Here is a 461,373-nt window from a genome sequence, read left to right as displayed (position 1 = left end):
TGACGGAAAAGATCGTACTGTTTGGCGTTCATCCGTGCGACGGCTACCGGAAAACGCATCCCCACCTGATAATACATTTCCCGTTGTTCGGGCATCAATTTGGGATCATTGTTGATGAAAACCATCGTTTTGTCGATAAACCGCAACTGTCTGCGACGTTCTTCCGTACTCGGCTTCAATCGTCGCAGAAATTCAATCACTGCCTCCCGGCGGTGGGGAACCTGGTCGAGCAAGATCGCACTGCGAAAACGCTGTTCTTCCAGCGGTGGCAGAATTTGTGGTTCCTGTCGACGCATTTTGTTGATCATGTCGTGGGGATACCAACCATCCGGCCCCATGAATTCCTGCAACCCATAGCTGTATGCAAACAGGGTGTACAGGAAGATGGTGCCTGTCATAATCCGCATAAACCCCAGAATCGTGGGCGGCGCAGGCAGGAAGAAAAAGCGGCCGAAACTCTCGCCTGCCTGTTTCATCATGGTAATCATTTCAGCAACTCCTTCCTGTGATCTGCACCAGCATGGATGGTCACGACATCGATGTAATAGTCGCTGTACTCATCATCTGTGATGTCGCGTTTCTGGGCCTCGAATACCCGATCCGGTCTGGGGAAGATCGGCACCAGCCAATACAGCATCGGATCTTCCGGGTTTATCAGGCGGCCATCGGCAGAGTATTCTCCCAGATAGAACGGCAAAAACGAGCCTGGGTAGTATGGGTGGGGTTGAATGATGGTACCTTCCGGTTCCACTTTTCGGCCACGGAATTCGTGCACGTCCGGAATCGAATGCTCGACTCGATAGACTTTCATTGATACGATCTTCATACCTGGTAACTGGTACCGCGGGGAACGTGCGATATGTTTCGTAAACGATGGGACCACCAGGTGGGGAATATGCTCTGGTGGGTGGCGATATTCGCTGATGTCCGGAATGTCCGGGTGCTTCGGAAATTCATTGATCACCGCATTCCGCCGACTGACCATTTCCTGGTTTTCGATAGGTGCAATCGATAATTGTTGAGCACCCGTGTGGGCTGCATTTTCAATGGTAGCCAGATAACGGAAGTAAATCAGGCTGAATGGATCTGGATTATCCGTTTCTCGGGATGGCAGTTTTACCCACTTTTTCACCTGCTTGGGTGGTGGTTTGCTGGCATCTTCAATCACATTCGAATTTTCTGGCTGGATTTCTTCATACGTAATGCAGAACCAGCACAAACTTGAAGGGCCGGGATCGGGCGAATAGAACTGGTACGCATTGTTCAGGTAGACAAAATGCAAATAAGGGCGTGCCACCCGAGCCCAGTAATTGGTGGACAGCCACGGTGCCGGTGGGACAGCAGTAATTGCAGAATAAATCCCCATAAAGTGGTAGAAAACGAACACACTAATGAGCACGAATGAGATTTTCCTTGGGATAAAACACGCAATAATAGCCAAAAGTGAGATCACCATGACCATTAGACTCACCGTTTGCATACTATCCCATGAATTGGGAATGGCGGCAAACCAATAACCGGAATTGCCGTCGCCTTGCCCATACCCGTAACACAACAGGCTGCCGAACGCTGCAAACACCCATCCCCCGAACCAGGTGGGACGTTGAGAAATGCCCGCACCGATCAATAACATGCCCAGCCCGCACAACGAAATGCGGATTCCATCCGCAGAGTGCGGTTCCAAAGCCTGCAAACTGGCCCGGGTGTAACCATCAAATCCAATTCGCGGTGCCTTGGTTACAAACCCGGTGATCAATGCTGCCACCACCAGCCGCCAGACCGATAGCACCTGAAAGAACCACTCGGGACGTACTGAAAGGGGGTTCCTGTGGTGCATCACTGTTAAAAATCGTGTTATTCATCCTCAACTCCACCAATTCAACTGTAGTTATCGGTAAGGAAGCGATCGTAGCCTGATAAAAACCTTCGGCGGCAATGTAATGTGGCGATTCGGCGGCATCTTCTACATACACAAACCACTTGCATGGGGGAATGTTGGCAGAAAAATGGGTAAATCACGCGATTTGCAAAGTTTACAAAATCCTGGAATCTGTAAGCATCCACCCGAATTTGTGGTATCCCATAGGTAAAGTTGCTAACCAATGCGCGGGAATTTCGGATTATTCAAGCAGACATTTTACCAAAGTTCTGTAGATTACCCAATATTCCTAAATTAACCTTGACGGTTTAATTTGCCCACATTAGCATCATGGTTAGTTGCGACGATTGTCCCGCCAGTAATTAAAAAATTGTTTTCAACGCAACGACTGGTGGCACCACAAACAGGTGGGACAATAACTTTAAGTGTTTGTGTGGCAACCAGTTACAACACGGAGATACTTCGATGTACAGTATGGTAATGTTAATGGCGATGACGCCTGCACCCGAGCAGCCAACCTGTTTCTTCAAACTGTGCTGCAAACCCAAGATTTCGTTCTGCACCCCTTGCAAGCCGATCTGCGCACCTGCACCTTGTGCAACTCCTTGTGCCGCACCTGCACCCTGTGCAGCTCCTGCACCTTGTGCAACTCCTTGTGCCGCACCTGCACCTTGTGCAACTCCTTGTGCTACCACAACCACCAGCTGCTGCCCCACCCAGAAATGTGGCTTTAAAGGCTGCTTCAGCGGTTGTGGTCTGTTCAGCAAGTTCGGTGGCTGCTTCAACAAAGGTGGCTGTAACACTTGCGAAAGTGCACCAGTTTACACCTCCGCAACCCCCGGTTGTGGCACCGTGGTGATTCCTCCCACCGTGACCGCACCTGTGGTTGAACCCAAAACCATGCCCAAGCCACCCGAAACCCCCAAAGTTGCTCCTAAGGCTCCTGAAGCCCCTAAGTAATTCTGGTTGTTGGCTTGTGTAATTGATTTGTGGACGGTCAGAACAAATTTCCAACCTTGTCCAATTATCCTAAAATGAAAAGAACGACGACTCGGTTCGCCGAGTGCGTCGTTTTTTTATTGATAACGCCCACAAAACATCCCTTGAGCGTTCTGCGGTCTCTGATTATATACCCGCAAGCATCCAGGGGGGCTGGATCAGGGGGTCGGGGAATGAATTCAGTGTTGACACGTCCAAATGCAGAAACCGTTCGCTTTCATCTGTTTTCAAGATCGTTGCATCCCGAATTATTGGAACCTCTGGCAGTGCAGCAGTTTCGGCGGGATGAATACCACCTGCAGTTGGTGCTGACCACCACCGGACATTACTGGAGCTGGACGAGTCCCAGCGGTTTACAATTGTCGGAAATGCTTGCAGTGCAAGACTTTCCGCTGCCTCAGCGTGGGCGAGTTTGCCGCCACCGTTTTGAAGGGGAATTCAGTGATTCATTTCGGATTTCTCCCGAAATTGTTTACCAGACCAGTTTGCAGCGGGAGGAACAATCCTCGCCTGTTTTTCGTAAAATTCATGAAGAACTGCTCGCCGATGGGCAAAATCGTGGGCTGATCTACCATTTTCATGCTGATCAACGCTTCGCCCTGGCCCCACTGAGCCTGGTAACAGTCGATGGGTGCGTCGATTGCCTGCACATCAATGCCTTCCATACCTTCCCTGAAGAAGGGATCATCCTGAAAACGATGTCGATGATCGAAACTATCACCAAAAAATAATTCTGATAATTTTCATTTTCTCATTTTTTCATAAGTGCTTACGATGAAACGACTTGAGCAATTGCAGCTAATTGAGCAGCACAAAATTGTCGCCGTGGTGCGTGCCCCACAGCCCGATCAACTGGTAGAAGTGCTGCACGCACTGGCCGCAGGTGGGATTCGGGTTGCCGAGGTCACCTTCACCGTTCCCGATGCCGATCAAGTCATCCGGGCTGCGAAAAAGCAACTTGGTGAGAAAATTCTCATCGGTGCGGGGACGATTCTGGATACAGAAACCGCACGAATCGCAATTATGGCGGGTGCCGAGTTTCTGGTATCCCCCACCGTGAATGTGGATGTGATTGCTCTGGCCCACCGCTACGATCGGGCGATAATGCCCGGTGCGTTTACCCCCACAGAGATACTGGCGGCCTGGGAAGCTGGTGCGGATATCGTGAAAGTCTTTCCAGCAGAGTGTTTAGGGCCGAAGTTCTTTAAGGCGATGCGTGGCCCACTGCCCCAGATTAAGCTGATGCCCACTGGCGGGGTCGATCTGACCACTGCAGGCGACTTTCTGGCCGCAGGTGCGTGTGCCCTGGGCATCGGCAGCCAACTCGTCGACCCACACATGATCGCAAAATCAGACTTCACCGGCCTGACAGAACTGGCTAAAAAGTATGTAAAAGCAGTAATCGCCGCTTAAATCAAATGCACACGTGCATTGGATTTCACCTCTTTACTCGATTTTATTGCTAAGTATACGCCGCTACAACTCATCGACCTCGCTGCTTTGAAATGGTTATGGTCAGGACCTTCGTTGCCAACGAAAATTCTTGATGAATATACGAGCATTGATATTTTCATCCCAATCAACTTGTAGCCCTGCTGCTTTGAATGCAAGGCATAGCTGTTGTCCAATAGCAACACCTTTCGCTTGATCATCCGAGAAGTGGCCGAACGCAATACAAAGCCCATGCCCATCGAGCGCATGTTCCACATCCTGTTCCGTGAAAAAACAAAACCCCGTGTAATCTGACTTCTTTCCACCGGCTTCACGATAGACATCTGAAACCTCTTCCAAGCCGTCTGAAAGAGTAAAACCAGCCATCTGCAGAGCGATGATACCCACCTGTTCGAGGGAGATAAAAGCAAGTTCAAGTCGGTCACAATCAGTCACTTCTGGCCAGGAAAGTTCAGCTTGCTGCTTCGCCTCAACTTCATCAAGTATCAATTGTTGAAGCCAATCTTCACTCACTTCATCATCATTGCCCAGCTGCTCTTCGATCAGAAGTCGCACTTCCTGATGATCATACATACCTGACCAGATGTAGAATTTGGCCCATTCTCGAATATCTTCCTTCGTGACTCCTGCCATCAACTCACCTCGTTTAATCTCAAATTGGATTGAGATTCAATTTCCATCTAGGTTTATCAGCCATCCAAAGCACCTGTTAACTCCAATTGGCTGCCGATGTACTGGGCAACTCGTCGATCCACACATGATCGCAAACTCAGACTTCACCAGCCTGACAGAACTGGCCAAAAAGTATGTAAAAGCAGTCGAAAAATCCTGATCTTACAGCAGTGTCGAAAATCGAACATGCAACTGCTTCTTAGGGAAGTTCCATTGGCTCGATCGGTTCTACATTTAAACACGGGATGCAGGGTGGATTACCAGTCTCGCCAATGTTAAAGTTTACTGTTGCAACTGGAGTTGTTCCACCATTGACAAACATATGCAAAGTATGGGGATTATTGTCGGCAACGAAACCATAATCTGCAAAGTCTCTTTTCCAATTCGTACCGTTGACCGTAGCAGATTGCTTGTCGACTAATGTACTCTGTGCGACGTTGACCAGTGATAGTTGCACCGTAGCACCTGACACACACGTACCGCATGCTGTAAACGTTTCCGTCGTAAAATAACAGCCACTTTGTGGAGTAGTAATGGCATTACCCGAAAGCATCGCTGCAGGGGTTATTGAGGACGAATCACTCATTTCTGACTACCTTTTGAAGTATTTGTGAAGACTACATTTCTGAACGCGATAATCCCATCGCTGGCATATATACCAATACTTCTACTTGCGCGGAAGCTGCTGAACTTTGGAGTTTGGTCTTCGGGAATGATCGAATTGACAGTAACTGCATTCAAACGGGAAAATGGTATTGTTTGAGTGCGTTCACTGCCATCAAAATATAAGCTGAATGTTGCAGAGTCTCTTTCGAATCTAATTGATAATTTTCTCCAACGATTCATGATTGATCTATTATGTACAGCTGAAAATAGGAAAGCTGATTTATCCGGCAATTGCAGATTCGTATGCCAGAAGTGGGGCAGATCAACGCGATTATCGAGCATGCAGCAATCTGAGATCATTACATGATGATCGTCTCGAAACTGCTTCGACGTTCTTTCATAACCTTGCCAATAGTCGCTGAATTTTAACGTAAAGAAGTGAGATCCCTGATTGAAAGAACCTTCGTAAAAATTCAGATGTTCGAATCCGAAATATAATCCTACCTCAGATCCAGTATCTCCATTAGCTGCACAATGTCGTATTTCGGCAGTTATTTCAAACTCGGAATGGTGGGCATCTTCCACTAATTCCAGCAATGAGATAACACTAGTTTGGAATGAGCAGGCTTCATCACCAGTGATTCTCGTTGCGAGCAAGCTAGGACCTGATTTCCAGTCGTACCAGTCTGGGAGGCCTTTTTCGCCGATAATCGTCAGTTTTTCGCCCGGTTGCAGATTGCGTATTTTTTCGTGCAGCACTTGCTTATGGTCAATTGGTTCTGGCGCAGACACCTGGACAATTGGCCGATTCGGTTTGATTAAGGCTGCTGCCCCGAGCCCCCCCATTGCGAGCAAGGCAACTACCACGGTGGTTTGCCGGTAATTTCGCTTGAACCGATTTATCAGCTTCTGGATCGGCGTTAATGGTCTCGCGATTGTGGGTTTTCCGTCAAGCCAATTCCTTAAGTCCTGCTGAAATTCCCCTGCACTACCGTATCTGCCAGACGGCTCAAAACTGGTTGCCTTGGCTAAAATCGCTTCCAGAACAGGATCAATCTTGGGCAGATATTGCCGCACGGAAGGCATCGGTGTATTTGCAATCTGGCTGAGAATTGCTACCAACGATAGTTCATCGTAAGGTGTTTTGCCAGCAAGGCTTTGATAAAGCGATATCCCCAACGAGTAAATGTCACTGCTTGCGGTCGCTTGCTGGCCGTTCGCCTGTTCCGGTGCCATATACTTAGCAGTACCAAGCACTACCTGCGGTGCCGTCAGTTCGGTGTATTCTTCCGACTTAACTAATCCAAAATCCGACAGTTTTACTTTGCCGGTCTTTTCTTCCACCAGAAGATTCGCTGGTTTGATATCCCGGTGTACCAGACCATAATTGTGGGCATGTTGCACGGCCCCCGCCAGATCTGCAAACATCTGTGCTGCTGCCCGCGTTTCCAGCGGTTGCTGATGGATCAAATTGCTCAATGAAGATCCGTTGATGAACTCCATCGTGAAATAGATCTGCTCGTCGGTTTGATGGTAGCTGTAATGCCGGACAATGTGGTCATGCTCTTTCAGAGTGACCAATGCCTTAGCTTCGCGGAGAAACCGCTTTTTGTCGTCTTCACTCGCAGCACTACCCAGCCGCATCATCTTTAACGCAACAAGGTCATCGGTGTGCAGTCGTCGCGCCAGATAAACAATCCCCATCCCGCCTTTGCCCAGAATCGAAATGATTTCATGCCCCGGAATGGTCGGAAAGTTTATTTCGGGAGATTTCTGGTATTCTGTGCAAGTATGCGTGGCAACTGCATGAAACTCTTCGTCGGGCAACGTCCGAGTATCAACGTTTTCGACAGAATCTGGAGAGAAGCTAGGTACTTCGAGAAGCACCGCACTCTTTGTTAATTCTTCTTCCTGAATCGACGTTTGCGATTTGCCACAGGAGGGACAGGTTACCACCCCCTGCACACTGGGCAGTGGTGTCGCACAAACGATGCAGGAGTACGAACTAGGCATCTGACGGCGGAGGCTCTTCATGACGAAGTATTAATATTTTGACAGAATAATTTTGCTGATGCAATACTAAAATAAAATGCATTTTTTCAATTTTTTGCCAGATTCAGAAAGCAACAAAACTTTTTATATAACCAATAAGTTATGCTGCAGATGACGCGGATTATTTTTGGTTGAAATTGGATAGTGCCAACAGTTTGTCAAAACATTCCGATTTACCCTGGAATGAGACCGCGCTGAGTACTGGCAGCAATGCCATCTTTTGAAAAGCAAACCAACAAGTGCCAAGGAAGTGATCGATTTGATGTCAATCCCCTACCACTTCCCCAGCAGGGTGCGTGGGTCGTATTTCCCCCAGGGGATGTGGGGCCAGCTGTAGCCATACATCTCGCCAATTGCCCAGCCGGCTGCGGCAATCAGCATGAAAACGCCTATTCTGCCCAGCCACGTGCGGCCCTGATTACGCAATACGCCCGTCAGAGGCCAAAGTAGCCAGGTAATGGCATCGTACAGCATATTAATGAGAATCAGTGGGTTGGGCATCCCTCTGCGGGTGGCACTTTCAGCAAAAGGAACTTCCTCTAATTCTCCAGCACCTACTGCAGCCTGGGGTGCAGGTGGGGCTTCCACTATGGGTGGCTGTGCACCCGGTCCGTGGTAGATCTGGGGTTGAGGAAGTTCATCGGGCGAATTGCCCGAAGTCCCTACTGTGGCAGGCTGTTTCGCAAAATACCCACTGGCCTTCGGTGGCTGAATATCATCCGGATTTGCGACCGATTTGCCCCACGATATTAAGGATGGTTCCGGATCGGGCTGGATTTTCAGTTCCCCAGGTTCGCCTGGTTCGGGGATTTCCACTTTCCACGATTTCACCACCGGCGGGGCGCTATCTTCAACAGGCACCTCCGACGCCAATGGAGGCAGGGCCAGCATCCGCTTGATCATTGCATCAATTTCTTCTAACTGTTGACGGGTGGGCACTTGCGCGTGTGGTAAACCTGCAGACATTTCCATTCCATCCTTGGAAAAAACTTCCCGCATTTTAACATAATCTCATTGGTGCTGAAAAGAGGAACTGGGCCGATTCGCTTCATTTCCGCTAAGTGCTTGTACAATAATCACTTAAGTAAATCTAGGTGCTGCCGTCGAGAAGAAAATGGAATACCGCGTGGGCTCCGGTCACGATACGCACCGCCTGGTGGCAGGGCGTCCGTTGATTCTGGTTGCTTTTTTCAGTAACCAACACACTACTCACTTACATCAGATAAAATAATGCACTTTGGGTGTGTTTTTTGAAATTGTGTTTGACCTTTGAATGTGATTTTTGTGTCCGAGAATGAAATTACTTCCAATTTAGTGAGCACTTTTAGTTTGCTCAGGCCAGAATTTGTGATTCGATTTCCAGAAAAACTCAAAGATTTTAAGTTTTTGCAGGCAGCTATTTGTTCCAATCCTCTGTTCGATAGATTTGTTCTTGCCAAATACAAAATTTCAAGATTTTCCAGTGCTTCTAATTGAGATAATCCTCGATCAGAAATTTTTGTATCATTCAAAAATAAAGATTGCAATTTTGTCAAATTTTTCAGAGACTCAAAACTTTTCGTGGTAACTTGGGTGTGACCCAAATGCAAATGTTGTAACTCAGTTAACTTTGCAATTTGCTCGATCCCAGAATCAGCGACAGATGTATAGTCTAACACAAGAGTTTGTAAGTTTGCCAATGAATTAATGTATTTCATCCCTTTATCAGTCACTTTGGTAGAAGACAAAATAAGTGTTTGCAAGTGCTGAAAATTTGCAATGTGTTTTAAATTTTCATCAGTAATATTCGAGTCTCTTAATCCAAGTGTTTGCAAATGCTCCAGAACAAGAAGAGATTTCACTCCTTCATCTGTAATTTGCATTTTTGCCACAAGCAAGAATGTAATATTCGGGAACTTAGCGAGTGCGTTTAATCCTTTGGTTGTACTTTCTTGTGAAAGCAAAATTAGCCCGAATTTACCACTTGGTATTGGTAACGTTTCTAATTCTCCTTCGTTCCAGTTGCGCACTTTAAACCCTGGGATATCCCCAGGAATTGGTTCCCCATCTGTAATAAATCGGAAATATTCTGAATGGAAAGGTCGAATCCAGCCGAATTCACACCCTGCATTTGCCCATGCCTGTAGTACTTCTTTAGATTGTTTTTTAGGTAATTCTGAAACTTTACCTTTCGGTGCTGCAGTGAGATTGCACACAGATACCAGCTCGATTAAAAATAAAACCGTTATCTGCCAAAAAACGGAACCAAGGTGCAGAAATTGCATTTCAGGCCTTTTAAGTTTTACACGGAATGTAATCGATAAAAAGATCATCGTTTGGTGGCTTCAATACCATTCCATCCTTGGAAAAAACTTCCCGCATTTTAACATAATCTCATTGGTGCTGAAAAGAGGAACTGGGCCGATTCGCTTCAATTCCGCTAAGTGCTTGTACAATAAACACTTAAGTAAATCTAGGTGCTGCCGTCGAGAAGAAAATGGAATACCGCGTGGGCTCCGGTCACGATACGCACCGCCTGGTGGCAGGGCGTCCGTTGATTCTGGGAGGAGTGAAAATCGACTACCACCTCGGCCTCGACGGTCATTCCGATGCGGATATTGTGCTGCACGCACTGACCGATGCCATTCTGGGTGCAGCAGGTCTGGGCGACATTGGAGATGCCTTTCCAGATACTGATCCGGCAAATTTTCAGGCCGATTCTCAAATATTTTTAGATGCGGCAATAAACAAGGTGTCTTCTTTGGGCTGCGAACTGGTGAATGCCGATATCACCATCTTTGCTCAGGTGCCAAAACTGGGCCCGGTAAAGGAGCAGATTCGCACGCACGTGGCAGAAATTCTGCACTTGCCCACCCGGAGGGTGAATGTGAAGGCGAAAACTGGCGAAAACGTGGGTCACATTGGGCGAAAAGAAGCTCTCGGGTGCCACGTGGTGGTGCTGCTGAAGATTCCCACAGACGATAGTGCCGAGCACCATAATAATTAATGAAATTTAATTCACTATCAGAAAATTACTTCGATTTTTCGTGAGACAGGACTGAAATATGAAGAAAGAGTTTGCGTTGTGTGGCGTGGGCCATGCCATTGTTGATATTTTTGTAGAAGTGGGGGAGGATGATTTCTCCACAATGGGCTTTGAACGTGGCACCATGCGGATGGTGGAAAAGGCCGATCAACTGCAATTATTAGACCGTTTTCAGAAAAGTGAGCCCCGCCTGGTCAGTGGTGGTTCCGTGGGAAATTCCACGATTGCCTTCGCCCAACTGGGTGGCAAAGCGGCATTTATCAGTTGTGTGGGTGATGATCGCTATGGCCTGCACTACGAACGAGAATTCGAACAACTGAAAATTGAAATGGGCAACCCGGTGATTGTGGGTGAAACCACTGGCACATGCATCTGCGTGATTACGCCCGATGCGGAACGTACCATGCGGACTTTTCTGGGTGTTTCCAGCCACCTGGCCCCACGTCACGTGCAGCACGACCGAAACCTGATTGAAGCCAGCGAGTGGGTGTTCATCGAAGGTTACATGTTCGCCAATGTACCATCGGGACAGGAAGCGATCGTCGAAATTCTGAAAATTGCAAAACAAGCTGGCACCAAGGTTGCGGTAACCTGTTCGGATGGATTTATTCCCGAAGTCTTTACGGAGCCGTTCTTTAACGCACTCCAGCACACCGATCTGCTGTTTTGCAATGCAGCCGAAGCGATGTCGATCACCAAGACCGAAACCGCACAAGAGGCATTTGCCAGTCTGGTCGATCGCGTTCCCAATTCCGTGGTGACCGATGGCCCCAACGGTGCCTTCATTCGTTACAACCACCAGGAAAGCCACGTGCCGGCATATTCGTGCACCCCACGCGACCTCACCGGTGCTGGGGACATGTTTGCGGGTGCGTTTCTGTACGGGATTTCCAGTGGCATGCCCGCACCCCAGGCCGCAAAGGGAGCGAACTTTTTAGCCATGAAAGTAATCTCTCAGGTGGGGGCCCGTCTGCACCACGGTGCGGAAGAATTTTTCACAGTCTCCAAACAGGGTTAATTGATTATGCCGAAGGTGCGTGCCTTCATTGCGTTTGATTTGTCGTCCGGCAGCCAGAGTAATGTCAGCAGGCTGCTGGAAACGCTGCAAAACGACCCCCACGGCGGGCAGGTCAAGTGGATGGTGCCCGATTTAATGCACATCACCTTGCACTTTCTCGGCCAGATTCCATCCCGCGATGTAGTGCCACTGTGCCGCCTGCTGGACAATGTGGGCAAAAAGATCCCACCGTTCCGGGTGATGCTGAAAGGACTTGGTGGCTTTCCGAACAACCGGCGACCGAAAATCCTCTGGGCGGGCATGACTGAAGGTGCCGAACCACTGGAAAAATTGCACGATGCCCTTGCCACTCGGCTGGAAGAGATGGGGGAATACCGCCGCGAATCGCGTGGTTACACCCCCCACCTGACCCTGGGACGATTGAACAAGGAAGCTGACCAGGACTACTGGAGCACCATCATTCAGAAATATGAGAAATGGGACGGTGGCTACTCTCACGTCAGCGAGATTCTGCTGTACCAGAGTGAACTTCGCCACGACGGCCCACAGTACAGCATCATCGGCCGCGCAGACCTGCGGGGATAAATGGCAAGTTAGAGTTCTACGAAAAGTCCAATTCTTGAAGTACACTACTTTTCAGCCAACCCAAGATTTCGGTAAAATACAGATGAGTCATATCGAATCATCCTTATCAGGCTATTTGGCACTTGTCGTTTACTGTGCAAAAATCAATTGAAAATCTACTGGCATGCGTGACATCCAAGTACGGTGGTTTGCCGAATCTGATGTAGCGGCGATTCACAAGATGATCGAAACTGAACCGAATGTGGTTTATCAGAACGATGAAGGGCAAACTGTTGTTTGGGTACCGTTGCGAATCGTATCGATCGAACCGCTCACGATAACAGAATCCGGACTAGAGGTCATTGGATTTACTACCACGGCTGACGAGCTTGCAAATCTCATCCATGAATAATTTATAGCAAATCGTAGAAATGCTGAAGCGGATTATTATATAGCCAAAGCGTTATACTAACTGGTGACGCGGATTTTGTTTTGCAGTGGGCGGCCACGCAAGTGAGGCCGTAGGATTTCCTGTGCCAACTGCTTCAAAAAATAGCTTTTGACAGTGCCCGAAACGGTGATGCATATTTCACTGGTGTGCACAATCAAATCACAGAAGCGACAATCGACATGTCTGGAAAGCACCACCTGCAGATCTTCTGCCGTAACTCCTTTTCTGGTAGTGGTTTGCGTTGAATCGAACGTCATCGGTGCCATGATTCCCTCCAGGTTGAACATCGCCAAACGGCGTATGGGGTTCCACCCCATTTCAAGTTGTAGATGTGATGGTACCACAACACGTGGGACGATTCAAGGAAAAATTATCCTGCATGCAATTTCTTCCTTTCTTCCCTGTCAACATTCTGCCCGCACTTCGCCTAAGTCGTTGGCCTGCCAGTACTTACCGCTGATAAGGTCCATGCAGGTCAGCCAGCCATTGCCATAGGCCCAGGTATCCAGACAAATTACCCCTGGCAGCACCAGTGGGGTGCCATTTCGTTGCTCGGTGTGCCCACAAACAATTGTTTTCCCCGAACAGTGGGGCCGAAAACGCTCCGGATTCAGCACTTCCCAATGAAGATCGTTGGTCTCCTGATTCTGAAGTGGGCGATCCGGATGAAGACCCGCGTGCACAAAAATGAACTCTTCCGTTTCGTACCAGTCGGACAGACGATCCAAAAATAACCAGTGGGCATCCGGAACACTTTCAATCGTGGGGCCATTCACATGATCCGCATACGATTCCAACGCTTCCTGACCACCCACGGCCTGCCAGAATCGCCGATCACTCCGCGAGTGGCGTGCCTGCACCATCATGATTTCGTGATTCCCACGCAGGAGGGTCCAGTTTTCAGCCAGTTGGTGCTTCCGAAGGTATTCAATTACCCCACGACTATCAGGGCCACGATCAATGTAGTCGCCCAGCATTACAATTTCATCATCTTCCGTGGGCTTCACCACCCCCAGCAATGTTTCCAGTGCAGTCAGGCAGCCGTGCACATCGCCAATTGCCAATAATCGTGCCATGAAATCACCTGAACGCCCAATGCACTTTAGTGTTACAAAGGTAGCAAATACGAACCTGATTGGTTATTTTATTCATACTTCTGTAAAAATCAGTCATTGTCATTCAATTCCTGCACGTGCTCCCAGAATGGACCTGCATCGAATTGCCCCGGGAAGCCAGTTGGCAAACAGCATCGCTTCCCACTCACCATTTTCATCCAGAAGTATCATGATTCCTCGGCCAATTGCAGATATGCTGCTATACAACCCATATGAACCCAAACAGGACTCCCAAACACCTGAACAGCGATGCTCGATGCGGGATTCGTAGTGACATCCCATGCCCATTGCATATAACGATAGCTGAAAGATTCACCTGAAAACGTACCGTAACTGCTGAAATAATGACTGCACGAACTGACCACGAATGGAAACCCCAGGCATTGGCTATAATTAGTCTGTTCGGACTAATTGCCGTTGTGATGCGTTTACTGCCACCTGAAATGCGGGTGTGGTGGAATATCACCCCGATTGGTGGGCTGGCCGTATTTGCTGGTGCACGCCTGCGACTGGGTTATGCCTTACTAGTGCCAGTGCTGGTCATGGCGGTGTGCGATACCCTGTTCTACGCCACCAAGGGCTGGTATCCATCGCCGTATTCCTACCTGGGCTTTGCTGCCTACGTGGTACTGGGGTACCTGCTGGCAAGGAAAAGTGCCAGTCTTGTGAAGCCAGCGGTAGCAGGTCTGACCGGCTATGTGCTGTTTTTCTTCATTACCAATACAGGTGCCTGGATTGAACCCGCACTGCCGGAATACGCCCCACAGACCTGGCAGACTTTGCTGCTGAGCTATCGCAAAGGCTTGGAATTCATGACCGCACAAGACTATGGGGTGGCAAAAATGCTCGCCCAGGTGGGACTGGACGTGATCACTGCGGTGGGACTGGTTGCATTACACGCACGTCTGGCACGTCAATACAATCCCGCAGAATTACCCGCGTAATGGCCGGAAACTCCATTCAAACCGCAGCCAGATTCGACATCAGGCGGGCCATCGCCACGTAGGTCACTGGTCGCGAAACCGCCGTACGAGCCTTGCCGTTGCGGTACCCCACATAGGGCTTGATGCTCAGGCAGTTACCGTTGGTCAGGACGAGCTCGAAGTAATGGATTTCATTGCTGACAGCATCCGGTTCCGTACGAAGCTGGGCAGTTTCTTCTTCCGGGGTGCATTCCACTAAACGAAATGGTTCTGAGAAACCTTTGCCGCACCCCACTAATTTTTGCAAGCGATCTTCCAGGGACAGTGCCATCCAGGGATGCTCTTCATCCAGTGAAGTTCGTAATTCATTGAGCACAATACTGAACTGGTCCACTCCTTCGGCAAACCATTCCACCTGGTGGAAGAGCTGCGGTAAATGGTCGCTCAGATAAAGCAGGTTGTTTTCGGCTGGCACCCACCGTGTGCGTGCCAGCGTATAGTAATCAGGCTTCAGCATCGATATCTCCAATTATTTCCTGTGAATGTTCGCTGCCATCAAAGGTCAGCAACATTTTGTGGTCATCGTAAACGGTTTCAACGTGGACGGGTCGGCCCCACAGTTTATTAAGATTTACTAATACATCCTGGGCTTCCTGCTCATTCAGATCTACCCCCTGGTGCTGGTGCCGCAGCAACAATTCACTGCGATTGCGGAAATTACCATCCACCACATAGATCCACGGTTTGCCAAAATTGGTCAGGCTGGTCAGCAGCTTCTGTTTAATTGCCTCGAAATCCCGGGTGTCAATGACATATTGGCGACTGTGATCATCGTATTTGAAGCCAAAAAGCTTATGCTTGGCACAGAATTCCGGTGTCATGTAGGCATCCAGCAACGTAATATCGTTGTGAATACGGCGAACTTCGAAGATTTTTTTGCGGCCAAGTCCCAGGTTTTTGTTCCAGGCCCGTTTTTCTTCCAGATTCTCGCAATTTTCGTATTCTTCCCCGAATCTGCCGGTATTCCAACGTTCTTCGATATCTCGCAGCAGTTCAATGCCTAGTTTGTAAGGATTCAATCGCCCACCACTCATTGCCATCGTACCCGAGTGGTGGTCGGCATAGTCCAGTAACTCCGAAGGGTGCAGGGCTTTTTCAGTCATGATCCGCGAATGCCAGTAACTGGCCCACCCTTCATTAATGATCTTGGTCTGTGCCTGTGGGTAAAAATAGTAGGCTTCGTTCCGCACAATCTCCAGCACATCCCGCTGCCAGGCGTGCAGTGGGGCGTGATTAATGAGAAACATCAGCACATCTTTTTCCGGCCGATCCGGAAAATGCAATTCCGGCTTCATCTGGTTAGGACGGGCCTCTTCGCGTGCTTGCTCCGGCGGATTGATATATTCGTCCATGTAGTCTTTGCTTTTGAACCGCACCGCACCACTGGGGGCATCTTCAAATTGCTGAGCCTGTACATGATGTGGGTCGGAATGTCGCTTGATTGCCAACGAATGAATATCGATCAAGTCGTCAATCGACATGCAGATATCCAGAAACTCCTCCACATTGCTTTCGCCAAACCGTTCTGCATAGCCACGGATGCGGGCACCATGGTTAGCCATTTCATCCATCATTTTGCGGTTGGTGCCAGCAAAATAAGCGTTATTTTTGAAGAAATCCACGTGCCCATAAACGTGAGCCATCACCAGTTTCTGATCAACGGTATGGTTGCACCGCATCAGGTAGGCATACGATGGATCGGTATTGATGACCATCTCGTAGATCTTGGACAGCCCATATTCGTAGCTTTTCTGCAACTCCTGATAGGCCATGCCAAACGACCAGTGGGGATACCGCGTGGGAAAGCCACCGTAGGCAGCAATCTCGTTCAGGTCATCCGAATCCACCACTTCAAAGATGGTATCGAAGAAATCCAGGCCATAATCGCGTGCGTAGCCCTCGATTTCGTCTTTTAACAGACGCAAGTGCGATGGCAGGCTGGTGTTGTAAAACATAATGCCCCCTTCAGAAGTGCCTGTTGACGAACCTTACTGGCTTCCTGCACCTCAAAACGTGGTGTGCCGTGCCGATTGTGGGGAAAAAACACATTTACGTGCTGACCCACTCTCCGCAACGACCCACCTACATTATAGACGATCTGGGCAAGGTTCCTGGTTCAGGATTTCAGAAAAATGGCCGCAACTATCTGGGAGCGAAGAAGTTGTTTTCTTTGCGAAGAAATTATGGAGTACCGTTTAGAGTTGAGGCGTAGACATTATCGCAATATAATTTGATTTTATGTTGGCATGAAATCACATGTGCCAAGATATTGCAGGGAGCAGTTACTGGGATTCTCAACCACGTTCGGTGAAAAGACACAAATGGCTGCATCTGCCATTGCTGTGCCATCAAAGCTTTTCAGCCACTGATCCGACCAGGAGGCACCTGCAACCAATTGAGCCAGTGGGACTGGCTTGCCAGTTTCAGATGGAAAAGCTTCAATGCACCCCGGCTCGTATTCATCCAACTCCACTTCTTCGATGAATTCAGAAGGAATACCATCCCCATCTTCAGTGTACGTTTCATCAATATAGTTACGCATTTCTTCGAGCGTGCGAAACCTGCCTGTTGAAATAAAAACGTGCAAAGTTACCATCGATTGCCTCATCAGTTTAATTGGCTGATATCTTATCCGGAAGACAGAAAGTGGATAGGCAGAATGGAATTTACGTTGGGCGTTCACTGAACTACTTACTTGTCTGTAAACACTACTTTCTCAACCACGATTTTTTCTTTGTTTTCTTTCAAAAACTTGGTGGTTGCTTCTTCCATCATCACATTGAAGTTTGGCCGTGGTTGACCAGGTACCACTTTGATCTGTGGTTGAACAAACCCGAACTTGTTGGGATTGATCATGTACCACAATTGGCTACGGCAGGGTTTGCTATAGTCGTTGTTTTCTGGTGTCCATGGCAGTTCTGCAAGTACATTAACGATCAGCGCACTGATTTCCTTGTCCACAGGAACTTCTTTACGCACCTTACCTTGCTCGAATGGTGTGTTGCGGTAATCATTCAGCAGGATTTTGGCTGCATTGGCACGTTCTGCCAGTTCTTTTGATTTCAGGAACTTGGCAGGATCGGCCATTACTTCTAACGTGCTGGTAATGTTCTTCAGCACGGTATCGTACTGTGGGTCTTTCTTCATCACGAATGCGCCCCAGCCTACAGGAATATAAAATTCTGCTTTGGGCAGGCTTTTGAGCAGCACAAGGCCTTCCTGATCTTTAGCAAACGTAGTGGAAGGAGCACCACCGCGACCTGGCAGTGGGCGGGCGATCCCAATTGCGGGACGCACCTGAATGAGGCCTGGTTGGGCAGGCAGAATCTGGATTTCGCCACCGTTGCCACCTCCCACATTGTTTTCAACGAAACCCACGCGAACCTGGGTCAGGCCTTTCGCACCTTTGATCGGATCAGAAATCTTGATCACGGCGATTTTGTAGGTTACTTTGACATCGGGGTTACCGTCCATGGGGCCTTCGACGGTATCTTTTTCAATTTCCAGTACCTTGCCCACAATGATCATCTCGGCACTGGTGGGATTATTGGTGGCTGCTGGAGGCAGTGCAATGCGTAATGCAAACGCATTTGTGGTTAGCCCAAGTGCCAGTGCCGTTACGGCAAGAAAACATCGTTTCAACATTTGTTAAACCTCAAGGTTGGGGATCAATCTGATGCAAAATGCAAGACCATGATCCGAGTTACTTGTTTACAGAATAATACTTTATGTGAATCTTGTTCAGATTCTCTTTCAAAAACCTAGCAGTTGATTCATCCCAAATCTTTTGAAAATCCTCTGGCTTGGCACCCACATAGGCTTTGATTTCGGGGTTCTTAAATCCATATTTTGAAGGATCAATCATCCACCACAATTTCTGTCGTGTGGGCTGATTGGCATCCGTAGACATCCAGGGCATCTCCAGCAGTGTGCTAAGCAGCAGATCGTTTAGCTCGATTTCCAGGTATTTTTCAAAAACCTGAAGGCTACCCTTTCCAGGTGGCCTCATGCGGCACTTGGTCAGAAAAATTTCTGTGGCACGGTAGCGAACATTTTTATCTTCATCTTTCAACAGGAGTAATGGATTATCCAAACACTTCAACGAAAAAAGCACTGTTTCCAATTGAGATTTATAGTCTGGTATTTTGCTGTCAATAAAGGCATTACTACCCGCGTTGGGGTAATAAATGTAATAATCTCCGGTATGGTGCAGATTCAGCACAAAAATCCCTTCGGCTCCCACCTTGGGGAGTGCTGGCATGCCAATTCCTCGATATGGCGCACCACCGAATTGCTGTTTGAGCTGCAATCCATCGCCTCCTTCAGTGTAGTCTAAGCTACCAAGTAAATTGTTTGTTGAAAAAGCCAATCGTAATTGCGTTAGGCCCTTGCAGCCCATCAGTGGCTGCTCAATTTTGATCACTGCTACCTTCATTGCCACTTTTTTTTCTTTGTTTCCTGGCGAAACTGGTAGTTCCACTTCTTCTTTCTCAATTTCAATCACTTTGCCTGTGGCAACAATATCAGCATGCAGGATACAATGATTCAATGGGAGTTGTGCAATCACTTCTGATGACTTCGACCACGCATGATTCATCATCAATAACGTGCAGAGCAATGTTAGTATCTTAGTTTTTGAGCTCATGTTGAAGTCATCCTCCGGGATAACGGAATCAGTTTACTCGGTGATCGTGTAGGCTTTGATTTGAATTTTATCCAGATTCTCTTTTAGAAACGCACTAGTTGTTTCTTCCCAGACTTTCTGAAAATCCTGAGGCTTGGCACCCACCTGGGGCTGAAAAACAGGATTCTTGAAGCCAAACTGGCTAGGGTTCAACAACCACCACAACTGCTCCCGGTTGGGCTGGGAATAATCGGTTGCTGCCCATGGCATATCCATCAGGGAGGTCAGCAGGAGTTTGTTTAATTCTGCAGAAACAGGCTTTTCAACCACTTTCCGTCCATTCGCATCGGGTGGGTAGTTGCGAATTTTCATCAGATAGATTTCTGCTGCACGCCAGCGGACATTCTTATCTTTGTCCTTGAGTGCTGCAAGTGGATCTTCCAAACACTTCAGCGAATCACGCACTGCTGCCAGATCTGCTTTGTAGGTGGGTCGTTTACTGTCAATAAACCCATTGAAACCGGCAGTAGGCGAAAAGATATAGTAATCGCCCGTATGGTGCAGGTTCAGCATGAAAATGCCTTCTGCACCCTGGGTGGGAACGGGCATACCGAAACCAGGTGCAGGTGCACCAAAATTGGGCTGTCGTTTGTTGAATTGAATACCTGGTGCCGGAAGGTCAAACGCAGGTCCGGGCCCACCCACAAGGGAAGCAGGAAAGGCAACGCGAAGTTGAGTTAAACCTTTGCAGCCCAGCAATGGCTCTTCAATTTTGATCACTGCCACCTTCATCGCAATCTTCTGTTCTTTATTCTGGGGTGCGATTGGCAGTTCGACCTGCTCTTTTTCGATTTCCAGAATTTTCCCAACGGCAAGCACATTTGCATGGATTAACGAACGTGCCACAGGTTGCTGTGGAGCATATGCAACAGGTTTTGACCAAGACTGACCCGTGAAACAAAGAGTGCACAAGAACACAGGAAGTATGCGATCTAACATCATTCTCCTACCCCATCCTCTGTGGGAACAATCGCCCCACAACAATGCAGACGAGGCAAAAGTTCAAACAGATTGGCGATAAAAATTATTTATCAGAATTTTTGGTAGAAACTTGTAAAGAACAAGCAAGATAAATGCCTACTATTTTAATAAGCATAGTAAGGAATAGAAGAAAGAATAGGGTGAGTGACGGGATTCGAACCCGCGACGTCCAGTGCCACAAACTGGTGCTCTATCCAACTGAGCTACACCCACCATAAGTGTGCAATTATGCTACGTATGCACTATTCAATCGACAAGTCTGTTCAGAAAAGGTTCATTGCCCTGCCCGGAATAAGTGGTGGAATATGTTTGTAATTCCCACAAAATTACTGGTAGAATAGATGAAGTTTAGCGATTGATCGCTGTTGGAAACGTTCCTCTTCTTGTCGTAAGTACTTGTTATGAAAAACTTTGCAGCAATTTTCCTGTTCCTTGGGTGCCTGGCACCTTCCTTTGCATTACCGGAGCCGGTTTTCTGGCAGAAGACCGTGCTGGACACCAAATTCCGTACGGAAGGGGTGGCTGTCGGCGATGTCAACAAAGACGGCAAAATGGACATCCTGAACGGCGAATTCTGGTACGAAGGGCCCGATTGGAAGCCCCACGAGATGCAGAAACCGGGTAACCATGGCACAGGCGAAAATGGTTACAGCAAAATTTTTGCGTGCTGGACTGATGACATCAACAAGGATGGCTGGGTGGATCTGATTGTGATCGACTTCCCCGGTGCTCCCTGCTACTGGATGGAAAATCCACAAGGGAAAGCAGAACATTGGAAAAAGCACACCATCTGGCACAGTGCGTGCAATGAAACCCCACTTTACGCCGACTTGTTTGGGAATGGTAAACGGGTATTGATCATGGGTTTTCAGCCCAAAAACACCCCAGCCACGGCAAACATGGGGCAAATGGCCTGGTTTGCACCCGGTAAAGATGTGACAGCAACCTGGGAAATGCACTCAATCAGCGAACCAAGTGTGCCCCCACAGATGAAAGATGGCAAAATCGTGCCCAATACCGGGAAAATTGTGCCCGGTACCTTCCGATTTTCCCACGGTCTTGGTGTGGGGGATATGAACAAGGACGGTCGCCAGGATGTGATCTGCACTGGTGGCTGGTGGGAACAACCTGCCAAAGAAACTGGATCACCGTGGACTTTTCATGCCGCCAATCTGGGTGATAGTTGTGCCGATATGTTTGCCGTCGATATGGACAATGATGGCAAAATGGACGTGGTCAGTTCCAGTGCCCACCGATTCGGGATTTGGTGGCACCAGCAGAAAAGCGGTAACTCCTTTGCTCAAAAGGACTTATTCCGCGAACTGCTTTCTGAAACGCATGCCATGCACTACAAGGATATTGATGGAGATGGCCAGCCAGATCTGATTACAGGCAAACGATTCTGGTCCCACGGCAGGCGGGAACCGGGTGCCAACTGGCCTGCGATGCTCTACTGGTTCAAAGCCACGCGGGCGAAAGATGGTTTGCTGGAATTCAAGCCGCAAGTGATTGATATCGATTCCGGCGTGGGCACCCAGTTTGCCGTCGAAGACATTAATGGTGATGGTTTGCTGGATGTTGCCGTTTCCAATAAACGTGGCGTTTTTGTGATTCTACAGGTGAAAAAAGAATCCCCTGCAGTGTCGCAAGGAAATTAAACTGTGTCATAGCGGGCTTAGCGCCCCAAAATCACAACTATTTTTTCTTTGCCTTTGCTTCCGCTTGAAGTTGTTTCACCAGCCCGCTAATCAATTTCCAATGAGCGGCACTGACAGGCATCACCGACAATCGAGAAATACGAATCAGCTCCCATTCGTGTAAGTCTTCACATTCTTTCATCTGTTTGAGTGTCAAAGGAATTGGCCACTTTTTCAGTGGCTTTACTTCCACCAGTGGGCGGGATTTGGGATTTTCCGGGTCTTCCAGTGTCATCGAAACCACTTCCATTTCGCCCACAATCGCTTTTTCTTTGCCAGAGTGGTAAAACAGGATTATGTCGCCTGCTTTCATGCTTCGCATGTGGGACAGCGCAAGCGCATTATTCACCCCATCCCATACAGTTTGCCCATCTTCCTCTAATTGAGTCCACGAATAGCAATCCGGTTCTTGTTTACAAAGCCATCTTTTCATTGAAAATCCCACAGTAATCATTGTGTTGATGATTTAGTTTAGTGTGGTGCGGTGGTAATTTTCCCTACCACAAAAAATCGCGCAAGTGGGGACCGGTTTCCCGTTCTTAAACTGCCTGCCGAACGAACCTGCACAAGCAACGATTGCTCCATGCACCATAACCTTCGCGAATTGTGCGAAGCCAGCCTGAAAATGAGAAAATGATGAAAATTTCTGATCCGAGCAAAATAGAGTTCCTTCACTTGCGAAATAATATCAGAAAGCCCAATAATGGTTTGAAAAACGATATGAACGATCAACTTTGTAAAATTGTGAAACGAACGGCCAGCGGGGTTCATTCCCAGTTGTCCCACCTGCCAGCCGAAGTGGTGAAAGTCGGCCGCACGGTAAAGATTCAAAGCCCTTGTGGCTGCTGGGATGATGAGTGGGTGATCCACGAAATTTACCATGGCAACGAACCTGCACATCTGGAAACCGATTTTGTTGGTTCGTCAACGACGATTTGCTGCTGAACCCCACCGAATTTTTGCGAATTGCCCACCATTTCCTGAGCCCGACTAATATAACAACTTAATTATGCAGTGATTCTTCCAAACCTCTTCCGGTGGTAGAAGTGTTTTCCTATTTAAGTACGCACACACCGAAATCTGTTGCGGAATTGTGTGAAAAAGTCTGCGAATTGACCAGCACACGGCAAGCAATTGCGCCTTCAGGGAATGGCACCCTTCAGCACATTGGTGGTAATTTTCGGCAGGCGGTTCATCAAATTCGGCTGACAGAATTAAACCAAGTGATCGATTACCCCGCACGCGACATGACGATCACTGTGGGTGCGGGCATCACATTAAAGAAACTTAATGAGATTTTGCTCACAGAAGGTCAGCAATTGGCTGTGGATTGCCCACTGCCCGAAATGACCACCATGGGAGGTGCGATTGCAGTCAATACCAGTGGACCAAGACGCTTCGGATTAGGCACCTTGCGGGATTACCTGATCGGCATCAGTTTTGTCAATAACCTTGGAGAAGTAGCCAGCGCAGGTGGCCGAGTGGTCAAAAATGTTGCGGGTTACGACCTGATGAAACTGATGACTGGTTCGCTGGGCACTCTGGGAATCATCACGCAGGTAACATTGAAATTAAAGCCCATCCCCGAAGCCAAAGCAGCAATGATCGTCCCACTGAGCAAGATGCAGCTACCAGCATTAATGGAATTACTGAACAAAACCCAGACCAGACCGGTGGTGCAACAATGGTGGAACGCACCCACAGCAGAAACGATGATTGCATTTGAAGATAACCGCCCCGCCGTGGAGTGGTCAATATCGACGATCGCAAAAGAACTTCAGGGTGCTGGTTTCAACAGCTTTGTTCATCTTGATTCCAACGAGTATCAGAACAAGTTACAGAACCTCACCAATTTCTCATATTCTGCAGATCATCCCATGACGTGGAAGGCGGTCTTTCGCCCATCTCGCACCGTGGCGTTCTGTCAGCACCTGCTGGAAAAATATGAAGGGGCGCTGAACGTGCATCTGGGTAACGGTATTGTGTTTGGCTGGCTGAATGGACAAGAAAATGATGCCCACTGTCGGCTGGTGCATACCGAGTTGGTTCAAAAAGTACACCAGCACGGTGGGATGTTCACTGTGCTGCAACACCCACCCAGTATTGCAGAATCGTTAGAACTGTGGGGCGACGGCGGTGCAGAACGTGTCTTGATGAAGAATATCAAACTCCACCTCGACCCGGCTTCCACGTTTAATCCAGGCAGATTTGTCGATGGTATCTAGGAATTTCGCTGGGACTTAGAAGAGTAGTGTTGATTCGGTCATACGACTTGCTAATCGGTTTGTAACAATTGGATTTTCGAAAACATCATTTCAAATTGCTGATCAAACAGGCAAATTTTCATAAATCGTTGTTGCATTAAATTTCTCTTCAGTTACGATGAAGTTTTTTTTATGGATTCCCATTATGAAACTTGCACGTCGATCTGGATTTACGTTGATTGAATTGTTGGTAGTGATTGCCATCATTGCTATTCTGATTGGTCTTCTGCTCCCTGCAGTACAGAAAGTGCGGGAGGCAGCCAATCGTTCCAAGTGCACCAATAATCTGAAGCAACTCGCGATTGCTATGCACAGTTATGAAGGCGCGCACGGGCATTTTCCTGCGGGACAACCCCAGGGCTATTACTTTGGAAACAACTGGTATACCACAGCAGGTATTCTGGATTTCAATCGTAGTTGTTGGGTGGGGCCCATTCTGTCCCACTTCGAGCAAACGGCTCTCAGCAATCAGTATGAAGCCCATTTGCAAACTGGCGTTGGTCATACTCTCAGCCAGGCGTATTCAAGAGTCAAAATTCCGATTCTGGCCTGTCCATCTGATCCCAACGCACCCAAAGTTTCCACGTTAAATCAGGGATTACACACCAGTTACCTGGTTTGTCATGGTTCCAGTTTTTCAACGACTGCTGCCGACCCTCGTGGGCAGAATTGTAATGGGATCTTCTATGGTTTGAGCAAAACCACCCACGGTGCCATTACCGATGGCACCTCGAATACACTGTTCTTCAGCGAAATTCTGCAGTCACCTGATACTGGATCCCATGATGTCCGTGGGAGAATCTGGAATTCGATCCATGCCGGCACCACACTTTCCACCCTTTACCCGCCGAATACCACCGTCGGAGACAATGTACAGGGTTATTGCGTAGCCATTCCGAATGTTCCCTGTGCGGCACAATCCACTGGCAATAATTACATGTCTGCTCGCAGTCGACATACCGGAGGGGTCAATGCCTGTCTTGCGGATGGTTCCGTACGATTCGTACGAAGTTCTGTAACGCCAGCAGCCTGGACCGCAATGGGTTCACGTAACGGTGGCGAGACAAACCAGATTGATTAGTCAATCGGTGGCCAGGCTATTGCAGATGACAGGTTCCAAGGTGAAGTAACATCCTCTCCACGCTCAAGAACACTTGAGATTCGAAGTACTATTCCTTTTTCTGTTCTGGCGGTTTTTTGAGAAAATCTTCCCAGTCTTTCAGCCTATCCAGAAAGTGTCGTGCAGGTGCAATCGATTCCCGCCGAGCTTTCAGATATCCGTATGCACGATCGACTGTCATCTTCTCGCGAAACATGATATAGGCAAGCACTAGAAATGCCGCCTGATTGTTTCCGGTGCTGTCGTAAACATACACTGTTTTTTCCAGCAGCAATTGTTCGTTGATTGTGGCCACCTGTTCCTGCAACCATTCCACAGGTGGTGCAGCACCGGCATCGGCAACATCAAGCCAGCGATGCACCTGCACATCGTACTTGTTCTGATTCACAGGCGATAAATTAATGACCACCTCTGTATCGGCAGGTGGCACTGGTTCAGCCCCGCCCAGCCACAGGCGACCTTCCACCTGGGAATAATTGGGCGGTGTGCGTGTCAGTTTTAAAATCAGCCCACGTGCAAACAAAATACCCGGAATGATAATCAATCCGAGCAAAAACAGTTTTTGGAAATGGTTACTGCGCAAGGTTTTATCCGCCAGGCGAACACAATTCGTCGAGTTTTTCCCGGGATGACAGCCCGAATCGACCTGTTGCGAAAGAATACTACTATAATTCTAGTATTCCACCACACCAAGAGGTAAACCATGTTCAAAACGTTGTTACCCGGAACGTTGTTCATTCTGCTCCCCACCTTCCTGTTTGCACAACCGCCGAAAAAGGACCCTGCTGATGAAAAGGCAGCATGGATGTTTGTCAAAAATGCATTCGATAAGATCGAACTGAGCCGTGGGACCATTGTTGAAACGCCCCACCTGGTGGTTGGTGCAGAACTGATTGAATCGAAAAACAAACTGTTTGCTGCCAAACTGGAACGACATTATCTGGCTACTCAGAAACTGCTGCGGATGCCAGACAGTGAACTGCCTAAAAAGTTTATTATGGTTGCGATTGCTTCCAAAGATCCGTTTGATAACTACATTCGACTCGTTGTTCGCCGAAGACCGGAACGCGACGAAACGTACGTCGTCGAAAGCAAGTCGGATTTACCGAGTATCGTGTTCTACAACCGAGATGAAAATCGGCCGGAAACCGAGGCACAGAAACTACTTGCTCTCAGCTTGTTACAACGAAAATCGGGCAACGCAGTTTTCCCAAGTTGGATGAAAGAAGGATTCGCGAAGGCGGTGGAATGGCGTTCCGGCTCTCCCACCATGGCTAAAGATCGTGCCGCAATTGCAAAAATCATCGGCCGCTATCCAACGATCGTTCCAAAAGGTGTCAACATTCCCACCTATGCCGATTGGGCATGGCAGGCGGATAAAGAAGGAAACGATCTGATTGCTGCCAGCATCATGGATTATTTCACCACTGGTCCTGGTATGGAAAAGTTTCCACAGGTGATGGCTGGTCTGGTGCCTGGTGAGGGAAACGATAACCCCAGCTTTGAACGAGCAATGATGTCGCTGGAATGGTCGATTGCCGACCTGGATAAAGATTGGCGAACCTGGCTGGCACGTGGGGCACGCCCGCACACTCCCGCACCCAAGAAGAAGTAAGTGTTTTCAAGTTGTCAAAGATCAAATCATCTGCATGAAAACATTTTCACGCTAATATAATATATCCACGAGAAAATTGAAAATCAGAATTTTCTCTCTGCTCGTGGGGAAAATTGTTGCCCTTCATGTTCGTAAATCTTTGCAGGGCAATTACTTACGGTAACCAGAACTTTTTTGTGAATTTTCCCAAAATCGCGATCACCCGATTTTCGATTTCAGTGCATCAAAGATTGGTCAGTTTAAGGTTGAGTCTGGAATCGCTGAAATAATTATTACAGCAAAAAATCATGTTTAGGTATAAATCAACAAATGATTAGATTATTAAGAGCTTTACGAACAGCATTTATTCGATTTCCAACGTTATTCGGAGATGATTGGTCTCCGAATGTGAAAGAATGCTTGGCTTTGTATTGGTTTAAAAAAGAATATCCTCAGCGCTATTTACTTACATACTTTCAACTTTGCGATGAGAAATTTGAAAACATATTATATATCTCATTTCAACCAACTTCTGATAAATTGGTTACACCTACACCTTATACAGCTTACAGAATTCAGATGGCAGAGAATATTGCAATAGAATTAGATTTGAGTAAGGATGAAAATTCAGTTTACTTGCTGAACAAACGGGCGTACTTGCCATCTCACGAGCTATAAACATTCCACAGCCAATAGCATTAGAATTTTCAAAACAAAAGGGAATTTTCTGTAATGGCGAACTATTTTCAACTTTTTTCCATTTTTTCTGTCAGAATTCCTTGCAAGCATCGTTAATATGTTATTAAGTACACTATCGATGTGTGCTGACGCCTCAGCTTCAATGGAGTTTTCAACAATGAACAGGTACCGGTTTTTCTCATCTGCATAAGTTAACAGACACCACGTGGGAAATTGTTTCTCACCTGGTAAGCCCGAACGAGCTACCAGATTTCAGGCCACCGTGGGTGATTTATGAACGGAGATCCTTCAGCCGCAGAGCCCAAAGGCAGTTGGCAGCGATTGTTTCATCAGAGCACGCGCCCGGTGTATCTGTTGAACATGCGCAGACGCCTGCGCTATGGCAATCCTGCACTGGAGCGATTAATCAAGCTACCACTGGATGCGGTGCTGCATGAACAATGCCGTCCCCTGAAACTGAATCCCGATCTGCCTTCCAACGTGCGGCATATTCTGCAGGCACTGTCACCGCCCAAAGAGGCAATTCACGGAAGAACAGTGCGAGTTCGACGACCAGTTCCACCGGCTCGTCAGGGGCCACCCTGGTGGGAAATACTGTTCATTCCAATATTGCACGATCAGAATGTGACAGCGATTCTGGCAATGATTGACTCAATTGCCCCTTCCGAAGGTGCCCCAACGAAAAGCCTTCCTGAAGCATGGGTGGCCATGCGTCAAGAGATTCTGCACGCTACCCAGGAAGAGGATGGGGAGCGCACGCTGGTGCAACAGCGAATTGATGCCCAGGTGGCACTGGCCGGGCAAACTACCGCACCTGTATGGATTGTGGGTGAAGCGGGAACGGGCAAGAAAGAAGTGGCACGGCGTATCCATTTCGAAGGTGTGCACCGCGAAAAATCAATCGTCACGATCGATTGCCTCGGGGTGCAGCCGTACCTCATTCGCAGTTTGCTGTTTGGTCAACTGGGCCTGGCCAGTTCCCCCCACCTGGGAACATTGCTGATTGTGGATCCAGAGCACCTTCCACTGGATCTGCAGGCAGAGTTCATTGAATGGCATCGTGAACAGGACGTGGTGCCCAGGGTAATCGTTGCTACGTGCCAGCCTTCGCGTGTGCTTGCGGAATTTCGCAATCGTTTTTCGGTGATTGATATCTACCTGCCATCGCTGGCGAACCGAAAAGATGAAGTCGATCGTCGCGTGCGGCAATTTATTGAACTGCGACAATTACCCCCACCTGCAGCTGATTTTCTGCCCGCAATGCAGGCGTGGAGCTGGCCGAAGAACTTTGTTGAACTTGATGAAACATTGCGAAGTGCAGCAGATCATGCGAAAGACCAGCCACTTCAGGCGGTACATCTGCCAAGACGCATCCGCGATCACCTGATGGAATTGCAACTGCTGCCAGCAAAAGAAGATCCCACGTCGCGGCTGCCGTTAGAAGAGGTTTTGGCCCAGGTGGAAAGTCGGATGATTCGGATAGCATTGAAAAAATGTCGCAACGATTTACAGCGTGCCGCCCACCACCTGGGGATTACAAAAATGCGCTTAACCCGCCGCATGAAGGCGTTGGGCATTGAATAATTCCGATACCAGCAGATCAGATATGGGCAAGATCTCACAGGCTGCCATCAATTTAATTGACAATCATCCGCTGGCATCAGACAATATCCCCTTTACAGGATTTCCCTTCACTGCAACTTGCAGCGTTGGTTGATCAGCCGTGCGTTTGAACCAATACTTGATATTGTTGGTGCCCAGCCAGCAACCACTCCGGAGGAAAGCTACGAATGTCGACCAATAGTGCTTCGCTACCTACTGACCCGAAAGGTTGGCGCAGTCTGAAAAATCTCAGTCGGTACCACTGGTTTGTATTTCTGGTCGCCTGTCTGGCGTGGGACCTGGACTGCATGGACCAACAGCTATTTATTCTGGCCCGCAAGCCGGCAATGAATGCACTGCTGGAGGCTCCCACCGAGGATCCTGCGAAGCGACAACAAATCGCCGAGAAGCTGAAAGTATCCGTTGATTCGGACAAGGTCACCAAAGCAATCAAGGACGCCAAAGTAAATGAATATGCGGGGTATGCCACGTCGATATTCCTGATCGGCTGGGCGATCGGCGGCTTGGGATTTGGCATCATGGGAGATCGTGCGGGGCGCGTACGAACTCTGATGACTACTATCCTGCTCTACTCAGTGTTTACTGGGTTAAGTGCCTTTTCCGTGGGCTTTATGGATTTTGCTCTTTACCGATTTCTTACCGGATTGGGTGTGGGCGGCGTATTTGCAGTAGCCGTATCGCTGGTTGCAGAAACGGTGCCTAACGCATCCAGGCCTTATATGTTGGGTCTGCTGCAGGCATCATCGGTCATTGGGAATGTTGCCGCCGCACTGATCAATATCGGCCTGGGCTCCCTGGAAGGAGCTGGCACGTTTAAAGATGCGACATTTCTTGGTTTTGAAATGTCCCCATGGCGGATCATGTTTGTCATTGGTATTGTCCCTTCGATCCTAGTGCTGGTGATTCAGGGTCGTTTAAAGGAACCCGAAAAATGGCAGGCATCGAAAAATGCAGGGGTCAAAGCAGGACAATTCAGTGAATTACTCGGAAGTAAGTATAAACGCAATGCACTGTTTGGCTTGATGCTGGCCTTTGCAGGTGTGGTCGGTTTGTGGGGGATTGGCTTTTTTGCCCCTGACCTGCAACAAACTGTTTTCAAAGCAGAATTTGTTCAGCAGGCAGAAGCACAAGGTCTGACAGGTGAAAAACAAGACCAGTTTGTCTCTGGCAAGACCGCTCAGTGGGCTGGAATTACCTCATTGATGATTAACGGTGGGGCATTCTTTGGAATTTATGGCTTCACCTGGTTCACTGGAATTGTTGGACGAAAACCGGCCTTCGCAGTCTTTTTCCTGGCAGCAGCAGGCAGTACCTTGCTGGTCTTTTTAAAGATGAAAACATTTGGCGATATCTTCTGGATGCTGCCACTGATGGGGTTCTGTCAACTTGGCTTATTCGGTGGGTATGCCATTTATTTCCCGGAACTTTTCCCCACAAGACTGCGAAGTACGGGAACATCGTTCTGTTACAACGTGGGTCGTTTGGTTGCAGCCAGTGGTCCCGCAGTTCTAGGGCTGCTGACCAGCAGTGTCTTCAGTGCGGCAAATGGCTACACGGACCCCGGGGAGCCTGCACGCTATGCAGGGGCCGTGATGTGTTCTGTATTCGGCCTGGGCCTGATTGCTCTGGTCTTCCTGCCAGAAACCAAAGATAAACCACTTCCGGAATAAGAATCGATTTGCCGATCCGCAAAGATATCACCTGTTGCCTGGAAAGTGTTCCGTATGTGATTCGCCTTTCCGTCCAAAATAGATCACACATCGGCCTGTCAACTGCACAAAATAGCCCACACAACCTGCTTTCATAGTTTTTTCAATGAAGTCAAGATAGGTGTGTTCATTGAGCTGACTTTGACGGACAGCCGATGCGACATCGGCAGATGAAAACTCCTGTCCAATATCGTGATGTCCGTGGGGCGTTGCAACAACAAATGATTCCCCAGCCTGGAAATAATAAGTGATTTCGTGTCGGCTGTAATCCGCATGATACCGTTCCACGCCAATGGAACTTAACCTTTGGATAATATCAGGAAAAGCCAATTCACCTGTTAATGCCCCGTGGGCACATTGTTCAATAATCGTAGTTTGTTCTGGATTCATGTTTGTACTTCTTGTAAGGATTCCTGTTAATCAATCGGCATTTCTTTCCAGCCATGCCGGCGGACAATATCCCGTAGTGTCTCCAGCAGTTGCGTTTTTTCTTCTTTCAGTAAATGACCAAAAAACTGCTGATCATTTTCATCCGCAATTTGAGCCAATAGTGGGACGATATTTCTGCCCTTGGTGGTCAATTCCACTGTTTGAAAACGCCGATCAGTGTCTGAATGGGTGCGAATGGCCAGTTCTTTCAGGCAGAGACGCTCCACCAGTTTCGAAACCGCACCTCGTGTCATCCCCACCAGTTCTGCTAGATGGCTGGGATTGACCGCACCCGCAGTCAGCATCTCTCGAAGAAGCACCCACTCTGCAACGGTGACACCTTCCGCCTCCACTTTGCGGGCGAAAGCGTGGGAAACGTGGTTTGAAACATATCGCAGCCAATACCCCACGTGGTCTGGCAAATTACTGATCGAATGCTCGTCATGCATTATCGAACACCAATAGTTTCCTAGGAAACTATATGACGAAGCAACAATCCTGTCAAATAAACTGGGTGGTTATCCCAAAATGTTGTGCGGTTCAAACAGAGCAAATATGAAAATATGAGAGAATTATGAGTTCAGGCGACGCACGGAACGGGGAAAACGCACTTTCATGTGATCAATTAAGGTTCGCATCGTCAATGGGCGGAGCAACATCACCGGTTTGATCGGTAGATTGGCATATTTCACATCTTCTTCCTGTTCCGCAGAACAGATCACAATCACTACCAGTTCACTGCCCTGTCGTTGGGCTAACAGGCAGATATCGCGGGCGGCTTCCAGCGATTCGGTGCCAGTGCTTTCCAGATCGATTATCAGGCACTCAAATGGTTCCTGCTTGAAGCGTTGTAAAGCCAGGCTGGAATTTTTGGAAATCAGCACGCGGCAGTTATATTCCTTTAATTTACTCCGGAAGGCATCCTGCAGTTTGGGATGTTCTTCCACCACGTAGGCTGTAATGGGTATTGCGGCTTCATCGCCACGTTCCGCTGCAAGCATCTGTTTTTTAGCCAGTGCCACCGCGTGTTTCAGTTGTTCGTAATTCTGATAACGGCCTTCTGGCTGCAGAGACATCATCCGCACCAGCACCGGATACATAGCGGGTGGGATATCGGGATGATCTTTGTTAATGGTGCCAGCAATATCAAATCGCTTTGGCTGCATGCGTGCACGCGGATCTTTCGTCACTGTAAGAATCGGCTGGCCTGTCAGTGCCTCATAAATGATCGTGCCCAGAAAGTAGATATCACTGCGTGGGTCGCCTTTGGGAGCACCGGTGGCTTTTTCCAGACCGGCGTAATCGACTGTCCGGTCGATTTCATCACTGTCTGAATCTTTGTCTTTGTCACCTGCAAGCTCTGCCAGTCCAAAATCCACCAGTTTGGCACTTTTACCTGCTGAAATCAAAATATTCGATGGCTTCAAGTCGCGGTGGGTCAGCCCACAGGATAGTGCGTGTGCCAGTCCGCCAGTTGTTTCTTCCAGTAACGTAACTGCTTCCATCGGGGCCAGTTTTTTGCGAATCGCAAGAATATCGCGAAGATTCCCACCCTCCACAAACTCCATAATCAGGTAATATTGGCCGGAAGCAGGGTCTTTGTTCACTGCCAGAATTTCAACGATGTTCGGGTGCTTCATCGTCAGACCCATCCGGCCTTCCCGCTCGAACGATTCGATCCGTTTGGCATCGTCTGCCCAGCGTTTTCGCAGCACCTTAATCGCCACCACTTCACCCGTACGTGGGTTGTCCGCACGGAATACGCGGCCAAAGCTGCCTGCCGCAATTCGATAAAGCACGCGATACCCACCTAAAATGTAACCTGTGGTATCGCCTTTTCTCAGTTTCGAAGCTTGCCATGGGGTAATAAACCCTTTGCGTTCCATGTACCGCAGTGCTTCATCGCTGTTGTTGCCGAGATTCGTTAATTCCCGAATCGTTTCTTGACTTTGTTCAAAGTCAATCAGGTCGAGACGAAGTGCTTGTTCCGTCATTTGCACTCCATCATAAGAAGAGGACATGTGAGCAAAACTCCCAAGTGCAGAAGAATAGATAATGAAAAGAATATACATATGTATACTATTTTGCTGCCAGGAAACGGTTTTCCCTTCACAAAAATTTTATGATTTTGACAAGTCCGTGGATTATACCAGATGCAGAATTCACTTGTAGGAATAAAATCCTGTGTTATATTCATTAAAGCAGAAATCTTGAACACTCGCCATTTTTTCATTCAAGATTCTCCCCAGTAACATCCTTCCGTGGGGGTTTTGTCGTGAAGTTTTATTTAATTGTTGCCAATGGCAAGAAAAAAGGGATACCAATCCCGATTGAGATCGATCTGTTTCTGATTGGCAGTGGCAAAGCCTGCCAGTTGCGTACCGTCCACGACGACCTTGCCGCTCAGCACTGCGCACTGATCATGCGCGACCGCAAGGTATTTGTGTGCGATCTGGGTTCTGGCTTGCCCACTTATGTCAACGATCAGATGATGGATCCCCATGTGGAATGGCCATTACATTCTGGTGACCTGCTGACGGTGGGCCCGCTGAAATTCATGGTGCAATATCGCGAAAAAGTTCTTTCGAAAAAAGACCTGGAAGAGTGGGCATTGCGTTGTCTGGATCAGCACGGTGTGCAGAGACAGTCCGCACTTGATCGGATTGATGAAGTGGCCTCACATTCGGACGAATATGAGAATGCCGCCAAGGCCGCCAGTGCGATTATTGATGTGCTGAACGCGCAGAAAGGCATTGTTCGTGGGCGGCTGCGGATTTCCCGCGAAGGCGCAATTACCGTGGTGCGTGTCAACGATCTGTATCTGGTGGAAGATGCAGAACTAGCACTGTTAAACCGTGAACTGCACGAAAACCTGAATCGACCCAACCTGAAGGTGCTGCTCGATCTGAAGCACGTGAAGCGAATGTCGAGCCCCGCTGTGGAAATGTTTGATAATTTTGTCAGTTGGCTGCACAATCAGGGAAGCAGACTGGCCATTTGTCGGATTCGCGATGAATTGAAGCAAATGCTGCAGACATATCCAAAAACCAGTAGCCTGAAGTTCTTTGCAGATAAGCAAAAAGCACTCTCTGGTAGCTGGTAGGCTCCGAAACCTTTACAGACCACATTTGTGGGGACAATTTTCTGGAATTCGCCCCACCCTAAGGGCTATTAATGAGTTTTCGTGTCGAAAATTTCATTGAACTCCAAAAAAGTCGCTTGTCAAAATGAAGAAAATTTCACTTATTGCATTTTTACTTTGCTGTGTGCCCACGTTTGCACAATCAAAATGGTGGAACCAGTGGCGTGGCCCCCAACGCACCGGAGTGTCCCCTGGGGAAAATTTCCCCACGAATTTCAAAAATTTGAAGCCCCTATGGGAAATCGATGAGCCTGGCCCGAGCTATTCAGGGCCAGTAATGAATGAGAAGTTTCTCATCACTACCGCCACCGTGGGTGAAAAAGATGAGATGGTTCGGTGTCTGGATCGCACCACAGGAAAGGAAATCTGGCAACAAACCTGGACAGGCTCTCTGAAGGTGCCTTTCTTTGCAGCACGCAACGGATCGTGGATCCGTGCCACTCCCACGATTGACGGTGATCGGCTGTATGTGGCAGGCATCCGCGACGTACTGGTTTGCTTTAACCTGCCAGATGGTAAGGAGTTATGGCGATTCGATGCGATGAAAGAACTGGGCACTGCTGCACCTGCATTCGGCTGCGTCTGTTCCCCATTGGTGGATACTCAGGGGATCTACTTTCAGGCTGGCTTGACCGTGTGCAAATTGGATAAAACCACCGGGAAACTGCTTTGGAAAGCATTGAAAGAAAACGACTCGATGATGGGCAGTGCGTTTTCCTCGCCTGTCCTCAGTGAATTAGGTGGCAAAGAGCAGATTGTGGTGCAAACCCGTTCTCGCCTGGCTGGTGTGGATAAGGATTCAGGCGAAGTAATGTGGGAAAAAGCAATTCCCACCTTCCGTGGAATGAATATTCTCACTCCGGTAACCTACGAAAATCAGGTGTTCACCAGCACTTACGGTGGTAATACCCGCCTGATCGATATTTCGCTGAAAGACAAACAGATGACCACCACAGATAAGTGGCAATTAAAATATGAAGGATACATGACCACGCCGGTGATTGTTCAGGACAATGCCTACTGGTTCGGCAAAGACCGCCGTTTCATTTCGGTGAATCTGAAAACTGGCAAAGAAAACTGGCGTTCGGAAGAACGGTTTGGTGAATATTGCAGCCTGGTAGTACGTAACGATAAAATCCTGGCGCTGGATATGAATGGCAAACTCTATCTGTTGAATGCCAACCCCAAAGAGTTTGAAATTCTCGACCAGACTGTTGTTTCGAAGGAAGAAACCTGGGCCCACCTTGCAGTGGTCGATAACCAGCTTTACATTCGCGACCTGAAGAAGACGAAAGCATTTCTTTGGAAATAGTGTAGTTTCACGATTGCCCAGCGACGTTTTTTACGTTTTAGCTATTCTTTTTTTCAAACAATCGATTCGAACGATTTAGTCTGGAATCAGTTTGAAACTCGGTTAAAATTGAACAGTTACCAAGTTGCCTTCATAGTTTGAGCAGAAATACCCTTGCTTACGCTGCGGGCTATGAAGGCAAACATGATGAATTCGAAATGAGAGTCGGGGAAGGCCGATCTTCAAGATGAACGGGGATTAGTCTGGGTTATTGATGAAGGATGCACGCACTATTGAAGACATCTATTCAATTAATTACAAACGTTCGCCAAAGACCTGGGTAATATAAAACTGCCCGCTGCTATCCGTGGTAATGCTGACACCGGTTTCCAGGAAATTGGGATTCAGAATATTCGCACGGTGGCCTGGAGAATCCATCCAGGCCGCTACCGCTTCAGCAACAGTGGGGTAACCCACTGCAAGGTTTTCCCCATAACTAAAGCGTGTGTTGAAGTTGGTATAGCCCACAATGTCCAGACGGTTCGAAGTTTCTGGGGAAATCGTTTGCGTTAACGTGTGGCTGAGGGCACCAAAACCCAGCGTGGCGGAAAGCCGGGCCATGTTGTCAGAATGGATGTAAGCCGCACCGTTTAACTGAAAGTTCGTCGTCAGTGCATTCAGCCCCGCATTGGTCCGTTCCAGATTCACCTGGTCAATCACCTGCTGTTCCATGCTTGTGTTCACACGCAGGATACCGCGGAATGATGCCTGATTCTGGATCAACACATTTCTGCCACCGCCACCATTAATGGTATCTGTGCCCCCGCCACCAATGATGCGGTCATAGCCGTTCCCACCAAAGATGGTGTCGTTGCCATAACCACCAAAGATGGTGTTCGACCCGTTCCCACCAAAAATTATATCGTCGCCAAATCCCCCATAGATGGTGGTGGGGTTGGTGATCGCCGAATCTACAGTGATCGTATCATTGCCACTACCCGCACTGATCACGATCATGCGGATAGAACTGAGATTGAACCGCTGTCCTTCAACAACAACGTCGATGCCATCGCGGGTCAAGGTGATCGATTCGCTTTCTGAATTACCCAGCACTGTCAGATAGCCGTTCGTAAAATCGACCGTTGCAGGACAATCACGCGATTCCAGTAATTCAATCTGTAGTATCGTTTGCATTCCTGCCATGTTTGTCCGCTGCTACCTACTTGACGGTATTGTGGGCAATTTATTCCGTATTCAACCTATAAACCAATAATAGCAGGTCGTCCAGCGTTTTTTCATTTTTCATATTATTCTGCCCACAATTTTGCCACAACGCTCTGGCGTGCGTAAACTGTTATTAGCTGGGGGTGCTTTCAGAAGAATGAAGGCTGAGAATATACCCCGACGAACCCGATCCGGGTAATGCCGGCGTGGGGAAGCGATGACACAATTCAGGCACTTTGGGCTGTTTTCTCATCCACTTCCCACCTGCATTCTGCTACATGTGGAAATTTTCTGAGGTGAGAGATGAATTTTAATACTCAAATGGACGCCGCACGTGCGGGTGTGGTTACTCCCGAAATGGAATTCGTCGCGAAACGCGAAGATCTGGACGTTGAACTGATCCGCAGCGAAGTCGCACGTGGGCGAATGGTCATTCCTGCCAACAAAGTCCATTTGCAGCAACGTCTGGAACCAATGGCCATTGGCGTGGCCTCCGTTTGCAAAATTAACGCCAACATTGGCAATTCTGCAGTCACTGGGAAAGTGGAAGACGAACTGGAAAAACTGCACACAGCAGTTCATCTGGGTGCGGATACCGTCATGGATCTGTCCACTGGTGGAAACATCGATGAAATCCGGAAGGCCATCATCGCTGCATCACCTGTTCCCATTGGCACCGTGCCGATTTACCAGGCGATACAGCAAGTCAAAGACCCAGCAGATATTACCCCGCAGATGATGCTGGACATGGTGGAGCACCAGGCAAAGCAGGGTGTCGATTACATGACCATCCATGCTGGTATTCTGCTGGAACATGTGCCCCACACACGCGATCGGGTGACTGGTATTGTCAGCCGAGGTGGGTCGCTGATGGCCCACTGGATGGTGACACACCACAAACAGAATCCCTGGTATACACACTTCGATGAAGTTTGTGAAATAATGAAGCAGTACGATGTGACCTTCAGCCTGGGCGACGGCCTGCGACCCGGTTCGCTGGCTGATGCCAACGACCGAGCCCAGTTTGCAGAACTGGAAACACTGGGCGAACTGACCCTGAAAGCCTGGAAACATGGTTGTCAGGTGATGATTGAAGGCCCCGGCCACATTCCCATGCATCTAGTGAAGATGAATGTGGAAAAAGAGCGCGAAGTGTGCCACGAAGCTCCTTTCTATGTGTTAGGGCCTCTGGTGACCGATATTGCCCCTGGGTATGACCACATTACTTCCGCCATTGGTGCAGCACTGGCTGCGGAAGCGGGTGCGGCCATGCTTTGCTATGTGACCCCCAAAGAACACCTGGGTCTGCCCAACAAAGACGATGTTCGACAAGGGGTGATTGCGTACAAAATTGCAGCCCACGCGGGTGACATTGCCCGTGGGCGAAAGGGAGCACGCGATCGTGATGATGCACTTTCCAAGGCACGCTTTGAGTTCGACTGGAACAAACAGTTTGAACTGTCGCTCGATCCGGAAACTGCTCGCCGCATGCACGATGAAACGCTGCCACAGGAAGTGTTCAAGAGTGCGAAATTCTGTTCGATGTGTGGGCCAAAGTTCTGCTCAATGAAAGTAACCCAGGATGTGCGGAAACTGGCAGAAGATGCGGAACGAATTGCCCTGACAATTTCCAATTCGTAACCACGCGGGGCAGCTCGGTGCGAACATCTTCTAATACCACAATATTGCAATGACACAATATCATTACATTGCAATATTGTTTTTGCTTCTTGGTCTACTGGTTTTCTGGTGGTTACGAAGACACTTTCGCACCGAACTGGAACTGGGCTGGGCCGCAGAATCATTTCGCCTGCAGCAGGAATTGTTGCAGGAAATGTTCATTGCGGAATCGCGTAAATCCGGGAAGCCAAAGGGTTTACAGTGGGTCTCTTGTCAATTTGATTCAGCCCCCGCCTTTATTCAAGACAAACAGCACCAGCGTTTGATTGTACTAGTAGAGATGTTGATTCAATTTGAACCAATTCCTGGCTCGGACATGGAAGATAACCCAGCCGCACGAGAGCCCCGCCTGGGTACTGCTGTCTTTTTCGTACAAAAGAAAAGTTGGAGTACAGAAGGGAAAATTTTCCTGAATTTGCGAATCCAAAATGCCTATCAAACTCTCATGCAATCGTTATCATTGAAACAATGATTAAATTGCACTCATTAATTACTTTGTACTAGACTGATCAAACTACACGCGGCTATAAATCGTGATCGTTTAATAATTAATTTATTTTTACCAAAACAGTATTCCTCTACGGCAGGACTGCCGGACATGGGATGCTGATGACCAAGACTGAGCAGAATGAAGGATTTTTTTCGTCGATTATTAACTCGCAAAGATTTTCAGATTTTCGAGGAGTTAGAAGAACACCTACCCACCGATCGTGAACAGTTGGCAACAATCCTGTTCGAAAAACGCCTGATTACCAGTTACCAACTATCAGAAATATTAAAGAACTATGAAGATCAGCTCTTCGTGGGTAACTATGTTTTGCAATGTCTGGTTGGAGAAGGATCGATGGCACGTGTTTATATGGCACGTAGCCAGGATTTCGACACCATCTATGCAGTGAAGATTCTCAAACCTGCCCGCGCTGCTTCTGCCATGGTACTCAAGCGTTTTCAGCGGGAAGTTGCGACGCTTTCAACCCTGTGGAACGACCATATTGTGCGTGCAATTTATGGGGGAGTTGATGGGACACGCCATTATCTGGTAATGGAATATTTGCCCGGTATTACTCTGGAAGAACTTTCTCGTCGGCGAGGCTCGTTTTCCATTGCGGAAGTATGCAGCATTGGCATCGCAATTCTGAAGGCCATTCAGGGACTCCGGATCGCCGGTCTGGTGCACCGAGATATCAAACCAAGCAATATTCTGATTAGTCCCAAAGGCGATTGGGTAAAACTGGTTGATCTGGGGCTTGCCCACCTCGAACCATCACCCGAAACGCAGGCATTGACCTTCAAAAATGCCCCCTGGATCATGGGCACGCCCGATTATGTTTCCCCAGAACAGATCGAAACACCTTACGCAGTAGACTACCGTACCGATATTTACAGTTTGGGCTGCACCCTGTACTACTTGCTGGTGGGGCATGCACCTTTCGATGGCTACAACATTATCCAGAAACTGTCCCACCACCTGTATTCCGAACCTCTGCAACTACGTTCCCTTCGCAAGGATGTACCTGAAAGTCTCGATCTGCTGATCTGTCAGATGCTGGCGAAGCAGCCCGACCTGCGATGTAGCAATATTGAACAATTGCTTGGGCAACTGCAACAATTTACCCAGGAAGCTGGTGAAACACTGTTTGCGTGTGAAGAAACCCTGGTTGATGAACTGCAGATCGGCATGGATCGAGATCTGGAATCGAATTATTGTCAGACAATTTTATATCCGCAGGATCAGAATCAATTGAGTTTACAACCCGATCCGGAGTGCATGATGAGCATAGAGTTTGAACTTCGTTAACGAGATACGTCTAATGAGTTCTTCCTCATTTTCTGGCGTGCGTGGGGTGCTGCTGGATGGTAATACACCCGCCCAACTTGCCCGATGCTGATCCGATCTGGTGGTACAAACTATCCAATACGGGCGAATCCCACTCATCCTGATCCATCAGCAGATATGACTTATCAGCATGCCGGAACCAGACATCCAGCGGAAGTTGATTGTACCCAGGTGCGGCCACCACTACCCAATCGAAACGACTGCGAAGCTGGCTAAGAAGCTGGGGAACTTGTGCCAGTTCATCCTGACCCAATGGTCCATCACCAGCAGGCAACAAATACAGCGAATCGACACTGGTGCGGTGGAAACCCATTGCAAGTGGGGCTGTTTTTCCTAACAATTCCCGCAACCCTGGTACATGTGGCACGCCCATGCGGGTGGCACAGGAATGCTCGTCGCGGTGTAGTTCGACGATCAGAACACGGCCTACCCCTTCTGCAGCGCGGGTAATCGCCAGATTCAGACAGGTGGTGGTGACCTGTGCTGATGAAGCGACCGGTGCCAACATCAATACGGCTGGCGAGGATGACCGTAACTGGGCACCAATTCCCCCCACCAACTGAGCGTATTGCTGGCTGATGTAGTGTTCTGGTTGGTGATAGGTCACCAGATCTTCACCCAGCGGGTGGGCAGTAATGGGCAGTGATGATAATTCAGGCAACAGATGAAATTGAATCGCACGGTGGGTGGCAGGTTCCACATTCGGTGGCAACAACTTCAAAATTGTCGGAACAGTAGGTGTGGCGGTACCTGCACCGATTTCAACAAACGGCACCTCATTGTTATCTGTGGGTAAGTCTTCTTCCGAAAACGGCACCAACTCCACGAGGGACTTAGTGACGGTGAGATCTTCCACCGTATCGGAATTGTGGTCTACCAGGTCATCATCGATTTCCGAGACGATCTGGAACGTCGAACGAGAATCTCTGGTATTGCGCAGTGCTTCAAACGTTCGACCCATGGAATCAACCCTTCTAAAAACTGTAACTACTTCTCGATTAGGCACTTAAAACGTTTCGTCAGGAAACAATCAGGCGTAACGATCCAGCGATTGGCCCCAGAGATCGACTCGACCTGGCCTTTTTGGCCCAATCAATTCTGGACCATCAGGTTCGTCCGAACCGGAAAAACTATAAGTGGGTGGGCCATCGATCGGCAGAATTACTGGTGGCAGAAACGGAATTGTCTTCGGTGGGAGATCATCCAGCACATCTTCGGCCATCGGGGGCTCACTGTGCGACACCATTTCCGCAATGGGGTACAGTTCTGGCTCAGTGTCTACCTGACTCGCAGGTGGTTCCTGATCTAAGCCAAGTCGATTCACTGCTTCCAGTGCGGCTTCCACATCTACAGTAATACAATCGTTCAATAATGCGAGTTTTGTTGCGAGTGCGGCAGCCTGATTCAGCAGCCTTGGCACACCCTTGCAGCAATGCACCAAAATTTCGAGCACTTCTTCTTCAAAAAAGCGTTCTGGCTTTCCACCACAGACACGCACCTGGTGGCAGAGAAAATCAATCGATTCTTCTTCCGTGAGCGGTTCCAGGTGACACTTTGTTACCACCCGCTGTCGAAGATGGTTAAATGCGGGCTGCTGCAGGGTTTGCAGCAATTCTGGCAGGCCAAGTAACAGAATCTGCACGGCCTTGCTTTCTTTCCCGTCGAGATTGCTCAGCAATCGCAATTCTTCCAGTGTGTCCGGGCTCAGGTGGTGGGCTTCGTCGATCACGATTAGCGTTTGCCCACCACTCTGGTAGTAATTCAGGCAACTTTCAACCCAGGCCAGGCGGGCTTCCTGTTCCGTCAGTCGGTGGTAAGGGATGGCCAGATCAAACAGCATCGCCTGATACAGATCAACCCTTTTCCGCAGGTGGGAATTTGTCAGTAGCACCGCACGGTAACCTGTGGGCAGATTTTCGAGCAGTCGATAGCCAGCCAGCGTCTTGCCAAGGCCAGGTTCGCTGGTCAGCAAGGCAATTGGCTCACTGTCCAGCAAAAACTGGTTCAGTTCCGCCAGTGCATTCTCGTGACTGCTGGAGGCGTAATAGCACTCCGTATCTGGTGTGGAACGAAACGGCTTTCGACGCAGTCCCATCGGCGTCAGGTCCATGCGGCAGCACCAAAGCTAAAGTAAAGAAAAATCCCCCGAACTGTTGAATCGGTAAAAATCGGACCTGATCTTCACAATTAATCCCCACGTGGGGGAATTCTGATGCAGGAGTGAAAAAACCGTACCAGTTGCACGTTACACAGATTTCTTAAACCGAGCCAGAACTGTCAGCGAAGCGTTAGTTGCAATTTCATTTTTTTACCGCGAAGTTGCAAAGAAAACATGAGGGATTCTTAATCATTCGATCCATTTGAATGTCCTCATAAATGCTTGTCGCGACTTTTGTTGAAGTTATCGGACTTTATGAGGATTTTTTCAGATCATCGAGGTGGTTCAGTCCGAATTGGATCAGAAACTTCTTCGTGGTAACGTAAAGCACGGGGCGGCCGAGGGTTTCCTGCCTGCCACTAATCTTTACAAAGCCTTTTTCCAGCAACTGATTTATTAATTCGCCACAGCTTACCCCGCGGATCGAATCAACCTCAGCGCGGGTGATTGGTTGTCGATAGGCGATGGTGGCCAATGTTTCCAGTGCGGCGTTTGTCAGTCGCACGCCATCATCGGCACGCTGCAGACGCACCAACCACGCACGGTACGTAGGGAGGGTAAATAATTGATACCCTCCGGCAATTTCTTCGATCTGGAAGGCAGAATTACCACGTTCGTATAGCTGCCTGAGCTTCTGAATGGCCTGTTTGGTTTCTTGGGCGTCCGTAAAGCCCACAATGCTGGTTAGTTTTCGTATCGTCTGGGGCTCATCGCTCATCATCAGTGCGGCCTCCAGGCGTGCGGTCATTTCGTCGCGTGCGAGAGGTTCATCAAAGTGCTCGGCCTGTTCCAAACGCTGGCCAGGAATGTGGCCCACCTGGCGATGATCTTGGGGCAATCGATCGGTGCGGAATGGCACCGGCAACACACCAGGATTTCCCCCACGGTGGGGTGTCGGGAAATAGCGATTTGGCTGTTGCTTCATTTTCCTAACTACTTATTGATCAATTACTTATCGCGATCCGCCCGATAGAGCCTGCATGATATACAGTTCGCTTCCCTCTGTCACAACATCGCTCAATGTGGTGCGATCCACTATTGGTTCGTTATTCAAAAAAATAACCATGTGGTGTCGCACCGCACCGTGTTCGTCCAGCACGTAACTTTTCGCACGCGGGTAGCTGGCAAAAACCTGCTCCAGCACCTCTTGCACGGTGCTGCCAGGCACCTGCATCGGTGGGCATTCCAGATGTCGCTGCAGATTCTGGGTGAAGACTACGGTTGTCATCAATTACCCCTTCGCGAAATCGGCACGCCAGGCAGCAATAGCCAGTGCCCCAATGCCAAACGCACACAGCACGCCACAAGCCTGTGCAACCACCGTAAAGTTTGGTTGTGGGTTGGTCAGTAATTGCTGGTAGGCATCCAACGCCCAGGCGTGTGGTGTTACATAGGTATATTTTCGGATATTTTCGGGCATTAAATCGCGTGGCATCATCGATCCGCCGATCCCTGCCAGCAACAAAACAACCAAAGTGCCATATACCGCCACCTGAGTTTCTGTTTTTGCCAATACAGAAATGAGCATGGAAATTCCCACGGCGGCCAATGATGTGGACAGCACCACGGCCAACATCCATAATGGGTGGTCGGTCCAGTTCAATCCAAAAAGTAACCCACTGGCAACGATCAGAAAGACGCCCTGAAAAACAGAAATCATGCTGGCTGGGATCAGTTTGCCCACCAGTATGGATGAACTACTGATTGGTGCGGCCCGCAATCGTGTTAACGTGTTCTGCCTGCGTTCGCCCACAAACATCCAGCCCACGGTAAGAACCAGGAAAAAGGCGAATGTGACCATGTAGGCGGGTACCAGAATCTGGAAACGGATCTCCCCACGTTTTGGCAGGGCGCTGGGGGCCTGATATTCTGCCACCGAACCTTGTGGGGTACTGTTCGGTTCATTTTTGGTGAGACTGGACCAGGTTTTTGCCCGAAAATTGTAATTGCTGAAGATCACCGCAATCTGATCCTGCACTTTGGGCCCCATCTGGTTCTGTACGGCAGGCGTGAGAAAATCTTCATATTTTACCTGCTTCGCCAACTCTTTGACAAAATCTTCATCTTCAAAGCACTTGGTTAGCACAATCTGCAGCTTCGGTGCCTGATTCAGGAACGCACCTGCCAGCAGGCCAAACTCTTTTCGCAGGATTTCCTTGAACTTCGGATTGTCGAACATCTGATTGAGCAGGCGTTGCATCATTGGGTGAAGATCTTTTAATAATTTAGGATCAACTCCCTCAGCCCCATCGAGATCTTTCGCTAACCCTGCCATGAACTCGGGATCACCCACTTTTTCAAAAGCATTGCCAATCATCCACGGAATGACCACACGGAACAGAGTTACCTGGGCCACCTGTTCGATAATGGAGGCCGAAGTGAGTTGTGTGGGGTCTTTCAGGATGGTCAGACCCACAATGTTGGGATTGATTCCATCGCGATACAGCGGATTAATTGGTGGGGGATTTGTTTTCGATAAAAACGAGCACCGCTGCATCTGAGAACTGAAATCTCGCTCGAAAATGAGAATTGCAGACCGTTTCCCTTCACGAATCAGTTCTTCGGCCTGTTCTCGATCGTGGATGATTTCCAGACGGATATCCGCAGAACTGATCAGGTCGTCAATCACAATTTCCGACCAAGGCTTCGGTGGGTAATTGCCGGAAGTAATGCCCCCACCTTCATCTAAATTGAGGATCGTTACTCGCAGCCGATCATCGGGCTTTTGGCCAAAGCCATCACCCACAACCAGTGCCAGAATGGCCACCAGAAAGATGGGCATCAGCAGTAAAATTAATGCCGAGCGATAATCGCGTCGTAATAATTTCAGGTCTTTCCGGGCGATCGTCCAAATGGCCATGAAGAATCCTTCATATTTGCTGAATCATAGGAAAAGAACCTACTCTCTGGCTGCAGGTGGTTGATCCGCAAGCGATTGGAGGCGAGTGAACGTATGCACTGGGAACAGGCGATAGCCCGCAGGAACCTCCCCCACCAGACCTGCCAGACGGGCTGCTTTGCCATCTATCTCAATATCGAGCATTAATGCCAAATTCAGGCTGCTTCCATCTTTCATCTGTACTTCGCAGTCGGCGGTGCGGTCTTTCAAATTAATCTGTTGCACCTCCAGCGTGGTGATGTTTGCTAATTCCACTTTCAACGTTTTGCGAAACCGCAGATAGTTCAGCAGATGCTCCTTACCTGTCGCATCGCGATAAAGTGCGGTCAGATTGGTTACTGCTGTCTTGGGGGCGGGCTCTTTCGATTTAGCCACAGGAACAATCGAAAACTGGTGTGTATCTGGTGATATTTTTTTCACATTTGGTGGCTTGGGCATTGGAAAATCAATTTGCAGCACCCCACCATCAAGAACACCCCCGCGGAAGCGTGTGGTGGCTACTGCTTTGCCCTGTGGAATGTCGCCTTCGATGGTGATCGTATTAATTCCACGAAAGCGTGCGGTGCCCACCAATGGCTTTTCAAGCCCCACCACCTTCAGTTCGGCGGTTTCTTTGCCTTTCTCATAATTGTACTTGATTTGTTGAATCCGATTCCAGGCAATGAAAGTAACAATCCCTTCCTGATAAGTGGTGGAATCCAATTCGCGGAACTCAAAAACTGCTTCCGCAGGTTGAATCCAGGAAACTGTTTTCGGCTGTGGGATGATCTTCCACTGACTGAGAGCAACTTTCTTTTCTGTCCGATCCACAATGGTTAGTGGTTCTGCAGAACCAATTGGGCTCCACGCACAGCACCACAAACAGGTCACCAGCGCTATTTTTTGCATGCTAATCCCCAATTTTCGAGCAAATTACCCCACTTGCCCCGTTCTACTATTGTGAACGGGTGAAATTCACCTTGCGGAAAATCGAAAGTTATTCTACTTTTTTCTAGCTTAGTTGGGAGTAAGCTCATGATTCGCATTGAAAACGATATTTTTCTTCCCAATGGTTACTGCAATCCCGATTGTTTCAGTGCTGCCACATGGCAGGTGTTGCAGAAAGCGGTGCATGCTGCAGAAACTCATCAGTGGGAGATGGTACGCACGTGCCACCTGTTGATGGCATTGCTGCAATCGAAAGACCATTTAGCGACTAAGTTATTACAGGATAATGGTTTACAAGCAGCAGATGTGCTGTACCGTCTGGATCAGCAGTTCCCACCTAAAGATTCTCGTGTGACATGCGAACGAATCCACCTGCACCGCGAGTATCTTTCGCAACAGGTTCTCGATCTGCTGCGCGCCGCACGGTTTCGCCAGATGGATATGGGGCGTACCAAAGTGTCCACGGGAGATCTTTGGTGGTGTCTTTTAGAGCGTCCTGGTTATGTAACTGCGGTACTCTCTACACAAAATACTAAAATTCAACAACTGAAAGCCCAGATCCTGACCTGGGAGTGCGAATTGGTTTCTTGATTACATCTGGCAGAATCACCCCAGGCTGTATAACCCCATCTTTCCTATTTTCTATCTCCTTTCCAGTTGAAAAAATTGCAAGGCGTTCACTAGAAGTGCGTTTTACAATGTGTTGTGTGGTATAAGAGATAGATAATGCGCACGCTGAAAATATTACTGTTCATCGCCTTACTGGGGAGCATCACAGGCTGCCGAGGTGGTTGTTTTCGTCGGCTTTGTAATCCGGCACCCCCACCTCCCCCTTCAACGGGATATATCCCACCTACGGATATTCCTGTGGGACCCCCACCTGCTTCGAACGACCCTTACCGCGACCTGCCTCCGGTGCCAGGTGGGTCTGGTTCGCAGAAAAAAGGTGCGGAACTGATTCTGCCCGAATCAATGCCCAATTCCAGTTCCAAGTTTGAAGATACGTTTCCTGAAGCACCGATTCCGAAGATTGAATCGAAATCGGAATTGCCAAAGGAACCTGAATATATCCCACCGACAAACATTCCGAAAGAAGTGCCCGAAGTTCAGCCCATGGACATGGGGCAGAAAGACGTGCCTGCTACAGCAGGAAAACTGACCGATACAGTGGTTGGTATTGAACGCTTTCAGCAGGTGGGGCCAAACGTCTACACCGGCCAGCGTGCAGAACTGAATGGCCTGGATTGGTTGCAACAGAACCAGTTTGGTACGGTTGTATACCTGATGCGTGCAGAAGACGACCCAAGCAGCGATCAGTTGCAGATGGAAAAAAGAAACCTGCCATTTGTGGCTGAAATCGTTACGCCAGAAACACTTACGGCACAATGGTTTGCCCAGTTTTCCGCGACAATCAAGCACCCGAAGCAGCAGAATGTGTTTGTCTTCGATCGTGCAGGCGATATTGTGCCCACGGTGTGGTACATTTACTATCGTCAGACGGATCATCTCTCGCACGAAGAAGCATCGGTGCTGGCGAAAAAGTTTGGCACATTCGATCCAGAAAGCAAGCTAGCAAAAGCTGCACGAAAAATCGCCGATTCATAACAACCCTGTTATTTTGCAATTCATTTTTCTCTCATTGATCTGATCTGTTGCCCCACAAAACAGTGGGGGTGATTGCAATTTTGCAAGAATTCACAAAAAAGTTACCATCGTCATAACTAATTACACCATAAGAATTTATGGCAGCCAATTTTTACCTTTTCGTTTAGAAATCTGAAAAAAATGAACTCTCATGGCTGGGCTTGGGTAATATATATAGGTGAGCATGGAAATAATTTCATGCTTTGAAGAGGATTGTTCGCACTTTATGGTGCCGTTTCGTGAAGCCTCTTTCATCGATCAAATCCATCGGGTAAACTAGTCAGCAGGTTTGCCTGGCAAATCCAAGGAGACCCTCTCAATGCTGCGAACAATTTCCCCAATCTGCTTGCTGTTGTGGTGTGCGGTGGCAATTGGTCAACCCAAACAACCCACCTTCTCCAAAGGCGAGACCCTGTTTGTTGCCCAGGTACTGCCCACCTTCCAGGCAAAATGCTTTGCCTGCCACGGCGATGATGCCAAAAAAATGAAGGCAGCTCTGGATATGCGTTCGTTAGCCACCCTCCTGAAAGGTGGGGATAGCGGCCCAGCGCTGATCGCTGGCAAGTCTCAGGAAAGTCTCATCTACAAAGCGGCTATTCGTACCGATCATGAAGTTTCAGCGATGCCACCGAAGGAGAATGATCGTCTTTCGAAATTGGAACTGGAAACACTTCAGCAGTGGATTGATGCTGGGGCACCGTGGCCTGATGCAGCACAGATCAAATTGATTCAACAATCCCTCAAACCCAAGGGGGTTACTGTTCATACCAGTGGTGGCCTCAGCGAAGAATGGACGAACCGACGTTACCAGCCAGCAGATCTTTGGGCATATCAACCGCTAAAGAAAGTGCAGTTGTCTCAACACGGCAGTCAGGCGATTGACCATCTGATTGATGAACGAATCCGATCTGCTGGCATCAATGCTGCTCCACGTGCGGATCGCAGAACGCTGATTCGTCGGGTGACCTTTGATTTAACCGGTTTGCCACCGACACCGCACGAAATCCAGAACTTTCTCACCGACAACACTTCAGACGAAGTGGCATTTCGCAAGGTGGTGGATCGCTTACTGGCCTCGCCACATTTCGGGGAACAATTTGCCCGCCACTGGCTGGATATTGCACGTTATGCAGATTCTGCAGGGTTTGCCAACGACTATGAACGTGGGAACGCCTGGCGCTACAGAGATTACGTGGTGCGGGCCTTCAACAATGATAAGCCTTACGATCAATTTGTCCGCGAACAGATTGCTGGGGATGAAATCGACACCAACAATCCAGAAATGTTGATTGCCACAGGCTTTCTACGGATGGGTGCCTGGGAATTAACGGGGATGGAAGTTGCCAGAATTGCCCGCCAACGCTTTCTGGATGATGTTACCGATACGGTTAGTCAGGTGTTTCTGGGTCATATGGCCCAGTGTGCCCGGTGCCACGATCATAAGTTTGATCCTGTCCCCACGCGGGATTATTATCGCCTGCAGGCAGTTTTCGCCACCACGCAGATTGCAGAGTGTGCGGCACCTTTTCTGCCCAAGGAAAATACCCAAGGATTTGAAGAGCAGAAGTATTTACAGGCACGGAAACAGTTTTATCAGGACCATCTCAATCGAATTCAGAAAATCGAATCAGCCAAACGTATTCGGTGGGAGAAGGAAAATCCCGATCAGAAAGGGATCAAATTCCCGCGACATCAGGTACTGTCGGCAGCCGATCTGGGTATGGAACGAATCGCCCGCAAAGGACTGGAACGGCTGCGTTGGGAAGAGGATCGTTATGAGCCGATTGCCCACAGTGTGTATAACGGCAAAACACCGGAACTACGGGGAATGTATGCACCGTTCCGAATGCCAACAGCACCACTGGAAGGCAAAGGTACGCTGGACAACACATTTATCCTGGCAGGTGGTGATCCCTTCAGCCCCAAAGAGAAAGTTCTTCCCGGTGCTTTCAGTGCAGCACTTCCAGACAATTTCCCCCAAGCGACGAGTGGTCGCAGAACAGCGTTGGCCAACTGGATCGTAGATCCCGCCAATCCGCTCACCGCACGTGTGATTGTGAATCGTTTGTGGCAGTGGGTGATGGGCACACCAATCGCTGGCAATCCCAACAACTTTGGTGCAACTGGGAAAAAGCCCACGCACCCTGAATTGCTGGATTGGCTGGCAGCAGAACTGATCAGGCAACAGTGGTCGATGAAACAAATGATTCGAATGATGGTACTGACAGATACGTATGCCAGAATGTCCCAACATCCCAATAAGAAAGAGTTGCTGCAACGTGATCCCAATTTGCAACTGTATGCGGTACATCGCCCACGTCGTCTGACTGCGGAAGAACTGCACGATGCCATACTGGCTACCAGTGGGGAATTGAATGCTATGGTTGGTGGGATTCCCGTGCGTCATGAAATCAATCGCGACATTGCTGTACAACCACGACAGGTGATGGGCACCTTTGCCAATGTGTGGGAGGCGTCACCAAAACCGGCCCAACGCAATCGGCGGAGTATTTACACGCTCAAACTACGTGGATTGCGTGATCCCACCGCGGAAGTTTTTAATCAGCCATCGCCAGAATTTTCCTGCGAGCGGCGGGAAGTTTCCACCATTGCCCCCCAGGCATTTTCATTGTTCAACAGTGAGGCATCACGCACCCGTGCATTGGTATTTGCCGCTAATGTGTTGAAAAAATCGAAATCCAAACAAGATGCAGTGCAACAGATCTTCCAGCGTGCCCTGGGACGCACCCCCACTGAGACAGAACAACAGGCATGCCTGGAGCACTGGCATTTAATGGCCAAAAAACATGAAGCGATTCCTGTTGCAAAACCAACGGTGGTAAAAGAAATCGTTCGCGAAGCAGTAGAAGAAAACGTGGGACAGAAATATACCTTTGTTGAAAAATTCTTTGCAGCTGCAGATTATGAAGCCGATCTGCACCCCGCAGATGTGACGCCCGATGTTCGTGGATTGATGGAAGTTTGCCTGGTGCTTTTGAATACCAACGAATTCATCTACCTTGATTAGGGAACAATACGATGCTCGATCGAAGAGAAATCCTGTATTCGCTGGGTGCCTCGCTGGGCAGTGTGGCGTTTACTGCGTTGATGGCAGATGAGGCCAGACAGAAGCCCCACCTGCAGGCGAAAGCAAAAGCGTGCATCTTTCTTACCATGGAAGGTGGGCCCAGCCATATTGATACGTTTGATCCCAAACCCAGGCTGGGTGATCTGCACTTGAAAGAATTCACACGCACCGACAAAATGCAGTCGGCCATGTCCAGCGGCAAGCGTTATTATGTGGCATCGCCATTCCGGTTTCAGAAAGCGGGCCAAAGTGGTGCCACCATTGCAACAAACTGGCAGCACCTTGCCAAGGTAGTAGACGAGATCTGTTTTTATCGTGGTTGCCAGGTAGATTCAGTCAATCATCCCACAGCAATGTACCAACTGAACACAGGCAATCGTTTTGGTGGCGATCCCGCGATGGGCGCTTGGGTAACTTATGGCCTGGGTACAGAAAACGCGAATCTGCCAGGCTATGTGGTATTGCCAGAAGTCAGTCACCCCCAGGGTGGTGCTGCCAATTGGGGCAACGGTTTTCTGCCCGCGATGTTTCAAGGAACGCCATTTCGTGCGAAAGGTTCCCCTGTGCTGGATCTCACCCCACCCGGTAATGTTTCAAGAGAACATCAGCGGTTGAATCTGGATCTGCTGGAAAAACTGAACAAAGAGCATTCCAGGCAGCGTCTCGAGCGGGATGACCTGGTTGCCAGGATGAAAAGCTATGAACTGGCTTTCAAGATGCAGGCAGAAGTGCCCGAACTGATGAATCTGGACAATGAACCACAACAAACGAAGGACATGTATGGCCTTGGCAAAGAGCCCACTGATGCGTTTGGAAGGAAGTGCCTTCTGGCACGTCGGCTGGTGGAAAAAGGAGTGCGGTTCGTGCAGCTTTACGCTGGCACCTGGGACAGCCACGACTACATCGAAAAAGCCCACGGCAACCTGGTTCAGCAGGTCGATCAACCGATTGCAGGTTTAATTGCCGATTTGAAACGCACTGGCCTGCTCGATAGCACCCTGGTGATCTGGGGTGGGGAGTTCGGACGAAGCCCGGATAATGGCGTGCGGATGGGAACTGCCTTTGGCCGCGACCACAATCCCAAAGCAATGTCCATCTGGTTTGCAGGTGGGGGTGTCAAGGCGGGACATACGATTGGGCAAACAGACGAAACTGGTGCTGAAGCAGTAGAGTGCGTGCACCACATTAGAGATCTGCACGTCACCATCCTGCGTTTGCTGGGACTGGATGATACCAAGCTGACCTATTTCCACGGTGGACGGTTTAAACAACTCTCCCAATTTGGTGGGCAGGTAATCAAGGAGATTGTTGCATAGCTGATCTTCGAAATAAGTTGCTGAAGATCAGCCTGATGTTGAGATGAAATGGGCAATTGATTATCAGTGAATGACTATTTGCTGAGTGAAGCGGTGCGGACCGGCAGGATATCGCCAAAGTTCACGCGAATTGGTTCTCCAGCGGTAAAAGTCACTTTTTTGTCCACTACTTCTTCGGTGCCGTTGGAATTGATCACTGCGGTGAAAACGTAGGTATAGCTTTGCCCACGGTTCAGTTCTGGCGTGCGAAATTCTGCCACTGGCCCTTTGGCATTGGTGCGTACCCCATCTACCATCAGATTGGCATTTTCGGGCAGTGTAACTACCACGGGGCTGCTGACATTTGCTGTCAGGGTTTTGGTGAAGTCGGCACTGGTGGTCTGGCCAGCAGATACAAACACCTTGCGGTTTTCTGTCTGGCGTTCGCCGTTGGCCATGTATTCCACGCGGAGGTTGTAAGAAAACTGACCGTTACCTGGCAGTTCTGGTGTCAGGAAAGAACGGGTGGTGCCACTGAGTTCGGTCAACTGATCGTTGGCATACAGCTTGGCATCTGCTGGAACATTCACCACCAGGCGTGCTTTGTTGCCTGGCACGCTGGCAACAGGAGTTTCGCCATAGGCTGGTGCGTAGTAGCTGGAAGACATGGGCATTGCCGATGTGCTGGGAACGACACTGCCGTAAGACCCGTAGCACCCGCTGCAACCGGAGCAACCAGCGGAATATCCTGTGCAACCAGAGTAGAAGCTGCCGGAACAGCCACTGCAACTGGAATAATGGCTGCCATAGCACCCGTAGCATCCACTGCAACTGGAATAGTGGCTGCCGTAACATCCGTAGCATCCGCTGCAGCTACTGCCGTAGCACCCACTGCAACTGGAATAATGGCTACCGTAACATCCGTAGCAACCGCTGCAGCTACTGCCGTAGCAGCTGGAACCTTTGCAACCATGGCCAAAGAATAATCCACCGAAGCAACCATGGCAGGATTTGGCGTAACCACCATAGCAGCCATTGCAGCTTCCGCCGTAACATCCGTTGCAACCTGCCGACTTGTGCCCACCAAAAAGCCCAAAGAATTGCGGGGTTTCTGGTGCGCCTGTCATGGCTGCCAGCATTACCAAACTGTACATCGTGTTGTTCTCCTCAAAGTTGAGACTAACTGTCCGTGGCTACCCGCACCCGCATGTCCTGTGCAATTAGGTAGCTTCGATTGTTTAGGATAACTGGGTAAGATGGCAAAGTCAAAGATAATGCGTTAACTGGGACAAGTATATCGGTTGTACCAATCCGGATTACATTCTCTTATCGATATAATCGTTATAACCGTTATTTCTTTGCCATTTCACCCAGATCGTTCAAAAGGTACAAACGGTACACCGTTTGCCACGGCTAAACGCGTGGGAAATTCAGTACAATCACCGGATTTTATTCGTAAGTTCTTTATTTGTAATAACTTGCGCAGAATCAATTACATCGATCGGTGGGAAATTCAGGCAAATGATGACCAAAATGCCGGTTTATCCAAACTGGTTGAAATTACCACGTTTTCCGCCTGTGACAGCAATTTTGGTAGTAGTGTTACGGTAGTAAGTCGGGGTTGTACAAACTGGGCGAATTGCGTTAAAGTGGATTGTTGTAGCAATCATCCCGATTTGCACAAACTTGCCGACTCGCGTTCGGTTCGACATTTTGACAACTGTTTAAACGTCATGGGAGTAGGTTTCATGGAACTGCGTGAAGAAGGCACCCGTCAGAGCCATCTGTCCGCTGAAGTGAATGCACAGAAAGCAGCCCCACCTGTCGTGGTGCAGGTCGATCAATTCGATGTGCACACCCACATTGCGCAGTTGTGGGGCGAAATCCTCTTTGTGGACGACATCCAACCCGATGACGACTTCTTTGAACTCGGTGGTGATTCCGTCAGTGCGGTGCAGATTCTGTCCCGAATCAACACAGAATTCAAAGTCAAATTCGAAGAAGCGGAACTTTTTCAGGTTCGCACCGTGCGTGGCCTGTGCGAACTGCTCGAACAACGTGTCACCCACCTGGCCGTTGAAGATGAAAGTGAACAGACCAAGCCCCGAACCGATTTCCCGTTGACGAGTGCCCAGAAACGCCTCTGGTTTCTGGATCGCATGATTGATTCCCCACAGGTCTATAATGTGGGGCGAATGATCCACCTGACGGGGAAATTACAACCGGAATTACTGGCCGCAGCATTCCTGGATGTGGTGAAACGCCATGCGATTTTCCGCACCCGCATTGACAGCACGGGCAACGAACCAGTTCAGATCGTCGAAGCAGAACTGACGACACTGGTTGAAGTGGTAGACTTGACCGAACTGCCGTACATGGAACGCAAACCTACTGTGCTGAAACAGTGCCTGAAGTGCGACCAAATGCCGTTCAACCTGGCAGTTGCCCCACTCTGGCGGGCAAAAATCTATGTAACGCACAGCACCGAGTGCTATTTCTGGATCAATCTCCACCACATGATTACCGATGGCTGGGCACTTGGTCGGCTGATTGCGGAAGTTGAACAGTGTTATCTGGCACGTTTGAAAGGGGATTCGCTGGAACTACCCCCGCCGGAGATGCAGTTTGGCGACTACGCGATGCTGGAAGCGGGCTGGGCGAATTCCGCAAAATGGCACGACAGCATCGACTTTTGGAAGCAAACATTAACGCCATTTCCAGCATCTCTGGATTTTCCGTTTGCCCACAGCCGACCGAAACAACAAACATTCCGCGGTAAGCTGATCTCATTCGATTTCCCACGCAAACTGTTAGGCCATGTGGACCGAATCTGCCGCACACATGGTGTCACGCGATTTATGGTGGGCCTGGCGGCATTTCAGGCACTCGTCCACCGTTATACCGGGCAAAACGATGTCACCATCGGATCACCAGTACTCAACCGCAGCAGCCAGCAACTGGAAGCGGTCCAGGGGATGTTTGTCAATACCCTGGTGCTTCGAAGCCAGATCAGTTCTGATATCAATTTCCTGCAACTGCTACAGCACGTGGGGGACGTGCGCTCCGGTGCGCTCAACCATCAGGAAGTGCCGCTGGAAAAACTGATTGAGGTGCTGTCTCCCCCACGTGATACGAGCAGACAACCACTGTTCCAGGTGGCGTTCTACTACCAGAACGTGCCGATGATTCCGCAGCAATTTGCGGGGCTGCAAAGTGAGCAGGTCATTACCCACAACGGCACCTCGATGTTCGATCTGCGGTTTGTGCTGGAAGATGGTAAACATGGCACCGTGTGGGGTTGGCTGGAATATAACACTGACCTGTTTGATGAAGCCCACATGCAGGCGATGGTGGGCCACTATTTCACCCTTCTGGCACATGCCTGCGACGCACCGGAGACGCCGATTGGCAACCTGCGGTTACTGAACGAAAAAGAACACCAGCAGATTGTCTACGACTGGAACAATACCAGCGCGGATTATCCTGCAACGGATCATCTGTTGAGCGCATTTACTCGCAAGGTCGATCTGCAGCCAACCCACATGGCAGTGGAGGCGAGCGATCGAACGTGTTCTTACCAGCAATTGGAAGAGGAATCGAATCAGGTAGCCCACTGGTTGCATCAGAATGGTGTCCAACATGGTGACCTGGTTGCGGTGCTGTTACCACGCAGTTCTCACGCAGTAGTTGCAATTCTTGGGATTCTGAAGTGTGGTGCAGGGTATGTACCAATCGATCCGAGCTATCCCAGCGATCGCATCGAGTATATGCTGCATGATTCTGGTGCGGTCAAACTGATTACGAATCAAGAACTGCGACAGCTTCTGAACACAGAACAGGTTGATGATCGCCTGCTCTGTCTGGAGGATCATTCCGCGGCAATTCACACCCAACCGCACCATCGCCTGGCAGTGGCGATCAACCCCGATGATCGGGCCTATGTGATCTACACTTCCGGTTCCACAGGCAAGCCCAAAGGGGTGGTGCTGAGACATCGGGCCGCTGTGAATACGATTGATTGGGTCAATCAACAGTTTGCTGTATTCCCCACCGATCGACTGATGTGTGTGGCGTCGTTCAGCTTCGATCTTTCGGTCTATGATCTGTTTGGTGGACTGGGTGCGGGAGCTACCTTACGCATCTGTTCCGAGCAGGAAATGAAAGATCCTATTCAACTGGCAGCCATTCTGCGAAGTGAAAGGATCAGTATCTGGAATTCAGCGCCAGCTTCGTTGTTACAACTGGTGCCATTCTTCCCACAGAAGCAGGTGGCCGATCTGCGACTGGTGCTTCTCAGCGGGGACTGGATTCCAGTCACCTTACCGGGCCAGATTACCAATGCCTTTCCAAATGCCAAAGTAATCAGTCTGGGTGGGGCGACGGAAGCAGCTATCTGGTCGAATTATTATCCGATTGAAAATGTGGATCCGAAATGGACCAGCATTCCATATGGCTGGCCGATTCGTAATGCCCACTACCATGTGCTGGATGCCCACCTGCAGCCCACACCAGTGGGTGTGCCGGGTGAACTGCATATCGGTGGGGTCTGTCTGGCCGATGGTTACCACCAACGCGAAGAATTGACCGCCAGTCGATTCATTCCCGATCCATTCCGTGCAGAAGGCAAACTTTACAAAACTGGCGACCAGGCACGCTACTGGCCGGATGGCACCATTGAGTTTCTGGGTCGGATCGACCACCAGGTCAAGGTGCGTGGTTTCCGCGTGGAACTGGGAGAAATTGAAGCCGCACTGCGTTCCTTCCCTGGGGTGCGTGAAGCAGTGGTCCAGGCATTTCGCGATGCGGACAAAACGGTCACCCTGGCTGCTTTTCTGCAATTGTCGCACGAAATCGTTGAATCCAATCTGCAGGATTTTCTCCGAAAGGCACTGCCTGAATATATGGTGCCCGCACGATTTGCTTACCTGGAACAGTTCCCGGTGACCTCCAATGGCAAGCTGGATCGCAGTGCTTTGAAGTTGCCGGAATTGAAAATTACTCAAGCATCGGAACTGGAACCACCTACCGATGAAATTGAGCAGATGATTGCCGAAGTGTTTACCGATGTGCTTCAACTGGCAAATGTCCACCGTCAGGCCAATTTCTTCGATGTGGGTGGTCATTCGCTGAAAGCAGCCCAACTGGTTGGCAAATTAAATCAGCGATCTGGTATCGATATTCCATTCGCGGTGCTTTTCGATCATGCAACCGTGGCTGGTTTAGCAAACTATGTTCGGCAACATTCCACCCAGCCGCAGAACACCCACCTGCATCAACAACATCCCGAGTTGAAAGACCGTGGGCCTGCATCGCCTATCCAGGAGCATTTCTGGCTGATCGATAAGGGCTTAACCAACCGCACCATCTACAACGTGGTGGATGTGTATACGCTGCGAGGCCCACTCGATCGACAGCGATTTGCCGAAGCCTGGCAGGCGGTGGTAGATGCAACGGAGATGCTGCGGGCATCGTTCAGAATCAATGATAATATTGTGATTCAGGAATATTCTTCGGAATTGATACGCCCACTGCGTTATGTGGATGCAACTGGGAACCCACGCCTCTATGAGGAAACTCTCACACAGTTACAACACCGCACCTTTGCCCTGGATCAGGCGGGTCCCTGGGATGCTGTGTTGGTGCACGAAGGGAACAACCAGCACCGCTTCATCTGGGCTGGCCACCACATTCTGGTGGATGAGGCATCGCGTGAATTGCTTATGGAAGCATTGCAGCGTACCTATGCAAGCCCCACTTCTGCTGAAAAAGGGCAATCGTTCCGTTATCTGGATTATTCGTCGAATGCTCGATCGGAATTGGAACCTGCCCGCCATCGTGAACAGATCGAGACATGGCAGACTCTGATTCAGGAACGCCCCGGCAAAACGATTCTGCCCTATCAGCACACCACTGTATCACGCATTAATGATGATGGTGCCAGGTACGTGCGGGAGTTCCCAGCCACGCTGGCAAATCAGGTAGCCCTGTTGGCACGTCGCCATCAGGTGACACCTTACCACGTTTACATGGCGGCATTTGGTGCCACGATCGCGCAGTTAACCAGAAATGATACAGTGGTGATCGGCACGGCGATGTCCCAGCGCCATACACATCTGTTGAAGCAATTATTTGGCTGTCTGGTGGATATGCAGGGTGTAATCATCCCCACCGCACCGTGCACTGTTGGAGAATTGCTGACAAAAACACGCCAGCAGGTAACCCGAGAAATCCAGGCAGCCACAGTGCCATTCCAATGGCTGCTGAATCAGATTCCGGGTGCACCTGGTGTGCAGGATCTGTTCGATGCGGTGTTTGTGTTGCAGGAAAACGCACTGTCGGGCCAACTGTCCGAGCAAGTTCATTGGTCCTTCGATGGCTCCTACGCACCTGGGGCTAAATTCGATCTGATGTGTGGTCTGGAACACCATCAGAATGCCTGGACCCTGCATGTTGAATATCGCACCACACTATATCCGGAAGATACGGCAGTGCTGGTGGCAGAAACCTTCCTGGAACGACTGCAATTTTTCTGCGACCGGGAAACAGCGTTCTGGAATGAACCAAGCGAATCCAGCCCACAGAAAAGCATTGAGAAAACAGCGTTTCGCCCACTGTTGCCGTATCAGAATGTGGCAGAATTGATTACCGCCTGCTGTGAAAAATACCCCACCTCAGTGGCATTTCGAGACACCGCCCATTCCATCACTTTCCAGCAGTGGGAACTGGCTTCCCACCAATTGGCTGGCTGGCTGCAATCGCAACAGGTGCGGCCAAATGTACCAGTAGTGGTCTGCCTGGAACGGTCCTGCCAGATCGCAACGGCAATATTTGCCGTCATAAAGTCGGGTGGGGGTTATGTACCGCTCGATCCAGCCCATCCGGAAGAACGACTGGCCGAAATGATTCAGCAGGTCGCCCCACCAGTCATCCTGACGAGCCGCACTGTCGCCGACAAGTTACCTACAGGGTATCAGGTGGTGTGTCTGGAAGAACTGTTGCCCACTCTGATGCAACAGGAACGCACCTCACTGAGCAATCAGGCCACACTGGATGATCTGTTTGCGATTATCTTTACATCTGGCTCGACTGGCAAACCGAAGGGTGTCGCGTTGAAGCAGCGTGGGGTGATCAATCTTTTCTGCGGTGGAGATCACCTGCCGGTGATCGATGCTTCAGATGTTGCCTTTGCAGCCAGCACCTACTCGTTTGATATCCATATTCTGGATTATTGGTGGCCTGCAACTGTTGGTGCAACCACTTACATTGGCAGCAAGGATGCCTCGATCAATGGTGCACTGCTGATCCAGGAACTGGAAACTGCCCAGGCAACAGTGATGTCAGTCACGCCTGCAACCTGGCGGATTCTGCTACTGGCAGGCTGGCAGGGCAGATCGCAGATGAAGGCAATTTCCGGTGGGGAACCGATTACCGCCGACCTTGCAGAAATGATGATTGATCGCGTGGCCGAATTCTGGAATATATACGGCCCCACGGAAACAACGGTGTTCTCTACTTCTCATCATGTGGTCAATCGCAATGAAGCACCACCGGTAGGGAAACCAGTGCCCAATACCCAGATTCTGATTGTGGACGATGAATTACAACCGGTGGCACCTGGGATGACTGGCGAAATTATTATCGCTGGTGATGGTGTTGCCCAGGGTTATTGGAATCAACCGGAACTGACGGCATCTGTATTTCTGAATCTTCCCCAGGTATCTACTGGTCAGGGTTATCGCACAGGGGACATTGGCTTCTGGAATGCCGATGGCACTTTGGTCTGTCAGGGAAGAAAAGATCATCAGGTCAAAATTCGCGGCTTTCGAATTGAGCTAGGCGAAATTGAAACAGTGATGTCCAGTCATCCGAATATCAAAATGGCTGTGGTGGTGACGAATCAGGATGGTGCCGGACTGACGCGACTGGTAGGTTATGTTCAGCTTCATGATGCCACAGCCTGGTCCAGTACGGAACTGAAAACATTGCTGCGAAGCAAACTGCCGGACTACATGGTACCCGCACTATTGCTGCCGATCGAGAAATTCCCACTGTCACCCAATGGGAAGGTCGATCGGAAATATCTGCGGGAATTACCGGTAGAAGAGCCAACCAACAATAATGAATATATCCCGCCTGAAAATGATGCAGAACGGGCCTTACAGCCAATCTGGGAAGAAGTCTTTGGTATCCGCCCACTGAGTGTGACTGCGAATTTCCATGATCTGGGTGGGCACTCTCTGATGGCAGCTACCCTGATTGCCCGTATTGAATCCCGCCTGGGCCATCAGGTGCCACTGGAAACGTTGTTTGCAGCACCGACGATTCGCACCATGTCCGAGGCGATTCGCAAAACACTGGAACTGGGCAGCGGTGCGGTGGTTCCCTTGAATGCCAACGGGAAATATCCTCCACTGTTTATGATTGCGGGTGCGGGCGGCCACGTGTTTACATTCCACCATTTTTCCCGATTAATGGGCGAGCAGTTCCCAGTTTTTGGCATGAAGGCCATTGGAATTGATGGCAAAGAAGAACCGCTTTCATCCATTCCTGCGGTAGCGGAACGATATTGCCAGGAGATTTTGCAGCACCGCCCGAGTGGGCCGATTGTGCTCAGCGGCTATTCTGTGGGTGGGCGAATTGCCTTTGAAACCGCTTTGCAGTTACGTCAGAAGGGAATCGATGTTCCGGCAGTGATCATCTACGATGCATTTGCACCCGGTTTTCCGAAACGAGGATCGTTGACTCAACGACTGTATCGCCACTTTAAGTATTTTGTGTTTGGAAGCTGGCAACAGAAGAAAGCCTACTTGAAAAAGTTCATCGGAAAGAACACCACGCCAACGGGTGTCGAAGACCAGCCAGGCGATCTGGAAGGATTGTTTGGCGAACGCGTGAAGCTGGTTTGGGAACGCCTGGTTCAGGCGAATAACGCGTATTACCCCGCACAACAATTCGATGGGGAAGTAATTGTCATTCGTTCTGCAGTTCACCCAGGGTGGGAGTTTGCGGATATCAGCGATCGATACTTTGGCTGGGGGCAATTGACAACAGGTCCACTGCGGGCATTGGATGTTGCAGGCACCCACACAGAAGTCTTCATGGAGCAGAATCTGCCGTTGCTGACCCAATACCACCGCGAAACGCTGCGGATGATCCACAACCGAAACGAGAAAGAGCTGGAAGTATCACCCGTGGTGCCCTCACCTGTCGATCAGGTATCTGTGAATTAGTCAATCAGGAATTTCCCTAAGAAATGGTTCACCGTCTTCACATCCGAAATGAAGTGTAACATTAGCGCCCATATGCATTACTTTTACATCGAAATCTTGCAGAATTTCCGGTTCTGCTAATAGCAATCCCCAGTAAGCATTTGCCACTTGATCTTTGAGCGATTCATCGCTTTCCTCTTCACTGAAGGTGAGCGATGTTCTTCCATAGTAATCGGAGCACCAAAACGGAACTCCTTCCATTTTATTTTCTGCTGCAGCAACGAAACCCATGAAAAGAACAGTTTTCTCAATTTCAGTTGGGTCTGGAGTGATTTTGAAAACACTTGGTATGCGTGCTCTCACCCACGCTACTTCGAAGTGATTTGTTAGTGGATTTTTGAGTATTGGCGGAATAAGTTGTGAAGGAATTTCCGCTAATGCGTGTGATGAGCTTGAGCAAGATGCTACAAACTCAAAATCGGCTGGCACAATTGTGAAGCCAGCGTGTTTTGCTGGGGTACCGTAGACATTTATCAGTGTTGCGTGTCGTATAGAGATCATCTGAAAGGAGTGGTATCGTAAGCAAATAATGTTCAGGTTTGTTAATTGATGTAGATGAACTCGTTGCTGTTCAGCAGTGCTTTGCAGAAATCCTGTAATGCCTGTTGATCAATTTCGTTGTCTGGACGAACTCCCGGAGCTTTTCGCAGGATAATCAGTTGCTGCTGGATGAATTGTTCAAACAGTTTCATCTCTTCAGTTCTGGTTGGCCGTCCATAAATTCGCCAGACAATTTGCTCCAGCCGCTCGCGCCAGGTCTCAGTGGGCAATTCCTGCATCACCGCTTTCGCGATTGCTTTACTATTAGCCTGGGTCCACGGTCCGTTTAACAGAATCAACGCCTGTGGTGCGTGGGTGGACATTGCCCGTTGTCCGCAGGGGCTGATCCGGTCTGGCTGGTCGAATGCTTCAAATAATGGCAGGCGAACATTCCGCTTGGCAAAAAGATACATACTGCGACGTTGGTGCTGCCTGGCATCCGGGGTCACCAGCCAGAGTCCGTCTGGTTCCCCTTCGGTAAAGAGCAGGTCATAAACTTCAGGCTCCAGTGGAATTTTCACACTATTGCCAAACATCTGCGGGTTCAGTTGGCCTGCAACTCCCAACATGCTGTCCCGCAGAACTTCCCCATCTAGCCGACGGACAGGCATTTTCCAGAGCAGGTGGTTGTTAGGATCGGCAGCACGCCCACGTGGGTTGTCGATTCGCGTACTTTGCTGATAGGTGCGAGACAGCAGAATCATGCGATGGATTTTTCTGGCCTGCCAGTTGTTGCGGATCAATTCCTGCGCCAGATAATCCAGCAATTCTGGGTGGGTTGGTGGGATGCCCTGTTTGCCAAAATCGTTTGGTGTGGCAACTATCCCACGGCCAAAATATTGTTTCCAGATGCGATTGACGTAAACCCTTGCCGTTAAAGGATGTTCGGAGTGCGTCAGCCATTTTGCCAGATCGGCTCGGGTCAGCCGCACATTCTTTGCAGGTGCCTGACGGAGGATTTCTGGAAAATCCGGGCCCACCGGTTCCAGTTTGCGGTGGACTTCCCCACGCTTCAGAATGTGGGTAGTCGGGATCGTCGATTGATTCTGAATGGTCCAGATGACCCCCGGGTGGGCAGGTTTCTGAGTTTCCAGGTGATAAATCTGTTCCCGAAGGTTTTTGCGTTTGATCGCATCTTCAGGTGACAAAGCTGCGACAATTTCATCCCAAGTGACCTTCAAGAGAGGGAGTGACTCCAGCACCAGTGCCTTTTCGGTGGGGGTGCGTTTGCTGCCTTCGGTCTGATGTGCCTGTTGGAATTTGGGTTCCAGTTTTTTCAGTTTCTGTTCGCGAATGATCGGAATGTATCGGTTGTCGATTTCTTTTACCGCAGCACGGAGCGGCTGGATCTGTTGATTAAGTTTTTTTAATTTATTATCGTATTCTGCCAGCACAGCTGGGTCGCCAAACGAAACATCTTTCATCTCGGTGTTCGCAAAAAAGGCCTCCATCTGGTAGTAATCTTTTTGCGATATCGGATCAAACTTATGGTCGTGGCAGCGGGCGCAATTCATCGTTAATCCCAAAAAAGCTGCCCCCACACCAGTGACCATTTCTGTCAGCACTTCCTGACGTGCTACTTCTTTATCAATATTGCCGGAAACCAGATGAACTGGCCCCAGGCGGTTCATACTGGCTGCCACCAGCAACCGTTCCTTATCCGTGGGGTGAAGAATTGCCAATTCATCACCAGCAACCTGCTCGGTCAGAAACTGGTTGTAGGGTAAATCTTCATTAAAACTGCGTATCACATAATCCCGATAACGCCAGGCGTGGGGGCGATCACCATCTGCTTCATAACCATTTGATTCTGCAAATCGAACCACATCCAGCCAGTGGTGGGCCTGGCGTTCTCCAAAGTGAGGACTTTGCAGCACCTCATCGACCAGTTTTTCATAAGCATCTGGCGAATTGTCTGCCAGAAAAGCCTTTACCTGTTGTGGAGATGGAGGAAAACCAAGCAGATCCAGATAGACCCTGCGGATCAATTCGGAAGCAGATGCTCGGGAAGCAAAAATTAATGAATTCTCATTCAGTTTATCAAAGATAAAACTGTCCACAGGTGTCCACAATTCTGCCTGTTCGGCGTTTCCCACTGGCGGAATGATTTTCTTAACTGGCTGAAATGACCAATGAGTCTCGGGTGCATCTGGTTCTGCCGCACGCAACGTCGGATAAAGTATTGCAAAAAAGGCACTTACGAAAAAGAATGAGTAGATTTTCATGATTTGCAGGTGCGTTCAACCGGTAAAATTTGTCCCCCGCGCTACGATGCATGATAGCAGTCGACCACTGGATTGCAACAAAATTGTAACAATTGTGAACCAATGTCCATAGTAGCAGCGTCTAATCAGTAGGAGTGTTGAGGAACAGACTGATAATTTGGGTATCTTTGTAAAGTTTTTCGGTCTGGGCTGAATTTTGAAAGTATATTTTGCTTGTTCTCAGCAGATGTAATGGTGTAAGATGGAATTACCTCTCTTGCACCACGTTCACTTCACCTCAGGTGGATGGGAAGATTCATGAAAAATAATATGCGAACTGGTACAAGCCGTAAATCCGTGGTATCTCGTGGCAGCGTGGCTGCCAACGATTACGACGATTTTGACCATGATCCCGAACTGGCTCAGGAAGTTGGAGAATTCAACAGCCGGGGTGCAGACGATTCATTAGGGCTTTACTTGCGGCAGATGGGCTCCATCCCAATGCTTAAGAAAACGGAAGAAGTGGAAGTGGCTGCCCGCCTGGAAGTCTCGCGCATGCGATTCAAACTGGCCAGCCTTTCTTCCATGTACATTCTCTATCGGACATTGCACACTTTCGAAGCGGTTCTGGCAGGCCAGCTCCCACTCGATCCCAATATTGATGTCTCTGCCACGGGAAATTGCAAACGAGACCAGATTCTGCGTCGATTGTCGGTCAATGTGCCCACCGCTGCCCGCATTCTACAGGAAGAAAAACTGCAGTTTGTGAAATCGCTGCAGTTGGGCGACCTGGAAGAACTGAAAGTTTATCGCCATCAGCGCTGGCGTCGCCTGAAAAAGGCCCGCACCTTGCTGATGGAACTGGCACCACGGGTGGATAATCTGGAACGGTGGGTGCAGGATCTGGCACGAAAATCGAGCGAATTGCTGCCACTGGCAATGCCTGCAGAGGATTTCCCAGAACTGGTACAGGAACGTCTCGAACGCAACTCCCACCTGCGTGGGCTGATGGAATCGGTGCTCAGCGAACCAGAAGAGCTGAAAGTACTGGTGAAAAGCATTCAAAAACGCCAGCATGTCTATCAGCGGGTGCGGTCGGACCTGGCGGAAGCCAACCTGCGACTGGTGGTGGCCATTGCCAAAAAATACCGCAATCGCGGCTTGCCTTTTGCAGACCTGATTCAGGAAGGGAACCGCGGCCTGATCCGAGCAGTGGATAAATTCGAATACAAACTGGAATACAAGTTTGGAACGTATGCCACCTGGTGGATTCGTCAGAGTATCCAGCGGGCTCTGGCCGATCTGTCTCGCACGGTCCGTGTTCCCTGCCACCAGATTGCCGTTTTGGGGCAGACAGAACGATTACGCAACGAAATGTCTACCGAACTGGGCCGTGAACCCAGCCTGGAAGAACTTTCCGAACGATCTGGCTTGTCCGTAGAAGAACTTCGTTCGCTACGTGCCGTGGGACGCAATCCTGTCAGCCTGCATGAACCATTTGGCGGCGATGGCGAACGGGCACTGGAAGATTTTCTGCGTGATCGGATCACCACCGTACCTGGGGAAAATGTCGATCAGTTGCTGTTACGGGAACGGATTGATGAAGTACTGCGTTCGCTTGCACAACGGGAAAGGGAAGTACTGGAACTTCGGTATGGCCTGAAAGATGGCAACCCCCGCACGCTCGATGAGGTGGCCAGAATCTTTGGCATCACCCGCGAGCGGATTCGCCAGATTGAATCCCGTGGGATCTTAAAACTGCGTCAAGCCCCACGTTCGATGCGGTTAGAACAATTTACGGACGAAACCAGCAGTCCAGCGGAATAACCGGTTGTCCAAAATTTGAAAAAACTGGAACAATCATTACAATATGCATGTTTTAACGCATGATGCACACCACCCGACTCGAATTGGCGAATCGTTATTCCACGGTTTGGAATCTCACTCTAATGTAAGAATACTGCCCGATTTGCCGTATATTCGCGTGTGTCATTGCGATTGTTTGCGATTAAGTGGTTTTTGTCAGCCGATTCCATGTGACCGATGTCGATCAGGAGGATAGGTGCTGTATTCCAGGATGGAAGTGATTCACAAGTGATGGTTGAAGGTAGGAGAGGTATGTTAAACAGGATTGTGTTGATCTCTATCTGTGGTTTGCTGTTCGCTTCATCTGCGTCTGCAGGTCTGTTTGAACGGCGAAAAAAAGCAGATGAAGAGGCCTACGTCGAAAAACTACTTCAGCGGCTGGCAACTGATCCTTCCGAAGTGGTACGGGCTGTTGCTGCCAAAGAACTGCTCGATTTTGATGGAAAAACGCATCCAGCGATTCTGCCTTCCTTAGTGAAATCTCTGCAGAACGATCCCAGTCCAATGGTGCGTAGTGAAGCAGCAGCAGCGATTGGTCGCGTGCGTCCACCCTCACCCAAAGCAGGATTTGCACTGGAGCAGGCACTGACGAATGATGCTTCGGAAACGGTGCAGAAGAATGCCCAGTGGTCGCTGACGCAATATCGCTTTCTGGGCTATCAGGGGAACCAGATTGAACTGGCCAGAGCACAGACCAAGGAACCACCGCTTGCAATCAGCCCGGGAATTACTTCGCAGCAAATGCCTTCCGCTTCTCAATACGTACAGCAACAACCCACACCAACCCCTGCTCCACGTGAACGTAGTGGGCTTTTTGGCGGCAGACGGCCAATTCGCGACCTGATTTTCGGTCGTGATGATGAGCCTGCTAAGCCAGCTGAGCCAACGCCACCACCGCCGCCAGTAAAGCAACCAGAAAAGGATACTCCGAAACCAGTACCACTGTTACCATTTGTGGATGAACCGTTAATTGATGGTGTGGATGGCAATCGCTTCCCGGTAATGTATCGGTTACTGAATTTCGGTCGTTCACCGGAATCGATGACGGCACCGCCGAAGAGCAGTCAGCCCACACAGACAACGGAGCCACCGATTGCACCGCCACAGCCCACGTTGCCGCCAAAATCGATGATTGGGAATCCGGCAGATATCACCATCCCACCGGTGCCTTCTACGCTGCCGGAACTGCCACAACTGCCGTTGCCAACACCCGGTACGCCAACTCCAACACCCGTGCCCGAGTTGAAGCCAGCACCCGCACCAGTGGAAAATCCATCAAAGGAACCGTCGGTAATCATCCCGATACCTTCAACAAACAGTTTGAAGCCACCAGTGGCACCTGTTTCGGATCCAAAACTGCCTGTCCCACCAGCAGTCGATCTGCCGAAGTTACCTGACCTGCCAGCAATCCCATCGATCCCGATGGTACCTGCGCCGACGAATCAGCCAAGCGGACCAGCACTGCCACCCGCACCCGGCAGATAATTGCCCACGTCGAGTAATTTCTCAATGACCTATCTTCTCGCGAATTGTCCCCCATCGTCTAGTGGCTTAGGACGCGTTCCCACTCAGGAGCGAAACATGGGTTCGAATCCCTTTGGGGGCATCTGTTTTCATGTACACTACTAGTGAGAGTATTGTTGACCTATCTGCTAATACAAACTTAAACCGCTTAATGCAAACAATAAACAATCCGAAATTTCAAAAATTATCCAATCATTAGAGTTATATAATCTACTATTCATTATTGAATAATTTTTTCCCTAGTCGAATTCTCTTCTTAACTTCCGCATGATCAAAATTTGGAGGTGTAGGTTTGTAGTCTTCAGAATCTTTTTGTAGCCCATATTGTACGATTTGATGTGAACGCAATTTACTGAGTGGTAAATTGAATGTAAGAAACGTCTGGTTGTCGCCACCTTTAATTCGAAGTGGGTTAAGTTTCTCAGTTTTTGAAGGAGAAACGACGCGAGAATCACCGTACTGTGCGCAATTCACCTGTATCACGTAACAATGCAAATCACGAGCGGCTGATTCAACAATATTTGAAAAATAGTTTACATCAGGGTTAAACTCAGAACATACAACGAAATCCACCTTGCCCTTGAATAGCCCTCGATCCTCAATGCTTGTAAGTTCATAACAGTTGTAAACTGTAAAACTGACTCCACGCCATTGAAAAAGATGATATAGACTTTTCGTGGGTTCTATTGGGACTTTCAAATTGTTGTGAGTGCAACCGGTCATTCGGGAGGGTTGGGTAACTGATTTAGCAAATTGGGGTGTAAAAAGATGGGTCTTTCTGCGATATCAGGGTTCTGACAACCAAACATCGCAGGAGACCCAATAATGATTATCCCAGACACATCTTCTTCAATCAACCCCAACTTCCTGTTTGGCCTATTTGATCGACTCGCATCAGAAGTCAATCGTGCTGTACAGGAATGCATGCCGATTCGTGATTTCGAGCAACATGTTCAACAATCGGTTGCTCAAATTGGTGCTTCAGCAATCTCGTTGTACCTGGAAATGCTTGGCGATGGCGACGTGGGAGAAAAGATCCAGACAGAAACAGGTGAAGTGCTTCATCGCAGCGAAGAACCCCGACAACGGTCCATCCGAACGATCTTTGGTGAGCATCGGTTTGAGCAGTATGTTTATGGCGTCGATCTTGGCCGCAAGATTGATTTGTATCCTGTGGATGTCATGATTCAGATGCCAGCAAACACATATTCTCCGTGGTTTCGCGAGGTCATGCATTATCTCAGCACAAAGATGTCGTATCAGGAATCATCAGATGTGATTTCTTTGTTGTATCTGCAAAAGAGTCCGGTCGATACTCTGGAACGAAATATCCACAATCTGAGTGAATCTGCAGAACAGTTTCTGAATGAGATCCCAATTCCTGCACCAACAGCAGAGGGAAAGATTCTGGTGGTGAGTGCCGATGCCAAAGGAGTCCCCATGGTTCGCAAGACGAAGGCGATTCCAGCGTTTGATCAACGGTATTTTCCTGGTAATCGGCGTATGGCGACGCTGGCGACCGTATATTCCGTGAATGAATATTTTCGAACGGCTGAAGAGATTGTCGCAGCGTTATTTCGAGAAAACTCGAATCGTGAGGAGAAACGCCCCGAACCGGTGGGCAAAGTGGTTGCGGGATTTTTGTCGCAATGTGATGCGGAGGGGGTGCTGATCAGAGGCACGCACCACGCGATGGTGTGGGCAGCAGAACAGGTCGAACGTCGCCACCAATCAGGTCAGCCTTTGGTACGGCTGATGGATGGTCAGACCAGTTTGTGGGAAGCATCTGATGTCAATTTCGATTCATACGAAACAATTGATATCCTGGATATCATTCATGTTGCCAGTTATGTGTGGGATGCGGCAAAAGTGTTTGAGTCTCACCGTGAACATCAGGAAGCGTTTGCTCGAGACCGCCTATTGAGAATCCTGAAGGGAGATGTGAAAAGTGTGGTTTCGGGAATCCGTCAGAAAGCGACAAAAAGCGAATTGAAAGCAGAAAAGTTAAAGAAGATTAATCAGGTTTGCAACTACTTTGAAAAGAACTACCACCGGATGAGATATGACAGCTATTTGCAGCAAGGGCTGCCGATTGCAACTGGGGTGATTGAAGGGGCTTGTCGGCACCTGGTGATGGATCGAATGTGCCGCACGGGAATGAGATGGAAAACGAAAGGGGCCCAGGCAATGCTACACGCCCGAGCAATTGATCTGGCAGGTCGAACCAGAGATTTTCATATTTACCTGGCTAACCAGGAATACCAAAGAACAGACAGGTTCCGCAAACAGCTCAATCTGTCCCACTTATTACCCTTGCCCGGATGACCGGTTGCACTCAATTGTTGTTTGTTAGCAAGAATGTTTCATGCGGTGAATAGTGTCTTTTAAGCCTGCGAACTGGTATACACTCTTTAGTGCCATTTTGGTTACGAAAAGGGAGAACGGCAAGCAGTTCATTCCAGGCGCAACCTTGGTTATCCAAGCGATGCTCAAGTCCACAGACAATACCAATTTGGTGCGATTTTGCCCATCGAGTGATAAACGTTGCCCAGCTATGCGGAATCGATACTTCAGGCAAGACCAAAAGATCAGTACGCTTAGCAGGACACCTTACGCCATGTGCAACGACGTCATTCAATAGCTCGGAAAGAGCGGATTTGCGTGTACGAGAGATATTTGGGGCACCCATAAAACTAGCCTCAATATCATTTTTGTCGACAGGAATATGCCCCACAGCCACACGTAAGTTTTTATGAAGATCTGGGTTGTGTGCACCTATAGCAACTGTGTTAAATGATGGCATTTCAAATCTCCTCATTTACAAACTTTATGCCAGAATGTACATTCTGATGAAATTGTTTGTATAATTGCTGCGCACGTATTACAGAGTTGTCTTTGTGCACGTGTGCACAGCCTGAATCTATAAAACTCATACATTCGTCAATGTGTACAAATCTAGGAGTATATTTGACAATGTGATCGTCAATATGCAGACCAAATGCACTCGTCGGTCTTGTTAAGTCTCCTTTGTAATTTGTATAGTTTAACAATGGAATCGAAACTAGGTGATGTCTAATCATATTGGATTGCCGTAATTCAAAGATAGTACTATCGGTTTCTTCATCGATTACACTTATAAGTGACATGCTCATCGCCAAACATAATTCAAGGTGTTCAAAAAGAAATTTCTTAAGGCGTGCTGTTAAAGTTGAGTTACTAAACTTGATTTTATCTATTTCGTATTTTATATATTGAACAAATTGATTGCGCCCTTTTCGATCCCCAGCCACAACAAAAAAACTAAGCACACTTTCCCACATATCAAAAAAATCGATTGAATTTCTGCCTTTAAAAAATTTAATTAGCTCACTGCGCATTAGCTTGTCGATCGCAGATTTTGTCATTAAATATAATTGGGTTTGCTTCACTAGGTGGGTTGACAGTTCCCAGCGATTCTCAGCGACAGCCTTCACGCTGCGAAACTTGTTTGCTGAGCCATCATACAGCAAATCGTATGCAACCTGCTCAACTGGGTTTTCATCTCCATCAAGGGGCAGAAGCGCAAAATCACTTGCATTTTCTTGGATCTGTTTCTGAAACTTGTCAAGACCAGCAGTTGAGTAATTTGCGTCAAAGTACTGCAGAATGCATTTTGATTGCTGCAAATAAAGACCCGGCCTACATAGGATTTCATATCTCTTATTTTCTTCATCCCAATTAAGAATATTATTATCTATCAGCAATTTTTTCATAATGCTATTAATTGAATTTTCTTCTGGTGGCGACTTATGCATTGTCACTACCATAAAAATATCATCAACATAGCGTCCATAATATGCTGGCCTTAAATTGCTAATAATTAAATCGTCTAATTTTTTTAGATACCAGTTAGCAATTAATGGCGATGCAGACAAACCAATTGGCAAACAGGTCGCTTCATCTAATAAAGTTGGATGTGTAATGCCCAACATACTATCAAGCTTCGAACGGTAATCTTTGCAGATAGTTTCAATACAGGGCAAGAGTTTAATTCCACATTTCTCATTAAACGAGCTTCCAGAAGCACCGTCAGCACGAAGCTCTTTCCAATTAATTTGGATCCTATAATAGTACTCCTGAACATCTAGACCAATAAGACAAACACTTTTATGATCCTCAGTTATAATTTTTAGTGCTTTTTGAATGCCTTCATCTCGCCACTTTGCATAAAGTTCGTGATACTTCTTGAAGAGCTGTCCCGACTGATCTGAATCTCTACCCACGAATTCATGGAGGCGAGAACCAGTGCAATGATCAGATAGCATTTCATCATATTTCCAGCCTATGCCCATTAGCCACATCACTGACAATAAATGCAATTCTATTGGGCCATCAAATATATAATTTACTTTATTAATTTCATGTATTGGTGAACTAGTCACGTTAGTCAAGAACGAACCATTGAGTTCATTACTTTTTGATGGTCCAATTGCCCCTTTTGGCATTAAATCAAAACCAATTTTATCAATCCATGTTTTGAAAATTTTGGAAGTGTGAGGCTTATCATTCTGACACACTTTTGCAACTGACTTAAGTCTCTGCTGAAAATCAGGCGCGCATTCAAAAGCAGCGATACGACTTCTTAGCTTGAGTGAATTCTTCTCATAATATACCATTTGTTTCAGTTTCTTGTAGGCTACTGACACAAACTGTTCATGCTTGTTTTCCATATAGGGATTGCCTCTTAATCAAGCCGAATGCAGATTGAAGCTCAACTACCTCGCCGCTAGATATCCCGATATTGCACTCAGATTGTGACAAAATCGGATGTCTCACAGTTCTGTTATAATACTGGAATATATTTTCCTGAGCTACTTTATCCTAATTTATTCAAGCTGATAACCACTATTTTTTGAATAACCCCAAGAATCTTTAACTATTTACACAAATTATCTGTTATTCTATTTTTAACACCTGTAACAAATATGCGTAATGGTATTCTCATTGCATCTGGCATTCGCTCTTCGGTTATATCATCTTCGCAGTGACGAATAGGGTAATTCCGTACTACATTCATCCCATGTGAATAAATTTCCATTAAATTCTTTTTATTAAGTTCTTCTCATTTGTTCTTGGTAGCTTTGAAATCTGTGCGATAAGAGTGAATAACGCAAAACAATTCATCCACGATGAAGCAGGCTCTGACAACTAACTAAGGTTTCTTGGTATCGGCAAAATCAAGTTCTTCTCCTGTTACTTTCAACCAGTTTAAGAAGAAAATAGTCAACTTTATCCAAACAACAAATTCAAATCACCCATCCTTGCATGTTTGCAACTGTACTGGCATGTCAGGTTCATTTGGGTTTATACGGTCTCTCCCCCTCCTGTCAGATGAATTGTTTCATTTCCAACAACTGCCGAACCCATACGATAACAGTTTGATCTTCATGATGTAGGTTTGCAACCCGATCGCCCGATTGAGTAGCCAAAGACGTGTCGAATGACCAAGCACAACTGGCTGCGGCAGGAGATGCCCACGCCAGTCGGATGGAAAAATTACGCAAGATTGAAGAAATGGGCATCGATCCATGGGGGGCCCGCTTCGACGATCACATCCCTGTTGAGCAGATCCTGCAAAAGCCGTGTGTTGGATTTGATCAGGAACCCACCGAAAAGGTGCGGGCAGCGGGTCGTATTGTTCTGCGCCGAACCATGGGCAAAGCCCATTTTCTGCAAATTCGCGATATGACCGGCACCATTCAGGTGTGGCTCGGGAAAAATCAGCTTGGTGATGACGGTTGGAATCTGGCGATGCAGCTCGATCTGGGCGACATCATTGGTGTGGATGGTGTTTTTGGTCGCACCAAAACTGGTGAACCCACCATTCGTGGGGAGCAACTGACCTTTTTGTCCAAATCACTGGAGCCTCACCCTGAAAAATTTCATGGCATGCAGGATATGGAATATCGGCTGCGGCACCGTTACCTCGATCTGGTTTACACACCGGAAACGCTGGTACGGGCCAAACAGCGGGTGCTGATTCTGCGAACCATCCGGCGGTATCTGGATGAACTTGGCTATATGGAAGTGGAATCCCCCACACTGCACGCGATTGCCGGTGGTGCTGCCGCTCGCCCATTCGGGACGCACCATAACGCACTGGATATTGACCTGTTCATGCGGATTGCCCTGGAACTGCCACTGAAAAAACTGTTGATCGGTGGGATTGAAAAAGTGTACGAAATTGGCCGAGTCTTTCGGAATGAAGGGATCAGCCAACGCCATAATCCCGAATTCACGATGATGGAACTTTATCAGGCCTACGGTAATTACCATACGATGATGGAACTGACTGAAGGAGTGCTGGTCAGCTGTGTGCGTGCTTTAAACCCAAATGGTTCCCTGACAATACCTTACGGCGAATTTGAAGTTGATTTTACCCCGCCGTTTCAGCGGGCATCGTATTACGAATTGTTCGAAAAGCATGTGGGCTGCTCCGGATTTGATCCCGAAGCGGTGGCGAAACGTGCTGCGGAAAGCAAAATCCCACTGACAATGCGGGATGCCAGCGGCGAAGCGATACAGAAAGAACATGATGTGCTGGTGCAGGAATTGTTTGAGCATTACGTGGAAGATGCCCTGATTGGCCCAGTTTTTGTGTGCGATTATCCCGCAGCCTTGTGCCCACTGACCAAGCGGAAACGAGATAACCCCGCAGTGGCAGAGAGGTTTGAACTGTTTGTGCGCGGGATGGAACTGGCGAACGCCTACACGGAGTTAAACGACCCCATCCTGCAGGAAAGCACCTTCCGGAAGCAGTTGACTGGCATGAATGAAGAGGATTCCATGGCCAAAATGGACGACGACTTCATTCTGGCCCAGCGTCACGGCATGCCACCAGCAGGTGGGCTGGGGATCGGTATTGACCGACTGGTGATGCTGCTGACAAACACGCAAAGCATTCGGGATGTGATTCTATTCCCACTTCTGCGCCCGCAGGCGAATTAGTGAACATTCAAGATTAGTATTTTTGAAGATCAGGTGGGATAACTACTCACACTGGCAAACAAATATGAGAATCTTTTAATTGATTCTCTGGCTCGCACGGCGGAGGAGAAAATTGAGAATTTGATCGACTAAACCATCACTAGAAATGATAATTTCTTAATAATCATCGACTGAATTTTCTGGTGAAGCGACCATTCGCACGTAACGTGCTAGAAACAATTGAGTGGCCTGAATTGCCTGCCATTCGGCATAACCAATTCGCACTTCAGAACCGTCTTCGTTCGCTTGAATGTTTTCCGTCCCAATCACCAGACCACGGTGGAGGAAATCAAACACATCGGACAGACGGGCGGACTGCGACAGATTCAATTTGGTCGGCAATGGGGGCATATCCAGTTCGCTTTTTGCCCAGTCACAGGCAGTGCGATCCACTGCATTGGTATTCTGAACTGCGGAAAAATCAAAGCCGATATCTTCACCTGGAACGGTGCCTGGGCTTGCTGATGCCGCCTCACCAATTCGTTGGGTGGTATTATTCGCTGATTGGTGCTCATTCACGCGGGCGGCAATTTCTTCACGCGTGCCGAAAAGCAGGGTGGAACGACCTAGCGAAATGGAATCGCCCAGGCGTAAGCGACGGATCTGCACAGGGGCACCATTCACACGGGTGCCATTGGTGCTATCAAGATCAGTCAAAATAATATCATCGTCTTCCTGCTGGACTTTGGCATGAAAACGGCTGATTCGTTCATCATTCAGCCGCAACATGTTGCCTTCTTCACGTCCAATAGTGATCGGTATGGGTAACTCCCGGAAAATCCTTCCCTTGTCTACCCCTTCAATAACCTGGAACGTCAATTTCTTCATAGATGCAACCCAAAAGCTCATGTCGGCAACGCCAGTCCATGTATTATAACAGTTATAGCACATAGTTTGGTAGCTGGGAATGATTTCTCTCATTTTCGCCAGCCACACCAAGGTGGGTTTACTTCTACCAAATATCTGCAAGTTCCGCAATTGGGACAAATTGCACGCCCTGCAAATTTCGAAACCAGGTCAATTGGCGTTTCGCAAACTGTCTTGTACGCAATTTCACTAGTTCCAGAGTGCTTACCAATGTGGAAATGCCCTGCAGATAATCCCGAATTTCCGGATACCCAAGTGCTCGGCTTGCCTCTTTACTGATTGGGTGGGGCAATTGTTCTAACTGATGCACTTCGGCAACCCAGCCACTGGCAAACATCGCCTCCACACGAACGTTGATTCGCTGGTAGAGTTCCTCCCGTGGCCAGTCGATGCACAGGCACTGGTTCTCCTGAAATGCAGGCTCGTTGCCAGCCCACCAGTTTTCCTGATGAAGTACACTCATCGGTTTGCCCATTTGCAGAAAAACTTCCACCGCACGGGTAATCCGCCTGGTATCATTCGGGTGCAGTCGCTGGGCGGTAATTGGATCGATTTCACTCAAATAATCATGCAACCGTTCCGCACCCCTTTCCTGCAGCATGGTTTCTACCTGCAGACGCACCGCTGGATCGAGTGGTGGGGCGTCAAACAAGCCACAAATCAGCGCTTTCAGGAAAAAAGGTGTCCCACCGACAATCAATGGCACCTTCCCCCGTGCGATAATGTCCTGTACCGTGATAGCGGCCTGTTGCAACCACCAGGCAACGTTGCACGATTCCCACGGTTCCAGCACATCAATCAGGTGGTGGGGGACTATTTCACGTTCTGCAAGAGTGGGTTTCGCAGTTCCAATATCCATATGACGGTAAACCGTCATCGAATCAGCCGAGATGATTTCCGCGTTCAGTTGTGGTGCTATCTGCAGGGCGAGCCCCGATTTTCCAGAGCCGGTAGGACCAGTCAGAATCTTGCATTGCCGAAAAATCTCGATATCGACTTTCCCTGAAACCACATTGCTACCCACAGAAAACCACTGAAAGAAGAAGTTGCAAGTATTTTATGGTTGATTGTGGTGGAAAGGAAATCTACGAGAGTCATCGGGTATAAACAAAAAAAAGCACCTCTCCGGTGAAGGAGAGGTGCCCAGCGAGTCTTGGCTTGCTGTAAGATTAGACTTTCTTCAACAGTGCGGTGATGGCTTTCGCGTTTGTACCACCGATTGGTGAAGGACGGCCCAGGTTGTCGCGGATCTGCTCTTCCAGATTGAAGCCCAGAGCTGCAAAGATGGTGGAGTAGAGGTCAGCCACAGAGACTGGGTTTTCTTCGATGCTCATGGCGTCGGAGCTGGTGCGGCCATAAACCTGACCACCAACGATGTTACCACCAGCGATCATCACAGACCACAGACCGGGGTTATGGTCACGACCACCGTTGTTGTTCACGCGGATGGTACGACCGAACTCGGACAAGGTAACTACGACGGTGTCCTGCAGGCGACCACGATCGGCGAGGTCTTTCAGCAGGGTACCGATACCGTTGTCAATTTCAGGTAAGCGGTTACGCAGGCTGGCGAAAATGCCGTTGTGCATGTCCCAGCCACCGTTGTTCACTTCCACACAGGTGGCACCGGCTTCGGTCAGTTTGCGTGCCAGCAAGCAGGCCTGGCCGAAGTTGCCCATGCCGTATTCGGTTTTCAGTGCGGCAGGTTCTTTATCAAGTGTGAACACGTCTTTGTTCTTGGAAACAACCAGGCTGAGTGCCTTCTCGTACACTTCCTGGTGGGATTTCGCTGCATCACGAGCGGAACCAGTGCTGCCCTGGAAACCCGATTCCAGACGACCGAACAGATCACCACGACGGTTCATGCGATCCATCGCGGAGGCACCTGTACCCAACTCGCGAGGTGGGGTGGCATTTTCGGGAGGCTGACCGGGGCGAGAGATCGGCAGTGCACCGAACTTCTGACCGAGGAACCCAGGGCCAATGCCACTGTTGCCAACGGTGATGAAGGCGGGCAGATCGGGAACGTATTCCATTTTGCTGGCGTAGTACCATGCCACCTTTGAGCCCAGGTGGGGGTAGCTGACCAGCGGATTCACTGGCATCCCGGTGAACATCACACGGGTACCACGTGCATGGTCACCTTCGGTGGATCGCAGGGTGCGGATCAGCGAAGCATTCTTCATTTGCGAAGCAATCTTCGGCAGCAGTTCGTTGATTTTGACACCCGAAGCTGCGGTTTCTTTGGTTTTGGTTTCGCCCATGTTGGCGTGGGGATCTTTGTCTTCCCAGAAGTCAATCGCAGGATAACCACCACCGAAGTGGATGATGATCAGGCTTTTGTTATTTTTCTTCATTGTCTGGGCCTGTGCTTTCAGACCCGCAATGAAATTAGCTGCAGGCACGCTCATGGCGGTGGCTGCTGCAGAGTGCTTCAAAAAGTGACGACGATCAAGACCCATGGCTCTTCCCTCTTGGTAATTGATGGAACCTAACACAGTTTGGCCTTAGTGCAAACAAAACAACTGCTTTTTCGAGTCTTTGCACCAACGCTTGCTGCGTTGCAAATATTAAAATATTCTCATGCAGTTCCCATTCATTTAGGACTGCATTTATCTTCACAAGATTATGACGAGATTCGACTTCAGTTAGTTCCGTATTCCAGTGAAAAAAGTTTCTCTTTTCGGCAAATTAGTCAAAAGGTGGTAAAAATGTGGTACCACCACCTGAATTCTCATTTTCTTAAAAATAAGAAAATCAATCTTAAGTACTTATTTGAAAAGGGTTAGCGTCAAAATTATTCTCGGCCCACTTACTTTCTGGTGGTGGTGATAAAATCTGCCAGTTTTTTGGCATTGCGACGATAGGAGGCAATTTCTGGCCGGTCTGGCATGTTTTCAATGGTCCGTAATGCGGTGATCGCCTTGGTGATTTCCCCCTGTTCCAGCCGAATCTGGGCTAATGTCATCTGTGCCACCGCACGGCTGCGGAGGCTGCTGATGTAAAATTGACGCATTTCGAAATGGAATGCCCAGATATTATTGATCATGATTTCGTACGGATTCAGCGACATCGCCATCGCACGAATTGCCAGATAGGGTTGGGTTGTTTCCACTTCAGGCACCGTCATCGCAACAAAAGGATATTGCGTTTCTATTTCGGCCTGTTGGCGGGCGTTTTCCTGCAAATCCCGTTCAAAAATAGTCGAAATCTGTTCAAAATCGCCAAACGCCAGTGCTACGACGCGTTGGTGTCGTTCAAAAACGCTTCGTAAATCAAACTTACTCTGATCTACACGTGGAGCATTTTTCGGGTCTGGAAACTGTACCTGGAATAACCGAACGCGTGCGTTGCCAAAGGCGTTAATGGCTGCCTGATTGACAAATTCCCTCTGGAAATTCTGGTTATTCAGTTGCTGAAGTACTTCGTAGGCCGTTTCCAGATCGCCTGTCATGATGGCGATATCCACTCTTTCGGCCAGATAGGTGTAAATGAGTGGGTCTGGCTGTGAGAAATCAATTTCATCGAGGTGCGTTTTCGCCACCAGATAGAGCCCGTAGCGTTTGGCAATACCGATTTTTTCCAATGGATCTTTTGCCGCAGGAATCTCCGATTCGTACGCGGCCAGTTGTTGATTGAGTTGTTGCTGCAGTTTGGATGACATCTGGTTCAGAAGATCCATGTTCTGCTTTAACTCGGATAGCTGCTTTTCTTCCTCTTCACTAATACCATCTGCGGCACTGATATCCTGAAATCGCTGCAGTTCCTCTTCGGAATAGTTGATGCATTGCGTCAGGGCATCCTGAGCCAGATCTCCCGCACCCATTTGCAGATAGAACTCAAACATTCTGCGGGTAACAGTGGTGGCATAGGCGGATATTCTGCCCTTAATGGGTGACGGCGGCAATCGATAGATGTAACGTGCCAGACTGGCGTTCGCTACTTGTGTTTTCAGCCCTTCTTCCAGAGTGGAAAGCCCGTAAACAGTTGCCAGCATCGCGTAAGAATCGGGATGATTGGGTGATTCCAGAATCGCCTCACGACATTTTCGCATCATCAGCAATTGCGTGGCCAGCACTTCCGGATCAAAATCGTTCAGGTTGGCGTAATTGGAAAACATCCCGCCGGTCACCATTGCACGTGCCTGCATCTCCTGTTGTGCCTGTAAAACTGCCAGATTCTGCAGATAAATCGCTTGTTTTTGCAGCACCGTCACTTCATCAATCAAAAACGGGTACATGGGTGGGGGAGATACGAACAAATCCCAGAATTCGTAGGAACGGATCAGTTTGGTTTCTACATTTGGGATCGGCAGTGATTATGCCTCTTTGAAAACTACCTGTGAAGCACGAAAACGCAGTTTTTCGGCCACAGCGGCAGGAATTACCTGCTGGCCCTTCCAGCCGAGCAGTGCGGCTTTTCCTTCCAGTTCCCATAGTTCCCAGTTTTGTTCCGGTTTACTGTAATCAACCGAAATCCAAAGGGTTTCCAGAATGACCCCGTTGGTAAAACTGCTGCTATGGGAAGTTACCAGATAAGCCGCATTGTATTTTTTCATGAATGCCGGCAGATCGAATTGCACCCCTTTCCCTTGTGCTGCAGCGAGTTGTTTCAACGATAACGCTTTCCGTAGATCGGCAAACTCCTTCGCCTCCGGATGGTGGTAGCCGAATCGAAAATCAAAATAAGTCTTTTCAAGTGGGGCAAACCAGGACATATAGCAGGCCAATTCCGGCTGTAAAATAATTCCGTTCACATTCGCTGGCAGTGTGCCATTTTCGCGCAGAGCCTGAATTTTTTTAGCAATCTCCACAAAAGATGGGTTCGGTGCCACTTCCCATGCCCAGCGACGCCGAAAATCAAGTGGGTGCAACCAGCCAGGGTAGCTGACGCCGATCAACACAATGTTCAGCAGGAAAAACAGTGCGTGGCACACCATATGGCTGATCTGCACTGTTGTCCAAATTTGGGAGCCCACTGTTTTCGATTTTAGGTGCTGCCCTAACTGGTGAGTCAGGTGCATCAACAGAATAGCGGAAGTTATTGCCAGAAAAGGAGTTGCGCGAATATGTAACAAAACAATCACAATACTGAACAACCAGACAAACAGCAAACTTAGTGAGAATTTATTCATTTTCAGGGCGAACTGCACCATCACCAGAATAATGATGGACAGATTGAGCAGTAAAAGTGGGACGTAATTCATCGGATTGTCACCTTCCCGCGAAGTATCCGAACCGCTGGTGGCAATATTGCGAAACAACGGCCCCAGCTCAGCATCGCTGGCAAAGGCAGATATCAGGTCGAAACGAAAGGCTTCGGCGGGCAAACTCCACACCATGACATGGTGGGGGTTGAAGTTACATGCCAGTACCGAAGCACCAAAAGCAATCAGCCACGTTTTGACTTCTGTACGACTGTCATTACCTGGCCGCAGATATTGGCCAAGTGCGTACAATACCACTGTAATTGGCGCCAGAAAGAACCACTGGTCCATATTTGCCCACAGCATTGAAATGCCTGCGGCCAGACTGGGAATCAGCCATTTTTTGCCAGAACCTTGCAGCCGTAGAAAGCTGGCAAGCAACAATGTCAGCAAAAAGTAGCCCACCAGGGATGATTGAAGGTTCAAACGGGGCGCAGATGCCAACATTGCCAGCAACACCACCATGCTGGGCATCAGCAGTTCGGAACCTTTTGGTCGTGCGTACAGCAGGCAAAGGGCAATCAATGCCACACCAAGTGCTTTCAGAATAACTAGAACCGTTCCATTCGGATCATCAAACAGATAAAAGATAATCAGATCGTATAGCCAGCTATGGTTCACCCACGTGCGTTCGGGATCGACAAAACTGAAAGGATCTTTGCCAAACTCGTAATTTCCTTCGGCAATCAGTCGGCCAGTGGCGAGGTGCTGCCAGAAATCAGCATTTCTCACGGCAAACGAGCCGAGAAAAAATGCCAGTATCAACACGGCAAGTGCAGCCATCGCACCCAGAACACGTGTCAGGCCTGTCGGTTCAAGTGCACTTGCAAGAGATTGAGCCCCCACTTTCTCAGTGGGTGCGAGCTGATGCACAGAATCCGGAATTGGTTCGGGAATCGGTTCTGGTATAGGTTCCTGATCTGGTCGATTCGTTGGCCGCATCGCGAAAATATCTCAAAAATAACGATGAATTACTCATGGTTATACGATTTGAACGGCGACTTTGGTCGTAAAAAACTGTCACAGATAGTCGAAAACAAGTGGCTCAGTGACAGGAAACAGATGATAGCCTGCACAATCACGTAATAAAATTCGTAAAACTGTGGTTCAAGTCTATTTCAAGCCCACTTTCCGTAACTACACCGATTGAGGTCAGTTACGGAAAATTATCATTCCCAGAAATTCTTGCTCCACCAAATTTTTCAACAAAATTCTGCACCTTCATTGTTTTTTCACAATATCATCACACTCTTCTAGCAACCCACTTCTAGCATAGAAGCGTTCTTTAATACTTTTGCTAGGAAAGTCATGCATTCCAACATTCGTAAGCATCGCGGGTTCACTCTCATTGAGTTGCTCGTGGTCATTGCCATTATCGCAATCCTGATCGGCTTATTGCTGCCAGCCGTACAAAAAGTGCGGGAAGCAGCTAACCGTTCCAAGTGCAGCAACAATTTGAAACAAATCGGCCTGGCCTGCCATAACTATGAAGGCACCAACGGCATGTTTCCTCCAGGATTGAACATCCCAATCGGTTCATCGTCGGGTATGGTTTTTCCCACCAATGCACTGGTAACAAGTGGTAAGATTGGTCAGCCACCGTTCCCTAACAAGTTTGGTTCCTGGTTGGCCTGGATTCTGCCATTCGTGGAACAGGATAACATTCAGAAGAATTACAACTTTGACGTGCGGGAATATGGCAACACCGACGGCCCGAACTCGATTGGTGCCCAGAAAATCAAGATTTACATGTGTCCTTCCGACTTTATCCCTCAGGAAGTGATTACTTACACCACCGGTGGCACCACATACCACTTCGGTATCAACAGCTATTTCGGTAACGGTGGGGTGAAATCATGGTTCATTTCCACTGCTACCTTTGATGGCGTGTTCCAGATCAACAGCAAAACTTCGATTGCCACCATTACCGATGGTACCAGTAACACATTTCTGGCAGGCGAGCGTTATAGTAAAGACAATGAGTGGGCCGACCTGCCTAATCGTCGTGGTTGGGCCTGGTCAAATTACAACTCACCACAAGACTGCCTGGCAGGCACCCTGCAGCCTATCAACTATACAATGCCAGCAGGTGTCGGCCCCAGCCCCTCTTTTACTTATCAAGATAACCGCCTGAGTTCGTTTGGCAGTGGCCACACCGGTGGGGCTAACTTCGTATTCTGCGATGGTTCGGTTCGGTTTATTGCCGCCACCAGCACTGCCTCTTTGGCAAACCTGCAATTACTGGCTCGCATCAGCGATGGCCAGGTAGCTACCCTCCCCTAATTCACATACTGAAGCGTATTTCAAACTCATGCAAAAATATTATTTCTGGCCCGTATTATGCCTTGTGATTGCGCTTTCAGGCTGCAACACTGGCGAACCGGAAATTGTTCCCGTCACAGGCACGTTAACTTTGAACGGAAAACCGTTGGCCCACGCTGAAATCAGCTTTGTGCCGATGCAGGAAGGGTTAAGCGGACACTACATCGCCACAGCAGTGACGGACGATCAGGGGAAATTTACCCTGAAAATACCCAAAGGTGCGGGTGCCTGTGCGGGTGAAAACAAGGTAACTGTGATCGAGGGTCCACTGCCAGACGAAGCACGCGGGCAATCGGCCAAGGCACAAATTCTGGCTTCACAATTTACGGCGAAGCTGACTAACCGGCCCATCCCACCACAATATGCATCGTTAGCCCAATCCCCACTGAGCGTGACAGTAACCAAAGATCAGTCGGACTACCCCATTGATCTGAAGCGTTAATTTCAACTAACAAACAGGAAGCAGATGCGAAATATTTACTTGATAAAAGCATTCATTCTGGGCATTTTTGTGCTGCAGACTGGCTGCGATGATTCTCCGTCAACCAGCGACGTGGTGGAAGTGGAGCTCATTGTCACACTGAATGATCAACCACTGCCAAATGCAGAAATCACGGTCACACCGATAGGCGATAACGTAACGGGTAACATGGTTGCTACCGGCATTACCGACGAAAGTGGCAAAGTGAAAGTAAAAACGGGTGCCAAAGTGGGGGTAATTCCCGGCAAGGTCAAGATTACTGTCAACGATCCCCCACCTGAGGGTGATGCGGGTCGAGGCCAGGATGGGGATACAGTTCAGCAACAAGCGTTAGAACAAGCCAAACAATTGAAAAACCGCCCGATTCCCAAAAAATACCACGCACTGGTGACCAGTGATCTGGAACTGGAAATCAGCAAAGAGCCCAAATCTTATCCTGTCAAGCTCTCACGATAGTCAATTTCCAACAGTATGACACCGACAACGTAATACTAAGTATTACGACATCTGCTACTCTACCAAACCCGGTGCAACAAGCAGATCATTAAAAAATCCCATTAATGCCATTGGCACACAACATTGGGTGGCACTTCTCGAAGCCCATTTTGAAAAAATTTCAAAAACAGTATTGACCAACAACGTGGGAACCGTTTAACATACCCCACGTTCGAAGGTGGGCTGACAATCTGTCTTCGAATCGAGGCCAATGAATGGTCTGGCACCAGGGAGGGACACCATGAATCACTTAAAACGCATCCCGGCTTCTGCCTGGCTGCTCGTCATTGCACTTGTCTGGACCTACTTCCCTGCGTTAACACAACTATTAAACAAATATCTGAACGACCCACAGTATTCGCACGGCATTCTGGTTCCTTTTTTCGCATTATTTCTGTGGATGCGTCGACCCATCGACGCCACCGCTGCTGTGAAACCGTGGCCGATCGTGGGTGGCACCCTGCTGGTGGGGGCGTTATCGATGCACCTGCTGGCAACCGCCATCAGTTTTCTGACACTGAACGCGTTAAGCATCCTGTTGAGCGTGCTGGCACTGATCATGATTTATCGTGGCAAGTCAGGCATCCGGCAAAGTTGGCCCGCACTGATCTTTTTGCTGTTTATGGTGCCGATGCCATATCAATCCGAACGGATTCTGGGTGCGGAACTACAAAATATCGGTACGATCTGCACCACTTTACTATTGCAGTGCTTCGGGCAACCCGCCATCCGCGATGGCAATCTGATTCTGATTGGCGAAGTCCGACTGGGCGTAGTCGAAGCATGTAGTGGGCTGAGGATGATGGTGACTTTTGCCGCCTTCTGCGTGGCTGCGGTGCTGGTTCTGGAACGCCATTGGGTTCATAAATTGCTGATTCTGCTCAGTTGTGTGCCAATTGCATTGTTGGTTAACATTCTGCGAATTACTGCAACTGGTTTGTGCCACATCTGGTTGAAAGACAGTGCCAGCAAGACCAAAGTCATGGATTTTCTGCACGATTTCAATGGCTGGATGATGATGCCGGTGGGGCTGGCCTTTCTCCTGCTGGAACTGTGGGTGCTGAAGCACCTGCTCGTGGAAAAACCGGTGAAAGCCACACCGATCCAGCGTGACACGAACGAACAGCGTCGTCCCCTGCACCGTGGGCCATCGATTCTGCTGAGCCGTTCCGCTTCCTGAAAACGAATTCACCTACGAGTAACCAGCAATGACCTCTGCAACTACACCTGCGATTCGCTTTGCCGAGCCAGTCCTGGATGCGATTCCGGTGGAATCAAACCAGCCGCACCAGATTGTCACGCTGCCCCCACCCCCTGCGGAACAGCCACCTCCTCCTGAAGGTGGTGGGATGAAAGCGGTGCAGTATGTTCGTTACCACTGGATGCTGATTGCCATTCTGGGCACGATTTTTGGTGGGATTTTTGCCGCACTGGCCTACATGCTGATTCCCGCCAAATACAGCACCTACTCCATTATTCGGGTATCGCCGGAAGACCCACGAATTTACTGGAATGAAGACCCCAACGGTCGCAATGATTTTTCCAGTTACCTGAAAACTCAGGCGGGGATGTTAAAAAGTCCGTTGGTGCTGCAGGCTGCTATTCGCGATCCGGAAATTGCCCAACTGCCGATGTTGCGGAATCAGGCCGATCCTGTCCGCTTTCTGGAAGAAGAACTGTTGGTTGAATTTCAGGATGGCTCGGAACTGATTAAGCCAAAACTGATGGGTGATGATGCCCAGTCAATTGTGATGATTGTCAATTCGATCCACGATGCCTATTTCCGTGAAGTGGTTGAAGCGGAGCGAAAGCGGAAACAGTACCGCCTGAAGCAACTGGAAGATTCGATGAACCGGATGCAACAGGAACTGAAAACCCGCCAGCAGGCTGCGGTGGTGGCTGCAGACCCCAATGCTGTGGCAGAATCGTTGCCTGGCGTGGGGCCGAATGTGGCAGCCAACGAGGTAGTTCGCCTGCGAGAAAAGCTGGATGTGGTCGACATTCGGATCAAACAGATTGCTGAAGAACGTCGCCGGTCGAAAATGCGGCTGGCAAATCTGAATGAAGAACTTCCCAGCGTGCCACAGGCACTGTTGATTCAACTGGAAAACGACCCCGGCATCGCGGGAATCAACCAGCAATTGGCGGAAGCACAGGCAAGATTAGATTATTTTCACAAATTAAATCCTGACAAGGAAAATAGTGGGTTGAAAGGCTTGAAAGAACGCCTGCAAACCCTGACCGCCCAGAAGGAAACCATTCGCAAGCAGCGACTGGTGGAATACCAGAAAACACAGTTGCAGGTGCTGGAATACCAGTTGAAAGAACAGCAGGAACAACTGGACGTGGAAGAAACTGGTCTGGTGATCCGAAAAGAAACGTTGCAAAAAGAATTAAAAGAATATGAGAAAAAACTGGCCGATATTCTGCCACCTGATGCCAACCAGCCACGTGACTTTGGGAAAGTGGACCTGAACATCCGCACCGAAATTGTGACTGGGCTGATGGATAAGGCCAACCTGCTGCGTCTAGAACTGAGTGCCCCCACGCGGGTGCAATCGTTTCAACGTGCTACGCAAACCCTGCAACGAGACCGCAAAAAGCAGTTGATCGGCACAGCCGCTGGTGGGCTGGCAGGTTTCCTGCTGATAGGCTTATTTGCGGTGCTGTTTGAAACTCGCCGCAAACGGGTGATGCAACTGGCTGACTTGCAGACCTTTTCGCACATTCCGTTACTGGGCGTGCTGCCCCACCTGCAGGGGAATGAGGCAGATCAGGGGGTGGAACTGGCACTTGCAGAGGAAAATCTGGAAAAAATCCGTGCCAATATCTGGCAGCAATTTGGCACAGCGGGCAGTCGTTCAATTGTCGTGACCAGTGCGGTGGGAGATGAAGGCCGAAGTTTTCTTGCCCGCGAACTGGCCCTGTCGTTTGGCAGATCCGGTCAATCCACCCTGCTGATCGATTTCGACCTGCGTACGCCAGAAATGCACCACACCTTTGAAACGTCGCTGCAACCAGGTATTGCAGAATTGCTGACCCGCCAGGCCTACCTGGGCGATTGCCTGCAGGCGTTGCCGTACCATATTCACCTGCTGCCCGCAGGCGTCTGGACGGATAATCTGCGCAAATCCTTATCCAGCAATGTGTTGTATCAATTAATTGAACAGGTTAAGCAGATGTTTGAAGTGGTGATTATCCACACTCATTCCCTGCTGACAGTGGCAGAAACCCTGCAGATTGGGCGAGTCGCCGATGGCGTGGTGGTGGCTGTTCAGCGCCATGAAAGCCGACTGCCCACCCTGGAAAAAACCTTTGAAAGTATCCAGCGGATTGCCCCGGAAGCAGCGGGCATGGTCTATCTGGGTGCCCGACGTGAAGAATGTTATCAGTAGGAGAGATCATGAAAGTTCAAAAAGTAGCCATTGGGATCGCCTTTGCACTGATACTGACCACGGGGGTTCTGCACGGGATGTGGACCAATCGCTGGTCTGGCACCACGAAAGAATCCGAATTACGGGCACCATTGGCACAATTGGATCAGCCCCTGGCGGGGTGGGTACCGGGAAAAATGATTGAATTGAATCCCCAGGATTTGCCCGCCGATACGAATACGGAATCTCGGGCTTTTTCGCACCCTGCTGCGAAAGGTCAACTGGTTGCCTCGCTGACTGCGGGTAAACCGGGTGTCGTTGCGGCCCACACGCCCGATGTGTGCTACCTCGGCAGCGGGTATCAACTGCAGGGAAGCGTGGGCAAAAAAAGTTTTCCTGGCAGTGATGGCACGAAAATTGAAATGTACCAGGCAGATTTTGTGAAAACTTCTGCCTCAAACCGGGAAGCGGTGCGGGTGCTCTGGACCTGGCATGATGGGAAACAGTGGCGTGCTCCCGATTACCCACGCTTGACATTCTTTCGCACGCCGATTGTCTACAAGCTGTACATTGTACAACCTGTAACAGAAGGGATGGCCTTGACGGAAACGGAAAGTTACCGTAACTTCGTAACGGCCTTAGCTACCGAATTGGGGCAACAACTGACCAAATGATGTCCTTTCACAGTGCGTAAGTTGGTGAGGTTGACCAGGTTCGAGCAATCAGCATGGAGGCAAGACAGGTGTTACGCGTAGTAGAAATCGACTGTTTCCCGGGAAATCAGTTGAATGGGAAACGGCGATTGGAAGTGCCCCCCCAGGAACTGGAAATTGTTGTCATTGACCATTCTGAAAATGGCAAAAGCGATGACAGTTGGTTTCCCCTGCGGGCTCCACACCAGCTTCGTCGCACCTTGCGTTGGCAACGCGGTCTCAATTTCGTTGCCAGCAGTGCCCTGCTGGTTGGTCTGGCCCCAATGATGGTGTTGATTGCAGCAATTGTCAAACTCTCCAGTAAAGGACCAGCGATCTATCGCCAGCGTCGCATCGGTCAGTTTGGAATGCCGATCACCATTCGCAAATTCCGCACGATGTATCACGAATGTGAAAAATTCAGCGGCCCCAAGTGGTGCGTCCCCGGCGATCCACGGATTACCCGAATTGGCTATTGGCTGCGGAAGACGCACCTGGATGAACTTCCCCAGCTCTGGAATGTGGTGCGTGGGGAAATGAGTCTGGTTGGCCCACGTCCGGAACGGCCCGAAATTGGCCCCACACTGGTGGAAAACCTGCCAGATTATTACGAACGCTATATCGTATTACCCGGTATTACCGGTCATGCTCAGATCCACCTGCCACCCGACCAGGATGTGGGTGATGTGCGGAAAAAATTGCAATTGGACCGCGAATATATTCAGCAGATGAATTGCTGGTTCGACCTGCGAACACTGGTGAAAACTGTTTTTCATGCCCTTGGTTGGAAAAAAACCTCTGCTGCGACGCCAGAAGCGTAACAATTCTGGTGGGACTGTAGATTATTTCCCTGAATGCGAGGCAAGGATGCCACGAATTACCGTCATCGTGCCAGTCTACAACGAACAGGCACACCTTAACGAAACGCTTGCAGGGTTGGCGAATCAGACATTACCTGTTTCGGAATACGAAGTATTACTGATTGATGGTGGGTCTACTGACCAAACACTGAAAATTGCCGCGGAGTTTCAGCAGCACTTTGCCTGCCTGCAAATATTGCACAATCCCAAGCGCTATTCCAGTTCTGCCCGCAATATTGGTGTCCGCCATGCCAAAGGTGAGTATCTTCTCATTGTTGATGGCCACTGTGCGGTGAAAAACCCCTCATACCTTCAAAATGTCATCCAGGCGTTTGATCGTTCGGGTGCTGATTGTCTGGGTCGGCCACAACCATTAGAAACTGCCCACCCCACATCGTTTCAGAAAGCGGTTTCAGTGGCACGGCAGTCGTGGCTGGGGCATAACCCCGATTCTGCCATTTATTCCAGCAAAGAACAATTTGTTGCCGCTGATAATGTCGCGGTAGCGTACCACAAATCAGTATTTGAAAAGATTGGTTTTTTCGACGAACGCTTCGATGCCTGCGAAGACGTGGATTTTAATGTGCGGGCACGCAAAGCCGGTTTAACCTGCTATTTCACTCCGGAAATAGCCCTTGATTACAAACCTCGTGCCACGCCCAAAGGATTGATATACCAAATGATGCGATACGGACAGGGCCGAGCCCGCCTGGGGAAAAAAGACCCCAGTTCCATTACGTTGCCAAGTCTGGTACCGCCATTTCTGGTGCTCTGGCTGGCAGGAACAGCAGTTGCCGCAGTGCTGAGCCAAACTGGATTGCTGGTGTTTGCCGCTTCCGTGGCGTGCTACATGATTGTTATTCTTGGCGAATCGATCCGCACCTCACTGAGCAATACCACTGGTGGGATTTCATTCTGGCGGGTGATTCTGGTCTTTCTCAGCATCCACTTTGGCTTCGCGTGGGGCTACATCAAAGAATCAGTTGCTGTTCGTCGATAACTGGCACGTTATATTTCGCCCTTTTCCAGACGGACTATTGCTTGAACAACTCCCCATCGGTGCGTTATGATGGTGGCATGGACAATTTTCATCAGCACCGCAGAAACTTTCTTGCCACCGCAGGTGGCGGGTTAGGGGCAATTGCTCTTAACTACTTACTATCCAAAGAGTTACAGGCTGATACTCACAAACAAGTGGGGAATCCGTTAGCTGCGAAGCCGCCCCACTTTCAGGCCAGAGCGAAATCGGTCATCTTCATGTTTATGGTGGGTGGCCCCAGTCCGCTGGATCTGTTCGAACCAAAGCCGTTGCTGCAAAAGCATGCAGGGAAACCACTTCCGGCTGATCTTGGCAAGTTTCCCAGCCAGTTTACCAAGGGCGATTCTGCAATTCTGCCCAGCACCAGAAAATTCAAACAATTTGGACAGTCGGGTAAATGGATGTCTGATTTAGTGCCCCACCTGTCGACGTGCGTGGATGATATTGCCTTTTTGCACGGTTGCTGGGGTAATTCTGCGGTACATGCACCCGCCATGTATGAACTGCACACGGGCCGCACACTAATGGGGCATCCTTCAATTGGTTCGTGGGTAACATACGGTCTGGGTAGCGTGTCGGAAAATCTACCCGCGTACTGCGTGATGACCCAGCCGGAAGGTGTGCCTGAAGGTGGGGCTCCCTGCTGGGGTTCTGCCTACCTGCCAGCGGTCTATCAAGGCACGATGTTTCGTGCGGGTGCCTCACCAATCCTCAATCTGGCGAATCCCAAAGGCACCAGTAATGAGCAGCAGAAAAATACCCTGTCGCTGATCCAGCAGTTGAATCAGCGACACCTCGTTGCAGGTGAAAGCGACCTGCAGGCCCGCATGGCCAGTTACGAACTGGCATTTCGCATGCAGCAGCACGCACCGGAAGCGGTTGATTTAACGAAAGAAACCAAGGCCACTCACGCAGCATATGGGACAGGTGATAAAGCAACTGCGGATTTTGGTACTAGGCTGTTGCTGGCCCGCCGGTTGGTAGAACGTGGGGTGCGTTTTGTGCAGGTCTACAGTGGAGGTGGCCCGCTGGTAACTCAATGGGATGCCCACGATGATATCAATGGCAACCACGAAGCGATGTGTCGGCGTGTGGATCAGCCCATTGCCGCACTGCTGAAGGATTTGAAGCAACGGGACATGCTGGATGAAACTCTGGTCGTCTGGTGTAGTGAATTTGGCCGCACCCCCTTTTCGCAGGGTAGTCGTGGGCGAGACCACAATCCGTATGGCTTTACCATGTGGCTGGCAGGTGGGGGAGTGCGTGGTGGAATGACGCACGGTGCCACCGATGATTTTGGCATGAAAGCGGTCAAAGGACGAGTTTCGGTGAATGATTTTCACGCCACAATTCTGTATTTACTGGGCATGGACCACGAAAAACTGACGTATCGCCACAGTGGGCGTGATGAACGCTTGACCGATGTGGGCGGCGAAGTAGTCTTTTTAACCAAATCATCATGAATTAAATTTCATTCATTTTCAGGGCGATTCCCACAATGATACGGTTAGTTATTGTCTGTTTATTGGCAGGTGCGCTTGCCCATGGTGCAGAAAAAGAGTTGCTGCCAGTCGGTTGGCACGGCAACTGGCAGGGAAGTATGCTCGTTTATGGTCGTCCGGATACCCCACCTCAACGGGTGGCGTTGGGACTGAACATTGCACCGGTCCCGGAGAAAAATCAGCTCACCTGGACCTTAAAGTATGGTGAAGGTGATAAAAATTCGGTCCGTCCCTACGTGCTGATTCGCACCCCACAGGGGCAGTTACAGATTGATGAACAGAATGGGATTGTTCTGGATGTCGACTTGACTGGCAATGTGATCTACAGTCAGTTCGAAGTGAACGGCTCGCTCTTAACCGCACGTTATGAACTGAGAGACAAAGAATTGCTGTTTGAGATCGTTTCTGCCCAGAAAGGAACCAAATCAGGGACGAAACAGCTACCTGTTCAGTCTTTTGCCCCACGTCTGGTACAATCGGGTACAATGCAACGGAAGGAAAAGAACTGAATTTTTGCTGGGTGGAGTGTGTCAGAATGGGTGCCTCAAGTTGGCGATACTACACAGGGTATCACAATGATCCTGAGACAGCACTTCAGGCACTTCGAACAGAAGTATTTGCGCGGGGTGAATATATCGATCCGACTGATTCAATTGACGAAACTCTGCGTCAGAATGCCCACCGATTCGGACAAGATCCGAATTCGCCTGAAGTGCAAGCTGAGATCGATAGTGCGGTCAGGCTCCAGCAAGCGATTCGGACCGGAAACACCCACGGCTTAAGTAGGAAAGAACGTGCACTTGTGGAACGATTGCGGGCCTTTGGACAATTAGCTGGCCAGTTCGGTGCTGTGCCACCAGCAACTGATGGTGACCGGCCTCGCTCAATCGACGAGTTGCTTGAACGTGCGGCTGAATCCGGAACGCACTCGATCCTTGACATTGAGCACACATCTTCACAGCCAGGATTCGGGCTTGCAGTCCCTTTAACAATAGCACAGGTCCGGCGAGTGTTCGGAACAACAAAACCAACCCACGATCAGGTCGAATTGCAATGGACAGAAATTGCTGAATTGCTCGAGAGATGGCACGCACGATACATGGTTGTATTCTGCGACGAGCATCCCAGTGAGTATGCTTTTATTGGCTGCTCCGGTGATTAAACAACCAGCAGACCTGAACTCATGATTTTCTCATTAGTTTTTGCTCATAAGCGTTATTTACTTTTTCTTCTTCGGTGGGGGCAAATCATTCTCGCGAACACTCTGCAGTTTCTTCTTCAAACGATCCTGCATGTCCTGCAGAGTCTTCTGGTGATCAGCACTGTGCGCCAGATTGGTGTACTGCCCGGGATCTGTGTGCATGTCAAACAGTTCCATCCCGCCTTTCCTGTCTTCACCATACTGGATGTAGGCCCAGCGGTCGGTGCGAATTAACAGGCCTTTCCCGTTCACGCAGAAGATTTCATCCCGCACCTGATGGGTGGGATCGACGATCATTTTGGCCAGACTTTTCCCTTGAAGGCGGTTCGGCACGGGCAAACCACACAATTCCGATGTGGTGGGGAACAGATCGAGTAGTTCCACAAAAGAATTGCAGACGGCAGGTTTTTGGCCGGGAATTGCCACGATCAGTGGCACCTTGGCCGATTCTTCATGAACGCTGACCTTCGCCCAGAAATCATGTTCCCCCAGGTGGTAACCATGGTCGCTGGTAAATATCACAATTGTGTTATCTTCCAGTTTTGCTTCCTTCAGTGCTGCCAGAACCTGCCCCACCATCGCGTCCATATAACTGACGGCTGCATAATAGCCCCCGACCGCTTTTTTCTGCTTTGGGATATCCATTTTCATGTTGGTGGAAGTTTTGTAGTTGATCCCCGCCGGTGGGATGTCGTCCCAGTCGCCAGCTACTTTGAGCGGCAATTTCATTTGTTCATGAGGATATGGTGCGAAGTAGGGTGCTGGTGCCACAAAAGGCACGTGGGGGCGGACAAAGCCGACCGCCAGAAAGAATCGCCGGTCTTTCGGTTGCTTTTTCAGCAGTTCTGCGGCTTTTTGAGCAGTTTTGCCATCGGAATGCACCAGATCATCGCCTTCGGCAGCCACCACGACAAAGGTATTGCCACCGACTGCAGGCTTTTTGCCATCGGGATTATTTTCCAGGGTTTCGCCTTTCCCTTTTGCTTTCCATTCAGGGCCAGGGCTGTTGTAGCGTTCATTCCAGGAAATCGGGTCATCGGTGCCATCACTGCCCTTTTCAATGTCACCTGGGACACCCATATGAAAGATTTTGCTGACTCGCGTGGTGTGGTAGCCAGCCTCTTTGAAGTGCTGCGCCCAAGTGGTGCGGTCACCAATGGCGGCACGCCCACTGACATAGCCAAAAACCTGCGTGGCGTGGGGGTAATAACCGTTCATCAACGATGCTCGCGATGGCCCGCAGACGGGAAACTGGCAGTAGGCACGCTGAAATAACGTCCCACGTTCGGCTAGCCGGTCAATATTGGGGGTTTTGCAAACCCGATTGCCGTAACATCCTAGTGCTGTGGAAGTTAAGTCGTCTGAAATGATAAACAGTATGTTATATTTGCCCACTTTTTGTGGCTGTGCCTGCACCCACAGTGGGGTGAAGGCAACCAAAATCAGTACGAACCGCCAAAAATTCATGAGTTAGCTCCCAGTACCCACTGGGGAGTGTACCGTATTGGAACTACGATGTGAACAAAAAGATTGCCAAATGGAGTATATTTGGCCAGTGACAGTTGATAACTGGATTAAGTTGATTTTCCAGGTAAAGTGGTGAAGGATATTCAGAACTTCCGAACGCAGTCCGTGATTGCAGTGCCACGTTGCATTCGGGAGAGATCTGTTTCACTTCGAAACAGCTTGGCACTTGACTCAACAGTTACAATCAATCACGCTTCGGCAGTGTTGCCTAAAGGAAGTCCTTCGGCAATCCTCTGCTGTTGATCTGGTGGCAACAACTCCTGACGGTAAATCGCCACATCACGTGGTGCTTCAATCCCAAGGCGGATTTTGCCACGATCGATATCCACAACCGTAATACAGATATTATCACCGATGTAAATCTTTTCGCCTAGTTTCCGGCTGAGTACGAGCATGTTTGAAACTCCTGCAATTGAGCCACTTCATGGAATCATGTGCCTTGAAGTAACTTACTTCAAACTAGGCAGTTTGCGTTGTTTGCCGAGCGATTTTTTCCAGGTTCGTTGAATTGCTTGCCGTCAGATGTGGTAGTGTGCTTGACAATCATACAATCGTTACAACCGCACCAGTTTCTCGTGCAGGTGATTTATCGTCACAATGAGATGCGCCGGTACAGATCGTCGACAATCCAGTGGAAGGCTGTCAGATGTATCGATTCGACAATGCCCATGTCGTCTAATGGCACATGAAAATTGCCGTGGGCCAGTTGACGTAATTTGCCCCCACTAAAACCGGTGCATCCGAACGTAGTCAACCCATTGGCGTTGCCCCACTCCACTGCCTGCAGAATATTGGGGCTGTTTCCGGAACCGGAAATGGCGATCAGCAGATCCCCGGGACTGGCCAGATTCTTCAATTGTTGTTTGAATATACAATCGAAGCCCTCATCGTTTGCCCACGCCAGAATATAGGGGGTGTTATCGGTCAGCGAAAGGATTTTCAGCCGCTGAACATCATCCCGCTCGTATAACGTGCGATCGATGGTGCCTTTGCCCATATCTTCGCAAAAATGAGAAGCATTGCTGCCACTGCCACCGTTACCAATGACAAAAACGAACTTTTTCTGCTGGTAACAGTTCCAGATCAGGTCCGCCAGGTGATTAATTTGCTGCGGATCCACTCGGAGCAGTTCCTGAGCCACACGCTCCAGAAACGCTCCCGAATTCATTGTCCTACCAATCATGGTTAATTCTCGATTGCATCCTGTAACTGATAAAGTACAGAATTAGAGCACGGGATGCCTGAAAATGGTGCGTGAATGCAAGGAAAGCAGACTGTAAATTGTCAATCCAAGCTGCATTACTGCCAGCCGCGGCGGCGGAACAGCACTGCAGCCAGAATCACCCATGAAACCGATAGGATAATTGCCGCGGTCAGATTCAACCAGTGGTGGGAGCGTAATTGGTCGGTCAGAATCGCATGTAACAGGTGGGGTGCGTGGTATTCAATTGCCAGTTGTGGGATATACTCGATGTTATTCTGCTGGCAGAGCAACATCACCAGTGCAATCGCCAGCATGTAACAAAGCGCAGCCAGGCTTGCCGATCGTTGGGTGCGGGCCAGGCTGGAAATGGTAATGCCGATGCCCAAGGTCCCTACAGACAAGGTAAGCAGGGTGAGCCAGAAAAAGACACTCTTTAGAACGTTAGAATTATGTATCCCTGCCAGCAGAGTTGCCAGAATGACCCCGAAGGCGGGGTAAAACAGGAATTTTGCCAGCAGAATTTCGAACGTGGTCGCGGGTGACAGCGCCTGGGCCAGAAGCATCCCTTTTTCACGCTCTTCACATGTAAATGAAGGCATCAGATAGACGCACGTGAAAAAGAGGCTGAACATTACCAGTGCGGTGGCAATTGCAGCCCGAAAATCAAGGGAACCATTGGAAATGGCGGATTCCTGCAAATCCAGTTTTGGCACCACGGGCAGGTTGTTATCAATCGCACGATCATAATATTGTGCGAACAATTGATTAAAAGCTTCGCGTTGGGCCCAAAGCTGGTCATCGGTGTGGGCAGGCCGCACCACTTCCCTTTTCATCAGAGTGTTATTGGCCTGCTCATTGAGCATCTGTTGGGATAAAAAACGATATGATTCGCGCCAGAACCATTGTTCATATACGGCCATGCCAGCGCGTTCTCCATCGGGAAAACGCAACCAGATCCGTTTTTTCCTGAATTTGCCCTCTGGAGGGAGAGTTCGCAATTCGATCCCACCGGTACCGTTTACGTAGCGGATCTTCTCATCCGGTGGGATATCATCCGGAATCTGCTTGAAAAAAAGATGGTTTTTCAATCCAGGTGGGACATGATTGATCAAATGTTCCACCCACTCATCGGAAGTATCGTAGTAAATGTAGCAGTGGTGAATGCCCGCAATCAAGTTGGATGGCTGGTCTTTTTCCGCTGGGTTCAGCACCGCAAGAATCAGCGATGCGGCAATCAGCAGTCCAGCCAGCACCAAACCACCACGGTTGGTGGTGTGGCGAAGGGCCTCTTTCAAAAACAACGCTTTCAGAATGCGGAAGCGGATCACTAAATAAACTCCGTTCCCGTTAGTTTTAAGAAGGTCGAATGAAAGTCAAATTCACGTGTGTGGACGCTTTCGATCAGCCCCATCTGCATGAACTTCGCCAGTTCTTCGCGGTGCAGGGGCAGATCCATGTCAAAAACGCGTCTCGTACCATCATTCAAAATGACGTCGCACCGGCGTTCTGTGTGCTGCTGGCGTAATTTGATTGGGGAATCCAAAGCAATCAATTGACCATGGGCCATAATTCCAACGCGGGTGCAGATCGCTTCCACTTCTGGCATATTATGGGTGGTCAGCAGCACAGTTTTGCCCGCCTGCACACGTTTTTGCAGAATCTGGTGCACCACTTCTGCCGAACCAATATCAAGATTCGCAGTGGGCTCATCCAGATACATCACTGCAGGATCGTGGAGAAGTGCCCTGGCAAGCAGCAGTTTTTTCTTCATCCCCATGGAATAACCACGCACGGGAATATCGGCCGCTTCAAGCAGAAACACTTCTGCCAGACATTCATTCACCCGCGAACGCGGCACATTGTACAAATCGGCAAAAATCTGCAGGTTACGCCGACCGGTGAATTCATCGAAGTGGTTATCCCGATCGGGCACATAACCGAACAGAGGTTTCACGTAATGCCATTCCGTAACTACATTGCGGCCAAGGACTTGCACGCTGCCACCGTCGGGAAGCCGCTGGCCAATCAGCACCCGCACGGTGGTACTTTTGCCCGCACCGTTCGGTCCCAGCAAGCCAAAAAGTTCGCCCTGATAAATATCCAGATCAAGACCCGCCACCGCCTGGAAGTCTCCATAGCGGACCTGCAAATTTCGAATTTGAATAGCGATTTCGGCGGTCATGTAATCAACATTAGAACTTCATTACAATTTTGTCGCAAAAATTGCAGAATTAGGTGGGTACCGTGCAGTCCTGGCTTTTTGTCACATTAAAATACTTCGCCATCGGGTGGTGCAGGATTACGGCTGTGGTCGATTGTTCTGGTTCCAGTTGGAACTGCTCGCTGAGCATCAGGCCAATCCGCTCAGGTTGTAACAGTTCAAAGAGCTTCGCCTGATCTTCCAGATCGGGGCAGGCGGGGTAGCCAAAACTGTAGCGACAACCACGATAATGCTTCTTGAACAGTTTCTGCACATCAGGGGAATCTTCACCACCGATCCCCCATTCCTGCCGAATATGTCGGTGTGCCCACTCTGCAAGTGCCTCGGCACATTCCACGCCCAGGCCGTGCAGGTACAAGTAGTTTTTATAATCCCCCGCCTGATACCACTGCTGGGCAATTTCGGTCACTCGGTGCCCCATCGTGACACCCATCAGTGCCACCACGTCCGTTGGCTGGCTATTCTCAGAATTGCGAAAATAATCACTCAGGCACAGGTGGGCACCATGATCCTGACGTGGAAAATGAAATCGCAGCCACTCGGTGCGAGAATCTTCGCGGAAAATCACCAGCGAACCATCAATTTCCGCACAGGGAAAATACCCATAAACAATTGAAGGCTGCAGGATATTCTCATCCAGACAGCGTTTTTTCATCCGTTCCAGTGCGGGGTAGGCTTCTTCTCTCATTTGGCGTTCATATTCTGCCAGTGCCACCCCACCTTTCCGGAACTGCCACTGTGTGCTGAATAGTGTGCGTTCATTAATGAAAGGGAAAATATCATCCATCGTGATATCGGTGCGTACTTTCGAACCATAAAAGGGGCGGGAGGCACGTTCGGTGCAGGCGGGGTATCCGATCGAGGATACACCACGTCCACGTGCGGCTTACTCATCGAGTTCTCATTTTTTGGCTTCGCACGGCTACTTTTGGCATTTTTGGCAGCCCGATCCGCAATTCCATCCAGCACCATACTGCCTGTTTTGCTGAATTTCTTGCGGGCCATCAACTCATCCATAATCCGCAGGCCAGCGAAGGCATCAATTCCGTAGTGAACAGTCCCCTGATAGAGCTGCGTCAGATCCTCTTCCACGTATTTGCGGGTCAGTGCGGCACCACCCAGAATGACAGTGGGGGTCAAACCACGATCATTGAGGGTCTGCAGGTCTTCTTTCATGATGACGGTAGATTTCACCAACAGGCCACTCATACCAATCGCATCCGCCTGATTTTCTTCGTAGGCACGGATCATATTTTCGACTGGTTGCTTGATCCCTAGGTTATACACTTTATAACCATTGTTCGACAAAATAATATCAACCAGGTTTTTGCCAATATCGTGCACATCGCCTTTGACAGTGGCCAGCACAATGCGGCCTTTTTCGGTGCCTTCCACCTTCTCCATAAACTGCTGCAGGTGGGCAACTGCAAACTTCATCACCTCCGCCGATTGCAGCACGAACGGCAGTTGCATCTGACCAGAACCAAACAAATCCCCCACCACTTTCATGCCGGCCAGCAAAATATTGTTAATGATGTCGATGGGGTCGTACTTTTCTCTGGCCAGATCGAGGTCGGCAATCAGGCTTTCGCGCCGACCCTGAATAATTGCCTGCTGCAAACGCTCTTCAACGCTTTCCCCCAGGCTGGCAGTCTTGCGAGATTCCGTCTTTTTGTCCGCATAATGTTCAATCAACTGCTGCAGTGGGTCACCTTCCCCACGTTCATCAAACAGCAGTCGACGACATAACTCCCGCCCTGTATCATCGATTTGTGCCAGTGGGATGATTTTTGCCGCATGCAGAATGGCAGAATCCAATCCATATTCCAGTGCGTAATGCAGATAAACACTGTTCAGCACCTGACGGGAATAGGGACTAAGACCGAAGCTACAATTCGATAACCCGATGTGCGTCAACGCACCGGGCAGTCCTTCCTTAATCATTCGAATTGCTTCAAATGTTTCGATGGCACTACGGCGGGTTTGTTCCTGGCCTGTGGTCAATGGAAACACCAGCGGATCAAACATGATATCGGTGGGTGGGATGCCGTATTCGTGCACGCAGATGTCGTAAATCCGCTTGGCACAATCGAACTTCCACTGAGCGGTATCGGCCTGACCAACTTCATCAATGGTCAGTGCCACCAGAGCCGCACCATACTTTTTGGCAAGTGGCACCACAATATCCAGCTTGTTACGACCTTCTTCCAGATTGATCGAATTAATGATTGGCTTGCCGGAACATAACTTCAGCGATGCCTCAATCACCTGCCATTCCGTCGAGTCAATCATCATCGGCTTGGTGATCACCGCGTTGTAACGTCGGATGATTTCCTTCATATCACGAACTTCGTCCCGACCCACGTAGGCGGCACAGACATCCAGAATGTGGACACCTTCACGCTCCTGTTCGCGACCCATTTCCACCAGGCCGTTCCAGTCCTCTTTTTCTAACAGTTGTTTGAATTTACGAGAGCCATTGGTATTGGTGCGTTCCCCTACCAGCAGCGGACGTGGGTTCTGATTTAATTCTGACGTGGTAAACAGGCTGGAAACAGCGGGGATGTTCACCACTTGACGTGGTGCCGGTTTTTTGCCGTAAAGTCTTTCAGAGACTACCTTTAAGTGATCTTTTGTCGTACCGCAACATCCACCGACAATGTTCACGCCGAATTCCGTAACAAATCGCTCCAGCCAATCGGTTAACTCAACAGGTTGCAGTGGGAAATAGGTATCATCACCCCGCTTTTCGGGCAGACCTGCGTTTGGCAGCACAGAAATCCGTTTTGGCGAAAACTGGCTGAGGTGCTTTACCGCAGAAAGCATCAGATCGGGCCCCACCGCACAGTTCAGGCCGATCACATCCAGCTCTGTAAAAGCGGTCAGGGTGGTCAGTGCACCTGCGATATCGGTCCCAGGTAGAAGATTGCCACTGTTCTGGTCGATGGTCAACTGCACCATCAGGGGAATTTTCACCCCTTTTTGCTTCATCACCTCAATTGCGGTAATCAGCACGCACTTCGCCTGCAGGATATCGAAGCAAGTTTCAATCAGCAGGGCATCAACACCAGATTCGACCAGTGCAACAATCTGACCTCTGTACGAATCTGCTAATGTATCGAAGTCAACATAAATCGCCGGATCAGTCAGCGACGGCATTTTGGTGCCAGGTCCAATCGATCCCACCACAAAGCGAGGTCGGCTGGGGGTGGAAAACTGCTTTGCCACCTCTTTGGCAATTTGGGTATTGCGGCGATTGATTTCATCCACGCGGTCAGCCATACCAAATTCAGCCAGCACCATATGACTGCCGTTAAATGTGTTGGTTTCGACTGCATCGCACCCCGCTTCGAAGTAGCCCGCGTGAATCTGAGCAATCCATTCGGGATGGGTGTAAACCAGGGCATCGGACAGATTGACCAGGTGCTCCCCACCCCAGTCGGCAGCAGTGGGTTGATATCGGTGCAGGCTGGTACCCATCCCACCATCCAATATGAGAACTCGTTCATCCGCAATTGAAAGAAAATCTGCAGCCATCACTACCTGTTCAGCACAAAGTTACGAATAGATATTAATAGATGAAATCGACCCAACGGGGGTTCAAAACTACAAAAAAGCGATTTCAATCGGCCAATTGCCAAGGTGAACTGTGGGAAGCGACCAGTAATTCTCATCAATTTCGAGTGCAAGGTACGTAAAAAAACCCCACCCGGGGAGGTGGGGTTTAGGAAGAAGGGGGTTTGGGGAAATCTGGATAGTTCTGGAGGTGTCCGCTGTGACGCAACTGGGGGTAGTTGTCAGGGTCAGTGGGGGTACTTCACCTGAATGCACATCGGTTTCTGTGTTCCACAGCAGGGGGCTGCTTTGGTTCACCACTTGATCTTTCCGGGGGAGGATTCGATCAAGACATGAAAACTACATTGCACACACCGTGCCAAAGCGAAATATTTTTTGGGAAATTTTCTGTAAGCACCTTAATTACAAGGAGTTAGAATTGTTTGTTACTGAATTGACTACACAACACGGTTGGGGAAGATTGTAAGGCCTTCAAGATTACATTGTAATTTTTACCTTTTTACAATTCATGCACCCAAGGTTACAAAGCTTGTTTGACACAATGGCGTTGGTGTCATGAACTCATCGTCAGGTGCGTCACCTGCGTTTCCCCACCTGATAAATCAAACTGCACACGATTCGGAAACGCCTGAGCAAAATCTTCCTGGTGCGATACCAGCAGGATTCGCTTTAACTGTCCTTGTAACTGCTGCAATTCCTGCAACATCATCAGACGGCCGTTGTTATCCAGCGATCCAAAGCCTTCGTCGATGATCACCGACTCCATTGGGCGGTGTTGTCTGCTGGAATATTGCCCGATCGCCAACGCCAGACTGACAGCCACCCGAAACTTCTGACTCCCACTGAGAAACTCAACTCCGATGGCCGCATCACCTGTGTGGCGGTTGATCACCACCAGGTGCAGAGCACGTTCTTCAATTCCTTCCTCGGTGGGAGCGATTTGCAGTGCCAGACTGCCACTCGACAGCCGATCCAGAATCGCGTTCGCAAAAAAGACAATCTGCTGTTCGGCAGTACGAACCAAAAACCGTTGCAAGCGATCCCGCCCTAATAACTGTGTGAGTATATCGTAATATTGCAATTCTTTGCCAGCTTCCAGCACCTGCGTCTGGTATTCCTCCCGCATCTTCACGCGGGATAACAACAGATCCACCTGTTTTTCGGCTTCCTTCAACTGGGCCTGGCTGTTCTGGGAAGCGGCTTTCATGGTTTCGATCCGTTGCGACACCTGTTCCGGTGGCACTTTTGCTTCTGAGGAAATGGTGTTTGCCCGCACCATTACTTTCTGCAATTCCCCCTCCAGAAGCTGAATCACCGATTGGGCCGTGCGTGATTTTTCGTACTTATCTGCAATCTGGTCGCGAATCAGCCCTTCCAGCTCACCTTTCCAACGGTTCAGATCTGCCAGCCCCACGTTGGTGCTGATCTGTTGCCAGTGGCTGGGGAGACTTTCCCGAGCCCGCGTGATAGTCTGCTGGGCTTCATCACGTGCGGTGCGTAATGATCGTAGTTCGCCTTGAATCCGAATCAACTGCTGCTCCGCCTCATTTACGGCCTGGGTATATTTTTCCTGTGCCTGATCCGCCGCGGTGCGTTGCTTTCGAATATCATCCATTTTATTCTGAAATGATTTCTCATTAGTTTGAATGTGCAAATAATTGGCACGAATTTCGCCAAAGTCCTTATTTGGTAATTGTTTGCGATGATCAGCCAATTGCTGATTTAACGATTCAAATGCCCCCACCAGCGTGTTCCGGTGGTTTAATTGCTGCTGTAATTGCTTTAGGCGGGTGCGTAACGCATCCGTTTGCCGCAACTGGGTTTCTAATTTTTTCAGGTCAGCCGCACTGGGATATCGTGTCACCGCCCAGTCTGCTGGCACCGTGGGGGCAATTTTCCCCTGCAACTGGTTTGGTAACACATGAAACGCCTGAGCCAGCTTCTGCTCTAACTGCTGTAAATCGTCTGTCAGGTCTTTGGTTTGTTTTTTGTTATCCAGATAGGCTTTGCGTGCCTGCTCTACCAGATTAGTAGCTTCTTCTGCTTTCTTTCGAGCTTCAGTTTCTGCCTTTTCAGCTGCCTCCAGTGCCTGCTGAGCTTTTCGATCTTCTTTAGCAGCTTCTTTCATCGCTTTGGTGCGGCGGGTCTTTTCTTCCAGAAAGTGGGCGGGCGTTAATTCCTGCCCACAGACACGGCAGATCTGTTGCCCATCAAGGTGCTCGAATTCATCTGCAAGACGTTTCGCCTGTTCGTACAACGTTTTGGCTTGTGTCGCAGCACTTGCGGCGACTTTACTATGAGCACTCGCCTGAGCAAGCAATTGTTGACAACTGGTGTCGTTCTTTCCCGCAGCTTTCCCCTGCTCCGTGAGCTTGCGTTTCTCTTCTTCGCATTCGACCAGTTCCTGCCGTAACTGAATCAATTCCTGGCGGTTCTGGGCGATATGCACCAGGTGAGATTGCCAGCGCCCCAGTTCCGCCAGTTCATCGGCCTGTTGCTGCACAGTAGCCACCTGCTCTTGCAGATCTTTCGGCAAAGCATCCAAAGCCACGCGGTCGTTTTCAATTCGCTGCAGCAGTTCTTCGTATTGATCCAGTTTGCCAATCACCTGGGCAAGTTCTGCCCGAGTTTCCTTCGTTTCGGCCAACTCGGTTTCCAGCGTGCGTTGTTGTTCCAGTATTGCCGCACGCTGAGTGGTGTGGGCGTGCAACACGCTACGCTTTTTGCGAATTTGTTCTTCCAGCCTGGTGGTTTCCTTTTCTGTTTCGTGAAGCTCGCGTATTTTTTCAAGAACAGTCGCTTCCCGTTCGTGAATCACCTCAACATGGGGCAGGCAAAGTTGCAGTTCCTGATACCGGCGAAAACTGGTTTCTAACGCCCCCGCCTGCTGCAGTAATTGACGCTGTTTGGTGAGTTGGCCTTCCAGATTCACCATCTGGTGCTTGATTTCATTCCATAAGGTGGCTTCTGCCAGCAATCGCTGCAACTGTTCAATCTGGTGGGTAATTTCCTGAAACTGGGCCTGCATCAGCGCCTGATGGGCATTTGCTGCTTCCAGATCTGCTGGCAGCACCTCTGGCACATGAGCCAACTGCTCCTGAATGATATCCTGGCGACCTTTTAACGATTTTCGCTTGCCATCTGCCAAACTATGCAAATTGACATACCGCTCCAGGTTGACGATTTTGCTCAGAACTTCCGCTCGCCCTTTCGGGCTTTCGTCGAGCAGTTTTTCCGCCTTCCCCTGTAACAGCAGCACACTGGAAGTGAACGCGATGTAATCCAGCCCAACGTGGGTCTGAATCCATTCCTTGAAATCGTTCACTTTGTCTGTCTGTGGGATGGGAGTCCAGTTCTTGGCACCCGGCAGACGTTCAAAAATCGCCTGATCACCCCCACGGGTGCGTTTATAGCCACGTTTAATCAGATAATTTTTGCCATCAATCTGAAATTCAAATGCGACCTTCATTTCATTGGCTTGTTTGTTGATCAATTCCGTGTAGCCACTGCCCCCACCACGGTGGTAGCCGTACAAGGCATAGGTCATCGCATCAAAAACAGCCGACTTCCCGCTGCCGTTGGCACCAGAAAGCATCCAGATGTTCGCATTGGAAAAATCAATGGTCTGGGCGGTGCGGTAGCTTAAAAAACCTTCAAGTGTCAGGCGCTGCGGAATCATATCACTTCCATTCGAAATCCAGGTGGGTTGGTGCAGTACGGATGGTACTTCAGGAACTGGTCGCTTCCTGATCCAATAATTGTTCCAGGCGTTCCAAAAGTGCGTTCCGTTCGGATTCGGGCTGATCGAGCAACTGCTCCATCGCATATTGCCGCACAGTATCCTGAAAGCTGAGTGTTCTGATTTCTTCCTGAGACAGGGGCATCACCGGTCCCAGATCCAGTTTTTCAGACCACTCTCTGGTATAGTAGTGCGGAAAAATCACTTCGAGATCCTTCAATATCTGTTCCAGATTATCTTCGCCCGAATGATAATGCACTTCCAGACGCACCAGATCGTTGCAACCGGTGGGGTATTGCTGCATCAGTTGCGGCAATTGCACCGCAGGTCGATCGACCAGCACCCGACGTACCCGACGGGTTTGTAACGGCAGCACCCGCGGTGGTGTGGACAGGCCATTTTCATCAATATCAACAATCACCACACTTTTCTGGTCGTTATGCTCACCTAGATCGAGGCACTCGATGCTGCCCGAATACCGTATATGTTCTTGTCCTGCAAGGACTTGCGGCTTGTGAATATGGCCAAGAGCGATATAAGTATAATCGCTGGCCAGTTGATCGAATTTGACCACGACATCATGTTCGCTGCTGAGGCGAAATAGCCCATTACCAATATCGGCACCTTCCACATTCAGGTGGGCAGCCAGCACCATGGGCAGGTTCGGCCGTGCGTGGGGCGATTGCCGCAGTTGGTTCATTCTCTCCACCACTGCGTCCATCAGTTTCTGATATTTTTCCTGTGCGCTGGTAGAAGAATATTTTTCGCCATCGGGCACATAGGTCTTCAGCGTGGGGTAAGGCATCAGCAGAAACTGCACTTCATTGGGTGCAGACAGCCGAAAAAATGTTGGTTCCGTGGCCAGATAAAACCGCCCACGACTGGCAACACCATCTGCCGTAACTGCTTCTGGTGCAGCAAGTTCCATCGCCTCAGCCAATGTGCGGCAGAAAACTTCATTGTCGTGGTTGCCGGTCAGGGTGATAATTGTCCCACCCTGGTGCAGAAAATCGCTGAAAGTAGCGCCCCAATGCCGAATCGTATCCCGCAGTGAATCCGGGCGGGCCAGTTCGCTGAACAGGTCCCCCGCCACCAGCAGTAGATCGACCTGTTCCTGGTGGCAGTATTTGGCCACCTGTTCAACAGCGGTGCGTAAGTCGGCGGTACGATCCTGGCGGCCCAATCGATCACCAAGGTGCCAGTCGGCAGTGTGCAGTATTCGCATATCTGGTATTGTAGGCAAATTGCCAAATAACCATGCCCACTTCAGGAATCTGTTTTGTGCCCAGCTTCTCCGCTGTTAGTGAAAATAACAGTCCATTTCGATACGTAAGTGGAAAACGGCATTTGCAAATTCAATCAGATGATGATGAGTCAATTGTTTGTTGCAGAGAACAACGTCACTCTTCGATTTGCAGTTTGAACTTTACGTTTGGGTCTGCAGCAATGTCAAGAAGTATCGCGTATGCAGCATAAATCTTGTCTTCGGTGTCAGTAGGCTGATCCGATTGTTGCCGCTTGGCTTCCTCGGCAGCAAATTGTTGTTCTGCATCAGCCAAATCCTGGTCTGCCATTTCGAATGCAGAAGCGATCACAGGATCGGGAATCACGTCAAGCTCCTGAGAGCCAGTTATTTCTGATGTGTTCGATTGACTGTATAGTGCCTCGATCAAGTCACAGAGATGCTTAGCAGCGCCAGGTGGCAGGATGGCGTGCAGGCGGAGTTCCGCACCTTCAACATCCATTGGGGCCGGTTCCCGGCTGAGTTCACTCATGATGGCACCGGGTGTTTGGCGTGGGAAAGCAGCAAACGACGAAAGCCATCACGTGCCAAATGCCTGCCGTATTTGGCGAGTGTATATTCGTTGAGGGCAGTATACATTTCAACGAGTTTCGGTGCTAATTCAGTGGCAGTAATGCCGGGTCTGGCATAGGCACGAACGATCAATGACACTTCTTTGTCCCCCGCGAGTTCCTCTAGATCGCTATCTTCTAGTTGGTTTATTTTCTCATCTAGTTGTGGCAGCGGAGGAAAGAAGGTAAGAGGTACAGGCGATTTACCACGCCAGCGTGATTCTTGCAGAAGATACTCAAAGTCATTACGAAGATCGGAAATATCTACCCCAGCGTCGGCAGCGGCAGCGGCGGCAGCGGCGGCAGCGGCGGCGCCTCTGAAGACGTAGGCAACGTAGGCGGTGGCGGCGGCGGCGGCGGCGGCGTCGGCGGCTCTGGCGGCGGCGGCGGCGTCGGCGGCTCTGGCGGCGGCGGCGGCGTCGGCGGCTCTGGTGGCGGCGGCGTCTCTGGTGGCGGCGGCGTCTCTGGTGGCGGCGTCGGCGGCGGCGGCTCTCGCTCTGGCTATGGTGGTGGCTTTGGCGTGGGCGGCGGCGTAGGAATAGGCGGCCTGTTCTGCGATTCGAATAGCGTTCTCAATTGCTTTCAAATGCTGAATAGATGCTACTGGCCAATGCTTTTGAAACAATGGCTGGGCACGTCGCGCGCACCGTGCCGCGAATGCCACTCGTGCATATGTAGGAAGTCGGTCAATCTCCTCTTCCGTTGGTAGCGTTGGTTCACTCATGAATTTAAGTCCATTGCTACAAGTTCGCATTCTTCACTAATTTGTTGGCTATCGTCAGGATCCTGTGAAAAAAGGGTTTTTCTGACTTCTTGGAACAAATCCCGCAGTTTCTCTGCAAGATCAGGCAGATCTGCCTGAGGCGTCAGGGCGACGATTGCCGTTTGTGTGCCATCGATATCAACAATTTCAGAACGGTCTTGGTCATACTTCAGTTCCAATTCAGGCCGAAGGTCGTGTAGTGCAAGCATCACCTGTTCGATACGAGTTTGCAACTGGGCAGGGGAAGCACTCTCATTCCTCGTAAATGTTAATTTGATGTATGGTCGATCAAGTACCCAGTTCGAACAATCTACTAAGGTAATTGGCTCTGAAGGCGTATTCGTGACAAACTTTCCAGTGGTTCTTTCAGGGTCACCACTATCTGGCCAGTTAGCACAGTTAACGACGATGATTGGCTCGCTATCAGTGCGGGTAATTAATTTGCCGGATTTTTTTTCTTTGTTTGTCATTTTCATTCTCCCTGCAAAATCCGCAAATAAACTTCACCACCTTGCAGTGCTTGATCCTTCAATACCAAACTGAAACGGTACTGACCTGGATTCGGGATTGGAATCTCTGCAAACCTGATCGTCCGTGATACTACCTTCCAGGGATCAGTAAAGTTGATCGTACCTAACGGAATTCGATCTACCAATTGATTCCTTTTGGGATTTGCTAGGTCCGCCCATTCTACTTTCAGTCCGATCATTGCTTCGCCAATTCCATCCGTTAACTGGATGTGGGCGTACATTTCCTCAACTCTATCGAATTGTTTCGGAAGATAAGCCGTATGGTAGATATTGTGCAAACTCCATGAACCATCATTGGGATTTCGTTCTGCTTTTTCACAAATGCAGAAGAATCTCACCGTTGGGATTTCTACCATTGAGGATTACCTCCATTCTCAATCATATCACGAGCTTTGAATGATGGAAGTGGAATCTCTCGGGTTCGAATAACTTAGTTGCCACGAATATTTAGATGGTGAATCGAACCTACCGGTTCATTTCGGTGCCGGAAAATTAGCTTTTCGATCAACTATTTACGTGTAAACTTATCACGCATTCTCATCTTGTCACCAAGCAACAATCATGAATCGCAATATTGCAATATTGCGAATTGACACTTCTTCGTTTACGCCTCTTGTGCGGGTTACGCCAACCCCGACTACATTGGAAAACCCCCGAATCCACCCAGATTTCTTGCATTCGCTTGACAATACAAATAAACTGTCTTAACGATATGCGGAAATCGTAGACGGTTTATTTCTCGCAGATTCTCCCTCTTACTCGTGGCAGGATTCCATGAGCAGCCAGCCTGCATCCAATGAAGGTATTCGACAGCTCCGACGCCAGGTGGAAATTACCATCGAACAGTTGGCGGCACTGTCGGGTTCTGAAATGTCCCCTGCCGACTTCTATCAGGAACTGGTCCGCAAGGGCCTCAGTGGGATCGACGCACCTGCCGGTGCGGTGTGGTTACGCACCCCACAGGGGATGCTGCAGCCTGCAGTCACAGTCAATCTGGAAAAAATCGGGCTGGATGACCACTCCGAAGGCCGGAAATTCCACAACGAACTGCTGAGCGTGGCGTTTGAAAAGAACGCCCAGGGACTGTTGGGGCCGAAAGCACTGGCAGATGGGCATCCCGAAGCGGGTAATCCGACCAATCTAGTCTTGGCATTCGCACCCATTCTGGATGAAGACAACCGCACGCTGGGGATGCTGGAAATCTTCCAGAAGCCCACGATGCACCCCGATGATCTGCTGAAATATACGCTGCAGGTGGCCGGTTTTGCATCGAATTTCGTCCGCAACAACACCAACCGCAAAACGATCGGCCAGGAAAAAATCTGGACAATGCTGGATGCGTTCAGCAAGCAGATTCATGCATCACTGGACCCCACCCAGGTGGCGTACGTGGTGGCAAACGAAGGCCGTCGGCTGATTGAATGTGACCGCATCTGTGTGGGAGTAAGGCACGGCCGAAAAACCACGATCGAAGCCGTCAGCGGGGCGGATGTGGTCGAAAAAGCCAGTTCCCACATCGTTTTAATGAGAAAGCTGTTCGATTCGGTCATTCAGTGGGGTGAACGGCTGGAATATCGTGGCGAAAACGATGAAACCCTGCCACCGAAAGTGTATGAGGCACTGAATAACTATCTGCGGGAGCAAAACCCGAAATTGTTGGTGCTGATCCCTTTACGTGATGAACGGGAACAGCCAAAGCCAAACGAAAAGCTCAAAGTGGTGCGTTCGGCACTGATGATGGAAGTGTTCGACCCACCTGCAAAGACCGATTTGCTGGAAAAGAAACTGGAAATCGTGGGCAGTCATGCTGCAGGTGCGTTATATAACGCATCGGAAATGAAGCAGGTCCCCCTGAAGCCGCTTTGGTGGCCATTGAAACGGGTCCAGCAGGGGTTGGGCGGTAAGGCACGCTTCTGGCTGTTTACCGGATTATTCCTCTTTGCCGCACTTCTCTGTGCGTTGGTGTTCATTCCCTACGACCTGAAAGTGGATGCGGGTGGCAAACTGGCCCCACTGGACCGGTTGTATGTCTATCCCGATGCGGAAGGCCAGGTGGTCGAGTTTCGGGTGAAGCACGATGACACGATTTTACCCGCCTCGCCAGTTGCATTGATGCGAAGTACCGAATTTGAACTGAAAATTACCGCGATCCAATCCCAGCTCCGTGGGATGGCAGATAAAATCAACACCATTGAAGGCCGAATTAATAGCTCCCAGACCCCTTTTCAGGAAAAAGAGCAGTTACGCACCGAGCGTTCGCAATTGTTGAAAGAAACCAGCGAACTGCAAAGCCAACTGAACTTTTATGAGCAGCGATTTCTATGCGATCTGTCCCGCCCCGGGTTGTTTCAGGTGCTGGCACCATCCGTTAAACCATCTCTCTCGGGTGCCCAGCGTTGGCGTGTGGTAACACCAGATTTTCGCGAAGAACTGGTGGGCAAAACCGTGAAACCCAGCGATTCTCTGCTACGTTTAGGGAACGTGGATGGTGGCTGGCTGGTTGTGCTGAAAATCCCACAGAAACATATCGGTCAGGTGCTGCGGGCATACCCAGGCCAGAGCGACGATGAATTCCTGTGGGTCGACGTGTTGGCCCGCAGTGCCCCCACCCCTGGATATCAGGGGAAAGGGAAGCTCTCCCGCAAAGATATTACTGCGGAAGCGATTCCCAACCGCGATGACCAGAATGAAAGCGAACCAGTGGTATATGCGTATGTTCGCATGAATACCGCCGACATTCCCAAAGAATACCACCTGGACGAGCGGCTGCTGGTGACCGATGCGGAAATCAGTGCGAAAATCCGCTGCGGCAAACATGCCATGGGTTATTCGATGTTCTACGGTGTGTGGGAATTTCTCTACGAAAAAGTTGTTTTTTACCTTTTCTGACCCACGGAAAGGGATCGGATCGATTCATGAAAACTTTGAATATTTTGCATATTCCCAAGCTCGCAGCATGCCTGACGTTTGGCTTTCTGGTTGGCTGCGGGCCATCGAACCCTAACGTCGACCTGGGCAGTCCAAGTAAATCGGATGCAACCGACGCACCCATGGTGCTGGGAGATCCTTTATTTCAATACGACGAATATGCCGATGCAGATTCCCTGACGCGGTTTGCGCCTGCAGGGGTCACCAGCAACGGCTTGACAGTTGTTTTTGACAAATCGGATATTTCCAGTCAGGTGGATGGTGAAATTGCCTGGCTGGGGATCGAAACTACCGATGATACCGCTAATTCGGATTTGTTCCGCACGGAAGATGGCAAGGCATACCGCCGGCTGACCCTGGGCGACCGTGTAAAGAAAGGCACACCGATTGTGTTTCTGGATGATCGCCTTGCTCGATATGAATCGGAAATTATCCTGACGCGTGCCGCTGCAGCCGAAGCCGAGATTAAAGAGGCTACTGAAGCATTGAAAATTACTGATGAGTTGCTTGCCAGAATGCAGAAAGGACTCAATTCGCAATCCATCCCGTTTTCGGAACTTGTTAATACTTTGCTGTCGCGTGCACGTTATCGGATTGATCAAGCCAAGGTACAGGGCGAGATTGAAGTCGCCAAATCGGAAAATAACAAAGCGAAACTTCAGATTGAACGCCACAAAATTGTGGCACCATTCGATGGAATTGTGGTGCAGGTGCTGAAGCACCGTAAGGAGTCGGTGAAGGCCACTGATCCGATTCTGGTGCTGCATAACCTTTCCCGCTTGCGGGCAGAAGCCACCCTGCCGCGTGAGTATCTGGGCAGTTTTCGCACCGGTCAACCGGTCAAACTGGCCGCACCGGACGAACTTCCTGCATTGACCACGTTTGATAAACACCCCACCAACGTGCCGATTGTGGGCTTAGCCACCACCACAGTTGGTGAGGAAACCTTCATTATTTCTGCCAGCAAAGATGGCCGGCTGATGATCTGGGGGCAGGACCTGCTGACAAAAGCAGTACTACGCACCCGCAACCAGATTACGAACATTGCCGTTACCGCACCAGGTGCAGCCGCACCGAAGGTGCTGCTGGGTACAGATGACGGCTTTGCAATGCTTTACGATCTGGCGATCGCTGATCTGACGTTGCCAGCACCCACATCGGTGATGGTGGATGGAGAAACCAAATTGAAGCACGAAGGTGGCGTGCAAGCGAGTGCATTCTCGCCCGATGGCAACTGGCTGGTAACCGCAGATGAAAAAAGCATTTACATGATTGATGTTGCTCAGGGCAAGTTGAAATATACCTTCCCGAAGCAAAAACACTATAGTTCCATCACTTCGCTGACCTTTACCCCCCAGGGGAAAGTGGTTTCGGCAGGGAAAGAACCGTCTATTATTGTCTGGAAAGTGGGTGCCACTGGTGCTGAAGTCGATTTTGTGATCGAAAAGCGAACTGGCGATGTAGCCCACCCTGGGGTAACTGAAGACGGGCGTTTTCTTCTGGTCGATGCCAGCCGTAACCAGTTGGATATGTACCACCTGGGGCTGGGGCAGAAAGTGAATTCCATCCACAGTAGCCTGGATACCGCCCGCTTTCAGAAGTTTGCCCAGTTCTCACCCAAACTGGCAGGTGGGAACCAGCGTTGGATTGCCACGATGAACACGAATGAACAAACCGTGCAGATCTGGACCAGCGGCACCACAACCGATGAACCTTACGAAGTGGCCCGCCTCTACTGCCCACGTGGGGGAATCGCACTGCATTCTGCCTTCTCACCGAATGCCACCGAACCATTTATTGTGGTGGGTACCAATCGAGGCGAAGTACACCTTTGGAAGTTACCTGCCACCGCAAAACTGGGTACCCGCTTCGATGCCACTACCACGTTTGTGGATGATGCACTGGACGCCAGCGGTCGCGTGCGGGTCACAATTGACTTCAACAACACCGACGATGCCAACCGTTACATTCTGCGACCTGGGCAGAATATCGGCGTCTCCTTCCCATTTCATGAAGGAATGATGAAGAACAGGTAAATCTGAATGCCTTTTTTGCCTACTAAGATGATCACTTTGATAGACATTCTACTTGTAGGCAGTTCTGGCTTATAATTCGCCATTTTCGTGAACAAACGGTAAAACAACTCCTCTATTTCTGGGAAACTTGGTGCGTCAGGAGATTTCATGAGCGAGCGACCGCGTTGGTTCCAAACCACAGCGATTGACTACCCCAACAGCAGACCCCACATTGGTACCGCTTTCGAGAAGCTGGGTGCCGATGTGCAGGCACGCTACCGCCGGATGGAAGGGTACGATGTGGTCATGCTCATGGGGAATGACGAAAACACCCTGAAGGTGGCAGACAAAGCCACCGAACTGGGGCGTGATACCCAGGAATACTGCGATGATATGGCCAGACAGTTCCGCGAAGTGTGGGACCTGCTGGACATTCAGTACGATGTCTTCATCCAGACCAGCCACGAACGCCACAAAAACTGTTGCCGAAAGTTCATCCAAAAAGTGTACGACAACGGCCACATTTATAAGGGGGAGTACTCCGGCTGGTTCTGCCCAGGGTGCGAAGAGTTCAAATCGGACAAAGTTCACAAGGATAACAACGGCAACTGCCCCAACCACAATCGCCCGTTGGTGCGTCGTTCCGAGCCGTGCTGGTTCTTTCGGTTGTCGGCGTTCAAGGATCGATTAATCAAACATTTGAAAGATCATCCGAATTTTATTCAGCCAGAAATCCGCCGCAACGAAATGCTGGGAATTCTGGAAGTGGATGGGCTGCTCGACCTGAATATTTCCCGCCAGGGGGAACAGTGGGGCATCCCACTGCCATTTGATCCGGAATTTACCATTTATGTCTGGTTCGATGCCCTGCTAACTTACATTACTGGCATTGGCTACGGCGATGATGAAGAGCAGTTTCGCAAATACTGGCCGTGCGATGTCCACTTCATCGGCAAGGATATCACACGCTTTCACACGCTGATATGGCCCGCGATGTTGTGGGCTGCGGGTGAGGAACTGCCACGGCAGGTGTTCAGCCACGGATTTGTGAATATCAATGGCACCAAAATGGGTAAAGCGTTGGGCAATGTGAAGGAGCCACGCGAAATCATCGAAAAGAGCAGCGTCGATGTTTACCGATATTACTTCATGAGGGAATGCCCCTTCCCGGACGATGGCGACTATAGTGGAGAACGCTACGAAGAGGTTAACGACAGCGAACTTTCCAATAACCTTGGGAACCTGCTCAGCCGCGTGGTCACCATTCCGGCGAAGAACTTTAATTCTGCTTTGACAGGCACTGCCAATCAACTGCCCCAACCCGCAGTGCCCGGCCTGGATCTGGCGTTGTTTGTGGGGAAAGTGCGGGAATTGGTGGAAACCTGCCGCTACAACATGGCATTGCAGACCATTTTTCTGGAACTGCTGACCCCAACGAACCAGTATCTGGAGAGTAATGCACCATGGAAGCTGGTGAAAACCGACATGGAAGCAGCGAAACAGGTGATTTTCAATGCGATTCAGTCGCTGCGGATTGCCAGTATTCTGCTGAAGCCGTTTATCCCCACGTCGGCAGCGACGATCTACAACAGCTTCAACTTCGATATCCCGTGGGATCAGGTAAAATATGCCGATGCCACCGAGTTGAGATCGCAGCCCGAAGATTTGCGAATTATGGCGGAACTGGTTGAAGGTAAATTGAAGCCTTTGTTCCCACGGCTGAAATGATGTTTCATCCCCACAACTGATTAATATCCCATGAACAACACATGGGCACTTTTCTGAAAAAGCCCAAACAGGACACACCAAAATAATCCTACAGAAATTATTGGTCGAGATCGACGATACCGCCTGCGGAACGGCGTTTGTATCCTGGCAGGTGGTAATAGAGTTCCAGGGTCAGCAGTCACATACAGGTGGTGCCCAGTTACCATTAAGGTTCTGATCACCTGATTTGTTCTGTCTGCGAATCACGTATCTTTGGATTGAATGCTTTCAACTCGGGACCATCATAAAAATGGATGACCTGAGTGGAATAGTAGAAGGTATACATGTTGATCGGCACCCGATTCACCGTGGCAGGCTCTGTGGCTGGCAACTAAAGTGAAAGTTTCGACAAACGCTTGACACCCTTTTGCAGTGCTGGGTGGGTTGGTGTCCAACCAGTGTAATGGCGAGACAATAACCTACCGCATTCGACGTGGGAGAATTCCCAGGGGTGCGATAGCCAAAAGCGGCACGAGAGTCTTCCTGCACTTTGTTCAGAAAGCCGCTGATCGCCTTGTAAGCTTTCGCTTTGTCAAAGCGGAAATACGCAGGAAATCAGAAAATCTTGCAGCATCATCGGAAATTTTCATGTACGATGGGTGGGAGATCGCCCTTCGCCGTGAGGATATACCATGCGCGATGTCTTAACAATTATTCTGGCAGGTGGCCGCGGGAAGCGCTTAGACCCCCTGACGAGGCACCGAGCCAAACCAGCAGTGCCATTCGGTGGGATTTACCGAATCATTGATTTCACATTATCCAACTGTCTGAATAGCGATCTGCGACAGGTGATGGTACTGGCACAGTACAAATCGCGAAGCCTGGACCAGCATATCCGGGAAGGTTGGAATATTCTCAGCCGCAGCCTGGGGGAATACATCGAAATTCTTTCCCCACAACAACGCACCAGCGAAGAATGGTATCGTGGAACCGCAGATGCGATTTACCACAACATCTATACGATTGAAGCAGAAAAACGTCGCTACACCCTGATTCTGGCTGGGGATCATGTGTATCGCATGGATTATCGCCCGATGATTCAGTCTCATATCGAGCGTGGTGCGGATCTGACGATCGGTTGTATTCCAGTGCCGATTACCGAAAGCGATCAGTTTGGGATTATGCAGGTCGACGATTCGTACCGTATTCGGCATTTTGTCGAAAAACCTGCCACCTGCCCCCCCATGCCAGGCAGCACCGATCACTGTCTCGGTTCGATGGGCATTTATGTGTTTAACACCGATCTATTATTTGAACAATTGATTGAAGATCAGAATGCCGGTGGGAGCCATCACGATTTCGGGCATAATCTGATTCCCATGCTGATTGAGACGCACCGCGTGTTTGCGTTTCCTTTTACAGAAACGAGTTCTCCCGGTGGGGTGAGTGCCTACTGGCGAGACGTGGGTACAATTCACGCTTTTTATGAGGCGAATATCGACCTGACGACTGCCTTACCGCAACTGGACCTGTACGATCGAGACTGGCCGATCCGCACCTACCATGAACATGATCCTCCACCGAAACTGGTACATAACATGCCCGGCGAAATAGGTGCGGCCCGACGTGGGGAGGCATTTGACAGTCTGCTGTCGCCTGGGTGCATCATTTCTGGTGGCCATGTTCGGGGTAGCGTGCTTTCCCCACGGGTGCGAGTCAACAGTTATGCAGTGGTGGAAGATTCTATCCTGTTCGACGGAGTGCAGGTGGGGCGGAATTGTCGCATTCGACGCACGATTGTCGATAAAAATACCGTCATTCCGTGTGACACAACCGTTGGCTTTGACCTGGATCTGGACCGCCGACGGGGTTTTCATGTGTCCGAAGAAGGAATTGTGGTCATCCCACGTGATGCAGTGATTCAGTGGCACAGTTAAGTTGTGAGAGAAAACTCATGATAATTTTCTAAAAACCTGGAATCTGATCTTCTTCCCCATTGTCTTTCTGCACCGGATTGTACAGTCGGAAACTGGTCATCCGCCATTCATTATCTGCTTCTTTCTGGAACACTCCCACGCAATAACGCAGAGATTGTGGCATCCCTTTCCCTTGGGCATTGAAGCCCATTTCAATCGTGGTGGGATTGATCTGCTTGAACGACTGACGGTTCATTCCCCACAGTTCCACGCCATCGGTTAAAAACTGTTTCCCACGCTGGGACAGTTGAAATAACCCATCTTTGTTCAATGCTTTATACTTGAACGTGGGTGAAATATTATCAAAGACTTTCTTGTAATCATTCGACTGGCTGGCTTCCGCCATTTCGCTGATTTTGCGGTTGACCTGTTCCCGCCCACTTTCATAGGCACGGTCGAGCAGGAACCAGGTAAGTAAGATACCAGCGGCGAAACCAAAAAAGATTAAATCCCGCCTGGTTTGGCGGCGGAAGGCCAATGCAGCCAGGATAACAGTAAACGCCACGAGGATAATGTAAACCATCGGTGCAGGATCAATAATGAAATCAGGCATGAAGAAACTCAACAAGAAAGGATTTTCATTACCAGTTTAGCATCGATTGAGTGGCAAAGCACCTGAAAAAGCCTTTTAGGCTGCAGCGCGGGCAGTTTTCTTCGATCGGCCGGGAATCGACAATTTGGCAATGTCTTCCCACCGGCCAGCATCTGGAGCCCCACTCCAACGCTGCATCGACAGAATTTCCACATTGGTGCGGAAACTTTCATCAAAAAGTTCTGGATCGTTGAAATTGGTGATGTAGTGTTCACGCACGTTGGAAGCGGAACGCCCCACAAAAATGAGAACTTCAACACCGCTGGGCAGAATGCCCACCGCACGCCAACATTGTGCACGTTCTTCGGCTAAATAACGCATGGCTGACCCTCCCTGGTCGACGAAACTAATGGAATATCCGTTGGTAGAGTAATTACCGTTTCAGTGGGCTTTTCTATCACCGTTGCGAGAAAATTACTGAAGGGGTAAAATCGCAAATCGGCCCCAAACTGTCAAGAAAATAACAGGATTTTTTCCAGAATTGTTCAAGTTTTCTAAGGTGATCACCGAAACGGCACCAAATGGCAATTTGGGCAATTCAGGATGGAAAGATAAAAACAGATATCAAGCAGTTCGTAACGTGCAGACAACTCGAATTGGCTCCAGTGCATTTTCAATGATTTCTCTTCCAGCTGACCTGGTGTTCAATACGAAAGTTGCTCTGGCGGTGCGTCATCTGCCAAATCGGGCAAAATTGCTCTAAACAGTCCCGCACCACCGTGTATCATGATGGGTACCTCTGTTGCGGGTTTTCGTGGGCACCACTTGGGGAGTTGATGATGCGTTATCTGCTGTTGATGAGTCTATGCACCAGTCTGCCGATGGTGGGGTTAGGTGCGGATGGTGAAGAGTGGATCGTACAGTTCAACGGCAAAGATCTGTCCGGTTGGACCATCGATGGGCCGAAAACCTTTACCGACAAAGCAGATAACAACAAAATGAAACCCCTCTGGACTGTGGAAAACGGCCTGATTCGTACCGAAGGAAAGGGGTTTGGTTTTTTGCGTTACGACCGAGAGTTTACCGATTTTGTATGGCACGTGGAATATCGCCTGTCACCCACAAAAGGGGTCAATAGTGGACTGGGGATTCGCACTGGTGTGTTCGATCCGAAGAAGTCAACTGCCAGCCGGCCTTCATTTTTCAGTTACGAAATTCAGTTGCTGGATGATTCAAAAGCCGCACCAACAAAACATACTACTTGTTCGCTGTATCGCTATGTGGCACCCGCCAAAGCAGCCCACAAACCAGCGGGAGAGTGGAATACCATGGAAATCACCTGCCGTGGGCCAAAAATTATCATTAATATGAATGGCACCGAGGTGCTGAACTTTGACCAGTCCAGCGATGAAAAACTGAAAAATAAGCCATTGAAAGGTCATGTGTGCCTGCAATCGCACAGCAACATGGCGGAATTTCGCAATCTGAAGATCAAGGAATTGAAGTAAACGACTGTACGCACAGGATTTAGGACAAGATGATGACGGATACCCCTTCTAACCAGCCCACGCCAGAACCAGAAACCACCCCCACGGCACCAGTGGCAGAAAACGCCCCGGTAGCAGCACCCGAAACGGCAGCACCCGAAAGTGGGGTGGCACCTGCAGACCCCACTGCGGCACCAGGTGGGGAAGGAAAACCAGACGATAGTCGACGGAAGTTTTATCGCGATAAGCGCCCCAAAGAGCCAGAAAAGCGGAAGATCGACTTCACAGAATTATCCACCGGCCTGAAAATTCGCGCCCTGGATGAACAACTGGAAGCCGAAATGGCTGCAGCGATGTCTGGTTTCGATTCGCTGATGGGTGGTTCTGCCCCCAGTGCGGCACCCGCACCCCAAAAGCAGGTGGAGGAAAACCAGGGTCGCATTATTGCCATTCGTGGGAATGATGTATTTCTGGACTTGCCCGGTAAACGGATGGAAGGGCTGATGTCACTGACCATGTTCGCCGAAAAACCACAGATTGGCGACGTAGTGGATGTGCACTTTGAATCGGTTGACAATGAAAATGGCCTGATTCGCCTCAGCAAAAAGGGTGCGGCAATCAGCGTCGACTGGTCCAGCGTCCGCGTGGGGCAGACTGTCGAAGCCCGCGTTACTGGCACCAATCGTGGTGGACTGGCAGTCGAAGTCAACGGCATTCGTGGGTTTATGCCGATCAGCCAGATTGATATTTACCGCGTCGAGAATGCCGATAGTTACATTAACCAGCGGCTGGTGTGCGAAATTACGGAAGCCAACCCCACGGAAAAGAACCTGGTGGTCAGCCGCCGGATTCTGCTGGAACGGGAAAGGGAAACCCAGAAAGCCAAGTTCTGGGAAGAAATGGAAGAAGGTCAGGTGCGGAAAGGCACCGTGCGTTCGATCCAGAAATTCGGGGCCTTCGTCGATCTGGGTGGGGCTGATGGCCTGATTCCGATGAACGAACTGGCGTGGCACCGCGTCGATCGGGCGGAAGATCTGTTGCAGATTGGCCAGGTAATCGAAGTGAAAGTGGCCAAAATTGATCGTGCCACCAGAAAAATCTCGCTGAGCCTCAAGGCACTTGCCGTCAGTCCGTGGGAAACCCTGGGTATTCACGCTGGCTCCCGCATTCAGGGGAAAGTCACCCGCATCATGGAATTTGGTGCGTTTGTGGAAATCACCCCAGGCGTTGAAGGCCTGGTGCACGTTTCCGAACTTTCTGTGGGCAAAGTCTACCGTGTGCGGGATGTCGTGCAGGAAGGTCAGCAGGTGGATGTGCAGGTGCTGAACATCGACAAAGAGAACCGCAAAATCAGTTTGTCGATCAAGGCACTGCAGGATGAACAGCGTCGCAAAGACAATGAGATTGCTCAGGCAGAACTGGCTGCCAAGTTGGCGGCAGAAGAAGCGGAAGAGGCAGCCAACCCACCCAAACCGAAAAAGCCAATCAAGTTCAAGCTACGGGGCGGGAAGTAATCTGAGGATTTTCTCATCAATGAGAAAGATCCTGGCACCCACGGTGGCTTTTCACGAGACAGAGCGATGACAACAAAAAAAGCCGTGGTGCTGCTGAGTGGCGGTCTGGATAGCACCACTTGCCTTGCGGTGGCGAAAGCCGATGGATTTTCGATCCATGCCCTCAGCGTGAATTACGGTCAACGCCACCAGGTGGAACTGGAACGGGCGGAGCAACTGGCACAATTGATGGGTGCCAGCGACCACCGACTGGTGACACTCGACTTGCGGGCAATTGGTGGTTCCGCATTAACAGCGGATATTCCGGTCCCAAAAAGCCGGACCAGCGAGGAATTGTCCCACGGAATCCCCGTGACGTATGTTCCGGCCCGCAATACGATTCTGTTGGGCATTGCACTGGGTTATGCGGAAACCTGTGGAGCATTTGACATCTTTATTGGGGCAAATGTCCTGGATTATTCTGGCTATCCCGATTGCCGGCCCGCCTTTCTGGATGCGTTTGCCACTTTGGCGAATCTGGCCACCCAGGCTGCCATTGAAGGAAAGGGGCAGTTCCGTATTCACGCACCCCTGTTGCAACTGACGAAAGCAGAAATTATTCAACTGGGCACCCGCCTGGGGGTCGATTACCGCCAGACAATCAGTTGTTACGACCCTACCCCCAGCGGACTTGCCTGCGGGAAATGCGATGCCTGCCAGCTCCGCAAAAAAGGCTTTGCAGAAGCGGGCATCCCCGACCCCACCGCGTATGTGATCTAGGATGCCCCACGGAGGCAGCAAATGGCCCTTTCCGAAGAGTTTCTGCAATATGTGCTGGATCAGTACGCCACATGGGGCGGGGTAACCGCACGTAAGATGTTTGGTGGTGCGGGTTTGTATCGCGATGGCAAAATGTTTGGCCTGGTTGCAGACGATCTTGTCTACCTGAAGGTCGATGACAGCAATCGTGATGAGTATCTCGAAGCTGGCTCCCACGCCTTCCAGCCATATCCAGACAAACCGATGACGATGTCCTACTATCTCCTCCCACCAGAAGTGCTGCAAAACCCCACCATATTGATGGACTGGTCCCATCGCTCCCTGGCAATCCAGTTGAAAACCAAGAAAAAGAAGAAGAAATAAAATAGGTCTTTGGACGTAGATTCTGTCTATCGGAGGGGGAATAAAAACGATGACGATAGAATCTAAACGATTCTTATGGTGGTCTAGTGCAACAATAAGAATTTGTCATCCAAATTTGGATCCTGCCGAATTGACAAAGCTACTAGACGCAGATCCTTCGATTGCATTGCGACCAGGCGAATCAAAAGTGCCTTACGGTGAATGCCGATCCGCAGGCTATTGGTGCACAGAGTATCGTGTCGATGAGCCACTCCTCCCAAATCACGTCATAGAATGGACAGAAAATTTTGTGAATAAGCGTATTGAAGTATTCAAAAATCTTCAAATGAAAAAGTACTTCATTGATGTTTATATCGGAATTCACAGCAACATTCTGGCACTTGGCTTTGACGTGCCAGCAACACCCACACTTTGGGAACTTGGAATTCCACTTGGAATCGAGTATTTTTCCCCATGATTTTTAGTTGATTTGGGGAAGCTCAAATCTTGGTCAGATGATAGTTGTGCAAGTTTGTCAAATATTCCCTTGCAGCAGGCATGCCAAAGTACACATTGAAAGTTGTATTCACAAATCAACTTGAAACTACTTTGTCAATTCAATGACCGAAGATGAAAATCCTGGTGTTCTTCTGAATCTCAATCCGTTGACGGCTCAATGGTGACCACAGCTACTTTTTCCAACTCCTGCCGAACACGTTCCGCTTTCACCAAAGATTGATTTTTAAGTATCACCGCAGGTAGCTGTGCGAACAGGTCCCGAATCTCTTCCATCATCATAGCAGAGTGTAATCGCACGATTTTGGTTACCGCACGGCGATTCTCAGGTGTGAACGAGTGCAACACAACATCCCGGCAGACCTCAACAGTCTGAATCCATTCACGGGACAGCCCTGCTCGCACATGTTGGAGCCGGTCGAGAACCTTAGCAAGTTGGTTTTGAAGTCGCAAGAACTCTGCACGTGGATCACCTCGGTCTTCCAGCCAGTCGGCGTACACCAGCCTGACGGTAGTGTCAGCCGGGGAAAGTTGGATCGCCTTCAGTAGCGCCTCTTCTTCACTCACGTTATTTACTTCCGGATAGCGGGTTTACAATCGTTCAGCTTAAAGTCCCTTTAGGAAACACTTTCAAAACAGATCAGCTATATAGCCGAATTGCTATTTATTGCAACGTGCTCCGTGGGCGAATGTCGGCAAATATACTGCACAGAAATAAATAAGTGGGCAAAATGCCACTTTTCCATCCCATTTTCCCCACTCGCAGAAAGCCCAAACGTTCCTACAATTAATATTGTTCTTGCAAGATCGTATCGAACGGAAGGATTTAGCGCTTTTTTATGCAGCCGCGTCAAGATATTAGGAACTTGGCAGTTATTGCCCACGTTGACCATGGCAAAACCACCATGGTGGATCAAATGTTACGCCAATCGGGCCAGTTTCGCTCTGAAGAACTGGACAAATTGGTGGGGGGCCAGCATGGCCTCATTATGGACTCAAACGATCTCGAACGAGAGCGTGGGATTACCATTTTAGGCAAAAATATTGCCATCCGTTTAGGCAACATCAAAGTCAATCTCATGGATACGCCCGGCCACGCCGATTTCGGCGGGGAAGTCGAGCGGATTCTGTTGATGGCCGACGGGGTCTTTCTGCTGGTCGATGCCGCGGAAGGTCCACTGCCACAAACGCGGTTCGTACTTCGCAAAGCATTCGAAAAGAAACTGAAGCCGGTGGTGGTGATCAACAAGATCGACCGCCCCGATGCACGTATTCCTGATGTCCACAACATGATCTTTGACCTGTTCATGGAATTGGGCGCGGATGATGCAACGATGGACTTCCCCCTGATTTATGCTTCTGGCAAACAGGGCATCGCCACCCGCGATCTGAGCAAGCCTGGCACCGACCTGCACCCACTGTTCGATGCGATTCTGGAAAAAATCGACCCGCCTGTGGTGACCATGGATGGCCCCTTGCAGATGCAGGTTGTATCGCTGGAATACAGTGATTACGTGGGGCGAATTGCCGTCGGAAAGATCAACCGCGGTACCGTCAAAAAGAACCAGCGGGTCAAACTGATCAAGCAGAAAGATGGCCGTATCATCGACGACACCATCGTCCAGGTGCTGGAATACGAGAGACTGGGCAAAAAGAAGTGGAATCGCTTTCCGCTGGCGACATTGTCGCTTTGGTTGGGCTGGATGATGTGGATATCGGCGATACCGTGACCGATGTGGATCATCCCGAAGCGATGCCACCCGTGAAAATCGATGAGCCCACCCTGGACATGGTATTCCGGATCAACGATTCGCCATTTACTGGTCAGGATGGCAAACCGCTTACCAGTCGTGAATTGAAAGACCGGCTTGATAAAGAGTTACAGCGAAATATCGCCTTGCGAGTCCGCCCCAGCGACCGTGGGGAAGAATACATTGTTTCTGGCCGTGGTCTGCTCCACCTGACCATTCTGCTGGAAACGATCCGCCGGGAAGGTTACGAACTGTCCGTAGGCAAACCCCGCGTGATTATTCGCGAAATCGATGGCGTGAAGATGGAACCCGTGGAGCACCTGGTGGTCGATGTTCCCGGCAACCATGTGGGCTCCGTGATGGCTCAGGTGCTGGAACGTCAGGGCCAACTGATGTCGATGGATTCCGGTGAAAGTCTTGCCCACCTGGAGTTTACCATTCCCGCACGCGGCCTGATTGGATTACGGACTCGCCTGATGACCGCCACCAGCGGAATGGCGATTGTCCACCATACGTTTCATGAATATCAGCCGGTGAAACCAGCACTGCCCAGTCGTTTGAACGGCGTGATGATCTCAACGGAAACCGCCAAAGCAACTGCATACGCACTGGAAGATCTGCAGGAACGTGGGGTGATGTTTGTGGCACCAATGGAACCGGTTTACGAAGGCCAGTTGGTAGCCCAGCATGTGCGGGATAATGACTTGCCAGTAAACGTCTGCCGCGAGAAAAAGCTAACCAACATCCGCAACGCCAACGCCGAAATTAAAACGGTGCTGAAACAGCCACGCCAGTTCGATCTGGAAGCGGCCCTGGAATATATCGAAGACGATGAATTAGTGGAAGTAACCCCCACCGCCATTCGACTGCGGAAGATTCTGCTGAAAGAATCGGACCGTAAAAAAGCAGGCCGACGTGGGGGCTAATGCCCACCTGCGAACTTTTTCAAGGCTCCTCCCCTCATTGTGCCATGGATTCACACACACTAGGTCTGATCGGTTTCAATAAACTGCTGGACATTGTCAGTGGGTATGCGGTTACATCCATTGGTGTGGATCTGGTGCAACAACTGGAACCAATGCAGAACTTGGAGAAAGTTCGCCACGAAATTGGCCTGGTCACCGAAATGGTGGATGTACTGACACAAGGGCAGGCACCACCACTGCAAGGCATTCGCGATGTACGACTACTGTTGAAGCGGGCCATGATTGGCACGATGCTGACAGAAGAGCAGTTATTGCAGGTATCGGATATTTTTCTGGCAACTGGTGCCTTCTATCGCTATCGCATGCGAATCGATGCCCGGCACCACCGGTTGCTGGAGTTGCTGGCACCCATCGAAGATATGGGCACGCTGGCCAAAAATATCACTTCTTCCATTGATGGCCGTGGCAACGTTCTTGATGGTGCCAGCCCCGAATTAGCCGAAATCCGACAAAAACTGTTTCAGGTGGATGAGAAAGTACAACAGGAATTAAAACGCCTGTTGCGCGATCCCAAACTGCGCGAAGTGCTTCGTTTTCAGAATGCCACCGTGAATGGCGATCATTATGTGCTGGCAGTGGCAGCCAATCATCGCCAGAAAGTACCCGGGGTGGTGCACCGCACCAGCAGCACCGGCGAGACAATTTATATCGAACCCGCTTCCATTTCCCGCTTTTCTGCAGAACGGGTGGTTCTGAAAGGCGAAGAAGATCGCGAAATCAAACGCATATTGCGAAAACTATCTGCCCACGTGGGCAAATACGCTCGCCCAGCCGGTGCCGCGCTGGACATTATGGCACGCACCGATCTGATTACGGCGAAGGCAAGGCACGCACTCGATTACAAGATGTACCCACCGGAGATGAATACAGAAGGTCGGCTGTGGCTGCGTGTCGCCCGCCACCCACTGCTGGAACATCTGTTCCGGCACGAAACCATTCCACCGAAGGCAGATGGCAGTCCGGGAACCCAACGCAAGGTGGTACCAATTGATATTCGCCTGGGAAACGGCTTCGATCTGTTGATCATTACCGGCCCAAATACGGGTGGAAAAACCGTCACACTAAAGACCACGGGACTGCTTTCCGTGATGGCGATGTGCGGGATGATGATTCCCGCAGCCGAAGGCAGTTGCGTGCCGATATTCGATCATATTTTTGCCGATATCGGCGACGAGCAAAGTATCGAACAATCGCTCAGCACGTTCAGCTCTCACATTTCCCGCATGTCGACCATTTTTGCCCAGGCTACTTCCAGATCACTGATTATGCTCGATGAAGTGGGTGCTGGTACCGATCCCCACGAAGGTGCCGCGTTGGGCCGGGCAATTCTGGACTTTCTGGCAGAGTTGGGCTGTCGGGCGATTGTCACCACCCACCTGGGTGATCTGAAAACCTATGCCTTTACCAACGACCGCGCAGAGAATGCTGCAGTTGAATTCGATCTGGAAACATTACGGCCAACCTATCGCCTACACATCGGCCAGTTTGGGATGAGCAACGCCTTAAAAATTGCCCGCAGACTAAAACTGCCCAAAAGTATTTTGAAACGTGCCCACCACTACACGCGGCGGAAGAAAGGCAAACTCCCCGAAATGCAACGCCTGCAGGCACTTCGCGAAGATGCGGAAAAAGCCCGCGCGGAAGCACTGGCACGCCAGGCGGAAGCGGATCGCCAGAAACAGGAATACCAGGCACAACTGAATGAGCTGCAGCGTCAGGCCCGCAGAGAGGAAGAAGTAAAACGGTGGCGGCAGACCTTGCAGGCGGGCAGCACGGTCTATTCGGCACGGTTTCGCAACACCGCCAAAGTGTCTCGTGTTGACCATCGCAAAGGGATTGTGGTAATCTCCATTGGCATCGGTCAGTGGGAAACTACAATGGACGATGTTTATCCGGAAGCACCTGCTTCTTAATTCTTCATTATTATTTGCGAGGCCGAGATGAAAGTTATTTTTTCGATCGCCTTGGTGGGAAGTTTCTTTTCCGTTTTGAATCTGGCTTTCCCGCCAAACCATGTTCATGCCTGTGCGATTGCGCCGATGGATCCCAAAGATGCTATCCGTGCAGCAGACGAAACTGCACTGATCTTGTGGAATGCCGAAACGAAAACAGAACACTTTATTCGTTCTGCTACGTTCGAAACCAATGCCAAAGAGTTTGGCTTTCTGGTACCCACTCCAACGAAACCAGAACTGGGTGAAGTGGGTGCAACAGTGTTCGATTCGCTGAAAACATTGACAGCGCCCAAGATTGTGCAGCAGGCCCGCACGGCCCCACCCAAAATGGGTTGTGGTTGTGGATCGGAAAAATCTGCGACCATGGATTATCCTGCACCTGCAGGTGGTGTGCAAGTGCTTGCCGAACAACGGGTTGCAGGATTAGATAGTGCCATTCTGGAAGCCTCCAATGCCGATGCATTAACCAAGTGGTTGGCAGATCATAAGTATCCTGTTTCCGACAAATTGAAGCCGTGGATCGACCATTACGTACAGAAGAAATGGTTCATCACTGCGTTTAAAATCCCAGCTGACGCCACACTCGATAAGGAAATCATGGTGCAGGCCAAGGCATTGCGGATCTCTTTTCAGACCGACAAGCCGTTTTATCCTTACAAAGAGCCACCTGTGCCTCGCCCCTACGGTGGGAATTATCCCCCACGGATGTTGCGGGTCTACTTCATTGGCGAGGAGCGTGTGGAAGGTTTTCTGGGCGATTCCACAAAAGCCTGGCCTGCCAAAACTGTGTGGAGTGATGCACTGAGCAAAGAAACCCGCGAGCAGTTGACCAAAGATCTCATGTTTCCGGCCAACAGCAATGAGATTGGCATGCGACTGACAGAATTTGAAGACCGTTCCACCCCACGACCAGGCTTTGAAGATGTCTTCTTTGGCAAAGCGGATATGCAGGCACCAGTACACCGCCCGGATATCATTCAGTATGTGCAGCGGGAATTCACCAATCAGCAACTGGCAATGGCCATCTTCGTGGGCCTGCTGGCGATGCTCTTCCCCTATCGCAAGCTGCGACCACTGGGAATAAAGATGAAAAAACTTGCCAGCAAGCTAATCTTCAAACAAGCCACATCCCAGCCCCAATAATCCGGACTCCCTACCAGAAGGTGAGACTAGGAAAAATCGAATTGTCAAAGAACAGTTATAGTGAAATTATTTCCACTTCTATATAATATATCCTTGAGCTTGTTCAATTGATCACTTATTTTTGGATTTTTTCAAGGAATTTCTTTGAAAACGAACGTAAGTTCTTGTTTTGAAAGCAGTTAAGAAATTTTCAAAAAAATTAGAAGAACATTACGATACTGCATAAATGACGCAAAAAATGAGAAATCACTCACACTTTGTGCGTAGATCGCAATGAACCCATCCCCCCATCGACGCCAATTACTTGACCAGTCAGCCAGCTATTCTGTGGATCGAGCAATAGTGCGAGCACGCGGGCAACATCGCCTGGTTCACCAAGTCGCCCCACGGGGTGCATCGCAGTTGAAATTTTCCGAGAGGTTTCATTTGCTGTAAGTCCTTGTGTCAACGGTGTTTGCACTAATCCAGGTGCCACGCAATTTACACGGATGCCACGAGCAGCATAGGTGGCCGCAGCAGACAACGTCAGGCCAATAATCCCAGCCTTTGCGGCACCAATCGCTTCGTGGTTCGCCAGGCCAAAGCGGGCAGCCACGGAAGAGACCAGAGCAATCGATCCGCTGCCTTTCATCGCCTTCACACTGGCACGCACCAAGCGAAAGGCACTGGTCAGGTTAATAGCAATTGTGTTATCCCAATCTTCATCCGAAGTCAGGTGGGCTGGTTTCAACACAAACGACCCCACGCAATGTGCCACGCCAGACAATTGCCCATGGTGCTCCAGGCATTTTTCCACAACTGTCTGTGCTGCAAGGCTTTCCGTAAGATCTCCTACCCAGTAGGGTGCGTTTAAACGCTGCCCCAATGCCTGCAATTTTTCCGCATTGCGCCCCGCAAGAAACAGTGGGAAACCCTGGGAGTGTAACAGTTCTGCAAGGGCACTTCCCACGCCACCGGTGGCACCAGTAATTAAAACTGCTCCTTTGTCGACTGAATTTTCCGCCATCGTCATCTGCTCCCAAACTCTTTAGAGCATTGATAGTCGGATAGCGATCATGATCCCACTATTGGATACAAAAGCGGACGTTTTGGTCGTTTTGTGATCGACGTAAGTACTTTAATAGACTATGTTTGCGGAAAGATAATCACCGCTGAAGAAGAGAAAAACCAGAGGCCTCGCCCGGATTCGAACCGGGGAATGACGGTTTTGCAAACCGTTATTTCAGATTCGCAAACTACTTATTCTGCAGGCACTTACGACGAATTGAATCGACCTGTTGCACCCAGTGTTGCACCTCTTTTTTCGCAGTCAGATGCCAATGATCTGGCTGCCATTATCACTGCCTGGCCGCAAATGCCAGACGCAATCAAAGCCGCCATTAAATCATTGGTTACAGTGAGTACAGCTCAGCACCAACAAGCACCGAAACAACTGTCGGAAGATTCCCTTCCTTGGGAACAGGCTGCAGGATGATTGGTGTTGTCAAGCAAGGTGATCAAGATACTCAAGATCTTTTTGTTAAGGAGGTTGAGCTGGAAGAACGGTTGGGTAATCCGATCATTCAGCCAAAATTACATGCCCATGAATGCGGCTATTATGAGATAATCATTCCCTTTGGCCCACCACTGGGTTAATTACCCGCCGATCTTAAACAAGCCACCCATGAACTACCTGATGAACTGATCGAACTTTTACACACTTGAGAACCACAGTCTGATACGATTGGTTGAAAATGTAAATCATCTCAAAAATAACACCTCTGACAAATGACACATGACACAACCTACTAAAACCCCAAAATCTGGACGAGTTTGTCAGAAACGTAGAAAGTTCTGTCATTTCTCAGCAGTCACGGAAAGAAGAAGTTCTTTCGACTGTGGTGGATGACTGCTGTTGGATATCAAGTCGGGATTCGATTGGAACTGGGGCAACAACATGTGCAACTTCCTCCTCTGCATCTGCCCTTCATTGTTTCTTGCCGTACCAAGAATCAATCCAATTGCGTAGGTCCTGTTTTGCCAAGGAATTCCTGACGTGCGGTATGTATCTTCACCCAGACCTGCAGACCTGATGGCCCTGAATCGGTGATATGTAAAAGGATTTTGAAATACCGCAAAGACGCACTTTGCAGACGGGGTATGGTTCAAGTGGGAAAATACTGGATATTGTGTTGCCCATAACTAGACTGACAACCTGCTTCTAACAGTGACTCCCATGGAGATGAACACAACATGTTAAAGAAACTCTGGATCATCTTCCTGTTCCATGGTTGCTGTTCAGTTCTCAACGCTGCACCCAAACCCAATATTGTTTTGATTCTGGCAGATGATCTCGGATTTTCCGACCTTGGCTGCTATGGTGGGGAAATCGCCACACCGAATCTCGATGCTCTGGCGAAAAATGGACTTCGCTTCACACAGTTCTACAATTCGACGCGCTGCTGGCCCTCGCGGGGTGCACTCTTAAGTGGCTACTATCCGCAGCAGATTCATCGCGACAAGTTGCCCGGCGTACCAGGTGGTGGCGTGCGTGGAATCAGACAAGCCTGGGCACGATTATTGCCCGATTTCTTGCGATCTGCGGGCTACCGCAGCTATCATAGCGGCAAATGGCACATTGATGGCAAAACCCTCGATGGTGGCTTTGACAGTGCACTCACGATCAACAGCCCTGGAAACTTTTTCACCGCACGTGGCAGCCTGCTGAACGATGTTCCCATAAAGCCACTCGCAGACGAAAAAGGTTATTACCTGACCATTGCAACTGCCGATCATGCCATCGCGTGTCTGAAGGATCATGCAGCGAATCATTCAAATAAGCCGTTCTTCCATTACCTGGCCTTTCATGCGCCACATTTCCCGCTTCACGCATTACCGGAAGACATTGCAAAATACGAAGGTAAGTATGCTGAAGGTTGGAACAAACTCCGCGAATCTCGATTTGCTCGTCAGAAAGAACTCGGCATTGTGAACACAAGCCTGTCTGCTCTGGAACAGAATGTGGGACCACCCTATCGTTTCCCGGATGCGTTCAAAAAACTGGGCTCCGGTGAAGTCGATCGCCCGTTACCCTGGAGTGAACTCACCCAGGAACAGCGCACATTTCAAGCAACCAAGATGGCGATCCATGCCGCGATGATAGATCGCATGGACAGGGAGATCGGTCGAGTGATCAAGCAACTCAAGGTGATGAACGCTCTGGACAACACGATTATTCTGTTTGCATCGGACAATGGTGCCAGTTCGGAAATCATGGTGCGGGACGGCGGCCACGATCCTGCAGCATCACCGGGAAGTTCTGCATCGTACCTTTGCCTTGGGCCGGGATTTGCAAGCGCATGCAATACTCCCTACCGCAGACATAAGACGTGGCTCCACGAAGGTGGAATCAGCACTCCATTCATCGTTCACTGGCCTGCTGGTATCCACGCGAAGGGTGAGTTGCGGACCACACCCGCTCACTTTATCGACTTCGTTCCCACGGTTCTGGATCTGACGAAAATCGACAAACCCAAAGACTGGAATGGCGTGCCCATCCCTGCAGCACCAGGCAAAAGTATCGCACCGGCCCTGGCAAAGGATATCTTGATCGAACGGGATTTTCTCTGGTGGCTACACGATGACCATAAGGCTATTCGCGTGGGTGATTGGAAACTGGTTGCTTCGGCGGGCGATCCATGGGAGCTTTACGATATGAAAACCGATCGTGCAGAACAGCACAATAAGGCCCGGGAAATGCCAGAAAAAGTGAAGGAACTCAGTGAACTGTGGCAGAAACAAACAGATTCATTTACGGAGTTGGTTAACAGAACACCCCCTGCTAAAGGCAAAAAGAAATGAGCTTGCAGATCCCATTTCAGCCACTCCAGTTGAGTAATGAGGAAACAGAACAGCGTGGGGAAGAGTTTTTCCGGTTGATGGATCTCCGCCGTAATGTACGTGATTTTTCCGATCGGCCAGTTCCAAAAGAACTGATTGAACTTGCAATACGCACAGCTTCTACCAGTCCATCCGGGGCCCACCGGCAGCCATGGAAATTTGTTGCAATCAGCCAAACTGAAATTAAAAAACAGATTCGGGTGGCAGTAGAAACGGAAGAGAAGCAATCATACGACCGTCGCATGTCGGCAGAGTGGTTACATGCTCTGGCACCCATTGGGACAAATTGGGAAAAGCCATACCTGGAGATCGTACCATGGATTGTGGTGGTATTCGAAGAAACCTATCGCATTGCGCCACAGGGGAATGTAGAAAAGAACTATTACGTGAAGGAAAGTGTGGGTATTGCCTGTGGCATCTTCATTACCGCATTGCACCAGATGGGGCTGGCAACACTGACTCATACCCCCAGCCCGATGGCCTTTCTTGCAAATATGCTCGGTCGTCCAGCAAACGAACGCCCGTTTATCCTGTTTCCTGTTGGTTACCCTGCAAAAGACTGCACAGTTCCCAATCTACGCAGAAAAACCCTGGATGAAGTTGCGATCTGGATGGAATAGCTGGCCTTCACGGAACTAAAGCTACACGAAAACCGATAAACTTTCTTTTTTCAAGAGGTTTACTCGAACTCATCATTGCACCACGACACATCATCCCATGATGGCTTATCCAGCTCCCACCTCGAAATGCCCTTTCAGAACTTATGTCAGTAAGATTATCGCACCAGTCATAAACGTTTCCACTCCTGTCACAAAGTCCCCAAGGGTGAGGAGCAATCTTTTCATATGTTCCTACTTCAGTTGATCTTCCGACAAATTGACCTACTTCATTTGTTCCAAATCGCACTTTCCCATTATGGTTTGCCCTACCCTTTCAACTCATTTCCCCAATAAAACGCCAGTTTGTTTCCCTTGCCGCCACGATAAGCATACTCCCACTCGTGTTCATTTGGTAACCGGTTCACATAACCCTGTAAGTTGCATTTTTTCAAGAACTCCTGGACGTCCCCCCACTGTGTATCCTCGAAAGATTTCTGCCCCTGGGAACAGCTCAGCAGCACCGCTGTATTGGGAATATCCCCAATCTATAAACTGGTACCTACTTCCCGACCCCGACCAGCAGTAGGATCGTTCCGGCAAGCATCCATCATTAATACACGAGAACCGGCACTGCTGCCTAAAATACTGGCCAACGCATCACTCAGCGGAAACATCGTCTGGTAATCCCACGGATCTTTCCCGGCTGCAACGATCTTCTGATCCGTATCCCACGCACAGTAGTATGCCACGTCGGAATTCTGCAGCTGCATTCCGTGACCAGCTAACCCAATCAAATACACTCCACTGGCTTCCGTTCTCCTTCCGTGCCAGCTCCAGGGTCGCCTGCATCTTCGCAAGTGTCGCATCTCTGCCCAGCAACTTTTCCAATGATTTGTTTGCATCTCTTACACTCATGTCCATTCTTAAAAGCGTTTTTAGGAAAGAAGATAAGGCAAGGTAACTCGAAATCGGTAGTCACGACTATTCTCCCACGTTTATAAGCGTCTATGTTGGACCCCGAAAAATCTACCACGAATAGAATCGCTTTTGTGGTAGAAAATACTCGTGCCAACGAAGGGTTGATGATGAGTAAAAGACCACGAACTCATACTGCTGCATTCAATGCTCAGGTGGCTTTGGCAGCGATGAAAGGAGATCAGACACTCAGTCAGGTGGCGGCCCGATTTGGAATCCTCATCCGGCTGGTGCAAGGCTGGAAAAAGCAGATGCTTGACCAGGCAGCAACGATATTTTCTGGAACTACCCATGCAAGTGATTTGGTCTTGACAACGTGATCCGCTAAAAGCGACATCATTTTGCCAATCGTCCCATCTGAGCCGCGATATCTTTCAGGCTCTTGGGCCAATTGTCGAAGATGATTTGTTTCGCGCCGGGGATCGACGGCTCGGTGATGCCATCGACCAGTGTGCCAGCCGGCTGGGCATAAATAAACTTCACATGATCCTGCCCGAAAGTTGCTGGCAGACTGCGGGCATAGACTTGCAGCTCTGCCGCGTAATCCGCTGGGCTGTAGCCGAGATTGTATTGATCTGGCACCCAGATCACGCCCGACACAGACATCGGGGTAAATGGACTGACGCACCAGTTGTAGGCGTAGGTCGGAATCATGTCTTTCTTCACGTCATTCTCATTGTTTCCATTCGCAAACGCGGGATAAGCAAGTGGCGCAGTGGACAGGTCAGTATTCCTCTTAGCCAACTCCAAGACCGTGTTCACAGAATTCTTGACTGCATCCAAATATTCAGCTGCAGTCTTACGGGCAATATCCGAGGAGGGGTCCTGCAGATGTAGAGATTCCAGTCTCATTCGAAATGAAGGATGCGTCACTTTCCTGACGCCGTCGTAGGATGTCCACGAAAGCGGTGAGGCCATAAAGGGAGAACGACCGCCCTGGCCGGATGACATGGTGATGAAGCCTTGGGGAACATCCGGACGATTCAGAGCCTTTGCGAATTGGTAAGCGAACATGGTCACGCCTTGGTCCTGTTTCGAGAAGTCGGCGGTCCTCCAGGATGAGCGATATCTTCCAGCTCCAGTTTCAAACTGGCGTTTCCTCGGTGTAGGTGAATAGCTGGCGGCGGACATTCTTTTGAACTCCCGGACCAGCGGCATTGCGGCTGGGAGATCAACTTTCTTGTCACGCTGTTCATGTCCCGATTCCGAGGTCAGCAGTGTGCCGCCGGTCAGAAACCAGACATCCCCGACAAGGATGTTCGTTACGGTTCTGCGATGACCGTGGTTTGATTTGACCGTCAGAGTGATTGGCAGGGTCGAAGCTTTCCTGGCAGGAAAGATGACTGACCACTGCTGCCGGTCGTTGGCTTTGGCAGACCTGGTGACATCGCCTAGTGTTACCGTAACCTCCACGCCCTTGTTGGCATGTCCCCACACTGGGATAGGCTGATCGCGTTGAATGATGGCCCCATCGCGAAAATACTCAACCACCTGGAGGATGGGGTAGTCTGGATCGGTGAAGCGGGCATAACGCGCCTTCTCTGCGGCAACTTTCTCGGGGTCGTCTTCTTCGAAAATGAGCTTACCGTTGATGGCGGCAAAGGGTGTGGCTGGTAAGCCGGCCTTGTTGTAGAGGTTGCTGTTGATTGGCGATGCACAATAGGCATACTGCACACCGATCGGCTGTGGCACCGACGATGAACTTACAACTACCGTGTCACCCTCGATCACCGCTTGGGCAGAATGCCACTGCTTATCGGCACCGCAAATACGGAAATGATTCAGCTTCTCACCGGGAGTAGACTTAGCAGGCTCGACATACATGCCAGGGGTCGCGTTGTTTTTTTCCTGACCCTTGCTGCCTGACATCAGGCCGCCAAACAGACTATCTTTTTCAAAGGTAACAATCAGCTTGCTTTTCTCTACTTGATAACCGCTGTAGATTGGCCCTGTATAAGCGATGTCACGGCCGTAGTCTTTCGCCAGCGCCCAGCGTGCCAAGCGTATCCCAGGGTGGAGTTTGTTTTGGTAATGAATCGCGCCAGGATTCTGCGGATTCAGGTCACTCTGCACAACCATGCCTACATGCTTGCGATTGTTCTTGAAGAACAGGAGTTGCGCCTGTCGGATATCGGCAAAACCAACGGCATTTGGATCTGCATCGCCATAACACTGCATCTGCGTGAAGTAGAATGGCATATCAGGCATTCCCCATGCTATGCGCCAGCCATCAGCAAGTGCTTCCAGACGCGATGCGTAGATTCGACCGTCATTGGAATTGCTTGTACCCTGGCACCAGATCGACCCGCGGATAGCGTAGGGAACGATCGGAGCGATCTTGCCGTTGAAAAACTGCGAAGGCCCACGCCATTGCCCCGCGATTCCGGGCAACTCCGGTCGTCTCAGTGGGCGTTCTACTGGAAATCCTTGCTTGGCGGATTCATCCTGCCATGATGCAAGATCGCGGTAGAACTGTTCGAAGGCGGCGCGGCCCTGCATCGTCGTCACATCACCGTCATGTATCTGGTCGGCATCCACTTTCAGCTTGGGGTGAGATTCGATCGCCTGCCGCTGGGAGAAAGCCTCAATGCGAGTGTTGCTGTGAGAGGTCAGAAGGATGCCGACGGGAACCTTCAGCTGCTTGTAAAGCTCGTATGCAAAAGCAAGCGAAAGTGCCGAGAACTGACTGGCAGAATTGATCGTCTTCCAGCCTTGTTCCGATGTCACTTTCTGCTGGGGATACAGAGCCGACACAGTGTCGGTTCGGAACTCGCGAATTGGAACTGCCTCGGTCGCGCCGGCTAGTTCTCGGGCCAGATCACGACACAGGGAACTACCAGCGACCCACTCCATATTCGACTGCCCTGATGCGTGCCAGATCTCACCCACCAGAATGTCCTTGAGGGTCAGTGTCATGCCGCCCTCTTCAGTGATGACCATATCCGCAGGTATGGCGGAGGCCTTGAGTGGATCGAGTTCCAGCTTCCACTTGCCGTCCTTGCCTGCCGTGGCAAACTTGGACTGACCAGCGAAATTAACTCCAACTCGTGTGCCAGGATTGCTCCAGCCCCAGACCGGGACCTTCTTTTCGCGTTGAAGAATCGCATGATCGCGAAACGGTGAGCCCACCTCAACTACCCGATTGCGTGGTCTTTCCTCCGTGCCAGCGTAAGCCGACACACACATGGAGGCTCCCATGAGAAAACAGAAGATAGCAAGTTCCACGATCTGGAATCTCAAATTCCTCATCTCTATTTTTCCTTTGTTGACTGGAGTATGAGACATACCTGTACACTGAACAACTGTAGTATCTTATGAATACCAAGGCGTCATCAACTTCGCTTCAGTTGGGATCGTCAGTCAGGGGTTGTTGAAAATCAGGGATTGGGTGATTCAGGAGGGTGCGGGATCGATTTAGGCCCAGGATTGGATGAGCGAACTATCACCTGCAGCCTGGAAACAGCAACAATTCGACATCTCCCCACCAACTTGGATCGATTCTCAGGAATCTGAATCAGCAAAGAACATCAATGATCTCCGCAAGTTAAGAAAACCTGCGCCTTGAATGCTGAAATCAAAAGAGTCGCCCACTGAACGGGTACACAAATCCCTTGTGAGCGGGTCATTTTTTCGGGTTCATCTCCCATGATGCTACAAATCTGCACACAGCGTGAAATTGGGGAAACATTCTGATGATCGGTTAAAAATTTACCCGGTAAGGTTGCCTCCTCGCACAGAATCGCATCAAACTGCAACCAAGTAGTTTCCAGGAAATGTTTTGATTCTATTCACTTTTGGATGAGCTCGAAAGGGATTGGTTATTCATTCACATTCCGGATGGTTCGGCACCCATCGCCCCTGATCCTGGACGGTTAAGCGTCTTTCAGAGTCGTCAGAGTTCTTGTCCGCATACTTATTCAAAAGGAACAGCATTGCCTTCCAACTGGCCCCCACCCTGCACTAGTCCAATCCTGGGAGCTGTTCAATTCTCTACTCAGCTGCATCAGTTTGATGGATGATTTCCTTCCTGCGATAATCGGTCAGAGAATCACGATTTGGTTTCGTGAGATTAACAAAAAACCAGTCTTCTCCTCCATCCCCAGATATTTTGTCTTTCGCATGATCATCAAACACCCTTGGTGCGGATCCAATTGTAATCAATTTGGGCAGGGGATCATTGTCCGTTTCTGTTGACAAACGCAAAACACGTTCTTCGTAATCATTCTGGCTGGCCCAATAGCTGAGAATATCAGTTAGGGCAGGGGGATTATTCTCCCATGTAGTGGTGCCACCGATCAGAATATCGTCCCCACTGCCGCCGCGGAGATTATCTTCACCAGAACCACCGATCATCAGGTCGTGGCCATTATCTCCATCCAGCACATCATCACCACTACCACCAATCAGAATGTCGTTTCCTTGATCCCCATGGAGTTTATCATCGCCGGTGCCACCAATTAAAATATCATCGCCAGCGTTGCCGTGAAGCACATCGTCCCCCGCACCACCATCGAGATAATTAAACCCTTTGCCACCGACAAGCTTATCATCACCGTTCCCACCCAGCAAAATTGCCTCCTGCAACACATTTTCTTCCAGGCGGATCAGATCATCACCATCCAGGCCATTTGCCTGAATTTTGCCTGAAACAAAGAATGTGCCAACGACTTCGCCATTGATTTTTACCTTGACCAAATCGCGGCGCAAACGATTGATAATAATATCATCATCCCCGCTGGTTCCCGTCACAATGAGATTGCCATCAACCAGTTCTGCTGTGCCCTCCGTGGGAAGTGCCACTGTGGTGGAAGCCTGTGGAACACTCGGCTGGGGTTGTTCAAAACCAACAAGATCGGTAGCCACCACAAAGAACTGGTAACTGCTTCCATTTGTTCCTGTGAACTCTGCAGAGGTGGCCGTGGTATCGTCCAGATACTTCACATATTCCCCACCATTCTCCGACACGTACACATCGTAATGGGCAACGCCAGACCCACCCACATCATCGGTGCCTGTCCATGAAATGGTAAAGGTTTCGCTTGTCTGCCGTTCGGCTAAAGCATTCATTGTTGCAGATGGTTCCCCAGCATCAATGGTGTTGAAGATCGGCGGCGTCGCGATCGCTTCGTTTACATCGAACACTATGCTGGCCGCAGCATCGATGCGATCACCAGATATCCGATCTGCCTTAGTCCTGATCGAATACCTGACAAATCCTTCGCCTTCGCCCGGTATTACGTTGGGCGGTAAGAAACCCAACAGTGGATTGGCAGGCAGAGCTCCGGTTTCTGGATCCTGGGATTCAAAGATCCAGCGAATCTGTCCGGTAAGCTCATTGATATCTGCACTGACACGTACCAGGATGACACGTGATTCTGTAAGATCCACAATAGTACGGATGCTGTTGCTATCTCCAGGAAGTTGAATCCGAATATCCCCGAACCCAAACTCTTCCAGGCGGTAGGTGCTGAAATCGAGATCGCTATCCAGTGTCTGAGTGATAAACACTTCCTGGGCAGGTGCAGTGGCTTCTGCAATGTTTTCGAAGCGAATGGTGTATTGCAGCGTTTCATCTTGCATCAGGTGGTGCAGATCCCCCACACCGGAAGGGCCTAGAATATCATTCGGATCAACAGCTCGTTTAGCTTGGCCATCTTTGGTTGCCAGGGTAGTTGCATCTTCACCAGATTCTGTAATTTCGACATAATCCTGAACAGTATTGATTACTTCAATGATTTTCTCAGTAGTTGATTTTTTCTCACTGGAAGCTGGTTTCAATTCACGTTGACGCTGGGAACCAGAAGCAGATTGGCCTTTCTGCAATTTTTTCGCTGCAGAAACTTGCTCGATCTCAACAATCCCTTCCAGCACATTCTTGATCAGTGGATGGCATGCAGTTATTCGCTCCATGAAGTCATCTGCTTTCTTAAGCGCATTCGTAATTGCATTGCCCAGTTGGGAACCAAATTCCTGCTGTTGCTGATTGAGTGCTGCCAGTTGGGCATCGATGGCAGTGTTATCATTCCCGCGGTCTTCTGTAAGTTCTGTTCCATCAGGTAGTGTTACCGATTGCAATAGTCCCAAGGCGCTGTAGGAAAGAGTAAACTCTCCCCCGCTGATGTTTTCAATTGATTTGATGAGATAGAGTGTGGTGGGATCATACTCCAAAGTACAAGAGCCACCTTCGGAATTGGTAATGCCCGTAACCTGATTATTTTCGTTGTAAGTAAAGTTGCTGGTCTTTCCATCCGGGGTAGTTAGTGAAGACATTTGTCCTGCGGAATTATAGCCATACCGGGTCATCTCTAAAGAACCCGTTTGAGCGTTTTCAATCAATTGTTCCACCACTTTCCCTTGCGCATCTCTTTTAAACGATTGTATTACGCGAGTTGCGTTTTCCAGAGTAGAAATCAACCCACGCACAGAATTGAAGAATGTGGGAATGAAGACTTCGCCTGTTGAGCGATCCGTATAGCCTTTGTAGGTACCAGTGTTGGAATCAAAATTCTGATCAAAATTCCCCACAGTGAATGTTAAATCAGAACCATTCTGTGTGATTGGCAATAGTGCTGTGGAAACAAATTCGCCTTCTTCATCAGTAGGCACCAGAATATCTACCCCACCAATTGTGGCAACTGTCTTGCCACCAGTGGTTCGCATGGCGTAGTGTGTTGCATCTGCCACGCCTTCACCAAATGACGTGGGGGAAGTGATCTGCATCGAAGGTGATTGCTTGATGGTGATTGCCTTAGAAATGGTATGGCGAATGAGATTTCCACCTTCGATCACTTGATCAATCGTAATGAAATATTCACCAGCAGTCAGGCCGTCAGGTAAAACAAGTGCAAGAGATTCAAAAGAACGACCAGTATTCTCATCAGTAAAGGTTGAAATTTCAAACCCATCGATAGGAACTAAAGTAGTTGCGTTCCCGATAAAGATTTGTGTTATACCTGCAATATTAACTCCAAGAATTTTTGCAACATTTACGACTGCTCCTTCTTGAAGGCAATTATTAGAGATGAGAAATGAACTCATCGGCGGGCCTGAATTGCTAACTTCGGTACTAAAGCCGACAAATTTTGAACCTTCTTCTAAAATCGGAATGAAACCATCGATATCTGCTAGTTCAGAGGCATCTGAAATACCAATTTCAATTTCTTTAAAGTCATCACTAATTTCATCAAAGTTCACGATTGTCACTTTTCGCACGTTGTTCGGATCGATTGACAATCCAAAATAGCTGATCGAGGTGCTAGTATCTGGGCTGCCTTCCTGAAAAAACACCAAATTTCCATCATCATCAAACACTTCAATTTTCGTTCCCGGGGCGAACCCATAACCGTTAAATGAAATTTCCGAAATCAATCCATTTTCCTGCTTGAATTGAACACCCGACACACCAAACTCCGAGAAGTTTTGAACGATCAGTGAACTCATAATCGGCGGACGTGGTGTCAGAAAGCTCTTCAGTTGAAACGCTTTGCGCAGAATAAACTCTTCGCCGGTCCGGTTTGAGAACGGATCGACATGGATATCGTAATCGCTAAGGCCCTCGCCAAGATTGACCGACGACAGATCCACATGCAGTTCATTTTCAGAGATGAACTTTGCAATCACTTCAAACTGTTCACCAGTTTCTCGATTTATCAGGATAATGATGGTGAGTTCAGGGAATTCAACATTGGGATCAGGCTGAAAAAATCCCTCACCTCTAAGAATCAGAATTCCTTGCTCCCCTGAAACCTGGCAGTTGTTGACTAGTTCGTGTATTTGGAATCCATTCAATGAAACCAGAATCTGCTGATCGGTGCGGCCATTCCGGTTGATGAATTCCATTTTATTCGTGCCGTTAGCCAACGAGCTCAAACTGCCAAATCCAGTAGTTTCACCAACGAGTGATTGCACCAGTGTATTAATATTGGTAGTCCCCGGGGCACCAAATTCAGCCAGATCGTTCGCCTTTCTGGCTAATGCGGAATGGAAAGAACCAAATGTATCCCCGACAAGCCCACTCAGACGCGGGGCAAAAAAGTTAATCTGTTCCTCCGTGAATGTTGCCGGAAACAGAGATGTAACGAATTCAGCAGGCAATGGAGTTGCATCATCTAGTTGTTTCACGGTAACTCTGAAAGTTTCGTCATTGGGTACGGTGAAATTGAAGAAAATCGTGCCACTTTCTCCAGGCCGATAGAATTGGCGATTACCTTCCCCAGAATCAACAAAAAAGACTTTCGTCTCGCTCATACAACTGGCGTCGAAGCAGTCATCAAATCCCAATAGCCCATTGGAAATTTCCAGTAAGAAAATGGGTGCTTCGAGATCTGTGTTTGAATTGTTCTTGAAAGTAACCGACCCTGTACCAATACGACCCACCGCAACATCGGGTAAGGTAATGTTTGTACTAAACGATCCAGCTACAGTTGATACTACTTCGTAGCAGTTCCCACCGCAATCAGCGGCTTCTGTGCCCACAATTACTCGCAAATTATATAAACCTGCCGCCTCACCTGTAAGATTGAATGTTGCTTCCAGTTTTTCGCTATCTATCACGGTAACATCAATTGCATCCCGCACAACTACCCCATTTTGGCCAATTAGCTGTACGTGGGCACCTTCCCGATAAGAGGTTCCATTGAGTACTACCGTTGCGTTGCCTAAGTTAGATCCTTTGTTGGAAGTAACACTAGAAATGGTCAATGGCACGTTGAACCAACTAAGGCTGTAATTGGTTCCATCGGCACCGGCACTGGGATTTGCTCGTAAATGCACAAAGTACTTGCGTAATTCATCAGTCTTAAACTGGTGAGTGGCATTTGTCGCCGATACTCTTTCCGATTCAAAGTCAAAGTTCCAGTTGCTGGGCATTTCATCCTGACTGATAAACATTCGGATCGCATCGTTCTTATCCATCACCAGATCGAGCATCGTTGCTTCAGCCTGTGTCAGTTCCAGTTCCCAGTAGAAATTCTGTCCTGCCTTGATGTTTCCTGTAATCGTTTCACCCAACCCCAACTGATCTGCTGTGACAAATGTTTGGCTGGTTGAAGTAGTAACATTGTTGCTGCGGTTTGAATCTGCAATTACTTGATTGACATCGCTGACGATATGCCAGAAATAGTTACCAGGATTGACCCCAGGGATATCTACCGAAACAGTTTCGGAAATGGTGTCACCCTGGGCAATATCTGCCGATTTCGTCACTTCTTTAACTAAAAATGCGAATCTTGGATCGAACGTGGCCGATGAGGAAATATATATGCGATCCTTCCAGGTTTGCCCAACGATTGGTAACCCATTATTGATAACATCGTAACTGAGTTGAACCGCCTGTCCTGAAATTCCATTGGATGCCACAGATGTAATCTGTGGGCGGATATCAAACCCAGGTGCGACAGTGATCACTTGAAGCTCTGTCGCAGTTGCTGTGGATTGAAAGACCTGGGTAATCCCTGAGTTGAGACCTGTATATAAGGCAAAGTCATTCACCTTGCTTGTATAGGTCAGCGGAACATACGCAGAGTTTTCAGCAGGCACATGGCCATTGATTAAATCAAAGTTCGCCACCCCATTGAGAGTACCTTTCCCTGTAATGTTGAGACGATCATGTTCCGTGCCTGGAATTTCACCGCCAATATCGAAGTTCAATGCAGCTGTTGAGGTAAGTTCAATATCACCGGTAATATTCAACTGGGCTGCCGCACCCGTCGTCCCGATATTGATTTTGCCTGCGGAAACAGTTTTGGTATTGGCAAAAGCATCCTTGAATATCAGTGATCCGCTGGCGTTGATTGTCCCAGTGGTTTCGTTCAGGAAAGACGCACCGCGAATGGTAGTTGTCGCACTTGAATTGATGATTCCACTGTTCAAATGATTTTTCGTGGTGCTGCCATCCAGTATCCAGTTCGAGGCAGCATTGATTGTGCCCTGGTTATCAAGCGTACCACGAACAGTGCGTGCACCAGTGCCATTTATGTTGATCGTACCAAGGTTAGTAATCTTTCGCTGTGGATGACCAAGTGTTACTGTAGAAATCGAGGTATTGGTACCAACGTTGATGATACCATGGTTTACAAATCCTTCTGGAGTTTCTACACTGGTTGTTAGGCCAGCGATATCACTGTTGATATTCAGAGTGATCCCATCTGGGATATTTGAAAGTAACCTGATACCTTTGGCATTGATTGTTGTTGTGGAATCCAGATTGGTAGCAAAAGTGATACTTGCTGTATCCACATCGATCGGATCAAGAATGTTTCCTCCATTAAATTCGAATGATCCTCCAAGATATCGAAACTCACCGTTATTCTCGATTGTGCCACCATCCATAAAGAAGCCTTCGGCGTTTGTGCTAGCAATGATCTTACCATCTTCTTCGATGATTACATTTCCGGTATTCGTAAAGAACCCTCGGTAATCTAATCTGCCAGATTCAACAATAATTGTACCTTCATTAAATATGTTTGCTTGGTGAAAAAGTGCAGTCTGATTGCTATGCTGGACTCTTAAAACCCCAGTGGTTGCGTTGGTAAATGTTGCCTGGCCGAGTTCTAATTGCGAAAAGGTATTTGCATTCTCTGGGCTTTGAAAGATGATGGTGCCTTCGTTTCGTAATCCTTCGATTGCATTGACGCTTCCAGGCCCCAGGATCAGTGTTTGTCCTTGTTTGACCACACCTTTGACGCTGCTACCTGATTCCATCACGAAGGTGCCGGAGTTCCCTGCATTTTCGCCTAGTTCAAGAGATTTTGTCACCTGAACAATCCCGTTGATATTTCCGCCAAGGTAGCGAATATCCGCACCACGACCAGCAATCGCTGTGGGATCGATATTCCAGCTACCGGCGAGTTGTTCTATAGTGCCACCTCCCATCTGAGATCCAGCATTCAAATTCAGCATACCTGTGTTCGATAGTGTCCTACCAAACAATAACGTTGCTCTGCCATCCACGGTAATTGTGCCTTCATTTGCTATCGGTGCTTCTAACAACGTTGTTCGATTAGTTGCTTCGAACACAATTTCACCTGTACTACCTACTTTAACTGAACCTGAATTAGTTGACTGTAATCTGCTGTCAGTATTAGCACCAGTGTTATCAATCAGTAGTTTTCCGTTGATTAAAGCAGAATCGTCCACCACAATAATCGGCGGTGTCGTACCATTGCTGACGGCAGTTAGTGTTTGCCCCTGGGCAAGAGTACCTTCCAGCGTGCTGGCACCACGCATCCGAAAATCCTGCGGTGAATTCCCCTGTATGTTCAATTTCGCAGACGTAATTGTCGGATGATTTCCTGAAACTATTCCACTGACATAGGTTAATGTACCTGGGGGATTGGAACCTGCTGTCAAGGTTTCCAGCAATCCGGAATTGGCAATGTCGCCATCGACAATCATTTCACCAAATACTTTGAAAGTGGTATTATTTGCAATGGTACCGGTGTGGTGGAAATGTGAATTTGCCAATACACTCCATTCGCCGCCTGACTGCAACTCGATATGTCCACTGTTCGTAAATGTTCCCCCACTACGTGTAAGTTTTGTTGTGGTGATTGTTCCTGCGTTCGTTGCTGTAGTGCCTGAGAAATCCAGCTTCGTCGTAATTTCAATCATGCCACCAAGGTTATTCTGGATAGATCCATTGGCAACTGATGTAGACGATTCCGTGGTTTTGCTGGGCGCAAATCTTACCAGGCCACTATTCGCGAAGTTTTCGAATGTCGTGGTTGAACCAAGGTTGGTTTGTTTTAAGACAGTCAGCGTCTGTCCCTGTACCAGCGTGCCGGAGACCGTATTCGATTGTCTTAACTGCACATTGGCATCATTCGGTGCTTCAGCAGCGAAATGGGCTGTTCCATTCGTGACAACAATGGCGCGTCCGTTGTGATCCCCACCGGAAATGATCAGGTTCTTGACATGGAAAATCTCGGAGCCTGCCGAGTTTTCGTTAAGTACACCCCCAGACATGTTGAAAGTGCCGTTGTTCTCCAGTCGCACATCACGTTCATTGTTGAAGACTCCTGCGATCTGGTTATAAGTAGCATTTTCGCCAAAGAGCCGTCCTGTCGATGCCACGTTCACCGTGCCATGATTATTCAGTACGGTGCCAACACCATTAATCTTGCTGTTGTCTTCCAGAATGTTGATCGTACCAAAATTATCGACGGTACCCTGCAGAATTGACGTACCGGTACCGCTTCCCATCAGTATTTCGCCATCTGCTTCGTTTACCAGGGTAGAACCTTCGGAAAGTATCAGCGACGCGTTCACATTATTGGAGCCGGACAGAAGAAAGTTGACCAGTCCTTCATTGTGCATTTCGCCATTGAAGTTCAACAATACCGCACCCTGGGCGGCAGATTTCACCAGTTGCACGGTACTAAAATTGGTAAAGTTATCTGCGGATACAGATGAAGTTTTGAGAGCTGTAAATAATCCATTATTCGTAATCTCGCCTGCATTCAGCGTGCCATCCGTCAACCGGATCACTTTGTTGCTTTGTGCGTTCAGTTCGTTGGTAACTGTCAGAGTGCGACCATTGATGTCGAGTTCTGCACTGGTGGAATTCATGGTAATACTGTCAACGACAATATCACTATCAACCCGAACGGTGTAAACCGCACCAGCCATGTCAATAATCGCATGGTCATCGACTCCGGGGGCGTTTAGTGGCTCATCGGTAACCTGTAACGCAGCCTGATCAACCCAGTTTCGGGCATCGGACCAGGATGTACCATCCCCACCCCCATCCCAAAGTAGAACAGCAGGCACCGAGCGGTCTTCCAGATTTTCTACCTTCAGCACAATTTTTGTGCGATTGGCGGTTTGTGGGTTGGAATTTGTTAAAAATGTATGAATCTGCTCAAATAATCCCATGATGATGCTCCGCAACGGGTTCGGAAAGTACCCTTCGCAGACATAAACAGGAACCGTGGGCGATTCCGAAATAAAATTTGGATTTACTGAATATTTTTTCGGGTATGCCAGATTCGATAAGATCCGCGGTCCGATTCGCTGAATATGTACGAACGATCAGGCGGCATCCAGGTTTTTATCACTCGTGGGTGGTCCAATTCCAGCACTTCCTGCTGGGTTTTGGTATCCCACAGAATTATTTTTCCATCCACTGTGGTGGCAATTAGCCGCGAATCAGTGGGAGAAAAACGGACATCCAGGATCGATTTCGTGGGCACTTTGCATTCATACAAATCAATATGGTCAGCTGTATTTCGCACCTTAATCGTTCCAACGCTTGGTACGATCGCGTACTGCGAACCGTCATTTGAAAAAGCGAAAATTGGTGGCACTCTGGTAAGATGGGGTATTTTCTGATGGAGTTCACCTGATCGATCAAAAAAGTAAATCGAATATTCTTCCATTCGATCAGGCCGGCGAGTTGATTCTCGGATAGCACAGACAAACCTGGTGCCATCGGGTGACCATGTTCCCCACGTATTGGGCACAGGAGATGCAAAATCCGGATAGGGAGTAACGGCCAATAGGTGAGTTGAAAGTACATTCATTGAGGATTGATCTAGAAAGACACATTCTTTGCGATGTTGCATGTCGTTCAGTCTGGTCATTTTCAGAAATGCAATTGTTTTTCCACCAGGTGCCACATGGGGCGAATGCCCATCTATCGATAAAAGAACTTTTCGAGAAGAAAGATCGAACCATTTGAGTAGTTTGTTATCCTGCAACAGAATCACTTGGTCGTTCATTAACAACTCAAACCCAGAGCCATCCAGCTCATAAAAATCGGGTTCGGGTTTGCTAAGATCATAAACCCGCACGTGGGGTCTTAATACCATGTCTTCGCCAAAAGTAAAATAGGTTACTGCAAGAAATTGCCTGCCACGAGAGTACTGGATACGGGTAATTCCCTGCATCCTGTGCTGTGGTTTGATATCAAGAGTTTTCACAAGACTGTTATCAGCTGTGGTGCGGAAAGAAAATTCCAGGTGCCGATCCTTCCCACTCACATGTACGATTTCTTTTCCATCCGTTGATATTGCCCCAGTGCAGTAGTTTGAAAGTAATCCATCTTCCGGCAAATTGTTTGTGAAATCAGAATACTGTGGGTGAGTAGTGGGGATCAATTCTATTCCCTGCAGCAATGTTCGCAACATCGCCTTGGAAGCAAGAAATTGTGATTCGATGGTTGCTTTTGGGAGGTAACGGATCACCCGGTGAGTTTCAATGTCCCAAATATAAGGCATGCCGATTTCAAAACGCTGGCCGATATTCAAACTGTCATCTGTAGCCAGGAAATCTTTGATTGCTGGCATCACAAAGAGTTGTTTGCCTGAGGGGAGAAATGAAAACAGTTTGTTATCCTTTAAAGTAACTTCATGTAACAGTTGCAGATCCGGCAATCGAAGAAATTGGATATTATCCTTTGAGCCCAATGCGACACGATTTTCAATCGGATGCACTGCCAGCATCAGTTCCAGACTGTCTGGAATGGTAGAATTGTTGATAACTGTTTTCTTTTGCAAGTCATAAACAGCTACTGTTGCACCTGCTTTGAGGATAAGATAACTGCCATCAGCCGAGAAGGCGAGCGTTTGAACTTTGCCACTGCCTTTTACCTGAAAGGTGGTAACAAGTTCCCCCACAGTGGAATACACTTTCACAGTAATTAGAGGATTGTTCCCCGAACCAGTGCTGATAAGAAACGCAAACTGATCTTCTGTGGGATTGATACACAGATTGGTTGTAAGTGATAAACGTTCTTTGATCGTGATTGGCTTCGGGTGATGATTCTTTTCAAGATTGAAAATATGGATCGACTGAGTATCCCGAAGGATCATCTTGCGTGCAGTATTGCCAAGCGAGAATTCCTGGTACCCACGGGGTGTTGGTTTGTGGGTTGTCTGCCAGGTAATTTGATGAGTAGTTGCATCATATACTGCTAGTTCGCTTTTGTTGGCATCAAAAGTGAGAAAGCTGGTTCCAGCTTGATTTGCCTTCACTTGTGCAAAACGAGCATTCGAATGAATGATCCTGGGCTTTGCCGTAGTGTGGCACCAGTGATACCACTCAAAATCTCTATTGTCTTTGTATCCCACCCTGGGCAAGTGACTCGATAGAATCTGTGTCATTTGACTAAGATTCTGATTTCTCCAGGCGTTCTGTGTCAACAACATATTGGAATTGTAAAGTAAATGACTGTTTTCATCTGCTCGCTGCTGAGATAACTGTTGCTCTGCTTGGATTTCACTCAGCTGATTCTTGATTGTCACCTGACTTTCCGCCAAACTGATGCGGGACTTCATTTCAGCAGTGGCTTTGTGTTCGTATCGTACGGCGTACGAAGCCGAAATCAGCGTACCAAAAATACAGGTGAGAATGATGCCAAAAATCAATGTACTGACAAGTTTGTTTCGCTTACACCAACGCCAGGTCTGATCGAATTTTGTGATCGGGCGGGCGGAAATCGGTCGGTTTTCCAGATAAGCTTCCAGGTCACGCCGTAATTCGTCACACGTTTGATAACGATGAATTCGATTTCGCTCCAGGCATTTCAGGCAGATCGTATTGAGATCTTTCGTAATTGCTGAGTTCAGGTAAACAGGAGCGTTGAACTGACAATCAATTACCTGTCGGATAATCTCAATTGGTGTGGTGCCCACAAATGTTCTGTTACCAGTAATCATTTCATACAGAATAACACCGATTGAAAAAATATCGGTGCGTATGTCAATGGTTTCATTGCCAGTTGCCTGTTCTGGCGACATGTAAGCGGGTGTTCCAAGTATTTCCCCACTTTGGGTGATCGCGGTTTCTTCAAAATCCTTTGCAAGCCCGAAGTCGGTTACCTTGACTCGCGTGCCAACATCCGATGTGGGAGTGTCCAGCAAAATGTTTGCTGGTTTTAAATCGCGATGAATAATCTTCGCGTTGTGTGCAACTTCCAGTGCCTTGCACACTTCTATGACAATGCTTACGCTTTCCCGTAAAGTGGGTGAATGGTGGTCGAGATAATTTGCCAGGCTTCCAGCTGGTAAAAATTCCAGGGCCAGGTAAGGTCGAGCATCAGTTTCTCCCACCGCATAAATGCAGACAATTCGGTCGTCCCGTAGGCGGGCCAGAGAATTGGCTTCTTTCTTGAATCGATCGAGAGCGACTTCATGGCTGCTACCCAAACGATGGAATACTTTCAGTGCAACATCACGGTGAGGTTCTTTTTGTGTGGCTCGATATACAACACTCATCGCACCACGACCCACCACCGAGTGAATGTGGTATCCTGGGATGGTGGGTAAATCTCCTTGAGAATCCTGCGATAATGTTTTCCCCTGGTTGATATTAGTGGAAAAGTTGTTTGCAGATTCTGCCAGAGATTGTTCCTGCCAAAGCCGTTCCAGCGAAAACGCGATCGTCAGCTGATCTTTCAATAGGGGAAATCGGTGAAAATATTCTTCATCACCTGGCGATTCTCCAGTCAGTCGTCGCAGATTTTTTTCACGGATAATCAGTTCAATCATTAGATCGGATGCAGATTCCAAAGCAGGGTGTTCGGCGACAAATGATTCGACATATTTGCCACGGCCTTCCTGAAAACCTTCCGCCTGGCTGCGAACAATTTCTTCCAGATTGAAATCCGTATTATTCAGCGAGTTCATGTTGTTCTCGATACCATCGGTAAACTTCTCGAATGTAATCCGCAGAAATTTCATCTGCCCACAAGTTATTTAACTGTGCGGCAATTCGCTCCCAGGCTTTTGTCAATACGTAGCGTACTTGATCTTCAGACAGTTCAAGACTTTGGCCAATTTCATTAAAACTGGATTTTGCTCCCCACATCCTCGCAATTGTTTCTTCCAGGGTGGTCATTCGTCTGATGATTTCCTGATATTCTTCCACCCAGGCAGCTTTCGTCGATACACCCGGAGCGGTAGGACTCTGATCCAGTGGTGCATTCACACGAAGCCGTACATCTCGTTCTTGTGCGTGGAGATATTCGACTTTGTTCAAGAATCTGTGGTACGCCATTTTTTTTAAGAGTGCCACCAACTGGCTGTTATCATTCAGTTGAATTTCACCAATGTTCAGTTTCATACAGAATCGAAACATTACCGATTGCACGATATCCACGGAATCGTAATGCCGGCGCATCTCCTTATCTGTCAGTAACGCGCGCACTGTCGCACGAACTACTGGGGAATAGTTGTTGATTAACTGAATTATCGCCTGCGTGCTGCCAGTTTTCACTTCAGCTATCAGTGCATGCAGCTCTTCATCGGGGTTCATTTCACACCATTTGGAAATCTCCCCAACCTTATAACAGAAATGCGACGCATTTCCGAAATAAAAATTGTGAAATATTGGAGTTGGATTGCACATTTGCATAGGTAATCCAAACTGATTTCTTTCAAATGCTACCCATTGAAGAATTATCTGGCGCCCACTTCTGCAGTGACTTGCCTAATACTGCTGCTTGTTTCGTTTGGGTATGATTGAGATCACTGAAGTTAAACTCCGTGACAGGTTTTTCAGGCCCCGCGTCCGAAGTAGTTGGGATCGCTGTCCTTAAAGCCACTGATGATGCGGGTTTCCACCGGCTGATGCCCACGCACGCGGAGATCCTCCCAGAAGAGATTGCTGGAATTCTTCTTGCTGCTGCAAACGAGAAGATTTTTCGCGGTCCCACGGGTGCAGATCGCGTCATGTCTTATCTAGTTGCGTTGGGAACAGGTTTTCGTGTCAATGAACTGGCAGAAGTAACACCCGAATCTTTTGATCTTGGTGCGATTATTTGTGTGAAGGCACCGTACCCGATAAATCATAAAACGATCATTAGAATGTGTCCCCAATTTCCGGCTGTGTGCAGATTAGTATTGGCATGGGAAATGAACCCGAAAAAAATGACCCGATCACACAGGATTTGCTGCATCTGGCAGCAAAGGGAGATCAGGCATGCCTGGGGGAACTGCTCAATCGGGATCGGGACCGACTGCGAAAAATGATCATTCTGCGGTTGGATCCGGCCCTGGCTGGCAGAGTCGATCCTTCTGATATCATCCAGGAAGCCCAGTTGGAGGCCACCCGTCGTCTGCCGGAATACGTGAACAATCCTACGATGCCGTTTTTTTTGTGGTTACGATTGATTACCGGTCAGAATATTTTGCGGATGCACCGCGTGCATCTGATTGCACAACAGCGAGATGCACGAATGGAATTATCACTGTATCGGAATGCTATTCCGGAAGCATCTTCTGCGGCCCTGGCGGCCAATCTGGCAGGAAAGATTACTGGCCCACTGGAAGAAGTGGTGCGGGCGGAAATCAAGTTAATGCTGACGGTGGCCATCAACAGCATGGACGAAATAGATCGGGAAGTGCTTGTTTTGAAGCATTTCGAACAATTGAGTACCTCGGAAGTAGCTACGGAATTGAATATTTCTCTCGATGCGGCAAAAAAGCGTCATATCCGGGCGATCAAACGACTGAAAGAGATTTTGGATTCCTTTCCCGGTGGTTTAGAGGGTTAAAAAATTAATGAAATCTCATCTTTTTACATTCGAACAAGTCATGGAGGAATTCGAGGACCAGATTCGACGTGGGGAGCGACCCGATGTGGCCACTTTTTCGGAACGCTTTCCACATCTTGCCACGGAAATTGAAGCCGTTTTTCCGATGTTGCTGCTGCTGGAAGATTTCGGTTCAATCGACAGCCCCGCACCGATCACAACAAATGTGACCATCCCACGCGAAGTGGGGGACTTCATCATCCTGCGGCAGGCGGGACAGGGCGGAATGGGGGTTGTTTATGAAGCGATTCAACGGAGCCTTGGTAGACGGGTTGCATTGAAAATGATCGGGAAAAATCTGGTCAATCAGTCAAATTTCATTGAACGTTTTCAGCGAGAAGCCCAAATTGCCGCACGCCTGCACCATACGAATATTGTCCCAGTGTATTCTGTGGGGCAGCACAATGACTATTTTTATTACGTCATGCAGTTCATTCGTGGGCAATCCCTTGCGGCGGTGATTGCAGAGCTGAAAGGGGATGGTAAACCAGTCGCCACCGACCTGGAAACGACGATCCTGGTACAACAGGCGGGTGAAGGTTCTACGCTTCCTGATTCGTTGCGATCATCCAGTCACGGTTCTCATGCGAACGGAAAATCAGCACAATATTTTGCCAATATTGCTCATCTGGTGACACAAATTGCCCGTGGTCTGGATTATGCCCACGACTGTGGTGTGGTGCATCGCGATATCAAGCCTTCCAACATCATTCTCGATTATCGGGGCATCCCCTGGATTACCGATTTCGGTCTGGCGAAAGCATCTGGATCAGACGCACTGACAAATCCAGGAGATGCCATTGGCACGATTGCCTACATGGCACCAGAACAATTTGATGGACAGGCAGGCCCGGGTGCCGATATTTATGGCCTGGGGCTGATCGTTTATGAATTGGCGACGCTGCAGCCCGCGTTTCAGGATGAGTTGAAAGTTCGGTTGATAGAAAAAATTCGTCATACGGAACCGACACCGCCCCGCATAATTGACCGGTCGATCCCGAAAGATCTCGAAACCATTATTCTGAAAGCAATCGCGAAAACTCCCCCTCTTCGCTATCAGCGGGCAGGCGAACTTGCGGACGATTTGCAACGATTTCTGGAAGGCCGCACCATTCATGCAAAGCGTGCCAATCTGGTGCAGCAACTGCATCGTTGGTGCCTGCGAAACCGAGTGGTGGCAGCACTTCTTCTCATCGTTTTTTCACTTTTGCTTGCCTTGCTCGCTGGTGCCACCGTGAGTTTATCAACGTTACGCGCCAACAATACCCAGATCACAGAACAATCCAGTCAACTGCAGCAATCGCTGAATCGCACGAATGATCTTAACAATTCTCTCAGAAAATCACTCCGTACCAATCTTTTGTTGGTGGCGAAACTAGAAGCGGAAAGTAAGTTTCCCGGACATCGGAACAACGCACTTTCCAATATCCAACAGGCAGCCGAAATCGAACCGGGTAGCGATCTCAGAAATATTGCGATTGAAGTGATGCAGCAAAGTGATCTCCAAAAGGAACTCGAGTGGACCTTGGGGCCAACTGTCGACGAGATCGCATTAGATCGTGAATTTAACTACTATACACGATCGTATTTAAACCGCACGTACGTCGATTCAGCGATACTATCGAAACGCAATTTGTTGACGCTGGATGGCAAGATTGCCATGAACGCCAGATTTCACCCCACTTCCAGCCTTGTGGGCTTCGGGTTTCATGCCAAAACCGCTGGATTTGAACTGTGGGATTACTTGAACAAGAAAAATGTCCTAAAAATTGCCAACAGCGAACTTGGTGCGACTGGTTTTGATTTTTCTGCTGATGGAAATTGGGCAGTACTTGTACATGGCAATGGCACATATCAGGTAATATCGATGACAGCCCCATACACCAGTAGTGGGGTAAAAACATTTCAACTGGATGGCACAATTCGGTTAACAGAGAAACTCACTCCAGAAGTGCTGATCAACCAGGCCAGCGACAGCTTTCTGATCAACGGATTTTCCATAAATGATTCCCCGGTAATCCTTTATGGCTCATTTCGCGAACCGGGTGGGCTTGCCTGGTTGCAACCATCAAGCCGCGTACACACCTGTATCTGGGCAAAAAATGGCAAAGCATTCTACTACGCTCTGCAAAACAGGCTTTATTATCACGAACTCAAAGTGCGATCCAAACCGATCGAGCTGGGTGTATTAGCAAACCTGCCCACCCGATTGATTTTGTCACACGATGAAAAATATCTGTTTGTGAATTACGCCAAACCCAATGATGCCGAAATCTGGAATCTCCTGACCAGATCGAAAGAGTTGATTTATTCTGGTGCATTGTTGAAACTGTCTGACGATCAGCGGGTGGGGTGGCAGGAATTTAACAAAATGGCGGGGGGAGTCATTTCACCTAACTCAAAAGGGGTCCTGGGAAGATTTCAATCATCGGATCAAGCTACACTGCTGTTTCCATTCGGAACGCAACGTCAACAACTGGTTTTCTTGGAGAAATACCCATTGTACCTACACCATTCGGAAGGGACCATTCAGTTACGAAAGGTCGAAGATAATTTCGAACTGCCGGATTGTCGGATTCCTGCAAGCAAGATGTTGTGGGATGAGAAACACAACAATCTCTTCAGTTTTGATGCCGATGGGATCACGCAGTGGCACTTTTCATTAAAAAATAATGAGAAATCAACACTGTTGATCCAAAAGATCGCACGATTGACCTTTCCGGGTTATTCACCAAATCTCACTTTCGGAGTGCGCCCGAATGGCAACTTATGGTACGCAAATGATTCGCACGTCATGGAAGTAGCCCGAACGGGCCAAACCGTAGAATTGTATGCACGCCCGGATTTCAATCCTAAAAAACCTCCTGTGAAACCAAGTTTAAATCCGAATCTGGTGTTTGGAACTTCAACGATTTTTTCAAATGACGGCAAGTGGTTAATCAAGCCATACGGTGGTGCACTGACCAGTAATTCAGCCAATGTGCATCACCTCGAAAACAATGAAAAATATCTCATTAAAGATTACTCACTACGCCGATTGACCATTTCGAACTCTCAACCGAACTATATCATTACGCACCATGTGGGCAAAATCCAGTTCACTCCACTCGATAACCCCAAACAGCCATCGGTGTGGGAAGTCCCCACAGAACTGGAGCATGGACCTGCATGCTTAACTGCAGATGGACAACAAATGGCACTTGTAGCCAGTTCGGAGATTAAAATTTTCGATTTTACTCGCCGCGAGGAACTTGTCAGGCTGCCTGCTTATTCAAACGCCCATCGGATTGTATCACTCCAATTCACCTCAGATAAGCAAAAATTGTTGATCAGTTATGAAGGTGGTGCGGTGCTGCTTTGGCACCTCGACCGTCTGAACGATTCGCTGGCACCGATGAAACTGAATTGGTATCCTACTGCCCAGTCGCACAGCACGGTGCGTAACGAGATTTTGCAAGTCCTTATTCAGGAATAGTTTCCGTCGAATCTGCTTTTCTTGTGTCTCCATTTCCTGTGAATGTCCAGATTTCATATCGTTGCAAGCTGCATTCATGGAAATGATTCATCATGGTGGACGAAAAATACCCAAAGACAATTGAAGATTCTTCGATTCCTGAGGGAATGCCAGTTGACACGGAACAAACTCTGCAAACTTCACAGGAAGCAACCGGAGGCAAACATGCCAATATTCCAATACCGGAATATCAGCAATTTCTGAACCCACCCTTAAAACCAGACGAGTTGGGAAGGTTAGGAAGTTATCGCGTGCTGCAACTGCTTGGCCAGGGTGGGATGGGGCTGGTCTTTCTAGGTCATGACCCCGCACTGAATCGCAAAGTGGCGTTGAAAGTAATGCGACCTGATGTGGCAACGAATCCCACTGCTGCAGAACGATTTATTCGGGAGGCACAGGCGGCTGCGTCGATTAAACATGATAATATTATCACAATTTATCAGGTGAACCAGTCCCGTGGCATTCCGTTTATTGCATTGGAGTTTTTAAAGGGGGAAGCACTGGATGATCGGCTGAAGAAAATGAACAAGCTCCCGCCAAACGAAGTGGCACGAATTGGCTACCAGACGGCACTTGGTCTGGCAGCTGCCCACGATGAGGGGCTGATTCACCGTGACATCAAACCCGCAAATATCTGGCTGGAAGCTCCTTCCGATCGGGTGAAAATCCTCGATTTTGGCCTGGCGCGTTCCAACAAAGAAAATATCCACCTGACCCACAGTGGTGCAGTGGTGGGTACCCCGGCCTACATGTCGCCGGAACAGGCGAATGGGGGCGAAATCGACCATCGGAGCGATCTGTTCAGCCTGGGGGCCATGCTTTACCGATTGAGTACCGGAAAATTGCCATTTCGGGGCGACACGATGATGGCAATGTTGATGTCTCTGGCAATGGAAGAGCCTGAGCATCCCCATCTGGTCAATCCGAATATCCCACCAACCCTGTCGGTGCTGATCATGCGTTTGCTGGCGAAAAAGCCAGAAGACCGCATTCAGACCGCTAAGGAAGTTGCCAAATTACTCGCTCCATCGGCCCCCACCGTCAAGATTGTGGTAGAACCACTGCCAGTGATGGAAGATCGATCCGTTTTTGATTTTGATTCTGGGGTTGAGCATCTTCCAGTGGCACCCGCCAAAACTGAAGTAACTAAAACCAAACCAAAGTCAAACGTAAGGCAACAGCAGAAATTTCCGATCCTGACCTCAATCATTTCTTTCGTTGGGCTGATTTTTATTGTGGTCGCTACGTGGCAGGTAATCATTCGGATAACGGATAAAAATGGCAAAGTGAAAGAAATCGTGGTTGCTCCAGATGAAAAAATAGAGATTCTGCCCGGCACCACGGATAACAAGCCTGCGAATCCGATTCTTCGTGAACCAGTGCCTGAAATTGCTGTCCCACTTTACGATGATGGGGAGTCGCCACTGGATAATCTCGACCCGGAGAAAATTCCTGCGGAAGAGAAATTCGATTGGCAGCCGAAGGAACTGGTTGCGATTGTCGGCACGCACCAGCAGCTTCACTGGGGGGCGATCACAGATGTAGCCTACAGCCCCAAAGGTGATCTGATTGCATCGGTAGCAGCCGATGGCGTTCGACTGTGGGATGCCCAAACCATGACAGAACGAGCACTTCTGCCACCAGGATATGCCAAACAGAACCTCTGCTTTTCTCCTGATGGTAAGAAGCTTTCCTGGTATCAGCACGATGGCAGTGCAATCATCTACGATGTTTCGGTGAATCCGCCAAAAGAATATGGACGAATCGCCGGGTACTGTGCTCGTCAGCCGTTTGCACCGGATGGCAAATATTTCCTGCTACGAGATGTCAAGGCACTACCGCATCGATATGAGATCTGGGACATCTCTGGCGAAAAACCAGTTCGAATGAAAATAATAACTGAATTTGTTGCCGAAAACAACCACTGGGCAGTAGGCGCCAATCGATTTCTCGACATTTCTGCTACCACGGTGCGGCTGATTGATTGTTCCACAGAAAAACCAGTCATCAACCAGATTGAAGGAGATCTGCATTGGTTCACAGTCAGCAAAAGCGGTAAGTGGTGTGCATACAGTTCGCAGAAAGAAAAGAAAATCGTTATTTACAACATCAGCAACGGTAAATTTGAGAAAACAAATAACTTAGAATGGCCTCAGGAATTCGAGCCTTCAAACCTGCGATTTCAAGGGGATTCAGAACTTTGGTTTGCCCATGGTGTTATCTGGCAGTGTTATCACCTGAGAACCTCCAAAACGATTTCTCTGAGCAAGGAGAGATTATACGGCTACGGTGCGTTTGACTTTGCACCTTCTGGAAAAGAGTACGTGATTACATCGGAAGTCGGATCGGGAATATTAATGCGGGTCGAAATTACCGAGGATGGTGCTGGCAAAATCACTCACCAACTGGGTGAGATCACTAAGACAGTGCCCGTCCCAAGTGCACACAGAATCCTGACAGTTGGCTCAACGACACCTGTTGTACACCGATGGGACCTGGATGGATTACAGCCAAAGAGGGTACCAATTCCTGGAGGAGGTGTTAATGCCAACTCGATCACGTCGCTCGTGGATGGCCAAATTGTAAGAATTGGCGATTTTGAAGGGTCATTGTTTCAGATTGATCCAACAAAAGGAAATGCTGCCGACCCCACTGTGATTGAACATGGAGTCAGAGGTATTGGTGCTGTTTCTGTATCTCCTGCAAAACGTTGGTTGGCAGTTGCCAGCTGGATGGAGGGGCAACGCAGTCCCGCGGTATTCGATTTTCGGGTGAATCCACCAAAGCTGATTGCGGAATTGAAAGAGTATCCAGAGAATCATAATGCTGTGCAAGGGTTTCTCTTTTCTCCCAATGAGCAGTTTCTGGTTGCGATTGATTCGTGGAATTCCGGATTTATCCCCAAAATGGTGATCTGGGATCTTCGCGGGCCAAGAATCAGGCATGTCGCAACACTTGAAGGGGTAATCTCGGCCTCTTTCGCCGTCGATTCAACAATGCTCATCACTGGTTCCACCGATGGAAAGGTGAAGTTGTTCGATTATGCCAGTGGTCAACTCCTCGAAAAGTTTGCTGTTCAACCGTTTACAGGTCAGGTTCAGTCTGCAATCCTGTTGCCCGGTGGGCAGTCGCTGCTCGCCAGTGATGCTACTGGCTCGATCAAGTTCATGAAACTTCCATTTGGTGACATTGAAAGAGAATGGAAATTCCCGGGCATGACCAGATTGCATCTCAGTCCCGATGGAAGACATATCTACACTGAAAATTCCAACGGTACCTGCTACGTTCTGCGAATGGCTCCGGTACCAGCAACCTCACCTTCTCCACTGGATGCCCTTGAACGTAAGGCGATTCCTGCCGCCGAACTGGTTCCGGAACTTCCTCAAGATGCCGTTGCCGTCATCGGTAGCCATGCTGGCAAGCACTGGGGCGGTGTGAATTCCATGGCATGCACGCCTGATGGCAGCCTCGTGGTCACTGCTGGTGTGGATGGGATAGTCAAGTTGTTCGACCCGGTTGCCCGCAAGGAATTGGCGACGCTTCGAGATCTCCCCCGTGTTCCCCACAGTGTCGCACTGTCAGCCGACGGAAAAACACTCGCTGTAGCAGGGGCCCAGGGGGGGAAAGTCTATTCAGTCAACGAGGCAAGACTGACTGTTCGCCTTCAGCTCCCCACTGTCGCATATTCTTACCTCACGATGACTCCGGATGGCAAGCGGCTGGCTCTCGTAGAGGCAACAAAGACATCGGTGGTGGATATCACGGATCGGTTACCAAGGCAGGTAAGCACTTGCCCGACACCGACATCAAGCTATTCACCCGTTTTCCTGCAAGACGGGAAGATGCTGGCGACTTCATACGCATCATCAGGAGAGAATTTCGTCCACGTTTGGGACACGGCAAGCGGCAAGCAACTTCACAAATTCGGTTCATTCGAACATGGTGGTTCTCTGACTTCCTTCCGGGACGGACAGGCACTGGTGTTCGGGGAGAGTGACGGAACACTACGAACCTGGGACTTCAGTGCCGGTGTTCCGAAGGAAACATCCCGCAAACTGGCATCCGAAGGACCGCCAATGCTTGGTTACATCTCCATTTCTGCAGATGGAAAGAAACTATTTGATTCGTCGGGGAGCGCTGTTCAGTTCTGGGATCTCGCGAGTGCAAGCAATCAACGTGCCTGGTTCTTGCATCTGTATTACCCCCAAGTAGCAATCTCCGCTGATGGTAAAGTGGCATTTGCCACGGAAAATTCAGTGATGACTGTTGGCGCAATCGACACGACAGACGAGAAACCCGAGTGGAAACCTCTCCTTGAAGGCATTACTGGACAACAGCCCTTTGGGATTTCGCCGTCCGGGCAAGTGATCAGTCTCATGCGTAGAAACATGCTCCAGTACGAAAACAACTGGTTGGAGATCACCAAAGGAAGCTTCGGAAAGACGCATCTGGAAGAAAGGTTTCCTGCTGGTAATTTGAATCTGGTTTGGTTCCCTGCAGACAAAAAGAGCAGAGCGATGTTTACAACCTCGAATAATACAGAAGTCATGCAGTACGATCTGAGCCAACCGTTAGATGCAGCACCGATCAGAAAGGTGGTCACCGGTGGCCAGATCTGGTCGATTCATGGTTCAGCGGATGCGTCCACTTTCACAGTAACCATCGTCTCGGGAAAGGACATTTTTGCTGCGATCTACCGCCCAACCTTGAAGGCATTTGAGGAAGTGGCGCGGGTGCCGTTAACTACTGCCGCTATCACCCGCCTTTCAGCCGACGGCAAGGCGTTGTACCAACGAGATCAGTCGGGGCATGTCGGCACACTCCATCAGTGGGATTTGAGTGGCAAAGATACAAAAGAGATCAAACTACCAGCAGGATTCGAAAATATTTCGAACTGGGATATCTCCGCCGACGGCCGACGCATGATCACCATGTCAGGTACAGGTGCCACCATCTGGGATATTACCGGGCCCGCTCCTCGTTCGGTCTGCAGGTTGACTGGCCTTGCTATTGGTGGTCACTGGACTCTGGCGATCAGTCCCGATGGCAGACAATTCGTCGTTGGTGGGTTAGACATTTCAGCTAGTCCAGAACGTTTCTGGTACGGCCTTTACGATTCCTCGACCGGAACAAAGCGACGTGAATGGGTGTTTCCCCATGCGGTGCTGTTCCAGTTCACCCACGACGGCAGGCATCTGTTGACTGCGAACACCAACGGCACAAGTTATGTAATTTGTATTCGCCGTGGACCAACACAACCACCTGTCAAGCAGTGATCAATTATCTTCCAGCGAAAACCGGGTCCAGTATCGTATCGGTATCTGCCGAACTTTGTTCAACCCCCTGGTTGAGAGCGGGTAACAGCATTCCCGACTTAGGTAGTGTGGAAGGAAAATCTATTTTACTCAGTGCTGGAAGCAACATCCCGGCTTTCAACGTAATTGGCGTGGTTTCCACTTTCACCATTGTCACCTTACCAACCACGGTCGGTGGTTCCGGTTGCGGCACACCTTTTACCCAGCCAATAACAGCGGGTACTTCACGTGCTTCCAGTGGTTCCACATTTAATCGAATTGATCCGAACATGATTTACTCCTCTTTACAACGAAAGTTCAGGCATTACCGCCTCTACCAGTTCATCTCCGTCAATGGGAATATCGGACAAAAAATACGCAAAAAAAGTCACCTGAAAGGTGACTTTACACTGAAAAAGTATTCCAGGGAGGTTTTAGTAGAACAACGTTCGATCCCGGAAACCCTCGATCCGCAACGCCCCTTCCGATGGCCCTCCAATCCAGCCGGAGAAATCATTAGACCAGTTCCATTTGTACTCAAGATCTCGTCTCTTCCACCAATATTGTTCACCATTGGTATTCGAGATGAGGAATGTATCGCGTCTAGCATCGTAACCGTTCACCACTACATAATGCAGTTCACCCACATTTCCACCAGCAAAATTGCCCGCGGTATCAATTTTCCCCATCGAAACGAGGATAATTGCAGGTTTTCCCTGCAGCACAAGTTCCTTCAATCGATCGGTAGTGCTTTCTTTTTCCATCCTGGAATCTGGTTTCCAGTGTTGCATCGTATCGATCAGTTGACTGGGTGGGGTACCCAGTTCCAGGTAGGAGATAATGTTCCCATCATACTCGGTAAACCGTTTCGCCTGTGCGTATGTCAGTTGAATACCATAAGCCCGCATAAATCTGGCAACGGAATTCGGTCCACAACTCCACGAAGCTTCTTGATGATCATCAGTATCTACCTTGATCACCGTTTTTTCGAATCCAGAGAGGTTGGGACGTTGACCCGCAAGGATTTCGACTTCATCAAAACCATCCCAGCCATAAGCGGCAGAGGTAATGTTGTTGGTGAAAATGTAATCATCGTTTGCACCGCCATTCAGGCTCATCTGGGTAGTCTGGTGGCCAATGACGACATCGTTGCCTGCCCCTCCATCAACATACATCCCAGCCGAAACACCCAGCGATGCAGGGCTTTGTTCGGGATCGTAACTCAGATCAATCAGATCATTTCCCGCGTGACCATAGATGTTTTCGACACCCTGGATCCGGATCGCTGGATAGGTACTGCGGGACAGATCCTGAAATCGAAGTACTTCATTCTGTCCAGACATCTGAATATTATCGGTGCCAGTACCACCATTAAATACATCATAACTGCGCACTTTACCGATGGTATTTCCGTTCTAGTTGTAACCCCACACTGCATCTTCGGAATAATACAGGGTGTCGTTGTCCGCTTCCCCATTCAGTACGTCTTTACCGGAGCCACCAAGGAGGGAATCGTTGCCATTACCACCAAAAATCATGTCATCGCCTGTATTGCCACTGAGCCAGTCGTTTCCACCCTGCCCGTAGATGGTATCGTGTCCTCCACCACCAAAAATGCTGTCAATTCCTTCCCCACCAATGAGTGTGTCGTTACCGCCGAACGTATCTTCCAGATTCGTGCTATCACCATAGATCGTGTCCTTATCGTCCCCACCGGTAATGTGATCGCGGCTGTTCCCGCCAATCAAGGTATCATCACCTTTGCCGCCATCAATAATGTCCGCGCCATCCCCACCATCGATGTGGTCTGCCCCACTGCCACCGTAAAGGCGGTCGTCGCCCCCAAATCCAAACACCCGCGATGCCAGCGTGGTGCGGTTTGTGAATGTATCCGTTCTCTCAGAACCGTGAAAGTACAACGACTTCACCTGGTGCCCGAGAAAAGACTGTACCCGCCTGCCATCCTGATCAGTGCTGGAGACCTGAATCGTGTAAGTTGGCTTCGAATAAGGACTTCCGTTATAAACCAGCTCGCTGGTCACAGCAATCGTTGCACCCGCACTGTCTGCAGACATTCGCAGAATTCCATCATCGCCCAGCACCGCGAGGGTGGCGGGAACTTCCCTTGCTTCCAGTGTGGTCAACACCAGCCGCGTTTCGGTTTTACTGAAAACCTGTTTTGTATTTCTGAAAATTAAGCATTTTCTTTCTCCTGATTCCGTAGCGATGAACCACTTTACTCAACAATTCATCGCCGTCGGTTCATCAGTCGGACAGGACAAAAAGAAAAAAGGAAAAAAAGATGAAAGAAGACCCACCGTTTTCTGATTTCATTGAACGCATCCGAAATGGCGATGCCCTGGCAGCAGAGCAGTTGATTAAGCGATTTGAACCCGCAATCAGAGTAATTGTGCGTTCCAACATCAGTTCTTCGATGCGTGCAAAATTTGATTCGGTGGATATCTGCCAGTCGGTGATGGGCACTTTCTTCATGCGGGCAGCTATGGGGCAATATGACCTGGATAATCCCCAGCAATTAATTGCGTTGCTGGCAAGAATTGCCCAAAACAAGGTGCGGTCGGCCGCACGGTATTTTCAACAGGAACGCCGGTCACAGCAGCGGGAAGTTGCGGTTGATCATTTGGGTGATATTTTTGGGAATCACCCCACCCCAGATCGGATTGTGGAAGAGGCAGAATTGCTTGAAAAATTGAGAAATGCCCTCACAACGGAAGAGCGGGAGATTGCCGATCGACGGCAGAACAGGCAGGATTGGCAACAGATTGCACTGGAAATGGGAGGCACGGCGGAAGGCCGCAGAAAACAGTTCGCCCGCGCGATGAATCGTGCTGCACATGACCTTGGGTTAGAGGAAGATGATGAGCAGTCCGTTTAATTCAATTACCGAAATGGCGAATGGCTGGAAGCACCTTCCACTGCCGTTGCTCTGTGAAGCAGTGCGTGCGGATCAGGATGAACGATTTGCACGTGGTGAACGCCCACGGGCAGAAGATTACTTCCGCACATTGCCAAAACTAGCGGGTTCACAGGAGGATGCTCTGGTAATTATCTATGGCGAGATCATGAATCGTGCTGAATTGGGGGATACATACCTACTGGAAGAATACTGTGAGCGCTTCCCACATTGGCGAAAAGAGTTGCAGGACATTCTGATGTTACACGATGGATTAACAGGCTGCAGATTTAATTCAACGCAGGTAACTACGGAGAAGGAAGTGAGAGAACCGCCAGTGGTCCCTGGTTACGCGCCGTTGGAATTCATGAATCAGGGTGGAATGGGGATTGTTTATCGTAGCAGGCCACTGCGTGGTGGTCCGGATGTAGCGATCAAGTTTGCCCATCAAACAGCAACAGCTACTGAATTGCTCCGGTTGCTGCATGAAGCCGAAACACTTCAGCGTTTATCCCACCCCAACATTGTACCCTTTATCGAATCAGGTGCTATCAATCAGCGGTTCTACATCATATCTCTTTGGGCAGATGGAGGTACACTTGCAGACCGACTGAGCCAGAATCACCCCACTTGGCATTGGGGTACCAAAGTGATGATGGAAATTCTGAAAGGTGTGCAGGCGGCACATAAGCAGCACATCGTCCACCGGGATTTGAAGCCTGCCAATATATTGTTGACTGAAAATGATCGTCCGATGATCACTGATTTTGGTATCGCTCGCTCTTTATTGGCTGGTGGAATGCATACCAGGTCAGGTGAAGTGCTGGGAACTTTTCAGTACATGCCGCCGGAACAGATTCGTGGAGAACATTCCAGGATCGGTTATTCCACTGACATATACAGTCTTGGAGTGATACTGTTTGAGCTGATCACCAATCGCAATGTATTTCAGTCAAATGCGAGAAACCTGTTGATCGAACAGATCCTGACAACAGTGCCCGGAAACCCAGCCCAGATAAACCCGGATATTCCGAAGCAACTGGATACAGTGTGCCAGAAATGCCTTCAAAAAGAGCCAGAAAACCGCTACCATTCTGTAGAGGAAATGCACAATGAATTGTCACACGCACTAAGTAGTTTGCAGTAGTGGTTAATGAAAATAAAATAAACCTTACCACCAATCTATGGGCACTACCAGGCATCTTCCGCCTTCTCGTGCTGCACCCCATGGCCTGCCAGTGCCACCAGCACCACGCCATCGCTGTTGCCTTTCGTCTGGATCAACTTGATCTGCTTTTCAATCGCCTCTTTGGTGGCGCTGTCCCCTGTTAACAGCACCGTTTCATAACCAGATGCCTTTAACATTGCATCCAGTTCCGTCACATCCGCTTCGGCATACTGCAGGGGCTTGGGTTGGTTCATCTCGCGGTGCCGATATTTGTTTATACCAATCAGTAACGCAAACTTCTGTGGGGCTGCGAACAGGGTGACGTTGGTCATCGCCACGATCAGCAGAATCAAGAACAGTCGGGTCATTTCGTGGCTCCTAAGGCTTATCCAACATTCTTCGCTTTATCCCGCAGTGCGGTCACTAGTTTCCGAACCGTCTCATTCGCCTGGGTCTGCACTACCTGCCAGTCAGCCTCGGTGTGGGCATCGGCCAGGTGCTGGTCCAGCTTTGTTCCCCAGGCAACACATTTTTCGTACAGCCACTGCCGGTCTGCCAGCCCCAACCCTGGGTGCGGTGCGGCCAGCAACTTTGTACAACCATCGCGCATTGCCCGTAAATCCTGCAGCAGCTCGTTCGAACTTCGCGGATTCCGCTGAAACCATTCATCCCCCGCATCGGCAATTGCAGTCAGATACTCTCTCTTCTCAGTGGGCATCTCATTCAAGGGTAATCCCTGCCAGCCCCAGGTGGCATCGACAACAATCATCTTGCCCTTCCCATCGGGTGGGAAGATCTGATTGCCCCAGGTGTACCACAAAACCATGCCAAGCAGCACTGAAGCAGCAATCAGGCCAAGACTGCTCCAGTTTTTTTGTGGTGCCGATGTCATTGGAATCGTTTTAGGTGGGGCGATCTGCGCCATTACCTGTTCGGCAATCCTTTCAACCGTGGCCCGTTCTGATTGCTGAAGAACCAGTTGATCCCAGTAAGCGCTGTCTGAAAGCAGCAGATATTCCTGCAGATCCAACAGACGATCCGGGTGCCGCAACAACTGGCGGAATGCTGGCTCTGGCAGTGCTGCCAGGCCACGTTCCAGCAGTGCCGGACCGTGTTGATCGAGCATCTGCTGTAAAGCAAAATCTGATCCAACGCCATTGCTACAGTCTGGGCCTGCTGCACCGCAATCTGCTGTTCTACCTCCATTTCACGGCGAATCCCCGGATCTGCTGGTGCATCGAGAACTTTGCCGCACCCACCGGGATCGGATTCTCCTGGTAAGGAACCGTTTTCTGCCAGTAGCAGCTGATAGTACTCTTCAGCACAACGGGCTGTTGCAAGGTGGGCATACGAACCTTCTCCAGGCAGCAGTCGGCTGGCAGGCAGTTGCAAACCTCCGTTCAGAATCAGCGGATTGATTGCCAGATCGCAGGCGATGTTCCAGAGTTCTGGATTCCGTGCTCCACGTCGAAGATGGTGGTTCAGGGCATTATGCATCACCTCATGCACCAGCACCCCCAGCAGTTCCTGTGGCTGTAATTGCAACACAAACTCGGGTGCAAAGGCCAGTTGCCTGCCATCGGTGGCCATCGTGCCAATTGCCGGGTCTTCCACCAGTTGTAATCGCATCGCCAGCGTCGCAAAGAATGCCGACTGCCCATCCCGACCCAGAAGCAGTCGCATCCGTGCCGCACGGATCAGTTGAAGTGCTGCCATCATCCCACCATCCCGTGGGCAGCCAGGCTCTGGCGGGAACTGAGCATCAGGCTGGCAGTCACCGTCACCTGATCCGCTTTATCGATCGCCTGATGTAACTGAGTCAGACCGATGTTCAGAATGTCTTCATACAGCAGTACTTTTTCCCGCAGTGATTCGATCTGCTGCTGGCGGGTTTCCAACGCCCGGGTTCCCAGATCACCCGAGAGCACATCGGCAGAAATCCGGCTGGTGTTCGCTTCGATTTCGTTGATAACCGCATCCCGCACCGCCCGCACTGCCTCAGTATCCAGCTGGTGCCGTAACAGATAGACTGCTGCCGGTCGATCACTGGCCTGCTCCACCGCCTGAACGATTTTCATCCATTCATCGAGTCGGTTGCCGGGGATCCAGTAGACCGCACCACTGGGTCGCAGGCGGGTGCCACCCAGATGCTCCACCATTTTGACCAGCATCTGAGAAACCTGCACTGCTGGGATCCGGCAGGCATGGGCATGCATCGATTCCTGAATGGCTGCTGCACGGTCATCCCACGGCTGCAGATCCAGTGCACCACCCACCATACGGGCGACCAGTTCCGTGCGGTATTCGTTCTGCTCTTCCCCACGGTCTTCCCGCACCACTGCAAAGCCATCTTTGTGGGCCAGGGGTCGGATCAGCACCCGCGAGCCACCCAGTTGTTCATCAAGGGCATCGCGTAAAATCGAGGTATCGGGGCGTGCTTCCGGCAAAAACTTCTCCAGACCTAATCTGGCTAAGCCATCCTGTAAACGTTCCCGGCGGGTGTCATCGGTCAGCATCCAGAAAACAACCCCACCACCGATATCGAGGTGATTCTCAATCATAGTTTCATCCTTGTTTGAATAAGTAATTGGTTATGGACGTAGAAACAGACCTTGTTCGCGGGCATTGCGGATCCAGTCCTGAACCGCAGGCAGGGCAGCCAGGCTGGGCTGGATACTCAGGGCATCGCGGATCGCCACCATGCCAAACTCTTCCGGAAGTCGGCTGGCATAACGGACAAATTGTGGTAGTGGTGAGTGGTCGGTTCGGCAGCGTTCGACGAGGGCTCCCACCAGGGCATAGAGAGTAGCAGGATCGTGGGGGATTGGTGTGGTTTCCGGGTGTTGCAAGGCATCATCAATGTTGGGTAGTTGCTGAAATAAACGCAGAAAGGAGGTGAACTCCGCTGCGGGGCCATCTCCCACACAGCCAATAACGACCGAGTGGAGTAAATCTCTGGGTACCTGGGACATCGCTGCAGACACGAACTCCCACGAACGGGGGGTGGGAAAGGCTCGGCTCTGGAGGCTGGGATCAAAACCGAACAGCAGATTAGGACGAAAATTGAGAAACGCCCGCACTTCCGGCACGATGCCGTTGGTGACTGCCCACGCCTGCCAGTCTTCCAGGCTGGGTTCCAGATCGAGATGAATAAAGCGATTGAGCAGTGGGCTGATCAATCGGTGGGTACCCGCACGATCTTCATTGCGGTTGCTGGCGGCAATAATCGTCCAGTATGGAGGCAATTCGTATTCTCCCAGCCGACGATCGAGGGTGAGCTGCAGACAGGCCGACTGCACCAGGGGTGGTGCCTGAGCCAGTTCATCCAGAAACAGGATTCCTCGTCCAGTTTGCGGCAGAAAAGAGGGTGGACACCAGGAAACCGCACTACCATCAAGGTGGGGTAAACCACGCAGATCGACCGGATCCAGTAAGGTGGCCCGGATATCGACGAGGGTCAGTTGTTCTTCCACCGCCACCTGCCGGATCAGGGTGGATTTACCGATCCCGGTGGCCCCCAAAGATAAGTGGTCGACGAGTGCCAAGTAACGCCGACACCGTACGTACCAATTCCGTTGGACGCATCAAAAACTCCTGAAGTTAGGGTGAGAAAGTGATTAGGATCTGAGCCGAAAAAATCACCAAAGAACGGCAAAACAGACGAAAAACCGCACCATGAAAAAGGTAAGCACTCCCCATCACTGTACATGACGCAAAAGAGGTGAATTTTTAGGTGAAATGACAAAAAGATCTCTTGAAAAAATATTTTTCGTACCAGGAAAGTTTTTACGACAGCTCCTGCGCAGAACCCGCTTTGCGCTAAGCAAAATCAGATTGAAAATCGGTGTTTACAGATTTGGTGAGTTATGTTAAGCTGGTCAGAATGTTCAACCTAGGCAGTCGACCAACCTTTGGAGATCAAGGATGATCCGACCGAACACTACTAAATGGAATCAAACCACCGATGATTTGCGTCGCCTGGCTCTGAGATCCGAGCATCCTCGTACTCGGGAGCGGTTTATGGCTTTGTACCAAATTTGCTCTTGGTCACACTAACGCAACTGCTTATGCCGCAGAAATTGGACGTTGCGACGATGTGTTGTTGAACTGGGTTCATAAATATAACAACCATGGACCTGACGCCTTGATTTATCGGCGTACTGGCGGCCATGTCCCCTTTTGTCCAGTCGCAGATAGAGCAGATCGTTGATGCCGTTCTGAAAAGCGATCCGGTAGATCACCAATTGCCAGGCCACGGATGGACGATCAGGAAGTTGTGCAACTGGATCGGTTGTCAATTCCAGCGGTATGTATCTCGGAATACCGTGCGGCGGATCCTGCAATTAGCGGGATTGAGCTGGAAGAAATGCAAGAAACTGTTCGGCAAGGGGACCCTGAAAAGCGGGCCGAATACCTGAAACAGTTCGCGGATATGTACCAGCAAATGTGTCGCGGCGATATCGTGATCATTTATATTGATGAATCCCATTTTCATCGTGATATGGACTTGGGCTATACTTGGTGGCAGGGAGAATCGGCTTGGCGAGTGAGTGATTGCCCTCCGCTGTCCGATCGCATCAACTGGTATGGTGCTTACAATTTCAGTGCTGGTGCATGTTTGATCTGGAACGAAGGCAAATGCAACAAGGAAAACACGGCTGAATTTTTGCACCGAGTGAACGATTGGGTAGAAAGACAAGGTCGACGTGTTGTGGTAATTTGGGATGGAGCACCTTGGCACAAGGCGAAGTTCGTTCGAACCAAAGCCAGCGAGTTGGACATCGAAATAGTAGTTTTGCCCAGTTATAGTCCCGATTTCAATCCCATTGAAGGGTTATGGAAATGGATGCGTGAAGAGGTCACGCAACATTGTTGTTTTGCAACCTTGCGTGACTTGTTCGACGCTTGCAAAGGATTCATCGATACATTGAATGAAACTCCGGATGAAATAATTAAAAGACTGTGGCCAAGATTTGAAGTCGATCCTCAAGCGGAAAAACTCCGATTTTCAATCTGATTTAGGTTTAACTCTGACATTAGACCTTCGAAGTTTATCGAAGATGATCAAACGACAATCAGAATCAAAAAGGAGGTATTGGAGTTGTTAAAGAATTGGAAACCCTGACCAAGCGGGGGCATCCATCGGGAACGGTCAACAGGAAAGTGCTGCTTCACAGGGAGTGCTGAACTGTACCCATAATTGAAGACGCAGTACGCTGCCAGCGCTACTGAATAAACGGTAAAGGAGGTAATAATCAACGGATACTGTCTATCAGCATGAACATGGCCTGATAGATATTGGTGCACTCAATTCACCACAGATAATTGGCAGTTATCTGGATCATTTTAATCGCGCGATACTTGCGCTAACAACTGTCTCGAAACTGAGGAGTTGTGTCTTCGGCAGCATCTTTGCGAAGGGTACCTGGTTGGCCCGATTCACTTTCGGGAACCAGTTTAGCCCGATTGCTTGACGTACAGAACCGTTGGCCCGAACAGTTCAGAAAGAACTGTCTGTTTGGTCAACGCAATGATGAGGCACAATCGACTGCATCTGGACATGAATCAGATGTAGTCGCAGTAGCCTGGCCTGACATGCAGGCCGAATGATGAAACTAGTCCTCGTTCAAACCAAGTTTTGAACGATGGTACTGACGAGAAATTTTGGATTTAAACAGGTAAAAGGACATGATGAAAAATAATCGTATTTCGCTTCTACAGCTCTCAGTACGACCGAGAGAGGCAGCAGCGATGTTAGGGATCAGCCAACGGAAGTTATTCGAGTTAACGAAACAAAGCAAAATTCGCCGTGTGAAACTACCCGGAGGAAAAAATTCAACTTCCCTGTATCTGGTTGAGGATCTGAGAAAATTCCTTGAAACCAACATGACCCCCATGACAGAGGAGGCAAAATGAAACCGATTGATACCGTTCTGGACGGATTGAATGAAGTCCAGACGACTGACAATAAGAATTGGAAAGCATGTTGTCCGGCACATAATGACTACACCCCCGGTCTGTCGATCAAAGAAACCGATGATGGCAAGGTGTTGTTGCATTGCCATGCAGGATGCGAGGTAAAGGAGATTGTCGCAGCCATGGGGCTTAAACCCAATTTCATTTGAAAATCGGTGGTTTAACGCCTATCAAGCAAACCGCGGCTACCGTCGGCTCACAGAAAATGATGTTGAGTTGCCAACTCAAGTGTTTAGTACTGGTTTCCCGCCTTCGCGGGAATGACGGTTTGTGAGCCGACGGCGTTAGCCGCGGTTGGATCAAACAATACCAGAAACACCGAATTTCAAACTGATTTTGGTTTAGAATGAATACTTTATTTCCGGATGCTGTTTCTGGTAAACCCACACCAAAAAGTAAATTGAAGCCACGACATCAATTGGCCAAGCAATCTTTTGCTCCAGACAAGTCGAAGAATCAGACCCCAGGATTCAGAACTGCCCAGGAAGCGGCAGATCGTTTTGGACTTCGAGAATACGGTAGGTCTGCTGATTTTTTCTGGGAGTATCAGAATCTACGTGGCAACACAGTGTTTTCCGTTTACCGGTGGGATACTGTTGATGGACAAGCATCGAAAGATATTCGTCCGGTTTCAAAGTGGAAGGATGGCTTATGGCGCCTCGGGTTGCCGAAAGGACAGCTACGACCACTGTACAAATTGCCTTCTCTGGAAAATGCCCAAATCGTTGTTGTGTGCGAAGGGGAAAAAGCAGCTGATGCCGCAATTGAGTTGGGATTCACCGCTACTACCAGTATCGGGGGATCTCAAGCTGCCAGCAAAACTGACTGGAGTCCACTGACAGAGAAGGAAGTCTGGTTCCTGCCTGATAACGATGAGCCAGGTCAGAAGTATGTGAATCAGGGGGCAACCATTCTGAAAGGGTTGGACTCAGAAACCCCAGTGAAAATTCTAATGCTACCTTATCTTCCGCCCAAGGGTGATCTTGCGGACTGGAGAAGATGGCCACTGAGCAATGGCTGGAAGAAAACAGGAATCACAAATATTGCAGCGAAAACAGACCTGTTCCAGTTACCAACAGCTACAGATGAGAATGGATCAGGTTGCTTACCAGTTCCGTTAGAAGTTTTTCCTCAGAGTATTACAGAGTACATCAAAGCAACTGCTGCTGCAGGCACAGGTGATGAGGCATCGATTATTGCTCACACCGTTCCTGCAATGGCTGCAGCGGGAGTTCATGGGTCAGCGTGTCCAGACTCGCCAGGAAATACTTTCCCGCCGATCCCGCCGGCGGCCAGTTCCTCACGCAGTCTTGCCCACACTACCGCCGGCGGATACCCGAACCACCGTTGGGCGAGCATCCACTCGACCGCCCGGACGATGTCTCCTCCGTGGTCACGGAGTACGGCTTGGCAGTCACGCACAGGCAGGTCGGTGAGTCGTCGTAGAGCCATCACCAATTGAGCCAACAGGTCGCGGTAAAACTGCAAGCCATTTCGATCGGGGTCGCGGACGTGAAATTCGCGAGTTCCCCACGGCGTGTCTCGCAGGTCGGAGATGTCCGTAAGAATCCCCAGCTTGCAAAACTCCGCATAAAGTTGATCGACATCGTCCACGACAAATCGGTACGTGGGGCGGTCGTAGGGAACGTCCCATTCCTTCGCATCGTGCAATTGCAGGTGCAGATCGATGCCGTCGCGACGTACGCCGGCATACCTGACGCGGTCGGGATCGTCGCGGAATATGAGTTTGAATCCGAGCTTCGCGTAGTAGTAGATGGACGCTTCAACGTCGCGTGACATGAGGACGGGCTGTACTTGCTGTATCGTCGCCATCAGCCGCTCCTGCTATAATGGTCCGCGATTATGCAAAGTCGCGGAACGCATACGAAGTGATTCCTGCTCCAATCGCTGGTTAGGCCGCTTGCGGCAGTCACCTTTAGTATATGCTCAATTGCGGACTCGTTAAGTCAGCCGCAGGCCCGGCTTAACAGATCAAAGTTCAATGGCCGGCACCGCGCCAACCAAAGTTGAGTTTACCAGAACGCACAACTCGGGTCCGATCCATTGCCGCGTTTGGTTATGCGGCTGTCCGGTAATCCGTTATTCTCGCTGCAGATCCCGGAAGCGATCGCCATACAAAAGTTGATGACGCGATTGTGCGTCTGCCCATGTCTGCGGGAATGTCCCACGCTCAAGCACGACTTCCTCGATTGCTGCTCCGACCTGCCGAGCACAGATGTTCGGGCCAACTTTGCCGACACCCGTTCCGAGGCCCGGAAAGGCAACCGTACGCACGACGCTCGCTACCGGTTCACCGGCGAATGGACCATCGACGAAACGCTGATGCTTAATCAGCAGGAGCGCCCGCGCGTGCAGCGAGATACGGATTTACCGTATCGCGAAGAATCATCGGCACGCGCATCGTGGGCGCTGCGATTACGAATGGAATGCGAGCATCGTCCGTAGGAATTATCTCTGCCTGACCGACAACCAGCTCACCGTGGTGTCGTGTCCGAATGGTGTCCTGCAGCCGACGTTGTACTTGCCATCCGAAATGTTGCGAGTACAGATGGTCGATACCTCCATCCATGAACCCGAAACTGTTGGCCGGACTGACAATTGCATCGCAATGAACATCGAGAATCGACCCGCGATGGACGGTGACGCCTTCAAGTTGGGCGCAGAACCGCTCCCACGCTTCCGCGAGTTCCGATTCGACAGATGCAAGGACGATGTTCAGCCGCATAACTATCATTAAATCGAATTGATTTCTATGCTGTCAAAGATTCTGTCTCTCACTTTTTGTGTGTACTGGACCGATACGTGCAAAAGCGGAAGATGAGGGACGCCCTCATTACTATACAGTTTAGTCTGTAGTTTCATGGGGTGCTATGAAAAAACCGGACTACGATTTAGAAACAATCAGGACACAAAACATCCTGGATTCCCGCCTTCGCGGGAATGACGTTGTTGGATTCATTCAGATGCTGGTTATAGTTCGGGTTTCCAGAACTGGATTCCCGCCTTCGCGGGAATGACGTTGTTGGATTCATTCAGATGCTGGTTATAGTTCGGGCTTCGTGAACTGGATTTCCCGCCTGCGTGGGAATGACGTTCTGGTGGGGCTTCGGATTACTGGTGATAATTGAAGAGATCGCCCTGGATTCCCGCCTGCGGGAACACTCTTGTTCGGTGGTTTCTAAATAGTTCGGTCTTTTTGAACTGGATTCCCGCCTGCGCGGGAATGACGGTTCTGGTGGGTATCGAATTACTGTTGATAATTCAAGATATCGCCTTGGATTCCCGCTTCCACGGGAACACTCTTGTTCGGTGGGTTCTAAACGGTTTCTTCATCTCTTCGGCGGGGAAATCCCTAAACCAATATAACCGCCTCAAACTTCGCCACTGTGGGATCGATGCATCGCGAAATCAGCTACGCCGATTCGGTTTTTACCCGATCTTCCAGCACGGGCCTGTATGCCCTGACCGCACTGCTGGTGGGGCTGATTCTGCGCGATCAATACCCAATGATCGCGGGCTGGTCTGCTCAGCTTGGCCTTGATTTACCCCAGGTGCAGAACACCCTTTTCGGGCTGCGGTATGCGTTGCTTGCCGCCGTGCTGGGTGGGGCTCGCATCCTGTACGGTTCACTCGATTCCCTCTTTGCTGGCCGCCTTGGTGCGGATCTGGCAGTGGCAATCGCCTGTATCGCCGCACTGCTGATGAATGAACCGCTGATTGCTGCCGAGGTAGTGATCATTGCGATGATTGGCGAGTGTCTGGAGGCATTTACCTACGATCGCACCCAGGCGGGTATTCGCAAACTGGTGGAAGTGTTCCCCAGAAAATGCTGGAAGATCGTTGATGGGGAAGATGTTGCGGTTGAAACCGACACCCTGCAGGTGGGTGATCACGTACGGATCAAACCGGGCAAAAAAGTGCCCGTGGATGGGTTGGTGCTGGAAGGTTTTTCCACGCTGGATACCAGCCCACTGACTGGAGAATCGCTCCCACGTGAAGTGACGGTGGGCGATACCGTTCTGGCAGGCTGCCTGAACCAGAACGGCATGCTCATTGTGGAAGTGGGGTCGGTTAAGGGCGATACATTCGCGGGCAAAATCATCGAATTTACCGCCAAAGCCCTGCAGGATCGCCCACAGGTGGTACGGCAGGCAGATCGCATTGCCAAATGGTTTCTTCCGGTATTACTTGGTGTTACCGTTTTCGCATTTTTGGGAAACCTGGTCTACCACGCAGGCTGGTTTGGGCCTGCAGAAAGTCGATTATCATTAAAATTGGCCGCACGCCAAAGCTTGTACCCCACATTAGGGGTGCTGGTGGTGGCCTGTCCCTGTGCGTTAATTTTAGCCACACCTGCGGCCATGGTTGCCGCACTCGGGCGATTGGCAGGCACGGGCATTCTGGTCAAAAGTGCTGCGGCTCTGGAGCAGTTTGCCCAGGTGAAGATGATCGCCTTTGACAAAACCGGCACACTGACCACCGGGCAGCTTTCGCTGCAAACCATTATCACGCAAGGAGTTAGCGAAGATCGCCTGCTGGCATTGGCGGCAGCAGTGGAACAGAACAGCGAGCACCCGTTCGCTCGTGCGATCATGCACGCAGCCAAAGAACGTGGCTTGTCACTGCCCACGACCAGTGATTTTCAGGCTTCCCCAGGTGGGGGAGTTCAGTCACAAGTCGATGGCTTGCCCGTTCTGATTGGCAATGTGCGATTTCTCAGCCAGCACCAGATTGCGTTGCCGCCAGAATTTGCCGCACAGCTAGCTCAGTGGGATGAACGTGGCCACACTGTGGTGCTGGTCGCTCGGCAAGGACAGGTGCTCGGGATGCTGACGGCCAGCGATACCACCCGACCTTCCGCACACGATGTGGTGGCAGAATTGCGGACCGCAGGAATCGAGCAGTTTCAGATTCTCAGTGGGGATCGACGTGGTCCAGTTGAACGATTGGCTAATGATTTGAATATCGTCTCGTTCGAGGCGGAACTCCTGCCACTGGACAAGGCAAATCGGATCGTAACCCCTGCCACAACAGCCTACGTGGGCGATGGCATTAACGATGCCCCAGCGTTAGCCCACGCGGGGGTGGGGCTTGCCGTAGGTTCTGGTACCGATGTGGCAGCGGAAGCGGGATCGATTGTCCTGTTGGGCGATCCGTTACGCCACCTGCCGTTGCTGTATCGTCTTTCCAAACAAACACTTACGATCATTCGCCAGAATATTCTCTGGTTCGCCATTGGCCTGAATCTGGTGGGGGTGCTGCTGACAGGTTTCCTCTGGCCGTTGCTCTATTCAGGCAAAGCCGGACTTGCCGATGCCCCACTGGTGGGTGTGATTTATCACCAATTGGCTTCGCTGGCGGTGCTGGCCAATTCGATGCGTCTGTTGTTGTTCGAACGCCCACGATTGTCCCGTTTTGGAACCCAGGTTTCCCACCAGGTGCAGCGGGTGGATCTGATGATCAGTTCGTTACAACTGGATGATCTGCTGCACTGGATCAGCCACCAATGGCGTCGCGTCCTCAAATGGGTGGTGCCCATTCTGGTGCTTGTCTGGCTTGGGACTGGTATTACCATTGTCCCACCTGCGGAAGTGGCTGTGGTGCAACGCTTTGGCCGCTATGAACATGAACTGTCACCCGGTCTGCACTGGATCGCACCCTATCCGATCGATCGTTGTACCTTTCTTCGCCCACAGGAAATCCGTGTGGTGGAGTTAGGCTACCGCTCCGAACAATCCGCAAGCGGCTTCACGTGGGATTCTGCCCACCAGTCCCAGTCGCAACGGATGAATGATGAATCCACAATGATCACGGGTGATGGCTACCTGCTGGACATGGCAGCGAATCTCCGCTTTCAGATTCACCAGCCTACCCAGTTTCTCCAGGTTTCCGAAGATATTGTGCCCGTGGTGCGTTCCACGCTGGAAAGTGTGATTCGGGAAATCATCGCCAGTCGCACGTTTGTAGAACTTCTGACCACTGAACGCCTGACGATTGAAACGGAAGTATTGGTGCAGGTGCAGCAAAGATTAAAGAAAATTCATGAAAATGGCCTGGGGATTCGTCTGGAAGGGCTGACGATCCACGATATTCACCCCCCACAGGAGGTGGTGGCCAGTTTTCACCGCGTGGCGACCGCAATTCAGGAAAAGCAGCAAAAACTGAACGAAGCGAATTCGCTGGCCACCCGCAAACGAAGTCAGGCGGAAGAAGAAGCGATTCGGATTCTGGGTGAAGCGGAAGCGATCAGCCACGAACGCCTGCGCATGGCAGAAGCGTGGAACAAATATTCGCAGGAATGGCAGAATTACCGCACGTTGCTTTCGGAAATGGATCGGAAGCAGCACCCCACGGTGGAAGAACAGCAAAAACTCATTGCGGTGCGGCACCGAGTTTCAGAATATCGACAGACGCTGGCGGTGCTGACAGAAATCTTACAGAAACGCGATAAAGTCTTAATTGATGGGGACTTACCGAAAGGCCGCCGCACCTATTATCTGGTCAATCCCGACTTTCTGAAGCCCATTATCAGTATGCCACGTCCCAGTCCCACCCCAGAGGAGCCATAATTGATGAGAAAACGACGAGGAATCCTCATTTTTGTTGCTGTGGTGCTGGTGATCTGGCTGCAATCGTCGCTGTACACGGTCGACCACCGGGAATTCTGCTACGTAACGCGGTTTGGCGACCCGATTATAACCCACAATGGTGAGGTGGCAGCCGGCCTGCACTGGAAGTTGCCCTGGCCCATCGACAGCATTCAACGAATTGACCGCCGCCTGCACAGTTTTGAACTTCCCGCCACGGAAACTCTGACCCGCGATCTGGATGGGCAGCGGGTGGACAAAACTATTTCGGTGGATGCCTTTGTGGTGTGGAAAATACCAAACGAAGAGGCACTGGATCGCTTCGTGAAGACTGTGGGCTCGCCAGAACAGGCACGTCGCCTGTTAATCCCACGAATTACAGGGCGGGTTGCTGCGGTCATCAGTCAGATGCCACTGGAAAAACTGATCGAAGTGGTGCCCGAAGCGCAGGCTAAGGCCAAATACGAGCAATTGCACCAGCAGATTCTCGGCACCAATTCCCCCACCGGGGAGGTTTCGCTGCCCACCAGCCTACGAGAGGAATACGGTATTGAGATAGTCGATTTGCGGATTCGCCGACTGGCATTTCCGGAAGCAGTGCGGTCCAGCATTGCGGAACGGATCCGCAGTGAACGCCAGCGCAAGGTGGCAGAATACCAAAGCGAAGGGAACCGCGAATATACCCGCATTGTTGCAGCAGCTGACCGTGATGCAGCGTTAACCATTGCCAACGCCAAGGCCAAAAAACAGGAAATGGAAGGCAAGGCAGACGCCCAGGCCGATGCGATCAGGAGTGCTGCGTATGCCCGCGACCCGGAGTTTTTTGCCTTTTTGCAAAAGCTGGCCACCTACCGTGTAATGCTGTCTGAAACCCGCGATGTGCTGTTACTTTCCACGAAAAATCCCATTTTCGACATGCTCTTCCGCCCACCAACGAAGCCAGAACGGGACGTGCCTAGAATACCACCAGATGCACCTTAACCCACCGAAAAGCACAAATTGCTTGAGATTCTTCTGGGCAGAGTCTTAGGGGATAATTGAATACAAGTAGATAATAGAATACATTAGCTGCGGTTCTGATAAGTATATTCATCGCCCCGCCAAAGTCTTTCTTCGTCTTCATCGTACGAAACATGAGCAAGGGAATTTCTTAAAGAGGTCTTCGTCTTCATAGCCTGCAGCGTGAGCAAGGAATTTCTTAATGATCTTCGTCTTCATCGCCCGCAGCGTAAGCAAGGGAATTTCTTAAAGAGGTCTCACGCAAAGCGGCAAAGATAACAAGAGATTCTGAAGACAATCGTCATTCCCGCGAAGGAGGGAATCCAGAAAATGCCATCTTCACCCGAAACGCGATCGAATTGCTTTGTAAAGACCACACGTGTATCTGAGAAAAAGCACTGGATTCCCGCCTGCGCAGGAATGACGCTGAGAGTGTAACTTTATTGGATAACTAATTGATCTGGGGTTGTTTGCGTTATATCCGATGTGGTGCCCAGAATCGTCATTCCCGCGCAGGCGGGAATCCAGTTTTGCCCATATGCTTTATATTTATGTATCGCAATCTGTTTTTCTCATTGCACCCCTACAATCTACTTAGTAAACTACAATCCAATGTGGACCTTCCTCATGCTGTACTTTGAAATTAGGACGGTACAAGAACTGTTGGGACATGCCGATGTGACGACCGCCATGATTTACACGCATGTCCTAAACAAAGGGGAGAGGCGTCAAAAGCCCATTAGATGAATAACTTTCGGCGCAATGTCCATTAGTGTGTTATCTCGCGATGATTTGAAACAATGGTTTGAACGTAAATTCATACCATGTAAGTAGTTAGATGGTACGGTACCATCTTTATTTTTAAAAGTGTTATTTTGCGCAGCCGCAATCTAATTACAAGTTCGGCGACAAAACGGAGGTGACCAATGGCTGATCCACGAATGCCGCAGGAGATGATCGACTGGATGCAGAATGCGCAGTGGGGTGCCCACCATGACCAGTGGCATTTCGAGCGTCGCTGGGACTTCTGGCACTTCCTCGCTGGCCAAGGCAATCAGCAGGCTCAGGAGATGGTGACCTACGCGACCCAGCAGGGTTGGAGTCGCGCGGCTCAACAGGAGGGAGAAGCTGGCAACGGCCTCGATTTCCTCATGATGCATCGGGCAATGATCATCCTCCTCTCACAACACTTCCCTCAGCACACCCACTTCCTCCGCGGGTGGTCCACGCCGCCACAGAACCCTGCCGACGCCGAAGACCCGGTAACTTCCGGCGACCCATTCGACGCGCACCGAGCGGCCGGGGCGGCGCGGATCGAGCGTTCGCCCGCCACATTTGCCGGCGACGACGACTTCGGCCTGTTCATCGAGACGAACCTGCGACCCGTCACGGGGAACCCGCTGAATCGCTCCCTCGACCCCCAGACGGGCGTTCACAACTACCTGCACAATCGCTGGACCGACGAGACCAGCGACATCAACCTTGGCGACCCGACGGTTAACATCTTCAACCACCGCTTCTGGAAGCTACATGGCTGGATCGACCACCAGTGGTGGCGCTTTAGGCGTGCGAAGGGCTATTCGGATGCGGACGCACAGTACCAGTCCAGCCTCCAAGCATACATTCACATGATGTCCGGCCACGGCCCGCATCACGCGATGCTTCGGACGGCAGAGGCAATACGTGCTGCCACTCCCCGGCCACGCGGATTCCAGCGATCGTTCCGGGAGTCGTAGCACGCCGCCCCAGGAACTTCCCCAGCTGAAGACTAACTTTTCAATTCAACTCGCTTGAATTATTTCATCAATGAAAGCTAAAAGTGCATATTCCGCGTAACGATAGCGTCTGCCGTGGGTATCTTTTTAATAAATTTCACACAAGCCCTTCTTCATCAAATTGTCAAAAACCTGCTCTTTCCATTCACGCAACGGTGGGTTCCACTTTCTTTAACTCATACCCCAGCTCTTTGGCCCGGCGATGCAACTGTCTCTCCTGCCGGGCAATTACTTCTGCCACATACGCTTCTTCCTGCTGCTTCGTGTAATCACCGCCATACCGCATCAAATGGTAGATAATCCTGGCCAGCTTGTGGGCGGTTGCCGTGATCGCTTTCGGTGCTCCCAGGCGAGAACGCTGTCTTCTTAAATAGCCACCCAGGTAACTGGTGCTCCGCATCAACCCCCACGCAGCCAACCGCAAGGCGTGGGCCGCGCCCTTTCCCACGTCGCGTCTTGCTGGACTGCACTTTTCCGCCGGTTTTCTTGAAGTTGGGGCACAATCCCAGCCAACTGGTGAAATGTTTTACTGTCGGCCATTTCGTAAAATCGGTGCCCAGTTCACTGATCAGGGTCAACGCATGAATTTCATCAATCCCTTCAATGGCAGTTAAATCCACTCCCGATACCAGATACAACGCCGTACGAACATCAAAGCCCGGATCGTGCGGCTTTCGGCCACGCACGCGTGGTTTCTTCGGCAGTGGGGGCAATTCGCTTTGGCGTATCATTGATTTCAAATGAATTGCAATCCGACTATCCACCAGAGCAATTGTCTCCTGATACTTTTCCCACAAAGCCAGGCAGCATTGCAATTCCAGCAGATACTCATCCCGATACCGCCCAGCCAGGGCAGTGGCAATTTCGGCTTTCGTATGTTTGCAACGGCGATCCCGCAATTCACCTAATTGTTCAGGATCACGTTCTCCAGCCACGATCGCCCGGATAATTTTCAATCCGGTAACACCGGTGATGTCACCAACCACATTTGTCAATTTCAGATTCATCAATTCCAATGCTTTCTGCATGCGTTGGATGTGCTGTCCGGACAGCCGCACCAGATTAGCACGTTGACGTACGATATCGTGCAGGCGTACGGTCACATTGTGGCCGGTCCCCAATCGCGAACTGGCTAACAAGGCCGTGAACCGGAGCACTCATTTGCACTGCAACTGAAATCAAAGCCTCCCGTTCGTGCCCGGTTACGGCAGACGTTAAGCCGGCCTGCGGCCAGCTTAACGGGGTCCGCGATTGAGCATATAGTAAAGGTGACGGCCGCAAGCGGCCTAAGTGAGCGATTGGAGCAGGAATCGCTTCGTATTCACTCCGCGACTCTGCTCAATCGCGGACCCCGTTATCCGACTGAATCGAGACCTCATTGAAGCAACACTTTGGCGATCGTTCGACTTTCGCAATCGAACTTGGCAAATCAGATGACGCATCACCAGAGTTGAGAACCGTCGACGTCTACGCCGATGGGCGTTGGCTAACCTGCGACGACAACGTGGTTTACTTGCCGCAATTCATCGGCTCCCTCAACGACGATTTGGATTGGGCAATAGCCCCGTAGGTGACAAACGCGATATGCCACCGTTCCCGGACCGGTCGCCCGTTAAGAATCATCGCGAGATGCTTCGGCTGGCTACCGACGACAACGACCTTCATCTGTTTCACCGATTTATGGACTGGGGGCCAACCGCCGACAATGTCTCAATGCACCTGTTTCGCGTTGATGTGTTTTCGCACATGCCCTTTTCGTTTTGGCGCGAATCTCACCATGACCCAACTGAGATTAGTGCTATATACTGTGCTCGACTCTCCATTGACGACTTGCGTGTCACACTGCACCGTGCGGCGTGGAGACTCATGTGGGATTGGTACACTGACCGAAAGAATCGCGGCGGGTAACCAACCGCTGCAGTTGACGAGCAGCGCGGGCGTTGAAAGTTTGTATCGAGCGGCCCGCTTAACGGGTCTGCGATTGAGCATATAGTAAAGGTGATGGCCGCAAGCGGCCTAAGTGAGCGATTGGAGCAGGAATCGCTTCGTATTCACTCCGCGACTCTGCTAAATCGCGGACCATTCGGCCCCGGAGGTCTGGAGCATGAATCGACGTGTGTTTCTGAGTTGTGTTGGATCCGGTGCAGCCCCGCTGGTAACGCCTTCGATGTGCCGCGCCGACGACGCACCGGTATACCTTGCGGATGATGTCAAAGTTATCGCGACATGGCTGCTCGGCCGAGAAACAGGAAAAGCGTTCAAGGAACCGTTCAAGGACTCGGATGTGCTGATCGGCACCAAGGACATAATATGTTACACAGACGTGCCGGACGTAAAGTGGCCGAAAGATTTACGTTCTGTGCCTTACGATTTTGTCCAGGCGCGATTTTTAGCTGCGAGTCACAGTTCCAAACGTACGCTCAAGGAACTCCTCTAGGGAATTGTGATAACGGGTTCGATCGCCGCCGATCCGCCCGACACCATCCACAAGGATGAGTTCGATCCGATTGCGGCAGGGGACCGCTGCTACTACGTTGATGTCCGGATTGGCCCTTGGGGACATTGGATCAAGATCGTCGTTTCTGGTGCCGTTGAGAGTTTCCGAGCGAAGGTGGTGTCACACCGGACAGGATAGGCCGAACTAGCCGCTGCACCTGACCCCGGCCCGAGAGCAGCCCGGGGCAGTTGATCTGTGTCGTTAGTCGCTTGAAAACTTGCGAGTCGCTGAAACTCAATTCAAACTACGAAGATGAGCAACACGAACAAATCGAAGTCGGTTAGCTTCCCAACGCTCACAAAGAGCGTTTACTTAGGTCTTAAGAAAACCGTAGAAGTAGTCTCTGATCGTTGTGGCGATGAGCATCTGTACGTATTCGCACTATGGCTTTCACCGACTTATAGCCATGTGGGCGCCTCATTCAATACCGTCGAGGCATTGGACCGCGTCGTGAGTGCCATCGGAACCGATGAGTTTTACGACACTGCAGAGAAAATGCGCGCTTTATTGAAATGGAATCCCGACGACTGGGAATACCATGAAAACAAGAACGACTCTTTTGACACAGCGAACCTGATCATGCAGAATGTTAGCGATCGTCTCCGCTCCATTAAGGGCGCAGTCGCGTTTCAAAACTATGTAGACAAGGTGGATGATACCCTTGTGAAGGCAATACTAAGAGCGCAAAACGAGGGCTTGTTTGATTCATTTGGTGACAGAGATACTCTCGTTCTTGCGCTTGTTCAAGGTGATACGGAACCCAAGTGGTTTTTAAAGAACGCTCGACGCTTGATCAGCCGAAATGCGTACTCTCAACTCCGAAGCGAAATCATGCCTAGGAAACGCAAATAACAAAGACATGAACGCGGAACCGCCGACAGCGAGTTTTCCAGTGGAGCATCAATTGCGCCAGCCTGGTTACCCCAGTCACTAGCCGGCCTGCGGCCGGCTTAACCGGTCCCGCGATAGAACATATAATAAAGGTGATGGCCGCAAGCGGCCTAAGAAAGCGATTGGAGCAGGAATCGCTTCGTATTCACTCCGCGACTCTGCTCAATCGCGGACCCAGTAAGGCCCAAACAAGACTACAACACATGTCAACCCGCAATGAGTTCCATCTAAGTAATGGCAGGGTGATTCGCCTCACTGCGATCGATCAATGGGGAACCTACTCTGGACTGCTGGAAGGTGTTCCAACAAAGGAAATGAATGAACGTCTCATTCTGAATACGATGGACAAAGCGAGAAAGCGCTGGCATTTTGAACCTTATCTGATTCGGCCAATTGAAAGGCCAATCGAACTCGGTAGCAAATACCCATTCGGTACGCCAGCATCAATTCCAGACATTACGTGCATCGGTAATTTCGATTGCTTCAATACCGCAAGAGATAAATCGATGGATGGGTCAACATTGCCAATCGTGTGGTTCCAGTCGGAATTTGCGTTTCCGATCGACGAAGCGATCCAAGAACAAATACGGTCACTGGAATGGGAGAAACACGCATCTGACTTTCAATACTGAAGATGGTATAACAAACCTCTAAACCTAAGTAGTCTATCACGGGTTTTTTGATGGAAGTTTGCTCGCGGCTACCCTGCTTAACGGGGTCCGCGATTGAGCATTTAATAAAGGTGGCGGCCGCAGGCGGCCTAAGTGAGCGATTGGAGCAGGAATCGCCGACCTGTTAGGACATGTTGCCAGGCGAGGATGCCGTCAAAGTAGCTTCGGTTCAGAAACTGAATTCAGGAGACTGCGATACTAAGAGCCTGGGGACTGCGATGCTAAGAGCGTTCGCCTTCAATCCAATCAGCCATACCGGTGTGCCAACGGTCTTTCCGCCGGCTGAATGCGAGATTTGTGGGGATTACCCCCTCGCGAATGAAAGTAGCCTGTTTAGCTCATTGCTTTCCTATTTGGAATCCAGCGGAGTGGTCGGTACGTTTGCTACGGCCGTGAAGTTTGATCTTCCGAATGCGTGGGAAGATGTTCCGCATTTGAATGGAATCGAAGAGATCGTACTAACCGGATCCGAAGCAGAGGCTGCCTTGACGCGACTGTATGGCTACGAACTGAACGAATGGGCCTTTTTGGATCATTGGCGACGATTCTTGTACGGTGGTGCGGCAGGTTGTTTTAACAATTCTGCACAAGAGTCGATGGTTCGACAGATTGGGCGAAGCCACCTTGATCATCTCAGACGTGTCCTTACAGAGGGAAGCCGCACCGAGTGGCTGCTAGTCTACGATATGGAGGATCGCAAGGCGGAAATGGATGTCGCCTAACCAATTGATCAACTGGCATGTCGACTAAGTTCGATTATGAAATCAACGTCGCTCACCGCTGCCTGGTTACGCCAGTCATAAGCCGGCCTGCGGCCAGCTTAACGGGTCCGCGATTGAGCATAACGTATAGGTTACGGCCGCAAGCGGCCTAAGTGAGCGATTGGAGCAGGAATCGCATGTATCCACTACAATCCTGTCATTAATTGCTCTGCTTGCTCAAAAATCGGTGAATTTTCCGTATATGCTGCAGGATCCTTTCAGGCAGCATAATCGCTGCAAGCCAAACTTCTTCGCCAGTCCGAACACTTTCGCCATCTTTCGGCAACAAATGTGTTTTATTTTCCTTGCCGGGTTGTGTCATTCAGAACAAAGTGCACAATTTAATAATGAATTGAATGGAATCTCATTCTGGGAAGGATCCTGCGACACCATCGGACGTGTTTACTAGCCACGTGCCGATCAGGGAAGTCCCTATGAGACGGATTAAAACGATCATCGTGGCATGTGGAATCATGGCAATCCTGAGCGGCTGCTGTGGAAATAGACCCCGGCCAATTCTGGATTGTCTGTGTGGCAAAAATTCTGCTTCTCCAGTAGTCGCTGCACCCAGCTTTCAACAACCAATCTACGGAGCACCCGGGGGGTATGTCAGCGCAGAGAACTGTGCCTGTGAGGGCTCTTCGATGCCAATTGGTGCTGGACTTCCACCTGGCGCCTATATCGTACCACCTGGAACAGGCACGTTGCCAATGCCGAAAAGCGACGACCGCCTGCCACGCATCCCCACTCCAGGGATTCAGGAAACACCCGGCAAGCAGTTTGAACTTGATCCCACAGCACGCGGTGTATCTCGCATGAGCGGTCCCCCACTGTTACTGCCGTCTTACGAGATGAAGTAAGGCAGTTTCACTGATAATTTCAACTATTCAATTATCGCACCTCGAAACTGAATCCTGCAATCGGGTAACTTTTTTTTCAACTCATCAATTCCTTCTGGGTAAACTTGGTATCATCCAAATTCAGAGATTTTAAACTTTTCATTTCTTTGAGATGTGCTCCTGCTGCATTCGTTACTCCGGATACATTATAAAGATTCAGAGTGCTTAATTGTGTCAAAGGCTTTAGTTGAGCAATTCCATCATCGGTAATTCTCGTTCCACACAACACAAGATTGTTCAGACTAGCTAATTTGGAAATTTGGATGAGGCCTGTATTCGTTACTGCTGTATTGTTGAGATCCAGCAATATTAAATTGAGGTCTACAAGATGGGATAAGCCTTCATCAGTAATCTTTGTTTCGTACAGATGCAGAACACTTAGCTTTTTCAAGTTCTTGATATGTGCCAAACCTTCATTGCCTATTTGAGTTCCTACAAGCGATAACAATCCTAGCTGTTTGATCTCCTTTAAGTGCACCATACCAGCATCGGTCACTAGCGTTGCCGAGAGATCCAGATTGTTTAAGTTTTCAAATACTTTCAAATGTTCAATTCCTGCATCATTTACTTTCGTGTTCGCCAAGCTGAGTGATGTAAGTTGTTGGAGATCTTTTAGGGTAGTAAAGCCTACACCCGAAACCTTAGTTCCACCCAAATGGAGTCGTTCCAAAAGGGGAAATTCTTTCAAATTTGTTAGGCCAGTATCGTCAATAGCTGTATTTTCCAGCACCAGTTCTCTCAGATTGTTCAATCCTTTCAAATTCGCCAATCCCGAATTAAACCTAAATCAGATTGAAAATCGGAGTTTTTCCGCTTGAGGATCGACTTCAAATCTTGGCCACAGTCTTTTAATTATTTCATCCGGAGTTTCATTCAATGTATCGATGAATCCTTTGCAAGCGTCGAACAAGTCACGCAAGGTTGCAAAACAACAATGTTGCGTGACCTCTTCACGCATCCATTTCCATAACCCTTCAATGGGATTGAAATCGGGACTATAACTGGGCAAAACTACTATTTCGATGTCCAACTCGCTGGCTTTGGTTCGAACGAACTTCGCCTTGTGCCAAGGTGCTCCATCCCAAATTACCACAACACGTCGACCTTGTCTTTCTACCCAATCGTTCACTCGGTGCAAAAATTCAGCCGTGTTTTCCTTGTTGCATTTGCCTTCGTTCCAGATCAAACATGCACCAGCACTGAAATTGTAAGCACCATACCAGTTGATGCGATCGGACAGCGGAGGGCAATCACTCACTCGCCAAGCCGATTCTCCCTTGCGCCACCAAGTATAGCCCAAGTCCATATCACGATGAAAATGGGATTCATCAATATAAATGATCACGATATCGCCGCGACACATTTGCTGGTACATATCCGCGAACTGTTTCAGGTATTCGGCCCGCTTTTCAGGGTCCCCTTTGCCGAACAGTTTCTTGCATTTCTTCCAGCTCAATCCCGCTAATTGCAGGATCCGCCGCACGGTATTCCGAGATACATACCGCTGGAATTGACAACCGATCCAGTTGCACAACTTCCTGATCGTCCATCCGTGGCCTGGCAATTGGTGATCTACCGGATCGCTTTTCAGAACGGCATCAACGATCTGCTCTATCTGCGACTGGACAAAAGGGGGACACGGCCGCCAGTACGCCGATAAATCAAGGCGTCAGGTCCATGGTTGTTATATTTATGAACCCAGTTCAACAACACATCGTCGCAACGTCCAATTTCTGCGGCATAAGCAGTTGCGTTAGTGTGACCAAGAGCAATTTGGTACAAAGCCATAAACCGCTCCCGAGTACGAGGATGCTCGGATTCCAGAGCCAGGCGACGCAAATCATCGGTGGTTTGATTCCATTTAGTAGTGTTCGGTCGGATCATCCTTGATCTCCAAAGGTTGGTCGACTTGCCTAGGTTGAACATTCTGACCAGCTTAACATAACTCACCAAATCTGTAAACACCGATTTTCAATCTGATTTTGGTTTAGTAACCTTGGTACCACCCAAACTGAGAAATCTTAATCCTTTTAATTCTTTTAAATGAATTAAGCACTCATCACCCAATGCTGTATTTGATAAAAACAACATTTGCAAATTATCCAGCCCCTGTAGGTTATGCAAATCTGCATCGGTAATTTTCGTGTTGTCAAGTTGTACGTTAGTCAGCAAGAACTTACCTCTCGGAATTTCGTCGAAGACACTGTATTCACGTGTGGGATCAGTTGAAACAACAACCCTGCCTCCTTGAGAACACACCCAATAGGCTGCTTTCGCTTCGGGATCAGTGAGTATTGGCTGTGCTATATTTGAGGGGGCTTTTTGGGGAATTTTTCTTTCTTGAACTGGTTCTTTACTACGATCAACGGCATTTTTTGAATCCGAACCCCCTTTGTTGTTGATGATCATTACCACAGCGACTATCATGACGATCAGTGCAGCAATCGATCCGATCGCTATTCCAATCGCTTTAGAATTACTACTTTGTTTTCCCTTACGCCTTGCAGTAGTTTCGGTGGCTTGCTGCTCTGTTTGTGTGGAGGATGCTTGGGAACTATTGTCGAAATCAACATCGATATCAGCAAATGGGTTTGCCGCCGGGCTGCTCACCACCATTTGAGTCATCTGAACAGGAATTGCTTCAACAATTGGCTGATTCGTGTGGCGGGCTTTCCCAGATAGTTCGTCAGCTGCTTCTTTCAGACGGGCAATTGCTTCAGCTGCATCTTTTGGTCGATTGTCAGCATTTTTTGCCAGCAACTGGTGGATCAAACTTGCCAGTGATTCAGGGATATCTGGGTTGACTTCACGTACTGGTGTGGGCTCTTCCGTTGCCAAAGCCATCAGAACCGCCATCGTATTTGGACCTGCAAAGGGCAATTTTCCAGTGGTTAAGCGGTACAACATCACTCCAACGCTAAATAAGTCGGATCGATGGTCGATTTCTGCTGCACGTGCCTGCTCGGGACTCATGTAGGCTGGGGTGCCTACGACAGTACCACTTTTGGTCAATTCAATTTCAGAGTCCATTGGTTTTGCCAAACCAAAATCCAGGATTTTCACCCTTGCGTTAGGCGATTCCAGCCACAGGTTACCTGGTTTGATATCCCGATGGATCAAGCCTTGTTTGTGGGCAGCACCTAGCCCGGCAAATGTTTCAGCTGCAATGCGAATGATTTGTTTAATGCTGGGGGAGCCTTTTTTCTTTAAGTACTCATCTAACGGGTATCCCTCAAGATATTCCATGGCTATGTATGGGATGCCATTTCTTTCATCTGCTTCATAAATCGTAACAATGTTATCATGCTTGATTTTTGCTGCTGCTCGTGCTTCACGAATAAACCGCTCTTTTGCAGAACTGTTTGATGCGTATTCCGGCAACATTATTTTCAAAGCAAGTTTTCGATCCAGTCGCGTATCGAGAGTTGCGTAAACAGCCCCCATCCCACCATGCCCAAGTTCTTTGATGATGCGATAAGGCCCCAGCACCCCCACTTCCCCCTCCACTACGGGTGGGTCGAAGATCGTAACGCTGTTTTTTTTGGCAGAACCATCATCCTGGGTCAGCGTTTCTTCGGTTACTGATAAATTGGGAATTGGTGATTTGCTGGGGTTGGACATCTGCAAACTCCTTTAATGTTAAGTTTCATTAATATACAAGTTGTTCAGGCATTCATCGAGAATCTGAAGGTGGGAAGGATTAATGAGTACAAGGATTCTATATAAAAGGTTGGCTATATTGCTTTGAGATCTTCAAAGATTATTTGATGGTTATTCCTTGAACGCGACTGCTCTAGCGTGTTCTACAACGCTGCTTGCAATACTTTTTCCTCAAACTCGGGCAGGTTGTCAATTTCCAGCCCCACGCGCAGTGCGTACAGTGGGTGACCGGAAATGCCGTTCAGGCGGATTTTTACCCAGTCTTTCTGTGTGGTAATCACCGGCATATCCGGTGGTAATTTTTTTACCCACTCCTGCAGCGAAAAAATGTCCGTTTTCTGGTAGGCATAGTGGTCTGGATATTCCCGAAATTGCACCACCTGACAGCCCAGGTGCTGCAAAGTGGTGCGGAAACTTTCCGGGTTGCCAATGCCACAAAACGCCGCAACCTCTTTTCCAGAAAGTAGTTGAGGCGATTCAGAGGATTCGCCATTGAGCAGTTCCACTGGTTGGTGGGTGCTGCGAAAAACAGGCACACCGGGGGCATATTGTTCTGCGAGCTTCTGAAACATTGTTTCTGTGTGCCCTGAATCGCAGTGAGTCAGTAGGATGATCGATGCCCGCTTTAACTGATACAGTGGTTCCCGCAACGTCCCACGTGGGAAAAGGTGGCCCATCCCTTCATCGGTGGTATCGAGCAACACAATATTGCAATCGCGGTGCAGTTTGCGGTGCTGCATCCCATCATCCAGCACAATGACTTCGGTTTCCAGCTCTTCAATGGCGGTTTGGGCCAGTTCCACCCGATTTTTCCCCTGTAGGTGGGGCACATCGGGCAGATTTTCTTCCAGTAACAGGGCCTCATCATTGCGACCAGTTTCGTTTCCGTAACCTCTACTCAGAATCGTGGTCGTCAGGCCAGCTTCCGTCAGAATCCGACAAACAAGTTCGACGCACGGAGTTTTACCCGTACCACCTACCGTTAAATTGCCCACGCTGATCACGGGCACACCCACGCGGGTAACATTCCTGCCACGATCAAACTGGCGATTGCGGTAGCGGATGCCGATTCCATAACCAAGAGAAGCCAGCCAGAATGCATTTCGCCAGAGAAACGGCCCCACCCCTTTGTCCTGGTGGGTAATAATTGCCCGCCAGCGTTCCGGTTTCATGAAATTGCTCTAAAAAATGAGAAAAACTAATGAGTAATTGGTGAGAATTGCGACACTACCCATTTGCGGGTGCGGATGGAGGCTCGGTGGCGGCAATCTGTGGTTTTGGTGCGGGGGCACTGGCACGCTTCTTGGCATCTTCGGCCTGTTCTTTCCCATAGAGAACCAAAAATACCCCGGCTGCCACCATAACAATCCCTGCAAGAATCTTCCAGTTAGGCATTTCCAGGCCAAAGTGCCACGGATTGCCCGGTTTTGGGTGCCACACACTACTGAGAATCGTGTTAATAATTGGTGCCAGTCCAAAAATCATCGGGGCGATCAGCAGACGATAGGAAGACGGATTGAACGTGGGATTGAGTTTCTGTGCTTCGGCACCAGCAGCCATTGCTGCTTTGCTGGCGAAAATCACGCAGATTGCACCAATGGCACCCGCAATGCCAGCCAGACAGCTGAAAACCAGGCCGGTGGTTTTCATGGGCGGCCATTCATCGGCACCACTCAGGAACCTGGCCATCGGAAAAACCACTGCCATTACGAAGTAGGCCATGCCCACGCACAGAATCGCCATCATTCTGCTGCTGGGTTTGCCGCCGAATTCGGAACCACCGTAAAAAATAATGGGAACGTAGGTGCCCCAGGCAAGTCCAGCAAAAACGACATAACCCCACCAAGGGATGTTGCTCATGGTGCGTCCTCTATGAAAAAAACATGAAAGCCAAAAGTGACTTCAGCCAAAAAAAAAGCCCACGGTGGTAAACCGTGAGCTTCACAATGACCCTAACGGGACTCGAACCCGTGTCGCAGCCTTGAAAGGGCTGTGTCCTAACCGCTAGACGATAGGGCCGTCTTGGTCTTTAAGTTTTAGGGCTGGAAAATGCCCGCGTCAAGGGTAGGATGAATCCTTTCTACAAGAAAGTACTCCAAAACTGAAACCAGAACGGTTCCAGCGATTCGGCACCGACAAATGTGTGGGTAAGTCAACGCCGATGAAATAGTTTCCCGCACCTGACCGAGGATAGACAGATGGCGAACGAACATGTTCACGAATTTACCGAAGGAAAATGGACGGAAGAAGTAGTCAACAGTGATGTGCCTGTTGTTGTTGACTTCTGGGCACCTTGGTGCGGTCCATGTCGTGCTTTGTCGCCAATTATCGACAAAGTTGCGGCTAGTTTCGCAGGTAAAGTGAAAGTGGGTAAATTGAATACCGACGAAAATCCCGATGTGGCGGCACAATACTCCGTGAATACGATCCCACGGATCATGATTTTCAAAGGCAGCGACCAACCAGTCAAGTCGATGGTGGGTTTACAGTCCGAACAGGCACTTTCAGACGCCATCAACAGCGTCTTATAATCTTCGTTAGAAATCCGGCTTGCCAGTTTTTCACTGGTTGGCTATCTTAATTACACAGAGAGCGAACCACTTGACCAGTTGGTGCGTCTATCTGTGTACCACTACCCGGTAGTGTAACGGTAGCACAAGAGGTTTTGGTCCTCTTTGTCTAGGTTCGAATCCTAGCCGGGTAATTTTGGATTGATTCACAACAATTAACTCCACATTTTCATTTTTCTCTCATATTTCATTGTGTCACCAACTGACTGAGGGGAATCGTTGAAACCAATTGATCTGCATGCCATTAAAACATTCCCACTGGCAGAACGTCCCAGCAAAGTGAATCTGGGTGATTTGGGCAAATTGCAGCAGTCTTATCAGGCAATGAAGCCTTTTTTCGAAAATCTCCCCCACCAGTTCGGTGCGGTGTCTTTCCGGAAATTACGTGATCATCTTTTACGCTGCCAGCGAGACAAGCGTTGGGCTGCTGCCGCAATTGGTGGGCATGTCATCAAAGTGGGTTGTTCCCCCTATCTGATCGACTGGATGGATCTGGGAATCATCAAATCGCTGGCAATGAACGGTTCTGCAGCAATTCACGATGTGGAACTGGCGATTGCAGGAAAAACCAGCGAAGATGTGGCACCACAGTTGAAGAAAGGCGAATTTGGCATGGCTATGGAAACGGCTGCTGCTTTTGCTGGTGCTGTGAAAACCTGTACCACAGATGTGGGGCTGGGAAATGCCCTGGGGCGCTGGATTGATGAGAATAATTGCCCCAACAAACAGGCCAGTGTGGTCTGGCAAGCTTACCGCCTTGGGGTGCCTTGTACGATTCATGTGGCACTGGGTACCGATATCGTGCACATGCACCCCCACGTTGACGGTGCGGCACTTGGTTTGGGCAGTATGACCGATTTTCGGATCATCTGTGCCATTGTGAACCAGATGCAGGAAGGATTGTGGCTGAACATCGGCAGTGCGGTGGTAATGCCGGAGGTATTTCTGAAAGCGGTGGCAGTCGCAGCCAACCTGGGGGCTGATCTCAGTGGGCTGATTACCGCCAACATGGATAAAGAAGCGAAATACCGCACCCGCATGAATGTCTTAAGCAGGCCTTCTGCCGAAGGGATCGAACTGATCGGCCACCACGAAATCAATTTACCTTTGCTGCACGCCGCCGTCCGTGCGGAACTCGATCCATCTTGGAACAATTCTTTTCCGCTATTCCATTGAATCTGTTATGATCGCCATTTAACTTTTTCATCAACAACTGACATTCGTTTTAGCAAAACGAATCTTCAAGAGTCTACCTTAATGCGCTTCTCCATACTGTTCTCATGCCTTGTTGTTTTTCATTTTCTGCTGAGCGTTGCTGGTGCGGAAGAACGGGCTCCTAACATTCTCTACATTTTCACTGACGACCAGAGTTTTCGCACGATTAGCTGTTATCCCCGATGTTACAGCTTTGCCAACACACCCAATATCGACCGACTTGCCAAACAGGGCGTCCGGTTCGACCAGGCTTACATTGGCGCCAAATGCGTGCCATCACGAGCAACTGCGTTGACGGGCCGACTTCAATTTGCAGCCACTTCCAATCAGGATGGCACCAGCGTGAATGGGAACCTTTATTGGTTCCCAACAATTCGGGAGAAAGGTTATTTCACCGGAATGATTGGTAAGTGGCACTGGGGTGCTGGTAAAAAAGGAGCAGAAGCTCATCAACATGGCACATCGTGGGATTGGTCGGTGATCTGGGACCATCCCGATCCGGAATCTGGTGGGTACTATTACGATCAGAAAGTCATGATCAACGGTGCAGCGCCGGTTCCACTGGGAGGCTATAGTACGGACCGCTACACCGATTACACGGAGACTTTCATCAAAGAGCGGGCAAAAACACCCAATAAGCCCTGGTTTTACTGGCTCTGTTATGGTGGTGTCCATGGCCCTTACACGCCCGCTGAACGGCACTTGGGAACAATGAAAGATAAGCCTGAAACTTCCATTCCAGCAGATATATGGGGCCCTCGACCGGGCAAGCCCGCCCACTTTCAGGACAGTAAGTGGAAAAAGGGAGATGATGGCAAACCTTATTTCCAACGTAAATCACTGGATTTCTGGGTCAAACAACAAAATGAGGCTGTTGCTGCGATTGATGAGGGTGTGGGCAGAATCATGAAGGTGCTTGAAGAGACAGGTCAGCTGGATAACACCATCATTGTGTTCACTTCCGATCAGGGTTACACCTGGGGCGATCATGGCCTCAAAGGAAAAATCGATCCCTACGAAACCGCAATTCGATCTCCATTTATCGTGTCATACCCGAAACGATTTCCCAAAGGTAAGGTATGTAAAGCTCCGATCAATGGTCCGGATGTCATTCGTACGTTTCATTCATGGGCTAAAGCAGAGCCTCAGCAGTTTATGCCAGGCAGGGACATTACTCCACTCATTATGAATCCTGAATCGGAACAGGTGCTCAAGGAATGGAGCAAAGTTCCAACCATGATGACCTATGTCCACAATCGTTATGAGCCAACCGAAATGGCGAAGCGACTGAAAGGCAAGAAGTGGGAAGAGTGTATGTATGGCAAAGATACCCCATGGTATTTCTTAATTCTTGTTGAAAATTTCAAATACACTCGTTATGCCCACCCAGATCGTATCGAAGAACTTTATGATCTGGAGAAAGACCCAGAAGAACTGGACAATCTGGCGATCAAAAAAGAGTTTCAAGCGAAACTACGCACGATGAGAACGGCTTGTATTCAATCGCTCAAGGATCATGGTGGGGGTGTCTTCGTTGAGTTCCTGCCGAAACCCAAGAAAATTGAAAAATGAAAATTAATTCATATTTAGATCTTCGCCCGGCTCGGTGCTGATCTGCACCAAACGTGAATCAAACGAAATAAAACATTGAAGTACAGCTCTCAATCGATCTGTTTGTGGGATGGCCTGAATTTTGTCAACGCGGCAGTGGAAATACTGTGCTGGCCAATTGATTGTCTGTCCCACTGATATCGGTCTGGTGACATCAATCTCCAGGCAAAGCGCATTTTCCCCCAGACCGCACGCCAAAAACGATGAAAATTGTATCCACCAGCACGTAATACTTTTCGATGTCCAACCCACACTGCGATTGTGATCGCGGTGAAGGCGATGCGGTGGAAAACCATTGTCAGTTGGAGAAGCAATTTGGAGCGGCGACGGTGCAGAATTGCAAGTCGTTCACACTGAAAGCGGATGTGTGCGACCTCATCTGCAAGAATCTGTTCGCAAATTCTCCGAAGGACTGGTGATTTCGTCGCACGCCTCAACGCGTTGTAATACACCATTGCATGCGTTTCAACCATTACTACAGGAGTTGCCCACACTTCCATGCGTGGAAAAGCGTAACGAATTTTTCGAAATAATGTGTCACCCCAATCCGATTCTGCTCGCTTGATGCCAGCCAGGTCCAGAAACTTACCAAGATCCCCGCCATGGCGTTGTTCTTCAGCAATAAACAATCGCACCGCATCAATAAATTCAGGATCATTAATGGTTATTGCGTAATGTTTCGCTGCTGCCAGTAAATGGGAACCGTCGGAGGTTTCGCCAAGTTGCCATCCCCGTAAAGATGCAGAAATAGTGGCAAGTTCTTCATCTGACGTACCCGCACCTGTTTCCCAGGGGATTTCTCGCAATTCCCTGGCATTTTGCTCGTAGTACGTTACCCACTCTGATGAAAGCTGGACATGGGGTAATTTGTCTGGGCTATTTGCCATCTGGGCTATCCTTTTGTGACTTTCGAATTGAAAAACTTCCATTCAAATATTCAGGATGCTATCAGAGAATCAATGGGTTTACAAGCACTTCCTGCAAAAACTGCCATTGAGAATTGTGGGGAGAAGTACCTGAGAACTCGTCAGCAGTTTTTGATCACTTCAGATTTGCTTTCCCATGCAACATTTCCCGTGGGATGCATTTCGCCCGCTCTGCTGGATATTTTGTCAGCCAGGCGGAAACCAGCAGCACAAAATCTGTTTCCCCAGGTGCAGGACGCAGCTTCGTGGCAATTTCAAAGCTTTGGTCGATCTGTTCGCGGGCAATCGCCAGTTGTTTCCGGTTTGCCGGTGCTTCAAGCGTGCCAATAATCTGGCCACGGAGAATCACATACCACGTGGTGCTGCCGGTGGCACTTTCGACCGGATAAATGAAAGTATTCTCACGTCTGGAATCCCGCAACCAATTCAAACGATTATTCAACCATTCAAATGATTGCATCTGATCGCGCAGGTGGGCCGCACGTTCAAATTGCATTAATTTGGACGCACGTGCCATTTCCCGCTGCAAATGATCCAGCGGTGCTTTGGTGCGACCATCCAGAAACGACCGCACTTTTTTGATCGCACTGGCATATTCTGCCTGGGTGCATTCTGCCGCACATGGCCCCAGGCACGAAGCAATTTCATGGCGAAAACAGTGGGGCGTTCGCACAATCGGAAACAGCTCCGGTTCTTCGGCGTAGTGGGTCGGGACGGTTGCAGAACAATCCCGCAGGTGGTACCAGTGATTCAAGGTCCTGACCACCACTTTAGCGAATCCTGCCCCACGGAAGGGGCCGTAGATCGCTTTTTCATTCCCTTGTGGGGCACGTTTAACGGCCAGCGTGGGGGCAGCGTGGTTTGTAACAACAATGTAACAATAGCGTTTGCGGTCGGTCACACCCATCACATTGAATCGTGGCCGGTGCCGCTGAATCAGTTCGAGTTCCCGTGCCAGAGAGCCAAATTCATCGCTGATCGTCTCCCACACGAGGCGACGGGTGTGGCGTAAGATTCGGCCTGCTTTCGGGTCGCGGGTTTTCTTGCGAAAATAGCTCATCAGGCGGGCACGCAGGCACTTCGATTTGCCCACGTAGATCAGTTTGCCGGTGCGATCAAACATCCCATACACGCCGGGCACCTTGGGGGCATTTTCCCGCACCGCAGGCAGGAAATCCTCTTCCTTTTTCCCCAGGTGACTGGCAAGCTGCGGCTGATAGGTGGAAGGGTATAACCGTGTTGGTCCAAAACCCAGAAATACTTCCGTGTTGTCGAGCTTCATGTTTCCTGCCGTGAAAACCACATGAAGATTGTACGCGAAAGGAGAAAAAATCTCCAATGTTTCTTCCCGAGAGGCAGGAAAGTGACGAGGGCAGAAAACCGATTAGTTCTTTTTGAAGCTGAGTGAAGTGCCATCCGAATCAGAAACGGTCAACATGTCCCCACTGATTTGGCACTTTTCTACGTGGCGTTTCCGCCCACCAAGTGCCCGATTGAGGTTCCAGGTAACACTATCTCCCATTCCAAGCGAATACTTACCAGTGTAAACATTCCCCATCACATCGTACACCATGCTGCCATCGGTACGAAACTCCAGCCGAATCACCCCATGGGGGACTCGTTGTCCCTTCACTGTCCCTGCGTAATTTGACCAGGATGTGCCTTCCAATTTTCCTTTGTTTTTGCTGCAGCCGCTCATGCCAACAAGAACAACCAACGAGAAACAGGCGACGAGTGCCGTTTTCATCATTTTCCCCCACAAATCGCGATGCCTTTAACCTGACTTGCTGATGATGCAGTATCAACAAATCAACGAATCTGTTGTAACATAGAATCCGAATTTAGCGGTTGCAGCGATTTTTCTTGCCAAATTGAGTGATTTTCTTTGGGCGGAGAATGTCATTACCAATTAGGCAATACGACATGTTCTGGCAAAAAATTAAGATTATTCCGATGATGATGTCCGCTTTCTGTCTTGGATGCGTGTTTGGTAGGCAGAGTGTTTCCAATTTCATCACTCTGGAGAAAGATATGCCATTTACATTGATGAAAGGGACTTTCAAGCCAGTTGCGGGACAGCCTGACAGCACAGTGCCTACAGAACCGATTTGCTGCCCATATTGACTGGATTACATCATAGAGTGATCTCATTTATCATGAATAAACCTAGGGCTTCAGCGCCTTCGCTAGCTGTGGGTGGGGGAGCTACCTTTTCCGTCCCACAGTTAGCTATAATTTCGGGATGGAAACAGCTATTGATCCGAATTCCGATCGTGCCTGGGCTGCTGCAACCGCCCAGATGATCCAGGACCCGACCATCGTTAATTTAAACACTGGATCATTTGGGCCGCTGCCAAGATCGGTGTTTGAACGTGGCCAGGAACTGCGCCGCCAGTTGGCTGCAGAGCCCACGCATTTCTTTATTCGCCAATTACCCGATCTTCTGTGGGAGGCACGAACGGCCCTGGCCGACTATCTGGGCACATTCCCAGCTCAACTGGTATTCACCTCCAATGTTTCCTGTGCCATCAATCTGGTGGCCAGTGGGCTGCGGCTTTCCTCCCCAGGTGAAATCCTGCTGACTGACCACGAATATGGTGCGATGCACTGGTGCTGGCAGCGTGCAGCACGACGACAAGGGTTGACCTTCCGCACGTTCCCATTGCCGCACCATCCGGTGGAACCACAGGAAATTGTGGATGCAGCTGTCAAAGCGATGACTCGCCACACAAGACTGCTGTTTTTCAGCCATGTGTTATCCCCAACAGGTATGGTGCTGCCTGCACAGCAATTGTGTGCCGCTGCCCGCGAACGTGGGATCATTTCTGTCGTGGATGGTGCCCACGCACCTGCAATGATTCCCCTGAATGTGTCCCACGTGGGGGCGGACTATTACACTGGCAATTGCCATAAATGGCTGCTGGCACCCAGTGGGGCTGGTTTTCTGGCAGCCACACCCGGAATGGCCGAACGACTGGAGCCACTGCAGGTGAGCTGGGGCTATTACCCCGATCAGTACCCGATTGGCACTTCCGCAAATGCGAATGCCGACCGCAACGCCCGCGACCAGTTTGGGTCCACCCCGAATATTCGTCATCTGGAATTTGAAGGCACACGCGACCCCGTGCCGTGGCTGTGCATCCCGCAGGCGATTGCATTTCAGGAAACTCTTGGTCGAGACCGCATTCGCCAGCGAATTGCTGCCCTGGTGCAGCACACACGTGTTGCTTTTGCGGGGCTGGGGCTGCTACCAGCCACGCCGATTCACCCGGAAATGCATGGGTCACTCACTGGCTTTCATTTACCATGGACCGATCGTGCGGTCGCAAATCCGTTGCGGGAGGCAATCTGGAAGCACCGGATTGAAGTGCCGATTATCGAACGTCCAGACCGCCTGATGATTCGGATTTCGACGCACTTTTACAATCAGACCCACGAAATTGATCAGTTGGTGGGCATTTTGCCCGCAATATTTGAAGCAATCCATCAAAGTCGCAAGTGAAGCATAACCTTCTGGTTATATAATAGTGGTTTTTTGCCTTTTCCCCACCAGAACCAACTTTTTCCGACTTTTTTCCGCCATTTGGCAATTTTCACCCAAAAAGCCAATCAGTGCGGGCTGCCAAAAGGATATATATTAAGCGGTGGTACAAATGTGATGTACTCATAACCACCCACGTGGGTGATTTTGCTTCGCACTGCGTTTAGCCTGCACACTTTCTGCAAACATTTCACGTGCGAATCCGTTAGCATGGTTATGGGAGGAACTCAGCCATGAAAAATCGATATGCCTTTACACTAATCGAACTCCTGGTGGTGATCGCCATCATTGCAATATTAATAGGATTGCTTCTGCCTGCTGTTCAGAAGGTGCGGGAAGCCGCCAACCGTGCGAAATGTGCGGGCAATCTCAAACAGACGGGACTTGCCATGCACAACTTTCATGATGTGCACCAGCGATTACCCCATGGTGGGAATCATGAGATTAATTTGTCTTATGCCAACGATGACCACCGCGAATACTGGACGTGGGCCTACCATATTTTACCGATGATTGAACAGGACAATCTGCATAGGACGGTGGATTTTAATGTGATCTATCGCACACCGATCAACATGTATTATTGTCCCTCGCGACGGGCACCACGTATGTATGGCAGTTTTGCAAACATAGATTACGCCAGTAACGCGGGCACCCTCGAGCCAGGTACGAATGGAGTGATTGCACGCACAGATCATCAACCGAATCGTTTTGCCGATATCACCGATGGGACATCCAATACGGTGCTGGTGGGTGAAAAACAGATGAATCTGGCGATGTTTGGCCAGGTGTATGATGATAACGAGCCGTTTGTGAATTCCGGCTGGAATGAAGATTACGAAGTTTATCGCACTGCCGTGGCAGTACCAGCCCGCGATTTTCGCACCCCGAACGACATAACAAGCCCCACACGATTTGGTTCCTCCCACGTGGGGGTGTTGAATGTGGTTATGTGCGATGGCTCCCTGCGTCCGATCCGATTTAACATCGATTTGACAACATTTCAAAGAATGTGCATCAGAAACGATGGTCAGACGGTGGAACTGCCGTAAATTCACGTTACCGTGTTGCCAACTTCACCACGGAACAACCTGCTGCAAGAGTTGAATGCCGAAAGACGGAAATATTTCGGTCGGAATGGGCTAAAAATTATGAATTACCCACTTTCCGTTCCAGTGGGCAACACCTAAGCTAATAGGCTTGGAGGATGATCAATGGCAAAGAAATCCAAAGATGTGCGCGCTCATATCAAGCTGAAAAGCTCTGAAAGCGATCACTGCTATTTTGTGGAAAAGAATCGGAATAACACCAAGGCACGCCTGGAATTGCGGAAGTATGATCCCAAGGTCCGGAAACACGTGCTGTACAAAGAATCGAAGTAGGCCTGATCCCCAGGTGGGGCAGGAAGAGAGATAGTTCCAATGCACATTAAAGTAAACGATTTGGTCGAAGTGATTGCAGGTGCCGATAAAGGCAAACGCGGCCAGGTATTGAGCATCGACCGGAAAAACAACAAGATCACCGTGCAAACGGTGAATCTGGTTTATCGCCACCTGCGGAAATCGCAGCAAAGCCCCCAGGGTGGTCGACTGTCGAAGGAAATGCCAATCAGCATTTCCAATGTGTTGCTGATTGATCCAGCAACCAACAAGCCAACCCGCGTGGGTGTTCGCTATCTGGAAGATGGTTCGAAGGAACTGTTCGCCAAAGGCAGCAAAGCAGCCATCCGTAAGTTAAGCAAAGCCAACCCAAAATACGCCAAGAAAGCATAATCTGGAGCCACCATGAAAAAAGATATTCATCCGATGTATCGTGAAGTGGTGTTTCTGGACGCTGCCGCTGAGTTCAGCGTTCTGACCCGATCTTCAGTGAAAACCGATCAGACGATCGAGTGGAAAGATGGCAAAACTTATCCGCTGGTCCGTGTTGATATTTCCAGTGCATCCCACCCGTTCTTTACGGGTAAGATGAAACTGGTGGACGCTACCGGCCAGATCGAACGTTTCCGCAAGAAGTTTGCCAAGTTCGAAAAGAAAACCAGTTGATACCCACGCGGTATTGACTTTCCATTTTCATCGGCACCTTCCGAACGGTTTTTCCATTTGAACCATAGACGACTTATTTGTGCTGAAATACTGTATATTTCATTACACACCAGCCAAAATATGAGTGAATCTTCATCAAGTGTGATGCCATCTCAGTCTCGTGGTTGACAGCACCTCCAATGTTGGGTATCAACCGAATCCGACAACTTTTTCTGTTTTGCCTAAAATAACTTCGGACAGGGAGGTCCAAACGGTAATGTTGTTCACCAGGAATCTGCTACGTCGAGTGTTGATCATGTTCTTTGCAAGCATTGTGTTGATCATAGGAGTAATTTTCCCCACCGAATGGGTGCAGGAGAGTGGTACACAGTTACAGGCACAACCGAAAGGGCCGGTAACGGATGCGGAAAAAATTGCCAGCAGTCGGCGTTCGCTTCAGGAAGACAAAGCAGAACTTGCGAAAATCAAAAAAGATCTGGATAGTCCTACCAGCGATTATCGGAAGGCAGAAAGCGATTTTCAGCAACTCGATCAGAAATACAGTGATTTAAAGAAAAAAATTGAACAGTACACCAAAGAAAACATGGTGGCAGAATTGAATGCTGCCACCACCGAACTGAAATCGATTGAAGAAAACTGGAAGTTGGCGAAAGAACGGTTTAATACAGCCATTGAACAGCGCAAGGTGATGCAGGAAAAAGTGGAGGCACTCAACGAACGAATTGCTACCACTCAGAAAATGCTGGATGAATTGGAAGGCAAAACCCCACCGGTGGTGCCAAAAAAAGAGAATCCGACGAAAAAAGACCCACCAGCAAAAGAGCCGGTCACCAATACCACAGCTTCCAAATTACCCACCAATCCGCTGATGCCCAGCCTGGGGCAATCCAGCAACACTGCCGCACCCGTGGCAAGTGATACAGAAGAAGACGACAGGGTGATTGAAGCCCGCAAGCGCCTCGAAATGGAATCGCAGGAATTGGCTACTGCGGAAAGCAAATTAGCTGCCGTGGAAGCCCGCATCAAAGTCATCAGCGAAAATATGGCTTTGGAGCAACGATTGCTGGATACCGAACAGCAGAAAATTTCTCAGGCAGAAGAGGCAATCAACAAGCACACCGAACAGTTACGTGGGCCGGAAGCAGCGGACCCGGATGCCCGCACCAAAATCTTTCAGTTGATTGACGATGCCAAGTCCCGTCTTGCCAAATCTCGTGAAGAGATGGTGAAGATTAATGAGCGACTGACAAAATTGCGTCAGGAACTGGAAGTTGCCCGTGGGGAGCAAAAATTAGCCGCACAGTTAGTGGCAACAGAGCGTGCTCAGGTGGCACAGGCAGAAAAAGAACTGAATCAACTGTTGAACCCACTGACCGTGCGAAATATCACTCGTTGGATTATGGATAAAGGCCCCAGCGTTCTGGGGGTATTGCTGGTTACATTACTATTGTTGTTCCTGGTGCGATACTGCACCCGCTATATTGTCACGTTTGTTTCCCGTCACAACCAGCGTGGCAGTTTTTCCGAACGGGAAAACCGTGCGATGACACTGGTGGGGGTAGTACGCTACACTGCAACTACCGTAATCCTGATTACTGGCAGCATTGTGTTGCTGGATACTTTAGGAGTGCCGATTGTTCCACTGATGGGGGGTGCAGCGGTACTGGGTCTGGCGATTGCCTTCGGTGCCCAAAACCTGATCCGCGATTATTTCACCGGCTTTATGATTCTGCTGGAAGATCAATATGGCATTGGCGACATTATAAAAATTGGCTCGATTGCTGGAGTGGTAGAACGAATTACCCTGCGGATTACCGTGCTGCGAGACCTGGAAGGTGTCCTGCATTTTATCCCACATGGCTCGATTACGAATGTCAGTAATCTTACCCACGGCTGGTCGCGGGCGTTGTTCGATATTCCGATTTCTTACAGTGCGAATGTCGATCACATCATCAGTGTGCTGAAAAAAATTGCCGAAGAGGCACGTTACGACCCAGACCTTGGCCCGAAGATCATCGAAGATATGGAAATGCTGGGTGTGGAAGAGTTTGCTGAATCTGCGGTGATCATTCGTTTCGTGATGAAAACCCGCCCGGTACAGCAATGGAATGTCAAAAGGGAAATGTTGCGTCGGATTAAGAACAAATTCGATCAGTTGGGGATCGAAATTCCATTCAATCAGATTACCGTCCACACCGCCGACAAACCGACTGGATTTGAACCCCACCCGGGTCATAACAGAACAAACCCACCCCACACCACGAAGACCCACCAGAACAGCTAGACCAGTTCGAGAGAATGAAGTGGTTTTGATCCCATGTGCAGCATTGATGTGGGGATATCATTTGTTGCTGGTCTGCCACCACAATTTCCTGAAAACTGGCTTGGAGCCTGCCCAGTTTTTACTGCCGATCAGTTTTTCCCCTTTGTCGTAATACGCCCGGAACGACAGTAAGTCGATATTCGACCAGTTGGATAGCCTCTTGCCCGAACTATCTCGAAAATCTGTTGGTTTCAACGAAACAGTTTGTGGGATCTTGCCACCATTCAGTTGAATCGTTGCCACCAATTCCCGTTGCTTGCCACGATACTGCCGGAAAAAATTCTCCGTCAGCACAATCACGAGTTCGTTTGGCTTTTCAGTTTGGACGTCAATCGTAAGCATGTTGTGTGCTTTCCCACGCCACTTCGGGTCAGAAAGTTTCCTCGTTGAAAACTCCCAGTGGTGGGGGTTTTCAGAAGATAATCGATACCAATCTCCCCACCCGTGTTGAAAATCTTCAATGATTGGATCGGTTTTGTCTGTGGCAGAAACTGATTTGGCTACGAGTGTTTTCGGTGCTGCCAGATGAAGCATGGAACTGATCGCATATCGTTCTGTGGGCGGACTTTGTGGTGCCGAGTTGGCTTTTTGTATCTTGTACACCACATTGGCGAAAGCAAATAGTGGTTGTTCCACACTCATCACAGGCAGTTTACTCGTCCACGTGTCTCCCAGTTTCGTTGCTTCTGCAGATCGCCAGAATCTTGCACGTGGATCAGGGTCAAGAGAGTAGTAAACATGAACTTCAGTAACATCCTGCAACGAATCCGGCCGGACTTCGAATTGTGGGATGTGGTCACTCGTTTCCAGGTTTAAGTTGGTTTGAGGTGTCTTCGGAAACGAAAAGTCACCTTTGAGATATTGGTCGAACCATAACGGCCTCGTGACAGCAAATTCCGGAGTGAATCGATGATTCATATGTGGTGTGAAGGAATACCGTACCTTTTGATGCGGGATCAGTTCACCTGTACGATAGGTGTCATCCATGATACCGTGAAAATCATTCGTTGCACCCAGCCAAAGCAGCGGGGCAGTAATTTGTCTGGCATAAGATTCAAATCCGATCGTGGCATCAAACAATTTGACGTCACCATTCGGCGTTTGTGGTTTGTATTCTGGAAGCAGCGGCCACGGTTGAGTTCGAAATCCAGAACCACCCACCGAAGGTGCCGCAGCCTTGACGCGATTATCGCTGCCAGCAACGTATACTGTTAAATTGCCACCCATCGAATGCCCGTAGACGCCAAGTTTTTCGGCATCGACTTCAGGTTGTTGTTCTAAAAATGTCAGACCACGTCTGGCACCAAGTGTCAGCAGATACCAGTTGTTATTTCGGGGGGAATCAAAAGGATCCAGATACTTGTCGCCTGGCTTGAGGTTGAAGTATCCTGGTACATTCTGCTGGGTAGGATCCACAGCTCCCCAATCTGTATTCGGATCTCCCGCCATCGCACCTTCCATTTCCCGACCACCCCAATTAATCGAAAGACAGGGGTAACCACGCCTGGCGTAAAACTCGACTTCATGCAGAAATGCCCGCTGACCACCACCATGTAGATGCATTAATGCAGCAGTCTTCTTCGTCCCCTTGGGAAAAGCGTAAAATGCTGCCATTTGAGCAGACTTACCTTTGAACATGCCAATTTGAAACGTGACGTACCTGTATACAATCCTCTCTTTTTCCCACTCCCGCACGACCTTTACTTCAAGGGCATCTTTTCGAGGATCGAAGTCGGCGAAAAGCTCCGTTACCGTAGTGGGGGGAATTGGTTTGTCGTCGGCAGTGACTGGAAATAAGTAAGAAAGCCCGAACAGAATAGTCCAGATCTTCAGTGTCATCATGATTCTCCACTGTCGTACCGTTTATTGCTCTAAGTTGTTTTCTGGTAACAGCTTACATTAACGATTCGCGAGCAGTGATTCAAGTTTCTTCTGTACCTGCTTCAGTTCAAAATCATCCCCACCGTCCCATGCCTTAATCGGAAGCCACAGGCTTCGTTGATCTGGCCTGATCCAGCCTTCATCGTCATCGATCAGCAATACTTCCTGGGGATCAGCATCGATTACGAATGACAAATCTTTAAATTCTCCGACCCAATTGATGAATTCAAGGCGATCGAACAACTCCGATGGTACTTGTCCAACCATCTTCAAATCTGAAATAACCGATCGAGCGTCAGCTTCTTCGACTGTGCTGAAAATAGCCACGCGCTCGAATTGTTGATGACAAAAATGCAGGAACTCATCAAGCCCAGGCCGTGGTTGCCCACTCATGGCATTGTCGATCAGAGTGCGTTCCAGATCCAGCGCAAGCACTTTGATTTTAGCGGGTCGAGACACGCTCAATTCATTCTCCAGGAGGAGTGTGAAAAGAATACAGCTTTCAAAAGCTATTTTCAGTATTAAAATGAAACTGTTGAAGAAAAATATCCTTACAACTCCATTAAATTGTGTACAGGCCACCCCAAACCAAGTGCATTCAGAAAATCTACTAGCTGGTGTACCTGTCCACGACAGCATTGATCGTCCGGATAAGCTTTGCCATATTCTATGAGGTTCTCAATATAATCAGGATTAGTCCAATCGATTTCCCAAGTTTGATAATAATTCGAAATTCTACTTGCATCAACAGAAAACAGTTGGGCTACTTTGTTGTAATCTCCTCGCCATTGTTGTTGATCGTCATGAGTTTCTTCATCATATGTTTCCCAGAACTTTCTACTTACAGAGAAGAAATCAACATAGTCATTATTTTCACAAAGCATGTATTCCCAAATTGTTGCAGCCTGGTAAAGTGCTTCCAGGCGTGTCGTAAAAATACGATGCAGATCGTCGAGAATTACAGTACAATTCCCCATGATAGCAAGATGATTTTTTCCCTCGTAGTAGAGCATGTAGCCATGTGTGGGTGTCTTTGACTTTACTTTTTTGTAATGTGGTAAATAATCAGCAAGTGTGGTGTTCGGATAGCAATATATTGTTGCAAATGACATTCGAACCTCTCATATGATATTATTCAATACCTAACTGTGAATATGATTCATTGAAATAAGTCCGTTGCATGCTTCGATTATGCGCGATAAGGATTTGTCATCAGTAGCCGCGCGACGTGCTTTGCCAGCATGTCAAACTCCAGGTTTACGAGGTCTCCCACCTGCTTGAAGCCCAGTGTCGTAATCGCCTGAGTGTGGGGGATCAGCATCACATTAAAGCGACTCTCATGAACCGATACCACGGTGAGACTGATGCCATCGATGGCTATACTCCCTTTCGGGATGAGTAATGAACTCATTTCCGACGTGGTTCCAAACCAGATGTCATCCCAGTCTCCTGAGCGTTGACGCTGGACGATGGTGCCAACCTGATCAATATGGCCCTGGACAAAATGCCCACCGATGCGGTCGCCAACACGTAATGAACGTTCCAGATTTACCTGATTTCCTGGCTGCAAACTACCCAGGTTGGTGCGTAACAATGTTTCCGGTCCCACATCAAACGCGATTACTTCCCCTTCGATTGATACCGCAGTAAGGCAGACACCGTTGACTGCAATGCTTTCACCCAGTGTCACTTCGTGGGAAAACGTGGACCGCACCTGAATGCGGCATCCAACCTGTTCGTGGTGGGTATGAACCACTGTTCCTAACTGTTCCACTAATCCGGTAAACATGTTATGCCCACTCGACAATCGGATCACCAGCAACAATTTCACCAATTGGCCACGAGGGAATCTCGTGCTGTTGCAATACGGCTTGAATCCCAGCCACCAGATCGGCGGCTACCACCATGGTGTAGCCAATGCCACAATTGAAGACGCGATCCATTTCTGCTTCGGCCACGTTGCCATGGTTCTGCAACCAGGTGAAAATTGGCGGCATTGGCCAGCTACCACGACGAACAACTGCTTTATGGCCTGCATGCAGCACCCGTGGCAGGTTATCCACAATTCCCCCACCGGTAATGTGGGCCATGCCATGAACCGCCGGGCGATGTTTTGCCAATACATCCAGCACTGCCTGCACATAGATTTTCGTGGGGGTCAACAACGCATCGCCAATCGTCTGATCCAGTTCTGGTACAAACTGATCCACTGGAAGTTGGGCATGGTCAAAGGCAATTTTCCGAGCCAGACTGTAACCATTCGAATGCAGGCCGGTGGAAGCTAATCCCAGCACCACATCACCCTTCTGGATAGTGCTGCCATCAATAATGTGGCTTTTTTCAACCACGGCAACCACAAAACCTGCGGTATCAAAATCGCCTGGGGCATAGAAGTCCGGCAGAATGGCCGTTTCGCCACCCGTCAGGGCACAACCCGCCTGCACGCACCCTTCGGCCATGCCGGCAACTAATTGTTCCGCCAGCAGTGGGTCGTCTTTCGGCATCGCCAGATAGTCCAGAAACACCAGTGGTTTCGCCCCGTAGCAAAGGGCATCGTTGACCGACATCGCTACCAGATCGATCCCCACGGTATCGAAACGGTTCAGCATGCTGGCAACTTTCAACTTGGTGCCCACCCCATCGGTGCAGGTGACCAGGATGGGGTGCTGGTAGCCTTCTTTTGCCAGTGCCTGAATATCCAGTTGAAACAGGGAGGCAAAGCCACCGAAACTGCCAAGCACTCCTGGTGTGTGGGAACGCTTGACCAGTTGGCCAATCCGGCCAATAGTGTTTTCGTAAATATCTAAGTCTAATCCCGCACTGCGGTAATCAATGGAAGGTGGCATGAAACAAACAATTCCCTGTGTTCAACGTACAATTGTTCGTTTTAGCGACAGGGAAAAATTCGGCTGATGGAATATGAAAATCAAGGGGAAGCAGACCGCAATTACCAGGAAATCACGACCGGGTACCGAAATACCCTGCCACGATCGCTGTTAACGCGGTATGGGCCGCCACCGTATCGATTTTATTCAGCATTGTCGGGTTGATGAACACATCAATAATCAGTTCCACAACCAGTGCGAACATCGACAGCAGTGCCAGCCAGGCTTGAAACGACTGGAAAACGGCTGCATTTTTGAATGGAAAAATGCGTAGAAAATGGCCAAAAAAGAAGCCACCAAACAACGCACCCATGTAATATTGCCATTCGCGGGGCTTCAACCCGGTGGGAGTCAACCGGCCAAACCGTTCTGGCATTTGCAGTGCAAGGTAAGCCACTATGGCACCAGTAATCAATACGATCACGACGCGAATGGTCCCTTTGGGTAAACCCAGCGGACTGCCCGCTTCTTCACTGTGATCAATACTTTTTCCGTGGGACACGAAAAATACCATCACCAGGCCCAGCAGAAAGTACAGATTCAGCGGGATTGGCATTGACTTGGTATCTGGCAGCAACAGCAGTAGCCAGAAGGAAAACATGATCTGCAACGACATTAAACCGCGGACACTCCCTGGGGGCAGGCCCAATGGATACCGCACATCTCGATTTGCATTCATCTGTCCTACTCCCGAAAGTTCCGAAAAAACTCACTTACCCACCATGATATTCGTTTCGTGGGGTAGTTGATTGTGGGAAAATTCCCCGTCAAGGAATAATTCCGGCACGAAATTGACGATTTTCGCCACTTTATGTGGGTGCGAAAAGCCCAAACAATCAAAAATTCATGAGAATGAAATGAAAATTTTCAGATTTTGTTTGCGTGGATCGCCCCCATGTGGGGTAAAATGCAAATCCAACCTTTAATACTGGAGAATGTACATGGATCGCACCTTTCAAGAAACATGTCCCGAATGCGTCAGCGTTGATCGTCGTGATTTCGTTCGAACCGTCGCATTAGGTGGTGTGGCAATGGGTCTGGCAGGTAACTTGTTGTTACCCACAGCAGCCCGTGCAGAAATCGGCCCCATGCCCCGCGTGGTGAATACCGTGGCGGAAGACCTGGTCAAAGAATTAATGGCCGGCCTGAACGACACCCAGAAGAAAGCAGTGGTGAAACCATGGATGGATCGTCGGCGAAAGGTGGTGAATCCGAACCGTGCTCTCGACAAAACCATTGGCACCGTTTACACCAAAGCACAGCAGGATCTCGTTTTAAAGGTTGTCAAAGCAATTGCAGCAGATGAAAAGGCAATGCACGTGATTTCCCGTGCAGGCACCTGGGATAATTCCAAAACCTTCGAAAACTGCGGTGCGGACCTGTTTGTTGATGAAAGCGGCAAAAAATTCGCTTTTCTGTTCAGCGGTCACCACCTGACGATTCGGTGCGATGGTGATTCTGAAGAAGGTGCCGCTTTCGGTGGGCCAATTTATTACGGCCATACCCCCAACGGTTACAGCGATCGTAACGTATTCGCATATCAAACGAAAGAAGTGGCACGCGTCTTCGATGCACTGGATGAAAAACAACGCAAACTGGCGTTAATCACCAAAGGTACTCCAGGCGAAGGTGAAAAATCGGTCATTTTGACTCCGAAAGCCGCTACCCGACCTGGAATTGCCTATAAAGCACTCTCCAACGATCAGCAGGAACTGGTCGACATGGTGCTGAAAACCATTCTCTCGCCATTCCGTCAACAGGATGGCAATGAAGTTGTTGACATCATCAAGGCCACCGGTGGGATGGAAAAAGTACATCTTGCCTTTTACGGTGAAGGGCATGAAGGCACCGAAACCGACAACAAGCAACCCTGGAGTTTCTGGCGTCTGGAAGGCCCAGGGATGGTATGGAACTTCCGTGTTCTCCCCCACGTGCATACGTTTGTGAACATTTCCAGCAAAGTCGGCTAATCCTCAAGTGGTTTTTCGTGCCCACAGAATTGCTTTGAGTGGATGATTTTACGTGCAACTGCCGCAGTTAGTGCATGTCGATGGTCGCACCACGGTGCGGCCGGAAATCGAGCCAGGGGTTCTTTTCCCTGGCTCATTTAACCCCTTACATATCGGGCACTTACGTCTGGCGAAGCTGGCCGAACTTCGCACCGGACGTGTGGTTCATTTTGAACTGAGCATTCGCAACGTCGACAAGCCACCCCTGACACAAGAAATAATTTCGCAGCGGAAGGCACAATTCCATCAGGTGGCACCACTATGGCTGACGGATGCCCCCACGTTTCTGGAAAAGGTGACGCTATTCCCCGGCTGGCAGTTTGTGTTAGGAATGGACACTGCAGTACGGCTAATTGACGCAAAGTACTATCAGAAAGGCAGTTATGGGCTGGATGCTGCCCGGGATGCCTTTCTTGCGTGCGGCACGCGATTTCTGGTGGCAGGTCGAGTGGATGCGGCTGGTCAATTTCGGACAGGATCGGAACTTTCCCCACCTGCAGGGTGGGAGAGTTTGCTGGAAGTTCTTACAGAACAAGACTTTCGGGAAGATATCTCTTCTTCAGAGTTGCGCCAGGCGAACCCCCAGAATGGCTGAATTGGATTTGGGATAGAATGAAATTGACAGGTTGCTGGAAAGGTCTCGTTTCTTTAGTAACCGATATCTTTTCGATGCACATGATGCTTAATTTGCGGTCGGTTTGATACCAGAGGTGGAGGGGCTGACTGACCGCAAGTGACTGGAAATCCACATTACATTCGATCAAAATGAGAATCCCGATGGAACTACCCAGCAATTCTCTCTGGAATGCCTTCATTGAAGGGTATCAATTCCACACCTGTGACGGTGAATGTGTCACTACTCGTATCGTCGATGCTGGTACTCTTATACTGCCTACTGGCCGTATCGTTGTTACTGATCCTTTTCTTGATCCATTCAGCAAGCCCTTTACAGTAAGGGTACCGCCTGGAGCTTATCCCGTAATGTTGTCCTTGATTAAGGAGGATGTTGCGTTAGTTTTGGTTAGTTTCAGTGAAGGCAATCCTGTGTTATGGCTAGAGACGAAGCCCGATTGCTTTTCAGTTGACAGTGCACATGGCTGTTTGATGGACCATAAAATCGCCAGGTTTCTCAGGAAACAAGCTAAACACAACAAATACGATAAATACTACCACCGTTTTGAAGATGCATTGGCAGAGAACAGTGGGATTTCGGGTAACTATTGTTTTGATTCGGTATCTGGAGCGAATATCATCCTGTTCCACACGTGGGGTGGGGATGGCACTTATCCATCATTTTTTGGATACAATGCTGAAAACAAACTCGTTTGTCTAGTCACCGATATGTTTCTCGGCATCGAACAAGTTCTCGATGTACATGATGCTTAATTTGCAGTCGGTTTGATACCAGAGGCAATATTTGATGAAAAACCAACCCAGCCGGAAGTGGGTGATTATGTTTTCCTTTGTGGGCTCCGTGGCGGGTCTGACCGCACCGATTGGTGCGGCAATTTTGATGAGAGAATTTTCACGATTGACTGCTGGCTATTTAATGGCTGGCATTGTTTCCGGAGGTGCAGTGGCTGGTGCATTCGCAGGTGCCATCATTGGAATCAAACAGGCACGCAAATTGCCAGCGCAGGTCGTTGTGAAAAATATATCCCGTGGGCTGCTAAACTCATTTCTGTTCGGCAGCCTGGCAGGGATTCTTTTGTCGGCAATTTATGGGTTCTTTTTAAGCCTGATCATCCCACGTGCAGGGTAAAATCTGCTCGAATCCACTGGAATAGTTGTTGGAATTTTGATCTTAGTGCAATCTCATCAACTATCTTCGTCTGTGTACTAATCGAAGGTAACTGTTTCGCCGCCTGCTCGAGTAGTTAAAGCGCTCAACGTCCAGAGTGAAGTGTTTGTCGTCATGGTTCTAATTGAACCATCTGCAAGACCAAATACCGCAACACCTGGATGAAAACTATAAAACAAAAAGCTGTGTTCGTTCGTTGCATTTATTCTCATCTGACCACCATATGGTGTGGTTAACGCTCCAGTACACCATAATCTCCTTCGGCCGATTTCGTACGGATTATCGTTAGTTGCCCAAGCCCCTCCTTGTGCTCGAGCGCAGTTAGATAATGATTTGTTGGCTACTGCAGGTGTCATTTTGCCATCCCTCCAGACATCCTCTCGCCCTGCACACTCACCAATCAAGATGGTATTAGATAATCCATCTGTCACCATTGCAAAAGTAGATTGAGGTTCGGGAACAGGTCGCATTACTCCATAAAGTGATGTTGGAGAATTACTTAATGGTGGCAGACCAAGTGCGACCAGTTCAATATTCATATCTGAATGGACTCCTTCCGGCAGAAAATAATCGGTTGTAGCGCCTTTCTTGCGTGGTGGAGAATCGTTTTTGTCCTGAAAACGCTTTGGATTGGGTGCAGATGGGCATTGCATGATTTTCACATGTGTCATCACTATTCCTGTTTCTGCTACTGGATCACCTTGTTCCCACCAGTTCAGTGCTAGGTTAAAACCACTTGTTCCACCAACCATATTACCCTGTTCCAGATATGGAAATAGATCAAGTGCCCAACTGCGTGCACCCGCTACTCCCGGAATTGCATTCGCTTCAGTTCGCTTCGAATTTGGTAAATTGCCATTCGCGTTTTCATAGTTGTGCATGGCGAGCACAATTTGCTTGATATTGTTCTGGCAGGAAATCCGGTTGGCTGCTTCCCTTACTTTTTGTACGGCAGGCAATAATAAACCAATCAAAATAGCAATGATTGCGATGACAACCAAAAGTTCGATTAAGGTAAAAGCAGTTCTTCGTTCAGACATGGTGACAAATCTCAATTAACTAACTAGACTGCTAAATCTGCAATTTTTGTGCCATTGAAAAATTGCGAACATTTTCCCACAAATCCACATTTTGAAGGTGATCACGATCAAGACTTGGACATTTATTGCCATTGAATGAGAAAAAAATGGCCAAGCTTGTTCAATTCTTCTGGGTAGTTCCCGAACAGGTTTTGTGAAGAAATTAACTCTACAGAGATATTCAGATCGTCTGGACTGCAGGAAGCGGAACACAGCGTAGTTTGGGCCCCTATCATAAATTAATCGAATGTGGGAAGAGGGAATCGGCGGCAATGTCTGATATTCGTGAAAATGTTTTGTCGATGCGTGGTTACACACCTGGCGAGCAGCCACGTGGGCAGCAAATATTAAAACTCAATACAAACGAAAATCCCTATCCTCCTTCACCGCATGTATTTACGGCGATTCAGGAAGCATTAACGCCAGATCGCCTGCGTAAGTACCCCGAACCACGTGGGGATACTTTTCGGCAGGCAGCGGCCCAGGTGCTGAACATCGATCCAAATTCCATTCTGATTGGAAACGGCTCGGACGATCTGCTAACCATCCTGACGCGAGTATATGTGCCCGAAAAAGGCCTGATGGTTTCCCCCACACCAAGCTATATTCTCTATCGCACGCTGGCAGAGATTCAGGGGGCACGTTTTGTGCAGGTGCCGTTCACCTCAGACTGGCAACTTCCCGATCCGTGGCCCGTTCAACAGGCCCACCTGACCCTGGTGCCTAATCCCAATTCACCATCAGGAACAATGGTTTCCCACGCCAGCCTGCGGCAGATTGCCGAATTGTCGCCATTGGTGCTGGATGAAGCATACGCCGATTTCGCCGACAGCAATGGCCTGCAACTAGCTTCGAAACGAATCATTGTCACGCGGTCATTCAGTAAATCGTACTCGCTGGCGGGGATTCGCTTTGGGTTTGCCATTGCCGATCCGTCTGTGATCCATGAGTGCGAAAAGGTCAAAGATTCGTACAACTGTGATGTGATGTCGCTGGCAGCAGCTACGGCAGCAATTCAGGATCAGGACTACATGGCCCAGGTGCGGCAGAAAATTCGCAACACCCGCACCCGTTTGCAGCCAATTATGGAAAATCTGGGCTTCCAGGTCACGGAAAGCCACGCCAATTTTCTCTGGTGCACCCGCACCGATCAACCGGTGGAGCCAATCTACCAGGCACTGAAACAGCGGGGCATCCTGATTCGCTACATGAATTATGGCGAACATGGCGATGGTCTGCGAGTGACCATTGGTACTGATGAGCAGATCGATTTCTTTGTGCAGGAACTGACAACGATTCTGGCTTCGTGTAAGATAACTTAAGATTCATTTCTGAAGCATTGTCGAGGTTTTGAGATACCGATGCAGCGTGTTGCCGAAATCAGCAGAAAAACGCAGGAAACCGACATCCAATTATCCATTAATCTGGATGGCACCGGTGCGGCAACCGTGGCAACTGGAGTGGGCTTTTTCGACCACATGCTGACCCACCTGGCGAAACACAGCCTGATTGACCTGACCGTGCATTGCACTGGCGACCTGCACATTGATGCCCACCACACTGTTGAGGATGTGGGAATCTGTTTTGGGAAAGCACTGGTGCAGGCACTCGGAACCAAGCAGGGCATTCGCCGATATGGGGATCGCACGCTGCCAATGGATGATAGCATGGTAACGGCTGCGATCGATTTGAGCGGTCGGCCGTACCTCATCTGGAAAGTAGTAGTGCCCAACGAAACATTAGGACAATTTCATTCTTCCCTTGGGGAAGAATTCTGGCGGGCAGTTTCTTCTGCAGGATTATTCAATCTGCACGTGGTGCTGCACCATGGCACGAACGCCCACCATATTCTGGAAGCCAGCTTTAAGGCAATTGCCCAGGCATTGCGGTTCGCCATTGAATTTGACCCGCGGTCGAACGCGATTCCTTCGACCAAGGGTGTTCTTTAAACTTCATTAATCACGAGGTCTTCATGTCTGCCGATCTACAACAAGCCAAAATGAAAGAGTTTATGCAACTGCTGCCACTGACGCTGGAACTGGCGGGGCTACCGAAAGCGGAAGCGGGCAGAATTTTTACCGAAGGCCAGATGGAAGTGCGAATGAATACCATCAAGAATTCGTTCAAACTGGCGAAACAATTGTTGCTGGAAATCAGCAAACCAAGTGAAACTGCCTGATAGTTGATCGATTTTCCGATCAATTAATCACATGTCATTAAATTACACATCATCGATTTTAATCGATGAAAATAAATTCATTAAGATTTGTCAGCACACGGCACGCATTTTCCAAACCATGTTGCTGAGTGTAATTTTCCAGAGCCTGTAATTCCATTTCCGTGGGGGTGCGGGCAAATGCCAATTCCCAGGCATATTGCAACTGCCCACGTAACGTGGGACGTTCTGCCTTTAAGCGATCTGCGAAGTGCTGCACCATGGCAAGAATCAAACGGTCGTTCAATAGTGCAAGTGCTTGCAGTGGGGACTGGGTTTCACTCCGTTTTTCTACCTGCATCGAAGGATCGGCACAGTCCAGCACCGTCATCAGTGGTTGTTGTTGCGATCGCACCAGAAAACGGTAAATACTTCTGCGGTGCAGGTTTGGGTCTGCCACATTCGCCAGATGATATTGGTAGTGTGGGGAATGTTGCGGCTTTTCGACCTGAAAATCCTGAAATGCCGGCCCACCCATTTCCTGGCGTAATTTCCCAGCCATGGCAAGAATCGAATCACGCACCGCCTCGGCTTCCAGTTTTCTTCGATTCATCCGCCAATAAAGTCGATTGCTGGCATCCACCCGTTCGGCAGCGGCATTGGCAACCACTTGCTGGCGGTAGGTGGATGATAACACCAACACGCGGTGCAGGTGCTTGATCGATTGCGTTCTTCGCAACTCGCAAGCCAGCCAATCCAGTAATTCGGGGTGGGTGGGCAACTGTCCCATTTTGCCGAAATCGTTTGGTGTGGAAACCAAACCTTCGCCAAAATGGTACATCCACACACGATTCGCCATTGATCGCCACGTGAGTGGGTTGTCGGTTGCTGTCAGCCATTTGGCTAATGCCACCCGACGTGCTGATTCGGGCTGGTTTTCGGCAATTGGAAACGGATTATTCGCCAGTTGAATCTGAGTGATTGCCCCGGGTGCCACTTCTTTACCTGGTTGGCGAATATCGCCACGGTTCAACAGATATATGGGGCGAGGATTGCCTTCCGGACCCGTACCACGAAAGGCACCATTGCCCTGATGCACGGTGCCGGCATAGACCATCTGGGGTGGGGGCAATTTCGCCAGCGATTGTCGAGTCTCTGTTATTTTTGCCTGCAGTTGCTGGTATTCCTGCCAGCCAGCCTCACCCAGAATTGAAATGGCCAACTCTTGCAGGCGTTGCCTCAGTTTCTGTACCGATTCTGTGGGTACTGCCGCTTTGGCGAAAACGCCATCGGTCAGGTTCTTTTTCTGCCACCGTGGGGGAGCTTCGATCGAATCAAGTGCCCGCACCGCTTTGCCAGAGGAAATCAGTTTGGAGCCGGAAAAAGCCTCCACTTCGGCCATTGCGAAAATAAAATCGTTCTGACGTGGGGCTAATTTTGTCGCACGGACACGAATGAACCGAGTCTGCTTCGCAGAAACTGCAATCGTAACTGGTTGTAAGCCGGGGTTGAGCAGATCGGTTTTGGAAAAGTCCCCCACAACGCGATATTCGTTTTCCTTCTCATTTGACGTGCGAACTTCAACCAGAAATCGCACCGGAAAACCAAAGCCCGCACCGATCTTGTTGAAATCATCGAAACATGGGTGCAGCACAATCTGATCGATGGTGATATCGGAACCAAGATCAATTTCGACCCACTTTTCGGATTCCTGTTTGGCCTCAATTTTACTGTGGTAGCCGAATTCGGCCCGCACATTCCCCTCAACGTGCGGCTTTGCCTGTAATTGCTGCTGAAGTTGATCCCACGCACCCTTGCTTTGGGCTTTCATTTTATTTTCATATTCAGCAATCGTGCGAAGAATGGTGTTCAACTGGGCATTCAGTTCCCCACGTTGCCTGGCAATTTGTGGGTCGCGATCATACGGGCGATCTGCACGGTCGAGTGCGGCGAATACCGCCTGGAGCTGGTAATAATCTTGCTGAGAAATCGGATCGAACTTGTGGTGGTGGCAATTCGCACACTGCACGGTCAGGCTGTTGAAGGTCATCATCGTGGTGGCGACCATATCATCTCGATCAAGGTGGCGGGCAATCCTGCCATCAATCTTCGATTCAGGAACTTCGGCATGGCCAATGAAGTCCCACGGACCTGCAGCAATAAAGCCTAATGCCTCAATCCCGTCCACAGTTCCCGGGAACATGGCATCGCCAGCGAGTTGTTCCTGAATGAATCGAGCGTAGGGTTTGTCCGCATTCAATGCCCGGATGACATAATCGCGGTAGGGCCAGGCATTCGGGCGTGGTTTGTCTTTGTCGTACCCATGGGTATCGCCATAATGTACCAGATCCAGCCAATGTCGGGCCCACCGTTCACCGTAATGTGGCGAAGCCAATAATCGTTCCACCAGCTTTTCGTAAGCATCGGGTGCGGGATCATTCAGAAACAACTGCACCTGTTCTGGCGTAGGTGGCAAACCAAGCAGATCAAAAGATAAACGCCGAATCAATGTTGTGCGGGTGGCTTCGGGTGCTGGCTGTAGGTTCTTTTTCGCCAGTTCCTGCCAGATGAAACGATCTACAGGAGTATTTGCCCACACCTGCCCTGCTGCAGAAACTTCCGGTGGCGGGACTTCCTTTAAGCCTTTGAGTGACCACCATTGGGTGTTGTCGGCAAATTCATCTGGCCAGTTCGCACCAGCGTCAAGCCATTTCTGCAGCAATTCCAGCTCGCGTGGAGATAGGGCTTCCCCTTTTGGTGGCATCCGTTCGCTGGCATCCTTACTGGATACCCGAAGTAGAAGCTCGCTTTTTGCCGCACCGTGGGGCACAATTACCGGACCATTCTCCCCACCTCGAAGTGCGTCAGAGCGGCGGTCAAAACGCAGCCCCCCTTTCGCTTCCGCAGGCCCATGGCAGGCATAGCACTTCGTAACAAAGATCGGCTGGATTTCTTTCCCAAAATCAATCGGTGCCTGCTGTTGGCCCCACATGGTCCCAGAAGCCCAAAGAACAATGGAACAAACGAAGGCCGTATCTAAGAAATATTTGTACACTATGCTACCACAAATCAACAATCATCTGGGTTGATGCTACCATAATTTGTGGTGGGATGCTCGTGAAAAAAGGCCGTTCATCCCAGCAGCCCTGTTGCAATATTGAACAAGGCAACTGTTGCAAAATGCAACACTATGTATTATTTTGCAACAGTCTTTTTTGCCCAGAACAATGAAAATACAAATTTTGTGCCAGAAAACGTGCGTGAATTTGAAATTATCCCACCAACAAAGTCAATTGGCACACCAGTTGCTGATACTTAATCTCATGTCGGTTGCGAGTCCCGACATGTGAAGTTGGTCCAAAAACCAATATTCTCCCTCCACGATGGGCGCGGGAGCCAACGGGTTGCGAGTCCCTGTTGGAGTTACTCCCGCGCCTTCACTTCTTTCTGGGGGGTATCATTGCACAAGCCAAAGTGTGAACTACGAAACACTCACGACAACTTAGTTGGCTGAAAGCGTGTATTTGTTCCTGTTGCTACTAATTCTTGCCTTGTATAGCCCGCAGCGTAAGCAAGGGTTTAAGTTATGTGAACCCTTGCTTACGCTATGAAGACAATACACATTCATTATCAAACCCTTGCTTACGCTTCGGGCTATGAAGTCAATGCACATTCATTAACTGTCCCTTGCTTACACTTCGGGCATCTTTTGAGCTTCTACATATTTCACAGCTTCTTCCAAATAAGTTTCATTTTCGATAATTCTGATATACCCACGTTCGGTGAACCACTTTTTTGGTTGTTCGAATCCCTGTTTAATGTTGTGCTCTGTAAGCGTTTCTGTTAACCGTCGTGAACACCAGGCCTTCAGTTGATTGTGAGTTTGCTTTCCTTCCTTATCAGAAGCCAAGACAATGTGGACATGGTTGACAACTACTGCCAACGCAAATAGCTGCCATTGTTTCCATTTGCAAACTTCGACAATTGTATCTGTGACGATTAACTGCTGGCTTTTAGATAGCAATACCTTTTCAGCAGTCATCTTCGTTCGCATTGCTTCAACAACGCTCGGATCAGGCGGTTGAATAATTGGTATTCCTTTTTTCAGGGAGCCACGCTCATCACCATGCAACCATGTGCCGTATGTTGTCCAGATGATGTGGTAAATCATCGTTGATTACCTCATGGAATTTATTTTTAACGTCTTGTCTTCATGGCTCTTGTCTTCATAGCCCGAAGCGTAAGCAAGGGTTCATATTACACAAACCCTTGCTTACGCTGCGGGCTATGAAGAAAATACAACATTGTTCAAACCCTTGCTTACGCTGCGGGCTATGGATGAAATCGACCCTTGCCATGAAAAAGATGATAACAATCAAATTGCCTTGGCAGTTTCTGGAATCACTTCTTTTTTTCCAGGTCGGATTCGCATATTGATCAGTTCGATCAGCAAAGAAAAGCCCATCGCAAAGTAGATGTAGCCTTTATTCATGTGCTGGCCCATTCCTTCTGCCACCAGCAACACGCCAATCAGAATCAGAAATGCCAGGGCTAGAATTTTTAAGGTAGCGTGTCGGGCGACGAAATTGCTGATCGTTTCTGCAAATGCCATCATTACTCCCATCGCAATAATCATCGCTACCACCATCACCCAGATATCTTCCACCATCCCCAGTGCTGTGATCACCGAATCGAGTGAGAAAATGATGTCCAAGATGGCAATCTGCACCAGCACCGAAACAAATGATGCTTTGCCCACCGTCTGTTGATCTTTGGGCTGGCGTGCGTGCTCGATCTTTTCGTGGATTTCACTGACACTTTTGAAAATGAGGAATGCCCCACCGACCAGCAGAATTAAATCCCGTGTGGAGATTTCCCTGGCTTCCAACCCAGTCAGCAGTGGGAGCTGGGGAATGGTAAAGAGCGGTTTGGTTAAACCCAGCAGAAACGAAAGTGATGCCAGAAGCAGTAACCGCGAAACTAAAGCGATGATCAGGCCCAGTCTGCGTGCCTTTGGCTGCTGCTCCTGGGGCAATTTTGCAGCGATGATTGCCAAAAATACCAAATTATCGATCCCTAAAACAATTTCCATTGCTGCCAGCATCACCAGACCGAGCAGAATTGCCCACATGGTCTGTTCTGAACCTCGCGTGGTGCGTAATTGCCGTAACTCTTTAGTTGATAAGGAGATCGGGCCGTTTTTCTGCAGAATTTCGATCTTGTCTTCCACGAGTTTGCCCGAAAAGTGCTCTTCGTCAATCAGCTCAATCGAATCGTGGCCGGAATCGCTGTCACCATCGCGAAAAACAATCTTTTTGATGAATTTTCCTTCGAATTCCTGGGAGCCGTAGGGTGTTTTTAAATGAAAAGTGGCATTTTTCAGTGATCCCCGTACTTCTTCGCCGTTGGTTTTCACGACGACTGTTTCTTCATTCACTGCGAGTGGTTCATCGCCCGCGAAGGCACAGAAAATCGCAAGCAGTCCCAAACTTAATGTCCAGATTCTCATTTTTTCCTCAGCAAATGCCTTACACAGCAATCTCTCATCTTACCAATTCTGCCACGTCGCCTGGATTGTAACAACCCACTTGACACCACATGTGGGGCGGTTACAATACCTAAGTCTTAAAGAGTTAGGTGAAAATGGTGAACGAGCTTCCCTCTCCCACTGGACGTGAACTGGAAATCCTGAAGGTCCTGTGGGATCACGGTGCGTCCAGTGTGCGGCAGGTCCACCTGCAGATGCAGGCAAATATGATCGAACCGATTGCCTACAACACGGTGCAGACATTGTTGCGGATCATGCAGACCAAGAATCTGGTCGACTATGCGGTGGAAGGCCGCACGTTCATCTATACCGCACGATACAGTCGAGAGGAATCGGCAACGCGGTTTCTGGATCGCGTGTTTGATGGTGCCGCCACCAACTTAATGATGACCCTGATTCGGGCTGAAAAAATCCCAGCAGAAGAATTGGAAAAGATTTCAGCAATGATTGCTGCCGCACGTGCGGACCAGACGGGGGCGAACTGTGACTGATTTTCTCATTAATCACTACCACGGTGCCGTCCAGGCATTGCTAGCCACTGCCACCATCTCTTTACTGGGTTGGTGGGGAGTGCGTTACCTGTTGCGGCAACCGATTCACCGCGTTTTCTGGTCAACCTGCACCATGTTGGCCACGCTGGGTGCGTTGTTGCTTTGTGCGTTGCCCGCGATCTGGAAAATTCCTGTTGTGACTGGAACGATTGCAGTCCAGCAGACAGCTGAAGTGCCACCTGCTACCGGAAAAGATGATAGTTCTCTCATCGTTGCATCACCCGTGACGGTTTTGTTTCCCAATCAATTGGTGATGAACGAGAACGCACCAATGTTGAATGGAATACCTCAGATTGCCGTGCCACCAGGAGAAAAGTTAAAGAACGCTCATCGATTGCAAACGCTCGCACCAAAGCAAATTGATGAGAAAGTACAAGCGGGTTATGTTGCCGCACCACCTGCGCTGAAAGAATCAACGCAAGTTACCTGGTGGCATGTCGTTGTGGCAATTTACCTGGTTGGCTTGCTGGTGGGTGCGGTGCGGATGATCTGGGCTGCCGTTCAGGTACAGCGTATCTGGAAGCATTCGTTACCCATCCCACCTGTTTATCGGGCACGGTGCGAAGAAATTGCCCGCACACTGACGTTGCGAAAATATGATTTTCATGTTTCCCACGTCATCCGTGGTGCCAGTTGCTTTGGCATCTGGAAGCCACGAGTGGTGCTGTCGCTTGATCTGCTGTTTCAACCGCAGCAGTTAGAGGGGGTGATTCGCCACGAAGTGAGTCACCTGGAAAGAAAAGACCCTGCCCGCCTGTTGCTGGCTGGGGTGTATCAAACTGTTTTCTGGATCTTTCCGTGGGGACACTGGCTGGTACGCGAAATGCGCGTAGCTCAGGAAATGCTTGCAGATCGCCTGGCATTAGGTGAAAAGCTAGCTCCAGTGGCTTATGCAGAAATGTTGTTGATGTATTCCCAGGCAGGGCGAATGCCCGCACTTGCTATGGGAATGTCCCACGGTCGTTCCCAGTTATATCGGAGGATCGAAATGTTAGTGAAGTCGGAGAAAAAAATGCAAACGAAGATGTCGAAGCTATGGCGTGGTGTGTTCGCAGGTGTCGTAGGTACGACAGCCCTGGTGTTGGGTGGAATTGCTCTGCAACCTACCACAGAAATTGTGGCTGCACCACCTGCACCGAAAAAAGAAGAAAAAGAAGCTCCCAAGGTAGACGCACCGAAGCCACCTGTTCAGCAGGGAGAAATCCGCGACGACTTTGACAAAATGCGGATTGATCTGGAAAAAATGCAGGCGGAAATGATGCAGCGTATTCAGCAGCTGATGCAAAAAATGCCACAGCAACCTGGCGTAGCAGCGCCTGTTTTCCCAGGTGGTGGCGTGCAGGGCCGGATCATCATCAATGGACCAAACGGGATGCAGGCGTTTAATCCATTTGCACCCATCGGTGGACAAGGCCGTCTGGGTATTACCGTGGATCGCCCCAACGAAACACTGATCAATCAACTCGACCTGCCAGTGGACCGTGGTCTGATTGCGAAAGATGTTCCAGCACAATCTGTTGCTGGGAAAGCGGGTATCAAGCCCCACGATATTATTCTGGAAGTGAATGGCAAAGCGGTGCCCAACGATCCTGCAGCATTCAAGAAGAATATTGATGAGATCAAGCCAGATACTGCAGTTGATATTGTGGTGCTTCGAAAAGGGAAAAAAGAAACCATCAAGGATGTAAAACTTCCTGAAGTGAAAGAGGAACCAATGGCGGCACCATTCCCAGGTATTCAGGTGATTCCGATCAATCCTGGTAACCTGCCAGGTGGCTTTGCACCTGTCTTTCCTGTGCCTCCAGTTGTTGCACCACCCATCCCTGCTTTCCCTCAAGGTGCAAACATTGCCCAGGAATCGATGCAGGTTCAGATTTCTGGCGATAGCTTCACCGCCATTGTTACTTCCAATGGTGTGAAAGTCAGCGTGGCAGGTTCGAAAGAAACCGGTTCACCCGTGGCAGACAGCATTGTTATTGAAGACAACGGTAAAACCACCACCGTTGATTCAATGGACAAAGTTCCCGCACAGTACAAGCCACTGGCAGAAAAGGCACTGAAAGGGATCAAATAGTTGAAGCTTGTGGCTGTGACGAACATTCACTGTTTGTGCATTCAATCAGTTTCCGAATAGAAATGCAACTTTTCAAAATCAATCAATCGAATTGACTTCCCCACCATTGCGGCTGCCCATTGCATTAAAGGCTGTAGGTGTTACCGAGTTTCGCACAAAGCGGCAGGAACCATCGCCCAGGCACACATTCACGCCACCTGTATGATGGCTGCGGGTATAGAGTACCACCGCACCAGCATTCACAATCGGTGCACGTGGGGTAGTGATGCCCTGATAACTCTGCACGTCGGGCGTGGGGGTATTCGGTGGGCCAAAGGTGCTGAACCAGTTGTTCCCTTCCCAGGAATTACTGTATCGGCCTCGTAGATCGTTGCGGTTAGTATCGCGAACCACGTTGATTTCGCCCACCATGATGGTGTTTGACAGGCCATCGGTAACATCAGATAACCGCGTACGGGATTTGACAAAGAACATACCATTCATGTTCTGTCCGTTAGCACTATAAGTGGTTGAACCAGCACACACCACATAGTTGGTGTGCATCCCCTGCTTCTGCGATGCTGTGGCACCTGTGGGATAGGTAACTGTGTTGCCATCGAGCGTATCTGTTTTGGGGCTGTTCGGATCTGATGGGCACATTAGAGTCGGGATGAGGGTTTGCTTGTCCGGTGCCAGTAATGCCCAGTTACCATTGATGGCGACAGATGCTTCATACAGTCGGTAAAGATTATCCTGTTCGATGTATGGCAACAATGGTTGCACCCAGCAGCCACGTATCCATGGGGCATCGTTGGAATAAAAATTGTTGTACTGCCCTTGTGGCAAAGTTCCCACGCCATCGTTGTGGGCGTGCATCCCAATGCCAAGTTGTTTGAGATTATTGGTACACTTACTGCGGTTAGCAGCTTCCCGAACTTTCTGAACTGCGGGCAAGAGCAAGCCAATCAGGATTGCGATAATTGCAATCACCACCAATAATTCGATCAATGTGAAGCCGGAACGATGATACTTTTTCGACACGACTAATTCTCCTGAAATGATGAGAAAAGAGGGATCGTGAATACGATCCGCTAATTTTTCAATCGTAATCTGTGGCGTGAAATTACACAAGAGACTTTCAAACAATTGTTTGAAAATGAGAAAAATTTCACCCTGCGGTATGGATGCAACAGGTTCCGACATCGACACAAACCACAGCATGTACGTTTTTTCACGCACATATCATATATCCACGGTAAGGTTAAAATCAGGAATTTTGTTGTACTGTGAGCGAGAAATTTCAAAAGTACTTCGTCGCAAGTTCTTTTAAGGTAATTACTTGAGTCAATGGGAACTATTTTGGATATTCTGGACAAATAACAATCAGGCGAATGTCAGGATGTCACAAGAAAGGTTAAGTATGAAAATTATTTCATACTCGGTGCCATGTTGAATAGTCCCCAGTGGGAACCAACACGGCACTTTCTGGGATGCTGTGCATGACGTAAGTCCAGGCCTGGCACGTGCTGCGGTTGAACTCTACGGATACCACAAGCCTTTCATATAAGTCAGGTATGGTACTAGCTGGGCCAATCCCTTCATAACTATCTAGCGCAGCAATAGTTTCGGCAAATTGATCTTCGTGAAGCTGATAAAGTTCACCCACAACTGGTGAGGTTACCTGATTGGTGAACTGAATTGCCGGGTATGTTCCAAGATCGTATAAACAGGCACAGTGCAGGCGGGCAGCACCCAGCAATGTGGCCCTGCTGGCTAAATAGTTACTCATCGGATGTGACGAACTACTGAGTAAAGTGCCATAAACGAACAATGGATGGTTCATTTCCAGACCCTGCTATCCCCCACTGGATGTGGGAATGGCCTGCAATAATTTTTCCACAATATTGTCTGAAGTAATGCCATCCGCTTCAGCATTAAAATTGGTTAAGATGCGATGACGCAGAACGGGCAGTGCAACTTTCTTAATATCATCCGTGCTGACATACGTGCGGCCATGCAGTAACGCACGTGCTTTCCCAGCCAGTATCAGGTATTGGCTGGCACGTGGGCCTGCACCCCAGGTGACATATTCCCGGATCAGTTCACTGCCAGGGGTTTCCGAATTTTTGCGTGTGGCACGTGCCAACTGCATCGCATAACGAATGACATGCGGTGCCGCAGGAACCTTCAGCACCAATTGCTGCATTTCCAGCAATTCCGGCCCACTGACAACACGTTCAATTAATGCCTTCTTTGGCTTGGTGGTCGCTTCAACAATGAGATATTCTTCATCTTCACTGGGGTAATCAACCAGCACATTGAACATAAAGCGGTCGAGTTGGGCTTCTGGCAATGGGTAGGTGCCTTCCTGCTCAATTGGATTCTGCGTCGCCAGTACAAAAAAAGGATCTGGCAACGTGTGTCGTGTCCCACTGACGGTTACCTGGCGTTCGGCCATCGCTTCCAACAGTGCAGATTGCGTTTTGGGTGGGGTGCGGTTGATTTCGTCGGCCAGCAGCACATTGGAAAACAACGGCCCACGGAAAAACTGAAAGCCACGGGTACCGGAAACCGGATCATCCTGCAGAATTTCCGTACCAGTAACATCGGAAGGCATCAGGTCGGGAGTAAACTGTATCCGGTTGAAAGTGAGTTCCATTGCCTCGGCCAGCGTGCGGATCATCAGTGTTTTCGCCAGTCCAGGCACCCCCACAAGCAGGCAGTGGCCACGTGCCAGTAAAGCAATGAGCAGTTGCTCTAACACATCATTCTGCCCCACAATGACTTTGCGGCACTCAGCCAGCACCCGTTCTGCCGTGCGACGCAACTGGTCGGCGGCATCCAGATCGGCAAACTCTTCGATTGTCCCCTCAGTCACAGTCATGGCGTTTCCTTGTTGGTCGGTATGGGCAACGGTGCCGGAAATCGGTGAATCGCCCGATTCGTCATCAGCACCATTTCTTTCCTGCCAGATGGGAATTTTATGACCAATTCCGGCCCACCTGCAAGCAGTTTTGAAATCGCTTCCATTTTCCCGGTTGCGGGCTGCACCACCTGCACGGGAAGTGGGTGATCGTCCCATCCCAATAGTGGGAATTCCAGGATGCGAAACCACTGGCGATGAATCAGCCATTGTGCGAGATGGTCTGCCCAGTAACCAGTTCCCTGATTTGGCGTAAGTGCTTTTGGCGTAAGAATCAGCGATTGGTTGGCCCAATGAATCTGCGTATATTTCTCCGCCTGGGGCAGCAGTTGCCGCCAGGTACGTTTGCCAGGAATCAAGTCCAGTTGGCCAACATGGGTATCGGTAATGAAAGTGGCAAATTGTTGCTGCAATTGAATATCGTGTACCTGAATGCCCAGATAGACTTCTTCCTGCCACAGTTTTTTGCCCGTTTGGCGGGAGATCAGATTGGCAACAACGCCATAATTGCGTTTTTCCAGCACCAGAATGCCCCAGTTAGAATCGATGATGCCTGCTGGGGCACCAGCATGGTCAAATTCGTTGTCGAATGATAGCTGCCAGTTCAATTTGCCTGCTTTGGTTTGCAGGCTGGCGATCAGATTGCTGAATGACAATATGGCGATATCACCATCAATAGCATGGCATACCGCTTGCCCACGTGGGAATTTTTTGTACCAGATTTCTTTGGGAACAGTGTGCGTCAGGTCCCAGCATACCACTTTCCCAGTGGTATCAACTGTCAGTAATTGTCTATTTTCGAGCAGTGTCGCCGATTGAAAATGCTCATAAACATCATTTTCTATCCGTAAGTGCCCAAGCAAATTCCCCGTAGTTCGATCATAGATCACCACCGAACGTTGATTGTGGCAAAAGAAGCACAATTGCTGCTGGTTTTGTGCCACCAACAAAAAAGCAGAATTGGTTTCCCGTTCTGGTGCGAAGTAGTTTCCCGCATGAAAAACGGGTAGAGAATTGGCCAGAATCTGCCATAACAGTTTGCCTGTTTGCAGGTTACACGCAGCAACGCCCTGCGGGCCCACGATCAGGCATTGCTCTACATCGCCGTGCGTGCTTTCCGCTGCAAAATCCAGTTCAATCAGTCGGTTCTGATCCAGAAAATCCACTTGCTGCCCACGCTGTACAGCCAGGGGACCATTTCCCGAAAGTGGGATGCCCAACGGATAGGTCTTTGTGTTGAACATGCCGTTCTTAACCACAGTCTGTTCCTGTTTCAGCACATCTAATGGTGTTCTCGTCGGGGGAACGACCGCCCCTGATACGAAATGAATCTTTTTTAAATCCGGTTTCGTGGTCAATTTCTTAGGAGCTGCCCAATCCGAATACCGTCTGGGAATGCCCTGTTCATCACGAATAGAAAACAGTGGTGAATCAGTGGGGATATCGCTGTTCGTGCCTGCCAATAGTTTGATGCGGGGATCAATTGTTGCAGGCAGTTCAGGCAACCGACCCCGTAACTGCAGATAGCGTTGCACGAGATCCCACTGAAGAGTCAGTGGCAGATCTGGTGTGACTTGCAGACACTGTTCTAAGTCGCGTGCGGTGGCAGCATTGAAGATATCTTTCCACTGTGGGGAACCTGGAACAGTTGATTGCAGGTTCTTTTCTGGTGCATCAAACGCTTCCCACTGATAACTTGCCAGGCTAACTGCATCGATAGACAACAGACGATTTCGATGTAAGTATAGATTTCCAAAAGATTTACGAATGGAAGCTCGCTGCGTCTTTCCTGTTGCTGGATCGAGGAAATGCAATGCATTTTTGGTGGGCCACAGCACCGTATCGTGGGATAACAGCCCACGTCCAAAAGTATGCGAACCGTTAGGATCGTGGATGGTCCAGCCGGTATCACCAGAATCAGCACCAGAAAAAATCGAAATCCCACGGATACCTGGAAGTCCGCCACGGAAGGTAGTAATCAACCGATTATGAGCAACACCCAGCATCTGGTATACGTGCACTTCAGTTAATTCCCACCGTAACGCTCCTGTGTGCAGATTCAGGCAAATTAACCGTTCCGCATCCGGTGGGGCAAGAAACACCTGTTCTTCCGCAACAAGGGCCGGGCAGGTATCCCGCACCATGACGATGTTATCGTCCCGTTGTGGGTAGTGATGTTGCCAGAGAAAGTTGCCGCTCAGAGCTTCCAGACCAAAAACGATCCCCGCACCCGGTGTAACGATTAAAGTGTTGCCAGAAATCGTCAGTTGCAACTGTGAAATCGGCTCGTCCAGACGATCCCTGATTTGTTGCAACTTCTTTTCCCACAGTAGTATTGGTGGGGATTCATCCTCGTTCCAGGTGTAGCACGCAACGTGGTGACTGCCGCCCGTGCCTTCTTCGGTCCAGAAAGTGGCATACAAGCGGGTATTGTGGTAGACCGGGCAGCCAGTCCAGATGCGAACCGAATCACTTTTCGGTGGGGACAATTTCCAAAGCAACTTACGTTTGGGGCCGTCGTTCACCTTCCCAAAGCAGGCGATGTAACTGATCGACTGATCGGCATCCAGATTGAGAGGTACGGCCAGTTTCCCACCCATGTTGGCCAACAGCCGATCATCCACCCTGCTTAGCGTGGTGGGCTGGGGGTGATCGCTGGGAAATGAATTTTCAATAATCGCTTGATCGTGATAATGAATTGTCGTTTCTGGCTTTTGCAATGGTATCCCCACCAGGCGGGCGTTGGATGCAAAAAAAAGTTCATCTTCAAAGACCAGCGGGTGAAAACCCACCGCACGTGGATGGTGTGGGGTATTGTCTGGAAAAATCTCAGGATTCTTGAATGGCAGTGGCAGAGGAACTTCCCACGCAGGCGATTCTGCAAAATAATAAGGCAAACTTTCGACTTGAGTGGCATTTCGGTCAACAAACCCACCAAAAGTGGTACGATCCACACGGGTTCGGTCAACAGGCAGTGCCAGTTTCGATGCATTTTTCAGGTGAACCCGCAGCAGTTCAACCAGTTTTCCTTCCTGACGCCATAGTTTACCAGTTGCTTCCGGAGCCGTTTGCTTTAACTTGTCCAGGTGCAACTGGGCCTGGGGCAGTTCGCCTCGAATGATCTGGATGAAAATAATTTCCGCAAGTGCTTGTGCTGCAGGTGTTTGCGGATTAGGAAATCGCAAGCTCGATTCACCTGCGGTGCGTGGCAACAACCAATGCCAGTATTGTTCTGCTGCCAGCAGATCCCCACGTTGGGTGGCACGCCTTGCCAGTTCCTTGATTGCTTGTTCCGTAGGTGTGGCACAAAAAAAACGCCCCACAATATCCTGCAGGGAGGCATCATTTTTCTCAGTCAAGGCTGTCTTCAACAGATTCTGTACCTGACCATCCAGTCGGTTTCGATAAACCGCTAATGTTTCCGTCGGAAAAAGTGATATGTAGCGATGAACCTCCCACCGTGCCTGCAAATGGTGACGCTGATCGGCAGGAACAAGTTCGTTGGGTGCAGTGTCGAGAATTTTTTGAAATGCACTGAGCGATTCAGTCCACTTTGCAGCAGCGGCCAGTTGTCGGGCACTTTCCAACTGAGCGAGCACGGGATTATCGAGAATCCTGTCCTGTGCCCAACCGGATGTGGCCAGCAGCAGATGAAACGACAATATTCTTACGAATAAACGACTGTTCAATCTTTTCCTCTTTTTCTGCTGCTTTCAAGTGGGGATTCTCAACTATTTTACAGGCTTAGCAGAGAAATTTTCCTGAAAGTAAGAAAATTCTACCCCACAGAAATTAGACTGGTTTGTTCCAACGAGGAAGTTCTTAAAATAATGGATGTCACGCCATTAATAGATTGCTGCCATGTCGTTACGTTCAAAGAATTCGAGTTTATTTCTCCCACGTTGGGTGGGTCTGGGGCTCTGTGCCACCACCATGCTGGTGCTGCTTGGCTGCTGGAAACCAACCGCACGGATGGCAAAGGTCGAATCGGACGCCACCTATCCGTTACGTACCGGTTGGCTGGTGGTGAATACCCCAAAAGGAGCCCCACGTGGGCCTAGTGCGGGCAATCTTTCCCCGCTGAACTGGTTGCAGATCCCCACCGAACAACGTGTGGGGGATCAAAAATTACTCGATTCTGAAGTGCGGAGTGGGAATATCCTGAACGCACGTAAGTTCGACCACTTTCCAGAAGAATTGCTTCCGAAACTGGTGCCCGGACTGGAAACAGGAATGAGACAGGTGTTTGGCACCCAGGCAGCACCGCACGTGGTACCGGGTAAAGAACAATTAGACAAGCATCTGAATGAATTGGCCGCTTTGAAGAAAACCGCCGATGAAGCAACAATTGAGTTCGTTGAAACTGCGATCAAAACAATGAAAACGCTGGTTTCTGATAGTGCCCAGGCCGATGGCTGGGTGAACGAACTGCAGGTGGAAACAAATCAGCTGACGATGGGCCGCAGCCTGTACCAGACCTATTGTCAGCAGTGCCACGGCGAAACAGGTGGGGGCGATGGACCTGCGGGCGTGGGTCTGAGCCCAGCCCCACGAGATTATCGCAGTGGCATTTTCAAGTTTATCAGCGCGAAAACGACTGCTCAGGGAGTTCGCCCACGTCGTGCCGATCTGCATCGCACCATTACCAATGGGCTGGATGGTGCAGGCATGCCCGCTTTCACAGTACTGACCACCCCACAGATTGAGGCAATTACTTCCTATGTCATCTTTCTGAGTATCCGTGGGGAAGCAGAATTTCGCCTGTTGAAACGCTTCTGTAATGAAAACGAAATCTGCGACCCAGTGACAATTACCGCAGACCTGGCCTCCGAAGCGAAGAAAATCCTCGAAATCTGGTCCGAATGCGATCGTTCGCCCATTCCGGTTGACCCGAATCCTTACACCACCCGCGAAAGCCAGATTCAGGCGGCAATTGCGGGTGCGAAATTGTTCAACGATGCCAAACAGGGTGCCTGTGCTTCGTGCCACATTAATTATGGTCAGGATGCCCCCTACCAGTTTGATGCGTGGGCAGGGATTCTGAAACCACGGAATTTTAAATTAGGCACCTTCCGTGTGGGCAGTGCACCGGAGGAAATTTATACCCGCGTTTACTGCGGCATTCCGGGTGCGGGCATGCCCAGCCACTTGCATTTGTTGCCCACACCGGAAGAAAAGGAAGCCAATACCAGCCGAATCTGGCAGATCGTCTGGTTTATTCGCGCATTATCTCAACCGGAACAGCGGGAAGAATTGCGAAGAGCAGGGATCCCACTGGAATAAGCAAGCAGAGATAATCTCGTTTAGCCCATTAAATCACTTTGGCTCCAGCATAGACCAGACACAGTTAACGCCTTGGGAAGACAAATATGAAAAATTCTAATGAGACTGCATCCACAGAGGAATTAAAGTCGAAGTTGCAGAAGATCCGCACGATTCAGGTGACCATTCTCATTATTTTTGCATTCATTATTCTTGTCTGGTTAATTCTGGGATACTGGCGAAACAATATCGCAATATTTATCGTGACTGTTTCCAGCGGAATAACAACAACTGCAGCATTGATCGCTTCGACAAGTGGCATTACCGCAGAAATTAAGAAACGAGAATCCACGGAACAGAAAACAGAATCTCAAACTCCAGGTTAGAATTGGTTATCGATACCCGATTCTTCAAAATGATTCCTGTTTCGCTTGAACCTGCTTGCCATTTTGCCTGTCAGTGAAATAATAACCACATGGGGCGGTAGCTCAGTTGGGAGAGCGCTGCATTCGCATTGCAGAGGTCGTGAGTTCAACTCTCATTCGCTCCACTATTTCATCACGCATCAATTTCAACTGCTCCAATCAAGATTCAGAAAATAGCTGAATTTCTCTCGCTATCGTGGACTACTTCTGAAGCTGCTTTCATTTTTTGTTGTTTCGCAGACCGGCCCAAGGTAGACTCGTTCTGTTGCAGGAGACTCAACCATGAAAATAGCATTTTTCGTTTCTTTATTCGTTCTGTCAGCGGTGCGTGCAGATGATGCTGCGTTTCGCCCGTTGTTTGATGGGAAAACGTTTGCCGGCTGGAAAACCAACGATCGCACTGCCAAAAGCTGGAAAGTGGAAGAGGGCATGCTGGTACTGTCCGGTGGGAATGGCAACCTGATTTCTGAAGAAGAATTTGAAGATTTCGAATTGAAACTGGAATGGCGTGCCAAGAAAAAAGGCTACAACAGCGGATTATTCCTGCGTGGCAATAATCAGATTAATCTGGCAGAAAAAAGTTGTGGGTCGCTGATGGCCGCACCGAAAACCAAGGGGGTTCCAGAATTAATGAAGGCACCCGGAGAGTGGAATCTTTGGGAAGTCACCTGCATCGGCAACAAGATCACCTTCAAAGTAAACGGCAAAGAAGCCTGGAATGTCGAAGGATTCAAACCCACCAAGGGCACGGTTGGCCTGCAGGCGGAAGGTCAGCCGATTGATTTTCGGAATATTCAGATCCGTACGATCAAGAAATAGCCAGGAAATCCTTGGCTCTAGTGCCCAATGTACTTGGCATACAGGGTGCGGGCTTTGTCGCAGTCATCGGTGCCTTTAATGATGGCACGGCCATCTGTAAATACCGTAAACTCATACTGCGTATTGGCTTCCGTCAATTGGAACTTCAGCAGAAACTTGTTGAACGACACATCACCCGATACCCGCAGTTGGCGGGCCAGATCGTCGAAGTTCAACTGATTTTTGCTGCGGTGGGAAACCTGCACCGCATTTCGGCCACACAGACTGGTGGTCTGGGTGCCATGGTCGCCTTCAAGCCATTCAAACTGCCGTTGTTTACAGCACGGACAGTTTCGTTTTTCCAGCAGGCGGGCAATCTTGATCCTTCGATTCGTGTTTGTCCACAGATCAAACGTCACCAATTCCCGATTAATTGCTTCTTTCTTGCCTGCGAGAATCTTCAATGCTTCTGCCGCCTGATAGCTGGCAACCACAGCAACTGCCGGTCCTAACACACCAGCGGTTTCGCAGGTTCCCACGTCGCCTGGGCCTGGGGATGCTTCAAAGACGCACCGCAGACAGGGGGTTTCACCCGGAATAATGGTCATCGTTTGGCCTTCCGTGCCCACAGCACCACCGAAGACCCATGGAATACCGAGTTTTACTGCCGTATCGTTAATCAGGTACCGCACCTCAAAGTTGTCGGTGCCATCCATGATCATGTCGACATCTTTTGCCAGATCGAGGATATTGGTGCGGTCTATATCCGCCACAATCGGCTCAATGGTGATGCTGGAGTTCACTGCACGCAGTTTGTTGGCGGCTGCCACCGATTTCGGCATATTTCCCGTCACATCGGCCTCATCGAACAGCACCTGTCGCTGCAGATTGCTGATTTCGACAAAGTCGCGATCGACAATGCGGACAAAGCCAACACCAGCACGCACGAGATGGTTGGCCAGCACGGTGCCCAGAGCCCCACAGCCACAGATGACCACGCGGGACTTGGCAATATTTTCCTGACCCTGTTTGCCAATCCCCGGCACGCGGGTCTGGCGGGAGTATCGTTCCAGATTTTGTGATTCGTTGCTCATTACCTTCATTCCGTGCCCCGCAGTGGGGGCAATTTGGGCTTTGTTTCTGTTGGGAGAAAAAGTTGTCTTATTCTGGCATCACGCCATTATCCTGAAGGAAACTGCGTAAGAAATGGATCATGGTTTTTGGCCATTTTTCTTCTTTGCCGTAACCAATCAGGGTTTCAAAGTCTTCCTGAGTGCGTTGCAGTTCAGTGCCCTGTAAACGTTGCAGATAACCTGCCAGATATTCCAGTGCTTCGTTCGCTGCCGCACGATGCACCAGCCCCTCGTCCGACCCATCCAGGAACACATAGGCGTGCAGCACCGCCAGCAGCAGTGGGTGGATGCCTAATTCTTCAGGGATCAACGGGAATACCGCTGCCCCATCGGGAATATTATCCTCAAAATCGTCGGCTTCTGGTGCGTCCATATCGATCAGCCCCCGGCAACAGCGGGGATCAGGGCAATGACATGGCCATTTTCGACAGCGGTATCCAGATCATCCAGATAGCGGATATCTTCATCGTTCACGACCACATTGATGTACGGCCGCAGGGCACCATTATCAAAAAGGCGGCTTTCAATGTTGGGGTATTGCTGCACCACCTGTTGCAGGGCATCCCGCACAGTGGTGCCAGTTACTTCAATTTCCACCAGACCATCGGTATATTCGCGTAACGGCTGAGGGATTTCTACTTTCACGGCCATTCCAATTATATCCTTCTTGCTAAAGTTCCGTGGGAGAGGCGGGGAAACACCCCACCCGGTTTATACCGCGACGGGCTCGTTTGCCAGCAGCGATTCAAATTCAGCTAGCGACGGCTTAATGTGGACTGGCTGCTCGATGGCATCATACAGGGCATCCATCGTTTTCAGGCCATTACCAGTCACGCACAGCACAATTTCCTCATCCACAGGCAAGCGGCCTTGTTCAATCAGTTTTCTGGCAACTGCCACGGTGGTGCCACCCGCGGTTTCGGCAAAAATGCCTTCCGTGCGGGCCAGCAGTGTCATTCCTTCGATAATTTCTTCATCCGTCACATCTTCTGCCCACCCACCGGTCTCACGGATCAGTTTGGCGGCAAAATAACCATCAGCGGGGTCGCCAATCGCCAGCGATTTGCAGATGGTATCTGGTTTGCGGATCGGTTTGTGGCGTTCGCGGCCGGTTTTCACAGCATCGGTAATCGGATTACAGCCAGTTGCCTGGGCCCCATACATTTTTGTAGTGGGTGCCTCCGCAACAAAGCCAATCTTGTGCAGTTCGGTGAACGCTTTATGAATTTTGCCGATTAACGCCCCACCTGCCATCGGGCACACCACGTGCTGTGGGAAACGCCAGCCCAGATCTTCGGCGATTTCGTAACCGTAGGTTTTGGAACCTTCCGCATAATATGGGCGGAGATTCACGTTCACGAAGCCCCAGCCATACTTCATGGCAATCTGCGTGCAGAGGCGGTTGACTTCGTCGTAGGTACCGTCGCAGGCCACCACATTGGCCCCGTAAACGCTGGTACCCAGGATTTTGGTGCGTTCCAGACTGGCGGGCACCAGAATATAAGTGCTCATGCCGGAAGCGGCGGCATTCGCCGCCACGCTGTTGGCGAGATTCCCCGTGGACGCACAACCCACCATCGTCATGCCGAATTCGTGGGCTTTCGACAGTGCCACCGATACTACGCGGTCCTTGAAGGACAGGGTGGGGAAGTTCACGGCATCGTTTTTCACCCACACATTTTTCAGGCCAAGTACCTCCCCTAACCGTGGGGCACGCACCAGAGGGGTGCCACCCACCTGGGCACCCACGTTGGGCTTGCCATTAATGGGCAGCAGTTCGCTGTACCGCCACATTGTTTTGGGGCGGGAGGCCATTAATTCTTTGCTGGTGTTCGCTGCAATCGCAGCATAATCGTAATCCACTTCCAGCGGACCGAAGTCGTCCTTACAGAAGTTGATCGCCTCTTTTGGATACAACTTACCACACACGCGACATCGCAAACCAATTGCATAATCGGGGGTAACCATAACAACAATTCCCTCGGCAAACCATGGAAGCCAATGAAGTAATGTTACAGCCGGAAGAAAACTGTTCGGATAGCTGATGATCATTTACTGCTATAATGGTTAACAGCAGTTGAAAGTTGATCAGGCCGAACCCACGTCAGATCTTCCCCGGCTAACCGGGCAGGAGGTAGCACCATGGTGATCATTCACCGGTTGCTGTGGTTTCTACGGGCCTGTTCCCTCTACCACTCTGGATCGTTCGTGAGGTGCGATACAGTGAGTACCACATGCCCACAAAAGCGAACTTGATAAATACAGTATAGCCCATGAATCAGGTTCGACAATTGTTGAACAAAATTTTTCCCTTGACAGCCAGCCACCGCACATCGAGTTGGCAATTGCATGAAATTAACCCATGCGCTGAAATGTGCGTCTGCGGGGGAATCATTTCCGCCACAACCTCTCGCAAATTACTCTGCTGCAACGCGAACAGTGCGACTATTTCAGCCTGTTCATGCCCGATCTCATAGCTAATCCGTGGGAACGCCAGGAACGCCACCTGGGCTATCGCCAGGCCAAACCAATATTTACGCGGGGCCCCAACCGCCTGAGGGAACGCTCGCGAATCTGGGGCAGCCAGGGCTACGTCCTCTCCCCTCGTTTCCTGCAGGCTGCCGTGATGCCACCCCTTACATTAACCCCTCCCTGGTAAATCCGACAATTTTGAAAATCCGAATCAGTCGTGGTATGGGTCGTGATGCACTCGATGCATCATCGGCATTACTGCGAATAAAAGGTATGCAGGACGAAGCAATCAAGTCACTTGTACCTGTGTTGTTCAACATCTCTATTCCATCGCCTTACGAAATGAAAGAGATTCTGCAGAACATTGATGAATTTGCCCCAACTCAAAAGGAATTGTTTGCACCATTGTTGAAATATTACCGTGCTCCAACTAGAGGAAAAGCCAACCAGGCCTTGTTCCTGAAAGTTCTCAAACAATGCGACCCGGCAGCTTTTTCAAAAGAAAAACTGGATCAGGAACTTGAGTCTTAAAGTAAGGCAACAATTAACTCTTTCATCAGAGATTCGGAATTTTATTACACATTTTTATAAGCGAACTATGCACCGGTGGGGCGGGGGCCGAAGCTCTTCAATCGACGTAACTCTACTGGTAGCTGGGAATTAAGGTTGATTTCATTGCGACTTAAGGCATCGTAAACCGCCCGCTTCCAAGTGGGGCTGTCGGTTTGTCGCAGCAAAAACTGCTCCAGAACACTCCCACGTGCGCCTGTCTTGGGATTAGGCGTTACTTTTGCTTTTGGCACCATGAAATCTGCCACCAGGCGAGAAAATTCTGCATTCGATTCAGCCGATTTGTCCTGATGTGCCAATACCACCGCCTTACCCAGACCAGAAATCATCTTTGCAGTGCTCTGCTTGCGTGCTGCAGGAAGATTCTGCGTAAATCCATACCCTGCAAGAACTTGTGGATCAAATAGCTGCATTGCTTCGTTGGTACGGCCATCGTGAATGTACCACAATGCCAGTTCCATCAGGGCATCGACAGCCGTTTCCGACCGGATTTGCTTGTCCATCAGCAGGCGTTTTAATTCTTTTTCCCGCCCACTGCCAGGTGGTGCGTCCAGATCGGCCAGTGCCTCCTTCGGTGCGGGCAACGGCATGACATTCGTTTGACTATACCAATGAATCCCATACCCCACGGTGGCAGATATGAGAAAGAGAATTAGCAGCACCCCGTAGCGAAGGAAGGACCACGATTTTTTGACGGAAACTGTTACCTGCGAAGGAGTTGCGGGGATGACTGCAGAGCCTTCCACCATGGCCTGCACAAATCGCGTGGTCTGAAAGCCAGTGCTGGAACCTCCCACGTCAGTGCGGCGAACCTGTTCCAGATCGGCAATCAATTCCCGCGCCGACTGATACCGTGCCGTGGGACTTTTCGCCATCATTTTCATAATGATCGCTTCCAGTTCTTCCGGAACATCGGGCCTGATTGCCCGAATGGAAGGTGCTGCCTCCTGAACGTGCTGCAGTGCCACATCAAACGCGGTAGTACCATGAAATGGCGGTTCGCCCGTCAACAGGTGGAACGCAGTGACACCTAGTGCGTAAATATCAGCCCGCGGGTCGATTGCCTGCCCACGCACCTGTTCTGGTGCCATATACAACGGGGTGCCCATTGTGATGCCACTTTGGGTCAGGTGGACGTTCTGTTCAGCAGAAAAACAGCGTGACAGCCCAAAATCGGTCAGTTTAATCTCACCCTTGCGGGACAGAAGAATATTCTCCGGCTTAATGTCGCGGTGTACAAAGCCCAGTTCACCCGCACGTTCCAGTGCTGCCGCCACCCGTCGCAGCACGTGCAGGGCAACAGGAATTTCCAGTACACCCCGCTTTTCCAGGTAATCTTTCAGATTGCGGCCATCAACATATTCCAGTGCAATGAAATGGAGCCCACGGTCTTCGCCAATTGCATAAACCTGCACAATGTTGGCGTGGGTTAACGAAGCAACCGCCTCCGCTTCCGCCTGAAAGCGTTTCAGCATCGTTTCGTTGGCGGCCAGTTCCTGTTTCAGCACTTTGACAGCGACCTGGCGTTTCAGGCTTTTTTGCCGTGCCAGATAGACCTGCCCCATCCCACCGATGCCAATACGACGCACCAGTTCGAAATCTCCCAGCGAATCACCGGAATAATCTGCGGGGGTACCACTATCAGGCAGGTGGGGGGAACTCACAAGGAAATCATCCTTCAATCATCGAATGTTAATGTTTTTTGAGCTCGAAATCTTACGAAATCAGGGTTTCCTGCTTTTGCTCGTCAATCCGAGGGGATTGGCCGCGCAGAACGCTGTTTCCTTCAAACAGCACCCGCTGATCGATCGGTGCAGGTTCCAGCCAGTCGGATTCATTAAATTGCCCACTCTGGCCGTAAGCCAGAATCGCGTTGCCGTAGCACGTTGCTTCCACATGGGACTGTGGGATACCTCGTTCCAACATCAAACGGGCTGTTTTTGGCACCGCCAGTGGGTCAGAAACGCCCCAATCCGCAGAGGAATCGACAATAATGCGGTCGCAGCCATATTTTCGCACCACTTCCACCATCCGTTCGTTCCCCATTTTGGTTTTCGGGTAGATGGTAAATGCCGCCCAGTAGCCACGGTCGAGCACTTCCTGCACCGTTTCCTCATTATTGTGGTCAATCACCACCATGTGGGGCGGGATCTGGTGCTCAGCAATTAAATCCATGCTCCGCGTGGTGCCCGTTTTCTTATCGCGGTGGGGTGTATGGATCATAATCGGCAATTCGAATTCCTTCGCCAGTTCTACCTGAGCATGAAAGAAGCGTTCTTCGGCCGGGGTCTGATCGTCGAAACCAATCTCCCCCACTGCCACTACACCTTCTTTCGCAAGATACAGTGGCAATAATTCGATCACCTGTTCTGCCAGTGGTTCGTTATTGGCTTCCTTCGAATTCAGACCAATCGTGCAGTAATGGCGAATGCCGAACTGGGCCGCACGGAAACGCTCCCAACCGATCAGACTGGAATAATAATCCTGAAAAGTACCCACCGACGTGCGGGGCTGCCCCAGCCAGAAGGCGGGTTCGATAATCGCCACCACGCCGGCTGCAGCCATCGCTTCATAATCATCGGTGGTGCGTGCAGACATGTGAATATGGGGATCGATAATTTTCATGCTGGTTTTCCTCCAAATAGAGCGATCGGCCCACCAAAGCGGTTTAATACGTTATTGTAGGGTAAAGTGCGGCTGAACAAGCCACTCTGCTGTTTCTTCATCAACGTTGGCAGCGAAGTTCTTTCGTTTTTACGGTGCGGGCCATAAATTAATGAAAATCCTGATTCGAACGGAGTCCCACAGATAGAGCGATGGAACAATCAAATGATCAGCCGAAGGCCCTTTACTTTACCGAAGCGATGATCTGCATTGGCCTGATTGTCGTCGCCATGGCACTGGCAATCATTTTTCACAAAGGATGGCTGGGGATCGTCGGCCTGACAGCAGCCTGGATTGCTGGCCGGAGCACGCTGGCAGTAACAGGAATTTACCCACGCTGGCGTGATGAAGATTATTAAGATTTCCTCATGATGCCTATGTAGTTGATATAAACCGTCGCCTTCCACCTTCATCTGGGGAAATGCTTGACCCGTGCGGTGGGACAGGTTACCATGAAAGTGGTTTGATAGCAGGGGATTTCAATGCTTCGACTCGATGCCCCCCAACCCACCCGCTTGTGTGGTGAGGTTTCCCGGCGCGATTTTCTGTACGCAGGCTCGATTGCTTCACTCGGCCTTGGCTTGCCACAACTAATGCAGGCAAAAGCGGGTGGTCAGCCCGATAACGATATCAACTGCATTATGCTGTTCCTGCTGGGTGGGCCCAGTCACATCGATACGTGGGACATGAAGCCGAACGCACCCGCAGAAATTCGTGGGCCGTTCAAGCCAATCGCCACCAACGTGCCCGGGATTGAAATTTCAGAAATCTTCCCACAAATGAGCAAACATGCGGACAAGTTTTCGCTGATCCGTTCCTGCTACCATAATGCAACGGCGGTGCACGATACCGGCCACCAGATGATGCAGACAGGTCGCCTGTTTACCGGTGGCGTGGAACACCCCCACATTGGCTGTACCCTGGGCTATCTGAAAGGTGGGCGTGGGGAATTGCCTGCCCACGTGCTGCTGCCTCGACCAATGGGCCGCACCGGTGGCAATTTGCCGCACGGTCAGACTGCTGGCTATCTGGGCAAACCGCACGATCCGTTTGTGCTGAATGCCGATCCCAGCGAACCGAACTTTCAGGTACCGAATCTGTTGCCCCCGCAATACATCACCCCGGTGCGTGCCGAACGCCGCCAGAAACTACGTGATGCCATCGATGGGGCACTGGCCAACTTTGAAAGCAATCCTTTGGCCAGCCAGTTGGACGATAATTTCCAACTGGCCTACCGCCTGATGAGCAGTCCGAAAGGACGCGATGCGTTTGCGATCGAAAAAGAACCTGCGAAGGTGCGTGATCGCTACGGACGCACCCGCTTTGGGCAGTGCTGCCTGATGGCCCGCCGGCTGATTGAAGCGGGCGTGCGGTTCGTAACGCTGAATATGTTTGAAACAGTCTTTGGCGAAATTACGTGGGATATTCACGGTTCCAAGCCATTTACCGATATTGAGCAGATGTCGAAACAGGTGGCACCAAACTTCGACCAGGCGTACACCGCACTGCTGGAAGAACTGCATGAACGTGGGCTGCTGAAAAACACCATTGTCACCGCGATGGGTGAATTTGGCCGCACACCGAAGGTGAATCCTGCGGGCGGTCGCGATCACCACCCAGGTGCCTGGACTATTCTGATGGGTGGGGGGCCAATTCAGGGCGGTCGCATCATTGGCGAGACCGATGAACTGGGTTACGCACCAAAAACCCGCCCGGTGACCACTGCAGAAGTGGCAGCAACAATCTTCCGTGGGCTGGGTCTCGATCCGCACCACGAATTGCCTGGCCCGCAAGGTCGGCCAATCCCACTGGCAGACTTTGGTGTCCAGCCAATCAAAGAATTATTCTAGCCGTAAGTCGTTTCAAAATAATTGCTTACGTCCAATTGCCGAGTTCTCTCCATGCGTTTTGTAGCACTCTTACTGTCCATTTTTCCCGTTCTGGGGCTGCATGCAGCCTCACTCCGCGTTTTTCCAGACAATATTCACCTGCATGGCCCCCACGCCAGCCAGCAGGTAATCGTGGTGCTGGAAGATAACGGCAATTTCACCGCTGAAATCACCAAAGAAGCCCAATTTTCGGTGGCAGAGAAATCGATTGTCACCATCGATAGCGGAATTCTCACCCCAGGTGGGGAAGGGAAAACGACCTTAACTGTCTCCCATGGTGGGAAGAAAGTTACCATTCCGGTCCAGGTGACGGGGATGAAAACGCCTAAGGCACCCGATTTTATCGCCGATGTTATCCCCATCCTCACCCGCACAGGGTGTAACAGTGGTGCATGTCACGGGGCACTGGCAGGCAAAGGCGGCTTCAAGCTATCTCTACGTGGCTATGACCCTGAAGCAGACCATTTTGCGATCACACGGCAGTTACGTGGCCGCCGCACCAATACCACAGAGCCTGAAAAAAGCCTGTTACTGCTGAAAGGCACGCGAACCATCCCCCACAGTGGGGGCACCAGAATTGAAGAAGGTGACCAGTTTTATCAGGTCATTCTGGACTGGATCCGTGCAGGTGCCACCGCAGATCTTGCCAAAACAGCTTCGGTTTCGCCTCTTACCATCTACCCACCTACAATGCAGCTCAAGCCAGGCCTGAAGACACAAGTACTTGTTTCTGCGAAAGATACAACAGGCAGCATGCAGGATGTCACTCGGCTGGCAAAGTTTGTCAGCAGTAACGCCACCACGGCTGATGTGGATGAAGACGGCATCGTGGTCATCAAAGGGCCGGGTGAAGCCAGCATCAGTGCGTTATTTGGTACCAGCGTGGCATCGATGACGGTCACTGTGCCCTACGGTAATCAGCTTGATGCGACGGTGTTTGACCACTTTCCCGAACGTAACTTCATTGATGGCCATGTCTTACGGAAATTAAAGCAGTTGCAGATTCCACCATCGGCAACGTGCGACGATGCCACCTATATTCGCCGAGTGTTTCTGGATACGATGGGTGTTCTCCCCACCATGCAGGAAGTAAACACCTTTGTGGCGAGCAAAGAACCCAATAAACGGGAAAAACTGGTAGACAGTCTGTTCCAACGCACGGAGTTTGTGGATTGCTGGACTTACAAATGGTCTGATCTACTGCTGGTTTCCACCTTTCAACTGCCCGATCCGGCGATGTGGGCATTTTCCCGCCATATTCGCAACGCAGTGGAAGATAACATGCCGTGGGATCGCTTCGCCCGCGAAACCCTGTTGGCAAGCGGCAGCACCCTGCAGAACGGTGGGGGAAATTACTTCGTTCTGCACAAAGATATCGCCGAACTGACAGAAAAAACCGCAGTTACCTTCATGGGTATGTCGATTACCTGTGCCCGTTGCCACAACCACCCGTTGGAAAAGTGGACCCAGGACCAGTATTGGGGCATGGCCAACCTGTTCAGCCGTGTGGGGATGAAAAACGGCAAATCTGCAGGCGATGTGGTGCTGGCCAATGCGAAATCGGGCGATGTGCTGCACCCTCGTTTGAATATGCCGATCCCACCGACTCCTCTGGATGCCCCACCGATGGCCGTGGGTTCAAACGAAGATCGACGTGAGTACTTTGTGAACTGGCTGACTGCCAAAGAAAATCCGTTTTTTGCTCCCGCAGTGGTGAACCGTGTCTGGAAAAACTTCATGGGTCGTGGTCTGGTCGAAGCAGACGATGATTTACGCGAAACCAACCCACCGACCAATATCCCCCTGATGCAGGAACTGTCGGCGAAGTTTATCGAACAAAAGTATGACCTACGCTGGCTGATGCGGACCATTCTGACGTCCGCTGCTTATCAGCGTCAGGCGGAACCACTGCCAGAAAATAAAGAAGACGACCGCTACTATTCCCACTACTTCATCAAGCGGCTTTCCAGCGAAGTGCTGCTGGATGCCTTATCCAGTGTCACCGCAGTTCCCACGCCATTTAACAAGGTCTATTCCGGCGTGGAACGTGGGACGGCAGCCACCAGCAACTACCCACTGGGCACGCGGGCGTTAGAACTACCCGATGCCCGCGTCGCTTCAGCTTTTCTGGATGCCTTCGGCAGGCCGGAACGTCAATTGGCCTGTTCCTGCGAACGCACCGACGATTCAACGGTGGGGCAGGCACTGTTAATGAATAACAGCGACATTCTGAACAGCAAACTTCGTGACAAGAAAAGCAGGATTACTACGTGGCTGGATTCCAAAAAACCTGCAAATAAAGCGATGGATGAACTGTTTTTGCTGGCGCTGGCCCGCACGCCGAATGAGGCAGAACGAACCCGCCTGCTGAATTTGTTGGGGATTGCCAACGGCAATGATCTGCTGAATCGTGAAGCACTGGAAGACCTGTTCTGGGCAGTGCTGACTTCCAAAGAATTTATGTTTAATCACTAAGCGGTGACATGAAAAATCTACCTCTCTTTCTGATCCTGTGGCTGGGTGGTGCATGCATGGTGCATGCAGTCCCACCGGCTCCGGTCAGTTCGTTGGCGTTTCATCCTGCCGCAAACTATCTGGCGGCAGGAACTTACGGCGAAATTCAGATCTGGCAACCCACCCAGAAAGCCCCACTGTATCGTGTTACGAATCTGACAGAGCGTGTTACCGCAGTGGCGTGGTCGCCCGATGGGACCGTCCTGGCTGCTGCGTGCGGCAAACCAGGCAAGGCGGGTGAAATCCATCTGTTTCAATTTGCAGAAAAGCCCAATGCGACGTTAAAACTGTTGGGCAAAATTGATGCGCACAAAGACCTGATTTACACCCTGCACTTCGACCCGAAATCGCAGCGATTGGCATCCGCAGGCTACGACCGCCTGATCCATCTGTGGGATGTTGCCAAACGCACAGCGATCGCCACTTTGAAGGACCACAGCGATACCGTGTATTCGGTGCGTTTTCATCCCAATGGCAATTATCTGCTGTCCGCTGCTGCCGACCGTGCGGTGAAAATCTGGGATCTCAGCAACAACAAGCGGCTTTATTCGTTGAACGACCCCACGGACTGGTTGTATGCGGCAGAGTGGCACCCCGATGGTAAATCGCTGGTGGCTGCAGGCGTTGATAAAAGCATTCGTGCCTGGCAGTTTTCGCCAAATGGCAGCGAATTACGCCAATCAGTGTTTGCACACACGCAGGCGGTCAGTCACCTGGCGTTCGCGGAAGGTGGCAAATCGCTGATTTCCATCAGTGAATCGGGCGAAATCAAAGCATGGGATTCTGGCACGTTGAAAGAAGGTGTATCCTTTCCAAAACAGCCCGCTACAATTTTTTCGCTTGCCGTGCACCCTGGCACCAGCCAGGTGGCAGTGGGTGACATTGCAGGCAATATCACCGTGCTGGATGCCAAAACGGGCAAATCGCTACAAGTATTGACTACAGAACAAGTTGCAGCAAATCTCGAAGATGTGATGCAACCCATTCGGGCCGATCTGCCAGCTCCGGTGATTGCATCCGTCAGCCCCACAACGATTGTCCGTGGGGTGCCCACCACGCTGACGGTAACTGGCAAGCACTTTACGCCGGAAACCAAGTTTCAGTTGCCCGACGCCACCATCAAACAGGTGGGAGAACATTCCGACAGCAAAATTCGACTGCAAGTGCTGATTCCGAAAGGAGTTAGCCCCGGCCCCCGCACTCTGACTGCATCTTTGGGGAAGGTGGCCAGCAACCCTTTTACCGTTCAGGTGGATCGCTTTCCACAGTTGCAGGATCAATCGGAGTTGATTACCCAGCCAACTACAATCGTGGGGATGATCGCCAAATCGGGTGCGATCAATCGCTATTCACTGCAACTGCCGACAGAACAAGATGTTACGTTTCACATTCGTGGCTTTGATGGTGCGAAGTTCACCCCCACCGTGGTATTGTTTGATGCCCACGGCAAGCAGCTCCGTTTTTCCGAAACAGGTCTGCTGGGATATCGACTGGCCGCAAAACAAACCTACCACGTGCGGGTGCACGATCGCAACTATCGTGGTGGGGCAGGCACCGACTATCGTTTCGATATCGGGCCGATTCCGTTCATCACTGCCGCTTTCCCACCTTCGATCGAGCGGGGCCGGACCGAAAAGGTAGAATTGACTGGTTTTTCGCTCCCTGTTCAAGAGGTATCTGTGGCAGTCCCAGCTACTGCGGCGGCGAATGCCAGTGTGCCGTTACCTTTGAAAAGCTGGGTAGAAACCCCACTTGGGCAAATCACGGTGCGTGCGGCAGAATTCCCACTTGTTGCGTGGCAGGGGAAAACTACTGCACTTCAAATGAATAGCTCAGGCCAGGGAGTGCTGCAGGAACCCGGTACCCACCACGACTATCGATTTGCGGCCAAAAAAGGCCAGACAGTGGCACTGGAAGTGCATGCTTCCCGTATTGGTTCGCCATTAGATTCACTGATGGAGGTGCTGGATTCCCACGGTAAAGTTGTGGAGCGGGCCACCCTGCGTTGCACTGCTCGTAGTTTTGTCACCTTTCGCGACCACGATTCCAACAAGCCAGGCATTCGACTGGAATACTGGAACGAACTGCGTCAGGACGATTACCTGCTGGTGGGCAACGAATTAATGCGGATTCTGGCACTGCCACTGAATCCCGATGCGGATTGTAATTTCTATCAGGTGGGTGGCAAGCGCCAGGCTTTTTTGGGCACATCGCCCACGCACCACCCGAATGGTGAAGCGGTTTATCGGGTAGAAATCCACCCCGCCGGCAGCCAGTTCCCACCAAACGGCATGCCATTGGTGCGGTTGCCTTACCGTAACGATGATGGTGGGGATCGTTTTGGCACCGATTCGGTGTTGTTTTTCACCCCACCTGCCGATGGGGAGTACCAAGTGCGGGTGCAGGACAGCCAGAGTAATGGCAGCGAGCAGCACTTCTACCGCCTGACCCTGCGAGAGCCGAAGCCCGATTTTAACGTAACCAGTAATGGCGGGCAGATGAATGTCTGGCAGCACGGTGCCGTGCCACTGGATATCAACATGCAACGGTTTGATGAGTTTGATGGTGAAGTACGGCTGGAGTTTACGGGTGTGCCTGAAGGCTATTTCATCCCCACCACGACGATCGAAGCGGGTCAGTTATCCACAACCGTGATGGTTGAAAACCGCAACGGCAAAGTGACAATGAAACCAGCGAATAATCTGCAGATTGTCGCCACTGCCATGATCAATGGCAAACCAGTTCGCAAATCGATCAATGGGCCAAAACTGCAAACGGTGGTACCTGGGGATATTGTGCTGCAATTATCTACCACCAACCTGGAAGTGGTGCCTGGAAAGCAGACCCGCCTGAAGGTAACCGTGGAACGCAGAAACAAGTTCAAAGGGCGGATACCAATTCAGGTGAAAGGCTTGCCCCACGGGGTGCGGGTGCTGGACATTGGCCTGAATGGCATTCTGATTACAGAACGAGAAAGCGAACGTGAAATTGTCTTGGAAGCAGAACGCTGGGTGGCTCCACAAACAGGTCCGATCAGTATTTTCGCTACCCGCGAAGGAAAAAACACCTCCCACGGTAACAGGAATATTCAACTCCGCGTCATGCCCACACTGAAATAGTTGGGCGATCTTCTGGCCGCATTTTCAACTTTTGTACACTATCAAATACCCCTTCCCAATTAGGGGTGATATCAATTTGGCAAAATTTCACAAAAAAGTTTCACCTGACGCAAAATATTGCCAAATAAACACTTGCGTCTGATACTGGTTTTTGAAAATCGGCCTGGCAGCAACAAAATTGCAAAAAACCGATGGGTCGTGGATATATTAATATGGAGTGTAAATAATTTCATGCTTTGTATTGGCCTGGATAGATTTGGTAACCAGGGCCTTACCGGTGGGAAAGAAGGTCGAGAATGAAGCTTTTTCTCATCCCACTGCTGATGAAATTTGTGGAAAATCGAAAAACTTTCGCCCACATGCCTAATTTCTTTCCAATTTCCACGAATTAGAAAGTAAACTAGCAACAGTGGATATTTGGTGTGGGGAAAGAATTTTTAAGACTGAGAGTAAAACAATTGGGGTAGTTACTACCGGTTGTTCTCATTTTTAGGAATTTAATTGTTCGACTGGGCCATTGAGGTGGGGAAAAGGGACTTGTGAGGACTTGACCCACCTGAAACAATGAGGGCACTGGCTGCTGGAGCATTTTCAGCATTAGAGTTCCCCCACCATAAAGTTCTTTGCGGAGCAACAGGGAAGTAAGATGGTTGTGACGTCTTCTCAGAAGCCGAATCGCGAGTGGTTCTGGCTGATTCTGGCACTGATTATTGTGGGCGGCATTGCCATTCCACTGTGGCAGATTGCAGCACCCGCAGAAAACAGTTCGGAGTATTGGGCACGCTGGTCGAAAGAGCGGATTGCGAAACTACTCCTGGGGCCGGAGCAGATTGCCTGTTATTTTTGCTTCGTCTGGGCTGGGCTGATGCTTCTCAGCCGTTTCCGCGAAGTGCGTCGCCAACGCGAAGCTTTCCGGATGGACCTGTTGCCCACAGATCAAGGTTCGCGCATTTTACCGGAAGATGCCCGCCCACTGGCACGCCGGGTGCAGGCCATTGTCGAACGCCGACCATACATTCTGGCCAAACTGGTTGAAATGGCACTCACAAAGTTTGCCATCAGCCGCAAAGCACCGGATGTGGGCGAAGTCGTCCGCACTCAGGCGGATGTGGAACAGAATCGGATGGTCACCAGCATGTCGACCATCAGCTACCTCACGTGGGCCATCCCTGCACTGGGCTTCTTAGGCACCGTGCGTGGTCTGGCAGGTGGCATGAGCAAAGCAGGCAACCAGGGCGATGCCGATTTCATTAAGCAGGTCACCGATCAGCTTGGGATTGCCTTCGACTGCACCTTCGTGGCCCTGTCATTGAGCGTGGTACTGATGTATTTGTTGCAGATCGTGCAAAAGGCAGAAGAACTGCTGATTATTGATGCCCAACAATATTGTCAGGAACACCTGTTACTTCGTTTGTACGATCCCGAACCAGAAGCAGCGTTTGCCGTTCATCAGGACTAAACCGACCGCACATCTGTTGGAGCACCACCATGGCATGGGTCAATTGGCCAAAAAAGCAATCGAACAATCAGGCGGGACGAGGCACCCTGGGAATTGATTTGAACAATTCCCGGATGCGGGCTGTCGAGGGCACTGGCAATAATGCCAAATTGCTGCCGCTGGATGCTGCCCACCCCGATCTTGCATTGACGATCGCTCTGGATGGCAGGCAACCTCGGCTGGGGCGTGCAGCAATACAGTGCAGTCGGGAATTGCCCCACGTGATCTGCAGCGATTACCTTGCCGCACTGGGCGAACAACGCACCTGGAAGCATGGTCGCCATCGCCTGACGCCGGAAGCAGCGATGACGCTGGGCTTTGAGCAATTACAACAGGCCGCAGTGGGCTACGAAGCGTTTGCGATTGCCACCCCGGCAATGATGACGCTGCCCCAGGTGCTGATGATGTTAAAGACCGCAGAGAAAGCACGCTGCAAAATTGTGGGCACTGCCAGCACGCCTCTGGTACTGGCTGCAGAACGGGCAACCCACTTCATTCATGGCAGTAATAGTCGCAGTGGCACCACCCCACGGTCATTTCAAAGCACCAGTGTGCTGATTATCGATGCAGACGACTACGCACTGAATGCCACCCTGGTGCGGATTACCCCTGAAGAAGTGCGAAAACTGCACGAAGTGAATTTTCCCAAGTTGGGTGTGAAACTCTGGCGTGAAAAACTGCTCAATTCGCTTTCTGATCGGTGCGTGCGTGTCTGCCGACGCGATCCGCGTGATTCCGCAGCAGCAGAGCAATTACTGTTTGATCAGATTGACCCGATGCTGGATCATATTCGTACGGAGCCCAAGTTGATGCTGGCTGTCCGTGGGGATCACTGGTATCAGGATTTGATTATCAGCCAGAACGATCTCGATCAGTTCTGCCGCTCGTTATGGCAGGTAGCTGTTGATGAAATCCGACATTTTCTTTCACCGTTACAGGAAGAAGAGCCCCCACGTGCGGTGTGGTTGACCCACGATGCAGGTCGTCTGCCAGGTCTGGCACCTGCATTGCATCAGCACATGAGCGAACGCACCAGCGTGCGGATTCTGCATTCGGAAGCCACCGCAGCAGCAGTGCTGAACCTTACCTTACGATGGGACAAAGGGGAACTGTCTCGGAACCATCTGAATCAGGTGATTCCTCTGCCGAAACGTACGACGGAAGGTAGTGCGGCACCACCATCAAATAAGAACAGTTCACCGAGCACCAACCCACAAACCAGCAACTCCTGAGGACCAACGGAATGCGACGACATAAACCACCCACCCTTGTCAGCATGTGGATGCTCGATGTCTTCTGCTGTGCACTGGGTTGCGTGACCCTGCTCTGGCTGTTGAAAACCAGAGAAGCGGGGCAGATTTCTAATGAAGCAAGCCAGGTAACCGCACTGCTGAATGAAACCCGTGGTGATTTAACTTCCACGCGGAATACTCTGGTAAACGTGGAGAAGACGCTGAAGGATTCTGAAGAGCGTTCTGCCCTGCGTCTCGCCGATGCCACACGCCTGGCAGCAGAACTGGACAAATTGAACCAGCAACTGGCACTGATGAAGCAACAGCGGGAAGCGGATGCAAAGCACTTGGCGCTGGTGGAGAAGGAGCTGCAGGAAACCAAAAACGCATTGGTGCGGGCCAATAATACCACCCGCGACCTGGAAAAGAATATTTCCACCATGCAGGTGCAATCCAGTTCTACCATGGCAGAATTGCAGAAGAAGCAGGATGAACTAAGCAAGTTGAATCGGGATCTTGCTATGACCCGTAAAGAGAAACTGGAACTGGATGAACTGGTTCGCACCAAAGAAAAAATGCGAACCGATGCAGAACGGAAAGCCCAGACCAGTCAGGCGGAACTGGATGCGATGGCGAAGAGCATGCCCAATGTGGATGCACTCACAAAACAGTTGAAAGACCTGCAGCAATTGATGGGCGACCAGCAGAAAAAGAACGAACAGGCCAGCTTAACCATCATCGATCTGCAAGGCCAGAAGGCCAAACTGGCAGACAAAGTAAATCAACTACAGATTGATCAGGACGCCCGCTTTGCAGGGATTGCCATGACCGGCAAGCGCGTAGTATTTATGGTCGATATGTCTGGCAGTATGGACCGGGTGCAGGAAAACACCCTCGACCCAGCCAAATGGCCGTTAGTGGCAGAAACCGTGAAAAAAGTGATGCGGTCGCTGCCCGATCTGGAAAAGTTCCAGTTGGTACTGTTTTCCAGTGCCACCCGCTATCCATTGGGTGGGACAGGCTGGATCGACTTTGACCGCGAAAAAAGCCCTGAGGCCGTTCGTCAGGCTATGGTGCAGATTCGCCCGATGGGAGACACCAACATTTACAAGGCGATGGAAGATGTCTTCCGGTTTCGGGAAGCAGGGATGGATACCATCTACCTGTTTTCCGATGGCTTGCCCACTTCCGGAGCGGGGCTGACTCCTGAACAGATGCAAACATTGAACGAAGTGCAGCGTTCTGATCTGCTTTCCCGCCACGCGAGGCAGACCCTGCAATCCACCTGGAATGCTGCCGCGCCGGGCAAAGAAAAGGTGCGAATCAACACAATTGGCTTCTTCTACGAATCACCCGACGTGGGGGCTTTCCTGTGGGCACTCGCCCGCGAAAACAACGGCAGCTTTGTTGGCATGAGCAAACCGTAGTAATCACGGTCGGATCAACTGGTTTGAACTGATTGGTTCACCACAACTGAACTTAAAGATAGTTCACGACCAAAATTCAGCCATTACGCCTGTGGGAGTTCCACCAAGACCAGGGTCACATCGTCTGTATAGGCGGTGGTGCCACGGAACTGGTCAATTTTTTCATGAATTGCTGTCATCGCATCATTCACATTCAGGTGGGCGGTGCTGGCGAAAAATTCGGAGAGCCTATCCATCCCCAGGGTTTCTCCACGTTCATCGCGGGCATCCGGAGCACCATCCGTAAAGAACAACACGCGATCCAACGGCTCTAACTGGGTTTCATGGCCCGTGTAAACTTCGTCCGGAAGAATGCCCAGCATAAAGCCCCGAGCGGAGAGGTGCTGCACCTCTTTATTGCCACGTTTCAATACCAGCGGGAACGGATGGCCCGCATTTGCGTAGTGTAACGTGCGGCTGGGTAGGTGAAAAATCCCGTAAAACGCTGTCACAAAGCGGTCATCGCTCAGGTTGAGCAACTGTCGATTCATGGTTGCCAGCACTTCACCAGGCACAATCGAAGTCCGTGCGTACTTTTCAAAAGCCCAGTGGGTCAAAATCGCCACCATTGCTGCCGGAATACTGTGCCCACTGGCGTCGGCAATAAGCACTCCCACGTAGTTGGGGTGGTCGAGGCAGTAGTCGTAATAATCTCCCCCCAGTGGGTCTAACGGAATATAACGCACGGCACTGGGAAGCTGATTGGGTGGGATAGATTCGCTGGGCAGCACCAGTCGGTGCTGCAGGCGGGCAGCAGCCTGCATGTAATGGTTCAATTCCGCATCTCGCGAAATAAGGGCATCATTAGCCTGCCGCACTTCACGGGTGCGGGCCTGAATCTGCTGGTTCAGGTGTTGGGTACGTTTTTCAATAATGGTCCTGGTGGTGACCAGTCCGATCAATTGACCATTTTCCACCACCGGCAGATGTTCTACATTGAGGCGTTCCAGGCTGTGTACTGCTTCTTCCCAACTGGCCTGAGGTGAACTTGTGTAAGGGTAAGGAGACATCCAATCACGAATCGGCGTAACTTCCCATCCTGAAGGGAGTTGCTTCATTTTTCGCAGAAAATCGCTCTTGGTACACAGGCCAATCAATTTGCCATCCTGTACCACCAGAACGGTGCCGATATGGCCCTCCAGCAGAACATGAAGAGCTTCGGCGACTGGTGTTTCGGGTGCCAGCCACCTGGGATTAGCGACCATCATGTCGCGGACAGTCAGTAATGGCGATACTTTACCCATGTATTCATGATATGGAACAGGGGATGCGGTTGGGTGTGAACTAACGGGAGAAAAATGAGAAATCACTCATCTATTCAAGGATTTGTTCCACCTTTTCGGATGTAGATGGGTTACTTCTTTATTTCATTTGCCCGTAAAATAGCTTGAAAATCTGGATGCTGCCTCAGCAGATCAAAAACGGAATCGTTTAATTCACTTTCCACGGCTCGATACCCAAGTTCAATCGCATTTTTTAACGCACTCAGGGCATGATCAGAATCCTTTCGCCTGGCAAACTCTTTACTTAACTGAAAAAGTGCAGTTTTTGAACGTGGTACCCATTTGAGATTTGGAGCTTGACGAACTCTCTGCTTGTACAGATCACATGCTGCATCATACTTTTTCTGATCCAGCCAGAGTGCGATCAGCAGAAACGCTGGCATTGATGTGCTCGGATGGTCAGGGCCAAAGTTTTTGATTCGAGACTGCAGAAGAAGATTTGCCTGTGTTTCTGCTTGTTCAAACTGAGGTGGCTGTTCTGCAAGCAATAATCTCACGGCTCGGTATAGATGCTGATCAGATCCATCAGAGTACATCCTGGGATTGGCTCTCGCCAAATCGAGTGCACGGATCATATTCTGTAAAGCGTCTTCCTGCAACCGCTTTATTTCTCCAGGCATTTCAGCCTTGTTCAGCATGCTTGCATGTTCCTGTTGACAAATGGAAAGCAAATTGAGCAAATCTTTCTCAAGCATGTTCGTCGTTCCAAAACTCTTCCGATAATTATCCATTGCAATCGATAATCTCGTTTCCGCCTGAGTAAATCGTTTCTGAGAACGGAGAAATTCCGCATAGTAGTAATTCACAAACCCATAAATAACATTATCCTTGCCAATGACTTCTTCAAACATGGTGATGCACTGTTGAAATTTTTCATCAGCCAGTTTGGGATCCTTTGCAATTTGCGCCTGTAAAAACAAATTAAAAACTGACAAAGCAGCATTGTTTTGTTTATTGTTCGATGCGATTGTTGTCAGTTCGTTATAGTATGGTAATGCGAAAAGCAACTGCTCTTTAGTGAGGTAATACTGCGACAAGATAAATAAACAGATGGTGACTTCGTAGCTGCTTTGACCAAAATTGTTCCTGCAACTTTTCAGAGCAGATTTAACCAATTCCAGACCATCAGTTGGATTGCCTGTATAGAAACAGGCAATCCCCAGGAAGATCTGTGTCTGTGCAATGCGAGCATCGTCAGGCTTTAATAAATTCTGACGGGTATTTAAAGCTTTTTGCAGGAGATCACGAGCAGTGAGCATATCTCCGCTGTACAGCGACACCAAACCGAAATTATGGTTGCTGGCTGCAAGCTCGATCGGATCCGGAAACGGCTGCTGTTGCCTTAAATCAGCAGCTTGTTGAAACAATAATTTGCTTTTCTTGATTTGTCCAAGACTCAGATAGGTATTTCCAATGACATCGAAAAGTTCGGTTCTGATGAGAGGATCTTGTAAGACTTTCTGGTCAGAGTTTAATGTGTTGACACCTCGATCAAGGATTTCTAGTGCTGTGGGATTTGAAATCGATAACTGACCGAATGATCGCCCCGCCAGCGCGATTGGGTCGGTATCCTTGAACAGACCGAGCAAGAACTTGGAAATCTGATCGGCACGTGCAGCATTGGCCTGTGCGGCTCGATTTGCTTCTTCTGCTTTTTCCTGAGCCTTTTTCGCTTCATCGGCTTTGATGCTTGCTTCTTTCGACTTTCGATCAACTTCTGCTGCGTTCAATGTTGCTTGGTTGGCGTTGAATTGAGCTTCTTTCGCCCGTGCCACGGCAATTCTCCATTGCCACAGAGTTGCGCCAAAGCCAATCATTGCCACAAACAGGACGATGATGATCAAAAAGGAAACTACCGGATTCCTTTTCACCAGCTTAAAGACCCGTTCAATACTGCTAACCGGGCGGGCAGAAATTGGCTTATGGTTCAAATAGCGGAGCAGATCCTCTGCCAGATCACTTGCACTAGCGTAACGTCTCACCGGTTCTTTTGCCAGGCATTTCATCGCTATTGTTTCAAGGTCGCGCGGTAAATTTGGTTGTAAGTGCGTGGGTAAAACAGGATCTTGCTCCAATACCTGTTTGATCGTTTCGTATTGAGATGCCGCTCGAAATGGCGGACGACCTGTCAGGCATTCGTACAGGATGGCACCCAGTGCGTACACATCAACACTTTTGCCAGTTGATTTGGAATCCCCACGTGCCTGTTCCGGGGACATATAGGATGGCGTTCCAATAATCGCACCCGTCTGGGTGAGTGCACTGTCAAAGGATAATCGTTTTGCAAGTCCAAAGTCTGCAATTTTTGGAGTTTGATCATCGGTCAGAAGTACGTTGGCAGGCTTGAGATCCCGGTGGATAATACCCGCCTGATGTGCAAATGCAACTGCATTTGCCAACTGCAGTGCCAGCGTCGCTGCTTCATGTGGTGGTAATGGAACTCCTGAAATTTTCTTGGAAAGCGTACCACCACGTATCAACTCAAAAGCAAGATAAGGCCGCTGCCCCACTCTCCCAATGTCGAAAATCTGCACAATATTCGGATGATGCAAAGCTGCAACAGCCTCACCTTCGCTCAGAAATCGGATTATTTCCTCAGAATCTGCAGCACTATGGCCCTGTAGCATTTTCAAGGCAACAATCCGATTCAATTCCAAATGCCGCGCGCGATAGACAATACCCATCCCACCTTTGCCGATTAATTCCAGTAAGTCATAACCCGCCACTTCGGGAAGAACATCTGGTTGAGCGTTATTTGTTGAAAGTTGTAACTTTTCTGCATCAGATTCGCAATTTACCCGCTGCCAGACCCTGGTAATGATTTCAGGATGATCAGGAAATCGCCTTTGGTAGTCAGTCAATTGAACTTCAACGCGATGCCGCTGCAGATATTCTAATTCAATCTGTAACAGATGAGAAAGAAGGGCCGCCTGACTCTCAAAGGATACTCGCTGAAGATAATCTTCAATTACCGGTTGATTCTGCTGATCCCAGATTTCCTCGAACTCATCACAAACCTGATCGATCAGAGCCAATTGGTGAAAGTCAGCATGTTCCTTCATAGACGGTAAAACCCTCAAACAACGTTAAAATTATCATAGAAAGCATGTTGCAGTAGTGCGCGTGGGGCTTAAATTTATGAGAATCGACTCATTTTATTGGCGATAATTACTGCTAACTTCGAGACAATCAGTTGATGGACGTGAGAAATTTGCCATCTTTTCTATGATAATTCTTTCATTGTTCTTCGTAAGCACTGGCTTGGTTGAAAGTTAAGTGAAATCTGTGGAGAAACAGGAAAATACCGCAACACCTGTTTTGTGCACCACAGAAAGAATTACAATGTAATTTGCAGTCGCAACAGGAAGTACAGACCATGAGTGGGCAGAAAACAATCACCCTGGGTGGGGGATGCTTTTGGTGCATCGAAGCTGTGTTCGAATTGATGCCAGGCGTTGACCAGGTAGTTTCCGGCTACATGGGTGGTTCTCTCCGGAATCCCAGCTATCGGGAAGTCTGCACTGGCTCCACAGGCCATGCGGAAGTGGTGCAACTGACTTTCCGACCAGAATTGTCCACATTGGAGGATATTCTGGATGTCTTTTTTCTGATTCACGACCCCACCACGCTCAATCAGCAGGGCTACGACGTCGGAACCCAGTACCGATCAGTGATTTTCTACCACGATGAAGAGCAGCACACACAGGTGCGGGCATACATGGATCGGATGATTGCTTCCAACCAATTTGCGAAGCCAATTGTGACAGAAGTAGCCGCCGCAGAGATTTTTTATCCCGCAGAAAATTACCACCAGAGCTATTTTCGCAACAATTCAGAACAGCCGTACTGTCAGGCGGTCGTCGCACCGAAAGTGATGAAATACTTGACAAAATATGGTACCAGGTCGTAGTTGTTGTTATTTCTTATCCATTTTTAGAAGTTCGGTTTGACAAGGTAGTGCTGAGCCTTTCCGTCGTGTACGACTTCAAAGATGCCCGCGTCTCACACCACAGTCGATCGCATCTGTGTGCGAACATCGTGTTCAGAAGTCATCTTCAGGCCATTGATCTTCCGAATCAGATCCCCCAGCCGGAATGCCTTGGCAAGAAAGCTCTCTTTGGACAGTTCCGCGATAGTTACTTTTTCATCCTTAACCGCCACCTTCAGTCCCACCTCGGACAGTTCAAAAACCGCTCCCCCAGGTGGTTGGTTTTAAATAAATCTCTCCACAAAATAATCCCTGGTTTCTCAGAAAATATGCATAAACTCTGACTAAGTCAGCCTACTTTAATTTGCTCAATATAATTTCAGATTCTGTGATTTTGGCGGGAAAATCTGATTTATCTTTGGTATAGTGAAGGAGTCTTTCAGAGACGCCATCAGCAATCGCGACAAAAAAATCGATACTGGATTCATTCACACAATTTTTTATAGCTGAAACAGATTGAGCTTTTGAAAGTGTATCTAACAGAAAGTGTTTTGCGACACCATATTTAATAACGAAAATGCCGTAATTCGTTGAGTAAACAATGTGGGGACAATTTGAAACTTCAAATATCTCCCCAGTGCACGTGATGTGTTGATTTTCAGGTGACTTATGAACAAATTCTGTTTTACCGGAAGTACAATTCAGCAGGCTGAGAGAGAATGTTGAAGTTGTAGAAATGAATTTCTGATTCGCAGAAATTGATAAACCAATGAGAGTTGCTTTGGATTTTAGATCTGCTTCACTGAGGACTTCCTTTTTCCATTTCACTTCTGATACTGGCCAGTCAACGTTGAATTTGGTAATTTTGCCATTTGCTGTTCCACAAATAACATCATTCGATAAAGGATCTGATCTCGACAAACTGATATATCGATCATCTTCTGCAAGTTTAATATCCAAGTTTTGTCTATTTTTGAGGCTTTCGTCAAATGATTCAATATTATTGCCAGTCGTTACGTAGAAGCGTGATTTTAATTTGACAACACTTCCTTCTTCATGTAGGTAGATTGAATTTGCGGATTGTACAATTCTTTTTGAAACCAACTTGAGGGATGGGAGTTCAAATGTAGCCAAGATCGTGTGTTGAGTAAGCACGGTAGTAAGGTATTTCGTGCGACCTTGAGAAATTAGTAAATGGCATCGATTTTCAGTGGAGTTGCAAGCAAAGTAGATCCCTGAAAATACGAGCTGTGTTTCTTCGACCTTTATATCTGTTAGCACGCTTGATATTAAACGGTTTGTTTTATAGTCGATCAGAGTCAACGTGATATTTGACTGGGTAAATCCCGTACTCTTGCTTCCAGCAATTAATAAACGATTCTCGGGTAGTGGAAATAGGTCATAAATGTGCGATGGAAATTCCCGCTGTTCAATTCCCGATGCTTTGCCTAATGATGTGGCCATTGCCAGCAATACAATTACAATCATCCTCTTCATTATTGCAACCTATATAAACTAATAGATTTCTTCACTTTGGCATTTCTGGTGGAGTACCCAGGAATCAAGGTGCTGGCAACAATCAGGCTGAAAAGGTCCATTGTTGGTCTCACGAAACTTCAGTGATCGAAATCATCTGTGCAATGGAAACCAAATTCTGTACTTCAAGATCGATTTGAGTTCAATGTTAACCGATTTAACGGGCGATGCGTTCTTTGCCCACCCACGGCACGAGGGCAGGTGGGATCACGATGGTGCCATCCGCTTGCTGGCCGTTTTCCAGAATCGCTACCAGTGCCCGGGTCACTGCCACTGCGGTGCCATTCAGCGTATAGACAAACTGGGTGCCTTTCTTTCCGCTGCCTTTACTGCGAATGTTCAGCCGACGTGCCTGAAAATCGGTGCAATTCGAGGTGCTGGTGATTTCGCCAAAATCGCCTTTCGCTAGCCCGGTGGTGGGGTCGATTTCCCCACGGCCAGGCATCCAGGCTTCCAGATCGTACTTGCGGTAAGCAGGCCCACCTAAATCCCCAGTGCAGGTATCCAGCACGTGGTAAGGTATCCCCAGCTCCTGAAAAATTTCTTCTTCGATACCAAGAATCTCGAGGTGAATCGCTTCGCTTTGTTCCGGGGTGCAGAACGCAAACATTTCCACTTTGGTGAACTGGTGCACGCGATACATCCCCCGGGTGTCGCGACCGTGGGCCCCTGCTTCGGTACGGAAACAGTGCGACAGACCTACATATTTCAGTGGGAGTTGCTCTTCGGGAATGATTTTGTCTCGCAGCATCCCGCCCAATGTGATTTCGGCCGTGGCAATCATGCACAGGTCGGTATCGGCAATCGTGTAAACCTGTCGGGTTTCCGGGTTTGGGTCGCGTGGCATAAAGCCAATCCCTTCCAGCACGTCCACTTTGGCCATATCCGGCGTGATGATTGGCGTAAAACCACGTTTTACCAGTTTTTGCATTGCAAACTGAATTAATGCCAGTTCCAGCAGCACCGCTTCGTTCTTGAGGAAGTAAAATTTGGCACCAGTAACCGAAGTGCCTGCTTCAAAATCGACCAGATCCAGCTTTTCGGCAAGTGCGACGTGGTCCTGGTGGGGGAAATCAAACTTGGGAATCTGCCCCACGGTCCGTAATACTTTGTTATGCTCTGGCGTGGCCCCCACCGGTGCGTCGGGGTGGGTCATGTTGGGAATGGTAGTCAGTGCGGTATTGAGTTCCACTTGAATCTGCTTCAGATCGGCTTCTAATTTAGCCACTTTCTCCCGCAGTGCCTTCCCTTCGGCAATCAATTCCTGCTTGGTGGCAGCATCTTTGGTAGCGGGGATTAATTTGGAGATTTCGTTAGCTCGCTGTTGAACATGTTGCGTTTCATTGATGGAAGCCTTCCGCCGGTCATCCAACGCCAGCACCTGGTGCACTTCTGCGTTGGTTACTTGCCGATTGCGGCAGTTTTCCAGGACCGCTTGCAGATTTTCACGAATAAAGTTCACATCGAGCATAAATTGTTCGCCTAAAACAGATAAAGATACAGGGGAGACGCCGCCCACTTGGGCTCGGTTCACCCCACGGTGCTCCCAAGCGTTATCCTGAATATTTGGCAGTAGTTTTCAAGCACCACCCGGGAAGATGGTGAAAAAATGCGTCCGGTCGCGGTTACTTCGCTTTGATATCGTAAACAAACAACAGTTCGTAGTCTCGCAGGATCAGTTTGCCATTAGCAATCACTGGGTGGGCCCAGACTTTCCCTTGTGGCATGCGAAGTTTGCTGGTTTGTGGGATCGTGAATTTGCTGATTTCTTCGTATTTTTCTGGATTTGCTTTTACCAGTGCAATGGTACCGCTACTTTCACCGTAGCAATACAGATTGCCGTTCGCAAATGTTACAGAACCTTTGCCCACACCTTTGTTTTCCCAAACTGCTTCTTCACCACCTGTTTTCAGTGGGAAGCAAACCCAGCCCAACCGGTCGCTGTGGCCATAGATATGGTCGCCAAGTCGCACCACACCACCGTGGTGATTGGATACCACCTTATTTTTGCTGTAAACTTCTACTGCTTTGGTGCCTTCACCATCGGCTTCCAGTTTAAAACATTCACAACCAGCTCCGTAACCCGCAGTGAAGAACACATAATTATCCTGCAGCACTGGTGTGGGAATAACTGCAACTCGACGGCCAATACCACCTACTTTCCACAGCAACTTGCCATCGCTGGCACGAACGCCAATTCCTGACGCCATCGTTTGTTGCACATATTGCCGAACGCCAGCTACTTCTGTGATCATCAATGAAGAATAGCCGGCCCCATCGGTAACATCCTTACATTGCCATACGGTTTCGCCGGTTTTCTTATTCAACGCCAGCACACCACCTTTGCTGCCAGGAGTTACCACGACCTGATCGCCATCCACCAGTGGGCTTTCGCTGTAACCCCAGGTGGGAATCGCACCACCGAAATCGGAAACCAGGTTTTTCTGCCAGGCAATTTTCCCTGTTTCAGTGTCGAGGCAGGCAAAGTCACCAGTGGAACCAAGCACATATGCAAACTTCCCATCAATCGTGGGGGTTGACCTGGGGCCGCCGCCCCAGCCATCGCTGTATTTTCCGGTTGTTCCTGCAAGCGATTCCCGCCAGATCTGTTTGCCAGTTGTCAGGTCCAGACAGGTCACAAATTCTTTCGCCGTCTGCTTGTTACCATCCGCCCCAATGATGTACATTCGATTGCCCACCACTGCGGGGGAACCATATCCCGTACCAATCGCATCCAGTTCGGTCAGCGACCACACCAGCTTGGGGCCATCTTCGGGCCATTTGTCGAGAATTGCCTTTTCTGCAGAATGTCCATCGCGTTTGGGTCCGCGCCATTGTGGCCAGTCTTCACCCTGCACGGTGCTGCTGGCAACCAACAAAACCATGGCACCCAGCCATTGTGGGAAGCTTCGTTTTCTCATACTTTCTTCATCTCTGATGCTAACATATTCGTATTTTGCCGCACAAACGTCGCACGGCATAGGGTACTATAGCAGGCAGGCCGCAAAATCCCTACCCTTTGCGGACGGCTTTGGTGTCTCGCTGATTCGAACTGGGGCAAAATTCGCTCATGGTGCATTGCTCGCACGCAGGTTTGCGGGCGTTGCATACCCGCCGACCATGGAAAATCAATCGGTGGGAGAACGTTGTCCAGTCTTCCTCAGGGATTAAGTCCATCAACTCAAATTCCACCTTCACCGGATCTTCTTCCTTCGTCAGGCCCAGCCGCACACTCAATCGGCCCACGTGGGTGTCTACAGTGATGCCGGGCAGGCCAAAAGCGTCGCCACGCACCACGTTGGCTGTTTTTCGCCCCACCCCGGGCAGTTGTACCAGCGTTTCCAGGTCTGTGGGCACTTCACCAGCGTGCTGCTCATGCAGTATTTTGCAACAGGCGATAATATTTTTCGCTTTGTTGTGGTAGAAACCAGTGGAAGCGATCAGGGCTTCCAGTTCGGTGATTTCCGCTCCCGCAAACGCTGCCGCATCGGGATACTTTTCAAACAGTGCGGGCGTCACCATATTCACCCGCACGTCCGTGCATTGGGCAGAAAGAATCGTCGCCACCAGCAGTTGCAGTGGGTTGGCGTGGTTCAGTTCGCAGTATGCATCGGGATACAGGCGAATCAGTTCCTGCCGCACCCGTTCTGCCTGTTCCAGTTTTTTTGCTGTCGGTTTCCGCTTTTTCATCAAGTACAATATTGTTGAGTATTCACTGTTACCATTCATCCTATGAGCGAAAAAGTTCTGCCGCAAACTGCCACCGACTGGCTGTTGGCCACCATCAACGTGGTACTGATGATGGGCCTGGTGGGCAGTTTAGTCTGCTTCCTTGCGGAAGTGCTTTACGCAGGACAGTACGAAAATCGCCTGCTCTACACCCTGATTTTCTTCACCATTGGTGCCGTTGGTGCGGCGCGCGTGGCAGTCGAGGTCAGCCGCAATCGATCCTGGATCTATACCGCAGTGCTGGCACTGGTGACCATGATTGCCCTGGGCAAGTGGGTGGAATATCCGGCAGACAGCACCATTGCAAACTTTCAAGTTCCGATTAATCTGCTGTTGATTGCCGTGGTGTGCTGGTGCACCCACAAACTGGTGTGGGACTGCACCTTTATCGACGACAAACGCCCATCTTCCAGTGCTGGCCTGCTTGCTTCCATGGGCTGGGAACAACGGGGCGATCAGATTCGCAAAAAATGGGAACCCACGGCGAAGGAAGAAAAACAGTTTGCCGAAGGCGTGATGGGCTGGTACGAACGCTACGATGCCTGGAAAAAACAACGCGACAAGCTTCCGCACACTCCCGGCCGCACAGTCATCTGGTTTTCATTGGCTGCGATTCCCATTTTCGGGCTGGGGCAAGCAATGATCCCCGCGGGGGAAGATGCCCGTCGGATGCTTTGTTTCTGGTTCGCTGCCACCTATATTTTCTCCGCACTCAGCCTGTTGTTGACAACCAGTTTTCTGGGGATTCGCCGGTACCTGCGACAACGCATGATGCCAATGCCACTGAGCATGACCAGCAGTTGGCTGGTAACCGGTCTGGTAATGGTGGGAGCCTTTATTCTCGTTGCGGCAGTGCTGCCACGCCCCTATTCAGAAACTTCTGTAGTGTCGATCGGCCGGGGTGGTTCGAAAGACCAGGATGCCAACAAATTCGCCCCGATGAAAAGCGGTGCTGGCAAAAAAGGCAAAAATGCCGGCAATGTGGAACAAAAAAGCAAAGAGGGTGCCGCACGGAACAATCCGGATGCTAAAGATGGCGGCGGGAAAGGCAAAGATCAGCAAGGCGGCAAAGAAAAAGGTAAACAGAACGGCAAAGACAGCGATTCCAGCCAGAAACAGGAAAACCAGCCCAAACAAAAGGATGGCAACAGCGACGATGAAGAACAGAAAGATGCCAATGAGGATCAGCAGCAGGATCGAGACGATGCCCAGTCGGGCTCGGAACAATCCAGCACGTCAAAACTTGGGCAGGCACTGGAAAAAATAGGCAATGTGCTGAAGTGGATCATCTACGTTATTTTCGCACTGGTGGTGCTGTTTGTACTGTTTCGCAACGGGCTGTCGTGGCTCAGCAATTTCATGCCGTGGGCCAAAGGATTGCTGGCTGCACTCGACCGCTGGTGGCAGAATCTGTTTCGCTGGAACACCAGCGAGAAGGTGAAAAGTTCTGCACAACGCGAAGAATACGAGCTGGACGCACCAGCACAGGAGCCATTTGCCAGTTTCTCCAATCCGTTCGATACTGGAATGATCGACCAGCAACCGATCGAAGAAACGGTGGAATATACCTACCGTGCGTTGGAAGCCTGGGCCAATGACCACCACCTGGAACGGAAAGAACACGAAACCCCGATTGAATTTAGTAATCGACTGGCCAACGAAGTGGAACAACTGGACAGTGCACGTGCGTTTGGGGTGCTGGTCGCCACGGTACGATTCTCCCACCGTGAAGTGGGGGCGAAAGCGATTCCCACCCTGCAGGAACTGTGGCACGAACTGGAGCAAAACCCACAGTTAGTGGAGACACTGGAAGCGGACTAAGTACGCCAGGGCGAATAGCGAAATTCAAATTGTCAAAGATCAATTCCAAAGCATGGAAATATTTCCACTTACATATAATATATCCTTGCCAAAAATGAAAATGGCAATTTTCTTTAAATCTGCCGCAGAAAATAGAAAACAAAATCGCCATAAATACTTAATTTGCAAGAATTTGCTACGACAAAAACTATTTTGTGAATTTTTGCAAAATTGATATCACCCCCCACCTCAGAGGGGGGATTAATAGTGTACATATTGCGCGTTGGCATTAAAATTGCACAGAATCGATTTTAAGAACGATGTCTCCAGAAACTTGGAAAAATTCAGGGGGAGGCACCGTAGAGGAACACGATTAGTCTGTAGTTGGAGATGCAAATGTACTTGTACACAATGCTTCTACATCGAAGTTTTGATAACCTGGCCCGCAGAAGATGAGAATGCATTCATAAAGTGGGCCAAGATTACTGTTATGCCAACCCAAAATCGGTGGACATGCAACGAAAAAGTGGGGTTGATTGCCACTCTCAACTTGTGGCGTTCGCCGTGCGGCTTAACAAATACTCATATTCTGCCAGAATCTTCTGCCGAAGTGGTTGGCCTGCGTTCATCAATTCCCGTTGCAACTGCACATATTGTGCTTTCCCAGGTGGGGTTTCAATCGGAATCGGTTCGTAACCGTAACTGCTTAAATCGTAAGGACTTGCACGCATATCAATTTCGCGGCATCGCCAGGCGTGGCGAAAAGCCTCTCCCACCAGCGTGCTGTCAATCCAGGGCGAAATCTTGTACGCAAAGCGGTACAGATCCATATTCACATGGATGCACGCAGGTTGATCGAATTCGTTGGTGCGGCGTCGTTCCAGTTGATGTAAGTTCTTGGGAGCAGCAGAGTTGGTGAAAAACCGGAAAGCATCGTAGTGGGTGCACTGCAACAGCTCTGCATCCACCACTTCGGCAATTTCTGCCAGACTCAGCCGCAATGGGACATACGGGTGCCGCACTTCCGGATCGCGGTACAGCATTGCCCACTCGTGCAAGCCAAAACAACTGGTCAGGGGCAGTCGCGTACCTGTGCGACGCAGATAATCCTCAGCCCACCGTAGATACTCCACGCGATGTGGGGGGAAATCGGTCGCACGCAGCACCATGGCTGGTATGCCATCGACCGTCGTTTCGTGAAACTGCTGCCATTCCAGATCGCGTGGTGTCGCACCCAGCAGAACTACATCTGCCCCAGGCGACCAGCGCATTAACTTTGCGGGACGTTGGGAATAGTAATCGAACAGAAAGTCACGCACCGGATGCTTTGTGGAAACACTCATGCGCGTAACCCGTTCGCTGGCAAAGGGTTGCATCAATTCCTGATGGCGTTCCCTGGCCAGTTGCCATTCGGAAGGTGTTCGCACTTGGGAACGCACGGACATTGGAAAATATCTGTTATATCAACCAGTGATCAATAATTCACTTAATGCAAAGTAATTCACGGATCAGTAATTGACTTGGTAAACATCTTTGCCTGAAGAATCTTACAGCAATCCGTGGTGGCCCAGATATCGTTCTGCATCCAGTGCCGCCATACACCCCGTTCCTGCTGCGGTAACGGCCTGGCGATAGTAATCGTCTGCCACGTCGCCTGCCGCAAACACCCCTTCCACACTCGTGTAGGTGCGGGCCATGGCGGTCCATACCACGTAGCCTTTTTCGTTGGTTTTCAGCTGTCCTTCCAGAAAACTGGTGTTGGGCGTGTGGCCAATCGCCAGAAATAACCCAGAGCAGTCCAACTGAGAAATCTCGTTCGATTTGTTATTCTTGATTTTGACACCGGTCACGCCATTGTCATCGGTGCCCAGCACTTCTTCCAGTTCGGTATTCCAAAGAATCTCGATTTTGGCATTGTCAAAGGCCCGCTGCTGCATGATTTTGCTGGCACGCAGTTCGTCTCTCCGGACCAGCAGGTACACTTTGCTGGCAAATTTGGTGAGGTAGGAAGCTTCTTCCACGGCAGAATCTCCCCCACCAACGACGACGAGAGGCTTATTTTTGAAGCGTGGGAGAGCACCGTCGCACACCGCACAGGCGGAAACACCCTGATTCTTGAATTTATCTTCGCTGGGCAGTCCCAGGTAGTTCGCGCGGGCACCGGTGGCAATGATAATTGTATGGCTGTGATATTGTTCGCCATCCTGGGTGGTCATCACGAACGGCTTTTTCGAAAGATCCACCTTCGTGACATCCTTCGATACCACCCGGGTGCCAAAGTTTTTGGCCTGCTGACGCATCAATTCCATTAATTCCGGCCCATTGATGCCATGGTTAGGCTGGGGCTTTTCTTTCTGCACCCAGTACGGCTGGGCTTCGGTGGGCAGTGCGGTTTTCAGCAATTCACGTGTGGCACCACTGGGAAAGCCGGGAAAGTTCTCCACTTCGGTCGTCAGCGACAATTGCCCCAACGGAATTGTGCCATTCTGGCGGTTTTTTTCGCTGAACGGATCACCTTCAATCACCAGTGGATTCAAATTCGCCCGTGCGGCATAAATTGCTGCCGTCCAGCCCGCAGGCCCACTACCAATGATGATCACGTTTTCTACAGTTTCTGCCATAATTCCGCTCTATTGTTCTTTTTTGTCGTGAATCGTAAGAAGTATGCAAGTAAGGTAACTTTTATACACAGCTTAGACAATTTGCGGACATTTTCGATTCAGTCCTGGGCAGGTAAATGTTTCGATTGACCGATCTTCGCGAAATTTTGCGCTATATCCCTGAATTTCGCGATCGATCGTTTGTTATTGCGATCGACGGTGCGGTCGTTGCCGACGAAAATTTTCAGAATTATGCACAATTGTACAGGTCGAACCAGCAATTCTCATGCTTACCTGGCGAACCAGAAATAACAATGGACAGACAGCTACTGCAAATTGCTCAATTCACCCCTGCAATGGATCGCATCAACCGATACGATCAGCTGTCATATCAACCTCTTCGATTCGTTTCGTTAACATCTAGCGCAGATTGTATGAAAATCATTTGAATTAAAGGCCTAAAGCTGCATCTCATGTAATTTTTTGATATTTTCTGTGTTGTTATGGCAGAGATGAAATCTGCCTGGGGAATAAATTATGCGCACAGTTATTATTGCATTCTTGGTATTTGCATGTCCTGGATTCGCTGATGAGCTACCAAATACAGTCACCTTCGCAGAGCATATCGCTCCACTTGTCTTTGAAAACTGCACGACATGCCACCGCAGTGGCCAAGTTGCACCGTTTGTAATCACGAATTACAATGAGACACGCAAACATGCCAAAATGATGTTAAGCGTCATGAAAGACCGTTACATGCCACCCTGGCAACCGGAAGCAGGACATGAGGAATTTCTCAATGAACGCCGCTTGACCGACAGTCAAATCGCTCTGTTCCAAAAATGGGTGGAAACGGGCATGCCAGAAGGTGATGCCGCAAAAACTCCAAAACTGCCCAAGTATCCTGAAGGTTGGCGCTTGGGCAAGCCGGATTTGATCATCAAAATGGATAAGCCGTTTACTGTTCCTGCTGATGGTTCTGATATTTATCAGAATTTCGTCATTCCCACGAACCTAACAGAAGACAAGTGGGTTACTGCGGTCGAATTTCAGGCAACGGCACCGAATGTTGTTCACCATTTGTTGTATTTATTAGACGATAGTGGTCGTGCTCGGGAGAAGGCCCAAGCGGAGACGAAAGACGGTCCACTTAGTTTTTCAGGGATGGGCTTTCGGCCAACTGGTGCTTTAGGTGGTTGGGCGGTTGGTGCGACACCAGTTAAGCTTCCAGAGGGTTTAGCGTACCCGCTGAAAAAAGGGTCGGACTTTCTCCTGCAAGCACACTTTCATCTTTCCGGGAAAGTGGAACAGGAAACAATCACCATTGGTATCCACTTTGCTAAAACTCCACCTAAAAGGACTTTAATTCCTTTGCAGCTCCCACCAGCTTTTGGGCTGTTTGCAAACATCAATATTCCAGCAGGCAAGGCCGACTTCAAAGTTCAGGATTCCTTCGAATTGCCATACGATGTTGATGTGATCGGCGTCGGAGCCCATGCACACTACATTGGCAAGACCTTAAAATCCACTGCGATTTTACCAGATAAAACGGAGAAAAAGGTATTTTTCATCAACGATTGGGATTTCAATTGGCAGGGGCAGTATCTATACAAAAAGCCGTTTCGATTGCCTAAAGGAACCATCGTCCGATCGGAGATTACCTGGGATAACTCGGATGCCAATCCCCGTAATCCAAACTCTCCACCGATCGCTGTCCGCTGGGGCGAAGGTTCCAGTGACGAGATGGGTTCTGTGACATTGCTGCTGGTTCCTGCCGAGGAATCCGATGCAAAGAATTTACAAACATCCATTCGAACACATGTAACAAAAGCCTTTCTGCGGTCTCGGCTTCGGGGCGATAAAATTGATTTTGAACAACTTGGAATTAGTCCCGCTCAGCTCCGTGAAAATCTACCGAGAATGCGTTTGACAACTCCAGAGAAAGATGCCAAGCCCCAATCGAAAAAGTTCCAAGACCTGGATGGGACGGACCGCTATCCCTTGCAACTAACTGACGCAACAGCAAAAGTATTCTTTTTTGTCACGACAGAATGCCCCAATGCGAATGCCTATCTCCCTGAGATCAACAGGATTGCGGATGACTACGCCAAGAATTCGATCCAGTGCTTTTTGGTGCATGTAGATCCCGAGTTAACTGCCGCCACAGCAAAGAAACATGCTAAAGAATATCAGATCAAATTGCCGGTTCTTCTCGATTCTCAACACGATCTTGTTCAAGCCACTGCTGTTACCCATACCCCGGAAGCAGCCATCTTGCTGCCGAATGGTACCATTGCCTATCGTGGACGAATCGATGACCGGTTCCCGGAATTAGGCAAAAAAGAGTTGCCCCGACGCAATCCGAGCTGCGTAACGCACTCGACTGCATCGTTGCAGGAACACCTGTCAAAGTGTCACGCACCAAAGTGATCGGCTGCTTTATCCCAACCTTGCCAGAGAAAGCTGAAAATTAGTCGGGAAATTTCGGTGAGATATTTGGGAAAGCCTGGAAAGTTTTCCAGTTCGGTCATCAGCGATAGTTGCCCAAGCGGAATGATGCCATTCTGGCGATCACGTTTGCTACAGTTTCTGCCATAATTCCGCTCTATTGTTCTTTTTTGTCGTGAATCGTAAGAAGTATGCAAGTAAGGTAACTTTTATACACAGCTTAGACAATTTGCGGACATTTTCGATTCAGTCCTGGGCAGGTAAATGTTTCGATTGACCGATCTGCGCGAAATTTTGCGCTATATCCCTGAATTTCGCGATCGATCGTTTGTTATTGCGATCGACGGTGCGGTCGTTGCGGACGAAAATTTTCAGAATATTGTGCTCGACCTGGCGCTGTTACGCAGCCTGAACATCCGGGTGGTGCTGGTGCACGGTGCCGGGTTACAGGTTCGCCAATTGGCTGCCAAGGCCGGAATTCGCCTTTCCAACAGCGATGGAATTGGCATTACCGATCAATTGACGCTGGATGTCAGCATTCAGGCAGCCAGTAAAGTTTCCCACACGCTGCTGCAGGCATTGAGCGATCAGGATCTGCGTGGGGCCATTCCTAATGTACTTGTAGCCCACCCCGCAGGGATTTTACGTGGGGTCGACCATCAATTTACCGGCAAAGTGGAGCGAATCGACATTCAACTGCTGAATGTACTGATGACCAATGATATTTTCCCGGTGATTCCCCCAATGGGTTTTGATGGTACAGGGCGATGTTACCGGCTGAATTCCGATGCGGTGGCCGTTGAAGTGGCGAAAGCGATCGGTGCCACCAAACTGATCTATCTTGCTGCCCATAAAGTACTTCAGAAAGATGAAGAAGTTCTCAGAAATCTGACTGCTGACGAAGCGGCAACGATTTTACGAAGTCAGCGGGCCGAATTATCCCCACCAGAAGCGATTTCGAAACTCGAAAATGCCGTGCGTGCGGCTCGGATTGGTGTCCCACGGATTCACATTATTGATGGCACCACACCAGAGGGGCTGCTTTCGGAGGTCTTTTCCAAGGAAGGTGTGGGCACGTTGGTGCACGCAAACGAATACCAGCAGATTCGGCGGGCCCAGAAACGCGATGTTCGGGCGTTGTACGCACTGATGCAGCAGGGGTTTGAGGCCGAAGAACTACTGAAACGTTCGCGGGCGGAGTTGGAACGTACGATTGAGGACTATTTTGTCTTTGAAGTCGACCGCAACATCATTGGCTGCTGTGCCCTGCATCTCTATCCAGGAGAGCAAAAGGCCGAACTGGCAAGCGTTTACGTCGATACACAATACGAAAACCGAGGCGTGGGCCGAAAATTGATCCGCTATACAGAAGAAATCGCTCGCACCAGTGGGTTTAGTACACTCTTTTGCCTTTCCACGCAGGCATTCAATTATTTTATCACCAAGGGTGGTTACAAATTGGGCACCCCCGATGACCTGCCCACTGCCCGCAGACAGGTTTATGACCGCAGCGGCCGCAAATCGCAGGTGCTGGTAAAGCAGTTAATTGAAAGTTAAGCGTCTTTGACAGTTTACTGCCAACCTGCGGGTAATTTTGCTCAGACCCGCACTCAATCAGCTATCCCATTCACCCGCCAACTCCCGCAACGTGCGTAAGTTCACCGGGTCCATCTGCTCTTTCTGGTCATTCGTCTTGGGCGTTTCCAGAATCATCGGAATTTTGCGGAACCGCTTATCCTGCAACAACTTACGGAACGGTTCGAGGCCAATATATCCCTGGCCAATCTGCTCGTGACGGTCAACATGACTACCACAGGGCTTTTTGCTGTCATTTAAATGAAAAAGCTTTAATTTTTCCAGGCCTACGTGGGAGTCAAATTCATCCCACATCGTTTGATAGTCGGCATCGGTTTCCCAATGATATCCACCTGCCAGTGCGTGGCACGTATCAAAGCACACGCCAAAGCGGCTATCATTCACCCCGCGCAGGATAGTGCCCAGATGCTCAAATCGGTAGCCCAGCGTGGTACCTTGACCGGCAGTCAGTTCCACCAGCACGTTCACCTGAAAATCAGGCAACTGCTCCAGAATCTGCAGAAATGCGGTCACCACCCGTTCCAGACCGATTTCTTCCCCTTCGCCCAGGTGGGCCCCCGGGTGCATCACCAGATAATCCAGCCCCAGGGCATCGGCACGGCGGATTTCTTCAGAAAAGGCGGCAATCGATTTGCCCCACAGCAGGTCATCGGAGGTTGCCAGATTAATCAGGTAGGAATCGTGGGCCACCAGGCATTGAAGCTGGGCGGTTGCCTGTGACTGGTGAAACAGTTCTATTGCAGAATCAGCCAGCACGCCCGGCTTCCAGGTAGTCTGTTTCGTTTTCCCACGTCCGGTGGTGTGGGCTGCCACCTGCCAGCGGGAAGGGGTTGCCGTAAACAGTTGTACCGTCTGCATTTCCATATCGACGGCGGCTTCAATTGCCCGGTGAAAGCCACCTGCAATCGACAGGTGGGCACCCAGAATATGCATCTTCTATGGTCTCTTTTTTGCTTCAGGAATCACCCACAGGTAGATGGAGTGATCGTCGCCGTGGGTGTCTTTGAAGCGAATTTCGCGATCCGGTTCCCAGTCGCCCATCAGGTAATCGTAGGAAACGATCCTGCTCCCGGGTGCCAGCTCTTTTCGCAGCATTGGTGCCAGTTTTTCGTTCAACTCAGGAAAGAGGTATAAAGTCACCACCGTGGGCTGATTCAGGGTTTTCAGTTTCAGAATGTCCTGTTGAACAAATTGGCAGCGATCGGCCACCCCCTGCTTTTTGGCATTGGCCTGCGATTCGCGAATCCGTTCCGGATCAATATCGTAGCCAACGCCCGATTTGGCACCAAACTGTTTGACAGCGGTCACCACAATCCGGCCATCCCCACAGCCCAGATCGACCACCCTATCGGTGGACTGTACCTTGGCCATTTTCAGCATCTGTTCCACCACCGGCTGTGGGGTGGGAACGTAGGGCACGCGGGGTTGTTCGCGGGGCATCGGGCCAGCCTCGGGCACCACATACAGATACACCAGATGCTCTTTGCCCGTATTGTCTTTAATGAACTCGTAGCGTTCTGGGTGCCAGTCACCCACGGGGAATTCGTGCGATACCACGCGGCTACCCGGTTTTAATTCGCGTTTCAGCTTGGTATTCACTTCCGGAAGAAGATACAGTGTTACCACGGTGGCTTCGCGGTAACTTTTCCATTTCAGGATATCCCCTTCAACTATGCGGGCTCGTTCTCCGAGTTTGGCCGCCTGACATTTCTCGCGGGCGATTTTGGCCCATTTGGGATCCAGATCGATCCCCACGGCACGCTGAATATGAAAATCTTTTAATGCGGTAATCACAAATCGCCCATCGCCGCACCCAAGATCGTAGAGAGTGTCGTTTTTGCCCATTTCGGCAAGTTTTAACATGGCGGTGACAATCTCAGGCGGGGTAGGGACGTAATGTACATCCAGTTTCGGTTCTGCCACAGGCGACCAAAACATCAGCACGGAAATCAGCCAGCTTGCCAGATTCATCGAAGGGAAACCAAAATCGGGATCTTTGCTGGTACATTATATCTGTGTCGATTTAAAGAAGATTGAATTGTCGAAATTTCAATAACGCCGTGACCGTTGTGTCTGCAAATGCAAGAGAAAACAGAATATGCAGCATAGTAGTTTCGTAGGGGCGAAGGAGTGAATAGTGCGATTTACAAATTTAGACAGGAAACTGACCGACGCTGAAATTTCTAGTGTCGAGATCGAGCTAGGCATTCGGTTTCCAAAATCTCTAAGAGAATTGTTTGCTAACTACAATGGAGGTTCTCCCGATCCGTATGTAATTCAAGTAGAAGGGCTACATACTGTTGTCAATGAGACATTACCATTGCTGTCTTCCAAAGACTTTGGCACAGCCGTTGATTCCTACAAGCTGCTAGTACAAAAACGTCGAATTGTAGAAAAAAAGTACTTCCCCTTTGCAGTTGATGCCGGTGGTGACTACTTTTTTGTTGATTGTTTTTCTACTGATTCACAAGTATATTTTTATGATTCTGATACGGATTCAGTTCAGGATCGATTACTCAAATTAGGAATGACGCTGCAGGAATTCTGGAATCGACTCAAGTCAGAAGATTAAAAGGTTCACTCAGATTGGAATGATTTTATGATGGTAAGAAATTCAGCTAATCAAGTCTCTCGATGCTTGACACCCAACTCAGTACACTTTTTGACAGCAAAAGCTGAGAAAATCGCAACAAATAAGATTCGCAATCACATGGCAACGGCATCCTGTCGCTGAAATAACACGAACACCTGCTAGAAGCAGGTGCTACTATACGCTGTCTCGTCGCAGTAATTCCTTGGACCGGGTGGTTCGCCACACATGTTATTTCGTCGATGCGGTTGGGCAGTAGCCGAGAGAAAGCTGATCGTGGGGAAATTTGTAGAATAAATCTACTTCAGTTGGCGAATACGAGAGGAGAAAAGTGTGCGTACTTTGATTACCGGTGGGGGTGGCTTTATTGGCTCGCATCTGTGCGAGCGGTTTCTGGCAGAAGGCCACCATGTGGTGTGCGTCGATAATTTTATCACCGGTAGTTTGTCGAATCTGGATCCATTTCGGGAGAATCCCCGCTTTGAGTTCATTGGGCACAATATTTCGTTCCCACTGAAAATTTCAGGTCCGATCGATAATGTGCTGCACTTTGCCAGCCCCGCCAGTCCGGTCGATTATCTGAATTACCCAATCCAGACATTAAAAGTGGGCTCGCTGGGCACACACGTGACGCTGGGCATTGCCAAAGAAAAAGGGGCCAGGTACCTGTTAGCCAGCACCAGTGAAGTCTATGGCGACCCGATTGAGCACCCACAAAAGGAGTCTTACTGGGGCAACGTCAACCCAATCGGTGTGCGTGGGGTCTACGATGAAGCCAAACGATTTGCGGAAGCGATGACGATGGCCTACCACCGCACGCACAATGTAAACACACACATTATTAGAATTTTTAATACTTACGGCCCACGAATGCGGCTGGATGATGGCCGGGTGCTGCCCAACTTCATGGGTCAGGCACTGCGTGGGGAACCACTGACGATTTATGGAGATGGCTCTCAGACCCGCAGTTTTTGTTACGTAACTGATTTGGTGGAAGGGATTTACCGCCTGTTACAGACCGATTATCATCTGCCAGTCAACCTGGGGAATCCGGCCGAAATTACCATCCTGGAGTTTGCACAGGAGATTCTGAAGCTATCCGGCAGCAGCAGTGGAATTGAATACAAAGAATTGCCACAGGATGATCCCAAGGTGCGTAAGCCCGATATCAGCCGGGCAAAAGAATTGCTCGGCTGGGAACCGAAAATCGATCGATCGGAAGGTTTGTCTCGCACGCTCGATTACTTCCGCAATAAAGTGGCGGCACCAAATGGATAAGGATTATTAGAAAATCTTCGCTCATTTTAATTATTACCACATTCCAATATTGCAAAAATTATGAATTCTCTCTCCCATTTGATTCCTGGATTCCTTCTGCTTGTTTGCTTGTCCCAAAGTGCGATGGGCAAAGACGAAGATGCGAACAAACAGCCCCCACTTGTCATTCAGGCCGATGTGATTGTCTATGGATCAACACCTGGGGGTTTCTGTGCGGCGATTGCTGCCGCACGTGAAGGTGCGAAGGTGGTGCTGTTGGAACCCACTTCCCATATCGGTGCGATGAGCACTGGCGGCCTGAGCCACTGCGATTCCAACCAGATGGTGCGTAGCACCGTGATGGGGTTGTTTCACGAATGGCACACCAGAATTGTGAAGGACTATACTGATCGTGGACTGCCCGCACCCTATCAGCCGGAGGTGAAAAATCAGGCGAAGTGGACGTTCGAGCCCCACGTGGCGTTGCGTGTTACCCAGCAAATGCTGAAAGAAGCGGGTGTGACCGTATTGACGGAGCAATATCTGAAAGACGTCAAAAAAGAGGGTTCTCGCATCACGGAGCTGAACACAACAAAAGGCCGATTTGTTGCAAAAGCTTATGTTGATGGCACTTACGAAGGCGACCTGATGGCAGCGGCGGGTGTTGATTGGGTGATTGGTCGGGAAGGCCGCAAGGAATTCAGTGAATCACTTGCAGGGAAGCAGTACCCCAAGCAGAAAATGACCATTTCCGGTGTCGATGCGTTGGGAAAACCACTCCCACTGATTACGACAATGGATGCAGGCGACGAAGAAGCTGGGGACAACAACATCATGACCTACAGCTTTCGGCTGTGCCTGACAAGCGAACCGAATAATCGGGTGCCAATGCCCAAACCTGCTAATTACGACCCCACCCGCTTTGAAGTGGTGCGGCGGGCCTTCAAAGCAGGTGTCAAACAGATTGGCTACGATCTCTACCCACTGCCGGGCAGGAAGGTGGATGGCAACAACTCCATCGGTGGGCAATTTTCGATCGGGCTGATCGGAGGCGGGGTCGATTGGCACCGTGCCAGCCAGGAAGATCGCCAGAAGATTTGGGAGGCACACAAGCAGTATACATTAGAATTTCATCATTTTCTCATCACTGATCCCGCCGTGCCGAAGAATATTCAAGCAAAGTTTGCTAATCTGGGTCTCTGTAAGGACGAATTTGCTGATTTCGATCACTTTTCGCCCGCACTCTACGTGCGTGAATCCCGACGGATGCGTGGAATGCATGTGATCAGTCAGAAAGATATTCTGGAATCTCCAAAGAAAGACGATCCGATTGCGATTTCGTCTTTCCCGATCGATTCCCACGATTGCCAGCGGATTGCCCTGAAAGATGGCGGGGTAATCAACGAAGGCACCATTTTCCCCGTGCGGCAAAAAAATACCGCCCACGGTTATGCCTACCATGTGCCGTATCGTGCCATTCTGCCGAAACAACAGCAGTGCGAAAATCTACTGGTGCCCGTTGCGTTATCCTGCACCCACGTGGGGATTTCTTCGTTACGAATTGAAGGCACCTGGATGATCATCGGCCAGAGTGCAGGTATTGCCGCAGCACAGGCAGCCAAACAGAATCTGCCCGTGCAAAAACTGGATTACGCGAAACTGCGGGAACGGATTCTGGCACAGAAACAGGTGCTGGACCTGCCCACGGTGGTGGAGCAACTCCCACCGCAAACAGGGATTTCTCCGAAGTCATTACCGGGCATCATTCTTGATGATTCCATGGCCAGTTTGACTGGAAACTGGACACGATCCACCACGTTTCAACCACACATTGGTTTGGACTACCTGTTTACGGGTGAGGCTGATTCCGATGCGATCGGGGATGGGAAAACCACCGCGAGATTACGATTTACGGCACCAAAGGCAGGGAATTATCAGCTATTGATGGCCTATTCTGCCCATCCGAGCCGTGCAAAAAATGTCCCACTGGCGGTGACGAATGGGACCTACAGTAAAAAGTTTGTCATCGATCAGACCAAACCACTCCCACGGGGGGCATATTTTGCCCCACTCGGCACGATCACACTGACCGCAGATGCGGAAACAATAATTACGATCAGCAATCAAGATACTTCAGGATTTGTGATTCTCGATGCACTGCAATTGGTGCCTGAAACAAAGTAATTGTTCAATAGTGTCCATCTGCAATATCGCCAACTAAGAACAAGTTGTAACAGGAGTTTCTCTGTGATCTGCAAACAGAATCCACACCTGATCATTGAAAAGATGCGCATCGCATCTGAGTTAGAGGCAAAGTTTGAGGAACAGGAGTGGTTGCGACGGTACTCTTACGACCCAGATTGGTCAAATGATGTCAAGTTTGCAAAATTTGATAATGGTAGCGGTGATTTTGTTGTGGTGCTGGTCGCAAGTCGATGGTCCTGCGTGATTGGATTCGATCACGAATCACCGGTATCTCCTCACGCCCAGGATCCATATGGGTACTGGCCTGGTCTCTTTAATGGGTTGCCTGAAATTATGAAGGAATACGTCTTTGATAAAAGCATTGATGTTGAAGACGGCGTAACCTTTGCTCATTGGTGGCTTGATGGTTCATGGTCAAGAGGACCAGTAGTTTTTCCAGGTGGTGAAAGTGATGGATCCGAATGGCTGGTTGATATGATAGAGTTTGATGCAAATTATTTCATTCAGTTCGCGGAGTCCTACTGGGGAAGAAAATTGTCTGAAGATAATAAGTCATGGTTTTTAGAAAAGTATCACTCATTACCACACAATGCAATGTAGCGGACTATTGCATCACAGAAGATCTTATGCCCCGTGGGGGCACTTTTTCAGAAATGAAGGAAACTTGAAAAATCAGTCTTCAGCGGTGAACGTACATAGTTCCAGGAGAAGTCCCTTTGGGAAACAGATCAAAGTAGCCATCGGCGATGGCCTTCTCAGACGTTCCGCACCACGAATCTAACCATGCCAGCACCGATGGGTTGGATTCCTGCACTCGCCATTCCCATGTGTTAAAGTACCATACTGGTGAGTCGTCTTGTCCGTAGCACCGGATGAACTCGAATTGGTTCCCAAGTCGTCCTGCGATTAGCAGGGCGTCATTTGGAACTCGAATTCTCGTGATGGACTGCTGCCATCCTCGGCCTTGGATTCGGCCCACATATTTTGCTGCTCATCGGTCATCACCAGAACATTGTCGTAGAAGACAGCCATGTGATCACATTTGAACAGTCGACCGGAATCGTGACCCATTAACCGAAGGTATAGTTTGTAAGTATCTGGCAACTCAAAACCATATCTGGATTCTAATGCCGTAACCTCTTTTTAAGAGCACCCGATTAGTTGCTCAGGAAATGCAACTTTTGAACTTTCCATGCGATGTATAAGTGCCCTGAAACGATCGAAGTCCATCGTACGTACTCCAACTAAAGTATGGTTAACATACTCTTCAAACTGGGTTCAGTAAGGAATTACCCGGCATCTTTGCCACTCAAACAGTTCGATAAGGCGAATGAATAAGCCATACGGAACGTCTCCCAGAATGCGATGAAGATAGGGGTTGACCATCTGGATTCCAGGTCTCGAACATTCAACAAAACTTCATCGCTGGTTGTGCGAATCTCAGCAGCAATTCTCTCTATTCCTACAGCAATTTCCTTTGACCGGTCGTGACGTACCACACAGTGAACTGGGGCTGTCCTGCGACCCGATGCCACGCAAATCCAACCAGTTTTCCGTCTGGACTGACTCCCACACGCCAGACATACCAATACTCATCCCCCGTCGTGGGCCGGAAAATAGTTATTTCCTTGCTGGTAGCGGAGTCCCACATCCTCACCACTGGGTAGAATTCCTTGTGTTATCGGAACTCATACTCGCCTCCAGCGACGATCTGTTTTCCGTTCGGACTGGACGCCACGCTGTGAACACCTGGAAACAAATGCCCAATCTCTCCTACCGTGCTAATTGATCGTAAATCCGTTCAGTAAAAGAACTTGTGCGAAGGTTTCCGCTTCTTGTTTGCAGGCGTGGGAGTCGATTCCTGCCGCACCGATGGCGGTATACCAGTACCGATAGCGGTCACGTGGGGGTAAATCGTCCGGATTCAGCCCCAGTTCGCGAACAGATTCTTTATCCCAGCGGATATTCTTCAGCAGTTCTGCCAGTTGTCGCCAGGTCACCCCACTGGAAAGTAGTGTGCCATCGGCCCGCATGATCTTGCGGCCCACGCAAATATGCAACAACGCCCGAAAATAACCCAGATGCAGGTGGCGTGATCGGATCGTTTCTAAAAATTCTGCGAGTCCTTCCATGGCACACCTAATCGATTCACTATGTATTCCATCTTACCCAGTATACCTGCATTGCCCTTGCATTCTTAAGTAACTTTTTTGAAAATGCCTCCCACTAATCTGTGGTGCTATCGGTGCGACCATCGCACTTTGCCCTGCAATATTGTATTATTGCACTATGATAATATTATGATTATTTTATGTAAAATACGTGTTATATATTGACTTGGCTACATAACTGAAATGTTACGGACGTTTCATTTCGAAAAGATCGGTCGTTTTCGACCAATATTCACCACCCATACGACCTACAAGTTGCATCAGGTGGGGCTCGGGTCGACCATTCACATCCAGCACTTCATCTGCCACGTGAATCATCAACACCTCGCCAATCACCAGATTAGCAGCAATGGGGCCGGTGCCACACGGAATGATCTGTTGCAGGCGACATTCCATACTGGCCACGGCAGACGCCAGACGAGGCACCCGCACTTTATGGCTGGGGATGGTGTGTAACTCGGTAATCGTTAATTCGCTCTCATTTTCTGGTAATTCGGTGGAAGACAGATTCACTTTGTCTGCCAGGGGCAATGTGGCAGCGTGGATGACAAACTCCTCATATTCTTCAATGTTCTTTAGAGTGTCTTTCTTTGTCCCATCCCGCCGTAAAGTGGGAGAAAATACAACAATAGGTGGGTTCGCACCGAACACGTTAAAGAAACTGAACGGTGCCAGATTGACAATACCCGTCGGTGATAACGTTGTTACCCAGGCGATTGGTCGCGGGGCGACAATCCCCACCAATGTATGGTAGACATCCAGAACTTCCGATTTTTCGATATCGATATGCATCGCCAGGCCCCTTGTTTTCAGGTAGTATCGTGCCTTCTGAATTCTTCCAGGCACTCGCGTTTATTTTATTCCGAAATCCAGGACACAAAAAAGAATGGGATGTTCCACGAGACTACCGTTGCATTCGACGCAACAGTCCCACAATCGTGTTCGAACCGGCAATCAAGATGAAGGAAAAAATTACCCCGAAAAGAGATGCGGCGAATGTGGGAGTGAAGTAATCTATGGCACCTTCAATGCGATAAACCACATAGCTGAAAAAGGTGCTAACCATCGTAAAGGAACTCCAGAAAAACAGGAGAAATCCCAGTGTTCGAATCAAAATAACTTCGAGGTTCGCCAGACGGTTGTCATCCTGGTCTTTGTCGGTACTTATTTGCGATGCGGGAATTTCCTGCTGATTTGCGGAATCTGGCGCTTCCTTACTTGCAGGTAGTACGGAAATATCTGGTATGCTGACGACTTTGGCTGGAGGTTCTTGCTCTTCCTGGAAGATGAAAGTACTCGTAATCTGATAGGGGAAAATGAAAAACAATAAACCGAAAATTCCCTTGATGCTTAAAGGCAAAAGAAACCACCAGATGGGAGATTCGTTTTCCCCAGTGTTGTATGCGAGGTAATTCTGGCAAGAATCTGGCAATTCTGCAACGGCTAGCACCAGCAGAAGTAAACCAGCAACTTTGATGGTCAGGGCGATCAGATCTCTGGTGTTCAGGACAATTTGTTTCATTTCCGGGCCTTTTAAAGTAAATTGATAACTTGGTTCTTTATTAACAATGCCGCTTAATAATTACACCATTTGAGGGCGTTTCACTTCGGTTTTTTCGATTCTTCTTTTCCTGTTTGTTCTCTTTTCAGAATCAGATAGAACGCACCCTTTTTCGTTTCAAATTCGGTGGGGCGTTCCCTCCTGCCGACGCACCACTTCAGCGTGTCACCTTCCAGCACAAAAATACCTTGCCAGGTATTATTTTTCCGTTGGGAGTGGGTGGCATCCATCACATGCACTGGCTTGCTCAGATCCAGCGTGTAGGTTCCACTTCCCTGATCGATCATTTTTTCGCCATCCAATTGCACACCTGCAATTTGATCTTTGGTAATGGTGAGTTTTATTTTGACCGGTCCCTGATCTGGTTTTTCACCTTTGCCCTCTATGGCATAGCCCACCCACACGCCAGTAAGTGCGTTGCGTGTTGGCACATCGTCTGCTGCCAGCACGGCGGGTAATTCACTCAAGAATCCAATAAATGAGAAAATGATGAGAAATCGCATTTAAACCACCCCGCCTCCAATCCAAACAGATGTGTGAATCGTCTTTCATCGTGGATAATTGTATTCAGGTGGGGGCTTGAAATTGAAAAACTTGATTTTTTCGACATTTGTTGCGTTATTGGGAACCAGCGTGGCTTCTGCTGCCGACTGGGTTGGCAAAGTGACAGCACCCGACTTTTTCCCCAAGATCATTTCGGTCCACGTGGTACAGGCAGGAACACCCGGACCCCACGAACCAAAATACAAAGAAATTGCTATAGCCGAAGCACCCGATTTTTCCCTGAAGCTGGACACAACGAAAAAATACGATGTGTGGTGCACCGTGCCTGGCGTTCCCGTGCGGATACGCACCAATTGGCAACCAAAGGGCGATGATGAAGAAATTGCCATCGATAAAACCTGTGGGGTGATAGTTTTTTATGGCGATAACCAGATTCGCCCCAAATGGGTTACTGTCACTCCGGAAAACGACCGTGGGCCAGACGAAAAGGGCCATCGTGTTGTCCAGAAGGTGGCATCGTACCGCACCGCAATGCTGGTACCTGCAGGTGATTATGCACTGTGGGTAACTGGCACGTTGAATGCCCGCAGCCAGCGTGTGGTGGAACGGGTACGTGTGCTGCCAGGCAAAATCAGCCGTATTGATTAAAGTGTGCGAATTCATTTTCAATAAATACATCAGCACATTAATGAAAAATTAATGAGTCTCGTTCAGCCACATCCATGGGGTGATTGCAATCTCGGAAAAATTCACAAAAAAGTATATTTTTTTGCCATAAATGCTTGTCATGAAATAACTTACGTTGATTCAATTCTCGAAGATATTGGCTTCTGAAGAACAAAATTGCAATTCTTGAATTTGGGAAGACTATATATATTAAGTGGATAAAAGTTCATGCTCAGTCGTTTCGAGCGCGTTCACTACTTTTCTTATGGGGCTGTTCATCGCATAACCAACGCATGCACGCCTCCACACCAATGCTGCGTTTGTCGCCAAGTGCCCGCAGTAAGAAATAAGTGAATACAAGGAAAACAACCGCCAGACATAATGAAACGCGTAATGGCAGCGCTTTCGACCAGTAATAGGTGGTTTCCAGTCCTTTGATTTCTGCATAAATCCACATAGGCCAGACATGTACCAGGTGGTGAAACACATAAATCGTAAAAGAATACTGGCTGAACCGTTTTGGAACTACCAGCCAGGGATGTCCGCTTCGGCTGGGATGTCGATCGATCAGATAGTGCATGCTGCTTAACAGGATCAGGTTGGCTCCAAGCATCCCCAGCAGATAAACAGTTGTGGGAGGATACATCGTCCATTTGCCAAAAATTGCCACAGATTGCACCGTAGGATACCAGTGATTCAGGGCATTGATTGATTGTGAAACCAAAAGGAAACACCCACCAGTACTTAGCAACTTCCAGAGTGCAACTGGTTTGGTAGTTCGTGAGAATCCACCCGGAAAAAGCAGATTCGCAGTAATGAAACCCCCAATGGGCAGCACCAACCAGGGGAACAAGGGGAAATAACCAGCGACAAAAAAGCCAATCCAAGTATCGGAAAAAGTCATCGCTGGGTCGTAATATCGGTTCTGCCAATACTGGTCGTATCCAACAATCATTCTAAGAAACGGGCTGAGAGTTAACATCATCAGGATGATCGAAAATGAAACGATGAGAGGCTGGTGCCGAAGCAGGTTGAGCAGGACCAACCCCACACCAATCAGGGTTAGGACATCCCAGTTGAATGTATCGGAAGGCAACCATACCAGGACATTAAAGGCGATGCCCACACTAAAAACAAACAGCCCGCGACGGACGGAAACTTTGGTGATTTCACTCTCTGGTAGGCCGCGCTCTTCCAGGCCCGTCGCCCACAGGTGGTAACTGACACCCGTTAAGAATGCAAACAATGGTGCACCCAGGCCGGCAAAAAAAGCATAATAACCAGAAAGATTTTCGCCAAAATGCACAAACACCATCACAAAGATGGCAACCATTCGCAGAATATCGATCGATGGGTAACGCATGGGGTTTCAGTTGGTGAATTGTGCCTTTATCTGGAAAATACCGTTGATTCCGTTACTTCGTCAGTACTTCCATTAAGCCCAGCATCAGTTGTGCAACCAGCAGGATAATAATGATACATTCCAGAATATTGCCAGTACGTGTGTGGGCATAATCGCTCGCACGCTGGCCCGCTTGTTCGTAGATCGATTCGAATACTTCCAACTGATCGCACAGAAATTCGTGGCGGTGCATCTGCCTCAGGCGATCCCGCAGGCGTTCACTCAGTTGGCTTGCCAGCGTCGGCGGATAGAAATGCGGTGCATAAATATAGGGCCCAATGCGGGCAAGCTTAGCACTTAAAAGCATGGTCTCCAGAAACCGCTTGCGCAGTGTTTCTTTTTTGCGCATGGTTTTGGCACCAAATTCAAATGCAAGTGCGGCATCTGCTTCCAAATCGGGCCAGGCGGTCTGAAGCTGGTTTTCCAACTGCCGCAGTTCAGTTTCATACGCGGTAAACTCCAGCAACGTGGCACGAATTGCTGGCAAACGCTCCGCGCTGGCCATGATTGCAATCCGCGTGGGCGACCAGATCAGTTGAACCCCTTGAAAGGTCATCGGCTGTGCAACCATGTCGGATGAATGCACATCAGCCACCCATTGATTCATCATTTGAAAATAATGGCTTGCCTGGTCACTATTGCTCAGTGTGTCAAACGGAATGGCAAGCACACGCACTTCACCAAGGGCATTTTGGGGCAACGTTGCCTGTTCTTCCAGCACCGTGCCAAATGGGGAATCACCTTTGCCCACCTGCAAATGGTTTGTATGCGGGGGCACCAGGCCAATTCTCGATACGGTGCTATCTTTGGGAAACTGAAGCAAAGCATTATTCTCGGAAGGCATACGTGCGTGTTTCCTTTCTTGGCTTGGTGGTCGGTGTCGTTTGTTTTGGTTGTTGTGGTGCTGGCTGAAGCAGTTCTGCAGCTATCCAGCCAGCCACATAGTATGCAGAATCGACCACACCGTTGATGGTGGAATCGTAAAGATAATCGCCCACCAGAAACAGGTTGGGGTGCTGTTCGGGTTCTGGCTGGTGCTTGCGATCCTGGCACACAGGCGTTTTTCCACCAGGCATGGCATTCACCGCACCCAGCCAGCGATGAATGCGAACTTCCAACTTCTTCAAGTTGTTTGCCCACGGAAATTGATTTAGTGACTGCATTGCCAGGGAAGTAAGCTCTTCGTCTGTCCGTTCACTGTGCGTTTCTGCAGCATCTCCACCCAGCAGCCAGCCCAGAATCCCATAGGAACAACTGGCATCGCGGGATGATTCATCGTAGAGACAGCAACCAGAAAACTGATCCAGCATCCAATATGATTCGGAACAATAATCCCGCCATGCAGGGCGATCAAACAGAATGGTAATTCGTAAATAGTGGGCAGGGTGATGGTAATGGGCTATGTGGCGAGTCATCGCATCCGCTAAAATACGTTCACCATATTTCAGCCCACCCAGATAATTGTGGGGCAATGCCACCACCACATAGTCAAATTCATCGAATTGTTCATTCTGATTAGAACTGCTTTGCACACGGATTTTGCCTTGAGAACGCGAGATCTCCTGCACGCGGGTATCCATACGAAATGTTGCAGACAGGCGCCGCACCAATTCCTGGGGTAATTGTTCATTGCCACCGACGATACCATAAAGCTGCATGTAGGCGGGGTCGTTCATCAGGTAATTCTGGAGACCGTATTCCGTACTTGTTTTGGTGGGCTCGGTTGCCAGATCGCTGTGAATCAAAGTAGTGACAAACTGTTGAGCCACTGAAAGCGGCATTTGTCCTACGATTGATTGCAAATCCCCACCGGAAGGTGGGATGCAGCCTTCCGGATCGTCTGCGTTGTAAAACTCCAGAGGTGTAATCAAGTCACGTGCTGTGCGATCGAAGTTGCGAACTGCCTGAACAGCACTAATTCCGTAGACAGTTTGCAAGTCGTCTAGATTCGCCAGCAATTTCCCCTGCAAGACCACACCAGGTCCACCCATCGGGCAGGTGCTGAGGCCTAATTCATCGATCAATTCCTTCAGCGGATCATCATCAAATTGGGAGTAGTCGTAAAACTCTGCGGCACCCGCTTCGTAGCGGATTGGCACCACATCAAAGTGTGGCGTCAGAATTTTCCCACCCAGACGGTGGCTGGCTTCAAAAATCGTAATATTGCACGGGATGCTGGACATTTTCTGCAGATAGTAGGCTGTAATCAGCCCGCCTGGACCGCCACCGATAATGCCAATCGACGCACCTGACATAACAATTCCGTTATGGTCATTATCAGCGACCATGAAAACAGAGATGAGGATACCTTAATAAAAATCACGCATCGAAACGCAAACGATCAGCGTGCGTCCCACGTTGGAAAGTGGAAACGAAACAAAGATAAGTGATGAGAATTATACCACATAAATGAAAATCTCTTAATTTTCAGTCGGCTTTCAGACAGGGATACATTTGTAATACTGCCTTCCGGCAGGAATTTTGACGCAAAATTGAAAGAATTCTGAGAAATTTCGATGAATCACCCCACCATCAGGTGGGCAAATCGGCCTTTCCAATTCTGGGGAATCTCTGCAGTAACCGTAATCGTTTCTGCGGTAATCGGGTGCAGAAAGGTCAGCGAGCGAGCATGCAAAGCAATTGCCCCACCCAGATTGTGGGTGCCACCGTATTTCGCATCCGCATACACGGGCAACCCACGCGACGCCAGTTGCACCCGCATCTGGTGCCTGCGACCTGTCTGTGGCAGCAGTTCCAGCAGTGCCAGTTGTTCGTAAGTTCTTTTCAAGTAGTAGTTTGTGGCGGCATGCTGTGCTTCGGGGTGCGATTTCCCCACCACATGAACCACGCCGGTGTGGGGGTCTTTGGCTAGATAGTCTTCCAAGAAACCGGCATCGGCGAAATTACTGGCCCGATCAAATCGTTCGACCACTGCCCAGTACACTTTTTCCACTGTGCGATCCAGAAACTGCTTGCTGAGCCGGCTAGCGGCCTTACTGGTGCGTGCAAACAGCAGCACACCCGTGACTGGCTTGTCAATGCGGTGCACCAATCCCATGAAAACATTGCCAGGCTTATGGTACTTTTCTTTGATGTATTCTTTCACCACATCCAGCATGGTATCCTGTGTTTCCGCATGGGCTGTGGGCCAACCCGCAGGCTTGTTGATCACCAGCAGGTGATTGTCTTCATAAAGTACGTCCAAAAGTTCAGAAAAAGACACCAGAATCTCTTTTTTGCTTGCATCATCGTTTGAATTAGGGTAATTATATGGTGAGTGTTTATGTAACCACGCGATGAAAATTTTCTCATTTTCGTCCAAGTAACACGACAGGTGACCTACCATGCTTACCATTTTTGGCGAACCGACACGATATTGCGACGGTTTACCCCGTCGTTCCTTTTTGAAAATTGGTGCTTTGAGCTTCGGTGCAATGAATCTGACGCTGGCCGATGTGCTGCGTGCCGAAGAGAAGACCTCAAAGAGTTCTCATAAAGCTGTCATTAATATTTTTCTGGGTGGCGGCCCCCCACACCAGGACATGTGGGATATCAAGACGGACGCACCTGCGGAAATCCGTGGTGAGTTCAAACCAATTCACACCCGCGTCCCTGGTATTCAGATCGGCGAATGTTTCCCACGGATTGCGGGAATGGCCGACAAGTTTGCCTTCATCCGCTCTGTAGTGGGTGCCCGCGGTGGCCACGATGCCATCCAGTGCATGACGGGTCGCGATCCCAACGCTTTCCGGGCACAAGGTGGCTGGCCGAGCATGGGGGCATTGCTTTCCAAGATGTACGGTCCGGTGGATCCTTCGGTCCCACCGTTCGTGGGCCTGGCAAAACGCACCCAGCACATGCCATGGTCGGATTGCGGTTCCCCTGGCTTCCTGGGCACACCCCACGCCGCCTTTAAGCCGGATGGCGAGGGCATGGATAACATGAAGCTGAGCGTCACCAACTCTGAACAGTTGAAGGACCGCAAAGCCCTGTTGGCACAATTTGACAACATTCGTCGCGAGCTGGATACCGGAAATCGCCTGACAGGTGTGGATTCTGCCACCCAGAAAGCACTCGGTGTGTTGACATCCAGCAAACTGCTGGATGCACTGGATGTTTCTCAGGAACCTGAGAAAGTGCGGGCACGCTACGGCGATGGTAAACCGTACCAGTTTCAGTTCGATGGTGCCCCCACCTGTAATGACCAGTTGCTGATGGCCCGCCGTCTGGTGGAAGCAGGGGCACGCTGCGTGACCTTGAGCTTCGGTCGATGGGACAGCCACGGCAAAAACTTCGATCTGGTTCGCGACCACGGTGGCAAACTGGATCAGTGCTTGACGGCTCTGGTGGAAGACCTGGAAGTGCGTGGCATGCTGGATGATGTGACGGTCATCGCCTGGGGCGAATTTGGACGCACCCCACGGATCAATAAGGGTGCAGGTCGCGACCACTGGCCTCAAGTAAGCTGTGCGATCATGGCAGGTGGTTCGCTGAAAACCGGACAAGTGATTGGCAGCACCAATCGCCTCGGTGAGCACGCAGCCACGCGACCAGTCAAATTTGGCGAAATCTACGCCACGCTGTGGCAATCGATGGGAATAGATGCTGAAACCACCACCTTCCTGGATCATACCGGACGCCCCACCCACCTGGTGGATTCACCTGTAATTCACGAACTGGTGTAAGTTTCAACCTTTCAGGCTAAATCAGCAGATTAGTCGAGTCTTTGTTTCAAGAATTGCAGCCCGCACTTCTTGATCTTTTTCAGATGCTTCAAGTACATCGAGCGCTGGTAAAATCAGTGCGGCTTGTTCCGGATAATTCTCCAAAGCAATAACCAGAGCACGCCGGAAGCCAGCATCACTCGACTTCAGATAGGGAAGCAGGTGAGGCAATCCCTCTGAAACTGCTTTTCTTACAGATAACGTGACCTGCCGCTCCAATTCGAGTTCCTCTTCAAGGGTTTTCCCTTGTTCAGCCAGTATTCCACGCCATACCGTTTCGCCGTATTCACCCAGGGCATGTACTTCCAGATAACCCACACCATCAGCAATACTGGTCAGGATTTCTGCAAGGTCCGTCTTGCAGGAAATCTCTGGTGATATCAGCAACTCATACAGAAATGGAACAGCGGCAGCTGTGGCAGAATACACCGTTCCCTGATGCCAGATATTCCCATGGAGTGTACTTATTGTTTCTCTGAAGCTGTCTGGATCGGCAGAAATCAATGAACGGAGTTGTGCGGGCACATCGGTCGCTTCGCCATAAGCATGGGAGAGTTTGCCCCAGTCGATTCTGTCCAGTCCTTCAAGCATTTTGGATTTCCTAAAGTCACAATCAAGAATGCAACATTATTTTTTCGCATTTCGTGTGGGAATATTGGGTAGCTGCACGACTAACCAAGAATCACTGGTTTAAGCCAGCATTTCGCGAATGATGTGGCCTTCGACGTTGGTCAGTCGGCGTTGGATGCCGTTGTGGTCGACGGTCAGCTTTTCGTGATCCAGCCCCAGCAGGTGCAGAATGGTGGCGTTAAAATCGTAATAAGGTCGAATGTCGTGTACGGCTTTTCGGCCTAATTCATCGGTAATGCCGTGACTGACACCGGGTTTCACACCGGCACCAGTCATCCAGCAGGTAAATCCATCCGGATTGTGGTCGCGGCCCTTGGCACCTTTTTGAAACATTGGCATCCGGCCAAATTCAGTGCACCACACTACCAGCGTATTTTTCAGCAGGCCACGCTGCTTCAAGTCCTTGATCAGTGCAGCAACCGGCTGGTCCAGAATTTCCGCGTGTTTATCGTACTGTGGTTTTAGTTTGCTGTGGCCATCCCAGTTCAATTCCCCGCCACTGGCGTAGGCACCGTTAAAAACCTGGACAAAACGGACACCCTTTTCAATCAGCCGACGAGCCAGAATACAGTTGCGGGCAAAAGCTGCTTTGTTGGGATTCGCCGATTGATCCGCACCATACGCTTTTAAGGTGGTTTGCGTTTCGGTGCTGAAATCGTTCAGTTCCGGCACACTTAACTGCATCCGTGCGGCCAGTTCATAGCTGGCAATCCGGGCATTCAACTGTAAATCGTGGGGGTGTTGCTGCTGATGATGGCGGTTTAACTGATCGAGTAGCCTGCGGGCAGCCAGATCATCACCCGGCGATACTTCCGGTGGGACCGCAAGGTGGCGAATTGGCTCTTTACTGCTGAACGGTGTGCCTTGGAATTCTGCCCGTAAAAAGCCTGCCCCCCAGTTATTGGTGCCTGCCTGCGGCACCCCACGTGGGTCGGGAATGGCCACATAGGCGGGGAGATTCTGGTTTTCGCTGCCCAGGGCATAGCTGGCCCACGACCCCACACTGGGAAAGCCATCCTGCACAAATCCTGTTGAAACGAAGTTTTCCGCGGGACCGTGGGTATTAGATTTGCTGGTGAGCGAGTGCACAAAGGCAATATCATCCGTAAGCTCTGCCAGGTGGGGGATCATATCGGACACCCACTTGCCGGTTTGCCCACGCTGGCGAAACGTGTACTGTGGGCGGGCCAGGTCGCCTGCAGGTCCTTGAAAGGTCACTGCGGGGCCATCTTTCAATGGCTTGCCGTCCTGCTTGATCAATTCTGGTTTGTAGTCCCAGGTTTCCAACTGGCTGACGGCACCCGCACAGAAAATCATCAGCACCTGGGTGGCTTTTGGTTCAAAGTGCGGCTTTCGGGGTGCGTATGGCCTGGAAGGATCAATACGTACTTCAGCACTGCGGGCATCTTTATTCAACAGATCCAGTGCCGCCATCGCTGCCAGAGCGGTGGCACCGTTTTGCAGGAAATCGCGTCGGTGGGGCTGTGCCAGCCCACGTAACAGTTCAAATCGGTTCATGGGATCAGCAAAAACTCGTTGGAATTATAAAGTACCCGACAGAGCACCGCCAGGCCATGCTGTTGGACAATTGGCGTTACCAGAGCACGCTCGGTGGTATCCGGTTTTCGTCCCAGTGCCAACTGGTAAGCGGTAGTAATCTGCAGATTCAGATCATCCCCCACCTGTTGGATCACTTTTTCAGCAAATGCCTTCGATTCATCGATCGTAAACTGGCTGTTAAACAGGCTTAACGCCTGCAGTGGGGTGGTCGATTCCCGCCGTTGGGAGGTGCTCTGGCCAAAATCGGGGCAATCAAACGCACCGAAAACAGCATCCCGCTCTCGACGCACGCGGTGGGCATAAATCATCCGTTTGCGGCCACGATAATCAAACGATTCGATGGGTTTGAAACCAGTCAGTCCCCCACGTCGATCAAACAGGTTGTACCCGGAACCACCCATCTCCTGATTGAAGCGTCCATTGACCGCCAGCATCGCATCGCGGATTACTTCCGCATCGAGCCGACGGGTGGGATAACGCCACAATAAGCGACAATCGGCATCCCGTGCCAGATATTCCGGCAGAATCCGTCCCGATTGCTGGTAGGTAGCCGATAGCACCATGAGGCGGTGCATCGCTTTGATTGACCAACCCGATTCAATAAACTCTGCTGCCAGCCACTCGAGCAGTTCCGGGTGGGAGGGTGCGGTGCCGGAAATACCGAAATCACTGGAACTTGCGACAATTCCAATCCCAAAATGACCCTGCCATAGTCGGTTTACCAGCACACGGGCAGTTAATGGATTGGAATTGGAGCCGATCCAATCCGCCAGATAGGTGCGTCGGGTGCTTTCCGCAGCATCAAGCGCCAGTGGCTTCCCACCCAGAATTGCAGGTGGGGCCGGGGGAACCTGTTCTTTTGGCTGTTCAGGATCCCCTCGGTGCAGGAAACGGATATCATCCGGTTTGCGAAACTGTCCTGCAAAAACCAGTTGAGGCTTAACTGCCTGCAGTGATTGTTCGAGGGTTTTCCGCTCGGCATCCAGGTTTTTCACCAGAATACGTTCAAACAGATGCCACTGACCTGCCGTGGGAGTTGGTTTTGGCTGCACTTTCGGCTTCCGATCGGTGCTGTCGCACAACAGGTGCCATTTCCCCTGTTCATCGCGATATTCAAAGCGGTATGTGGTCGCCAGGCGATCCTGAAACTCACCCAGGCGATCGCGGCCCCAATGGATGCGGTGAATTGTTTCCGGCTGGGGAAATTCACAGGTAACTTCCCCACGCCCTACCTGGTGCGACATCCAACTGCTGGAATTGCCGTAGGTGCCATCATTAATGAATTTTAATGAGTGCCGGTTGGGCGATTCCTTCGATCCGGTGGCAGTTACCTTCCCGCCGGAAGATGTAAGAGCCGCGTTTTTACCTGAAATATTAAAGATTTCTAATTCATCGACGCACGGCTCGAGGCGATTGGCTTTTTCGATGACCATCCGTACTGCTGTGGTGGTGACAGGTGCAAACCGCTCCACATTCAGCATCGGATTAATCTGAGATCGCCCACCGGTGCCAAAAGCTGGTTCCAGCATCGCACGTTGAATCAGTATATTGTGCAGTTGCTGTTCCAGTTCTTTTCGCGTGGTGGTGCTGCCTTTGGCATCTGCTGGTGGGATCTCGCGATCTTCATACTCAACACCCGCAAAAAAGGCCTGCATTGAGTAATATTCTTTCTGGCTGATCGGATCAAATTTGTGATCGTGACAGCGGGCACAGCCAATACTAAGCCCCAGGAATGACTGACTGGCATTAATGACAATTTCATCCAGAGCATCCTGTCGGGCCAGACGAATTGATGGGGCATCTTTACCAATCTGGCCCGGAAGCAGCACCGATGAAGTTACCAGAAAACCAGTCGCTGCGTGGGCACCAGTCTGGTCGCCCGCAAGCTGATCCTTCACAAACTGGGGGTAAGAAATATCCGCATTCAGTGCCTTAATCACATAATCTCGATATGGCCAGGCGTTCGGGCGTTCTGTGTTCACCTCATAGCCGTGCGTATCTGCATAACGCACCACGTCAAGCCAGTGCTGGGCCCACCGTTCCCCATAACGTGGGGAAGCCAGCAACCTCTCAACTAACTGCTCATAGGCATCAGGTGCAGGGTTGCTGTTGAAGGCTTCCACCTCTTCAACGGTCGGTGGCAAACCAATCAGGTCGAAATAGACCCTCCGGATTAAATCTGTCCTGCTCGCAGGTGGTGCGGGCTGCATTTCAGCCTGCCGCAACTTTGTGAGAATAAATTCATCAATTGGATTATTGCCCCACATGCCATCACTGGCGGGGATTACTGGTTTGCGCAGTGGTTGAAAAGACCAATGCTTGGTGGGGTCGGCCAGCACCGTATCGTCCGCACCATCGGGCCATTTGGCACCTTCATCGACCCAACGTGCCAACAATGCAATCGTTTCTTTGGGCAAGCGGTTGCCATCTGGTGGCATCTGGACGTCTTCATCGGCGGAGCGGATCACCTGAATCAGCGGACTGTCCGCACTTTTTCCTGGAACGATGGTGGGTTGATGAAGTTCCCCACCTTTCAGTGCGAGGGCTTTCACATCCAGTCGAAATCCCGAACGTTGTTTCTTTGGTCCATGACAACTGTAGCAGTGCTTGCGAAAGATCGGCTGAATGTCGCGTTGAAAGTCGATCGGTGGTTGTTCCTTGCCCCACGTGGGCTCTGCCAGAGAAAGAGTTACAACGCACGCTACTGTCAACGACCAAAAATTCATGAAGATTTCTTCCCAATTTGCGTTCGGAGGGTATCAGTATGATAACCGATACCCCATGATATCTCAAGAAATTTGGCTGAAATACGTAATTCAATGCGAATATGGTTAATGATGAAGGACAATTTAACTGGATCGTTATATAACTGAACCAAAATCAGATTGAAAATCGGAGTTTTTCCGCTTGAGGATCGACTTCAAATCTTGGCCACAGTCTTTTAATTATTTCATCCGGAGTTTCATTCAATGTATCGATGAATCCTTTGCAAGCGTCGAACAAGTCACGCAAGGTTGCAAAACAACAATGTTGCGTGACCTCTTCACGCATCCATTTCCATAACCCTTCAATGGGATTGAAATCGGGACTATAACTGGGCAAAACTACTATTTCGATGTCCAACTCGCTGGCTTTGGTTCGAACGAACTTCGCCTTGTGCCAAGGTGCTCCATCCCAAATTACCACAACACGTCGACCTTGTCTTTCTACCCAATCGTTCACTCGGTGCAAAAATTCAGCCGTGTTTTCCTTGTTGCATTTGCCTTCGTTCCAGATCAAACATGCACCAGCACTGAAATTGTAAGCACCATACCAGTTGATGCGATCGGACAGCGGAGGGCAATCACTCACTCGCCAAGCCGATTCTCCTTGCGCCACCAAGTATAGCCCAAGTCCATATCACGATGAAAATGGGATTCATCAATATAAATGATCACGATATCGCCGCGACACATTTGCTGGTACATATCCGCGAACTGTTTCAGGTATTCGGCCCGCTTTTCAGGGTCCCCTTTGCCGAACAGTTTCTTGCATTTCTTCCAGCTCAATCCCGCTAATTGCAGGATCCGCCGCACGGTATTCCGAGATACATACCGCTGGAATTGACAACCGATCCAGTTGCACAACTTCCTGATCGTCCATCCGTGGCCTGGCAATTGGTGATCTACCGGATCGCTTTTCAGAACGGCATCAACGATCTGCTCTATCTGCGACTGGACAAAAGGGGGACACGGCCGCCAGTACGCCGATAAATCAAGGCGTCAGGTCCATGGTTGTTATATTTATGAACCCAGTTCAACAACACATCGTCGCAACGTCCAATTTCTGCGGCATAAGCAGTTGCGTTAGTGTGACCAAGAGCAATTTGGTACAAAGCCATAAACCGCTCCCGAGTACGAGGATGCTCGGATTCCAGAGCCAGGCGACGCAAATCATCGGTGGTTTGATTCCATTTAGTAGTGTTCGGTCGGATCATCCTTGATCTCCAAAGGTTGGTCGACTTGCCTAGGTTGAACATTCTGACCAGCTTAACATAACTCACCAAATCTGTAAACACCGATTTTCAATCTGATTTTGGTTTAGAATATATTAAATTGTAAGTGCTTATCTCTTATTAGTTAGCGAACAATTGCAAATGCCGGTCGACTGGCACTGCGCGTGCCATTTTCTTGCACGCCGACAGCATAGAGGCACCGCAAGCCAGGCGACAAACGAATATTACCCAATTCCAGTGAGGTGGGATTAGCTATGCCAAGCAGCTGGTTGCCGTCGTAAATTTCCACCTTCTGAAAGGCACTGCTGGTTTGCACCCGAAAGGTGTGCGACTCTTTGACATTCAAATAGCCATTATATCCAAGGCCACAGATCGGCCCGCCCCACTTGCCATCCCTTTTCGAATATTCCACCGTAGGTGCGGTCAGTTTCAATTGCGGCTGGGCGGAATGATACGTCCGCCACATGCAGGCAGCATATTCATCTGGAAACCACACGGGATATTTGAACTTTGCCGTTTTGGGATCGGTGGCGGGTAAAATCGGGTTCCATTCGCTGACAGGATCAAAATCGCCCAGCCAGCCATCGGTTCGATTGATCGGTTTCATCACCACCTGTTCCCCAGGTGGGGGCACTTCTTTTGGCAGTCTCAATTGAATGCAGCGATCGAGATAGGCCATGAAAAAGTTGAATTTGGAATAGATTCCATGTTCGAAACCGTATGTATTTGCCCGACAACTCAGATCTTCGAGTGGCGTATCGTTTGTCTTGTAAGTCCGTTGCTTCGCTTTCAGTTCCGCTTTGGAAATTTCCCACGCGAACGCAAATGGCACCTTTTTGGTAAAATCCGGAACCTGTCTTAATCGGTTGGGAAATGAATCGCTCCATGCCAGGACACGCTCAGGTGCTTTCTGAAACAGGTCATTACCAAGAACAGATCCGTTTTGACCCAGCCAGCCCACAATGGGAACGGTAGCCAATTCGGGATGTTTCGTAGTTTTTGCTGCATGCTCCAAATAACGCAATATCAGGCCCATGTCCTGCATGGGATGGCCTAATTTGTAACGCCCATTGCGTTTATCATTGACCCCCAGATCGTATTCAAATGGGTATGGCACAGTTACCAGAGCAAAGTTCCACAGCTGAGCCAGTTCCCGTGGGTCCCCACTGTGAAAGACGTAACAAATGAAAACTCCACGAACTGGCTGATTACCGTTGGGAAGGTATAGTTGCACATGATCGGTTGTTTTGCGAATTTCGTCCCACGGTGGGGTATCAACCAGCATTTTTACAGGCACCCAGCCAGGTGGGAAGTTTTCAGCAGCCTGTAATTTCGCTTGTTGCAGTAACGAAATGGCGCACCACAAGCAAGTAAGAAACAGGATGTGCAACTGAGATTTTGTGATTTTCATCTGGTAGTTTCGCAAAAAAACATTTCACATCTAGGCAATTTCATTGAACAATTAGGCACCGTTCGACGACTTTAGCAATTCTCACCTTCATCTAATGAATACTGCGGGATTGCAATACGATACATGCCCACATGGTAACTGATCCACGCCAATTTGCCAAGAATTTCAGAGAAAAAACCAGAATTCGGTGGTGCATGGGCGACTGATTTTTCAACGATATCGCTGTTTGATAGTTGCTGGAGGTTTATAAGTGCTTTTGCCAGATGTACTGATGGGAAATTATTCAACGTAACAGCCGGGTAAGCCGTCCCGTACTGATCCACTGCTGTCGAGAGAAATCGAAGTTACCTCCATTCCGGACTTTGCACACAAGCACCGATTCGGGGACACCAACGATACATTCATCCTGGTCATCAAAAAATAGATCCACACTAAGTGACCCACACAACGGGCCTTTTCCTTCCAGCGAGGGTGCGATGACCAATTCGTCAAAAATGATGCCCCAACCAGCAAGCTGAACCTTCGTTTCTGCTTCTCGTTCAGGGTCGCGGAAGGTCAGGATGATGATGTAATGGCCAACTGCATGAAAGGCGCTTGACAACTTAGCAAAGAATTCTGGATGTTCCGTGATCGTGCCATCAATGTCTATTGCGATCTTCATCTGCTTTTATGGAATATCCTACAGTGATATATTGTGTTAGTTTCTAGCTAATCTCATTTGTTAATGAATACTGCGCCCACGGGCGGTGTTCTGGTCGATTTTTCGCTTGGTTTCCTGTTGAATCAACGTCCATGCCCGCTTCCAGTGGGATTGCTCCCGCGTGCGGTTGAGGTAAATTCTTAAAATTCGTAACCGATCTGAATTTCTCAGCCTGTTAAGCGACATCAGACTCACATTCAGGCGGGCCAATTCCTGACAGCGGGTGCGAAAAGGTAACCGATGTACCCGGCGTACAGCCACCAGATCAATCAAGTAGAGCCGCAACGCACCTTGCTGGTGAGACAGCAGAATGTTGGGGCCTTTCAAATCACCATGACTGAGACCTGTGGCATGAAACAAACCAATGTGCTGAGCCAGTTGGTCGAGTACGTTCGCAAATTCCCTGTTGGTCAGTGGCACCAGTGCCTGGGGCAGTTCCTGGGCATCAGGAATCTTCAGTGTCAGCAGGTAGCCTTCCCACTTGCCGAACCAGGCGGTGCGGTGCAGCACCAGCAACGGTTGTGCTGTGGGCAAGCCACGTGCTAACAAATGATGGGCATACAGCCACGATCTGAGTGCATTGGAACGCACCAGTCGATTGGTCCAGGGTGTCCACCATTTCTTAATGTTGAATCGCTTCCAGATTGCCAGGTGGGTCTGGCCCTGATAACGAATCGAAACTTCTCCCACAGTGGAGGTGCGAGAGTTTTTCATTAGTTTACTCTCATTTTTGAACGGTGCCTCCGGATTTTCCAGCAGTGTGGCCAGGCTGGCGGAATCCAACTCCACATCCACATACCCTTGCAGCGGGGGCTGCTTGACAACATGAAAACTGCGATTGGTGCGGAAACATCGTTTTGCCCGCGAATCCCACAAGTCCTGTATGCTGACCCAGGTGCGTTGTTCAATGACTTGCGGACTGATCGTATCCACTGCGGCAATTTTCTGGTAGGCCAGCCAGAACTGGCGTCGCACCGAAAACGTGGTTTTCTGCAAAAACCAGCGATTCAGGTGCAGCAGATTCGTTTCAATTTCTGTGGGGGATAATTCCCGCCCGAACTGCAGATTGTGCAGATCGACCAGAAAAAACTGCAAATTGCCATCAGCATCTGCCCGCACCAACAAATTCCCTGGATGCGGATCGGGGTGCAGCACATGTTGGTGGTGTAATTGTCCCACGAACTGGCCAAACTGCCTGGCAAAATGGTGCTGCTGTTGGGCAGTCCACGTTTGAGAAAGCAGAAACTCTTCGAATGTGCGAACTTCCGGTACTTCCTGAGTGATCAAAATGCTGGTGCCAGGTAAAAACCCGTAAGAACGCCCCCACGCCACAACGGTGGGTACAGGAATGCCAAAATGATTCATCGCCAGTGAGGTTTCGAACTCTAATTTGGCTTTTGGCCCACGTGCCAGGTCGCGTAACCACGATCTGGCCCCATTGTGGCGGCAAACTTTAACGTACACCACCATTTCTGGCAACACCACCCGATAAACGGTGCGGGATTCATTCGCCTTCACTACTTGAGTAGCAGGAAGTTGCAACCATTGTTCCAGATCGATCTGAAAATTATCTGAATACTGCGGAGAACGATGCCACTGCCAGCGATCAGCCATCTTGGTAAGTAATCTCCCTTGTGAAGACCAGAAATCGAACAATCCTTCGCCGAAAACGATCTCCCTGACCAGAACTGGCAAGTGGGCATTATAACGATGTTTCAAAAGCTTTCTACACCTTGAACAGCTCGTTTTTTTGTGTTGACAGCAGGGTAATAAAAACATCGCCATCATCGATTAGACGATCAAACGATGATGCAGAAATCAGCACTTGTGGTCCTGATTTAACGAAAGTGCGTTTAAATGTTGTACATTCAATTGATATCCCAGCAATTGTTCCAGTGCAATCCGAGCTGGTTCGATTTGCTTCAATTCAAAAAATCCAATTACATCTGACCGATGTTCAGTTGAATCAGAATCCGCTATTGATTGGCAAATTTTCTCCTCAAAAATGATTTCACCACCCCCATTATCCAGTTGGCGAACCTGGACCCTGTCTAGTGCTGTTTTTCCGAAAGAAATGATACGTCCACCCATACCTACTTTTACAATAACTGCTCTTTGATTCGTAATCAAGTAAGCGGTTCGACGGGCTGCATAACACCCAGCACCGATCGCAAGGATTGTGAACCCACCCAGCACAGGCAACAATAACCCGAATAACCAGGGTATTCCTTGCACCCAACGCTTAAAACTTCCTTCGGGTATGATGGAAGTTACGATACTTGCAACGAAATAAGTTACTCCGGTGCAGACAAAAACAATCAGAAACAAGCACCCACTTGGAAAAGCTGTTCTGAGAGCCATTCTGTGTGCGGTAGGTATTCCCACCCAGAGAACCTTTTCATCTGAATTCATCTCCACATTCAATTGTTCTTTCAAAGGACGTGCTAGGTGATCAGCTTCAGGTATAGCAAGTTCAATCGTATGGTTTCGAATTCGATGAACTGGCTTCTCGTGTGGAAGTTCTCGTCCGAGAAATTGCTCGATAATTTCACTGGCGATCTTCACATTATTCAGAAATTCAAATCGTATATTTCCATAATCATTCAATCGCCTTTTCCGATGAATCAGCCTTGGTTCTAAACGGATTTCGCCAGAGCCGTCTGTCCAGGAATGGACAGACCCAAATTCGATTTCTGACCATTGAAAGGATTGCACTCTGCTGATAAATGTTGCACAGTACTCCAGAGCACGTTGATCTGTAATCGCGTAGATTGTCCGCATAGCACGATGATATATGATGTAGTACCTGCTGAATATCGATATTGCTGAGACTACATAAGCTGTCCACGCAATCCACCAAATCCATTTACTTGCTGGTACATTTGGATTGACGAATTCCCACAGGAGACCTGCCGAGAGAAATCCAGAACCAACAAATAGTGGAAATATATTTTTGATTATTAGTCCAGGCAAAGCTCGCCTGGCCATTCGCCTCTCATTGGGCTGAGCAAACCAAAGCAAACGCTCGTTTTCATTAAGATGATGTTTTAATCGATTGCGCATCCGTTCAGGCAATCGATTCCACAGCAATTCAATGGAATCAGATTCGCCAACGCCGCTCATTTGACTCCCCACTTGCCATGACTGTACGAAATTGGTGGAGAAAATCCTCCAAGTAAAATAACTTGTTGGGGATTGGAGGGATCATAAACTGCCAGATCAGATGGATCAGATTGTCCTGTCTGAAGGCGAAACCTGAAATCAATATAGAGCATTGATTCTTTTATTTCTTCAGACACTGCGTATATAAAGCGGCAGCAAACGATTGTTGGGATTCCCATTTGACCTATCGAAACATGCCCTTCGGAAAACTGTTTCACCTTAGTTATCCAACGCTGACCCACCCAGACACTGACTAAATAGATTAAGAGAAATGCGCATGCGCCTCCTGTCCAGATGATTTTTTCTGAAATCGGTTGTTTACCATTAAACCAGATGAGAAAAACAAATACTGCAAAGAAGAGTACTATAAAAGCACCAAACGCCATTAATACACAGCCAAATACAGGCATAAGTACCGTTAGCGGGTTTGATTGCCCATTTCGGGCAATAGGTATTGTTTTTTCCCAGAATTCTCTCGCCTTAACATATCCTGTATCAAAATCAAGCCATTGTCCGGAAACATTTTTAACTCCCATTGGTTCATGGCTTGTAGAATTCGTTATTCCTTGATCCTGAATTGCGAAGATGATGGCAGGTGTCATGACACCATTTTTCAATATTTGTACGCGTTTTCGCAATTGAGCCAAGGGTACAAGGACCATTCCGAGACCAATCAGTAGATGAATAAATGGAAAAAATTGCCACGGACTTTCGAATCGATTCCCAGCGGCCAATTGTGGAATAATAAAGACTACGGAACTGAACAGAATGAAGACACAGCCAATAACAATCATCACTGGGTGTTGTAACATCCTCAATTGAACGGATAATGGTACTTTTCGAGGATTTAATAATTCTGACTCTAAAAGATTAGTATTCTTTAGTTTATTGATCGCGTCGAGGTAAAAATTACTGGACATAATAGTCATCCGCTGGCGTATTAATCTGCACCGATGCAATACAAAAAGTTGTTGGAACGGACCAGCAGGCGATTGTGGGCGACAGCGGGGCTGGCATTGAATGCACTGCGATCGTTGAAATCATTGGTCGCCAGCAGCTCAAATTTGGGTTTTGCTGCCACAACAAATACTTTCCCTGTGCGGTTGGGATAGTAGATCTTTCCATCCACAAGCACTGGCGAACCATAAATCTGCCCCCCACGTGGGATCTGTTCTTCGTATTGCAATTTACCTTTCTCTGCATCAGCACAGTAAGCAGTTTCGCGATTATCATTCATCCAATACAAATACCCATCGTAGTAAATGGGCGATGTTACATTCGAGCCGATGTTGCTGGTCCACATCCGGTGCGTTTTGGTAATATCGCCTGTGCCACCACGTTTGAACGCCACCGCAGTGGTGCCCGATCTGCCACCTAACGACCAGATTTTGTCGCCATGCTGCACGATGGTGGGAACGATATACCAGGTAATATCGTTGGCGCAACTCCAGAGTTGTTTTCCGGTTGCAGCATCAAATCCCAGCACTTTGCCCGGTGTACCCACAATTACTTCGGCCTCTTTTGCGTTCAGTACTGCCAGGTGGGGGGTATTCCACGCTTCTTTGATGCCGCGTGCTCGCCAGATTTCTTTGCCGGTTTCCGCATCCAGTGCGTACATACTTTCGCTTTCCACACTGGCGTTCACGATCACCAAATTCTGCCAGACAATGGGTGAAGCCGCACTGCCCCAGCCATTCAGGCCCGATCCCACATCCGCCTGCCAGAGTTTTTTGCCATTCAAGTCGAATGCGAATACACCCGTTTTGCCAAAAAATACGTACAATCGTTTCCCATCACTGACGGGCGTGCTGGTGGCGTAGCCATGCTCATCACGGATGGTTTCCTGTTCTGGCAATTTTGGTTCAACAGTGGTTTTCCAACGCTCTTTTCCTGTTTTGAAATCGAAACATAGCAGATGCAGTCGCAAGTCGTCCATGTTGCCGCGCTCTGTACGTGGGACGTTGTAACCAGTCCAGCAAGTCAGATAAATCGCATCTCCCACAACAATCGGGCTGGATGCACCTGGGCCTGGCATTTCCTGCTTCCAGAGAATGTTTTTCTCTGCACCCCACTCGGTAGGTACTTTTCCAGTTGCAATGCCTTGTCCGCCCGGCCCACGAAACTGCGACCAGGTTAATTCCGGCGATTGTGACAGCAAGGGGCCTGCCAGCAGCATGGCACCCAGGATGGGAAGATATGTCACTTTCATGAGGTTATCCTTCTGTAAATCTGTTCTCAGTGTAATCAGTTGTGAAATCTGGTGCGAGATTTTTTCGGTTATTTTAGTTCCATTTCCTTGGCAGCTTAGCTTGTACAGAGAGGTTTTTGCCTCCCTCATGGTTGTTTGCGGAGGTACTGCGACTGCCACTTCATGTCGTTTCCGGTGTTCTGGGGCAGTCGAGCAGTAGAAAATCACTGCGGCGGTAAGGTGGCAAAGATTATCGTTTTGATGAGAATCATCCTGAAATTTGCCCACCAGGGGCTGATTTTTCTGGCGATACTATCCGAATCGATCTGAAAATTTTGGTCAATACCAGTTTCCTGCCCGCGGTAATGTTGACTTACGTACAGAACTTAGGTACGATCACAATTCTCAACTACATTAACCTCCTCCCGTTGAGGACTTTGGAGTAATCCTGGAATGAACGAAACTGGTAACAAGCGACTATTCTGGGGCTGTTTCATCGCCCTGATCGCTACCGCGTTTGGCTTTATCGTGCGTGCCATGATCATGGACGACTGGCAAAAGCAGTTCGGCCTGTCTGAAACCCAGAAAGGCCAGTTATTCGGCGTGGGTTTGTGGCCTTTTGCAATTAGTATTGTGCTGTTCAGTCTGATTATCGACCGCATCGGTTATGGCGTGGCAATGGTGTTCGCTTTTATCTGCCACACCGCATCGATGGTGATAACCATGTGTGCCCCAATGATGCTGGCAGGTGAGGGGGCAACCCAGGAACAAGTTGCTGCTGGCCAGAAAAGCGGTTACTGGATGCTCTACCTTGGGAATTTCATTGTGGCACTGGGGAACGGTACCGTTGAAGCGGTGATCAACCCCGTAGTTGCAACAATCTTTGCCCGCCAGAAGACCAAATGGTTGAATATTCTGCACGCTGGCTGGCCGGGTGGGCTGGTAGTTGGTGGGATCATTGCTCTGTCCATGGGTGCCACTCCCTGGACTTACAAAGTCGGGTTGCTCGCTATCCCCGTTGTACTATATGCAGTGATGCTGATTGGCTGCAAATTCCCTGTCAGTGAACGTGTTGCTGCAGGTGTTTCTTACCGCGATATGTTAAAGGAAGTAGGTTTCCTGGGTGCCTTTGTGGTGGTAGCATTGATTGTCGCCGAAGTGACCAACGTTTTGACACAATTAGAGTTCATTTTCAAGAATCGCGAATATTGGGAAACTGTTGTTTACTCCATGAACATCCCAGGTTTAGGTGTGAAGACCATCACCAACGAAAGCAGTGTTTACTGGGGAATCGTGGGTGCTATCAGTCTGGCCTTCGGTTTGTACACCATGTCGCTTGGTCGAATCATGTTCTTCCTGCTGCTTTGCATTATGGTGCCATTGGCAACCACAGAACTGGGCACCGATAGCTGGATTTCCGACCTGATGACCCCCGCCATGGAAAAAATGGGTTTGAAAGGTGGTTATGTGCTGGTTTACACCTCGCTGATCATGATGGTCCTGCGTTTCTTTGCTGGTCCTATTGTTCACGCGATTTCACCAGTTGGCTTGCTGGCAGTCAGTTCTGCGATTGCAGCTGTGGGTCTGTTTGGTCTTTCCTATGCTTCCGGTTATGCAGTGTTGGCAGTCGCAACTTTGTACGGTTTTGGCAAAACATTCTTCTGGCCCACCATGCTGGGTGTGGTAGCAGAACGCTTCCCGAAAGGTGGCGCATTAACACTGAATATTACCGGCGGTGTCGGTATGTTGGGCGTCGGTGTGGTGGGTGCTGCATTGTTAGGGAACATTCAGGACAAAGAAATTGACAAGAAGCTGAAAACCGACCACGTAGCTGTGCACAGTCAGGTAATGGATGACACGAAGAATAGTGTGTTTGGCCAGTACCAACCTGTTAACAAGGACAAATTGGAAAAACAAGACAAATCAGTCCAGGAAATTGTGAAAAACGTGGGCAATGAAGCCAAAAAAACCGCTCTGAAGACCGTGGCGATCTTCCCGATCATCATGCTGGTCTTCTATCTGTTGCTCTTTGCTTACTTCAAATCGACCGGTGGGTATAAACAGGCAGATATTCACTAAGTAGGATTTTTTGATGTCCCCTGTGTGCAGTAGTCGGATTCGACTCAATCGAACAACCTGAGTGCCCACCAGGTTGGATTATTTTTCTGGCTGTTACTTACTAGTTGTACTGCTGCAGGCAAAGCCTTCATTTTGTAACAAAATGGATCAAGTGCAATACCACTTTCAAGCATCTTATTAATAAAATTAAATCGATAACTGGCAAAAAGTAATATAATTAATATTTGCAGTACTGCATTCTCAATCATCTGACTGAAAAGCACTTTTGTACGCTACTTTAGGATTTCTTCATTTATGCCAAAATACACCCTTGAAACAATCATCGTCATCCTAATTTTATTATGGTTGCTCGGTTGGCTCATCATTCCCGCAGCCGGAAATTTAGTGCATCTGATCCTGGTCATCGTGCTGGTAGTAGTAATAGTTCGACTTGTTCAAGGCAAACGACCATTGCCATAATCAGTTCAATCGATTGCCGATTCTGGAAACTTCACAATCAATGCGAATCTTTACATATATCAGTTCAATCAATCTAATTGAACTGTTTAATTCATACTTGATGCTGGCATTTGTGATTGGCATCATCATACGCTTGCGAAATTACCGAGCGATTCTTGGCTTAATCTTCACATTTTCAACTCGGTGGCCGAAGTTGCTGTTGCTTGCAAAATCACATCGGATAGTATTTTTTCGCTGGCCGACTTACTTGCCACTGGCGATCACCCTGGGCCTGACGCTGGGCAATGCTTTCGCATCGTTCTTTATCTGGTCCCAGGCAAAAATTGCTTTTTCAGATGTCTGGAAACAGTGGTGGTCATTGCTGATGATAGGCGGGTTCGGTGGGTGGATGCTCTATCTGGACTACAAAGCAATTTTCAGTTTTGGCCGATTCGATCGGGCCAAATTGGAAGAAAATCTCGAAAAAGCAGAACATTGGCTGGAATCGTGGCAAGCTCCTGTGCTGCGATTCTTCACATTTGGATTGATCAATCCGAGAAAAATCGTTAACGATCGCGTACTTCTGGAACTTACCAAAGCAAGTCTGGTAGTAAATGGCAATATCTGGCGAGTATCGTTGCAAATTGCAATCCGGGTTGCTGTGAGTCTTTCCATCTGGTTGACATGGGCAATTGCTGTTCGGAAATAGCTGCTTCGACACAGAAAATGCCGATTCCATGCTCGATTTTTCAAAACTGGCGTGGGAATAAGTTGGATCCCAAAAACGGCATCCGTACATCCCTGATGCAATAACTCTTCGCGACTTCTTCTCATTTATGTGAGAACTCTCACATTTGAACGGAAAATTTTTTGAAAAAATCCAATTTTCTGCAAACTTTATTCGAGGTGGCTCGTTATAATGTGTACGCAGGTTCATTTTAATAGTGAACAATATGCCTATTGAGTGGGTTTGCTGACGATCTTTCCCAGTCCACTGAATGGGCAACTACAATAGCACAAAGTCACGGTGCTGAAGGATAGAAAAGTATGTCGACCCAAGATGAGCCAGCCCCACTTCCCGAAGCCAATGACGGTGCGGGTGTTCCCCCACCCCTACCCAGGCGGCGTGGGCGTCGGCGTGATTACGTGGTCGCACCACGTAAACCGGGTTTCCGCCTGGGAATGGCGTGCGTCTGGACGCTACTTTATTTTGGAATTTCCCAGCTCATCGGCAGTTTGATCATGCTGCCCGTGATGCTTTATGTGATTATCGAAAAAACCAGACAAAATCCCCAGTTACAAGGTAATCCCGAAGCTACCGCTAAGTTTATGGAGGATATCTTTAAAGATCCCGCGATGGTCAACGCGACCATGGTGGGGCTGGCGTTTACCCAACTGCTGGGGCTGGCTTTCGCCATTTTGATGCTGCGCTACCACAGTGGCCGTGGCTGGGTGGCACGTGTGGCATTGAATCGTCTGCCCAGTGGCAGGCATCTTCTCCTGATTTTGATCGGCATGGTGGGACTCCTTTCCCTCAGCACTGGCTTTGACGCGGGTGTTTCCTGGCTGGCAGAACGCTTTGAACAGGCATTTGGTAAGGTCGATATCCCAGGCCTTGATGAGATGACAGAACTGTTCAAACCACTTTGGTGGCCAGTGGGGTTATTTGTCGTTGGTGTGATGCCCGGCATTGGGGAAGAAATGTGGTTCCGGGCTTACCTGGGCCAGGGGATGGGCCAGCGATATCGCAGTATCTGGCCAAGTGTTATTTCCTGTTCGATCTTATTCGGTGCGGTGCACATTATTCCTGCTCAGGCCATGGGTGCGTTTCTGATGGGCATTTTTCTGCACCTGTCGTACATTGCTACCAGATCACTCTGGACACCCATCCTGATGCACTTTCTGAACAACGGCTTAATTATCCTGCACCTGAACCAGGGGTTGGGTGTGCCTATTCTGCAACCGTTTGAAGATCAGCTTCTATTGAACCCAACCATGTTTCTGTTAGCATCGGCACTGTTGGTAGCGTGCTGTGGTTATGCGTTGTATCAAACCCGGTGTTATCTTGAGAAAAAAGAAGAGCCAGGCAGTGACGGAAACGCAATAACTACGGAAACGAGCGGAGAAATACTTTCAGAAGATAATGTTGCCAAAGCGAAACCGTGGCAGCCATCGCTCAGTGGGGTAGAAGTTCCGCCACCTGACAGCGGTTATGTAGTGGCCAGCAAACCTTTGTCGTTACAGGCAGACTTCATCGTGCTTGTTGGTATCGTGGTGTATGCTGCAGTATTTTTCATAAAATAATTTTCGCACTGATATCAGGAGTAACGGTATGAAAACCTGGTTCCACAATGTCTGGGTGGCCATCAAAAGCGTCAGTGCGGGGATGTACGTCACCTTCTTTACAATGGTGCAGACATTTCGTCGCCAACCATTCACCCAGCATTTTGAATATCCTGAAAAACCTGTGCCGATCCGCCCGCGTTATCGTGGTTTCCATCGGTATGATCTCACCACCTGCATTGGGTGCGACAAATGTGCCCGGGCCTGTCCGGTTGATTGCATTTACATCGAAAAAGAAAAAAATAAAGCGGGCAAAGGCTTTGTGCTGACCGGCTTCAAAATCGATTACACGAAGTGCATGTTTTGTTCGCTGTGCGTCGATCCCTGTCCGGTGGATTGCATTTTTATGGGTTCGAACTTCGACCTGAGTTGTTATTCCCGCGATGGCTGCATTGTGGATTATGCCCGGCTGCCACTGGATGTGGCGTGGGGCCAGGCAACACTATCCCCCACTGCTGTACACGAATCGAAAAAGATTGCCCTGCCTGTCTGGACCAAACCACCCGATCCTCCCAAGGAAGCCGTGCCACCGAAGGAGGAAAAGAACGCATCATGACCGACTTAGTCATTATTCTGCTGGTGTTCATTGCCATCGGCGTGGGCTTTTTGTTCATCAATATGTTGCTGGGCAAGTTACTGCGACCAGCGAAGCCAAACCAGGAAAAAGGCGATATCTACGAATGTGGCGAGCCCACGATTGGTGAATCGTGGATTCAATTCGACCTTCGCTTTTACGTGGTTGCGCTGCTGTTTATTATCTTCGATGTGGAAGTTGTGTTTTTCTTCCCATGGGCAGCAGTGTTCGGCAGTACCAATCAACTCGCAGAGCAAAACACCCCACCAGAAGTGCGGCAGGAAATTCATCAGCGTATGAATGGTTCACAGGCCCCACCGAGTGTGGGAGAAATTGGCCCAGCAACTGCTGCAGCGAAAACCGCTTCCCGCATCGCGTTTCTCGATCTGGCAGTCTTCTTCAGTATCCTGCTGGTGGGCTTCGCCTACCTCTGGAAAGTGGGCGATCTGGAATGGGTAAAAGCGACCACTGGCACTTCGGTTGAACATCACACCACGCTACCTTCTACGGTGGAGGCCACCTGACATGGGCATGCTCGAACATCGATTTGAAGATTCTTTCATTACCACATCGCTGGAACAAGCGATTAACTGGGCAAGGCAGGGCAGTCTCTGGCCGATGACCTTCGGTCTGGCCTGTTGTGCCATAGAAATGATGGCTACCGGTGCCAGTCGCTACGATATTGATCGCTTTGGTGCAGGTGCCTTTCGTGCCACCCCGCGTCAGGCAGATCTGATGATTGTGGCAGGCACCGTGAATATGAAAATGGCCGACCGCGTGCGTCGACTGTACAACCAGATGCCCGATCCCAAATTTGTCATTGCCATGGGTGCCTGCACGTGCGGTGGAGGGCCATACTACAAGTATGGCTACAATGTGGTCAAAGGCGTCGACCTGGTGGTGCCTGTGGATGTTTACATTCCCGGTTGTCCCCCGCGTCCAGAAGCTCTGCTGGAAGGGCTGATGCGGATTCAAGATAAAGTTCGCACAATGAACGTCATTACCAAAGGCGAGCGACCGTTGCCCGTGCCAAAACGCACCGGCGGGGTGAAATTGCCGGAAACAATCGCCAACGAACCCGCCGCACTGCAGTTTCTGGTGCAGAACAAAGAAGCCGCCAAACCAGCGAAAGCCTAGAGGGACTTGCCATGACCAGCGCGGAAGTGTGCCAGATCTTGCAGAACAGATTTCCTGATGCCATCCTGGAGAATGGTGCGGAGAAACTTGATCCGTATTGTGTGATCTCGCCAGATCAGTTGCGGGAAGTATGCCTGTTTCTGCGGGATGAACCCACGCTGAAGTTCGATATGCTCAACAGCGTCTGTGGGGTCGATTACCTGGAAACCGATGCCAAAAAGCTGCCCAAAGCAGGTTTTGAGCCCCACCTGGAAGTGGTGTATCACCTGACCAGTATCACGCACAATTGTCGGTTTACTCTGAAGCTACAATTCCCACGCTGGAAAGATGATGTGGTGGATCAGTTGCCGGAAGTGCCTTCGGTGGCAGACATCTGGCCCGCAGCCGACTGGCACGAACGTGAAACGTTCGACCTGTTTGGGATTATTTTTACCGGCCACCCGGATCTTCGGCGCATTCTTCTGGCTGAAGACTGGGAAGGCTATCCCTTACGAAAAGATTATATTTTCCCACTGGAATACCACGGCATTCGTGGCCGTTAATCGGTTTTCATTGCAGCTTTTGCTTGCAACAACCGCCCAAACCAGTTACATTCAATTTCAATTACTTCATCAGAATCTGCCATGTTACCCACCACCATCAGAATTGCCGTAATACTTTTATTCACAATGCCCTTAGCTGCCCAGGTGACTCCACCGAAGCAGGCCGAACAGCAAATGGTTCTGCCCAAAGGCTTCGCAGCGAAGTGCGTTGCTCACGAACCACTGGTGCGGCAACCTCTCAGCATGTCGTTCGACCATCGCGGCAGACTTTGGGTGCTGCAATACCTGCAATACCCTAACCCAGCTGGGCTAAAGGCAGTCTCGCAGGATCGTTACCTTCGCACCGTGTGGGATCGTGTGCCAGAGCCACCACCTGTGGGGCCGAAGGGGGTTGATCGCATTACGATTCTTTCCGAACCGAATGCCGAAGGCGTGTTTACCAAATCCCACGACTTTCTGGATAACCTGAACCTGGCCACGGGCTTTGCCCTGGCACCCGATGGCGTGTACGTGCTGCAATCACCTTATCTGCTGTTTTACCCCGACAAAAATCGCGATGATATTCCCGATGGCGATCCTGAAGTGCTGGTGAAAGGCTTTGGCATGGAAGACACCCACTCTTATGCCAATTCGCTGCAATTCGGGCCAGATGGCTGGTTGTATGGTGCCCACGGGAGCACAGTGACTGCCAAGATTAAGAATCCCGCACGCCCGGATGATCCGATCATTGAATTTCAGCAGGGGATCTGGCGTTATCACCCCAAAACCAAACAGTTTGAACTATTCTCGGAAGGTGGGGGCAATACCTACGGTCTGGATTTTGATGCCACTGGTCAGGTGATTGCGGGCACCAACTATGGTGGTAAGGCGATGCTGCACCAGGTGCAGGGGGGCTATTATGTGAAAGGCTTTTCGAAGCACGGCCCATTGCACAACCCACATACCTATGGTTATTTCGACCACGTGCCGTATCGCAACTTCAAAGGTGGCCACGTCACGTGCGGCGGGGTGATATATCAGGCAGATTTGTACCCCAAGGAATACCACAATCAGTACATTGCAGGCAATCTGCTTTCCAACGCGATCTACTGGCACAAGATGGAACGTGATGGTTCCACTTTTCAGGCAGAACATGGTGGCGACCTGATGACCACCACCGACATCTGGTTTCGCCCAGTGGATTGCTTTCAGGGGCCAGATGGGTGCGTTTATGTTGCCGACTGGTACGACAAACGTGCGGCTCACCTGGACCCGTTAGATACCTGGCATAAGACCAGCGGTAGAATCTATCGGATTGAATATGGCAAGTATCAGCCCCCACCAAAGTTTGATTTTTCCAAACTGAATGTGGATCAGTTGATTGATTACTTGAAGCACCCCAATAAGTGGTACCGCAATGAGGCCCGCCTGTGGCTGACTAAAATTGGCACACCCAAAGACCACGACAATATGTTGGAGATGTGCCTGCAGCAACGCGGGACGTTTGCACTGGAATTGCTCTGGGCAGCCCACGGCATTGCACCATGTTCCGGTGATGCGTTGTTAAAGGTGCTTCAGCATCCAGATGAAGCGATGCGGGAATGGGCTGTCCGGTTGATGAAAGACTACTCTGTCCCGGCACCTGTAAGACGGCCCGGTGAAATGAGAAGAGATTATTCAACACATCCCCTGTATGGAAATACAGTCAATATCACCCCCGATAAGTATGCTGAAAAATTGGTTGATTTTGCAAAAACAGAACAATCAGTTCGTGTCTGTAGCCAGTTGGCTTGTACTGCCAAAAAATACTCAATGGTTTACAATTTGGCAATTTCCCGAGAATTAGCACAACGACCAGAATTGCAGAAAGATCCCCACCTACCCTTAATGATATGGTGGTCGATTGAGGAGGCATTTTCGAAATATAACTTACAGGAAAATCCCAACAACAACTCTCTGGATTACTCGTATCTGATACCGATCATCCAGAACCCATTTTTCGCAGAACGATTTTCTCAACGATTCATGGCAAAGGAGCATGGATTCCGAGCGTTATTGTTCATGCTTTCCAGTTTTCCTAAAGATGCGTATCCTGGAATCCTGAAAGGAATGGCAATCTCCCACCAAGGTAAGAAAGCACAACTGGCAGAACATTGGCTGGAACATTGGCTGAATGATAAGTCCGAAGACTTCGCCAATAATCGCGATTTTCAACAAATCCTCCTCCGTTACAGCGATCCCACTGCGACAAAACGCATCCTTACCGAAGTGGGGGATGCCAAAGTGCCGCCAGCCAAGCGAATCGAATCGATCAAGCTGCTGGGAGAACTGCAATCCCCAGGCACTGTGGAAGTGCTGACAAAAATCCTGAAAGGCAACGAACCGGATGTACTACGCCTGGCCGCACTCACATCGCTGAGCCGGTTTTATCGTCAGGGTGAAATTGCTGATTACCTGCTGGCACAGTGGCAGCAGTTCTCACGCAACATGCAGATTGAAGCACTTCGGGTGCTGTTTCAACGGCCAGCAACAGCCAACCAGTTGTTTGCCCAGATCGATCAAACACCTGTACTGGCACAAAAGGTTCCCAAAGAGTTGCTGTTACCACTGTTGGAAAGCGACGATGCCACGACCAAGGCAAAAATCCTGAAACACTGGGGTCAGATCGCACCCGCCACGCCTGGGGAAAAGCAGGCTCGAATCACCTGGCTGAGTGTGTCGATCCCACGGTTGGGCAAGGCCGACCTCGACAGTGGGGCAAAGCTCTTCCAGACCCACTGTGCCAGTTGCCACCAGTTTCAGGGGAAGGGTGAAAAAATTGGGCCCGACCTGACCACGGCCGATCGTAAGAATCGGAATTATATGCTCAGCCAGATGGTCGATCCTTCTGGTTACATACGCCCGGAATTTGTCAGTAATCAGATCCATTTGCTGGATGGCCGCAAGCTGACAGGGATCGCCAAAGAAGATGGTGAAGGCCGCATCAGCATTTCCCAGTACATCGACAATAAGGTGCAGCAACTGACGGTGGCCAAAAGCGAAATCGAAGAGATGTACCCATCGCGGGTTTCGCTGATGCCAGAGAAGATTCTGGATCAGTTGTCGGAAGAACAGATTCGCGATTTGCTGGCCTATCTGGCAAGTGATCCCCCACCTGTGAAACCGGCACCACAACCCGAGCCACCGTGCGGGGAGCAACCAGAGAAAACAGAAAAGAAGCTGAAAGTGTTACTCATTTCCGGTTCCCTGGAATACGAATCGGATAAATCGCTGGCGATCCTGCAGGCCCACCTGGAGAAAAATTATCCGGTGGAGTGCCTGCGGGCGTTTCGCAAGACCGATACTGATCTGCCGGGCCTCGAGCAACTCGAGCAATGCGACGTGGCAGTATTCTTCACCCGCAGATTGAAAATTGATGGCAAGCAACTGGAGATGGTGAAAAAGTATGTGCAGTCCGGCAAGCCCGTAGTGGGCATCCGCACCGCCAGCCATGGTTTTCAGAACTGGCTGGAAATGGATAAGGAAATCTTTGGTGGGAACTATAAGAACCATTACAGCAACAAAGAAAAATGCACCATTGCCCACACAAAGGTGGGAGAACAGCACCTCACATTGGAAGGCGTGAAACCGTATGTTTCCAACGGCAGCTTGTACAAAAATCCTGATTTGCCCAAGGATGTGACCGTGCTGATGACTGGCACAATTACTGGCCACACCGAACCAATCACCTGGGTGCGGGAGCACAAAGGTGCCCGCATCTTTTATACTTCCCTCGGCCACCAGGACGATTTCAAAGAAGCAAGTTTCCTTCACCTGTTGACCAATGCCATTTTCTGGACAGCGAATCAACCAGTGCCGAAGCAGTGATCACTTGTGGATTCAGAATAATTTGGCAGATGCAATCCATAAATGAAATCGTTCAATTTTTTGCCCAATCCTGAAAGCAAGAGTGATTTCTGTATAACCAGTAGGTTATTGTAGCCGATGACGCAGATTCATTCTGGAGTGGGTGGCCCAAGATGAAGGAATTATTAAAGTACGTTCGGGATTTTTTGAAGCAGGATTTCTACTGGCCGATCTACCTGTGGGCGGCCATCTTCCTGGGTGTATCGGTAGCGATCAACTATACCGAGCATATCAAAACCGAATACGTCTCTTACTACACTGGCTGGGAGCGTGCACTGCGGACGATGGCGTTTTACGGCCTGGCCTATTATGCGATTCTGATTCCTAAGCTGTTTTTTTCCAAAGACCGCCGATTACTCCTTTCCGCTTCGATGTGGGGCAGATCTCTCTTGTGGCTGGCAGTGGCAGGTGTGGTATATGGCACCACATTTTTCAGGGAGCTGGCCGACCAGTTTACCGGTTTCACTGGTCGCGATTTGAGTTACCTGAGTGCAGTTTATATCTCGTGGCACCGTGTCATTCTGGGTCTCGTGCTGATCTGGGTACTGTGGCGAGTGCTGGATCGTCGACAGGCACCATTTATGTATGGCTTCACCACCAGGGGTTTTCACTGGCGTCTATACGCGGTGTGTATGATTCTAATGCTGCCTTTGATCGCAGCGGCATCTTTTTTGCCTGCCTTTCTGGAACAATACCCCATGATGAAACCCTGGAAGCACAGTGGGGCGTTGGGGTGGTCGCATTCCCAATTACTGGCCTTTTACGAACCATCGTACATGGCACGCTTTATCGCCATTGAACTGATCTTCCGTGGGGCAATGATTCATGGCGTCGCCCACAAACTGGATCGCCATGCCGTGTTGCCGATGGCTGCTGCCTATTGTTTCCTGCACTTCGAAAAACCAATGGGCGAGGCGATCAGTTCGATCTTTGGCGGTTACTTCCTGGGAGTGCTCTCATTACGCACCGGTTCGCTGTTTGGTGGGATCTGTGTGCACATGGGAATTGCCCTGCTGATGGATCTGGCAGCAATTGCCCAACATGTGCGCATGGGAATGCTTTAAGTGCAATATTGCAAAGTTGCAATTTAGCAATATTGCGATAAAAATGGCATTGGCGAGTGAAAAGATTGGAAAAAGCCCACTTCTGAACCACTTTGCTTTCAGGTGGTCTCTCACCTATAAGTAGTGAAGTTATTTCAGCAGTTCCGGCAGGAGAGTTGTATAATACCGCGTACTCTCTATGTGGGTGGAGGTTCTCCGTTGAGTTCCCGACAACTAGTGGTGCCCTATATTGGACATCTTGAGCACGATATTGATGTGGATTCCCAGGATGGCCATCCGAACAGTGGGGTAGACCACGAACGGATTCAGGCAGCAGTTCGTGAAATTCTGCTGGCCGTCGGAGAAGACCCCGATCGCGACGGTTTGCTGGATACTCCAGCTCGCGTCGCACGGATGTATGCGGAAGTGTTTTCTGGCCTGCGGGCAGATCCAGGGGTGCATCTGGAGAAAAAGTTCGACGTTGATTATAACGATGTGGTTATCCAGAAAGATATTTCCTTCACTAGCTTCTGCGAACACCATATGCTGCCGTTTACTGGCAAAGCCCACATTGCCTATATTCCCACAGGTAAAGTGGTGGGGTTAAGCAAGTTGGCCCGCGTGGTGGAGGAATTTGCCCGCAGACCCCAGGTTCAGGAACGCCTTACGCAGCAGATTGCAGACATCCTTCTGGAAAAAATCGACCCACGTGGTGTGCTTGTAATGCTGGAAGGGGAACATTCGTGCATGACCATACGTGGGGTGCGAAAACCGGGCACCACCTGTATTACGTATGCTTCCCACGGAATTTATCAGACCGATCCCACGATGCGCCAGGAAGTATTAAGCCTGTTCCGCACGTCAAATTAGGCAATCTGCTCAGAAAACGGGCGTTCGTGCCTAAATTGAATGCACGATGTGGTCCATTTCAAATGTATTGAGTTCAATAAGTTCAATCAGTGAATTGCAGAATGAATCCCTGGCCACACTGCCTGATAAAATGGCATTGTTCTGCCCAAAATTGAAGCACCAGGTGGGCCGGAAAAAAATAATTTGAAAGATCGCGCAAGAACTTGCCATTTCACAGATATAATAATGCAGTGCTGCAAATAATGGCATGCGCTGCTAGCGTATGGTGGTCTTTAACCCAGGAACCGGGTGATCCTCAGGCACAGTTTTCGAACGCAAACGATGAATTGTTAAGTACTTGCCACTATTTTTACCAATTTTTCATTGATTTGGCGCGAAGGTTGCCTGTAACGATTATTTGTGCAGGAAATTTATCGCAGTACCGATATTTTCCCTACCTACCCTAAGTTTCCGAGCTAGATAACCACTAACCGTGAAACTTTACCTAATCCTAAAACTTTGAGGTTGATTGTGTCTGTTTTAACAGAAGAACCTGCAGTTCTGATTCCTTCGAAACGTATGGAACCAAAACCTCTTCGATCTGCAGTTTTGATGGGACTTTCCGAAAAAAAATCGATTATTAACCAGGTGATTGACGGCCAAATTAAAGTTTGGGAAGCGGCAGACCGCTTCCGCGTGGCCCAATCGCACACTTCGGCTTGTATGGAACGCACCACTGGTGTGCCGAATCGGGTGATCGATACTGAACTTTTGTGCCGTACTATTATTGGCTGGGTTGACCTGGCTCTGCGTGACCATCCAGAGCGTGCAGAATTTATTACTTCAAAATTAGAAAACGAATTGGCAACATATTTGCATAGTGGTAAATCGCGGCGTCAAGCCGACCGGTAACCACTTCGTTCCCACAGGCCGAACATTGTGGAACTGCTAAACCGGCCTGTTGGGGAAGTAAGATGCTTACAGACATCGATACATCAGTTGGTTCCAGCACCTCCACCACATTATACGGTTCTTCCGAAGTGGTGGAACTTTCGCTGTTGATCCCCCGTTGGCAACTCCTGGAAATTGAAGCCGAAGCCCGCAAACGCGGAACTACCGTGGCCCAGGTGCTGCGAAAGTTTATCTATCGCGGCATTTCGCAAACAGAAGCTGGAAATTAATTTTTTCTCATAGACCGCCTAAGATACCATTTCTTGGCAAAGAAGTTTGCCAGACGAATTGCTTTTCAGAAATTTCTAATTTTCTGCTTGACCTATTTTTAAGAAACAATTAACATTCAGACACCTTTCTGATAATGGTGTTCGCCATGTGCCTGAAGTTAAATGTACGTATTCTGGCGCTGGGCATTTTGATCATGTCTGGCTTTGGGTGCGATTCTGCCAACAGCCTTTACCCTGTTGCTGGTGCGGTCTTTTTTGAAGACCAGCCCGCTGCAGGTGCCACGGTCATTTTCGTACCCGTGGATGGTGACCGTGAAGATCAGGCACGACCCACGGGTAAAGTCGATCCTTCAGGCAACTTTACATTGACCCACCCTCGAGGTGCGGGTGCCATTCCAGGTGAATACATTGTTTTGGTTTCCTGGTTTGATGAAAACGCCCGCAACACCGACCAACCCAAGAACAAATTACCCGAAAAATACGCTGATCAGAGCCACCAATTATTGCGTGCCACTGTTCAGAACAAAACCAATCAATTGGAGCCGTTTCGGCTAACAAAATGAATTAATTCTCATCTTTACTCTTTTTGGAGATTCACGTGCGTCATCCTTTCTCACGCAAAGCGTTTACTCTCATTGAATTGTTGGTCGTTATCGCCATTATTGCGATTTTAATCGGATTGTTATTGCCCGCTATCCAGAAGGTGCGGGAAGCAGCCAACCGTGCCAAGTGCACCAGCAACCTGAAACAACTGGGGCTGGCACTACATAACCACCATGATATGCTGGGCAGCTTGCCCGCAGCACGACAACAACGTCTTAATCCTGCTGGGGAAACAGTCATACATTCGTGGACTCCCCACATCTTGCCGTTTATCGAACAGGATGCCATCCACCGCCAGTACAATTTTGATGTCAACTGGGATGCTTCAGACAATGCAGGGGCAGGCAGAGCAATACGTAACAAAATTAATGTTTTTGTTTGTCCGTCCGTGCCACTAAGCGATACCCAACGCCATGCGAATCGGGGCTTGCTGGATTACGCTGCCACCACCGAACGTGTATGGCCCAATCCTTTTGTTTCTGGCGCAATGGCACCCTATGTCAGTACTTCGGATCCCAATTATATTGGCATTTTGAGCCACATGAAGCTTGATGGTTCTGGTGTAAGAACGATTGCCAGTATCACTGATGGCACAAGCAATACGATGATGCTGGCGGAATGTGCGGGACGAAATGGTCGCTTTATTCAGGGGAGAGCCACCACCGGTTCGTGGGCAGGTGGGCCCTGGGCGAATCCGGACAGTCGAATCCATATCGGCGGCTTCAATCCCGTGAACCAGACCGATCCCTATGGTCCCTGTGCGGTGAACTGCATCAATGACAAGGAAATTTACGCATTTCACACCGGTGGGGCAAACATTTGCATGGGCGATGGCTCGATCCGATTCCTGAAAGCCTCGACATCATTAGATTTAGTTCTGGCATTGCTGACCCGCGCCCGTGGCGAAGTGAATCAGGAGTAAGCCGATCAGAGAGGTTCCTTCAAAGTGCTGGTTTCGTGTCGCAGCATGTGGTCTGCCAGTACCAGGGCAAACATTGCCTCACCCATCGGCACAAAGCGTGGCAAGAGGCACGGATCATGTCGGCCACGGGTGAGAATCTCTGTGGGCTGGCCATGACGGTCGACAGTGGGCTGCGACCTTGGCAGACTGCTGGTGGGTTTCACCGCAACTCGGCAGATTATGGGCATGCCACTGGAGATGCCTCCCAACATCCCACCGTGGTGGTTGGTGGCGGTAACCACGGCAGGTGCCAGACTACGGGGCTGTTCCCCGAGTGGGGCAGGTTGAAACAGGTCATTGTGCTCGCTGCCACGCATCGTGGCCACCGCCATGCCAATGCCATATTCAAACGCGGTCACGGCAGGCAGAGAGAGCATTGCTTTTGCCAGATCGGCCTTCAATTTATCAAAAACAGGTTCCCCCCAGCCAGGTGGGACTCCCACTGCAACCATTTCGCACAGCCCACCAATCGAATCGCGGTCTTTACGCACCGAATCAATCAGTTCCATCATCGCCTGTGCGGTGGGTTCATCCGGACAACGAACGGGATTCGCTTCGACCTGTTCCAGCGTCAGCATGGTGGGGTCGATTTCTGGGCAACGCACCTGTCCTACTTGTTTGACGTATCCCAACACCCGCACCGATCGCGTTGCCAGCAGTTTTTTGGCAATCGCCCCCGCTGCCACACGGGAAATCGTTTCACGGGCACTGGAACGCCCACCACCCCGAAAATCGCGGAAGCCGAACTTGGCATCAAAGGTGTAATCCGCATGGCCTGGGCGGTATTTGTCCTGGATATCGCCGTAATCGCCACTGCGCTGGTCGTTATTTCGCAGCACAATGCCGATTGGTGTGCCATCGGTTTTCCCTGCGAATACACCTGAAATGATCTCCGGCAGGTCCGCTTCGTCCCGTTGCGTGACATATTTTGACTGACCAGGTCGCCTGCGGGCCAGATCGGGCAATAAATCGTCCACCGAAAGTGGGAGACCAGCCGGACATCCATCCACAATGCACAGGTAGCCCGGCCCATGACTGACCCCTGCGGTGGTTACTCGAAATCGTTCGCCAAATGTATTTGCAGCCATATGTGGGATTATACCACCTGTGGGGCAAAAGAGTCTGCCAATCGGCCCCTGCGGCCACTTGCGGTAGTGCGGAGAATCGGTTAAGTGTACATAGATAGTATTGTGGGAAATTCCATGCGTTACGCATTTATTGCCATTTTGTGCCTGCCGCTGTTCAGTATGGCACAAACCAATCGAACGACCCGCTACGGGGTGTTGTTTAATCCGGATACCTACAGCCAGAAAACACCTAAAGATACTCTGGAATCGGTACTTACGGCGATGGAAAACAAACGATTAGACTATCTTGCCGCACAATTAATGTTGCCCACATTTGTCGATGCACGGTTACAGGAAACCTACGCCAGCTACGAAGAAATTGCTTACCAGCAGTTGGGTGAAGCTGCCCAGCGTGGCAATGCCGAAGAGCGGCTTCGTCGGGTCAGTCTTTTAACGAACAGCTTGAATTTTCAAGGACTTACGGAAGCAATTCGTCTGAAGTTTGTCGATGAACCAGATACATTCACCCAGTTGCAGAAATTCGAATCTGGTGGAACATTCAATGAAGCAGGTGAGACGGCTACAATTACCCACCCGGATATCCCCGGCCGCACCGTAAACTTTCGCAAAATTGATAACCGTTGGTACATTGACAATCAACGGGATCCAGTAAAGGAATAGCGATGGGTCGAATCGACCTGCGAAGTGATACGGTAACCAGGCCCACGCCCGAGATGCGTGCGGCAATGGCCCAGGCCCCTGTGGGCGACGATGTTTTTGATGAAGACCCCACAGTCCATGAGCTGCAAGAAAAAGTGGCAGAGATGCTCGGTTTTCAGGCAGCAATGTTTGTTCCTTCCGGCACTATGGCCAACCAGATCGCCATTCGGTGCCACACTTCCCCAGGCGATGAGCTTTTGTGCGACGAAACGTGCCATATTTATGTCTGGGAAGCAGGCGGCCCTGCCACTTTAAGTGGCATCACCTGCCGGCCGATTGCCGCACCGAACGGCTTGTTGCGTGATGTGCATCTGGAAGGGAAAATACGGCCAAATAACGAACATTATGCCCGCACCCGACTGGTGACATTAGAAAACACTCATAATCGTGGGGGTGGCAAGGTTTACCCACTGGAATGGATTGATGGCATCTACCAGTGGGCAGATCAGCACGGTTTGGCAATGCACCTCGATGGCGCCAGAATCTGGAATGCCCATATCGCAAGTAGCTTATCTCTCAAGGAGTTATGTCGAAATTTCGATACCGCATCGGTCTGCTTCAGCAAAGGATTGGGGGCACCAGTTGGCTCCGCACTGCTGGGATCGAAAAGTTTCATTGCGGAGGCACGCCGCACGCGAAAACTGTTTGGAGGCGGCATGCGGCAAGTTGGAATTCTGGCTGCAGGTGCCTTGCATGCCCTGCACCACCACATCGAACGCTTGCAGGACGACCACGCAAATGCCAAAACACTGGCACACGCCATTGAAAATGCTTCCGGCCTGAAACTGGAACAAGGCCCACCAGAAACCAACCTGGTGTGGTTTGAAATTGACCCCACTTTGGGCAATGCTGCACAATTGGTTAGCACGTTGCAGCACTTCAATATCGAATTGATGGCTGTGGGACCACATACCCTGCGGGCGGTTACCCACCTTGATGTCAGTTCGACAGATGCCAGTTTTGTAGCGGAAAAGCTGGCACTGGCTGGTTCTGGAAAAATCCCACTCACTCCTGTTGCATCCCACATCGAGGTGGGATAGCGCCAACAGCAGTCAAAAAATTGGCTGATTTTGGGCGTTTCCGGCCACAAAAACCAGTATACCTGTTAGGCTAAAAATAATTTCATCCGCATCGCCACCACAAAACATGGTCGATCCCACCCAGCAGAACGAACTGAACTCCTGGGCAATACAGGTGATCCCACGTGCGGTGGTGTATGCCCGCAAATTGTTGCGAAACCCCAGCGATGCCGAAGATATTGTGCAGGATAGTCTGGTGAGGCTTTTTCGTAAGGCAGGCGATTACGATATTCTGAACGATGGGGTGCGGATACTGTTCCGCACGATCACCAATTTGTGTATTAACGCCACCACCCGACAACGGGAAATCGCCTCGCTGACCATGGGGGACGACTTTGCCGAGTTGCCCCTTGTGGATCGGTTGCAGTTTCTGCCTGAAGAGATTGCGGTGGGTTCCGAACTGAGTGAGCGGATCGAAGAGATTCTGGCTACGTTACCCCCACTGCAACGAGCAGCAGTGGAATTACGGGCACTCGGTAACACCAAGCAGGAAATTGCCCAGATTCTCCAGATTTCAGAAACAAACGCGGGGGTACTGGTTTACCGAGCCCGCACCACCCTGGCGAAAGAATTAGAACCATACCTCCAGCCCCACATGTCGGAAAAATAATGTGTAATGGGTAATAATAATATCAGTTAACATTCATCCATCTTTTACCAGCAAATAAGTATTTGGCTTCATGAAGGTTCGTTGAAGCCTGTGGTTTTTTGGTTTGTAAAGGCTACGTTAACTGTGTCCCTTTACAGGAGTGGTGATATGAAGGCATTTTGTTTTGCAGCCCTGGTGGGCTGTTTCGCGTTGGTGGGGCAATTTTCCCATGCCGAAGAAAAGCCGTTGATGGGCAGCTACATCCACGACAGTGGTGAATTAACCCTGACCATGACCTTCAAAAAAGAGAAGAAACTGGTCATTAAGGTAGAAGCAGGCGAGATGGGGTGCACTTTGGAATGTAAGTACACGATCACCAAAGAAGGTGTCTATGAATGTGTTCTGGAAAAGTTTTCCAAACAAGGCGATTTCCCAGTAGAAAAAGAAAAAGGGTACACGTTCAATTTCAAAGTCAAGGCAGAAAAAGCAGCCTTTGTGCTGAGCGATTTTAAGGGCGAAGCTTCCGATGAAGAAGCCAAAGGCGCGATTGAAGGTAAATATACCCTGAAAACCGACTGAACCGAACCCCAAGTAGTGGGTACTGGTCTGTAGGTTCGGTGGGAGTTATTGGTTTAACAGGGATCTACAGAGGAGAGTTCGTTGTCGCACGTTTCGACGCAAACCCGGGCGGGAATCTTTTACGGGTTAGGTGCTTACGCTGCCTGGGGCGTGGTACCACTTTATTTCTATTCTGTTCGACAATGTCCTCCCAAAGAACTGTTGGCCCACCGCATTTTGTGGTCGGCGGTTTTTCTTGCAATTATCATCACCATTTTCGGCCGCTGGCATGAACTTTTTCGCATTTTGCGAAGTCGGCTGGCACTCTGGTTGGCGCTCAGTGCGGTGCTGGTTTCCGCAAACTGGTACGTTTACGTCTACAGTGCAATGACCGGACAGGTTACCCAAGCGAGCCTGGGGTATTTTATTTTGCCACTGGTCAACGCGGCTGGTGGGTGTCACCGTATTCCGTGAATCGATACGCCCCATGCAGGTAGTAGCACTGTTGCTGGCTGCTGGTGGCATGATTTTCATGGTTTCCTCGCTACAGATACTCCCCTGGATAAGCCTGTATCTGGCAATTACTTTTGCCTGTTACGGTTTTGTGCGGAAAGTCACCCCCGTTGATGGCATTATGGGTCTGACCATCGAAACCTTTCTCCTTTCGCCGATCGCACTTTGCCTGTTACTGATCTGGAACACACAGTCGCCACTGGTCTTCGGCAGTGCGGATCGGGCACTTGATGTCCGAATCGCCCTGTCCGGACTGGTAACGATCATTCCATTAATCTGTTTTGCCCAGGGAATTCGGCGGATTTCACTGCTGACAATGGGTTTTCTCCAGTATTTATCCCCCACATTGCAGCTCATCTGTGCGGTAGCATTGCTGAATGAAACGTTCACCACAGCCCACTGGATTACTTTCAGCTTCATCTGGGTGGGTCTGCTGCTGTTCATCATCGATTCAACTGTCCAATGGCAAAAAAAGAAAGGAGCCATTCGGCAGCAGAAATTGGCAAATGAACTGCCCCCTGAACCTGCAAAACCAGCCCCAGAGAGTCATTCGGCCCGCACCAAAGAGTGCCTGGCTGGGGAAAACTGCTCTTTATGAGAATAGCTTCATTTCTGTGAGGTTCCGCACTGAATTAACTGGGATCAGCCACTTTGCCTGCAAATAGTACCATGTTGGTCTTTTTGTTGCGAATGAAAAACAGAAATGGGCGGTTGGCATCGAACACTTTTGGTGGACGTGGGACTGCTGCCGAAGTTCGCCCCATCACCACACCAGTTGCTGCGGCAGCCTCACTTCCCTCTTCGTTTACGTCCACAAATGCCTTGTGGATCACCAGCGAAATGAACAATTTCTCATCGGTGTCGTGCATGCCTGAAAAATCTGCTTTTCCAGCCACAAATGCCAATTTCATCCCCATATCCTGCAATGGATCGTTCAGACGGTAGTTCGTTTCCAGTTTAAAACGTGGCATCTTCAGTTGCACGGTTTGCTCGAAACGCATATTTTGGGTAACTTGATTCAACCAGTCGCCAGTAGCACTTTTTTCCAGTTTCGTAATATTGAAAGTCTTGCTTGGCAGCACCAGCACCATCGACATTTCGTTGCCTTTGTAGTCCAGTTCGAGCACCTGGTAAGCATCATTCTCCCGATATAACGCACCCAAAGATTGACGCATCATCGGGACTTCAACTTTCTTTCCCGTTTCGGTGGTAAACGGTGCCTCAATTGTGGCCCGTTTTTCGAAAGGTTTCATCCAGGTGCCTTTAAAGTAAATTGCGTTGGTCAGCACCATTGCTGTGCTGGCATCAATCGAACCTTTCGGCAGCAGATCTTTGATTTTCTCACGGGTTTGTTTTTCCACCCATTGATTGATAATGGTGCGGGCGGCTTCAGGCTGCTGAAAATTGGTGGGAATCAGACCCGCACCATAGTTTTCTGCCGTAAGCTGCTGAAAAGCGTTGTTCCATTTGATGTCTGTGGCACCCCAGAGTGCGTTGGCAATGGCCAATTCATGAGATTTTTTCTGTGCGGGAGATATCAGACTGGCATTTGCTTCCTTAAACCCTGCGTGCGGATGAGCGGGAAGTTGCAGAACCTTCACCATTTCTGCCAGTGTTTCCCCACGTGCACCTGCTGCGGTCATACTTAGTGCAGATTCGATGCTGTAAGGCGAAAAGAACAGATTTTTGCCCGCTGAATTCAAGTGGGGGTATAAATCTGTTGCAAATTTATTGTTAGCAGCCGAAATTAATTTCCCCATGCTGACAGGCTCCGATTCCGCACGAATTTGAGAACTCGCTGCCAAAGCAGCCACAGAAGCCAGAAAGTTTCGACGTGATAATGTTGTGTTCATTGTTCCTACTCAGATTTGTTAAGAAAAAATCGTTCCACACACCTAAGACGAACGTGGGAGAGAAAAGTTTGGTATAGTTGTGCGTAAAAAATGAATTTTTGCTCATTTTTATCACAGTTACCCACCGTTCTGTGCGGAAAATTCCAACTTCACGTTCAAATTATTGTTTGATCATGGCAAATCAAGCTGAAAAAGGCTTACAAACGTTTTCAATGCCTGCTACGTTATATAGTTGTGCGTAAAAATGGGTAATCTTGATTGCACCTGTCAATTGACAGAGAAATAATTTACGCAAACAGTTGCAGGATAAGCAGTTCGGTAAATTGGAAGGTGATCAAATGCGTCGATATCGTGCGATCTTAATGAGTATGGCACTATGCGGGGTGCCCACGTTGGCTCTGGCACAATCCCCACTGTTGAAGCAGCAGGAACGCATTCAGCAGATTGCTGTGCAACGGATTGAAACCGAACTGAGCACCTGTCAGCGGGATGTCAGCACGCTGGTGCGTGCCGGACGCACTGGCGCCGCACTGGAAAGAATCCGTCAGGCACAGGGACTGCTCCGTGATCCTGTGTTACCCGACGACAAAGTACGCTTGTGGCAATTGCAGTTAGACCAGTTGGCAGCCAATGTGAAGGTGGGCACGGTGCCTGCTGTTAACCCCACGGTACCTGGCAAACCAGGTGGGGGCACCACTCAACCTGTAGTGACTGCTGCAGAAAAACGTGCTGCCCTGGAGCAATTAAAGCAATCCGAAACGGAATTTGCAGATGTCCTTCGCAGCATGGACACCATCCAGGCACTGGTCAAAGCAGGTGCGAATGCCCAGGCCACCAAAGAATTCGATTTTCTGAAGGGGAAATACCCCAACAATCCCACCGTGCTGACGCTGGAAGGGTTTCTGACCCGCACCCGCACGATTGAGGAAGTGAAGCAAATCCACGCCCAGCAGGCCGCCAATCTGCGGAAAGCTTACGAAGATTTGCAGGTAGCCAGCACTCCACCGAAATCGGTGATTGAGTTTGACAAAGAATATTTCAAGGAAATCACCGAGCTACGCAAGCCAAAAATTTCCGAGGGGATGAAAAAGATTATCGTGGGCCTGAAAACACCCACGTCGATTCAGGAAAAAAATATCCCACTGAAAACGTTTTTGAAATCGGTGGAACAACAGATCAAACAACCGATTATTATCGACCAGCAAAGCCTTGCTGATTCAATGCTGGATGACAGCTCTGCGATTACCCTGGATATGCCACGTGGCACAGTGCGAACTGCCTTACGCCTGGCATTGGCTCAGCACGGTCTGACCTACATTGTCAAAGACGAGACAATTGTGGTGATGACCCGCGATAAAGCCGCACGCACGATGGAAACGCGGGTGTATTACATGGGTGATGTGCTGGCAGGTGGGGCAAACTTCCCAGGTTTCCGTGGCAGTGGTTTTGTGCACCCACTGCAGGCCCAGCAGAATGCAGAACTGTTGATTAAGCAGATCAAGGACACCATCGATCCTGCCAGTTGGGCTGGTGGTGGCTCCGATGGGAAAGGCGATATTGTTTACCACGCCGCCAGTATGTCGATCATTGTGCGTGCGTCGGCAGAAGTCCATGGCATGATCTTCCAGGGACTTGGGAAATAGATTTTCAAATATTTCACAACTGGGTTTGCTCCTTCTTGCCGAAGCAGGTAAAATAAAAGTGTTATTTCTGTTAAGGTAGGTAAGATGGATTTTCGACCATTAAGCGATACGGAACGGGACCTGTTATACGAAGCCCTGCGTGGGAATGCTGAAAAAGGCACCACGCTGCTGATGGATCAGGAACACACCGGATTTATTGGCACCGCGGAAGGCGTTCCCGCAGCCGATGTGATTCATGCTATTCGTTCCATTCCTGTCCATTACTAACAGTATCCTGATCTTCAGATGGGACTTTTAACCAGCCAGTTAGGCAAACAACGCTTACTGAGCGTGGAATTGCCCGTTATTGAACGTTACAATGCCGAGCGTGCGGCTGATTTTCGCATTCGAATTCAACGTTCGGAAGCGGGAATGTCCCTGCATTACAAATTAAAACCCTGTCATAATACCTACCAACTGGTGACCACCTTACCGGCAGATTATCCTTCCGCACCACCAGAAACGCGGGTGCTTACGGAATTGCGTCCATGCCCTCACCTGTTACATAATCAGGTGCTGTGCATGTGGCGACAAAGTTCCCACCGCGACAATCACCGGTGGGACCCTGCAAAATATTCCTGTATTTTTGCGATTCAGGCAGCCTGGCGCTGGCTGGCCTGCTACGAAATCTGGGCAGTAACGGGGGATTGGCCTTTTCCTGATGCCCAGCAGTAGACACTAATTGTTCGGATTGCTCGTGTCAGGCAACGAAGATAATTACTCGGGTTTGCTGCTGACCGCTTTTTCGCTGGGTACGGCACTGCCTTCGGCCAGTTTCATCGTCCATTTCAAGCCACCAATCAGGTGTTGCTGGTATCGTGCGTCTTTCCAGACTTCTTTGCGATGGCCGAGCGACGTATAAAACGTGCGACCTTTCCCCACTTCGCGGCACCAGGCAATGGCATAATCGTTGTCTTTTCGTTTGCCTTTCTTCACATCAATGGAACTGTTATCCACGCTCATGATAATGCGAAGTTTCTGGCGGGAATAGGGTTCCGGACGAAACTGGTAGATTTCATCGGTAATTTCATCACCAGTTTTGAAGCCGGCAGCACCTGCATGCTTGGGGTCTTCCACAACCACTTTAATTTTCTGGTGCCACGGGTGGCCATCAAAATAGGCACCAATCAGTTCGCCGTAACCTTCATTCCAGGGACGTTGTTTGGAAGGATACAGCGTATCACTGCCACAGTGGGTGCCGGCAACAGCCCCACCTGCTTTTACCCAGGCAACCAGGTCTTTCACTTCCTGCTCGTTCAACGGATTTCCCGTGGTGAAGAACAGAACGCAGTCAAAGTTTTTCAAGGTTTCTGCATTTACTCGACCACAGTTCGCTGGTTCCACTGCCACACCCGTGCGTTTCCGGAAACTGTCGGCATACTTTTCAAAAGTGGCTTTATCGCTCAAATCCCGTGTGTATCGATAGCAGGTGACATCGATACCATTTTTGGGGCCGATTTCCTTCAGGATTTCTTCGGCCAGGCCCACAGAATCGTGGACGAAGCCACCAGAATCGGTCACCAGCAAAAGCTTTTTATTTTCCGCATGTGCGGTCGAAATGCCCAGCGTGGCAAGAATTGCCAGCGTGGTAAACAAACGTCGAATCAACATTGTACCAGGTCTCCAGGTTGGAAGAGGTTTTCTTAACCGATTGTACCGCAGGGAGAAATGAGAATCCAGTAAATGATGCTGGAACAAATAAAGTGGCGAGCTACCAGCCTTGTCCCTGTTCTGCAATTACCTCACACATCAACTATCCGCCCTTTCCCGCTTTTTTCCGCCATTTGTCCATTTTGTGCCAAATTCTGAATCAATTTGAGTGCGAGAAGGCAATATTAATAGGTAGTGTGCGGCATGCTTTGGCCTTGTCACCACCAGCGTGGGCCAAACACCACAAGGCCGATGATGGCTGCGGCAATCGCGCTGAGCATCACCGCACCGGCGGCAATATCTTTTGATTTGCCAATTAACGGGTGGTATTCCGGTGATACGGCATCGCACAGATATTCGATGGCGGTGTTCAATGCTTCTGCCATCAACACCAGGGCAATGGCCACAATGATCAGGCACCATTCCCAGGCGAGCAAGTGGTACCAGCAACCCGCACCGACAACCACAATGGTGGCCAGCAGGTGAATCCAGGCATTCCGCTGGGTGCGGAACATCACTCCCAGCCCACGAAAGGCGTGGCCAAAACTGCGAAGTCGGTTTAACAACCATTTCATCGTGGGAACTTTTTCGTTTCATTGTATCCAAGGTGATGTGCGGTGCAGCATATAGAAAACCTGATCTGCAGCATCGGCATCCTGCCGATGGCGATTTCAAGCGGGTAGAAAAAGCAAACCGTGTGCGAGGGGATTCGGTTGCAATTTCGACCGATTTTCGCTAATCTTTGGTAAACTTCCTCTCAGAGAAATTCGGATGTCGCAAAAAGTACGTGTCGCTATCGTGGGCCTGGGTTTCGGTGCCGAATTCATTCCGATCTATCAGGCTCACCCCAATGCAGAAATGTATGCCATCTGCCGACGAAATCAGGCAGAGCTTGATAAATGTGGCGATAAATACGGTATCGCCAAGCGGTACACCAGCTACGAAGAACTGCTGCAGGATCCCAACGTGGATGCGGTGCACATCAACAGCCCCATCCCCGACCATGCCGCACAAAGCCTGGCCGCACTGAAAGCGGGCAAGCATGTGGCCTGCACCGTGCCAATGGCCACCACGCTGGAAGAACTGCACGCCCTGTGTGCGGCACAGCGCGAAACCGGCAAAACCTACATGATGATGGAAACAGTGGTTTACAGCCGTGAATATCTTTTTGTCCGCGAACTGTACCAACAAGGCAAGCTGGGGCGGATTCAGTTTCTGCGTGGCAGCCACCAGCAGGATATGGATGGCTGGCCCGATTACTGGCCTGGCTTACCTCCGATGCACTACGCCACGCACTGCGTCAGCCCGTGCCTGGCAATCATCAGCACTCCCAATAATCCTGGAATGGCCGACAAGGTAAGTTGCTATGGTTCTGGCCGAATCCGCGAAGAACTGATTCCCAAGTATAACAGCCCATATGCAGTGGAATCAGCTACCTTTTCGATCCGTGGCAGCGATGTCGTTGCTGAAGTGACCCGCAGTCTGTTTGATACTGCACGGCAATATCGCGAAAGCTTCGATGTGATGGGTTCGCTGCAATCGTTTGAATGGCAACAGGTGGAAGGGGAAGACCCGGTTATTCATACTAAAAGCACCCCACAAAAGCCGTTGTCCGAACCGGAAATCCCCACGCGGGTGAAGGTTCCGGACTATGCAAAGCTATTGCCACCGGAAATCCAGTCGTTTACCTTACCTGCCCAGATTCAGGATGCCGACCATCTTTACTTCCTGCAAGGTGGTGGTCACGGGGGAAGTCACCCGCACCTGGTGCACAATTTTCTGATGGCGGTGCTGGGCAATCAGCCTGCCTTCCCGGACGCACCTACCAGTGCCAACTGGACAGCAGTCGGAATCTGTGCCCACGAATCGGCATTACAAGGTGGCAAACAGGTTGCCATTCCGGAATTTTAATCGGCAGCCAATGTTAGTGCTGGTGGGGTATTTTTTGAACAACCTTTTTGGTAACGACAGATGATAGCAGTTGTTGTTGACTTTCTCATTAAAACCGAACATGCCCAGGATTTTCACCAGGCAGTGCTGCGGCATTCCCACAATTCACTGACGAACGAGCCAGAGTGCAAGCAGTTTGATGTGATGCTGGATCCGGAAAACGCAGCCCACTTTCTGCTGTGCGAACTGTACACCAGTCAGGAAGCGTTTGAATTCCACCGTCAGCAGCCATACATGCAGCAGTTTGTTGCCACGATTGGACCGTGGATTGAAAATAAAATGCTCAAAGTTTGGGAAATGAAAACCGAATTAAGCAGTGCGAAGCGGAATTAACGCGAACCTGTTCGCCGGACAAATGATCTAATTCTGATCGGCAAATTGTGGAAAGTAATGTACTTTTACACGCCGACAAGGCACCGCAGTGGACTTTTCTGTGCAGAATGCACTGGGGTTGCCTGGGCAAATCTTGATGGAGGGACCGAATCATGGCACGACATCGACCCACCCGAGGGCATGGGAATCATTACACACCCAACCGCAAAGATTTGCAACTGGCGAAACAGATTCAGGAAACGATCCACTGGGTTCTGGGATCGGTGCCTGCCGACGATGTGCTGTTGCAGTGCACCGTTGGCGACGTGACCCCCGCACCAGGCAGTAACCAGATGGTGGTAAAGATTCTGGTTCCCAGCGATTTCAATCTGACCGATGTGCTGACAAGACTGCACAATGCGTCAAAAGAATTGCGGCTGGAAGTAGCAGAATCAATCAACCGCAGAAAGGTACCCGACCTGGTCTTCGTACCCACATACGAAGCGGCGCGGTTGATGTAGGATGCGGTGTTTGTTCCAACTGAACTGATCTAAGTTCAAAGTGATGTGTCGTCATTCCCGCGACGTTTGCATGTATGTAATCTGCTTAATTTGCTGGCATTTCCTTATGGAAAAAATCGGCTAACGCTGCGACTATACTTGTTGACTGTTTGTTGGTGAGGATTTACGGGGACGCGAAGGAATCAAAACAAGCACGAACGCCATCGTACTCGCTGCGATAGTCACGTATATGGGGTGGACATCAGAGTAGTAGGTTAGTAACGCGTATGAGATTGTGCCCAAAAAAATCGCTGCACCAATGGTACTTGAAACGGAGATGTACCTACTGAATTTGAAGTGTCGTGCCGAAGCAGCCAGCCAGCCCAGGAGAACGAGCCAAAGTGCCTCGAACATGATTCCGGCCGCACCGTAGGCAATGCACTCCCCGACCTTGAATCCGACCGACTCAAACCCATAACCGATGAACATAGCAACGCTGGCCAGCCCCAACCAAGAAACAATCCCAAGACGGTAAACCCTGATAGGCTTCCACGGTGCATCTGGACCTTCCCGTCGTCGCTTAGGAATATAACCAGGGGGATTAAAGGGGGTATCAGCAACCCGCACTGTAAAGAAAAGCCCAAGTGAAATACCTGCGATAACTGTACCGATGTCAAACGACATGTAGGCGAAGAAGTCGTTGAACCTATCAGTCTGCCTCATAACTGTTATCTGAACAGCGATAGCAAGAAGTGGCACTACTGCCGCCCAGCGAATTATTGGCCATTTTGCTCCAGACAAATCCCACTGACCAACGTCCCCGTCGTGATGCTCGGTCTCAGATGAACTGGCATACCCTTCCGCAGAGCGTGACCTTGCCACTAACATGTCGATTATCCATGCGATGAAAAATGCACAAGCAGCGAACATCAACGCACTTCGAAACATCCCGAAGTTGCCGAGATCCTCTGCCCAAAGCAGAATACCTACGAATGTTCCCAGTCCATACCCGAGATCAGCCCAGACGAGGAAAAGGTCGCCAGCGGGCCCACCCTCCTCTGCGATGTCCGATCGTAGCGAACGGGTTGCTTGGACTACTGACATCACAAGTGCCAAGTCAATAAGTATGCCCAACGTTGACCCGTTGTTGGCCTGTACGAGTAATGCAATTCCCGTAAGTGGCAACCCAAGGAGTGTCACCCAACGCATGATGAACAGATTGCCCGATGCGCGAATGATCAGAATCAACGGATAAGACACGGTTGCACCGAGCAGTATCGGCAGGAAGCGGGCAACAGATTTCTGATTCTGATGCTCTCCGAACATCGGGAGATGCTCCTTTGTAATCGTGCTGACTATGGCAAACATTGCCATTCCGACCAAGAAGTTTGCAAGTGCAAGACACAATCGGTAAGTAGTTGACAGCATGTATTAAGCTCCTTATGGTTAATTGTTAGATTTTGTTCACATAGGATTAGATGAAGGAAACCTAGACGCAATCCTCTGGTAGTTTGTGAGAAGCCAATCAGTATCCCGAGTACCTACCCATTCTTCATACTGATCTTTGTATTTCGGATCTGAACGGAGAAAAAGAATGTCGGTATCGTCCCAGAAACGATACGCCCAGTAATTTTGTTCCGGCCAAGGGATGCTGAAAGGCGGTGGAACATCTTGGTTATCTGTCGGGATCAAATACTTAATTGCAGTTTCAGCATAGTCATCGATCGCGGCGATATTGGCCTCACTCAGGTCCAACACTTTTTCGTGAGGAACACCTGAACCCCCATCCCGCACCTTCTGCAATTCCTCGCCTAGATTGCTCCAAACCATTTCAAGAGACTGGCGGTTTCCTCCAACAACCGCTTTGCAGAGATCGGTCACGCACTTGGGACGTTTCTGTGTACTATACACCAGAGAACTTTCGACCAATAGCATCGCGCGGATAGCCGCACAACACGCTGCGTTGTAGTAGATGACTGAGATACCAGGGTGTACCTTGTTGATCGAGTCATATAATTCGAATGCTCGTTTCCCAGCCTCCTGGGCAGCATCGAAGTAGTGGCTAATTTTTCTGACAGGTACTGACTTTTCGTTCTGGATGGCAAGTGAAAGTGCTTCCTTTCGGAGATCGAGCGAAAGTTCTGACCATGAAAATGCCTGACGGTAGCGTGCGAACAATCGTAACGGTGACCGTGCAGCTTGCTGCCTTCGCTTCTCTTCAGCTTCTCTACGCTCATTGGGCGTTAGATTCGGTGGAGGTTGCCAACCGCCATATATCTGCTTGACGCACTCCTCCTCCAGGCTAACGTAGCACTCGATAGCCCAAGTATGATGCCCAGCAAATGCGTGATTCGACCATGCAACTAGGGCCATGAGATCGCTAACTCGATCCAGTGCGAGTTGGCCTTGGAGGACATCTCTACGACTCTCCTCGTTCATTAACATGAACGCTTCAATCAGTCGCTCAATGACCCAGGGTCCAGACTCACCCATATCGTTTGCTGCATCGGTGACAACCTTTTTAAGTGTGGGTGTCGTCCGAACGTAGATCGCGTTTCCATCTTCTTTCTTTGCCATTATCACCACCATAATCAATAGTTCTTGACTCATTCTGATGGGCAATAACAATTTTGTATCAGAATGCGTCGCTGCGACAATATGACACGCTTTTATTTTTTGCAACATTCTGATTCACAAAATTTCTCTGACACGTATTGACACGGATTGATATCAAGGTACAATTAGAAATCGTAGGACCATAATTTACAGCAACAAGGAGAATCTTCATGAATCGCAAAATCGCCGAAATGATTGTCAAAATGGTGTCCCAACTCATTTGGGAATTGAGACTTGCAGACGTGTTACGTAAGCTGCTTGTAGTTTTCCTGCGAAAAACGCCGAAACAATATCGACAACTTTACCGGTTTGTGATTACCGTCGTGATCGCAATCTTAATTTACTACACTGAAAAATCCTGAACCAGCAGAGAATTGAATGCAGGTCAAGCATCTGAAGAAAGCAGTCCGATTGATTGTCGGAAGATACGAAGTGCAAAGCAGAACTTACCGTACGGGGCGGACGATCATCTGCACTGTTCGGGGGTTGCCGTTGGCGATTACTTTGCACAAGCCCGATTTTCCATCAATTTCGCCAATGTGGGTGCGATTTGCCCCTTTCAGTACAAACGTAGTCAGGTAATAGGCGTGCATCGGCGTTACGGTGCCCTTGGCCCCAATCACAAGCTCAACCGTTGTTTCCTTGCCTTGCGTGTGGGCAAACTTGGCTTTTTCAATTTTTTCCACCAGGTCGGCTGCTTTATCAGCAATTAATGGGTTGTATTCATACAGCCGAAGTTCCAATGTCTGGTCGGTAAAAGAAGCCACCTCTTTGGGAATGACTACTTTCACGATCACTTTAGTAGTGTTATCTTCTTTCTCTGCACCGATGCCACAACCAGCGGCAATAACAACGAATAATACTGTTAACCAAGCTTTTCTCATGTTACTCATCCATTGCGAACGAAATTCTTAAACTGATTTTAGAAGAATCCCCCGCCGTGCGGTGCTGTCCGGCACAACTTTATCCCAATTGTCCCCTGTGGGGCAACAATCGATGCCACGCATCACCCCTTGGAGCAATCATGCGACGAAACAATCGACTTTTCCTGGTGCTGTTGCTTTTTTCCATCCCCACGGTGGGGTGGGTGCAGGAAAAACAGGAAAATGAAAAGCAAAAACCACTGAATACGCAGATGCCCACATTTCGCGTGGATGCGGAAGGTTTTAACGCACCGGAAGAGAATATCAAGGCACTGTGCAGTTCTGCGGGTATTACGATATGGCAATATTGCACTGATGTAGAAGCGGATAAATTCGTGGTGATCCGTGGTCGAAAGGGGCCCTATTTCAGCCACATAAAGAATGATCGCAAAGAGCTGGTCATTCAACTGGATACGGAAGGCACTTATTGGTCTCAGTATGCCTATCAGTTTGCCCACGAATTCTGCCATTTGCTCTGTGGGCACGCCAACAAAGACCCACGATTACTGTGGTTTGAAGAAACTCTTGCCGAAACGGCGTCTTTGTTTGCGATGCGGCGAATGGCCCAGACCTGGGAGAAAAAACCCCCGTATTCCAACTGGAAAGAGTATCGGCACTCGTTGCGGCAATACACAGATCGCGTGATGTTGACCCGCACAGAACAGTTTGAACTGTACGAATTGGGGCTTGGAAAATATTTTCAGAAGCACCAGGCGGAACTCCTGAAAGTGGCTACGAATCGTGAACGCAACGGTGCGATGGCCCAGGTGCTGCTGCCATTATTTGAAAATCAGCCGGAACAGTGGCAAGCCTTGCATTGGTTGAACAAGACACCGATTGATCCAAAAGAAACGTTCGAACAGCACCTGGGAACCTGGCATAAGACAGCACCGATGAAACATCGGCCGTTCATTGCCAAAATTGCCAAAATGTATGGCTACCCACTTGAAGAGAAGTAGGAATTCCTGCAAAAGTTAAATTTTCATCTATTTTCTCAGTTGATGCCGCCATTTCGAACTTTTTCCCGCCATTTTGCTATTTTGTGCCAAAAAGAAGCGCAATCCTGTACCCCAAAAGGATATATATACTTGCATATCGTTCATGTGGTGGACATTAGTTCAAAATTCTGATTGCCAGAATTAGCTCCACCATGCGTTTGTTGATAGGCTGCTTTTCCTGTTCGCTTTCCCCACGTGCGAACGTAAGATGCTACCCTAACCTGAAAATTCTCCACCGAACCTGGGAGGATCGACATGATTGTTACTTTTGGCGAAGCAATGATTCGCCTGACCCCACCTGACCATCGAAGGTTGGTGCAGGCCTACACCCTGGATGTAGAAATTGGCGGTGCGGAATTAAACACCGCTGTGGGCATTGCCCAACTGGGCCATCCGGTACGTTGGGTTTCACGGTTGCTGGATGCACCGATGGGCCATCTGATTGCTAATCGCACGCAGGAGGCAGGTGTCGACACCCGATTTATCCAGTGGACTTCCACGGGTCGTGTGGGGGTGTATTATCTGGAAGTAGGTGCTTCGCCTCGCCCCAGCCGGATCTTCTATGATCGTGCAGAGAGTGCTATTGCCCAGATTCAGCCGGGTATGTTACCATGGTCGGAGATTTTTCGGGATCAACGGTACTTTTACGTCACCGGAATTACCGCAGCACTCAGTAAAGGTGCGGCGGAAGCAGTATTGGAAGCCTTGAAAGCAGCACGTCAGGCGGGCTTGACGACAGTACTGGACCCGAATTATCGCTCGAAATTATGGTCGGTCGAAGATGCAGCAGCCTGGTTGCAACAAGCGATCCACCACGTGGATGTGCTGGTAAGTAACCCCGAAGATATTGAACGGTTCTTCAACGTGAAAGCGAGCGAAGTGGAAGCCGGTGCCAGGGAAACTGCAACGCGTTACAGTTTGAAAGCGGTTGCTTTGACCCTGCGGGAAACACCCAGTGTCTGGCGGAATACGATATCTGCATTGGTATTTGCAGATGGAACCAGTTATCATGGCCCCACGGTAGAAGTGGAAATTGTGGATCGCCTGGGAACCGGAGATGCATTTGTCAGTGGGCTGTTTCATGGCATGATCCAGAACAACTGGCAACGTGCCGTTGATTATGGCGTGGCCTGTGCCGCAATCAAGCACACCATCCAGGGAGACTTACCCTGGCTGGAACTTTCCGAAGTAGACGATTTGCTGCAAGGTGGTGGCATGAGAATTCGCCGTTAACGATCATCACGAGTAATCATCATGAAGTACCTCTCCGTATTCATTATTTGTTGCAGTCTTGTCGCCAGCAATCTGTGTGCAGCAGAACCCGTGCAGCACCGCGTGCTGGCAGCAGACCGTTCCACTGGGAAAGTGGCAATTATTGGCAAGGATGGCAAAGTAGAATGGGAATTTACCAATAAGCACGATGTGCATGATCTGCATATGCTGCCGAATGGCAACATTCTTACGCACACCAGTTCGACTACTGTTGTGGAAATTCAACCTGATAAGAAAATCGCCTGGAAATATGAATCAAAGCCAAAAGCAGGCTATCGTGGCAGAGTGGAAGTGCATGCCTTCCAACGATTGCCGAACGGCAACACCATGATTGCTGAATCTGGTAATTCCCGCATCATAGAAGTGGATACGGCTGGCAAAATTGTGGTGGAAGTGCCACTGAAGGTTAAGCAGTCCCAGCCGCACCGCGATACACGAATGGTGCGTAAGCTTGCCACAGGAAATTATCTGGTATGCCAGGAAGCGGAATCGTGCGTACGTGAATATGACAGCACCGGCAAAGTGGTGTGGGAATATACTCTCGATCTTGGGAACCGCCCACGGTCGGGTGGGCATGGCGTAGAAGGCCATGGCACCGAAGTATATGGTGCTGTGCGACTGAAGAATGGCAATACATTGATCGCGGGTGGCAACAATAACCGTGTACTGGAAGTGGATCCGAAAGGTAAAATCGTCTGGCAGGTAGATCAGAAAGAACTGCCAGGAATTACCTTTGCCTGGGTTACCACGTTGCAGGTATTGCCGAACGGCAATATTGTGATTGGTAATTGCCACGCTGGCAAAGAGAATCCCCAGTTGATTGAAATTACCCGAGACAAAAAAGTAGTCTGGAAGTTTCAGGATTTTGTAAATTTTGGGAATAACCTGGCATCCGCACAACTGCTGGATATCCAGGGGGAAGTCATTCGCTAAGTAATTCTGTTAAGAGATTTTCATGTCAGATAACAGCACGATGAATCAGAATCAGCCAACGTATCGCAGCCACCACAATCTGCACGATTTGCATCTCCCCCAACTATTGCAACAGTGGAAGCCCACGTGGGCAAAAGAATTGTGGCTGATCGATGTTGGGTGCAGCGGTGGCATTCACCCGTCCTGGCAAGTTTTTGAAGAGAAGCTTCATGCAGTCGGTGTTGACCCACTGGTATCGGAAGTTAATCGACTGAATGCAGAGAACAAACTTCCTGGCGTTACCTATATTGATGCGTTTGTTGCCACGCCAGAATATTCGATGCAGCAATCCCCGCTTCAATGCCACCTGTTCAGCAGCACCAGCGCCACCAGTGCAATGGAATTAATGAAGTTAAACTATACCAAAGAGATCTTCAATACTGGTGGGGAATTAGTATTTTCTTCAAACAAAGTAACTGTTGATGAAGTTGCAGCGAAACATCATATTTCAGATTGTGATGTGCTGAAAATCGATACGGATGGGCACGATTATCCTGTACTACAAAGTGCAGGTAAGCTGTTGCAGGATAACCATACGATTTGTGTTGATATTGAAGTGCAACTTCATGGCGAACCTGGCAGCGAAACTACCACATACAGCAATATCGACAACTACCTGCGTGAACGTGGTTTTTCGCTGTTTATGTTCGAAGTATTTCGATACTCACGGGCTGAATTGCCTATGCCGTTTCACTTTGATATTCCCGCTCAGACAACATCCGGGCAGGTGATGTGGGCAGAGGGTGTTTATTTTCGCGATTTGACGATTCCGAACTATGAAACCAAATTCAACTTCACTATCACTGAAGAAAAGGTGCTGAAACTGGCGTGCCTTTACGAGCTTTACGAGCTTCGTGATTGTGCGGCCAACCTGCTCATCAAGTTTGCGGATCGATTCAGTTACAAAGCGATACTGCCTCAATTGCTGGATGCACTTACCCCAGAGTGGCTGGGTGAAAAGCAGACTTACGATCAATGGATGGCACGCTTCCGCAGCAATCCGAAATCGTTCTATCCGGAAGCAATCAAAGAAGCGATGAAACGCGATAACATTCCCCAGTCTTCTGATGAAGGGAAACATTTGGAACGAATTCGCCAGTTGGAAGAAGAACTTGCCAGTCTTCGGCGTTCAAACAGTTGGAAGGTTACAGCACCTTTACGCAAGATCAGCCAGTTGCTTGGTCGAAAACAGTAACCAATTTGTGGTCCACTTTTTCGCCCAGACACTCTTCCAGCCTACAATATCCCCATATCCTTTGCCAATAGAGATCCACCATGTCTGTCAATGTTTCTCAGCATCCGTTGATCAAGCACAAACTTGCGTTACTGCGGGATGCCAACACCGAACCGATCATCTTCCGCACCCTGGTGCAGGAAATTGCTCAACTGCTGTTTTTTGAAGCAGCCGTGGATTTACAAACCACCCGCGTGACAGTGCAGACGCCAGTCGCACCCGCGCTATCCGAAGTCATCTGGGAGCGGGTGGGGATTATCCCCATCCTGCGTGCTGGCTTGGGCATGTCCGAAGGGATTGTGCATATCCTGCCCAAGGCTAGTGTCTGGCACCTGGGACTGTATCGCGATCACACCACACTTCAACCGGTTACTTACTACAAGAAACTGCCTGATCAGCCCAACATCGACATCGGCTTTGTGGTTGATCCCATGCTGGCGACAGGTGGTTCGGCATCCCACGCACTGACGATTCTGAAAACATGGGGCTTGAAAAGATTAAAGCTGATTTCGATCATTGCTGCACCTGAGGGAATTACCGCACTGCAGAATGATCATCCGGATGTGCCGATCCACCTGGCAGCATTGGACGACTGCTTAAACGAACATGCATATATTGTGCCTGGACTTGGAGATGCAGGCGACCGGCAGTTTGGTACTTGACATTGCTGCTGAGCGCCTTTCTAATACAGAAGCACCATACCGACGGAGTATAACGAATGAAACCTCTCTTTTTCGTGGGATTGCTGGCAGTAGCCTGCAGTGCCACGGTCACCCAGGCCGATGACCGGCCAAACATCATCGTCATTATGTCCGACGATATGGGATTCAGCGACATCGGCTGCTACGGTGGGGAAATCCAGACGCCAAATCTGGATCGTATGGCAGCCAATGGGGTGCGATTCACCCAGTTCTACAACACGGCACGGTGCTGTCCCACGCGGGCGAGTTTACTGACCGGATTGTATCCCCACCAGGCGGGCGTGGGACATATGATGGAAGATCGAAATCGCCCGGGTTATAAAGGCAATCTGAACAAAAACTGCCGAACCATGGCGGAGGCGCTGCGACCCGCTGGGTATCGCTCTTATGCCGTGGGTAAGTGGCATGTGACTCGCAGCACTTCAGCAGACGGTCCCAAGGAGAACTGGCCACTGCAACGTGGCTTCGATCGGTTTTATGGTACGATCACTGGTGCGGGCAGTTTTTTTGATCCATCGACATTGGTGAAAGATAATACCATGATTTCCCCATTCGCCGATCCTGAATATCAGCCAAAAACGTATTACTATACCGATGCGATTTCAGAATACGGATCGCGGTTTATCAAAGAACATGCCAAAAAGAATGCAGATCAGCCATTCATGATGTATGTCACGTACACTGCTGCCCACTGGCCGATGCATGCACTGCCGGAAGATATTGCCAAATACCGTGGCAAATACTCTGCCGGGTATGAAGCCATTCGCAAAGCTCGTTTCGAAAAAGCGGTGAAATTAGGTCTGATCGATCCCATGCAAGGAATGGTTTCTGGCACTGGAGATTGGGATGCCGTGAAAAACAAAGAGTTTGAAGAAGCCTGCATGGAAGTGTATGCTGCGATGATAGATCGAATGGATCAGGGGATTGGGCAAATCATCAAATCGCTGGAAGCAACCAAACAGTTGGATAATACGCTGATACTGTTTATGCAGGATAATGGTGGTTGTGCAGAAGGAATGGGTCGCACCCCAAACAAAACACATCCGGATGGCCCTCGTCCAGGGAAGCCAGTGTATCCACCACTCAAAAATACCGATCTTGGCAACGGTGGTATTGTTCCAGATCAAACCCGCGATGGCTTTCCTGTTCGTATGGGCCCCAACGTCATCCCTGGTGGGGCGGATACCTATGTTGCCTATGGTCGGGATTGGGCTACAGTTTCCAATACTCCTTTTCGCGAATACAAGCACTGGGTTCATGAAGGTGGGATCAGCACCCCACTGATTGCATATTGGCCAAAGAAAATTAATGGCGACCGAACAGGAAAACTAGTCAAGTCTCCCGCACACTTGATTGACATCATGGCAACGTGCGTCGATCTGGGACAGGCAAAGTATCCCACCGAAGTAGATGGGAACAAAATCACCCCGCTGGAAGGTGTTTCGCTTGCTCCGGCTTTCGCAGGCCAAGAATTACAACGCACCAACCCACTGTTCTGGGAACACGAAGGCAACCGTGCGGTGCGTGCGGGTGACTGGAAGCTGGTTTCGAAATACCGTGGCCCATGGGAGCTTTACAATATTGCCAAGGACCGTGTGGAATTGAATAATCTTGCGGACAAAATGCCAGAAAAAGTAAAGGAACTTGCCACACAATATGATCAATATGCCAAGCGGGCTTTGGTTGTGGACTGGGCAGAGTTTACACCGAAAAAGAAAAACAACCCTAAAAAGAAGTAGCTTGTCAATCATTAATCCCTCAGCGATGTGTTACCCATTTTCAAATCTGTCACTGTCGGTTGTTCAGGAAAGATGAATATACCGCATCGTGCTGTAGGCAAAAATGGACAGAGCAATGATCAGTGTGGTGCAGATCAGGATTGCCAGAGTCATTGCAAATGGTAGTGGGGTAGATTTGGGTGTAGCTGGTGTTGCTTTGCGGAATGTGGCACGGATCAGCGGGTAAATGTAGACAAAATTTAACAGACTGCCCACCAGAAGAAAACCTGCCGCCGAGTAATGGTGGCGATGAATTTCTTCCAACAACATGATGTCTTTACTGTAATATCCTGCCAGAAACGGGAAGCCGCCGATCGATAATCCAGCAAGGATCGCCGTCAGCCCCAGCCAGCGCCTGCCGGGAATTGCCGCAGCCACCTGGGGTGCCTGCACCGAACCAAACGAGGTCAGGTAGGCACCCGCACAGAAAAATAAATTGAGTTTTGCAATCGAGTGGGTAACGATGTGCAGCATCGCCCCCTGCATGCTCTGTGGGGTACCAATCACCAGGGCAGTGATGATGTACGATAATTGCCCCACCGTGGAGAACGAAAATCGCTGCTTCAAATCCTGCGATCTCCATGCTCTGAATGCCGTATACATTGCGGTGCAGCCGCACAGATACAGCAGCCAGCCGGTTTCCAGAAAATGGTTATTCAGTTCACTCAGCAGTTCTACGCCGTAAACATATTTCGCAATTTTAAACAGCGCGATACTGGCTACCTGTACTGCTGCAACCGAGTGGATCATAGCAGTGACAGGTGCTGGTGCAATTGCAGAGCGTGGTAACCACAGATGAAACGGTGCCACACAGTTTTTCGAAAGGCCAACGATGATCAGTGCCAGTACGATGGCAGCTTTCTGGTGGCTCCACCCCATCTGCTGGATGTGGATCTGTTCAAATGGTTGGTCCAGCGGAAAGGAGAACGCAATCACCGGGGTTGCAATGAACAAAGCTGGCCAGATGGTGGAGTGGATGTAAAAGCGTGCGGCTTTTCGGCTGGCATCATCATTGCGCAAAGCCAGCAGTGGCATAATGGTGGGGATTGCTGCCAGATAGAACAGCAATAATGTAAAAAAGTTATCTGCCATTCCCGCACCAATCGACAGTCCCAGGGTGGCACTCATAAACCGGTGAAACGTTTCCGCTTTGCTGGCAAACTGGTTCGAAACATATCCCATGCAGTAGATCAGCGTAATCGACCAGCACAGGTAAACCAGGATAACAAAGATCCAGGATGGAGTATCGAGCGAAAATGCGATCCATCGACTGATGCGAATTGGCTCTGCCACGGGACCATAAATGAAGGTTACCAGTGCCAGCCCGGCAGAAGAACCAATCGTGATGGTGTAGAACAGTGACCGTGATTTGGCCTTCACAATGGAAAACAGATTAAGCAACAAAGGCCATGCCAGTAACAGTAATGCCAGGGATGCTGGCTCGACGATTGACTTTAACACAAAGGCCACTCTCCAATGTAGAAGAAGGACACAATTCGAATCGTACACGTTCAGAAAACCAGTCGCCTGATCAATCAGGTCAATTACTGCTCTTAATGCATGGCAGGTGGGGCCGTTATTGCATTTTCATACACTTCTTTGGCACGTTCCAGGGCGGCACTGACGTGAGGGCAGATGTTCTCCGGGCCGATCTGTTTCTGAAATTCTGCCTGTTTCAACAGAGGGACGGGTTAATGTCTGGACTTAAGTGAGATCATTGTTCCTCCACGGGTGGGGCATCCTGATCCGCCATTTCCTGCTTTAACATTTCCATCGCCTCATTCATGTGGGTAAAAAAATAAATCTTCATTTTTTCCAGCACTTCGCCCAGCAGTGGATCGCGCAGGCGATAGTAGATCTGGTTGCCTTCTTTGCGGGTATCCACGATATGTTTATTCCGCAGCACCGCCAGGTGCTGGGAGGCATTTGCCTGTTCAATGCTGAGCGCTTCGCAAAGCTGACCCACCGTAAGTTCCTGATTGACAAGCATTTCCACCAGACCAACCCGTGTCGGGTGGCCAAGTGCCTGAAAGATCCCCGCTTTGAACCGTCGCATTGAATCAAGCATGATCTCACCTCGGGCACCTGGAATATATATTCGAATTTTTTAATATACTATTATTGGCATCTTTACTGCAAACTTTTTTCCACTTTTTGGCTCCTTTTTGCTGCAATTTTCTGAAATAAATTTCATTTTTCTTGAGAGAAATTGAAAATCACGGACATTAAACTCTAAGAGGAGTTAACAATTCTTATCGTCTCCCCACCGAATGTGGGCAGGTTTCATTCAGACAACAGGCTGAACTTTCGAAGGTCTGCTATCCAATTGAACGGAATCAAAATATAATGAATAGATGATCCAGGCGAAGCATTTAGGAATCGATATCGGTGGGGCAAATATTAAGGTGGCCTTGCCCAACGGCCACGCAATTTCGCGTCCACTGCAACTGTGGCGATATCCCGAGCGCCTGGTAACAGAATTGGCTACGGTGCGCAGTTTCTTTGGCAAAGTGGGGACACTTGCCGTAACAATGACTGGCGAGCTGTGCGACTGCTATCCCACCAAACGAGAAGGGGTGGCAGCGATCACGGAAGCAGTTACCCAGGCATTTCCCAATTCCAAAATCATGTATTGGTCCACCGAAGGTCGCTTCATTGATCCAGAACAGGCCACCCAGGATTATCTGCGGGTGGCATCCAGCAACTGGCATGCGTTAGCCACTGCGGTGGCTCGGCACCTGCCTGAACGATACGGGATGTTAATTGATATCGGTTCTACTACGACCGATTTAATCCCGATTCAGGACCGTAAAGTGTTGAACGTTGGGTTGACCGATCCGGAACGTCTGCGGTCAGGTTCCCTTCTTTATACGGGTGTGCGCCGCACCCCGATCTGTGCCGTGCTGCAACATGCTATCTGTGCCGAACTGTTTGCCACAACTCAGGATGCATACGTGTTACTGGGGCATCTGGTGGCACAGCCAGAATCCACCATGACAGCAGATGGCCGCCCGCTGACGGTGCAGCATGCTCATACCCGTCTGGCACGCATGCTGGGTGGGGATGGTGAAATGATTGATCACCAGGAAACGGCAACCTTAGCCGCACGCGTACGTGCCGTGCAGATGGAAATGCTTCTGGCCGCGATAGACCATATCGAATCACAATTGGACAGCCATCACGCACAGGCGTTTGTAATGACTGGTTCAGGAGAGTTTCTGATTCGTGCAGCTTTGGAAGAGCGTCGAATCCGCCGGCCAGATAAGCCATTTCGTGATATTTCGATGGAGCACCAGTTGGGCCCACATACATCGGCGTCGGCCTGTGCCCACGCGGTAGCTTCTCTGGCAAGTTATTTCTACCCATGATCGTGCTGAAACTGGGTGGCAGTCTCTTTGATCTGCCAGATCTCGCCCAACGTGTTATCGAATTACTTCAACATCACAATAATGAGCAAATTCTCATCGTTCCTGGTGGGGGAACCACTGCCGATGTGGTGCGGCAATGGCACGCCACTTTTCAACTGTCTGAAGTAACTTCTCACTGGCTGGCGATCCGCACATTGAGTCTGAATGCTCACTTACTTGAAGAATTGCTGCAACTACCTGTGGTGCAGGAAATTCAGACAATTGCACAACACGCCATCCTCGATCCGTGGGATTTCCTGAACTGCCACTCTCAAGAGCCAGACAGCCTACCTTCATCGTGGGAAGTTACCAGTGATTCGATTGCTGCCTGGATGGCACTGAAAATGAAAGCCGACCTGGTGCTGGTGAAATCGATTCCCTTACCAGATAATAGCTCTGTTGATTTCCTTGTTCGGAAAGGAATGATCGATCGTTATTTCTCGAAACTCATTCAGGGTAGGCAGTTACGGAAGTTCTGGCTGAATTTGCGGCAGCCACCAGCGAACTGGCAGTGGCAATCCTTTGGGGATCCAGAGAATTCGTACGAAGACCATTGAGACAGATTGCCCCACGGACAGCTACCCAATCCGGCTGCAGTGCAGCAATTTCCGGCAGGTTTTCCAAAGTGATCCCCCCACCAATCGCAATTTCTCCCTGAGCCTCGTGCACCAGCTCAATCCAGTTTCGAATCTGGGCGGGATCGCAGTAAGTGCTTAGTTTGCCAGCACTTTTGTTGAATGTATCCAGTAGCACTGTGCGAAAACCAGCTTCCAGCCCAGCAGGAATTAATTCCTGCACGATGGGTGCACATGCCAGATCACTGTCTACATAACATACCAGCACTGGTCGAGCATTATTTACAAGACAGCTATATAACTGAGTGATTATTGAGTGCCACTCAAGGTGCCGCGTGTGGGACAAGCCAAACTTAAGATAATCAAACCCAGTGGGAATCGGCAGGTCGGCCTGTTCGTGCCACTCGCCCAGAGCACAACTCAGCACCATGTGGGATGGTTTTGCCGCAACTGCTTGCAGTTTCAGCTCTTTTGCAGGTCGACCTAAAGAACCGGCAGCCGGATTTTTCAGATCAACAAGGTCAACGTTCGCACGGAAGGCAATTTCTGCCTCTGCGAAATTCGCAACGCTGACAAGTAACCTAGTCATCTCCGCTTTACCCACAGAAAAGAAGTATTGTAGGCGTTCTCACGTGCCACTGTGGGTAAAAAGAGGAACTTTTGCAAGAATGATGAGGATTGTTACTCCCAGCGTGGCTCTTTGTTCAACAGATGCCGCACAAAGTAATCAGTGCGGCGGCGATTCCCGTACGCACCACTGCCATGCCCCCCACCTGGGATCACCAGCATATCGAAATCCTTGTTGGCTTTAATCAGTGCGTTGACCACCTGCATCGTAGAGGCGGGATCAACGTTGCGGTCCAGTTCTCCCACCATCAGCAGTAATTTTCCCTTCAAGCGGTGGGCCTGAGTTACATTCGATTGCTCTTCGTAGTGCTTGCCAACAGGATAACCCATCCATTGCTCATTCCACCAGACTTTGTCCATCCGGTTGTCGTGACAGCCACAATCAGACACGGCAACGTGGTAGAAATCGCCGTAAGCAAGCATCGCCCGAGTCGACGATTGCCCACCTGCAGAGCCTCCAAAAATGCCCACACGACTGAGATCGAAAGCAGGATATTTCGCAGCAGCAGCTTTCATCCAGGCAATTCGATCCAGAAAACCGGAATCGCCCAGATTCTGCCAGCACACATCATGAAAAGCCTTCGAACGCCAGTTGGTCCCCATGCCATCGATTTTCACCACGATGAAGCCAAGCTCTGCCAGTGATTGCTGGCTGAAAAGAGCTCGGTATGATTTGGGTACAAAATGATCGTGGGGCCCAGCGTAAATATCTTCGATCACTGGGTACTTTTTTGTGGGATCGAAATTACTTGGCCTGAAAATCACACCATAAATATCTGTTTTCCCATCGCGACCTTTGGCCTGAAACCGCTCCGGTGGGTAAGGAAGCTGCTTCAACAGACGGGTTTGATCCCCCACTTCCAGAGTCAGAATCTTTTTGCCGGTCTGTGCGTCCCGCAACTCGGTCTGTGGGGCTAAATCCACGCGAGACCAGCTATCAATGAGGAATTCTTCATCAGGCGAATACCGGACGCTGTGGGTGCCGTCGCCTTCCGTTAGTCGCACCAGGTTGGTGCCATCAAAATTCACTCGGCAGTAATGCACGTGGTAAGGGTCCTGCTTCGGATCCATTCCCATCGCGCGAAACCAGATCAGCTTTTTCTCGTTGTCGATACGATCGATGCCACGCACCAGCCATTCGCCCTGGGTAATGGGATGTACCACTTTGCCTGAATTCACATCGATGAGGTATAGGTGATTCCAGCCGGAACGTTCCGACATCCAGATCATCTGATCGTCATTGATGAACCACGAAAACTGCTTGTTGGTGTAATCGTGGAACGTGGGCACGGATTCATCAATTACTGCCCGTGCCTTGCCGGTGGCGGCTTCTACTTCGATAATCCTGCTAACCTGGTGCCCACGCTGGTTGTAATAAAAAGTAAAACTGCCGGAATCTTGTTGCCAGCGTATTTCGCCAATTGACCAGGGATTGTCAAATAGTTTTCGGTCAAGTGGGATGATTTTCGCGTTGACTACATCCACCAGATAAGGCTGGCGGGTATCGATTTCATCACCAGGCTTCTGGTAACGCATCGTTTGTAATTTTGGCTGCACCTGATCTTTCGGAGAAGATTCCACCATGTAAACAATCCGCTCGGTGCCTGGTTTGTATCGCATGACGACGACAAACCTGGAATCAGGCGACCAGTATCCGCTACTTTCATAACGATTTCGTTCTGCCCCATCTTTCGTCAGTGGAGTGTCTTTCCCTTTGCTGTTGAGGACGAGGTTATGTTCTTTAGAGGAAAGTTCCCAATTGTTATCGGGTGATCGACGTGAAGGACGTCCCCCACGGAACCGAGACTGCGACATCGTGGTGCTGTTAGGTTGCTCAGCTGGTTTCTGTGGAGCAAGCTTTGTGAGTTTTTTCTCATTTTCAACCCACTGCCAGGTGGCACCGTAGCCCACAAACTTCACTCCCGAATCGGTGGTTTCTAACCAGGTAATCTCAAGTTGGTTGGGATTGATTTGCCGCTTACTTTCACCAGCAAGTGCCGCACCCACATCTTTATGAGAAAATGCTAACTTTCGCGTTCCTTGATGGGCATCGACGACGACATATTCTTTCATACCTGGTGCGGTGCTGACACTATACCAGAACTTGCGATTGTTATCGAACCACTTTGGTTCCATCCGGTCGCGGAAAACGTTCCCAAAGCCAAGTTTGCGAATATCTTCCGCCCGCTGGTAATCGGCCTTGGACCCCTGGGTATAACCCACGTGGGTTCCCAGACCACACAAACAGAGCACGATCAAAAATCTGATCATCGTCATTCCATTCACCAAAAAGTTGTTTTGCGATTGGGAGAGTACCTTTCAGTTTAGTGACGCACGTGGGAACATTCACACTGATAATAATGAATGAATTTTCATCATCTGATACCACTCTTAAGTAGGGAAAACAGGCACATTGAGAGATACGTGCAGGATTGGTAATTCATCTTGTGCAGTTTGAAAAACCATGGTAGACGCACACCCACTCGCAGTCCCTAAGGTGTTGAAATGAAACAATTTGTAAAAAAAAATCTGCAAAAGATTGGTCGGGTGATGTTTGAACAGCCCAGCTTTCCAACATTCACACATAAGCACCCTGTAGTTTATATCGGAGAAGGATTGTGCATCACAATATTGCAATCTGGCGATATTATTGCATTTCCATCGCGCGATATGTTGATCAGCCCACCAATTATTTTTACCCAGCAATACGAAGCACATATTACCAGAGTACTTTCCGAACTGCTTCGCCCTCACCAGACATTCATTGATATTGGTGCCAACATTGGTATCCACGCGGTGCGCGCAGCACGCCTGGTGGGACCTCAAGGAAAAGTAATTGGATTTGAACCGATGCCGAATAATTTCCTGATCTTCCACCGCAACATTATGGCAAATGGTCTGCAGGATATGTGCACCCCGGTAAAAATGGCACTTTCAAATAAGAACGATGAGATGACGATGGAATATCTCGACGATTTCTGTGGGAATGGGATGCTGGGGAATTACAACGAGGAATTCGCCAAATCACTGCAACGAGAAATCAAGCGGGAAGTGGTCCCTGTCACCACACTCGATCAACAGTTGTCAGAAAAGAACATCACCAAAGTCGATTTAATAAAAATCGATGTGGAAGGTGTCGAAGTAAAAGTTCTGGAAGGCATGTTGCAAACCATCAAACAGAATCCCCACTTACAAATTATTTCTGAATTGTGGGCAGCATTTGATGATCAGATCGCATTAATGAAAAACTTTGCCGATGCCCACCAATTCAAAATGAAACTGATCACGGAAACGGGTGAGATGAAACCCACGACGTTCGATCAACTGCCCCGCCAGTTGTGCGACATTATTCTTTATAAATAATATTGCAATGTCGAAATATTACTCTTCGGTAGACTCCTTCGCACGTGGGTGAAATTTCAGGTGCATTTCCTTTAAACGTTTGCGGTCGACATGGGTGTAAATCTGCGTCGTGCCAATACTTGCGTGGCCTAGCATCTCCTGCACAGCCCGTAAATCGGCCCCACCGGACAGCATGTGGGTAGCAAAACTGTGCCGCAACGTATGTGGGCTGGTTTTGTGGTGTAAACCTTCGCGCTTGACATATTTCTTCACAATCGCCCACAACATTTCTCGGTCGAGTCGGCGTCCCGCCCGACTGAGAAAGACATACTCATCCGGTTGAGGCGTGCGGTCGCGTGATTCACCCAGGTAATTTCGCAGTGCCCCCACCGCCTGGGTTCCTAATGGCACAATTCGCTGCTTATTCCCTTTCCCAAAGGCTTTACAGAACATGGCATCGAGAAAGAGATCGGCAATTTTCAGATTCACCACTTCCGAAGCGCGGCACCCGGTAGCGTACAGCGTTTCCAGAATGGCCCGATCTCTCAGATAAAATCGATCGGTGGGCTGGGGTGAATTAATGAGTGCTTCCACACTGGTGGGAGAAAGTACCTGCGGAATCCGTTCCCACAGAGCTGGGGAAGAGAGTAATTCAACTGCAGTTGATTTGGCACGTTCTTCCAGTTTCAGGAAGCGATAGAACATTTTCAACGCCACCAGGTTGCGGGCGATGCTGGGTGGTGCCAGCTCTTCATCCCGCAGATGGCCGATGTAATCTGCCAACTCGGCCAGCGTGGGGGAATAAAAATCTCCCACGTTACTTTGCAGTAGCCATTCCGAATAATGTTCCAGATCACGGGTGTATGCCTCCACTGTATTGGCAGACATCCCACGTTCGGCCCGAATGTAATGCCGAAAAGCGGTCAGTTCGTTCTGGACTTCCGGCATATTCATAAGCTACCTGCAATTTGCTGGCGAATCATTGGTCGCAAGGCATTCACCGCTTTGGCACGGTGGCTGAGGGCCTGTTTCACACGACGGCTCAATTCACCAAAGGTGCGGTGGTATTCGGGAATGAGAAACAAGGGGTCATAACCAAATCCTCCTTCGCCACGTGGGCTGAGGACGATCTGACCATGACAGCGACCTTCTGCATGGTGTACCACTTCACCTGTGGGGCTGGCTAACGCAGCGACGCAGATATAATAGGCGGCACGTCGGTCTTCCGGCAGAATCGAAAGTTCTGCGATCAATTTCTGGTTATTGGCTGCATCATTCCCATGTTCGCCGGCATAACGGGCAGAATAAATCCCTGGCCTCCCTTTCAGGCCGGGCACCACCAGACCACTGTCTTCTGCCAGCACCCACTGCTGAGTAGCCTGGGCGTAGGTTCGTGCCTTCAATTCGGCGTTTTCCAGAAACGTGGTGCCCGTTTCATCCACATCTGCAACCGAATCTGGTAACAGGGCAATCGTAATCCCCAGGTCGCCCAGCAGATCCTGCAGTTCGACCAGTTTTTTCTTGTTTTTGGAACCAATCAGCAATGTTGACATGGAAATCAATCTCCTCACCTAATTTTTTCGGTGTGAGCGTAGAAAATCAACCCCACCTGATCAGAAAATGCCCACCTCAACATAATGGATCCTGGTACAATCAGCACATTCAATTTTGCGAATTTGGGTAAGCTATAGGGCTGATTTTTCAGGTCGTACCAAATATTTCTAACTGGACAGGAAATTTACACCCAAGTTACACAGAAATTTGTTATACATTAACACGAAAGTTACCACCGGAGAAATTTTCCGGCCAATGGTATGCTAGGTTAATGGTGGACGAGATGGTTACATGCTGTGATTGTGCGGCACCGTCCCCGTGACATTCTCGCGAAGCTTAACGACGTACGACATTCGAATCTGCAAGAGAAAGAGCCATGCCAGAACGTGATCCAAATGAACAGCACCACGATGACCTGCACGAAGATGCTACTCATGAAGATGCTATTCCGGAGGGGATGATTCCTGCGGCAGAGCCGGTGGAAGACGATCTCAATGATGAGCCGTTTATCGATTTCGGTCAGGTGGCCAACATTCATGAGGGTGCGTCCGGCGTGATTCCGCTGGATGAATTCCCGGAATCACTCGATTCGCAATCGATGACGAGCTGGTCCGAAATTATCCGCCGCGAGCGGGCGACGCTGAATCAGGAAGAACTGGATGCGATGCGTCAGGAACCTTCTGATCCCAGTTTTTCACCTGATTCTGTTGATGATGAAGGCCCCACACGACCTGCTCCGTCAATGGAAGAAGTGTTTCCTGCAGAACAGATTGAGCCGCCGAGTGAAAGCTTCAGCTATGCCGATCTCCCCACATTCGAACATTTAACCTTGGATGTGCCACTGGACTCTCACCTAGATGAAGACGATGACCGCATGGGGACAATGCCCCAGATCATTAAACCAGTAACACCAGACTCGATCTTCAACGATCAGGGAAAGATGCCCACCAGCAGTGATTCGCAGGCGGATTACGATCTGGAAGCGTATCTGCCCGACATTACACCAGAATCGGATACTGGTGGTTCTGCAGTTCGATTTGATTCCCGCAGACCACTGGACGAACATGATCCCGAAGAGCTGGATCTGGGTGGTGTCGAACAGAGTTTTGAACCGGACAACACGGGCACGAAATCTTCCATCATCGATGTGCTCTTGAATTCCAGTCCCGATATGTCTGCCCACCAGAGTGGCCCAAGCAGTAATGTGCTCGATTTTGGCCATAGTGTGGGGGCGAATAATGGCAGCTCCAGCCACTCACGCCCACCTTCAGTGGAAGATACTCTCTTCCCAGTGGGTATTCCAGACAATCTGCCCGACATGCCGCCTTCATCCAGTGATTTTGAAATGGAATCCCGTTCGATGGAGCCCATTTCGTCTGATGATGCGGTCGATATTCTTGCGGAAGCTCGTCAGGTTTCGTCCATCACCGATTCGGGCAGCTTCCAGATTCCGAAAGAAGTGATCGACGAAGCTGCTCGAAAAGCGATGATTGTGGAGTCTTCATCGGTCGATTTGACTTCCCGTTCCAGTCTGAACGAATCCCACTTTGACATGGGGCTCGACGGTGGGGCTCAACCACCCGAAAGTGTGATCGATCTGGCAATTCCCGAAAGTGAAAATACCGGTGGGACTTCACTGATTTATCGTCAGCCAGTCAGTGACCACGATCTGGGCAGTGATCTTCACGCCCACCGTGCTCGCCCTGCCCAGTCAGATCGCCACACGAGCACGAAAGTGCATCGAACGAATTCCAACAAGAAAGGGATTCTGATTGGTACCATGCTGGGTCTGCTGCTGGGTGCAGGTGGTTTCGCTGCTGTCTATCTGAATGGATTCATCCCAAACCAGGATCGTACGGATGATACTGTACTTGCGGAACGAGCCAAAGAACTGCAGGATCTTCGACTGCAACTTGACCAGGCGAAAAAATCGACCGGCCCCAATCAATTAGAAGCACCGGTGAAAAAACTGCTGGCTGCTGCAGGGATCAAAGATACAGCCGATTTGCCAGCGGCACTTGCCCAGTTGCAACAACAACAGGTCGATGCGCAGACTGCTGCTGGAAAATTACGCAATGATCTGATGGCCGCACAGATGCAATTGCTGGCAGCGATGACGGAATTGAATGACGCTCAGCAGGTTGCCAAAAAGTCAATGATGGAACAGATGAAACTGGCCACCGATCTGACTTCTGCCCGCACGCAGGTGGAGACGTTGGAAAAATCTTTGATGGTGGCACAGAAAGATGCGGAAACCAAGTTGGCCATCTTCAATAATGCCGTCAAAACGGCAGGACTGGATCCCACGAAAGCGGAACAACTACCCAAGTTCTTAGCAGATGCCAAAATGGCTGCGGATAACGCGGCCAAAATTGAAAAAGATCTGACCGCCAAATTGACCGAAACTCAAACGGCATTGGAAAAAGCAATGACCGTGGAAAAGGATCTGAATACCAAACTGACAGCAGCGAAGACCGTGGCAGACTCGGCGATGAAAGTCGAAAAGGATCTGATGGCCAAGTTGCTGGCTTCCACCGCCGACCTTACCGCAATGAACCGCGATCTGGATGCAGCCAAAAAGCTGTCTGCCGATGCCAAAAAACAACTGGAAGAATCTGAAAAGACCCGCAAAACGACAGAAGCCACGCTGGTTGCGGTTGCAGATCGTCTGGAAAAGGCCAAATTCCTGACCAAGAAAGATGATACTACCGCACTGATCAAGGCGATTGATGATGCCATCAAGAATACCGGTGGTGATGAGGCGATGCGGGCAGAATTGGTGAAAAACCGCGATTCATTGACATCTCTGCAGAAAGAAATCGCCACACTGAGTGCGAATGAAGGCAAACTGAAGGAGTCTCTGCTGACTGCTGCGAAAACCGCCATGGAAGCGCAGAAGCAGGCGATGGATGCCAAAACTGCTGCAGACACTCTGAAAAAATCGCTCGAACAGACGATGGTTAAACTCGCAGAAGCAGAAAAGAGCCGAAAGGATGATCAGGATACTTATCTGAAACAACTTCAAGTTGCCGAAAAACTGGCGAAACAACAACTGGAAGAGTTGCAGGTGATGAAAACTGCCTCTGATAAATTGACTATTCAGCTGGCTGAGAGCACCGCAGAGACTGCCCGGCTGAAAAATGCCCTGGTGCTGGCAAAATCGAATGAACCTGGGGCGATTCTCAAACAGTTGAATGATGAATTGAGCAAGGTGGACCCTGAAAAAGAGAAAGCCACCTACATTCAGATTCTGCAACAGCGGGCCTACCTGGCTTGCCGCAGTGACACCGCATTGGCTGCAAAAGATGGTCAGGACCTGATTGCACTGGGTGCGGAAGCGGAAGGCAACCTCATCCTTGGGATGGTGGCAGAAACGACTGGCAAACTGGACGATGCGGATCGCTTCTACCGCGAAGTGCTGAAAAAAGTATCCGCAGGCGATCTCGCACGCCGGGCAATGCTGGGTCGTGCGAACATTCTGCGTCGCAAGTTGAGCCCACCGGAACCCACTTCGGCACCCACGATCGGTGGGGTATCGAGCAACAAAATTCCTCTCGAGGCACTCACTACCTTTTTAGTGGTGCTGCTGGATCCCACTGCAACCGATCCACAATTTGCAGAGGCCTTGAAGCTGGCTGATGAACTGATTGCCCGCAAGGAATATCTGGGCCACCTGATTAAAGCAGAACTTCTTTCGAAATTGGGTAAACCAGCCGAAGCGTTAGCAGAATACTCCCTGGGGATGAAAAAACTGCAAGTAGAACCAAAAGGTTATGAAGGGATTCTGGAACGGATTCTCCGTGATAACCCGGAACTGGCTTCCAGTGGCACCACCAGTTCCCTTCCAGGTGGGTCACCCACGCGGGCGTTACGTGCCTATGGAACGGGTCTGCAATTATACTTCGACGATAAATTTGATGCTGCAGAAGCACAATTCAAAGTGGCAGCGGAAAACATGCCAGACGCCCGCTTTTACTATTATCTTGGTTTGACAAATCTGAAAAAGGGAAGTCGCACCACGGCGTTAACCTGGTTCCGCAAAGCACAGGAACTGGAAGCCGAAGGCAAACCCAACTATCGAACAATCAGCCAATCGTTAGAGCGAATTCAGGGAAATTTGCGAATGGAATTAAACCAGTTTCGCCCTTAATCAATCACTTTGTGGACAGTGCAGGTTGATCCTGTACCAGTGTAATCTCACCAGACTGGCCGATATCATCAAAAAAGTGCCCTCGAACGTGCCACAAACCCTGTTCCATTCGAAAATCAAACTTTGCAGCACCGGAAAACTGGCGGGACATCATTCCCCCACCTTCCCGACGTGGGAGATCTTCCTCAAATGTATAGACGAATCTCAAGGTAACCACATCGTGAAGCATTCCTAAACGAATACTGGCCATATCACTGTGGACCACCACTTTTCCACTTTGCTCTGACATTCGTTCAATTAACAAACTGATCTGCTCCCACGTCTGGGATACTTTCATGGAATATGCCGTGCGAAATACTTTTTCTGAATTGCTGAAAGTGTGTAATTCAATTTCGCCGTGGTAGGTTCCATTCATGTTCGGTGGATAATTTAAGCCCGCGAAGCGGAACATCCACCTGCCAAGTCGTGTGCGCCAAAGATATCCATCGAACAGATTAATCAACACCCCAAACAGAATCAGTGCGGTAAACCCACCAAAAAGAAGTGCGGTTTCCGCCATATCCCAATCATCGCCCCAGTATTTTCGCAGAACTATTAACGCACCATGCTGGGCAAGTGGCGTAATAAAGGCCGTTATCAGTGCAATCAGGGCATACATTCGGGAACGCCCACTGGGACCGTTACTGTAAATGGTGTAGTCGTGGCCTTCAATCACAGGTGGTTCCTGCAAGAAAATGAATGAAAACTAATTAATATTCGTGCCTACTTTTTTCCGGGTGCAAATTGTAACAGATCCAGGCCATCTGGGCCCAGATAGTTATCCAGCAGGTCAACCTTGCCGTTTTTTTGAAACGCGGCCCAGGTGCGGCCCATTTCATCCCACCAGATCGATTCCAGAATCTGGGGATTCTTCACCAAAAGTTCCTGGTACCGCACTCGGCGTGCCTCAAAACGGGCCGCTTCGGCGTTGGCAATCGTCACCACGTTGGTGGCATTTGCCGTTGCCTGCTGTTCCAACTGGTCCGCCTGCGAAAATGCTTCCTGCCGTCTGCGTGCTGCTTCTTCTTCAGCCCGTTGTTCAATCGCACGTGCCTGCGTCTGTGCCTGGTTGACGGCATCGAAGGCACTCCGCACCTCTTCAGGTGGGGCAAGATATACCACACTCGACTGCAGAATTTCGATCCCAAGTTCTTGTGCTGCAAGCACTTGCTGCAACTGCACCGTTAACGCAGCGGGGATTTCCAGATTGCCACGCAAAAGGATGTCATCAATATTTTTTGTGCTGGTCCAGTGGGAAAGGATCGCCATGGTTGTTTGCTGAATAATCGCTTCCACCTGGTTCTGGTGCACCAGAAATCGTTCCCAGTCGCGGGTCTCTTTACCTACCGAATAATCCACTGCTACCTGCAGATTGACCAGATTCTGGTCGCCTGTCAACAATTGCCCCACGGGATTACTGTCCAATTCTTCCGGAAAATAGCCCACGTGCGTGCGTTGGACAGAGGCCACCCGAATCCGATCGACGCGATCAATGCCGTATGGCCAGCCGATCCACAAACCCGGTCCAGGGTGGGCCACTATTTTGCCAAAGCGACGCACCACGCCACGCTCTTCGGGCTGAATCTGCACCAGACCGGTAGAAAAATACCCCACGAGCACGAAAATGAGAAACCAGTGCCATTTTTTCATTTTTGTGGGCTGATTTACTGTCGGTGCAGTCATGAAAAGTTACAAAATGGAATATTTTTGCTATTTTACAAATTATTAACGAAATGAAACGCACGTCTGTACGAATTACCTTCCGGACCAGATTTCGCACCCAGGAAAGTTCCATGGGGTGCGTAAAAGGAGTAGAACATTGTCTCAGACTTGGTTTTACAGCGACGGTGAAGACCGGTTTGGCCCGGTATCCCAAGCAGAATTACAGCAGTTGGCGGAAAAAGGCCAATTAATGCGTCGTGATCTGGTCTGGCAGGAAGGAATGGAAGACTGGGTGGAAGCCCGCACAATTTCGGGGCTTTTTCCCGCACGTCGGGAAGAGGAACGCCCGAGATTTGACTACGAACCGGACCGCACCGAATCCCGCGACCGTGGGCCACGTCGCAGGCGGGCAGAGGAAGACGATTACTATCCGGAACAACGCAGACCCCGATCACGCAGGCGATTCGAAGACGAAGATGAATATCTTCCGGGCTACAACGAAGCCGAAGTGAACAATACCAAAATGGTGGCAGGCATTCTGGCCATCACGGTGGGTATTTTTGGCATCCACAAGTTCTACCTGGGCTTTCCGATGGCAGGCGTGCTGCACATTTTGATGAATCTGTTTACCTGTGGCATGACCAGTGTTCTTTCTTTTGTTGAAGGGATCCTGTACCTGGTGAAACCACCAAAGCAGTTTTATCGGGAAACGATCGTCGGCAAAAAAGAATGGTTCTAAGCGGGAGCCTACATGTGGCGAGCAAGTACGGAATGGGTTACCGCGATTGAGCAGAGTCGCGGAGTGTATAGTGAATGCGAAGCGATTCCTGCTCCAATCGCTCACTTAGGCCGCTTGCGGCCGTCGCCTCTAGTATATGCTCAATCGAGGCTGCCTTAAGCGGCCGGGCATGAGAGTTCCTCCACGGCCAAAACGTATGGGGCTCCCGCTCCGTTGCAACCCATTGTTATTTCGGATCTTGAGGCACGCAGTAAATCTACAATGTGTTCTGGCGTAAACCGCATCTTCATGTCTAACTGTTTCATCGATTCGAGTTCTCGGGTAGACAACCCGGTAGGCAACATTGGATTACGGTCTGTTTGTAATAAAGAATCTATCACTTTCGCCCGAAGAGGCTTATCGCCAAAGTGCAATACAGCGTCCAACGCAGTAAAACGCATCTCTAAATTAGTTGCCTCGTTTTGAAAGTACTTGATCTCATCAAGGCTGGACTTGTAAAGACGCAGAAAGAAAAATGAAAATAGTTCAATCAGAATGACGACGGTAAACCGGGGAAAAAAATGCGTGGCTAGGGAAGAATATGAACTGGAGAGTTCCTTAGTTCCATTCAACACGATATAGCCGAGCAACGTCACGCCAATGAGTGCCATAATAACGCCGATCGAAAGATTCAGCGTCCCGCGTCTGCCTAGCGCGTCTATTTCAAGATATATGCGTTTCAGCGAAGATTCCGAACGATCCGCAATGCTTTTCCTATAGTCTGCATCTCGAACTTGTACTTTTAATTCGGCTAAAAATTCTTCGGTCGCAGTCTCGGAGATGCGATGCTTTATATCTCCTATGATCGACTCTCTGTTACCCTCATCCAAGAGTTGAACAGTATTACGAAGTGAGGCCACTTGTTCTTGAATAGTTTCATCATCCCACCTCCACGGTTCTCGCATTTGATGAACGCGATCAGAGGTTCCTGAAAGGAAGCGAATTATAAAGACCATCGTTGTTGCGACAACCGGTAGCAATAAAGTAAGAACTAAGAGAATTGTAGACTCGCTGCTAAACAATCCCTTCTCGGTTCGGCTCCTTGCTAATGGTAGGATCGAAGCAACAGCTGCAACACTAAAAACAAACAATGTTGGCATTAACAGCATGTCTCGATTCCGTAACATGCTATGGAGAATACGGTATGTGTTTTTAGATAAGTTGTATAGCATATTTTTACTGTGAAATAGCTTGGTCCGCAATTGAGCAGAATCGCGAAAGTGGATACGAAGCGATTCCTGCTCCAATCGCTCACATAGTCCGCCTGCAGCCGTCACCTTTACTATACGCTCAATCGCGGACCGCGATTGAGGCCCAACCCACACCCAAATCACAAGGAGTGTAACCGGTCATCCGGGCAGTGGTGGTAGGTGAGGTAAGTTTAGCAGTTTGCGGTATTGAGCTGTTCTTTGGTATTCCTGGTTAGCCAGGTAAGTATGAAAATCGGTGGTTTTACAAGCCTGATGGATGGCTCGGGCGTGCAGCATCGCCTGTGCTCCTTTGGTTGTCCATCGCATGCCCGTCCGGCACATCCGATCCATCACCAGATGGCGACAAGCTCCTTCAATGACCCCTGTGGCAATTGGTAGTCCCTGTTGCAAATAGGTGTCATACCGCATGCGTTGGCTATTCCTTTCAAGGTAGTTGCAGACCTGATTGATTTTCTTCAACCGTTCCCCTTTCATCTGCTGTTTCTTTGCCATCTGACGCATACCGGAGATCACTCCCTTCACATCACCCTTCAGAATTCGTAACAGACGATCCCGGGCAAATGCTTCCTGGTACTCACGGTGGGACCCAAAAACTTTCGCAGCATCCCACACATAACTGGCAACGTGAATGATATCCAGAATATCAATGGTCTCGTATGAATCGAAATTGACATCGGAAGCGTCCCACAAACTGATCTGACCATCCATCAGTCGCACCAACGGCTGGTTCGTCTGGTGGCGACGTTCGACCTGCTCCGCTGCCCAGACAGTTGCCCGGTGCGTGCCCTTGATCAGCACGCTTTCTTCATCACATTGAGACAAAAATCCCGCAACTACTTTGCCCACCGGGTGCGGACGCTTTTGCGGATGTTCCATGTTTTCTCGAAACAGTGATGCAATAATCTCTTCGGGTGCTCGCACATATTCATCCACGGAATACACAGTAGCCAGCGTTGCCATACGCCGATTGCCAGGATACGAACGTTTCTCGAATGCTGGGAATGGTTTCGTTTGGCGAACCATCGGCACCCCCTTGCCATCCGCACTCACCACCAGAATCTTTCCCTCTTCTTCTGGTGCTGGAATCGGTATCTGATTCAGAAATTGCTCTGCAGGTTTACTCAGATTATTCGTAATCCGTTCCAGACTGTCGACCGGAATCTGTTGCCCGAAAATCAGCTGAATCAAGTCAGACACCTGCTGATAAGAGTCGTTCACACAAAGGTGATGAATGATCTCTCGGAACCAAAGGGAATACTTGCCTTCTGGCATTTGAATGGCCACATCAACAGGATAGAAATCGGTCTTGCGGTCGAGATTTCTGCCATAAACATATTGGCGAAACTGATGCACGCCAAAGATGGTGCGAATGGTTCGTTGTCGTGGTTCGTCGCTTCGATAAAACGTTTCTCCTTCCTCAGTCGTAATCGTTTCTCCCAGATCGCCAGTGCCTTGCATCTCCAGATAAAGCGAGATTACTGAAGCACCAATTTGGGCAACCAGTTGCTGAACGAATTGCTCGAAATCACGAATCGATATGCGTTCTCGTACAGCACGCTTTACTTCTGGTAAGAGCTGATCGAGTTGGTCAGCCAGGAAGTTGGGGTTGATTGCGAAAGATGAATCTGAGATAATCATTATTGGGTCTCCTGTGTTGACTAGGTGGTGGAAAACCTCTCATCACAGAAAGACCCATTTTTTTACAGCCCAATTTGTCGAATCCGTTACCCAACCTGCCCGGATGACCGGTTACACTCAATCACAAGAGACTTGACGCCGCCCAGGTCCACTGCAACTGCTAGGCAGTCTTGGCTGCGACAGCCCGGCCCATCTCGAAGTCAATGTATCTATGGAGAGATAAAGTTGTGCCGTCCTTCATTTTCACACGGCAAGTGCAAAGGAAGGCTCCATATGCTGAAGTCCTAACACCGAATAGCCCGCGAATCTTGGTCGCCTTGAATATGCGGTTGCCCCAATAATGCCCAAAGAAGAAGTCCACTTCGGCAATGTCGTCGAAATCAGTTGACTTGTGCCGTATCAAATAGATAAAGATGTCAAATTCCATGGTTGCATCCTTAGAAGGATAGAGGACATGCGTTACAAACAGGCCCCGGCACTGATTGTATAACGCGGACCGTTCCTCGGCACGATCCGGATTTACGTCCGCGACATTCTTCTCAACGCTAGATAACGTAGCCTCGAACCCGACATTAGGAATCTCAGGTTGACGTTTTGCGACTTGGAGCAGATTCAGATCAGGATTGATTGTCGCAACAAAGTGCGTCTCATCTTTGTAGTCAGTTGGCGCATACAGTTTTTTGTGATGGCGGCTTACGAGCCACGCGAATACCCCGAGCACCATCACCGGAAATATTACTAAGAACCAAATGAGTGGCGATCGCTCACAGGGCTCGGTCTTGCCAACTCCTACAACCAAGCAGGCAAACCCGTAAACGAGGACAATAAAAAGTGCGATGATCCCGAGAGGATTGCGAGAAAGCCCCTTAGCAGTTTCACCAAATTCTGAAAGCTGATTTGCCATGCTCAGTAGTTCTCAAGTTGAAGAACGGGTCCGCGATTAAGCAGAGTCGCGGAGTGAATACGAAGCGATTCCTGCTCCAATCGCTTACTTATGCCGCCTGCGGCCGTCACTCTTAGTCTTGCACACAGTTGTAGGCTGGGGAGAGCTAACATGCCTACACCAAGCCAAGATGAGCAGAAAAATCCATTCACTCTTGTTTGTCATGCAGATTGCATTTTTTGGCGTCCGCAGTTTCCACCCTACAGCCCAAGAAGTTTCTTAATCAATTTCGCGTCGGGGTCGTCCGCAGGGAGGGTCTTTAGGTGGTTTACCTTAGTGTTCTCGTTGTAGATTATGGAGACAATGATCTGCCGTATCTCTTCACCACGATAGTTAATCTGCAGCACCACAGCGACGACATTGCCGTTCTTAAAGGCCCTCCGAACATCAACATCTTTAAAGTCATTCCCAAATTTCGAATCCTTTCTCGCGTCCGCTAAGGCTGACGCAGCAAGAATGCGGAGTTCCTGCGACTCCTTATCCGCTCCGCTGCTTCGACTTGGTTGTAGGCTGAAGCCCAATACGGCGATGACGATCACGAAATGCAAACAAGTACGTGTCATGGTTTTTCTCCTTCAGTTCCGAATTGCCCGTTTCCCCGCGTGAAATACGTTGTCACGCGTTTGTTGTGGTGAGTGAAAACTGCTTCGATCGTATTCTCCCCAGGTGGGAATTCTACATATATCCCTTCAAGCTTGATTGGGTCTACACGGCTTTGGATCAAGTGGTAGGTCAAGGGCTTCTTGTCTTTACGCTCGACAGATGTAAGTATGTTGTACCCAACGAATTCGTCGGGGGCAAAGATCTGGGCATACACGCGTTCGGGTTTTGGGATTACGGTCCAGATGATGCCGAGGGCCATGAAGAAAAGGACTATCGGACCAGCAACGCGGAATTCCTTGGTGGCAAAGAAAGGCTTGATTTTCGCTTCTAGTTTACGCTGCGGCCAGAATACGTAGAAAAAAATCGCCAAGTAGAGGGCAATTCCAACACACGCAAAAAACTGGGCTATAGGTAACTCGAAGTGTGCAGGTGACGAAGCGGCCCAGAAGATGAGCACTGTCGCCACCAGCACCGCAGCAAGGCCGACGACTTGCATCTGCCAAGGAGGTAGCACAGAGGGATTCGATACTGGTTCAGCCGTTTCAACGTTTGTTGACATTAAGTGTCACTCCTTTTTGAATCGTTGGTTGTGCAGCTTGCGACAGGTCCCTGCGATGGCCATCACCATTTTCACTATCATTGAACCTAGCGGGGTATTCGATTCGTGCTCCAATCGCTGGTTAGGGTGCATGCGGCTATCACATTTAGTACATGCTCAACTGCAAGCCCCATTAATTTCAACTTTCAAGAGTTTTTTTCCAGCCAAATGTAACACTGAATTAGGTTTGTGGAAAATCTGCTCCCCAAGGTTAGTGAAGATCAGATAATTTTTCCATTACTTAATTTGCGGGTGATACTACGCAAGTTCCTCTGATTCCCAATCGTCAGTACTATCTTCGCTCATGTCAGCGAAGATACCACTCGCAGGCTTCGGATATATTTGACCAACGAAGTCATAGTCCCTCTTGTTAATATCCACCCCTCCAAGGATAGGCATTCCATCTCGGGTGATCGAACCGGGAAGCTGGTAGCACATGATGGAGGTCTGATCTGCTGGGGTGGCCATCAGCGACCGCTCGTTGAGTGGAGTAAGAACCTGCTGATCGACTTGTGTCCTTGACCAGCCTTGTGTACGGAGGAAGTATGCGTACGCCTTCTCCGGGTCAATCTTCGCTACCAGCGCCCGACGCATGTGCTCATGTGGAAAGCCAAGGGTGTGCCCAGCCTCGTGCCGGATAACTCGCTTGAACTCTGACTCGGGGGTATTCATCGTGAACCCCTGCAGATTCATGGTCTGACGGTTCCGTGGGATCAGCAGTATGTCAGTGCCAAGGTAAGAGTAGTACCCACCGTTGCCGCGAGAGATCCGAACTTCGCCGACGCCACTGGTCTCTGCAAAGCGGATACAACCGGTTCGAGTCCAGGCGTTCAAGTGGCTAATGATCCGCCGACGCAGATCGGACGGGGTAGTCTCCATGAAACTGACCGTCAGAGTACGCGGGGTTACTCCCCAATATTTGGTGGTCAAGACAGAGATAAACATCTCCGTCACTTCCAACTCCGGGGCAGCCATGTGGAGTGGACCTAATTCAGGTTGGTTGAATGGGTTGATCTCCACTGCGTGCCTCGCAGCCTTCACTTGCATGTTCTTGGGAACTGACTTGGGTGTGCATGTGAGCTTTTCCTGTGTGGGGTCGTTTGTGTCACCTTCATCCTCGTCAGTGCTCGCTGCAATAGCCACTTTGGCGATCTCGGCTAGTGCCGTGCGAAGTCGCTTCAACTCGTCGCTCATCTGTAATCTCATGTATGGGAAAAACTTTGGAAATAACTAACAGTACTTTTGCAAGACAAATACCAGGTGCGACTTTGAAGTACGTCAACGACACGACCAGTACTCGCCAAGGAATTATTCAATAGATTTACTTGCCATCTAATTCGCTTGCAATTCTGTTATTTCTGGGCTATACTCTTTCTAACCCACCATCGTCCACACAGACGACAGTTTGCATGCTAGCCTATCGCCAGAAGTCTCACAAGCAAAAAATTGTCATTTTTACAATCATTTACAGAATTTTTCGCCGTGGGATGAGGAAATGTCCGTTGCAAAGCCGCCCAAACTCCTTGATCGGGTGCGGGAGACCTGTCGCCTATTAAAATATTCTCATCGCACCGAGAAAGCCTACATCGATTGGATTATCCAGTTCATCAAATTCCATCAAAAGAAGCACCCATCGACAATGGGGGTGGCAGAAATCGAAGCGTTTCTCCGCAATCTGGCTGGGGAACGGCAGGCTTCTGCCAGTACCCAGAATCAGGCATATTCGGCAATCCTGTTTCTTTATCAGAAGGTTCTGAAGATCGAATTGTCCCCAATCCATGCACTGCGGGCACAACGCACAATGAAGCTGCCGGTGGTGCTTAGCATTGGCGAAGTGAGGCGATTAATAGACAGAATTCATCCCGAACAGAAACTGGCAGCAGAATTGCTTTATGGTACAGGCATGCGAGTGTTAGAATGTTGTCGGCTGCGGGTGAACGACATCGACTTTCAACGCCGGCAGATTCTGGTGCGTGGCGGAAAAGGTGACAAAGACCGCGTGGTGCCTTTGCCAGAAAAACTGTACGATCGTCTGAATGAGCAGATTTACAAGGTTCAACGACTCCATGAAGAGGATCTGGCAGCAGGTCACGGATTTGTTTCCCTGCCATCAGCACTGGCAGAGCAATACCCCAACGCAGGTGGGGAATTGAAGTGGCAATATCTGTTTCCTTCGCCCAGAATCAGCAGCGATCCGCAGAAACCGGGTGTTTTCGGAAGGCACCACATTCACGAAACTTCGTTGCAGAAAGCAGTCAAGCTGGCGGTCGATTCATCCACAATAACCAAAAAAGTGTCGTGCCACACTTTTCGGCATTCGTTCGCAACTCATTTACTGGAAGCAGGTTACGACATTCAAACCGTGCAGGAGTTGCTGGGTCATTCTGATATCAGTACGACCATGATTTACACCCACGTGCTGCAACGGGGTGCCAGTGGGGTACAAAGTCCGCTGGATCGGCTGTAAAGCACACTGGATGCAATGACATTCGTACGGACATCAGTGTTCCACGTGGAACATTTTCGATATTTGTACAAGTATCTAATTGTTCGGGCTCCCACCTTTGCAGATTCTTATTGGTTTCAACAGGCATAATTTGTAAATCAGTTAAGTTATTAACTGCTTTCCACGAACCCTTAGCTGTACAACGTTCTGCACCATGCCGAAGCGCACCGACATTAAAAAAATCCTTCTGATTGGTTCTGGCCCCATTATTATTGGGCAGGCGTGCGAGTTTGATTACTCCGGCACGCAGGCCTGCAAAGCACTGCGGGAAGAAGGTTTTGAAGTGGTGTTGGTGAATTCCAACCCGGCCACCATCATGACCGACCCGGAAATGGCCGACCAGACCTATATCGAGCCAATCACCTGGGAAGTGGTGGCAAAAATCATCGAAAAGGAGCGTCCGGACGCACTGCTCCCCACGTTGGGTGGGCAAACGGCACTCAATACGGCGATGGCACTGCACGAACACAAGATCCTGGAAAAGTTCGGCGTCGAAATGATTGCGGCCAAGCCCGATGTGATCGATAAGGCCGAAGACCGCGACAAATTTAAAGTCGCCATGATCAAACTTGGTCTGGATGTGCCCAAATCCAAGGTGGTCACCACCTTAACAGACGGGCTGGCCCTGATCGAAGAGATCGGCCTGCCGTGCGTGCTGCGTCCCAGCTTCACCATGGGCGGCACAGGGGGTGGCATCGCCTATAATCGTGAGGAATTCATTAATTTGTTGTCCCACGGGCTGGAACTTTCCCCCACCACGCAGGTGCTGGTGGAAGAATCGGTCATTGGCTGGAAAGAATACGAACTGGAAGTGATGCGGGACAAAGCAGATAACGTGGTGATTATCTGCTCTATCGAAAATCTCGATCCGATGGGTGTGCACACCGGCGACAGCATTACCGTGGCACCCGCACAAACGCTTTCGGATAAAGAATACCAGCGGATGCGCGATGCTGCCAAAGCAATTATCCGCGAAATCGGTGTTGAAACGGGTGGTTCGAACATTCAATTTGCGATCAATCCGGCGAATGGTCGGATGATTGTAATTGAAATGAATCCCCGCGTCTCTCGGTCGAGTGCGCTGGCTTCGAAGGCCACTGGCTTTCCGATTGCGAAAATTGCTGCCAAGCTGGCCGTGGGTTACACGCTGGATGAACTTCGCAACGATATTACCCGCGATACTTCCGCCTGTTTTGAGCCCACGATTGATTACGTGGTAACGAAAATCCCACGATTCAACTTCGACCGCTTCTTTGGTGCGGATGAACGCCTCACCACCCAGATGAAATCGGTGGGGGAAACGATGGCGATTGGCCGGAATTTCCGCGAATCGTTCCAGAAAGCCTTACGGGGTCTGGAAGTGCGGCGATTTGGCCTGGGGTGCGACCGTTTCGACCTGTGGACATCGGCAAAGCCACCCACGCAGGAAGAAATTGTTGCAAAACTGTCCACCCCCAATGCAGAACGTGCCTGGTATATCCGGTATGCCTACAAAGCGGGCATGTCCCTGGAAGATATCCAGCGACGCACGTTTATTGATCCGTGGTTTCTGCGGCAAATCCAGATTCTGGTGGAAGTTGAAGAGGAACTGAGTGCGTGCGGCTCGCTGGAAAATGCCGATTTCGACCTGCTTCTGAAAGCCAAGCAGAATGGGTTCCTGGATATTCAACTGGCCAATCTGTTCGGCTGCAACGACAAAGAGGTGCGTCGCAAGCGAATCGACCTGGGAATCCGTGCGGTTTATAAGCTGGTCGATACCTGTGCCGCCGAGTTCGCTGCCAGAACTCCATACTATTACAGCACTTACGAGGCACCTGCCTTACTGGTGCAACCAGAAAGCAATGATGCCAACCGTGCCGGAAAAGTGCTGCCACCCGAAGATGAAATGCTGCCCTTTGACCCACAGAAGGAACGGATTATCATCCTTGGTGGTGGGCCCAACCGGATTGGGCAGGGGATTGAATTCGACTATTGCTGTGTTCAAGCCGTAAAAGCTTTGCGCCAAAATGGTTACGAAGCAATTATGGTCAATTCGAATCCGGAAACGGTCAGCACCGACTACGACATCAGTGACCACCTCTTTTTTGAACCACTGACCGTGGAAGATGTGCTGAATATCTGCGATCGGGTGCAGCCGAAAGGCGTGATTGTGCAGTTTGGTGGGCAAACCCCACTGAACCTGGCGAAAGCGCTGGAAAATAATGGCGTAAAAATTATTGGCACCAGTGTCAAAAGTATCGACCTGGCAGAAAATCGGGAAGAATTCAAGCAGGTAATCGTCGATCTGGGCTTGAAGCAGCCTGAAAGCGGCACCACGCAAGATTTGCAGGAAGCCCTGCATATCGCCCGCAGCCTGGGCTTTCCAGTGCTGGTCCGCCCCAGCTTCGTGCTGGGTGGGCAGGCCATGAAAATTGTCGACACCGTTGAAGAATTTAATCAGTTCGCCCGCGATGCACTGGAAGCTTCCGGTGGCAAGCAGTTGCTGATCGATAAATTCCTGCCTTCCGCTGTGGAAGTGGATGTCGATTGCGTTCGCGACCACACCGGCAGAACCCTGATTGGTGGGGTGATGCAGCACATTGAAGAGGCGGGCATCCATTCCGGCGACAGTGCGTGCGTGATCCCACCGTACAGTTTGCCTGATTCCGTCATTGAAGTGATTAAAGAGCAAACGCTGAAACTGGCGGAAGCCTTAAGCGTGATCGGCTTGATGAACATTCAGTTTGCAGTCAGCAATCCGTACAGCGACAATCCCGAGGTGTATGTTCTGGAGGCCAACCCGCGTGCCAGCCGCACCGTGCCGTTTGTTTCAAAGGCCTGCAACGTCCCACTGGCCCGCCTGGCAGCACTGGTGATGGTGGGTAAAACCCTGGACGAACTTGGGGCACCCACCGAACAGGTGGTTCCCAAGTACTTTTCTGTCAAAGAAAGCGTTTTCCCGTTCAACAAGTTCCCCGGGGCCAATATTCTGCTTGGGCCGGAAATGCGTTCAACAGGCGAGGTGATGGGGATTGACGATACGTTCCCGATGGCCTTTGCAAAAGCACAAATGGCAGCTAACTCCGCACTGCCACTGGAAGGTGTTGTGTTTATTTCGGTGGCAGATCGCGACAAAGTGGAAATTATTCCGATTGCCCGCGAATTCTTCCGCCTTGGCTATCAACTGATTGCCACCCGCGGCACTGCTAATACCCTGCGGCAGGCGGGAATTGATGTCGAAGAGATCTTCAAACTGCAGGAAGGCCGACCAAACCTGCTCGATCGCATGAAAAACAAGCAGGTCGACCTGATTATTAATACCCACAGTCGACGGAGCATGCTGGCGGATGAACAGAAAATCCGCACTGCTGCCGTGGCGAATCGTGTAACCTGCATTACCACGCTTTCCGCGGCCCAGGCTGCAGCACAGGCGTGCCAGGCTCTTCGTTCGCAGCTCCTCACCGTCACCAGCTTGCAGCAACGGGCATTAGACGCGTAACTCCTTATCATTTCCAGGTTTCCGATGCTTGCAGTTGACATCATCAAAGCAAAACGCGATGGCAAAGAACTGACGGAAGATGAAATTGCCAACTTTGTCTACGCAGCAGCCACGGGCGATTGGCCGGATTACCAGCTAAGTGCGTTATTGATGGCCATTTTCCTGCGCGGGATGACCGCGGAAGAAACCGCAATGCTGACCGGATTCATGGCCCAGCAGGGCCAGCGATTCCAGTGGGACGATTTCACTGATCGCCCACTGGTGGACAAGCACTCCACAGGTGGCGTGGGGGACAAAACCTCGTTGGTTCTGGCCCCACTGCTGGCAGCTTGTGGGTGCTACGTACCGATGATGTCCGGGCGGGGGTTGGGCCACACAGGTGGCACGCTGGATAAGCTGGAAGCGATCCCCGGTTTCCGCGTGCGACTGGAAGAAGCAGAAATCCGCCCTATTCTGCAACAGGTGGGGTGCTGCATGTTCGGCCAGACGAGTGCTGTGGCACCAGCAGACCGCAAGCTTTACAGCCTGCGAGATGTGACCGGTACCGTCGAAAACATCCCACTGATCACGGCTTCGATCCTCAGCAAAAAAATCGCCGAAGGCACCCGTTATCTGGTGATGGATGTCAAGGTGGGGCGTGGGGCATTTATGAAGCACCTGGCCGACGCTCAGGCACTGGCGGAATCGATTGTGCAGGTTGGCAACGCCAACAATGTCACCACTACCGCACTGCTGACGCGGATGGATCAGCCGCTGGGCAATCTGGTGGGCCACACCCTGGAAGTAGTGGAGTGCCTGGAAATGATGCGAGGCACCTACCCAGCCGATCTGGGCACTGTTACTTTTGCTCTGGCAGAAGAAATTCTGCTACTGACAAAAATTGCACCGGATCAGCCCACTGCACAGCAAATGATTCAACGTGCGATCACTTCGGGCAAAGTATTAGAAAACTTTCAGAAAATGATCGAAATGCAAGGTGGGGATGCCCGCATTGTGGATAATTACGACCTGTTACCCCACGTTCGGCAAATTCATCAGGTGTGCAGCGACCGCACCGGGTACCTGACTCAACTGGATGCGGAAGCATTTGGGATTGCCACCTTGCGGTTAGGTGGGGGGCGGGCAAAAGCAGAAGACGAAATCGATCACGCTGTTGGCATTCGACTGCTGAAGAAGCTGGGCGATCCGGTACAGAAAGGTGAGCCGATCTGCGACCTGTTTTTCCGCACCCAGACCACGCTGAATGATGCAATCCCCCACGTCGTGGGGGGTATTGAAGTTGCTGAAGTGCCACCAGAAGTACCCATTTCGATTGTGGCAACGATTGCATAAGTATCTGAATGATTAATCTGTCGATTCGTGAACACACTGAAAATTGAATTTCTATGAGAACTGCCTCACTGTTGCAGATTCTGCCACAGTCCAAGGTAGTTACCTTCGCAATCTTTCACCTGGGCGTATAGACCCATATCGCCCACCTGGCGTGGCATGAAGACAATTTCCCCACCCGCCATTAAAACTTCCTGCACTCGTGCCGCAACATCAGCCACTTCGATTACAATCATCGGGTTGGGGCTAGCATCCATGCTGCGTTCGTAAAACCCACCGTTGATGGCTCCTGGCTCCTTCGGCATGTGGTTTTCACCCACGGGTGTGGTGGTAGCAAACCAGTACGGCATGCCGGGGATTTCCGTAATCTCCCAGCCGAACACTTTCTGGTAGAAGGTTGCGGCTCGTTTCTGATCGGTAAACGGAATTTCAAAATGTGAAACTCGATCCATCGTTTGGCCTCCAATGGTGATTTGAAACTATGAAGCAAACTGGCGTTAGGTTAGCAATTTTGCCCCACGAAACTACCCGCGGTGGGGGAATCGTGTCTGGCACACAGATTGCAAACTGCATTCCAGCCCACTTTCGGATAACATAACTAACAGGAAATTGTTCCTCTTCCAGGATCGACCAGACAATGAACAACAATACTTCCGTTTTTGGAACTGCAAGCAGATTGCTGCTGGCAGTTATCCTCGTTGCCGCATCCACCAATGCACCTTGCCTTGCTGCCGATGAAGCAAAACTGACTGCAGAAGAACTGCAGGAAGGCTGGCTGCAGTTCTTCGATGGCACCAGTACGCTGGGCTGGAAAATCACGGGCGATGCGAAAGTGAAGGATCACACTCTCATATTGGGTGGGGAGAAAGAAACCACTGCCACACCCGATTTGTTATTACCCACAATCAAACATTTGGTTCAGCTAAAAATGAGTTGGACTGGGAAAAAACCACCAACGGTTGAAACTGCCGATGGAAATATTTCGGAATTCATGGTGAATTCAACAAAAGACGATGTCAACGTTTTTGGTTGGGGAAATCCTGCGAAATCAGGCAATAAAGTTGTAGTTCCGGTGTCGCTGAAAATTCCTGCAGGCACCACTGTCAGACTTCACTATCTGCGTTTGAACATCAACAGTGATTTCACTTCGTTGTTTAATGGGAAAGACTTAACAGGCTGGAAGTTATTCCCCGGCGACAAATACAAATCGCAATACACCGTTACCAAAGAAGGTTATTTGAACGTGAAGGATGGGCCGGGCGACCTGCAAACTGCTACAAAGCATGACAATTTTCTGCTGCACCTGGAATGCATCAGTAACGGCAAGCACCTGAACAGTGGGATCTTTTTCCGCTGCCTGCCGGATGTTTACCAGCAGGGTTACGAGATGCAGATTCGCAATGAATGGATGGGCGATGACCGCACGAAGCCGGTTGATTTTGGCACGGGGGCCATTTATCGCAGGCAACCAGCAAGCCAGGTGGTTTCCACCGATGGGGAGTGGTTTCACGCCACATTATACGCCAATAAAAACCACCTGCGAACGTGGGTGAATGGCATTCCCGTGGTTAGTTGGCACGATGATCGGGCTGCAGATGTGAATGCCCGCAAAGGTTATTGTGCGGGCGCAGGCCACATTTCTATTCAGGGGCACGATCCTACCACCGACCTCAGCTTTCGCAACTTGCGAATTGTGGATCTGAAGTAAATTTCTGTTCCAGCTGGTCAAGTAGAACTGTCGACAACTGTTCGCGTTGAACCGAAATGAACTGATCATTGCGATCACCAATCCAGGCGGTGGTCTGATAATTTTCAAACAGGTTAGCGACAATCCAATCGGCATCGGAAGTGGCACGCGAGCGTTTGGCAATTTCCAGCAACTCTGGTGCGGTGATCCCCACTTCCAACTTGAACTTGACCAGTAGCCCGCGATAGCCCCACGTGGTGCGGATCTGATCAATAATCTTGACGGTGGGGGTCAGTTTCAGCCACAATTCCTGATGCTGACTGCTGATTTTGTTGTTGGTGTCAAGTGCTGTAAGTGCCTGTTCTGAAAGTACTTGCTGGTCATTTTCTGATCTGGAATACACCCCACTAAGGTGGTAATCGCTGACGGCAGCTGCAAAAATAATGGCATCCCACGATTTGTGGCGAATCAGCACTTCCGCACAACTGTCAAGGTCATGGTAAGTGCGGTAAGGCACCACGGAAATCGATGTTGGTTGCAAAATCTGTTCCGGATGAGAAGTAACCAGCGTGACATGGTGCCCACGATTCGTCGCTTCCGTGGCCAGGCGGGCACCCGTCCTGCCCGTAAACACGTTGGTGATGCACCGCACGGCATCAATGGGTGTCTGGGTGTTGCCTGCCGCGACTAAGATGTTCATAGGTCTTCTCATGAAAGAATATTCTACCACAAAAGGAGTGGCGGCCATGCCAGTTGCATTGATCACCGGAAGCGGGAAAAAGCGTGTCGGTTCAGTGGTAGCACAATATCTGGCTAAACGTGGCTGGGATATTGCGGTGCATTACCGCTCATCCGCAACTGAAGCAGCAGAACTGGCGCAAGTCCTGACAAAAAAAGGAATTCGGTGCCAGATCTTTCAGGCCGATCTCGCAGATGAACAGGCTGTTCAAGTGATGGTAGATCAGGTGTTTGCCCACTTCGGGCAGGTGGATCTGCTGGTGAATGCCGCAGCAATCTGGGAACGTAAGCCACTGGAAGAAGTCACTGGCGCCGATGTGCGTAAACACTTTGATACCAACTGTTTAGGAACGTTTCTCACCTGTCAGCAGGTGGGTCTGCGGATGACAAAGCAGCCACAGGGTGGCTTGATTGTGAATATTGGCGACTGGGCCGAAGCCCGCCCATACCTCAATTATGCGGCCTATTTCCCATCCAAAGGTGCCGTCAGCACGCTCAGCCGGTGTTTTGCAGTGGAACTTGCCGCACGCAATCCTCGGGTGCGGGTGAATTGTCTGCTGCCGGGCCCCGTGATGCTGCCTGAAGATTTACCCACAGAAGAGCGGGAAGAAGCCATTGCAGGCACTCTCGTGAAAGAAGAAGGCAGCCCGGAAAATATCGCCCAGGCAGTGGAAAGTTTGTGGCTTAACAAGTTTATCACCGGTGTATCGTTGCCCATCGATGGTGGACGAACGATCTGCTCCAACGAATAATCGGCGTTGCATCTGCTTAACTGCTAAGTAGTTACTGCTTTCAGAAGATCCATTTCATAAAACAGGTGGGTGCGAGACTACTCAATCACCAAGATAGTCGCACCGATGTTTGACAATGGCTGATATGGACCCCACGACCCGCGATCTGGATACCCTCCTGCAGAAAATTCTCAACTTCTACGTGGAAGCGGTTGAGTATTGGATTGTTCGTTGCCTGAACCAGCGCACCCTTGGTGATTCTGCCGGTTTTATTGATGGCCGTTGGACATTACTGCACGCCCACGTGCAACAATTGCGGGAGCAGTGCCACAACGCTCCGACCGCCTTTCCCGATGTCGTACAGGAACAGGTGGGGAAACTGCTGGAGGCAACGATGCATCTGCGAGGGCTCTTTGACTTGCTGATGTCGTCACAAGTGCTTACCAATAAGACACTTGAGGAAATTTCGATCCAGTTTCGACAGATTTTCAGCCAGGTGAATCTCCTTTTGCAATTTTTTGCAGTTTTACACCCCCACGTGCGGCAGCTTCCTAAAATAAGCGCCAATCAGGAAGCGACAATCGATCAAATATTCAATCAATTGTTTGATAGCCTGGTAGCCTGGAACCTTCACCGGAGATAATTTCATGAAAATTGGTGGTACCTTACTCCGATTTTGCCTCGTAGCTGGTTTGGTTGTTGCCGCACTGACACCCTGCACCGCACAGGATCTGAAGTCGAAAATTGAAAAAGATATTGTGTATGCGAAAGTGAAGGATACGGAACTGAAGCTGGATTATCTGGCACCCGCTGTTGCAAATGATGCCGCACCCCTGGTGGTGTGTGTGCACGGTGGAGGCTGGCGGGCTGGCAATAAAAAAGATTTGCACGCATTGATGGAAGTTCTTGCTAAACAAGGGTTTGCGGCAGTTTCAGTGCAGTATCGTCTTTCGCTGGTTGCTCAGTTTCCCGCACAGATTGAAGATGTGAAAACCGCTGTTCGCTTCATGCGAAAAAATGCCAAACAGTACAAAATCAACCCGGAAAATGTAGGTGCGGTGGGTTTCTCGGCTGGTGGCCATCTGGTGGCCTTGATGGGTGTTGCCGATGATGCTGCGAAACTGGAAGGCAGCCTCTATCCAGAGTTCAGCAGTCGCGTGCAGTGCGTGGTCGATTATTTTGGACCCACCGATTTTGAATTGTACTCTGGAGACGCTTCTGCACAGAAAGCCTACATGACCCCACTGTTCGGTGGGACTTATCAGGAAAAAACCAAAGAGCACCAGAAGGCATCTCCCATCAAATACATCAGCAAAGATGACCCGCCATTCCTGATTTTTCATGGCGATAAAGATTGGATTGTGCCAATCGAACATACCCACAAATTTGCCAAAATGTTAAAGGACGTTAATGTTCCGGTGCAAGTGGTGGTGATGGATGGGGAAGGGCATGGTTGGAACGGCAAAAAATTACAAAGTTCGGTCGATCAGACTATCAGCTTCTTCAAAAAACACCTGAAAAAATGATGCTTTTCTCCCGCGCGATCTCGTTCGCTGCTGCAATATGTGGTACCACAACGCGCCCACTTGGCCGGTGGGTATTATTTGGACTGATCGTACTAATTTTGTTAGGTCTGGTGGGGCACGGGTGCCACGTGGGTGGGCATGGGGATGAAGATCTCCTGCTGCCCGACTTGTAAGATAAAGCCTTGTATTGAAGCGTACCACAGGGGGAACCAAATGGGTCGCAGTAGAGAACTGGCAGGGATGAGGATTCTGATTACTGGTGCATCCCAGGGGATTGGCCGGGCAATGGCACTGCTGGCAGCCCAACGTGGCATGCGGGTGCTGGCCACCGCACGCAAACTGGAATTGCTGCAGGAACTGGCAGCCCAGGCGGGCTCTGGCACGTTAATTCCGATTCAGGCAGATATTGCCGTGGCGGCAGACCGCGAAAAAATGGTGCAGGCCGCCCAGGAGCATTTTGGCGGGCTCGATATTCTGGTAAATAACGCAGGGATTGGTGCCACCGGCCACTTTGCTGATTCTGACCCGGAAGTGCTGCGGCAGATCATGGAAACTAACTTTTTTGGCACAGTGGAAACTACCCGCGCGTTTCTGCCCATGCTGACAAATACGGGTAAACTGCCCGCGGTTGTCAACGTTTCCTCGATTCTAGGGAAACGGGCGATTCCTGGCCGTTCATTGTATTCTGCCAGTAAATTTGCACTCGAAGGGTGGACGCAGGCGATTCGGGCCGAGTTTGCCCGCTTTGGCATTGATGTGATTACCATCAACCCAGGATTAACGCAGACCAACTTCTCCCAGAATATGCTGGAAAGCAAAGCGAAGATGTCGCTCGACCATAAACGGGGGATGACTTCGGAAGAAGTTGCCGAAGCCACCCTGAATGCGATTGCGAAAGGCAAAAAATCGGTGAATCTGACCCGCGATGGAAAGTTGCTGCTGTTTGCAAACCGTTTTATGCCCGGCCTCATCGACCGCATCGCCGCTAAGAAAGTGCGAAAACTGTTTGCGGATGAGATGAAAGAACGGGAAGCGAAGAAAGCATCGTAAGTTTGCGACAACGAATCAAGGTAATGTAGAATGCAATGCACTTTTGGCATCACACATTATCATGTCATTATTGTGGTGGTTTGACAGCCATTGATCATGCCTGGAAAAGATGACGATGACGATTTACCGTTTGATTATCGCCTTGAACAAGACGAGTACTATAAAAAATCTATTCCATTGAACCCGAGGGCCGAACAAGATCAAACAATACTTGACTACGCACTGAATCTCAAGAAACCCTGGCAAACTCGAAAACAACTTCTTCAAAATTCTCTAGACGCTTACAGCGTATTCCAAATTCTTTCTTTCTTGGTCATCGGATTCTTTATCATCAAGTTTGCAATGCAATTAAGCGGCCGGAACAATGTTGATTTCAGCAGTCACAACGACAATTCGCAATTTCATGAGTGGTCAAAGCCATCACCGCAAGATGTGTTAGATTCCATTATTACAAAGAAAAACCGCGACGTTTCGTTCGCGAAAGCACGGAATGATTTTCCAACGAAAGTGTCTGGGAGTAGGTCTGGCTACTTTGATCCCCCCATTCCACCGAAGGGTGTGCTGGAACTTGTGCAATATCCCACCGTACTGGGAAACATGGATGCATACATTACCCCGAAGCCAGCGAAGCACGGAAGGTATCCAGCCGTAATCTGGTTGTCAGATCATTTTGAGAACAGCATTGACTCCAAACTGTGGGATGAGAAGCTCTCCCATGTGAATGGAACAGTGTTTCGGGACGCTGGTTTTGTTGTGTTTTACCCTTCACTCCGTGGGGGGAATAAGAATCCTGGTTCGAATGAAAATGCTTATGGCGAAGTGAACGATGTGCAGGCAGCTTGTATCTACCTGAAAAATCGCGAAGAAGTCGATCCGAATCAAATTTTCCTGGTTGGGCATGGTACGGGCGGGACGTTGGCCCTGCTGACTGCAGCGTATCGTTCCGATGGATTTCGAGGAGTGCTGGCCTTTGGCCCCGTGGCCAGGATGGACTACTATCATTCCAGTGAACTCAATTATAATATCATGGATCGGGATGAAACACTTCTTCGAAGTCCGTTGTACTGGATCAACGATATCACCTGCAAAACCTGGGTGGTCGAAGGTCGGAATTCACCACTGAGTAACGAATTGAGCAGAATCCACGAGAATAACTATTTAGCGAGACATGTGTCCTTCAATTTGATTTATAATTTCGACCATGACACGATCGTTGAGCCAACATCGAAGGTTTACATCCAGAAAATTAAAACCCTGAAAGAGAGCACTGACAAGATCACCATCGATCCGAACGATGATATCAAAGTGATGCAACAGATGCGAAAGTGAAGAACGTTGTAAACACCGGCTGGAAGCCGGTGCCACCGTCTCCTTCCTGTCATTCAAGCAAGTGAGGTCACAAATAAACCGGGCAGGGGAACAAGTCGGGTCGAACCATTTCCCCAACATCACGTGGTGAAGACACAAAAATTAAGAAATTCTCATTTTTTCTTCGTGGTGCGTTTTCATATCCATGACAGCAACGTCTTGTTCCTACAAACAGACAAGGAGTAGAAATGAAGTCCTTTTTCACGCCTCTTATCTTTTTGCTAAGTTGTTACGGTTTGCTAGCTGCACCAAAAACCAACGCGAAAATAACCGAATACTCCGATGGTAGCCCTCAAAGGATTTATTTTGCGCCGAATGGTGATATCCGTGCGGTGGTTACTTGCACAATGATCAACGAACGTAGACATGAATGCTGGGTAGTCGATCCGCTGAAAGAAAAAATCATTGCAGGACCAATGAAGCACGATGTCCAGATTTACTTGGCAGTGATCAGCCCGGATGGAAAAACAGTTGCTACATGTTGTATAGATAAAACTTTGCGTTTATGGGACGCCGTTAGTGGGAAGCAACTGCTGGATACAATGACTTTCTCCCACTCTTCAAGCTGTTTGTGCTTCAGCCCGGATAGCAAAAAGTTTGTGATGAATTCGAACAAATTTGCATACGTATGTGATACCTCCACTGGGAAGCAACTATTCGAACCGATTGAGCATGAAGAATTTGTTCGCTACGCGCAGTTCAGTCCCGATGGCAAAATATTGGCTACCAGTGCGAAGTATTCAGCAAGTTTTTGGGATGCGGAAAATGGCAAGCAAATCAGAGAACCAATCGCAGTAACTGGGTCAATCGATAAAATTTGCTTCAACAGAAAAAGCAGCTTGATTGGCCTCGCCTATGCTGGTGGTGTTCAAGTATGGGATTTAGAGAAAAACAAACCATTAACACCGGCAATCGGTAAGGATAGCATTCATAAATCAGGCATGTCCAATGCGGCTGGTGATAAATTTCTTTCTTGTGGAAGATCATATAATAACAAAATTAGCAACCATGGAAGAGCTTACCTGATTGATCTTAATACTGGAAAGCTGGAGCACCCAGAATTTTCTCTCTCTGCAACTGTACAAAACGTAGATTTTACTTCTGACAGTAAATTATTTCTCGCATCAACTTATGATGGTAAATTATCTCTGTGGAATGTATCAACTGGTAAGTGCATTTCGCCCGAAATGAAGCATGATGAGGAACAAATTGTTGCAAAATTCTCACCCGATGGCACTAAAATTTTTACTATTTCGCGTTGGATTCTGAAAACTTCTGTCTGGGATGTTGCAACTGGAAAACTTATTGCAGAAAAAGCGATCCCCTGATTCCAAATGGAAACTTTGGCAAAATAGCCAATGAATTTATTCTCATTTTTGTTCGTGGGGCGTTTTCATATCCTTTACATCAACCATTGATCGAACTTTTGCAGGTAATTGCATCGCACCATGTCGCGTTATTTAGTGGGCATCGATTTAGGTACGACGAATTGTGCCTTGGCATATATCGATCTTCAAAACCGTCCCACCCAGAATAATCTGGGGCTGAAAACCTTTCCCATCCGCCAACTGGTGGGGCCAAGCCAGTTGGCTGAGCGCCAGTTACTGCCATCATTCCTCTACCTGCCTGGGGAACATGATCTGCCCACAGGCTCCTATGGCGTGCCGTGGAATGTCACGATCGACTACATTACGGGCGATTTTGCCCGCACGCAAGGGGCAAAAATCCCTGGTCGGCTGGTCAGTTCTGCAAAATCGTGGCTATGCCACGCAGGTGTGGATCGCACCAGCCCCCTGCTGCCTTGGGGTGCCCCACCGGAAGTGCAGCGACTCTCCCCACTGGAAGTGTCCAAACGGTATCTCAAACATTTAATTGATTGTTGGAATAATTCTCCCAACCGCAAACCGGAAGATCATCTCGAGCATCAGCAGGTGGTGCTGACCGTACCCGCTTCGTTCGACGATGTGGCACGCAATTTAACTCAGCAGGCTGCCACAGAAGCTGGTTTTCGCAATTTTCGATTGCTTGAAGAGCCCCAGGCGGCCTTTTATTCGTGGATGGGGCTGAGCGATGCCCTGGAAATTACCCACGTGCAGCCCGGAATGAACTGCGTGGTGATCGATCTGGGTGGGGGCACCACCGACTTCAGCCTGATTGAAGCGGTGGAACAACAAGGCGAACTGGCTTTTGTCCGCAAAGCAGTGGGCGATCACCTGCTGTTGGGTGGGGACAACATGGATATGGCACTGGCCCGCCATGTGGAACAGTCGCTGCCACAGGTGGGCAAGCTGGATGCTGCCCAGTTTAGTCTGTTGGTGCAGGCCTGCCGCAACGCCAAGGAAGCCCTGCTGGGGTTAAATCCCCCACCGGAAGTGGGGATTACCCTCCAGGGGCGTGGGCGTTCCGTGGTGGGTGGCTCCGTTCATACGAAGCTGCAACTGGCGACGATTGAAAAGGTGATGCTGGAAGGATTTTTCCCACTGGTGCCTGCGAACAGCACGCCAGACCGCTCGTTGACTGGTGGGATGCAGGAAATGGGGCTGCCCTATGTTGCCGATCCGTGCGTCTCTCGCCACCTGGCGGAATTCCTGAATCGGCACTTATCTCCCAGCCAGCCACCCGATGCCATTCTCTTCAACGGTGGGGTGTTTCAGCCTATCCGTTTGCGGGATCGCATTCTGGAAATCATGCGGCAGTGGTACGGAGAGGCCTGGCAGCCGATCATCCTGACAAATCCCTCACTGGATCTGGCGGTAGCGTGGGGAGCAGCCTATTCCGCCTGGCTGAGCCATACTGGCGGCAAACGGATTGGTGGTGGCATCCCACGCTCCTATTACGTGGGGGTGGCCTCGACCGATCCCACCACGACCGCACAGGTGCTGTGCATTGTGCCTCGGCACATGCAGGAAGGCACCGATGTGGCGATTCCGAAGCCTGAAATGGAACTGGCATTGGGCGAACCGGTTCACTTTCCCCTGTTTTCTTCCACCGTGCGGGGCAATGACCAGCCGGGCGACATTATTACCGCGGGTGCGGATCAGTTGCTGGAATTACCCGCAATTCAAACCATCCTGCGTGGAGGAAAGCGTTCTGGAACGAAAACCGTACCGGTGACCCTCAGCACCCGCTGCACGGAAATTGGCACGCTGGAAATGTATTGTGTGGGCAAAGAAAACGACCAACGCTGGCGGTTGGAGTTCAACGTTCGTGATATTGTGGGCCAGAACAATTATTCTGCCGCTGCCGGAGAAGACCAGCCGACGACGATTTCCGATCTGTACGATGAGGGGGCGGTACACGAAGCCCAGACATTGATCGAATCAGCATTTCAAGGCGATTTCAAGCCGAATGAACTGACCAAAGCACTGGAAAGCAGTCTGGAACAAAGTCGCGACCACTGGCCCACGGCATTTTGTCGGCGACTCTGGACTGTGCTGGAAAATCATGCAACCGCCCGCAATCGATCAGCCCAGCATCTCAGTCGCTGGTACCATCTGGTGGGTTTTTGCCTGCGGCCCGGCTTTGGTGATACATTGGACCGCTATCGCATTGACCAGCTTTGGAAATTACTGGCTACCCCAGGTGCTGCGGGCAGCACCACCCCGCCTGGAGGTGCCGATTACTGGATTATGTGGCGTCGAGTGGCAGGTGGGCTCAGCACCGCAGTGCAGAACACACTAATGAATCGCCTGCGGCCGATACTGATTCCGGGCAAAGGCAAGGGCAGCGCGAAACCACCCACGAACGAACTGGCAGAAATGTGGCGGACAGCAGCCAGCCTGGAACGAATTGACCTGAAAACCAAACAGGCTCTTGGTGAAGGGCTGTTGCGGCAGTTAAACAAGGCTCCTCTGCCGAATTATCTGTTCTGGGCACTGACCCGAATCGGCAGTCGACGTCTGTTTTATGGTCCAATGAATGCAGTTCTTCACCCCACGGTGGTGGAGGACTGGTTGACGCAACTGCTTACCTATCAACCACTTAGCGACACAGAGCGGATGAATTATCTCTTCTGTCTCAGCCACCTGGGGACGATGGTGCAGCAGCGAGCACTGGATATCGACGATGCGGTGCGGCAAACTGTTCTGGCCCGCCTGGAAAGCATGGGTGCAGCACCTTCGATGATCCAGCAGGTGCGTGAATTTGTTGCCGTCCAACAGGACGAACAATCGCAATTGTTTGGCGAATCTCTGCCGATTGGTCTGCGTCTGGTAGGTTCCACCACGTGAGTACTACCCCTTATTTTAATGTCGCGGTGGGGCGAAAACTGTCAGATCAGTGGTCCGGCAGTCCCACGTTTACCACCGAGCAGCAGGCACTGGCCGATGAACTGCTGCAGTCGATCCAGCCGGGACGGGACCATGTTCCCGATGGCACGTTCGTGGTATATCCCACGCGGAAGGATGTTCTGTTCGTGTGGTGCCAGAATCAGCAGCTTTGGGCTTTTTTGCTGCCCATGAAGTATTACCATTTTATACCCGATCCATTTTATTGGCTGCGAACGCTGCAGGTAAAATTACCGACTTCATTGGATAGTGATCTGGAATTGCAGTTCCCGGTGGATCCCCCAAGTCGCACCGTGGGGCAGTTGCGAAGCCTGATGGAAAAGTACGACAACGGAATTCTGTTGGGTTCCTGTCAGGCGGTTGTCGATGGTGCCCGCATCGTCTTTCGGCGGGAAAGCCCACCGATGGAACTGTTTGAGGCGATCTGGCAGTTTTTGCCTTACAGTACGCAACGCACCGTTAAGGTAACCACTTTCACAGCGGATGTAAATCCCACATTCGAGATGCAGTCGATTCCGGGTGCGATTGATCCCCACTGGTGGGGGTATGTGGGCGAAAGCAAACTGCTGAACTATCCTGAAGGTCGTTATGAATACCATCTGCAGGTGACGATTGACATGCAGGACCAGGTAGAAATGGAACGGATGTTCCAACGTAAAAGCAGTTCTGAAATCGTCAAACTGATCCTGGTGATGTTGGTTCTTGGTATTATCGTTGCCTTTTTGCTGACAAGCGGGTGATTTTGATGTGAAAATGCGGGTTGAATTCATTCTTTTCTGCAAGGTGTCAGCGTTTCAGTATGCTAGATTTCCAATTGAAAACTCTCCTTCGCCTGAACAGTACCCATCATGAACCGATACCAGTTGTTGACACCATGGATGGCCTGTCTGCTTTTTGCTGCCTCTGGCAATGCAGAATCCAAACCAATGCTGCTGGAATGGGAATACGAAACCCCGCTGGCCCTCCCACAAGCGATGATTCTGGATCCCACGCACACTTACCTGTTCGTTGCCCTCAAAAACGGCGGACTTTCGGTCTTTGATGTTTCGCAGGCTGGTAAAAAGCCAATCCTGAAGGCAAATTTGCCTATCAGGACATTCGCACAGCTTGATGTGATGAATCTGACCAGGCACAAAAACATTCTTTATCTCGCTCTGGGGGATTTCTTCAATTCTCGAGGTTCACCCGCTGGCCTGGCCATTGTTGACATCGAAAAACCCAGCAAACCCAAATTACTGGGATTGTGGAGTTCGCCTGAAAAGTTAAAGGGGAGTGCGGCAATTGCAGTAGATGGAAAATATGCCTACCTGGGTGCAATGAATCACGGTATTATTGTAATTGATGTTCATGATTCCACTAGTCCAAAAAAGGTGGCAGATTTTCTGCCAGATCCCCACTATCCTTTGAAAAATCCTGGCAAGATTCAACATCCAAATGCACGCGGACTGGCAATCAGCACAGATCGACTGTTTGTTGCGAACGATGCTGGTGGCATTCGCATCCTGAACATTGAAAACCCATTAAAGATCGAAGAAACAGGCAAGTACACCAATACCGCGATGGGGAAAAAGCAGCAAGCATATAACAATATTGTTATAGAAGGAACGGTGCTGTATGCAGCAGTGGACTACGCGGGATTGGAGATTCTTGATATCTCGAATCCTGCTAAAATCAGGCAGTTAGGATGGTTCAATCCGTGGGAGGCCCATACCCCGAAAAACCTCTGGTTTAACAGCCCCGGACATACCAATCAACTGGCAATTGATTCACGTGAAAAGAAAATTTATCTTTCTGCTGGTGATAGTGACCTGTTGGTGGTCAATGTTGCGGAAAAGAGCAAACCAGCATTAGTAAGTCATTTTGGCAGGCCAGCAGATAAAGCTGGTGTATGGGGAGTGGCACTTGCACCAAAACGCGTTTACCTGGCATACACGAAAGCAGTAATCCCATTTGTGGGTACGTGGGCAGGTTTGAAATCAGTTGGTCGGTAAGTTTGGCAAATGGCATTGGTAATGAAATAAGCGAGTGATTTTCATGAGTATTCCCACCCAGGAAGTGCTGGTGGTTCCGGAATCGCGGTTAGCCCACGTGGAGAAATTCTGTGGTTTATTAGATAATTCTCATCAATTTCTGGATTTTTTGCTTGATCCAGCACATTTTTTGTTCATTCCTCGTGCCGAGGCAGAAAACGACCCCACCTACAAGCAATTGATTCCCTACGTGGTGCTGCAGCACGGAGACAGCTATTTTGCCTATCAGCGGGGAAAAGGTGGCGGGGAAAAACGCCTGCACGCCCGCTATTCCATTGGAATTGGTGGCCATATTGAACGCACCGATGGCCCAATTTCGGGCGATCTGTACCGGACCGGGATGATGCGAGAATTACAGGAAGAAGTCCAGATCGGTACCACGTGGCGGGAAACGCTGGTGGGGGCCATTTACGATGACCGCACCCCCGTTGGTGCAGTCCACGTGGGGATTGTGCACCTGCTGCAACTGGCCGAACCCACCGTCACCGTGGGGGAAGATATTCTGGAAAACGCCGGTTTTCAGCCACTAAGCCAATTACGGGAACAATACCACGCCTTTGAAACCTGGTCCCAGTTTCTGCTGGATTACTGGCACAAATAAGCTCTACGACACAGACATACCATCCCATCAACCATGTGGGGTTAATTTGATCAGCAATTCATCCCATGGTGCTGCATGAGGGGCAAGTTCCGTGCGGGTGCCTCGTACGTAATCCTGATAATCGAAGCCGGGTGCCATCGTTGCACCAAGTAAGGCCCACTGTCCACCTGATATCAAGGCAGAACCCTGCCAGGTGCCAGCAGTCACCACCAATTGTGGGTGGTGGCCTGCCGCAAAATCAGTGCCCAGCACCCAGCGACTGGCAGTGCCGTCTGGTGCAATCTGCAGCATTTCCACCGCATCACCCGCATAAAAATGAAAGACCTCGTCGCCCGGCAGGCGGTGCATTTCCGAAACGGTCTGTGGGGTCAACAGGTAGTAAATTGCGGTGCCCACAGAACGAGAGCCAGCATATCCAGGCAAGGTGCCTTCAGGAATCGATCCCACCGAGCGATAGGTTTCGCGAAAGAACCCACCTTCTACAGGGTGCGGTTGCAACTGTAATAACCGTACCACTTCATCTGCAGTCATTGCGGTAACCTTTTTGAAAAGAAGACTGTTTCAAGGGTGGCATCTGTACTTACAGTAATGCGGTAGTTTCTTCGTAGCCGAACATGATGTTCATGTTCTGCACCGCAACACCACTGGCCCCACGCACCAGATTATCTTCTGTCACCAGAATCACCACCTGATCGTGCACCACTTTGGGGCAAATATCCACAAAGTTACTGTGCATCGTATCTTTTGTCGCAGGCAAGGTGGTGCGGACACGCACAAAGGGTTCATTTGCAAAATAATCGCGGTACAGTGCCACCAGTTCTTCTTCGGAAATTGGTGATTTGGGCTGGGCATAAATGGTGCTGAAAATCCCACGGTCCATGGGTGCCAGGTGGGGGGTGAAAATCACCTGCACAGGGTGCCCCGCCAGCCACGACAGCGATTGTTCAATTTCAGGTGTGTGGCGATGCTTGCCCACGTTGTAGGCGGAAATGCTTTCGTTGCACTCCGGAAACAAGGTGCCTAACTTGGGGGTGCGGCCAGCACCGGACACGCCACTGAGGCTGTTGACGATGATTCCACGTGGTTCCAGCAATTCGTGCTTCACCAGTGGGGCAAGGCCCAGAATGCCCGTTTGTGGATAGCACCCCGGATTAGCCACCAGGCGGGCAGTACGAATTGCTTCGCGGTGCATTTCAGGCAAGCCATAGACCGCCTGAGCCAGGTTGGCAGGGTCGTGATGCTCGCCATACCAGCGGGTGTAAATCTGCAGATCACGCAGGCGGTAATCTGCACTGAGATCGACTACACGTATCCCACGCTGTAACAGTGGAGCAACACACTCCGCACTGACACCGTGTGGCAAACAACCAAACGCACATTCCACACCCATTGCCGACAAGGCATCTGGCTGAAAGGGAACGCACTGCAAATCGATACGCCCCAGCAACGATGGGTGCAAATCGGCGATGGGTGGCGAATCGTCCTGGCGGGAAGTAATCGCCACAATCTGTACGTGCGGGTGCCGCAGCAGGATTTTAATTAATTCGACTGCGGTGTAGCCCGACCCACCTAATATCGCAACTTTTGTCATAGTTCTGCCTGATCTCCTGATTGATAGTTATAAGGAGATATCGCTTGAAATACCCCACGATGGGTGGAATTGATCAGAGAAAACGGCATATACAAATACTCTGACATTTATTTGATCGTTATTTGGCTGATTTTCACACCATCCGATCAATTTGGCACCATCGGCACGGTGGGGGGTGGTTCTTCATTCCACAGCACCGTAATGGGCGAATCCGGCTGATCCTGGTGGGTAAGCAGTTCGTGTTGTTTCAACAACTCCAGCAGTGCCAGAAAATACCCCAGCAGGCGGAATCGGGTGAACGGTGGCAGGAAAATATCGCGAAACGGCATCTGACCTGCTGCCCGCACCCGTTGCCGAAGTTCTTCCATATAGACTGCCTGCGGGGTGTCATCCTGCGATACATTCAGCGATTCTGCCGCACGCACGTCGCGCATCAGGCGGGCAAACGTGCTGACCAGATCCCAGATTTCAACTGGCTTCACTTTTCTGGAAGTCACGCCTTCATTTTCTGGTGGCTGCACCCGTGCCTGATGAAAAATCCGCTGATCGTTTAAATCCTGTAATCGTGTGGTGGCTTCTTTGGTGGCACGATAATCGAGAAGTTGCTTGACCAGTTCCTGTCGTGGATCCATCTGTTCCCGCCCACCAGAAGTATGGGTGGGTCTGGGTAACAACAACTGGCTTTTCAATTCAAGCAGACTGGCAGAAGTCAGCAGAAATTCCCCCGCCCACTCAATGTCGATCAGGGTAATATCATCCAGAAAGGCAGAGAATTGAGCGGCAATATCAGCAATGGGAATATCAAGCAGGTCCAGTTCGTTCTTTTTTACCAGGTACAACAATAGATCCAGTGGGCCATGAAAGCCAGCAAGATCAATTGTGTAAACACCGGTCATCCGTGTACCAAGTTTGAGAAAAAGGCCCTGGAAAACTGCTTAACCGAAATTGACATCTTTGTCAGGCACTTCCTGAGAATCCGGATCGAACCATGCGGGCTCAAACTTGATTAATTGTCGTTTGGCCATTGCCAGGTTCGAAGTCAGTGCCACAATGGCGTCGGCCATCGCCACTTCGCCGTGGCACCGTGGCAGGCGATGCCGCAATTTTCCTTCGGTGGTCTTTTCGTAGATGTTGGCAATCTTCTCTTCTTCCATCAGACGGATGCAGAAAGCGAAGTCGGCCATTTCTTCTTTGTAACCACGACTTACTTTGCCACCACCGCCACCTTTGGCAGCTTCGGCTACGGCCGCGTTGGGGCCCCAAGTGCTGGCGGCTTCCACGGCTGGCTTGCTGGCACTTACCTTGTCGGCAGTCATCGAAGTCTTGGCAGGTGGGGCAATCCCTGGTCGTTTTTCTTTGTAGAGCATGTTTTCCGATTCACTGGAAACAACCAATGTTCCACGCGATCCCATCACACACTCGCCGTAAGGTTCAAAACCGTTGGTGCTGATCGAAGAATAAGTCACCACCACCACATCATCTTTATCATTTCCACCGTTAGGTCCCTGGGGGTGGTTCTTGCCTGGGAACTCAAAGGTGGTGAAGACATGGTCATCAATCTGGCGTGGGTTGCGACGATCTTTCGGATCATCCATATGTCCGAAGAACGAATGCGAGCCCATTCCCATCACGTTGAGTGGCTTTACTTTGCCCAGGAAGATACTGCAGGCATCCAACTGGTGGCTGCCCAATTCGGCCATCAACCCCCCACCAGTGCGTTCGTATAAACGCCAGCGGATCAGTTCTTCCAGAGTTTTGTAACCATAATCCTTGTACTTGTCTTTCAGAACATCGTAGTCTTCCTGGCGGATTGGTGAAAACCAGCCATCGCGGTACATCGGTGCTACCTGCCGCAGGTCAGGGGCATTCTGTACCACTTTGGCTTTACCATCATCAATCCAGTCCCAACTGAAGTTACGGTGCCACAATGCACGGATATGTTTGATGTCGCCCAGTTCTCCCGCTTTGATCAATTCCAGTGCGTGGGCATAAAGCATACTGTAATGTCGCTGGTGGCCAATTGAAAGAATCTTGTTATTCTTCTTGGCGGCTGCAATCATTGCCTTACATTCTGTAACCGTGCGGGCCATCAGCTTTTCGCACAGCACATGCTTGCCAGCGTTCAGCGCTTCAATGGTAACTGAAGCATGCAGGTGCAGTGGCAGGGCAATAATCACTGCTTCAATCGATTTGTCTTCCAGAATCTTCTTATAGTCGGTTTCGACCTTCATTTTGCTGGCAGCGGCTTCACCATAAATGGCTTTGTAGCCACGTCGGGCCGATTTTTCGCCTTCACCTTTGATGATACGTGCCTGGTTGTACGGTCGAATATCGCATAGTGAAACGATTTCGATGTACTTCGGATCGTGCTCGCTGAGAAGCACCCCACCTTCATCGCCACAGCCAATCAGTGCGGCACGCACCGGCTTCCCTTTGAATGAATCAAAGGCAAAGTAAGCGGCAGCAGCCACTGGGGCAATTGCCGCACCTGCAGCCATGCTGCGCATAAACCCACGTCGGGTCAGCTCGATGGTTGCATCATCGAATGCTGCCTTACCTTCTGCCTTCTTTTCTGCGGATAAATCTAAAGCCATCATTATTCTCCATGGGCGGGAGGGATTTCGGAATCAGTATGTTAATTATCGAGAGTTACGAATGAGTTCTTTTTCCTGTTGACGTTGTGCTTTCTTCAATGCCCGGCGTTGGCCGAACAGATAATACAGCACGGCATCAATTCCAGCCCACATGCCAGTGGAAACGGTTGTCAGCACCATCAGTGCCAGGAATTCAATCACGTTTTTGTTGATGTAAACGTAATTTCCTTCGCTCAACGGTGCGACTGGCAACCATGGCACGTTGGGAGTCGAAAGGATTGTCATCAGCAGGAACATGCCCGCACCAAATGCAGCAAGGCGTGACCACAGACCAATGATCAGGCAGCACCCTACAATTGCCAGGAACCAGCGGGTGGACCAGTCGACATATTGGATTGGCTTCCACTTAGGGATGAACCATAAGTAGTATTCCGGCTTGGGTGAAGCATACCCCTGGGCTGCTTCGGGTTCTATCTGATCTGCCAACGATTTCTTCAAGGTGTCTGTTGCGAACTGCAAGTGGGCCTGCATTTCTTTCACCAGGTCCATGCCAGGCTAGCGTACTTTGGCAAGTGCCTTGGTTTTTTCTTCTTCCGTCAGCTTGGCATCGGCCAGCTTCTTTTCTTCCTCGGTCGCAGCATCTTTCGCTTTGGTGTAAGCGGTCTGCCACGATTGGATGTAGTTTTGGTCTTCCGGTATACCAGAAAACACGTCTTTACCGGCCAGCCACAGGTCAAAGCGTGCCTTGGCCGTGGTCAGTGCGGTATCAACAGTATTGTTTAATTCATCGCCGGGCACCTTGCCAAACTTCTTCAGGTGGGCACCATAGGCATCCCACATTGCTGCTAAAGGATTGTTCCCATTCTGCATGGGGGTCAGCATCGCTTCCAGGGTGGCCTGTTCGTCCTTGCCTTCTTCCTTGGTAAGAAATGCCGTAACATTGGCACCCAGCACGCTGGCCAGATCGTCCTTCAGTGCGTTGAATTGGTCCTTGTAGGCGTCTTCCAGTTCCTTGCGAATGGTGGATACATCTTTCTTGCGGGTTTGCAGCTCTGCACCCAGAACATCTTTCTGCATTACCCACAGACGATTGTAACCACTGTCAACGTTTTTGATTGCTTCTTGAAACTGCTCTAATCGCTTCGCCACGGGCACTTCTAATTCAAAATCTGCCTTTGACGTGGGGCCGGGGGATGTTTTTTCAACAGTCAATTTTCCTTCGTCAAGCCACGTAATGAAGGCTTTTTTGGCCGCTTCCAGCTTTTCCTTGGCGGCAGCCTGCTGTGGTTCGGACAACTGATACGTTTCAGTAAACAGTGTGAGGTAGCTATCCCATTCCTGTGCGACAGGTGCGGGTACACTTTTCCTATCCTCAGTGGGTGTCAGTTTGTCAACAATTTCCTTGTTCGGATCGCCCAGCATGCCCCGCATGAATTTGCCAAAGGGGCCCTGGGCTTCACTGAAGTAGCCTGCGGAGGAAAAAGGTTTTTCGTTGACATCAGCCGCACCTGTGTAGGCAGAGCGTACTTTGTTGACACCTTCTGCAAAGAAGTGCCAGCCGATGCAAATGCGGAGCAGTACTAAAAAAACTGCTGTCCAGAAGCCTATTCGAATCATCGTTTTCTCAACCAGAAGCAACAGCCGCTGTGGAAGCGGGGATAAAATCCGGATGGTTGATGCAGTGCACCTGCCCATCCTTCATGACGATGGCACTCACTTCCGGATGAGTGCGACAAAAATTGCGTATCCCTTCCAAACCCAGGACGTAAAAGGCGGTGGAGAGAGCATCCGCGTGGGCAGCATTGGGGGCAATTACCGAAACCTGGTCCAATTCTGCCGCTGGCCACCCTGTTCGAGGGTCAATCAGGTGACCTAGCTTTTTCCCATTATAGACGAAATGCTGGTAGGTGGCTGCGGAAGTTGCCAACGCCTGATTTTTTAGCCGAATCGTTCCCAGGCTGATCTCCGGCTGCCAGGGGTGCGATAACCCAACTGGCCAACCTGAAATCCCCTGCCCGGCATTACCCCAGGCCAGGACACTGCTTCGCCCACCCTGCAGCAGGCCGTGCGGCAAATGAAAGCGGTGCTGCACTCGCTCGACGGCTTCATCCAGGGCATAACCTTTGCCAATGCTGCCCAGGTTTATTTCCAGCGGGCGTAAATACTGCACCGTGCGTGCCTCGCGATCGAAAACCAGGTATCGGGTGCCCGCCTGGGATACCGCCTGACTACGCTCCGTGGGCGTGGGAACCCGGCCTTGCCGTTGAACAAAGCCCCACGCCTTAATGAGCGTGCCCATTGCCACATCAAAGGCCCCCTGTGTCGCACGGGTCAGCAGGGCACATTCGTAAAGCAGTTCAAATAAATTCGGCGCTACCGCCACTGGCCCAGCGTGGGCACGTTCGTTCAGCAGGCTGACTTCCGAATCGGGGCGATAAACAGTCAGTTGTGCTTCCAGTTCATCCACCTGATCGAGAATTGCCAGGGAAGCAAATTCTGCCTTCGGTGTACCCAGTGGTGTCACCACTTCAAATAATGTGGCCATCGCCATGCGGGAAACGCGCAGCACTTCCGCATCGCAACCCACCAGTGGCGTGGGGGCATCATCTGGCACGTCGAACAGAAGGTTCTGAATCATGATTCTGCTTCATTGTAAGCTGCCGCACCCCAGTCAGGCGATAGAGACTGTAGGTGAACAAACGAAAAAGAACCGCTTGAATCCGATAATGATCCAGACAGCATACTTAGCATGGAATTATTTCCACGCTATATTAATATATCCACGAGCCTGCAAATTCTGGCAATTTTTTTCTCGCCGGGACGATTTGCCGCGAGAATCTTCTGTCACAACTGCTTATTTGGTAATAATTTGCGCTAATCAAAACTTTTTTGTGAATTTTTGCCAAATTGATATCAGCCCGTGGATCCAAGTGCCATGATAGTGCGCAATTGACGGGGTAGGTTCGCTTGCAGACAATATGCCTACGATCCCAGGGAATGCAAACATCTGGTCACGTCACTTGGTGGCAAAAATGTGGGCTACGGGCACCGATTCAGACGAATTCTCCAGACAAATCTGGTGCCACTCACCAAACCAGTTGAACGATGATAGAATAACGTCCGTATTACCAGTAATACATTGTTGCACCGTGTCTGTTGCTGTGGGCAAATCTGCTTCTGCAACTGACACGATTCTCTGGTAACCAACGGAAGGTACCCTGTTATGCTGTTGGGCAGTAGCATCGGCCCTTTTCGAATCGAAAAAGAACTTGGTTCCGGTGCCATGGGCACCGTGTATCTGGCCCAGTTCGAGCAGAAAGGGAAGCCCACCCGTCAGGTGGCCCTGAAGATTATTGCCTTTGGCTTGTCGGCCAATGATCAGGCACTTCTTCGCTTCGAAAGGGAAGCCAAGATTCTGCAGCAATTAAAACACCCCAATATTGTGCGGTTGCTGGCTACCGGCAAATACAAAGACACGCCTTTTTTTGCGATGGAATATGTGCAGGGGCAATCGCTGGATCGCGTGATGAGTGACCGGATGTTGGCTGCACCCCAGCCCGCCTTTTTCGTGGGAAGAAGTGGTGGAAATGGGCAAGCAACTGTGCGGTGCGTTGCAGCACGCCCACGAAAAAGGAATTATCCACCGCGACTTGAAACCCTCCAACCTGATGCTGACCACCGAAGGCATCCTGAAACTGACCGACTTTGGTATCGCCAAGGATGTCGATGTCACTGCACTCACAGGTGCGAATAACACGATTGGGACTGCCGCCTACATGTCGCCGGAACAGTGCCGTGGGGAGCGAATTCTGACCGGCAAAAGCGATCTCTACTCAATGGGGATTGTGATGTATGAATTATTGACAGGTCGAAAGCCGTTTATGGCAGAATCGCCCGTAGAGATGTTCATGCTGCACGTGAATGGCCAGTTTGTGCGGCCGATTAAGTTGAATCCGGACATCCCACCCTGGCTGGATACGTTGATCTGCCAGTTAATGGAGAAAAAGCCCGATCATCGCCCACGTGATGCAGATATGGTGGCGGAAGCACTGGATGAAGTGCTGGAAAAAGCCCACTCCCAGCAAAGCATCAGTAGCGACAAAGCTAACGAACGTGGGCTTTCAAGTAAAGACAGTGAAGAAGACCGAAAAGCAGCAAGACTTCTCAAAGCGGGCTCCCGTAAAAAGAAATTACGCAAAAAGAAGCAGCCAATCTACCAGAAAGGCTGGTTTGTAATTGTTGCTGGCCTCGCGTTACTTGGCGGGATCGGCTTCATCGTGTATCAAGGGGCAATTGCACCACCCAGCGAAGAGGTGCTGCTGGCCCGTGTGGCAAAAATTACCGATGAAGAGGCGAAAATTAACGCCGCGAACGACTATCTAAAGTATTACGGGAAAGAGAATCCGGACAAAGCGGCAGAAATGCAACAACTGATCCGGGATGTAAAAGTGGGCCGCAAAGAACGCATTTTGCTGAACCGATTTGGCCGCGAAAATCTACGTGCAAAGCCATCCGAAGGCGATGATCCCGAAGCATACAAGAAAATGATGATCGGACTTGCTGCTGAAGAAGAAGGCGACCTGGGCCTGGCACGCAGCACCTGGCAAAGCCTGGTAGACAAGCATTCGAAAGAACTGCTGGAATCTTCTTCGATCTGGGGCTGGATTGCGGAAAAGAAACTGAAAGACATCGCCACCACCGAAGAACAGGTCAAGACGTGGCTGAAACGCCTGGAAAGGCTTCAGCTGGAAGACAAGGATTTTGCTGCAGAAAGCGAACTGGAGGCAATGGTCCTCTACCCGATCCGCCTGGAAAAGCTGGGTGATTTTACCATGGCAAAGCAGCGATGGTCGACGTTAAGGCAATCTTCGGAAGGGGATATCCAGACGCGACCGTGGGTGATTTATGCCGCAGCCCGCCTGAAAGAACTGGATGCGAAAACCGAGCCGAAAGACACCCCAGCCCGCGTGGCGATGATAGAAGAAAAATTGAAACTGCTTCTCCCCAATCTGACCAATGAAAGTGCGGCTGTTCGACGTGACACGCGGGCCGTGCTGCGGGAAATCCGCGATATGTATGCCAGCGAAACCGGCGATCTTGGCAAACAGGTGGATGCCATCAAAGCACAACTCGCAAAACACCCCAAATAATAATTGATTAAACTTTCCTCACCCCTTGCAACCAATTACACGACCAAAATGAATAGAGAACTTAGTACTGCCGCCTTTGCCCGTGCCAAAAAAGTGATCCCAGGTGGGGTGAACAGCCCCGCACGCGCCTTCGGTGCGGTGGGTGGGGAACCCATTTTCATTGCCAAAGCCGAAGGGCCGTATCTGTACGATCTGGATGGCAACAAGTACCTCGATTACATTGGTTCGTGGGGCCCGATGATCCTTGGCCATGCCCACCCGGAAGTGGTGGCTGCTGCCACGCAGGCTGCTGCACGTGGGAGTAGTTATGGCGCACCCTGTGAGGCTGAAACGGAACTGGCCGAACTGATCTGCGAACTGGTTCCCAGTATCGAAATGGTGCGGATGGTCAGTTCGGGAACGGAAGCGGCAATGAGTGCCATTCGCCTGGCACGTGGGGCAACTGGCCGGAATGTGATCGTCAAATTTGCGGGGTGCTACCACGGTCATGTGGATGCGTTGCTGGTGGCAGCAGGCTCCAGTGCCCTGACGCACGGAGTGCCTTCCAGTCCAGGTGTACCTGCTGGCTGCACCGCAGATACTGTCGTGCTTCCCTACAACTGTGTGACCAGTCTGACGGAACTTTTTGCCCACCGTGGGGCGGAAATTGCTGGTGTGATGCTGGAACCAGTTGCTGGAAACATGGGGCTGATTCAGCCCACGCCTGAATTTCGTTCTGCTCTGCGCGAAATCACCCGCACGTACGGTGCGTTGCTGATTTACGATGAAGTGATGACCGGGTTTCGCTTGTCTCTGGCAGGTGCCCAAGGTGTTTACGGCGATGATCCCGATATCACCGTGCTCGGCAAAATCGTCGGAGGTGGTTATCCCGTAGGTGCTTACGGCGGCAAAGCCCACCTGATGCAGCAGATTATGCCTGCAGGCAAAGTATTTCAGGCTGGCACACTGAGTGGCAATCCCGTCGCGATGGCTGCGGGGCTGACAACGCTGAAAATTCTGCGGGATTCCCCACCCTACGAGAGGCTGAACCAGTTGGGTGCCAAACTGGAGGAAGGTATCCGACAGGCCGCAGCCAATATTGGGGTGCCGTACCAGTTCAATCGAATCGGCAGCATGTGGACACTTTTCTTCACCGAAACCCCCGTGGTCGATCTGGTGACCGCACAGACGTCCGATACCAAAAAGTTTGGTGCATTTTTCTGGGAAATGATGAACCGTGGTATTTACCTGCCATGCAGCCAGTTTGAGGCAGCGTTTAATTCCACGATGCACGATGATGCGGAAATTGCTGGCACGATCAAAGCCGTGCGGGAATCGTTCCGGGCACTTTCAAGGCGCTGAGATTGCCAAAATGTTCTCACTATCAGCAAAACAGATTTATTAGAACAGTCTCATCACTTTAGGAAATTCGATCGAGACATCTTCCATCACACTGGTGGGTTCCTCTTCAATAATCCAGTTTCGTTCCCCTCGGCAGCACATCAGGCCATTCGGCTCGGTGAATTCCGTGCTGACACCGGACTGGATTTCCGGATCGTTGGATTGACAGGTCAATCGGTAGAACCGTGGGGTTCTGCCTCGGATGATTTCGCCGGAATGTAACCGTACTTCAATATAGCGATATAGCAGATCCATCATATCTTCGGTGGTCTGCAGGTCGATCACACGCACGGATGGAAAAGGAATGACGCTCCACCCACGTTCAGTGAACAGTTCCAGCATCGGGTGCCAGCGTTCGTCTGGGTCGAGAAATGTCTCAAACGGTTCCCCATTGATGGTGCCAGGCAGATTTCCCTGAAACAGATCATCGTTTTCCTGCAATTGCTCCCACTCATCCAACAGGGAATCGGGGATTTCCTGATCGTAGAGTCGAAAAACCTTCTCCCACGTGGGCAACCAGGGGAGAGATTCGCCCAGAATCGTGGGAACAACATTCGGTTGCTGGCGGGCTTCGTCGCACGTCAGCAGGTGGCTCCAGATATCCAGGTACTCTTTCTCGTCCTGATCCATCACGGGGATTGCCTGCAGTAATTGCCTGGCTTCCAGCCAGTTACCCAGCATCACCTGCACAATGATCAGTGGGATTCCCACTTCCAGAGTGCCTGGGGAGGATCGCCACTGTTGGAGTTGATGTTCCAGGGCTTCGGACAGTCGGCCTTCTTCCAGGAGTTCGTAGAAATCCATCAGTTTCCCATGCACCATATTAATGGTTGTTGTTACCCACACATCTTATTTGAAGAGAGCCACAGAACTGGTGGCAAAAATGAAAAACAGCACATTTTCCAACGGACATTGACAGACAATCATTCCGCCAGTTTACCTACTTCGCTGGTAGCTGTTTGCGGTTCTTCAAGTCGTACCGGTCGCCCGATTTCAGTTCGAGATAATCTGGCGTTGCGGTGGGGGGCAGCGAACTGCGATCGTAAAAGGCGACTTTACTGCGTCCCACCACTTCGCAGACGGTGCCACGCACAATAATTGCGGTGCCTTCATCGAGTCCTATCCCCAGATACTGTGGGTGGTTTTCCATCAGATAGGTCATATCTTTTGGTCGTTTGCGGGCAAAAAAGTGCTGATCAATTGCAGTTCCTGGTAGATACCCAAAACCTTTTTCATAGCCTTCTGCCATAATCTCCAGATTTCCCAACGGGTGGGCACGTGGCATGTAATCTGCCTGAATCGAGGCACCAGCAGACGACCCACCAATCACACCACCACGATCGAGAACTTCGCGAAATCGCTTTTCGCACAAGGTGTCCGCATAGGAATCGATAAAGCGCCAGTGCCTGCCACCAGAAAACCACAACCCATCTGTTTTGGTCAGGATTTTGGAAAATTCTTCCGAATTCGCCTCCGTGCGGCTGGTGGTATGCAGCACATGGATATTCTTCACGCCCGCCTGACGTAACATGCCAACTTCGAATACCTTTTTGGGAAGTTCATCTCCGTATGCAGTGGCTACCACTACGAACTGTTTCTCAACACCACCTGCGGCTTCCACAAATGCTTTCAGTGCATCCGGTGGGGTGCCACCGCCACCCACAATCACCAGCGTTCCCTTCTTCACTTCTGGAGGGGAGGGAGATTTTTCCGGAAATGTTCCCGTTTTGCGATAATAAGCCGTTCGCCGCAGGGCAAAAATATCCGCAAATTGCCGATTTCCAAGAACTTGTGTGCTGGCCACCCGTCGCTGTTGATCGTTCTGCACCACCACAGCACCCGTGGTACCCTGCACGATGATCTGCCGACCGTTCACACGCACATATGTGTTCGTATCCAGCCCAAACCCCACGTAGCCTGGCTTCAGGCGCATTGCCTGTTGCAGAATGTCCAGTCGATCGCGACTGAAGGCAAACGGTACTACGCAGAATTGTTCCAGCAGACCCAGGCCAGGTGCCGTTTGAATTCGTGGGTAGGTCTGGCTGAGTTCCAGACTGCCCACCAGGCCAGCGGCGGCACCTTCGATAAGAATGGTTTTCCCTGCACGCACGTGGGCCTGCAATAATTCCCGCAACTTGTTGCTGGAAAAGGCTTTACGAAGAATCTCCAGATTGCCGGTTTCGATTGAAAGCACGCTGGCGGCCTGAATTGCTTTCCTGTTTTCTTCATTTTCAGCATCGTCAGCCGATTTCAGCGCCACCAGTTTTGTGCTGGCCCACTTATCGTGCTTCCAGCCAGCCAGGCGGGCATCGAGATCCACTTTCTCATTTTCCGGTGCGAGCAGCACCACCAGTTTGGGCTCTTTTTCGCTGAGCGTATCGACAAAGTCCGTGCGGAGTTCCGGTGTCAGGTAATTGGCCCCAAAAAGGTGCAGTGTGCCCGGTATTTTTTCCGGATACAGATCATCTGCGTAAGAGAACTGTAGATGGACGCTCAGCAGGACTAATGAAATTAAAATGCGATGGTGCATCATTTTTTTCGTGTAAGTGGTTCAAAGGACAGCCCCACGTGGGGAGTCAGCCAGGTAAAAGATCCGCAGCAGGCGAAAATCAGTGCGCGCGGGAGAGTAAGTAAATTGTTTCTTTTCAAAGAAACATCGTTTTGAAGCGTGCACGGCAAAATTCTATTGCTTTAGCTTTGTGTGGCGCGGTGTGCAGCCGTTTTTCGTGGAAAGTAGCAGCAACCTTGCAACAGTTGAACTTCAACAGGTACAATTGTGGCATACCGTTATCTGTGCCTGGAATCATGAAATCACATACGGAATACCTGACCTTCCAATTGCCGGCCCGCATGGCTTTTCAGAACATCACGCCGAAGATCGAAGAGATTGTTCACAAAAGTGGGGTCCAGGAAGGCCTTGTTTTGTGCAATGCAATGCACATTACCGCATCTGTTTTTATCAATGATGATGAGCCTGGTCTCCACGAGGACTACAAGAAGTGGCTGGAAGAATTAGCTCCTTTTGATCCCTCCCCGGAACGCTATGCCCACAATCGCACGGGCGAGGACAACGCCGACGCCCACATGAAGCGGCAGATCATGGGTCGGGAAGTCGTCGTCGCCATCACAGAAGGGAAGCTGGACTTTGGACCCTGGGAGCAAATCTTCTACGGCGAGTTCGATGGTCGCAGGCCCAAGCGGGTGTTGGTGAAGATCATCGGGGAGTGACTGAAACACTTCTTGCTGCCTGTACAAGAATGTAAGAGGAGAACGATGGCATCGAAAGCAGAGCAGGCTGTCAGCCGCTCGCTAAGGACGATACTCGCAGACCTGCCGAACGGTGCGAGTTTTATCGCTTACACACCGGACGGTTTGTTCTCAGAACACCTTCTCGACCTCTTTGGCGGTCTTGAATTCTTCCTCCCCCAAGTTCTGAGAAGAACCCATCCCGAATGGGCGCATGAGAGTTTGGATGGATTCCGCCCGTTGGTGGGTCGAAAGATCGGGAATTCGGCAGCGGAAATCTTCGGCCTCTGCATTCTGATCACGGACCAAACGCTAACGCCGATCCACCTGCACATTCAAGCGTCAAGCACCGCAGATGAGATTTCATGGCTCGAATGCAAGTTGGGGGAGGCGAGCGAAAAAGGCGTGGTGCGAACGCCGTGGCCGTCTGGAAATGCGACAGACAATCTTGTCCACGCTTTGGAAGGACGAGCCGACTCGATTGAATGGGTATACACGGTCGGGCTCGGAACGAGACGCTCTTGACAGGGGGTTGGCGAAAGCTCCTGCCTCGGTTCAGGAATAGCGTGTCCAACCTCAAAACGACCGCAGCAGCTTCACGATCTGCTGCGGATGCTTCCGGTGCGATCCCTGAACCAGATCGCAGGTCAAACAGTCATAAACAAATAGATCGAATCCCAAGCGGGTGCTGGTCAAGGTGATTGGAGAGTAAATCATTTGCCATGTCTGCTATATTTCACGAGATCGAAGCTGAAATCCGATATTTGACCACCCAAGAGGGTGGCCGGAAGACTGGTGTGTCCAGTGGCTACCGAGGGCAGTTCTACTACGGTGGCCAAGACTACGATGGCTTTCAATACTTTCCTGATGGTGCGAGCATCGGTCCGATTTCTTCTCGAAAAATGGGATGATGTCCACTCTAAACAGATCACCGTTGGAATGCCATTTGAGATTAGAGAAGGTAAAAGGACGGTGGGATTTGGACGAGTGACCAAGATATGCCGGAGAGCATCGCAATGACGGGTAACCCAAACGGTCTACACATTCTTGAGAAATACTCACGGATTCCGGCGTCCTCCATTCGGTATGTGGCCAATGCGGATGCCGACATTGTACGATCCATCCACAATGGCGTTCTTTTCTTGGTTGCTTTCTGGAGTGGCCCGTCATTGAGCGCATTTTCCAAACTAACCAAAGCCATCTACGACATGGGAGTTGATGATCTCGAAGTTGTTGCGGTGGACGTTGACGGTTCCCCCGACATCCACCAGCTGCCAGAGTTTAAGGAACTCTTTGGTGTGGTAAATGCACCATCGGGATGGGGCGAGGCGGCATTTTGCCGAAACGGTCAGATTGTCGCTGCTGCGATCATCGGGGGCGGACACGATCCGAACCAATACTACTTCAATGCGAGAGAATTTCTCTCATCATTTGACGGCGAATAATTTCACGGGATCAGCTCCGACATTCAAACGGGTGTTAGTGTTCCACGTGGAACGTTTTGGTATATTCTGAAATTTGAGGAAATGCCTGAATTAAACACTCCTGGACGTATCGGGAATTTAAAGGTAACTGCGTTTATTACACAGAAAAACCATCTGGTGGTGCGTCAGTTCCCATTGGGAATAACGTTTTTGCGCAAAACTAGACGTGTAAAATGCCAATCAGCACAAATTTCCCCAAAAATGTATACAAATGTATATTTTAGTGCTTCTTTACTCTTCTCCCGATTTTTCAGTGGGCAGCAATCGCTGTTCACGTGGCCATAGTCCAATAATAGCAAACAAAGCCAGTAGTGGGGCTAAACTGGCAATCCAGAACCCAATTGCGTAAGAGCCAGTTGTTTCAATATGCCTGCCCAGACGCCCCTGGAAAAAGCCAACGATGAACCAGGACATCGCAGATAGTAACCCACTGAATAACCCCATGCTCTTCAGTGATAAATCCTGTACCAGTGCGTAATACAGTGGGTGTAAACCAAGAATCCCAGCCCCAACAATGAAAATGCACCCCAGTAGTATCCATCCTTTCGGAAGACTGGGGATGGCAAGAGCACACATGACAAACATCACACACATTGCAAAACTGATCAGTCGGCCGGTGTGAAGACTGCATTTTCGACGGACACACCATAGCACGACGAAGCCAGAAAGGATGCAACCGATATCCGCAGCAATGAAATAGCCCACGGTGATCATGTTGCCTTCGAATTCGCTGTACAGTTTGTTTTCCTTCAAAAACTTCGGCAGCCAGGCACGCAGGAATTGCCAGGTAATGTTCAGGCAGATTACCACGATCAGCAGTGCGGAAAAACGCAGGTAGAACACAGCAGGTGGAAGGGCTGGCGTATTGGCTGTGGTTGGTGTGTTACTGGTGTGAAAAGCAGCGGGTTTCATCACTCGCAACCAGAGTGGAATCCAGAGCAAGCCCAAGGCACCGATTACCCAGAACGGGACCGGCCAGGCGAAGCCAGCACTGCGAAACCCCTGAATGACAAACGGTGTCAGAATTGCTCCCACGGACGCACCACTTTGCAGTACGCCGTTGCCAAGTGGGCGATCGGAAGCAGAGAGTACAGCACGTGCAGTTAACAACGCACAAGGCCAATGGCCAGCTTCAAAAAAACCTAACATCGTGCGGGTGATCAGCAGCCAGTAATACGATCCTCTTCCCGGTGGTGCATCGGCTTTCTGCAGCCAATCCTGGATGAACTGGTAATCTGCAAAGCCTGTCAGGATACCCGCACACGACCAGCCAAACAAAACCAGTGGGTACAGTTTCCTGGGGCCAAAGCGATCCGCGAGAAAACCAAAAGAGATGCCACCCAACGCAAATGCCCACGAAAAGGCACGCTCAATATTCCCGTAACGAACATCATTCAGTTGAATTCGGGTTTTTAATTCGGTGGCCACCAGCGAAACCGTCATCCGGTCCATGTAATTCAACATGGTGGCTAAAAACAGGATGCCGCACACCCACCAGCGCCAATTGGTTGAGAGGTTCATGCATCCCACCCTTCACCGTTCCAGTGACATATCTTTTCCAGCAGATTGACCACACCACCAGCGAAAAATTGTGCAAGTTCAGCACCTTTTGTGGGTGCCGCCTTCGCCGGATGCCCAATATACCCAGGTGCGGAGCGATCCGGCATCACCCATGCCCGGTGTGCTGGCGTAAACCCTTGGCCAAAAGGAACTTCGGGCAATTCCTGCCAGTTACCCTGCACCAGATTCGGACGCAGGTGCAGCATCATCGAAGTTTCCCACTCGCAGGCGTGGCCCATTTCCTGCTGATACAATTCCGGCATCTCCACCGTGGGAGAGCCCCCTGTGGTCCAATAAGTGGTGGTCAACAGCAGTAAGTTCTTTTGCTGCCGATACTTCTGGCGAAGTTCAAAGGTCGCCTGCTGCATCGGCACAATATTCCCACCGTGGCCATTAATGAAGACTAATCTTGTAAAACCATGGCACAAAAAGTTCTCCGCCTGATCCCGCAGCAGATCCAGGTAAACCCTGGGTGAAGCAGACATCGTCCCCGGATGGTCCAGGTGGTGTTCGGAATTCCCCAGCCACTGAAGTGGGGCAAACAACACTTGTTCTGCAATTGGCTTTTGTTTCACCAGATCCAGCACACCCTGTAACAGAATGCTGTCTGTAAACAAGGGCATGTGGGGGCCGTGTTGCTCCAGTGCAGCAACAGGAAAAATGATGGGCGTGTGCCTGGGCAGTCGATTTACCTGCGGCGATGTGAGTTCCAGTAATTCCATAACGGGTCGAATATGATCTTGTTGTTACAAAACAGTTACGATTTAGCAATTCTTGCAGCCACTTCTCAAAAATTACTGGATTCAGCTGGTTACTGCAAGCAGGAAATGAATGTGCTCGTACTTTTCCGCTGGGATATTCAGCGTTTGCACCACAAACGGATTTACAATCGCTTAGGATTCACGGGCGTTGTGGGCACAGTACCAGATACATTTTTGGGAAACTGCTTTTTCAAGCCCTGCCACACCTTGAGGAATTCAGGATCACCAAATCGATTTTTTGCTTCCTTGGGGTCGGATTCGTGGTCGTATAATTCTGCACCCAGCTCCCCTTCATTCCATTCGGTATACCGCCAGCGTGCGGTGCGAATCGTTCTGCCCATTGCTGTGGGGTATTTTTCTGTTTCCGGTCGAAGAATTTGTGAAAATGCTGGATGCTCCCACGTGGCGTGGGGCTCTTTCAACAGCGGTGTCAAAGATCGACCAGCCAAGGCTGGGTGTTTTAATCCAGCGAGTTCTGCTACGGTGGGGTAAATATCCACAAATTCCACCACGCGATTGCAGACGCTGCCATTTCCTTTGGCATTCGGTGTACAAAAAATCAGCGGGCTGCGGGTAGATTCTTCGAACAGTGACCGCTTTTGCCACATTCCCCCATGTTCACCTAAATGGTAGCCATGATCACTCCAGAGCACAATGATGGTTTTTTCAGCAAGTTGTGCCTTATCCAGGGCATCAAGTACAAAACCAATTTGGGCATCGACAAAACTGACGCTTGCATAGTACGCCTGGAGTGCCTGCCGACAGGTTTTGGCATCCAGCCCGTAGTTGGGTGTCAGATGATTGTGGGCCCAGGTGGGTGCTGGCAATTTCCCACTGGATTTGGGAACTGGAGGCAGCTTGATTTTTTCCAGTGGATACATCTCAAAATACTTTTTCGGTGCCACATACGGTGTATGGGGGCGAAAAAAGCCTACTGCCAGAAAAAATGGCTTTAAGTGCTGCTTGGCTAGCCATTCTGCCGCACGCTGGGCGATTTTACCATCTGTCTGCTCGAGATCTTTGCCTTCTGCTGCGAGCCAGCTGAGTGCGGCACTGACCGGTTTCTGTGGAGTCGGATTGACAATGAGATTTTCCTCATCAACATCCGCACCTTTGGGATTAAGCACCGAATCCCAGGATGGGCCATCATCCAGGCCATTGGTACCAATCCCTTTCGGCACATCGTAGTGGTAAATTTTGCCAATTCGAAAAGTTTCCCAGCCCGCGTTCCGAAACAATTGTGGCAAGGTGACATGCTTGGGCAGTGATGTACGGAAATGCCGATCAAGATCGTAAACCGTTGTATCATCGGGTCTTAGGCCAGTCAGAATGGAAGCCCGACTGGGGTTACACAGCGGGATTTGACAGTAGGCCCGATTGAATAGTACCCCACGTTTCGCCAGACGGTCTATGTTGGGTGTTTTGCACACAGGGTGCCCCGCACAACTGAGCACACTGGCCAGGTCGTCTACCGCAATCATCAGTACATTTGGGCGATCTGCTGCAAAAAGTGGGCTATATAAAAAAAATTGGAATATTGCAATAATCGCAATCAGTAATTTTGAACTGATTTTCATGAGATGGCACTCATTTTTGGTTTAGTTTTTGCCGCAGGTTGGTGCTTCCAGCGTCGGTGCAGCCAGAAATACTGCTCTGGGTGCTGCACCACCAGGCGTTCAATGGCCTGCGTAAATCGTTCTGTCATCTTTTTCACGGCGTTCGATTCATTGACATAGTCGATGGGGTCGATGACCTCTTCACAGATGATTTCATACTGCATCGGCCCACCAACACGTGGGACTCCCACTACCACCATCGGTGCGTTAAATTGGATCGACATCAGTGCCACTGCCTTATGGGTGGATGCGGGGCGATTGAAAAAATCAACGAACAGCCCACGTGGGCCCGCATCCTGATCCCCCAAGGTGGCAATTTTGCCGTTTGCATCCATCACGGAGGTAATCTGGTCGAAATCGCCTTTTTTAGCCAGAATAGTCTGCCCGGTTTTCTGGCGAAACTGCTTCAAATACTTCTCCAGGTGGGGATTATCCAGCACGCGGGCAATCGCATACGATCGAAAACCGGTGGTGCCCATCACATAACCAGCTACTTCCCAGTTTCCAAAGTGGCAGGTCACAATCAATAGCGGTCGTTCTGCAACGAGCCGATCAAGCACTGCACCTAAGTTCTTTTCAGAGCAGTATTTGCGCCAGTTTTCCTGGTGTAGTCTACGTGGGATAAACATCAGTTCCACCAGCATCAGGCAAAAATGGTGGTAGCACCCACGGACCATCGCATCCACCCGTTCCGGTTGATTGGCGAGATGGGGGAAGGCGTGGCGAATGTTGTCGCGTGCCACTTCACGGTGGCGTTTGTCGACCTGATATGCAAACCACCCAAGAAATCGTGCGAATGACACTCCTACGTGCAGTGGGAGAGCCTGCAGAATAGCTGCCACAAAACGCACCACCAGGTAAACGGCATAATCCCGCTGGGGATGGTGTTTTTTGCTCATACCAGTGAAATTGCTTTGCCAGTCGCCATCGATTCATAGATTGCACAGATCACTGCCACTGCTTTGCGGCCTTCGGTGCCATCTACTTTAGGTTTTGTGCCTGTACGAATTGCCTCCACAAAATCGGTCAACTGGCGGGCATGGCCAGTATGGCTGATTGCTTTCGGGTCGCTGGAACCACCAGACAGACCTTGTTTTTGGGCAAACTGCTGTCGAATTAAGGCATCTTCCGGTACTTCCGCTTTGAAATCCCAACGGAGAATATCTTCCTGTTCCACCACTACCGAGCCAGCATCGCCGTGAATGGCAATCGTTTTGGGCAGTCCCGGGTGTACGCTGGTCGTTGCCTGAATGACGCCCAGTGCACCATTTTTGAATTGCAGGCAGGCCACTGCGGTATCTTCTACTTCGATCCGCTCGTGTGCTAAAGTCGCGGTGAATCCGGAAATCCGTGCCACATCGCCCATCATCCACAGCAATAAGTCGACATTATGAATTGCCTGATTCATCAATGCACCCCCACCATCGAGGGCTTTGGTGCCTTTCCAGCCGCCTTCATCGTAATATTTCTGGTCGCGCCACCACTTGCAGGTGGTTTCGCCCAAAGTCAGGCGACCAAACTTCCCCTGATCGACAGCATTTTTCAATGCGATATTCGCATCGTGAAACCGTGATGGGAATATGGTGCATAACTGCACGCCGTTTTTCTCACAGGCCGCAATGATCTGGTCGCACCGATCTGGAGTAATTTCCAGAGGTTTTTCCACCACCACGTGCTTGCCAGCATTTGCTGCCGCAATTGCAGGCTCCAGATGGGCTCCACTCGGGGTGGTGATGATCACCGCATCGATTCCCGGTGCGGCCAGCATCGTAGCCAGATCGGTAAACACTGGTACCGGTTCGTGGTAGGTATCCTTGAACAATGCAGCGGCATTATCGGGATTTCGAGTCAACACCGCTGTCAGGTGGGCATTCGGAACGTCGCGGATTGCGTGTACGTGAAACCGCGAGATCATCCCGCAGCCAATGATGGCAAAGCCAAAAGGAGTAGTCATCTTGCCCACCTGGATAGGGGTTTTCGCAATAGCGTCGGCGGTGATGGCCAACACCAGTCAAGGTTGTTGTTATATAAATACAGAGATCTCTCCAATGGTGGTGTGAGCCATGTTTTCCAACACGCAATTGAATGAATTTTTGCAGGCATTTGAGCGAGATGGTTATGTACTGGTGCCTGGGCTGTTCAGCGAACAGGAAACCGCAGCCTTGCTTCGTTACGCCAAAGGCGACCAGAAGATCACGAGCGAAGCATACGTGCGGAAAGATGCCACAGGTGGGGAAAGCAGGCTGGCACTGCGAAACGACATTACTGATGATTCGATTTATTCGGCAATTGCCCGTTCGGATCGGATTGTAAAGACAATGGAAGTTCTGCTGGGAGACGAAGTTTATCACTATCACCACAAAATGATGCTGAAAGAGCCCCACGTGGGAGGTGCCTGGGAGTGGCACCAGGATTATGGATACTGGTACCACAATGGATGCATGTTTCCTGACATGGCGAGCTGCCTGATTGCGGTAGATCGAGCAGAAAAGGCCAATGGGTGCCTGCAGGTCCTGCGGGGATCTCACCGTCTAGGCCGTATTGATCATCATTCAACGGGAGATCAGAAGGGGGCCGATAACCTGTACGTAGATGCAGCAAAAGCTCGCTACGAGCTGGTTTATTGCGAAATGAACCCAGGGGATGGGCTATTTTTTCATGGCAATCTCCTGCACTGCTCCAGCAAAAATGAGAGTGAACGCCCACGGTGGTCGTTAATATGTTGCTACAACACTCGTCATAATGATCCGATTATTAAAAATGGCCGCCACCCCAACTACACCCCACTGCTCAGGTGGGATGACCAGCACGTGGAACAGTTTCTGCTGAATTTCAATAAAAGCTGACCATCAATTTTCGAATATTGACTTGGACTTTGCAAATCATCTTCCAGGAGTATCCCCTTGAAGCAGCTTTTTGTTGAAAATTATCTGGAACAACTTTGCCATTGGCCGAAAGAAGGCAAACACATTCTTGCCCACTTCGATGCAGATACGATAATCGTTTATCAGGCGTACCATCAAGAGATTGCCGAGTATGCGGTAGAGCACCGTGCTTTTGGAGGTTTTGGAGGTGCCAGTTTCAGTTACTCTCGCATGAGTTGGATTAAGCCAAATTTTCTGTGGATGATGTTTCGTTCGGGCTGGGCAACCAAACCGAATCAGGAAAGAATTTTAGCACTCAGAATATCCCGGCATTTTTTTGATTCACTGCTTGCACAATCAGTTGCTTCGACATTTGACCAGGAAAAATATGTTACAATTGATGAATGGCAGCAAGCACTGCAGAAGTCAAATGTTCGCATGCAATGGGATCCCGACCATAATCCGTCTGGCAATCCTATCTCTCGTCGTGCAATTCAATTAGGATTACGACGGGAGATGTTAACAAGATTCGGCAAGCGGGAATTAAAAGAAGTAATTGATATTACATCGTTTGTTACAGAACAACGCGAAGTGCTGCAAGGTAACAAAAACATGCTACTGACAGTCAGCGAGCGAGTGTATCAACCCTCGGACGAAGCGATCAGAAAGCAGATCGGTCTGGATGATTGGCCCGCAAACGTATGAAGTTAACTTTGCTGATGCCTCTCATTTCAGCAGATTTTCACTGCTGTGCGGTTTCTGGCACCACTTCGTGGGAGACGTGGTCAGTGGGTTTCAATCTGGGTTGAATTTCCCGCAGTACAATCCGGTTAACTACCTGCAGGAAAGCCTGGGCACTTGCTTCAATCACGTTGGTGTTCACACCTCGACCAGCAAGTTTCCGTCCGTCGTACTCAACTTCCACCAGGGCTTCTCCCTGGGCATCCAGGCCACCAGTGACACTTCGCACGCGGTAATCGGTAACTTTCAATTCCACACCTGTCCCACGCTGGATCGATTTCAGCACCGCATCAACCGGACCATCACCCACGGCAGGAACGCAAACCGTGCGGCCATCTTTGTGGGATAACGTTACCGCAGCGGTGGGGGGGACACCAAAACTGGCCGAACAACTGAAGTTCTGCAAGGTCCAGGCTTCTGAAGTGCCCGTATGCAGGTGGTTATCGACCAATGCTTCCAGATCCGCATCGTAAATAATCTTTTTGCGGTCTGCCAGCACTTTGAATCCTTCAAAGATCTTTTGCAGTTGCTGGTCGTCCACCTGATAGCCCATTTCCTGTATTCGCTGCTTCAGTGCGTGGCGGCCACTGTGCTTGCCCAGCACCAGTTCGGTGCTGGTAATCCCCACGTCTTCCGGTTTCATAATTTCGTAGGTGCTGGGGTTCTTCAGCATGCCATCCTGGTGAATCCCCGCTTCGTGGGCAAAGGCATTCTGTCCTACAATCGCTTTGTTGCGCTGCACCTGCATGCCTGTTACCACCGACAGCTTTCTGCTGGTGGGATAAATCAGGCGGGTGTTGATACCGGTCTGCAGGTGGTAAAAATCGCTGCGGGTGTGCAGCGCCATCACAATTTCTTCCAGCGCAGTGTTGCCGGCACGTTCGCCAATACCGTTGACTGTGCATTCCACCTGTCGGGCACCTTCCATCAAGGCTGCCAGACTGTTGGCCACTGCCAGGCCCAGGTCGTTGTGGCAGTGCACACTGAAAACCACATTCTCTGCACCACGCACATTTTTTTTCAGGTAGCGAATAATATCCGCATAGTGGCTGGGAACAGCATAGCCCACGGTATCGGGAATGTTTAACGTGGTGGCACCTGCCTGCACCGCAGCCTCGCAGACTTCTGCCAGAAAATCCAATTCGGTGCGTGCAGCATCTTCTGGCGAAAACTCAACATCGTCCACGTAAGATTTTGCCCTACTGACCCCCGCCTTGGTGCGTTCCAGAATATCTTCGCGGGTCATTTTCAGTTTGAATTCGCGATGGATGGCACTTGTTGCCAGAAAAACGTGGATCCGTTTTCGCGTGGCATCCTTCAGTGCCTCTCCCGCACGGTCGATGTCAGCATTGTTGCTGCGTGCCAGCCCACAGATCACCGGGCCTTGAATTTCGCGGGCAATCGCCTGCACCGATTCAAAATCCCCTGGAGATGCAATCGGGAAACCAGCTTCGATAATATCGACGCCTAGATCCCGTAGTGCCCGCGCCATTTCCATCTTTTCGGCCTGATTCATCGAGCAGCCCGGGGACTGTTCGCCATCGCGCAAGGTGGTGTCGAAAATGTAGACCCTGTTTGGATCCTGAGACGCGGACATCGGTTTCTCCAAAAAAAATGGCCTCGGTTTTTCCGAGGCCTTGGTTCAATTCGTACGTTGATACCAACCCACTCGGAACATTCAGTGCTGTGCTAGAAGTTCGAGTGCAAGGTATAAATGTTTCATGATTCTTCCGTTCCAATAAAGCTATTTTACACCCACGTGGGAAACATCGCAAGGTAGGCAGAATATTTTTCGGTGCGTCCCCGCCACTGATCGACATTCAAACGATCGTCAGTGTTCCACGTGGAACGTTTTGGTATTTTCTGAAATTTGAGAAAATAGCTGAATTTTGTCCATCTTCGTGATTCGTTTGTTGCAGAAACACCTGACTGCTGTTTCCAGGTTTCATTAATAGCAGCAGTTTTTGTAGGCACTTCGTGCCTGAAGCAGGATTTCTGATACACTGGTCACCGTTCACACGAGGCTAGTCAATCGAGCTCTGTGATTGAAAAGAGGGTACAAAATATCTTTGCAATCTCAAACTTTAAAATTAGGCCGAATTACGAATACTACCCCAGGATGCCTTCAATGATCTGACCATCGCACAGTTGCAGTGGGCGTTTCAGGCGATCGTGCAGTTCCAGTCGTGGGTCGACACCCAGTAAATGGTAGATTGTGGCGGCCAGATCTTTGGGAGGAACCGGATTCAGTGCCGGTTCGGCGGCAAAGCGATCGCTGGCACCATACACGGCACCACCTGCAACGCCCCCACCTGCCAGAACGGTGGTAAACACTTTGCCCCAATGATCGCGACCATCTTTGCCTGCACCTGCCCCACCTACGACCGATTGCCCCACTTTGGGGGTGCGGCCCATCTCGCCAGTCCAGATCACCAGCGTGTCATCCAGCATCCCACGTTCTTTCAGATCGTCCAGCAGTGCGGCGGTGGCCAGATCGCTGACCGGGCAAAGACGCGTTTTCAGGTCGATAAAATTGCGACTGTGGGTATCCCAATAAACGCTGACATTGGTAATACCATCGTTGGGCCAGAATACCGTCACCAATGGCACGCCCGCTTCGACCAGTCTGCGTGCCTGCAGGACCGATTGACCGTGACGGTTCATGCCATACCGTTCGCGAACTTTTTTCGGTTCCAGCGATAAATCAAATGCCCGGCTGATGGTGGGATTGGCCAATAATTGAAACGCTCGTTCGTAGTTGGCCTGTTTTACCGCATCGGTGGGGAGAATCTTCGAGCCACTATCCCCATCCAGGTTGGTCAGCAGCGATTGCCGATTCGATAAACGCTGGTGGGAAAGTTCTGCCTGTGGCCGCAAGGCACCCACGTGGTAGTCGGGCAGCGAAGCATCCGCATCAATCCGCATCGGGTTGTAAACCGGGCCCAGCCAGCCCGCACCCTGGCCGTGGCTTTGTTCCACAAAACGTGGGGCACCGTTCGGCACCACGGGCATCATGGAAACATAAGGCGGCAGTGGGCCTTTTCCTCGCCCCAGGTGGGAAAGCACTGCACCGTAATTCGGCCAATCGTCGCTCAGCCCCCCACTGGGAGCCGGTTTTCCCGTCAGCAGGTGGTGCGTCGCTGTCGTATGGTTCACATCGTTGTGCGTCATCGAGCGAATCAGGCACAATTCATCTGCCCGCTTCGCCAACTGGGGAAAATGTTCACTGATCTGCAAACCAGGCACGGTGGTGGAGATCGGTTTGAATTCCCCACGGTAGACATCGGGGGCATCGGGCTTCATATCCCAGGTATCCTGCTGGGCAGGCCCACCCCACATGAAGAGGAGAATACAGGCTTTGGCATGGGGTTTCTTTTTCGTAACATCCTGTGCCTGAAGCAGTTGCGGCAACGACAGACCAAACATCCCCAGCCCACTGGAGAGAAGAAAATCCCGTCGATTCGTGATTGGAAAGGTGCTCATTACAGGTCTTCAGCATTTGGGAGGTAACCACATTATAAATGGTGGCAGGGGAAAATGAAACAAAACTTCACGATGATTTTCCTTGTCGTATCGAGGTGGATTTATCTTTTTGCCAGTCCGTGGACCAGACATTTGATGCCTGCTTACAACCAAGTACTTCCCTTGTGTGATTGCATCGATACAGAAATAACATGCGTCCCCAACAATCGGTTACAGCGTGAATCGGGATCTGATCGACACCATCAAAGCACACTTAGCAGATAAATCCACTGCCCACCTGCAGAAAATTGTCTCAACGGAACCTGAGAAACACTGGTCCTTGGAAGCACTTGAAGCTGCGGAAGAACTTTTATTAGAACGAAAAAACAGGCTTGCTGAAGAGCCAGCGGCACCCACAGTCGACCAACAGCCTGAATACACCTACAACCCTGAAGAATTAGCGAACAGTATCTTATTCTCTCTCTGCACGGGATTTCTCTACATTCCCTACTATCATCGAGAAGAAGCGCTGCCAATACAATTCGGGCAGGATATCACTTGGTTCGCGATCGAAAGCAGGGATATTCAGGCGGTGGCAACCGCATTTCAATTGACAGAAATCGAACCAGTCGAGTGGGAAGAAGGTGTTGATGCTGCCCATCGGGACTGGGTATTTGTCTCCCCACCAGTAGGGGACTGGATTCTGGTGGTAGGCAGATCATTATTGATGATACCTGACAGACTGACAGAATTGATGGAACAATTGAGCAACCATTTTTCGGAAGTGCAATACTTTTCCAACCAGGTCGAAGTTGAGTTATATATCTGGGCTCGGGCTCGAGAAGGAAAATTGGAGCGTGCATTCGGCTGGATTGGCAAGCAGGAGAACACATTCTTGGATATTGGAGTACCCAGCGATGAAGAAGAAATATTAGGGATTTCTACAGAGTTTGGGGAACCGCGATGGTATGAACCAGATCAACTTGAATTCAGCAAGTTCCAATTGGAACATTTGTTTGAACTGGCAAACCACTGGAGTATCGATCCCATGTCTCTGGATGAAGATCGACTGTATGAAACCGAGGGGCTGCAGGGGAAATGGAAGAAGTAAATCTGTGCCCAGCTTTTCTGAGGGGCACCGGCTGCCCTTAATCGTCCACACCATTTTCGGTGGATAACTCGGCCTGTTTCAGCACCAACTGGGTGGCATCTTCGGAAAGATCCGGTAGGTAACCATACATTGCCAGCAAGCGCCGAACTTTGCGACGCAGATCCGCACGCACGCTTTCACGTTGTGTCCAATCCAGCTTGGGCATTTTTTTGATCATTTCTGCCAGTTCGCGTGCCATCAGGCGAAGTTGATCCGACTTCATAATTTCTTTTGCGGAACCATTCTCTGCAAGTGCATCATGACATCATAATTGCTGTAATCTGAGTAACGATAATGACGAAACTTAATCAAGCACCGCGGTAATAACTTATGAGAGGCGGATGGTTCTCGTCGTCCGGCGTCAGGTAGCGGTCTACAATGTTTACGCCACTGCCTTCGGGAGCGAAAAATTCGTTATCGATCAGGATGACCTGGGTTCGTTTCAGGGGACCCAGAACGAGGCTGTATATCTCCCGGAATAATGCCTCAATGACGCTTCGGTTCACGTCGGGCGAGATGCACTTCGTGACGTGGTCGATCAGTAAGAACGTCGGAAGCGGACGATCATGGGCTTCAGCTACTATGTGGACGGCCAGAGCGTAACAGACATTCAGAAGGGTCTTCTTGCCATTGCTACCAGCGCCGTAGAAGTTCCAGGACTGTCCGTCCTCTCCACCCTCAAGGATATCGGGAATCCACGTCTTGCGGTTAATCCGCACAACGTCGCCCTGGTTGACTCCGGGCACACCCACAGCGAGGAGCAGACGCAGGTATTCACCTTCGAGTTCACCGACCAGTCGGTTGGCACTGATGAGCCCAGCGTGTTCCTCTTGGATTTGCCTTCGCAATCTCTCTGCCTCGGCTACCAAAGTGTCTGCCTCACGTTCCAGGCTCGCGATAGTGGCGGGTAACTTTCGGAATCTTTCTAGACCGCTTAACCGCTCTTCGAGCATTGCGGTGCGTCGGTCGGCCTCGCGTGTCGCAGCGATGAAGGGAGAGTCGTATTTAGAGAGTTCCTCATTCAGTTGTGAGTCGAGACTATGTTTGTCCGCTCGCACTGTCGCGACATAATGTTCTTGCTTTCGGATACTCCTCTTCGTGCGACCCAAAGTGTCATCAATCTCCTTCAGTCGGCTGTCGAGATCACGACGTAAGGCTTGCACAATGGTGGCCCGAGCTTCGTCGTCCTTGGGAGTGGCTTTTCCGCATAGGTTGCAACAGCTTGGGTCAGGGGCCGAAGTCACCTTGGTTCCGCATTGTGGGCAGCTCTCGAACGCAACGTCGGATAGGACAGTAGCAGCTGTGGCGGCTCGTGATAGTTTGTGACGTGCAGTCAAGAGTTCACCCTTCAATAACTCGAACTCGCTCAACCGCACCTTGAGGTCTGCAAGGGCCTGCTCCTCCATGCCAAGTTGTGCACTTTGGTCCCGCAGGCGATTTCTCAAAGTATCCGCGAAATGGGTCTCGGCATGGTACGTAGCCTGGAGTTCGGCTTGGTGCCGTTTGGCTCCCTCGAACTGGCGGGTGGTTTCTGTGATGTCAGCTTCAACATCCATCTCAGTCTCATACCCTACTTCCTGAAGGAATTCGCGTATCTGCTTCGCAGCGGCAAGCTTGCTGGTACGGTTGGTGATGGCAACTTTCAGTTGCCGCTGGAGTTCTTCCAGTCGTTCTGTGTAGTAGCCAAGAATGTAGCGGATCGCGTACCTGCTCTTGGTCTGCACGAAGATTTCATGCAGTCGGAAGAACGAGTGGTCGAGTTTGTTCTGATCGAGGTAACAATACCACAGGATGTCCCGGATGCTGAGTCGTATCAACTCCGATTCTTCGTCGTAATTGCTCTTCTTTACCCGCAGTGGTTGCATCCCGAACAGGTAAAACATGAGGTCGCTGAAAGTGAACACAGACTCGCCTTCTACCAGAGGGGCTGCGTTGTCTGGCTGTTGGAGCGGAGCCAACGCCCCGAACTCTTTCCCTTTCTCGTCCGTCCACGTCACCTGGACGGTCGCAACCCCCTCCACCGTTCGCTCGAAGCGAGCGACGTATCTGCCGACCAGTGCCAACAATTCGACCGACAGCAGTTCCTTCTTGATCGCCGTAGTGCGTTCGATTTCTTTAGCACCGAGGCAATAGTCGATCAACCTCGCGATGGTTGATTTGCCTGCACTCAGCTTGCCGTGGTAAAAACTAACCTGCGGGCTGAAGTCGATAGTTTCCTGCCCTCGACGGCACAGTAGAGTGAGTGAAATTAGCCTAATTTTCATGGCGGATCTCCTGTCCCAGCCGAAGTGAGACGATCTCAGGAAAGGTGTCGTAGATGAAGTTCTTCAGCGTCGTACCGCCTATGTCGAAGCGACGCTTGACCACCCGCGTGCGGGCGAGGATGTCCGCGTTTTCTTCTCGCTCAGCAAGCTCGTCCGCCTTGGCTATACCTGGCTCGGTCAGTCCAATGTGGTACGTGCGGCCTTGAAGAGTAATCGTGGCTAAGCCGTGGGCAACGAGCAGGTTTAGAAATCGTCGGTAACGATGGTCCCACGGGCCGTACTTGAACCGCACCATCGCGGACTCTACGCTGTGCCGTTCGTGATCTTGAACGGCTGCCTCCTCGACCGGCTTGATTGTCTCGTTCGGGTTGGCCTGCTTGCGTGCTTGCAATGCCCGCTCCAGGTAGACCGGATAGCGAAGCAGGAAATCAAGTTTGGCGAGCTTCGTCAGTCCTTCGATGGTGCCCTTCTTGCTCTTTTCGGCGAAGGCTCGTAGCAGGATCAGGAGTCGAGATAAATGGAGGTCGTCGTTCTCTTCGAGGTCGGCCAAGATTTGGAACAACGTCATGATGCCGCCTCCACGTGGAGGTCGAATCTCTGGCTCCACCACAACGGGCACTCCTCTGTCATGATGCCGGCGATCCCGAGTAGCTGGTCGTATCTGACTCCGTGGAGTGCGTTGCCGCTATCTTGGTGCAGTTGACGTACTCGCCCCTTTACCAGCATCAGCATCGCGGCTCCGTATTGTGCCCCAGGCTGGGCTTCGGCGGCCTGCCTTTTGGCCTCGTTCGCCTCTGTCAATACCGCGGATCTCAGGTCTTGGTACTGGGCGTTCGCCTTGCTGACGCCGAATTTGTTGATCCAGGAGGACAACACATACTCTGCGGCCTGCCTCTGCTGCACAGCCTCCTCTATGTCGTCGATAACGATGCCACCAGCAGTCATCTTGGCTTGCTGGGTCCGAGTACCTACGGGAAGCTTGTCGGCGGCGAATGTAGTCCCGTCTGCGAGTGGGGTCTTGGCCCGGAACGCGCGGCGGATGACCTCTTCGGCTCTGGCTCTGTCGAATCGCTTTGCCAACAGGATACTGTCGGCTTTGGCTTTCTCGGGGTCAATGCAGATTTCGAAGTAGTGCTTTTTGAATGAGGCGTGAGTCATAGAGGAGGCTGTTGCAACTTCGGAGATAAGGGCCTCGGCTATTGAGTTCAGATCGTCATAGGACTGGTTCTTGCCCACGCATTCCAGTGTTGCCAGAAGGCTGATCACCGGGGCGGTCATTTCCGTCAGGGACGGTGTTGTGGTAACCGCAACCTTTTGGAAAACTGAGAACGCTCTATCGAGCATCACTTCGTGAGTTTCCTTTGGTTGTACCATTGACTGTTGCTGAGTTGCCGATGATGGACTCGTAGCACCCGCTGAACAGGGCGATGCTGCACTTTTCTTGGACTTATTTGGTTTCGGTGTATTAGGTGCCGGACATAGCTTCTTGATGAAATCGAGGACTGGCTTAGGGGCGTCTTCCCAAGTCTTCCCTCTAGCCAAATCTAACAGGTGTGGAAGGTTGCTTCTGTTCTTTTTTTCTTGCCAGAAGCCACAATTGCAGCCGAGGACGAATTCCTCGAACTGGCCCGGAAAGTCACGTTCTTCCTCGATGAACCGTTGCAGCGACTTCATGATTTCTTCATCGCCCGACTTGAAGGGCATGGCGCCGTCTTCCCTCGTCTTGATCTGTACACCCTTGAATCGGCCATTCATGCGCTTAACGAGAATGTCTTCCTGCTGTTCGCAAATAATCTCGATGATCGCCTCGTCTTCGTCGAATAGAGCGAGGATGTAACAAGTTGCCCGCACGTCCTGATAACGAAAGCGGCGGCGTGTTGCGTCACCCGGATCATTTGGATTGAGGACTTGGTCTGGAGCCATGATTGGCGTTAATTCTTCACTCATAGCATTTCCCCAAACTAGGTATTTCGTCTATTGCCTATGCATCACGCCCCAAGCAATAAGTAGGACAGATAATTGATGAAAGAAGCATTCATGTCAAAAGTTAGAATAGAAACTCTGCATTGCAGAATATATGCGTCCTTCCATTGCGCTACTGCAAAGGCAAGGCCGCTGTTGTTGGTCTCTTTCTCTGCCATTTGGGCTCCTGAAATTGAACAAACCGGAATATTTCTTTCCGGTCTGCTTTTGTACACTTTCGGCTGTTTGCTGTCAAACAATTTGCTGGCCAATATTTCCCAAGCGGTTACAAAGTGATTTCTTTCTTTTGCAGAACAGAGTCGCATTCGCGGTAGCACATTACCAGGGCATCGCGGGCCAGTTGCCCACTGAGCCAGTGGGGTGTTTGGTTCTGTTGAATGCCAGCCACAGCCATCTGCACTTCCTGCCCGAACGCAAACGAAGGATCATCACTGACTGCCAGTGTCACTGTTTCAGCACCTTTCGACGTAATCAGTTTCAGTGGGCAGCATTCGGAATCGAACTTCAAGGTTGCCTGTTCAAAGAACAGTTCAAAACCATGCACAAACGGCCTGCCACCCTGGCACAACCAGCCGGAGGTGCAGGTGATGGCCGGCCCATTGCCGCCAAAATTGTACGCGGTGGTCAGGTGCACCACCAGACCATTCTCAACAACGCCCGTGGCCTGCACCGATGTTGGTTTACCGCACAATAAGCCAATGAAGTGGGTATCGTGAATGTGCAGATCGATTGCCGGGCCACCTGTTTGACCTGCATCGGCAATATCGGCAGACCAGTCTGGTTTGGAAATTACCCGCGTGAAGTGCCCCGCCAGCAGTTTGCCGTAGCGACCATCCTGCACCGCTTCCGCAGCAAAGCGAAATTCGGGCATAAATGGCAGCACGTGGGCCACCATCAGCAGTTTGCCGGTTTCTTTCGCCACTGCCAGCATGCGATCAGCATCTTCCGCAGTCAACGCGATGGCTTTTTCCACCAGCACGTGCTTGCCAGCTTGCATCGCCTTGATGGCAGTCTCGGGGTGAGAGCCCGTAGGATTGCAGATATCCACCATGTCGATGTTGGGATCGGCAAGCATCTCATCCAGTGTTTCGTAGGTGCGAACACCGGACAGATCAACCTGTTCTCCAGGTGGGCCAAAGTTGCCACGGATGCCTGTCCAGTCTCCCGCACGCTTTTTCGGATCTTTGCTGCACAAAGCCACCAGCTGGGCATCGCGTACATGTCGATAGCCCAGGTAATGTATCCATCCCATGAAGCCAATGCCCACTAAGCCAATACGAACCATTGGAAAGCCCTCGTATAAAGTAATTGTCCCTGTTCTATCAGTTAAGCGGCCCAGGTGCGATCAGGAACAGGCGAATCCATATTGTAAGCATGAAATTAATTCCATGCACACATTTAATATATCCATGTGCTTCTGAACAGATTCAATTTTGTTGCAGATCTGGCAAAATTTTTCAGGCACCTGGTTTGCGTAAGTTGATGACTGATAGCAACTTACAGCAAATCAAGGTATTTTGGATTTTTTCGCAAAATAACGATCAAACCATGTTTTAACTGTCACTACTGGTGATTTCCAGATACGGTCCTGGAGAGTTTTCTGCAGATTTTTCTCAAAATGTGGGAATAAATTTCAATCTACTGGAATGTAATATTAAGTGAAATTTAATTCACGCTATGAAATGGTTGATAGAAGGATGAGAAAACAATGTGCAATAGTGATACAAGTTAGATCGAAGTCAGCAGGATTTTTTCTACCACCTGGGGGCTGATGTCTTTCCGTTCGCCCAGCTCAATGACACCACGTGCCTGCAGACGTTCTGCCACTTTGGCTGCGGTTTCCTGGCCCAGACCGTACGCACCCAATCGTGTGGGGACACCCATCGATTCAAAGAATCGTCGGGTGCACTCAATTGTGCGGTCAATCCGCTCGTCGGTGGTGCCGGAATCCACATTCCAAACCCGTTCGCCATACTGTAACAGTTTGGCTCGTTTTTCGTTGCGCTTGACGGAAAGCAAACTGGGCAGCACAATTGCCAGCGTGCGGGCGTGGTCGATATCGTGCAACGCGGTCAATTCGTGGCCAATCATGTGCGTCGCCCAGTCCTGGGGCACACCCACACCAATCAGCCCGTTCAGTGCCATGGTTGCTGTCCACATCATATTGGCACGGTGGTCGTAATTCGTGGGTTCTGCCAGTGTTCTCGGGCCCACTTCGATCAGTGTTTGCAGAATACTTTCGGCCATCCGATCCTGCAGGGGTGCATTGGCCGGAAAGGTCAGATATTGTTCCACGGTGTGCACAAACGCATCCACCACGCCATTGCCAATCTGGCGTGCGTCCAGCGTAAATGTGGTTTCGGGATCGAGCACCGAAAAACGCGGGTAAACCAGTGGACTGCTGAAAGCCAGTTTTTCCTGGGTTTCATGTCGACTGACCACCGAAAAGGTATTCATTTCGGAGCCGGTTGCGGGCAGCGTCAGAATGGCACCTAACGGGGTAGCAGCTTCTACTGGCGCAGCCTTGGCAAGAATATCCCAGCAGTCGCCAGTAAAAGGAATGGCAGCCGCAATGAACTTGGTGCCATCCAGCACGGAGCCCCCGCCAACAGCCAGCAGAAAATCTACTTTTTCCTTGCGGGCAAGTTCCACGGCGGGCATTAAAGTTTCGTAACGTGGATTTGGTTCGATCCCACCGTATTCGAAAACGGTAAAACCGTTCAATGCCTGCATCGTCTGATTGTAAACGCCATTTTTCTTGATGCTGCCAAAGCCGTAAGTCACCAAAACGCGGGCGTTGGTGGGGATTTCAGCACCGATATTGGCAATCTGGCCTTTACCGAACAGAATTTTAACTGGGTTGTGAAAACTGAAGTTTTCCATGAAAGTTTCTCCTGGTGATTGCAATTTTTTTGGGGCAATTTGAATGGGTTCTGGTGAGATGCGAGCACTCCGATAGCCCCGGCGTGATTCGAACACGCGACCCGCGGATTAGAAATCCGCTGCTCTATCCAACTGAGCTACGAGGCCAAAGTAATTACCTAAAGACACTATTATTTTAGGATGGTTCGCCTGAAAACAAGCCCACGTTAGGAAAACGTTTCTTTTGGCAAAATGGCACTGGCTTCCGGCCAGTGGGGGCAGATAAATGGAAATAAAAGCGCAGGCAGGTTCAGACAAGTTCTCAGCAGTTTCAGAATGAGCCTTCTGATATAATGAGCTACCAGAATGATTTTCTGAAAATAAGGAGTCGCTGTGTCACCTACTTTGCAATCTTTGGGAATTGACCAGTTGAGCAAGGAGCAACGGATTGAATTGGTACTGGAGATATGGAACAGCATTGCTTCAGAATCCAGCGAATCACTGCTGACACCAAATCAACGTGAAGAACTTCAAAAGCGTGCCGCTGAAGTTGACGCGAACCCAAATGATGTGGTACCCTGGGAACAAATCCAAGTGAATCTGAAAAGCCGATTGAAGGGCTGAAAATTCTGGCAGTTTTCCAATTAATTGGACAGAAAGACAATAACATGAGAAAGCTTCGTCCGAAAGCTCCAGTTGCAGATCTCGAAATCATTCAATAGTTCGTCCCAGAGACATTGCAACTATTTAATCCCTTTGCTGGATTTTTTCTCCTTCCTGCCATCGGTGGGGTGATGTTCCCTAAAATAAACCGATGTTGAACATGAATGACAGGGTGGGTTGATGAATCGTTCGCTACGACAAGAAGTCTTTCGTTTACTGCCACGTGTGAACACTCCCGCACAATATATGGGTGGGGAAGTGAACAGCGTGGTGAAAGACCATTCCCAGGTGCGGGGCAAACTGTGCCTGGCGTTTCCGGATGCCTACACCCTGGGCATGAGCCACCACGGTCTGCAGGTGCTGTATAGCCTTCTGAATGCCGACCCACAATGGGCGTGCGAACGGGTCTTTACGCCCTGGATCGACTGGGAACAGTGCCTGACCGAGCACCACCTGCCGTTGTATTCGCTGGAAACGTTCACCCCATTGAACGAATTCGATCTGGTGGGCTTCAGCTTGCAGTACGAAGTCAGCTATTCCAACATCATTACCATGCTGCACCTGGGGCGGATTCCGATCTGGGCCAAGGAACGCAGCGTGCTCGATCCGCTGATTATTGCCGGTGGGCCAGGAGCCCAGAATCCAGAAACGCTGGCCGATTACGTGGATCTGTTTGTGATTGGCGATGGTGAAGAATCGCTGCCCTATGTAATGGAGAAGTGGGTTTCTTTGAAAGAACAGGCGATCCGCGCGGGCGACCTGAGCTATCGTCGTCGTCTGGAAATGCTGGCCGAAATCGTGGGCACGGTGCCGTGGGCCTATGCACCGGTTTTTTATCAGCCGGAATACCACCAGGATGGCACCATGGCTGCCCTGCACCGCACCCGAAGTGATGTGCCGCAGGAGATTATTGCCTGCACCATCGATCAGGATCTGGATGCCATTCCGCTGCCCACCCGGCCAGTGGTGCCATATATTCAAACGCCCCACGACCGCATTGCCATTGAAATCATGCGGGGCTGCCCCCACCAGTGCCGATTCTGCCAATCCACCGTGATTAAACGCCCACTGAGGCTGCGAAAAGTGGAAACGATTGTGGCGGCTGCATTAGAAAGCTACCGCAATACAGGCACCAACGAAATCTCTCTGTTGAGCCTTTCCAGCAGCGATTACCCCCACTTTGAAGAATTGGTGACGCGAATGCAGGAAGTATTTACCCCGTTGGGAGTGAATGTTTCTTTGCCCAGCCTGCGGATTAACCACCAGTTACGTTCGCTGCCCGGGCTGATCAAAGGAATCCGCAAAGCCGGGCTGACGCTGGCACCGGAAGTGGCCCGCGACGACATGCGGGAGCAGATTCGCAAAAAAATCAAGAATGACGACCTCTACGAAGGTTGTCGGTCGGCATTTGCGAACGGCTGGCAGAAAGTGAAACTGTATTTTCTGGCGGGCCTGCCTGGGGAACGCACCGTCGATCTGGATGGGATCATCGACATGGCAGAAACCATCGCCAAAATTGGCAAGGATGTGCGGAACCGATACGCCGATGTGACTGCTAGCGTTTCTAATTTTGTGCCTAAACCCCACACACCTTATCAGTGGAATGGCATGCAGACCCGCGAATATTTCGACTGGGTGGGGCGGTATATGAAATCGCGGGTGCGATATAAAACCGTGCGGGTCAAGCAGCATGATATCGAAACCAGCATGCTGGAAGGGATTCTCACTCGTGGCGACCGCCGGGTTTCACCGTTAATTTACCAGGCCTGGAAACGTGGGGCCCGCCTGGATGCGTGGTCAGAATGTTTTCGCCCACAGATCTGGTGGGATGCGATGCAGGACCTGGGCCTGAACTTCGATTTTTACGTCCATCGCCAGCGACCAATGACCGAACTGCTGCCGTGGGACCACATTCAGGTGAAAAAAGGCCGGGCCTATCTGGAAAAAGAACAGGATCGCAGTTTGATTCAACTGCAGGTGATGGCAGAAGCACAATAACATGATATCGGTGCATCGTGACATGAAAATATTGACATATTGTTTATTAGCAATTGTTTTTCTATCCCCCACCGTGCGTGGTGCGGAACAGAAGAAAAACGTCCTCTTCATTGTTGCCGACGATCTGCGTGTGGAACTGGGGTGCTACGGTTCCACTGCCCATTCTCCCAATATCGATGCACTCGCCAAACAAGGGTTGTTGTTCCAGCACGCCTATTGCCAGCAGGCGGTGTGCAATCCATCCCGCTCTTCATTTCTCACTGGCAAACGACCAGACACGCTTCGCCACTGGGTCAACGGCACCCACTTTCGGGTGAAAAATCCCAATGTGGTTACCATGCCAGAGTGGTTCAAAAAGCAGGGCTATACCACCCGCAACGTGGGGAAGATTTTTCATAACTGGCACACCGAAGTGAAGGGTGACCGCCAGTCCTGGAGTGCGGACGAATTTCTGCACTATGCCAACCATGGTAAAGACGTTCCGGCCCCGAAGTTGCTGCTGGATCAGCAGAATCAGGCCACATCCCGCCATTGTTTCCGCTATGACGTGCCAGACGATGCCTATTACGATGGTCAGGTGGCCAATGAAGCGTTGAAAGTTCTCTCAGAAATTAAAAATCAGCCATTTTTTCTGGCAGTGGGTTTTTGGAAGCCGCACGCACCCTTTAATGCACCCGCGAAATACTGGAAAAACAATCCCGTGGGTGGCATTCCAAGGTTGAACCCTGCACGCCCGAAAAATTCTGTGGAGTGGGCTTTTCATGATAGTCGGGAGCTGATGAGCATCCCACCGAAGCAGTTTACCTTCACGCAGGACGATGTGCGGGCAATGCGTCAGGGTTATTTCGCCAATATTGAATACATGGATGCCCAGCTGGGACGGGTAATTCGGGAACTGGATCGACTGAAACTGCGGGATTCCACCATTATTGTCTTTGTTAGCGATCATGGTTACCAGTTGGGCGAACATGGGCTGTGGGCGAAAACTTCCTGCTTCGAACTGGATGCCCGCGTGCCACTGCTGATCGTCGATCCCAGCGGGCAGGGGAAAGGGAAGCAGACCCAAGCGTTGGCGGAATTGATTGACCTGTTTCCTACCCTGGTTGAAATGTGTGGCTTGCCGGCACGCAACGACCTGGATGGGAAGTCGCTGGTGCATTTGCTGCAACAACCCGAAAAGCCCCACCGTTCAGGTGCGTTGACGCAACACCCGCGGCCTGCATATTATGATCGCACGGAAAAAGGCATTCCCGATGCCATGGGTTACAGCATTCGCACGGCGGATGTGCGTTACACTGAATGGCGCGACTGGGAAACGGGCAAAATTCTCGGTCGCGAATTGTACGAACATCGCACCGACCCTGGGGAATTAAACAATACCGTCGACAACCCAGGTGCACCGGAACATCTGGCCACAGCCATCAAGGAATTGCACCTGTTGGTGCCCACATCGGTTCCACCTGCCAAAAGGTAATTGCCCGCGATGCACCGCACGCTCTTTGTTACAGGGAAATTAGCAGAGCAGTCGTTGCGTACCACGTTGGCAGAACTGCAAAAGCAGCAACAATCGTTTGAATATCACATTGAGGTGCTACCCATTACAGTGGCAGCACTGATGACCACGGATTGGATCGGCAAGAAATTAAAATCCACTCATGGATGTGCGGAAATTATCATCCCCGGACTTTGTCGTGGGGAGTTAGCTGCCATTCCCACGCCACCTGGGGTAAACGTGCGACGTGGGCCAAAAGATTTACGCGAAATCCCCACTTTTTTTGGTTCTCAGGCAAAAAAAATTGCCATCGATGGCAGCCACTCCATCGAAATTCTGGCCGAAATCAACCACGCACCCGACCTGGGTGTGGCGGAAATCGTGCGAATTGCGGAACATTACCGCACATCGGGTGCAGATATCATCGATCTGGGCTGCAATCCACAGTCCACATGGCATGAGATTCGTATAGTTGTACAAGAGTTATGTTCGCGTGACATGCAGGTTTCAGTCGATAGTTTCAATCCCACAGAAGTGGAACTCGCCCTGCAGGGTGGGGCTAAATTGGTGCTCAGTGTCAACCAGAGCAACTGCCACCTGGCGCAAGCCTGGCACGACCAGTACGGTGCCGAAGTGGTTGCGATTCCGGATCAGCCCAGCGATCTGGATAGTTTGCGACGCACCGCTGAATTTTTAGATCAGGCAGGAATTTCGCACCGCCTCGACCCGATTCTGGAGCCGATCGGTTTTGGATTTGCCGCATCCCTGGGGCGTTATCTGCAAATCAGGCAGGAATTCCCCCACGCACCGATGATGATGGGCGTGGGCAATCTCACCGAATTGACCGATGTCGATTCCGCAGGGATCAATGTCTTGCTGGCCGGATTCTGTCAGGAACAGCAGATCCAGAGCGTCCTGCTGACGGAAGTGATCAACTGGTGCCGCAGTGCCGTTGCCGAATTTCATGTGGCACGTCAACTCGTGCACCAGGCCCACGTACACCACACGATACCCAAAAATATTACTGGTGACCTCGTGATGCTGCGCGACCCACGCTTATTCCCACCGTCGGCAGAGGAGATCAAACAGTTGGCCGAACGTCTGACCGACCGTAATTACCGAATCTTCCTGGAAAATAATGAGATAATTATCATGAATCGCCACGTTTTTTTGCGTGGCACCGATCCGTTTGCGATTTTTCGCGATTTAATGGCAATAGAAGGCCCCCACATCGACCAGGAGCATGCCTTCTACCTGGGTTATGAATTCGCCAAAGCGGTTACGGCACAGACACTTGGGAAAAATTACTACCAGGACCAGGCACTCCGCTGGGGCCTGCTGACTGTCGAAGAACCCAGCCATTACGTACCACGGGAGGGGTGATATGCTTGGAAAGCACTTGTGTGTTTTGATCGTAGGTGTTTTCATTGAACCAAACCTGAATGGGCAATCGAGCATTACTACGTTGCCTGACAACTATCGGCAGGAGTTTATCAAAAAGATCAGCAGCGAACATATTAGCAGTCCACGATTTGCTGAAGATAATCCCGGGGCGGATCAATTGCTATTATCAGTTGCACCCGAATCCAACAATCAGTTAGAGTTGGTCACGCAGGTAATCGCCATGCGGCAAACGCGGATCAAATCGCTGGAATCGTTCATTTCTGCCTGGATTTCAGATAATCAGTTTGATCTGGTAAATGAGATCGCTGCCATAACAAATGATAAAAGACTGCAGTTCGAGATTGCCAATCAGGTAACTCAACAGATGCATTCCTTTAACAACACAATCACTGCATACAACAAAAAAAATAAGCTTGATTTTCAGCATCGGTTTAATGATCATTTGCTCACAAGGCACTCGTTGCAGAAGATTCAAGACAGCAACCGCTTGAAGCAGTTTCTATTTCCCGATGAACTAAATCTTCATTTGAGAAGGACTGCATTTTTAGTGTCCAATCCACTGACACACCAAACTAAAGGCGGCTATGGGAATGGATTGTATTTTCTTGCTACTTACATAGATATGCCACGAAGAGATTATCCTAGTGCTGGTTCTGCAATTGTTATGCAGAATTATCACACTATATTATTCAACTTAAGTGACTCAATATTAATTATTGATGGCGACTTAACGATCACTAAAGGAAATTCTCATGGCAATGTGATTATTTGCAATGGGAACATCTCCTTTCCTCAATTTACTCCATCAAAGTCTTTCATATATGCGAACGGCGATGGCGACATTAACCTGAATGAAGAACGTGCTGGGAATGATAGTGTAGTTCTATTGGCTGGTAAAAGTAAGCTTGAAGGGAAAGAACATTTTCTGAAAAATCGAGTGTTTTACAAAGATAATGTTAAAGCCAATCCCCTAGGCGTGCGGTTTTTTGAACTGTCCGAGGTGGGGCTGAAGGTGGCGGTGAAGGATGAAAAAGTAACTATCGCGGAACTGTCCAAAGATAGTTTTCTTGCCAAAGCATTTCGGACCGGGGATGTGATTCGGAAGATCAATGGCCTGAAGATGACTTCCGAACACGATGTCCGCAGGCAGATGCGTTCCACTGTAGTGTGGGACGCGGGTATCTTTGAAGTCGAACGCGACGGAAAGGCTCAGCACTACCTTGTCAAACCGAACTTCTTTCCGTTGGATAAGAAGTAACAGCGGTTTCAAATGGCTGAAGTTAAAGCAGTTGCCCAGACACTTAGGAAAAATACCACCAGGACCATGCTCTCCGTTGGGGGTGATGACCGTCGATGAACTCAGCCACTCCGTGCCACGTGAGGAATGATACAATTACTAGACTTCTTTTGATATTTGCCTTGGTAATCTCATGTGACTTAGTGCTTCATGCACAAGAAGTCACACTGGTTTCGGTACCTACAGCAGACTGGCTGAAAAAAGAACTTAAGTTTCAAGACAATAAGTACACCTATAATATTACCACTGAAAACACTTCCAAACTGCAACTACTTTTAAATAAAGACAGATTTTTACCTATTTCATTATATAATACTCTCGCAGAATCAAGAAACGCACGAATCAAGGAAGTGCTGCCATTCTGTGAATTCTGGGCCAAAGAACTGAAAGTAGATTTACTAACTGAGCTTGCCACGTTTGCCAGCAAAGATTCTGATCGAGTGTTGATTGCAAAGCATACGATCAATGTGATTCATGACATTCGCAAACGTCAGGAAAAATATATGCCAGCATCCAAAGCAGGCAGATTTACAAATTTGTTTTCAACCAATACGACAGTAGAGCAACTATACAAGAACGATCGTCTCGATACATTTTTTGCACATGATTATGTGCGATCTCCATCTGGCAAACACATCAAGATTTTTTCATTACCTTGCGATCTGCTTAAAGCAAACATGTTTGCCGGATCTGTCATATTTTCAAATCCGCAACATGTTATCACTCCTTTTTCACTGCATAGTTCTGTGGTTGTTGCCAATAACAATTTTATCTTAATCCAAGCAATAGACACAATTACAATTGTAGATGGCGATTTAGATTTAGGAATTGCTGCGCACCCGAAATCTACCATAAATTCGACTCTGATTGTGAATGGTTCAATCACAAGCATCGTCGGACCACCGGTCAGCACCTTCGCATTTGCTACCGGAGATTACAAGATTCGGCTTTCTGATTCAGTCTTTAATCAACTGCACGATACTGTCCTTTTAGCAAAAGGCACTTCATTACAAACTTCCGTAGAAGACTTTCGTGCTGCAGGAATCATCTGCAAAGAGAATCTATTGGACAATCCCCTAGGAGTGAAGTTTTTTGAACTTTCCGAGGTGGGGCTGAAGGTGGCGGTGAAGGATGAAAAAGTAACTATCGCGGAACTGTCCAAAGATAGTTTTCTTGCCAAAGCATTTCGGACCGGGGATGTGATTCGGAAGATCAATGGCCTGAAGATGACTTCCGAACACGATGTCCGCAGGCAGATGCGTTCCACTGTAGTGTGGGACGCGGGTATCTTTGAAGTCGAACGCGACGGAAAGACTCAGCACTACCTTGTCAAACCGAACTTCTTTCCGTTGGACAAGAAGTAACAGCGGTTTCCAATTGTTCGTTACTAAAGCAGGTACTGCGCAGATACTTGGGTAATCACCTTCTTGATTAGGTGCGAAGGGCATGATCCACTTGCAATCGTAAATGATTTGAGATAGCCAGTATGGCTGGACAACTGATGAAATATTTTGCTATAATTCTGTTTGAAATCCTTTTTGTACTTGTAGGAAATTCGCAAGAAGTACAACTGTATTCCAGTAATGATCTGAATCAATTGCTATTTAAATTGCAAACATCTGATAACTTATGCCAATTTACAGCAAAAAAATTGAAAACAGAGCCATGGTTGTCTCCATATTTGCTAAATTACTGTGAAAATGCCAAATTGCCAGAGTTTTCAGTCGTACAGTTTCGGCATGAAATCAGTAGAAGCAGAACCAATCGAATCAAACAGCTATCATCGAATGTCAGAAATTGGCAACAAGATTTGCGCATCGATTTACTTGCGGAATACTATAGCAATTGTCTGGATGTCAAATCGCTAAATGAAATGGGATTAGTGTTTGAACAAATCGATAAAGTGCTACTTGCAAGAAAATCAAAATATCTCAATAAAAAACGAATTGACCCAGGCGACAAACTGGGTCCGTACATGAGTAATAGGCATGAAGAGTTTGCCAGTGACAAAGCAATTCTATTTGGAAAAATTAAAGAGCTGAACTCCAAAAACTTCTTATCGTTAAAACTGTCTACATCCAATTATGGTTTTTTTTCATATCCAAATCTATGTCAAGCAGTTTTTTTGAACAATCACCACATGCGCAACATCACGGAGTTTAATATTGTTTCACGTTCGATATTATATTCTTCAGAGCCAATAGTTTTGATTGGTGGCTACCGTTCGCTAATTATTTGTGATGGCGATTGTATCTTTTCTTCGACTCGCGGTAGTCACAGTTTATGTAATTTACTTATTATAACGAATGGTGATTTTGATAGCAATATCGGTATGCCAAGTGATTCGTTTGTATATGCATCGGGCAAGATTTCGTTCGGCAAGTCAGACAACAACTCTTTTCATTCACGTAGCACTTTCCTTTCTAAAACGAAGTTCGATCCATCCATCAATAATTTTACCTACAATCAAGATCAGTCAAAAGAGAATATTTCTGTAAACCCCCTGGGTGTGCGGTTTTTTGAACTGTCCGAGGTGGGGCTAAAGGTGGCGGTGAAGGATGAAAAAGTAACTATCGCGGAACTGTCCAAAGAGAGCTTTCTTGCCAAAGCATTTCGGACCGGGGATGTGATTCGGAAGATCAATGGCCTGAAGATGACTTCCGAACACGATGTCCGCAGGCAGATGCGTTCCACTGTAGTGTGGGACGCGGGCATCTTTGAAGTCGAACGCGACGGAAAGGCTCAGCACTACCTTGTCAAACCGAACTTCTTTCCGTTGGATAAGAAGTAACAGCGGTTTCAAATGGCTGAAGTTAAAGCAGTTGCCCAGACACTTAGGAAAAATACCACCAGGACCATGCTCTCCGCTGGGGCCTGATGACCGTCGATGAACTCAGCCACTCCGTGCCATGGGAGGAACGATACAATTACGTGTGCTCGAAGTGTTGAATTTGCTTTCCATTGCACAGATGATTTCGAACTGTTATGATGCTGAAACTGAAGTTTTGTGAGACCAACAATGTACCTGTTCAGCCTGATTGTTGCCAGCACCTTCTTGCCAGGCGCCCCACCAGAAAAGAAAGCAACACCTGCCCCACCGTTTATAGGAGAGTGGGTAGTGAAGGATGCTTTTTTGGGCAAACAAAAGTTTCCTGATGGACTGAAAATGACTTACATCATCGGAAAAGATTCTATCGTGATTTTAACTGAAGCTAATGGAAAATCCGATGTAGAGACTTTTCCCTATAAATTTAACACTCAAAAGACACCTTGGGAACTTGATTTTACAGTAAAATACACCGACGCTGGCTTTCATACTTTTCTGGGAATTGTAGAAATTAAAGACAATGAAATGAAATTGTGCTACAATCACCCCTTGGCTGAGAAGCAAGTGAGGCCAAAAACTTTTAACACAGAAAACGGCAACACACTCATCATCATGAAACGAATCAAGTAAACTGTTTTCAAGTTCATACACTCATTTATTTTTAGAAGTGTCACATCAGTGTTCGAGCGATTTCTTTTAGAAGATCGAATTGCAGTGCTTGCCAGTTCAACTGGTATCGGCATCTATGATTTTGATTTTCGGGCTTTTTTTCGTTGTCGCGGGCTGTGGGAGGCCACAGAACAACCATTTATTGCTCGAATTGGCGCGTTCGAGAATTACGATACGTGGTACCATTCACAGGTTGAGGAGGGTTGGATACCACTGCACACTCCTCAAGAGCATCGCCTGTGTTCCCAGCTTCAGGAGTGGTATCCCCTGATCTCCAACTTAACACCTCGAAGCCGTGTGTATCATTGCAAACCCACGCCAGAACAGATTGAAGAAGAATTTGGCTGGCCAGTTTTTGTCAAAGGAGTGCGTCAAACAAGTCGTCACCAGCGACGATTATCGATTATCCGATCTGCCAAAGATTTTTCCGAGGCCATGGAGCAATATGAAGCAGACCCCATCCTGCAGTGGCAGCCCATTGTGGTTAGAGAATACATCCCACTTCGAGTGGTAGAAGATGTGGTGCCAGATCGTATTCCAAGTTCTTTCGAATTCAGGACCTTCTGGTCGTTATTGGTGGCAAGGGCGAACGTACGACTGGTCGCCCGAAGAACGCAACACAGCCTTAAATCTGACTGAAATAGTCGCTGAACGCATCAATGTACCTTTTCTGGTAGTTGATCTGGCAATGACTACAGCCAACTCATGGATCGTGATTGAATGTAACGATGGCCAGGAAAGTGGCTATGCAGGTATTTCTCCACTTGCACTCTGGTCAAACATTCTTCAAAAATAATCTGTGTTCGGTGATTGCCTTACCAGTCATCTATTCAATTGGGCAACGCCACAGGACTTGGAAGCACCCGTAATTGCTTCAAGCTATTAATCTCTTCACGAAAACGTGCCATGCCGGGCACAAGAATGGTGAGGCGGTTTAACAACGGTTCAGTTCGTTCACCCAGGGCTGATAGAATCGACCCCTACAGGGTCGAAAATCAATGGGTCCGCGATTGAGCAGTGCCGCGGAATAGATACGAAGCGATTCCTGCTCCAATCGCATATTCAGACCGCCTGTGGCAGCCACCTATAATAAATGCTCAATCGCGGACCTTTGAAGCAAACTGCAGACCAGTTTCACAATTCGTCGCGATCAATGAGGGCCTCCAACTCGTCTGGCCTGTAAACAAACTGCCCACGAAGCAATTTCTTTGTAAAGTCCGAGAAGTAAGTATTGATGTCTAAGGCGACCACGCGAGCCTCTTCTGGATTCTCATGCCACCACTCACGCAAGTAATGGTCAGGGATTGCCGGATCGAAGCTCTTGACGTAGAAGAGGTCTCCGCCACCGGACCGGAAAATGGGGATCATACCCGTCTCGCCGATTAACTCAATTTCCCTCTCTATTTCCGAAAGTGGAAGCATCTTTATGCAGCCAAATATGCCGTCCGAGGCATCCGCCTCACCATCGTGTATCAGGTAGAGTTGCCGTACCTCTGGTGGAATCTTTAATCCCGTTTGCCTCTCGAACGACGCGAGAGATTGCTCCGTCGCTGCTGGATTCAGCATCGCGACCAGCGGCGGGGCGTTCAATCGCATCCAATCTTCGATCTGTGTGAAGGGTGTTTGCATGTAACCTTGGTCGCAGGAGAACCTGGATTTCAGTATAATCCGACTTAATCAAAAACCGGAAGCACAAGATAGTGTGAAGCAACGACACTCTGTTAACAATACAACTCCAGTGCCAAGAAAAAGAGCTGGCGCTGCAGCTTTGCAGATTTATTCACTCCCATACAGTCCCACGGGTAGGTGGTGTAGTAAGTCGCCGACGGCAATCATCGAATCGGTGGCACGTACCTGCCAATCCTTGCTCAGTTTACTTTGCCAGCAAACATCGTTCAGTGGTGCGGGCAGCACCACGTGGGTATCGCCCCAGACGTATTTCCCCAGTGGCAGGTTGTTGATTGCACCCAGTTGATTACACAAACGCGGTGCGACGACCAGACACTGTGCGGACTCGGTCACGCGGGCAAAAGCCACCAGGTTATCGGCAAAACGCCCACGTACTTCCAGTGGCAGGTAGTCACCATGTAGAAACAGGTTTCGGTGCGTCCGTCGATAATTCAACCCTGCGGTAGTCAGCCACATTTTTAATAATCCATCGTACCAGTTCTGCAGCATTCCCCCACAGCTTTCGATCGTGGGCAAAATGAGGTTGCCTTCCGCATCAACCAGTTCTGTCAGCATCTGTTGTCGCATGGAATAATCGACGGGCCGGCGATTATCCGGATCGACCATGCTCAGATCCCACAATTCAGTGCCCTGGTAGAAATCTGGCACACCTGGGGAGGTTAATTTCAGCACCACCGTGCTCAGGGAGTTCAGCATCCCAAAGTGGGCAAACTGGTGTTGTTCCTGCAGAAATTCTGCCAGAAACTTGTGGCTTTTCAGTCCAGTCAGCATCCCGGTGACAAATTTTTCCAACGCTTCCTGATATTCCACATTCGGCGTCAGCCAACTGGTAAACACCTTGGCTTCTTTCGTGGCTTTGTTGAGATACTCTTTTAATCGGTCGACAATTTCTGAACTCACTACGTGGTGCAGAGTATCGTGTGGCTCTGCCGGCCAGATTGCAATCAGCATCTGGTAAAAAAGGTACTCTTCGTTGCGGTCAGGTGCCTGTAGTCCATGCACTTCGGATCGGTGTCGCCTGGCATATCGCTGCCAGCGGGCCAGCAGCATTTCCCAGAGATTCGGGATGGTCGAAATCACGCTGATGCGTGCCCGGGCATCTTCCCCACGTTTTGTATCGTGGGTGGCTGTGGCCAACATCGCCTGCGGCCACTGTGCGGCCCGATGGCGATTTGCTTCATGGAACTGGGCAATGGTGCCCCCAAATCGTTGTGGGTCGCCACCTACTTCGTTCAGCGATACGAGCACGTTGTAACGGTAAAAGGCGGTGTCTTCCAGGCCTTTTGCCTGCACTGGGCCAGTATACTGCTGAAACTGCATGCTGAAGTGCAGTCGTTTGCGATAGTCTTCTGGATCGATCACCACGGTGGGATCGGGCAGCAGCACCGATCGAATAAATTCGAAAACTGAATCTTCCATTGCGGGGTTACGCACCTTCGCCCGCGAAATCGCCTGATCGATCGTGCGGCGATCTTCTTCCGTAAACCCTGTCCCATTCACATAGGTGCGGTAAACCGGAAAGCATGCCACCAGTTCCCGCAAGGCTTCCCGAATACTTTCCAGAGTATAATCGCGTGTTTTTCTATCTGCCTCCGAAATTCGGTTCAGTGCGTGGGCCAGCACGTTCAATTCGCTGGACATTGCCGTTTCAGTGATCAGTTTTTTGGAATGGTAAATCACTTCCGGTAATGACTCGTGGCGGCCTGTATATTTCTGAAAAATCCGTTTCATTTTGCGGGTGTGCGTGCTGTCCACAAACAGGCGATTGACATCGTTGAGAAAATCGTAACCACTGGTACCACGCACCGGCCAGGAAATGGGCAGATGTTCGGAACCAGAGAGGATTTTTTCTGCCACCACATAGAAAGTGCGTTCTTCTGTCGGATGTTCCAGCAGGTATTGCTGATATGCCGGCAGAAATTCCTCCCACGTGGCATTTGGATCTTCTTTGCGTACCAATTGAAAAACAATATGGGCCTGCAATTGTTGCAGATAGCCCAGGGGATCAAACAACCCATCGAGATGGTCGAGGCGAAAGCCCGTGAGATGACCTTTCCCCACTAAATCGAGTAACAGTGCGTGGGTTCCTGCAAACACCTGTGGGTCTTCCATCCGCAGACCAGCAAGCGTGTTAATATCAAAGAATCGCCGATAATTAATTTCGTGAAAGGCGGTTTTCCAGTAGGCCAGTCGGTAAGGCTGCTCTTCCAGAATTTCGTGCAGTGTATCAAAACTATCAGGTTGGGTGGGATCGCCATTGATCTGTTGAATGTTATCCAGCACGTGCTGTCGGATGGTGGCATTGCTTTCCAGCAGTCTTTTCAGGCGATCTTTCGCCACCACCTTTTCGCGTTGGCGAAGCTGGATTCGATCTGCGTCTGTCTCCAGATAGCCGGGCAGATTTTCCAGGCTTGTAATAATGCTGAAAAATTCCTGCAGGTCACGTGGTTCCAGTTCTGCCTGGGCTTCCAGGTGCTGGATATTCCTTTTCAGAACGTGGGGGTACGTTTTGGGATCAAGCGGGCGGTGAATGTTGAAATACCGCAGAACCAGTTCCCCAGTTTCGGCAAGAAATTCCAGTTGTAATTCCCCACGCTCCAGGACGTTGCCGTAAGCATCGCCCAGAAAAGGCAACAGGATTTTGCCACGCAACTCCCGCTTTACCGGTCGCCAGTCTACATCAAAATAAATGGCACTGGGTGCGGAAGGCCCATCTTCCAGCATGCCACGCCACCAGGGATTGTGCACCGATTCGACAGCCATGTGGTTAGGAACAATATCCAGAATAGCAGCCATCCCCACTCGATCCAGTTCTGTCATCAGGTGCTGAAAATCGTCTTCGCTGCCCAATTCAGGATTCAACGAAGAATAGTCGCACGTATCGTAACCGTGGGTGCTGCCCGGTGCTGCTTTCAAAAAAGGCGAACAATATAAGTGCGTAATTCCCAGACGGTGCAGGTAAGGCACCAATTCTGCCGCCTGTGCAAAGCCGAACTCGGGCCGCAACTGAATCCGATATGTAGATACCGGTTGATAACGTGGATGTTGAAAGTGGGCAAATGCGGCTGCAATATTCATGAAACTCCCTCAATTGTTCTGGGCTGGTTGTACTATTCCGCTTTGCAGCGAAGAACGATGGCCCCAGGTCGCTGAAAACGCACGGTCAGGTGTGTGTCGTCCTGGTGCCACTCAGGTGGCTGTGGCGACATCAGATAGTTGGGCGATTCCGTCGACCATTGCATAGCAAATTCGGCAAACTTCTGATGAAACAGTGACTTCGGAATTGTTGCCTGGCAATGCGGGATTGATCTGTCCAGATGGAATAATGCCAGATACTGCGATGTTTTTCCAGAAATCAACAGCACCACGCACTGATCGATCAATTCGATGAATCGTTCAGTCCCACGTGGGGCAATTTCGGTGCTTCGAAACTGCAGAAGATCCTGATACAGTTTCAGCATGCCAGCGTGGGGCATCGATCTGGTTTCATCCCACTGCAACTTGCTGGCCAGAAAGGTCGATTCTGCCTGAGGATCGGGAATTGTTTCCCGTTTTTCCGGATCGCGGAATGCCGTAAACGCGCCGAATTCACGTCGACGACCCGCGGTGACTTGATGTCCCAACTCATCGTGGTGGGCAGTAAAGTACAAAAATGGGGTACTGGCTGCCCACTCCTGGCCCTGGAATAACATCGGCACCTGTGGGCAACAAAGCAGTAACGCTGTTGCAGCGGCATACGCTGGCAAATCAATCTCGTGGTGCAGTCGTTCGCCGAAAGCACGATTCCCCACCTGATCGTGGTTCTGGATGCAATACACAAAACTGTGGTGCGGCAGGCCCACGGGGGTGGTGCCGCGATTCTCTTCATATGATGGGGCAAACTGTCCCTGATAAAACCAGCCATCTCGAATTGTTTTTACCAGATCGGGCAGCGTGCCTGTGAAATCGGCGTAGTAACCTTCGTGGTCGCCAGCCAGTAACCGCCGCACCTGATGGTGGAAATCGTCTGTCCAGATGCTGTCGAGACCATCACCACCTTCGGAAGCGGGCAGCACCAACCTTCGATCGTTCCGTGGGTCTTCCGCAATCACAATGCGAGCACGTTTCGGCTGGCATTCATGTGTGATCCTGGCAATTTCCGCCAGCAAGTGGGGCTGTGTATCATCGATAATCGCATGGGTAGCATCCAGCCGAAAACCATCCACGTGATACACTTCCAGCCAGAAGCGAACATTATCCAGAAAAAATTGCCGCACGGGTAATGCAGCAGGATCGTCAAAGTTCAGGCTGTCACCCCACGGGTTCTGGTGGCGTCTGGTGAAATAACGGTCCGAAAACACACCCGTGTAGTTTCCATCTGGCCCCAGGTGGTTATAAACCACATCGAGAATGACTGCGATACCACGCTGGTGTGCGGCATTGATGAGCGATTTCAATTCATTCGGACTGCCATAGCACCGTGCCGGTGCGTAAAGTTTCACACCATCGTAACCCCAGCCACGGTCACCGGGAAAATCACCCACGGGCATCAGTTCTACCACGTTGATGTGAAGGGACTGCAGATAGTCCAGGTGTTCCACAATCGCTTGAAAGGTACCCTTGGGGCTGAAAGTGCCGGTGTGCAGTTCGTAAATAACGGCATCTTCAGGTGAAACCCCCTGCCAGTCGTGGTCGGTCCATTCAAAGCGATGATCAACCACGACGCTGGGGTGGTGCACCCCTTCGGGCTGAAAGTGGGAAGCAGGATCGGGAAACGGCCCATCCCCATCAACGCGATACCAGTAGCGGCTTCCCGCAGGCAGGTGGGATATTTCCCCCACGTGATGTCCAGTGGGGGTTTTGCTCAGCACCATTGTCTGCCAGGTGCCACCCACCGGTTCGTAAAGCAGTTCCACGCACTTCCGTTGTGGAGCCCAGATACAAAAACGCGTACTTTCCGGGCGATACCACGCACCCTGCACCAGGTTCTGTTCAGTCGTATTCAAAAAATGATTCACCATAAATATTGTTACTATTGATCATTTGAAATTGCATATATCGCACCATTAACTGAAAGGATCACTAAGTCACCTCAATTGACGGTCTTACTGATGCACTAATTTACACAGTCACATCATATATATCCTTTTGGCCTGTGCCAACGAACACCTTTTTGGGCAAAAATGGCAAAATGGTGGAAAAAAGCGGACTTTGGCGAATAGTTGATATGTCAACGATTTCAATTTGTGCAAACAGTGTACAAATGGGACCGCTCGGATTCGAACCGAGAACCAAGGGATTATGCTTACCACTACGACTTTCGCCGCCTCTTTCGAGTTTGTGGTCTGGACCATACCTTCACCACACATCGTGTGGGTCTGCCGTCTGGCCTCTACACCTTCTGCTGTTTCCAGCAGCTTGGCTCGGGATTAGCATGGTAAATTACCGAAGCCTTCCCCGAGTTTGACAGATTCTACCACAATCATGTGGCAACCCACGTAAACATCCCATCCATTGCTGCTTAGGGATGTTCGCCGAAGTCCCCTGCTCTGACCGTTGAGCTACGGTCCCATATTCTTTACAAATACAAACCTGGGTGCCATTTCGCAACCCTTGAGTCTGGAGAGTGCAGCCCCGATCTGGGTTCGCACAATTTGTATTCGAAGGCTTCTCACGTGCGAGATGCACGTGAGAAGAAGAGGCTTGTCGCAGCAGGGGCTTCCCACCCATGTCGGTTACCCATGTGCGAGACGCACATGTTACGAAGAGGCTTGTCGTGGCGTGGGCATCCCACCCATGTCGGTTTTCCACGTGCGAGACGCACGTGTTACTAAGAGGGTCCCGCCCATGTCCGCTTCAAATGCAATTATGAAGAGATTTTAATCCTGAAAACTGGCACCCGTGCGGCGAGTACGACTGGCTGGCTGGGCACGTCGCAGGTCCACTGCTTTTACGCCCAGATCGGGCATTTCGAATTGTGTGCGGCTGACGGGCACATTCACCTGCATCCGGCCCAGATCCAGTGAAATGGATGTTTCCTGGTTCGGCCAGCTTAATTCCATTTCCTGTGGGCAGAGCAGCACCTTGTCGCGGCTGCCATCCCGACTGCGGACGGGAAATTCCTTGACGCGGGTGATTTTTGCCTGACTGATGATCCGATTCGATGCATCATACATTGTCCGCGTTGGGATCTGTGGCTGCCCACCAGTGGCATTGCCCAGGTAGAACGTCGTTACTTTGCGAACTTTCTGCCCACGGTAAGTGGTTTCTTCGATCAGATCGATCGTATCTTTCCGCTGTTCTGTGCGAAAATCCCCATTGGGATTCGGTGCCAACATCCCAAACGATTCCAGAATCCAGTCGGGATCAATCGGCACGGGCAGTGGCAGTTCCAGCCCACGTTCAAAGTCGGCGTAGCTGCAATAAAAGATCGAATTACTGCCATCCTTGGGAAAATGGAACCAGAAACGTTCCGAATTCGACCCAATGTAGGCCATCGGCCCCAGAATCGGCTTGCGGGCAACAAGATTCAGGTTTCTGGGCTTCTGGGCCACCAGGGTGCCTTCAATGCTGCCACTGTTCCCCTGCAGATTGCCCGTAATGCTGAGATCCCGCGTATCGATTGTTTCAAAGACACTTGCTTGATCGTTCAAATATTTGACCAATTCCTGTGCCGTGGGGATTTCTTTATTACTGGGCACGGGTGGGGGTGCTTTCCCACGCTCCCGCAACGGATCAAAGAGGTTACAGCCTGCCGCCAGCAATAATATGCAGAACACAGGCAAGATAGGGAGTATTGCGCGATGAGTTTGCATATGATTGATCACCTATTCCCATTCCAGGATCTGAAAAATCTCTTCCTGGACTGCTTCAATATCCTCATCGGTCATCTGAGGATCAAGGACTTCGTGTACCTGGTTGGTTTTTAGATTTCTCACCAAAAGAAAATCTTTACCATCCCTACGAAAAGAATCATCGAGTCGAAGTATCTTCCGCCGCACCAGCAGCAAAGTCACTACAAACCGAAAGTTTAATCGACGATCTTCGGTAGCTTTCTCCAGATGTTGGAAACATTCCAACAATAAATTATCGTTGATGGTCAACTTTTTTGGTTTTTGGCCATTGGGAACAGTGCTTTGCCACCACGCAATTGCCCCAGGTGGGGGTGTTTCCCACGCAGAGCGGGCAAAATCCTTCCGCACAAACTTCCCATGTTCCTCAAATAACGCACTGTAACATTTGTCGCCAGGATGTAATTCCTGACCTGTCAGGGTGCATTGGCGTGCCGGTCCGTGAATCTCGTAGGTAAGCATCGGTGACGACTCCATCGTTTCCGAGTGGCGTCACCTGTCCGTACTGCACTTTCAGGATTCGCCAGCTTACTTATTCTGCGCAGTTTTTGAAGCTTGCTCAATGGAAGAAAGCAGTTGTTGCACTGTTTTGCTGCCCCAGCCGGGGATGATCTGCTCTACTTTGTGGTTTTCGCCGATTAGCACGAAAACAGGAGTCGAAGTAAGCCCGTGCGTCTGGTAAGTTGTGCTGCCATCGTAAATAGGACAATCCGATTTTTCTTCCGCCAGCAACTTCAGCACCTGTTCCTTGGTGCCAATCGCCAGTGGGATCACCTTGACATCTTTTTGATCATTCAACCGTTTGATTAAGGTCAGCACCCCACTTGCGGAGCTCGCGTGGGGCTGAAAATAGACCACCAGGGTGCGTTGCCCACGATAGTCGGCCAGTTTTTCGCGTCCGATGTGGTTGATTCCTGTCAGTGGCACATCCGGTGGTGCCGCACCAACAACAAGTTGCTGATTGGGCGTGGGTGCGTCTGCCGATGGTGGAATATGACCCTTGGCGGCCGATTCGGCCCGTTTCCGCACCGCAACAATCGCTTCGCGATAGGGCAGCACGTCACTTTCGAAGTGGGTGCGAGTGTAGCCATCAATTCGGCGAACCAGCGATTCGAACGGGGCAAATCCCCCACGTCCACCTTCGGCGAGGTGCCGATCGAGCATCGCAGTGAAGGCAGCAGCAAAGACGCACTCTGTTTTTCGTTCGGTATAAAAGCGACCTGGGTAGACCAGGGAGTTTTTCTGTTCCATTTCCAGTGTGGCACGAAACGTAATCGCATCAGTGCGAGCTTCCCGCCGTTCAAAAACTCGAGTCCAGCGGGAAGAAAATCCCTGTGCTGGCAGCACCGCGTGGGTTTCCGAAATCGACCATTCCGGCTTGTAAACCTGGGCGTTCTGGAATCCTTCGGTTTGCTGGTCCATCGTAATCTGCAGGCCGGGCAACGCACGTATCGATGCCAGATCGGTCACACGCCACTTTTTGGTGGGTCTGCCGGGTTCTTTGGTTTCCCACGCAGAGGCGAATTTCACCACATCGACCGGCAGTGGGAAAAACATCCCACCTTCATAAATGGGCAGCCCATCCAGTGGCACACTGGGCCAGGGTGCCTTTTCCTGTTCTTTGGCATCAGGATCAGCGGGAGATGGGATTCGACTAAGGACACCTTTGGGCGAAATGTGCCCCAGATCCAGCCTGACCACACTGGCTCCTGGGCGTTGAGAGCGGTCGGCTTCCATTTCAATGCGATTCATGATGGCAACGGTGGCACCCTGCTCATCCACATTAATGACGAAAACCCGCGTATCGACCTGATATTTCCGCACGGTGCGTACGGATGGGAGCAAACCGGCTTCGGTAAAGGTCCCCACCCAGCGGATTTCGAGTCCTTTTTCGAGCACAGGCTTGGTAATTTCTGGAGGGGTGGCCCCCAGAACCAGGCTGGTCAACATTATCAGGTGCATCATCTGTTTCCTATCCAGGTCATCCTGCCACCACGGGACCGTTTCACTAATTTTTGCGAAATACCCGAACCACGCAGCATTGCAAGGGCAGTTTTTGGTAACTGGTGGCACGGAAAAAGAGGTGAATAATGAGAAATATTTCATTAAAGCAAGCCCCCAGCCCCGGATACAGCAGCTTGTTTCAAGTGAATCAGGTTAACAACTTCGTAAAATGCACATGTTCTTGGTCACAATTGGAAAAGGTACTTCAGCATGACCAGTGATGAAGCCCAGAATGAAGCGATCCGCAGAATACGCCACTGCCAGGAAACAGGCCAAATCTGGCTCGACCTCGGCGACTTACAGATGGATGAACTGCCCGCAGAACTGGGAAATTGCAACCATTTGCAGTTTCTCGCACTCGGTAATAAGAAACTAATTGTTCAGGAGCAAGGGATCACTTTTGGATATGAATTGGAGAGGACGCACCAGGAGTTCATCGAAATCGGGGTGTTGAAAGGTCTCACACAACTCCGCACGCTCGACCTGTCCTGGTGCATATATCTGGAGAACGTCGATGTCTTGCAGGAGTTGACGCAACTCACCACCCTCCACCTGTCTGGGTGCGAAAATCTGGAGAACGTCGATGGTTTGCAGGGGCTGACGAAACTCACCAACCTCAAACTGTACAATTGCCATGATCTGGAGAACTTCGATGGATTGCAGGGCTTGAGGCAGCTGAATGACCTCAACCTGGCCTGGTGCAAAAATCTGGAGAACGTCGATGTCTTGCAGGGGCTGACGCAACTCACCACCCTCTACCTGACCGGGTGCAAAAATCTTGAGAACGTCGATGGCTTGCAGGGGTTGAAGCAACTCACCACCCTCAACCTGTTCGCGTGCGAAAATCTGGAGAACGTCGATGTCTTGCAGGGGCTAACGAAACTCACCACCCTCCACCTGTCCTTCTGCTTTCGTGTTCAAGCATTCAAACCTGTCATCAGTATACTCGATTATTTGAAAGAACTGAAGGTTTACAACACACGGTTTCAGGATTTGCACCCTGCAGTTTGTGGCTCAGATTACTACGAAAATTCGATTGCTAATGTACAACAGTATTACGCGGCCCTGGGTCCAGATGCCCAACCCGATGCCGAAATCAAGGTATATATCCTCGGCAATGGCCGGGCAGGGAAAAGCTATCTTCTACGTCGGATACTGGGGGAAAGCTTCGAGGATATCAACAGAGCGAATATTCAGACGACGCATGGTGTGCAGATCGCAACGTTTGATACTCCGCAAGATTGGAGCCTGCCACATCCGGTCAAATTATGCTTCTGGGATTTTGGCGGGCAGGATATTTACCATGGTACACATGCGCTCTTCCTCCGAGAACCAGCCATCTATTTGCTACTGACCTGCCGGGCAACTGAGAACACAGACGAGCTTTCCGATAACGGTTTCGTGATCAAAAATCGACGATTGGAGTATTGGTTCGATTATTTGCGGCAAGAAGCAGGCCACGATGGCACAGTGAATAGCCCAGTTCTTCTGATTGAGAGCCAATGCGACAAATACGGTGAACATGGGGAACCCGATTCGCGACCGACGCAAGACGAGTTTCCACACTTATCGCCCATCATTCATACCAATGCGAAAGATGATGATGGGCTCGATCTCTTGCTGCCCCGTTTGAAGCGAGCCATCAAGGATCTTCTCCATGCCCACCCGCAACCCCCGTTGCCGACCAGTTGGGCCAATGTTCGGCAAGTCATCCGGGATATGCAACGATCCCACATTCCCCGAACGCTGACCCAGGAAGAGTTTGCGGAATTGTGCGAGAAACATCAAGTCGTACCCGAACATATGGGCACCCTTCGAGAAGCCTTGCACCTGATGGGTGCGGTATTTTACCGCCAAGGCCTATTCGGCGACCGCATTATTGTCGATCAGGGCTGGGTGCTCGAAAATATTTATGATCTTTGCAAGCGTGACGAATTATTCCAGAAGCAACTCCGACGGCAAAACGGTCGCTTCGCCCGCAGCGACCTGGAACGGTTCGTCTGGCAGGAAAAGATGCACAGCATCGAGGACCAAAAACTGTTCCTCAGTTTCATGGTCGAATGTGGCATCTGTTTCGTAGCAAGCGGCGATGCTGATGAAGACACAGCGGAGTATATCGCACCCGATCTTCTGTCGACAGACCACACCGGGTTGAAGAACTGGATTCGTCTGGCAGAACGCGATGCCATCGGTGTGTCCGTTGCCTATGGCTTATTACACGATGGCATCATCCGCAACTTCCTCAGCCGCATCGGAGCTTTAGCCAGGGATATTGCTGACTACTGGAAGTATGGCTGCCATCTTTACGATGCCAAATCCGAAAGCGATGTGCTGATCCGCACAGAAGAAAACAGCATCCGCCTGCAAGCCTGGGGAGAGCGACCGAAGCAATTACTTGTCGAGTTGTTGAAGGAACTGGCACGCGTACCTGGGGGACAACCACCATCAGTAATCTGGGATGAAAATAAAGAATCACCAACAATTCTGGAGCCTTCAGAGAAAGAAAATGAAAAAGCTGCAATCTACATTAATCCCAGTTTAGGCCCGAAAAGCGTCTTTTTTTCGTATCGCCATCCCAACAGTGCAGTAGCAAATTCAGAACGTGGCCGTCAGTTATTGATTGAGCTTGAAGCAATTTTAACGGCGGAAGGCTGGCAAGTTCGATTTGATATCCGTGACATTGAACAGGGCGATTCGATCTCCAGATTTATGACTGAGGTTAGGGCATGTACCTTTTTCGTGCCGATCTTCTGCGAGCGTTATCTTGCATCACGTTACACTCTCAGCGAATTGTTTACCTTCCGTGAAAAGTTTGCTCACGATAGCAAGGCCTTCGCCGACAGAACGATGACGGTTGTCTTCCCGGAGAGCGGCATTCAAGATGACATAGAGCAAGCAAAGTATGTTTTGAAATGCACAACGATGTTCGATGAATACTTCGAGATGGCTGGGAAAAAAGCACTCGCGCCCCAAACATATACCGAAGTTGTATATCTGAATAGTTGGGCAGGGCGCCTCAGCGAAATCCTGGCATCACTGAGCGATCGTTTGAATAACCCCACTGCAGAGGATGTTGCAAAGCGGTTAAATCGTGTTTTCGCCGAACAGTATCCCGATTACCAAGATCGAAAGCGGTTTCATTCTTGAAGTAAATTCCCCCATTGATTCGGAATAGGTGCTCATTTACGCAATCTAAACCAAAATCAGATTGAAAATCGGTGTTTACAGATTTGGTGAGTTATGTTAAGCTGGTCAGAATGTTCAACCTAGGCAAGTCGACCAACCTTTGGAGATCAAGGATGATCCGACCGAACACTACTAAATGGAATCAAACCACCGATGATTTGCGTCGCCTGGCTCTGGAATCCGAGCATCCTCGTACTCGGGAGCGGTTTATGGCTTTGTACCAAATTGCTCTTGGTCACACTAACGCAACTGCTTATGCCGCAGAAATTGGACGTTGCGACGATGTGTTGTTGAACTGGGTTCATAAATATAACAACCATGGACCTGACGCCTTGATTTATCGGCGTACTGGCGGCCGTGTCCCCCTTTTGTCCAGTCGCAGATAGAGCAGATCGTTGATGCCGTTCTGAAAAGCGATCCGGTAGATCACCAATTGCCAGGCCACGGATGGACGATCAGGAAGTTGTGCAACTGGATCGGTTGTCAATTCCAGCGGTATGTATCTCGGAATACCGTGCGGCGGATCCTGCAATTAGCGGGATTGAGCTGGAAGAAATGCAAGAAACTGTTCGGCAAAGGGGACCCTGAAAAGCGGGCCGAATACCTGAAACAGTTCGCGGATATGTACCAGCAAATGTGTCGCGGCGATATCGTGATCATTTATATTGATGAATCCCATTTTCATCGTGATATGGACTTGGGCTATACTTGGTGGCGCAAGGGAGAATCGGCTTGGCGAGTGAGTGATTGCCCTCCGCTGTCCGATCGCATCAACTGGTATGGTGCTTACAATTTCAGTGCTGGTGCATGTTTGATCTGGAACGAAGGCAAATGCAACAAGGAAAACACGGCTGAATTTTTGCACCGAGTGAACGATTGGGTAGAAAGACAAGGTCGACGTGTTGTGGTAATTTGGGATGGAGCACCTTGGCACAAGGCGAAGTTCGTTCGAACCAAAGCCAGCGAGTTGGACATCGAAATAGTAGTTTTGCCCAGTTATAGTCCCGATTTCAATCCCATTGAAGGGTTATGGAAATGGATGCGTGAAGAGGTCACGCAACATTGTTGTTTTGCAACCTTGCGTGACTTGTTCGACGCTTGCAAAGGATTCATCGATACATTGAATGAAACTCCGGATGAAATAATTAAAAGACTGTGGCCAAGATTTGAAGTCGATCCTCAAGCGGAAAAACTCCGATTTTCAATCTGATTTTGGTTTAACCAAGTAATTTGTAAAAAATAAAAATTTTCTTTGTCAGAATTCCCCACGAGAACTGTTGTGTTACCAGTGGGGCTCCAACGATCAATAGAGATGCCTCCGGGAGAATGGCATGAAGAAGAAACTGGTGTTAATGATTACTGTGATGGCTTCATTCGGTGCAGAACCGAAAACAAAAGAACAATCCAGAAACGCAATCCCTGCGCTGATGCGGAAGACCCATATGACTGGGCGACAGGTCTATCGTTCTTTGGATCAACGACTGATCAGCGGCCGATCCACAGCAGAAGAACGGGCATTATTCATTGCAAACTACCGAAAACTGCGTGAACTGACCCCACCTCAGGGCTCTCTGGAATCGTGGCGAAACGATATCGACCAAATTATTTCCATTGCAGCGGAATGCGACGATGCAAAAAAAGATCCCGCATCGAAAGACCCGGCGATCAAGCTATCCTATGCCATCAATTGTCAGGCCTGTCATGAGAAATATGCTTTCAAACCTGATCTGAAGCCAAATGAGCAAATTCTTCAGTCGATCAAAGACGCTGAAACCAAAGTTGCTACGGGTGGTACCAACTGGTCTGCACCTGAAGCATTAAAGGAAGTCGGGATCTACCAACCTGGGAGAAGACTTCTGCTGTGGCCTGAGAAGATTTCTTTCCCACAACAGCAAGGCGATGCCAAGCCTGGTTTTGCAATCGTGAAGTTTCGGTGGGTGCTGCGGCCAGGGGCCGAATTACCCGAAGGGTCGCCAGAACGATTTTTTTACAATGTCTACGATATCAACACCAAAAAGATTCTGACTTTTCAATTTGCCCCACACGGTGGAATCAAAGCGAGGGAAGGGTCATTCACCATCAATATCACGATTCCGAAAGAAAGTAAAAAGATTGCTTTCGTATTATTGACGAATTGGACAGTGAATGTGCCACTTGGAAATTTGATCCTGTTTGAATTTTAAATTGATCCAGTGTTGTTGTTCAATAAGCGCCGATTCAGGCTTGGTGATCGTAAACGAAATCATGGAGATCATCTGATCCAGAATGTCGTGTAGCCGAAACTATCGTGGTTCTGGGGATTGCATTGTTTCGATCAGATCCCATGGCATCTGTTCAAACTCTTTTTTCAGGTGATTGTGAGATTTTCTTAATTCTTTCTTCCGCATCTGGTAGACAGCATCGACGAAGGTCATTACCTGTCGACCGGTGCGTTCCGCCAGGGTGGCACCTTCATAATGACCATCGAGATTGCCGATGCCATTTTCGGAAGTCATGTTGATTTCGCGGAACAATTCCACTGCTTCTAACAGCGAGATTTTCTTTTCAATCAGCAAGGTGGCAATTTCTGCTTTGCGGGACGATCTCTCCAGCACCTTGAGTGCCAGTGGATTGTGGGCAGCAAGCATTGAACTTTGTTCTTCCGTTTCTTCAACAGGCTGAACTTGCCGTGGGGAATAATTCAACAGGTTCTTGTAATCCAGTTTTTCGCCGATATTGGAAATCCCTGCAATTGCAACGCCAACAAGGGGTATTGCACATGCAAATACACGAAGGACCGGAAACATAGACGTACTCCAAGCGGTGCTGCGTTTCGCAGCAGTTTTGTGCGGGAATCATTTCACGTTTTCTTGTGATGAACCGTGAAAAACTTGCCACCATCGTTGTGCCTTGCAGCACGATTGACTGTCCCAACTACTGTTGGGAAGTTGTCAGGTAGGACAATATTTAGAACGCACCAACACAAAAAAGGTTCCGTGATTCAAGAAAAAAAATTGGAAGAAGACCAAAACGAATTCCTGCAGCCTGTTCGTTGTAACTGGCATTCAGCTAAGGACTTATAACAATAATGAAGCTATATTCATTAAATATTTCCAATAACTGCTACTATTCCCGAAAACTCGCAACATTATGTCTGAAGGGTTTCTCATCTTTGCCTGCCTGAGTAGTTGCAATTTTCTACCCACAGTGGTAAGATGGCAAAAATGTGGCGACAGGAAGGCCACTCTCCATGAATGTGCACCGATCAGGAAGGATTCTGATGAGCCATATCGAACGCATTGAGCGCGAAGCGTTTCTCCACGATCAGCAGGCATTGAACCGCCTGAAACAGCGTAGCACCCCCAGTGATCTGGTGGTGGATGCGGACTGGTATCTCGATCATGCTCCCTGGATTCGCCCCGCAATTGAACAATTGGGGCCAATGGCTGGGAAAAAGCTGCTTGATTTTGGCTGTGGGCATGGCATTACATCGGTCATTTTTGGCCAACGCGGTGCCACGGTGGAAGGATTTGATCTTTCCCCACAATACATAGAGGAAGCCCGCCTGCGGGCAGAAATCAATCAGGTAGACGCACGCTTTCTGGTGGCGAATGCTGAAGATTTACCTTACGCCGATAACAGCTTCGATCTGGTGTGGGGCAATGCGATTCTGCACCACCTTGACCTGAACCGGGCTGCGATTGAAATCTGGCGGGTGTTGAAATCGGATGGCGTCGCCGTTTTCTGCGAACCATGGGGCGGCAATCCTGTGCTGCAATTTGCCAGAAATTACCTTCCCTATCCAGGTAAGTGCCGCACCATTGATGAGCGACCCTTCGATACAGCAGATATTACCCACCTGAAGCAGTTGTTTGACGTGCAGACAATTGGTTTTGAATTCTTTGGCATGATCCGCCGGGTACTTTTTCGCGAACCTGGGGCAGGTGGCTTGCTAAGTAAAATTGATCGCTGGGTGCTGCGTCGCGTGCCGTACTTGCAGCAGTTCGCCCGCTATACGGTGGTGGTACTGCGACCAAAACGCTGAAATTGCGAGAAGTGGCACCTGCTTCCAGCTGGTGTCCATAAGAATTCAGCGTCAGGATGACGCTGCCACTAGATTGCGAGAAATTGAAACCTTGAAACCCGACTGTCGGCCAAATTCTTGCTGCTTTTCGCCCCACATTGGGGTATGCTCTGCACAATTCCAGACTTTTCGCCAAACAGGTGACATGTGAACTATTTTCTCTCCATTGTGGCAGCCATGCTGCTGACACTCTTTTCAACGCAAACCCTTACCCTGGCGGCAGATCCGTTTGTTGCTGGTACCGAAGGCTACCACACCTTTCGGATTCCTGCGATCATTCGCACTGCGAAAGGGACATTGCTGGCGTTTTGTGAAGGCCGCAAATCAGGTCGTGGAGATGCGGGAAATATTGATCTGGTGCTCAAACGCTCCAACGATCTGGGAAAAACCTGGTCCGATCTGCAGGTAGTGTGGGATGATGGCAACAATACCTGTGGCAATCCCTGCCCGGTGGTCGATCAATCCACGGGTACCGTCTGGCTGCTACTGACCTGGAACCTGGGCAGTGATACCGAATCACAGATTATGGCTGGCAAAAGCAAATCTCCTCGACTGGTCTATGTTTCCCACTCCACTGATGATGGGAAAAGCTGGACAGCACCGAAAAATATCAGCGAGACCACCCGACTGCCCCACTGGAGGTGGTACGCGACCGGGCCTGGAAACGCGATTCAACTACAACATGGCAAGCACGCTGGCCGCTTGCTGATTCCGTGTAATCATTCCGATCATCGCGATCCCAAGTTGCACCCGCACCACAGCCACGTGATCTTTTCGGATGATCATGGAAAAACCTGGCAGATTGGTGGGCTGCACCCAGACCGCACGAATGAATCGGTGGTGGTAGAACGCGATGATGGAACCATTGTCCAGATCATGCGTTCATATTTTGGCAAACAGGGTCGCCCGATTGCCACCAGCAGCGATGGTGGCTCATCATGGCAGCCCATTTCGCTGGCGACCGAGCTTGATTCGCCAGTGTGCCAGGCAAATGCGATCCGATACCCACTTGCAGGTGGGAAGTCTGTCTTTCTGTTCTGCAGCCCACAAGGCAGGCAACGGAAAAACCTGACCATCTGGTCCAGCGAAGATGGTGGGCAAACCTGGCCCACGTCGAAAAGTGTTTACTCCGGTGGGGCTGCATATTCGAATCTGGTGGCACTGCCTGATAATCAGGTGGGGGTGCTTTTTGAAAAAGATGATTATAAGACGATCAGCTTTCAGGTTTTTCCGGTGAGCGACTTCCTGAAACCTGCGAAGTGAATCATAATATTGCGAAATCGTAATTTTGTAATGTACTTCATTTCTTCCCCCATCTGGTGCCGCGTTCATAGAAAAATAGTTTGCTTAATTTGCATTTGGGAAGTTTCCATTTGATGAAAGTGGCCTTAAACGTCTTATCGACCGTGGGCAAACGCACGGGAATTGGCCACTATACTGCCGAATTGTTAAAAGAACTTCATTTATTGCCCGGCTGCACGGTCAAATCATTTCCCACGTGGTGGATGCAGTCGATCCGTGCGGCATGTTTTCCCGATTCCGGGAAAATGGCCGATGTGCCTGCACAACGAACTGGCTTTTCGCTTCCCCCCGCACTACGCACGTGGGCAGCAACGGCAATGCGACGCACCTGGTGGACGGCGATGGCTGCCCAGGCCAGGCATCAGTTGCGTCCGGAACAGGTAGACCTGTACCACGAACCAAACTTTGCCCCACTGCCAGCCGGTGTGCCAGTAGTGGTGACAGTACACGATTTATCACCAATTTCTCATCCTCAGTGGCACCCCACAGACCGTGTACAGGCAATTGAAGCCAATCTGGTGCGGACACTGACACGAATGAGCCATTTTTTTACCGTTTCGCAGGCAATGAAAGACGAAATGATCGCAAGGTGGGGAATCGAACAGGAAAAAATTACGGTAACCTATAACGGTGTAAGAACGATTTTCCGCACGATGCTGCCCACGATCGCAAAAAGTTATTGTGAAAAACTAGGCCTTCCTGAGAACTTTTTGCTGCACGTGGGAACGATCGAGCCACGGAAGAATCTGGAAATGCTGATGCGGGCATATGTTAACATTCCGGCAAATATCAGACAGTCATGCCCACTGGTGCTGGTGGGGCGTTGGGGCTGGAAAACCGAAACGATTGCCCGTTATTTTCAGGAAACTGCCCGCCACCAGGGGGTCATTCATCTCGGCTACACTACGGAACAGGAATTGGCCGCACTGACGACAATGGCACGTGCCTTGGTCTACCCTAGCCTGTACGAAGGTTTTGGCATGCCCGCTGCCGAAAAAATGGCCTCTGGTGGGGCTGTTCTGGGTTCCACGGCGACAGCCATTGCTGAAGTATTAGGACCATGCGGCACCACATTGGATCCTGCGGATCAGCAAAGTTGGACGCAGGCGATGAAACGGGCAATTACAGACAATGAATGGTTGACGATATTGAAGCAGGGCACCACCACCCGCAGTCAACAGTTCACCTGGAAAAACTGTGCGGAACAAACAATGCTGGGCTACCACCGAGCCTTGGGGATGGACAGAGTACGTCATCAGCGAGAGGATGCGCGCCCTCGTCATCCCGACTAAACGCAGTTTGGCCATGGTGACCACAGGCGAGAAGGTCTGACGTGAGCGCGGGGCTCGCATATGCTAATCAGTGTCCCCTCAACAACATTGGGCGTTCGCCCAACGGGTGGAGCGAACACGCCCGCAATGCCTGGGAGGAAGTCCGATGCGTGTGTTGCTGAGTGTATTGGTAGTGCTGGCCGGTACGGTGGCGTCGGCCCAGGACCCGGCGAAGACGGAGTTGCCCAAGCCGCTGCCTGAGAAGATCGTCAAGGTGTGGACCGAAGCCGGGGCCGACGTTGGCTGGATTACGGTCAGTGAGTCTGGGTCAGCAACGTGGATGGAAAAGGTCGCCGCAGGTTCAGTGCCGGGGTTCGTATTCAGCACGTGGAAGGAGGGCGTGATCGCCAATTTGCCCACGCCCGAAACGCCGTTCGGACTCGACTTGCATGTCACGCAGTTGACGGACGACGGGCTGAAGGAGTTGGCCGGGCTGAAGAGTCTCACCACACTCATCTTGTTTAGTAAGCCGGTGACGGACACCGGGCTGAAGGAACTGGCCGGGCTGAAGAGCCTCACCACGCTCGACTTGCGTATCACGAGTGTGACGGATGCCGGGCTGAAGGAACTGGTCGAACTGAAGAGCCTCACCTCGCTACACTTGGGTGCCACGAAGGTGACGGACGCTGGGCTGAAGGAATTGGCCGGGTTGAAGAGCCTCACCTTGCTCAACTTGAGTGGAACACAGGTGACGGACGACGGGCTGAAGGAACTAGCCGGGCTGAAGAGCCTCACCTCGCTCGGCTTGGTTGGCACGCAAGTGACGGACGCTGGGCTGAAGGAACTGGCCGGGCTGAAGAGCCTCACCTTGCTCAACTTGCTTGAGACGCAGGTTACATCGCAGGCTGTGGCGGAGTTGCAGAAAGCGTTGCCGAAGTGCCGGATCGTTCGCTGACATTGCCCGTGAATCCGAATGCGGGCCTGCTTCGATCTTGGCGAACTGGCCGCATTACCACACCTTTTGTGATACGTGAGCGAGGATCATCAGATTTCAGCCATTGCGTGTTGCGATGCGAAAATATTCCGCAAACACAATTCCAAATCTGTGTACTCAAATCGAAATCCTTCATTGAGCAGGCGTGTTGGCACGCATCGCCGCCCAGTAAGTGCCAGTGACGCATCCGTACCCATCAGGAAAGCTCCAAGCCGCACCGCAAATGACGGTGTGGGAGGACTCCAGGGGCGTTTGAGGGAACGACGTAATGCAGCCATGAAGGCTTTATTGGTGACTGGGCTGGGTCCGGTAGCATTATAAACACCTGACGCTGCTTGATTTTCCAGGCACCATTCGAAAATTCGATTCAGATCGTTGAGATGAAGCCAGCTGATGTATTGACGGCCGTTTCCCACAGATCCACCGAGGCACAATTTTGTCAAAGTGGCCAGCCGCCCTAATGCCCCTCCGCTGGCCGCCAGTGCAAAGCCTATTCGCAGGACAACAATTCTTGTATCAGGAAGATGCTGATTTTCGAGTTCAGATTCCCACGTCTTACAGACATCGACAGAAAAGCCAACGCCATGGGGAGCATCGTCGTGGCAGATCATCTCACCAGCATCACCGTAAATGGCAAGTGAGGTCGCCTGGATCCACACAGGAGGTGGCTTTGAGCATCGTCGTAAACCTGCGCTGAGAGCTTTTATAGAATTGACACGCGACTGAATAATCTCCTGCCGATTGGTGGCTGTGTACCGACAATCAACACTGCGACCGGTGAGATTGATGATCGCAGCCGCACCTTCCAGATGAGTAATCCAGGCACCTGCTGTCGCCCCATCCCACTGAACGAATCCATTGCGATCGACAGAAGATCTGGTGAGAACAGTTGTTCTGTAGCCGATTCCGTTCAGGTGGACCACTAACGCCTGACCCAGAAAACCACTCCCACCAGCAATGACAACATGTTTGCTCAAATGATTACCTGCGAATATTCCATCGGTAGTCTTGCCTATAACCGCATCAATGAAGGGAATTTAACATTATGAAAACCATTTCAAGCGGGAGAATGATGATTTCACAAAACAGAACTTGAATCAAAGTCTGGCAGAATTCCAAATTTTCTCGAAGAAATTACCTGTCCTGCACAATATTTTGAACGTTTGATTATTCCCCACCGTAAGCGTTGCACTCAGTGGGTTGTTTACGCACATTTCAAGCAAAAAACAGAGAAAACCCCTTGCTCCCGATGTAGTGCGCCATGAATTCCGATTCTAGCGGTACCAGCATGTGCAATGTAATTTTCATGGGAAAGAAATGTTCAACTGGCGCAGAAAGATGACTGTCAACAGCGCATAAATGGATTGTCGGGCAAGGAGTCGGGGTTCAGGAAAACCTCGTGGCCCGATCGCTCTTCGATCGGAGCATATCGAAATGAAAAAGTGGATTTTTGTTGCATTATTGGGCGTTCTGGGACTGATGATGAGCCCGGGCCAGTCTTTCGCCCAATATCCTTACCAGTCACACGGTTTTAATTTTCTGGAACGTCTTGCCACATCCAAGTTCCGCTGGATTCACATGGATGGCCCGTTGTTTAATTACGGCCCGTATGATGCCCCAGGCAGCATGCGTATGCACATCCCCAGACCTATTTATGGCGACTACTCACCTGCGAACCAACAACTGTGGGGGCCAGCTCAGGGTTATCCCGGTGCACAGCAGGGCTATCCCGGCATGTATCCCGGAACGTATTCTGGATATCCAGCCACCACAACGGGTCAACCCGTGATTGCACCCGCGGCACCGGCAGCACCCGGTACAACCCCTGCACCCACGATTGTGCCATCGGCTTACCAGCAGTACACAAACCCCTACTATGGCACGGTTTACCCAAGCTGGATGTACCGCAGGTAATAACGAATGGGTGGGACGTAAAACGTTCCACGTGGTGTGATTTAGAATTTCTTCGCACTTCACTTGGTGGATGTTGCGATTGTGGATCAAACTTAAACAATATGTTCTTCGGCCAGGTGATTCGCAGAAGTATCGCCTGTGTTCATGGACACGAACCTGAGAGAGAATACGATGAAAAAGTTTCTGTTATCGATGGCACTGCTGTGTGCCATGGCAATGACCGCTGCAGCCCAGCAACCCTGTAACAACTGCGGCACCGCAGGTGGTGGTGGGGTCAGCATTCCCGGCTCGACCGGGCACCCCGGCCTGTTTGGTTATGGCAAGCACCCCAACATGACGCACGACCGTGCACAATGGAATCACCCGATTTTCAGCAACCCCTGGTTTGCAAAATCGCAGAACGTGTATCGCATGCCAACGCTGCCTGTGCACATGGCCGCACCATGGTACCTGTACTTCCCGTACGATGGCCACTTCCAGACCGTGGCACCAATGGCCAATGCACCGTTCTATCCCCCACCTGCATACACTGGAAACCCTTACCTGCCAGCAGCTTACAGTGGCTACATGCAAGGTAATCCTGTGCCAGCCGGCTTCCCACGTCGATAATTGCGTGGCACATGATTTCATCATGTGATCCACATGCATTGTTGGCTGCACTTTTCGAAAAAACAACTTTAGCCTGTACAAAATTATTTAAATATCGACATTGTATTTCGAAAATGCGGCAGCCAATAACCCATTTTTTTCTGCTGTAAGTAATTTGATTTCATAGACTTACAACAAATTTCAATTTTTTCAGAATTTTAGTGAACTAAATTACATTTTAATTCGTCTAATTAATGCACAACAGGTTCGTTCTGTTGGCCGATAATCAATGTACGTGCCGCCGCACCAGAAAACAGAAGGGATGAAATGATGTTTGAAGATTGAAGCATACTGACCCCAAACACCACATGTGGGTGAACTTTTTCGCCTGCGTGGTGCTCTACTTCTACAATTCCTGAAGCGAAATTAGGAATCGCAATAACTTACTGGAGCACCTGTCAGCCGTTTGTTGGGCTGCTGTGCTGCTGCCAGGAACGAGGAAATCTACATGATCACGTTACGTATGCCTGATGGCTCTGAGCGTCAGGTACCCCCGGGTGTTCGCCCGCTGGATGTGGCAGAAAGTATTGGAAAACGCCTGGCTCAGGCAGCCATCGCTGCCAAAGTAAATGGCGAAGTGGTCGATCTGACAAAAGAATTGACCACTGATGGCGAACAGCTCAACTTCCAGATTCTTACCGACAAAGACACGGAATCGCTGGAAGTGCTGCGACACTCATCCGCCCACATCATGGCACGTGCGGTGATGCGGTTGTTTCCCAATGTCAAGTTGGCCTTTGGCCCCGCACTGGCGAATGGGTTTTACTACGACATCGACAGCGAAATCCCGATCACGGAAAATGATTTCCCCAGGATCGAAGCCGAGATGAAGAAAATCATCAAGGAGCAGGAGCCTTTCGAGCGTTTCGAACGTTCAGTGGAAGAAGGCAAGGCGTTGTGTGCCGAACTGAACCAGACCTACAAGGTGGAGCACGTCGAAGAGGAGCTTGCGAAGTATGGCAAGCTGAGCTTCTATCGGCAGGGGGAGTTCATCGACCTGTGCCGTGGGCCCCACATCCATCATGCAGGTAAGGTGGGGGCATTCAAACTGTTGAACATTGCAGGTGCCTATTGGAAAGGCGATTCCAAACGGAAGCAGTTGCAACGCCTGTACGCCACTGCGTTTTTCAACGAGAAAGAATTAACCCAGTACCTGACCCAACTGGAAGAAGCGAAGAAACGCGACCACCGCGTGCTGGGCAAACAACTGAAGCTGTTTACTATCAGCCAGGATGCTGGCCAGGGGCTGATTCTGTGGATGCCGAAAGGTTCCATTGTCCGTGGGCAACTGGAAACCTTCATCAAAGATGAATTGTTGAAACGTGGGTATCAGCCGGTTTATACCCCCCACATCGGGCGGTTGGATCTCTATCGCACCAGTGGGCATTTTCCCTACTACCGCGATGCCCAGTACCCCGCACTGTTTATGAATCCGCTGGCACAGACCATCGATAGCTGGTTAACGCTGCTGGAGAAAAAACAACTGCCGGAAGATCGGGAAAAGGCGTTTCTGGATTATCTGGAATCGTATACCAGGGGTGAATACCCCAGTGGGGATGATGACAATGCCCAATATCCCTGGGGTCAGGTGGTACTGGATGCCCGCACGCTGTGGTTGAGCTATCGCGAACAGACTACTTCAGAAGGAAAGCTGAAGTGCCTGACCGATTGGCTGCAAGGACAGGAAGGCTATCTCTTGAAGCCGATGAACTGTCCCCACCACATCCAGATTTATAAGGCGCAGCCACGCAGCTACCGAGATCTGCCGGTGCGGCTGGCAGAGTTTGGAACTGTCTACCGCTTCGAACAATCGGGCGAACTTGGCGGCCTGACCCGCGTGCGTGGGTTTACCCAGGACGATGCCCACTTGTTTATGATGCCGGAGCAGATCGAAAGTGAATTGATTGCCAACATTGATCTGGTGCTGCTGGTGCTGCGGACCTTGAGCCTGAACGACTACCGAGTACGGGTAAGTGTGCGGGAACCTGGCAGCAGCAAGTATGTTGGTGCCAGCGAACTGTGGGATAACGCAGAGAAGATTCTGCTGGATACGGTGAAGAAACTCGATCTGAACTACTCCATTGGTGTGGGGGAAGCTGCGTTTTACGGGCCCAAGATCGACTTCATTGTGCGTGATTGTATTGGTCGCGATTGGCAGCTTGGCACGGTGCAGTTGGACTACAACCTTCCCAACCGTTTCGATCTGGAATACACCGGTGCGGACAATCTGAAGCACCGCCCCGTGATGATTCACCGGGCACCGTTCGGCAGTATGGAACGGTTCTGTGGTATTTTGATTGAACATTTTGCTGGAATGTTCCCACTGTGGCTGGCACCAGAACAGGCACGGTTGCTGACGATCAGTGAAAAGTTTGTGGAGTATGCCCAGCAGATTGAACAGCAACTGCGGGAAGCGGGCTTCCGCGTTACCGGGGATTATCGTTCCGAGAAAATCGGTGCGAAGATCCGCGATGGTTCAATGGAGAAAATTCCGTATCTGCTGGTGGTGGGCGAAAAGGAAATGGCCACCCAGACGGTTTCGCTGCGTGATGAATCGATTGCCGACTTCAAACAACGCGATGTGGGATCTGTTTCGGTTTCAGAATTGATTGCACGACTGCAGCAGGAAGTATCGGAAAAGACGATCAAACGGATCAGCACCGCCACTGCAGGACTGTCGGATAATGAAGCGAAGTACGCAGAGTAATTGATTCTGGTTTTTTGGTATGTTGCTTACACACGTTGGTGTAATTCAAGCAGTGCTTTCGCAATATCGGGTGCCCGCATCAGCGATTCTCCCACCAGCACCCCACGTGCACCTGCGTGCTGCAATCGCACCAGGTCGGCGTGGGTGCGGATACCACTTTCACTGATCACCACCCGATCCGCTGGAATGGCACCCAGCAGGTCAATGGTGTGATCCAGTCGCGTGGTGAATGTGCGCAAGTCTCGATTGTTGATCCCAATCAGGCGAGTGCCACAGGCCACCACCCGTTCGAGTTGTTCCGCATCGTGGAGTTCCACCAGCACCTGCAGGCCCAGTTCCACTGCTTGATGGTATAACTCTGTTAGGCGATTGTCGGGCAGAATTTCGGCAATCAACAGAACCGCATCTGCTCCTGCGGAACGCGCTTCAAGTAACTGGTAGCGATCCAGAATAAATTCTTTGCGTAAGATTGGAATTTCAACTGACTTACGAATGTCCACCAGGTATTGCAGGTGGCCTTGAAAGAAATGTTCATCGGTCAGCACGCTGAGGCAATCTGCCCCCGCACGCTGGTACGTTTGAGCAATCTCAACGGGATGAAAATCTGCCCGAATGATACCCGCCGACGGGGATGCCTTTTTTACTTCGGCAATAATTCCGATTGGGTGCTGCAATAGTGCGGCGGCAAAATCACGCACTTGGGGCAGGTCTTTGCATCGGGCTGCAAGCTCATTTTCGGACGTAAGCTCTTTCGCTACAGCAATTTCCTGCAGTTTGTGCTGAACAATTTGGTCGAGGATATTCATCACCACTAGATTATTGGAATTTTTCGTTCAGTTCAACGAGTGGTGGTTAACTTCGTGAGATGGCTGGGGGCTGAAAACTGATTGGGTTAATTACCCAATCCATACAGAATCGTATTGAACCGAACTGGTAATTGAGATGGGGCTTCTTTGGCATTGCGTTCGAGAATATTTTTGCCCAATGCCTGTGCTTCAGGAGCTTTTTCCATGAAGGTTTCGATCAGTTGCATCGTGCCCAGATCATCGCTGATCAGGTCGATACCGGTCAGGTTCTTGGCACCTTTCACCGATTCTACCCACTTGAACCGTTCCTTACGCTCTGCTTCGATCTGTTTCGGCGTGCCACGGAACTGGTGCAGGCGATTCATAATTTGATTCGACGTGTTCTTCCCAACAGTATCTTTCTCGGCATAAATCAGCAAAGCTGCCAGACGATCGTTCATATGGTTTACACAGCGCTGGTGATAAGGATCCGCAGAACCAACTCGATGGTTGTAGTTGAAGGTGCTGGAAGCCGCTTTCGTGGTCATGGCGGCGGCATTCGGGGTGTATTTGGGTGTCGATGCCGAAATATTGAACGATAGTGCCACCAAGCCTGCATAATCAACACCTGCTGGTTCGGAGTTAGCCACCGCAGTCAGGTTATTGGGGGTATAGACCGAATTTCTGCGAAATTCTGATGCAATGAATCCGGAAGCAAAGTGTGCCGCCCGACCTTCCGTCACAATCCAGATTCGACCGGAGTTTACTGCCTGATTATCGTTTTTCTGATCCAGATAGTAGCGTGCTGCTGCCAGATCGTTAAACAGGAATGGCCAATAGTTTGGCTTAAAGTATTTGCAATCGATGGCATCAATCGTAGTGACCGCCGCGCCCCACTGGTTGCGATTCGCCAGATCTTTTTCAAACAATGTCTGACGCTGACCCGTGAAAATCCGGGTGCCAATATCGGGCCCGCTCATGCCGTGGCCTCGCCAATCAAACAGGAGTACGCCAAACCCTTTCTGGCTGATTTTTTCTGCCATATTGACCCACCGCATATCCCAGCCTTGGTGCTTGGAATATACTTCGTGGCCAAAATCAGGCATCATAATCACGGCGTCTGGTTCTTTATTTCGCTTTTCCTCTTTCGAGCTTGCCGGAAACCAAAGACCACCCAGGCTCAACCCATCGTTGGTTTTAATACCAACTTTCTCCCCTTTGTCATTCTGCAACACCTTTGGGGGATCTTTTTTGTCCTGTGCGATCATGGGACTGTTCGCCAACAGCATTCCCATGGTCATGGTAAACAAGCTGGCCAAGATCCATTTTGTTCGATCCACGATGTATCTACCTCCCGTTACGTCGTTCTTGTTATTATACAACAGTAATCGCACCTATTATGTTGGAAGAATTTCCACAGAAAGGAAACTATTTTACACTAGATTGGTTAGAGAAATTGGGCAATCAGGGCGATTTGGTGTATTTGCCATCACCTGTGGTACCTGATTGCTGCATTAATTTCCCTTCGATCACATCCTGAATGATCTGGCCTTCAAACCAAGTATAGCCGTTATAAATGCGTAGCGAAATTTTCGTGCCGTCCTGCTGGTAAGTGAAATCGTATCCCCCACCTTCGGTTTTCACATAACGTGCCTTACCATCTGCTTCAAATTGAAAATAACCTGTTTCGTGGAAGATATTTCCCTCCCACTTCGTTCCCACCAATTGTGGTGTGCGAGGTGGCTTTGCCTTGGTTGGGCGGTGGCGGCTACGGGTTTTATGAATGAATTTTCATTAATTTCTATGTATTTCTCCAGCCGCATACCTGCACGAAGATTCTCTTCAAGTGTAGGAAATTTTGCTGCTGCTAACATCGCCTGATGACGCACAACCACGGATAAACTGTTGAATTCTTTGCGTAATATATCGATGGTTCGATCCGAAAATCCTCGTGGTAATGTGGTCCAACGTCGGTGGGGGTAGTTGCTGTCGTAACGGATCAGCAGTCGTTCTTTTTCGCCAAATCCTTTCGGATGAACTTCCACAGTGACGATGCCACCGCCTTTCAAACTCCGAATCGCCTCGATCAGTTGGGTGGGTGCTCCGGCAAAAAGAGACCGGAAATCATCGCGAAAACCGCTGAATCGTTCCCACCCCCACTCATGAATGGTGGGGAAAAAGCATACAATTTCTGAAAATGCTTCCGCACACAGCAAACAAGCCAAAATCGGACAATCAATGATCGTGGGAGAGATTCTTTGAACGCAAGTTCTTATTCTGCAGGCAGTTCGGTGCCTTTATCCCCACCGATCACCATGTCGAGCGTCTTTCAGGTCAGTGATCTGGACGCCTTTGAACGGATCGCCAGGTACGAAGAACGCGGCTATTTTTACGCACGCGACAATCATCCGAACGGGGAACTGCTGGAACAGCAACTTGCCGCACTGCACCACACCGGGTGGTGCCTGGTGACCAGTTCGGGCATGGCTGCGATCAGCGTTGCGTTGTTAGGGTGCCTCGGTGCGACGCGACGCATTGTAGCAAGCGATCAGCTTTATGGACGCACTAACCAGTTGCTCAGTAAGCACTTAGGGAAATTTGGTATTACCACGGAATATATGGATATCACCCACCCTGCGAAGTGGGAGGCCGCACTGAAAACACCTGTTGATGCGGTGATTGTGGAAACCATTTCGAATCCGATGGTGCGAATTGCAGATATCCCCCGCCTTGCAAGTGCCACACACGCAGCAGGTGGGAAATTGATCGTCGATAATACATTCAGCACACCAATTGGCTATCGCCCCACTGCTGTGGGTGCAGATATTGTGGTGGAAAGCTTAACGAAACTGATCAGCGGCCACGCCGATGTCACCCTTGGTGCGGTGCTGGCGGACGACTTGAACCTGAAAACGACGATGGCAGAAGTGCGAAGTGTCTGGGGCTTTGCCGGCAATCCGTTTGAAAGCTGGCTCTGCACCCGTTCATTGCCTACTTTGGCGTTGCGCTACCAGCAATCGGAACAGAATGCCCAGCAATTAGCCGAATGGCTGCAGCAGCAACCCGGAATTGCCAAAGTACACTACCCTGGATTGCCCACGCACGCCGACTATCAATTATGCCAGCAAACACTGGGTGGGCATGCGGGCTACATGCTATGCTGCGAACTCACCACGGGGCGGGCGGGTGTAGATCATTTCATTCGTGCGGGTAACGTGCCATTTTGCCCATCACTGGGGGACTGTACCACCACGATCAGCTATCCGTGGGCGACTTCCCACCGGTACGAATCGGCCGAAAGCAAGCACCAGCAAGGAATTACGGAAGGTTTGCTCCGGATTTCTGTGGGCATTGAACCATTGTCACACATTCAGGATTTGTTTTCGCGTGCTTTGAGCACTTGTTCTGTTGCAAAGGAAAGTTAAACCAACACCCACCATGAAACTAAAGCTGTACGGAATTTCGATTGAAGCAGAACGAGTAACTTATTCTTTACTCTCCCCCTGGCGTGCCAGCATGCTGGAGCACCGCCTGTTCGATTCGATTCGGGCAATTTCTAATGTGAAATATGAAGAGGCCGACGCGGAACTTCTCCTGCACATCAGTGCGGAAAAACCAGCCCATGAGAGCCTATTAATGATTGAAAGAATTATGAAAGGCTGGCAGGAAGACGGTTCTTCCACAAAACAGGAAAGGCGATTGTGGCACTGGTCGCTGGAAGCGGAAGTCGACGCACGTGGCAATGATACTTCGGGCGATCCCACCAGCATCTGGGGCTTTCTGGATGTATCCGTCGAACGATTTCAGGCATCCGAACAGGATAAGCTGGATGAAGTAGACCTGGCATGCTTCAGCATGAGAATCTGGCCTGGCACATAGTGCCTGGATGATATTACGTGGACATTGCAATATCGATGAACAGCGATATCGCAATATTATGATTTTTGATTATGGAATAAGAGAGACGCACCATGACGAAAACAAGAATTACCGTCGCACCTGGGGATGGTATTGGCCCAGAAATCATGCAATCAACGATGGATATTCTGGCAGCAGCAGAGGCACCGCTGGAATATGACGTGATTGAAATTGGCCAGTCGATTTATGAAAAAGGGATCACCTCCGGCATTCCCAACGAAGCGTGGGAGTTTTTGCGAAAAAACAGCTGTTTTCTGAAAAGCCCACTGACTACCCCTCAGGGGAAAGGGTTTAAAAGCGTCAATGTCACCATTCGCAAAACGCTGAACCTGTTTGCCAACGTTCGTCCCTGCAAATCGTACAGTCCGTTCGTGTCCTCGTCCCACCCGGGCATGAATCTGGTGATTGTGCGGGAAAATGAAGAAGACCTGTACGCGGGAATTGAGCACCGCCAGACGCCGGAAGTAACCCAGGTGCTGAAGGTAATCAGCCGCCCAGGGTGCGAAAATATCGTTCGTTATGCCTTTGAATACGCCAAAGCCTACGGTCGTAAAAAAGTCACCTGCATGACGAAAGACAACATTATGAAGATCACCGATGGGCTGTTCCATCAGGTGTTTGATGAAATTGCGGCAGAATACCCGGAAATCAAGAACGATCACCAGATTATCGATATCGGTGCGGCACGCCTTGCTGCCCAGCCGGAAACATTTGATGTCATTGTTACCTTAAACCTCTATGGGGATATTCTTTCCGATATCGCGGCCCAGGTGGCTGGCTCTATTGGTCTGGCAGGGTCTGCCAACATCGGCCACAATACTGCCATGTTCGAAGCGGTGCACGGCTCCGCACCGGACATCGCCGGAAAAGATGTTGCAAATCCATCGGGATTGTTGCAGGCCGCCATTCAGATGCTGGTGCATCTGGGATACGGCCCCACCGCAGAAAAAATTAAGAATGCCTGGCTGGTAACTCTGGAAGATGGTATCCATACCGCCGATGTCTACCGCGATGGCCTGAGCGAAGTCAAGGTGGGTACTAAAGACTTTACCGAAGCCATTATCAAACGACTGGGTAAAAAGCCAGGCGTATTGAAACCAGTTGTTTATGAGCCCCACCCGATCAGGATTCCAGCCTATCAGCCAAAAGCCACCAAGCAGGAATTGGTGGGTGTTGATATCTTCCTGAAATGGGATGAATCCCACCGCGATCCAAACGTGTTAGGCGGTCAATTACAGGCACTCGCCGGTGATTTATCGCTGATCCTGATCACCAACCGTGGGGTCAAAGTGTTTCCTGAAGGGATGAAGGAAACCTTCTGCACCGATCACTGGCGCTGCCGATTCACCCAGAAAGGACAAATAATTACTTACCCCACGGTCCTGGAATTGATGAACCGCATCACCCACGCGGGTCTGCAAATCATTAAAACCGAAAATCTTTACTACTTTGATGGGGCACCAGGCTACTCACTGGGTCAGGGGGAGTAGTTCACCGGGAGTAATTTCGACTCCCACCATGAACAGTTGCTTGACCCGCCCACGTAGGAGCAAGTAAAATAAACAATTGCCATAATTTTCTATCCTGTTGCCAGGGGATGCTGCTGTGCCAGTGCAAATGGAACTGCGTCGAATTATCATTTCCGATATCAACGACAAGCAGTTGATTGTGCTGCGGGAGGTCGATGGCGATCGTAGTTTTACGATTGTCATTGGGAGCTACGAAGCCAACAGTATCGAGCGTCGCATCAAAAAAGTTTTTGCCTCGCGCCCGCTGACCCACGATCTGGTGGTGAATGCAATCGAAAATATGGGCGGTGAGATTCAGGATATTCTCATTAACGATTTGCAGGACCAGACTTATTTTGCCCGTCTGCGGGTGCAGCGACACGGTGAACTGGTTGAAATAGATTGCCGCCCGAGCGATGCCATTGCAATTGCCGTGACAGCAGATGTGCCCATCTTTGTTGCTGAAGCGGTGTTAAATGAATTGGAAAACGACCCACCGTACCTGTTGTAACCAGCCTGTATGGTGGGGGTTCATGCAGTATCAATGATATTGCCAGTCGAATCTTGTAAAGGTAAGTATCAAATCACCTCGTTGCCTATTCCACTGTCAGATTCGCAAGGTAGCTGTCAAGAGATTTGCGGGAAGTAGCTTCTTTGGCCTGCATCTCTTTCAGATCTTCATGCAGTTTCTTCATTTCTGCTTCCTGATCTTCCAGTGTCTTCAGGTA

The 461,373-nt window shown here is 49.9% G+C and carries 397 protein-coding genes, 6 tRNA genes, 1 pseudogene and 2 riboswitches (1 of these 406 only partly in view); of the genes and pseudogenes, 209 read left to right on the top strand and 195 right to left on the bottom strand.

The annotated features are described in order from the left end of the window. The 3 genes from R3B84_02020 to R3B84_02010 all read right to left on the bottom strand — a co-directional run. Positions 1-488, bottom strand: partial view of a hypothetical protein gene (locus R3B84_02020; protein MEZ6139323.1) — the 5' portion only. The gene continues 457 nt to the left of window position 1, outside the view; the window shows 488 of its 945 coding nt (coding positions 1-488); the start codon lies at positions 486-488; its stop codon lies beyond the left edge, outside the window. Beyond that, positions 485-1,837 carry a hypothetical protein gene (locus R3B84_02015; protein ID MEZ6139322.1) on the bottom strand — a complete coding sequence of 451 codons (1,353 nt, stop codon included), beginning with the start codon at positions 1,835-1,837 and terminating at the stop codon, positions 485-487. The genes R3B84_02020 and R3B84_02015 overlap by 4 nt, the downstream gene beginning before the upstream one ends. A gap of 404 nt (positions 1,838-2,241) precedes the next feature. Beyond that, the gene (locus R3B84_02010; protein ID MEZ6139321.1) at positions 2,242-2,646 is read right to left on the bottom strand and encodes a hypothetical protein; all 405 of its coding nucleotides are present in this window, start codon (positions 2,644-2,646) and stop codon (positions 2,242-2,244) included. A gap of 405 nt (positions 2,647-3,051) precedes the next feature. Between R3B84_02010 and R3B84_02005 the strand changes: the two genes are divergently transcribed. Together R3B84_02005 and eda are read left to right on the top strand one after the other, a co-directional pair. Beyond that, entirely contained in the window at positions 3,052-3,609 is a 558-nt protein-coding gene (locus R3B84_02005; GenBank protein MEZ6139320.1) for a DUF2617 family protein, read from the top strand. 43 nt (positions 3,610-3,652) lie between these two features. Beyond that, positions 3,653-4,291, top strand: coding sequence for a bifunctional 4-hydroxy-2-oxoglutarate aldolase/2-dehydro-3-deoxy-phosphogluconate aldolase (gene eda / locus R3B84_02000; protein ID MEZ6139319.1), 639 nt, complete (start codon positions 3,653-3,655; stop codon positions 4,289-4,291). 102 nt (positions 4,292-4,393) lie between these two features. Here eda and R3B84_01995 read toward each other — a convergent pair whose 3' ends face one another. From R3B84_01995 to R3B84_01975, 5 genes are all read right to left on the bottom strand, one after another. Further along, positions 4,394-4,963: a hypothetical protein gene (locus tag R3B84_01995; protein ID MEZ6139318.1), complete on the bottom strand. Its 570-nt coding sequence runs from the start codon at positions 4,961-4,963 to the stop codon at positions 4,394-4,396. 238 nt (positions 4,964-5,201) lie between these two features. Beyond that, entirely contained in the window at positions 5,202-5,588 is a 387-nt protein-coding gene (locus R3B84_01990) for a hypothetical protein (GenBank protein ID MEZ6139317.1), read from the bottom strand. Continuing rightward, positions 5,585-7,621 carry a protein kinase gene (locus R3B84_01985; GenBank protein ID MEZ6139316.1) on the bottom strand — a complete coding sequence of 679 codons (2,037 nt, stop codon included), beginning with the start codon at positions 7,619-7,621 and terminating at the stop codon, positions 5,585-5,587. Before R3B84_01985 ends, R3B84_01990 begins: the two co-directional genes overlap by 4 nt. Positions 7,622-7,933: 312 nt before the next feature. Then, on the bottom strand, positions 7,934-8,626 hold the full coding sequence (locus R3B84_01980) for a hypothetical protein (GenBank protein MEZ6139315.1): 693 nt from the start codon (positions 8,624-8,626) through the stop codon (positions 7,934-7,936). Between the two features lie 239 nt (positions 8,627-8,865). Then, the gene (locus R3B84_01975) at positions 8,866-9,972 is read right to left on the bottom strand and encodes a hypothetical protein (protein MEZ6139314.1); all 1,107 of its coding nucleotides are present in this window, start codon (positions 9,970-9,972) and stop codon (positions 8,866-8,868) included. A gap of 164 nt (positions 9,973-10,136) precedes the next feature. Here R3B84_01975 and ispF point away from each other — a divergent pair, with 164 nt between their 5' ends. The 4 genes from ispF to R3B84_01955 all read left to right on the top strand — a co-directional run bounded on the left by ispF (position 10,137) and on the right by R3B84_01955 (position 12,679). Further along, the gene (gene ispF / locus R3B84_01970; GenBank protein ID MEZ6139313.1) at positions 10,137-10,646 is read left to right on the top strand and encodes a 2-C-methyl-D-erythritol 2,4-cyclodiphosphate synthase; all 510 of its coding nucleotides are present in this window, start codon (positions 10,137-10,139) and stop codon (positions 10,644-10,646) included. Positions 10,647-10,704: 58 nt separating this feature from the next. Next, positions 10,705-11,703 (top strand): adenosine kinase, encoded by a 999-nt coding sequence (locus R3B84_01965; GenBank protein ID MEZ6139312.1) that lies wholly within the window; start codon positions 10,705-10,707, stop codon positions 11,701-11,703. Between the two features lie 6 nt (positions 11,704-11,709). Then, entirely contained in the window at positions 11,710-12,288 is a 579-nt protein-coding gene (gene thpR / locus R3B84_01960; GenBank protein MEZ6139311.1) for an RNA 2',3'-cyclic phosphodiesterase, read from the top strand. A gap of 163 nt (positions 12,289-12,451) precedes the next feature. After that, positions 12,452-12,679 (top strand): hypothetical protein, encoded by a 228-nt coding sequence (locus R3B84_01955; GenBank protein ID MEZ6139310.1) that lies wholly within the window; start codon positions 12,452-12,454, stop codon positions 12,677-12,679. A 56-nt stretch (positions 12,680-12,735) separates the two neighbouring features. Here R3B84_01955 and R3B84_01950 read toward each other — a convergent pair whose 3' ends face one another. Together R3B84_01950 and R3B84_01945 are read right to left on the bottom strand one after the other, a co-directional pair. Further along, positions 12,736-12,984, bottom strand: a complete 249-nt coding sequence (locus tag R3B84_01950; GenBank protein ID MEZ6139309.1) for a hypothetical protein — start codon at positions 12,982-12,984, stop codon at positions 12,736-12,738. A 138-nt stretch (positions 12,985-13,122) separates the two neighbouring features. Next, complete coding sequence (locus tag R3B84_01945; GenBank protein ID MEZ6139308.1) at positions 13,123-13,794, bottom strand: metallophosphoesterase family protein; 672 nt, start codon at positions 13,792-13,794, stop codon at positions 13,123-13,125. A gap of 383 nt (positions 13,795-14,177) precedes the next feature. Between R3B84_01945 and R3B84_01940 the strand changes: the two genes are divergently transcribed. Further along, complete coding sequence (locus tag R3B84_01940) at positions 14,178-14,777, top strand: DUF6580 family putative transport protein (protein MEZ6139307.1); 600 nt, start codon at positions 14,178-14,180, stop codon at positions 14,775-14,777. A gap of 16 nt (positions 14,778-14,793) precedes the next feature. Here the strand turns inward: R3B84_01940 and R3B84_01935 are convergent, their stop codons facing one another. Then, positions 14,794-15,273 (bottom strand): hypothetical protein, encoded by a 480-nt coding sequence (locus tag R3B84_01935; GenBank protein MEZ6139306.1) that lies wholly within the window; start codon positions 15,271-15,273, stop codon positions 14,794-14,796. Next, complete coding sequence (locus tag R3B84_01930; GenBank protein ID MEZ6139305.1) at positions 15,260-16,771, bottom strand: SpoVR family protein; 1,512 nt, start codon at positions 16,769-16,771, stop codon at positions 15,260-15,262. Before R3B84_01930 ends, R3B84_01935 begins: the two co-directional genes overlap by 14 nt. Positions 16,772-16,794: 23 nt before the next feature. Between R3B84_01930 and R3B84_01925 the strand changes: the two genes are divergently transcribed. Next, complete coding sequence (locus R3B84_01925; protein MEZ6139304.1) at positions 16,795-17,028, top strand: hypothetical protein; 234 nt, start codon at positions 16,795-16,797, stop codon at positions 17,026-17,028. Between the two features lie 24 nt (positions 17,029-17,052). Here the strand turns inward: R3B84_01925 and R3B84_01920 are convergent, their stop codons facing one another. From R3B84_01920 to R3B84_01900, 5 genes are all read right to left on the bottom strand, one after another. Next, entirely contained in the window at positions 17,053-17,412 is a 360-nt protein-coding gene (locus R3B84_01920; protein ID MEZ6139303.1) for an immunity 22 family protein, read from the bottom strand. A 95-nt stretch (positions 17,413-17,507) separates the two neighbouring features. Next, positions 17,508-18,461 (bottom strand): hypothetical protein, encoded by a 954-nt coding sequence (locus R3B84_01915; GenBank protein MEZ6139302.1) that lies wholly within the window; start codon positions 18,459-18,461, stop codon positions 17,508-17,510. 58 nt (positions 18,462-18,519) lie between these two features. Continuing rightward, positions 18,520-19,461: a hypothetical protein gene (locus tag R3B84_01910; GenBank protein MEZ6139301.1), complete on the bottom strand. Its 942-nt coding sequence runs from the start codon at positions 19,459-19,461 to the stop codon at positions 18,520-18,522. A gap of 33 nt (positions 19,462-19,494) precedes the next feature. Further along, positions 19,495-20,442, bottom strand: coding sequence for a hypothetical protein (locus tag R3B84_01905; GenBank protein MEZ6139300.1), 948 nt, complete (start codon positions 20,440-20,442; stop codon positions 19,495-19,497). Between the two features lie 178 nt (positions 20,443-20,620). Beyond that, positions 20,621-20,694 (bottom strand) — tRNA-His (locus R3B84_01900). Between the two features lie 188 nt (positions 20,695-20,882). On the opposite strand from R3B84_01900, the gene R3B84_01895 reads away from it, so the two are divergent. Continuing rightward, the gene (locus R3B84_01895; protein ID MEZ6139299.1) at positions 20,883-22,139 is read left to right on the top strand and encodes a VCBS repeat-containing protein; all 1,257 of its coding nucleotides are present in this window, start codon (positions 20,883-20,885) and stop codon (positions 22,137-22,139) included. Between the two features lie 37 nt (positions 22,140-22,176). On the opposite strand, the gene R3B84_01890 is transcribed toward R3B84_01895, so the two are convergent. Next, entirely contained in the window at positions 22,177-22,611 is a 435-nt protein-coding gene (locus R3B84_01890) for an EVE domain-containing protein (GenBank protein ID MEZ6139298.1), read from the bottom strand. A 287-nt stretch (positions 22,612-22,898) separates the two neighbouring features. Here R3B84_01890 and R3B84_01885 point away from each other — a divergent pair, with 287 nt between their 5' ends. The 3 genes from R3B84_01885 (at position 22,899) to R3B84_01875 (ending at position 25,523) form a co-directional block, all read left to right on the top strand. After that, positions 22,899-23,123 carry a hypothetical protein gene (locus R3B84_01885; protein MEZ6139297.1) on the top strand — a complete coding sequence of 75 codons (225 nt, stop codon included), beginning with the start codon at positions 22,899-22,901 and terminating at the stop codon, positions 23,121-23,123. Positions 23,124-23,224: 101 nt separating this feature from the next. Beyond that, a complete protein-coding gene (locus R3B84_01880) occupies positions 23,225-24,403 on the top strand; it encodes an FAD-binding oxidoreductase (GenBank protein ID MEZ6139296.1) in 1,179 nt (392 codons plus the stop codon). Between the two features lie 184 nt (positions 24,404-24,587). Then, complete coding sequence (locus R3B84_01875; protein ID MEZ6139295.1) at positions 24,588-25,523, top strand: DUF1559 domain-containing protein; 936 nt, start codon at positions 24,588-24,590, stop codon at positions 25,521-25,523. Positions 25,524-25,611: 88 nt separating this feature from the next. Here R3B84_01875 and R3B84_01870 read toward each other — a convergent pair whose 3' ends face one another. Then, positions 25,612-26,145 (bottom strand): dual specificity protein phosphatase, encoded by a 534-nt coding sequence (locus R3B84_01870; GenBank protein ID MEZ6139294.1) that lies wholly within the window; start codon positions 26,143-26,145, stop codon positions 25,612-25,614. Positions 26,146-26,265: 120 nt separating this feature from the next. Between R3B84_01870 and R3B84_01865 the strand changes: the two genes are divergently transcribed. From R3B84_01865 to R3B84_01850, 4 genes are all read left to right on the top strand, one after another. Beyond that, positions 26,266-27,177 (top strand): hypothetical protein, encoded by a 912-nt coding sequence (locus tag R3B84_01865; protein ID MEZ6139293.1) that lies wholly within the window; start codon positions 26,266-26,268, stop codon positions 27,175-27,177. Positions 27,178-27,486: 309 nt separating this feature from the next. Then, positions 27,487-27,834 carry a hypothetical protein gene (locus tag R3B84_01860; protein ID MEZ6139292.1) on the top strand — a complete coding sequence of 116 codons (348 nt, stop codon included), beginning with the start codon at positions 27,487-27,489 and terminating at the stop codon, positions 27,832-27,834. A 294-nt stretch (positions 27,835-28,128) separates the two neighbouring features. After that, complete coding sequence (locus R3B84_01855; GenBank protein ID MEZ6139291.1) at positions 28,129-29,439, top strand: sigma 54-interacting transcriptional regulator; 1,311 nt, start codon at positions 28,129-28,131, stop codon at positions 29,437-29,439. A gap of 206 nt (positions 29,440-29,645) precedes the next feature. Next, positions 29,646-31,148: an MFS transporter gene (locus R3B84_01850; GenBank protein ID MEZ6139290.1), complete on the top strand. Its 1,503-nt coding sequence runs from the start codon at positions 29,646-29,648 to the stop codon at positions 31,146-31,148. A gap of 27 nt (positions 31,149-31,175) precedes the next feature. On the opposite strand, the gene R3B84_01845 is transcribed toward R3B84_01850, so the two are convergent. The 3 genes from R3B84_01845 to R3B84_01835 form a co-directional block, all read right to left on the bottom strand. Then, positions 31,176-31,577, bottom strand: a complete 402-nt coding sequence (locus tag R3B84_01845) for a DUF1398 family protein (GenBank protein ID MEZ6139289.1) — start codon at positions 31,575-31,577, stop codon at positions 31,176-31,178. Between the two features lie 26 nt (positions 31,578-31,603). Further along, complete coding sequence (locus tag R3B84_01840; protein MEZ6139288.1) at positions 31,604-32,065, bottom strand: MarR family winged helix-turn-helix transcriptional regulator; 462 nt, start codon at positions 32,063-32,065, stop codon at positions 31,604-31,606. A 123-nt stretch (positions 32,066-32,188) separates the two neighbouring features. Next, positions 32,189-33,637, bottom strand: a complete 1,449-nt coding sequence (locus R3B84_01835; GenBank protein ID MEZ6139287.1) for a serine/threonine-protein kinase — start codon at positions 33,635-33,637, stop codon at positions 32,189-32,191. A gap of 254 nt (positions 33,638-33,891) precedes the next feature. On the opposite strand from R3B84_01835, the gene R3B84_01830 reads away from it, so the two are divergent. Both R3B84_01830 and R3B84_01825 read left to right on the top strand, forming a co-directional pair. Continuing rightward, positions 33,892-34,719 carry an FHA domain-containing protein gene (locus tag R3B84_01830; GenBank protein ID MEZ6139286.1) on the top strand — a complete coding sequence of 276 codons (828 nt, stop codon included), beginning with the start codon at positions 33,892-33,894 and terminating at the stop codon, positions 34,717-34,719. A gap of 316 nt (positions 34,720-35,035) precedes the next feature. Next, on the top strand, positions 35,036-36,070 hold the full coding sequence (locus R3B84_01825) for a PQQ-binding-like beta-propeller repeat protein (GenBank protein MEZ6139285.1): 1,035 nt from the start codon (positions 35,036-35,038) through the stop codon (positions 36,068-36,070). Between the two features lie 294 nt (positions 36,071-36,364). On the opposite strand, the gene R3B84_01820 is transcribed toward R3B84_01825, so the two are convergent. Beyond that, positions 36,365-37,252, bottom strand: a complete 888-nt coding sequence (locus R3B84_01820; protein MEZ6139284.1) for a CAP domain-containing protein — start codon at positions 37,250-37,252, stop codon at positions 36,365-36,367. A 150-nt stretch (positions 37,253-37,402) separates the two neighbouring features. Next, a riboswitch (TPP riboswitch) is annotated at positions 37,403-37,503 on the top strand. A 73-nt stretch (positions 37,504-37,576) separates the two neighbouring features. Between R3B84_01820 and thiC the strand changes: the two genes are divergently transcribed. From thiC to R3B84_01805, 3 genes are all read left to right on the top strand, one after another. Further along, complete coding sequence (thiC, locus tag R3B84_01815; GenBank protein ID MEZ6139283.1) at positions 37,577-38,914, top strand: phosphomethylpyrimidine synthase ThiC; 1,338 nt, start codon at positions 37,577-37,579, stop codon at positions 38,912-38,914. A gap of 49 nt (positions 38,915-38,963) precedes the next feature. Continuing rightward, positions 38,964-39,425, top strand: a complete 462-nt coding sequence (locus R3B84_01810; GenBank protein MEZ6139282.1) for a hypothetical protein — start codon at positions 38,964-38,966, stop codon at positions 39,423-39,425. Positions 39,426-39,581: 156 nt separating this feature from the next. Further along, positions 39,582-40,751 (top strand): serine/threonine-protein kinase, encoded by a 1,170-nt coding sequence (locus tag R3B84_01805; protein ID MEZ6139281.1) that lies wholly within the window; start codon positions 39,582-39,584, stop codon positions 40,749-40,751. Between the two features lie 25 nt (positions 40,752-40,776). Here R3B84_01805 and R3B84_01800 read toward each other — a convergent pair whose 3' ends face one another. From R3B84_01800 to R3B84_01775, 6 genes are all read right to left on the bottom strand, one after another. Next, on the bottom strand, positions 40,777-41,751 hold the full coding sequence (locus R3B84_01800; GenBank protein ID MEZ6139280.1) for a hypothetical protein: 975 nt from the start codon (positions 41,749-41,751) through the stop codon (positions 40,777-40,779). A 69-nt stretch (positions 41,752-41,820) separates the two neighbouring features. Then, positions 41,821-42,900, bottom strand: a complete 1,080-nt coding sequence (locus tag R3B84_01795) for an AAA family ATPase (GenBank protein MEZ6139279.1) — start codon at positions 42,898-42,900, stop codon at positions 41,821-41,823. A gap of 301 nt (positions 42,901-43,201) precedes the next feature. Continuing rightward, positions 43,202-43,873, bottom strand: coding sequence for an SMC-Scp complex subunit ScpB (gene scpB / locus R3B84_01790; protein ID MEZ6139278.1), 672 nt, complete (start codon positions 43,871-43,873; stop codon positions 43,202-43,204). A 27-nt stretch (positions 43,874-43,900) separates the two neighbouring features. Then, positions 43,901-44,176 carry a MoaD/ThiS family protein gene (locus R3B84_01785; GenBank protein ID MEZ6139277.1) on the bottom strand — a complete coding sequence of 92 codons (276 nt, stop codon included), beginning with the start codon at positions 44,174-44,176 and terminating at the stop codon, positions 43,901-43,903. 3 nt (positions 44,177-44,179) lie between these two features. Then, a complete protein-coding gene (locus R3B84_01780) occupies positions 44,180-45,808 on the bottom strand; it encodes an ABC transporter permease (GenBank protein MEZ6139276.1) in 1,629 nt (542 codons plus the stop codon). 39 nt (positions 45,809-45,847) lie between these two features. After that, complete coding sequence (locus R3B84_01775) at positions 45,848-46,735, bottom strand: hypothetical protein (GenBank protein ID MEZ6139275.1); 888 nt, start codon at positions 46,733-46,735, stop codon at positions 45,848-45,850. A gap of 126 nt (positions 46,736-46,861) precedes the next feature. On the opposite strand from R3B84_01775, the gene R3B84_01770 reads away from it, so the two are divergent. From R3B84_01770 to R3B84_01755, 4 genes are all read left to right on the top strand, one after another. Continuing rightward, positions 46,862-47,365 (top strand): hypothetical protein, encoded by a 504-nt coding sequence (locus R3B84_01770; GenBank protein MEZ6139274.1) that lies wholly within the window; start codon positions 46,862-46,864, stop codon positions 47,363-47,365. A gap of 135 nt (positions 47,366-47,500) precedes the next feature. Continuing rightward, positions 47,501-48,379, top strand: a complete 879-nt coding sequence (locus R3B84_01765; GenBank protein ID MEZ6139273.1) for a hypothetical protein — start codon at positions 47,501-47,503, stop codon at positions 48,377-48,379. 358 nt (positions 48,380-48,737) lie between these two features. Beyond that, positions 48,738-51,446: a PSD1 and planctomycete cytochrome C domain-containing protein gene (locus tag R3B84_01760; protein MEZ6139272.1), complete on the top strand. Its 2,709-nt coding sequence runs from the start codon at positions 48,738-48,740 to the stop codon at positions 51,444-51,446. An 11-nt stretch (positions 51,447-51,457) separates the two neighbouring features. Then, positions 51,458-52,822, top strand: a complete 1,365-nt coding sequence (locus R3B84_01755) for a DUF1501 domain-containing protein (protein ID MEZ6139271.1) — start codon at positions 51,458-51,460, stop codon at positions 52,820-52,822. Between the two features lie 74 nt (positions 52,823-52,896). Here the strand turns inward: R3B84_01755 and R3B84_01750 are convergent, their stop codons facing one another. Together R3B84_01750 and R3B84_01745 are read right to left on the bottom strand one after the other, a co-directional pair. Further along, the gene (locus R3B84_01750; GenBank protein MEZ6139270.1) at positions 52,897-53,469 is read right to left on the bottom strand and encodes a TIGR03000 domain-containing protein; all 573 of its coding nucleotides are present in this window, start codon (positions 53,467-53,469) and stop codon (positions 52,897-52,899) included. Beyond that, the gene (locus tag R3B84_01745) at positions 53,388-53,885 is read right to left on the bottom strand and encodes a hypothetical protein (protein MEZ6139269.1); all 498 of its coding nucleotides are present in this window, start codon (positions 53,883-53,885) and stop codon (positions 53,388-53,390) included. Before R3B84_01745 ends, R3B84_01750 begins: the two co-directional genes overlap by 82 nt. Before the next feature lie 664 nt (positions 53,886-54,549). Between R3B84_01745 and R3B84_01740 the strand changes: the two genes are divergently transcribed. Next, positions 54,550-62,031: an amino acid adenylation domain-containing protein gene (locus R3B84_01740; GenBank protein MEZ6139268.1), complete on the top strand. Its 7,482-nt coding sequence runs from the start codon at positions 54,550-54,552 to the stop codon at positions 62,029-62,031. On the opposite strand, the gene R3B84_01735 is transcribed toward R3B84_01740, so the two are convergent. Together R3B84_01735 and R3B84_01730 are read right to left on the bottom strand one after the other, a co-directional pair. Beyond that, the gene (locus R3B84_01735; protein MEZ6139267.1) at positions 62,032-62,499 is read right to left on the bottom strand and encodes a hypothetical protein; all 468 of its coding nucleotides are present in this window, start codon (positions 62,497-62,499) and stop codon (positions 62,032-62,034) included. Between the two features lie 113 nt (positions 62,500-62,612). Next, positions 62,613-64,835, bottom strand: coding sequence for a DUF1549 and DUF1553 domain-containing protein (locus tag R3B84_01730; GenBank protein MEZ6139266.1), 2,223 nt, complete (start codon positions 64,833-64,835; stop codon positions 62,613-62,615). Between the two features lie 297 nt (positions 64,836-65,132). Between R3B84_01730 and R3B84_01725 the strand changes: the two genes are divergently transcribed. From R3B84_01725 to R3B84_01710, 4 genes are all read left to right on the top strand, one after another. After that, positions 65,133-66,641, top strand: coding sequence for a sigma-70 family RNA polymerase sigma factor (locus R3B84_01725; protein ID MEZ6139265.1), 1,509 nt, complete (start codon positions 65,133-65,135; stop codon positions 66,639-66,641). A gap of 291 nt (positions 66,642-66,932) precedes the next feature. Next, complete coding sequence (locus R3B84_01720; GenBank protein MEZ6139264.1) at positions 66,933-68,165, top strand: HEAT repeat domain-containing protein; 1,233 nt, start codon at positions 66,933-66,935, stop codon at positions 68,163-68,165. A gap of 48 nt (positions 68,166-68,213) precedes the next feature. Continuing rightward, a tRNA-OTHER gene (locus R3B84_01715) sits at positions 68,214-68,286 on the top strand. A 743-nt stretch (positions 68,287-69,029) separates the two neighbouring features. Further along, positions 69,030-70,529: an ISKra4 family transposase gene (locus R3B84_01710; GenBank protein MEZ6139263.1), complete on the top strand. Its 1,500-nt coding sequence runs from the start codon at positions 69,030-69,032 to the stop codon at positions 70,527-70,529. A 10-nt stretch (positions 70,530-70,539) separates the two neighbouring features. On the opposite strand, the gene R3B84_01705 is transcribed toward R3B84_01710, so the two are convergent. Together R3B84_01705 and R3B84_01700 are read right to left on the bottom strand one after the other, a co-directional pair. After that, positions 70,540-71,007 carry a hypothetical protein gene (locus R3B84_01705; protein ID MEZ6139262.1) on the bottom strand — a complete coding sequence of 156 codons (468 nt, stop codon included), beginning with the start codon at positions 71,005-71,007 and terminating at the stop codon, positions 70,540-70,542. 1 nt (position 71,008) lies between these two features. Next, entirely contained in the window at positions 71,009-72,913 is a 1,905-nt protein-coding gene (locus R3B84_01700) for a hypothetical protein (GenBank protein ID MEZ6139261.1), read from the bottom strand. A gap of 763 nt (positions 72,914-73,676) precedes the next feature. On the opposite strand from R3B84_01700, the gene lysS reads away from it, so the two are divergent. Next, a complete protein-coding gene (gene lysS, locus R3B84_01695; protein ID MEZ6139260.1) occupies positions 73,677-75,191 on the top strand; it encodes a lysine--tRNA ligase in 1,515 nt (504 codons plus the stop codon). 156 nt (positions 75,192-75,347) lie between these two features. Here the strand turns inward: lysS and R3B84_01690 are convergent, their stop codons facing one another. The 5 genes from R3B84_01690 to R3B84_01670 form a co-directional block, all read right to left on the bottom strand. After that, a complete protein-coding gene (locus R3B84_01690) occupies positions 75,348-76,058 on the bottom strand; it encodes an FHA domain-containing protein (GenBank protein MEZ6139259.1) in 711 nt (236 codons plus the stop codon). Between the two features lie 124 nt (positions 76,059-76,182). After that, positions 76,183-77,109, bottom strand: coding sequence for a tRNA (adenosine(37)-N6)-dimethylallyltransferase MiaA (gene miaA, locus R3B84_01685; protein ID MEZ6139258.1), 927 nt, complete (start codon positions 77,107-77,109; stop codon positions 76,183-76,185). 157 nt (positions 77,110-77,266) lie between these two features. After that, positions 77,267-78,559, bottom strand: coding sequence for a DUF1501 domain-containing protein (locus R3B84_01680; protein ID MEZ6139257.1), 1,293 nt, complete (start codon positions 78,557-78,559; stop codon positions 77,267-77,269). Positions 78,560-78,909: 350 nt separating this feature from the next. Then, positions 78,910-80,358 (bottom strand): hypothetical protein, encoded by a 1,449-nt coding sequence (locus tag R3B84_01675; protein MEZ6139256.1) that lies wholly within the window; start codon positions 80,356-80,358, stop codon positions 78,910-78,912. Positions 80,359-80,415: 57 nt separating this feature from the next. After that, positions 80,416-82,245, bottom strand: a complete 1,830-nt coding sequence (locus tag R3B84_01670) for a hypothetical protein (GenBank protein MEZ6139255.1) — start codon at positions 82,243-82,245, stop codon at positions 80,416-80,418. Between the two features lie 366 nt (positions 82,246-82,611). Between R3B84_01670 and R3B84_01665 the strand changes: the two genes are divergently transcribed. The 11 genes from R3B84_01665 (at position 82,612) to R3B84_01615 (ending at position 93,230) form a co-directional block, all read left to right on the top strand. After that, the gene (locus R3B84_01665; GenBank protein MEZ6139254.1) at positions 82,612-83,586 is read left to right on the top strand and encodes a DUF1559 domain-containing protein; all 975 of its coding nucleotides are present in this window, start codon (positions 82,612-82,614) and stop codon (positions 83,584-83,586) included. A 64-nt stretch (positions 83,587-83,650) separates the two neighbouring features. Continuing rightward, positions 83,651-84,067, top strand: coding sequence for a hypothetical protein (locus R3B84_01660; GenBank protein ID MEZ6139253.1), 417 nt, complete (start codon positions 83,651-83,653; stop codon positions 84,065-84,067). Positions 84,068-84,091: 24 nt separating this feature from the next. After that, entirely contained in the window at positions 84,092-84,562 is a 471-nt protein-coding gene (locus R3B84_01655) for a hypothetical protein (GenBank protein ID MEZ6139252.1), read from the top strand. Positions 84,563-84,842: 280 nt separating this feature from the next. Next, positions 84,843-85,781: an exosortase/archaeosortase family protein gene (locus tag R3B84_01650; protein MEZ6139251.1), complete on the top strand. Its 939-nt coding sequence runs from the start codon at positions 84,843-84,845 to the stop codon at positions 85,779-85,781. A gap of 28 nt (positions 85,782-85,809) precedes the next feature. Further along, complete coding sequence (locus R3B84_01645) at positions 85,810-87,996, top strand: hypothetical protein (GenBank protein MEZ6139250.1); 2,187 nt, start codon at positions 85,810-85,812, stop codon at positions 87,994-87,996. Between the two features lie 8 nt (positions 87,997-88,004). After that, positions 88,005-88,649, top strand: coding sequence for a hypothetical protein (locus R3B84_01640; GenBank protein MEZ6139249.1), 645 nt, complete (start codon positions 88,005-88,007; stop codon positions 88,647-88,649). 68 nt (positions 88,650-88,717) lie between these two features. Continuing rightward, a complete protein-coding gene (locus R3B84_01635; protein ID MEZ6139248.1) occupies positions 88,718-89,488 on the top strand; it encodes a sugar transferase in 771 nt (256 codons plus the stop codon). A 46-nt stretch (positions 89,489-89,534) separates the two neighbouring features. Next, the gene (locus R3B84_01630) at positions 89,535-90,527 is read left to right on the top strand and encodes a glycosyltransferase family 2 protein (protein ID MEZ6139247.1); all 993 of its coding nucleotides are present in this window, start codon (positions 89,535-89,537) and stop codon (positions 90,525-90,527) included. A gap of 41 nt (positions 90,528-90,568) precedes the next feature. Further along, complete coding sequence (locus tag R3B84_01625) at positions 90,569-92,029, top strand: DUF1501 domain-containing protein (protein ID MEZ6139246.1); 1,461 nt, start codon at positions 90,569-90,571, stop codon at positions 92,027-92,029. A 35-nt stretch (positions 92,030-92,064) separates the two neighbouring features. Continuing rightward, positions 92,065-92,577 (top strand): hypothetical protein, encoded by a 513-nt coding sequence (locus tag R3B84_01620; protein ID MEZ6139245.1) that lies wholly within the window; start codon positions 92,065-92,067, stop codon positions 92,575-92,577. Between the two features lie 26 nt (positions 92,578-92,603). Continuing rightward, positions 92,604-93,230 carry a hypothetical protein gene (locus tag R3B84_01615; protein ID MEZ6139244.1) on the top strand — a complete coding sequence of 209 codons (627 nt, stop codon included), beginning with the start codon at positions 92,604-92,606 and terminating at the stop codon, positions 93,228-93,230. Positions 93,231-93,287: 57 nt separating this feature from the next. Here R3B84_01615 and R3B84_01610 read toward each other — a convergent pair whose 3' ends face one another. From R3B84_01610 to R3B84_01550, 13 genes are all read right to left on the bottom strand, one after another. Continuing rightward, positions 93,288-94,736, bottom strand: coding sequence for a sulfatase (locus R3B84_01610; protein ID MEZ6139243.1), 1,449 nt, complete (start codon positions 94,734-94,736; stop codon positions 93,288-93,290). A 248-nt stretch (positions 94,737-94,984) separates the two neighbouring features. Continuing rightward, positions 94,985-95,191: a carbon storage regulator gene (locus R3B84_01605; GenBank protein MEZ6139242.1), complete on the bottom strand. Its 207-nt coding sequence runs from the start codon at positions 95,189-95,191 to the stop codon at positions 94,985-94,987. Positions 95,192-95,388: 197 nt separating this feature from the next. Further along, positions 95,389-95,979, bottom strand: coding sequence for an SIS domain-containing protein (locus tag R3B84_01600; protein MEZ6139241.1), 591 nt, complete (start codon positions 95,977-95,979; stop codon positions 95,389-95,391). 116 nt (positions 95,980-96,095) lie between these two features. Then, positions 96,096-97,328: an ABC transporter permease gene (locus tag R3B84_01595; GenBank protein ID MEZ6139240.1), complete on the bottom strand. Its 1,233-nt coding sequence runs from the start codon at positions 97,326-97,328 to the stop codon at positions 96,096-96,098. Further along, on the bottom strand, positions 97,328-98,182 hold the full coding sequence (locus tag R3B84_01590) for an ABC transporter ATP-binding protein (protein MEZ6139239.1): 855 nt from the start codon (positions 98,180-98,182) through the stop codon (positions 97,328-97,330). Before R3B84_01590 ends, R3B84_01595 begins: the two co-directional genes overlap by 1 nt. Positions 98,183-98,231: 49 nt before the next feature. Continuing rightward, complete coding sequence (locus R3B84_01585; GenBank protein MEZ6139238.1) at positions 98,232-99,008, bottom strand: vitamin B12 dependent-methionine synthase activation domain-containing protein; 777 nt, start codon at positions 99,006-99,008, stop codon at positions 98,232-98,234. Next, positions 98,906-101,758: a homocysteine S-methyltransferase family protein gene (locus R3B84_01580; GenBank protein MEZ6139237.1), complete on the bottom strand. Its 2,853-nt coding sequence runs from the start codon at positions 101,756-101,758 to the stop codon at positions 98,906-98,908. The genes R3B84_01585 and R3B84_01580 overlap by 103 nt, the downstream gene beginning before the upstream one ends. Positions 101,759-102,350: 592 nt before the next feature. After that, entirely contained in the window at positions 102,351-105,476 is a 3,126-nt protein-coding gene (locus R3B84_01575) for an SMC family ATPase (protein MEZ6139236.1), read from the bottom strand. Between the two features lie 49 nt (positions 105,477-105,525). Next, positions 105,526-106,761 (bottom strand): exonuclease SbcCD subunit D, encoded by a 1,236-nt coding sequence (locus R3B84_01570; protein ID MEZ6139235.1) that lies wholly within the window; start codon positions 106,759-106,761, stop codon positions 105,526-105,528. Positions 106,762-106,936: 175 nt separating this feature from the next. Next, complete coding sequence (locus R3B84_01565; protein MEZ6139234.1) at positions 106,937-107,311, bottom strand: hypothetical protein; 375 nt, start codon at positions 107,309-107,311, stop codon at positions 106,937-106,939. Beyond that, the gene (locus tag R3B84_01560; GenBank protein MEZ6139233.1) at positions 107,308-108,114 is read right to left on the bottom strand and encodes a hypothetical protein; all 807 of its coding nucleotides are present in this window, start codon (positions 108,112-108,114) and stop codon (positions 107,308-107,310) included. Before R3B84_01560 ends, R3B84_01565 begins: the two co-directional genes overlap by 4 nt. Then, positions 108,111-108,623: a hypothetical protein gene (locus tag R3B84_01555; protein MEZ6139232.1), complete on the bottom strand. Its 513-nt coding sequence runs from the start codon at positions 108,621-108,623 to the stop codon at positions 108,111-108,113. Before R3B84_01555 ends, R3B84_01560 begins: the two co-directional genes overlap by 4 nt. A gap of 2 nt (positions 108,624-108,625) precedes the next feature. Then, on the bottom strand, positions 108,626-109,039 hold the full coding sequence (locus R3B84_01550) for a hypothetical protein (protein ID MEZ6139231.1): 414 nt from the start codon (positions 109,037-109,039) through the stop codon (positions 108,626-108,628). A 418-nt stretch (positions 109,040-109,457) separates the two neighbouring features. On the opposite strand from R3B84_01550, the gene R3B84_01545 reads away from it, so the two are divergent. The 4 genes from R3B84_01545 to glgC all read left to right on the top strand — a co-directional run bounded on the left by R3B84_01545 (position 109,458) and on the right by glgC (position 117,270). Continuing rightward, entirely contained in the window at positions 109,458-111,572 is a 2,115-nt protein-coding gene (locus R3B84_01545) for a hypothetical protein (protein MEZ6139230.1), read from the top strand. A 26-nt stretch (positions 111,573-111,598) separates the two neighbouring features. Further along, the gene (locus R3B84_01540; protein MEZ6139229.1) at positions 111,599-113,647 is read left to right on the top strand and encodes an HlyD family efflux transporter periplasmic adaptor subunit; all 2,049 of its coding nucleotides are present in this window, start codon (positions 111,599-111,601) and stop codon (positions 113,645-113,647) included. Between the two features lie 147 nt (positions 113,648-113,794). Continuing rightward, positions 113,795-115,354, top strand: coding sequence for a methionine--tRNA ligase (metG, locus tag R3B84_01535; protein ID MEZ6139228.1), 1,560 nt, complete (start codon positions 113,795-113,797; stop codon positions 115,352-115,354). A gap of 671 nt (positions 115,355-116,025) precedes the next feature. Then, complete coding sequence (glgC, locus tag R3B84_01530) at positions 116,026-117,270, top strand: glucose-1-phosphate adenylyltransferase (protein MEZ6139227.1); 1,245 nt, start codon at positions 116,026-116,028, stop codon at positions 117,268-117,270. 28 nt (positions 117,271-117,298) lie between these two features. Here the strand turns inward: glgC and R3B84_01525 are convergent, their stop codons facing one another. Together R3B84_01525 and R3B84_01520 are read right to left on the bottom strand one after the other, a co-directional pair. Beyond that, a complete protein-coding gene (locus tag R3B84_01525) occupies positions 117,299-117,862 on the bottom strand; it encodes a hypothetical protein (protein MEZ6139226.1) in 564 nt (187 codons plus the stop codon). A 75-nt stretch (positions 117,863-117,937) separates the two neighbouring features. Further along, entirely contained in the window at positions 117,938-118,222 is a 285-nt protein-coding gene (locus R3B84_01520) for a hypothetical protein (GenBank protein MEZ6139225.1), read from the bottom strand. A gap of 455 nt (positions 118,223-118,677) precedes the next feature. On the opposite strand from R3B84_01520, the gene R3B84_01515 reads away from it, so the two are divergent. The 5 genes from R3B84_01515 (at position 118,678) to R3B84_01495 (ending at position 122,421) form a co-directional block, all read left to right on the top strand. Beyond that, positions 118,678-119,349 carry a DUF1080 domain-containing protein gene (locus tag R3B84_01515; protein MEZ6139224.1) on the top strand — a complete coding sequence of 224 codons (672 nt, stop codon included), beginning with the start codon at positions 118,678-118,680 and terminating at the stop codon, positions 119,347-119,349. A 29-nt stretch (positions 119,350-119,378) separates the two neighbouring features. Next, positions 119,379-120,842, top strand: coding sequence for a S1 RNA-binding domain-containing protein (locus tag R3B84_01510; GenBank protein ID MEZ6139223.1), 1,464 nt, complete (start codon positions 119,379-119,381; stop codon positions 120,840-120,842). Positions 120,843-120,908: 66 nt separating this feature from the next. Then, positions 120,909-121,601: a 7-cyano-7-deazaguanine synthase QueC gene (gene queC / locus R3B84_01505; GenBank protein MEZ6139222.1), complete on the top strand. Its 693-nt coding sequence runs from the start codon at positions 120,909-120,911 to the stop codon at positions 121,599-121,601. A gap of 21 nt (positions 121,602-121,622) precedes the next feature. After that, positions 121,623-121,964: a TfoX/Sxy family protein gene (locus R3B84_01500; protein MEZ6139221.1), complete on the top strand. Its 342-nt coding sequence runs from the start codon at positions 121,623-121,625 to the stop codon at positions 121,962-121,964. 49 nt (positions 121,965-122,013) lie between these two features. Continuing rightward, entirely contained in the window at positions 122,014-122,421 is a 408-nt protein-coding gene (locus tag R3B84_01495) for a hypothetical protein (GenBank protein ID MEZ6139220.1), read from the top strand. A 179-nt stretch (positions 122,422-122,600) separates the two neighbouring features. On the opposite strand, the gene R3B84_01490 is transcribed toward R3B84_01495, so the two are convergent. Beyond that, complete coding sequence (locus R3B84_01490; protein MEZ6139219.1) at positions 122,601-123,026, bottom strand: TIGR02996 domain-containing protein; 426 nt, start codon at positions 123,024-123,026, stop codon at positions 122,601-122,603. A gap of 299 nt (positions 123,027-123,325) precedes the next feature. Here R3B84_01490 and R3B84_01485 point away from each other — a divergent pair, with 299 nt between their 5' ends. Genes R3B84_01485 through R3B84_01470 form a run of 4 tightly spaced genes read left to right on the top strand, consistent with a single transcriptional unit; the run spans position 123,326 to position 128,294 of the window. Then, the gene (locus R3B84_01485) at positions 123,326-124,189 is read left to right on the top strand and encodes a GTP-binding protein (protein ID MEZ6139218.1); all 864 of its coding nucleotides are present in this window, start codon (positions 123,326-123,328) and stop codon (positions 124,187-124,189) included. Continuing rightward, positions 124,117-125,136, top strand: coding sequence for a hypothetical protein (locus tag R3B84_01480; protein ID MEZ6139217.1), 1,020 nt, complete (start codon positions 124,117-124,119; stop codon positions 125,134-125,136). The genes R3B84_01485 and R3B84_01480 overlap by 73 nt, the downstream gene beginning before the upstream one ends. 44 nt (positions 125,137-125,180) lie before the next feature. Continuing rightward, positions 125,181-127,109: a DNA strand exchange inhibitor protein gene (locus tag R3B84_01475; GenBank protein MEZ6139216.1), complete on the top strand. Its 1,929-nt coding sequence runs from the start codon at positions 125,181-125,183 to the stop codon at positions 127,107-127,109. 27 nt (positions 127,110-127,136) lie between these two features. After that, positions 127,137-128,294, top strand: coding sequence for a DUF2330 domain-containing protein (locus tag R3B84_01470; GenBank protein ID MEZ6139215.1), 1,158 nt, complete (start codon positions 127,137-127,139; stop codon positions 128,292-128,294). A gap of 250 nt (positions 128,295-128,544) precedes the next feature. Here the strand turns inward: R3B84_01470 and R3B84_01465 are convergent, their stop codons facing one another. Then, positions 128,545-129,300 carry an SDR family NAD(P)-dependent oxidoreductase gene (locus tag R3B84_01465; protein ID MEZ6139214.1) on the bottom strand — a complete coding sequence of 252 codons (756 nt, stop codon included), beginning with the start codon at positions 129,298-129,300 and terminating at the stop codon, positions 128,545-128,547. Positions 129,301-129,492: 192 nt separating this feature from the next. On the opposite strand from R3B84_01465, the gene R3B84_01460 reads away from it, so the two are divergent. From R3B84_01460 to R3B84_01445, 4 genes are all read left to right on the top strand, one after another. Next, complete coding sequence (locus tag R3B84_01460) at positions 129,493-129,768, top strand: hypothetical protein (GenBank protein MEZ6139213.1); 276 nt, start codon at positions 129,493-129,495, stop codon at positions 129,766-129,768. Next, entirely contained in the window at positions 129,765-129,929 is a 165-nt protein-coding gene (locus R3B84_01455) for a hypothetical protein (protein ID MEZ6139212.1), read from the top strand. The genes R3B84_01460 and R3B84_01455 overlap by 4 nt, the downstream gene beginning before the upstream one ends. 597 nt (positions 129,930-130,526) lie before the next feature. Further along, a complete protein-coding gene (locus R3B84_01450; protein MEZ6139211.1) occupies positions 130,527-132,134 on the top strand; it encodes an arylsulfatase in 1,608 nt (535 codons plus the stop codon). Beyond that, positions 132,131-132,793: a nitroreductase family protein gene (locus R3B84_01445; protein ID MEZ6139210.1), complete on the top strand. Its 663-nt coding sequence runs from the start codon at positions 132,131-132,133 to the stop codon at positions 132,791-132,793. Before R3B84_01450 ends, R3B84_01445 begins: the two co-directional genes overlap by 4 nt. Positions 132,794-133,317: 524 nt before the next feature. On the opposite strand, the gene R3B84_01440 is transcribed toward R3B84_01445, so the two are convergent. Continuing rightward, complete coding sequence (locus R3B84_01440; protein ID MEZ6139209.1) at positions 133,318-133,542, bottom strand: hypothetical protein; 225 nt, start codon at positions 133,540-133,542, stop codon at positions 133,318-133,320. A 312-nt stretch (positions 133,543-133,854) separates the two neighbouring features. On the opposite strand from R3B84_01440, the gene R3B84_01435 reads away from it, so the two are divergent. Then, positions 133,855-134,067, top strand: coding sequence for a transposase (locus R3B84_01435; GenBank protein ID MEZ6139208.1), 213 nt, complete (start codon positions 133,855-133,857; stop codon positions 134,065-134,067). A 16-nt stretch (positions 134,068-134,083) separates the two neighbouring features. On the opposite strand, the gene R3B84_01430 is transcribed toward R3B84_01435, so the two are convergent. Beyond that, positions 134,084-136,996, bottom strand: coding sequence for a hypothetical protein (locus R3B84_01430; protein ID MEZ6139207.1), 2,913 nt, complete (start codon positions 136,994-136,996; stop codon positions 134,084-134,086). A 181-nt stretch (positions 136,997-137,177) separates the two neighbouring features. Between R3B84_01430 and R3B84_01425 the strand changes: the two genes are divergently transcribed. Beyond that, a complete protein-coding gene (locus tag R3B84_01425; GenBank protein ID MEZ6139206.1) occupies positions 137,178-137,312 on the top strand; it encodes a hypothetical protein in 135 nt (44 codons plus the stop codon). Between the two features lie 425 nt (positions 137,313-137,737). Here R3B84_01425 and R3B84_01420 read toward each other — a convergent pair whose 3' ends face one another. The 3 genes from R3B84_01420 to R3B84_01410 all read right to left on the bottom strand — a co-directional run bounded on the left by R3B84_01420 (position 137,738) and on the right by R3B84_01410 (position 151,000). Then, positions 137,738-146,620, bottom strand: a complete 8,883-nt coding sequence (locus tag R3B84_01420; GenBank protein MEZ6139205.1) for a CARDB domain-containing protein — start codon at positions 146,618-146,620, stop codon at positions 137,738-137,740. An 83-nt stretch (positions 146,621-146,703) separates the two neighbouring features. After that, a complete protein-coding gene (locus R3B84_01415; GenBank protein MEZ6139204.1) occupies positions 146,704-150,372 on the bottom strand; it encodes a WD40 repeat domain-containing serine/threonine protein kinase in 3,669 nt (1,222 codons plus the stop codon). Then, entirely contained in the window at positions 150,356-151,000 is a 645-nt protein-coding gene (locus R3B84_01410; protein MEZ6139203.1) for a hypothetical protein, read from the bottom strand. The genes R3B84_01415 and R3B84_01410 overlap by 17 nt, the downstream gene beginning before the upstream one ends. A gap of 592 nt (positions 151,001-151,592) precedes the next feature. Between R3B84_01410 and R3B84_01405 the strand changes: the two genes are divergently transcribed. The 3 genes from R3B84_01405 to R3B84_01395 all read left to right on the top strand — a co-directional run bounded on the left by R3B84_01405 (position 151,593) and on the right by R3B84_01395 (position 161,069). Beyond that, the gene (locus R3B84_01405) at positions 151,593-152,240 is read left to right on the top strand and encodes a sigma-70 family RNA polymerase sigma factor (protein ID MEZ6139202.1); all 648 of its coding nucleotides are present in this window, start codon (positions 151,593-151,595) and stop codon (positions 152,238-152,240) included. Between the two features lie 40 nt (positions 152,241-152,280). Continuing rightward, complete coding sequence (locus R3B84_01400) at positions 152,281-155,754, top strand: serine/threonine-protein kinase (GenBank protein ID MEZ6139201.1); 3,474 nt, start codon at positions 152,281-152,283, stop codon at positions 155,752-155,754. 92 nt (positions 155,755-155,846) lie between these two features. Beyond that, the gene (locus R3B84_01395) at positions 155,847-161,069 is read left to right on the top strand and encodes a protein kinase (GenBank protein ID MEZ6139200.1); all 5,223 of its coding nucleotides are present in this window, start codon (positions 155,847-155,849) and stop codon (positions 161,067-161,069) included. 4 nt (positions 161,070-161,073) lie between these two features. On the opposite strand, the gene R3B84_01390 is transcribed toward R3B84_01395, so the two are convergent. The 3 genes from R3B84_01390 to R3B84_01380 form a co-directional block, all read right to left on the bottom strand. Beyond that, positions 161,074-161,379, bottom strand: a complete 306-nt coding sequence (locus R3B84_01390) for a hypothetical protein (protein ID MEZ6139199.1) — start codon at positions 161,377-161,379, stop codon at positions 161,074-161,076. Between the two features lie 142 nt (positions 161,380-161,521). Continuing rightward, complete coding sequence (locus R3B84_01385) at positions 161,522-162,430, bottom strand: C39 family peptidase (protein ID MEZ6139198.1); 909 nt, start codon at positions 162,428-162,430, stop codon at positions 161,522-161,524. Positions 162,431-162,502: 72 nt separating this feature from the next. Continuing rightward, a complete protein-coding gene (locus R3B84_01380; GenBank protein MEZ6139197.1) occupies positions 162,503-163,234 on the bottom strand; it encodes a calcium-binding protein in 732 nt (243 codons plus the stop codon). Positions 163,235-163,389: 155 nt separating this feature from the next. Here R3B84_01380 and R3B84_01375 point away from each other — a divergent pair, with 155 nt between their 5' ends. Together R3B84_01375 and R3B84_01370 are read left to right on the top strand one after the other, a co-directional pair. Beyond that, entirely contained in the window at positions 163,390-163,983 is a 594-nt protein-coding gene (locus tag R3B84_01375; GenBank protein ID MEZ6139196.1) for an ECF-type sigma factor, read from the top strand. Next, a complete protein-coding gene (locus R3B84_01370; protein ID MEZ6139195.1) occupies positions 163,964-165,148 on the top strand; it encodes a serine/threonine-protein kinase in 1,185 nt (394 codons plus the stop codon). The genes R3B84_01375 and R3B84_01370 overlap by 20 nt, the downstream gene beginning before the upstream one ends. Before the next feature lie 44 nt (positions 165,149-165,192). On the opposite strand, the gene R3B84_01365 is transcribed toward R3B84_01370, so the two are convergent. The 6 genes from R3B84_01365 to R3B84_01340 form a co-directional block, all read right to left on the bottom strand. Then, positions 165,193-165,537, bottom strand: coding sequence for a caspase family protein (locus tag R3B84_01365; protein ID MEZ6139194.1), 345 nt, complete (start codon positions 165,535-165,537; stop codon positions 165,193-165,195). 17 nt (positions 165,538-165,554) lie between these two features. Beyond that, positions 165,555-166,094 (bottom strand): hypothetical protein, encoded by a 540-nt coding sequence (locus R3B84_01360; GenBank protein ID MEZ6139193.1) that lies wholly within the window; start codon positions 166,092-166,094, stop codon positions 165,555-165,557. Further along, positions 166,094-166,888, bottom strand: coding sequence for a hypothetical protein (locus tag R3B84_01355; protein MEZ6139192.1), 795 nt, complete (start codon positions 166,886-166,888; stop codon positions 166,094-166,096). The genes R3B84_01360 and R3B84_01355 overlap by 1 nt, the downstream gene beginning before the upstream one ends. Beyond that, positions 166,885-167,730 carry a DUF6744 family protein gene (locus R3B84_01350; protein ID MEZ6139191.1) on the bottom strand — a complete coding sequence of 282 codons (846 nt, stop codon included), beginning with the start codon at positions 167,728-167,730 and terminating at the stop codon, positions 166,885-166,887. Before R3B84_01350 ends, R3B84_01355 begins: the two co-directional genes overlap by 4 nt. Positions 167,731-167,760: 30 nt before the next feature. Next, positions 167,761-168,714: a MoxR family ATPase gene (locus R3B84_01345; GenBank protein MEZ6139190.1), complete on the bottom strand. Its 954-nt coding sequence runs from the start codon at positions 168,712-168,714 to the stop codon at positions 167,761-167,763. Positions 168,715-169,221: 507 nt separating this feature from the next. After that, positions 169,222-169,425, bottom strand: a complete 204-nt coding sequence (locus tag R3B84_01340) for a hypothetical protein (GenBank protein MEZ6139189.1) — start codon at positions 169,423-169,425, stop codon at positions 169,222-169,224. A 2-nt stretch (positions 169,426-169,427) separates the two neighbouring features. Between R3B84_01340 and R3B84_01335 the strand changes: the two genes are divergently transcribed. The 5 genes from R3B84_01335 to R3B84_01315 all read left to right on the top strand — a co-directional run bounded on the left by R3B84_01335 (position 169,428) and on the right by R3B84_01315 (position 172,942). Next, positions 169,428-170,186 carry an IS630 family transposase gene (locus tag R3B84_01335; GenBank protein MEZ6139188.1) on the top strand — a complete coding sequence of 253 codons (759 nt, stop codon included), beginning with the start codon at positions 169,428-169,430 and terminating at the stop codon, positions 170,184-170,186. A gap of 671 nt (positions 170,187-170,857) precedes the next feature. Continuing rightward, a complete protein-coding gene (locus tag R3B84_01330) occupies positions 170,858-171,085 on the top strand; it encodes a hypothetical protein (GenBank protein ID MEZ6139187.1) in 228 nt (75 codons plus the stop codon). Further along, positions 171,082-171,294, top strand: coding sequence for a hypothetical protein (locus R3B84_01325; GenBank protein ID MEZ6139186.1), 213 nt, complete (start codon positions 171,082-171,084; stop codon positions 171,292-171,294). Before R3B84_01330 ends, R3B84_01325 begins: the two co-directional genes overlap by 4 nt. Positions 171,295-171,491: 197 nt before the next feature. Continuing rightward, positions 171,492-172,607 carry a hypothetical protein gene (locus R3B84_01320; GenBank protein ID MEZ6139185.1) on the top strand — a complete coding sequence of 372 codons (1,116 nt, stop codon included), beginning with the start codon at positions 171,492-171,494 and terminating at the stop codon, positions 172,605-172,607. Further along, positions 172,604-172,942, top strand: a complete 339-nt coding sequence (locus R3B84_01315) for a hypothetical protein (protein MEZ6139184.1) — start codon at positions 172,604-172,606, stop codon at positions 172,940-172,942. Before R3B84_01320 ends, R3B84_01315 begins: the two co-directional genes overlap by 4 nt. A gap of 303 nt (positions 172,943-173,245) precedes the next feature. Here R3B84_01315 and R3B84_01310 read toward each other — a convergent pair whose 3' ends face one another. Together R3B84_01310 and R3B84_01305 are read right to left on the bottom strand one after the other, a co-directional pair. Beyond that, on the bottom strand, positions 173,246-173,440 hold the full coding sequence (locus R3B84_01310; protein ID MEZ6139183.1) for a hypothetical protein: 195 nt from the start codon (positions 173,438-173,440) through the stop codon (positions 173,246-173,248). Between the two features lie 52 nt (positions 173,441-173,492). Next, complete coding sequence (locus tag R3B84_01305; GenBank protein ID MEZ6139182.1) at positions 173,493-173,891, bottom strand: macro domain-containing protein; 399 nt, start codon at positions 173,889-173,891, stop codon at positions 173,493-173,495. Between the two features lie 670 nt (positions 173,892-174,561). Between R3B84_01305 and R3B84_01300 the strand changes: the two genes are divergently transcribed. From R3B84_01300 to R3B84_01290, 3 genes are all read left to right on the top strand, one after another. Beyond that, positions 174,562-177,735, top strand: coding sequence for a cation-translocating P-type ATPase family protein (locus tag R3B84_01300; GenBank protein MEZ6139181.1), 3,174 nt, complete (start codon positions 174,562-174,564; stop codon positions 177,733-177,735). A gap of 3 nt (positions 177,736-177,738) precedes the next feature. Beyond that, positions 177,739-178,734: a protease modulator HflC gene (gene hflC, locus R3B84_01295; GenBank protein ID MEZ6139180.1), complete on the top strand. Its 996-nt coding sequence runs from the start codon at positions 177,739-177,741 to the stop codon at positions 178,732-178,734. A 944-nt stretch (positions 178,735-179,678) separates the two neighbouring features. After that, positions 179,679-180,488: a hypothetical protein gene (locus R3B84_01290; GenBank protein MEZ6139179.1), complete on the top strand. Its 810-nt coding sequence runs from the start codon at positions 179,679-179,681 to the stop codon at positions 180,486-180,488. A 184-nt stretch (positions 180,489-180,672) separates the two neighbouring features. Here the strand turns inward: R3B84_01290 and R3B84_01285 are convergent, their stop codons facing one another. Further along, positions 180,673-180,816, bottom strand: coding sequence for a hypothetical protein (locus R3B84_01285; protein MEZ6139178.1), 144 nt, complete (start codon positions 180,814-180,816; stop codon positions 180,673-180,675). Next, the gene (locus R3B84_01280; protein MEZ6139177.1) at positions 180,797-181,684 is read right to left on the bottom strand and encodes a transposase; all 888 of its coding nucleotides are present in this window, start codon (positions 181,682-181,684) and stop codon (positions 180,797-180,799) included. The genes R3B84_01285 and R3B84_01280 overlap by 20 nt, the downstream gene beginning before the upstream one ends. A gap of 947 nt (positions 181,685-182,631) precedes the next feature. Between R3B84_01280 and R3B84_01275 the strand changes: the two genes are divergently transcribed. From R3B84_01275 to R3B84_01255, 5 genes are all read left to right on the top strand, one after another. After that, positions 182,632-182,964, top strand: a complete 333-nt coding sequence (locus R3B84_01275) for a hypothetical protein (GenBank protein ID MEZ6139176.1) — start codon at positions 182,632-182,634, stop codon at positions 182,962-182,964. A 312-nt stretch (positions 182,965-183,276) separates the two neighbouring features. Further along, positions 183,277-183,876 carry a DUF4303 domain-containing protein gene (locus R3B84_01270; GenBank protein ID MEZ6139175.1) on the top strand — a complete coding sequence of 200 codons (600 nt, stop codon included), beginning with the start codon at positions 183,277-183,279 and terminating at the stop codon, positions 183,874-183,876. Between the two features lie 134 nt (positions 183,877-184,010). Next, a complete protein-coding gene (locus R3B84_01265) occupies positions 184,011-184,547 on the top strand; it encodes a hypothetical protein (GenBank protein MEZ6139174.1) in 537 nt (178 codons plus the stop codon). Positions 184,548-184,804: 257 nt separating this feature from the next. Next, the gene (locus R3B84_01260; GenBank protein MEZ6139173.1) at positions 184,805-185,308 is read left to right on the top strand and encodes a hypothetical protein; all 504 of its coding nucleotides are present in this window, start codon (positions 184,805-184,807) and stop codon (positions 185,306-185,308) included. A 473-nt stretch (positions 185,309-185,781) separates the two neighbouring features. Beyond that, positions 185,782-186,207 (top strand): hypothetical protein, encoded by a 426-nt coding sequence (locus R3B84_01255; protein MEZ6139172.1) that lies wholly within the window; start codon positions 185,782-185,784, stop codon positions 186,205-186,207. Between the two features lie 76 nt (positions 186,208-186,283). On the opposite strand, the gene R3B84_01250 is transcribed toward R3B84_01255, so the two are convergent. Together R3B84_01250 and R3B84_01245 are read right to left on the bottom strand one after the other, a co-directional pair. Next, positions 186,284-187,006 carry a hypothetical protein gene (locus tag R3B84_01250; protein MEZ6139171.1) on the bottom strand — a complete coding sequence of 241 codons (723 nt, stop codon included), beginning with the start codon at positions 187,004-187,006 and terminating at the stop codon, positions 186,284-186,286. A gap of 27 nt (positions 187,007-187,033) precedes the next feature. Further along, positions 187,034-187,810: an IS630 family transposase gene (locus R3B84_01245; GenBank protein MEZ6139170.1), complete on the bottom strand. Its 777-nt coding sequence runs from the start codon at positions 187,808-187,810 to the stop codon at positions 187,034-187,036. Between R3B84_01245 and R3B84_01240 the strand changes: the two genes are divergently transcribed. Continuing rightward, a complete protein-coding gene (locus tag R3B84_01240) occupies positions 187,757-187,906 on the top strand; it encodes a hypothetical protein (protein ID MEZ6139169.1) in 150 nt (49 codons plus the stop codon). The genes R3B84_01245 and R3B84_01240 overlap by 54 nt on opposite strands. 311 nt (positions 187,907-188,217) lie before the next feature. Here the strand turns inward: R3B84_01240 and R3B84_01235 are convergent, their stop codons facing one another. The 4 genes from R3B84_01235 to R3B84_01220 form a co-directional block, all read right to left on the bottom strand. Continuing rightward, positions 188,218-189,867, bottom strand: coding sequence for a protein kinase (locus R3B84_01235; protein MEZ6139168.1), 1,650 nt, complete (start codon positions 189,865-189,867; stop codon positions 188,218-188,220). Between the two features lie 182 nt (positions 189,868-190,049). After that, positions 190,050-191,078 (bottom strand): tetraacyldisaccharide 4'-kinase, encoded by a 1,029-nt coding sequence (gene lpxK / locus R3B84_01230; protein MEZ6139167.1) that lies wholly within the window; start codon positions 191,076-191,078, stop codon positions 190,050-190,052. A 55-nt stretch (positions 191,079-191,133) separates the two neighbouring features. After that, positions 191,134-191,766: a hypothetical protein gene (locus R3B84_01225; GenBank protein MEZ6139166.1), complete on the bottom strand. Its 633-nt coding sequence runs from the start codon at positions 191,764-191,766 to the stop codon at positions 191,134-191,136. 87 nt (positions 191,767-191,853) lie between these two features. Continuing rightward, positions 191,854-191,925: transfer RNA gene (locus R3B84_01220), tRNA-Glu, on the bottom strand. A 179-nt stretch (positions 191,926-192,104) separates the two neighbouring features. Here R3B84_01220 and trxA point away from each other — a divergent pair. The 4 genes from trxA to R3B84_01200 all read left to right on the top strand — a co-directional run bounded on the left by trxA (position 192,105) and on the right by R3B84_01200 (position 195,263). Next, positions 192,105-192,437 carry a thioredoxin gene (trxA, locus tag R3B84_01215; GenBank protein MEZ6139165.1) on the top strand — a complete coding sequence of 111 codons (333 nt, stop codon included), beginning with the start codon at positions 192,105-192,107 and terminating at the stop codon, positions 192,435-192,437. Between the two features lie 102 nt (positions 192,438-192,539). Further along, a tRNA-Gln gene (locus R3B84_01210) sits at positions 192,540-192,610 on the top strand. 85 nt (positions 192,611-192,695) lie between these two features. After that, on the top strand, positions 192,696-193,652 hold the full coding sequence (locus R3B84_01205) for a hypothetical protein (GenBank protein ID MEZ6139164.1): 957 nt from the start codon (positions 192,696-192,698) through the stop codon (positions 193,650-193,652). 81 nt (positions 193,653-193,733) lie between these two features. Next, positions 193,734-195,263 carry a sulfatase-like hydrolase/transferase gene (locus R3B84_01200; protein ID MEZ6139163.1) on the top strand — a complete coding sequence of 510 codons (1,530 nt, stop codon included), beginning with the start codon at positions 193,734-193,736 and terminating at the stop codon, positions 195,261-195,263. Between the two features lie 89 nt (positions 195,264-195,352). Here R3B84_01200 and R3B84_01195 read toward each other — a convergent pair whose 3' ends face one another. From R3B84_01195 to R3B84_01185, 3 genes are all read right to left on the bottom strand, one after another. Further along, the gene (locus tag R3B84_01195; protein ID MEZ6139162.1) at positions 195,353-196,189 is read right to left on the bottom strand and encodes a ferritin-like domain-containing protein; all 837 of its coding nucleotides are present in this window, start codon (positions 196,187-196,189) and stop codon (positions 195,353-195,355) included. A 154-nt stretch (positions 196,190-196,343) separates the two neighbouring features. Further along, positions 196,344-197,510 (bottom strand): GIY-YIG nuclease family protein, encoded by a 1,167-nt coding sequence (locus R3B84_01190; GenBank protein MEZ6139161.1) that lies wholly within the window; start codon positions 197,508-197,510, stop codon positions 196,344-196,346. Positions 197,511-197,612: 102 nt separating this feature from the next. Beyond that, positions 197,613-197,978 carry a hypothetical protein gene (locus R3B84_01185; GenBank protein MEZ6139160.1) on the bottom strand — a complete coding sequence of 122 codons (366 nt, stop codon included), beginning with the start codon at positions 197,976-197,978 and terminating at the stop codon, positions 197,613-197,615. A gap of 492 nt (positions 197,979-198,470) precedes the next feature. On the opposite strand from R3B84_01185, the gene R3B84_01180 reads away from it, so the two are divergent. The 6 genes from R3B84_01180 to R3B84_01155 all read left to right on the top strand — a co-directional run bounded on the left by R3B84_01180 (position 198,471) and on the right by R3B84_01155 (position 204,098). Further along, a complete protein-coding gene (locus tag R3B84_01180) occupies positions 198,471-199,730 on the top strand; it encodes an aminotransferase class V-fold PLP-dependent enzyme (protein MEZ6139159.1) in 1,260 nt (419 codons plus the stop codon). 272 nt (positions 199,731-200,002) lie between these two features. Next, entirely contained in the window at positions 200,003-200,821 is an 819-nt protein-coding gene (locus R3B84_01175; GenBank protein MEZ6139158.1) for a DUF1559 domain-containing protein, read from the top strand. A 162-nt stretch (positions 200,822-200,983) separates the two neighbouring features. After that, on the top strand, positions 200,984-201,151 hold the full coding sequence (gene rpmG / locus R3B84_01170) for a 50S ribosomal protein L33 (GenBank protein ID MEZ6139157.1): 168 nt from the start codon (positions 200,984-200,986) through the stop codon (positions 201,149-201,151). 39 nt (positions 201,152-201,190) lie between these two features. Beyond that, positions 201,191-201,541 carry a 50S ribosomal protein L24 gene (gene rplX / locus R3B84_01165; GenBank protein MEZ6139156.1) on the top strand — a complete coding sequence of 117 codons (351 nt, stop codon included), beginning with the start codon at positions 201,191-201,193 and terminating at the stop codon, positions 201,539-201,541. Between the two features lie 12 nt (positions 201,542-201,553). Next, on the top strand, positions 201,554-201,814 hold the full coding sequence (locus R3B84_01160) for a type B 50S ribosomal protein L31 (protein MEZ6139155.1): 261 nt from the start codon (positions 201,554-201,556) through the stop codon (positions 201,812-201,814). A gap of 295 nt (positions 201,815-202,109) precedes the next feature. Continuing rightward, positions 202,110-204,098, top strand: a complete 1,989-nt coding sequence (locus R3B84_01155) for a mechanosensitive ion channel (GenBank protein MEZ6139154.1) — start codon at positions 202,110-202,112, stop codon at positions 204,096-204,098. A 57-nt stretch (positions 204,099-204,155) separates the two neighbouring features. Here R3B84_01155 and R3B84_01150 read toward each other — a convergent pair whose 3' ends face one another. From R3B84_01150 to R3B84_01125, 6 genes are all read right to left on the bottom strand, one after another. After that, positions 204,156-205,979, bottom strand: coding sequence for an acetylxylan esterase (locus R3B84_01150; GenBank protein ID MEZ6139153.1), 1,824 nt, complete (start codon positions 205,977-205,979; stop codon positions 204,156-204,158). A 57-nt stretch (positions 205,980-206,036) separates the two neighbouring features. Continuing rightward, a complete protein-coding gene (locus R3B84_01145; protein MEZ6139152.1) occupies positions 206,037-206,477 on the bottom strand; it encodes an NIF family HAD-type phosphatase in 441 nt (146 codons plus the stop codon). A gap of 92 nt (positions 206,478-206,569) precedes the next feature. Then, a complete protein-coding gene (locus R3B84_01140; GenBank protein ID MEZ6139151.1) occupies positions 206,570-207,130 on the bottom strand; it encodes a hypothetical protein in 561 nt (186 codons plus the stop codon). 77 nt (positions 207,131-207,207) lie between these two features. Then, the gene (locus R3B84_01135; protein ID MEZ6139150.1) at positions 207,208-207,807 is read right to left on the bottom strand and encodes a riboflavin synthase; all 600 of its coding nucleotides are present in this window, start codon (positions 207,805-207,807) and stop codon (positions 207,208-207,210) included. A gap of 1 nt (position 207,808) precedes the next feature. Beyond that, positions 207,809-208,864, bottom strand: a complete 1,056-nt coding sequence (purM, locus tag R3B84_01130) for a phosphoribosylformylglycinamidine cyclo-ligase (protein ID MEZ6139149.1) — start codon at positions 208,862-208,864, stop codon at positions 207,809-207,811. Between the two features lie 112 nt (positions 208,865-208,976). Continuing rightward, entirely contained in the window at positions 208,977-209,582 is a 606-nt protein-coding gene (locus R3B84_01125; protein MEZ6139148.1) for a hypothetical protein, read from the bottom strand. 262 nt (positions 209,583-209,844) lie between these two features. Between R3B84_01125 and R3B84_01120 the strand changes: the two genes are divergently transcribed. The 4 genes from R3B84_01120 (at position 209,845) to R3B84_01105 (ending at position 212,674) form a co-directional block, all read left to right on the top strand. Then, a complete protein-coding gene (locus tag R3B84_01120; protein MEZ6139147.1) occupies positions 209,845-210,873 on the top strand; it encodes a DUF3500 domain-containing protein in 1,029 nt (342 codons plus the stop codon). 52 nt (positions 210,874-210,925) lie between these two features. Further along, on the top strand, positions 210,926-211,507 hold the full coding sequence (locus R3B84_01115; GenBank protein ID MEZ6139146.1) for a hypothetical protein: 582 nt from the start codon (positions 210,926-210,928) through the stop codon (positions 211,505-211,507). Positions 211,508-211,689: 182 nt separating this feature from the next. After that, entirely contained in the window at positions 211,690-212,298 is a 609-nt protein-coding gene (locus tag R3B84_01110; protein MEZ6139145.1) for a DUF4241 domain-containing protein, read from the top strand. A 34-nt stretch (positions 212,299-212,332) separates the two neighbouring features. Continuing rightward, on the top strand, positions 212,333-212,674 hold the full coding sequence (locus R3B84_01105; protein ID MEZ6139144.1) for a hypothetical protein: 342 nt from the start codon (positions 212,333-212,335) through the stop codon (positions 212,672-212,674). Between the two features lie 77 nt (positions 212,675-212,751). Here the strand turns inward: R3B84_01105 and R3B84_01100 are convergent, their stop codons facing one another. Next, positions 212,752-213,753, bottom strand: a complete 1,002-nt coding sequence (locus R3B84_01100) for a DUF1559 domain-containing protein (GenBank protein ID MEZ6139143.1) — start codon at positions 213,751-213,753, stop codon at positions 212,752-212,754. Between the two features lie 311 nt (positions 213,754-214,064). Between R3B84_01100 and hisC the strand changes: the two genes are divergently transcribed. From hisC to R3B84_01085, 3 genes are read left to right on the top strand one after another with little or no spacing between them, the layout of a single operon-like run. After that, a complete protein-coding gene (gene hisC / locus R3B84_01095) occupies positions 214,065-215,114 on the top strand; it encodes a histidinol-phosphate transaminase (GenBank protein ID MEZ6139142.1) in 1,050 nt (349 codons plus the stop codon). A gap of 39 nt (positions 215,115-215,153) precedes the next feature. Next, positions 215,154-215,741, top strand: a complete 588-nt coding sequence (gene hisB / locus R3B84_01090; protein ID MEZ6139141.1) for an imidazoleglycerol-phosphate dehydratase HisB — start codon at positions 215,154-215,156, stop codon at positions 215,739-215,741. A gap of 23 nt (positions 215,742-215,764) precedes the next feature. Then, positions 215,765-215,971, top strand: coding sequence for a hypothetical protein (locus R3B84_01085; protein MEZ6139140.1), 207 nt, complete (start codon positions 215,765-215,767; stop codon positions 215,969-215,971). A 58-nt stretch (positions 215,972-216,029) separates the two neighbouring features. On the opposite strand, the gene R3B84_01080 is transcribed toward R3B84_01085, so the two are convergent. From R3B84_01080 to R3B84_01070, 3 genes are all read right to left on the bottom strand, one after another. Further along, complete coding sequence (locus R3B84_01080; GenBank protein MEZ6139139.1) at positions 216,030-218,939, bottom strand: DUF1549 domain-containing protein; 2,910 nt, start codon at positions 218,937-218,939, stop codon at positions 216,030-216,032. 699 nt (positions 218,940-219,638) lie between these two features. Further along, positions 219,639-220,118: a transposase gene (locus R3B84_01075; GenBank protein ID MEZ6139138.1), complete on the bottom strand. Its 480-nt coding sequence runs from the start codon at positions 220,116-220,118 to the stop codon at positions 219,639-219,641. Between the two features lie 204 nt (positions 220,119-220,322). Continuing rightward, entirely contained in the window at positions 220,323-221,456 is a 1,134-nt protein-coding gene (locus R3B84_01070; GenBank protein MEZ6139137.1) for a TerC family protein, read from the bottom strand. 134 nt (positions 221,457-221,590) lie between these two features. Here R3B84_01070 and R3B84_01065 point away from each other — a divergent pair, with 134 nt between their 5' ends. Together R3B84_01065 and R3B84_01060 are read left to right on the top strand one after the other, a co-directional pair. Further along, positions 221,591-221,986: a BlaI/MecI/CopY family transcriptional regulator gene (locus R3B84_01065; GenBank protein ID MEZ6139136.1), complete on the top strand. Its 396-nt coding sequence runs from the start codon at positions 221,591-221,593 to the stop codon at positions 221,984-221,986. Further along, positions 221,979-224,120, top strand: coding sequence for a M56 family metallopeptidase (locus R3B84_01060; protein ID MEZ6139135.1), 2,142 nt, complete (start codon positions 221,979-221,981; stop codon positions 224,118-224,120). The genes R3B84_01065 and R3B84_01060 overlap by 8 nt, the downstream gene beginning before the upstream one ends. A gap of 78 nt (positions 224,121-224,198) precedes the next feature. On the opposite strand, the gene R3B84_01055 is transcribed toward R3B84_01060, so the two are convergent. The 4 genes from R3B84_01055 to R3B84_01040 all read right to left on the bottom strand — a co-directional run bounded on the left by R3B84_01055 (position 224,199) and on the right by R3B84_01040 (position 230,711). Next, positions 224,199-225,140 carry a DUF1559 domain-containing protein gene (locus tag R3B84_01055; protein MEZ6139134.1) on the bottom strand — a complete coding sequence of 314 codons (942 nt, stop codon included), beginning with the start codon at positions 225,138-225,140 and terminating at the stop codon, positions 224,199-224,201. A gap of 391 nt (positions 225,141-225,531) precedes the next feature. Continuing rightward, complete coding sequence (locus tag R3B84_01050) at positions 225,532-225,942, bottom strand: gamma-glutamylcyclotransferase family protein (GenBank protein ID MEZ6139133.1); 411 nt, start codon at positions 225,940-225,942, stop codon at positions 225,532-225,534. 12 nt (positions 225,943-225,954) lie between these two features. Beyond that, positions 225,955-226,983: a MoxR family ATPase gene (locus tag R3B84_01045; protein ID MEZ6139132.1), complete on the bottom strand. Its 1,029-nt coding sequence runs from the start codon at positions 226,981-226,983 to the stop codon at positions 225,955-225,957. Then, positions 226,980-230,711: a PQQ-binding-like beta-propeller repeat protein gene (locus tag R3B84_01040; GenBank protein MEZ6139131.1), complete on the bottom strand. Its 3,732-nt coding sequence runs from the start codon at positions 230,709-230,711 to the stop codon at positions 226,980-226,982. The genes R3B84_01045 and R3B84_01040 overlap by 4 nt, the downstream gene beginning before the upstream one ends. A gap of 172 nt (positions 230,712-230,883) precedes the next feature. On the opposite strand from R3B84_01040, the gene R3B84_01035 reads away from it, so the two are divergent. From R3B84_01035 to R3B84_01020, 4 genes are all read left to right on the top strand, one after another. After that, the gene (locus tag R3B84_01035; GenBank protein ID MEZ6139130.1) at positions 230,884-232,305 is read left to right on the top strand and encodes a c-type cytochrome; all 1,422 of its coding nucleotides are present in this window, start codon (positions 230,884-230,886) and stop codon (positions 232,303-232,305) included. An 86-nt stretch (positions 232,306-232,391) separates the two neighbouring features. After that, positions 232,392-232,670, top strand: coding sequence for a hypothetical protein (locus R3B84_01030; protein MEZ6139129.1), 279 nt, complete (start codon positions 232,392-232,394; stop codon positions 232,668-232,670). Positions 232,671-232,761: 91 nt separating this feature from the next. Further along, positions 232,762-232,834: transfer RNA gene (locus R3B84_01025), tRNA-Ala, on the top strand. Between the two features lie 157 nt (positions 232,835-232,991). After that, positions 232,992-233,528: a DUF1080 domain-containing protein gene (locus R3B84_01020; protein MEZ6139128.1), complete on the top strand. Its 537-nt coding sequence runs from the start codon at positions 232,992-232,994 to the stop codon at positions 233,526-233,528. A gap of 17 nt (positions 233,529-233,545) precedes the next feature. Here R3B84_01020 and R3B84_01015 read toward each other — a convergent pair whose 3' ends face one another. The 4 genes from R3B84_01015 to thrC form a co-directional block, all read right to left on the bottom strand. Then, positions 233,546-234,601, bottom strand: coding sequence for a ThiF family adenylyltransferase (locus tag R3B84_01015; protein ID MEZ6139127.1), 1,056 nt, complete (start codon positions 234,599-234,601; stop codon positions 233,546-233,548). Positions 234,602-234,668: 67 nt separating this feature from the next. After that, entirely contained in the window at positions 234,669-235,013 is a 345-nt protein-coding gene (locus tag R3B84_01010) for a hypothetical protein (protein ID MEZ6139126.1), read from the bottom strand. Positions 235,014-235,018: 5 nt separating this feature from the next. After that, on the bottom strand, positions 235,019-235,291 hold the full coding sequence (locus R3B84_01005) for a ubiquitin-like small modifier protein 1 (protein MEZ6139125.1): 273 nt from the start codon (positions 235,289-235,291) through the stop codon (positions 235,019-235,021). A 60-nt stretch (positions 235,292-235,351) separates the two neighbouring features. After that, positions 235,352-236,608, bottom strand: coding sequence for a threonine synthase (gene thrC / locus R3B84_01000; protein MEZ6139124.1), 1,257 nt, complete (start codon positions 236,606-236,608; stop codon positions 235,352-235,354). Positions 236,609-236,743: 135 nt separating this feature from the next. After that, positions 236,744-236,848, bottom strand: a riboswitch (SAM riboswitch). 166 nt (positions 236,849-237,014) lie between these two features. Between thrC and R3B84_00995 the strand changes: the two genes are divergently transcribed. Together R3B84_00995 and R3B84_00990 are read left to right on the top strand one after the other, a co-directional pair. After that, positions 237,015-237,299 (top strand): hypothetical protein, encoded by a 285-nt coding sequence (locus R3B84_00995; protein ID MEZ6139123.1) that lies wholly within the window; start codon positions 237,015-237,017, stop codon positions 237,297-237,299. A 35-nt stretch (positions 237,300-237,334) separates the two neighbouring features. Then, positions 237,335-237,643 carry a hypothetical protein gene (locus R3B84_00990; GenBank protein MEZ6139122.1) on the top strand — a complete coding sequence of 103 codons (309 nt, stop codon included), beginning with the start codon at positions 237,335-237,337 and terminating at the stop codon, positions 237,641-237,643. A gap of 65 nt (positions 237,644-237,708) precedes the next feature. On the opposite strand, the gene R3B84_00985 is transcribed toward R3B84_00990, so the two are convergent. Beyond that, positions 237,709-239,346 carry a serine/threonine-protein kinase gene (locus tag R3B84_00985; protein MEZ6139121.1) on the bottom strand — a complete coding sequence of 546 codons (1,638 nt, stop codon included), beginning with the start codon at positions 239,344-239,346 and terminating at the stop codon, positions 237,709-237,711. 52 nt (positions 239,347-239,398) lie between these two features. After that, positions 239,399-240,307, bottom strand: coding sequence for a TatD family hydrolase (locus tag R3B84_00980; GenBank protein ID MEZ6139120.1), 909 nt, complete (start codon positions 240,305-240,307; stop codon positions 239,399-239,401). Between the two features lie 191 nt (positions 240,308-240,498). Here R3B84_00980 and R3B84_00975 point away from each other — a divergent pair, with 191 nt between their 5' ends. The 7 genes from R3B84_00975 to R3B84_00945 all read left to right on the top strand — a co-directional run bounded on the left by R3B84_00975 (position 240,499) and on the right by R3B84_00945 (position 252,025). After that, positions 240,499-240,705: a hypothetical protein gene (locus R3B84_00975; protein ID MEZ6139119.1), complete on the top strand. Its 207-nt coding sequence runs from the start codon at positions 240,499-240,501 to the stop codon at positions 240,703-240,705. Positions 240,706-240,828: 123 nt separating this feature from the next. Continuing rightward, entirely contained in the window at positions 240,829-242,196 is a 1,368-nt protein-coding gene (locus tag R3B84_00970) for a DUF1501 domain-containing protein (GenBank protein ID MEZ6139118.1), read from the top strand. A 51-nt stretch (positions 242,197-242,247) separates the two neighbouring features. Next, positions 242,248-244,710, top strand: a complete 2,463-nt coding sequence (locus R3B84_00965; protein ID MEZ6139117.1) for a DUF1553 domain-containing protein — start codon at positions 242,248-242,250, stop codon at positions 244,708-244,710. A gap of 8 nt (positions 244,711-244,718) precedes the next feature. Then, a complete protein-coding gene (locus tag R3B84_00960; GenBank protein MEZ6139116.1) occupies positions 244,719-247,868 on the top strand; it encodes a WD40 repeat domain-containing protein in 3,150 nt (1,049 codons plus the stop codon). 646 nt (positions 247,869-248,514) lie between these two features. Beyond that, complete coding sequence (locus R3B84_00955) at positions 248,515-249,327, top strand: MotA/TolQ/ExbB proton channel family protein (protein ID MEZ6139115.1); 813 nt, start codon at positions 248,515-248,517, stop codon at positions 249,325-249,327. A 29-nt stretch (positions 249,328-249,356) separates the two neighbouring features. After that, positions 249,357-250,598, top strand: coding sequence for a hypothetical protein (locus R3B84_00950; GenBank protein MEZ6139114.1), 1,242 nt, complete (start codon positions 249,357-249,359; stop codon positions 250,596-250,598). An 11-nt stretch (positions 250,599-250,609) separates the two neighbouring features. Next, positions 250,610-252,025 carry a VWA domain-containing protein gene (locus R3B84_00945; protein ID MEZ6139113.1) on the top strand — a complete coding sequence of 472 codons (1,416 nt, stop codon included), beginning with the start codon at positions 250,610-250,612 and terminating at the stop codon, positions 252,023-252,025. An 83-nt stretch (positions 252,026-252,108) separates the two neighbouring features. Here the strand turns inward: R3B84_00945 and R3B84_00940 are convergent, their stop codons facing one another. Together R3B84_00940 and R3B84_00935 are read right to left on the bottom strand one after the other, a co-directional pair. Continuing rightward, positions 252,109-253,308 carry a SpoIIE family protein phosphatase gene (locus R3B84_00940; protein MEZ6139112.1) on the bottom strand — a complete coding sequence of 400 codons (1,200 nt, stop codon included), beginning with the start codon at positions 253,306-253,308 and terminating at the stop codon, positions 252,109-252,111. Positions 253,309-253,418: 110 nt separating this feature from the next. Then, a complete protein-coding gene (locus tag R3B84_00935) occupies positions 253,419-256,409 on the bottom strand; it encodes a serine/threonine-protein kinase (GenBank protein MEZ6139111.1) in 2,991 nt (996 codons plus the stop codon). 314 nt (positions 256,410-256,723) lie between these two features. Here R3B84_00935 and msrA point away from each other — a divergent pair, with 314 nt between their 5' ends. After that, positions 256,724-257,257, top strand: a complete 534-nt coding sequence (msrA, locus tag R3B84_00930; GenBank protein MEZ6139110.1) for a peptide-methionine (S)-S-oxide reductase MsrA — start codon at positions 256,724-256,726, stop codon at positions 257,255-257,257. A gap of 92 nt (positions 257,258-257,349) precedes the next feature. Here the strand turns inward: msrA and R3B84_00925 are convergent, their stop codons facing one another. The 5 genes from R3B84_00925 to nth form a co-directional block, all read right to left on the bottom strand. Further along, on the bottom strand, positions 257,350-257,508 hold the full coding sequence (locus R3B84_00925; GenBank protein MEZ6139109.1) for a hypothetical protein: 159 nt from the start codon (positions 257,506-257,508) through the stop codon (positions 257,350-257,352). Between the two features lie 121 nt (positions 257,509-257,629). Further along, complete coding sequence (locus R3B84_00920) at positions 257,630-258,772, bottom strand: hypothetical protein (GenBank protein ID MEZ6139108.1); 1,143 nt, start codon at positions 258,770-258,772, stop codon at positions 257,630-257,632. A 196-nt stretch (positions 258,773-258,968) separates the two neighbouring features. After that, entirely contained in the window at positions 258,969-260,345 is a 1,377-nt protein-coding gene (gene serS / locus R3B84_00915; GenBank protein ID MEZ6139107.1) for a serine--tRNA ligase, read from the bottom strand. Between the two features lie 91 nt (positions 260,346-260,436). Next, a complete protein-coding gene (locus tag R3B84_00910) occupies positions 260,437-261,732 on the bottom strand; it encodes a PQQ-binding-like beta-propeller repeat protein (protein ID MEZ6139106.1) in 1,296 nt (431 codons plus the stop codon). A 91-nt stretch (positions 261,733-261,823) separates the two neighbouring features. Continuing rightward, a complete protein-coding gene (gene nth, locus R3B84_00905) occupies positions 261,824-262,501 on the bottom strand; it encodes an endonuclease III (GenBank protein MEZ6139105.1) in 678 nt (225 codons plus the stop codon). 42 nt (positions 262,502-262,543) lie between these two features. Here nth and R3B84_00900 point away from each other — a divergent pair, with 42 nt between their 5' ends. After that, entirely contained in the window at positions 262,544-264,361 is a 1,818-nt protein-coding gene (locus R3B84_00900; protein MEZ6139104.1) for a DUF4129 domain-containing protein, read from the top strand. 524 nt (positions 264,362-264,885) lie between these two features. Here R3B84_00900 and R3B84_00895 read toward each other — a convergent pair. Together R3B84_00895 and R3B84_00890 are read right to left on the bottom strand one after the other, a co-directional pair. Beyond that, entirely contained in the window at positions 264,886-265,785 is a 900-nt protein-coding gene (locus R3B84_00895; GenBank protein ID MEZ6139103.1) for a 3-methyladenine DNA glycosylase, read from the bottom strand. A gap of 102 nt (positions 265,786-265,887) precedes the next feature. After that, complete coding sequence (locus tag R3B84_00890) at positions 265,888-266,961, bottom strand: thioredoxin-disulfide reductase (protein ID MEZ6139102.1); 1,074 nt, start codon at positions 266,959-266,961, stop codon at positions 265,888-265,890. Positions 266,962-268,020: 1,059 nt separating this feature from the next. On the opposite strand from R3B84_00890, the gene R3B84_00885 reads away from it, so the two are divergent. Both R3B84_00885 and argA read left to right on the top strand, forming a co-directional pair. After that, positions 268,021-269,370: a redoxin domain-containing protein gene (locus tag R3B84_00885; GenBank protein ID MEZ6139101.1), complete on the top strand. Its 1,350-nt coding sequence runs from the start codon at positions 268,021-268,023 to the stop codon at positions 269,368-269,370. A 282-nt stretch (positions 269,371-269,652) separates the two neighbouring features. Continuing rightward, positions 269,653-270,945 (top strand): amino-acid N-acetyltransferase, encoded by a 1,293-nt coding sequence (gene argA / locus R3B84_00880; protein MEZ6139100.1) that lies wholly within the window; start codon positions 269,653-269,655, stop codon positions 270,943-270,945. Between the two features lie 57 nt (positions 270,946-271,002). On the opposite strand, the gene R3B84_00875 is transcribed toward argA, so the two are convergent. Both R3B84_00875 and R3B84_00870 read right to left on the bottom strand, forming a co-directional pair. Next, on the bottom strand, positions 271,003-271,917 hold the full coding sequence (locus R3B84_00875) for a deoxyribonuclease IV (protein MEZ6139099.1): 915 nt from the start codon (positions 271,915-271,917) through the stop codon (positions 271,003-271,005). Positions 271,918-271,920: 3 nt separating this feature from the next. Beyond that, entirely contained in the window at positions 271,921-272,955 is a 1,035-nt protein-coding gene (locus R3B84_00870) for a class I SAM-dependent methyltransferase (protein MEZ6139098.1), read from the bottom strand. 166 nt (positions 272,956-273,121) lie between these two features. Between R3B84_00870 and R3B84_00865 the strand changes: the two genes are divergently transcribed. The 4 genes from R3B84_00865 to R3B84_00850 all read left to right on the top strand — a co-directional run bounded on the left by R3B84_00865 (position 273,122) and on the right by R3B84_00850 (position 277,636). Then, positions 273,122-273,556 (top strand): SMI1/KNR4 family protein, encoded by a 435-nt coding sequence (locus R3B84_00865; GenBank protein MEZ6139097.1) that lies wholly within the window; start codon positions 273,122-273,124, stop codon positions 273,554-273,556. Positions 273,557-273,907: 351 nt separating this feature from the next. Further along, positions 273,908-274,852 carry a UDP-glucuronic acid decarboxylase family protein gene (locus tag R3B84_00860; protein ID MEZ6139096.1) on the top strand — a complete coding sequence of 315 codons (945 nt, stop codon included), beginning with the start codon at positions 273,908-273,910 and terminating at the stop codon, positions 274,850-274,852. 60 nt (positions 274,853-274,912) lie between these two features. Then, the gene (locus R3B84_00855) at positions 274,913-277,015 is read left to right on the top strand and encodes an FAD-dependent oxidoreductase (protein MEZ6139095.1); all 2,103 of its coding nucleotides are present in this window, start codon (positions 274,913-274,915) and stop codon (positions 277,013-277,015) included. A gap of 63 nt (positions 277,016-277,078) precedes the next feature. Then, the gene (locus R3B84_00850; protein MEZ6139094.1) at positions 277,079-277,636 is read left to right on the top strand and encodes a hypothetical protein; all 558 of its coding nucleotides are present in this window, start codon (positions 277,079-277,081) and stop codon (positions 277,634-277,636) included. Between the two features lie 1,181 nt (positions 277,637-278,817). On the opposite strand, the gene R3B84_00845 is transcribed toward R3B84_00850, so the two are convergent. From R3B84_00845 to R3B84_00830, 4 genes are all read right to left on the bottom strand, one after another. Next, positions 278,818-279,168 carry a hypothetical protein gene (locus R3B84_00845; protein ID MEZ6139093.1) on the bottom strand — a complete coding sequence of 117 codons (351 nt, stop codon included), beginning with the start codon at positions 279,166-279,168 and terminating at the stop codon, positions 278,818-278,820. A 225-nt stretch (positions 279,169-279,393) separates the two neighbouring features. Further along, positions 279,394-279,999: a flavin reductase family protein gene (locus tag R3B84_00840; protein MEZ6139092.1), complete on the bottom strand. Its 606-nt coding sequence runs from the start codon at positions 279,997-279,999 to the stop codon at positions 279,394-279,396. A 112-nt stretch (positions 280,000-280,111) separates the two neighbouring features. Then, positions 280,112-280,729: a hypothetical protein gene (locus R3B84_00835; GenBank protein MEZ6139091.1), complete on the bottom strand. Its 618-nt coding sequence runs from the start codon at positions 280,727-280,729 to the stop codon at positions 280,112-280,114. Between the two features lie 80 nt (positions 280,730-280,809). Next, on the bottom strand, positions 280,810-281,271 hold the full coding sequence (locus tag R3B84_00830; GenBank protein ID MEZ6139090.1) for a TIGR03067 domain-containing protein: 462 nt from the start codon (positions 281,269-281,271) through the stop codon (positions 280,810-280,812). Positions 281,272-281,353: 82 nt separating this feature from the next. Between R3B84_00830 and R3B84_00825 the strand changes: the two genes are divergently transcribed. Beyond that, entirely contained in the window at positions 281,354-281,920 is a 567-nt protein-coding gene (locus tag R3B84_00825; GenBank protein ID MEZ6139089.1) for a hypothetical protein, read from the top strand. A gap of 250 nt (positions 281,921-282,170) precedes the next feature. Here R3B84_00825 and R3B84_00820 read toward each other — a convergent pair whose 3' ends face one another. The 4 genes from R3B84_00820 to R3B84_00805 all read right to left on the bottom strand — a co-directional run bounded on the left by R3B84_00820 (position 282,171) and on the right by R3B84_00805 (position 286,563). Continuing rightward, positions 282,171-283,301 carry a heparan-alpha-glucosaminide N-acetyltransferase domain-containing protein gene (locus tag R3B84_00820; protein ID MEZ6139088.1) on the bottom strand — a complete coding sequence of 377 codons (1,131 nt, stop codon included), beginning with the start codon at positions 283,299-283,301 and terminating at the stop codon, positions 282,171-282,173. Positions 283,302-283,353: 52 nt separating this feature from the next. After that, entirely contained in the window at positions 283,354-284,184 is an 831-nt protein-coding gene (locus R3B84_00815; protein MEZ6139087.1) for a hypothetical protein, read from the bottom strand. Next, a complete protein-coding gene (locus R3B84_00810) occupies positions 284,168-285,595 on the bottom strand; it encodes an FAD-dependent oxidoreductase (protein MEZ6139086.1) in 1,428 nt (475 codons plus the stop codon). The genes R3B84_00815 and R3B84_00810 overlap by 17 nt, the downstream gene beginning before the upstream one ends. A 266-nt stretch (positions 285,596-285,861) precedes the next feature. Next, entirely contained in the window at positions 285,862-286,563 is a 702-nt protein-coding gene (locus R3B84_00805) for an RluA family pseudouridine synthase (protein ID MEZ6139085.1), read from the bottom strand. 121 nt (positions 286,564-286,684) lie between these two features. Between R3B84_00805 and R3B84_00800 the strand changes: the two genes are divergently transcribed. Then, on the top strand, positions 286,685-288,025 hold the full coding sequence (locus tag R3B84_00800; protein MEZ6139084.1) for a DUF1501 domain-containing protein: 1,341 nt from the start codon (positions 286,685-286,687) through the stop codon (positions 288,023-288,025). A 21-nt stretch (positions 288,026-288,046) separates the two neighbouring features. Here the strand turns inward: R3B84_00800 and R3B84_00795 are convergent, their stop codons facing one another. The 5 genes from R3B84_00795 to R3B84_00775 form a co-directional block, all read right to left on the bottom strand. Next, positions 288,047-288,655: a hypothetical protein gene (locus R3B84_00795; GenBank protein ID MEZ6139083.1), complete on the bottom strand. Its 609-nt coding sequence runs from the start codon at positions 288,653-288,655 to the stop codon at positions 288,047-288,049. 99 nt (positions 288,656-288,754) lie between these two features. Continuing rightward, on the bottom strand, positions 288,755-290,212 hold the full coding sequence (locus tag R3B84_00790; protein MEZ6139082.1) for a DUF1501 domain-containing protein: 1,458 nt from the start codon (positions 290,210-290,212) through the stop codon (positions 288,755-288,757). Then, on the bottom strand, positions 290,209-292,980 hold the full coding sequence (locus tag R3B84_00785; protein MEZ6139081.1) for a PSD1 and planctomycete cytochrome C domain-containing protein: 2,772 nt from the start codon (positions 292,978-292,980) through the stop codon (positions 290,209-290,211). Before R3B84_00785 ends, R3B84_00790 begins: the two co-directional genes overlap by 4 nt. Positions 292,981-293,134: 154 nt before the next feature. Further along, complete coding sequence (locus tag R3B84_00780) at positions 293,135-293,605, bottom strand: IS630 family transposase (protein MEZ6139080.1); 471 nt, start codon at positions 293,603-293,605, stop codon at positions 293,135-293,137. Next, on the bottom strand, positions 293,602-293,880 hold the full coding sequence (locus R3B84_00775) for a winged helix-turn-helix domain-containing protein (GenBank protein MEZ6139079.1): 279 nt from the start codon (positions 293,878-293,880) through the stop codon (positions 293,602-293,604). The genes R3B84_00780 and R3B84_00775 overlap by 4 nt, the downstream gene beginning before the upstream one ends. Here R3B84_00775 and R3B84_00770 point away from each other — a divergent pair. Beyond that, on the top strand, positions 293,857-294,006 hold the full coding sequence (locus tag R3B84_00770) for a hypothetical protein (GenBank protein MEZ6139078.1): 150 nt from the start codon (positions 293,857-293,859) through the stop codon (positions 294,004-294,006). The genes R3B84_00775 and R3B84_00770 overlap by 24 nt on opposite strands. A gap of 366 nt (positions 294,007-294,372) precedes the next feature. Here R3B84_00770 and R3B84_00765 read toward each other — a convergent pair whose 3' ends face one another. From R3B84_00765 to R3B84_00740, 6 genes are all read right to left on the bottom strand, one after another. Further along, positions 294,373-295,659, bottom strand: coding sequence for a hypothetical protein (locus tag R3B84_00765; protein ID MEZ6139077.1), 1,287 nt, complete (start codon positions 295,657-295,659; stop codon positions 294,373-294,375). A 283-nt stretch (positions 295,660-295,942) separates the two neighbouring features. Beyond that, positions 295,943-296,320: a hypothetical protein gene (locus tag R3B84_00760; protein MEZ6139076.1), complete on the bottom strand. Its 378-nt coding sequence runs from the start codon at positions 296,318-296,320 to the stop codon at positions 295,943-295,945. Between the two features lie 60 nt (positions 296,321-296,380). After that, the gene (locus R3B84_00755) at positions 296,381-298,078 is read right to left on the bottom strand and encodes a lipopolysaccharide kinase InaA family protein (protein MEZ6139075.1); all 1,698 of its coding nucleotides are present in this window, start codon (positions 298,076-298,078) and stop codon (positions 296,381-296,383) included. Positions 298,079-298,177: 99 nt separating this feature from the next. Beyond that, a complete protein-coding gene (locus R3B84_00750) occupies positions 298,178-299,482 on the bottom strand; it encodes a hypothetical protein (GenBank protein MEZ6139074.1) in 1,305 nt (434 codons plus the stop codon). Next, positions 299,479-300,441 carry a hypothetical protein gene (locus tag R3B84_00745; GenBank protein MEZ6139073.1) on the bottom strand — a complete coding sequence of 321 codons (963 nt, stop codon included), beginning with the start codon at positions 300,439-300,441 and terminating at the stop codon, positions 299,479-299,481. The genes R3B84_00750 and R3B84_00745 overlap by 4 nt, the downstream gene beginning before the upstream one ends. 20 nt (positions 300,442-300,461) lie before the next feature. Beyond that, positions 300,462-301,730, bottom strand: coding sequence for a PQQ-binding-like beta-propeller repeat protein (locus R3B84_00740; GenBank protein MEZ6139072.1), 1,269 nt, complete (start codon positions 301,728-301,730; stop codon positions 300,462-300,464). A gap of 162 nt (positions 301,731-301,892) precedes the next feature. On the opposite strand from R3B84_00740, the gene R3B84_00735 reads away from it, so the two are divergent. The 16 genes from R3B84_00735 (at position 301,893) to R3B84_00660 (ending at position 317,305) form a co-directional block, all read left to right on the top strand. Next, positions 301,893-302,039: a hypothetical protein gene (locus R3B84_00735; GenBank protein ID MEZ6139071.1), complete on the top strand. Its 147-nt coding sequence runs from the start codon at positions 301,893-301,895 to the stop codon at positions 302,037-302,039. 123 nt (positions 302,040-302,162) lie between these two features. Further along, complete coding sequence (locus R3B84_00730; GenBank protein MEZ6139070.1) at positions 302,163-303,788, top strand: MFS transporter; 1,626 nt, start codon at positions 302,163-302,165, stop codon at positions 303,786-303,788. Positions 303,789-304,082: 294 nt separating this feature from the next. After that, positions 304,083-304,247, top strand: coding sequence for a lmo0937 family membrane protein (locus R3B84_00725; protein MEZ6139069.1), 165 nt, complete (start codon positions 304,083-304,085; stop codon positions 304,245-304,247). 40 nt (positions 304,248-304,287) lie between these two features. Further along, positions 304,288-304,935 (top strand): hypothetical protein, encoded by a 648-nt coding sequence (locus tag R3B84_00720; GenBank protein MEZ6139068.1) that lies wholly within the window; start codon positions 304,288-304,290, stop codon positions 304,933-304,935. Positions 304,936-305,273: 338 nt separating this feature from the next. Continuing rightward, entirely contained in the window at positions 305,274-306,530 is a 1,257-nt protein-coding gene (locus tag R3B84_00715; GenBank protein MEZ6139067.1) for a type II CAAX endopeptidase family protein, read from the top strand. Between the two features lie 28 nt (positions 306,531-306,558). Then, positions 306,559-307,125 carry an NADH-quinone oxidoreductase subunit I gene (locus tag R3B84_00710; GenBank protein ID MEZ6139066.1) on the top strand — a complete coding sequence of 189 codons (567 nt, stop codon included), beginning with the start codon at positions 306,559-306,561 and terminating at the stop codon, positions 307,123-307,125. Beyond that, positions 307,122-307,667, top strand: coding sequence for an NADH-quinone oxidoreductase subunit A (locus R3B84_00705; GenBank protein MEZ6139065.1), 546 nt, complete (start codon positions 307,122-307,124; stop codon positions 307,665-307,667). Before R3B84_00710 ends, R3B84_00705 begins: the two co-directional genes overlap by 4 nt. Before the next feature lie 7 nt (positions 307,668-307,674). Next, positions 307,675-308,280: an NADH-quinone oxidoreductase subunit B family protein gene (locus R3B84_00700; protein MEZ6139064.1), complete on the top strand. Its 606-nt coding sequence runs from the start codon at positions 307,675-307,677 to the stop codon at positions 308,278-308,280. Between the two features lie 11 nt (positions 308,281-308,291). Beyond that, on the top strand, positions 308,292-308,822 hold the full coding sequence (locus R3B84_00695; protein MEZ6139063.1) for an NADH-quinone oxidoreductase subunit C: 531 nt from the start codon (positions 308,292-308,294) through the stop codon (positions 308,820-308,822). A gap of 81 nt (positions 308,823-308,903) precedes the next feature. Continuing rightward, positions 308,904-312,668 (top strand): ThuA domain-containing protein, encoded by a 3,765-nt coding sequence (locus tag R3B84_00690; protein ID MEZ6139062.1) that lies wholly within the window; start codon positions 308,904-308,906, stop codon positions 312,666-312,668. Between the two features lie 152 nt (positions 312,669-312,820). Further along, positions 312,821-313,771 carry a CPBP family intramembrane glutamic endopeptidase gene (locus tag R3B84_00685; protein ID MEZ6139061.1) on the top strand — a complete coding sequence of 317 codons (951 nt, stop codon included), beginning with the start codon at positions 312,821-312,823 and terminating at the stop codon, positions 313,769-313,771. 198 nt (positions 313,772-313,969) lie between these two features. Then, positions 313,970-314,620 carry a GTP cyclohydrolase I FolE gene (gene folE / locus R3B84_00680; protein ID MEZ6139060.1) on the top strand — a complete coding sequence of 217 codons (651 nt, stop codon included), beginning with the start codon at positions 313,970-313,972 and terminating at the stop codon, positions 314,618-314,620. A 591-nt stretch (positions 314,621-315,211) separates the two neighbouring features. Then, the gene (locus R3B84_00675; GenBank protein MEZ6139059.1) at positions 315,212-315,511 is read left to right on the top strand and encodes a hypothetical protein; all 300 of its coding nucleotides are present in this window, start codon (positions 315,212-315,214) and stop codon (positions 315,509-315,511) included. 62 nt (positions 315,512-315,573) lie between these two features. Further along, positions 315,574-315,780 (top strand): hypothetical protein, encoded by a 207-nt coding sequence (locus R3B84_00670; protein ID MEZ6139058.1) that lies wholly within the window; start codon positions 315,574-315,576, stop codon positions 315,778-315,780. A gap of 146 nt (positions 315,781-315,926) precedes the next feature. Next, complete coding sequence (locus tag R3B84_00665; GenBank protein MEZ6139057.1) at positions 315,927-316,343, top strand: hypothetical protein; 417 nt, start codon at positions 315,927-315,929, stop codon at positions 316,341-316,343. 35 nt (positions 316,344-316,378) lie between these two features. Continuing rightward, complete coding sequence (locus tag R3B84_00660) at positions 316,379-317,305, top strand: DUF1559 domain-containing protein (protein MEZ6139056.1); 927 nt, start codon at positions 316,379-316,381, stop codon at positions 317,303-317,305. Between the two features lie 5 nt (positions 317,306-317,310). Here the strand turns inward: R3B84_00660 and aroC are convergent, their stop codons facing one another. Beyond that, entirely contained in the window at positions 317,311-318,432 is a 1,122-nt protein-coding gene (aroC, locus tag R3B84_00655; GenBank protein ID MEZ6139055.1) for a chorismate synthase, read from the bottom strand. A gap of 114 nt (positions 318,433-318,546) precedes the next feature. Here aroC and R3B84_00650 point away from each other — a divergent pair, with 114 nt between their 5' ends. The 6 genes from R3B84_00650 to R3B84_00625 all read left to right on the top strand — a co-directional run bounded on the left by R3B84_00650 (position 318,547) and on the right by R3B84_00625 (position 322,468). Beyond that, on the top strand, positions 318,547-319,092 hold the full coding sequence (locus tag R3B84_00650) for a hypothetical protein (protein ID MEZ6139054.1): 546 nt from the start codon (positions 318,547-318,549) through the stop codon (positions 319,090-319,092). Between the two features lie 2 nt (positions 319,093-319,094). Beyond that, positions 319,095-320,171 carry a low-specificity L-threonine aldolase gene (ltaE, locus tag R3B84_00645; GenBank protein MEZ6139053.1) on the top strand — a complete coding sequence of 359 codons (1,077 nt, stop codon included), beginning with the start codon at positions 319,095-319,097 and terminating at the stop codon, positions 320,169-320,171. A gap of 106 nt (positions 320,172-320,277) precedes the next feature. Then, on the top strand, positions 320,278-320,820 hold the full coding sequence (locus tag R3B84_00640) for an RNA polymerase sigma factor (GenBank protein ID MEZ6139052.1): 543 nt from the start codon (positions 320,278-320,280) through the stop codon (positions 320,818-320,820). A gap of 81 nt (positions 320,821-320,901) precedes the next feature. Continuing rightward, positions 320,902-321,378 (top strand): hypothetical protein, encoded by a 477-nt coding sequence (locus R3B84_00635; protein ID MEZ6139051.1) that lies wholly within the window; start codon positions 320,902-320,904, stop codon positions 321,376-321,378. 81 nt (positions 321,379-321,459) lie between these two features. Then, a complete protein-coding gene (locus tag R3B84_00630) occupies positions 321,460-321,831 on the top strand; it encodes an EamA family transporter (protein ID MEZ6139050.1) in 372 nt (123 codons plus the stop codon). Between the two features lie 13 nt (positions 321,832-321,844). Then, positions 321,845-322,468: an EamA family transporter gene (locus R3B84_00625; GenBank protein ID MEZ6139049.1), complete on the top strand. Its 624-nt coding sequence runs from the start codon at positions 321,845-321,847 to the stop codon at positions 322,466-322,468. A 34-nt stretch (positions 322,469-322,502) separates the two neighbouring features. On the opposite strand, the gene R3B84_00620 is transcribed toward R3B84_00625, so the two are convergent. Then, positions 322,503-323,723, bottom strand: a complete 1,221-nt coding sequence (locus R3B84_00620) for a serpin family protein (protein MEZ6139048.1) — start codon at positions 323,721-323,723, stop codon at positions 322,503-322,505. Between the two features lie 338 nt (positions 323,724-324,061). On the opposite strand from R3B84_00620, the gene R3B84_00615 reads away from it, so the two are divergent. The 3 genes from R3B84_00615 (at position 324,062) to R3B84_00605 (ending at position 326,080) form a co-directional block, all read left to right on the top strand. Continuing rightward, positions 324,062-325,366 (top strand): hypothetical protein, encoded by a 1,305-nt coding sequence (locus tag R3B84_00615; protein ID MEZ6139047.1) that lies wholly within the window; start codon positions 324,062-324,064, stop codon positions 325,364-325,366. A gap of 84 nt (positions 325,367-325,450) precedes the next feature. Next, positions 325,451-325,633: a hypothetical protein gene (locus R3B84_00610; protein ID MEZ6139046.1), complete on the top strand. Its 183-nt coding sequence runs from the start codon at positions 325,451-325,453 to the stop codon at positions 325,631-325,633. Between the two features lie 18 nt (positions 325,634-325,651). Continuing rightward, the gene (locus tag R3B84_00605; protein MEZ6139045.1) at positions 325,652-326,080 is read left to right on the top strand and encodes a hypothetical protein; all 429 of its coding nucleotides are present in this window, start codon (positions 325,652-325,654) and stop codon (positions 326,078-326,080) included. Between the two features lie 42 nt (positions 326,081-326,122). Here R3B84_00605 and R3B84_00600 read toward each other — a convergent pair whose 3' ends face one another. Both R3B84_00600 and R3B84_00595 read right to left on the bottom strand, forming a co-directional pair. Further along, the gene (locus R3B84_00600) at positions 326,123-327,016 is read right to left on the bottom strand and encodes a ThuA domain-containing protein (protein ID MEZ6139044.1); all 894 of its coding nucleotides are present in this window, start codon (positions 327,014-327,016) and stop codon (positions 326,123-326,125) included. A 257-nt stretch (positions 327,017-327,273) separates the two neighbouring features. Continuing rightward, a complete protein-coding gene (locus R3B84_00595; GenBank protein MEZ6139043.1) occupies positions 327,274-327,630 on the bottom strand; it encodes a diacylglycerol kinase family protein in 357 nt (118 codons plus the stop codon). A 196-nt stretch (positions 327,631-327,826) separates the two neighbouring features. Between R3B84_00595 and R3B84_00590 the strand changes: the two genes are divergently transcribed. The 3 genes from R3B84_00590 (at position 327,827) to R3B84_00580 (ending at position 329,838) form a co-directional block, all read left to right on the top strand. Beyond that, positions 327,827-328,966, top strand: coding sequence for a Gfo/Idh/MocA family oxidoreductase (locus tag R3B84_00590; protein ID MEZ6139042.1), 1,140 nt, complete (start codon positions 327,827-327,829; stop codon positions 328,964-328,966). 60 nt (positions 328,967-329,026) lie between these two features. Next, positions 329,027-329,338: a putative quinol monooxygenase gene (locus R3B84_00585; GenBank protein MEZ6139041.1), complete on the top strand. Its 312-nt coding sequence runs from the start codon at positions 329,027-329,029 to the stop codon at positions 329,336-329,338. Between the two features lie 152 nt (positions 329,339-329,490). Next, positions 329,491-329,838, top strand: a complete 348-nt coding sequence (locus R3B84_00580) for a hypothetical protein (GenBank protein MEZ6139040.1) — start codon at positions 329,491-329,493, stop codon at positions 329,836-329,838. 132 nt (positions 329,839-329,970) lie between these two features. Here the strand turns inward: R3B84_00580 and R3B84_00575 are convergent, their stop codons facing one another. Together R3B84_00575 and R3B84_00570 are read right to left on the bottom strand one after the other, a co-directional pair. Then, positions 329,971-331,143, bottom strand: a complete 1,173-nt coding sequence (locus R3B84_00575) for a hypothetical protein (protein MEZ6139039.1) — start codon at positions 331,141-331,143, stop codon at positions 329,971-329,973. Positions 331,144-331,281: 138 nt separating this feature from the next. Continuing rightward, positions 331,282-332,502 (bottom strand): hypothetical protein, encoded by a 1,221-nt coding sequence (locus R3B84_00570; GenBank protein ID MEZ6139038.1) that lies wholly within the window; start codon positions 332,500-332,502, stop codon positions 331,282-331,284. A 101-nt stretch (positions 332,503-332,603) separates the two neighbouring features. On the opposite strand from R3B84_00570, the gene R3B84_00565 reads away from it, so the two are divergent. Beyond that, a complete protein-coding gene (locus tag R3B84_00565; protein ID MEZ6139037.1) occupies positions 332,604-332,795 on the top strand; it encodes a hypothetical protein in 192 nt (63 codons plus the stop codon). An 84-nt stretch (positions 332,796-332,879) separates the two neighbouring features. Here the strand turns inward: R3B84_00565 and R3B84_00560 are convergent, their stop codons facing one another. After that, complete coding sequence (locus R3B84_00560) at positions 332,880-333,317, bottom strand: hypothetical protein (GenBank protein MEZ6139036.1); 438 nt, start codon at positions 333,315-333,317, stop codon at positions 332,880-332,882. Between the two features lie 140 nt (positions 333,318-333,457). On the opposite strand from R3B84_00560, the gene R3B84_00555 reads away from it, so the two are divergent. From R3B84_00555 to R3B84_00530, 6 genes are all read left to right on the top strand, one after another. Beyond that, the gene (locus tag R3B84_00555) at positions 333,458-334,315 is read left to right on the top strand and encodes a hypothetical protein (GenBank protein MEZ6139035.1); all 858 of its coding nucleotides are present in this window, start codon (positions 333,458-333,460) and stop codon (positions 334,313-334,315) included. 294 nt (positions 334,316-334,609) lie between these two features. Further along, positions 334,610-335,587 (top strand): sugar kinase, encoded by a 978-nt coding sequence (locus R3B84_00550; protein ID MEZ6139034.1) that lies wholly within the window; start codon positions 334,610-334,612, stop codon positions 335,585-335,587. A gap of 21 nt (positions 335,588-335,608) precedes the next feature. Next, positions 335,609-336,559, top strand: coding sequence for a PQQ-binding-like beta-propeller repeat protein (locus tag R3B84_00545; protein ID MEZ6139033.1), 951 nt, complete (start codon positions 335,609-335,611; stop codon positions 336,557-336,559). Between the two features lie 22 nt (positions 336,560-336,581). After that, positions 336,582-337,793: an FkbM family methyltransferase gene (locus R3B84_00540; GenBank protein ID MEZ6139032.1), complete on the top strand. Its 1,212-nt coding sequence runs from the start codon at positions 336,582-336,584 to the stop codon at positions 337,791-337,793. 80 nt (positions 337,794-337,873) lie between these two features. Next, positions 337,874-338,494: a uracil phosphoribosyltransferase gene (gene upp, locus R3B84_00535; protein ID MEZ6139031.1), complete on the top strand. Its 621-nt coding sequence runs from the start codon at positions 337,874-337,876 to the stop codon at positions 338,492-338,494. A gap of 56 nt (positions 338,495-338,550) precedes the next feature. Next, on the top strand, positions 338,551-340,272 hold the full coding sequence (locus R3B84_00530; GenBank protein ID MEZ6139030.1) for an arylsulfatase: 1,722 nt from the start codon (positions 338,551-338,553) through the stop codon (positions 340,270-340,272). A gap of 63 nt (positions 340,273-340,335) precedes the next feature. Here R3B84_00530 and R3B84_00525 read toward each other — a convergent pair whose 3' ends face one another. After that, entirely contained in the window at positions 340,336-341,772 is a 1,437-nt protein-coding gene (locus R3B84_00525; protein MEZ6139029.1) for a proton-conducting transporter membrane subunit, read from the bottom strand. 253 nt (positions 341,773-342,025) lie between these two features. Beyond that, entirely contained in the window at positions 342,026-342,379 is a 354-nt protein-coding gene (locus R3B84_00520) for a metalloregulator ArsR/SmtB family transcription factor (protein ID MEZ6139028.1), read from the bottom strand. Positions 342,380-342,665: 286 nt separating this feature from the next. Between R3B84_00520 and R3B84_00515 the strand changes: the two genes are divergently transcribed. Next, entirely contained in the window at positions 342,666-343,679 is a 1,014-nt protein-coding gene (locus R3B84_00515; GenBank protein ID MEZ6139027.1) for a hydantoinase/oxoprolinase family protein, read from the top strand. Then, positions 343,676-344,275, top strand: coding sequence for a hypothetical protein (locus tag R3B84_00510; protein MEZ6139026.1), 600 nt, complete (start codon positions 343,676-343,678; stop codon positions 344,273-344,275). The genes R3B84_00515 and R3B84_00510 overlap by 4 nt, the downstream gene beginning before the upstream one ends. Here R3B84_00510 and R3B84_00505 read toward each other — a convergent pair. Then, entirely contained in the window at positions 344,166-344,882 is a 717-nt protein-coding gene (locus R3B84_00505) for a (5-formylfuran-3-yl)methyl phosphate synthase (protein ID MEZ6139025.1), read from the bottom strand. The genes R3B84_00510 and R3B84_00505 overlap by 110 nt on opposite strands. Positions 344,883-344,974: 92 nt before the next feature. Beyond that, entirely contained in the window at positions 344,975-347,191 is a 2,217-nt protein-coding gene (locus R3B84_00500; protein ID MEZ6139024.1) for a prolyl oligopeptidase family serine peptidase, read from the bottom strand. A gap of 234 nt (positions 347,192-347,425) precedes the next feature. Here R3B84_00500 and R3B84_00495 point away from each other — a divergent pair, with 234 nt between their 5' ends. Next, the gene (locus tag R3B84_00495) at positions 347,426-348,283 is read left to right on the top strand and encodes an FkbM family methyltransferase (GenBank protein ID MEZ6139023.1); all 858 of its coding nucleotides are present in this window, start codon (positions 347,426-347,428) and stop codon (positions 348,281-348,283) included. A gap of 18 nt (positions 348,284-348,301) precedes the next feature. Here R3B84_00495 and xerD read toward each other — a convergent pair whose 3' ends face one another. Continuing rightward, the gene (xerD, locus tag R3B84_00490) at positions 348,302-349,216 is read right to left on the bottom strand and encodes a site-specific tyrosine recombinase XerD (protein MEZ6139022.1); all 915 of its coding nucleotides are present in this window, start codon (positions 349,214-349,216) and stop codon (positions 348,302-348,304) included. After that, the gene (gene rdgB, locus R3B84_00485; protein MEZ6139021.1) at positions 349,213-349,815 is read right to left on the bottom strand and encodes an RdgB/HAM1 family non-canonical purine NTP pyrophosphatase; all 603 of its coding nucleotides are present in this window, start codon (positions 349,813-349,815) and stop codon (positions 349,213-349,215) included. Before rdgB ends, xerD begins: the two co-directional genes overlap by 4 nt. Positions 349,816-350,192: 377 nt before the next feature. Here rdgB and R3B84_00480 point away from each other — a divergent pair, with 377 nt between their 5' ends. Continuing rightward, positions 350,193-353,966: a hypothetical protein gene (locus tag R3B84_00480; GenBank protein MEZ6139020.1), complete on the top strand. Its 3,774-nt coding sequence runs from the start codon at positions 350,193-350,195 to the stop codon at positions 353,964-353,966. Between the two features lie 4 nt (positions 353,967-353,970). On the opposite strand, the gene R3B84_00475 is transcribed toward R3B84_00480, so the two are convergent. Beyond that, positions 353,971-354,681, bottom strand: a complete 711-nt coding sequence (locus R3B84_00475; GenBank protein MEZ6139019.1) for a hypothetical protein — start codon at positions 354,679-354,681, stop codon at positions 353,971-353,973. 47 nt (positions 354,682-354,728) lie between these two features. Then, positions 354,729-355,688: an SPFH domain-containing protein gene (locus R3B84_00470; protein ID MEZ6139018.1), complete on the bottom strand. Its 960-nt coding sequence runs from the start codon at positions 355,686-355,688 to the stop codon at positions 354,729-354,731. Between the two features lie 136 nt (positions 355,689-355,824). Between R3B84_00470 and R3B84_00465 the strand changes: the two genes are divergently transcribed. After that, complete coding sequence (locus tag R3B84_00465) at positions 355,825-356,406, top strand: GYF domain-containing protein (GenBank protein ID MEZ6139017.1); 582 nt, start codon at positions 355,825-355,827, stop codon at positions 356,404-356,406. Between the two features lie 155 nt (positions 356,407-356,561). Here the strand turns inward: R3B84_00465 and R3B84_00460 are convergent, their stop codons facing one another. From R3B84_00460 to R3B84_00435, 6 genes are all read right to left on the bottom strand, one after another. Continuing rightward, complete coding sequence (locus R3B84_00460) at positions 356,562-357,554, bottom strand: hypothetical protein (protein ID MEZ6139016.1); 993 nt, start codon at positions 357,552-357,554, stop codon at positions 356,562-356,564. Positions 357,555-357,794: 240 nt separating this feature from the next. After that, complete coding sequence (locus tag R3B84_00455; protein MEZ6139015.1) at positions 357,795-359,294, bottom strand: ISKra4 family transposase; 1,500 nt, start codon at positions 359,292-359,294, stop codon at positions 357,795-357,797. 160 nt (positions 359,295-359,454) lie between these two features. After that, positions 359,455-360,198 (bottom strand): pYEATS domain-containing protein, encoded by a 744-nt coding sequence (locus R3B84_00450; protein ID MEZ6139014.1) that lies wholly within the window; start codon positions 360,196-360,198, stop codon positions 359,455-359,457. A gap of 239 nt (positions 360,199-360,437) precedes the next feature. Beyond that, positions 360,438-360,800 (bottom strand): hypothetical protein, encoded by a 363-nt coding sequence (locus R3B84_00445; GenBank protein MEZ6139013.1) that lies wholly within the window; start codon positions 360,798-360,800, stop codon positions 360,438-360,440. Continuing rightward, complete coding sequence (locus R3B84_00440) at positions 360,797-361,399, bottom strand: hypothetical protein (GenBank protein ID MEZ6139012.1); 603 nt, start codon at positions 361,397-361,399, stop codon at positions 360,797-360,799. Before R3B84_00440 ends, R3B84_00445 begins: the two co-directional genes overlap by 4 nt. Before the next feature lie 297 nt (positions 361,400-361,696). Further along, positions 361,697-362,632 carry a M12 family metallopeptidase gene (locus R3B84_00435; GenBank protein ID MEZ6139011.1) on the bottom strand — a complete coding sequence of 312 codons (936 nt, stop codon included), beginning with the start codon at positions 362,630-362,632 and terminating at the stop codon, positions 361,697-361,699. A 301-nt stretch (positions 362,633-362,933) separates the two neighbouring features. Between R3B84_00435 and R3B84_00430 the strand changes: the two genes are divergently transcribed. From R3B84_00430 to R3B84_00420, 3 genes are all read left to right on the top strand, one after another. Beyond that, positions 362,934-363,905, top strand: coding sequence for an integron integrase (locus R3B84_00430; GenBank protein ID MEZ6139010.1), 972 nt, complete (start codon positions 362,934-362,936; stop codon positions 363,903-363,905). Positions 363,906-364,098: 193 nt separating this feature from the next. Further along, entirely contained in the window at positions 364,099-367,422 is a 3,324-nt protein-coding gene (gene carB, locus R3B84_00425; protein ID MEZ6139009.1) for a carbamoyl-phosphate synthase large subunit, read from the top strand. 24 nt (positions 367,423-367,446) lie between these two features. Continuing rightward, positions 367,447-368,754, top strand: a complete 1,308-nt coding sequence (locus R3B84_00420; protein ID MEZ6139008.1) for a thymidine phosphorylase — start codon at positions 367,447-367,449, stop codon at positions 368,752-368,754. 65 nt (positions 368,755-368,819) lie between these two features. Here the strand turns inward: R3B84_00420 and R3B84_00415 are convergent, their stop codons facing one another. Next, entirely contained in the window at positions 368,820-369,203 is a 384-nt protein-coding gene (locus tag R3B84_00415; protein ID MEZ6139007.1) for a VOC family protein, read from the bottom strand. Between the two features lie 185 nt (positions 369,204-369,388). Between R3B84_00415 and R3B84_00410 the strand changes: the two genes are divergently transcribed. Further along, on the top strand, positions 369,389-370,459 hold the full coding sequence (locus tag R3B84_00410; protein MEZ6139006.1) for a DUF1080 domain-containing protein: 1,071 nt from the start codon (positions 369,389-369,391) through the stop codon (positions 370,457-370,459). On the opposite strand, the gene R3B84_00405 is transcribed toward R3B84_00410, so the two are convergent. Then, positions 370,422-371,138 carry a phosphopantothenoylcysteine decarboxylase gene (locus R3B84_00405; protein MEZ6139005.1) on the bottom strand — a complete coding sequence of 239 codons (717 nt, stop codon included), beginning with the start codon at positions 371,136-371,138 and terminating at the stop codon, positions 370,422-370,424. The genes R3B84_00410 and R3B84_00405 overlap by 38 nt on opposite strands. Before the next feature lie 46 nt (positions 371,139-371,184). Here R3B84_00405 and R3B84_00400 point away from each other — a divergent pair, with 46 nt between their 5' ends. The 10 genes from R3B84_00400 to R3B84_00355 all read left to right on the top strand — a co-directional run bounded on the left by R3B84_00400 (position 371,185) and on the right by R3B84_00355 (position 382,768). After that, a complete protein-coding gene (locus R3B84_00400) occupies positions 371,185-371,928 on the top strand; it encodes an SDR family oxidoreductase (GenBank protein ID MEZ6139004.1) in 744 nt (247 codons plus the stop codon). Between the two features lie 115 nt (positions 371,929-372,043). Beyond that, positions 372,044-372,550, top strand: coding sequence for a hypothetical protein (locus R3B84_00395; GenBank protein ID MEZ6139003.1), 507 nt, complete (start codon positions 372,044-372,046; stop codon positions 372,548-372,550). Positions 372,551-372,554: 4 nt separating this feature from the next. Next, a complete protein-coding gene (locus R3B84_00390) occupies positions 372,555-373,433 on the top strand; it encodes an alpha/beta hydrolase (GenBank protein ID MEZ6139002.1) in 879 nt (292 codons plus the stop codon). A 213-nt stretch (positions 373,434-373,646) separates the two neighbouring features. Beyond that, positions 373,647-374,483, top strand: coding sequence for an SDR family NAD(P)-dependent oxidoreductase (locus R3B84_00385; GenBank protein MEZ6139001.1), 837 nt, complete (start codon positions 373,647-373,649; stop codon positions 374,481-374,483). 432 nt (positions 374,484-374,915) lie between these two features. After that, positions 374,916-375,812: a prolyl oligopeptidase family serine peptidase gene (locus R3B84_00380; GenBank protein ID MEZ6139000.1), complete on the top strand. Its 897-nt coding sequence runs from the start codon at positions 374,916-374,918 to the stop codon at positions 375,810-375,812. A 227-nt stretch (positions 375,813-376,039) separates the two neighbouring features. Beyond that, positions 376,040-377,179, top strand: coding sequence for a hypothetical protein (locus R3B84_00375; protein ID MEZ6138999.1), 1,140 nt, complete (start codon positions 376,040-376,042; stop codon positions 377,177-377,179). A gap of 120 nt (positions 377,180-377,299) precedes the next feature. Beyond that, positions 377,300-380,080: an Hsp70 family protein gene (locus tag R3B84_00370; protein MEZ6138998.1), complete on the top strand. Its 2,781-nt coding sequence runs from the start codon at positions 377,300-377,302 to the stop codon at positions 380,078-380,080. Then, positions 380,077-380,877, top strand: coding sequence for a hypothetical protein (locus R3B84_00365; GenBank protein MEZ6138997.1), 801 nt, complete (start codon positions 380,077-380,079; stop codon positions 380,875-380,877). The genes R3B84_00370 and R3B84_00365 overlap by 4 nt, the downstream gene beginning before the upstream one ends. Before the next feature lie 108 nt (positions 380,878-380,985). Further along, a complete protein-coding gene (locus R3B84_00360; protein MEZ6138996.1) occupies positions 380,986-382,128 on the top strand; it encodes a hypothetical protein in 1,143 nt (380 codons plus the stop codon). Between the two features lie 43 nt (positions 382,129-382,171). After that, positions 382,172-382,768, top strand: coding sequence for a phosphoesterase (locus R3B84_00355; GenBank protein ID MEZ6138995.1), 597 nt, complete (start codon positions 382,172-382,174; stop codon positions 382,766-382,768). Positions 382,769-382,795: 27 nt separating this feature from the next. Here the strand turns inward: R3B84_00355 and R3B84_00350 are convergent, their stop codons facing one another. The 8 genes from R3B84_00350 to R3B84_00315 form a co-directional block, all read right to left on the bottom strand. Further along, positions 382,796-383,299 (bottom strand): cupin domain-containing protein, encoded by a 504-nt coding sequence (locus tag R3B84_00350; protein MEZ6138994.1) that lies wholly within the window; start codon positions 383,297-383,299, stop codon positions 382,796-382,798. Between the two features lie 49 nt (positions 383,300-383,348). After that, positions 383,349-384,359: an N-acetyl-gamma-glutamyl-phosphate reductase gene (argC, locus tag R3B84_00345; GenBank protein MEZ6138993.1), complete on the bottom strand. Its 1,011-nt coding sequence runs from the start codon at positions 384,357-384,359 to the stop codon at positions 383,349-383,351. A gap of 146 nt (positions 384,360-384,505) precedes the next feature. After that, on the bottom strand, positions 384,506-385,255 hold the full coding sequence (locus tag R3B84_00340; protein ID MEZ6138992.1) for a ScpA family protein: 750 nt from the start codon (positions 385,253-385,255) through the stop codon (positions 384,506-384,508). Positions 385,256-385,294: 39 nt separating this feature from the next. Beyond that, positions 385,295-386,956: a Gfo/Idh/MocA family oxidoreductase gene (locus R3B84_00335; protein MEZ6138991.1), complete on the bottom strand. Its 1,662-nt coding sequence runs from the start codon at positions 386,954-386,956 to the stop codon at positions 385,295-385,297. Between the two features lie 42 nt (positions 386,957-386,998). Then, entirely contained in the window at positions 386,999-387,502 is a 504-nt protein-coding gene (locus R3B84_00330; GenBank protein ID MEZ6138990.1) for a hypothetical protein, read from the bottom strand. 6 nt (positions 387,503-387,508) lie between these two features. Further along, the gene (locus R3B84_00325) at positions 387,509-388,570 is read right to left on the bottom strand and encodes a hypothetical protein (GenBank protein MEZ6138989.1); all 1,062 of its coding nucleotides are present in this window, start codon (positions 388,568-388,570) and stop codon (positions 387,509-387,511) included. Between the two features lie 7 nt (positions 388,571-388,577). Then, positions 388,578-389,591: an FAD:protein FMN transferase gene (locus tag R3B84_00320; GenBank protein ID MEZ6138988.1), complete on the bottom strand. Its 1,014-nt coding sequence runs from the start codon at positions 389,589-389,591 to the stop codon at positions 388,578-388,580. Positions 389,592-389,969: 378 nt separating this feature from the next. Then, positions 389,970-390,377, bottom strand: a complete 408-nt coding sequence (locus R3B84_00315) for a hypothetical protein (protein ID MEZ6138987.1) — start codon at positions 390,375-390,377, stop codon at positions 389,970-389,972. Between the two features lie 106 nt (positions 390,378-390,483). On the opposite strand from R3B84_00315, the gene R3B84_00310 reads away from it, so the two are divergent. Both R3B84_00310 and hemL read left to right on the top strand, forming a co-directional pair. Beyond that, a complete protein-coding gene (locus R3B84_00310) occupies positions 390,484-392,103 on the top strand; it encodes a protein kinase (protein MEZ6138986.1) in 1,620 nt (539 codons plus the stop codon). A gap of 48 nt (positions 392,104-392,151) precedes the next feature. Continuing rightward, complete coding sequence (hemL, locus tag R3B84_00305) at positions 392,152-393,444, top strand: glutamate-1-semialdehyde 2,1-aminomutase (GenBank protein MEZ6138985.1); 1,293 nt, start codon at positions 392,152-392,154, stop codon at positions 393,442-393,444. Between the two features lie 39 nt (positions 393,445-393,483). Here hemL and R3B84_00300 read toward each other — a convergent pair whose 3' ends face one another. Both R3B84_00300 and R3B84_00295 read right to left on the bottom strand, forming a co-directional pair. After that, positions 393,484-394,287, bottom strand: coding sequence for a type VI secretion system accessory protein TagJ (locus tag R3B84_00300; protein MEZ6138984.1), 804 nt, complete (start codon positions 394,285-394,287; stop codon positions 393,484-393,486). Between the two features lie 136 nt (positions 394,288-394,423). After that, complete coding sequence (locus R3B84_00295) at positions 394,424-396,016, bottom strand: Type 1 glutamine amidotransferase-like domain-containing protein (GenBank protein ID MEZ6138983.1); 1,593 nt, start codon at positions 396,014-396,016, stop codon at positions 394,424-394,426. Between the two features lie 272 nt (positions 396,017-396,288). On the opposite strand from R3B84_00295, the gene R3B84_00290 reads away from it, so the two are divergent. From R3B84_00290 to R3B84_00275, 4 genes are all read left to right on the top strand, one after another. Next, positions 396,289-396,711 (top strand): secondary thiamine-phosphate synthase enzyme YjbQ, encoded by a 423-nt coding sequence (locus tag R3B84_00290; protein MEZ6138982.1) that lies wholly within the window; start codon positions 396,289-396,291, stop codon positions 396,709-396,711. A gap of 45 nt (positions 396,712-396,756) precedes the next feature. Then, positions 396,757-397,254 carry a hypothetical protein gene (locus R3B84_00285; GenBank protein MEZ6138981.1) on the top strand — a complete coding sequence of 166 codons (498 nt, stop codon included), beginning with the start codon at positions 396,757-396,759 and terminating at the stop codon, positions 397,252-397,254. Positions 397,255-397,451: 197 nt separating this feature from the next. Continuing rightward, complete coding sequence (locus tag R3B84_00280) at positions 397,452-397,640, top strand: hypothetical protein (protein MEZ6138980.1); 189 nt, start codon at positions 397,452-397,454, stop codon at positions 397,638-397,640. A 105-nt stretch (positions 397,641-397,745) separates the two neighbouring features. Further along, positions 397,746-398,174 carry a hypothetical protein gene (locus R3B84_00275; GenBank protein MEZ6138979.1) on the top strand — a complete coding sequence of 143 codons (429 nt, stop codon included), beginning with the start codon at positions 397,746-397,748 and terminating at the stop codon, positions 398,172-398,174. 270 nt (positions 398,175-398,444) lie between these two features. On the opposite strand, the gene R3B84_00270 is transcribed toward R3B84_00275, so the two are convergent. From R3B84_00270 to R3B84_00250, 5 genes are all read right to left on the bottom strand, one after another. Then, on the bottom strand, positions 398,445-399,734 hold the full coding sequence (locus tag R3B84_00270) for an MFS transporter (GenBank protein ID MEZ6138978.1): 1,290 nt from the start codon (positions 399,732-399,734) through the stop codon (positions 398,445-398,447). Further along, entirely contained in the window at positions 399,731-400,495 is a 765-nt protein-coding gene (locus tag R3B84_00265) for a creatininase family protein (protein ID MEZ6138977.1), read from the bottom strand. Before R3B84_00265 ends, R3B84_00270 begins: the two co-directional genes overlap by 4 nt. Before the next feature lie 161 nt (positions 400,496-400,656). Continuing rightward, positions 400,657-402,111, bottom strand: a complete 1,455-nt coding sequence (locus R3B84_00260) for a sulfatase (protein ID MEZ6138976.1) — start codon at positions 402,109-402,111, stop codon at positions 400,657-400,659. Then, positions 402,108-403,049 carry a lysophospholipid acyltransferase family protein gene (locus R3B84_00255; protein ID MEZ6138975.1) on the bottom strand — a complete coding sequence of 314 codons (942 nt, stop codon included), beginning with the start codon at positions 403,047-403,049 and terminating at the stop codon, positions 402,108-402,110. Before R3B84_00255 ends, R3B84_00260 begins: the two co-directional genes overlap by 4 nt. Beyond that, complete coding sequence (locus R3B84_00250; GenBank protein MEZ6138974.1) at positions 403,046-404,104, bottom strand: Gfo/Idh/MocA family oxidoreductase; 1,059 nt, start codon at positions 404,102-404,104, stop codon at positions 403,046-403,048. Before R3B84_00250 ends, R3B84_00255 begins: the two co-directional genes overlap by 4 nt. A gap of 109 nt (positions 404,105-404,213) precedes the next feature. Between R3B84_00250 and R3B84_00245 the strand changes: the two genes are divergently transcribed. After that, on the top strand, positions 404,214-404,996 hold the full coding sequence (locus R3B84_00245; GenBank protein ID MEZ6138973.1) for a phytanoyl-CoA dioxygenase family protein: 783 nt from the start codon (positions 404,214-404,216) through the stop codon (positions 404,994-404,996). Between the two features lie 57 nt (positions 404,997-405,053). Continuing rightward, on the top strand, positions 405,054-405,719 hold the full coding sequence (locus tag R3B84_00240; GenBank protein MEZ6138972.1) for a DUF4291 domain-containing protein: 666 nt from the start codon (positions 405,054-405,056) through the stop codon (positions 405,717-405,719). A gap of 37 nt (positions 405,720-405,756) precedes the next feature. Here the strand turns inward: R3B84_00240 and R3B84_00235 are convergent, their stop codons facing one another. Beyond that, positions 405,757-407,352 (bottom strand): 2-isopropylmalate synthase, encoded by a 1,596-nt coding sequence (locus R3B84_00235; protein ID MEZ6138971.1) that lies wholly within the window; start codon positions 407,350-407,352, stop codon positions 405,757-405,759. 512 nt (positions 407,353-407,864) lie between these two features. Continuing rightward, the gene (locus R3B84_00230; GenBank protein MEZ6138970.1) at positions 407,865-409,238 is read right to left on the bottom strand and encodes a DUF1501 domain-containing protein; all 1,374 of its coding nucleotides are present in this window, start codon (positions 409,236-409,238) and stop codon (positions 407,865-407,867) included. Between the two features lie 217 nt (positions 409,239-409,455). Here R3B84_00230 and R3B84_00225 point away from each other — a divergent pair, with 217 nt between their 5' ends. Then, positions 409,456-410,328, top strand: a complete 873-nt coding sequence (locus tag R3B84_00225; GenBank protein ID MEZ6138969.1) for a hypothetical protein — start codon at positions 409,456-409,458, stop codon at positions 410,326-410,328. A 37-nt stretch (positions 410,329-410,365) separates the two neighbouring features. Here R3B84_00225 and R3B84_00220 read toward each other — a convergent pair. From R3B84_00220 to R3B84_00185, 8 genes and pseudogenes are all read right to left on the bottom strand, one after another. Further along, positions 410,366-410,614: pseudogene (locus R3B84_00220) on the bottom strand (DUF3387 domain-containing protein). Positions 410,615-410,675: 61 nt separating this feature from the next. Continuing rightward, the gene (locus tag R3B84_00215) at positions 410,676-412,631 is read right to left on the bottom strand and encodes a hypothetical protein (GenBank protein ID MEZ6138968.1); all 1,956 of its coding nucleotides are present in this window, start codon (positions 412,629-412,631) and stop codon (positions 410,676-410,678) included. Further along, positions 412,621-413,199 (bottom strand): hypothetical protein, encoded by a 579-nt coding sequence (locus R3B84_00210; GenBank protein ID MEZ6138967.1) that lies wholly within the window; start codon positions 413,197-413,199, stop codon positions 412,621-412,623. The genes R3B84_00215 and R3B84_00210 overlap by 11 nt, the downstream gene beginning before the upstream one ends. After that, on the bottom strand, positions 413,196-414,578 hold the full coding sequence (locus R3B84_00205) for a dsDNA nuclease domain-containing protein (protein MEZ6138966.1): 1,383 nt from the start codon (positions 414,576-414,578) through the stop codon (positions 413,196-413,198). The genes R3B84_00210 and R3B84_00205 overlap by 4 nt, the downstream gene beginning before the upstream one ends. A gap of 41 nt (positions 414,579-414,619) precedes the next feature. Beyond that, entirely contained in the window at positions 414,620-414,772 is a 153-nt protein-coding gene (locus R3B84_00200; GenBank protein MEZ6138965.1) for a hypothetical protein, read from the bottom strand. A gap of 107 nt (positions 414,773-414,879) precedes the next feature. Beyond that, entirely contained in the window at positions 414,880-415,899 is a 1,020-nt protein-coding gene (locus R3B84_00195) for a Gfo/Idh/MocA family oxidoreductase (protein MEZ6138964.1), read from the bottom strand. 443 nt (positions 415,900-416,342) lie between these two features. Beyond that, positions 416,343-417,497 carry an iron-containing alcohol dehydrogenase gene (locus R3B84_00190; GenBank protein ID MEZ6138963.1) on the bottom strand — a complete coding sequence of 385 codons (1,155 nt, stop codon included), beginning with the start codon at positions 417,495-417,497 and terminating at the stop codon, positions 416,343-416,345. A gap of 73 nt (positions 417,498-417,570) precedes the next feature. Further along, positions 417,571-417,644 (bottom strand) — tRNA-Arg (locus R3B84_00185). Positions 417,645-417,869: 225 nt separating this feature from the next. Here R3B84_00185 and R3B84_00180 point away from each other — a divergent pair. The 9 genes from R3B84_00180 (at position 417,870) to R3B84_00140 (ending at position 428,465) form a co-directional block, all read left to right on the top strand. Then, positions 417,870-418,100: an addiction module protein gene (locus tag R3B84_00180; GenBank protein MEZ6138962.1), complete on the top strand. Its 231-nt coding sequence runs from the start codon at positions 417,870-417,872 to the stop codon at positions 418,098-418,100. 219 nt (positions 418,101-418,319) lie between these two features. Continuing rightward, the gene (locus R3B84_00175; GenBank protein ID MEZ6138961.1) at positions 418,320-420,137 is read left to right on the top strand and encodes a TIGR03960 family B12-binding radical SAM protein; all 1,818 of its coding nucleotides are present in this window, start codon (positions 418,320-418,322) and stop codon (positions 420,135-420,137) included. 22 nt (positions 420,138-420,159) lie between these two features. Beyond that, positions 420,160-421,611 carry a sulfatase gene (locus R3B84_00170; protein MEZ6138960.1) on the top strand — a complete coding sequence of 484 codons (1,452 nt, stop codon included), beginning with the start codon at positions 420,160-420,162 and terminating at the stop codon, positions 421,609-421,611. 9 nt (positions 421,612-421,620) lie between these two features. Beyond that, positions 421,621-423,012: a DUF6513 domain-containing protein gene (locus R3B84_00165; GenBank protein MEZ6138959.1), complete on the top strand. Its 1,392-nt coding sequence runs from the start codon at positions 421,621-421,623 to the stop codon at positions 423,010-423,012. A 1-nt stretch (position 423,013) separates the two neighbouring features. Further along, complete coding sequence (locus R3B84_00160; protein MEZ6138958.1) at positions 423,014-424,291, top strand: hypothetical protein; 1,278 nt, start codon at positions 423,014-423,016, stop codon at positions 424,289-424,291. Positions 424,292-424,473: 182 nt separating this feature from the next. Beyond that, positions 424,474-425,694, top strand: a complete 1,221-nt coding sequence (locus R3B84_00155) for a hypothetical protein (GenBank protein ID MEZ6138957.1) — start codon at positions 424,474-424,476, stop codon at positions 425,692-425,694. 122 nt (positions 425,695-425,816) lie between these two features. Then, a complete protein-coding gene (locus tag R3B84_00150) occupies positions 425,817-427,121 on the top strand; it encodes a hypothetical protein (GenBank protein MEZ6138956.1) in 1,305 nt (434 codons plus the stop codon). Positions 427,122-427,349: 228 nt separating this feature from the next. Continuing rightward, positions 427,350-427,787: a hypothetical protein gene (locus tag R3B84_00145; protein MEZ6138955.1), complete on the top strand. Its 438-nt coding sequence runs from the start codon at positions 427,350-427,352 to the stop codon at positions 427,785-427,787. Between the two features lie 48 nt (positions 427,788-427,835). Then, positions 427,836-428,465 carry a hypothetical protein gene (locus tag R3B84_00140; protein ID MEZ6138954.1) on the top strand — a complete coding sequence of 210 codons (630 nt, stop codon included), beginning with the start codon at positions 427,836-427,838 and terminating at the stop codon, positions 428,463-428,465. Positions 428,466-428,960: 495 nt separating this feature from the next. Here R3B84_00140 and R3B84_00135 read toward each other — a convergent pair whose 3' ends face one another. From R3B84_00135 to R3B84_00110, 6 genes are all read right to left on the bottom strand, one after another. Then, a complete protein-coding gene (locus tag R3B84_00135) occupies positions 428,961-429,422 on the bottom strand; it encodes an SMI1/KNR4 family protein (protein MEZ6138953.1) in 462 nt (153 codons plus the stop codon). Positions 429,423-429,602: 180 nt separating this feature from the next. Continuing rightward, the gene (treY, locus tag R3B84_00130) at positions 429,603-432,593 is read right to left on the bottom strand and encodes a malto-oligosyltrehalose synthase (GenBank protein MEZ6138952.1); all 2,991 of its coding nucleotides are present in this window, start codon (positions 432,591-432,593) and stop codon (positions 429,603-429,605) included. A 32-nt stretch (positions 432,594-432,625) separates the two neighbouring features. After that, positions 432,626-434,500 carry a malto-oligosyltrehalose trehalohydrolase gene (treZ, locus tag R3B84_00125; GenBank protein ID MEZ6138951.1) on the bottom strand — a complete coding sequence of 625 codons (1,875 nt, stop codon included), beginning with the start codon at positions 434,498-434,500 and terminating at the stop codon, positions 432,626-432,628. Between the two features lie 873 nt (positions 434,501-435,373). Further along, on the bottom strand, positions 435,374-436,309 hold the full coding sequence (locus R3B84_00120; protein ID MEZ6138950.1) for a hypothetical protein: 936 nt from the start codon (positions 436,307-436,309) through the stop codon (positions 435,374-435,376). 12 nt (positions 436,310-436,321) lie between these two features. After that, entirely contained in the window at positions 436,322-436,807 is a 486-nt protein-coding gene (locus R3B84_00115) for a hypothetical protein (GenBank protein ID MEZ6138949.1), read from the bottom strand. Between the two features lie 66 nt (positions 436,808-436,873). Next, positions 436,874-438,310, bottom strand: coding sequence for a hypothetical protein (locus R3B84_00110; GenBank protein ID MEZ6138948.1), 1,437 nt, complete (start codon positions 438,308-438,310; stop codon positions 436,874-436,876). 249 nt (positions 438,311-438,559) lie between these two features. On the opposite strand from R3B84_00110, the gene R3B84_00105 reads away from it, so the two are divergent. Then, the gene (locus tag R3B84_00105; GenBank protein ID MEZ6138947.1) at positions 438,560-441,496 is read left to right on the top strand and encodes a COR domain-containing protein; all 2,937 of its coding nucleotides are present in this window, start codon (positions 438,560-438,562) and stop codon (positions 441,494-441,496) included. Between the two features lie 376 nt (positions 441,497-441,872). Here the strand turns inward: R3B84_00105 and R3B84_00100 are convergent, their stop codons facing one another. Next, positions 441,873-442,022 carry a hypothetical protein gene (locus R3B84_00100; protein ID MEZ6138946.1) on the bottom strand — a complete coding sequence of 50 codons (150 nt, stop codon included), beginning with the start codon at positions 442,020-442,022 and terminating at the stop codon, positions 441,873-441,875. Here R3B84_00100 and R3B84_00095 point away from each other — a divergent pair. Together R3B84_00095 and R3B84_00090 are read left to right on the top strand one after the other, a co-directional pair. Next, complete coding sequence (locus R3B84_00095; protein ID MEZ6138945.1) at positions 441,969-442,745, top strand: IS630 family transposase; 777 nt, start codon at positions 441,969-441,971, stop codon at positions 442,743-442,745. The genes R3B84_00100 and R3B84_00095 overlap by 54 nt on opposite strands. Before the next feature lie 121 nt (positions 442,746-442,866). Further along, on the top strand, positions 442,867-443,718 hold the full coding sequence (locus R3B84_00090) for a hypothetical protein (protein ID MEZ6138944.1): 852 nt from the start codon (positions 442,867-442,869) through the stop codon (positions 443,716-443,718). Between the two features lie 99 nt (positions 443,719-443,817). Here the strand turns inward: R3B84_00090 and R3B84_00085 are convergent, their stop codons facing one another. Continuing rightward, a complete protein-coding gene (locus R3B84_00085; GenBank protein MEZ6138943.1) occupies positions 443,818-444,321 on the bottom strand; it encodes a hypothetical protein in 504 nt (167 codons plus the stop codon). A 473-nt stretch (positions 444,322-444,794) separates the two neighbouring features. Between R3B84_00085 and R3B84_00080 the strand changes: the two genes are divergently transcribed. From R3B84_00080 to R3B84_00065, 4 genes are all read left to right on the top strand, one after another. Beyond that, complete coding sequence (locus R3B84_00080) at positions 444,795-445,559, top strand: methyltransferase domain-containing protein (protein MEZ6138942.1); 765 nt, start codon at positions 444,795-444,797, stop codon at positions 445,557-445,559. Between the two features lie 186 nt (positions 445,560-445,745). Continuing rightward, the gene (locus R3B84_00075) at positions 445,746-446,861 is read left to right on the top strand and encodes a sialidase family protein (GenBank protein ID MEZ6138941.1); all 1,116 of its coding nucleotides are present in this window, start codon (positions 445,746-445,748) and stop codon (positions 446,859-446,861) included. 113 nt (positions 446,862-446,974) lie between these two features. Then, entirely contained in the window at positions 446,975-448,192 is a 1,218-nt protein-coding gene (locus tag R3B84_00070) for a glycosyltransferase family 1 protein (GenBank protein ID MEZ6138940.1), read from the top strand. A 145-nt stretch (positions 448,193-448,337) separates the two neighbouring features. Then, positions 448,338-449,126: a hypothetical protein gene (locus tag R3B84_00065; protein MEZ6138939.1), complete on the top strand. Its 789-nt coding sequence runs from the start codon at positions 448,338-448,340 to the stop codon at positions 449,124-449,126. An 89-nt stretch (positions 449,127-449,215) separates the two neighbouring features. Here the strand turns inward: R3B84_00065 and R3B84_00060 are convergent, their stop codons facing one another. Next, the gene (locus R3B84_00060; protein MEZ6138938.1) at positions 449,216-450,142 is read right to left on the bottom strand and encodes a TIGR01777 family oxidoreductase; all 927 of its coding nucleotides are present in this window, start codon (positions 450,140-450,142) and stop codon (positions 449,216-449,218) included. A gap of 457 nt (positions 450,143-450,599) precedes the next feature. Here R3B84_00060 and R3B84_00055 point away from each other — a divergent pair, with 457 nt between their 5' ends. From R3B84_00055 to thrS, 3 genes are all read left to right on the top strand, one after another. Next, positions 450,600-451,079 carry a hypothetical protein gene (locus R3B84_00055; GenBank protein MEZ6138937.1) on the top strand — a complete coding sequence of 160 codons (480 nt, stop codon included), beginning with the start codon at positions 450,600-450,602 and terminating at the stop codon, positions 451,077-451,079. 171 nt (positions 451,080-451,250) lie between these two features. Further along, entirely contained in the window at positions 451,251-451,688 is a 438-nt protein-coding gene (locus R3B84_00050; GenBank protein MEZ6138936.1) for a hypothetical protein, read from the top strand. A 487-nt stretch (positions 451,689-452,175) separates the two neighbouring features. Continuing rightward, a complete protein-coding gene (gene thrS / locus R3B84_00045) occupies positions 452,176-454,434 on the top strand; it encodes a threonine--tRNA ligase (GenBank protein ID MEZ6138935.1) in 2,259 nt (752 codons plus the stop codon). Positions 454,435-454,460: 26 nt separating this feature from the next. On the opposite strand, the gene trpC is transcribed toward thrS, so the two are convergent. From trpC to R3B84_00025, 4 genes are all read right to left on the bottom strand, one after another. After that, positions 454,461-455,240 (bottom strand): indole-3-glycerol phosphate synthase TrpC, encoded by a 780-nt coding sequence (gene trpC / locus R3B84_00040; GenBank protein MEZ6138934.1) that lies wholly within the window; start codon positions 455,238-455,240, stop codon positions 454,461-454,463. A gap of 86 nt (positions 455,241-455,326) precedes the next feature. Next, positions 455,327-456,559, bottom strand: coding sequence for a hypothetical protein (locus R3B84_00035; GenBank protein MEZ6138933.1), 1,233 nt, complete (start codon positions 456,557-456,559; stop codon positions 455,327-455,329). A 124-nt stretch (positions 456,560-456,683) separates the two neighbouring features. Then, a complete protein-coding gene (locus R3B84_00030; protein ID MEZ6138932.1) occupies positions 456,684-456,863 on the bottom strand; it encodes a hypothetical protein in 180 nt (59 codons plus the stop codon). Continuing rightward, the gene (locus R3B84_00025) at positions 456,860-457,444 is read right to left on the bottom strand and encodes a hypothetical protein (GenBank protein MEZ6138931.1); all 585 of its coding nucleotides are present in this window, start codon (positions 457,442-457,444) and stop codon (positions 456,860-456,862) included. Before R3B84_00025 ends, R3B84_00030 begins: the two co-directional genes overlap by 4 nt. A 33-nt stretch (positions 457,445-457,477) precedes the next feature. Between R3B84_00025 and R3B84_00020 the strand changes: the two genes are divergently transcribed. The 4 genes from R3B84_00020 to R3B84_00005 all read left to right on the top strand — a co-directional run bounded on the left by R3B84_00020 (position 457,478) and on the right by R3B84_00005 (position 461,156). Then, a complete protein-coding gene (locus tag R3B84_00020; GenBank protein ID MEZ6138930.1) occupies positions 457,478-458,644 on the top strand; it encodes a PLP-dependent transferase in 1,167 nt (388 codons plus the stop codon). Positions 458,645-458,657: 13 nt separating this feature from the next. Beyond that, positions 458,658-459,098 carry a hypothetical protein gene (locus R3B84_00015; protein ID MEZ6138929.1) on the top strand — a complete coding sequence of 147 codons (441 nt, stop codon included), beginning with the start codon at positions 458,658-458,660 and terminating at the stop codon, positions 459,096-459,098. A 92-nt stretch (positions 459,099-459,190) separates the two neighbouring features. Continuing rightward, positions 459,191-460,627, top strand: a complete 1,437-nt coding sequence (locus R3B84_00010; GenBank protein MEZ6138928.1) for an NADP-dependent isocitrate dehydrogenase — start codon at positions 459,191-459,193, stop codon at positions 460,625-460,627. A 115-nt stretch (positions 460,628-460,742) separates the two neighbouring features. After that, entirely contained in the window at positions 460,743-461,156 is a 414-nt protein-coding gene (locus R3B84_00005) for a bifunctional nuclease family protein (GenBank protein MEZ6138927.1), read from the top strand. Positions 461,157-461,373: the final 217 nt, after the last annotated feature.

The organism is Zavarzinella sp. (assembly GCA_041399155.1).
Lineage (GTDB): Bacteria > Planctomycetota > Planctomycetia > Gemmatales > Gemmataceae > JAWKTI01.
The sequence above is the reverse complement of the archived record's forward strand: the minus strand, read 5'-3'. Positions and strand labels throughout refer to the sequence as shown.

Bases quoted from the DNA above. Each gene is read 5' to 3' on its own strand.
- R3B84_02015 (MEZ6139322.1), bottom strand. From the start codon at position 1,837: ATGCACCACAGGAACCCCCTTTCAGTACGTCCCGAGTGGTTCTTTCAG.
- R3B84_02005 (MEZ6139320.1), top strand. From the start codon at position 3,052: ATGAATTCAGTGTTGACACGTCCAAATGCAGAAACCGTTCGCTTTCAT.
- eda (MEZ6139319.1), top strand. From the start codon at position 3,653: ATGAAACGACTTGAGCAATTGCAGCTAATTGAGCAGCACAAAATTGTC.
- R3B84_01995 (MEZ6139318.1), bottom strand. From the start codon at position 4,963: ATGGCAGGAGTCACGAAGGAAGATATTCGAGAATGGGCCAAATTCTAC.
- R3B84_01990 (MEZ6139317.1), bottom strand. From the start codon at position 5,588: ATGAGTGATTCGTCCTCAATAACCCCTGCAGCGATGCTTTCGGGTAAT.
- R3B84_01985 (MEZ6139316.1), bottom strand. From the start codon at position 7,621: ATGCCTAGTTCGTACTCCTGCATCGTTTGTGCGACACCACTGCCCAGT.
- R3B84_01980 (MEZ6139315.1), bottom strand. From the start codon at position 8,626: ATGTCTGCAGGTTTACCACACGCGCAAGTGCCCACCCGTCAACAGTTA.
- R3B84_01975 (MEZ6139314.1), bottom strand. From the start codon at position 9,972: ATGATCTTTTTATCGATTACATTCCGTGTAAAACTTAAAAGGCCTGAA.
- ispF (MEZ6139313.1), top strand. From the start codon at position 10,137: ATGGAATACCGCGTGGGCTCCGGTCACGATACGCACCGCCTGGTGGCA.
- R3B84_01965 (MEZ6139312.1), top strand. From the start codon at position 10,705: ATGAAGAAAGAGTTTGCGTTGTGTGGCGTGGGCCATGCCATTGTTGAT.
- thpR (MEZ6139311.1), top strand. From the start codon at position 11,710: ATGCCGAAGGTGCGTGCCTTCATTGCGTTTGATTTGTCGTCCGGCAGC.
- R3B84_01955 (MEZ6139310.1), top strand. From the start codon at position 12,452: ATGCGTGACATCCAAGTACGGTGGTTTGCCGAATCTGATGTAGCGGCG.
- R3B84_01950 (MEZ6139309.1), bottom strand. From the start codon at position 12,984: ATGGCACCGATGACGTTCGATTCAACGCAAACCACTACCAGAAAAGGA.
- R3B84_01945 (MEZ6139308.1), bottom strand. From the start codon at position 13,794: ATGGCACGATTATTGGCAATTGGCGATGTGCACGGCTGCCTGACTGCA.
- R3B84_01940 (MEZ6139307.1), top strand. From the start codon at position 14,178: ATGACTGCACGAACTGACCACGAATGGAAACCCCAGGCATTGGCTATA.
- R3B84_01935 (MEZ6139306.1), bottom strand. From the start codon at position 15,273: ATGCTGAAGCCTGATTACTATACGCTGGCACGCACACGGTGGGTGCCA.
- R3B84_01930 (MEZ6139305.1), bottom strand. From the start codon at position 16,771: ATGTTTTACAACACCAGCCTGCCATCGCACTTGCGTCTGTTAAAAGAC.
- R3B84_01920 (MEZ6139303.1), bottom strand. From the start codon at position 17,412: ATGGTAACTTTGCACGTTTTTATTTCAACAGGCAGGTTTCGCACGCTC.
- R3B84_01915 (MEZ6139302.1), bottom strand. From the start codon at position 18,461: ATGTTGAAACGATGTTTTCTTGCCGTAACGGCACTGGCACTTGGGCTA.
- R3B84_01910 (MEZ6139301.1), bottom strand. From the start codon at position 19,461: ATGAGCTCAAAAACTAAGATACTAACATTGCTCTGCACGTTATTGATG.
- R3B84_01905 (MEZ6139300.1), bottom strand. From the start codon at position 20,442: ATGATGTTAGATCGCATACTTCCTGTGTTCTTGTGCACTCTTTGTTTC.
- R3B84_01895 (MEZ6139299.1), top strand. From the start codon at position 20,883: ATGAAAAACTTTGCAGCAATTTTCCTGTTCCTTGGGTGCCTGGCACCT.
- R3B84_01890 (MEZ6139298.1), bottom strand. From the start codon at position 22,611: ATGAAAAGATGGCTTTGTAAACAAGAACCGGATTGCTATTCGTGGACT.
- R3B84_01885 (MEZ6139297.1), top strand. From the start codon at position 22,899: ATGAACGATCAACTTTGTAAAATTGTGAAACGAACGGCCAGCGGGGTT.
- R3B84_01875 (MEZ6139295.1), top strand. From the start codon at position 24,588: ATGAAACTTGCACGTCGATCTGGATTTACGTTGATTGAATTGTTGGTA.
- R3B84_01865 (MEZ6139293.1), top strand. From the start codon at position 26,266: ATGTTCAAAACGTTGTTACCCGGAACGTTGTTCATTCTGCTCCCCACC.
- R3B84_01860 (MEZ6139292.1), top strand. From the start codon at position 27,487: ATGATTAGATTATTAAGAGCTTTACGAACAGCATTTATTCGATTTCCA.
- R3B84_01855 (MEZ6139291.1), top strand. From the start codon at position 28,129: ATGAACGGAGATCCTTCAGCCGCAGAGCCCAAAGGCAGTTGGCAGCGA.
- R3B84_01850 (MEZ6139290.1), top strand. From the start codon at position 29,646: ATGTCGACCAATAGTGCTTCGCTACCTACTGACCCGAAAGGTTGGCGC.
- R3B84_01845 (MEZ6139289.1), bottom strand. From the start codon at position 31,577: ATGAATCCAGAACAAACTACGATTATTGAACAATGTGCCCACGGGGCA.
- R3B84_01840 (MEZ6139288.1), bottom strand. From the start codon at position 32,065: ATGCATGACGAGCATTCGATCAGTAATTTGCCAGACCACGTGGGGTAT.
- R3B84_01835 (MEZ6139287.1), bottom strand. From the start codon at position 33,637: ATGTCCTCTTCTTATGATGGAGTGCAAATGACGGAACAAGCACTTCGT.
- R3B84_01825 (MEZ6139285.1), top strand. From the start codon at position 35,036: ATGAATGAGAAGTTTCTCATCACTACCGCCACCGTGGGTGAAAAAGAT.
- R3B84_01820 (MEZ6139284.1), bottom strand. From the start codon at position 37,252: ATGGCAGGAATGCAAACGATACTACAGATTGAATTACTGGAATCGCGT.
- thiC (MEZ6139283.1), top strand. From the start codon at position 37,577: ATGAATTTTAATACTCAAATGGACGCCGCACGTGCGGGTGTGGTTACT.
- R3B84_01810 (MEZ6139282.1), top strand. From the start codon at position 38,964: ATGACACAATATCATTACATTGCAATATTGTTTTTGCTTCTTGGTCTA.
- R3B84_01805 (MEZ6139281.1), top strand. From the start codon at position 39,582: ATGAAGGATTTTTTTCGTCGATTATTAACTCGCAAAGATTTTCAGATT.
- R3B84_01800 (MEZ6139280.1), bottom strand. From the start codon at position 41,751: ATGGGTCGAACGTTTGAAGCACTGCGCAATACCAGAGATTCTCGTTCG.
- R3B84_01795 (MEZ6139279.1), bottom strand. From the start codon at position 42,900: ATGGACCTGACGCCGATGGGACTGCGTCGAAAGCCGTTTCGTTCCACA.
- scpB (MEZ6139278.1), bottom strand. From the start codon at position 43,873: ATGAAGCAACAGCCAAATCGCTATTTCCCGACACCCCACCGTGGGGGA.
- R3B84_01785 (MEZ6139277.1), bottom strand. From the start codon at position 44,176: ATGACAACCGTAGTCTTCACCCAGAATCTGCAGCGACATCTGGAATGC.
- R3B84_01780 (MEZ6139276.1), bottom strand. From the start codon at position 45,808: ATGGCCATTTGGACGATCGCCCGGAAAGACCTGAAATTATTACGACGC.
- R3B84_01775 (MEZ6139275.1), bottom strand. From the start codon at position 46,735: ATGCAAAAAATAGCGCTGGTGACCTGTTTGTGGTGCTGTGCGTGGAGC.
- R3B84_01770 (MEZ6139274.1), top strand. From the start codon at position 46,862: ATGATTCGCATTGAAAACGATATTTTTCTTCCCAATGGTTACTGCAAT.
- R3B84_01765 (MEZ6139273.1), top strand. From the start codon at position 47,501: ATGCGCACGCTGAAAATATTACTGTTCATCGCCTTACTGGGGAGCATC.
- R3B84_01760 (MEZ6139272.1), top strand. From the start codon at position 48,738: ATGCTGCGAACAATTTCCCCAATCTGCTTGCTGTTGTGGTGTGCGGTG.
- R3B84_01755 (MEZ6139271.1), top strand. From the start codon at position 51,458: ATGCTCGATCGAAGAGAAATCCTGTATTCGCTGGGTGCCTCGCTGGGC.
- R3B84_01750 (MEZ6139270.1), bottom strand. From the start codon at position 53,469: ATGTCTTCCAGCTACTACGCACCAGCCTATGGCGAAACTCCTGTTGCC.
- R3B84_01740 (MEZ6139268.1), top strand. From the start codon at position 54,550: ATGGAACTGCGTGAAGAAGGCACCCGTCAGAGCCATCTGTCCGCTGAA.
- R3B84_01730 (MEZ6139266.1), bottom strand. From the start codon at position 64,835: ATGAAAATCTACTCATTCTTTTTCGTAAGTGCCTTTTTTGCAATACTT.
- R3B84_01725 (MEZ6139265.1), top strand. From the start codon at position 65,133: ATGAAAAATAATATGCGAACTGGTACAAGCCGTAAATCCGTGGTATCT.
- R3B84_01720 (MEZ6139264.1), top strand. From the start codon at position 66,933: ATGTTAAACAGGATTGTGTTGATCTCTATCTGTGGTTTGCTGTTCGCT.
- R3B84_01710 (MEZ6139263.1), top strand. From the start codon at position 69,030: ATGATTATCCCAGACACATCTTCTTCAATCAACCCCAACTTCCTGTTT.
- R3B84_01705 (MEZ6139262.1), bottom strand. From the start codon at position 71,007: ATGCCATCATTTAACACAGTTGCTATAGGTGCACACAACCCAGATCTT.
- R3B84_01700 (MEZ6139261.1), bottom strand. From the start codon at position 72,913: ATGGAAAACAAGCATGAACAGTTTGTGTCAGTAGCCTACAAGAAACTG.
- R3B84_01690 (MEZ6139259.1), bottom strand. From the start codon at position 76,058: ATGAAGAAATTGACGTTCCAGGTTATTGAAGGGGTAGACAAGGGAAGG.
- R3B84_01680 (MEZ6139257.1), bottom strand. From the start codon at position 78,559: ATGGGTCTTGATCGTCGTCACTTTTTGAAGCACTCTGCAGCAGCCACC.
- R3B84_01670 (MEZ6139255.1), bottom strand. From the start codon at position 82,245: ATGCGGCCAACGAATCGACCAGATCAGGAACCTATACCAGAACCGATT.
- R3B84_01665 (MEZ6139254.1), top strand. From the start codon at position 82,612: ATGCATTCCAACATTCGTAAGCATCGCGGGTTCACTCTCATTGAGTTG.
- R3B84_01655 (MEZ6139252.1), top strand. From the start codon at position 84,092: ATGCGAAATATTTACTTGATAAAAGCATTCATTCTGGGCATTTTTGTG.
- R3B84_01650 (MEZ6139251.1), top strand. From the start codon at position 84,843: ATGAATCACTTAAAACGCATCCCGGCTTCTGCCTGGCTGCTCGTCATT.
- R3B84_01645 (MEZ6139250.1), top strand. From the start codon at position 85,810: ATGACCTCTGCAACTACACCTGCGATTCGCTTTGCCGAGCCAGTCCTG.
- R3B84_01640 (MEZ6139249.1), top strand. From the start codon at position 88,005: ATGAAAGTTCAAAAAGTAGCCATTGGGATCGCCTTTGCACTGATACTG.
- R3B84_01630 (MEZ6139247.1), top strand. From the start codon at position 89,535: ATGCCACGAATTACCGTCATCGTGCCAGTCTACAACGAACAGGCACAC.
- R3B84_01620 (MEZ6139245.1), top strand. From the start codon at position 92,065: ATGATACGGTTAGTTATTGTCTGTTTATTGGCAGGTGCGCTTGCCCAT.
- R3B84_01615 (MEZ6139244.1), top strand. From the start codon at position 92,604: ATGGGTGCCTCAAGTTGGCGATACTACACAGGGTATCACAATGATCCT.
- R3B84_01610 (MEZ6139243.1), bottom strand. From the start codon at position 94,736: ATGAATTTTTGGCGGTTCGTACTGATTTTGGTTGCCTTCACCCCACTG.
- R3B84_01605 (MEZ6139242.1), bottom strand. From the start codon at position 95,191: ATGCTCGTACTCAGCCGGAAACTAGGCGAAAAGATTTACATCGGTGAT.
- R3B84_01600 (MEZ6139241.1), bottom strand. From the start codon at position 95,979: ATGATTGGTAGGACAATGAATTCGGGAGCGTTTCTGGAGCGTGTGGCT.
- R3B84_01590 (MEZ6139239.1), bottom strand. From the start codon at position 98,182: ATGACCGCCGAAATCGCTATTCAAATTCGAAATTTGCAGGTCCGCTAT.
- R3B84_01585 (MEZ6139238.1), bottom strand. From the start codon at position 99,008: ATGGATGATATTTTCCCTTTCATTAATGAACGCACACTATTCAGCACA.
- R3B84_01580 (MEZ6139237.1), bottom strand. From the start codon at position 101,758: ATGGCTGCAGATTTTCTTTCAATTGCGGATGAACGAGTTCTCATATTG.
- R3B84_01575 (MEZ6139236.1), bottom strand. From the start codon at position 105,476: ATGATTCCGCAGCGCCTGACACTTGAAGGTTTTTTAAGCTACCGCACC.
- R3B84_01570 (MEZ6139235.1), bottom strand. From the start codon at position 106,761: ATGCGAATACTGCACACTGCCGACTGGCACCTTGGTGATCGATTGGGC.
- R3B84_01565 (MEZ6139234.1), bottom strand. From the start codon at position 107,311: ATGAGTGAACTCAGCCGGGAACCGGCCCCAATGGATGTTGAAGGTGCG.
- R3B84_01560 (MEZ6139233.1), bottom strand. From the start codon at position 108,114: ATGAGTGAACCAACGCTACCAACGGAAGAGGAGATTGACCGACTTCCT.
- R3B84_01555 (MEZ6139232.1), bottom strand. From the start codon at position 108,623: ATGACAAACAAAGAAAAAAAATCCGGCAAATTAATTACCCGCACTGAT.
- R3B84_01550 (MEZ6139231.1), bottom strand. From the start codon at position 109,039: ATGGTAGAAATCCCAACGGTGAGATTCTTCTGCATTTGTGAAAAAGCA.
- R3B84_01545 (MEZ6139230.1), top strand. From the start codon at position 109,458: ATGAGCAGCCAGCCTGCATCCAATGAAGGTATTCGACAGCTCCGACGC.
- R3B84_01540 (MEZ6139229.1), top strand. From the start codon at position 111,599: ATGAAAACTTTGAATATTTTGCATATTCCCAAGCTCGCAGCATGCCTG.
- metG (MEZ6139228.1), top strand. From the start codon at position 113,795: ATGAGCGAGCGACCGCGTTGGTTCCAAACCACAGCGATTGACTACCCC.
- glgC (MEZ6139227.1), top strand. From the start codon at position 116,026: ATGCGCGATGTCTTAACAATTATTCTGGCAGGTGGCCGCGGGAAGCGC.
- R3B84_01525 (MEZ6139226.1), bottom strand. From the start codon at position 117,862: ATGCCTGATTTCATTATTGATCCTGCACCGATGGTTTACATTATCCTC.
- R3B84_01520 (MEZ6139225.1), bottom strand. From the start codon at position 118,222: ATGCGTTATTTAGCCGAAGAACGTGCACAATGTTGGCGTGCGGTGGGC.
- R3B84_01515 (MEZ6139224.1), top strand. From the start codon at position 118,678: ATGATGCGTTATCTGCTGTTGATGAGTCTATGCACCAGTCTGCCGATG.
- R3B84_01510 (MEZ6139223.1), top strand. From the start codon at position 119,379: ATGATGACGGATACCCCTTCTAACCAGCCCACGCCAGAACCAGAAACC.
- queC (MEZ6139222.1), top strand. From the start codon at position 120,909: ATGACAACAAAAAAAGCCGTGGTGCTGCTGAGTGGCGGTCTGGATAGC.
- R3B84_01500 (MEZ6139221.1), top strand. From the start codon at position 121,623: ATGGCCCTTTCCGAAGAGTTTCTGCAATATGTGCTGGATCAGTACGCC.
- R3B84_01495 (MEZ6139220.1), top strand. From the start codon at position 122,014: ATGACGATAGAATCTAAACGATTCTTATGGTGGTCTAGTGCAACAATA.
- R3B84_01475 (MEZ6139216.1), top strand. From the start codon at position 125,181: ATGGATTCACACACACTAGGTCTGATCGGTTTCAATAAACTGCTGGAC.
- R3B84_01470 (MEZ6139215.1), top strand. From the start codon at position 127,137: ATGAAAGTTATTTTTTCGATCGCCTTGGTGGGAAGTTTCTTTTCCGTT.
- R3B84_01465 (MEZ6139214.1), bottom strand. From the start codon at position 129,300: ATGGCGGAAAATTCAGTCGACAAAGGAGCAGTTTTAATTACTGGTGCC.
- R3B84_01460 (MEZ6139213.1), top strand. From the start codon at position 129,493: ATGACGGTTTTGCAAACCGTTATTTCAGATTCGCAAACTACTTATTCT.
- R3B84_01455 (MEZ6139212.1), top strand. From the start codon at position 129,765: ATGATTGGTGTTGTCAAGCAAGGTGATCAAGATACTCAAGATCTTTTT.
- R3B84_01450 (MEZ6139211.1), top strand. From the start codon at position 130,527: ATGTTAAAGAAACTCTGGATCATCTTCCTGTTCCATGGTTGCTGTTCA.
- R3B84_01445 (MEZ6139210.1), top strand. From the start codon at position 132,131: ATGAGCTTGCAGATCCCATTTCAGCCACTCCAGTTGAGTAATGAGGAA.
- R3B84_01440 (MEZ6139209.1), bottom strand. From the start codon at position 133,542: ATGCAGCTGCAGAATTCCGACGTGGCATACTACTGTGCGTGGGATACG.
- R3B84_01435 (MEZ6139208.1), top strand. From the start codon at position 133,855: ATGATGAGTAAAAGACCACGAACTCATACTGCTGCATTCAATGCTCAG.
- R3B84_01430 (MEZ6139207.1), bottom strand. From the start codon at position 136,996: ATGAGGAATTTGAGATTCCAGATCGTGGAACTTGCTATCTTCTGTTTT.
- R3B84_01425 (MEZ6139206.1), top strand. From the start codon at position 137,178: ATGAGCGAACTATCACCTGCAGCCTGGAAACAGCAACAATTCGACATC.
- R3B84_01420 (MEZ6139205.1), bottom strand. From the start codon at position 146,620: ATGGGATTATTTGAGCAGATTCATACATTTTTAACAAATTCCAACCCA.
- R3B84_01415 (MEZ6139204.1), bottom strand. From the start codon at position 150,372: ATGAACTCGCTGAATAATACGGATTTCAATCTGGAAGAAATTGTTCGC.
- R3B84_01410 (MEZ6139203.1), bottom strand. From the start codon at position 151,000: ATGAACCCCGATGAAGAGCTGCATGCACTGATAGCTGAAGTGAAAACT.
- R3B84_01405 (MEZ6139202.1), top strand. From the start codon at position 151,593: ATGGGAAATGAACCCGAAAAAAATGACCCGATCACACAGGATTTGCTG.
- R3B84_01400 (MEZ6139201.1), top strand. From the start codon at position 152,281: ATGGAGGAATTCGAGGACCAGATTCGACGTGGGGAGCGACCCGATGTG.
- R3B84_01395 (MEZ6139200.1), top strand. From the start codon at position 155,847: ATGGTGGACGAAAAATACCCAAAGACAATTGAAGATTCTTCGATTCCT.
- R3B84_01390 (MEZ6139199.1), bottom strand. From the start codon at position 161,379: ATGTTCGGATCAATTCGATTAAATGTGGAACCACTGGAAGCACGTGAA.
- R3B84_01385 (MEZ6139198.1), bottom strand. From the start codon at position 162,430: ATGTCTGGACAGAATGAAGTACTTCGATTTCAGGATCTGTCCCGCAGT.
- R3B84_01375 (MEZ6139196.1), top strand. From the start codon at position 163,390: ATGAAAGAAGACCCACCGTTTTCTGATTTCATTGAACGCATCCGAAAT.
- R3B84_01370 (MEZ6139195.1), top strand. From the start codon at position 163,964: ATGATGAGCAGTCCGTTTAATTCAATTACCGAAATGGCGAATGGCTGG.
- R3B84_01365 (MEZ6139194.1), bottom strand. From the start codon at position 165,537: ATGACCCGACTGTTCTTGATTCTGCTGATCGTGGCGATGACCAACGTC.
- R3B84_01360 (MEZ6139193.1), bottom strand. From the start codon at position 166,094: ATGGCGCAGATCGCCCCACCTAAAACGATTCCAATGACATCGGCACCA.
- R3B84_01355 (MEZ6139192.1), bottom strand. From the start codon at position 166,888: ATGATGGCAGCACTTCAACTGATCCGTGCGGCACGGATGCGACTGCTT.
- R3B84_01350 (MEZ6139191.1), bottom strand. From the start codon at position 167,730: ATGATTGAGAATCACCTCGATATCGGTGGTGGGGTTGTTTTCTGGATG.
- R3B84_01335 (MEZ6139188.1), top strand. From the start codon at position 169,428: ATGGACGATCAGGAAGTTGTGCAACTGGATCGGTTGTCAATTCCAGCG.
- R3B84_01330 (MEZ6139187.1), top strand. From the start codon at position 170,858: ATGATGAAAAATAATCGTATTTCGCTTCTACAGCTCTCAGTACGACCG.
- R3B84_01325 (MEZ6139186.1), top strand. From the start codon at position 171,082: ATGAAACCGATTGATACCGTTCTGGACGGATTGAATGAAGTCCAGACG.
- R3B84_01320 (MEZ6139185.1), top strand. From the start codon at position 171,492: ATGAATACTTTATTTCCGGATGCTGTTTCTGGTAAACCCACACCAAAA.
- R3B84_01305 (MEZ6139182.1), bottom strand. From the start codon at position 173,891: ATGCGGCTGAACATCGTCCTTGCATCTGTCGAATCGGAACTCGCGGAA.
- R3B84_01300 (MEZ6139181.1), top strand. From the start codon at position 174,562: ATGCATCGCGAAATCAGCTACGCCGATTCGGTTTTTACCCGATCTTCC.
- hflC (MEZ6139180.1), top strand. From the start codon at position 177,739: ATGAGAAAACGACGAGGAATCCTCATTTTTGTTGCTGTGGTGCTGGTG.
- R3B84_01290 (MEZ6139179.1), top strand. From the start codon at position 179,679: ATGGCTGATCCACGAATGCCGCAGGAGATGATCGACTGGATGCAGAAT.
- R3B84_01275 (MEZ6139176.1), top strand. From the start codon at position 182,632: ATGAATCGACGTGTGTTTCTGAGTTGTGTTGGATCCGGTGCAGCCCCG.
- R3B84_01270 (MEZ6139175.1), top strand. From the start codon at position 183,277: ATGAGCAACACGAACAAATCGAAGTCGGTTAGCTTCCCAACGCTCACA.
- R3B84_01265 (MEZ6139174.1), top strand. From the start codon at position 184,011: ATGGCCGCAAGCGGCCTAAGAAAGCGATTGGAGCAGGAATCGCTTCGT.
- R3B84_01260 (MEZ6139173.1), top strand. From the start codon at position 184,805: ATGCTAAGAGCGTTCGCCTTCAATCCAATCAGCCATACCGGTGTGCCA.
- R3B84_01255 (MEZ6139172.1), top strand. From the start codon at position 185,782: ATGAGACGGATTAAAACGATCATCGTGGCATGTGGAATCATGGCAATC.
- R3B84_01235 (MEZ6139168.1), bottom strand. From the start codon at position 189,867: ATGTCCAACCCCAGCAAATCACCAATTCCCAATTTATCAGTAACCGAA.
- lpxK (MEZ6139167.1), bottom strand. From the start codon at position 191,078: ATGAAACCGGAACGCTGGCGGGCAATTATTACCCACCAGGACAAAGGG.
- R3B84_01225 (MEZ6139166.1), bottom strand. From the start codon at position 191,766: ATGAGCAACATCCCTTGGTGGGGTTATGTCGTTTTTGCTGGACTTGCC.
- trxA (MEZ6139165.1), top strand. From the start codon at position 192,105: ATGGCGAACGAACATGTTCACGAATTTACCGAAGGAAAATGGACGGAA.
- R3B84_01200 (MEZ6139163.1), top strand. From the start codon at position 193,734: ATGCGCTTCTCCATACTGTTCTCATGCCTTGTTGTTTTTCATTTTCTG.
- R3B84_01195 (MEZ6139162.1), bottom strand. From the start codon at position 196,189: ATGGCAAATAGCCCAGACAAATTACCCCATGTCCAGCTTTCATCAGAG.
- R3B84_01190 (MEZ6139161.1), bottom strand. From the start codon at position 197,510: ATGAAGCTCGACAACACGGAAGTATTTCTGGGTTTTGGACCAACACGG.
- R3B84_01185 (MEZ6139160.1), bottom strand. From the start codon at position 197,978: ATGATGAAAACGGCACTCGTCGCCTGTTTCTCGTTGGTTGTTCTTGTT.
- R3B84_01180 (MEZ6139159.1), top strand. From the start codon at position 198,471: ATGGAAACAGCTATTGATCCGAATTCCGATCGTGCCTGGGCTGCTGCA.
- R3B84_01175 (MEZ6139158.1), top strand. From the start codon at position 200,003: ATGAAAAATCGATATGCCTTTACACTAATCGAACTCCTGGTGGTGATC.
- rpmG (MEZ6139157.1), top strand. From the start codon at position 200,984: ATGGCAAAGAAATCCAAAGATGTGCGCGCTCATATCAAGCTGAAAAGC.
- rplX (MEZ6139156.1), top strand. From the start codon at position 201,191: ATGCACATTAAAGTAAACGATTTGGTCGAAGTGATTGCAGGTGCCGAT.
- R3B84_01160 (MEZ6139155.1), top strand. From the start codon at position 201,554: ATGAAAAAAGATATTCATCCGATGTATCGTGAAGTGGTGTTTCTGGAC.
- R3B84_01155 (MEZ6139154.1), top strand. From the start codon at position 202,110: ATGTTCTTTGCAAGCATTGTGTTGATCATAGGAGTAATTTTCCCCACC.
- R3B84_01150 (MEZ6139153.1), bottom strand. From the start codon at position 205,979: ATGATGACACTGAAGATCTGGACTATTCTGTTCGGGCTTTCTTACTTA.
- R3B84_01140 (MEZ6139151.1), bottom strand. From the start codon at position 207,130: ATGTCATTTGCAACAATATATTGCTATCCGAACACCACACTTGCTGAT.
- R3B84_01135 (MEZ6139150.1), bottom strand. From the start codon at position 207,807: ATGTTTACCGGATTAGTGGAACAGTTAGGAACAGTGGTTCATACCCAC.
- purM (MEZ6139149.1), bottom strand. From the start codon at position 208,864: ATGCCACCTTCCATTGATTACCGCAGTGCGGGATTAGACTTAGATATT.
- R3B84_01125 (MEZ6139148.1), bottom strand. From the start codon at position 209,582: ATGAATGCAAATCGAGATGTGCGGTATCCATTGGGCCTGCCCCCAGGG.
- R3B84_01120 (MEZ6139147.1), top strand. From the start codon at position 209,845: ATGGATCGCACCTTTCAAGAAACATGTCCCGAATGCGTCAGCGTTGAT.
- R3B84_01110 (MEZ6139145.1), top strand. From the start codon at position 211,690: ATGGAACTACCCAGCAATTCTCTCTGGAATGCCTTCATTGAAGGGTAT.
- R3B84_01105 (MEZ6139144.1), top strand. From the start codon at position 212,333: ATGAAAAACCAACCCAGCCGGAAGTGGGTGATTATGTTTTCCTTTGTG.
- R3B84_01100 (MEZ6139143.1), bottom strand. From the start codon at position 213,753: ATGTCTGAACGAAGAACTGCTTTTACCTTAATCGAACTTTTGGTTGTC.
- hisC (MEZ6139142.1), top strand. From the start codon at position 214,065: ATGTCTGATATTCGTGAAAATGTTTTGTCGATGCGTGGTTACACACCT.
- hisB (MEZ6139141.1), top strand. From the start codon at position 215,154: ATGCAGCGTGTTGCCGAAATCAGCAGAAAAACGCAGGAAACCGACATC.
- R3B84_01085 (MEZ6139140.1), top strand. From the start codon at position 215,765: ATGTCTGCCGATCTACAACAAGCCAAAATGAAAGAGTTTATGCAACTG.
- R3B84_01080 (MEZ6139139.1), bottom strand. From the start codon at position 218,939: ATGTGGGGCCAACAGCAGGCACCGATTGATTTTGGGAAAGAAATCCAG.
- R3B84_01075 (MEZ6139138.1), bottom strand. From the start codon at position 220,118: ATGATTTACCACATCATCTGGACAACATACGGCACATGGTTGCATGGT.
- R3B84_01070 (MEZ6139137.1), bottom strand. From the start codon at position 221,456: ATGAGAATCTGGACATTAAGTTTGGGACTGCTTGCGATTTTCTGTGCC.
- R3B84_01065 (MEZ6139136.1), top strand. From the start codon at position 221,591: ATGGTGAACGAGCTTCCCTCTCCCACTGGACGTGAACTGGAAATCCTG.
- R3B84_01050 (MEZ6139133.1), bottom strand. From the start codon at position 225,942: ATGAACCATCCATTGTTCGTTTATGGCACTTTACTCAGTAGTTCGTCA.
- R3B84_01045 (MEZ6139132.1), bottom strand. From the start codon at position 226,983: ATGACTGTGACTGAGGGGACAATCGAAGAGTTTGCCGATCTGGATGCC.
- R3B84_01035 (MEZ6139130.1), top strand. From the start codon at position 230,884: ATGTCGTTACGTTCAAAGAATTCGAGTTTATTTCTCCCACGTTGGGTG.
- R3B84_01030 (MEZ6139129.1), top strand. From the start codon at position 232,392: ATGAAAAATTCTAATGAGACTGCATCCACAGAGGAATTAAAGTCGAAG.
- R3B84_01020 (MEZ6139128.1), top strand. From the start codon at position 232,992: ATGAAAATAGCATTTTTCGTTTCTTTATTCGTTCTGTCAGCGGTGCGT.
- R3B84_01015 (MEZ6139127.1), bottom strand. From the start codon at position 234,601: ATGAGCAACGAATCACAAAATCTGGAACGATACTCCCGCCAGACCCGC.
- R3B84_01010 (MEZ6139126.1), bottom strand. From the start codon at position 235,013: ATGGACGCACCAGAAGCCGACGATTTTGAGGATAATATTCCCGATGGG.
- R3B84_01005 (MEZ6139125.1), bottom strand. From the start codon at position 235,291: ATGGCCGTGAAAGTAGAAATCCCTCAGCCGTTACGCGAATATACCGAT.
- thrC (MEZ6139124.1), bottom strand. From the start codon at position 236,608: ATGGTTACCCCCGATTATGCAATTGGTTTGCGATGTCGCGTGTGTGGT.
- R3B84_00990 (MEZ6139122.1), top strand. From the start codon at position 237,335: ATGGGTCGTGATGCACTCGATGCATCATCGGCATTACTGCGAATAAAA.
- R3B84_00980 (MEZ6139120.1), bottom strand. From the start codon at position 240,307: ATGAAAATTATCGATCCCCATATTCACATGTCTGCACGCACCACCGAT.
- R3B84_00975 (MEZ6139119.1), top strand. From the start codon at position 240,499: ATGGAACAATCAAATGATCAGCCGAAGGCCCTTTACTTTACCGAAGCG.
- R3B84_00970 (MEZ6139118.1), top strand. From the start codon at position 240,829: ATGCTTCGACTCGATGCCCCCCAACCCACCCGCTTGTGTGGTGAGGTT.
- R3B84_00965 (MEZ6139117.1), top strand. From the start codon at position 242,248: ATGCGTTTTGTAGCACTCTTACTGTCCATTTTTCCCGTTCTGGGGCTG.
- R3B84_00960 (MEZ6139116.1), top strand. From the start codon at position 244,719: ATGAAAAATCTACCTCTCTTTCTGATCCTGTGGCTGGGTGGTGCATGC.
- R3B84_00955 (MEZ6139115.1), top strand. From the start codon at position 248,515: ATGGTTGTGACGTCTTCTCAGAAGCCGAATCGCGAGTGGTTCTGGCTG.
- R3B84_00950 (MEZ6139114.1), top strand. From the start codon at position 249,357: ATGGCATGGGTCAATTGGCCAAAAAAGCAATCGAACAATCAGGCGGGA.
- R3B84_00945 (MEZ6139113.1), top strand. From the start codon at position 250,610: ATGCGACGACATAAACCACCCACCCTTGTCAGCATGTGGATGCTCGAT.
- R3B84_00940 (MEZ6139112.1), bottom strand. From the start codon at position 253,308: ATGGGTAAAGTATCGCCATTACTGACTGTCCGCGACATGATGGTCGCT.
- R3B84_00935 (MEZ6139111.1), bottom strand. From the start codon at position 256,409: ATGAAGGAACATGCTGACTTTCACCAATTGGCTCTGATCGATCAGGTT.
- msrA (MEZ6139110.1), top strand. From the start codon at position 256,724: ATGAGTGGGCAGAAAACAATCACCCTGGGTGGGGGATGCTTTTGGTGC.
- R3B84_00920 (MEZ6139108.1), bottom strand. From the start codon at position 258,772: ATGAAGAGGATGATTGTAATTGTATTGCTGGCAATGGCCACATCATTA.
- R3B84_00910 (MEZ6139106.1), bottom strand. From the start codon at position 261,732: ATGAGAAAACGAAGCTTCCCACAATGGCTGGGTGCCATGGTTTTGTTG.
- nth (MEZ6139105.1), bottom strand. From the start codon at position 262,501: ATGAAAAAGCGGAAACCGACAGCAAAAAAACTGGAACAGGCAGAACGG.
- R3B84_00900 (MEZ6139104.1), top strand. From the start codon at position 262,544: ATGAGCGAAAAAGTTCTGCCGCAAACTGCCACCGACTGGCTGTTGGCC.
- R3B84_00895 (MEZ6139103.1), bottom strand. From the start codon at position 265,785: ATGTCCGTGCGTTCCCAAGTGCGAACACCTTCCGAATGGCAACTGGCC.
- R3B84_00890 (MEZ6139102.1), bottom strand. From the start codon at position 266,961: ATGGCAGAAACTGTAGAAAACGTGATCATCATTGGTAGTGGGCCTGCG.
- argA (MEZ6139100.1), top strand. From the start codon at position 269,653: ATGTTTCGATTGACCGATCTGCGCGAAATTTTGCGCTATATCCCTGAA.
- R3B84_00875 (MEZ6139099.1), bottom strand. From the start codon at position 271,917: ATGCATATTCTGGGTGCCCACCTGTCGATTGCAGGTGGCTTTCACCGG.
- R3B84_00870 (MEZ6139098.1), bottom strand. From the start codon at position 272,955: ATGAATCTGGCAAGCTGGCTGATTTCCGTGCTGATGTTTTGGTCGCCT.
- R3B84_00855 (MEZ6139095.1), top strand. From the start codon at position 274,913: ATGAATTCTCTCTCCCATTTGATTCCTGGATTCCTTCTGCTTGTTTGC.
- R3B84_00845 (MEZ6139093.1), bottom strand. From the start codon at position 279,168: ATGGAAGGACTCGCAGAATTTTTAGAAACGATCCGATCACGCCACCTG.
- R3B84_00840 (MEZ6139092.1), bottom strand. From the start codon at position 279,999: ATGCATATCGATATCGAAAAATCGGAAGTTCTGGATGTCTACCATACA.
- R3B84_00835 (MEZ6139091.1), bottom strand. From the start codon at position 280,729: ATGAAACAAATTGTCCTGAACACCAGAGATCTGATCGCCCTGACCATC.
- R3B84_00830 (MEZ6139090.1), bottom strand. From the start codon at position 281,271: ATGCGATTTCTCATCATTTTCTCATTTATTGGATTCTTGAGTGAATTA.
- R3B84_00820 (MEZ6139088.1), bottom strand. From the start codon at position 283,301: ATGCGTTACCCATCGATCGATATTCTGCGAATGGTTGCCATCTTTGTG.
- R3B84_00815 (MEZ6139087.1), bottom strand. From the start codon at position 284,184: ATGCCTTCCGAGAATAATGCTTTGCTTCAGTTTCCCAAAGATAGCACC.
- R3B84_00810 (MEZ6139086.1), bottom strand. From the start codon at position 285,595: ATGTCAGGTGCGTCGATTGGCATTATCGGTGGCGGTCCAGGCGGGCTG.
- R3B84_00800 (MEZ6139084.1), top strand. From the start codon at position 286,685: ATGCTTACCATTTTTGGCGAACCGACACGATATTGCGACGGTTTACCC.
- R3B84_00795 (MEZ6139083.1), bottom strand. From the start codon at position 288,655: ATGCTTGAAGGACTGGACAGAATCGACTGGGGCAAACTCTCCCATGCT.
- R3B84_00790 (MEZ6139082.1), bottom strand. From the start codon at position 290,212: ATGAACCGATTTGAACTGTTACGTGGGCTGGCACAGCCCCACCGACGC.
- R3B84_00785 (MEZ6139081.1), bottom strand. From the start codon at position 292,980: ATGAATTTTTGGTCGTTGACAGTAGCGTGCGTTGTAACTCTTTCTCTG.
- R3B84_00765 (MEZ6139077.1), bottom strand. From the start codon at position 295,659: ATGAAAATCACAAAATCTCAGTTGCACATCCTGTTTCTTACTTGCTTG.
- R3B84_00760 (MEZ6139076.1), bottom strand. From the start codon at position 296,320: ATGAAGATCGCAATAGACATTGATGGCACGATCACGGAACATCCAGAA.
- R3B84_00750 (MEZ6139074.1), bottom strand. From the start codon at position 299,482: ATGAGCGGCGTTGGCGAATCTGATTCCATTGAATTGCTGTGGAATCGA.
- R3B84_00745 (MEZ6139073.1), bottom strand. From the start codon at position 300,441: ATGTCCAGTAATTTTTACCTCGACGCGATCAATAAACTAAAGAATACT.
- R3B84_00740 (MEZ6139072.1), bottom strand. From the start codon at position 301,730: ATGAAAGTGACATATCTTCCCATCCTGGGTGCCATGCTGCTGGCAGGC.
- R3B84_00735 (MEZ6139071.1), top strand. From the start codon at position 301,893: ATGTCGTTTCCGGTGTTCTGGGGCAGTCGAGCAGTAGAAAATCACTGC.
- R3B84_00730 (MEZ6139070.1), top strand. From the start codon at position 302,163: ATGAACGAAACTGGTAACAAGCGACTATTCTGGGGCTGTTTCATCGCC.
- R3B84_00725 (MEZ6139069.1), top strand. From the start codon at position 304,083: ATGCCAAAATACACCCTTGAAACAATCATCGTCATCCTAATTTTATTA.
- R3B84_00720 (MEZ6139068.1), top strand. From the start codon at position 304,288: ATGCGAATCTTTACATATATCAGTTCAATCAATCTAATTGAACTGTTT.
- R3B84_00715 (MEZ6139067.1), top strand. From the start codon at position 305,274: ATGTCGACCCAAGATGAGCCAGCCCCACTTCCCGAAGCCAATGACGGT.
- R3B84_00710 (MEZ6139066.1), top strand. From the start codon at position 306,559: ATGAAAACCTGGTTCCACAATGTCTGGGTGGCCATCAAAAGCGTCAGT.
- R3B84_00705 (MEZ6139065.1), top strand. From the start codon at position 307,122: ATGACCGACTTAGTCATTATTCTGCTGGTGTTCATTGCCATCGGCGTG.
- R3B84_00700 (MEZ6139064.1), top strand. From the start codon at position 307,675: ATGCTCGAACATCGATTTGAAGATTCTTTCATTACCACATCGCTGGAA.
- R3B84_00695 (MEZ6139063.1), top strand. From the start codon at position 308,292: ATGACCAGCGCGGAAGTGTGCCAGATCTTGCAGAACAGATTTCCTGAT.
- R3B84_00690 (MEZ6139062.1), top strand. From the start codon at position 308,904: ATGTTACCCACCACCATCAGAATTGCCGTAATACTTTTATTCACAATG.
- R3B84_00685 (MEZ6139061.1), top strand. From the start codon at position 312,821: ATGAAGGAATTATTAAAGTACGTTCGGGATTTTTTGAAGCAGGATTTC.
- R3B84_00675 (MEZ6139059.1), top strand. From the start codon at position 315,212: ATGGGACTTTCCGAAAAAAAATCGATTATTAACCAGGTGATTGACGGC.
- R3B84_00670 (MEZ6139058.1), top strand. From the start codon at position 315,574: ATGCTTACAGACATCGATACATCAGTTGGTTCCAGCACCTCCACCACA.
- R3B84_00665 (MEZ6139057.1), top strand. From the start codon at position 315,927: ATGTGCCTGAAGTTAAATGTACGTATTCTGGCGCTGGGCATTTTGATC.
- aroC (MEZ6139055.1), bottom strand. From the start codon at position 318,432: ATGGCTGCAAATACATTTGGCGAACGATTTCGAGTAACCACCGCAGGG.
- R3B84_00650 (MEZ6139054.1), top strand. From the start codon at position 318,547: ATGCGTTACGCATTTATTGCCATTTTGTGCCTGCCGCTGTTCAGTATG.
- ltaE (MEZ6139053.1), top strand. From the start codon at position 319,095: ATGGGTCGAATCGACCTGCGAAGTGATACGGTAACCAGGCCCACGCCC.
- R3B84_00640 (MEZ6139052.1), top strand. From the start codon at position 320,278: ATGGTCGATCCCACCCAGCAGAACGAACTGAACTCCTGGGCAATACAG.
- R3B84_00625 (MEZ6139049.1), top strand. From the start codon at position 321,845: ATGCAGGTAGTAGCACTGTTGCTGGCTGCTGGTGGCATGATTTTCATG.
- R3B84_00620 (MEZ6139048.1), bottom strand. From the start codon at position 323,723: ATGAACACAACATTATCACGTCGAAACTTTCTGGCTTCTGTGGCTGCT.
- R3B84_00615 (MEZ6139047.1), top strand. From the start codon at position 324,062: ATGCGTCGATATCGTGCGATCTTAATGAGTATGGCACTATGCGGGGTG.
- R3B84_00610 (MEZ6139046.1), top strand. From the start codon at position 325,451: ATGGATTTTCGACCATTAAGCGATACGGAACGGGACCTGTTATACGAA.
- R3B84_00605 (MEZ6139045.1), top strand. From the start codon at position 325,652: ATGGGACTTTTAACCAGCCAGTTAGGCAAACAACGCTTACTGAGCGTG.
- R3B84_00600 (MEZ6139044.1), bottom strand. From the start codon at position 327,016: ATGTTGATTCGACGTTTGTTTACCACGCTGGCAATTCTTGCCACGCTG.
- R3B84_00595 (MEZ6139043.1), bottom strand. From the start codon at position 327,630: ATGAAATGGTTGTTAAACCGACTTCGCAGTTTTGGCCACGCCTTTCGT.
- R3B84_00590 (MEZ6139042.1), top strand. From the start codon at position 327,827: ATGTCGCAAAAAGTACGTGTCGCTATCGTGGGCCTGGGTTTCGGTGCC.
- R3B84_00585 (MEZ6139041.1), top strand. From the start codon at position 329,027: ATGATAGCAGTTGTTGTTGACTTTCTCATTAAAACCGAACATGCCCAG.
- R3B84_00580 (MEZ6139040.1), top strand. From the start codon at position 329,491: ATGGCACGACATCGACCCACCCGAGGGCATGGGAATCATTACACACCC.
- R3B84_00575 (MEZ6139039.1), bottom strand. From the start codon at position 331,143: ATGTTCGGAGAGCATCAGAATCAGAAATCTGTTGCCCGCTTCCTGCCG.
- R3B84_00570 (MEZ6139038.1), bottom strand. From the start codon at position 332,502: ATGTTGCAAAAAATAAAAGCGTGTCATATTGTCGCAGCGACGCATTCT.
- R3B84_00565 (MEZ6139037.1), top strand. From the start codon at position 332,604: ATGAATCGCAAAATCGCCGAAATGATTGTCAAAATGGTGTCCCAACTC.
- R3B84_00560 (MEZ6139036.1), bottom strand. From the start codon at position 333,317: ATGAGAAAAGCTTGGTTAACAGTATTATTCGTTGTTATTGCCGCTGGT.
- R3B84_00555 (MEZ6139035.1), top strand. From the start codon at position 333,458: ATGCGACGAAACAATCGACTTTTCCTGGTGCTGTTGCTTTTTTCCATC.
- R3B84_00550 (MEZ6139034.1), top strand. From the start codon at position 334,610: ATGATTGTTACTTTTGGCGAAGCAATGATTCGCCTGACCCCACCTGAC.
- R3B84_00545 (MEZ6139033.1), top strand. From the start codon at position 335,609: ATGAAGTACCTCTCCGTATTCATTATTTGTTGCAGTCTTGTCGCCAGC.
- R3B84_00540 (MEZ6139032.1), top strand. From the start codon at position 336,582: ATGTCAGATAACAGCACGATGAATCAGAATCAGCCAACGTATCGCAGC.
- upp (MEZ6139031.1), top strand. From the start codon at position 337,874: ATGTCTGTCAATGTTTCTCAGCATCCGTTGATCAAGCACAAACTTGCG.
- R3B84_00530 (MEZ6139030.1), top strand. From the start codon at position 338,551: ATGAAACCTCTCTTTTTCGTGGGATTGCTGGCAGTAGCCTGCAGTGCC.
- R3B84_00520 (MEZ6139028.1), bottom strand. From the start codon at position 342,379: ATGCTTGATTCAATGCGACGGTTCAAAGCGGGGATCTTTCAGGCACTT.
- R3B84_00515 (MEZ6139027.1), top strand. From the start codon at position 342,666: ATGATCCAGGCGAAGCATTTAGGAATCGATATCGGTGGGGCAAATATT.
- R3B84_00510 (MEZ6139026.1), top strand. From the start codon at position 343,676: ATGATCGTGCTGAAACTGGGTGGCAGTCTCTTTGATCTGCCAGATCTC.
- R3B84_00505 (MEZ6139025.1), bottom strand. From the start codon at position 344,882: ATGACTAGGTTACTTGTCAGCGTTGCGAATTTCGCAGAGGCAGAAATT.
- R3B84_00500 (MEZ6139024.1), bottom strand. From the start codon at position 347,191: ATGATCAGATTTTTGATCGTGCTCTGTTTGTGTGGTCTGGGAACCCAC.
- R3B84_00495 (MEZ6139023.1), top strand. From the start codon at position 347,426: ATGAAACAATTTGTAAAAAAAAATCTGCAAAAGATTGGTCGGGTGATG.
- xerD (MEZ6139022.1), bottom strand. From the start codon at position 349,216: ATGAATATGCCGGAAGTCCAGAACGAACTGACCGCTTTTCGGCATTAC.
- rdgB (MEZ6139021.1), bottom strand. From the start codon at position 349,815: ATGTCAACATTGCTGATTGGTTCCAAAAACAAGAAAAAACTGGTCGAA.
- R3B84_00480 (MEZ6139020.1), top strand. From the start codon at position 350,193: ATGCCAGAACGTGATCCAAATGAACAGCACCACGATGACCTGCACGAA.
- R3B84_00470 (MEZ6139018.1), bottom strand. From the start codon at position 355,688: ATGACTGCACCGACAGTAAATCAGCCCACAAAAATGAAAAAATGGCAC.
- R3B84_00460 (MEZ6139016.1), bottom strand. From the start codon at position 357,554: ATGCTGTTAATGCCAACATTGTTTGTTTTTAGTGTTGCAGCTGTTGCT.
- R3B84_00455 (MEZ6139015.1), bottom strand. From the start codon at position 359,294: ATGATTATCTCAGATTCATCTTTCGCAATCAACCCCAACTTCCTGGCT.
- R3B84_00450 (MEZ6139014.1), bottom strand. From the start codon at position 360,198: ATGGCAAATCAGCTTTCAGAATTTGGTGAAACTGCTAAGGGGCTTTCT.
- R3B84_00445 (MEZ6139013.1), bottom strand. From the start codon at position 360,800: ATGACACGTACTTGTTTGCATTTCGTGATCGTCATCGCCGTATTGGGC.
- R3B84_00440 (MEZ6139012.1), bottom strand. From the start codon at position 361,399: ATGTCAACAAACGTTGAAACGGCTGAACCAGTATCGAATCCCTCTGTG.
- R3B84_00435 (MEZ6139011.1), bottom strand. From the start codon at position 362,632: ATGAGCGACGAGTTGAAGCGACTTCGCACGGCACTAGCCGAGATCGCC.
- R3B84_00430 (MEZ6139010.1), top strand. From the start codon at position 362,934: ATGTCCGTTGCAAAGCCGCCCAAACTCCTTGATCGGGTGCGGGAGACC.
- carB (MEZ6139009.1), top strand. From the start codon at position 364,099: ATGCCGAAGCGCACCGACATTAAAAAAATCCTTCTGATTGGTTCTGGC.
- R3B84_00420 (MEZ6139008.1), top strand. From the start codon at position 367,447: ATGCTTGCAGTTGACATCATCAAAGCAAAACGCGATGGCAAAGAACTG.
- R3B84_00415 (MEZ6139007.1), bottom strand. From the start codon at position 369,203: ATGGATCGAGTTTCACATTTTGAAATTCCGTTTACCGATCAGAAACGA.
- R3B84_00410 (MEZ6139006.1), top strand. From the start codon at position 369,389: ATGAACAACAATACTTCCGTTTTTGGAACTGCAAGCAGATTGCTGCTG.
- R3B84_00405 (MEZ6139005.1), bottom strand. From the start codon at position 371,138: ATGAACATCTTAGTCGCGGCAGGCAACACCCAGACACCCATTGATGCC.
- R3B84_00400 (MEZ6139004.1), top strand. From the start codon at position 371,185: ATGCCAGTTGCATTGATCACCGGAAGCGGGAAAAAGCGTGTCGGTTCA.
- R3B84_00395 (MEZ6139003.1), top strand. From the start codon at position 372,044: ATGGCTGATATGGACCCCACGACCCGCGATCTGGATACCCTCCTGCAG.
- R3B84_00390 (MEZ6139002.1), top strand. From the start codon at position 372,555: ATGAAAATTGGTGGTACCTTACTCCGATTTTGCCTCGTAGCTGGTTTG.
- R3B84_00385 (MEZ6139001.1), top strand. From the start codon at position 373,647: ATGGGTCGCAGTAGAGAACTGGCAGGGATGAGGATTCTGATTACTGGT.
- R3B84_00375 (MEZ6138999.1), top strand. From the start codon at position 376,040: ATGAAGTCCTTTTTCACGCCTCTTATCTTTTTGCTAAGTTGTTACGGT.
- R3B84_00370 (MEZ6138998.1), top strand. From the start codon at position 377,300: ATGTCGCGTTATTTAGTGGGCATCGATTTAGGTACGACGAATTGTGCC.
- R3B84_00360 (MEZ6138996.1), top strand. From the start codon at position 380,986: ATGAACCGATACCAGTTGTTGACACCATGGATGGCCTGTCTGCTTTTT.
- R3B84_00355 (MEZ6138995.1), top strand. From the start codon at position 382,172: ATGAGTATTCCCACCCAGGAAGTGCTGGTGGTTCCGGAATCGCGGTTA.
- R3B84_00350 (MEZ6138994.1), bottom strand. From the start codon at position 383,299: ATGACTGCAGATGAAGTGGTACGGTTATTACAGTTGCAACCGCACCCT.
- argC (MEZ6138993.1), bottom strand. From the start codon at position 384,359: ATGACAAAAGTTGCGATATTAGGTGGGTCGGGCTACACCGCAGTCGAA.
- R3B84_00340 (MEZ6138992.1), bottom strand. From the start codon at position 385,255: ATGACCGGTGTTTACACAATTGATCTTGCTGGCTTTCATGGCCCACTG.
- R3B84_00335 (MEZ6138991.1), bottom strand. From the start codon at position 386,956: ATGATGGCTTTAGATTTATCCGCAGAAAAGAAGGCAGAAGGTAAGGCA.
- R3B84_00330 (MEZ6138990.1), bottom strand. From the start codon at position 387,502: ATGGACCTGGTGAAAGAAATGCAGGCCCACTTGCAGTTCGCAACAGAC.
- R3B84_00325 (MEZ6138989.1), bottom strand. From the start codon at position 388,570: ATGATTCGAATAGGCTTCTGGACAGCAGTTTTTTTAGTACTGCTCCGC.
- R3B84_00320 (MEZ6138988.1), bottom strand. From the start codon at position 389,591: ATGATTCAGAACCTTCTGTTCGACGTGCCAGATGATGCCCCCACGCCA.
- hemL (MEZ6138985.1), top strand. From the start codon at position 392,152: ATGAATAGAGAACTTAGTACTGCCGCCTTTGCCCGTGCCAAAAAAGTG.
- R3B84_00300 (MEZ6138984.1), bottom strand. From the start codon at position 394,287: ATGGATTTCTACGAACTCCTGGAAGAAGGCCGACTGTCCGAAGCCCTG.
- R3B84_00295 (MEZ6138983.1), bottom strand. From the start codon at position 396,016: ATGATGCACCATCGCATTTTAATTTCATTAGTCCTGCTGAGCGTCCAT.
- R3B84_00290 (MEZ6138982.1), top strand. From the start codon at position 396,289: ATGAAATCACATACGGAATACCTGACCTTCCAATTGCCGGCCCGCATG.
- R3B84_00285 (MEZ6138981.1), top strand. From the start codon at position 396,757: ATGGCATCGAAAGCAGAGCAGGCTGTCAGCCGCTCGCTAAGGACGATA.
- R3B84_00280 (MEZ6138980.1), top strand. From the start codon at position 397,452: ATGTCTGCTATATTTCACGAGATCGAAGCTGAAATCCGATATTTGACC.
- R3B84_00275 (MEZ6138979.1), top strand. From the start codon at position 397,746: ATGACGGGTAACCCAAACGGTCTACACATTCTTGAGAAATACTCACGG.
- R3B84_00270 (MEZ6138978.1), bottom strand. From the start codon at position 399,734: ATGAACCTCTCAACCAATTGGCGCTGGTGGGTGTGCGGCATCCTGTTT.
- R3B84_00265 (MEZ6138977.1), bottom strand. From the start codon at position 400,495: ATGGAATTACTGGAACTCACATCGCCGCAGGTAAATCGACTGCCCAGG.
- R3B84_00260 (MEZ6138976.1), bottom strand. From the start codon at position 402,111: ATGAAAATCAGTTCAAAATTACTGATTGCGATTATTGCAATATTCCAA.
- R3B84_00255 (MEZ6138975.1), bottom strand. From the start codon at position 403,049: ATGAGCAAAAAACACCATCCCCAGCGGGATTATGCCGTTTACCTGGTG.
- R3B84_00250 (MEZ6138974.1), bottom strand. From the start codon at position 404,104: ATGACTACTCCTTTTGGCTTTGCCATCATTGGCTGCGGGATGATCTCG.
- R3B84_00245 (MEZ6138973.1), top strand. From the start codon at position 404,214: ATGTTTTCCAACACGCAATTGAATGAATTTTTGCAGGCATTTGAGCGA.
- R3B84_00235 (MEZ6138971.1), bottom strand. From the start codon at position 407,352: ATGTCCGCGTCTCAGGATCCAAACAGGGTCTACATTTTCGACACCACC.
- R3B84_00230 (MEZ6138970.1), bottom strand. From the start codon at position 409,238: ATGAGCACCTTTCCAATCACGAATCGACGGGATTTTCTTCTCTCCAGT.
- R3B84_00215 (MEZ6138968.1), bottom strand. From the start codon at position 412,631: ATGAAAATTAGGCTAATTTCACTCACTCTACTGTGCCGTCGAGGGCAG.
- R3B84_00210 (MEZ6138967.1), bottom strand. From the start codon at position 413,199: ATGACGTTGTTCCAAATCTTGGCCGACCTCGAAGAGAACGACGACCTC.
- R3B84_00205 (MEZ6138966.1), bottom strand. From the start codon at position 414,578: ATGAGTGAAGAATTAACGCCAATCATGGCTCCAGACCAAGTCCTCAAT.
- R3B84_00200 (MEZ6138965.1), bottom strand. From the start codon at position 414,772: ATGGCAGAGAAAGAGACCAACAACAGCGGCCTTGCCTTTGCAGTAGCG.
- R3B84_00195 (MEZ6138964.1), bottom strand. From the start codon at position 415,899: ATGGTTCGTATTGGCTTAGTGGGCATTGGCTTCATGGGATGGATACAT.
- R3B84_00190 (MEZ6138963.1), bottom strand. From the start codon at position 417,497: ATGGAAAACTTCAGTTTTCACAACCCAGTTAAAATTCTGTTCGGTAAA.
- R3B84_00175 (MEZ6138961.1), top strand. From the start codon at position 418,320: ATGAATCGTTCGCTACGACAAGAAGTCTTTCGTTTACTGCCACGTGTG.
- R3B84_00170 (MEZ6138960.1), top strand. From the start codon at position 420,160: ATGAAAATATTGACATATTGTTTATTAGCAATTGTTTTTCTATCCCCC.
- R3B84_00165 (MEZ6138959.1), top strand. From the start codon at position 421,621: ATGCACCGCACGCTCTTTGTTACAGGGAAATTAGCAGAGCAGTCGTTG.
- R3B84_00160 (MEZ6138958.1), top strand. From the start codon at position 423,014: ATGCTTGGAAAGCACTTGTGTGTTTTGATCGTAGGTGTTTTCATTGAA.
- R3B84_00150 (MEZ6138956.1), top strand. From the start codon at position 425,817: ATGGCTGGACAACTGATGAAATATTTTGCTATAATTCTGTTTGAAATC.
- R3B84_00145 (MEZ6138955.1), top strand. From the start codon at position 427,350: ATGTACCTGTTCAGCCTGATTGTTGCCAGCACCTTCTTGCCAGGCGCC.
- R3B84_00135 (MEZ6138953.1), bottom strand. From the start codon at position 429,422: ATGCGATTGAACGCCCCGCCGCTGGTCGCGATGCTGAATCCAGCAGCG.
- treY (MEZ6138952.1), bottom strand. From the start codon at position 432,593: ATGAATATTGCAGCCGCATTTGCCCACTTTCAACATCCACGTTATCAA.
- R3B84_00120 (MEZ6138950.1), bottom strand. From the start codon at position 436,309: ATGCAAACTCATCGCGCAATACTCCCTATCTTGCCTGTGTTCTGCATA.
- R3B84_00115 (MEZ6138949.1), bottom strand. From the start codon at position 436,807: ATGCTTACCTACGAGATTCACGGACCGGCACGCCAATGCACCCTGACA.
- R3B84_00110 (MEZ6138948.1), bottom strand. From the start codon at position 438,310: ATGATGCACCTGATAATGTTGACCAGCCTGGTTCTGGGGGCCACCCCT.
- R3B84_00105 (MEZ6138947.1), top strand. From the start codon at position 438,560: ATGACCAGTGATGAAGCCCAGAATGAAGCGATCCGCAGAATACGCCAC.
- R3B84_00090 (MEZ6138944.1), top strand. From the start codon at position 442,867: ATGAAGAAGAAACTGGTGTTAATGATTACTGTGATGGCTTCATTCGGT.
- R3B84_00085 (MEZ6138943.1), bottom strand. From the start codon at position 444,321: ATGTTTCCGGTCCTTCGTGTATTTGCATGTGCAATACCCCTTGTTGGC.
- R3B84_00080 (MEZ6138942.1), top strand. From the start codon at position 444,795: ATGAGCCATATCGAACGCATTGAGCGCGAAGCGTTTCTCCACGATCAG.
- R3B84_00070 (MEZ6138940.1), top strand. From the start codon at position 446,975: ATGAAAGTGGCCTTAAACGTCTTATCGACCGTGGGCAAACGCACGGGA.
- R3B84_00065 (MEZ6138939.1), top strand. From the start codon at position 448,338: ATGCGTGTGTTGCTGAGTGTATTGGTAGTGCTGGCCGGTACGGTGGCG.
- R3B84_00055 (MEZ6138937.1), top strand. From the start codon at position 450,600: ATGAAAAAGTGGATTTTTGTTGCATTATTGGGCGTTCTGGGACTGATG.
- R3B84_00050 (MEZ6138936.1), top strand. From the start codon at position 451,251: ATGAAAAAGTTTCTGTTATCGATGGCACTGCTGTGTGCCATGGCAATG.
- thrS (MEZ6138935.1), top strand. From the start codon at position 452,176: ATGATCACGTTACGTATGCCTGATGGCTCTGAGCGTCAGGTACCCCCG.
- trpC (MEZ6138934.1), bottom strand. From the start codon at position 455,240: ATGAATATCCTCGACCAAATTGTTCAGCACAAACTGCAGGAAATTGCT.
- R3B84_00015 (MEZ6138929.1), top strand. From the start codon at position 458,658: ATGAAACTAAAGCTGTACGGAATTTCGATTGAAGCAGAACGAGTAACT.
- R3B84_00010 (MEZ6138928.1), top strand. From the start codon at position 459,191: ATGACGAAAACAAGAATTACCGTCGCACCTGGGGATGGTATTGGCCCA.